The organism is Streptomyces sp. NPDC014623, from assembly GCF_043088245.1.
In the GTDB taxonomy this organism is placed as follows: Bacteria; Actinomycetota; Actinomycetes; order Streptomycetales; family Streptomycetaceae; genus Streptomyces.
Genome location: NZ_JBIBZU010000003.1, coordinates 57121 through 488159, shown reverse-complemented (window position 1 = coordinate 488159; position 431039 = coordinate 57121). Strand labels below are relative to the sequence as shown.

General features: G+C 71.4%; 376 protein-coding genes, 1 tRNA gene, 9 pseudogenes and 2 riboswitches (1 of these 388 running past the window's edge). Of the genes and pseudogenes, 158 read left to right on the top strand and 228 right to left on the bottom strand.

Features of this window, described 5'->3' with window-relative positions:
* Positions 1 to 627: 627 nt before the first annotated feature.
* Positions 628 to 738, top strand: a pseudogene (locus ACF1FZ_RS08540) (cupin); the annotation flags it as partial.
* Between the two features lie 284 nt (positions 739 to 1022).
* Here the strand turns inward: ACF1FZ_RS08540 and ACF1FZ_RS08535 are convergent.
* Complete coding sequence (locus ACF1FZ_RS08535) at positions 1023 to 1193, bottom strand: hypothetical protein (RefSeq protein ID WP_391772619.1); 171 nt, start codon at positions 1191 to 1193, stop codon at positions 1023 to 1025.
* Positions 1194 to 1377: 184 nt separating this feature from the next.
* On the opposite strand from ACF1FZ_RS08535, the gene ACF1FZ_RS08530 reads away from it, so the two are divergent.
* The 4 genes and pseudogenes from ACF1FZ_RS08530 (at position 1378) to ACF1FZ_RS08515 (ending at position 4472) form a co-directional block, all read left to right on the top strand.
* Positions 1378 to 2262, top strand: a complete 885-nt coding sequence (locus tag ACF1FZ_RS08530) for an RCC1 domain-containing protein (RefSeq protein WP_391772617.1) — start codon at positions 1378 to 1380, stop codon at positions 2260 to 2262.
* A gap of 34 nt (positions 2263 to 2296) precedes the next feature.
* Positions 2297 to 2794: pseudogene (locus tag ACF1FZ_RS08525) on the top strand (TetR/AcrR family transcriptional regulator); the annotation flags it as partial.
* A 60-nt stretch (positions 2795 to 2854) separates the two neighbouring features.
* Positions 2855 to 3871 carry a VOC family protein gene (locus ACF1FZ_RS08520; protein ID WP_391772601.1) on the top strand — a complete coding sequence of 339 codons (1017 nt, stop codon included), beginning with the start codon at positions 2855 to 2857 and terminating at the stop codon, positions 3869 to 3871.
* Between the two features lie 109 nt (positions 3872 to 3980).
* A complete protein-coding gene (locus ACF1FZ_RS08515) occupies positions 3981 to 4472 on the top strand; it encodes a MarR family winged helix-turn-helix transcriptional regulator (RefSeq protein ID WP_391772600.1) in 492 nt (163 codons plus the stop codon).
* Between the two features lie 68 nt (positions 4473 to 4540).
* On the opposite strand, the gene ACF1FZ_RS08510 is transcribed toward ACF1FZ_RS08515, so the two are convergent.
* Both ACF1FZ_RS08510 and ACF1FZ_RS08505 read right to left on the bottom strand, forming a co-directional pair.
* Positions 4541 to 6100, bottom strand: a complete 1560-nt coding sequence (locus ACF1FZ_RS08510; RefSeq protein ID WP_391772599.1) for an arabinogalactan endo-beta-1,4-galactanase — start codon at positions 6098 to 6100, stop codon at positions 4541 to 4543.
* 43 nt (positions 6101 to 6143) lie between these two features.
* On the bottom strand, positions 6144 to 8189 hold the full coding sequence (locus ACF1FZ_RS08505; protein WP_391772598.1) for a beta-galactosidase: 2046 nt from the start codon (positions 8187 to 8189) through the stop codon (positions 6144 to 6146).
* Between the two features lie 188 nt (positions 8190 to 8377).
* Between ACF1FZ_RS08505 and ACF1FZ_RS08500 the strand changes: the two genes are divergently transcribed.
* From ACF1FZ_RS08500 to ACF1FZ_RS08485, 4 genes are read left to right on the top strand one after another with little or no spacing between them, the layout of a single operon-like run.
* Complete coding sequence (locus ACF1FZ_RS08500) at positions 8378 to 9688, top strand: ABC transporter substrate-binding protein (RefSeq protein WP_391772597.1); 1311 nt, start codon at positions 8378 to 8380, stop codon at positions 9686 to 9688.
* Positions 9685 to 10611, top strand: a complete 927-nt coding sequence (locus ACF1FZ_RS08495) for a carbohydrate ABC transporter permease (protein ID WP_391772596.1) — start codon at positions 9685 to 9687, stop codon at positions 10609 to 10611. The genes ACF1FZ_RS08500 and ACF1FZ_RS08495 overlap by 4 nt, the downstream gene beginning before the upstream one ends.
* Positions 10608 to 11468, top strand: coding sequence for a carbohydrate ABC transporter permease (locus ACF1FZ_RS08490; RefSeq protein ID WP_391772595.1), 861 nt, complete (start codon positions 10608 to 10610; stop codon positions 11466 to 11468). Before ACF1FZ_RS08495 ends, ACF1FZ_RS08490 begins: the two co-directional genes overlap by 4 nt.
* 42 nt (positions 11469 to 11510) lie before the next feature.
* On the top strand, positions 11511 to 12545 hold the full coding sequence (locus tag ACF1FZ_RS08485; protein ID WP_391772594.1) for a LacI family DNA-binding transcriptional regulator: 1035 nt from the start codon (positions 11511 to 11513) through the stop codon (positions 12543 to 12545).
* Between the two features lie 27 nt (positions 12546 to 12572).
* Here the strand turns inward: ACF1FZ_RS08485 and ACF1FZ_RS08480 are convergent, their stop codons facing one another.
* From ACF1FZ_RS08480 to ACF1FZ_RS08470, 3 genes are all read right to left on the bottom strand, one after another.
* Entirely contained in the window at positions 12573 to 12920 is a 348-nt protein-coding gene (locus ACF1FZ_RS08480; protein WP_391772593.1) for a hypothetical protein, read from the bottom strand.
* A gap of 86 nt (positions 12921 to 13006) precedes the next feature.
* Positions 13007 to 14068, bottom strand: a complete 1062-nt coding sequence (locus ACF1FZ_RS08475; RefSeq protein WP_391772592.1) for an aminotransferase class V-fold PLP-dependent enzyme — start codon at positions 14066 to 14068, stop codon at positions 13007 to 13009.
* Between the two features lie 70 nt (positions 14069 to 14138).
* Positions 14139 to 14876, bottom strand: coding sequence for a DsbA family oxidoreductase (locus ACF1FZ_RS08470; RefSeq protein ID WP_391772591.1), 738 nt, complete (start codon positions 14874 to 14876; stop codon positions 14139 to 14141).
* A 200-nt stretch (positions 14877 to 15076) separates the two neighbouring features.
* On the opposite strand from ACF1FZ_RS08470, the gene ACF1FZ_RS08465 reads away from it, so the two are divergent.
* The 4 genes from ACF1FZ_RS08465 (at position 15077) to ACF1FZ_RS08450 (ending at position 21453) form a co-directional block, all read left to right on the top strand.
* A complete protein-coding gene (locus tag ACF1FZ_RS08465; RefSeq protein WP_391772590.1) occupies positions 15077 to 15571 on the top strand; it encodes a DinB family protein in 495 nt (164 codons plus the stop codon).
* 21 nt (positions 15572 to 15592) lie between these two features.
* A complete protein-coding gene (locus ACF1FZ_RS08460; RefSeq protein WP_391772589.1) occupies positions 15593 to 16066 on the top strand; it encodes an NUDIX hydrolase in 474 nt (157 codons plus the stop codon).
* 847 nt (positions 16067 to 16913) lie between these two features.
* Positions 16914 to 21035, top strand: a complete 4122-nt coding sequence (locus ACF1FZ_RS08455; protein WP_391772588.1) for a transglycosylase SLT domain-containing protein — start codon at positions 16914 to 16916, stop codon at positions 21033 to 21035.
* A gap of 1 nt (position 21036) precedes the next feature.
* Positions 21037 to 21453: a hypothetical protein gene (locus ACF1FZ_RS08450; protein ID WP_391772587.1), complete on the top strand. Its 417-nt coding sequence runs from the start codon at positions 21037 to 21039 to the stop codon at positions 21451 to 21453.
* A 56-nt stretch (positions 21454 to 21509) separates the two neighbouring features.
* Here the strand turns inward: ACF1FZ_RS08450 and ACF1FZ_RS08445 are convergent, their stop codons facing one another.
* Positions 21510 to 22124, bottom strand: a complete 615-nt coding sequence (locus tag ACF1FZ_RS08445; protein WP_391772586.1) for a DUF1349 domain-containing protein — start codon at positions 22122 to 22124, stop codon at positions 21510 to 21512.
* A complete protein-coding gene (locus ACF1FZ_RS08440; RefSeq protein ID WP_391772585.1) occupies positions 22121 to 23641 on the bottom strand; it encodes an aldehyde dehydrogenase (NADP(+)) in 1521 nt (506 codons plus the stop codon). The genes ACF1FZ_RS08445 and ACF1FZ_RS08440 overlap by 4 nt, the downstream gene beginning before the upstream one ends.
* 155 nt (positions 23642 to 23796) lie before the next feature.
* Here ACF1FZ_RS08440 and ACF1FZ_RS08435 point away from each other — a divergent pair, with 155 nt between their 5' ends.
* The 3 genes from ACF1FZ_RS08435 to ACF1FZ_RS08425 all read left to right on the top strand — a co-directional run bounded on the left by ACF1FZ_RS08435 (position 23797) and on the right by ACF1FZ_RS08425 (position 26894).
* On the top strand, positions 23797 to 24567 hold the full coding sequence (locus tag ACF1FZ_RS08435) for an IclR family transcriptional regulator (protein ID WP_391772584.1): 771 nt from the start codon (positions 23797 to 23799) through the stop codon (positions 24565 to 24567).
* Between the two features lie 111 nt (positions 24568 to 24678).
* Positions 24679 to 26130 (top strand): peptidoglycan D,D-transpeptidase FtsI family protein, encoded by a 1452-nt coding sequence (locus tag ACF1FZ_RS08430; protein WP_391772583.1) that lies wholly within the window; start codon positions 24679 to 24681, stop codon positions 26128 to 26130.
* 182 nt (positions 26131 to 26312) lie between these two features.
* Positions 26313 to 26894: a lytic polysaccharide monooxygenase auxiliary activity family 9 protein gene (locus ACF1FZ_RS08425; RefSeq protein ID WP_391772582.1), complete on the top strand. Its 582-nt coding sequence runs from the start codon at positions 26313 to 26315 to the stop codon at positions 26892 to 26894.
* 87 nt (positions 26895 to 26981) lie between these two features.
* Here ACF1FZ_RS08425 and ACF1FZ_RS08420 read toward each other — a convergent pair.
* Positions 26982 to 27369: pseudogene (locus tag ACF1FZ_RS08420) on the bottom strand (NCS2 family permease); the annotation flags it as partial.
* Between the two features lie 463 nt (positions 27370 to 27832).
* Here ACF1FZ_RS08420 and ACF1FZ_RS08415 point away from each other — a divergent pair.
* The 3 genes from ACF1FZ_RS08415 (at position 27833) to ACF1FZ_RS08405 (ending at position 30117) form a co-directional block, all read left to right on the top strand.
* Entirely contained in the window at positions 27833 to 28405 is a 573-nt protein-coding gene (locus ACF1FZ_RS08415; protein ID WP_391772581.1) for a SigE family RNA polymerase sigma factor, read from the top strand.
* On the top strand, positions 28405 to 29115 hold the full coding sequence (locus ACF1FZ_RS08410) for a hypothetical protein (protein ID WP_391772580.1): 711 nt from the start codon (positions 28405 to 28407) through the stop codon (positions 29113 to 29115). Before ACF1FZ_RS08415 ends, ACF1FZ_RS08410 begins: the two co-directional genes overlap by 1 nt.
* A gap of 168 nt (positions 29116 to 29283) precedes the next feature.
* Positions 29284 to 30117: a pectate lyase gene (locus ACF1FZ_RS08405; protein ID WP_391772579.1), complete on the top strand. Its 834-nt coding sequence runs from the start codon at positions 29284 to 29286 to the stop codon at positions 30115 to 30117.
* Here the strand turns inward: ACF1FZ_RS08405 and ACF1FZ_RS08400 are convergent.
* From ACF1FZ_RS08400 to ACF1FZ_RS08320, 17 genes are all read right to left on the bottom strand, one after another.
* A complete protein-coding gene (locus ACF1FZ_RS08400) occupies positions 30114 to 31274 on the bottom strand; it encodes a dienelactone hydrolase family protein (protein ID WP_391772578.1) in 1161 nt (386 codons plus the stop codon). The genes ACF1FZ_RS08405 and ACF1FZ_RS08400 overlap by 4 nt on opposite strands.
* Positions 31244 to 32347, bottom strand: a complete 1104-nt coding sequence (locus tag ACF1FZ_RS08395; RefSeq protein WP_391772577.1) for a pectinesterase family protein — start codon at positions 32345 to 32347, stop codon at positions 31244 to 31246. The genes ACF1FZ_RS08400 and ACF1FZ_RS08395 overlap by 31 nt, the downstream gene beginning before the upstream one ends.
* 92 nt (positions 32348 to 32439) lie before the next feature.
* A complete protein-coding gene (locus ACF1FZ_RS08390) occupies positions 32440 to 33771 on the bottom strand; it encodes a polysaccharide lyase family 1 protein (RefSeq protein WP_391772576.1) in 1332 nt (443 codons plus the stop codon).
* Positions 33772 to 33849: 78 nt separating this feature from the next.
* Positions 33850 to 34674 (bottom strand): rhamnogalacturonan acetylesterase, encoded by an 825-nt coding sequence (locus ACF1FZ_RS08385; RefSeq protein ID WP_391772575.1) that lies wholly within the window; start codon positions 34672 to 34674, stop codon positions 33850 to 33852.
* 129 nt (positions 34675 to 34803) lie between these two features.
* The gene (locus ACF1FZ_RS08380) at positions 34804 to 36138 is read right to left on the bottom strand and encodes an ABC transporter substrate-binding protein (RefSeq protein ID WP_391772574.1); all 1335 of its coding nucleotides are present in this window, start codon (positions 36136 to 36138) and stop codon (positions 34804 to 34806) included.
* A 154-nt stretch (positions 36139 to 36292) separates the two neighbouring features.
* Positions 36293 to 36688, bottom strand: a complete 396-nt coding sequence (locus ACF1FZ_RS08375; RefSeq protein WP_391772573.1) for a hypothetical protein — start codon at positions 36686 to 36688, stop codon at positions 36293 to 36295.
* Positions 36689 to 36716: 28 nt separating this feature from the next.
* Positions 36717 to 38267 carry a glycoside hydrolase 43 family protein gene (locus tag ACF1FZ_RS08370; protein WP_391772572.1) on the bottom strand — a complete coding sequence of 517 codons (1551 nt, stop codon included), beginning with the start codon at positions 38265 to 38267 and terminating at the stop codon, positions 36717 to 36719.
* Positions 38264 to 39088: a PmoA family protein gene (locus ACF1FZ_RS08365; protein WP_391772571.1), complete on the bottom strand. Its 825-nt coding sequence runs from the start codon at positions 39086 to 39088 to the stop codon at positions 38264 to 38266. The genes ACF1FZ_RS08370 and ACF1FZ_RS08365 overlap by 4 nt, the downstream gene beginning before the upstream one ends.
* Positions 39085 to 40254 (bottom strand): Gfo/Idh/MocA family protein, encoded by a 1170-nt coding sequence (locus tag ACF1FZ_RS08360; RefSeq protein WP_391772570.1) that lies wholly within the window; start codon positions 40252 to 40254, stop codon positions 39085 to 39087. Before ACF1FZ_RS08360 ends, ACF1FZ_RS08365 begins: the two co-directional genes overlap by 4 nt.
* On the bottom strand, positions 40251 to 41609 hold the full coding sequence (locus ACF1FZ_RS08355) for a polysaccharide lyase family 1 protein (RefSeq protein WP_391772569.1): 1359 nt from the start codon (positions 41607 to 41609) through the stop codon (positions 40251 to 40253). Before ACF1FZ_RS08355 ends, ACF1FZ_RS08360 begins: the two co-directional genes overlap by 4 nt.
* Before the next feature lie 5 nt (positions 41610 to 41614).
* The gene (locus ACF1FZ_RS08350; RefSeq protein WP_391772568.1) at positions 41615 to 42532 is read right to left on the bottom strand and encodes a carbohydrate ABC transporter permease; all 918 of its coding nucleotides are present in this window, start codon (positions 42530 to 42532) and stop codon (positions 41615 to 41617) included.
* Complete coding sequence (locus ACF1FZ_RS08345; protein WP_391772567.1) at positions 42529 to 43467, bottom strand: carbohydrate ABC transporter permease; 939 nt, start codon at positions 43465 to 43467, stop codon at positions 42529 to 42531. Before ACF1FZ_RS08345 ends, ACF1FZ_RS08350 begins: the two co-directional genes overlap by 4 nt.
* 122 nt (positions 43468 to 43589) lie before the next feature.
* The gene (araD, locus tag ACF1FZ_RS08340; protein ID WP_391772566.1) at positions 43590 to 45335 is read right to left on the bottom strand and encodes an L-arabinonate dehydratase; all 1746 of its coding nucleotides are present in this window, start codon (positions 45333 to 45335) and stop codon (positions 43590 to 43592) included.
* Positions 45332 to 46234: a dihydrodipicolinate synthase family protein gene (locus ACF1FZ_RS08335; protein ID WP_391772616.1), complete on the bottom strand. Its 903-nt coding sequence runs from the start codon at positions 46232 to 46234 to the stop codon at positions 45332 to 45334. The genes araD and ACF1FZ_RS08335 overlap by 4 nt, the downstream gene beginning before the upstream one ends.
* Positions 46235 to 46281: 47 nt before the next feature.
* The gene (locus ACF1FZ_RS08330) at positions 46282 to 46938 is read right to left on the bottom strand and encodes a GntR family transcriptional regulator (RefSeq protein WP_391772565.1); all 657 of its coding nucleotides are present in this window, start codon (positions 46936 to 46938) and stop codon (positions 46282 to 46284) included.
* Between the two features lie 240 nt (positions 46939 to 47178).
* Positions 47179 to 48363, bottom strand: a complete 1185-nt coding sequence (locus tag ACF1FZ_RS08325; RefSeq protein WP_391772564.1) for a hypothetical protein — start codon at positions 48361 to 48363, stop codon at positions 47179 to 47181.
* Complete coding sequence (locus tag ACF1FZ_RS08320) at positions 48360 to 49319, bottom strand: 5-dehydro-4-deoxyglucarate dehydratase (RefSeq protein WP_391772563.1); 960 nt, start codon at positions 49317 to 49319, stop codon at positions 48360 to 48362. Before ACF1FZ_RS08320 ends, ACF1FZ_RS08325 begins: the two co-directional genes overlap by 4 nt.
* Before the next feature lie 342 nt (positions 49320 to 49661).
* On the opposite strand from ACF1FZ_RS08320, the gene ACF1FZ_RS08315 reads away from it, so the two are divergent.
* The 4 genes from ACF1FZ_RS08315 (at position 49662) to ACF1FZ_RS08300 (ending at position 52822) form a co-directional block, all read left to right on the top strand.
* Positions 49662 to 50471 (top strand): NAD-dependent epimerase/dehydratase family protein, encoded by an 810-nt coding sequence (locus ACF1FZ_RS08315; protein WP_391772562.1) that lies wholly within the window; start codon positions 49662 to 49664, stop codon positions 50469 to 50471.
* Between the two features lie 162 nt (positions 50472 to 50633).
* A complete protein-coding gene (locus ACF1FZ_RS08310; RefSeq protein ID WP_391772561.1) occupies positions 50634 to 51206 on the top strand; it encodes a dihydrofolate reductase family protein in 573 nt (190 codons plus the stop codon).
* A gap of 115 nt (positions 51207 to 51321) precedes the next feature.
* Entirely contained in the window at positions 51322 to 51555 is a 234-nt protein-coding gene (locus tag ACF1FZ_RS08305; RefSeq protein WP_391772560.1) for a hypothetical protein, read from the top strand.
* A 64-nt stretch (positions 51556 to 51619) separates the two neighbouring features.
* A complete protein-coding gene (locus tag ACF1FZ_RS08300) occupies positions 51620 to 52822 on the top strand; it encodes a TerD family protein (RefSeq protein ID WP_391772559.1) in 1203 nt (400 codons plus the stop codon).
* A 112-nt stretch (positions 52823 to 52934) separates the two neighbouring features.
* Here the strand turns inward: ACF1FZ_RS08300 and ACF1FZ_RS08295 are convergent, their stop codons facing one another.
* From ACF1FZ_RS08295 to ACF1FZ_RS08260, 8 genes and pseudogenes are all read right to left on the bottom strand, one after another.
* Positions 52935 to 53165, bottom strand: coding sequence for a hypothetical protein (locus ACF1FZ_RS08295; RefSeq protein ID WP_014156926.1), 231 nt, complete (start codon positions 53163 to 53165; stop codon positions 52935 to 52937).
* Positions 53166 to 53425: 260 nt separating this feature from the next.
* Positions 53426 to 54886: an alkaline phosphatase PhoX gene (locus tag ACF1FZ_RS08290; RefSeq protein WP_391772558.1), complete on the bottom strand. Its 1461-nt coding sequence runs from the start codon at positions 54884 to 54886 to the stop codon at positions 53426 to 53428.
* Positions 54887 to 55324: 438 nt separating this feature from the next.
* Positions 55325 to 56800 (bottom strand): hypothetical protein, encoded by a 1476-nt coding sequence (locus ACF1FZ_RS08285; protein ID WP_391772557.1) that lies wholly within the window; start codon positions 56798 to 56800, stop codon positions 55325 to 55327.
* Positions 56801 to 56922: 122 nt separating this feature from the next.
* Positions 56923 to 57627 (bottom strand): annotated as a pseudogene (locus ACF1FZ_RS08280) (antibiotic biosynthesis monooxygenase); the annotation flags it as partial.
* Positions 57628 to 57678: 51 nt separating this feature from the next.
* Positions 57679 to 58353 carry a DUF4232 domain-containing protein gene (locus ACF1FZ_RS08275; RefSeq protein ID WP_391772556.1) on the bottom strand — a complete coding sequence of 225 codons (675 nt, stop codon included), beginning with the start codon at positions 58351 to 58353 and terminating at the stop codon, positions 57679 to 57681.
* A 180-nt stretch (positions 58354 to 58533) separates the two neighbouring features.
* Positions 58534 to 59532: a 2,3,4,5-tetrahydropyridine-2,6-dicarboxylate N-succinyltransferase gene (gene dapD / locus ACF1FZ_RS08270; RefSeq protein WP_391772555.1), complete on the bottom strand. Its 999-nt coding sequence runs from the start codon at positions 59530 to 59532 to the stop codon at positions 58534 to 58536.
* A gap of 112 nt (positions 59533 to 59644) precedes the next feature.
* Complete coding sequence (locus ACF1FZ_RS08265) at positions 59645 to 60211, bottom strand: TetR/AcrR family transcriptional regulator (RefSeq protein ID WP_391772554.1); 567 nt, start codon at positions 60209 to 60211, stop codon at positions 59645 to 59647.
* Positions 60211 to 60531 carry a DMT family transporter gene (locus ACF1FZ_RS08260; protein ID WP_391772553.1) on the bottom strand — a complete coding sequence of 107 codons (321 nt, stop codon included), beginning with the start codon at positions 60529 to 60531 and terminating at the stop codon, positions 60211 to 60213. The genes ACF1FZ_RS08265 and ACF1FZ_RS08260 overlap by 1 nt, the downstream gene beginning before the upstream one ends.
* A gap of 159 nt (positions 60532 to 60690) precedes the next feature.
* On the opposite strand from ACF1FZ_RS08260, the gene ACF1FZ_RS08255 reads away from it, so the two are divergent.
* On the top strand, positions 60691 to 61836 hold the full coding sequence (locus ACF1FZ_RS08255) for a hypothetical protein (protein ID WP_391772552.1): 1146 nt from the start codon (positions 60691 to 60693) through the stop codon (positions 61834 to 61836).
* Between the two features lie 302 nt (positions 61837 to 62138).
* On the opposite strand, the gene ACF1FZ_RS08250 is transcribed toward ACF1FZ_RS08255, so the two are convergent.
* From ACF1FZ_RS08250 to ACF1FZ_RS08215, 8 genes are all read right to left on the bottom strand, one after another.
* Positions 62139 to 62477 (bottom strand): metal-sulfur cluster assembly factor, encoded by a 339-nt coding sequence (locus ACF1FZ_RS08250; RefSeq protein WP_014045248.1) that lies wholly within the window; start codon positions 62475 to 62477, stop codon positions 62139 to 62141.
* Entirely contained in the window at positions 62474 to 62929 is a 456-nt protein-coding gene (sufU, locus tag ACF1FZ_RS08245) for a Fe-S cluster assembly sulfur transfer protein SufU (protein WP_391772551.1), read from the bottom strand. Before sufU ends, ACF1FZ_RS08250 begins: the two co-directional genes overlap by 4 nt.
* Positions 62930 to 62947: 18 nt before the next feature.
* Positions 62948 to 64216 carry a cysteine desulfurase gene (locus tag ACF1FZ_RS08240; protein ID WP_391772550.1) on the bottom strand — a complete coding sequence of 423 codons (1269 nt, stop codon included), beginning with the start codon at positions 64214 to 64216 and terminating at the stop codon, positions 62948 to 62950.
* Positions 64213 to 64977, bottom strand: coding sequence for a Fe-S cluster assembly ATPase SufC (sufC, locus tag ACF1FZ_RS08235; RefSeq protein WP_391772549.1), 765 nt, complete (start codon positions 64975 to 64977; stop codon positions 64213 to 64215). Before sufC ends, ACF1FZ_RS08240 begins: the two co-directional genes overlap by 4 nt.
* A 7-nt stretch (positions 64978 to 64984) precedes the next feature.
* A complete protein-coding gene (locus ACF1FZ_RS08230) occupies positions 64985 to 65302 on the bottom strand; it encodes a bifunctional 3-phenylpropionate/cinnamic acid dioxygenase ferredoxin subunit (protein ID WP_097867842.1) in 318 nt (105 codons plus the stop codon).
* 1 nt (position 65303) lies between these two features.
* The gene (gene sufD, locus ACF1FZ_RS08225; protein ID WP_391772548.1) at positions 65304 to 66485 is read right to left on the bottom strand and encodes a Fe-S cluster assembly protein SufD; all 1182 of its coding nucleotides are present in this window, start codon (positions 66483 to 66485) and stop codon (positions 65304 to 65306) included.
* A 61-nt stretch (positions 66486 to 66546) separates the two neighbouring features.
* Complete coding sequence (gene sufB / locus ACF1FZ_RS08220) at positions 66547 to 67968, bottom strand: Fe-S cluster assembly protein SufB (RefSeq protein ID WP_391772547.1); 1422 nt, start codon at positions 67966 to 67968, stop codon at positions 66547 to 66549.
* Positions 67965 to 68714 carry a helix-turn-helix transcriptional regulator gene (locus tag ACF1FZ_RS08215; protein WP_391772546.1) on the bottom strand — a complete coding sequence of 250 codons (750 nt, stop codon included), beginning with the start codon at positions 68712 to 68714 and terminating at the stop codon, positions 67965 to 67967. Before ACF1FZ_RS08215 ends, sufB begins: the two co-directional genes overlap by 4 nt.
* A gap of 223 nt (positions 68715 to 68937) precedes the next feature.
* Between ACF1FZ_RS08215 and ACF1FZ_RS08210 the strand changes: the two genes are divergently transcribed.
* The 3 genes from ACF1FZ_RS08210 to ACF1FZ_RS08200 all read left to right on the top strand — a co-directional run bounded on the left by ACF1FZ_RS08210 (position 68938) and on the right by ACF1FZ_RS08200 (position 71699).
* Entirely contained in the window at positions 68938 to 69864 is a 927-nt protein-coding gene (locus ACF1FZ_RS08210; RefSeq protein WP_391772545.1) for an ABC transporter ATP-binding protein, read from the top strand.
* Positions 69861 to 70628 carry an ABC transporter permease gene (locus ACF1FZ_RS08205; RefSeq protein WP_391772544.1) on the top strand — a complete coding sequence of 256 codons (768 nt, stop codon included), beginning with the start codon at positions 69861 to 69863 and terminating at the stop codon, positions 70626 to 70628. Before ACF1FZ_RS08210 ends, ACF1FZ_RS08205 begins: the two co-directional genes overlap by 4 nt.
* Before the next feature lie 87 nt (positions 70629 to 70715).
* Positions 70716 to 71699, top strand: coding sequence for a heme A synthase (locus tag ACF1FZ_RS08200; protein WP_391772543.1), 984 nt, complete (start codon positions 70716 to 70718; stop codon positions 71697 to 71699).
* Between the two features lie 90 nt (positions 71700 to 71789).
* Here the strand turns inward: ACF1FZ_RS08200 and ACF1FZ_RS08195 are convergent, their stop codons facing one another.
* Positions 71790 to 72158, bottom strand: coding sequence for a hypothetical protein (locus ACF1FZ_RS08195; protein ID WP_391772542.1), 369 nt, complete (start codon positions 72156 to 72158; stop codon positions 71790 to 71792).
* A gap of 100 nt (positions 72159 to 72258) precedes the next feature.
* The gene (locus tag ACF1FZ_RS08190) at positions 72259 to 73212 is read right to left on the bottom strand and encodes a heme o synthase (RefSeq protein ID WP_391772541.1); all 954 of its coding nucleotides are present in this window, start codon (positions 73210 to 73212) and stop codon (positions 72259 to 72261) included.
* A gap of 283 nt (positions 73213 to 73495) precedes the next feature.
* On the opposite strand from ACF1FZ_RS08190, the gene tkt reads away from it, so the two are divergent.
* Genes tkt through pgl form a run of 5 tightly spaced genes read left to right on the top strand, consistent with a single transcriptional unit; the run spans position 73496 to position 80080 of the window.
* Positions 73496 to 75583, top strand: a complete 2088-nt coding sequence (gene tkt / locus ACF1FZ_RS08185) for a transketolase (RefSeq protein ID WP_391772540.1) — start codon at positions 73496 to 73498, stop codon at positions 75581 to 75583.
* 33 nt (positions 75584 to 75616) lie between these two features.
* Positions 75617 to 76735: a transaldolase gene (gene tal / locus ACF1FZ_RS08180; protein WP_391772539.1), complete on the top strand. Its 1119-nt coding sequence runs from the start codon at positions 75617 to 75619 to the stop codon at positions 76733 to 76735.
* A gap of 5 nt (positions 76736 to 76740) precedes the next feature.
* On the top strand, positions 76741 to 78273 hold the full coding sequence (gene zwf, locus ACF1FZ_RS08175) for a glucose-6-phosphate dehydrogenase (protein WP_391772538.1): 1533 nt from the start codon (positions 76741 to 76743) through the stop codon (positions 78271 to 78273).
* The gene (gene opcA, locus ACF1FZ_RS08170) at positions 78270 to 79301 is read left to right on the top strand and encodes a glucose-6-phosphate dehydrogenase assembly protein OpcA (protein ID WP_391772537.1); all 1032 of its coding nucleotides are present in this window, start codon (positions 78270 to 78272) and stop codon (positions 79299 to 79301) included. Before zwf ends, opcA begins: the two co-directional genes overlap by 4 nt.
* Positions 79298 to 80080: a 6-phosphogluconolactonase gene (gene pgl, locus ACF1FZ_RS08165; RefSeq protein ID WP_391772536.1), complete on the top strand. Its 783-nt coding sequence runs from the start codon at positions 79298 to 79300 to the stop codon at positions 80078 to 80080. The genes opcA and pgl overlap by 4 nt, the downstream gene beginning before the upstream one ends.
* Positions 80081 to 80874: 794 nt before the next feature.
* Here pgl and ACF1FZ_RS08160 read toward each other — a convergent pair.
* From ACF1FZ_RS08160 to uvrA, 14 genes are all read right to left on the bottom strand, one after another.
* A complete protein-coding gene (locus ACF1FZ_RS08160; protein ID WP_391772535.1) occupies positions 80875 to 82380 on the bottom strand; it encodes a PH domain-containing protein in 1506 nt (501 codons plus the stop codon).
* Positions 82377 to 82880, bottom strand: coding sequence for a PH domain-containing protein (locus ACF1FZ_RS08155; RefSeq protein WP_391772534.1), 504 nt, complete (start codon positions 82878 to 82880; stop codon positions 82377 to 82379). Before ACF1FZ_RS08155 ends, ACF1FZ_RS08160 begins: the two co-directional genes overlap by 4 nt.
* A 3-nt stretch (positions 82881 to 82883) precedes the next feature.
* Positions 82884 to 84536 carry a glucose-6-phosphate isomerase gene (gene pgi / locus ACF1FZ_RS08150; RefSeq protein ID WP_391772533.1) on the bottom strand — a complete coding sequence of 551 codons (1653 nt, stop codon included), beginning with the start codon at positions 84534 to 84536 and terminating at the stop codon, positions 82884 to 82886.
* Between the two features lie 155 nt (positions 84537 to 84691).
* A complete protein-coding gene (locus ACF1FZ_RS08145; RefSeq protein ID WP_078598194.1) occupies positions 84692 to 85027 on the bottom strand; it encodes an RNA polymerase-binding protein RbpA in 336 nt (111 codons plus the stop codon).
* Positions 85028 to 85136: 109 nt separating this feature from the next.
* Positions 85137 to 85373 (bottom strand): preprotein translocase subunit SecG, encoded by a 237-nt coding sequence (gene secG, locus ACF1FZ_RS08140; RefSeq protein ID WP_014156893.1) that lies wholly within the window; start codon positions 85371 to 85373, stop codon positions 85137 to 85139.
* A gap of 138 nt (positions 85374 to 85511) precedes the next feature.
* On the bottom strand, positions 85512 to 86288 hold the full coding sequence (gene tpiA, locus ACF1FZ_RS08135) for a triose-phosphate isomerase (RefSeq protein ID WP_391772532.1): 777 nt from the start codon (positions 86286 to 86288) through the stop codon (positions 85512 to 85514).
* A gap of 5 nt (positions 86289 to 86293) precedes the next feature.
* Positions 86294 to 87505 carry a phosphoglycerate kinase gene (locus tag ACF1FZ_RS08130; RefSeq protein ID WP_391772531.1) on the bottom strand — a complete coding sequence of 404 codons (1212 nt, stop codon included), beginning with the start codon at positions 87503 to 87505 and terminating at the stop codon, positions 86294 to 86296.
* Between the two features lie 112 nt (positions 87506 to 87617).
* Positions 87618 to 88628 carry a type I glyceraldehyde-3-phosphate dehydrogenase gene (gap, locus tag ACF1FZ_RS08125; RefSeq protein WP_104789935.1) on the bottom strand — a complete coding sequence of 337 codons (1011 nt, stop codon included), beginning with the start codon at positions 88626 to 88628 and terminating at the stop codon, positions 87618 to 87620.
* 670 nt (positions 88629 to 89298) lie between these two features.
* A complete protein-coding gene (gene whiA / locus ACF1FZ_RS08120) occupies positions 89299 to 90288 on the bottom strand; it encodes a DNA-binding protein WhiA (protein WP_018104603.1) in 990 nt (329 codons plus the stop codon).
* Positions 90279 to 91313, bottom strand: coding sequence for a uridine diphosphate-N-acetylglucosamine-binding protein YvcK (gene yvcK, locus ACF1FZ_RS08115; protein ID WP_391772530.1), 1035 nt, complete (start codon positions 91311 to 91313; stop codon positions 90279 to 90281). The genes whiA and yvcK overlap by 10 nt, the downstream gene beginning before the upstream one ends.
* Positions 91310 to 92275 (bottom strand): RNase adapter RapZ, encoded by a 966-nt coding sequence (gene rapZ, locus ACF1FZ_RS08110; RefSeq protein ID WP_391772529.1) that lies wholly within the window; start codon positions 92273 to 92275, stop codon positions 91310 to 91312. Before rapZ ends, yvcK begins: the two co-directional genes overlap by 4 nt.
* The gene (gene uvrC / locus ACF1FZ_RS08105; protein WP_391772528.1) at positions 92272 to 94341 is read right to left on the bottom strand and encodes an excinuclease ABC subunit UvrC; all 2070 of its coding nucleotides are present in this window, start codon (positions 94339 to 94341) and stop codon (positions 92272 to 92274) included. The genes rapZ and uvrC overlap by 4 nt, the downstream gene beginning before the upstream one ends.
* A gap of 78 nt (positions 94342 to 94419) precedes the next feature.
* Positions 94420 to 94848, bottom strand: a complete 429-nt coding sequence (locus ACF1FZ_RS08100; RefSeq protein ID WP_391772527.1) for a Rieske (2Fe-2S) protein — start codon at positions 94846 to 94848, stop codon at positions 94420 to 94422.
* 264 nt (positions 94849 to 95112) lie between these two features.
* Complete coding sequence (gene uvrA / locus ACF1FZ_RS08095) at positions 95113 to 98130, bottom strand: excinuclease ABC subunit UvrA (protein WP_391772526.1); 3018 nt, start codon at positions 98128 to 98130, stop codon at positions 95113 to 95115.
* 176 nt (positions 98131 to 98306) lie between these two features.
* Here uvrA and ACF1FZ_RS08090 point away from each other — a divergent pair, with 176 nt between their 5' ends.
* Together ACF1FZ_RS08090 and ACF1FZ_RS08085 are read left to right on the top strand one after the other, a co-directional pair.
* On the top strand, positions 98307 to 98996 hold the full coding sequence (locus tag ACF1FZ_RS08090) for a maleylpyruvate isomerase family mycothiol-dependent enzyme (RefSeq protein ID WP_391772525.1): 690 nt from the start codon (positions 98307 to 98309) through the stop codon (positions 98994 to 98996).
* Between the two features lie 10 nt (positions 98997 to 99006).
* Complete coding sequence (locus ACF1FZ_RS08085; RefSeq protein ID WP_391772524.1) at positions 99007 to 99663, top strand: MBL fold metallo-hydrolase; 657 nt, start codon at positions 99007 to 99009, stop codon at positions 99661 to 99663.
* A gap of 67 nt (positions 99664 to 99730) precedes the next feature.
* On the opposite strand, the gene ACF1FZ_RS08080 is transcribed toward ACF1FZ_RS08085, so the two are convergent.
* The 5 genes from ACF1FZ_RS08080 to ACF1FZ_RS08060 all read right to left on the bottom strand — a co-directional run bounded on the left by ACF1FZ_RS08080 (position 99731) and on the right by ACF1FZ_RS08060 (position 106788).
* On the bottom strand, positions 99731 to 100726 hold the full coding sequence (locus ACF1FZ_RS08080; protein ID WP_391772523.1) for a TerC family protein: 996 nt from the start codon (positions 100724 to 100726) through the stop codon (positions 99731 to 99733).
* A 264-nt stretch (positions 100727 to 100990) separates the two neighbouring features.
* Complete coding sequence (locus ACF1FZ_RS08075) at positions 100991 to 102925, bottom strand: TerD family protein (RefSeq protein ID WP_391772522.1); 1935 nt, start codon at positions 102923 to 102925, stop codon at positions 100991 to 100993.
* Between the two features lie 120 nt (positions 102926 to 103045).
* Entirely contained in the window at positions 103046 to 103624 is a 579-nt protein-coding gene (locus tag ACF1FZ_RS08070; RefSeq protein ID WP_073769190.1) for a TerD family protein, read from the bottom strand.
* Positions 103625 to 103755: 131 nt separating this feature from the next.
* Positions 103756 to 105876, bottom strand: a complete 2121-nt coding sequence (gene uvrB / locus ACF1FZ_RS08065; RefSeq protein WP_391772521.1) for an excinuclease ABC subunit UvrB — start codon at positions 105874 to 105876, stop codon at positions 103756 to 103758.
* Between the two features lie 39 nt (positions 105877 to 105915).
* Positions 105916 to 106788, bottom strand: a complete 873-nt coding sequence (locus ACF1FZ_RS08060; protein ID WP_391772520.1) for an MHYT domain-containing protein — start codon at positions 106786 to 106788, stop codon at positions 105916 to 105918.
* Positions 106789 to 107003: 215 nt separating this feature from the next.
* Here ACF1FZ_RS08060 and ACF1FZ_RS08055 point away from each other — a divergent pair, with 215 nt between their 5' ends.
* The 5 genes from ACF1FZ_RS08055 to ACF1FZ_RS08035 all read left to right on the top strand — a co-directional run bounded on the left by ACF1FZ_RS08055 (position 107004) and on the right by ACF1FZ_RS08035 (position 111897).
* Positions 107004 to 107873: a glycerophosphodiester phosphodiesterase gene (locus tag ACF1FZ_RS08055; protein ID WP_391772519.1), complete on the top strand. Its 870-nt coding sequence runs from the start codon at positions 107004 to 107006 to the stop codon at positions 107871 to 107873.
* A gap of 64 nt (positions 107874 to 107937) precedes the next feature.
* Positions 107938 to 108543 carry a methylated-DNA--[protein]-cysteine S-methyltransferase gene (locus tag ACF1FZ_RS08050; RefSeq protein WP_391772518.1) on the top strand — a complete coding sequence of 202 codons (606 nt, stop codon included), beginning with the start codon at positions 107938 to 107940 and terminating at the stop codon, positions 108541 to 108543.
* Positions 108544 to 108642: 99 nt separating this feature from the next.
* On the top strand, positions 108643 to 109923 hold the full coding sequence (locus tag ACF1FZ_RS08045) for an MFS transporter (RefSeq protein WP_391772517.1): 1281 nt from the start codon (positions 108643 to 108645) through the stop codon (positions 109921 to 109923).
* Between the two features lie 79 nt (positions 109924 to 110002).
* The gene (locus ACF1FZ_RS08040) at positions 110003 to 110953 is read left to right on the top strand and encodes a pseudouridine-5'-phosphate glycosidase (RefSeq protein ID WP_391772516.1); all 951 of its coding nucleotides are present in this window, start codon (positions 110003 to 110005) and stop codon (positions 110951 to 110953) included.
* On the top strand, positions 110950 to 111897 hold the full coding sequence (locus ACF1FZ_RS08035) for a carbohydrate kinase family protein (protein WP_391772515.1): 948 nt from the start codon (positions 110950 to 110952) through the stop codon (positions 111895 to 111897). Before ACF1FZ_RS08040 ends, ACF1FZ_RS08035 begins: the two co-directional genes overlap by 4 nt.
* On the opposite strand, the gene ACF1FZ_RS08030 is transcribed toward ACF1FZ_RS08035, so the two are convergent.
* Positions 111894 to 112535: a uridine kinase gene (locus ACF1FZ_RS08030; protein ID WP_391772514.1), complete on the bottom strand. Its 642-nt coding sequence runs from the start codon at positions 112533 to 112535 to the stop codon at positions 111894 to 111896. The genes ACF1FZ_RS08035 and ACF1FZ_RS08030 overlap by 4 nt on opposite strands.
* 136 nt (positions 112536 to 112671) lie before the next feature.
* The gene (locus ACF1FZ_RS08025; protein WP_391772513.1) at positions 112672 to 113352 is read right to left on the bottom strand and encodes a winged helix-turn-helix transcriptional regulator; all 681 of its coding nucleotides are present in this window, start codon (positions 113350 to 113352) and stop codon (positions 112672 to 112674) included.
* An 87-nt stretch (positions 113353 to 113439) separates the two neighbouring features.
* Here ACF1FZ_RS08025 and ACF1FZ_RS08020 point away from each other — a divergent pair, with 87 nt between their 5' ends.
* The gene (locus ACF1FZ_RS08020; protein ID WP_391772512.1) at positions 113440 to 114651 is read left to right on the top strand and encodes a pyridoxal phosphate-dependent aminotransferase; all 1212 of its coding nucleotides are present in this window, start codon (positions 113440 to 113442) and stop codon (positions 114649 to 114651) included.
* 169 nt (positions 114652 to 114820) lie between these two features.
* On the opposite strand, the gene ACF1FZ_RS08015 is transcribed toward ACF1FZ_RS08020, so the two are convergent.
* From ACF1FZ_RS08015 to ACF1FZ_RS08005, 3 genes are all read right to left on the bottom strand, one after another.
* A complete protein-coding gene (locus ACF1FZ_RS08015) occupies positions 114821 to 116098 on the bottom strand; it encodes an SWIM zinc finger family protein (protein ID WP_391772511.1) in 1278 nt (425 codons plus the stop codon).
* Positions 116095 to 119022 (bottom strand): SNF2-related protein, encoded by a 2928-nt coding sequence (locus ACF1FZ_RS08010; RefSeq protein WP_391772510.1) that lies wholly within the window; start codon positions 119020 to 119022, stop codon positions 116095 to 116097. Before ACF1FZ_RS08010 ends, ACF1FZ_RS08015 begins: the two co-directional genes overlap by 4 nt.
* 118 nt (positions 119023 to 119140) lie before the next feature.
* Positions 119141 to 120241 (bottom strand): slipin family protein, encoded by a 1101-nt coding sequence (locus tag ACF1FZ_RS08005; RefSeq protein ID WP_391772509.1) that lies wholly within the window; start codon positions 120239 to 120241, stop codon positions 119141 to 119143.
* 215 nt (positions 120242 to 120456) lie between these two features.
* On the opposite strand from ACF1FZ_RS08005, the gene ACF1FZ_RS08000 reads away from it, so the two are divergent.
* A complete protein-coding gene (locus ACF1FZ_RS08000) occupies positions 120457 to 120813 on the top strand; it encodes a hypothetical protein (RefSeq protein WP_391772508.1) in 357 nt (118 codons plus the stop codon).
* A gap of 383 nt (positions 120814 to 121196) precedes the next feature.
* Positions 121197 to 121466: a DUF6343 family protein gene (locus ACF1FZ_RS07995; protein ID WP_391772615.1), complete on the top strand. Its 270-nt coding sequence runs from the start codon at positions 121197 to 121199 to the stop codon at positions 121464 to 121466.
* Positions 121467 to 121503: 37 nt separating this feature from the next.
* Here ACF1FZ_RS07995 and ACF1FZ_RS07990 read toward each other — a convergent pair whose 3' ends face one another.
* The 3 genes from ACF1FZ_RS07990 to ACF1FZ_RS07980 form a co-directional block, all read right to left on the bottom strand.
* Positions 121504 to 121872: a tetratricopeptide repeat protein gene (locus ACF1FZ_RS07990; protein WP_391772507.1), complete on the bottom strand. Its 369-nt coding sequence runs from the start codon at positions 121870 to 121872 to the stop codon at positions 121504 to 121506.
* Positions 121873 to 121944: 72 nt separating this feature from the next.
* Positions 121945 to 122547, bottom strand: coding sequence for a dephospho-CoA kinase (gene coaE, locus ACF1FZ_RS07985; protein WP_391772506.1), 603 nt, complete (start codon positions 122545 to 122547; stop codon positions 121945 to 121947).
* 42 nt (positions 122548 to 122589) lie between these two features.
* Positions 122590 to 123528 (bottom strand): PAC2 family protein, encoded by a 939-nt coding sequence (locus ACF1FZ_RS07980; protein WP_391772505.1) that lies wholly within the window; start codon positions 123526 to 123528, stop codon positions 122590 to 122592.
* Positions 123529 to 124033: 505 nt separating this feature from the next.
* Here ACF1FZ_RS07980 and ACF1FZ_RS07975 point away from each other — a divergent pair.
* The gene (locus ACF1FZ_RS07975; RefSeq protein ID WP_391772504.1) at positions 124034 to 124267 is read left to right on the top strand and encodes a hypothetical protein; all 234 of its coding nucleotides are present in this window, start codon (positions 124034 to 124036) and stop codon (positions 124265 to 124267) included.
* Between the two features lie 110 nt (positions 124268 to 124377).
* Here the strand turns inward: ACF1FZ_RS07975 and rpsA are convergent, their stop codons facing one another.
* Positions 124378 to 125892 (bottom strand): 30S ribosomal protein S1, encoded by a 1515-nt coding sequence (rpsA, locus tag ACF1FZ_RS07970; RefSeq protein ID WP_325749905.1) that lies wholly within the window; start codon positions 125890 to 125892, stop codon positions 124378 to 124380.
* A gap of 398 nt (positions 125893 to 126290) precedes the next feature.
* Here rpsA and ACF1FZ_RS07965 point away from each other — a divergent pair, with 398 nt between their 5' ends.
* Together ACF1FZ_RS07965 and hrpB are read left to right on the top strand one after the other, a co-directional pair.
* On the top strand, positions 126291 to 127115 hold the full coding sequence (locus tag ACF1FZ_RS07965) for a class I SAM-dependent methyltransferase (RefSeq protein ID WP_391772503.1): 825 nt from the start codon (positions 126291 to 126293) through the stop codon (positions 127113 to 127115).
* A gap of 72 nt (positions 127116 to 127187) precedes the next feature.
* A complete protein-coding gene (gene hrpB, locus ACF1FZ_RS07960) occupies positions 127188 to 129695 on the top strand; it encodes an ATP-dependent helicase HrpB (RefSeq protein WP_391772502.1) in 2508 nt (835 codons plus the stop codon).
* A gap of 98 nt (positions 129696 to 129793) precedes the next feature.
* Here the strand turns inward: hrpB and ACF1FZ_RS07955 are convergent, their stop codons facing one another.
* Positions 129794 to 131485: a lytic transglycosylase domain-containing protein gene (locus tag ACF1FZ_RS07955; RefSeq protein ID WP_391772501.1), complete on the bottom strand. Its 1692-nt coding sequence runs from the start codon at positions 131483 to 131485 to the stop codon at positions 129794 to 129796.
* A 186-nt stretch (positions 131486 to 131671) separates the two neighbouring features.
* Here ACF1FZ_RS07955 and ACF1FZ_RS07950 point away from each other — a divergent pair, with 186 nt between their 5' ends.
* Positions 131672 to 132535: a DUF4184 family protein gene (locus ACF1FZ_RS07950; protein ID WP_391772500.1), complete on the top strand. Its 864-nt coding sequence runs from the start codon at positions 131672 to 131674 to the stop codon at positions 132533 to 132535.
* A 77-nt stretch (positions 132536 to 132612) separates the two neighbouring features.
* Here ACF1FZ_RS07950 and polA read toward each other — a convergent pair whose 3' ends face one another.
* Entirely contained in the window at positions 132613 to 135324 is a 2712-nt protein-coding gene (gene polA / locus ACF1FZ_RS07945; RefSeq protein ID WP_391772499.1) for a DNA polymerase I, read from the bottom strand.
* 233 nt (positions 135325 to 135557) lie between these two features.
* Between polA and ACF1FZ_RS07940 the strand changes: the two genes are divergently transcribed.
* The 7 genes from ACF1FZ_RS07940 (at position 135558) to ACF1FZ_RS07910 (ending at position 144559) form a co-directional block, all read left to right on the top strand.
* Entirely contained in the window at positions 135558 to 137828 is a 2271-nt protein-coding gene (locus ACF1FZ_RS07940; protein ID WP_391772498.1) for an FdhF/YdeP family oxidoreductase, read from the top strand.
* Between the two features lie 85 nt (positions 137829 to 137913).
* Complete coding sequence (locus tag ACF1FZ_RS07935; protein ID WP_391772497.1) at positions 137914 to 138384, top strand: PaaI family thioesterase; 471 nt, start codon at positions 137914 to 137916, stop codon at positions 138382 to 138384.
* Between the two features lie 598 nt (positions 138385 to 138982).
* Positions 138983 to 140221 carry a branched-chain amino acid ABC transporter substrate-binding protein gene (locus ACF1FZ_RS07930; RefSeq protein WP_391772496.1) on the top strand — a complete coding sequence of 413 codons (1239 nt, stop codon included), beginning with the start codon at positions 138983 to 138985 and terminating at the stop codon, positions 140219 to 140221.
* Positions 140222 to 140320: 99 nt separating this feature from the next.
* Complete coding sequence (locus tag ACF1FZ_RS07925; protein ID WP_391772495.1) at positions 140321 to 141253, top strand: branched-chain amino acid ABC transporter permease; 933 nt, start codon at positions 140321 to 140323, stop codon at positions 141251 to 141253.
* A 5-nt stretch (positions 141254 to 141258) separates the two neighbouring features.
* On the top strand, positions 141259 to 142992 hold the full coding sequence (locus tag ACF1FZ_RS07920; protein WP_391772614.1) for a branched-chain amino acid ABC transporter permease: 1734 nt from the start codon (positions 141259 to 141261) through the stop codon (positions 142990 to 142992).
* Between the two features lie 5 nt (positions 142993 to 142997).
* Positions 142998 to 143846 (top strand): ABC transporter ATP-binding protein, encoded by an 849-nt coding sequence (locus tag ACF1FZ_RS07915; protein WP_391772613.1) that lies wholly within the window; start codon positions 142998 to 143000, stop codon positions 143844 to 143846.
* The gene (locus ACF1FZ_RS07910; protein WP_391772494.1) at positions 143843 to 144559 is read left to right on the top strand and encodes an ABC transporter ATP-binding protein; all 717 of its coding nucleotides are present in this window, start codon (positions 143843 to 143845) and stop codon (positions 144557 to 144559) included. Before ACF1FZ_RS07915 ends, ACF1FZ_RS07910 begins: the two co-directional genes overlap by 4 nt.
* A 74-nt stretch (positions 144560 to 144633) precedes the next feature.
* Here ACF1FZ_RS07910 and ACF1FZ_RS07905 read toward each other — a convergent pair whose 3' ends face one another.
* The gene (locus tag ACF1FZ_RS07905; protein WP_014156831.1) at positions 144634 to 145290 is read right to left on the bottom strand and encodes an ANTAR domain-containing response regulator; all 657 of its coding nucleotides are present in this window, start codon (positions 145288 to 145290) and stop codon (positions 144634 to 144636) included.
* 94 nt (positions 145291 to 145384) lie between these two features.
* On the opposite strand from ACF1FZ_RS07905, the gene ACF1FZ_RS07900 reads away from it, so the two are divergent.
* Positions 145385 to 145468, top strand: a tRNA-Leu gene (locus tag ACF1FZ_RS07900).
* Between the two features lie 86 nt (positions 145469 to 145554).
* Complete coding sequence (locus tag ACF1FZ_RS07895) at positions 145555 to 146343, top strand: helix-turn-helix domain-containing protein (protein WP_391772493.1); 789 nt, start codon at positions 145555 to 145557, stop codon at positions 146341 to 146343.
* Positions 146344 to 146349: 6 nt separating this feature from the next.
* On the opposite strand, the gene pyk is transcribed toward ACF1FZ_RS07895, so the two are convergent.
* Positions 146350 to 147783 carry a pyruvate kinase gene (gene pyk / locus ACF1FZ_RS07890; protein ID WP_391772492.1) on the bottom strand — a complete coding sequence of 478 codons (1434 nt, stop codon included), beginning with the start codon at positions 147781 to 147783 and terminating at the stop codon, positions 146350 to 146352.
* 259 nt (positions 147784 to 148042) lie between these two features.
* Between pyk and ACF1FZ_RS07885 the strand changes: the two genes are divergently transcribed.
* Positions 148043 to 149854, top strand: coding sequence for a bifunctional metallophosphatase/5'-nucleotidase (locus ACF1FZ_RS07885; protein WP_391772491.1), 1812 nt, complete (start codon positions 148043 to 148045; stop codon positions 149852 to 149854).
* A gap of 67 nt (positions 149855 to 149921) precedes the next feature.
* On the opposite strand, the gene ACF1FZ_RS07880 is transcribed toward ACF1FZ_RS07885, so the two are convergent.
* The 4 genes from ACF1FZ_RS07880 to ACF1FZ_RS07865 all read right to left on the bottom strand — a co-directional run bounded on the left by ACF1FZ_RS07880 (position 149922) and on the right by ACF1FZ_RS07865 (position 156293).
* The gene (locus tag ACF1FZ_RS07880; RefSeq protein WP_391772490.1) at positions 149922 to 151355 is read right to left on the bottom strand and encodes a lysine N(6)-hydroxylase/L-ornithine N(5)-oxygenase family protein; all 1434 of its coding nucleotides are present in this window, start codon (positions 151353 to 151355) and stop codon (positions 149922 to 149924) included.
* Positions 151352 to 152752 carry a pyridoxal phosphate-dependent decarboxylase family protein gene (locus tag ACF1FZ_RS07875; RefSeq protein WP_391772489.1) on the bottom strand — a complete coding sequence of 467 codons (1401 nt, stop codon included), beginning with the start codon at positions 152750 to 152752 and terminating at the stop codon, positions 151352 to 151354. The genes ACF1FZ_RS07880 and ACF1FZ_RS07875 overlap by 4 nt, the downstream gene beginning before the upstream one ends.
* 391 nt (positions 152753 to 153143) lie before the next feature.
* On the bottom strand, positions 153144 to 155693 hold the full coding sequence (pepN, locus tag ACF1FZ_RS07870; RefSeq protein ID WP_391772488.1) for an aminopeptidase N: 2550 nt from the start codon (positions 155691 to 155693) through the stop codon (positions 153144 to 153146).
* A gap of 276 nt (positions 155694 to 155969) precedes the next feature.
* Positions 155970 to 156293 carry a chorismate mutase gene (locus ACF1FZ_RS07865; RefSeq protein ID WP_391772487.1) on the bottom strand — a complete coding sequence of 108 codons (324 nt, stop codon included), beginning with the start codon at positions 156291 to 156293 and terminating at the stop codon, positions 155970 to 155972.
* 361 nt (positions 156294 to 156654) lie between these two features.
* On the opposite strand from ACF1FZ_RS07865, the pseudogene ACF1FZ_RS07860 reads away from it, so the two are divergent.
* Together ACF1FZ_RS07860 and ACF1FZ_RS07855 are read left to right on the top strand one after the other, a co-directional pair.
* Positions 156655 to 157034: pseudogene (locus ACF1FZ_RS07860) on the top strand (beta-galactosidase); the annotation flags it as partial.
* A gap of 16 nt (positions 157035 to 157050) precedes the next feature.
* On the top strand, positions 157051 to 157317 hold the full coding sequence (locus ACF1FZ_RS07855) for a hypothetical protein (RefSeq protein ID WP_391772486.1): 267 nt from the start codon (positions 157051 to 157053) through the stop codon (positions 157315 to 157317).
* Here ACF1FZ_RS07855 and ACF1FZ_RS07850 read toward each other — a convergent pair.
* A complete protein-coding gene (locus ACF1FZ_RS07850; protein ID WP_391772485.1) occupies positions 157217 to 157993 on the bottom strand; it encodes a S1 family peptidase in 777 nt (258 codons plus the stop codon). The genes ACF1FZ_RS07855 and ACF1FZ_RS07850 overlap by 101 nt on opposite strands.
* Positions 157994 to 158245: 252 nt before the next feature.
* On the opposite strand from ACF1FZ_RS07850, the gene ACF1FZ_RS07845 reads away from it, so the two are divergent.
* Together ACF1FZ_RS07845 and ACF1FZ_RS07840 are read left to right on the top strand one after the other, a co-directional pair.
* Complete coding sequence (locus tag ACF1FZ_RS07845) at positions 158246 to 159154, top strand: hypothetical protein (protein ID WP_391772484.1); 909 nt, start codon at positions 158246 to 158248, stop codon at positions 159152 to 159154.
* A gap of 37 nt (positions 159155 to 159191) precedes the next feature.
* A complete protein-coding gene (locus ACF1FZ_RS07840; RefSeq protein WP_391772483.1) occupies positions 159192 to 160286 on the top strand; it encodes an ankyrin repeat domain-containing protein in 1095 nt (364 codons plus the stop codon).
* A 164-nt stretch (positions 160287 to 160450) separates the two neighbouring features.
* Here ACF1FZ_RS07840 and ACF1FZ_RS07835 read toward each other — a convergent pair whose 3' ends face one another.
* The 3 genes from ACF1FZ_RS07835 to ACF1FZ_RS07825 form a co-directional block, all read right to left on the bottom strand.
* A complete protein-coding gene (locus ACF1FZ_RS07835) occupies positions 160451 to 161671 on the bottom strand; it encodes an RNA polymerase sigma factor (RefSeq protein ID WP_391772482.1) in 1221 nt (406 codons plus the stop codon).
* An 82-nt stretch (positions 161672 to 161753) separates the two neighbouring features.
* Positions 161754 to 162125 carry a YciI family protein gene (locus tag ACF1FZ_RS07830; RefSeq protein ID WP_391772481.1) on the bottom strand — a complete coding sequence of 124 codons (372 nt, stop codon included), beginning with the start codon at positions 162123 to 162125 and terminating at the stop codon, positions 161754 to 161756.
* Positions 162126 to 162165: 40 nt separating this feature from the next.
* Entirely contained in the window at positions 162166 to 162810 is a 645-nt protein-coding gene (locus ACF1FZ_RS07825) for a DUF998 domain-containing protein (protein ID WP_391772480.1), read from the bottom strand.
* A gap of 148 nt (positions 162811 to 162958) precedes the next feature.
* Between ACF1FZ_RS07825 and ACF1FZ_RS07820 the strand changes: the two genes are divergently transcribed.
* Positions 162959 to 163384 carry a hypothetical protein gene (locus ACF1FZ_RS07820; RefSeq protein ID WP_391772479.1) on the top strand — a complete coding sequence of 142 codons (426 nt, stop codon included), beginning with the start codon at positions 162959 to 162961 and terminating at the stop codon, positions 163382 to 163384.
* A 412-nt stretch (positions 163385 to 163796) separates the two neighbouring features.
* Here the strand turns inward: ACF1FZ_RS07820 and ACF1FZ_RS07815 are convergent, their stop codons facing one another.
* From ACF1FZ_RS07815 to ACF1FZ_RS07805, 3 genes are all read right to left on the bottom strand, one after another.
* Entirely contained in the window at positions 163797 to 165449 is a 1653-nt protein-coding gene (locus ACF1FZ_RS07815) for a DEAD/DEAH box helicase (protein ID WP_391772478.1), read from the bottom strand.
* Between the two features lie 197 nt (positions 165450 to 165646).
* Complete coding sequence (locus ACF1FZ_RS07810; RefSeq protein WP_015607926.1) at positions 165647 to 165850, bottom strand: cold-shock protein; 204 nt, start codon at positions 165848 to 165850, stop codon at positions 165647 to 165649.
* An 819-nt stretch (positions 165851 to 166669) separates the two neighbouring features.
* Positions 166670 to 167191, bottom strand: a complete 522-nt coding sequence (locus tag ACF1FZ_RS07805; RefSeq protein ID WP_391772477.1) for a pyridoxamine 5'-phosphate oxidase family protein — start codon at positions 167189 to 167191, stop codon at positions 166670 to 166672.
* Positions 167192 to 167602: 411 nt separating this feature from the next.
* Here ACF1FZ_RS07805 and ACF1FZ_RS07800 point away from each other — a divergent pair, with 411 nt between their 5' ends.
* On the top strand, positions 167603 to 168511 hold the full coding sequence (locus tag ACF1FZ_RS07800; protein ID WP_391772476.1) for a rhomboid family intramembrane serine protease: 909 nt from the start codon (positions 167603 to 167605) through the stop codon (positions 168509 to 168511).
* 53 nt (positions 168512 to 168564) lie between these two features.
* Positions 168565 to 169833, top strand: a complete 1269-nt coding sequence (locus ACF1FZ_RS07795; RefSeq protein WP_391772475.1) for an SLC13 family permease — start codon at positions 168565 to 168567, stop codon at positions 169831 to 169833.
* Positions 169834 to 169953: 120 nt separating this feature from the next.
* On the opposite strand, the gene ACF1FZ_RS07790 is transcribed toward ACF1FZ_RS07795, so the two are convergent.
* A complete protein-coding gene (locus ACF1FZ_RS07790; protein ID WP_391772474.1) occupies positions 169954 to 171414 on the bottom strand; it encodes a glutamate synthase subunit beta in 1461 nt (486 codons plus the stop codon).
* Entirely contained in the window at positions 171407 to 175966 is a 4560-nt protein-coding gene (gene gltB, locus ACF1FZ_RS07785) for a glutamate synthase large subunit (RefSeq protein WP_391772473.1), read from the bottom strand. The genes ACF1FZ_RS07790 and gltB overlap by 8 nt, the downstream gene beginning before the upstream one ends.
* 517 nt (positions 175967 to 176483) lie before the next feature.
* Between gltB and ACF1FZ_RS07780 the strand changes: the two genes are divergently transcribed.
* Positions 176484 to 178616, top strand: coding sequence for an FG-GAP repeat domain-containing protein (locus tag ACF1FZ_RS07780; RefSeq protein ID WP_391772472.1), 2133 nt, complete (start codon positions 176484 to 176486; stop codon positions 178614 to 178616).
* 106 nt (positions 178617 to 178722) lie between these two features.
* Here the strand turns inward: ACF1FZ_RS07780 and ACF1FZ_RS07775 are convergent, their stop codons facing one another.
* A complete protein-coding gene (locus ACF1FZ_RS07775; protein WP_391772471.1) occupies positions 178723 to 179454 on the bottom strand; it encodes a VIT1/CCC1 transporter family protein in 732 nt (243 codons plus the stop codon).
* 241 nt (positions 179455 to 179695) lie between these two features.
* On the opposite strand from ACF1FZ_RS07775, the gene ACF1FZ_RS07770 reads away from it, so the two are divergent.
* Genes ACF1FZ_RS07770 through ACF1FZ_RS07740 form a run of 7 tightly spaced genes read left to right on the top strand, consistent with a single transcriptional unit; the run spans position 179696 to position 187221 of the window.
* Positions 179696 to 180859: an ADP-ribosylglycohydrolase family protein gene (locus tag ACF1FZ_RS07770; protein ID WP_391772470.1), complete on the top strand. Its 1164-nt coding sequence runs from the start codon at positions 179696 to 179698 to the stop codon at positions 180857 to 180859.
* Positions 180856 to 182181 carry an ADP-ribosylglycohydrolase family protein gene (locus ACF1FZ_RS07765; protein ID WP_391772469.1) on the top strand — a complete coding sequence of 442 codons (1326 nt, stop codon included), beginning with the start codon at positions 180856 to 180858 and terminating at the stop codon, positions 182179 to 182181. Before ACF1FZ_RS07770 ends, ACF1FZ_RS07765 begins: the two co-directional genes overlap by 4 nt.
* Positions 182117 to 183313, top strand: a complete 1197-nt coding sequence (locus ACF1FZ_RS07760) for an ADP-ribosylglycohydrolase family protein (protein WP_391772468.1) — start codon at positions 182117 to 182119, stop codon at positions 183311 to 183313. Before ACF1FZ_RS07765 ends, ACF1FZ_RS07760 begins: the two co-directional genes overlap by 65 nt.
* Complete coding sequence (locus ACF1FZ_RS07755) at positions 183310 to 184677, top strand: ADP-ribosylglycohydrolase family protein (protein WP_391772467.1); 1368 nt, start codon at positions 183310 to 183312, stop codon at positions 184675 to 184677. Before ACF1FZ_RS07760 ends, ACF1FZ_RS07755 begins: the two co-directional genes overlap by 4 nt.
* Positions 184674 to 185201, top strand: coding sequence for a PfkB family carbohydrate kinase (locus ACF1FZ_RS07750; protein ID WP_391772466.1), 528 nt, complete (start codon positions 184674 to 184676; stop codon positions 185199 to 185201). Before ACF1FZ_RS07755 ends, ACF1FZ_RS07750 begins: the two co-directional genes overlap by 4 nt.
* On the top strand, positions 185198 to 186406 hold the full coding sequence (locus tag ACF1FZ_RS07745) for a CaiB/BaiF CoA transferase family protein (protein ID WP_391772465.1): 1209 nt from the start codon (positions 185198 to 185200) through the stop codon (positions 186404 to 186406). The genes ACF1FZ_RS07750 and ACF1FZ_RS07745 overlap by 4 nt, the downstream gene beginning before the upstream one ends.
* Positions 186403 to 187221, top strand: coding sequence for an HpcH/HpaI aldolase/citrate lyase family protein (locus ACF1FZ_RS07740; protein ID WP_391772464.1), 819 nt, complete (start codon positions 186403 to 186405; stop codon positions 187219 to 187221). Before ACF1FZ_RS07745 ends, ACF1FZ_RS07740 begins: the two co-directional genes overlap by 4 nt.
* 72 nt (positions 187222 to 187293) lie before the next feature.
* Here the strand turns inward: ACF1FZ_RS07740 and lgt are convergent, their stop codons facing one another.
* From lgt to hisI, 11 genes are all read right to left on the bottom strand, one after another.
* Positions 187294 to 188256: a prolipoprotein diacylglyceryl transferase gene (lgt, locus tag ACF1FZ_RS07735; protein WP_391772463.1), complete on the bottom strand. Its 963-nt coding sequence runs from the start codon at positions 188254 to 188256 to the stop codon at positions 187294 to 187296.
* Between the two features lie 97 nt (positions 188257 to 188353).
* The gene (locus ACF1FZ_RS07730; RefSeq protein WP_391772462.1) at positions 188354 to 189178 is read right to left on the bottom strand and encodes a DsbA family protein; all 825 of its coding nucleotides are present in this window, start codon (positions 189176 to 189178) and stop codon (positions 188354 to 188356) included.
* A 75-nt stretch (positions 189179 to 189253) separates the two neighbouring features.
* Positions 189254 to 190066 carry a tryptophan synthase subunit alpha gene (gene trpA, locus ACF1FZ_RS07725; RefSeq protein WP_391772461.1) on the bottom strand — a complete coding sequence of 271 codons (813 nt, stop codon included), beginning with the start codon at positions 190064 to 190066 and terminating at the stop codon, positions 189254 to 189256.
* Positions 190063 to 191343, bottom strand: a complete 1281-nt coding sequence (gene trpB, locus ACF1FZ_RS07720) for a tryptophan synthase subunit beta (RefSeq protein ID WP_391772460.1) — start codon at positions 191341 to 191343, stop codon at positions 190063 to 190065. Before trpB ends, trpA begins: the two co-directional genes overlap by 4 nt.
* Positions 191344 to 191479: 136 nt before the next feature.
* A complete protein-coding gene (gene trpM / locus ACF1FZ_RS07715) occupies positions 191480 to 191710 on the bottom strand; it encodes a tryptophan biosynthesis modulator TrpM (protein ID WP_391772612.1) in 231 nt (76 codons plus the stop codon).
* Positions 191707 to 192516, bottom strand: a complete 810-nt coding sequence (gene trpC, locus ACF1FZ_RS07710; protein ID WP_359466306.1) for an indole-3-glycerol phosphate synthase TrpC — start codon at positions 192514 to 192516, stop codon at positions 191707 to 191709. Before trpC ends, trpM begins: the two co-directional genes overlap by 4 nt.
* Before the next feature lie 113 nt (positions 192517 to 192629).
* Complete coding sequence (locus tag ACF1FZ_RS07705) at positions 192630 to 193112, bottom strand: DUF2752 domain-containing protein (RefSeq protein ID WP_391772459.1); 483 nt, start codon at positions 193110 to 193112, stop codon at positions 192630 to 192632.
* A gap of 93 nt (positions 193113 to 193205) precedes the next feature.
* The gene (locus tag ACF1FZ_RS07700) at positions 193206 to 193457 is read right to left on the bottom strand and encodes an HGxxPAAW family protein (protein WP_391772458.1); all 252 of its coding nucleotides are present in this window, start codon (positions 193455 to 193457) and stop codon (positions 193206 to 193208) included.
* A 94-nt stretch (positions 193458 to 193551) separates the two neighbouring features.
* Positions 193552 to 194211, bottom strand: coding sequence for a TIGR02234 family membrane protein (locus ACF1FZ_RS07695; RefSeq protein WP_391772457.1), 660 nt, complete (start codon positions 194209 to 194211; stop codon positions 193552 to 193554).
* Between the two features lie 14 nt (positions 194212 to 194225).
* A complete protein-coding gene (locus ACF1FZ_RS07690) occupies positions 194226 to 195719 on the bottom strand; it encodes an anthranilate synthase component I (RefSeq protein ID WP_391772456.1) in 1494 nt (497 codons plus the stop codon).
* Positions 195720 to 195730: 11 nt separating this feature from the next.
* Positions 195731 to 196111: a phosphoribosyl-AMP cyclohydrolase gene (gene hisI, locus ACF1FZ_RS07685; protein WP_391772455.1), complete on the bottom strand. Its 381-nt coding sequence runs from the start codon at positions 196109 to 196111 to the stop codon at positions 195731 to 195733.
* 85 nt (positions 196112 to 196196) lie between these two features.
* On the opposite strand from hisI, the gene ACF1FZ_RS07680 reads away from it, so the two are divergent.
* Positions 196197 to 196829, top strand: a complete 633-nt coding sequence (locus ACF1FZ_RS07680; protein WP_391772454.1) for a TIGR03085 family metal-binding protein — start codon at positions 196197 to 196199, stop codon at positions 196827 to 196829.
* A gap of 30 nt (positions 196830 to 196859) precedes the next feature.
* Here the strand turns inward: ACF1FZ_RS07680 and ACF1FZ_RS07675 are convergent, their stop codons facing one another.
* The 13 genes from ACF1FZ_RS07675 to hisD all read right to left on the bottom strand — a co-directional run bounded on the left by ACF1FZ_RS07675 (position 196860) and on the right by hisD (position 210408).
* On the bottom strand, positions 196860 to 198461 hold the full coding sequence (locus tag ACF1FZ_RS07675; protein ID WP_391772453.1) for a cation acetate symporter: 1602 nt from the start codon (positions 198459 to 198461) through the stop codon (positions 196860 to 196862).
* Between the two features lie 261 nt (positions 198462 to 198722).
* Positions 198723 to 200075, bottom strand: a complete 1353-nt coding sequence (locus ACF1FZ_RS07670; protein WP_391772452.1) for a PucR family transcriptional regulator — start codon at positions 200073 to 200075, stop codon at positions 198723 to 198725.
* A 126-nt stretch (positions 200076 to 200201) separates the two neighbouring features.
* Positions 200202 to 203003 (bottom strand): AAA family ATPase, encoded by a 2802-nt coding sequence (locus tag ACF1FZ_RS07665; protein ID WP_391772451.1) that lies wholly within the window; start codon positions 203001 to 203003, stop codon positions 200202 to 200204.
* 201 nt (positions 203004 to 203204) lie between these two features.
* Positions 203205 to 203405 (bottom strand): hypothetical protein, encoded by a 201-nt coding sequence (locus ACF1FZ_RS07660; protein WP_391772450.1) that lies wholly within the window; start codon positions 203403 to 203405, stop codon positions 203205 to 203207.
* Between the two features lie 178 nt (positions 203406 to 203583).
* Complete coding sequence (locus ACF1FZ_RS07655; RefSeq protein WP_391772449.1) at positions 203584 to 204513, bottom strand: alpha/beta hydrolase family protein; 930 nt, start codon at positions 204511 to 204513, stop codon at positions 203584 to 203586.
* 186 nt (positions 204514 to 204699) lie between these two features.
* Positions 204700 to 205455, bottom strand: a complete 756-nt coding sequence (gene hisF / locus ACF1FZ_RS07650; protein ID WP_391772448.1) for an imidazole glycerol phosphate synthase subunit HisF — start codon at positions 205453 to 205455, stop codon at positions 204700 to 204702.
* Positions 205452 to 205850: a RidA family protein gene (locus tag ACF1FZ_RS07645; RefSeq protein ID WP_391772447.1), complete on the bottom strand. Its 399-nt coding sequence runs from the start codon at positions 205848 to 205850 to the stop codon at positions 205452 to 205454. The genes hisF and ACF1FZ_RS07645 overlap by 4 nt, the downstream gene beginning before the upstream one ends.
* Positions 205847 to 206572, bottom strand: coding sequence for a bifunctional 1-(5-phosphoribosyl)-5-((5-phosphoribosylamino)methylideneamino)imidazole-4-carboxamide isomerase/phosphoribosylanthranilate isomerase PriA (gene priA, locus ACF1FZ_RS07640; RefSeq protein WP_391772446.1), 726 nt, complete (start codon positions 206570 to 206572; stop codon positions 205847 to 205849). The genes ACF1FZ_RS07645 and priA overlap by 4 nt, the downstream gene beginning before the upstream one ends.
* Positions 206572 to 207213, bottom strand: coding sequence for an imidazole glycerol phosphate synthase subunit HisH (hisH, locus tag ACF1FZ_RS07635; RefSeq protein WP_391772445.1), 642 nt, complete (start codon positions 207211 to 207213; stop codon positions 206572 to 206574). The genes priA and hisH overlap by 1 nt, the downstream gene beginning before the upstream one ends.
* Positions 207214 to 207222: 9 nt before the next feature.
* The gene (locus tag ACF1FZ_RS07630) at positions 207223 to 207390 is read right to left on the bottom strand and encodes a hypothetical protein (RefSeq protein WP_028440214.1); all 168 of its coding nucleotides are present in this window, start codon (positions 207388 to 207390) and stop codon (positions 207223 to 207225) included.
* Positions 207387 to 207980 carry an imidazoleglycerol-phosphate dehydratase HisB gene (hisB, locus tag ACF1FZ_RS07625; protein ID WP_205019586.1) on the bottom strand — a complete coding sequence of 198 codons (594 nt, stop codon included), beginning with the start codon at positions 207978 to 207980 and terminating at the stop codon, positions 207387 to 207389. The genes ACF1FZ_RS07630 and hisB overlap by 4 nt, the downstream gene beginning before the upstream one ends.
* Positions 207977 to 209089, bottom strand: coding sequence for a histidinol-phosphate transaminase (locus ACF1FZ_RS07620; RefSeq protein ID WP_391772444.1), 1113 nt, complete (start codon positions 209087 to 209089; stop codon positions 207977 to 207979). Before ACF1FZ_RS07620 ends, hisB begins: the two co-directional genes overlap by 4 nt.
* Positions 209086 to 210408, bottom strand: coding sequence for a histidinol dehydrogenase (gene hisD / locus ACF1FZ_RS07615; protein ID WP_391772443.1), 1323 nt, complete (start codon positions 210406 to 210408; stop codon positions 209086 to 209088). Before hisD ends, ACF1FZ_RS07620 begins: the two co-directional genes overlap by 4 nt.
* Before the next feature lie 160 nt (positions 210409 to 210568).
* On the opposite strand from hisD, the gene ACF1FZ_RS07610 reads away from it, so the two are divergent.
* The 4 genes from ACF1FZ_RS07610 (at position 210569) to ybaK (ending at position 214731) form a co-directional block, all read left to right on the top strand.
* Complete coding sequence (locus ACF1FZ_RS07610) at positions 210569 to 212170, top strand: oxidoreductase (protein WP_391772442.1); 1602 nt, start codon at positions 210569 to 210571, stop codon at positions 212168 to 212170.
* A 221-nt stretch (positions 212171 to 212391) separates the two neighbouring features.
* Positions 212392 to 213426, top strand: a complete 1035-nt coding sequence (locus ACF1FZ_RS07605) for a hypothetical protein (RefSeq protein ID WP_391772441.1) — start codon at positions 212392 to 212394, stop codon at positions 213424 to 213426.
* Between the two features lie 11 nt (positions 213427 to 213437).
* Positions 213438 to 214214, top strand: a complete 777-nt coding sequence (locus ACF1FZ_RS07600) for an LON peptidase substrate-binding domain-containing protein (protein WP_391772440.1) — start codon at positions 213438 to 213440, stop codon at positions 214212 to 214214.
* Positions 214215 to 214230: 16 nt separating this feature from the next.
* The gene (gene ybaK / locus ACF1FZ_RS07595; protein WP_391772439.1) at positions 214231 to 214731 is read left to right on the top strand and encodes a Cys-tRNA(Pro) deacylase; all 501 of its coding nucleotides are present in this window, start codon (positions 214231 to 214233) and stop codon (positions 214729 to 214731) included.
* A gap of 481 nt (positions 214732 to 215212) precedes the next feature.
* Here ybaK and ACF1FZ_RS07590 read toward each other — a convergent pair whose 3' ends face one another.
* The 13 genes from ACF1FZ_RS07590 to ACF1FZ_RS07530 form a co-directional block, all read right to left on the bottom strand.
* The gene (locus ACF1FZ_RS07590) at positions 215213 to 215386 is read right to left on the bottom strand and encodes a hypothetical protein (RefSeq protein WP_391772438.1); all 174 of its coding nucleotides are present in this window, start codon (positions 215384 to 215386) and stop codon (positions 215213 to 215215) included.
* A gap of 169 nt (positions 215387 to 215555) precedes the next feature.
* Complete coding sequence (locus ACF1FZ_RS07585; protein WP_391772437.1) at positions 215556 to 216620, bottom strand: metallopeptidase TldD-related protein; 1065 nt, start codon at positions 216618 to 216620, stop codon at positions 215556 to 215558.
* Positions 216617 to 217402 carry a JmjC domain-containing protein gene (locus ACF1FZ_RS07580; protein ID WP_391772436.1) on the bottom strand — a complete coding sequence of 262 codons (786 nt, stop codon included), beginning with the start codon at positions 217400 to 217402 and terminating at the stop codon, positions 216617 to 216619. Before ACF1FZ_RS07580 ends, ACF1FZ_RS07585 begins: the two co-directional genes overlap by 4 nt.
* Positions 217399 to 218226 carry a hypothetical protein gene (locus ACF1FZ_RS07575; protein ID WP_391772435.1) on the bottom strand — a complete coding sequence of 276 codons (828 nt, stop codon included), beginning with the start codon at positions 218224 to 218226 and terminating at the stop codon, positions 217399 to 217401. The genes ACF1FZ_RS07580 and ACF1FZ_RS07575 overlap by 4 nt, the downstream gene beginning before the upstream one ends.
* Positions 218216 to 219151 carry a DUF692 family multinuclear iron-containing protein gene (locus ACF1FZ_RS07570; RefSeq protein ID WP_391772434.1) on the bottom strand — a complete coding sequence of 312 codons (936 nt, stop codon included), beginning with the start codon at positions 219149 to 219151 and terminating at the stop codon, positions 218216 to 218218. Before ACF1FZ_RS07570 ends, ACF1FZ_RS07575 begins: the two co-directional genes overlap by 11 nt.
* Complete coding sequence (locus ACF1FZ_RS07565) at positions 219151 to 221070, bottom strand: B12-binding domain-containing radical SAM protein (protein ID WP_391772433.1); 1920 nt, start codon at positions 221068 to 221070, stop codon at positions 219151 to 219153. The genes ACF1FZ_RS07570 and ACF1FZ_RS07565 overlap by 1 nt, the downstream gene beginning before the upstream one ends.
* 3 nt (positions 221071 to 221073) lie before the next feature.
* Positions 221074 to 222336, bottom strand: coding sequence for a tetratricopeptide repeat protein (locus tag ACF1FZ_RS07560; protein ID WP_391772432.1), 1263 nt, complete (start codon positions 222334 to 222336; stop codon positions 221074 to 221076).
* Positions 222320 to 223762, bottom strand: a complete 1443-nt coding sequence (locus ACF1FZ_RS07555) for an MFS transporter (RefSeq protein ID WP_391772431.1) — start codon at positions 223760 to 223762, stop codon at positions 222320 to 222322. Before ACF1FZ_RS07555 ends, ACF1FZ_RS07560 begins: the two co-directional genes overlap by 17 nt.
* 80 nt (positions 223763 to 223842) lie before the next feature.
* Complete coding sequence (locus ACF1FZ_RS07550; protein WP_262346869.1) at positions 223843 to 223968, bottom strand: hypothetical protein; 126 nt, start codon at positions 223966 to 223968, stop codon at positions 223843 to 223845.
* A gap of 548 nt (positions 223969 to 224516) precedes the next feature.
* Positions 224517 to 225269: an ABC transporter permease gene (locus tag ACF1FZ_RS07545; protein WP_391772430.1), complete on the bottom strand. Its 753-nt coding sequence runs from the start codon at positions 225267 to 225269 to the stop codon at positions 224517 to 224519.
* A gap of 34 nt (positions 225270 to 225303) precedes the next feature.
* A complete protein-coding gene (locus tag ACF1FZ_RS07540; RefSeq protein WP_391772429.1) occupies positions 225304 to 226152 on the bottom strand; it encodes an ABC transporter permease in 849 nt (282 codons plus the stop codon).
* A gap of 55 nt (positions 226153 to 226207) precedes the next feature.
* Positions 226208 to 227191: an ABC transporter ATP-binding protein gene (locus ACF1FZ_RS07535; RefSeq protein ID WP_391772611.1), complete on the bottom strand. Its 984-nt coding sequence runs from the start codon at positions 227189 to 227191 to the stop codon at positions 226208 to 226210.
* A 100-nt stretch (positions 227192 to 227291) separates the two neighbouring features.
* A complete protein-coding gene (locus ACF1FZ_RS07530; protein WP_391772428.1) occupies positions 227292 to 228548 on the bottom strand; it encodes an NYN domain-containing protein in 1257 nt (418 codons plus the stop codon).
* Positions 228549 to 228815: 267 nt separating this feature from the next.
* On the opposite strand from ACF1FZ_RS07530, the gene ACF1FZ_RS07525 reads away from it, so the two are divergent.
* On the top strand, positions 228816 to 228989 hold the full coding sequence (locus ACF1FZ_RS07525) for a hypothetical protein (RefSeq protein ID WP_391772427.1): 174 nt from the start codon (positions 228816 to 228818) through the stop codon (positions 228987 to 228989).
* 79 nt (positions 228990 to 229068) lie between these two features.
* Here the strand turns inward: ACF1FZ_RS07525 and dnaE are convergent, their stop codons facing one another.
* Positions 229069 to 232605 (bottom strand): DNA polymerase III subunit alpha, encoded by a 3537-nt coding sequence (dnaE, locus tag ACF1FZ_RS07520; protein WP_391772426.1) that lies wholly within the window; start codon positions 232603 to 232605, stop codon positions 229069 to 229071.
* A gap of 169 nt (positions 232606 to 232774) precedes the next feature.
* Here dnaE and ACF1FZ_RS07515 point away from each other — a divergent pair, with 169 nt between their 5' ends.
* The 4 genes from ACF1FZ_RS07515 (at position 232775) to ACF1FZ_RS07500 (ending at position 237564) form a co-directional block, all read left to right on the top strand.
* Entirely contained in the window at positions 232775 to 234100 is a 1326-nt protein-coding gene (locus ACF1FZ_RS07515; RefSeq protein ID WP_391772425.1) for a DUF2252 domain-containing protein, read from the top strand.
* Positions 234101 to 234157: 57 nt separating this feature from the next.
* Positions 234158 to 234883, top strand: coding sequence for a hypothetical protein (locus ACF1FZ_RS07510; RefSeq protein ID WP_391772610.1), 726 nt, complete (start codon positions 234158 to 234160; stop codon positions 234881 to 234883).
* Between the two features lie 51 nt (positions 234884 to 234934).
* A complete protein-coding gene (locus ACF1FZ_RS07505; protein WP_391772424.1) occupies positions 234935 to 235750 on the top strand; it encodes a thioredoxin domain-containing protein in 816 nt (271 codons plus the stop codon).
* 149 nt (positions 235751 to 235899) lie between these two features.
* Positions 235900 to 237564 carry an alkaline phosphatase D family protein gene (locus ACF1FZ_RS07500; RefSeq protein WP_391772423.1) on the top strand — a complete coding sequence of 555 codons (1665 nt, stop codon included), beginning with the start codon at positions 235900 to 235902 and terminating at the stop codon, positions 237562 to 237564.
* Positions 237565 to 237610: 46 nt separating this feature from the next.
* Here the strand turns inward: ACF1FZ_RS07500 and ACF1FZ_RS07495 are convergent, their stop codons facing one another.
* Positions 237611 to 238180 (bottom strand): dienelactone hydrolase family protein, encoded by a 570-nt coding sequence (locus tag ACF1FZ_RS07495; protein ID WP_391772422.1) that lies wholly within the window; start codon positions 238178 to 238180, stop codon positions 237611 to 237613.
* A 45-nt stretch (positions 238181 to 238225) separates the two neighbouring features.
* Here ACF1FZ_RS07495 and ACF1FZ_RS07490 point away from each other — a divergent pair, with 45 nt between their 5' ends.
* Positions 238226 to 239368, top strand: a complete 1143-nt coding sequence (locus tag ACF1FZ_RS07490; protein WP_391772421.1) for a mechanosensitive ion channel family protein — start codon at positions 238226 to 238228, stop codon at positions 239366 to 239368.
* A 21-nt stretch (positions 239369 to 239389) separates the two neighbouring features.
* Here ACF1FZ_RS07490 and ACF1FZ_RS07485 read toward each other — a convergent pair whose 3' ends face one another.
* The 5 genes from ACF1FZ_RS07485 to ACF1FZ_RS07465 form a co-directional block, all read right to left on the bottom strand.
* Positions 239390 to 240976: a Na+/H+ antiporter gene (locus tag ACF1FZ_RS07485; RefSeq protein ID WP_391772420.1), complete on the bottom strand. Its 1587-nt coding sequence runs from the start codon at positions 240974 to 240976 to the stop codon at positions 239390 to 239392.
* Positions 240977 to 241083: 107 nt separating this feature from the next.
* A complete protein-coding gene (locus ACF1FZ_RS07480) occupies positions 241084 to 241560 on the bottom strand; it encodes a GNAT family N-acetyltransferase (protein ID WP_391772419.1) in 477 nt (158 codons plus the stop codon).
* Complete coding sequence (locus ACF1FZ_RS07475; RefSeq protein ID WP_391772418.1) at positions 241557 to 242498, bottom strand: RluA family pseudouridine synthase; 942 nt, start codon at positions 242496 to 242498, stop codon at positions 241557 to 241559. The genes ACF1FZ_RS07480 and ACF1FZ_RS07475 overlap by 4 nt, the downstream gene beginning before the upstream one ends.
* A 23-nt stretch (positions 242499 to 242521) precedes the next feature.
* Entirely contained in the window at positions 242522 to 243136 is a 615-nt protein-coding gene (gene lspA, locus ACF1FZ_RS07470) for a signal peptidase II (protein ID WP_391772417.1), read from the bottom strand.
* 198 nt (positions 243137 to 243334) lie between these two features.
* Complete coding sequence (locus ACF1FZ_RS07465) at positions 243335 to 243982, bottom strand: TraR/DksA family transcriptional regulator (RefSeq protein WP_391772416.1); 648 nt, start codon at positions 243980 to 243982, stop codon at positions 243335 to 243337.
* A 576-nt stretch (positions 243983 to 244558) separates the two neighbouring features.
* Between ACF1FZ_RS07465 and ileS the strand changes: the two genes are divergently transcribed.
* Complete coding sequence (ileS, locus tag ACF1FZ_RS07460; protein ID WP_391772415.1) at positions 244559 to 247708, top strand: isoleucine--tRNA ligase; 3150 nt, start codon at positions 244559 to 244561, stop codon at positions 247706 to 247708.
* A 388-nt stretch (positions 247709 to 248096) separates the two neighbouring features.
* Here the strand turns inward: ileS and ACF1FZ_RS07455 are convergent, their stop codons facing one another.
* The 16 genes from ACF1FZ_RS07455 to rsmH all read right to left on the bottom strand — a co-directional run bounded on the left by ACF1FZ_RS07455 (position 248097) and on the right by rsmH (position 266033).
* Positions 248097 to 249251, bottom strand: a complete 1155-nt coding sequence (locus tag ACF1FZ_RS07455; protein ID WP_391772414.1) for a DivIVA domain-containing protein — start codon at positions 249249 to 249251, stop codon at positions 248097 to 248099.
* Between the two features lie 49 nt (positions 249252 to 249300).
* Entirely contained in the window at positions 249301 to 249597 is a 297-nt protein-coding gene (locus ACF1FZ_RS07450) for a YggT family protein (RefSeq protein ID WP_391772413.1), read from the bottom strand.
* A 67-nt stretch (positions 249598 to 249664) separates the two neighbouring features.
* A complete protein-coding gene (locus ACF1FZ_RS07445) occupies positions 249665 to 250276 on the bottom strand; it encodes a cell division protein SepF (RefSeq protein ID WP_391772412.1) in 612 nt (203 codons plus the stop codon).
* 127 nt (positions 250277 to 250403) lie between these two features.
* Positions 250404 to 251123, bottom strand: a complete 720-nt coding sequence (locus ACF1FZ_RS07440; RefSeq protein ID WP_391772411.1) for a YggS family pyridoxal phosphate-dependent enzyme — start codon at positions 251121 to 251123, stop codon at positions 250404 to 250406.
* A gap of 6 nt (positions 251124 to 251129) precedes the next feature.
* Complete coding sequence (gene pgeF / locus ACF1FZ_RS07435; RefSeq protein ID WP_391772410.1) at positions 251130 to 251864, bottom strand: peptidoglycan editing factor PgeF; 735 nt, start codon at positions 251862 to 251864, stop codon at positions 251130 to 251132.
* 17 nt (positions 251865 to 251881) lie between these two features.
* Positions 251882 to 253096: a cell division protein FtsZ gene (gene ftsZ, locus ACF1FZ_RS07430; RefSeq protein WP_391772409.1), complete on the bottom strand. Its 1215-nt coding sequence runs from the start codon at positions 253094 to 253096 to the stop codon at positions 251882 to 251884.
* A 276-nt stretch (positions 253097 to 253372) separates the two neighbouring features.
* Positions 253373 to 254167 (bottom strand): cell division protein FtsQ/DivIB, encoded by a 795-nt coding sequence (locus tag ACF1FZ_RS07425; protein WP_391772408.1) that lies wholly within the window; start codon positions 254165 to 254167, stop codon positions 253373 to 253375.
* 49 nt (positions 254168 to 254216) lie between these two features.
* A complete protein-coding gene (gene murG / locus ACF1FZ_RS07420) occupies positions 254217 to 255311 on the bottom strand; it encodes an undecaprenyldiphospho-muramoylpentapeptide beta-N-acetylglucosaminyltransferase (protein ID WP_391772407.1) in 1095 nt (364 codons plus the stop codon).
* A gap of 6 nt (positions 255312 to 255317) precedes the next feature.
* The gene (gene ftsW, locus ACF1FZ_RS07415) at positions 255318 to 256754 is read right to left on the bottom strand and encodes a putative lipid II flippase FtsW (RefSeq protein WP_391772406.1); all 1437 of its coding nucleotides are present in this window, start codon (positions 256752 to 256754) and stop codon (positions 255318 to 255320) included.
* A 129-nt stretch (positions 256755 to 256883) separates the two neighbouring features.
* Positions 256884 to 258317: a UDP-N-acetylmuramoyl-L-alanine--D-glutamate ligase gene (gene murD / locus ACF1FZ_RS07410; protein WP_391772405.1), complete on the bottom strand. Its 1434-nt coding sequence runs from the start codon at positions 258315 to 258317 to the stop codon at positions 256884 to 256886.
* Positions 258299 to 259369 carry a phospho-N-acetylmuramoyl-pentapeptide-transferase gene (mraY, locus tag ACF1FZ_RS07405; protein WP_203185676.1) on the bottom strand — a complete coding sequence of 357 codons (1071 nt, stop codon included), beginning with the start codon at positions 259367 to 259369 and terminating at the stop codon, positions 258299 to 258301. The genes murD and mraY overlap by 19 nt, the downstream gene beginning before the upstream one ends.
* Positions 259366 to 260784 (bottom strand): UDP-N-acetylmuramoyl-tripeptide--D-alanyl-D-alanine ligase, encoded by a 1419-nt coding sequence (murF, locus tag ACF1FZ_RS07400; RefSeq protein WP_391772404.1) that lies wholly within the window; start codon positions 260782 to 260784, stop codon positions 259366 to 259368. The genes mraY and murF overlap by 4 nt, the downstream gene beginning before the upstream one ends.
* 4 nt (positions 260785 to 260788) lie before the next feature.
* Complete coding sequence (locus ACF1FZ_RS07395) at positions 260789 to 262519, bottom strand: UDP-N-acetylmuramoyl-L-alanyl-D-glutamate--2,6-diaminopimelate ligase (protein ID WP_391772403.1); 1731 nt, start codon at positions 262517 to 262519, stop codon at positions 260789 to 260791.
* Positions 262520 to 262533: 14 nt separating this feature from the next.
* Complete coding sequence (locus ACF1FZ_RS07390) at positions 262534 to 264513, bottom strand: peptidoglycan D,D-transpeptidase FtsI family protein (RefSeq protein ID WP_391772402.1); 1980 nt, start codon at positions 264511 to 264513, stop codon at positions 262534 to 262536.
* A 4-nt stretch (positions 264514 to 264517) separates the two neighbouring features.
* Positions 264518 to 265018 carry a septum formation initiator family protein gene (locus ACF1FZ_RS07385; protein ID WP_391772609.1) on the bottom strand — a complete coding sequence of 167 codons (501 nt, stop codon included), beginning with the start codon at positions 265016 to 265018 and terminating at the stop codon, positions 264518 to 264520.
* 49 nt (positions 265019 to 265067) lie between these two features.
* The gene (gene rsmH / locus ACF1FZ_RS07380; RefSeq protein ID WP_391772401.1) at positions 265068 to 266033 is read right to left on the bottom strand and encodes a 16S rRNA (cytosine(1402)-N(4))-methyltransferase RsmH; all 966 of its coding nucleotides are present in this window, start codon (positions 266031 to 266033) and stop codon (positions 265068 to 265070) included.
* A 408-nt stretch (positions 266034 to 266441) separates the two neighbouring features.
* Here rsmH and ACF1FZ_RS07375 point away from each other — a divergent pair, with 408 nt between their 5' ends.
* The 4 genes from ACF1FZ_RS07375 (at position 266442) to ACF1FZ_RS07360 (ending at position 272029) form a co-directional block, all read left to right on the top strand.
* Positions 266442 to 266993, top strand: a complete 552-nt coding sequence (locus tag ACF1FZ_RS07375) for a beta-class carbonic anhydrase (RefSeq protein ID WP_391772400.1) — start codon at positions 266442 to 266444, stop codon at positions 266991 to 266993.
* 190 nt (positions 266994 to 267183) lie between these two features.
* A complete protein-coding gene (locus ACF1FZ_RS07370; protein WP_391772399.1) occupies positions 267184 to 268230 on the top strand; it encodes an AAA family ATPase in 1047 nt (348 codons plus the stop codon).
* The gene (locus ACF1FZ_RS07365; protein WP_391772398.1) at positions 268227 to 269597 is read left to right on the top strand and encodes a DUF58 domain-containing protein; all 1371 of its coding nucleotides are present in this window, start codon (positions 268227 to 268229) and stop codon (positions 269595 to 269597) included. Before ACF1FZ_RS07370 ends, ACF1FZ_RS07365 begins: the two co-directional genes overlap by 4 nt.
* 11 nt (positions 269598 to 269608) lie before the next feature.
* On the top strand, positions 269609 to 272029 hold the full coding sequence (locus ACF1FZ_RS07360) for a DUF3488 and DUF4129 domain-containing transglutaminase family protein (protein WP_391772397.1): 2421 nt from the start codon (positions 269609 to 269611) through the stop codon (positions 272027 to 272029).
* Positions 272030 to 272280: 251 nt separating this feature from the next.
* On the opposite strand, the gene ACF1FZ_RS07355 is transcribed toward ACF1FZ_RS07360, so the two are convergent.
* The 3 genes from ACF1FZ_RS07355 to ACF1FZ_RS07345 all read right to left on the bottom strand — a co-directional run bounded on the left by ACF1FZ_RS07355 (position 272281) and on the right by ACF1FZ_RS07345 (position 274387).
* Complete coding sequence (locus tag ACF1FZ_RS07355) at positions 272281 to 272685, bottom strand: DUF3040 domain-containing protein (protein ID WP_391772396.1); 405 nt, start codon at positions 272683 to 272685, stop codon at positions 272281 to 272283.
* Between the two features lie 301 nt (positions 272686 to 272986).
* Positions 272987 to 273745, bottom strand: a complete 759-nt coding sequence (locus ACF1FZ_RS07350) for a class I SAM-dependent methyltransferase (RefSeq protein ID WP_391772395.1) — start codon at positions 273743 to 273745, stop codon at positions 272987 to 272989.
* Between the two features lie 102 nt (positions 273746 to 273847).
* Complete coding sequence (locus ACF1FZ_RS07345; RefSeq protein ID WP_391772394.1) at positions 273848 to 274387, bottom strand: SAV_6107 family HEPN domain-containing protein; 540 nt, start codon at positions 274385 to 274387, stop codon at positions 273848 to 273850.
* 171 nt (positions 274388 to 274558) lie between these two features.
* Between ACF1FZ_RS07345 and ACF1FZ_RS07340 the strand changes: the two genes are divergently transcribed.
* From ACF1FZ_RS07340 to ACF1FZ_RS07320, 5 genes are all read left to right on the top strand, one after another.
* Positions 274559 to 275335, top strand: coding sequence for an ATP-binding cassette domain-containing protein (locus ACF1FZ_RS07340; protein ID WP_391772393.1), 777 nt, complete (start codon positions 274559 to 274561; stop codon positions 275333 to 275335).
* Positions 275307 to 277394 (top strand): YhgE/Pip family protein, encoded by a 2088-nt coding sequence (locus ACF1FZ_RS07335; protein ID WP_391772392.1) that lies wholly within the window; start codon positions 275307 to 275309, stop codon positions 277392 to 277394. Before ACF1FZ_RS07340 ends, ACF1FZ_RS07335 begins: the two co-directional genes overlap by 29 nt.
* A 29-nt stretch (positions 277395 to 277423) precedes the next feature.
* The gene (locus tag ACF1FZ_RS07330; RefSeq protein WP_391772391.1) at positions 277424 to 278035 is read left to right on the top strand and encodes a TetR/AcrR family transcriptional regulator; all 612 of its coding nucleotides are present in this window, start codon (positions 277424 to 277426) and stop codon (positions 278033 to 278035) included.
* 370 nt (positions 278036 to 278405) lie between these two features.
* The gene (locus ACF1FZ_RS07325) at positions 278406 to 278615 is read left to right on the top strand and encodes a hypothetical protein (RefSeq protein ID WP_391772390.1); all 210 of its coding nucleotides are present in this window, start codon (positions 278406 to 278408) and stop codon (positions 278613 to 278615) included.
* Between the two features lie 31 nt (positions 278616 to 278646).
* Positions 278647 to 280143: a phytoene desaturase family protein gene (locus tag ACF1FZ_RS07320; RefSeq protein ID WP_391772389.1), complete on the top strand. Its 1497-nt coding sequence runs from the start codon at positions 278647 to 278649 to the stop codon at positions 280141 to 280143.
* A gap of 70 nt (positions 280144 to 280213) precedes the next feature.
* Here ACF1FZ_RS07320 and ACF1FZ_RS07315 read toward each other — a convergent pair whose 3' ends face one another.
* From ACF1FZ_RS07315 to ACF1FZ_RS07290, 6 genes are all read right to left on the bottom strand, one after another.
* Positions 280214 to 281143 carry a hypothetical protein gene (locus tag ACF1FZ_RS07315; protein WP_391772388.1) on the bottom strand — a complete coding sequence of 310 codons (930 nt, stop codon included), beginning with the start codon at positions 281141 to 281143 and terminating at the stop codon, positions 280214 to 280216.
* A 50-nt stretch (positions 281144 to 281193) separates the two neighbouring features.
* Complete coding sequence (metF, locus tag ACF1FZ_RS07310; protein WP_391772387.1) at positions 281194 to 282111, bottom strand: methylenetetrahydrofolate reductase [NAD(P)H]; 918 nt, start codon at positions 282109 to 282111, stop codon at positions 281194 to 281196.
* A gap of 103 nt (positions 282112 to 282214) precedes the next feature.
* A complete protein-coding gene (gene thiE / locus ACF1FZ_RS07305; protein ID WP_391772386.1) occupies positions 282215 to 282865 on the bottom strand; it encodes a thiamine phosphate synthase in 651 nt (216 codons plus the stop codon).
* Between the two features lie 146 nt (positions 282866 to 283011).
* The gene (locus ACF1FZ_RS07300; RefSeq protein ID WP_014045440.1) at positions 283012 to 283377 is read right to left on the bottom strand and encodes an Rv2175c family DNA-binding protein; all 366 of its coding nucleotides are present in this window, start codon (positions 283375 to 283377) and stop codon (positions 283012 to 283014) included.
* Positions 283378 to 283436: 59 nt separating this feature from the next.
* Complete coding sequence (locus ACF1FZ_RS07295) at positions 283437 to 284678, bottom strand: NAD(P)/FAD-dependent oxidoreductase (RefSeq protein WP_391772385.1); 1242 nt, start codon at positions 284676 to 284678, stop codon at positions 283437 to 283439.
* Positions 284679 to 284706: 28 nt separating this feature from the next.
* A complete protein-coding gene (locus ACF1FZ_RS07290; RefSeq protein ID WP_391772384.1) occupies positions 284707 to 285048 on the bottom strand; it encodes a hypothetical protein in 342 nt (113 codons plus the stop codon).
* Positions 285049 to 285099: 51 nt separating this feature from the next.
* Positions 285100 to 285212: riboswitch (TPP riboswitch) on the top strand.
* On the opposite strand from ACF1FZ_RS07290, the gene thiO reads away from it, so the two are divergent.
* The 5 genes from thiO (at position 285210) to ACF1FZ_RS07265 (ending at position 290394) form a co-directional block, all read left to right on the top strand.
* Complete coding sequence (gene thiO / locus ACF1FZ_RS07285) at positions 285210 to 286430, top strand: glycine oxidase ThiO (protein ID WP_391772383.1); 1221 nt, start codon at positions 285210 to 285212, stop codon at positions 286428 to 286430. It overlaps the preceding riboswitch by 3 nt.
* Entirely contained in the window at positions 286427 to 286660 is a 234-nt protein-coding gene (thiS, locus tag ACF1FZ_RS07280; RefSeq protein WP_391772382.1) for a sulfur carrier protein ThiS, read from the top strand. The genes thiO and thiS overlap by 4 nt, the downstream gene beginning before the upstream one ends.
* 2 nt (positions 286661 to 286662) lie before the next feature.
* Positions 286663 to 287457 (top strand): thiazole synthase, encoded by a 795-nt coding sequence (locus ACF1FZ_RS07275; RefSeq protein WP_391772381.1) that lies wholly within the window; start codon positions 286663 to 286665, stop codon positions 287455 to 287457.
* A 128-nt stretch (positions 287458 to 287585) separates the two neighbouring features.
* On the top strand, positions 287586 to 289508 hold the full coding sequence (gene pknB / locus ACF1FZ_RS07270) for a Stk1 family PASTA domain-containing Ser/Thr kinase (protein WP_391772380.1): 1923 nt from the start codon (positions 287586 to 287588) through the stop codon (positions 289506 to 289508).
* Between the two features lie 22 nt (positions 289509 to 289530).
* Complete coding sequence (locus ACF1FZ_RS07265) at positions 289531 to 290394, top strand: deoxyribonuclease IV (protein ID WP_391772379.1); 864 nt, start codon at positions 289531 to 289533, stop codon at positions 290392 to 290394.
* A gap of 31 nt (positions 290395 to 290425) precedes the next feature.
* Here ACF1FZ_RS07265 and ACF1FZ_RS07260 read toward each other — a convergent pair whose 3' ends face one another.
* The gene (locus ACF1FZ_RS07260; protein ID WP_391772378.1) at positions 290426 to 291058 is read right to left on the bottom strand and encodes a sulfite oxidase-like oxidoreductase; all 633 of its coding nucleotides are present in this window, start codon (positions 291056 to 291058) and stop codon (positions 290426 to 290428) included.
* Positions 291059 to 291213: 155 nt separating this feature from the next.
* Between ACF1FZ_RS07260 and bfr the strand changes: the two genes are divergently transcribed.
* Entirely contained in the window at positions 291214 to 291693 is a 480-nt protein-coding gene (gene bfr, locus ACF1FZ_RS07255) for a bacterioferritin (protein ID WP_391772377.1), read from the top strand.
* Between the two features lie 48 nt (positions 291694 to 291741).
* Here bfr and ACF1FZ_RS07250 read toward each other — a convergent pair whose 3' ends face one another.
* Together ACF1FZ_RS07250 and ACF1FZ_RS07245 are read right to left on the bottom strand one after the other, a co-directional pair.
* Positions 291742 to 292011: a bacterioferritin-associated ferredoxin gene (locus tag ACF1FZ_RS07250; protein WP_391772376.1), complete on the bottom strand. Its 270-nt coding sequence runs from the start codon at positions 292009 to 292011 to the stop codon at positions 291742 to 291744.
* Between the two features lie 159 nt (positions 292012 to 292170).
* Complete coding sequence (locus ACF1FZ_RS07245) at positions 292171 to 293517, bottom strand: class II 3-deoxy-7-phosphoheptulonate synthase (RefSeq protein ID WP_391772375.1); 1347 nt, start codon at positions 293515 to 293517, stop codon at positions 292171 to 292173.
* A 104-nt stretch (positions 293518 to 293621) separates the two neighbouring features.
* On the opposite strand from ACF1FZ_RS07245, the gene ACF1FZ_RS07240 reads away from it, so the two are divergent.
* Together ACF1FZ_RS07240 and ACF1FZ_RS07235 are read left to right on the top strand one after the other, a co-directional pair.
* Complete coding sequence (locus ACF1FZ_RS07240; protein ID WP_124277238.1) at positions 293622 to 293678, top strand: trp operon leader peptide; 57 nt, start codon at positions 293622 to 293624, stop codon at positions 293676 to 293678.
* A gap of 97 nt (positions 293679 to 293775) precedes the next feature.
* Positions 293776 to 295686, top strand: coding sequence for an anthranilate synthase family protein (locus tag ACF1FZ_RS07235; protein WP_391772374.1), 1911 nt, complete (start codon positions 293776 to 293778; stop codon positions 295684 to 295686).
* 74 nt (positions 295687 to 295760) lie between these two features.
* On the opposite strand, the gene ACF1FZ_RS07230 is transcribed toward ACF1FZ_RS07235, so the two are convergent.
* The 4 genes from ACF1FZ_RS07230 to ACF1FZ_RS07215 form a co-directional block, all read right to left on the bottom strand.
* On the bottom strand, positions 295761 to 296765 hold the full coding sequence (locus tag ACF1FZ_RS07230; protein ID WP_391772373.1) for a 2-hydroxyacid dehydrogenase: 1005 nt from the start codon (positions 296763 to 296765) through the stop codon (positions 295761 to 295763).
* 261 nt (positions 296766 to 297026) lie between these two features.
* Positions 297027 to 297719 carry a response regulator gene (locus ACF1FZ_RS07225; RefSeq protein ID WP_391772372.1) on the bottom strand — a complete coding sequence of 231 codons (693 nt, stop codon included), beginning with the start codon at positions 297717 to 297719 and terminating at the stop codon, positions 297027 to 297029.
* Complete coding sequence (gene macS / locus ACF1FZ_RS07220) at positions 297716 to 298933, bottom strand: MacS family sensor histidine kinase (RefSeq protein ID WP_391772371.1); 1218 nt, start codon at positions 298931 to 298933, stop codon at positions 297716 to 297718. The genes ACF1FZ_RS07225 and macS overlap by 4 nt, the downstream gene beginning before the upstream one ends.
* Before the next feature lie 34 nt (positions 298934 to 298967).
* A complete protein-coding gene (locus tag ACF1FZ_RS07215; RefSeq protein WP_391772370.1) occupies positions 298968 to 299684 on the bottom strand; it encodes a lysophospholipid acyltransferase family protein in 717 nt (238 codons plus the stop codon).
* Between the two features lie 216 nt (positions 299685 to 299900).
* On the opposite strand from ACF1FZ_RS07215, the gene ACF1FZ_RS07210 reads away from it, so the two are divergent.
* Both ACF1FZ_RS07210 and ACF1FZ_RS07205 read left to right on the top strand, forming a co-directional pair.
* The gene (locus ACF1FZ_RS07210) at positions 299901 to 300680 is read left to right on the top strand and encodes an alpha/beta hydrolase (RefSeq protein ID WP_391772369.1); all 780 of its coding nucleotides are present in this window, start codon (positions 299901 to 299903) and stop codon (positions 300678 to 300680) included.
* Positions 300673 to 301344, top strand: coding sequence for a hypothetical protein (locus tag ACF1FZ_RS07205; protein ID WP_391772368.1), 672 nt, complete (start codon positions 300673 to 300675; stop codon positions 301342 to 301344). The genes ACF1FZ_RS07210 and ACF1FZ_RS07205 overlap by 8 nt, the downstream gene beginning before the upstream one ends.
* Before the next feature lie 55 nt (positions 301345 to 301399).
* On the opposite strand, the gene ACF1FZ_RS07200 is transcribed toward ACF1FZ_RS07205, so the two are convergent.
* The 6 genes from ACF1FZ_RS07200 to ACF1FZ_RS07175 all read right to left on the bottom strand — a co-directional run bounded on the left by ACF1FZ_RS07200 (position 301400) and on the right by ACF1FZ_RS07175 (position 306386).
* Entirely contained in the window at positions 301400 to 302161 is a 762-nt protein-coding gene (locus tag ACF1FZ_RS07200; RefSeq protein WP_391772367.1) for an endonuclease/exonuclease/phosphatase family protein, read from the bottom strand.
* 72 nt (positions 302162 to 302233) lie between these two features.
* Positions 302234 to 303175 (bottom strand): ROK family glucokinase, encoded by a 942-nt coding sequence (locus tag ACF1FZ_RS07195; RefSeq protein WP_325748528.1) that lies wholly within the window; start codon positions 303173 to 303175, stop codon positions 302234 to 302236.
* A gap of 75 nt (positions 303176 to 303250) precedes the next feature.
* On the bottom strand, positions 303251 to 303742 hold the full coding sequence (locus tag ACF1FZ_RS07190; RefSeq protein ID WP_391772366.1) for a DUF5304 domain-containing protein: 492 nt from the start codon (positions 303740 to 303742) through the stop codon (positions 303251 to 303253).
* 78 nt (positions 303743 to 303820) lie between these two features.
* On the bottom strand, positions 303821 to 305002 hold the full coding sequence (locus ACF1FZ_RS07185) for an ArsA-related P-loop ATPase (RefSeq protein WP_391772365.1): 1182 nt from the start codon (positions 305000 to 305002) through the stop codon (positions 303821 to 303823).
* 4 nt (positions 305003 to 305006) lie between these two features.
* Positions 305007 to 305456, bottom strand: coding sequence for an SRPBCC family protein (locus ACF1FZ_RS07180; RefSeq protein ID WP_391772364.1), 450 nt, complete (start codon positions 305454 to 305456; stop codon positions 305007 to 305009).
* A gap of 120 nt (positions 305457 to 305576) precedes the next feature.
* Positions 305577 to 306386, bottom strand: a complete 810-nt coding sequence (locus ACF1FZ_RS07175; RefSeq protein WP_391772363.1) for a metallophosphoesterase — start codon at positions 306384 to 306386, stop codon at positions 305577 to 305579.
* 279 nt (positions 306387 to 306665) lie between these two features.
* Here ACF1FZ_RS07175 and ACF1FZ_RS07170 point away from each other — a divergent pair, with 279 nt between their 5' ends.
* Positions 306666 to 308462, top strand: a complete 1797-nt coding sequence (locus tag ACF1FZ_RS07170; RefSeq protein WP_391772362.1) for an AMP-dependent synthetase/ligase — start codon at positions 306666 to 306668, stop codon at positions 308460 to 308462.
* A 51-nt stretch (positions 308463 to 308513) separates the two neighbouring features.
* Here the strand turns inward: ACF1FZ_RS07170 and ACF1FZ_RS07165 are convergent, their stop codons facing one another.
* On the bottom strand, positions 308514 to 309656 hold the full coding sequence (locus ACF1FZ_RS07165; RefSeq protein ID WP_391772361.1) for a glycosyltransferase family 4 protein: 1143 nt from the start codon (positions 309654 to 309656) through the stop codon (positions 308514 to 308516).
* 77 nt (positions 309657 to 309733) lie between these two features.
* Here ACF1FZ_RS07165 and ACF1FZ_RS07160 point away from each other — a divergent pair, with 77 nt between their 5' ends.
* Entirely contained in the window at positions 309734 to 310990 is a 1257-nt protein-coding gene (locus ACF1FZ_RS07160) for a glycosyltransferase 87 family protein (protein ID WP_391772360.1), read from the top strand.
* Here ACF1FZ_RS07160 and ACF1FZ_RS07155 read toward each other — a convergent pair.
* The 4 genes from ACF1FZ_RS07155 to ACF1FZ_RS07140 all read right to left on the bottom strand — a co-directional run bounded on the left by ACF1FZ_RS07155 (position 310947) and on the right by ACF1FZ_RS07140 (position 315300).
* On the bottom strand, positions 310947 to 312197 hold the full coding sequence (locus ACF1FZ_RS07155; RefSeq protein WP_391772359.1) for a hypothetical protein: 1251 nt from the start codon (positions 312195 to 312197) through the stop codon (positions 310947 to 310949). The genes ACF1FZ_RS07160 and ACF1FZ_RS07155 overlap by 44 nt on opposite strands.
* 139 nt (positions 312198 to 312336) lie before the next feature.
* A complete protein-coding gene (locus tag ACF1FZ_RS07150) occupies positions 312337 to 313362 on the bottom strand; it encodes an NlpC/P60 family protein (RefSeq protein ID WP_391772358.1) in 1026 nt (341 codons plus the stop codon).
* 296 nt (positions 313363 to 313658) lie between these two features.
* Positions 313659 to 315020 carry an NYN domain-containing protein gene (locus ACF1FZ_RS07145; RefSeq protein WP_391772608.1) on the bottom strand — a complete coding sequence of 454 codons (1362 nt, stop codon included), beginning with the start codon at positions 315018 to 315020 and terminating at the stop codon, positions 313659 to 313661.
* 37 nt (positions 315021 to 315057) lie between these two features.
* Entirely contained in the window at positions 315058 to 315300 is a 243-nt protein-coding gene (locus ACF1FZ_RS07140; protein ID WP_014156692.1) for a hypothetical protein, read from the bottom strand.
* A gap of 163 nt (positions 315301 to 315463) precedes the next feature.
* On the opposite strand from ACF1FZ_RS07140, the gene ACF1FZ_RS07135 reads away from it, so the two are divergent.
* Complete coding sequence (locus ACF1FZ_RS07135) at positions 315464 to 316210, top strand: rhomboid family intramembrane serine protease (protein WP_391772357.1); 747 nt, start codon at positions 315464 to 315466, stop codon at positions 316208 to 316210.
* On the top strand, positions 316207 to 316488 hold the full coding sequence (locus ACF1FZ_RS07130; protein ID WP_325745094.1) for an Lrp/AsnC ligand binding domain-containing protein: 282 nt from the start codon (positions 316207 to 316209) through the stop codon (positions 316486 to 316488). The genes ACF1FZ_RS07135 and ACF1FZ_RS07130 overlap by 4 nt, the downstream gene beginning before the upstream one ends.
* A gap of 67 nt (positions 316489 to 316555) precedes the next feature.
* Here ACF1FZ_RS07130 and ACF1FZ_RS07125 read toward each other — a convergent pair whose 3' ends face one another.
* The 6 genes from ACF1FZ_RS07125 to ACF1FZ_RS07100 form a co-directional block, all read right to left on the bottom strand.
* The gene (locus ACF1FZ_RS07125) at positions 316556 to 317935 is read right to left on the bottom strand and encodes an aminotransferase class V-fold PLP-dependent enzyme (RefSeq protein ID WP_391772356.1); all 1380 of its coding nucleotides are present in this window, start codon (positions 317933 to 317935) and stop codon (positions 316556 to 316558) included.
* A 173-nt stretch (positions 317936 to 318108) separates the two neighbouring features.
* A riboswitch (SAM riboswitch) is annotated at positions 318109 to 318226 on the bottom strand.
* Positions 318227 to 318310: 84 nt separating this feature from the next.
* The gene (gene trpD / locus ACF1FZ_RS07120; RefSeq protein WP_391772355.1) at positions 318311 to 319375 is read right to left on the bottom strand and encodes an anthranilate phosphoribosyltransferase; all 1065 of its coding nucleotides are present in this window, start codon (positions 319373 to 319375) and stop codon (positions 318311 to 318313) included.
* Between the two features lie 123 nt (positions 319376 to 319498).
* Complete coding sequence (locus tag ACF1FZ_RS07115) at positions 319499 to 321124, bottom strand: cytochrome bc complex cytochrome b subunit (protein ID WP_391772354.1); 1626 nt, start codon at positions 321122 to 321124, stop codon at positions 319499 to 319501.
* Positions 321121 to 322173, bottom strand: coding sequence for a Rieske 2Fe-2S domain-containing protein (locus ACF1FZ_RS07110; protein WP_391772353.1), 1053 nt, complete (start codon positions 322171 to 322173; stop codon positions 321121 to 321123). The genes ACF1FZ_RS07115 and ACF1FZ_RS07110 overlap by 4 nt, the downstream gene beginning before the upstream one ends.
* Positions 322170 to 322979: a c-type cytochrome gene (locus ACF1FZ_RS07105; RefSeq protein ID WP_391772352.1), complete on the bottom strand. Its 810-nt coding sequence runs from the start codon at positions 322977 to 322979 to the stop codon at positions 322170 to 322172. The genes ACF1FZ_RS07110 and ACF1FZ_RS07105 overlap by 4 nt, the downstream gene beginning before the upstream one ends.
* 55 nt (positions 322980 to 323034) lie before the next feature.
* Positions 323035 to 323655: a heme-copper oxidase subunit III gene (locus tag ACF1FZ_RS07100; RefSeq protein WP_014045480.1), complete on the bottom strand. Its 621-nt coding sequence runs from the start codon at positions 323653 to 323655 to the stop codon at positions 323035 to 323037.
* Between the two features lie 187 nt (positions 323656 to 323842).
* On the opposite strand from ACF1FZ_RS07100, the gene ACF1FZ_RS07095 reads away from it, so the two are divergent.
* On the top strand, positions 323843 to 324244 hold the full coding sequence (locus ACF1FZ_RS07095; protein ID WP_391772351.1) for a hypothetical protein: 402 nt from the start codon (positions 323843 to 323845) through the stop codon (positions 324242 to 324244).
* A 61-nt stretch (positions 324245 to 324305) separates the two neighbouring features.
* On the opposite strand, the gene ACF1FZ_RS07090 is transcribed toward ACF1FZ_RS07095, so the two are convergent.
* The 4 genes from ACF1FZ_RS07090 to coxB form a co-directional block, all read right to left on the bottom strand.
* The gene (locus ACF1FZ_RS07090) at positions 324306 to 325562 is read right to left on the bottom strand and encodes an Ig-like domain-containing protein (RefSeq protein ID WP_391772350.1); all 1257 of its coding nucleotides are present in this window, start codon (positions 325560 to 325562) and stop codon (positions 324306 to 324308) included.
* A gap of 125 nt (positions 325563 to 325687) precedes the next feature.
* Positions 325688 to 326086 (bottom strand): cytochrome c oxidase subunit 4, encoded by a 399-nt coding sequence (locus tag ACF1FZ_RS07085; protein WP_391772349.1) that lies wholly within the window; start codon positions 326084 to 326086, stop codon positions 325688 to 325690.
* Entirely contained in the window at positions 326083 to 327819 is a 1737-nt protein-coding gene (ctaD, locus tag ACF1FZ_RS07080) for a cytochrome c oxidase subunit I (protein ID WP_391772348.1), read from the bottom strand. The genes ACF1FZ_RS07085 and ctaD overlap by 4 nt, the downstream gene beginning before the upstream one ends.
* Positions 327816 to 328784 (bottom strand): cytochrome c oxidase subunit II, encoded by a 969-nt coding sequence (gene coxB, locus ACF1FZ_RS07075; RefSeq protein WP_391772347.1) that lies wholly within the window; start codon positions 328782 to 328784, stop codon positions 327816 to 327818. The genes ctaD and coxB overlap by 4 nt, the downstream gene beginning before the upstream one ends.
* A gap of 272 nt (positions 328785 to 329056) precedes the next feature.
* On the opposite strand from coxB, the gene ACF1FZ_RS07070 reads away from it, so the two are divergent.
* The gene (locus ACF1FZ_RS07070) at positions 329057 to 330439 is read left to right on the top strand and encodes a cysteine desulfurase/sulfurtransferase TusA family protein (RefSeq protein ID WP_391772346.1); all 1383 of its coding nucleotides are present in this window, start codon (positions 329057 to 329059) and stop codon (positions 330437 to 330439) included.
* Between the two features lie 37 nt (positions 330440 to 330476).
* Here the strand turns inward: ACF1FZ_RS07070 and ACF1FZ_RS07065 are convergent, their stop codons facing one another.
* On the bottom strand, positions 330477 to 331451 hold the full coding sequence (locus ACF1FZ_RS07065; RefSeq protein ID WP_391772345.1) for a carbohydrate kinase family protein: 975 nt from the start codon (positions 331449 to 331451) through the stop codon (positions 330477 to 330479).
* Positions 331452 to 331609: 158 nt separating this feature from the next.
* On the opposite strand from ACF1FZ_RS07065, the gene ACF1FZ_RS07060 reads away from it, so the two are divergent.
* Complete coding sequence (locus ACF1FZ_RS07060) at positions 331610 to 331807, top strand: hypothetical protein (RefSeq protein ID WP_391772344.1); 198 nt, start codon at positions 331610 to 331612, stop codon at positions 331805 to 331807.
* 131 nt (positions 331808 to 331938) lie between these two features.
* Positions 331939 to 333390 (top strand): hypothetical protein, encoded by a 1452-nt coding sequence (locus tag ACF1FZ_RS07055; RefSeq protein ID WP_391772343.1) that lies wholly within the window; start codon positions 331939 to 331941, stop codon positions 333388 to 333390.
* 68 nt (positions 333391 to 333458) lie between these two features.
* Here ACF1FZ_RS07055 and erpA read toward each other — a convergent pair whose 3' ends face one another.
* Positions 333459 to 333815: an iron-sulfur cluster insertion protein ErpA gene (gene erpA / locus ACF1FZ_RS07050; RefSeq protein ID WP_033299961.1), complete on the bottom strand. Its 357-nt coding sequence runs from the start codon at positions 333813 to 333815 to the stop codon at positions 333459 to 333461.
* A gap of 230 nt (positions 333816 to 334045) precedes the next feature.
* Between erpA and nadA the strand changes: the two genes are divergently transcribed.
* On the top strand, positions 334046 to 335224 hold the full coding sequence (gene nadA, locus ACF1FZ_RS07045; protein ID WP_391772342.1) for a quinolinate synthase NadA: 1179 nt from the start codon (positions 334046 to 334048) through the stop codon (positions 335222 to 335224).
* 78 nt (positions 335225 to 335302) lie between these two features.
* Here the strand turns inward: nadA and ACF1FZ_RS07040 are convergent, their stop codons facing one another.
* From ACF1FZ_RS07040 to ACF1FZ_RS07020, 5 genes are all read right to left on the bottom strand, one after another.
* The gene (locus tag ACF1FZ_RS07040) at positions 335303 to 338455 is read right to left on the bottom strand and encodes an efflux RND transporter permease subunit (RefSeq protein ID WP_391772341.1); all 3153 of its coding nucleotides are present in this window, start codon (positions 338453 to 338455) and stop codon (positions 335303 to 335305) included.
* 181 nt (positions 338456 to 338636) lie between these two features.
* The gene (locus ACF1FZ_RS07035) at positions 338637 to 339326 is read right to left on the bottom strand and encodes a response regulator (protein ID WP_391772340.1); all 690 of its coding nucleotides are present in this window, start codon (positions 339324 to 339326) and stop codon (positions 338637 to 338639) included.
* Entirely contained in the window at positions 339323 to 340588 is a 1266-nt protein-coding gene (locus ACF1FZ_RS07030; protein ID WP_391772339.1) for a sensor histidine kinase, read from the bottom strand. The genes ACF1FZ_RS07035 and ACF1FZ_RS07030 overlap by 4 nt, the downstream gene beginning before the upstream one ends.
* 118 nt (positions 340589 to 340706) lie before the next feature.
* Positions 340707 to 340985, bottom strand: coding sequence for a hypothetical protein (locus ACF1FZ_RS07025; protein WP_391772338.1), 279 nt, complete (start codon positions 340983 to 340985; stop codon positions 340707 to 340709).
* Positions 340986 to 340995: 10 nt separating this feature from the next.
* Entirely contained in the window at positions 340996 to 341778 is a 783-nt protein-coding gene (locus ACF1FZ_RS07020; RefSeq protein WP_391772337.1) for a PspA/IM30 family protein, read from the bottom strand.
* A gap of 295 nt (positions 341779 to 342073) precedes the next feature.
* Between ACF1FZ_RS07020 and ACF1FZ_RS07015 the strand changes: the two genes are divergently transcribed.
* The 3 genes from ACF1FZ_RS07015 (at position 342074) to ACF1FZ_RS07005 (ending at position 344621) form a co-directional block, all read left to right on the top strand.
* Positions 342074 to 342673, top strand: coding sequence for a DUF3043 domain-containing protein (locus ACF1FZ_RS07015; protein WP_391772336.1), 600 nt, complete (start codon positions 342074 to 342076; stop codon positions 342671 to 342673).
* A 59-nt stretch (positions 342674 to 342732) separates the two neighbouring features.
* Positions 342733 to 343467, top strand: coding sequence for a class I SAM-dependent methyltransferase (locus ACF1FZ_RS07010; RefSeq protein WP_391772607.1), 735 nt, complete (start codon positions 342733 to 342735; stop codon positions 343465 to 343467).
* Between the two features lie 74 nt (positions 343468 to 343541).
* A complete protein-coding gene (locus ACF1FZ_RS07005; RefSeq protein ID WP_391772335.1) occupies positions 343542 to 344621 on the top strand; it encodes a S1C family serine protease in 1080 nt (359 codons plus the stop codon).
* A gap of 85 nt (positions 344622 to 344706) precedes the next feature.
* Here the strand turns inward: ACF1FZ_RS07005 and ACF1FZ_RS07000 are convergent, their stop codons facing one another.
* Positions 344707 to 344910, bottom strand: a complete 204-nt coding sequence (locus tag ACF1FZ_RS07000) for a hypothetical protein (protein WP_391772334.1) — start codon at positions 344908 to 344910, stop codon at positions 344707 to 344709.
* 86 nt (positions 344911 to 344996) lie between these two features.
* Here ACF1FZ_RS07000 and ACF1FZ_RS06995 point away from each other — a divergent pair, with 86 nt between their 5' ends.
* Both ACF1FZ_RS06995 and cobT read left to right on the top strand, forming a co-directional pair.
* Positions 344997 to 346199: a bifunctional adenosylcobinamide kinase/adenosylcobinamide-phosphate guanylyltransferase gene (locus ACF1FZ_RS06995; RefSeq protein WP_391772333.1), complete on the top strand. Its 1203-nt coding sequence runs from the start codon at positions 344997 to 344999 to the stop codon at positions 346197 to 346199.
* Between the two features lie 113 nt (positions 346200 to 346312).
* Complete coding sequence (cobT, locus tag ACF1FZ_RS06990; RefSeq protein WP_391772332.1) at positions 346313 to 347416, top strand: nicotinate-nucleotide--dimethylbenzimidazole phosphoribosyltransferase; 1104 nt, start codon at positions 346313 to 346315, stop codon at positions 347414 to 347416.
* Positions 347417 to 347421: 5 nt separating this feature from the next.
* On the opposite strand, the gene ACF1FZ_RS06985 is transcribed toward cobT, so the two are convergent.
* Positions 347422 to 348195 (bottom strand): hypothetical protein, encoded by a 774-nt coding sequence (locus ACF1FZ_RS06985; RefSeq protein ID WP_391772331.1) that lies wholly within the window; start codon positions 348193 to 348195, stop codon positions 347422 to 347424.
* 85 nt (positions 348196 to 348280) lie between these two features.
* Here ACF1FZ_RS06985 and ACF1FZ_RS06980 point away from each other — a divergent pair, with 85 nt between their 5' ends.
* The 8 genes from ACF1FZ_RS06980 (at position 348281) to ACF1FZ_RS06945 (ending at position 359778) form a co-directional block, all read left to right on the top strand.
* The gene (locus ACF1FZ_RS06980) at positions 348281 to 349069 is read left to right on the top strand and encodes an adenosylcobinamide-GDP ribazoletransferase (protein WP_391772330.1); all 789 of its coding nucleotides are present in this window, start codon (positions 348281 to 348283) and stop codon (positions 349067 to 349069) included.
* 169 nt (positions 349070 to 349238) lie between these two features.
* Positions 349239 to 350798 (top strand): leucyl aminopeptidase, encoded by a 1560-nt coding sequence (locus ACF1FZ_RS06975; RefSeq protein WP_391772329.1) that lies wholly within the window; start codon positions 349239 to 349241, stop codon positions 350796 to 350798.
* Between the two features lie 343 nt (positions 350799 to 351141).
* Positions 351142 to 352530: a dihydrolipoyl dehydrogenase gene (lpdA, locus tag ACF1FZ_RS06970; RefSeq protein WP_033299943.1), complete on the top strand. Its 1389-nt coding sequence runs from the start codon at positions 351142 to 351144 to the stop codon at positions 352528 to 352530.
* Between the two features lie 56 nt (positions 352531 to 352586).
* Positions 352587 to 354419, top strand: a complete 1833-nt coding sequence (gene sucB, locus ACF1FZ_RS06965) for a 2-oxoglutarate dehydrogenase, E2 component, dihydrolipoamide succinyltransferase (protein WP_391772328.1) — start codon at positions 352587 to 352589, stop codon at positions 354417 to 354419.
* Between the two features lie 148 nt (positions 354420 to 354567).
* On the top strand, positions 354568 to 355191 hold the full coding sequence (locus ACF1FZ_RS06960) for a GntR family transcriptional regulator (RefSeq protein ID WP_391772327.1): 624 nt from the start codon (positions 354568 to 354570) through the stop codon (positions 355189 to 355191).
* Positions 355192 to 355461: 270 nt separating this feature from the next.
* Positions 355462 to 358131 (top strand): pyruvate dehydrogenase (acetyl-transferring), homodimeric type, encoded by a 2670-nt coding sequence (gene aceE, locus ACF1FZ_RS06955; protein WP_391772326.1) that lies wholly within the window; start codon positions 355462 to 355464, stop codon positions 358129 to 358131.
* A 76-nt stretch (positions 358132 to 358207) separates the two neighbouring features.
* Positions 358208 to 359188, top strand: a complete 981-nt coding sequence (locus ACF1FZ_RS06950) for a helix-turn-helix transcriptional regulator (protein WP_391772325.1) — start codon at positions 358208 to 358210, stop codon at positions 359186 to 359188.
* A 71-nt stretch (positions 359189 to 359259) separates the two neighbouring features.
* Positions 359260 to 359778 (top strand): DUF4240 domain-containing protein, encoded by a 519-nt coding sequence (locus ACF1FZ_RS06945; protein ID WP_391772606.1) that lies wholly within the window; start codon positions 359260 to 359262, stop codon positions 359776 to 359778.
* A 29-nt stretch (positions 359779 to 359807) separates the two neighbouring features.
* On the opposite strand, the gene ACF1FZ_RS06940 is transcribed toward ACF1FZ_RS06945, so the two are convergent.
* Positions 359808 to 360335 (bottom strand): GNAT family N-acetyltransferase, encoded by a 528-nt coding sequence (locus tag ACF1FZ_RS06940; RefSeq protein ID WP_391772324.1) that lies wholly within the window; start codon positions 360333 to 360335, stop codon positions 359808 to 359810.
* Positions 360336 to 360414: 79 nt separating this feature from the next.
* Between ACF1FZ_RS06940 and ACF1FZ_RS06935 the strand changes: the two genes are divergently transcribed.
* Positions 360415 to 361314 (top strand): TIGR01777 family oxidoreductase, encoded by a 900-nt coding sequence (locus ACF1FZ_RS06935; protein ID WP_391772323.1) that lies wholly within the window; start codon positions 360415 to 360417, stop codon positions 361312 to 361314.
* 185 nt (positions 361315 to 361499) lie between these two features.
* Complete coding sequence (locus tag ACF1FZ_RS06930; protein ID WP_391772322.1) at positions 361500 to 362819, top strand: NAD(P)/FAD-dependent oxidoreductase; 1320 nt, start codon at positions 361500 to 361502, stop codon at positions 362817 to 362819.
* A 67-nt stretch (positions 362820 to 362886) separates the two neighbouring features.
* Here the strand turns inward: ACF1FZ_RS06930 and ACF1FZ_RS06925 are convergent, their stop codons facing one another.
* Positions 362887 to 364500, bottom strand: a complete 1614-nt coding sequence (locus ACF1FZ_RS06925) for a regulator (protein WP_391772321.1) — start codon at positions 364498 to 364500, stop codon at positions 362887 to 362889.
* 313 nt (positions 364501 to 364813) lie between these two features.
* On the opposite strand from ACF1FZ_RS06925, the gene lipB reads away from it, so the two are divergent.
* The 4 genes from lipB (at position 364814) to ACF1FZ_RS06905 (ending at position 367937) form a co-directional block, all read left to right on the top strand.
* Positions 364814 to 365632, top strand: a complete 819-nt coding sequence (gene lipB, locus ACF1FZ_RS06920) for a lipoyl(octanoyl) transferase LipB (RefSeq protein WP_391772320.1) — start codon at positions 364814 to 364816, stop codon at positions 365630 to 365632.
* Positions 365633 to 365758: 126 nt separating this feature from the next.
* Positions 365759 to 366727, top strand: a complete 969-nt coding sequence (lipA, locus tag ACF1FZ_RS06915; RefSeq protein ID WP_391772319.1) for a lipoyl synthase — start codon at positions 365759 to 365761, stop codon at positions 366725 to 366727.
* A gap of 271 nt (positions 366728 to 366998) precedes the next feature.
* Positions 366999 to 367199, top strand: a complete 201-nt coding sequence (locus ACF1FZ_RS06910; protein ID WP_391772318.1) for a hypothetical protein — start codon at positions 366999 to 367001, stop codon at positions 367197 to 367199.
* Between the two features lie 30 nt (positions 367200 to 367229).
* Positions 367230 to 367937 carry a DUF4191 domain-containing protein gene (locus ACF1FZ_RS06905; protein ID WP_391772317.1) on the top strand — a complete coding sequence of 236 codons (708 nt, stop codon included), beginning with the start codon at positions 367230 to 367232 and terminating at the stop codon, positions 367935 to 367937.
* Between the two features lie 79 nt (positions 367938 to 368016).
* Here the strand turns inward: ACF1FZ_RS06905 and ACF1FZ_RS06900 are convergent, their stop codons facing one another.
* A complete protein-coding gene (locus ACF1FZ_RS06900) occupies positions 368017 to 368484 on the bottom strand; it encodes an RDD family protein (protein ID WP_391772316.1) in 468 nt (155 codons plus the stop codon).
* Positions 368485 to 368706: 222 nt separating this feature from the next.
* On the opposite strand from ACF1FZ_RS06900, the gene glnA (ACF1FZ_RS06895) reads away from it, so the two are divergent.
* Entirely contained in the window at positions 368707 to 370116 is a 1410-nt protein-coding gene (glnA, locus tag ACF1FZ_RS06895; RefSeq protein ID WP_391772315.1) for a type I glutamate--ammonia ligase, read from the top strand.
* A gap of 141 nt (positions 370117 to 370257) precedes the next feature.
* Here glnA (ACF1FZ_RS06895) and ACF1FZ_RS06890 read toward each other — a convergent pair whose 3' ends face one another.
* From ACF1FZ_RS06890 to ACF1FZ_RS06875, 4 genes are all read right to left on the bottom strand, one after another.
* Entirely contained in the window at positions 370258 to 372069 is a 1812-nt protein-coding gene (locus tag ACF1FZ_RS06890; RefSeq protein ID WP_391772314.1) for a choline/carnitine O-acyltransferase, read from the bottom strand.
* Positions 372070 to 372082: 13 nt separating this feature from the next.
* Positions 372083 to 372925: a class I SAM-dependent methyltransferase gene (locus ACF1FZ_RS06885; RefSeq protein WP_391772313.1), complete on the bottom strand. Its 843-nt coding sequence runs from the start codon at positions 372923 to 372925 to the stop codon at positions 372083 to 372085.
* Positions 372926 to 372978: 53 nt separating this feature from the next.
* Positions 372979 to 373848, bottom strand: a complete 870-nt coding sequence (locus ACF1FZ_RS06880) for an arpA protein (RefSeq protein ID WP_391772312.1) — start codon at positions 373846 to 373848, stop codon at positions 372979 to 372981.
* A 208-nt stretch (positions 373849 to 374056) separates the two neighbouring features.
* Positions 374057 to 374326, bottom strand: a complete 270-nt coding sequence (locus ACF1FZ_RS06875; protein ID WP_391772311.1) for a hypothetical protein — start codon at positions 374324 to 374326, stop codon at positions 374057 to 374059.
* Positions 374327 to 374445: 119 nt separating this feature from the next.
* Here ACF1FZ_RS06875 and ACF1FZ_RS06870 point away from each other — a divergent pair, with 119 nt between their 5' ends.
* Complete coding sequence (locus ACF1FZ_RS06870) at positions 374446 to 374805, top strand: arsenate reductase family protein (protein WP_391772310.1); 360 nt, start codon at positions 374446 to 374448, stop codon at positions 374803 to 374805.
* Here ACF1FZ_RS06870 and ACF1FZ_RS06865 read toward each other — a convergent pair.
* Positions 374735 to 375661, bottom strand: coding sequence for an alpha/beta fold hydrolase (locus tag ACF1FZ_RS06865; protein WP_391772309.1), 927 nt, complete (start codon positions 375659 to 375661; stop codon positions 374735 to 374737). The genes ACF1FZ_RS06870 and ACF1FZ_RS06865 overlap by 71 nt on opposite strands.
* 51 nt (positions 375662 to 375712) lie before the next feature.
* Between ACF1FZ_RS06865 and ACF1FZ_RS06860 the strand changes: the two genes are divergently transcribed.
* Entirely contained in the window at positions 375713 to 376171 is a 459-nt protein-coding gene (locus ACF1FZ_RS06860; RefSeq protein WP_391772308.1) for a MarR family winged helix-turn-helix transcriptional regulator, read from the top strand.
* A gap of 51 nt (positions 376172 to 376222) precedes the next feature.
* Here ACF1FZ_RS06860 and ACF1FZ_RS06855 read toward each other — a convergent pair whose 3' ends face one another.
* Complete coding sequence (locus ACF1FZ_RS06855) at positions 376223 to 377146, bottom strand: Gfo/Idh/MocA family protein (RefSeq protein ID WP_391772307.1); 924 nt, start codon at positions 377144 to 377146, stop codon at positions 376223 to 376225.
* Positions 377147 to 377351: 205 nt separating this feature from the next.
* Between ACF1FZ_RS06855 and glnII the strand changes: the two genes are divergently transcribed.
* From glnII to ACF1FZ_RS06825, 6 genes are all read left to right on the top strand, one after another.
* Entirely contained in the window at positions 377352 to 378386 is a 1035-nt protein-coding gene (gene glnII, locus ACF1FZ_RS06850) for a glutamine synthetase (RefSeq protein WP_391772306.1), read from the top strand.
* A gap of 356 nt (positions 378387 to 378742) precedes the next feature.
* On the top strand, positions 378743 to 379372 hold the full coding sequence (locus ACF1FZ_RS06845; RefSeq protein ID WP_391772305.1) for a winged helix-turn-helix domain-containing protein: 630 nt from the start codon (positions 378743 to 378745) through the stop codon (positions 379370 to 379372).
* Positions 379373 to 379555: 183 nt separating this feature from the next.
* Positions 379556 to 380821: a sensor domain-containing protein gene (locus ACF1FZ_RS06840; RefSeq protein ID WP_391772304.1), complete on the top strand. Its 1266-nt coding sequence runs from the start codon at positions 379556 to 379558 to the stop codon at positions 380819 to 380821.
* Complete coding sequence (locus tag ACF1FZ_RS06835) at positions 380806 to 381453, top strand: LuxR C-terminal-related transcriptional regulator (protein WP_391772303.1); 648 nt, start codon at positions 380806 to 380808, stop codon at positions 381451 to 381453. The genes ACF1FZ_RS06840 and ACF1FZ_RS06835 overlap by 16 nt, the downstream gene beginning before the upstream one ends.
* Before the next feature lie 222 nt (positions 381454 to 381675).
* Entirely contained in the window at positions 381676 to 383616 is a 1941-nt protein-coding gene (locus ACF1FZ_RS06830; protein WP_391772302.1) for a hypothetical protein, read from the top strand.
* Positions 383617 to 383673: 57 nt separating this feature from the next.
* A complete protein-coding gene (locus ACF1FZ_RS06825) occupies positions 383674 to 384408 on the top strand; it encodes a TetR/AcrR family transcriptional regulator (protein WP_391772301.1) in 735 nt (244 codons plus the stop codon).
* Here the strand turns inward: ACF1FZ_RS06825 and ACF1FZ_RS06820 are convergent.
* The 3 genes from ACF1FZ_RS06820 to ACF1FZ_RS06810 form a co-directional block, all read right to left on the bottom strand.
* Positions 384393 to 384743 carry a 5-carboxymethyl-2-hydroxymuconate Delta-isomerase gene (locus ACF1FZ_RS06820; RefSeq protein WP_391772300.1) on the bottom strand — a complete coding sequence of 117 codons (351 nt, stop codon included), beginning with the start codon at positions 384741 to 384743 and terminating at the stop codon, positions 384393 to 384395. The genes ACF1FZ_RS06825 and ACF1FZ_RS06820 overlap by 16 nt on opposite strands.
* Positions 384744 to 384924: 181 nt before the next feature.
* Positions 384925 to 390231 (bottom strand): pullulanase-type alpha-1,6-glucosidase, encoded by a 5307-nt coding sequence (gene pulA / locus ACF1FZ_RS06815; protein WP_391772299.1) that lies wholly within the window; start codon positions 390229 to 390231, stop codon positions 384925 to 384927.
* A gap of 94 nt (positions 390232 to 390325) precedes the next feature.
* Complete coding sequence (locus ACF1FZ_RS06810; protein ID WP_391772298.1) at positions 390326 to 392056, bottom strand: carbohydrate-binding module family 20 domain-containing protein; 1731 nt, start codon at positions 392054 to 392056, stop codon at positions 390326 to 390328.
* A 560-nt stretch (positions 392057 to 392616) separates the two neighbouring features.
* Here ACF1FZ_RS06810 and ACF1FZ_RS06805 point away from each other — a divergent pair.
* Positions 392617 to 393213, top strand: a complete 597-nt coding sequence (locus tag ACF1FZ_RS06805; protein WP_391772297.1) for an NAD(P)H-dependent oxidoreductase — start codon at positions 392617 to 392619, stop codon at positions 393211 to 393213.
* Between the two features lie 29 nt (positions 393214 to 393242).
* Here the strand turns inward: ACF1FZ_RS06805 and ACF1FZ_RS06800 are convergent, their stop codons facing one another.
* Together ACF1FZ_RS06800 and ACF1FZ_RS06795 are read right to left on the bottom strand one after the other, a co-directional pair.
* Complete coding sequence (locus ACF1FZ_RS06800; RefSeq protein ID WP_391772296.1) at positions 393243 to 393389, bottom strand: hypothetical protein; 147 nt, start codon at positions 393387 to 393389, stop codon at positions 393243 to 393245.
* Between the two features lie 281 nt (positions 393390 to 393670).
* Positions 393671 to 393781 (bottom strand): annotated as a pseudogene (locus ACF1FZ_RS06795) (ATP-binding protein); the annotation flags it as partial.
* A gap of 149 nt (positions 393782 to 393930) precedes the next feature.
* Here ACF1FZ_RS06795 and ACF1FZ_RS06790 point away from each other — a divergent pair.
* The gene (locus ACF1FZ_RS06790; protein ID WP_391772295.1) at positions 393931 to 394047 is read left to right on the top strand and encodes a DUF397 domain-containing protein; all 117 of its coding nucleotides are present in this window, start codon (positions 393931 to 393933) and stop codon (positions 394045 to 394047) included.
* Positions 394048 to 394121: 74 nt separating this feature from the next.
* Here the strand turns inward: ACF1FZ_RS06790 and ACF1FZ_RS06785 are convergent, their stop codons facing one another.
* The 6 genes from ACF1FZ_RS06785 to ACF1FZ_RS06760 form a co-directional block, all read right to left on the bottom strand.
* Positions 394122 to 395561: a cellulase family glycosylhydrolase gene (locus ACF1FZ_RS06785; RefSeq protein ID WP_391772294.1), complete on the bottom strand. Its 1440-nt coding sequence runs from the start codon at positions 395559 to 395561 to the stop codon at positions 394122 to 394124.
* A gap of 268 nt (positions 395562 to 395829) precedes the next feature.
* Positions 395830 to 396888 carry a LacI family DNA-binding transcriptional regulator gene (locus tag ACF1FZ_RS06780; RefSeq protein WP_391772293.1) on the bottom strand — a complete coding sequence of 353 codons (1059 nt, stop codon included), beginning with the start codon at positions 396886 to 396888 and terminating at the stop codon, positions 395830 to 395832.
* A complete protein-coding gene (locus tag ACF1FZ_RS06775; RefSeq protein ID WP_391772292.1) occupies positions 396873 to 398549 on the bottom strand; it encodes an alpha-amylase family glycosyl hydrolase in 1677 nt (558 codons plus the stop codon). The genes ACF1FZ_RS06780 and ACF1FZ_RS06775 overlap by 16 nt, the downstream gene beginning before the upstream one ends.
* A gap of 98 nt (positions 398550 to 398647) precedes the next feature.
* Complete coding sequence (locus ACF1FZ_RS06770; RefSeq protein WP_391772291.1) at positions 398648 to 399526, bottom strand: sugar ABC transporter permease; 879 nt, start codon at positions 399524 to 399526, stop codon at positions 398648 to 398650.
* The gene (locus tag ACF1FZ_RS06765; protein ID WP_391772290.1) at positions 399523 to 400539 is read right to left on the bottom strand and encodes a carbohydrate ABC transporter permease; all 1017 of its coding nucleotides are present in this window, start codon (positions 400537 to 400539) and stop codon (positions 399523 to 399525) included. Before ACF1FZ_RS06765 ends, ACF1FZ_RS06770 begins: the two co-directional genes overlap by 4 nt.
* A 21-nt stretch (positions 400540 to 400560) precedes the next feature.
* The gene (locus ACF1FZ_RS06760) at positions 400561 to 401832 is read right to left on the bottom strand and encodes an extracellular solute-binding protein (RefSeq protein WP_391772289.1); all 1272 of its coding nucleotides are present in this window, start codon (positions 401830 to 401832) and stop codon (positions 400561 to 400563) included.
* A gap of 360 nt (positions 401833 to 402192) precedes the next feature.
* On the opposite strand from ACF1FZ_RS06760, the gene ACF1FZ_RS06755 reads away from it, so the two are divergent.
* Both ACF1FZ_RS06755 and ACF1FZ_RS06750 read left to right on the top strand, forming a co-directional pair.
* Positions 402193 to 403236, top strand: coding sequence for a LacI family DNA-binding transcriptional regulator (locus ACF1FZ_RS06755; RefSeq protein WP_391772288.1), 1044 nt, complete (start codon positions 402193 to 402195; stop codon positions 403234 to 403236).
* 188 nt (positions 403237 to 403424) lie between these two features.
* Positions 403425 to 404312 (top strand): phosphatase PAP2 family protein, encoded by an 888-nt coding sequence (locus ACF1FZ_RS06750; protein ID WP_391772605.1) that lies wholly within the window; start codon positions 403425 to 403427, stop codon positions 404310 to 404312.
* Between the two features lie 82 nt (positions 404313 to 404394).
* Here ACF1FZ_RS06750 and ACF1FZ_RS06745 read toward each other — a convergent pair whose 3' ends face one another.
* The gene (locus tag ACF1FZ_RS06745; RefSeq protein WP_391772287.1) at positions 404395 to 407391 is read right to left on the bottom strand and encodes a bifunctional [glutamine synthetase] adenylyltransferase/[glutamine synthetase]-adenylyl-L-tyrosine phosphorylase; all 2997 of its coding nucleotides are present in this window, start codon (positions 407389 to 407391) and stop codon (positions 404395 to 404397) included.
* Positions 407392 to 407540: 149 nt separating this feature from the next.
* Here ACF1FZ_RS06745 and ACF1FZ_RS06740 point away from each other — a divergent pair, with 149 nt between their 5' ends.
* Together ACF1FZ_RS06740 and ACF1FZ_RS06735 are read left to right on the top strand one after the other, a co-directional pair.
* Complete coding sequence (locus ACF1FZ_RS06740; RefSeq protein WP_250289489.1) at positions 407541 to 408065, top strand: pyridoxamine 5'-phosphate oxidase family protein; 525 nt, start codon at positions 407541 to 407543, stop codon at positions 408063 to 408065.
* A gap of 60 nt (positions 408066 to 408125) precedes the next feature.
* Positions 408126 to 408311, top strand: coding sequence for a hypothetical protein (locus ACF1FZ_RS06735; protein WP_391772618.1), 186 nt, complete (start codon positions 408126 to 408128; stop codon positions 408309 to 408311).
* 126 nt (positions 408312 to 408437) lie between these two features.
* Here the strand turns inward: ACF1FZ_RS06735 and ACF1FZ_RS06730 are convergent, their stop codons facing one another.
* The gene (locus ACF1FZ_RS06730) at positions 408438 to 409226 is read right to left on the bottom strand and encodes a putative protein N(5)-glutamine methyltransferase (protein WP_391772286.1); all 789 of its coding nucleotides are present in this window, start codon (positions 409224 to 409226) and stop codon (positions 408438 to 408440) included.
* A gap of 430 nt (positions 409227 to 409656) precedes the next feature.
* The gene (locus tag ACF1FZ_RS06725) at positions 409657 to 410142 is read right to left on the bottom strand and encodes a hypothetical protein (protein ID WP_391772285.1); all 486 of its coding nucleotides are present in this window, start codon (positions 410140 to 410142) and stop codon (positions 409657 to 409659) included.
* A gap of 264 nt (positions 410143 to 410406) precedes the next feature.
* Here ACF1FZ_RS06725 and ACF1FZ_RS06720 point away from each other — a divergent pair, with 264 nt between their 5' ends.
* Entirely contained in the window at positions 410407 to 411651 is a 1245-nt protein-coding gene (locus ACF1FZ_RS06720) for an MFS transporter (protein ID WP_391772284.1), read from the top strand.
* A gap of 64 nt (positions 411652 to 411715) precedes the next feature.
* Here ACF1FZ_RS06720 and glnA (ACF1FZ_RS06715) read toward each other — a convergent pair whose 3' ends face one another.
* Positions 411716 to 413077: a type I glutamate--ammonia ligase gene (gene glnA / locus ACF1FZ_RS06715; RefSeq protein ID WP_014156604.1), complete on the bottom strand. Its 1362-nt coding sequence runs from the start codon at positions 413075 to 413077 to the stop codon at positions 411716 to 411718.
* A gap of 243 nt (positions 413078 to 413320) precedes the next feature.
* Between glnA (ACF1FZ_RS06715) and ACF1FZ_RS06710 the strand changes: the two genes are divergently transcribed.
* From ACF1FZ_RS06710 to ACF1FZ_RS06695, 4 genes and pseudogenes are all read left to right on the top strand, one after another.
* Positions 413321 to 413995 carry a DUF3105 domain-containing protein gene (locus ACF1FZ_RS06710; RefSeq protein ID WP_391772283.1) on the top strand — a complete coding sequence of 225 codons (675 nt, stop codon included), beginning with the start codon at positions 413321 to 413323 and terminating at the stop codon, positions 413993 to 413995.
* A complete protein-coding gene (locus ACF1FZ_RS06705; protein WP_391772282.1) occupies positions 413992 to 414681 on the top strand; it encodes a DUF305 domain-containing protein in 690 nt (229 codons plus the stop codon). Before ACF1FZ_RS06710 ends, ACF1FZ_RS06705 begins: the two co-directional genes overlap by 4 nt.
* Positions 414682 to 414806: 125 nt before the next feature.
* A complete protein-coding gene (locus tag ACF1FZ_RS06700) occupies positions 414807 to 415232 on the top strand; it encodes a CBS domain-containing protein (RefSeq protein WP_391772281.1) in 426 nt (141 codons plus the stop codon).
* Between the two features lie 117 nt (positions 415233 to 415349).
* Positions 415350 to 417103 (top strand): annotated as a pseudogene (locus ACF1FZ_RS06695) (NAD+ synthase).
* 86 nt (positions 417104 to 417189) lie between these two features.
* On the opposite strand, the gene ACF1FZ_RS06690 reads toward ACF1FZ_RS06695, so the two are convergent.
* From ACF1FZ_RS06690 to ACF1FZ_RS06680, 3 genes are all read right to left on the bottom strand, one after another.
* On the bottom strand, positions 417190 to 418404 hold the full coding sequence (locus tag ACF1FZ_RS06690) for an MFS transporter (protein WP_391772280.1): 1215 nt from the start codon (positions 418402 to 418404) through the stop codon (positions 417190 to 417192).
* Between the two features lie 179 nt (positions 418405 to 418583).
* Positions 418584 to 419771, bottom strand: coding sequence for a Cmx/CmrA family chloramphenicol efflux MFS transporter (locus tag ACF1FZ_RS06685; RefSeq protein ID WP_391772279.1), 1188 nt, complete (start codon positions 419769 to 419771; stop codon positions 418584 to 418586).
* A gap of 316 nt (positions 419772 to 420087) precedes the next feature.
* The gene (locus ACF1FZ_RS06680; RefSeq protein ID WP_391772604.1) at positions 420088 to 421038 is read right to left on the bottom strand and encodes an endonuclease/exonuclease/phosphatase family protein; all 951 of its coding nucleotides are present in this window, start codon (positions 421036 to 421038) and stop codon (positions 420088 to 420090) included.
* A gap of 411 nt (positions 421039 to 421449) precedes the next feature.
* Here ACF1FZ_RS06680 and panB point away from each other — a divergent pair, with 411 nt between their 5' ends.
* Both panB and ACF1FZ_RS06670 read left to right on the top strand, forming a co-directional pair.
* Positions 421450 to 422337 carry a 3-methyl-2-oxobutanoate hydroxymethyltransferase gene (panB, locus tag ACF1FZ_RS06675; RefSeq protein ID WP_391772278.1) on the top strand — a complete coding sequence of 296 codons (888 nt, stop codon included), beginning with the start codon at positions 421450 to 421452 and terminating at the stop codon, positions 422335 to 422337.
* A 109-nt stretch (positions 422338 to 422446) separates the two neighbouring features.
* Positions 422447 to 422825: pseudogene (locus ACF1FZ_RS06670) on the top strand (ATP-binding cassette domain-containing protein); the annotation flags it as partial.
* On the opposite strand, the pseudogene ACF1FZ_RS06665 reads toward ACF1FZ_RS06670, so the two are convergent.
* Positions 422822 to 423274, bottom strand: a pseudogene (locus ACF1FZ_RS06665) (BTAD domain-containing putative transcriptional regulator); the annotation flags it as partial. The pseudogenes ACF1FZ_RS06670 and ACF1FZ_RS06665 sit on opposite strands and share 4 nt — an antisense overlap.
* Positions 423275 to 423397: 123 nt before the next feature.
* On the opposite strand from ACF1FZ_RS06665, the gene ACF1FZ_RS06660 reads away from it, so the two are divergent.
* Positions 423398 to 424210: a site-2 protease family protein gene (locus tag ACF1FZ_RS06660; protein WP_391772277.1), complete on the top strand. Its 813-nt coding sequence runs from the start codon at positions 423398 to 423400 to the stop codon at positions 424208 to 424210.
* 12 nt (positions 424211 to 424222) lie between these two features.
* Here ACF1FZ_RS06660 and ACF1FZ_RS06655 read toward each other — a convergent pair whose 3' ends face one another.
* The gene (locus ACF1FZ_RS06655; RefSeq protein ID WP_391772276.1) at positions 424223 to 424411 is read right to left on the bottom strand and encodes a hypothetical protein; all 189 of its coding nucleotides are present in this window, start codon (positions 424409 to 424411) and stop codon (positions 424223 to 424225) included.
* A gap of 80 nt (positions 424412 to 424491) precedes the next feature.
* Complete coding sequence (npdG, locus tag ACF1FZ_RS06650; RefSeq protein ID WP_391772275.1) at positions 424492 to 425202, bottom strand: NADPH-dependent F420 reductase; 711 nt, start codon at positions 425200 to 425202, stop codon at positions 424492 to 424494.
* A gap of 153 nt (positions 425203 to 425355) precedes the next feature.
* On the opposite strand from npdG, the gene ACF1FZ_RS06645 reads away from it, so the two are divergent.
* On the top strand, positions 425356 to 425958 hold the full coding sequence (locus ACF1FZ_RS06645) for a hypothetical protein (protein WP_391772274.1): 603 nt from the start codon (positions 425356 to 425358) through the stop codon (positions 425956 to 425958).
* 69 nt (positions 425959 to 426027) lie between these two features.
* Positions 426028 to 427314, top strand: coding sequence for an MFS transporter (locus ACF1FZ_RS06640; protein WP_391772273.1), 1287 nt, complete (start codon positions 426028 to 426030; stop codon positions 427312 to 427314).
* Positions 427315 to 427329: 15 nt separating this feature from the next.
* On the opposite strand, the gene ACF1FZ_RS06635 is transcribed toward ACF1FZ_RS06640, so the two are convergent.
* Entirely contained in the window at positions 427330 to 427566 is a 237-nt protein-coding gene (locus ACF1FZ_RS06635; RefSeq protein WP_391772272.1) for a hypothetical protein, read from the bottom strand.
* Between the two features lie 58 nt (positions 427567 to 427624).
* Here ACF1FZ_RS06635 and map point away from each other — a divergent pair, with 58 nt between their 5' ends.
* Positions 427625 to 428482: a type I methionyl aminopeptidase gene (gene map / locus ACF1FZ_RS06630; protein WP_391772271.1), complete on the top strand. Its 858-nt coding sequence runs from the start codon at positions 427625 to 427627 to the stop codon at positions 428480 to 428482.
* Positions 428483 to 428638: 156 nt separating this feature from the next.
* Entirely contained in the window at positions 428639 to 429304 is a 666-nt protein-coding gene (locus ACF1FZ_RS06625; RefSeq protein ID WP_391772270.1) for a heme oxygenase (biliverdin-producing), read from the top strand.
* On the opposite strand, the gene ACF1FZ_RS06620 is transcribed toward ACF1FZ_RS06625, so the two are convergent.
* A complete protein-coding gene (locus tag ACF1FZ_RS06620) occupies positions 429305 to 430021 on the bottom strand; it encodes a PhzF family phenazine biosynthesis protein (protein ID WP_391772269.1) in 717 nt (238 codons plus the stop codon).
* Positions 430022 to 430163: 142 nt separating this feature from the next.
* On the opposite strand from ACF1FZ_RS06620, the gene ACF1FZ_RS06615 reads away from it, so the two are divergent.
* A protein-coding gene (locus ACF1FZ_RS06615; protein WP_391772268.1) for a hypothetical protein crosses the window boundary here: on the top strand, positions 430164 to 431039 show its 5' portion. The gene runs 132 nt beyond the window's last position; the window shows 876 of its 1008 coding nt (coding positions 1–876); its start codon is at positions 430164 to 430166; its stop codon lies beyond the right edge, outside the window.

The following is a 431039-nucleotide window of genomic DNA, read 5'->3' as shown; positions in this document are numbered from 1 at the left end:
CCGCCCAGGAACCCTTCGCCGCCCCCGTCCGCCGGCCCGAATTCATCGGAGCCCGCGACTTCACCCCCGTGAAGTAGGGGCATACGCAGGCCAGGTGGGGCGGGACGCAACAGGCGTCCCGCCCCGCCGGCGTTCTCCACCCACGGGCACTGCCTGCTCGTCACGGCCTGCACCTCCCTGACGGGCCGCCGTGCGCGGCTTCCAGGTGCCTGCGGAGCCTCACCCGCTCGTCCGCCGGCCTGCTTGCCCGCAAGCTTCTCGGCACACACGAGACGGTCGCACTCGGGACACCCGGGCACGGACTCCGCAGCTCTCAGAGGGAACGACATGAACGGGTCGTCGTCCTGGCGAGCAGGGCGTCGGTCAACTCCGCTCACAGAAAACGCCCTTCGCTCCGGGCGTTATATCGCGCGTTCTCCGCGCGGAGGCGCTCCAGGAGTGTCGCGAGCCGCGCATACGCCGGGTCCACCTCCCGTTCGGCCCCGCCCCTGCTGGGTCGCGCAAGCACCACTCACCGGCGTCTTCCTCCCGTCGTCCACCCCCGGAGGGCAAGCGGCAACCTGAAGCGGCCTGTGGTCGCAGAAGAAGGTAGCTGTCCTCAACGACTACGAGGTCAAACTGGCCAAAATGAGGGGCGAGTTCGTCTGGCACACGCACGGGGACACCGATGAACTGTTCCTGGTCATCAGCGGTCGGCTCACGATCCGGCTCAGGGACGCCGATGTGGTGCTGGAACCCGGCGAGTTGTTCGTGGTTCCCCGAGGTGTCGAACACTGCCCCGTAGCTGATGCGGAGACCGCGATCCTGCTGTTCGAACCGGCGGGAACAATGAACACCGGTGATGCGGGGGGCCGACGACCAAGGCGCCCGAGGCCCTCATCTGATATCAGGCCATGGTGTGCCCGTAAGGGCGTCCGCCCCGGCGGACGCCCTTACGGGCCGGGGGGCCGGCCGAAGGCCGGGGCAGGCGCTCGGCCGGAGCGTCGGGGCGGGAGCGCGGGCACGCATCGGAAGCGCCATGATCAGGACCACGAACCGGACAGGCCCGTGACGGCACCGATCAGGCTGACCACGACGACCAGAACCAGGCGCTCCACTCCTCTGCGGCAGACGACGAACGACGGCACGCAGAGGAAGAGGAGCGCCATCGGCACCAGGACGAGCAGCTCCAGGGGACTGGTGGTCGAGTTCATCGGCCACCCCTCAGGTTCCGCCGCCTACGCGTGCGCGGGGAGATCCGCGACGCCATCCACCAGGCCTTCATCACACTCGGTTGTGCGTCGTCTGCCGGCGGCGGCTGAGGACCCCGCTCTGATTCCGGTGCGCAGTAAGGTGGAATCCCGTGTCTCGAGCTCTCGTCAAGCACAAGGAGGCAGAATGCTCGCCGAGCCGTCGGCGCTGGCGGCCGGAAGGCGTCATTCGGTCGGGCGGCGCTGGGATGGGACCGTTCTCTCCGTGGGCGATGCCGCAGCCGCTGGATGTCGTGTCGAGCGATGGGAAGACGTCGTCGCGGTGGCAGCCGGCAACGTCCATACCGCGACGAACACGGGCAGGTCTCACACGGTGGGGCTCCGGTCGGACGGCACGGTGCTGGCGACGGGGTGGAATGGCGATGGGCAGTGTGATGTCGCCGGATGGCAAGGCATCACAGCTGTGGCCGCAGGCTGGCGCCGCACGCTCGGGCTCCTCGCGAATGGCCGCGTGCTGGCAGTCGGCCGTAGTTCGGAAGGACAGTGCGACGTGCAGTCCTGGCGCGAGATGGTCGCCCTCTCGTGTGGTGACTGGCACTCGGCAGGCGTCCGGTCGGACGGTTCTGCACTGGCCACGGGGAACAATCGACGACGGCAGTGTGCCGTTGAAGGGTGGCGTGACCTGGCCTCCGTTTCGGCCGGGTATCTCCATACCGTCGGCCTCAGGGCCGACGGGCGGGCGGTGGCGACCGGAGAACGGGCAGCCGGGGCATGCGAAGTCGACGAGTGGGAAGACGTGGTGGCACTCGACGCGGGTAGCCACCATACCGTCGGGGTCACTGCGTCCGGACGTGTCCTCGCAGCGGGAGACAACACCTACGGACAGTGCGAAGTCGGCGATTGGCGCGACATTGTCGCCGTGGCGGCCGGTTCGACGCACACCCTTGGTCTGCGTGCCAACGGCACAGTCGTGACTACAGGGAACAATGCCGACGGACAATGCGAAGTCGGCTCCTGGTCCGGAGTCCGGCTTCCGAAGGCTTCCGGGCCGCGCCGAAGCGACGCGAACTGACAAGCCGTCATTTCCGAGCCGCGGAGACCCCGTTCTGATCGCCGAGCACTCAGGGGTGACCAAGCGGACCCTGTACAACCAGTTCGGCTCGAAGGACCATCTGGTGGCGGCTTACCTCACGGAACGCGACCAGCGCTGGCGCTCACTGGTCCGCGCCGCCGTCGACGCCTGCGAGGGCACCGCCGAGGCCGTCACCGGCCCCTTCGAGGCACTGCGGATCTGGAGCGGGACCAACACCCGTGGATGCGCGTTCATCAACGCACTGGCCGAACTCCCCGACCCGTCGCACCCCGCCCACCGCATCGCCTCGGACCAGAAGCTCTGGCTGCTGGACCTGTTCGAGGAACTCGCCACCGCGGCGGGCTGCTCGGGCCCCTCCACCCTCGCCACCCAGCTCCTCGTGCTGCACGAGGGCGCTCTGGCCACACAGCCGCTCCCGGTCGAGACCCTCCGGGAGAGCACTGCTCTGGCACGAGCCGCAGTCCGATCCGCACTGCCCGCCTCCGAGGGTGACTCCGCGCCGGGCGCCTGAGCCCGCCCGGCCGTGCAACTCGCTGGACCTCGGCCCGGTTCAGCGGAGACAGTGGCGCCCATGACCTCACTCGTACAGCACATCACCGTCGACTGCGCCGATGCCTACGAACTGGCCCTCTTCTGGGCCGAGGTGCTCGATTCCGCCCTGTCCGAAGACGACGAGCCCGGTGACCCCGAGGCGCTCGTCGAGGCGCCTGGTGCCGCTCTGCTCTTCATCACGGTGCCCGAGCCCAAGAGCACCAAGAACCGGATCCACCTGGACCTGCGCCCCGACGACCGCACCCGCGACGAGGAGGTCGAACGGCTGCTGGCCCTCGGCGCCACACTGGTCGCCGACCACCGCAAGCCGGACGGCCGGGGCTGGGCCACCCTGGCCGATCCGGAGGGCAACGAGTTCTGCGTGGAGTGCGGTGCGCGGGAACGCGCCGCGCTGACCGGCACCCGGCTGCCCGTCACCGCCGACGACGTGGCGCTGGCGGTGCGCCTCGCGGTCGACACCCTCGCGGAGTCCCCAACGGACAACTGGCGGGTCCCGGCAGGGTCGTTGGCGTGGGACTGCTGGGAGACGGTGGAGCACCTGAGTGACGATCTCTTCGCCTACGCCGTCCAGCTGGGTGGGCGCAGGCCCCCGCAGGACCGTGAGGTGCCCTACCGGTACGCGCCCGACCGCGAGGGCGGCCCCGGGAACTCGGTCTTCGCGGACCCGGAGGCGGGAACGTCCGGGCTGCTCCAGACGCTGGAGTCGAGCGGCGCCCTCCTGACGGCGATGGTGCGTACGACCCCTTCGGACGTCCGCTCCCACCACGTGTCCGGGCTCTCCGACCCGGAGGGCTTCGCCGCGATGGGCGTCGTCGAGACCCTCGTGCACACCTACGACGTCGCCGCCGGGCTGTCGCTCTCCTGGACCCCGCCCCGGGACCTCTGCGACCGGGTGCTGGCCCGGCTCTTCCCCGGTGCCCCGGACGACGAGGACCGGTGGGCCGTGCTGCTCTGGTGCACCGGCCGCGCGGACCTGCCGGGCCGTGACCGTGTCACGTCGTGGAGGTGGCACGGTGCGCCGCTGGACGGCCGGTGACCGGTACGGGGCCCCCGAGCTGCGCGGCAGCGGCGGATACCGGCCACATCGCAGCCGGTCGCTGCGGTCCGCAGGAGCCTGACCGGGACCCGCCGGCAGCGTCGCGGCCATGGAACAGCCGACCAGCACCGCCCTCACCGGCCAGGCGCCGGCAGACCCGGCGGCCACCGACGACGCGCTGGCCACACAGCCCATCGGGTACTGGAGCGGCCTGGCCCGTACGGCCGTCACCCGCCGTCTGCGGGACGCCATGGCCAGGATCGACGTCACGCAGCCGCAGTACCGGGTGCTCAACCGGGTGCGCGGCGGGCCCGCCGCGCCCACCCGCGAGGAGGTCGTCGACCAGCTCACGCCCCTCGCCGACGGACCGCAGGACATCTCCCGGGTCGTCGACCAGCTGCTTCACCGCGGCTGGCTCAGCGAGGAAGGGCGGCGGCTGGGCCTCACCGCCGAAGGAAAGGCCGCGCGGGCGCGGTTGCGTGAGCTGGTGACCGGGCTCCGCGCCGAGGTCCACCGGGGGATCAGCGACGCGGAGTACGTGGCCGCGCTCAAGGTGTTCCGCACGATGGTGGCCAACATCGAGGGTCCGCGCACCGTGTGAATCCGTCCCCGCCACGGGCAGGTGCCGCCGGCCCGGTCTGCCGTGCGCGTACCGGACCGGCGGGGCGCCTACCTGTGTGAGAACCAGGCTGCCGCAGGCAGCAGCCTGCCGCTGTGGCCGAACACCGCCTGGTTCTCCCACGCGTTGCCCGAGGACGGGTCGGCCGGGTCCCAGCCGCTGCCCTTCGCCGCGGTCCAGGCGGGCTCCCAGTACACCGCGCCCAGTCCCCGGTCGTCCGGGACGGCTTCGACGACGTTCATGACGTCCCGGAGGTTCGCCGCCTGGCCGGCCGGGGTCGCCGGGTAACCGGTGACCAGCTGGTCGGCGGTGGCCACGTTGTTCTCCAGGCCGTCGGCGTCGGCCAGCGTATGGGCGTAGGCGGTCTCGGCGACCAGTACCGGCTTCCCGTAGCGGGAGGCGGCGTCGTCGAGGTTGGTCTGGAGTCCGGACAGCGAGCCGTGCCAGTAGCCGTAGTACGAGAGCGCGATGACGTCGAACGGCACTTTCCGCGCCACGGCGTTGTCGAACCACCAGCGGGTGCCCTCGTTGTCGCCGCCCTCGGCGAGGTGCAGTGCCACCTTCGTGCCGGAGGAGACCGCCTTGGCGGCGTTCGCTCCTGAGGTGAGGAGGCCGGCGAGCTGTGACCAGTTGCCGGTGGAGCCCTCGGGCCAGAGCATTCCGCCGTTGATCTCGTTGCCGATCTGCACCATGTCGGCCGTGGTCCCCTGGGCCTTCAGGGCGTTCAGCACGTCGTAGGTGTGGTGGTAGACGTCGGTGCGCAGTCGGCTGTAGCCGTGTCCGGCCCAGGCGGCGGGCTTGTTCTGCTTGCCGGGGTCGGCCCAGGCGTCCGAGTAGTGGAAGTCGATCAGGGTCTTCATGCCGAGGGCCTCGGCGCGCTTGGCCATGGCGAGGACGTGGGCCTTGTCGTTGTAGCCGTCGACCGGGTCCACCCACACCTTGAGGCGTACGTAGTTCATGCCGGAGCTCTTGAGGATGCTCATGGCGTCCCCGGCCCTGCCGCTCGCGTCGCTGTACCCCGCGCCGTACGCCTCGTTCTTCGGGAGGGTCGAGAGGTCACCGCCCCTGACGCTCAGCCCGGTGCTTCCACGGGTGAAGGTGATGTCGTCGAAGTTGGCCCACTGGCCCGCGTGCGCGTCGGAGTTGAGGCTGATGGTGCAGGCCCCGCCCGTCACCCTGACGGAGGTGACGAGGCGGATCCAGGCTCCGTCCGCGGTGGGCGGCAGGTCGGTGCGCTGTTCGGCGGTGCCGCAGTTGCGCAGGGCGATGTAGGCGGAGTCCTGGCCGCCCCCTGAGCGGACCCAGGCGCTGAGGGTGTACGTGCCGTCGGTGAGGCCGCTCAGGTACTGATAGGTCTCGACCTTGTACGCCGAGGCCGACCAGTGGCTGAGCCGGGTGCTGCCGCCGTGGCCGCCCGCCTCGGTGAAGGAGGCGGCGTTCTGCCCGCCGGCCGAGTACGTCGACCAGCCGGTCGTGCCCGACTCGAAGCCGGTGTTGACGGGGGTGGTGGCCGCGTGTGCGGCCGTTGCGGGGAGCGCGGCGAACACGAGGCCGGAGAGCGCGGCCACCGCCCCGGCCGCTTTCGCGCGGGTGTGTGTCGTTCCGTACATCGTCGATGTCCCTTCGACCGTTGTGCGGGGTGGGCTGGGCGCCTCAGCCGCCGAGGCGTACGACGCGGACCGCGCCCGCCGGAACGGCGAGCCTGTCCACGGCGGGCTCGCCGGTGAGGAGTTCGGTGCCGGGGGTGTCCAGCGCCACCGCGGCGTCGGTGTCGCTGTGGTTGATCACGAAGAGGTAGGTGCCGCCCGCACCGGTGCGGCGTACGACCTCGACGTCGTACGGCAGGCTCGTGCGGGGCTCGATGCCGGCGTCGGCGGCGGCGCGGTCCAGGACGGCGTCCAGGTCCGGGCCGGAGAGCCGGGTGGAGATGTACCAGGCGGTGCCTTCCCCGAGCCGGTTGCGGGTGACGGCGGGCCGGCCGGCCGGGATGCCGCCGGCGTACGACCAGACGGTCTCGGCGCCGCGCGGGATCACCACGTCCGACCAGAGGTCGCCGGTCAGCTCCGGGCCTTCGGGGGCGCCCTCGGGGGTGATCAGGCGAACGGTCCCGCCCACCGGGAGCGGGGCGAACTCCTCGACGGTCAGGCCGAGTACGTCCCGGAACGCGCCGGGGTAGGCCCCGGGGTGCACCGCGTCGTCGGTGTCGACGATGCCGGAGAAGTACGAGACGACGAGGGTGCCGCCGTTCTCGACGTACCGGCGCAGGTTGCGGCCGGTCCCCCCGGTGGCCAGGTAGAGGGCGGGGACGACGACCAGGGGGTAGCCGGACAGGTCGGCGTCGGGGTGGGCGAAGTCGACGGTGAGGTGGCGGTCGTAGAGCGAGGCGTAGAAGGTGTCGGCGCGCTCGCGGGCGTCGTGCTCCTCGCTCGGGCGCCACTCCAGGCCCTGCGCCCACCAGGACTGCCAGTCCCAGAGCATCGCCACGTCGGCGACGGTCCGGGTGCCCCGGATGCCCTCCAGCAGGCCGAGCCCCGCTCCGAGCGCGCTCACCTCGCGCCAGATCCGCGAGTCGGTGCCGGCGTGCGGGACCATCGCGGAGTGGAACTTCTCGGCGCCGCGCCGGGACTGGCGCCACTGGAAGAACATCGCGCCCTCCGAGCCCCGGGCGACATGGGCGAGGCTGTTGCGGGCCATCTCGCCGGGGCGCTTGGCGGGGTTGCGGGGCTGCCAGTTGACGCCGCCGGTGGAGTGCTCCAGCAGCAGCCAGGGCGCGCCGCCCGCCACCGAACGGGTCAGGTCGGCGGCCATGGCGAGGTTGACGTGGGTGCGGCGGCCGTCGGTGATCAGGTAGTGGTCGTTGGAGACGATGTCGACCTCGCGGCCCCAGGCCCAGTAGTCGACGGACTCGCACTGGCTGAGCGCGGTCATGAAGTTGGTGGTGACCGGGATGCCGGGGGCGAGCCGGTGCAGGATGTCGCGTTCGGCGGTGAAGTTCTCCCGCATGGTGGCGTCGGCGAAGCGGGCGTAGTCCAGCCGCTGGGCGGGGTTGCCGACGGTCGGGGTGGTGCGGGGCGGGTCGATGTCGTCGAGGGAGCGGTAGCGCTGGCCCCAGAAGGCGGTGCCCCAGGCCTCGTTGACCGCCTCGGCCGAACCGTGCCGGGCGGCGAGCCAGCGGCGGAAGTGGGCGGCGCAGCTGTCGCAGTAGCAGGCGCTGACGGGGACGCCGTACTCGTTGTGGACGTGCCACATCGCGAGGGCGGGGTGTTTCGCGTAGCGGCGGGCGAGCTGCTCGGTGATGTTCGCGGCGGCCGCGCGGTAGGGGGCCGAACTGTGGCAGATCGCGCCGCGTGATCCGAAGGCGAGGCGTACCCCGTCCCGGCTGACCGGCAGGGCGTCGGGGTGGGCGCGGTAGAACCAGGCCGGCGGGACGACGGTGGGGGTGCCGAGGTCGGCTCGGATGCCGTTGACGTGCAGCAGGTCCAGGAGGCGGTCGAGCCAGCCGAAGTCATAGGTGCCCGGCTCGGGTTCCAGCAGCGCCCAGGAGAAGATCCCGACGCTGACCATGGTCACGCCGGCCTCGCGCATCAGGCGGACGTCCTCGTGCCAGACCTCCTCGGGCCACTGCTCGGGGTTGTAGTCGCCGCCGAAGGCCAGCTTGTGCAGGCCGACCGGGCAGGGAGCGGATTCTGAGTGCGGCATGGACAGCTCCTGGCTCTTCGGAACAATTTCTGGGAACGTGCACACACACTCTCGGCGGCGCAGAGCCAACATAACCGCACAGCAACAACCATTGACAAGTGTCGGTTTGCTTTCTCTACTGTGAACGCTCACAGCGCTTTCCGGCCGGTCCCGCCGATGCGCCTGTTCATCTCGTCAGGGGAGAAACCATGAAATACCGCACCGTCGCGGTGTCCACAGCCGCCGCACTCGCCGCCACCGCCCTGCTCTCCGGATGCGGCTCGGACGACGGCGACGAGGCGGCTCCCTCCGGGCCCGCCTCGCTGACCTACTGGGCGTGGGCGCCCGGCATGGACAAGGTCGCGGACATCTGGAACAAGGGCCCGGGCAAGGAGGCCGGCATCACCGTCACGGTGAAGAAGCAGGCGTCCGGCGACGACCTGGTCACCAAGATCATCACGGCGGCGAAGGCCGGCAAGGCGCCCGACCTGGTCCAGGCCGAGTACCAGGCCCTCCCCACCCTGGTCTCCAACGACGTCCTCGCCGACATATCCGAGGAGGCGGGCGACACGAAGGGTGAGTTCGCCGACGGGATCTGGCAGCAGACGACACTCGGCTCGGACGCCCTGTACGCCCTGCCGCAGGACTCCGGCCCGCTGATGTTCTACTACCGCAAGGACCTCTTCGAGCAGTACGGCCTGACCGTGCCCACCACCTGGGACGAGTTCGCCGGGACCGCCCGCGCGCTGAAGAAGAAGGCGCCGGACAAGGACCTCACCACCTTCTCGTCCAACGACTCGGGCCTCTTCGCGGGCCTCGCCCAGCAGGCGGGCGCGAAGTGGTGGACCACGGGCGGCGACACGTGGAAGGTCGCCATCGACGACCCGGCCACGCGGAAGGTCGCCGACTTCTGGGGCGGTCTGGTCGAGGAGGGCGCCGTCGACAACCAGCCGATGTACACCCCGGCCTGGAACAAGGCGCTCAACACCGGCCAGCAGGTCGCCTGGGTGAGCGCCGTCTGGGCGCCCGGCACCCTGACCACCGCCGCGCCCGAGACGAAGGGCAGGTGGGCCATGGCCCCGCTCCCCCAGTGGACCGCCGGCGAGAACGTCACCGGCAGCTGGGGTGGCTCCTCCACCGCCGTCACCAACGACTCGAAGGACAAGAAGGCCGCGGCCGCCTTCGCGAAGTGGCTGAACACCGACCCGGTGGCGCTCGCCGCGCTGGTGAAGGAGAGCGGGATCTACCCCGCCGCGACGGCCGCGCAGACCGGCGGCGCGCTATCGGAGGCACCGGACTACTTCTCGAACCAGCCCGGCTTCTACACCGAGGCCGCCAAGATCGCCCAGGGCACCGCCCCGGCCGCCTGGGGCCCGAACGTCAACGTCGCGTACAGCGCCTTCAAGGACAACTTCGCCGCGGCGGCCAAGAGCAAGTCGGACTTCGGCCCCGCACTGACCGCCATGCAGGACGCCACCGTCGCGGACCTGAAGAAGCAGGGCTTCGGGGTCTCGGAGTGACACGTACACCCCGCGGGAAGGCGTACGGGGCCAAGAGCGCCCCGTACGCCTTCCTGGCCCCCGCCACCGTCCTCTTCCTGCTCTTCTTCGCCCTGCCCATCGGCTACGCCGTGTACCTCAGCTTCCGCCGGACCGAGGTCAAGGGCCTCGGCCTCGGCAAGGGCGCGCGGGAGGAGATCTGGGCCGGTCTGTCCAACTACGCCGACGCGCTCACCGACCCGGAGCTGCTGCACGGGGCGCTGCGCATCCTCGGTTACGGCGCGATCGTCGTCCCGGTGATGCTCGGCCTCGCCCTGCTCTTCGCCCTGCTGCTGGACACCGACGGGCTCCGGCTGCGCGGTTTCACCAGGCTGGCGATCTTCCTGCCGTACGCGATCCCCGGCGTCATCGCAGCGCTGATGTGGGGCTTCCTCTACCTGCCCGACGTCAGCCCCTTCCTGCACCTGCTCGACGCGACGGGGCTGCCGCAGCCAGGCCTGCTGGACGGCGGGCCGCTGTACCTCTCGCTGGCCAACATCGCGGTGTGGGGCGGCACCGGCTTCAACATGATCGTGATCTACACGTCACTGCGGGCGATCCCCGCCGAGATCTTCGAGGCGGCACGGCTCGACGGCTGCTCGCAACTCCAGATCGCGCTGCGGATCAAGATTCCCATGGTGGCGCCGTCCCTGATCCTGACCTTCTTCTTCTCGATCATCGCGACGCTCCAGGTCTTCAGCGAACCCACCACGCTCAAGCCGCTGACCAACTCGCTCTCCACCACCTGGAGTCCGCTCATGAAGGTCTACCAGGACGCCTTCGTCAACAACGACATCCACGCGGCGGCGGCCCAGGCGGTCATCATCGCCCTCGTCACACTCGCCCTGTCCTTCGGTTTCCTCAAGGCGGCCAACTCCCGTACGAAGCAGGGAGGATCCCGATGAGCAACCGGCCCCTCGCCGCCCCCGGCCGCCGGCGCCCCCCTCTCGTCCCCACGGCCGCACTGCTCCTCGGCGCCGTGTACTGCCTGCTGCCCGTCCTCTGGGTCCTGGCCGCCTCCACGAAATCCGGCAGCGAGCTCTTCTCGACCTTCACCTTCCTGCCGGGCTCCGGTTTCACCGGCAACGTCGCCGACCTCACGGAGTACCGCGACGGGGTCTACTGGAAGTGGATGGCCAACTCGGCCTTCTACGCCGGGGTGGGCGCCCTGCTGTCCACGGCGGTGTCCGCGGTCTCGGGGTACGCCCTGGCGGTGTACCGCTTCCGCGGCAAGGAGACGGTCTTCAACATCCTGCTCGCCGGGGTGCTGATGCCTCCGGTGATCCTGGCCGTACCGCAGTACCTGCTGCTGGCCGAGGCCGACATGACCGACTCCTACCTCTCGGTCCTGCTGCCGCTGGTCCTCTCCCCGTACGGCGTCTACCTCGCCCGGATCTACGCGGCCGCCGCCGTGCCGGCCGATGTGATCGAGGCGGGCCGGATGGACGGCGGCGGCGAGTGGCGGATCTTCCGGACCATCGCGCTGCCGATGATGCTGCCGGGGCTGGTGACCGTGTTCCTGTTCCAGTTCGTGGCGGTCTGGAACAACTTCCTGCTGCCCTACATCATGCTCGGCGACGACGAGAAGTTCCCGGTGACCCTGGGGCTCTACACGCTCCTCCAGCAGGGCGCCAACACACCGGCGCTCTACACGCTGGTCATCACGGGCGCGCTGCTGGCGATCATCCCGCTGATCGCCCTGTTCCTGGTGATCCAGCGGTTCTGGAGCCTGGACCTGCTCTCCGGCGCCGTAAAGTCCTGACTGCTCCTCAGCAGGGCGACCTCTGATGAAAGATCATGCACCATGAGCCGCACAGAACAGAACGGCGCGGGACGCCGCAGGCCGCCGACGATCCACGACGTCGCCCGGGAGGCCGGGGTCTCCCGGGGCACCGTCTCCCGGGTGCTCAACGGCGGTCACAACGTCAGCGCGGCCGCGCTCGACGCGGTTCAGTCCGCCATCCGCAGGACCGGTTACACCGTGAACCGGCATGCCAGGTCCCTGATCACCGGACGCTCCGACTCGGTGGCCTTCCTGCTGACCGAGCCCCAGGAACGCTTCTTCGAGGACCCCAATTTCAATGTGCTGCTGCGCGGCTGCACCACCGCGCTCGCCGCGCACGACATCCCGCTGCTGCTGATGATCGCGGGCACGGAGGCCGAGCGCCGCCGCAACATGCGCTACATCGCCGGTCACGTGGACGGGGTGCTGCTGGTCTCCAGCCACTCCGGCGACCCGGTCGCCGCCCAGCTGCACGAGGCCGGGGTGCCGCTGGTGGCGTGCGGGAAGCCGCTCGGACAGGGCTCGCGGGTCAGCTACGTGGCGGCGGACGACCAGGGTGGCGCCCGGGACATGGTGCGCTTCCTGTACGGGTCGGGGCGCCGCCGGATCGCCACGGTCACCGGGCCGCTGGACACCCCCGGCGGTGTGGACCGGCTGGCGGGCTACCGCGAGACGCTCGCCGAGTGCGGGCTGCCCGTCGACGAGGCGCTGATCGTGCCGGGCGACTACAGCCGGGCGGGCGGTGAGGCGGCGGCCGCGCTGCTGCTGGAGCGGGCGCCCGACGTGGACGCGGTGTTCGTCGCGTCGGACCTGATGGCACAGGGGGTGCTCAGCACGCTGGAGCGGGCGGGCCGCCGGGTGCCGCAGGACATCGCGGTCGGTGGTTTCGACGACTCTCCCGCGGCGCTCGCGGCGCGCCCGGAGCTGACGACGGTCCGCCAGCCGTGGGACCGGATCAGTGCCGAGATGGTGCGGGTGCTGCTGGCACAGATCGGCGGGGAGGACCCGGCCGCGGTCATCCTCCCGACGGAGCTGGTGCGCCGGGATTCGGCATAGGGCCTGCAGGGCTCGCCGGCCAGGCGGTCAGGGCCGCGAGCTCCGCTTCGGCGCGCTCGGTGACCAGGGTGGGGACGCGGCCGGCTGCGGCCAGGTCCCCGGCCGGTGTGCCACCCCGGACGCGGGCGGTGAGCGGAGCGGTTTCCGCGACGACGGCGGCGATCGGCTCGTGTCCTGCGGCTGTGGGCACAGACGGACGCCGTCCTCGACGAGCAGCCCCTCGGCCGGCGGCTCGTCGAGGGTGACACGGATCCCGGCCGGACCGGCCTCGAGGGAGCTCCCGGCCAGGGTGATGAGATCGTCCACCGCCCGCGGGGCGTCGGCGACGGCGGCGCGCAGGGTGACCTGCTGCTGGAACGTGCCGCCGTGCCTCACGGGGCCGGCCCGGCTGCCCGCCGAGGTGGAGGAGAACTCCCGCGCCGGGGCCGGGGACCGCCCCGTGCGGTAGCCCGCGGCCCGGCTCAGCGGGACAGCACGTCCAGGGCGCGGTCGACGTCCGCCTCGGTGTTGTACAGGTGGAAGGCGGCCCTCAGATTGCCCGCCCGGGCGGAGACCATCACCCCGGCCGCCGCCAGATCGGGCTCCCGGCCACCCAGGCCGGGTACGGCGACGATCGCGGAGGTGCCGGGCACCACCTCGTGCCCGATCGACGCCAGCCCTTCCCGGAAGCGGGCGGCGAGCCCGGTGGCATGGGCGTACACGGCGTCCACCCCGACCCCGGCCAGCAGGTCCAGGGACTGCTCGGCCCCGTGGTAGGCGAGGAACGCGACCGGCTCGTCGAAGCGCCGGGCGTCGGCGGCGAGCTTCCCGACCGGCCCGTACGTACTGTTCCAGCGGTCCTCGGCCGCGACCCAGCCCGCGTAGAGCGACGGCAGGGTCGGCTGCGCCTCCTCGGTCACGGTCAGGAACGAGGAACCCCGGGGGCACATCAGGAACTTGTATCCGCCGGTGACGGTGTAGTCGTACGCCCCGGCGTCCAGCGGCAGCCATCCGGCCGACTGGCTGGCGTCGAGCATCGTCCGGGCCCCGTGCGTGGCGGCGGCCGCGCGGACCGCGTCCAGATCGGCGACCCGGCCGTCGGCGGACTGGACGGCCGAGAAGGCGACGAGCGCCGTCCCGGGCCGTACGGCGTCGGCCAGCTCCGTCAGCGGGACGTAGCGCATCCTCAGATCGCCGCGCACGGCGAAGGGGCTCACGACGGAACTGAACTCCCCCGTCGGCGCCAGCACTTCGGCACCCGGCGGGAGGGACGCCGCGACGAGTCCCACATGGGAGGCGACGGAGCCGCCGACGGCCACCCGCGCGGGCGTGACGCCGGCGAGTCCGGCGAAGCCGGCACGGGCGGAATCCACCGCTTCGAAGCTCCCCGCCCCTCCCCTGACCCCTGCGGCAGCGTCGTCGGCCAGCGTCTTGACGGCCTCGACGGCACGACGGGGCAGGAGCCCGCAGGCGGAGGTGTTCAGATAAGTGGTTCCGGATGCGAATTCGGTGGCCCTGACCTGATCGATCGCAGAAGTCTCCATACGCAACAGCCTGACGGCCGCTCAATCTCACGTCAATCACGTGAGATTGAGCGGCGCGCCCAAGTAGTCCTTATACACGCTGGCCGGATGCCTCAGCCTGGGGCACTTCACAGGCCCCGTCCGCGTCGCAGGCCGCCGCGTCCCCTCCCACCTGGGTCAGGGTGGAGACCTCGCGGTCCTTCCACGCCTGCTCCAGGGCCTGGGTGAAGACCTCCGCGGGCTGCCCGCCGGAAATGCCGTAGCGCCGGTCGAGCACGAAGAACGGCACGGCGTTGGCACCCAGCTCGGCGGCCTCACGCTCGTCGGCCCGCACGTCGTCGGCGTACGCCTCCGGGTCGGCCAGCACCGCACGCGCCTCATCGGCGTCGAGACCCGCCTCGACGGCCAGGTCGGCCAGCACCGCGTCGTCGAAGACCGAGCGCTCCTCGGCGAAGTTCGCCCGGTAGACAAGGGTCAGCAGCTCGTCCTGGCGTCCGCGCGCCTTGGCGAGGTGCAGCAGCCGGTGGATGTCGAAGGTGTTGCCGTGGTCGCGCCCCTCGGTGCGGTAACCGAGTCCCTCGGCCTGCGCGTTCGCGGCGACATTGGCCTCCATGCCGCGGGCCTCCTCGGGGGTGCGCCCGTACTTCTGCGCCAGCATGTCGATGACCTGCTCGGTGTCGCCCTTGGCCCGGCCGGGATCGAGCTCGAAGGAGCGGTGGACCACCTCGACCCCGTCGCGGTGGGCGAAGCCGGCCAGCGCCTTCTCGAACCGCGCTTTACCGACATAGCACCACGGGCAGGCGATGTCACTCCATATCTCGACGCGCATGACTCTTCTACTCTCCAGCTCTGCTGTGACCGGTGCGGAGGACGCCTCCGCCGCCGCTTCAACGTGCGGAAGGGGTGGCTGATTCCCGGAGGTGCCCACGAGGGCGGCGCCCCCGGACACAACAGCGCCGCGCTGGGGGCGCACGGCCAAAGCGGCGGACGAGGACAGGATCCGGCCTGTTTCCGTCCTGCGGTCTGCGCATGACACCTGAGACCGAAGGCCTCCTGGCCGCGCTCCGTGAAGCGCGCCGGCTCCTTCTCGTCACCGTGCGGGACATCGGGGACGAGCAGCTCACCGAGCGCTCCACGGTGAGCGAGCTGGCGCCCGGCGGGATCCTGAACCACCTCACCCGCGGCGAACGGATCTGGACGCACATCCTCACCGGCGCCGACGGCCGGGCGCCGGACGGCATGTGGGACATGGCCCGGTACCGGGCACCGGAAGGCGTGACGGCCGCCGGCCCGCACACCGCGTACGAGGAGGCCGCCCGGGCCACCGACGAGGCCGTCGCGACGGCGGACCCCGGCACGGAGGTCCCCCTCCCGGAGACGCCCTGGGATCCCGGGGCCGTACGCCGCTGGCCGGTGCGCAGGATCCTGTTGCACCTCCTCCAGGAGACGGCCCAGCACACCGGGCACGCGGACGTCGTCCGCGAGGCGGCCGACGGCGCGAACAGCACGGTGCGCCGGTCGTAGCGGCGGGCGTAGTCTCCGGGGATGGATCTGCGACTGGCGGCGTACGCCGTGTGCGTCGAGGACGGGCGGGTGTTGCTCGCGCATGCCGTACGGCCGGACGGCGAGAAGACCTGGACACTTCCGGGCGGCAGGGTCGAGCACGCCGAGGACCCGTTCGACGCGGTGATCCGGGAGGTCGCCGAGGAGACCGGCCTGGAGGCCGTGGTCGAGCGTCTGCTGGGCGTCGACTCAAGGGTGGTCCCTGCGGCGGAGCGTCGGCCGTCCGGCCGGCCCGGGCTCCAGAACGTCGGGATCTTCTACCGGGTCCGCATCACCGGCGGCCGGCTCCGGCCTGAGCCGAACGGTGAGACCGCCGAGTCGGTCTGGACTCCGGTTTCCGAGGTCGCCCGCCTCGGCCGCTCTTCACTGCTCGACATCGGCCTCGCCCTGGCACGGACCGTTCCGGTGACCGGACATGTCGCACCCGTCCCGGTCGGCGGCCTGATCCGGCACTGAGGCCGCCCCGGTGATCGCCCTGGCCGACTCCTCGGGGCCAGGAGATCACGGGCCTCCGGAGCGGCCTCGGCCCGTACGGCCTTCCCCGGTGAGGGAAGGGCCGCACACCCCGGCCCGGCGCGTGGTCGCGCAACCGAAGGCGTACCAGGGGTGAGGGCGGTCGTGACCGGAACGTACCGGTACACACGGTGAGGGGGCCGGCGGTTCCGGGAGGCACGACCGGCCGGCACGACGGCTCGGCCCCGAGCGGGCGGCGCCTGTCTCACTCCGGATGACAGCGACCGCGAGGCCGGAGGAAGTCGTCCTCCCGCTTCATCACACGCGGGCGTCACCAAGCTTTTCTGGCCGAACAGCCAGGAGCGAAGGCGAAGAATCCATTTTCTGCATGGGTGAATCCGCCCAGGCAGGCGGCCCGGCAGCGACGTCCCGATCACACGCGGTGGCGTCGGTTTCCAGCCGCGTCCCGCTTGCCGGCCAACGGATGTTGCATAGGTTGCTCCGGCCGGAAAAGGCGCGAGGGAATCGTGGGGCGGGGACACGCGGGGGAAGGCGCGGTTCACTCCGCTGACCAAACCTCACAGGGCCCGGGAGCCCGCGTTTTCGTAGGGGGTGGAACTTCGGCAGCCGGCGATCGTGGGGAACGGACCGCCTCCGGTGGAGCCGACGCCTCCTCAGCACTGTTCATGACCGGCACCGGCCGGTGGACCGTCCCCATGGCCGGTGACGGCGCGTTCGGCACCACGGCGGTCCGCCGCGGGCGCACTCCCGGGAGCGCTCGGCCCACCCGCTCCATGCCACCGGTGCAGCCGCGTCACACCACGTCCCGACTCGTCGAAGGGCTCATCCCGTGCCGTTGCTCAAACGTCCGGCCGGACGCCGCAGATCCGCCGGCCACGCCCGGACCACGGCTCACGTCATAGCCGTCTGCTCCCTCGCTCTGCTCTCCGGCATGCTCCCGGGCACCGCTCTGGCCGCCGGCTCCCCGCCGCCCGGCGCGGCGAACGGCTGGTCGGCGAAGACGTTCCGCGACGCCGCCGGCCAGGGATCGCCCGACCGCGTCCCCGCCGCCGACCGCGAGAAGACCCTCGGGCCCGGGTACCGGACCTCGAAGGACCGTGCGTGGACCACCTCGGGGGACGCCGAAGGCTTCCACCTCATGGTGGCCGACGCCAAGGACGGTTACGCCTGGAAGACGGCCGCCACCCTGTCCGAGCCCGGGTTCGAGGCGGACGCGTGGATCGGCAACGCCTGCGTGACCCGCTCCGGAAAGCGGGCAGCGGTGGCGTACGCACCCCGCACCTTCACCAACAAGCCCGAGCTGATGGTCCGCGGCGCCTTCGCGGCGGTCGTGGACCTGACCACCGGAAAGGTCACCAAGCTGGCGGACACCGCCTCGCTGGCCTACTTCTCCCCCGGCTGCGGAGCGGGCGAGAAGGCGGTCTTCACGCAGCTCACCCACGACGGGGACAAGCAGTCCGGCACCCGCCTGATCAGCGTCGACGCCGCCAGCGGCAGGAGCGCGGCACCGCTGCACCTGGACGGCCAGGTCACGTCCGCCGTCCCCACCGACCAGGGCATCGTCGCCGCGCACGGCTCACGCCTGGTCCGTATCGGCGCCGACGGAAGTGAGAAGGAGATCGCCCGTACCCGTACGGTTCCCTTCCAGCTCCGTCCGGACCGGTCCGGCGGTGTCACCTTCATCGAGCGCCTTCCCGCGGCAGCCGGGGGCAAGCGCTCCGGCGCAGCCGTCGAGAGCACCGCGCGCCGGGTCAGCGCCGCACAGATCGGCCGGGGCGGAGCGACCCCGGCGACGCTCGCGCGGGGCCCGCTCACCGACTGGGACCTGTCCGCCGCCGCCGACGGCACGGTGTACGTGACGGGGAAGGCCAGGACCCAGGGCACGCTGCCGGACAGCGTGAAGAATCCCGGCACGCTCGGCAAGGACGACCGCATCTCCACCCTGTCCGCCGCCGCCGTCGGTACCTCCTGGGCGCCCGGAGCCGGCACCCTGGTCACCGCCACGGGCGCCGGCGACGAGGCCCGGCCCGTGCGGACGCGGCTTCGCCTGCTGGACACCGGCGCGAAGACCACCCTCGAGGCCCTGCCCGGCGGTGCGCCCCTGGCGCCGGAGCAGATGGCAGCCGGCGCCGAGAGTTCACCGGCCCTGCCCGGTCCGGCCGGCGGTACGACGAGGTCCGCCCTGGCGGCGGCCTCCCCCACCAACCCGGTGGAGGCCGAACGCACGTGCGCCGTGCCCCGCAACGACCCGCGCAAGCAGGCGCTCCAGCCGACACCGCGCCAGGCGGAGTGGGCCGTGGACCAGGCGGTGATCGACGGGCTGTACATGTGGGTGAGCCGGCCCGCCAACTGGAACAACACCGGCATGTCCGCGTACACCCCGCAGACCCTCTTCCCGCTGCCCGCCCTGGCGGGGGACCCGAACGGGGTGGTCGACCGGGCGGACGAATGGCACATCCCGGCCCAGATCCTGCTCGGTGTCGCCGCGCAGGAGTCGAACATGTGGCAGGCCACCCGGACCGTGGTACCGGGCGTCACCGGCAATTCACTGATCGGCAACTACTACGGGATCAAGTACTCCGCCGACGGCGAGCAGGCCGATCCCTGGGCCGTCAACTGGGCCAAGGCCGACTGCGGCTACGGCATCACCCAGGTCACGGACGGCATGCGTCTGTCCGACACCACGCTGTCCACCGCGCAGAAGGAGGCCGCGGCCCTCGACTACACGGCGAACATCGCGTACGGGGCCAGCATCCTCGCCTCCAAGTGGAACGAGACCAGGGCCGACGGCATGACCGTCAACGGCGGCAAGCCGAAGTACATCGAGAACTGGTTCTTCGCGCTGTGGGCCTACAACTCCGGCTTCCACCCGAAGTCCGAGGCCGGCAGCAACGGCGGCAAGTGGGGGGTGGGCTGGACCAACAACCCCGCCAACCCGCTGTGGAAGGAGAACCGCCTGCCGTTCCTGGAGAGCGCCGGCGGTGGTGACGACTACTCGCACGCGGCGAGCCCGCAGAACTGGCCGTATCAGGAGAAGGTGATCGGCTGGGCCGCCCGTCCCATCTCCGCGATGTTCAAGCCGGGTGACATGCAGGCCGGTTACCGGGCGGCGTGGTGGAACAACAACGCCGCCCGCACCCGGGCCAAGCCGCCGAACATGATCTTCTGCACGGCGTCGAACGACTGCGACGACGACAAGATCCTCGACGGCGCGTCCAACCAGACCGGGCAGGGCCCGTGCCTGCTGCCCGGCGACCCCGACGAGAACAACCCGCTCTATCTCAAGTGCTGGTGGCACGAGTCGGTCAAGTGGAAGGACTGCGAGGCCGCCGCGGAGTGCGGCAACCCCGTGCACCGCTTCAACAACGAGGACTATCCGGAGCAGCCCAACGAGAACTCCTCGTACCCGCCGCGCTGTCCCACCGGTTCCGGCTCCGGCCTGCCGTCGGGAGCGCTGGTCGTCGACGACATCCCGAACGGCGTCACCCCCACAGGGCAGTCGGGTCATACGTGCGGTTCGGCATCGTCCGCCGGCACGTTCAGGTTCGACTTCACGGCGTCCAACGGCACCTATCCGGGCAAGATCGACCTGCACCAGCTCGGAGCCGGCTTCGGTGACCACTTCTGGTTCACCCACACCCGCAAGGCGTCCGACGCGGACGGCGCCCGGCTGCGGACGACCGGGACCTGGACCCTGGGCCGCACCCTGAACCAGTGGGCCCGCGTCATGGTCCACGTCCCCGACCACGGCGCCCACACCCAGCAGGCCGCCTACGAGATCGACACGGGCTCCGGCTCGTTCACCCGCCACCGCACACTGGGCCAGGAGCGCAAGGCCAACACCTGGGTCTCGCTCGGCACCTACCGGATCACCGGTACCCCGCGCGTGCGGCTCGCCAGCACCACCCTGGACGGCACCGGGGACGAGGACGTGGCCTGGGACGCCGTGGCGTTCCAGCCGCTGGCCGCCAAGCCGAAGCACATCGTCGCGGTGCTGGGTGATTCCTTCACCTCCGGTGAGGGGGCGGGCGCGTACTCCCCCGAGAGCGACAAGGACCACGGCACGGCGCAGTGGAACGCCTGCCGGCGCAGCGCGAACGCCTGGCCGCGCAAACTGGTCCTGCCCGGCACCACCGAGTCGCTCGGCAGGATCGCCGACAACTGGGGCACCGCCGCGGAACTGGGCTTCGTCGCCTGCTCGGGCGCGATGTCGAAGAACGTCGCGTACCAGCCGAACTACAGCAACGACCCGCAGAAACATCTGGAGGGCCAGTTCAAGGAGGTCCTGCAGACCGAGTCCGGTGTCCTCAGCGCCGACACGACCCTGGTCATGCTGACGCTCGGAGGCAACGACGAGGGCGGTTTCGCCTTCGCGATGCAGGAATGCGGCGGGCTGGGCAACTGCTCGGCCGACTCGGACTTCCTGCCCCGGTACAAGGCGGTCGTGGACCGCATGGCCGAGCGGGTGCAGGCCGCCCTGGAGGACGTGGCGTCCAGGGCACCCAACGCCCGCATCGTCCTGATGGGGTATCCGGAACTGCTCAGCCGCTCGGTCAAGTGCTCCGGCTCGCTCTACTACGACATGTCTGAGGTCGGCGCACTCGCGGAGCTGGTGAACTACGCCGACGCCAAGCAGAAGGCCATGGTCGACGGGCTGCGTACGGGTGCGTCCAAGCTCAAGGTCGACTACGCCGACCCGGTGAGCGCGTTCGTCGGCCACAGCGGCTGCGACGACCCCGAGTGGATCAACAAGTTCGTTCTCGGTCCCAACGGTGACGGCGACTTCCATCTGGGCGACGCGGCGGCCGTACCGGCTGCCTGCCTGTGGGGCGCGTTGGGCGGCAAGTGCCTCAGCCGCGAGTCCTTCCACCCCAAGGACGCCGGTACCACCGGATACGCCGAGGTGATGCGGCAGCGCCTGAACGCGATCGGCTACACGGGGACGCCCTGACATGCCGGCTGATTCCAGCGGAAGCACCCGCCTGTTCGCAGGCGGGTGCTTCTACGCCCTCGTCATCGGCGGCTTCCTGTTCGCAGTGGCCTGTCTGCTGTTCTCGGTGGCGGTGACGGGGTTCTTCGACCGTCCCCCGGAAACGGCCGGGGAACCGCCGGGCGAGGCCGAGGCGACGAGGCACTACCTGGAGAGCTACGCCGCCGACGGGTCCCTGACCTCCGAGGAGATCACCTTCGCCGCCCGCGGCGGCCGGTGGGACCGGGAGACCGGCGAGACCTCCGTCCGGATCACGGTCACCTATCCGCAGGGCGAGGCGGGCTGTTACGTCTTCACCGTTCCGCTCCCGCTGGACCTGCACACCCGGGTCGCCCTGCCCCGGAAGGGCGAGGGGTGCGGGGCGGCGGACGGCAGCTGACCGCCGAGCCGCACGAGGGGCCCGGATCCGGGCCCCTCGTGCGGCTGTGCAGCCGGTCAGCTGCCGTCGCGCAGGTCGCCCGGCGCGGTGGGCCGGAAGGCGATCCGGTCGAACGTCGCCGAGCAGCCGTCGCCGGTCGGTGACTGGACGAGGAAACCGATACGGGCGGCCGCCCGCTCCTCCTCCGTGCCGAGGGTGAACAGCCGGACGAAGGTCCACCGCTCGCCGTCCGCGGAGGCGTGGAAGGCGAAGGCGCCACCGATGCGGCTGAGCCGCAGCCAGCAGCTGTCGCCCTCCACGACGGCGGAGTTCACGTCGTCGGACCGGCCCCGGGTGACCACGGTGCAGACCGTGGGGCGTTCCGGGGAGAGCTCCAGGCAGAGCTTCGCCCACTCCCGCTCCCCGACGTGGAGGTAGAGCACCCCCGCGTCGAAGGCGGCGGCGAAGCCGACCTTCACCCGGGCGATCAGCTGGAAGTCGCCCTCGGGCACCTCGCCCAGCAGGCGCGGGGCGTCGCTCGCGGGCTCCAGGGAGTCACCGCCCGGCGGGACGAAACGGTCCTGCTTCGCACCCGCCGAGCCGGTCAGCACGCCGGCCTCGTACGCCCATCCGCCCTCGGGCCCGGAGGGTTCCAGGGCGAAGGGCAGCTCGGGCAGCCGCACCGCCGTCATGCGCGTCGTCCGTCGACCCGGCGCGGCAGGTTCTGCGGGTTGTCCTCGCGGAGCTCCGGAGGCAGCAGGGCGTCGGGCGTCGACTGGTAGCTGACCGGGCGCAGCCAGCGCTCGATCGCGGTGGCACCGACCGAGGTGGAGGTGGAGGTGGTGGCCGGGTAGGGACCACCGTGGTGCTGGGCGGGGGCGACGGCGACACCGGTCGGCCAGCCGTTGACCAGGACGCGTCCGGCGACCGGGATGAGTTCGGCCAGCAGGCCGGCGGCGGCGCCGTCGGCCTCCTCCGTGGCGATCTGGAGCGCGGCGGTGAGGTTCCCCGGCAGGCGGGACAGCACGGCGGTGATCTCGTCCGCGGAGTCGTAGCGCGCGACGACGGTGACCGGGCCGAAGCACTCCTCCAGGAGCGCGTCGTGCGGCCCCTCCTGGGTGAGCCGCTGCGCCGGGACGGTGAAGAAGCCGGCGGAGACCGTGTGCTCGCCGCCCGCGCCCGGGGTGACCGGGCTCTCCACGTCCGGGAGTGCGGCCCGTTCGGCCACTCCGCGGACGAAGGAGTCGCGCATCCGGTGGTCGAGCATGACCCCGGCGCCCGTACCGCTCACCGTCTCGGTGAGCGACTTCAGCAGCTGGTCCCCGGCCTCGCCCGACGGGGCGAACACGAAGCCGGGCTTGGTGCAGAACTGTCCGGCGCCCATGGTCATCGAGCCGCCGAGCCCGGCGCCGATCTGCTCACCACGCTCGGCGGCCGCCGCCTCGGTGACGACGACGGGATTGAGCGAACCGAGCTCGCCGTGGAAGGGGATCGGGGTGGGCCGGGCGGCCGCGGCGTCGAAGAGGGCTCGGCCACCGCGGATCGAGCCGGTGAATCCGGCGGCGGAGACGAGCGGGTGCTTCACCAGCTCGACGCCCGCCTCGAAGCCGTGGATCACGGCCACGACGTCCTCGGGCAGCCCGTGCCGCGCTGCGGCCCTGCGCAGGAGCGAGCCGCAGATCTCCGAGGTCGCCGGGTGGTCCGGGTGCGCCTTGACGACGACCGGGCAGCCCGCCGCGAGCGCGCTCGCGGTGTCACCGCCGGGGACGGAGAAGGCGAGCGGGAAGTTGCTGGCGGCGTAGACGGCGACGACGCCGAGCGGGATCTTGTAGCGGCGCAGGTCCGGCCAGGGCGGGGTCCGGCTGCCGTCCTCGTGGTCGATGTGGATGTCGAGGTAGGCGCCCTCGTCGACGACCTCGGCGAAGGCCCGCAGCTGGGCCGCCGTGCGGGCGAGTTCGCCGGTCAGCCGGGCGGGGCCGAGCGCGGTCTCCGCGTCGGCCGCCTCGATGACGTGTTCCTGGGTCTCGGCGAGCAGGTCGGCCGCGGTCCGCAGGAACGCGGCGCGCACGGTGCGGTCGGCCAGCGCTTCGCGGGCGGCGTGCGCCGCCCGGACCGCACGGTCGACCTCCTCCGCTGTAGCCTCCACCGCAACCTGCTCACGCGGGTTCCCCGTCCGGGGGTCGACGCTCCAGACTGGTGCTGCTGCCACCGTATTTTCCTTCCGGTCCACTGCCACACAGGAGAAGCTGTTCGGTATTCTGAACAACGTTCCTGAACGTGAATACACGGGAACTCTATTTCCGGGTGCGCAGTGTTGGCAAGAAGTAGCAGAGTCATACAAGAGGGCTGGAAGGGGCATAAAGAATGTCGGTTGGCGAGTCCGGTGGGGCACAGGTCAAGTCCGCTGTACGGACGGTGGAACTCCTCGAATACTTCGCGGGGCGCCCCGGCATGCACTCGCTGGCCGCCGTGCAGGAGGCCGTCGGCTATCCCAAGTCCAGTCTCTACATGCTGCTGCGCACGCTGGTGGAGCTCGGCTGGGTGGAGACCGACGCCACGGGCACGCGGTACGGGATCGGTGTGCGGGCCCTGCTCGTCGGCACCTCGTACATCGACGGCGACGAGGTAGTCGCCGCCGCCCGCCCCACTCTGGACCGGCTCTCCGACGACACGACGGAGACCATCCACCTGGCCCGGCTGGACGGGACGAACGTGGTCTACCTCGCCACCCGGCAGTCCCAGCACTACCTCCGTCCCTTCACCCGCGTCGGCCGCCGGCTGCCCGCGCACTCCACCTCGCTCGGCAAGGCGCTGCTGGCCACCCACAGCGACGAGCAGGTCCGCAAGATGCTGCCCGAGACGCTTCCGGCGCTGACCGAACACACCCTCACCGACCGCGAGAAGCTGATCGAGGAGCTGCACCTCATCCGCGAGCAGGGATACGCGGTGGACCGGGAGGAGAACACCCTGGGGCTGCGCTGCTTCGGCGTCGCGGTGCCGTACCGCACTCCGGCGCGCGACGCGATCAGCTGCTCGGTGCCGGTCGCCCGCCTCACACCGGCGCACGAGCAGATGGTCAAGGACGCCCTGTTCGACGCCCGCGACCGGCTCACCCTCGCGACGCGCAGGCTCTGAGCGCCGGACGGCCGGAGCGCGCACCTGAGAAACGGGTGAGCGCCTGAGAAACCGGTGAGAAGGAGCACGACCGGGAACGCCCCCGGGACCCCCGTTCGTCCCTCCAGCGGGATGAACAAGACGATCAGGCGCACTTCGCTCTTCTGTCTGCTCATGGTCCTCGCCCTGCTGGTGCGGGCGACCTGGGTGCAGGCGTACGAGGCCCGGGCGCTCGCAGACGACGCACACAACCGGCGGAACACGATCGCGCAGTACGCGCAGCCGCTCGGCGACATCATCGTGGCCGGCTCTCCGGTCACCGGTTCGAAGGAGACACACGGCGACGACCTCCGGTACAAGCGCACCTACACGCAGGGTGAGCTGTACGCCTCGGTCACCGGTTACAGCTCGCAGGCCTACGGCGCCACCCAGCTCGAGGGCATCTACAGCGATGTCCTCGACGGCACCGACGACCGGCTCAAGGATCCGGCGGATCTGATCACCGGCGAGCGGGCAGCTCCCGGCGGCGTGCTGACGACCATCGACCCGGACGTGCAGAAGGCGGCCTTCGAGGCGCTCGGTGACGACCGGGGCGCGGCGGTCGCGATGGATCCGGAGTCCGGGCGGATCCTCGGAATGGTCTCCTCCCCCTCGTACGATCCCTCCGGCATCAGCGGGACGGGCGACGGCGACGCCTGGCGGAAGCTGCTCGCCGACGAGAGCAAGCCGCTGGTGAACCGGGCGCTGCGGCAGCCGCTGCCGCCCGGTTCGACGTTCAAGCTGGTGGTGGCGTCGGCGGCTCTGGAGAACGGCCTGTACGACTCGGTCGACGAGCCCACGGACAGCCCCGATCCGTACACCCTGCCGGGCACGAGCACGGTCCTGCCGAACGAGAACCCGGCGGCTCCCTGCGAGAACGCCACTCTGCGCATCGCGCTCCAGTACTCGTGCAACAACGTCTTCGCGAAGGTGGCGGCCGGCCTCGGCCAGGACAAGCTGAAGGCGATGGCGGACGCGTTCGGTTTCGACACGGAGGAACTGGACGTGCCCGTGCGTGCGTCGCGGAGCGTGTACCCGACCGGCATGGACAAGGCCCGGACGGCGCTGACCGGCATCGGACAGTTCGAGGTCACCGCGACCCCGATGCAGATGGCCATGGTCTCGGCAGCCCTGGCCGACGGTGGTGAGCTGGCCTCGCCGCACATGGTCTCGAAGGTGACGGGTGGCGACGGCTCCACGCTGCAGGAGTTCCCGGACGGCGGGAGCGAGCGGGTCGTGAAGGAGTCGACGGCCGAGCAGCTGCGCAGCGCCATGGTCACCGTCGTGGAGGAGGGGACCGGCAGCAACGCGAAGATCGACGGCGTCGAGGTGGGCGGCAAGACGGGAACCGCGCAGAACGGCGTGGACAACAGCAACACCCCGTACGCCTGGTTCACCTCGTACGCGAAGGACGGGAGCACCGGCAGGCAGGTCGCGGTCGCGGTGGTCGTCGAGGACTCCGGAGCGGCCCGGTCCGAGGTCAGCGGCAACGGCCTGGCCGCGCCGGTCGCGCAGAAGATGATGAAAGCGGCACTGGAGGGCTGAACCGTTACGCCACCGGGCCGGCGGAACCGGTCCACCCGGTTCGGACAGTCATGGAGTGATGATCGGCTTACCCACCCCATGGAGTGATCAGGACCCTCTCGCCTTCACCTAGAGTAGTCGCCCGGATACCTTTTGTGCACGGGGTCCTGATGGGGCACCCCTCGCAGCTCAAGGAGAGATCTGTGGAACGAGAAGCGCGGCACGGTGCGGTCACCAAGCCCGAGTCCAGGGCCCAACTGCACCTCGCGGACTGGCAGGCCGCGGGCCTGGAGGCCGGAAAGTTCTTCCCCGGGACGGAATCCGGCCTCCGGGACCCGTACGCACCGGACGACGTCGTCAACGCGCGGCCCCCGGAGGACGGCCGGATCGCCAGTGCCGGGAAGGACTTCGCCGCCAAGCTCGACGAGCCCGACTCGCAGCAGGGATGGCAGAAGCACCCGGTGCGCTCGGGTGAGGCCCTGGACATCACCTGGGCCTACCACGCCCCGCACAAGACCCGCCGGTGGAACTACTTCCTCACCAAGGACGGCTGGGACCCGTCGAAGCCACTGTCCCGGGCCCAGTTCGACCCGGAACCGATCGCGACGTACCAGAACAGCGGCCAGCCGTACTGGTCGGCGGACGACCTCCTCCCCGAAGACCCGACCGTCCACAGCGTCACCCTTCCCGAGGGCCGCCGGGGTTACCACGTCCTCCTGTCGGTGTGGGAGGTAGCAGACACCGCGCACGCGTTCTACCAGGTCATCGATCTCGCAATCGAATGACCGCGGGGCCGGTCCTCCCGCTGCGCCCCGTCGCCTCCACCGACGGCGGGGCACAGTCGCCACCGTCGGCTACCTCACTCCGAGCAGTCACTCGACCGGGTCGGTCGCGAAGTACACCGCGAAGAGGACAGCGGTGCCCCACAGCAGCCGATGGACCTCCTTGGCCTTGCCGAGAGCTGCCTTGATCACGGCGTAGGCGACGAAGCCCGCGCCGATGCCGTTGGTGATCGAGTAGGTGAACGGCATCACGGCGATCGTGAGGAGGGCCGGGATGGCGCTCTCGTTCTCCCATTCGATGTGCCGCACCCGCGCCATCAGCATGAATCCGACCGCGACCAGAGCCGGCGCCGCCTGGGCGGGGACGATCGCGGCCAGCGGGGTGAGGAACAGTGCCACGGTGAAGAGCCACCGGTGACCAGGGAGGCGGAGCCGGTGCGGGTGCCTCCCCGGCACCTGCCGTGGACTCGACGCAGGAACACCAACCTGCGGCAGTACAGCGAGCTCAACAGCGCCGGCTCCGTCTACAGCCACGGCGCCGAGTGCGACGTCCGGATCTGCTCGCTGATGGACTACAAGAGCAAGAGCTACCTCCTCGAGCGCGGACACAGCATCACCAACCTCAACACGTTCTCCGGCGGCATGTTCCAGCACGGCATCGGCTCCAACAAGTGGGTGTGCTGAGGGGCGTGAGGGCCTGAGACCGGCCGGACGGTCTCCGGGGGGTCCCGGCGCCGCGCAGGGGGCGGCGCGGAGGTCCCCCGGGCATTCGCCTGGCGCAAGGGGTTCACGTTTCCGCCGTGTTGCGCCTTACTGGGAGTCGCACACGCGTCGAAGCGCTTCCGGGGCGCGCATTGGTACGCTCACGCCCCGCGAACGGATGTGGGAACGTGCACAGTCCGTTCGGGCGCGCAGGGATCCAGTGCAGAGAAGAGGTACCCGTGGGCACAGTCCTGGATGATGCTGCTGCCGCCGAGTTCCACGCGTTCTTCGAGGCCCACTACGCCGAACTCGCCCGTCTCGCCCATCTGCTGACGGGCGAGGCCGATGCGGCGGACGACCTGGCCGCCGACGCGCTCATGGCGCTCTGGCACCGCTGGGACCGGGTCAGGGGCGCCGATCACCCGGCTGCCTACGCGAGAGGGGTCGTCGCCAACCTGGCGCGTACGCGCATCCGCAGCGCGGTGCGCGAGCGGCGGAGGATCGCGCTGTTCTGGGCGCCCCGCGGGACCGGGGACGGCTGTGCGGCGGACGGTCCCGACGTGTCGGCCGTGGTGGATGTCCAAGGGGCCCTGCGGCGGCTGCCGTTCCGCAAGCGCGCGTGTGTGGTGCTGCGGCACGCCTTCGACCTGTCCGAGCGGGACACCGCTCTGGTCCTCGGGATCTCGGTGGGTACGGTGAAGAGCCAGACCTCACGCGGTGTGGCGGAACTCCAGCGGCTGCTCGGTCCCCAGACCCCTGCGGCACAGGTACAGGTGGCGGCCGCCGGGCAGCGCACCGGAGGAAGGCAGTGATGGACGAGGACCTGCGGGAGCGGCTGCGCGCGGCCGCCGCTTCGCACCGCCCCGACCGGGCACGGATGCTGGCCCGGATCGAGCGCGGCACGGCGCAGGAACCGCCGGCCCGGCCCGCGCGCACCCCGCGCGCACCGATGCCGTGGCTGCGGGTCGCCGGTGCGGCGGTGGCGGTGTGCGGGGTGTTGACGGCAGGCGCGTTCGCGGTCACGTCGGCGGGCCAGGAGGAGCCGGCGGACGGACAGCGGGCGGCGGCGGAGCCCACGTCACCCGGCCCGGCGTCACCGTCCCCGGGCCGGGGCGGCGCGCTGCCTGCCGGGAAGGGGCCGTTGTGGTCGGACGGTTCGCTGAATCCGAACAGCAACGACTACTGGGCACAGAGCGAGGTGACGGTGAAGACGGCCCGGCCGCTGTCCGCGCTCACCGTGGAGTTGCGGATCGCGCTGACCGGCGGGGTGAACACCACCGGTGCCTGGCGCTCCCTGCCGGCACAGGACTTCGCGGCGTCGGCACGCGAGGAGGGCGGCTTCCTCGTCTACCGCTGGGCCCTGAAGCCCGGACGGAGCGTGCCGACCGGTACGCACACCTTCGCGGGGCAGTACAACCACGCGGAAGGCGCCCGCGACACCGGGCGGGACGACTACACGGCGCGTGCGCGCGCGGCGGGTGAACAGACCTCGGTGGGCGGCGTCTTCACGGACACGCGCTGAGCGCACGGCGCGCCCGCCCCCCGTGCCGGGGCGGCACACACGGCCGGAGGAGAGACGGATCCGGCCGTCGGGGAAAACAGATCCGGAACACGGCAACCCTTTCCCGGGCAGCGGCGACCCATGAGCGCGACACTCCCCCCTCACCCCTAGGAAACGGGACCGACGAACATGAGTGAACGAGCGCACGAGCACCGGCGCAGGCACGGGAAGCGCCGTACGGCCGCCGCACTGACCGCGGCCCTGGGTCTGACCGGCGCCGCTCTGGCCACCGACGTGATGCTGCAGCCCGCGGGCGCGGCGACCGCCGCGGCGCCCGCCTGGCCCAGTGCCACCGGCACCCAGGCCGTCCCGAGGACCATCGCGGTCTCGGGGACGTACGACGGGTCGCTGAAGCGCTTCCACGGGAGCGGCGACCTCGGCGGGGACGGCCAGGAGGAGGGCCAGGACCCGGTCTTCAAGCTGGCCGACGGGGCGACCCTCAAGAACGTCATCCTGGGCTCACCCGCCGCCGACGGTGTCCACTGTTCCGGCAGTTGCACGATCCAGAACGTCTGGTGGGAGGACGTCGGTGAGGACGCCGCGTCCTTCAAGGGCACGGCGGCCGGCTCCGTCTACACGGTGTACGGCGGCGGCGCCAGGAAGGCCTCCGACAAGGTCTTCCAGTTCAACGGCGCGGGCAAGCTGGTCATCACGAAGTTCCAGGTCGCGGACTTCGGCAAGCTCGTCCGGTCCTGCGGCAACTGCTCCAAGCAGTACAAGCGCGACATCATCGTGAACGACGTCGACATCACGGCGCCGGGCAAGTCCCTGGTCGGCATCAACACCAACTACGGGGACACCGCCGCGCTGCGTTCGGTGCGCATCCACGGTGACAGCAGCAAGAAGATCAAGCCGTGCATCCGCTACACCGGCAACGACGACGGCGACGAGCCGACGGAGACGGGCAGCGGTCCGGACGGCACGTACTGCCGCTACTCCGCTTCGGACCTCAGCTACGACTAGGCCGGCGGCGGCGAGGTGCCCCCGCCGGGTTCCGGTCCGGATCCGGCGGGGGCGCCGAGCCATGTGTCCAGCCAGGCGTACACCTCGTCCTGCATGGCTGCCGTGAAGGCATGGCCGGTGTCCGGCCACACCTCGGTGGTGAGCCGGTCGCCCGCCCCCTGCGACTCCCAGACCGCGCGCAGCTTCGCGTACGCCGACTCCACCCCGGCGGCCGGGAAGAGGTGGTCGCGGCCGCCCGCGTGGAAGAGGGCGGGTTTGGGGGCGGCGAGGGACGCGACGTCCGGGATGTCGAGGTGGCGGTGCAGCCCGGGGTGGAGCATGAAGTACGCGGACTGGCCGCGCAGGGTGTTGTTCCCCGGGACCATCATCTCCTTGAGCCCCGTCATCCAGCAGACGGCCGCCGCCGCCCGGACACCGTCGGACAGCGCGGACAGCTGCCAGGCACGGTAGGCGCCCATGGAGAAACCGAGCGCGCCGACGCGCCGCTCGTCCACCTCGGGCAGTGAGGCGAGGAAGGCCGCGGCCCGGATGTCCTCGTGGGCGGCGAGACCGGCCGGCGAGGTGCCCAGCTGGAGGAGGTTGGCGGCCAGGGCCTGCTGGTCCTCGTAGGCCAACGGGCCTCTGTCGCCCCAGCCCAGGGTGTCCACGGCGAGCACGGCGTATCCCCTGGCGGCCAGTTCGTCGCCGATGAACCGGCCGCCGTAGTGCCGCTCCGCCCAGGCCGTGGCGCGCGCGAGGCGGTCCGGGCCGGACCGGGGCCGTACGGCTTTCTCCCGGCCGATCGTGAACTCCGCGCCGTGGTCGTGCAGGATCAGCACCGCGGGGAAGGGCCCCGCCCCGTGCGGTACCAGCAGGGAGCCGCGGGCCCGCCCGTAGCGGCTGAGGGCGAACTCCACGGTGCGCGCGGTGTACCGGCCGGCGGGCCACTCCTCGACGGTCACCGGGTCGAACGGCTCGGGGCCGGGAGTGAGCGGCTGCAGCAGCGACTGTCCGGCCACGGCGCGCGCCTCGGCGCGCCAGGCCGGGAAGTCACGGGCCGTGGACCTCTCCCAGGACAGCGGGAAGGTGAGTTCGTCCTTCAGCCGCTCATAGAAGGCGGGGAGCACCCGCCGGGTGATCCCCAGGGTCATGCGCCCGGGCGCCAGTCGCCCAGCCATCCGGCCGGGGTGTGCGCACGGGCCTCGGCCGCGGTCAGCTGCGGACGGTTGTCCGGGACGGTGATGCGCGCGCCGGGACCGGTGTTGCGGTACTCGGCGAAGCGCTGGTCCTGCCAGGGGAAGCCCGAGGACATCGTGCCGTAGGGCGCGGCCGCGTCGATACCCGCGCCGAGGTGGGTGTCGCGGACGGTCAGCATGGGGCGGGCGGTGGGGTCCGAGGAGGGCACCCAGGGGCGGGCCAGCTTGTAGTACGCGTCGGGGGCGGTGCTGGTGATCCGGGAGCGCAGCACGAGGTAGCCGCGCGGGCTGGCCCCCGCGGTGCTGGGCGCGAAGACGAAGCCGTACGGTGCCGAGGCCAGGTCCGTGCGCGTCAGGGTGCGGAAGTGGCAGCGGTCGTAGACGGCGGTGGCACGGCCGAAGACGAAGTCGACGTCTCCCTCGACGTAGCAGTCGCGGTAGTACTGGCGGGCGAAGGCGGTGAGGGCGGGGGTGTCGGCGTACAGGGTGTCCTGGTGGCCGAGGAAGCGGCAGCCGTGGAACGCCGAGCGGTCGCCCTGCACCTTGATCGCGACGGCTTGGGTGCCGGTGTACTCGGGGTTGTCGGAGCGCAGCCAGTCGTTGGAGAAGGTCAGGCCGCGGGCGGTGAAGTCCGCGGCCTGGACGGTGACGGAGGCGGAGCCGCTGGTGCCCAGGGTGCCGGATCCGTCGGGCCTGGGGGTGCCCGCCGCGTCGTCGTGGACGATGACGGTGTCGCGCGGGTCGCCGCTCGCGCCGATCAGGGTCAGGCCGGTCCGGCCGGCGGTGACGGTGAGCTTTCCGCGGTAGGTGCCGGGGGCGATCACCAGGGTCCGCCCGGTGCCGGTGGCCGCGTCGAGAGCGGACCGCACATCGGTGAAGTCGCCCCGTCCGTGCGGATCGACGTAGAGCGTCAGGGGGTCCAGGCGGCGGGACGGCGATCCGTAGCGGCCGAAGGGGCGGTGGCCCGTGGGCCGGGCCTGTGCGGTGGGGGCGCCGAGAGCGAGGGCGGCACCGGCGCCGGCGAACAGGGAGAGGGCACTGCGTCTGCTGGGCATTCGGTACTCCTTGCGGTGGGGCCGGGGGCCGGAGCGGCGCTCTCCGGGGTGGTGGTGAGCGTGCGGTGCCGCTCCGGCCGGTTCGGGGCGGGTCAGCGGACCGACGGCTTGCCGGCGCCCGCGCCGAGGCCCACCAGCAGCGGGACGACGAACGGGTGGCTGACCTTCGTACGCAGCTGGGGGGTCCAGCCGGCGCCCTCGGTGAGCTGCCCGGCGGGCACGCCCGCGTTGTGCACGGCGATCAGGTCGGTCTTCCGTCCGTTGACGTAGTTGTTCTCAGCCGTCAGGGGGGCCTCGGACCACTTCTTGAGAACGGTCGCCTTGTCGAATCCCCTGGGCACGGTGAAGGCGTTGTGCTCCGCGACGAGCCTGGACTCGGCTCCGATGCCGTACGTGTAGCCGTAGGCGGCACCCTTGGTGGTGACGAAGTGGTTGTTGTACGAGTCGACCTGTCCGAAGCGGACGCGGGGGGCTCGCTCCTTCACGTCCTTGAAGAGGTTGTGGTGCAGTGTGACGCGGAGCTTGCCCCGGTCACTGGCCCCGGCGCCGTCGCTGTTGCCGATGAGCATGGTCTTGTCGTGGTTCTTGAGGACGTTCCAGGACACGGTGACGAGGTCGGCGCCGCGCACGATGTCGAAGAGGCCGTCGTGCTGCTGGTACACCTGCCCGAAGTAGCGGGGCTGGCCGGCGTCGGGGCGGTCGCCGTCGCTGAAGGTGTTGTGGTCGACCCAGACGTGGCTGGAGCCGTACACGACGAGGTTGTCGTACTCGGAGTTCCAGGCGCCGTTGTCACCGTCGGTGGGGTCCCACTGGGGGAAGCAGTCGTAGGTGTCCTCGAAGGAGATGTTGCGGACGATGACGTTGGAGACGTTCTTCACCTGGAGGCTGGCGCCGATGACCGTGGCGTCCTTGCCGACGCCGACGAGCGTGGTGTTGGACGGTACGTTCACGGTGACCGCGGCGGCCTGGAGCTTCGCGGACGCGGCGCGGGCGTCCTCCAGCGGCCCCGAGGGGACCTCGTCCGTGCCCCAGACGGCCGGGTCGTAGGCGGCGAGGTACTTCTCCAGCGTGTAGCCGTCCTGCTGGTACGCCTCGCAGCCGATCGGGGTGCCGTTCGCGTCGGAGTTGCCGTGGATCGTGCCGGCGATCCTGATGATCTTCGGCGCGTCCCCCGCGTCCTCGAAGGCGGCGATGAGCTCGGCCCGGTCGCTCACGGTGTAGACGTGGCCGGGGGTGGCGGCCGCGCCGCCCGTGGTGGAGCCGTCGGCAGAGGCCCAGCCGTCGCCGGCCGGGAGTACGGAGCGTTCGATCCTGTTGCCGTGGTGCTCGGAGGCCGCCTGGGCGGGGAGGCTCACGGCGAGGGCCAGCGAGGCACAGCCCGTCACCACGGCGGTGGCGCGGACATGTCTCATGCGTGCGGGCATGGCGAATCCCTAACTGTCGTACGCGGAAGATGCGGGGGAGCAGCGCGGCGACGCGCGGAAGGAACAGGGGCGAGCGGATCAGGCCTGCGGCCAGGTGATCCACTTTCCGGGCACCGGATCGTCGAGACGGCGCAGGTCGCGCGGGGTGAGGATCCGCTCGGCCAGCAGGGCGCGGGCGGTCGTCCTGGCCACCTCGACGGCCCCGTCGGGCCGGAAGTGGGTGTTGTCCTGCTTGCCGTCGGGGTAGTTCGGCGATTCGCCGGGCTCCAGCCGGTTGAAAAGGGCCTCGGTCCCCTCGGGGCCGAGTTCCTGCCAGCGGGCGAGGGAGAGTGCCTGGACGTCGAGCAGGGCCACGCCCTCCTCGGAGGCCAGGGCGCGCATCGCGGCGGGATACTCCCCGTGGGTGGGCTTCGCGGTGCCGTCCTCGGCGAAACGGCGGCGCTCGACCGGGGTGATCAGCACCGGTTCCGCACGCCGGGCGCGGGCGCCCTTCACGTACTGGCGCAGGTACTCCTGGTACGTGGTGTACGGGTCGGTGCCGCGAGCGGGGTCCTCGGTCTTCTCGTCGTTGTGCCCGAACTGGATGAGGACGAGATCGCCGGGGCGGACGCCCTCCAGGAGGGCGGTGAGACGGCCCTCGTCGATGAAGCTCTTGGAACTGCGGCCGTTCACCGCGTGGTTGGCGACGGTGAGCGTGCGGCCGAGGAAGAAGGGAAGGGCCATGCCCCAGCCGGTCTCGGGCGCGGCGCCGGCGTACTTCTGGGCGGCGGTGGAGTCGCCCGCGATGTGCAGTGTCCGGGGCCGGGGTCTGCCCCCGCCGCCGTGCGCGAGTGCGGGGGTGGCGCTGAGGGCGAGGGGCAGTGCGAGGAGCGCGGCTGCCGTCCGTCTACGGGTGAGTGACACAGGCTGACTGCCTCTCTCGAAGAAGACACGTGAGGTCGTGCGCGCAAGAGGGACCGGCGGCGGGGTGCGACCCGGACCGCCGCCGGTCCCCCGGTCATCGGGGGTGGGGCCGGGGTGGGAGGGGCCGGGTCAGCCGTTGCCCAGTTCCTTCCACTCCTTCTGGGCGGCGTTCAGCTCTTCGGCCATCTTGTCCAGGAAGTCCTTGGCCGTGGTCTTGCCGAGGAGCAGCTTCTGGAACTCCGGCTCGTTGTCGGCCTTGCTGATGTTGTTCCAGTCGGGCAGGTAGTACGGCAGGTCGACGATCTTGGTGGAGCCGTCGGTGAGGGCCTTCGCGGCGAGCGCGGTCGACTCGGTCTCGTTGATCCACGGGTCCTTGGCCGCCTCGGTGTTGGCCGGGATGGCGCCCGCGGACTTGTTCCACTTGCTGTTGGACTCGTGCGAGGCCGCGAACTCGATGAACTTCCATGCCGCGTTCTTGTTCTTGCTGGAGCGGAACAGGCCGAGACCGTCGACGGGGTTGGAGACCTGGACCCGCGTGCCGCCCTCCCCGATGGGGGCGGGTATCCCGGCGAACTTGTCCTCGCCGAGCGCCTTCAGGTGGTCCTGGTAGGAGCCCAGGTTGTGGCTGAGCATCCCGATGGTGCCGGTGTCCCACTGGGCGACCATCTTGGTGAAGTCGTTGTTGACGTCGGCGGCCGGCGTCGTCTTCTTGAAGAGGGCGGCGTACTTCTCCAGTGCCGCGACGTTCTTCGGGTCGTTCAGGGTGGTCTTCTCACCGTCCCAGAACTCCGTCATGCCGGTCTGGCCGTAGATCGCGTCCAGGGTCTGCGCGATGGAGCCCGCACCGCCGCGGATGGTGTATCCGAACTTGTTGCTCTTCGCGTCGGTGAGCTTGTCCGCGGCCTCGTAGAACTTGGGCCAGGTGGAGGGCGCCTCCAGCTTCGCCGCCTCGAACAGGTCGGTGCGGTACCAGAGCACACCGTTGTTCGCGGAGGTCGGCACGGTGTACATGTCGTCGCCCCGGCCGGCCGCGGATCTGACGCTCTCGACCATGCTCTCGACGAGCTTGCCCTTCAGCGACGACTTCTCCAGCCGGTCGTTGATCGGCTCCAGGGCTTCCTGGGAGACCATGTTGGCCAGGTAGGCGGTGCCGACGCCGCCCACGTCCGGCAGGCCGCCGCCCGCGATGGCCGTGTCGTACTTGGACTGGACGTCGGCGATCGGGATCGGGACGTACTTGACCTTGATGTCCGGGTTCTTCTTCTCGAAGTCCTTGATGATCTCGGTCCAGATGGCGGTGCGCGGACCACCGTTGTTGTCCCAGAAGGTGATCTCGCCCTTTCCGCTGCCCTCCGTGCCCGAGCTGCTGCCGTCGTCGCCACAGCCGGTGGCCGCGAGTGCCAGGACCGCGGTGAGGGACACCGCGGTCGCGGTACGCCCCCGGAGCGTCTTGGAGATGTTCATGTCGGCTCTTCTCTCTGGATCTGTACGCGTGCGTGGGGGGAGGTCGGTGGTGTGTGTGCGGTGCGGCACGGTGCCGAGGTGCTTCTGCGGGCCCGCCTCATGGGTCACGGGCTTCGGTACGCCGGCCGCGCGGTCCGGCGTGTACGCAGGGAAGTCATCCGGTCCGGACGCGGCGCCGGCCTGGCAGGGGCGCTGTACGCCCCGGTGGCAGCTGTTCCCGACGGCCGTCTTCGCGGCGGACGCGCGCCCGGTTCCCGTACGTCCGCAGCGGGTCCCCGCCCACGGCCTGCGCGCGGGGGCGGATGCCGTGGAGGCGGGCGTGGGCGCAGTTGCCGGCGGCCGGGTCGCGCCGCTTCGTGCCGCTGCACCGGTCGTGGCCGGTCCCGCCGGTGCCGCCCGCCCCGGCGACGGCCCTGCCCGAGGCGGCGTCGGTCCGCGCCCCGGTGGCGGCCACCGCCCCGCCGGGGGCGGCGGGCAGGGGGAGGGCGGCGGGGGCGAAGGCCCTCAACGGTGTTCTCGCTCTGGTGCGCTCGGTACGGAGGTGCGTCATTGCGGCTCCCATACTGCGGCGGTGCGGGTCAGGTTCCGGTTGGTCTTCCGGTGGTGCGGAATGCGGTGAAGCCGGCTGTTCCGGAGGGCCCGTCACCGGCCGGTGCGGTGGCGAAGAGGCCGAGCAGCGCGCCGACCCAGCGCCAGGGGGCGGCGGCGAAGACCTGGCCGGATGCCCGGAAGCCGGCTCCGTCGCCGGTGTCGGCGAGGAAGCGGCACCGGGCGCCCCGGGTGACCTCGATACGGACGCGGACGGCGGCGCCGGGCGCGGGGCGGGGGTGTTCGGCGTCCCGCTCGTGCCCGGCGACGGATTCGGCGTACCGGTGCACGAGCCGGGCCGTCCCGTCGGGCCCGGCCTCCAGTCCGATCCATGAGAAGGCGTCCCCGAGGACGGCGAGCCCTGCTTTGGCGCCCGGTTCGCCGGAGTCCAGCGTGATGCCGGTCTCGACGGTGAACTCCTCGGCGGGCAGCCTCTGCACCAGGACGTTCGGCAGGACGCGCAGATCGTGCGCGTACGCGGTGCGTACGCAGCTGAGCCGCAGCCCGTCGCCCGCGTGGCCGGCCGTCCAGCCGGGCCGCGGGTTGGCGGTCCACTGCCACTGGGGGCCGTACCGCCCACCGGGGAAGTCGTCACTGGAGGCCGGTGCTCCGGCGGTCTGCCCGGGGGCCTCCGGCCGGCGGTGCACGAGGACGGGTTCGCCCTCGTCACCGATGACCGGCCAGCCCTCGTCGTCCCAGCGCATCGGCTGGAGGTGCACCACGCGGCCGTACGCTCCGCGGGCCTGGAAGTGCAGGAACCAGTCCTCACCGGCAGCGGTCCTGACCCAGCCGCCCTGGTGCGGGCCGTTGACGTCGGTGCTGCCCTGCGCGAGGACGACCCGCTGCTCGTAGGGGCCGGAGAAGGTCCGCGAGCGGAAGGCGCCCTGCCAGCCGGTCTCCACGCCTCCGGCCGGGGCGAAGATCCAGAAGTAGCCCTCGTGCCGGTAGAGCTTGGGCCCTTCCAGGGTGAACCAGCCCGGGATCGTGTCGGCGTCGATCAGGGTCGTGCCCTCGTCGAGGAGCTCACGCCCGTCGGGGCTCATCCGGTGGCCGGTGAGCCGGTTCTTGATGCCGGAGCGGGACTTCGCCCAGGCGTGCACCAGATAGGCCTCGCCGGTCTCCTCGTCCCACAGGGGGCAGGCGTCGATCAGGCCCTTGCCCGCCTTGACGAGGTGCGGGGCGCTCCAGGGGCCGCGGATGTCCTCGGCGTTGATCTGCTGGATGCCGTGGTCGGGGTCGCCCCAGAAGATCCAGAAGCGTCCTGCGTGGTGGCGCAGTGAGGGCGCCCACACGCCGCAGTCGTGGCGGGGCACGGCGAAGTCGGCGGCGGGTTCCAGCCGTTCGAGGGCGTGGCCGATGAGCGTCCAGTTGACGAGGTCACGGGAGTGCAGCAGGGGCAGTCCCGGGACGCGGCCGAAGCTGGACGCGGTGAGGTAGTGGTCGTCGCCGACGCGGACGACGTCCGGGTCGGACCAGTCGGCGTTCAGGACCGGGTTGCGGTAGGTGCCGTCCCCGAGGTCGGCCGTCCAGGGCATCGTCATGCGGTGACCGCCTTGCGGACGTGGGCGGCCGCTGCGTCCCGGTCGAGGCGGCCGTCGGCGACGACGGTGACGACCCGGCGCACGACGGTGGCTCCGGCGGCGACGGGGAGGCGGCGGTCCGCGGCGAGGGAGGATCCCACCCCCGGGTACTCGGCGGCCCGTACGAACCACGGGTCGCGCCTGGTCTCCTCGGTCGCGCCGGCGAAGACGAGTGTCCAGCCGTCCCCGGCGAGTGCCAGCCAGTCGGCGGCCTTGCCGTGCACGGCTTGCTCCCCGTCGAGCGTTCCGCTGAACACGGCGGGCGGCGCGGCCTCCTTGGGCGCGCGCCAGAAGAAACCGCCGTATCCGGCGCCGGGGCGGCCGTTGGTGGCGGGGCTGCCGATGGAGAGGTCCGTGGTGCCGCGATTGGTGAGGGAGAAGGAGAAGTCCAGCGCCCAGGCCGTGTCGGAGAGTTCACTCGCGGCGACGGTGCGGTGCTCGCGCAGCAGCTCGGCGCCGTCGGCCTCCCAGCCGATCTCCTCCACGAAGCCGTCCGGGTCGCGGAGCTTCCAGCCGATGTGGCGCTGCGTCCCGTGGTTGTCGAGCCAGGTGGGGCCTTGGTCACGGACGAAGGTGCGCCCGCCCCAGAAGTTGTGTCCGGCCACGTCGGGCACCGCGACGGAGACACCCAGGTGGTGGATGTGGTCGGCCGGGCGCTCCTCGGTGACGGGGACGCCGGCGAGGGTGGTGACGGGGTGCAGATAAGGACGGCCCGCCGTCCCGGGCCGGTAGCTGTAGCGGCCGACGGGTCGTCCGGCACAGCTGAGGAGTGCGGTGGTCATGGTGTGCTCACCTCGCTGGGTCGCGCCCAGGAGGCGCCTAGTTCGGAGAAGAGGGTGAGGGTGTCGGCCGCGGCGGCGACGGTGCCGTCGATGCCGCGCACGATGCGCCGCACGCCGTCGCCCTGGTCGGCGGGCCGGGTGTGCCAGGCGGCGGCGGGCAGCGCGGTGGGCTCGGGAGCCGTGCGTACGGCTTCGAGGACCCGCATGAACGCGCCGGTGCGCTCCGGTGGCACGAGGAGCTCGGTGCCGTGCTCCAGGTGGTCCACGAGGTTCTCCAGGAGGTCGGTCCGCCCGTGCACGGCCTCCTCGGGGCCGTGTCCGGCACGCTGGACGAGGATGCGGTCCTGCTTGTACCAGAAGGTGATGCGGCCCCGGTCACCGTGCACGATCACGTACGGCTCGCCGGCCTTCTCCGCGCAGAGGGTGACCGCGACGGTCACCGGGAGCCCGCCGGCGGTGGTGACCCGCACACAGCTGGTGTCGTCGGACTCGATGTCGTGGGCCCGGAACAGCTCGGTCTCGATGGACGCCACGTCCTCGGCCGTGCCCCGGCCGGCGAGTTCGAGGGCCGTGGCGACGGCGTGTGCCAGCGGGTTGGTGAGCACCCCGTCGACCACGTCGGTCCCGTCCATCCTGCGGCGTCCCGCCCACGGTGCCCGCCGGAAGTAGGCGTCGTCGCGGACCCAGGCACCTGCGGCGCCGACGCCCCGGACGGTGCCGATCGCTCCGGAGCGTACGAGGTCCTTGACGGCCGGCACGGCGTGCGAGCCGAAGGACTGGAAGCCGATCTGGCAGGCGATGCCCGCCTCCCGTACGCCTTCGGCCATGCGGGCGTAGTCGGCCCAGGTCGCGGCGGGCGGCTTCTCCAGGAGGAGGTGCACGCCGCGGGCCGCGGCGGTCAGGGCGAGCGTGGTGTGCGTCGGGATGGGGGTGCAGATGACGGCGCCGCGCGCACCGGTGGAGTCCAGGAGGGCCCCGAAGTCGGCGGACTGCTCGGGCATCTCCCCGGCGAACATGTCGAGTTCACCGTCGGTCAGCGGGTCCAGTTCGCAGACCCCGGCCAGCCTGACCAGGCCCTGGTGCTGGAGCCGGCGGATGTTGGCGAGGTGCCAGCGGCCGTGGCCGCGGGCGCCGGCCAGGACGAGGGGCAGCGGTGTCGTGCTCATCCGGCCCTCCCCGCTCCGGCCTTGCGGGCGACCTCGGCGGCGGCCTTCACGGCGCCGTCGACGGGACCGTGCAGGGTGGGTGTCCAGCCGGTGTCGGTGGCGAGGTCGGTCTCGCTGCCCGAGTTGTAGGCGTTGTAGATGGAGACCAGGTCGACCGGGTAGCCGTTGAAGACGGTTCCGCGCTGGGTGAGGGCGCTGCCGTTCCAGCTCTTCAGCAGGTCGGCGACCTCGACGTGCCCCGGCGCCTCGAACGCGTTGTTCTCGGCGACGATCCGGGACTCGGTGGAGACGCCGAGGGAGTAGCGGTGGCCGCCGTCCTCGGGGATGACGTAGCGGTTGTTGTAGAGGTGGACCTGGCCGAAGCGGACCCGGGGAGCGCGCTGCACGACGGAGTGGAACTCGTTGTGGTGCAGGGTGACCCGGAGTCTGCCCCGGTCGGTGGTCACGCCGTCGCCGTTGCCGATGAGCATCGCCTTGTCGTGGTCGGCGAACCGGCTCCACGAGACGGTGACGAGGTCCGAGCCGTTGGTGATGTCGAGGAGCCCGTCGTGACGTAGGTGGTTGCGCCCGAAGTGGGTGGGCTCCCGGTCGTCCGGGTGGCCCTTGTCGCTCGCGGTGACGTGGTCGATCCAGACGTGGGTGGCGCCGCGCAGCCACAGCGTGTCGTACGCAGTCTTCCAGTCGCCGAGGCCACCGGTGTTGGGCTGCCAGGCGGGGAAGCAGTCGTAGGCGTCGCGGAGCTCGAGGTTGCGGATGATGACGTTGTCGGCGTCCTTGACCTGCAGGCTCGCGCCCTTGAGCACGGCGCCGGCCCCGATGCCGACGATCGTGGTGTTCGACCCGACCAGCAGTTCGACGCGTTCGGCCTGGCGTGCGGCGGACGCCTTGCGGGCGTCCTCCTGCGGCCCGGCCGGCTTGGCCCCGCCCCACGTACGGGGGTCGTAGGCGGCCAGGTACGCGTCGAGGCCGTACCCGTCGGTGGCGTAGTCGGCGCAGTCCAGTCGCCGCCCCCGGTCGTCGGTGTTGGCGTCGATCGTGCCCGCCACACGGATGATCTTGGGGACGGAGCTGCCGCCGTCGAGCGCCGCGACGAGCTGGGCACGGTTGCGCACGGTGAGGACATGGTCCTCGTCGGCGGCCGAGCCTCCGGTCGTTCCCGTGCCTTCCGCGGCCCACCCGTCGTTGTCGGCGAGCACCTCCCGGCCGAGGTCCCGGCCGGGCGCGGAGGCCTCCGGCGCCGTCTCCGGCGACGCGGTGGCCGCCCGGGCGCCCGGCTGGAGGGCCAGGCTTCCCAGCAGCAGGGCGAGCGCGGCGGCGGCGCGGCGCGCGGTACGGGGGCGGAGCTTCCAGGTCATGTACGTCATCCCTTCACGGCGCCGGCGCTGAAGCCGGTGATGAGCCACTTCTGGATGAAGGCGAAGACGATCACCACGGGGACGGCGGCGATGACACCGCCCGCGGCGAGCGCCCCCAGGTCGACGCTGTCGGCGCCGATGAGGGTGTTGAGGCCGACGGGGATCGTCTGCTTGTCCTGTTCGCTGAGGAACATCAGGGCGAACAGGAAGTGGTTCCAGCTGTGGACGAAGGCGAACGAGCCGACCGCGATGAGTCCGGGGCGGAGCAGCGGCAGGACGACGGTGCGGAAGGCCTTGAAGCGCGAGCAGCCGTCCACCCAGGCGGCCTCTTCGAGGGAGATCGGGACGTTCTTGATGAAGCCGCTGATCAGGGTGATCGACAGGGGCAGCTGGAAGACGGTCTCCGCGATGACGACGCTCCCGAGGGAGTTGATCATCTGGAGGTTCTTGAAGATCTCGAAGAGCGGCACGAGCATCAGCGCGCCCGGGATGAACTGCGAGCAGAGCAGCGCCAGCATGAAGGCGCCCTTGATCTTGAAGTCGAACCGGGCCAGGGCGTAACCGCCGGCCAGCGCGACGAGGGTCGTGGCGATCAGCGTCGCGACGCCGACGAGCATGCTGTTCTGGAAGAAGACGGCGAAGCTGCGCTCGTTCCAGACCTTGGAGAAGTGGTCCCCCGTCATCGGCCAGGGCACCAGCGAGGTGGAGCCGGCGGGCCGTACGGCGAAGAGGAGCATCCAGTAGAACGGGATGAGCGTGAAGAGCAGGTAGACGCCGAGCGGCACGTAGATCTGCCAGCGCGGTACGTCGTCGAAGGCACGCTCGCGCTTGGTGCGGCGGTGCGAGGAGGGCGGCGGGGCGGCGTTGCCCCGGGACGGTCCCGGCGTGCGGGCGTCGTTCTTCTCCACGAGTGCGGCAGTCACTTGTTGTCGCCTCCGAACTTGCTCAGGCGCAGATAGACGATCGAGCAGAAGAGGAGGATCACGAAGGCGACGGTGGTGAGCGCGGAGGCGTATCCGAAGTCGTGGCCCTCGATGCCTGTGCTGGCGACGTAGAGCGGGAGTGTGGTGGTCTCGCCCGCCGGTCCGCCACCGGTGAGGGTGTAGAGCAGGTCGACGTTGTTGAACTCCCACACCCCGCGCAGCAGGGTGGCCAGGATGATCGCGTCGCGCAGGTGCGGGAGGGTGATGTGGAAGAACTGCCGCATCCGGCCCGCGCCGTCCACCGACGCCGCCTCGTACAGCTCCTTGGAGACGGACTGCAGGTCGGCGAGGATGAGGATGGCGAAGAAGGGGACCCCGCGCCAGAGTTCGGCGACGGTCGCCGCCCAGAAGACGGTGCCGGTGTCGGAGAGGACCGAGGTGCCGTACTCACCGATCCCGGCGTCCGCGAGGTAGCGGCTGAAACCGGTCGAGGAGTTGTAGAGCAGGATCCAGATGGTGCTGGTCAGCACACCGGAGACGGCCCAGGGCGAGAAGACCATGGCGCGGGACATGCCGCGGCCGATGAAGGTCTGGTTGACGATCAGCGCGAGTGCGAGACCGAGTGCGAGCTGGAGGGTCACCTGGACGATGACCCACTGGGCGCTGAAGCCGAGCGAGGGCCAGAACTGCTCGTCCTCGGTGAAGATGCGGGTGAAGTTGTCGAAGCCCGCGAAGCCGTTCCGCCACGGCTTGGTGACGTTGTAGTTCTGCAGGCTGTAGTAGAAGACGCTGATCACCGGATAGGCGATGAAGCCCAGCATCAGCAGGCCCGCCGGCGCGATCAGCAGATACGGCAGGCGGCGGGGGGTCGCCGAGCGGCGCTTGGGCGCCTTGCCCTTGGGGGGCGGTGTGGCCACGGCTGCGGAATGGGCCATGACGCGTCTCCGATCTCTGGACAGTGCTGGATGTGCCGTACTTTCAGTGGGTGGTGCAAGCGCTTACCGCATGCTGTTCGGTATACCGGCCAAGGCGGTGCGCGGAATTCCGTTCGCCCGTTTCAGCCCGCGTACGGGGCGGGCACTTCTCCCTGCCGGGCCAGGAACGCGAAGTCGCATCCCGTGTCGGCCTGGGTGATCTGGTCCTGGTAGAGCGCCCCGTAACCGCGTCCGTAGCGGGCGGGCGGCTCGGTCCACCGGGACCTGCGGAGCTCCAGCTCCTCGTCGGACACGTCGAGGTGGAGAAGCCGGGCCTCGACGTCCAGCGTGATCAGGTCACCGGTGCGGACGAGGGCGAGCGGTCCGCCGACGAAGGACTCGGGTGCGATGTGCAGGACGCAGGCCCCGTAACTGGTGCCGCTCATCCGGGCGTCGGAGAGGCGCACCATGTCCCGTACGCCCTGTTTCAGCAGGTAGTCCGGGATGGGCAGCATGCCGTACTCGGGCATGCCGGGGCCGCCCTTGGGGCCGGCGTTGCGGAGCACCAGCACATGGTCCGGGGTGAGGGCCAGGGCCGGGTCGTTGATGGTGCGCTGCATCTCCTTGTAGTCGTCGAAGACGACCGCGGGTCCGGTGTGACGCAGCAGGTGCGGCTCGGCGGCGATGTGCTTGATGACCGCGCCGTCCGGGCAGAGGTTGCCGCGCAGGACCGCCACACCGCCCTCCTCGGCGAGCGGGTTGTCGCGCTCCCGGATGACGTCGGCGTGGTGGACGAGCGCCCCGTCGAGCTGTTCGCGCATCGTGCCGTGTGCGACGGTGGGCCGGTCCAGGTGGAGCACGTCGGTGAGCCGGGCGAGGAACCCGGGCAGCCCTCCGGCGAAGTGGAAGTCCTCCATCAGGTACTTCCCGCCGGGGCGGAGGTTGGCGAGGACGGGCACGGTGCGCGCGATGCGGTCGAAGTCGTCCAAGGTGAGCTTCACCCCGGAACGGCCCGCCATCGCGATCAGGTGGATGACGGCGTTGGTGGAGCCGCCGAGCGCGAGGACGGTGGCGACCGCGTCCTCGTAGGCGTCGGCCGTGAGGATCTGCGACAGCTTCAGCTGCTGCCACACCAGTTCGACGATCCGGATTCCGGACTGTGCCGCCATCCGGTCGTGACCGGAGTCCACGGCCGGTATGGACGAGGCACCCGGCACCGTGACGCCCAGCGCCTCGGCGGCGGCCGTCAGGGTCGAGGCGGTGCCCATCGTCATGCAGTGGCCCGGCGAACGGGCGAGCCCGTTCTCCAGCTCGGCCATCTCGCAGTCGCCGATCAGGCCGGCCCGCTTGTCGTCCCAGTACTTCCACATGTCCGTGCCGGAGCCCAGGACCTCGTTGCGCCAGTGGCCCGGCAGCATGGGCCCGGCGGGCACGAAGACCGTGGGCAGGTCGACCGACGCAGCGCCCATCAGCAGCGCGGGCGTCGACTTGTCGCAGCCGCCCAGCAGCACGGTGCCGTCGACGGGGTAGGAACGCAGCAGCTCCTCCGTCTCCATCGCCAGCATGTTGCGGTAGAGCATCGGGGTGGGCTTCTGGAAGGTCTCCGAGAGCGTGGAGACCGGGAACTCGAGCGGGAAGCCGCCCGCCTGCCAGACACCCCGCTTGACCGCCTGCGCGCGTTCGCGCAGATGGACGTGGCAGGGGTTGATGTCGGACCAGGTGTTGAGGATCGCGATGACCGGCTTGCCCAGGTGCTCCTCGGGGAGGTAACCGAGCTGCCGGGTGCGCGCACGGTGGCTGAACGAGCGCAGCCCGTCCGTGCCCCACCACTGGTGGCTGCGCAGTTCCTCGGGAGCGATACGGTTCCCCGTCGTGCCGGTGCCGCTCATACGGACCACCCGGCGACCAGGTCGGCGACCTCGGCGCGCTGCTCCTCGGGCAGGGCCCGGCTCGGCGCGCGTACGTCGCGGCGGCAGAGACCGAGCGAGGCCAGGGCCTCCTTGACGACCGTCACGTTGTTGGCGGACTGCCGGTCGGCGCGCAGGTCCTCGAAGCGGCGGATCTGCTCCCAGACCTTCATCGCCGCGAGGTAGTCGCCCGCCCGCAGCGCCTCCAGCATGGCGAGGGAGACCTTGGGGGCGACGTTGACGAGTCCGGAGGTGAAACCGGTGGCACCGGTCGCGAAGTAGGAGGGGGCGTACAGCTCGGCGAGCCCGGCGACCCACACGAACCGCTCCAGGCCGGCGTCCCGGGCGAACGCGCCGAAGCGGGCGGCGTCCGGGACGGCGTACTTCACGCCGATGACGTTGGGGCAGCTGTCGGCGAGTTCGGCGAGGCGCTCCCCGGCGAGCAGCGGGTTGCGGACGTACGGGACGACCCCGAGCCCGGGCACGGCCTCGGCGATGGCCCGGTGGTAGTCGATCCAGCCGTCCTGCGAGACGTAGGGGTGCACCGGCTGGTGCACCATCACCATCTCGGCCCCCGCGTCCCTGGCGTGCTCGGCGGCGGCCACGGCGGTCGGCACGTCGTGGCCGACACCCACCAGGACGGTGGCCCGGCCGCCCGTCTCCTCGAGGGTCAGCTCGGTGACCGCGCGCCGCTCGTCGGGGGTGAGCGCGTAGAACTCACCGGTGTTGCCGTTCGGGGTGACGATGCGGACACCGCCGTCGAACAGCCGGCGCAGCAGGGCGCGGTGCGCCGGGATGTCGATGCTCCCGTCCTCGGTGAACGGGGTCACCGGGATCGCCACAACGTCTGCGAGGGCCGCCTTCAGCGGGGAGAAGTCCATGCGGACTGGCCTTTCGTCGAGGTGCTGGTGCGTCGTGTCCAGCTGGTTCACGCCGTGTCACCGCCGTCTTCGTCGTCGGGGAAGGCACGGCGTACGAACGATGCGATGTGGTCGTGCAGAGCTCCTGCGGCGGCTTCCGCGTCGTCCGCGAGGGCGAGCCGCAGGATCTCGCGGTGCTCGGCCGCCTCGCGTTCCCAGGACGGGATCGCCGACCAGGCCACGGTCGACACGAGTGCGGCCTGGTCGCGGACCTCGTCGAGCATCCGGGCGAGCAGCGGGTTGCCGCAGGGCAGGTAGAGGGCACGGTGGAAGTCCCGGTTGGCGAGTGACCTGTCCGCCTTGTCGATCGCCGAGTCGGACCGCTCCAGGGCCTCCTGGGCCGCTTCCAGCGAGGCCTTGCGGGTGATGGAGCGGCGCAGGGCCTCCGGCTCCAGGAGCAGGCGCACGTCGTACACCTCCCGGGCCATGGTCGCGTCGACGAGCCGCACGGTCGCGCCCTTGTACTGGCTCATGACGACGAGGCCGGTGCCGGCGAGTGTCTTCAGCGCCTCACGCACGGGAGTCTTCGACACCCCGAACTGTGCGGCGAGCTCGGTCTCCACGAGCGCCTGGCCCGGGGTCAGCTGCGCGGTGAGGATGGCGTGCTTGATCGCCTCCAGCACGTACTGGGTCCGGGACGGAATCGAGGCAGGCGCAAAGGTCATGGGTGAAGAGCTCTCGCATCTCGCGTATCGCGTCTCATATATGACGTACGAAGTACGACGCGATGAAGCTAGAGCGAGGGGGATGTTTCGTCAACGCTTCTGACAGAAGAAGTCCGGCGAACCCGGAATCGGGGCACCACGGAACGCGCCCGGCCGCCCCCGGCGCGAGGGGGGCGGAAACGTCGCAGGCCCCCGGCGGTACACCGGGGACCTGCGACGACGGGGAAGCGCGCTCGGGGATCAGCCGCCGCGGACCGCCGAGAGGGCCTTCGTGACGGCGCTCAGGTCCGGTCCGGAGGCCAGGCCCGCGTGATAGAGGCGCAGTTCGTTCGCGCCGAGCGAGGCCGCGTGCGCGGCGTCCCGTTCCAGCGTGCCGGGGCTGCCGCCCATCCCGCTCACCACGTTGAAGTTGGCGGCCAGCACCCCTGACAGCCCCGCGAACGGGCCCAGCACGGCCTCGCGCGCCGCGTCGCCGCCCGTGCACGGCAGCACCGCACCGTCCGCCGTGGACAGGATGTGGGCGGGGTCCGTCCCCACGTTGGCGCCGGTGCGGTAGGGGGCGGGGTCGGCGTGCAGCAGGACCTGGAAGTCCGGCGCCGGCGCCGCGGCCCGTACGGCGGCGACGGCTGCCTCCTGCAGACCCCTGGCGGCCTGGCCGCGCCATCGCAGGGTGGCCTCGGCAAGGCCGGCGCCGAGCAGCTTCTCCACACCGGCCCAGCCCTGCTCGCCGGATCCGGATCCGGCCCAGACCGGTTCCAGGGCGCGGCGTACGGCGGCGCGCAGCTCCTCCGCGTCCAGCCCCACGGAGCCGTAGCCCGCCCGGCAGCCGGGGCAGAAGCAAAGGGACATCAGATATTGCGCCGCGTCCCCCAGGGCGACCCCGGAGGTCTTGTCGTGCGCGTGCAGATGGGCGAAGCCGTACCAGCCGCACGACTCCAGCTCGGTGCCCGCCGCCCCCGGACGCGCGGCCGCCTCCGCCGCCAGGTCCACCAGATACGCGTGGACGGCGGGCTGCGCGATGCACGGGGCCCAGGGGTAGCGGTCGCCGTAGGCGTTGACCACGGAGGTCTCCGGATGCTCCGCGCCCAGGCGGGAGTTGTGGGCGAGAACCACCCAGGAGTGCACCTGGAGCCCGGCGTCCGCCAGGGCCTCGGCCGCCGCGGCGTACGGGTCCTGTCCCGCCACCCAGGACTGCGCGTAGGGGCGCAGTCCGCGTCCCTTCCAGCGCGTGGCGTCCGGCGGGTAGAGCACCGCCGCGTGTTCGGCGGTGACGATCCGGCGGCCGGGGTGGCGCGGGGTGAGGGCCCGGGTGGAGTGGTAGGCGGAGGCGAGCGTCACCTGCTGGACGCCGAGACCGGCGAGCCGGGAGGCCGCGTCCGGGTCCCCCACGACGTCCCAGGGGTACAGGAAGACGGAGGTCTTCACTTCGCCTCCCCCGCGTGGTGCTTCTCCAGCAGTGCCCGGCCGTTCGCGATGATCGAGGTCAGCTCCTCGATGTGCTCGGCCGGGGGCTCGGTGAGCGGGGTGCGCACCGGGCCCACGTCCAGGCCCTCCAGCCGGACGGCCGCCTTCACGAGCGAGACCGCGTAGCCGCGGCCCTTGGCCCGCAGTTCGACGAGCGGCCGGTAGAAGCCGTCGAGCAGCGCGTTCACCAGGCCGTCGTCGCCCGACTCCAGCGCCCGGTAGAAGGCGAGGGCGATGTCGGGGGCGAAGGCGAAGACGGCGGAGGAGTAGAGCGTGACGCCGATACCCCGGTAGGCGGGCCCGGTCAGTTCGGCGGTGGGGAGCCCGTTGAAGTACAGGAAGTCCCCGCCGGGCAGGCCGGTGCGCACGGCGCTGACGATGCGCTGCATCAGGTCGAGGTCGCCGTAGCCGTCCTTGAGACCGATGATCCCGGGGGTCCGGGCCAGGGCGACGACGGTCTCCGGGGTGAAGACCGCGTTGTCCCGCTGGTAGACGACCGTCTCCAGGGAGGTGGCGGCGGCGAGGGCGGTGTAGTGGGCCAGCAGCCCCTCCTGGCCGGCGACGACGAGGTAGGGCGGCATGGCGAGGAGCCCGTCCGCTCCCGCCTCCTCGGCGAGCTTCGCGTACCGGACCGCGAGCGCCGTGCCGTAGCCGGCGCCCGCGACGACGGGCACCTGTCCCGCGGTCTCCTCGACGGCCGCCCGCACGACGAGCCGGAACTCCTCCGGGGCCAGCGCATGGAACTCACCGGTGCCGCAGCAGGCGAAGACGGCTGCCGCACCGGCGTCGACACCCTTGCGCACGTGTGCGCGGAAGACGTCGAGGTCGACGGCGCCGTCCGGCCCGTAGGCGGTGACGGGGAAGAAGAGCGGCCCGGCGACATCGGTGAGTCGGGCGGCAAGGGGGGCTGAGGTCACGGGCGCTCCCTGAGCAGATCCAGGCGTGCACAATTATGATCGGTGTCCATATTCATGAACACTGCCACGCTAAGGCAGCCGCGCGGTGCCGGTCAAGGCTCGATCCTCCGAACCCGAGCCGAACCGGTCGCCCCCGGGCGACACTTGACGTGGTCCGCCACAAGTTCTTAGCGTGTCCACGCATGTGAATGCCGTCCATGATTTTGAGGCATTGGGCGGTTGCGTGACTTCTACGCGCCCCGCGTACCTTGCTGTCCGTACGTCCGGTCCCACGCAGCACAGCACCGCACCCGTCCGCGCACACCGCGCCCGGCCCCGCGCCCGCACCGAGGAGATCCCCGCATGCCAGCTCCCCGCACCGTCCTCCTCACCGGCGCCGCCGGTGGCCTCGGCACCCTGATGCGGGGCCTCCTTCCCGCGTACGGCTACGACCTCCGGCTCTTCGACGTCACCCCCATCGAAGGCGAACCCGACGCGATCACCGCCGACCTCGGCGACAGGACCGCGCTGCGGGAAGCCGTGCGGGGTGCCGACGCGGTCGTCCATCTGGCCGGCATCTCCCTGGAGTCCTCCTTCGACAAGATCCTGCGCTCGAACATCGAGGGCACGTACAACCTCTACGAGGCGGCGCGCGAGGAGGGCGTGGAGCGCATCGTGTTCGCCTCCTCCAACCACGCCATCGGCTACACCCCGCGTCCGCTCGACGGGGACCCGCTGATCCCGGTCGGCACCCCCCGCCGCCCCGACACCTTCTACGGCCTGTCGAAGTCCTTCGGCGAGGACCTCGCCCAGTTCTACTGGGACAAGCACGGCGTGGAGACCGTCTCCGTGCGCATCGGCTCCTGTTTCATGGAGCCGACGTCGGTGCGGATGCTGTCCGTCTGGATGAGCCCCGGCGACGGAGCGCGCCTCTTCCACGCGGCCCTCACCGCCGAGGGCGTCGGACACACGGTGGTCTACGGCTCCTCCGACAACACCCGTCTGTGGTGGGACCTGACCACGGCCCGCTCCCTCGGCTACGACCCGCAGGACGACTCCGAGCAGTACGCGGAGAAACTCGTCGCCGAGCACGGCGAGCTGGACCCGGCGAACCCCGACCACGCCCACATCGGCGGTCACTTCGTCACGAACCCGCCGATCTGGCCCTACTGAGCCCGGGCCCCGGCCGGAGCAGCGGGGCGGGTGGCGGCCGACGAGTTCCTCCCGGGTTCCCGGTCATGGATCACGACTGGTGCGGCGCGACCGCGAAAGCGGCCGTAGCATCATGCACCGGTCGGCTCCGCGGGACCTGGACACGGACACGAGGAAACTCCGATGCGCACTCTGATCAGCACCGCCTTCATCTCGCTCGACGGCGTCGTGGAGGCCCCGGGCGGTGAACCCGGCTACCGGAACTCCGGGTGGACCTTCAAGGAGGTCGAGTTCCTCCCCGAGGCGTTCGAGATCAAGGAACGGGAACAGCAGGAGGCCACCGCGATACTGATGGGCCGCATCAGCTACGAGGCGTTCAGCCGGGTGTGGCCCGGTATGGAGGACTTCGCCGGTTACGGACTCATGCCGAAGTACGTCGTCTCCACCACGCTTCACGACGACGACCTCGTGCCGGGCTGGGGCCGGACCACCATCCTGCGCTCGCTCGACGACGTCGCCGCGCTGAAGGAGACCGAGGGCGGCCCGGTCATCGTCCACGGCAGCGCCACCCTCAACCAGGACCTCTCGGACGCCGGCCTCATCGACCGCTACCACCTGCTCGTCTTCCCCCTCCTCCTCGGGGCGGGCAAGCGGCTCTTCAGCACCACGGACAAGGACGCCCAGAAGCTGGAACTCGTCGAGCACGAGGTCTACGCCAACGGGCTCCAGAAGAACGTCTTCGACGTGGTCCGCTGACGAGGCTCCCGTCCCGCGGCCGGGGGGCCGACGGCCGGCCGCGGAAGGCGGGGCCCGGCGCGGGCCGCCCGGATATCCGCGCGACACGATGCCGCGGGGCGTGCACTGTACGACCATGCCGAAACCTTCCGGATTCCAGTACGAGCGACACGATGACGCGAGCGTCACCGTCACCCACCACGGCCGCCCCGCGGGGACCCTGCGCGGCGGCCGGGCCGACAGGTTCCTGGCCGAAGTGACGTCCGGCGACGCCCAGCTCGTCATGGCGCGCTGGACGGGTGCGTACAGACACGGCAACGAGCGCACCGCCCGCGAGCACCCCCGCAACCGGGCCCGGGGCGGCCGCTGAGCCGTACGGAGCAAGTCCGCAAAGGTAAGGGAACGGCAAAGCCGGGTCGTTCGTTACCCCGTGCATGACCGCAATGACCCCCGGCTCGAACATCCCCCTCTCCGCCGCCCGTGTGGCGGTGGACGTCGCCGCCCCCGTGCGGCTCGACGTCTCGGGCCTGCTGCTCACCTCCGACGGCAAGGTGCGCTCCGACGACGACTTCATCTTCTACAACCAGCCCTCGGGCCCCGGGGTGAGCTATCGCCCGGGCGGCGGGTCCGCTCCCGACGCGATCGTGGTGGACACCACGGCGGTCCCCCCGGGCATCGAGAAGATCGTGGTCACAGCGAGCCCCGATGCCGCGGGCCAGACCTTCCAGGGCATCGAGCCCACCGCCACCGTGCGCAACGCGGACGACGGCAGCGCACTCGCCACCTTCACCCCGCCGCAGCTGGGCAGTGAGACGGCGCTGGTGGTCATCGAGATCTACCTGCGCAACGGCGCCTGGAAGGCCCGTGCGGTCGGCCAGGGCTACGCGAACGGGCTGGCCGGCATCGCCACGGACTTCGGCGTGTCGGTCGAGGAGCCCGCCGCGGCCGCGCCCCCGGCCCCTGCCGCCGCACCCGCCGCTCCGCCGTCGGCCGCGCCCGTGGACCCCCGGACCGCCCCGCCGGCACCCCCGGCGCCGCCCGCGCCCCCCGCCCCCTCCGGCAAGATCAACCTCGACAAGGGACGGGTCAGCCTCCAGAAGAACCAGACGGTGTCCCTGGTCAAGGGCGGCAGGCCGCTGCTCTCCCAGGTCAAGATGGGCCTCGGCTGGGAGCCCGCGTTCCGCGGCAAGGACATCGACCTCGACGCCTCGGTGATCGCCTTCGGTCCCAACCGCAATCACCTGGACAGCTGCTACTTCGGCAAGCTCTCCATCCTGAACGGCGCGATCAAGCACTCCGGTGACAACCTCACGGGCGAGGGCGCGGGGGACGACGAGGTGATCGTCGTGGACCTCGGCCGGATCCCCGCCGACGCGACCGGTCTGGTCTTCACGGTCAACTCCTTCACCGGGCAGAAGTTCACCGAGGTCGCCAAGGCCTACTGCCGGCTGATCGACGCGGCGACCGGGGAGGAGCTGGTCCGCTTCGACCTGACCGGCGCGGAACCGCAGACCGGCGTGATGATGGCCAAGCTGATCAAGCAGTTCTCCGGCGAATGGGAAATGACCGCAATGGGCGAGTTCGTGAAGTCACGGACCGTCCGAGGCATGGTCAAGCCCGCCTCGAAGGCCCTGTAGCGCTGCTCGCGGGTGCCCCGGAACGGCTTCCGGGGCACCCGACGGGTTTCCCCTCAGGTGCCCCGGATCCGGAGGACCTCCGGTGGGACGCTGTGCGCGCTCGTCCGCCTTCTCAGAGCTTGGTCAGCTTGGAGTACGGGCTCAGGATCCTCCCCTGTCGCCCCGAGAAGTCGATGAGCACTGCGTCGTTGTCGCCCTCGACAGCGAGGACTCGGCCGAGTCCGAACTGGTCGTGCGACACCCTGTCGCCCACATCGAAGCATTCGACCGGTGGGGCCGCCTGGGCCGGGCGGTTGAAGGGACTGGAAGGCAGGTGACGCCGGGATCCGGCTGACTGTTTCATTACGGTCGAGTATGCGCCCTGTAAGCGCCCGACGCCATGCCCGACCGCTCCGGAGGGGCAGTAGTGCCGCATTCGTAATCAGCGGCTCCCGGGCCGTTCCGTGCTCCTGCCCGCTTCCGGCAAGGGCCCCGGGCAGAGCGCCACGCCGGAAAGACCCCCGAAGGTGTGGCCGTTCTCGCTTCCGGACAGCGTGCGGCGTTCCCCCGGTACCCGGCGAGGTTCCGGGGGAACGCCGCGCCCGCGTGCCGTACGCGCGGATGTCAGCGCTTGTCCGGCTGGCGCTTCCACGGCCCGGTGATGGCGAGCAGGATGCCGGGGTTCTGGATGCTGGCGAACAGCGTCCTGCCGTCCGGAGAGAAGGTGACCCCGGCGATCTCGCTGTAGGAGGGGTCGTCCTCCGTGCCGGCGTTGAGGTCGTTCCGTGCGATCGGGTAGGTGCGGCCGCTGTCGGTGGCCCCGAAGAGGTGCTGGATCCCGTTGCCGTCCTCGGAGATGACGATGCCGCCGTACGGGGACACGGTGATGTTGTCCGGTCCGTCGAAGGCGCCGTCCACGGACGGGTCCGGATTGACGCCGAGAAGGACCTTGAGGGTGATCGTGCGGCGCTTGGGGTCGTAGAACCAGACCTGGCCGTCGTGCGCCACGGGGCTCTCGCTCCGGGCGAACGAGGAGACGAAGTAGGCGCCGCCGTCGCCCCACCACATGCCCTCGAGCTTGCGGCCGCGGGTGACCTCGCCGTCGGTGAACTGCTTGCGCACCGAGACCGTCTTCGCGTCACGGTCGGGTACGTCGGCCCAGTCCACACCGTAGACGGTGCCGACCTCCGCAGCACGGGACAGGTCGTCGACGAACCTGCCCCTCCTGTCGAAGCACTTGGCCGCCTGGAGGACACCGGCGTCGTCGGCGAGGGTGCGCAGCTTGCCGCGGCCGTGCTTGAAGCCGTGCGGCGGGACCCAGCGGTAGAGCAGGCCGTTGGGGCCGGACGCGTCCTCGGTCAGGTAGGCGTGGCCCCGCTTCGGGTCGATGACGACGGCCTCGTGGGCGTACCGGCCGAAGGCCTTGACGGGGCGCGGGTCGCGATTGGCGCGCTTGTCGTACGGGTCGACCTCGAAGACGTAGCCGTGGTCCTTGAGAAGACCGTTCTTGCCGGCCTTGTCCTCGGTCTCCTCGCAGGTGAGCCAGGTACCCCACTCCGTGCTGCCGCCGGCGCAGTTGGTCGACGTACCCGCGATGCCGACCCACTCGGCGGTACGGCCGTCACGGCGGGTCTCCACGACGGTGCAGCCACCGGCCGCGACCGGGTCGTAGACGAGGCCCTCGGTGAGCGGGACGGGGTACTTCCAGCCGGCCCGGGTTCCGCTCAGCTCGTGGTTGTTGACCAGGAGGGTGACGCCGCGAGGGCCTTCGAAGGCGGCCGTGCCGTCATGGTTGGAGGGGGTGAACTCGCCGCTCTCCAGCTTGGTGACACCACTGTGCGTGACGATCCGGTACGAGAACCCGGCAGGCAGCGCGAGGATGCCCTTCGGGTCGTCGATCAAGGGGCCGTAGCCCAGTTCCTTGCCGTGTCCGTGCCCGCGGCCCCCGTCACCGTGCTCGTGACGTGCGTCGTCGGCGGCCAGCGCGCCGGGGGCGGTCGCCAGCGCCCCCACGGCGCCGGTGAGAGCGATGCCCGCGCCGGTGAGAGCGGACGATCTGGTGAATTCCCTGCGGGTGAAGGACATCGCGGACTCCTGGTGCAACATGACCGAGTGGTTGGCGTGATCACGTTCCCTCCCTCCCGCCAACTCCAGCTGAACACCACCCGGCGTGCTGGGGGCCCGTACCTCAACCCGGTCCCCGGATCAGGACAAGTCCACCCGAATCACTGACCGCAACTGGCCACATCTGACCGAAACCCGTCGGTACGCCGAGACGCCGGATACGGCGAGGCCGCCTCCACCTCGCCGGTGGAGGCGGCTGCGCCCCGGGCGGTCAGCCGCGGCCGAGGACGTCGCGGGCGGCTGCGAGGCCGAGGAGGACCTTCCCACCCGTGGAGTCGTCCGGGCCGTCGTTGCCGGTGCCGGCGCAGACGTGACCGGCACCTGCCGCGGCGGGGCCCTCCCCACCACGGCCCCGCTGGGCCCGCGCCTCAGCCCTCCGGGCGCGACCGCGCCCGCACCTCAGTCCTTCCGGCGCGACCGCGCCTTGTACGCCGCCTTGCGGGCGGCCTTGGAGATCCTCCGGTCCCGGTGCAGCCGCCCCACGGCCTCGAGCACCTCCGCCGTCGCGGGGTGCTCCACCCGCCATGCCTCGTCGAAGAAACCGCTGTGCTGCCCCGAGAGGCCCTCCACCAGCTCCTGGAGCTCGTCCAGGTCGCCGTCGGCGTCCAGCTGCGCGGCGATGGTGTCCACGGCGAGCCAGAAGATCATCGCCTCCGGAGGCGCCGGCACGTCCGCCGCGCCGCGCTCCGCGAGCCAGACCCGCGCCAGGCCGCCGAGCTCGGGATCACCGAGCACCGCGCGTACCGCGGGCTCGGCCTCCGGCCCGACCAGGGCGAGGGCCTGCTGGCAGTGGAGCCTGCGCAGCGGTGCGCGCCGGTCGGCGCCGCGTGCCGCGGCCAGGAGTTCCGCCGCGGCGGCCTCCGCGCCCTCCGCCCCTCGCCGGCCGAGCCACAGACCGACCTCGGTGCGTGCGGCCTCCTCGGGGTAGTACGCGATGCCGTCGAGGAGGGCGTCAGCCCCCTTGTCGGCGAGGTCACCGACGGCCGGCGCGTCCACGCCGGCCTCCAGCATCCGCTCCCGGACGCCGTAGAGACCGAGAGGGGTCAGCTTCACCATGCCGTAGCGGGTGACGTCCTCGTCGTCTGCGGGCCCGGTCGCCTCCTCGCCCTCCTCGGCCAGCAACGTCTCGTCCACGGGCCGGTATTCGACGATCCCGATGGGTTCGAGGACCCGGAACTGGTCGTCCAGCCGCATCATGGCCTCGGACACCTGCTCCAGGACGTCGTCGGTGGGCTCATCCATCTCCTCGGGCACCACCATGGACGCGGCGAGGACCGGCAACGGCACAGGGCCGTCGGCGGGTCCGGCTTCCGAGAGGGTGAGCAGGTAGAGGTTGCCGAGCACCCCGTCAAGGAATTCGGCCTCCTCCTCCGGGTCCCAGTCCAGGGCGTCGAAGTCGACGCTGCCGTCCTCGTTGACGAGGTCGGCGAAGTCGTCGAAGGCGGGGGCGGTGGCGTCCGCGTGCACGGCCTCCAGGCCGTCGAGCCAGATCGCGAGGACGTCCTGCGGGGAGCCGGAGGTCAGCAGGGCCAGGTTCTCGCCGACCGTGACGGTGCCCTCCGCGTCGCCGCCCTCGTCGGCGTCGTCGGTCCCCTGCGGGTCCTCGACGTCGACGAGCCCCGTGTCGACCGCGAGACGCCACGCCTCACTCGCGTACGCCACGCCGTCCTCGTCGTCGCCGAGTCCGAGGTGCTCGGCGGCCTCGGGCAGCTGTGCGTCGACGAGTTCGCCGCCGGCGCCGACCCGGGTCCCGGGTCCCGCCCAGCGGGCCAGCCGGGCGGCGCGGGCGAGCAGCGGAGCGGCCAGCGCATCCCGTGCCAGCTCGGCCTCGGTGTGCAGCCGCACCGGCGGCAGGGAGGGGCGCTCTGCGGACATCAGGGGGTTCTCCTCGGGGCGTGCGCGGGTGGTGTGCGACGGTCCGGCCCGGTGTGTACGGGTCCTGGCCGCGGCCCCAGCGTAAACGTATTTCGTCCCGTGCCGCCCGGGTTCTCCCACAGGCCCGCTGCGAGGCCGAGCGCCGGGGTGCGGCGGTGCGCGCCGCTGCCGGTCACGCCCGGGAAGCGCTGGATCCGCTCCCACCGCGTCGTCACCGTTCCGACGCCCTCACCCGTCCCCTGCGAGCGCGTCGATGTGTGCCTGCGCGCTCTCCCACCCGGCGTAGTTGAGCACACGGTTCCCCGCCGTACCGACGTGGAAGTGTGCGGGGACACCGCCGGGCGCCGGTTCCGGTTCGGGCTCCAGCCTCTCGAACACGTCGTCCACCCGGTCCCGTTGCCGGGCGGGGTCCGGCCCGGCGCACCCGACGCCGACGATCACGACGCAGCCCGGCCCGCTGGTGCCGCTCCCCATGGATCTGGAGCGGTACGGCTCGAAGGCGTGCAGCCCGGCCCGCTCGACACCGGGAACGGCCGCGTCGATCCCCGCGTCGCGCGTGTCACGGCCGCTCCGCTCGAACTCCTGGTACGCCTCCTCGCCGGACCACTGCGAGTGGTGGAGCGGTGCCTTCCCGTCCTTCCCCCCTTGTGCACGGTGTACGAGAGGAGCCCGGGAATCGGCCTGTCACGGCTGCCCCAGGCCTCGCGGACGGCCTCGACCGTCAGCCGCCGCCTCTCCGGGGTGCCGACGTCCCGGGTGCTGACCTTGACGGCACCCGCATCGGGACGGGCCAGGCCGGGGCGGGAGTCGAACCGCACGGACGGCATGGGTGATCCTCTCCGGGCGCTCCCCCGCGGTGTGCCTCCGATGACCCGCCCTCATATGTCAAGTGCACTCGAGGTCAAGGGCGGTCGGCCGGTCGTCCCCGCCCGCCAGGCCGTGGTGTCGAACTCGTCCCTCAGGCGCATGTCGTGGCCCTCCAGCGGGAGGACACGCGCCCCCGCGTCCGGGGCGGCGGCGATCTCCAGGGTGTCGCCCTCGATGAGGTCCCCGCCCTCCTCGGTGGAGACCCAGGCCAGTGTCGACCTGACGCTCGCGCCGGGTTCCAGCATGATCTCCTCCGGCCCCTCGTCGTTGCCGAACATCGATCCGCCCGCGTTCACCGGGACGGGGATGCGCTCGCCGTCGTCGCCCAGCGCGCGGACGGACGGGCAGCCGTGGACGCGGCAGGGCGGCTTCCCGCAGTTGGTGAGTGTGAGCGTGACGGCACGGTGGAACACCGCCGTCCCGACGGGTCCCGTCTCCACGGCCGCGCCGGAGGCGGGGCAGCCCTCGCCCGACGCCGCGGGGCCGGGCGTGCCCTGGGCGGGCGCGCCTGTCGTGGCCCCGGCCTCCGGGGCGGTCACGGGCGGGGACGGCCGTGCCGCGCCTGCGGGGCCGGTGTCCGGGCCCGGCTCCCCCTCGCCCGCGGGGACGAGGAAGCCGGCGCAGCCGGACAGTGCCGGTACGGCCGCCGTGAGCACGGACACCGGGATCGTCCTGCGTACGCGCATGCCGCGTGCTCCACCCCTGGGACGGTTCGCCGCCGGTTCGTTCGGTCATGCCGGACCGTCAGATCCTTCAGCCGCACCACCCGCCGCCCTTCCGGGCGTCCGTGAACCGCTGCGGCCCGCCGGACGCGAGGCGGCCGGCGGGCCGCGGGACGTGCACGAGGAGTTCCTCGCCGCTACCGACTAGTCGTTGCTGTGCAGTACGTCGTTGAGCCCGTCCCACACCGCGTTGTTCGGGCGGGCCTCGACGGCGCCGGTGACCGAGTTGCGGCGGAAGAGGATGTTCGACGCGCCGGACAGCTCCCGGGCCTTGACGACCTGGCCGTCCGGCATCGTGACCCGGGTGCCGGCCGTGACGTACAGCCCGGCCTCGACGACGCACTCGTCGCCGAGCGCGATGCCGATGCCCGCTTCGGCGCCGATCAGGCAGCGCTGCCCGATGGCGATGCGCTCCTTGCCGCCGCCGGACAGCGTGCCCATGGTGGACGCGCCGCCGCCGATGTCGGAGCCGTCGCCGATGACGACGCCCGCGGAGATGCGGCCCTCCACCATGGAGGTGCCGAGGGTGCCCGCGTTGAAGTTGACGAAGCCCTCGTGCATCACGGTCGTGCCCGAGGCCAGGTGGGCCCCGAGCCTGACCCGGTCGGCGTCGGCGATGCGGACGCCCTTGGGCGCGACGTAGTCCGTCATCCGGGGGAACTTGTCCACCGAAGTGACCTGGAGGTGCAGGCCCTCGGCGCGGGCGTTGAGCCGGACCTTCTCCAGATCGTCGACGGCGACCGGGCCCAGCGAGGTCCAGGCGACGTTGGCGAGGAAGCCGAAGATGCCGTCGAGGTTCTGCCCGTGGGGCTGGACGAGACGGTGGGAGAGCAGGTGCAGCCGCAGGTAGGTGTCGTGCGCGTCGAGCGGCTTGTCGTCGAGCGAGGAGATGACCGTGGACACGGCGACGACCTCCACCCCTCGGCGCGCGTCCACGCCGAGGGCTTTCGCCGCGCCCTCGCCGAGCCGGTTCACCGCCTCGTCGGCGGACAGGCGCTGCGTCCCGGCCGGGCCGGGGCCGGCGACGAGCTCGGGGGCGGGGAACCAGGTGTCGAGGACGGTGCCGTCACCGGCGATGGTGGCGAGGCCGGCGGCGACGGCGCCGGTGGTGCGGGCGGAGCCCTGGGAAGTCGTGTCGGTCATGAACAGAAACCTAACCGTCCGGGCCCCGCGCGGGCGAACCGGTCTCAGCTGCCGGAGGCCGGTCCTCTCCGGCCGCCTCGGAGAACGGTGGCGCCGGCGGCCCCTCGGCGGGTCACCCACCCGCCCGGCCCCGGCGGTCCGCCCCGTCCGCGACCCGGGCGAGCATCTCCCTTGTGTACTCCGGGTCGAAGTCGCCCCCGGTGAGCAGCGCCTGGAGGCTGATCCCGTCCAGCAGGGCCGCGAGTGCCCGCGCCGTGGCCCGGTCGGTGCGGTCGGCGATCAGGTCGGCGAGCGCGTCGGCCCACTCGGATGCGACCGGCCGCAGGGCAGGCCGGCGCAGGGCCGCGAGGTACAGCTCGTACTCCAGCGCCAGCGGCCCGCGCCCTGCCGCGAACCACTCCCCCATCAGCCGGGTCAGCTCATCGGCGAGCGGGACCGTGGGATCGGAGAAGTACGGGCTCTCCCGCACCGTCCGCGAGAAGCTCTCGTTGCACCGGCGCAGGGCCGCCACCAGCAGTTCGTCGAGCGAGGCGAAGTGATACGTCGTCGAGCCGAGCGGCACGTCGGCCTCGGCGGCCACGGTGCGGTGGCTGAGCCCTGCGATGCCCCGGTCCGCGACGACGCGGATGGCCGCGTCGATGATGCGCTCGCGGCGCTCGGGGTCGTGCCGCCGGACCATCAGTGGGCTCCTCCGAGATTGAGGACCACGACCCCCGCGACGACCAGCGCGATGCCGGCCAGCTTGGCGAGGCCCGCGGACTCGCCCATCCAGAGGATGCCGATCGCGGCGACGGCCGCGGTGCCCGCCCCCGCCCAGATGGCATAGGCGGTGCCGATCGACAGCGTCTTCAGGGTCTGGGCCAGCAGCGCGAAGGCCAGTACATAGCCCGCGACCGTGATGAGCGAGGGCCACAGCCGGGTGAATCCCTCGCTGTACTTCATGGCCGTCGTCCCGGCCACCTCCGCCGCGATGGCCGCGGCCAGCATTCCGTATCCCATGCGTACAAGCGTACACAACGTTGCGTACGGTCGTACACAACGCGCGCGTGGCCCGGCGGTGGCCGGTAAGGGCGGGATTCAGCCCCGCTCCGGGACGCTACGGTGTCCGCACCGGTAGGACCGGATGACAACCGGACGATACGAGCAAACGGAGCAGTGGTGGCGCAGGACGCAGGGTGGGGCGGGGGCGCCTACGGGGGCGCGTACGGCGGAAGCCCGTACGGGGGGCCGCCGGGGTGGGGCGGCTGGGTGCCGCCGCCGAAGCCGGGGGTGATACCGCTCGCCCCGCTGAGGCTGGGGGACGTACTGGGCGGGGCGTTCTCGACGATGGGCAGGTACGGGAAGCAGCTGTTCGGCCTGGCCGCCGCCCTCTACGGCGGCGCCGCGCTCCTCATGGCGGCGGCGGTGGCCGCCGCCTACTCCGCGGTCTCCGGCCACCTGGAACGGGTGGTCTCCCTCGACTACGGCGAGGGGGCCTCGTCCTCGGACGTCGTCCCGCTCGTGCTCGCGGGCTGTCTCCTCGCCTTGCTGGGCATCGCCGCCATGGCGATCGTCTCCGGCCTGATGTACGCGGCGGTCCCGACCGTGCTGCAGGAGGCGGTCCTGGGCAGGCCCATCACCCTGGCGACGGTCTGGCGCAGGGCCTGGACCCGGGTCGTTCCGGTGATCGGCACCCTGATCCTCACCGCCCTGTTCGCCCTCGTGCCCGTAGTGCTCCTCATGGCGGCCTTCGTCGCGGTGATCATCAGCCTCGTCACCATGGACAGTGACGGCGGCGCCGGCGTCGCCATCACGCTGGGTGTCCTCGGCGCGCTGCTCACCGGGCCACTGGCGGTCTGGCTCTGGATAAAGGTCTGCCTGGCACCGGCGGCCGTGGTCTTCGAGGGCCAGCGGCCCGTCGCCGCCCTGCGCCGCTCGTCCCAGCTGGTGCGCGGCGACTGGTGGCGGATCTTCGGCATCATGCTGCTGGCCGGTCTGATGGCGGGTGTGGCGGGCTACGTCATCCAGATGCCGTTCTCGATCCTCGGCCTGTTCCCCGGCATGATCGGGACAGCGTCGCTGGACGAGGACCCGAGCCCCGCGGCGGTGATGGTCGCGATGAGCGGCTACCTGATCGCGACCCTGCTGGGGCAGCTGATCAGCCAGATCATCTCGACGACGTTCCCGCAACTGGTGACCGGCCTGCTCTACGTCGACCGGCGGATACGGACGGAGAACCTGGGCCCGGTACTGGCCGAGGCGGCGGGCGTACCGCAGCAGGACCCGACGGCACCGCCGTACGGGAGCGCCGCCCCACGGTGGTGACCGCCGGGTGACCGCCGGGTGATCCCGCGCACGGCCGCCGTCGTGCCCCCGGCCGGGTCCTTATGCCGGCAGCCCTGTGAGCCCTGTGCCGGGTCTCGCCATGGGCTCCGTCCGGGAACGGCGTCCCCTGTGGTGGCCCGTCCGGCCCAAAACCGGCACCGGGCGTGGCCGGTGTCCCCGCGGCCTGCCGGCCGCGGGGACACCGGCTGGCAAAAGCCGCAGGCCGTGGCGTCCGCCGCGCACCTCGACCACGCGAGAACGGCCCCCGGCGAGTGCCGGGGGCCGTTCTCGACGCGGACGGATCAGACGTTGAAGCCGAGCGCGCGAAGCTGCTCGCGGCCGTCATCGGTGATCTTGTCCGGACCCCACGGCGGCATCCAGACCCAGTTGATCCGCAGTTCGCTGACGATGCCGTCGGTGGCGGACTTCGCCTGGTCCTCGATGACGTCGGTCAGCGGACAGGCCGCGGACGTCAGCGTCATGTCGAGCGTCGCGATGTTCGCGTCGTCGACGTGGATACCGTAGATCAGGCCCAGATTGACCACGTCGATCCCCAGCTCGGGGTCGACCACGTCGTACAGCGCCTCGCGCACCTCCTCCTCGGAGGCCGGCTTGGTGGTGAGGGTCTCGTTCTCGCTCATGCCGTCTTCCCTTCGGACAGCGCCTGCGCCGTCGCGTCTTTCCACGCCATCCAGCTCAGCAGCGCGCACTTGACCCGGGCCGGGTACTTGGAGACACCGGCGAACGCCACCGCGTCCTCCAGCACCTCCTCCATCTCGTCGTCCGGCTCCAGCTGCCCCTTGGACTGCATCAGTTCCAGGAAGGTCTCCTGGATCTTCTGCGCCTGACCGAGCTCCTTGCCGACCAGCAGCTCGTTGAGCACGGAGGCGCTGGCCTGGCTGATGGAGCAGCCCTGGCCCTCGTAACTGACGTCGGCGATGGTCTCGCCGTCGTACTTCACGCGGAGCGTGATCTCGTCGCCGCACGTCGGGTTGACGTGGTGCACCTCGGCGTCGCCGTCCCGCAGGCCACGCCCGTGGGGGTGCTTGTAGTGGTCCAGGATCACTTCCTGGTACATGGAATCAAGCTTCACCAGTCAACCCTCTGCCGTCTAACCGAAAAAGTTCCGCACGTGCTCCAGCCCGTCCACCAGGGCGTCGACCTCGGCGGGCGTGGAGTACAGGTAGAACGACGCTCGCGTCGTCGCAGGAATTCCGTACCGCAGGCAGACCGGCCGCGCGCAGTGGTGTCCGACCCGGACGGCGATGCCCAGCTCGTCGAGCACCTGGCCCACGTCGTGGGGGTGGATGTCGCCGAGCGTGAAGGAGATCGTCGCCCCGCGGTCCTCGGCCGTCGCCGGACCGATGATCCTCAGGTCGGGGACCTCCAGGAGCCGGCGCACCGCGTACTCGGTGATGGCCTGCTCATGGCGGTGGATGTTCTCCATGCCGATCGAGGAGAGGTAGTCCACGGCCGCGCCGAGGCCGACGGCCTGCGCGATCGGGGGCGTACCCGCCTCGAACTTGTGCGGCGCGGGGGCGTACGTCGAGGAGTGCATCGACACGGTCTCGATCATCTCGCCACCGCCGAGGAACGGCGGCAGGTCCTCGAGGAGCTCCTGCCGTCCCCAGAGCACACCGATGCCCGTCGGGCCGACCATCTTGTGACCGGTGAAGGCCACGAAGTCGGCCTGCAGCGCCTGCACGTCGAGCACCATGTGCGGGGCGGCCTGCGAGGCGTCGATGCAGACCAGCGCGCCGACCTGCTGGGCACGGCGGATGATCTTCTCGACCGGGTTGACCGTGCCCATGATGTTGGAGACCAGGGTGAAGGAGACGATCTTCGTCTTCTCCGTGATGATCTCGTCGATGTTCGACAGGTCGAGCCGGCCGTCGTCCGTGATGCCGAACCACTTCAGCTTCGCGCCGGTGCGCTGCGAGAGCAGCTGCCACGGCACGATGTTGGAGTGGTGCTCCATCTCCGTGGTGACGATCTCGGTGTCGCTGTCCACCCGGTAGGGCTCGTCCGCCCAGCCGAGCATGTTGGCGACGAGGTTGAGCGACTCCGAGGCGTTCTTGGTGAAGATCACCTCGTTGCGGCTGGGTGCGTTGATGAAGGCGGCGACCTTGTCGCGGGCGCCTTCGTACAGCGCGGTGGCCTCCTCGGCGATCGTGTACACACCGCGGTGGACGTTGGCGTTGTGCCGCTCGTAGTACTCGTTGAGAGCATCGAGCACCTGGCGCGGCTTCTGCGAGGTCGCCGCGCTGTCCAGGTAAACGATCTTCTTGCCGTCGTGGACCGTGCGGTCCAGGATCGGGAAGTCCTTGCGGATCGCCTCGGTGTCGAGGAGGCCGGAGAGCCCCTGTCGGGCGTCAGTCACGCGGAAGCGCCCCCTTTCGTGTAGGCCTCGTAGCCCTCGTTCTCCAGCGTGTCGGCGAGCTCGGCGCCGCCGGAAGCGGCGATACGGCCGTTGGCGAAGACATGCACGTAGTCGGGCTTGATGTACTTGAGGATGCGTGTGTAGTGCGTGATCAGCAGGGTGCCGACCTCGCCGGTCTCGCGCACCCGGTTGACGCCTTCGGAGACGGTCTTGAGCGCGTCGACGTCGAGGCCGGAGTCGGTCTCGTCGAGGACCGCGATCTTCGGCTTGAGGAGCTCCAGCTGGAGGATCTCGTGGCGCTTCTTCTCACCGCCGGAGAAGCCCTCGTTGACGTTGCGCTCGGCGAACGAGGGGTCCATCTGGAGCTGGGCCATCGTCTCCTTGACCTCCTTCACCCACGTCCGCAGCTTGGGGGCCTCACCGCGGACGGCGGTGGCGGAGGTGCGCAGGAAGTTGGAGACCGAGACACCGGGGATCTCGACCGGGTACTGCATGGCGAGGAACAGACCGGCGCGGGCCCGCTCGTCGACGGACATCTCCAGGACGTCCTCGCCGTCCAGGGTCACCGTGCCACTCGTGATCGTGTACTTGGGGTGACCCGCGAGCGAGTAGGCGAGGGTGGACTTGCCGGACCCGTTCGGGCCCATGATGGCGTGGGTCTCGCCCTGCTTCACGGTCAGGTCGACGCCCTTGAGGATCTCCTTCGTGGCGTTGTCGGCCTCGACGGAGACGTGCAGGTCGCGGATTTCAAGCGTTGCCATGGGTGACTCAGGACTCCTGGGTGACGGAGACGAGCACATCGTCCCCTTCGATCTTTACGGGGTATACGGGGACGGGGCGCGTCGCGGGAAGACCGGACGGCTTGCCGGTGCGGAGGTCGAAGCTCGATCCGTGCAGCCAGCACTCGATCGCGCAGTCCTCCACCTCGCCCTCCGAGAGCGAGACGTTCGCGTGCGAGCAGATGTCGTTGATCGCGAACACCTCGCCCTCGGTGCGGACGACGGACACCGGTGTGCCGTCGAGCTCCACCCTCTTGGGGGTGTCGTCCTCCAGCTCGCTCAGCGCACAGACTTTGACGAAGGCCATCTCAGACCGATGCCTTCAGCTCGGCCTCGATCTTGTCGAGGAGCCGGTCCTCGACGTCCGGCAGGCCGATCTGCTGGACCAGCTCGGCGAAGAAGCCGCGCACGACGAGCCTGCGGGCCTCCTCGGCCGGGATACCGCGGGACTGCAGGTAGAACAACTGCTCGTCGTCGAACCGCCCGGTCGCCGAGGCGTGGCCGGCGCCGACGATCTCACCGGTCTCGATCTCCAGGTTCGGGACGGAGTCGACACGGGCACCGTCGGTGAGAACCAGGTTGCGGTTCATCTCGTAGGTGTCGGTGCCCTCAGCCGCGGCCTGGATGAGGACGTCACCGATCCACACGGCGTGGGCGTCGTCGCCCTGGAGCGCACCCTTGTACACCGCGTTGGACTTGCAGTGCGGGGTGTTGTGGTCGACCAGGAGGCGGTGCTCCTGGTGCTGGCCCTTGTCGGTGAAGTACAGACCGAAGAGCTCGGCCTCACCGCCCGGGGCGGCGTAGGCGACCCGCGGGTGGAGCCGGACGAGGTCACCGCCGAACGTCACGATGATCGACTTGAAGGAGGCGTCGCGGCCGACCAGCGCGTTGTGCTGACCGACGTGGACGGCGGTGTCGTCCCAGTCCTGGACGGACACGACGGTCAGCTTCGCCCCGTCGCCCAGGACGTAGTCGACGTTGGCCGCGAGCACGGCGTCACCGGTGTGGTCGATGACGACGACGGCCTCGGCGAAGGCGCCCAGCTCGATGACCTGGTGGCCGTAGGCCACGCCGCCCTCACCGTGCACGGTGATCCGGACCGGCTCGCTGAGCACGGCCTCCTTGGCGACCGTGACCACCGAGGCCTGCTGGAAGGACGAGTACGCCTGGGCGGCGACCCGGTCCACCGGGGTGCCCGCCTTGCCCAGCCGGGCGTCGTCACGGCCGACGGTCTCGACCGTGACGCCCGAGGGCGCCTCGACGACGACCTTGACCCCGTCACCGGTGGCGACCGCGGTGCCGTCGTGCAGGCCGCGCAGCCGCTCCAGCGGCGTGAAGCGCCACTCCTCCTCACGACCGTGCGGGACCGGGAAGTCCGCGACGTCGAAGGAGGGGGGCGCGCTCATGCGCGTGGCGACGGTGGACTCCGCGGCCACCGCGATGGACCCGGCGGTGGTGGAGCCCGCGGGGATGTTCTGAGCCTCAGCCATGGCTGTCGTAGTGCTCGCTTTCTCAGTCAAGGACTCTGGGGGAAGGCGGTCGGCGGGCGTACTAGCCGACCGAGCCCTCCATCTGCAGCTCGATCAGCCGGTTGAGCTCCAGGGCGTACTCCATGGGCAGCTCCTTCGCGATCGGCTCGACGAAGCCGCGCACGATCATCGCCATGGCCTCGAACTCCGTCATGCCGCGGCTCATGAGGTAGAAGAGCTGGTCCTCGGAGACCTTGGAGACGGTCGCCTCGTGACCCATCGACACGTCGTCCTCGCGGACGTCGACGTACGGGTAGGTGTCGGAGCGGGAGATGGTGTCCACCAGCAGCGCGTCGCACAGCACGTTGGACTTGGCGCCCGGCGCGCCCTCGCCGATCTCGATGAGACCGCGGTAGGAGGTGCGGCCACCGCCTCGCGCCACCGACTTGGAGACGATGTTGGAAGAGGTGTTGGGCGCCATGTGGACCATCTTGGCGCCGGCGTCCTGGTGCTGGCCCTCGCCCGCGAAGGCGATGGACAGGGTCTCGCCCTTGGCGTGCTCGCCCATCAGGTAGACGGCCGGGTACTTCATGGTGACCTTGGAGCCGATGTTGCCGTCGACCCACTCCATGGTCGCGCCCTCGTACGCCACGGCACGCTTGGTGACCAGGTTGTAGACGTTGTTCGACCAGTTCTGGATGGTCGTGTAGCGGCAGCGGCCGCCCTTCTTCACGATGATCTCGACGACCGCGGAGTGCAGCGAGTCCGAGGAGTAGATCGGCGCGGTGCAGCCCTCGACGTAGTGGACGTAGGCGTCCTCGTCGACGATGATCAGCGTCCGCTCGAACTGGCCCATGTTCTCCGTGTTGATACGGAAGTAGGCCTGGAGCGGGATCTCCACGTGCACGCCCTTCGGCACGTAGATGAAGGAACCGCCGGACCACACCGCGGAGTTCAGCGAGGCGAACTTGTTGTCACCGACGGGGATGACGGTGCCGAAGTACTCCTTGAAGAGCTCCGGGTGCTCCTTGAGCGCGGTGTCGGTGTCCATGAAGATGACACCCTGCGACTCGAGTTCCTCGTTGATCTGGTGATAGACCACCTCGGACTCGTACTGCGCGGCGACACCGGCGACCAGGCGCTGCTTCTCCGCCTCCGGGATGCCGAGCTTGTCGTACGTGTTCTTGATGTCCTCGGGCAGGTCCTCCCAGGACTCCGCCTGCTTCTCCGTGGACCGCACGAAGTACTTGATGTTGTCGAAGTCGATGCCCGACAGGTCGGAGCCCCAGTTCGGCATGGGCTTCTTGCCGAACAGCTTGAGGCCCTTGAGGCGGAGCTTCAGCATCCACTCCGGCTCGTTCTTCTTCTCCGAGATGTCGCGGACGACAGCTTCGGACAGGCCGCGCTTCGCCGCCGCGCCTGCTTCGTCGGAGTCGGCCCAGCCGAATTCGTACGTACCCAGACCCTCGAGCTCAGGGTGGGCAGTCTCCGTGGGGAGCGTCATGCGGGGTTCCTCCCGGCCGTACTTGCAGATACTGAATGGGTGGTCTGTGAAGCCTGTGGTGCCGTGGGGCTGCTGCGCGGAACGAACGTCGTGCACACTCCGTCGCCGTGGGCGAGGGTGGCGAGACGCTGCACATGGGTCCCGAGCAGGCTGGAGAAGAATTCCGTCTCCGCCTCGCACAGCTGCGGGAACTGCTCGGCCACGTGCGCGACCGGGCAGTGGTGCTGGCAGAGCTGCTCGCCCTGCTGAGGGGCCGGCGCGCTACGAGCCGTAGCAGCGTACCCGTCGGCGGACAGGGCCTTGGCCAAAGCCTCGGTGCGTGCCTCGGGGCCCGCGGCCTCGACCACGGCGCGGTACCTCTCGGACTGGGCCGCCATCCTGGCGCGGGCGAAGGCGACGAGCGCCTCGCCCCCCGCCGTGTCGGCGATCCAGCGCAGCGCGTCGGCGGCGAGCTTGTCGTAGGACTGGTCGAACGCGTCCCGGCCGCAGTCGGTGAGGGCGAAGACCTTGGCCGGGCGGCCACGGGTCCGCGCCCCGTACACCCGCTGTTCGCGGGCCTCGACCACGTCGTCGGAGACGAGGGCGTCCAAGTGGCGGCGAACCGCGGCCTGGGTCAGGCCGACGCGTTTCGCCAGGTCGGCGGCGGTGGACGGGCCGTGGTCCAGGATGGAGCGCGCGACCCGGTTGCGCGTCGAGCGCTCACCGGTCGCGAGTTCCTCCTGAGGAGCCTCGCCAACGTATTTCACAACGCCATTGTTGCGTAATTCCTCCGGGCGTGACAACCCGCCCCGGAGGCGGGCACGGTGCCCTTCATCACTTAGGCAGACCTAAGTTGACCTGCGGAAACAGGCGATCACAGCAGGTCTCCGCGCTCCGGACCGGCCGGTCACCGGGCCGGACCGGCGCTTCGGGGAGCAGCGGGAACCCGGCGCGCCGGGCCGCCGGGCGGCCAGCCTAGACTTGCCCGCCATGAGCAGCGAGCCCGTCGTGCAGGCCAGGGGCCTTGTCAAGCGGTACGGCAACAAGACGGCGGTCGACGGCCTCGATCTGGCGGTCGCGGCAGGCGCCGTGACCGCGGTCCTCGGCCCCAACGGCGCCGGCAAGACCACCACGATCGAAACCTGCGAGGGCTACCGCCGGCCGGACGAGGGGACCGTACGGGTCCTCGGCCTCGACCCGGTCGCGGACGCCGCCGCGCTCCGCCCCCGCATCGGCGTGATGCTGCAGTCCGGCGGTGTCTACTCCGGCGCACGCGCCGAGGAGATGCTGCGCCACATGGCGAAGCTCCACGCCCATCCGCTGGACGTCGACGCCCTCGTCGAACGCCTCGGACTCGGCAGCTGCGGCCGGACCGCCTACCGCCGGCTCTCCGGCGGCCAGCAGCAGCGCCTCGCACTGGCCATGGCCGTCGTCGGCCGTCCCGAGCTGGTCTTCCTGGACGAGCCGACCGCGGGACTCGACCCGCAGGCCCGCCGCTCGACGTGGGACCTGATCCGGGAGCTGCGCACCGACGGGGTGTCCGTCGTCCTCACCACGCACTTCATGGACGAGGCGGAGGAGCTGGCCGACGACGTCGCCGTCATCGACGCGGGGCGGGTCATCGCGCAGGGCAGTCCGGAGCGGCTGTGCCGGGGCGGTGCCGAGAACACCCTGCGCTTCACCGGTCGCCCCGGTCTGGACCTCGGCTCGCTGCTGAAGGCACTGCCCGACGGCAGCGAGGCGGCCGAGCTGACCACCGGCGCGTACCGCATCACCGGGCGGATCGACCCGGAACTGCTGGCGACCGTCACCTCCTGGTGCGCCCAGCACGGCGTGATGCCGGACGGCATCGCGGTGGAACGGCACACCCTCGAGGACGTCTTCCTGGAACTGACCGGCAAGGAGCTGCGCGCATGAGCGCCGGTACGTACACCCCGCGCCCCGGCGCGGCACCACTCCCCCGCATGATCGCCGCGCAGGCCGCGCTGGAGACGCGGATGCTCCTGCGCAACGGCGAGCAGCTGCTGCTGACGGTGGTCATCCCGACGCTGCTGCTCGTCCTGTTCAGCGCGGTCGACATCGTCGACACGGGTGCGGGCGAACCGGTCGGCTTCCTGGCGCCCGGTGTCCTCGCGCTCGCGGTGATGTCCACGGCCTTCACGGGCCAGGCCATCGCGACCGGTTTCGAACGGCGCTACGGAGTGCTCAAGCGGCTGGGCGCCTCTCCTCTGCCCCGCTGGGGCCTGATGACGGCGAAGACGCTCTCCGTACTGGTCACCGAGGTGCTGCAGATCGTCCTGCTGACGGTGATCGCCTTCGCCCTGGGCTGGTCGCCCGAGGGGAACCCGCTCGCCGTGCTGCTGCTCCTGGTGCTGGGCACCGTGGCCTTCTCGGGGCTCGGGCTGCTGATGGCCGGGACGCTGAAGGCCGAGGCCACCCTGGCGGCGGCCAACCTGGTCTTCCTGCTGCTGCTGGTCGGCGGCGGGGTCATCGTGCCGCTGGACACGTTCCCGGACGCGGCGCAGTCGGTCCTGGGGCTGCTGCCGATCTCGGCGCTGTCCGGCGGACTCAGGGACGTCCTCCAGCACGGCGCGGCGATGCCCTGGGGCGACGCCGCGGTCCTGGCGGCCTGGGCGGTGCTGGGGCTGGGCGCGGCGGCGCGGTTCTTCCGCTGGGAGTGACCGGGGGCCGGCGGCCCACCGCTGTCGCCCCAGGTCATCCGGTAACGGGTCACCCCTCGTGAAAACATGCACAAGCCGTTGCCTACGATGGTCCGCGTGGAAACCCCCATCTCCTACATCGCCAAGCGCTGGACCCCGTCGGTGAAGACGGCCAGGCGTGCCGCGCTCACCGCGGTCGCGATGACCGTGTTCATCATCGTCACCGGCGGCGCGGTCAGGCTGACCGGTTCCGGTCTCGGCTGCGACACCTGGCCCAAGTGCACCGACGACAGCCTCTTCGCCACCCCGGAGCAGGGCCTGCACGGCGCCATCGAATTCGGCAACCGGATGCTCACCTACGTCCTGTCGGCCGCGGTCGGCTGGGCGATCATCGCGGCCCGCTCCCTGAAGCCCCGCCGGCGCGGTCTCACCCGCCTGGCGTGGTCGCAGTTCTGGCTGGTGATGGGGAACGCCGTGATCGGCGGGATCACGGTCTGGGCCGGCCTCAACCCGTGGTCGGTGGCCGGCCACTTCCTGCTCGCCAACTGTCTGCTCACGGTGGCCGTGATCACCTGGGTGCGGATCGGCGAGGGCGACGGCGTGCGCCGCCCGCGCGCCCCGCGCCCGGTGCGACAGCTGGCCTGGGCCGTCGTCGCCGCCACGGCCGTCCTGATCGTGCTCGGCACCACCGTGACCGGGTCCGGCAAGCACGCCGGGGACAGCAGCGACGTGCCGCGCATGCCCTGGGACTGGAGCGCCGCCGCACACATCCACGCCATCGCCGCCTGGGTCGTCTGCGCTCTGGCCGTCGCGGTGTGGTTCGCCCTGCGCGTCGTCGACGCCCCCGACGACACCCGGGCCCGCGCCCGTGACCTGCTGGTCGTGCTGGCGGCGCAGGGCGCCATCGGGTACGTGCAGTACTTCAGCGACGTACCGGAGGTCCTGGTCGGCCTCCACATGTTCGGCTCGGCCCTGCTGTGGATCGCGGTGCTGCGCCTGCTGCTGTCGCTGCGCGAGCGCCCGGCGGCGGCCGTCGCGGGCGTTACCGTGCCGGCGGCGGGCGACCTGCCGGAGCCCGCCGCCGCGCGCTGAACACAAGCGGCTCCCGCAGCACGGCCGTGCCCCCGTCCGGAAGACCGGACGGGGGCACGGCCGTGCTCGCAGGCGCTCGTCCTGAGCGCCTCAGGTGGTGTCGTTGGACGGGCCGCCGACCTGGATGCCCGCCATGCGGGACCACTCGTAGGGACCGGTGCGGACCTTGGCCGCGAGTTCGCCGTCGAAGTCCTCGTGAACCGTGAGGCCCGCCTTCTGTGCGGCGCTCTCGGCGACGGCGTAGGAGGGTGCGACCAGGTCACCCCAGCCGCCGTCCTCGCCGACCAGCACGATGCGGGTGCCCATCTGGCCGAGGTGGGCGAGCTGCCCCTCGGCGCCGCCGTGCGCCTTGGCGAAGGCGCCGATCTGCTTGGCGAGCTTCGTGGCCCTGCGCTCCGCGCGGGCCGCGTGCTTGCTGTCGTCCGTCTGCCGGTTCTGAGGCTCTGCCGTCTCTGCCATGAACAGGATGCTACCGACGCGTAGATCGACTGGCGACGGGCGGGGGGCGTGGCATCGGCCACGTCCCCCGCCCGTCGGCGGAGCTCCGGTGCGTGCGGGACTACCTCAGGAAGGGGTCCACCGCGACGGCGACGAAGAGGATCGAGACGTAGGTGATGGACCAGTGGAACAGTCGCATCTCCTTGAGCTTGGCGCCGGTGACACCGGCCTTCGCCCTGTTCTGCAGACCGTGTGCCTCCCAGAGCCAGAAGCCTCCGGCCAGGAGGGCGACGGCCGTGTAGAACCAGCCGGTGTAGCCCAGCGGGGTCAGCAGCAACGAGACGCCCACCATCACCCAGCTGTAGGCGACGATCTGACGGGCCACCACCCGGTTGGAGGCGACGACCGGGAGCATCGGCACACCGACCCGGGCGTAGTCGTCCTTGACCTTCATCGAAAGCGGCCAATAGTGAGGCGGCGTCCAGAAGAAGATGACGGCGAAAAGAATGACCGCGGCCCAGGACATCGAATTGGTCACCGCGGACCAGCCGATGAGTACCGGCATGCAGCCGGCGATTCCGCCCCAGACGATGTTCTGCGAGGTGCGGCGCTTCAGCAGCATCGTGTACACGACGACGTAGAACAGGAGTGCGCCGAGAGCGAGAGCGGCGGAGAGCCAGTTGACGAGCAGCCCGAACCAGACCGTGGAAATGACCCCGAGGGCGATTCCGAAGGCGAGGCACTCCCGGGGGCTCACCATGCCGGTGACCAGCGGGCGCTGGGACGTGCGGTCCATCAGCGCGTCGATGTCACGGTCGATATACATGTTGAGCGCATTGGCGCCGCCCGCGGAGAGATATCCGCCGATGGTGGTGGTGACCACGAGCCAAAGATCGGGCACGCCCTGAGCGGCGAGGAACATCACCGGAACGGTGGTGATCAGCAGCAGCTCGATGATGCGCGGCTTGGTAAGAGCCACGAATGCCTTGATACGGGCCCCGGACGGGCGATGGCCCCCTGGGCTCGGAGTCAAGGCGACCCCTGCGGGTCGGGACTCGACGGCCGTCACGCACACCCCTGACAGAGAAATCCCAGCAAGCTCCGGGCCTGGGGCCCGGTGAAGACTTGCGCGAACCAGACCACTGTAGACGTTGGGCATACACCGCTCTTCGCGGGGGTGGGTCGTGTTGGGGTGGCGCAGAAGTGAACGGCGGCGCTCATACGGGAGGCGAACTCCGCAGGTCGCCCGCACTGTGGAAAGGGCAGAAGTAGGGCCTTGTGACGGGGGTAGGCTCGACAATGCCCGGTGCGTAACCAGTCACCGGTTTACGAACAGTGGAGAGGAGCCCTGACTCAGGGTGAGCACCAAGCCGACCACCACAGACCTCCAGTGGACCGAATTGGACCAGCGGGCCGTGGACACCGTCCGCGTCCTCGCCGCGGATGCCGTACAGAAAGTCGGAAACGGCCACCCGGGTACGGCGATGAGCCTCGCTCCTGCCGCGTACACCCTTTTCCAGAAGGTGATGCGCCATGACCCGGCGGACGCGGAATGGACCGGACGCGACCGGTTCGTGCTGTCCGCGGGCCACTCCAGCCTGACGCTGTACATCCAGCTCTACCTTGCCGGTTACGGCCTGGAGCTGGACGACCTCAAGGCCTTCCGCACCTGGGGCTCCAAGACGCCGGGCCACCCCGAGTACGGCCACACCACCGGTGTCGAGACGACGACCGGCCCGCTGGGCCAGGGTGTCGCCAACGCCGTGGGCATGGCGATGGCCGCCCGTTACGAGCGCGGTCTCTTCGACCCGCAGGCGGCCCCCGGCACCTCCCCGTTCGACCACACCATCTGGGTGATCGCCGGTGACGGCTGCCTCCAGGAGGGCATCTCCGCGGAGGCGTCCTCGCTGGCCGGCCACCAGAAGCTGGGCAACCTGGTGCTCCTGTGGGACGACAACCACATCTCGATCGAGGGCGACACGGAGACCGCGGTCTCCGAGGACACCCTGAAGCGTTACGAGTCCTACGGCTGGCACGTCCAGCGCGTGGACCAGCTGCCCAGCGGCGACCTGGACCCCGAGGGCCTCTACCGGGCGCTGCAGGCCGCCAAGGCCGAGACGGAGCGCCCGTCGTTCATCGCGGCCCGCTCGATCATCGCCTGGCCCGCCCCGAACGCCCAGAACACCGAGGCCGCGCACGGCTCGGCGCTCGGCGACGACGAGATCGCGGCCACCAAGCGGGTGCTCGGCTTCGACCCGGAGAAGACCTTCGAGGTCTCCGACGAGGTCATCGCGCACACGCGTGAGGCACTGGACCGCGGCCGCGAGGCCAGGGCCGAGTGGGAGAAGTCCTTCGCCGAGTGGCGCACCGCCGACCCGGAGCGCGCCGCCTCCTTCGACCGCATCGCCGCGGGCGAGCTGCCCGCGGGCTGGGAGGAGCACCTCCCGGTCTTCGAGGCCGGCCACGGGGTCGCCACGCGTGCCGCCTCCGGCAAGGTCCTGCAGGCGCTCGGCGGGGTCATCCCCGAGCTGTGGGGCGGCTCCGCCGACCTCGCGGGCTCGAACAACACCACGATCGACAAGACGTCGTCGTTCCTCCCGGCCGGCAACCCGCTGCCCGAGGCCGACCCGTACGGCCGGACGATCCACTTCGGCATCCGCGAGCACGCCATGGCCGCGGCCATGAACGGCATCGCGCTGCACGGCAACACCCGCGTCTACGGCGGCACCTTCCTGGTGTTCTCCGACTACATGCGCAACGCCGTCCGCCTCTCCGCGCTGATGCACCTGCCGGTGACGTACGTCTGGACGCACGACTCGGTCGGTCTCGGCGAGGACGGCCCGACCCACCAGCCGGTCGAGCACCTCGCCTCGCTGCGCGCCATCCCGGGTCTGAACGTCGTCCGCCCGGCCGACGCCAACGAGACGGCCGTCGCCTGGCGCGAGATCCTCAAGCGCGGCAAGAAGGACTACGGCAGGAGCGCCCCGCACGGCCTGGCGCTGTCGCGCCAGGGCCTGCCCACCTACCCGGCCGACGAGAACGCGGCCAGGGGCGGTTACGTGCTCTTCGACGCCGAGGGCGGCGAGGCCCAGGCCGTTCTGATCGCCACGGGCTCCGAGGTCCAGCTCGCCGTCGAGGCCCGTGACGAGCTCCAGGCGGCCGGTGTGCCGACCCGTGTGGTCTCGATGCCGTGTGTCGAGTGGTTCGAGGAGCAGGACCAGGCGTACAAGGACAGCGTGCTGCCGCCGTCCGTGAAGGCCCGGGTCGCCGTCGAAGCGGGCATCGGCCTCACCTGGCACCGGTATGTGGGCGACGCCGGCCGGATCGTCTCGCTGGAGCACTTCGGTGCGTCCGCCGACGCCAAGGTCCTCTTCCGCGAGTTCGGCTTCACCGCCGCGCACGTGGCGGAAGCCGCCCGGGAATCTATCGCCTCCGCTGCGCGCTGACGCGGTCAAAGACAAGTAGGAGATGCATTTCTCATGACAGACGCACTCAAGCGCCTCTCCGACGAGGGCGTGGCGATCTGGCTGGACGACCTGTCGCGCAAGCGGATCACGTCCGGCAATCTGGCCGAGCTGATCGACCAGAGCCACGTCGTGGGTGTCACCACCAACCCCTCGATCTTCCAGAAGGCGATCTCGCAGGGTGACGGTTACGACCAGCAGCTCACCGACCTCGCCGCCCGCAAGGTCACCGTCGAGGAAGCCATCCGCATGATCACGACGGCGGACGTCCGGGACGCCGCCGACATCCTGCGCCCGGTCTTCGACGCGACGGAGGGCCAGGACGGCCGGGTCTCCATCGAGGTCGACCCGCGGCTGGCCCACAACACCCTGGCCACGGTCGCCGAGGCCAAGCAGCTGGCCTGGCTGGTGGACCGCCCGAACACGCTCATCAAGATCCCGGCGACGAAGGCCGGTCTGCCGGCCATCACCGAGACCATCGGGCGGGGCATCAGCGTCAACGTGACCCTGATCTTCTCGCTGGAGCGTTACCGCGAGGTCATGGACGCCTACCTGGCGGGCCTGGAGAAGGCGAAGGCGGCAGGCCTGGACCTCTCCGAGATCCACTCGGTCGCCTCGTTCTTCGTGTCCCGCGTGGACACCGAGATCGACAAGCGCCTGGACGCGATCGGCAGCGACGAGGCGAAGGCCGCGAAGGGCAAGTCCGCCCTGGCCAACGCGCGTCTGGCCTACGAGGCGTACGAGGAGGTCTTCGCCGGTGAGCGCTGGGACGCCCTCGACAAGGCGCACGCGAACAAGCAGCGTCCGCTGTGGGCCTCCACCGGCGTGAAGGACCCGTCCCTCAAGGACACCCTGTACGTCGACGACCTCGTCGCCCCGAACACGGTCAACACCATGCCGGAGGCGACGCTGGACGCCGTGGCCGACCACGGTGACATCACCGGCAACACCGTCGCCGGTGGCTACGACCAGGCGCGCGCCGACCTCGACGCGATCAAGAACCTCGGTGTCAGCTACGACGAGGTCGTCCAGCTGCTCGAGGACGAGGGTGTCGAGAAGTTCGAGGCCGCCTGGAACGACCTGCTCAAGTCGACCGAGGCCGAGCTCGAGCGCCTCGCTCCTTCGAAGGGCTGACCACCTTGTCTGGTGTTCCCGGAGCCAACCCGCTCCGTGACGCACAGGACCGACGGCTCCCGCGCATCGCGGGGCCGTCGGGCCTGGTGATCTTTGGCGTCACGGGCGATTTGTCCCGTAAAAAGCTGATGCCCGCCGTCTACGACCTGGCCAACCGCGGTCTGCTGCCACCGGGCTTCTCGCTCATCGGCTTCGCGCGCCGCGACTGGGAGGACGAGGACTTCGCCCAGGTCGTCCACGACGCCGTCAAGGAGCATTCCCGCACCCCGTTCCGCGAGGAGGTCTGGCAGCAGCTCAGCCAGGGCATGCGCTTCGTCCAGGGCAACTTCGACGACGACGAGGCGTTCGAGACCCTCAAGGCCACGATCGAGGAACTCGACAAGGCGCAGGGCACGGGCGGGAACTTCGCCTTCTACCTCTCCGTGCCGCCGAAGTTCTTCCCCAAGGTCGTCCAGCAGCTCAAGAAGCACGGGCTGGCCGACCAGAAGGAAGGCAGCTGGCGCCGGGCCGTCATCGAGAAGCCGTTCGGCCACGACCTGGAGAGCGCGCAGGAGCTGAACCAGCTCGTGCACGACGTCTTCCCGCCGAACGAGGTCTTCCGGATCGACCACTACCTCGGCAAGGAGACGGTCCAGAACATCCTGGCGCTGCGCTTCGCCAACACGATGTGGGAGCCGATCTGGAACAGGTCCTACGTGGACCACGTCCAGATCACGATGGCCGAGGACATCGGCATCGGCGGCCGGGCCGGTTACTACGACGGCATCGGCGCCGCCCGTGACGTCATCCAGAACCACCTGCTCCAGCTGCTGGCACTGACGGCGATGGAGGAGCCCGGCTCCTTCCACCCGAAGGCCCTGGTCGCGGAGAAGCTGAAGGTGCTCACGGCGGTGGAGCTGCCCGAGGACCTGGGCAAGCACACGGTGCGCGGGCAGTACACGCACGCGTGGCAGGGCGGTCAGGAGGTGCCCGGTTACCTCGAGGAGGACGGCATCGACCCCAAGTCGAAGACCGACACCTACGCCGCGATCAAACTGACGATCAACAACCGCCGCTGGGCGGGGGTGCCGTTCTACCTCCGTACCGGCAAGCGCCTCGGCCGCCGGGTCACCGAGATCGCGGTCGTCTTCAAGCGCGCCCCGTATCTGCCCTTCGAGTCCGGTGCGACGGAGGAGCTCGGCGGCAACGCCCTGGTCATCCGGGTGCAGCCGGACGAGGGGGTCACGGTCCGGTTCGGCTCCAAGGTGCCCGGCACCTCCATGGAGGTGCGGGACGTCACGATGGACTTCGCGTACGGCGAGTCCTTCACGGAGTCCAGCCCCGAGGCGTACGAGCGGCTCATCCTCGATGTCCTGCTCGGCGACGCCAACCTCTTCCCGCGCCACCAGGAGGTCGAGCTCTCCTGGAACATCCTCGATCCGATCGAGGCGTACTGGGACAAGCACGGCAAGCCCGCCCGGTACGCGGCCGGCACCTGGGGTCCGGCCGAGGCCGACGACATGCTCGCACGCGACGGACGGAGCTGGCGCCGGCCATGAAGATCGATCTCACGGAAACCACGTCCAGCAAGATCAACCAGGCCCTCATCTCGGCCCGCCGGTCCATCGGCTCCCCAGCCGTCGGCATGGTCCTCACGCTCGTCATCGTCACGGACGAGGAGAACGCCTACGACGCCCTCAAGGCGGCGAACGACTCCTCGCGCGAGCACCCCTCGCGGATCATCGTGGTGATCAAGAGGGTCAGCCGTTCGCCGCGTGCGCGCCGCGACGCCCGTCTCGACGCGGAGATCCGGGTCGGTTCCGACGCGGGCTCGGGCGAGACCGTCGTCCTGCGTCTGCACGGCGAGCTGGCCAACCACGCCCAGTCCGTCGTCCTGCCGCTGCTGCTGCCGGACGCCCCGGTCGTGGTGTGGTGGCCGGAGGACGCTCCGGCGGACCCGGCCAAGGACCCGCTGGGCGCGCTCGCCCAGCGCCGTATCACCGACACCTACTCCGCCGAGCACCCGCTCGACGAGCTGTCGGTGCGTGCGGCGACGTACCGGCCCGGGGACACCGACCTGGCCTGGACGCGCATCACGCCGTGGCGCTCGATGCTGGCGGCGGCGCTGGACCAGCAGCCCGCGCAGGTCGTGTCGGCGACGGTCGAGGGCGAGTCCGACAACCCGAGCTGCGAACTGCTGGCCATGTGGCTCGCGGACCGGCTCGGGGTGCCGGTGGAACGCACCCTCTCCGCCGGCCCCGGTCTGACGGCCGTGCGGCTGGAGACCAAGAACGGCGTGATCGTCCTGGACCGGCCGGACGGCTCGCTGGCGACGCTCTGCATGGCCGGCCAGCCGGACCGTGCGGTCGCGCTGAAGCGGCGGGAGACCGCCGAGCTCCTCGCGGAGGAGCTGCGCCGTCTGGACCCGGACAACATCTACGAGTCCACGGTGAAGTTCGGTGTGGAGCGTCTGGGCGGGCCGACGGAGGCGTCCTCCGTCGGCTCGGGGCAGCAGCGGCGGGAGCCGGCGGGTTCCGCCGCTCCGGCCGCGAAGAAGACGGCGTCCAAGAAGGCGGCGTCGAAGTGAGCACCCCGCAGCTCGTCGTGCACCGCGACAAGGAGCTGATGGCTCAGGCCGCGGCGGCCAGGCTGATCACGAAGATCGTGGACGCCCAGGCCGCCCGCGGTTCCGCCTCGGTGGTCCTCACCGGCGGGCGCAACGGCAACGGCCTGCTGGCCGCGCTCGCCGGTTCGCCCGCCCGGGACGCGATCGACTGGTCGCAGCTCGATCTGTGGTGGGGCGACGAGCGGTTCCTGCCCGAGGGCGACCCGGAGCGCAATGTCACGCAGGCCCGCGAGGCCCTGCTGGACGCGGTGGAGCTGGACCCCTCCAGGGTCCACGCGATGCCCGCCTCCGACGGGCCGTACGGCGGCGACGCCGATGCCGCGGCAGCCGGCTACGCGGCGGAACTCGCCGCCGCGGCGGGCCCGGAGGACCACGGGCCCGTACCGGCGTTCGACGTGCTGATGCTGGGCGTCGGCCCGGACACCCACGTCGCGTCGCTCTTCCCGGAGCTGCCGGCCGTGCGGGAGACCGAGCGCACCGTCGTCGGTGTGCACGGCGCCCCCAAGCCGCCGCCCACCCGCGTCTCCCTCACGCTCCCGGCCATCCGGGCGGCGCGTGAGGTGTGGCTCCTGGCCGCCGGGGAGGACAAGGCACAGGCCGCGGAGATCGCACTGTCCGGGGCCGGGGAGATCCAGGCACCGGCGGCGGGCGCCTACGGCCGGAGCCGCACGCTGTGGCTGCTGGACGCCGCGGCGGCCTCGAAGCTGCCGCGCGCGCTGTATCCGCCCGCGTCGGCGTAGTGGTCACACGCGAAGGCCCGGCCCCGCTCCCAGGAGCGGGGCCGGGCCTTCGCGTGTGACCGGCCGCCTCAGGGCTGTCCCGCGATTCCTGGCGGGACAGCCCTTTGCGGAGAACCCGTCTTCGTGGTGCGGCAGCGGAGGAGCTCCGGGGTTCCGGTGCGTCACCGGTGTCCTGGTGCGCGGCCTCGGGATGCGCTGGCATCGGCATGTCTGGAGGCCGTACGTCATCCGGCTCCCCTACATGACGCGCCCCTCGGGCCTGCTCGCCCCACAGGGGGCTGGACGCACGCGAAGCCGTGGAGACGGGGCCCGGCATCTGACAGGGGGATGTCCAGCACCTGGGCCGGCGCCGCTTCGGCCCATCCCGAGAACACCTTCCAGTGCGCCCGTACCGGTGCTCCGGTCCGAATCGCAGGATTCGGACCGAGGCCGCCCATGCCACCGATCCGGCCCATGGCGGGGAGGGGCAGGACCCGGTGGACAGCAGCGCCGTCATCATCGTTCCCGCCGTCGCCGTGTGGCTCCCGTGCTGCTTTTCGCCCTCAAGGGGCTGCTGGACCAGGCTCCCGACGTGCGGGCCTCCGCCGGCAAGGCACGAGACGCGTGGCGCGCCTTCAAGAAGCCCCCGGCGGTGCACGGGCGCGGCAGGCCGCCTGCCACCGGACAGACCACCCGGGCCGGTGCGTTCGACCCCGGCGGTGGGGGGCCTGTCGGGGCGGGGCGCGCTGTCCGGCCCGCCTCTTCATCGGTTCCGGGTGCGGGAAATCCGCTCGTTCCCGCACGCGACCGGTGCCTCAGCCGCGCTCCAGGAACGGCTCCAGCAGCCCCGGAACGGCGTCGGCCGCGAAGGCGAGGCCCTCGGAGGCATCGGTGTCGTGCGCCGTGTAGGCGCCGCCCCCGGCGGCCGTCGTGGCGGTGACGCTCAGCAGTCCGGCCCGGCGCTGGAAGACGGACTGCTTCACCGTCCAGCCGATCACTCCGGACCGCCGCAGAGCCGCGGTGGAGCGCCGGACCGATCCGGAGCGGGTCACCAGGTAGCCGCCGCTGAGCGTGTGCCCCAGGGACCGGTAGGCATCGAGGGCCAGCGCCACGGCGAGGGGCAGGAGGACCACCGCGCAACCGAGCGCGGTCCACAGCAGTACGGGTGTCAGCAGGACGCCGAGGAGGACCTGGACCAGCACGGGAGCCAGGGCCACCGCCAGGGCACGGCGCAACCGCCGTCCCCGGGCCGCCCGTGGGTGCGCCGTGAGCGTGGCACCCGTCGGGGTGACCGGCTCGCGCAGCACCTCCGCCGCGATGGCGCCGGCCAGTGCGCGGGGCGCGGCCGGCAGCAGGGTGTGGTGGTCGGCACCCCGCTTCTCGTCCTTGGTGAGGCCGGTGGCGATCGCGTCGATCCGGGCGGCTCCCACCAGCCGTACACCCAGCGGCTCCACCAGATCCACCCCGCGCAGCCGCCGTTCCTCGACGGACAGGGAACGAGAGGTGAACAGCCCGCGCCGCACCCGCAGGGTGCCGCCCGGTTCGCGTTCCAGGCGGTAGTTCCACCACATCTCGATCCACAGCCCGAGCGCTCCGGTCACACCGGCGGCCAGGGCCGCCACGGCCAGGACGACGATCGTCCAGACCAGCGGGGTCTCCCGGAAGCGGTCGGCGGTCCAGTGGATCACCTCGGCCTGCGCCCCCACCCAGTCGCTGACCTGCATCACACCGCCGGCTGCAGCCCCACCGAGCAGCGGCGCGGCGAAGGAGAGGGGTGCGTAGCGGATCCACCGGGGGTCGAGCGTGGCCAGTTCACCGTCACGGTGCGTCGCGGAGCTCCCGGGAACGACGCGGTCGAGGAGGTCACGGCGCAGCCGCTCCCCCTCGGCGCGGGTGACGGGGTCGAGTTCCAGCGTGGAGTCGCCGCCGGTGTGCTCACCGGTGCCGATGCGGACCGTGACGAGCCCCAGGACCCGCAGCAGCGGGTGGGCGGTGAGGTCCACGCTGCGGATCCGCTCGCGGGCCAGCGAGCGGCGCTTTACGAGGAGGAGCCCGGTGTGCAGGTCGACGCGCTCGCCGCCCACCCGGTAACGGGTCCGCCGCCACCGTACGTAGTCGCCTGCGGCCGCGCAGCCGATCAGCAGGGTGGCCCCCGCCAGCACCCAGCCGACGGCTGCCGCGTACCCGAGAGGGCCGGCCAGCGCGACCGTGACCGGCACGGCCGCGCCCGCGGCGACTCCCGCCGTGACCAGCGCGGTGACCAGGACCGTGCGGGGATGGATCCGCCGCCAGCCGGGGCCGCTGCCGGCCGCCGTGCTCACGTGGCGTCCCCGGGTGTGTCCCGGGTGATGCGGGTCAGCCGCTCGGCGAGCTCGGCGGCGGCCTCGTGGGTGAGGCCCTCGATCTCCACGGCGCCCTTGGCGGAGGCGGTCGTGACGGTGACCGTGGCCAGTCCGAAGAGCTGCTCCAGCGGTCCCCGTACGGTGTCCACGGTCTGGATGCGGGACATCGGCGCGATCCGCCACTCCCGCAGGAAGACCCCGGTACTCACGTAGACCGCCTCGTCGGTGACCTCCCAGCGGTGGGTGCGGAACCACTGGAGGGGGAAGAGGACGGCGCACAGCAGACCGATGCCGGCGATCACCACGGCGGGTGTCAGCAGCCAGAACCTGGCGGGGGCGATGAGCCCGCCCAGGATGCCGAGGACCGCCACCGGGGCCGCCGTCAGAAGCAGCCACTGGGCCCGCCACCACCCGACCGCCCGGCGGTCCGGTGCGTTGCGCGGCGGTCTGAGCCGTATCGTCCCCTCCCCCGTGGCCATGGCTCAGCGGCCCCGCAGTGAGCGGTACGCCGACACGAGCGCGGCAGTGGAGCTGTCCAGCTGTTCGCCGCCGGTGCCCCCGGTGAGGACCGGCTCGATCTTCTTGGCGAGCACCTTGCCCAGCTCGACGCCCCACTGGTCGAAGGAGTCGATGTTCCAGACGGCCCCCTGGACGAAGACCTTGTGCTCGTACAGCGCGATCAGCTGGCCGAGCACCGAGGGGGTGAGCCGCTCGGCGAGGATCGTGGTCGTCGGGTGGTTGCCGCGGAACGTCCTGTGCGGCACGAGCTCCTCGGCCACGCCCTCCGCACGCACCTCGTCGGGTGTCTTGCCGAAGGCGAGCGCCTGGGTCTGGGCGAAGAAGTTGGCCATCAGCAGGTCGTGCTGGGCGATCAGCCCGGGCAACAGGTCCTGGACCGGGGACGCGAAGCCGATGAAGTCGGCCGGGATGACCTTCGTGCCCTGGTGGATCAGCTGGTAGTAGGCGTGCTGTCCGTTGGTGCCGGGGGTGCCCCAGACGACCGGCCCGGTCTGCCACTCGACCGGATCGCCGTTCCGGTCCACGGACTTGCCGTTGGACTCCATGTCCAGCTGCTGCAAGTAGGCGGTGAACTTGGAAAGATAGTGGCTGTAGGGCAGGACCGCGTGGGACTGCGCGTCGAAGAACTGGCCGTACCAGACGCCCAGGAGGCCCAGCAGCAGCGGCGCGTTCCCCTCCGCGGGGGCGGTACGGAAGTGCTCGTCGACGAGGTGGAAGCCGTCGAGCATCTCGCGGAACCGGTCCGGGCCGATGGCGATCATCAGTGAGAGGCCGATCGCCGAGTCGTAGGAGTAACGGCCGCCGACCCAGTCCCAGAACTCGAACATGTTGGTGGTGTCGATGCCGAAGTCCGTCACCTTGTCCGCGTTGGTGGACAGCGCCACGAAGTGCTTGGCGACGGCTTCCTGACCGGCCCGCAGCCCGGTGAGGAGCCAGTCGCGGGCGGAGGTGGCGTTGGTGATGGTCTCGATCGTCGTGAAGGTCTTGGACGCGACGATGAACAGCGTCTCGGCCGGGTCCAGGTCACGGACGGCCTCGTGGAGGTCGGCGCCGTCGACGTTCGACACGAAGCGCACGGTGAGCGAGCGGTCCGTGAAGGAGCGCAACGCCTCGTAGGCCATGGCCGGCCCGAGGTCGGAGCCGCCGATGCCGATGTTCACGATGTTCTTGACCGGCTTGCCGGTGTGACCGGTCCACTCCCCGGCCCTGACCCGGTCGGAGAAGGCGGCCATCCTGTCGAGGACGGCGTGCACGGCCGGCACCACGTTCTCGCCGTCGACCTCGATCACGGCGTCGCGCGGGGCGCGCAGCGCGGTGTGCAGGACGGCGCGGTCCTCGGTGGTGTTGATCTTCTCGCCGCGGAACATCGCGTCCCGCAGCGCGGCCACTCCGGTGGCGTCGGCGAGGTCCCGCAGCAGACGGAGTGTCTCCTCGGTGACCAGGTGCTTGGAGTAGTCGATGTGGAGGTCGCCGACCCGGAGGGTGTACACGGCCCCGCGGTCCGGCGCGTCCGCGAACAGCCGGCGCAGATGCGTGTCGCCGAACTCCTCACGGTGCTTGCCGAGAGCCGCCCACTCGGGCATCTGGTTGAGCTTGGTTCGGCCTTGTGCGTTCATCCCGGAAATCGCCCACTTCTTCTCGTACCTGCAACCTTCCCCGCTGCTCCTCCAACCTAATTGATCCGGAGGGTACGGCGGGGCAACGGCGGGCCACGGGGCGGCATACGGATTCCGGCCGGGCACCCAGGGGGTGACCGGCCGGTGAAAGGCTTTCAGATCTCGCCGCGGAGTTTCGCGAGGGCTTCGGCGAGGATGGCTTCGCCGTCCGCGTCGCTGCGCCGCTCGCGCACGTACGCCAGGTGCGTCTTGTACGGCTCGGTGCGCGGCGGGGCCGGTGGGCTGTCCCGGTCCTGTCCGGCCGGGAAGCCGCAGCGCGGGCAGTCCCAGGTCTCCGGTACCTGCGCGTCATGGGCGAAGCTCGGCTGCGTCTCGTGCCCGTTCGAGCACCAGAAGGAGATGCGGAGGCGCGGCGCGGACTCGCCTCGCTCGGCCTCCCCCATCGGCCCCGCTCCGACCCGGCTTCCCCGGATCGCGTTGCCACTTGCCACGGTCGTAACTCCCTGCGTGATGGTGCTCGAAGATGCCCCAGTCTACGTAAGGCCCAACGCGCGTCCAGTGAAAGGAGTTACACCGTCACCGGGAATCGCGGACGACGGGTCAGCTGTCCAGCTTGATGAGCAGCGCGAGGACGACGATGCACGCGAACCAGGCCAGACCCACCACGACGGTGATGCGGTCGAGGTTCCGCTCGGCGACCGACGAGCCGCCCACGGAGGACTGCATCCCACCACCGAACATGTCGGAAAGGCCGCCGCCCTTTCCCTTGTGCATCAGCACCAGCAGCATCAGCAGCAGGCTGAAGACGATCAGGGCGATCTCGAACGCCAAAACCACGGCTGGTCCCTACTTTCCGGAATTCCTAGGACTGCATGTACGAACAGCGGGGGCCGGGGGGTGCACCCCCCTCGGCCCCCGCAAGGGTACGACGGATCCGTGCCCCCGCATACTCACCGGTCGCGGGAGCGGACGATCCTACTGGTCGCGGAAGCGGACGATCTTGACGAACTCGTCGGCGTCGAGCGCGGCGCCTCCGATCAGGGCGCCGTCCACATCGGGCTGCGCCATGATGGCCGCGACGTTGCCGGACTTCACCGAGCCGCCGTACTGGATGCGGACGGCGTCGGCCAGCTCCTGCGAGTACAGCTCGGCGAGGCGGCCGCGGATCGCGCCGCAGACCTCCTGGGCGTCCTCGGGGGTGGCGACCTCGCCGGTCCCGATGGCCCAGACCGGCTCGTAGGCGATCACGACGGACTCGGCCTGTTCGGCCGGGATGTCCTTCAGCGCGCCGTCGAGCTGCGCCAGCGTGTAGGGCACCTGGTCACCGGCCTTGCGGATGTCCAGGCCCTCGCCGACACAGAGGATCGGGGTCAGCCCGTGCTTGAACGCGGCCCTCACCTTGGCGTTGCAGACCTCGTCGTCCTCGCCGTGGTACTGACGGCGCTCGCTGTGGCCGACGGCGACGAAGGTGCACTTCAGCTTGGCGAGCATCGGCCCGGAGATCTCACCGGTGTACGCGCCGGAGTCCTGCGCCGAGATGTCCTGGGCGCCGTACTTGATCTTCAGCTTGTCGCCGTCGACCAGCGTCTGCACGGAGCGCAGGTCGGTGAAGGGCGGCAGGACGGCGACCTCGACCGCCTCGTAGTCCTTGTCGGCCAGGGCGAAGGCGAGCTTCTGGACGTGTGCGATGGCCTCGAGGTGGTTGAGGTTCATCTTCCAGTTGCCCGCCATGAGCGGGGTACGGGTGGTCATTGAGGTCAGTCCTCCAGTGCGGCGAGTCCGGGAAGCGTCTTGCCTTCGAGGTATTCGAGGCTGGCGCCGCCACCGGTCGAGATGTGGCCGAATGCGTTTTCGTCGAAGCCCAGGATGCGGACGGCGGCCGCGGAGTCCCCGCCGCCGACCACGCTGAAGGCCTGGGAGTCGACGAGGGCCTGGGCGACCGCCTTGGTGCCCTCGGCGTAGTCGGGGTGCTCGAAGACACCCATCGGGCCGTTCCAGAAGACGGTGGCCGCGTCGGCGAGCTTCGCCGCGTACAGCTTGCGGGTCTCGGGCCCGATGTCCAGGCCTTCCTGGTCCGCCGGGATGGCGTCGGCGGCGACCGTGGTGGGGTGGGCCGGGGCCTTGGTCTTCAGGTCGGGGAACTCACGTGCGACGAGGACGTCGACGGGGAGCACGAACTCCACACCGAGCTCTTCGGCGCGCTTGAGATAGCCCTGGACGGCCGGGACCTGGTCCTCCTGGAGCAGCGAGATGCCCACCTCGTGGCCCTTGGCCTTGAGGAAGGTGTAGGCCATGCCGCCGCCGATCAGGATGCGGTCGGCCTTCTCCAGCAGGTGGTCGATGACCCCGAGCTTGTCGGAGACCTTGGCACCGCCGAGGACCACGGCGTACGGACGCGCGACGTCCTCGGTGAGCTTCTTCAGGACGCCGACCTCGGTGGCGATCAGGCCGCCGGCCGCGTGCGGCAGCCTGGCCGGGAGGTCGAAGACCGAGGCGTGCTTGCGGTGGACGGCGCCGAAGCCGTCCCCCACGTACACATCGGCGAGCTCGGCGAGCCGGTCGGCGAAGGCACCGCGCTCGGCGTCGTCCTTCGACGTCTCGCCGGGGTTGAAGCGGAGGTTCTCGATGACGGCCACCTGACCGTCGGTGAGGGCGGCCACCGTCGCACGGGCGGACTCGCCGACGGTGTCGGCCGCGAAGGCGACCTCGGCCCCGAGCAGCTCACCGAGGCGTGCGGCGGCGGGCGCCAGCGAGAAGGCCGGGTCCGGGGCACCCGCGGGGCGGCCGAGGTGCGAGGCGACGATGACCCGCGCGCCGGCCGCGGCGAGCTCGGCGACCGTCGGCCGGACGGCGCGGATGCGGCCGTCGTCGGTGATCGTGGTGCCGTCCAGCGGCACGTTGAGGTCGGCGCGGACGAATACCCGCTTACCCGCGACCCCTTCGGCGAGAAGTTCGTCGATCGTCTTCATCTGTTCCCCTACTCCTTGGAAGGTCTGATGAGCATGCAAGGGGGCCCGAACGGCGCCGCGTCGCGCCGTCCGAGCCCCTCACATCACACCTGGATGCCTGCCGATCCTAGGATCAGAGCTGGCCACCGACGAAGACGGTCAGGTCGACGAGGCGGTTGGAGTAACCCCACTCGTTGTCGTACCAGCCGAGGATCTTCACCGAGTTGCCCTCCTGGACCATGGTCAGGGAGGAGTCGAAGGTGCAGGACGACGGGTCGCCGACGATGTCCGAGGACACGATCGGGTCCTCGGTGTAGGTCAGGAAGCCCTTGAGGTCGCCGTCGTCGGACGCCTTCTTGAACGCGGCGTTGACCTCGTCCTTGGTGACCTCGCGCTGCAGGGTCACGACGAGGTCGGTGGCGGAACCGGTCGGGACCGGGACGCGCATCGCGATGCCGTCGAGCTTGCCCTTGAGCTGCGGGAGGACCAGGGCGGTCGCCTTGGCGGCGCCCGTCGTGGTCGGGATGATGTTCTCGGCGGCGGCGCGGGCGCGACGCAGGTCCGAGTGCGGGAAGTCCAGGATGCGCTGGTCGTTCGTGTACGCGTGGACCGTCGTCATCAGGCCCTTGACGATGCCGAAGTTCTCGTCGAGGACCTTGGCCATCGGCGCCACGCAGTTGGTGGTGCAGGAGGCGTTGGAGATGACGTGGTGGTTCGCCGCGTCGTACTTGTCCTGGTTGACGCCCATCACGATGGTGATGTCCTCGTCCTTGGCCGGAGCCGAGATGAGGACCTTCTTGGCGCCGCCGGCGATGTGCTTCTCGGCGTCGGCCTTCTTGGTGAAGATGCCGGTCGACTCGATGACGATGTCGACTCCCAGCTGACCCCAGGGGATGTCGGCCGGGTTGCGCTCGGAGAGCACCTTGATGGTGTGACCGTCGACGGTGATGGTGTCGGCGGTGTGGCTGACCTCTGCCTTGAGACGACCCAGAATGGTGTCGTACTTCAGCAGGTGAGCCGTGGTCGCAGTGTCACCCAGGTCGTTGACAGCCACGATCTCGATGTCCGCACCCTGCTCCAGCAGCGCGCGGAAGTAGTTACGACCGATGCGGCCAAAGCCGTTGATGCCTACGCGGATCGTCACGAACCGATCTCCTCGTTAGGAACGCCGGTTTCGATGCCGGCGAGTTTTATAGGGATGTCCCCGACCGCCTCCGACCCTACCTCTCCGAAGCCCCCGGAGTGACATCGAGAGCGCCACCACGAAGAGGGATCTCCGTACTTCCGGGCAGGAGCACCGGATTCCGGCCGAGGAGGACTACGGAAACAGACCCGCCCGCCAGGCGGTCACCAAGCGTCAACAACCGCAGGAGCCGGTCGCCTTGTGTCGATAGGGCGGACGACGGGAGCCGTCGGCACGATGTCACCGCGAGTCACCGGAACGGACTCGGCCGTGGCGCTTTCGGCCATCGTCGGCGGCGGAGGCAAAGGCCGGTGGCAAGCGCTTTCGGAGTGTGCCGCGACAGAACCACGAGTTGTGCGCTCAATCGTGCGACCCGGCACTCAATCGATGAAATATTGGGCCGTCCGCGCGCTTTCGGGGTGCCGGAGCGGCGAGAACACGGAAGTCCACCCCGCTCAACCGTGCGGGGTCTCACTCAAAAGCATTCCGGGAAAAGGCCGACGCCCCATTCGGAATGGATCCCGTCCCGGCCGGGAAATGCCGTACTCCGCCGTCTCCGGGGCCCGGCGGGGCCCCGGAGACAGAGCCCGGCCGCACCCGGAAGGCGGCCGCGGTGCTCTCCGGCGGCTTCTCAGCCCACGAGGCCGTCGGCCAGCTCCTCGCTGAGGGTCGATTCCGTGCCCGGGATCCCGAGGTCCTGGGCACGCTTGTCGGCCATGGCCAGCAGACGCCTGATCCGGCCCGCGACCGCGTCCTTGGTCAGCGGCGGGTCGGCGAGTGCTCCCAGTTCCTCCAGGGAGGCCTGCTTGTGTTCCATGCGCAGCCGTCCGGCCGCCGCGAGGTGCTCCGGAACCTCCTCGCCCAGGATCTCCAGCGCGCGCCCCACCCGGGCACCCGCGGCGACCGCGGCGCGGGCGGAGCGGCGGAGGTTGGCGTCGTCGAAGTTGGCGAGCCGGTTGGCCGTGGCACGGACCTCGCGCCGCATCCGGCGCTCCTCCCAGGCCAGCACCGACTCATGGGCGCCGAGACGGGTCAGCAGGGCACCGATCGCGTCACCGTCGCGGACGACGACACGGTCGACCCCGCGCACCTCCCGGGCCTTGGCCGCGATGGACAGCCTGCGGGCGGCACCGACCAGGGCGAGCGCGGCCTCCGGGCCGGGACAGGTCACCTCGAGCGAGGAGGACCTGCCCGGCTCGGTGAGCGAGCCGTGAGCCAGGAAAGCACCGCGCCAGGCCGCCTCGGCGTCGCAGGTGGCCCCCGAGACCACCTGCGGGGGCAGGCCGCGGATGGGACGGCCACGGCCGTCCACCAGGCCGGTCTGGCGCGCCAGCTGGTCGCCGCCGGCCACCACCCGTACGACGTAGCGGGAGCCTCGGCGCAGTCCGCCGGGAGCCATCACGATCAGCTCCGAGCTGTGCCCGAAGATCTCGAGGATGTCCCGCTTGAGCCGGCGGGCGGCCATGGCCGTGTCCAGTTCGGCCTCGATCACGATCCGGCCGCTCACCAGGTGCAGCCCGCCCGCGAACCGAAGAATCGCCGAGACCTCCGCCTTTCTGCAGCAGGTCCGGGTCACGGGAAGCCGAGAGACTTCGTCCTTCACCGCTGGCGTCATCGCCATGGGCCGATCCTTCCATGCATCCGAAAAATACGGTCGTACGCGGCGGCCAACAGCTCCGGATCATGAATCGGAACGCCGTCGGGTGAGGCCACGGGGGCCAGCTCGACCGCGGCTCCGAGCCGCTGTGCGGCGTCGGCGAGGGACTCGCGGTCGGGCACGGCGGCCTCGTCGGCCAGCACCACGTCCATGGCGAGTTTAGGGGCGTGTCGTCCCAAAACCTCCAAATGACGCTGCGGTGAGAAGCCTTCTGTTTCGCCGGGCTGCGGTGCCAGATTGAGCGAGAGGACCTTACGGGCCTTCGTGGTCACCAGCGCGTCGAGCAGCTCGGGCACCAGTAGATGCGGAATCACGGAGGAGAACCAGGACCCGGGGCCGAGCACCACCCAGTCGGCGTCGAGCACCGCGGCCACCGCTTCGGGGACCGCCGGCGGGTCGGCCGGCACGACGTGGACGGACTGCACCTCGCCGGGGGTCAGCGCCACCGTCGCCTGACCGCGCACGGTGACCGTCTCCTCGGGACTCTCCGGGTCGTGCCCCCGTACGAGCGCCTGGAGCTCCAGGGGCACGGCGGACATGGGCAGCACCCGGCCGTGTGCACCGAGGAGCTTGCCGACCAGGTCGAGGGCCTGGACGTGGTCGCCCAGCTGTTCCCAGAGGGCCACGATGAGCAGGTTGCCCACAGCGTGCCCGTGCAGGTCGCCCTTGGACTCGAAGCGGTGCTGGATGACCTGGGCCCAGGTCTGGCCCCATTCGTCGTCCCCGCAGAGCGCGGCGAGCGCCTTGCGCAGGTCGCCCGGCGGGAGGACGCCGAGCTCTTCACGGAGCCGGCCGCTGGAGCCGCCGTCGTCGGCGACGGTCACCACGGCCGTGAGGTCGCCGGTGATCCGGCGGAGCGCCGTGAGCGAGGCCGACAGGCCCATGCCGCCGCCGAGGGCGACGACCTTGGGCTGTGCGGCGCGCTTCCGGCCGGAGAGCGCGGCCGTGGCCCTGCTCAGCCGGCGCTGACGCAGATGGCGGCTGGTCACTCTCGCCCCATGTCCCGGTGGACGAGGACGGTCTCGATCCCCTCGGTGGCCAGCCGGGCCGCCAGCTTCTCGGACATCGCGACGGACCGGTGCTTGCCGCCCGTGCACCCCACGGCGATGGTCACGTAGCGCTTGCCTTCGCGGCGGTACCCGGCGGCGATGAGCTGCAGCAGCTCCGTGTACTGGTTGAGGAACTCCTTGGCGCCCGGCTGGTCGAAGACGTAGCCGGACACCTCCTCGTTGAGCCCGGTGAAGGGGCGGAGCTCCGGAACCCAGTGCGGATTGGGCAGGAAGCGGCAGTCGACGACCAGGTCGGCGTCGACCGGCAGTCCGTACTTGAAGCCGAACGACATCACCGTCGCCCGGAGCTCCGGCTCCTCGTCGCCGGCGAACTGCGCGTCCATCTTGGCCCGCAGCTCGTGCACGTTGAGGCTGGAGGTGTCGATGACGAGGTCGGCGTCGCCGCGCAGCTCACGCAGCAGGTCGCGCTCGGCCGCGATCCCGTCGACGATGCGGCCGTCGCCCTGGAGCGGGTGCGGACGGCGAACCGATTCGAAGCGGCGTACGAGGGCGTCGTCGGAGGACTCCAGGAAGACGATCCGCCGGGTGACGTGCTTGGACTCCAGGTCCGCGAGGGACTCCCGGAGGTTGTCGAAGAAGCGGCGGCCCCGTACGTCGACGACCACGGCGATGCGGGCCACGTTGCCCTGGGACCGGGCGCCGAGCTCCACCATCGTGGGGATCAGCGCGGGCGGCAGGTTGTCGACGACGAACCAGCCGAGGTCCTCCAGACACTTGGCGGCGGTACTGCGCCCGGCGCCCGACATCCCGGAGATGATCACCAGCTCGGGGATGGCGGGCGTGGCGGCCTCGGCCTTCTCCATGGTGCTTCCCGTACTCACGTGTCCTGCTCCGTCTGCTCGACCGCGTTCGTCCTGGTGTTCGTGCGCGTGCTCGGTCATGTCCTGCTGCCCCCGTCGTCCTCTTCGATGATCTCTCCAGTGGCGGTGTTCACGGCGGGCGCGGCCGGGGCGGCCGCGGCGAAGGCGACGGCCACCGATTCCGCGGTCCTGCGCCCTATCCCCGGCACTTCGCAGATCTCTTCGATTGTCGCCTGCCGCAGCTTCTTGACGGAACCGAAATGCTTGATCAACGCCTGCTTGCGGGTCTCTCCGAGGCCCGGCACGTCGTCCAGGGGGCTGCTGCGGATGCGCTTGGCCCGCTTGGCCCGCTGGTAGGTGATGGCGAAGCGGTGGGCCTCGTCCCGGATGCGCTGGAGGAGGTAGAGGCCCTCGCTGGAGCGGGGCAGGACCACCGGGTCGTCGTCACCGGGCAGCCAGACCTCCTCGAGGCGCTTCGCGAGACCGCAGACGGCGATGTCGTCGATGCCCAGCTCGTCCAGGGCCCGCTTGGCGGCGGCGACCTGCGGCTGCCCTCCGTCGACGACGACGAGCTGCGGCGGGTAGGCGAAGCGCCTGGGACGGCCGTCGTCCTCGCGGGGCTCCTCCCGGGCCGGGGCGGCGTCCGGCGGGACGGGCGCCCCGGGCGTCACCGCGCCGGGAACGGGCTCACCCGGTGCGGGGACGGGTCCTGTGGGCGCCGGGGTCTCCTCCCACTCCCCCGTCCGCTCCTTCTCCTGGAGGTAGCGCTTGAAGCGGCGGCCGATGACCTCGTGCATCGACCGGACGTCGTCCTGGCCCTCGAAGCCCTTGATCTGGAAGCGGCGGTATTCGCTCTTGCGTGCGAGGCCGTCCTCGAAGACCACCATGGACGCGACCACGTCCTCGCCCTGGAGGTGCGAGATGTCGAAGCACTCGACGCGCAGCGGAGCGGTGTCGAGGCCGAGTGCCTCGGCGATCTCCTCCAGGGCACGTGAGCGGGTGGTGAGATCGGAGGCGCGCCTGGTCTTGTGCAGCCCCAGCGCCTGCTGGGCGTTGCGCTGGACCGTGATCATCAGGTCCTTCTTGTCGCCCCGCTGGGGGATCCGCAGGCTGACCTGCGATCCCCTGCGGCCCGCGAGCCACTGGGACACGGCCTCGGGATCCTCCGGAAGCGCCGGGACCAGTACCTCCTTGGGAACGGAGTCGCCCGTCTCCTCCCCGTACAGCTGCTGGAGCGCGTGTTCCACCAGACCTGCCGTGTCGACGGCCTCGACCTTGTCGGTGACCCAGCCGCGCTGGCCGCGCACCCGTCCGCCGCGGACGTGGAAGATCTGGACCGCGGCTTCGAGTTCGTCCTCGGCCACGGCGATCAGGTCGGCGTCGGTGGCGTCGGCCAGGACGACGGCGCTCTTCTCCATGGCCCGCTTGAGCGCTCCCACGTCGTCGCGCAGCCGGGCCGCCCGCTCGTACTCCATCTCCTCGGCCGCCTGCGCCATGTCCTTCTCGAGGCGGCGGATGTACGTCCCGGTGCGGCCTGCCATGAAGTCGCAGAAGTCCTCGGCCAGATCACGGTGCTCCCCCGGGCTGACCCGTCCGACGCACGGGGCGGAGCACTTGCCGATGTATCCGAGGAGGCAGGGGCGGCCGGTCCGCTCGGCGTTCCTGAAGACACCCGCGGAGCAGGTGCGCACGGGGAAGACCCGGAGCATCAGGTCGACGGTCTCGCGGATCGCCCAGGCGTGCCCGTAGGGACCGAAGTAGCGCACGCCCTTCTTCTTGGCGCCACGCATGACCTGGACGCGCGGGAACTCCTCGCCGAGCGTGACGGCGAGGTAGGGGTAGCTCTTGTCGTCGCGGTACTTGACGTTGAACCGTGGGTCGAACTCCTTGATCCAGGAGTACTCCAGCTGAAGCGCCTCGACCTCGGTGGAGACCACGGTCCATTCCACGGAGGCGGCCGTGGTGACCATCGTGCGGGTGCGCGGGTGCAGACCGGCCAGGTCCTGGAAGTAGTTGGCCAGCCGCTGGCGCAGGTTCTTGGCCTTCCCGACGTAGATCACCCGGCGGTGCTCGTCGCGGAATTTGTAGACCCCCGGGGAGTCGGGGATCTGTCCCGGCTTGGGGCGGTAGCTGGAGGGGTCTGCCATGTCCCACACCCTACTGGCGGACAGTGACAGACCGGCGTTTACGGGGACCCCGGAGACCGCGACGAGCAGCCGGGCCGGTCAGGCGCCGGGACCCGCGACGAGCTTTCCGCCCTCGAGCTTCACCGGGACGGAGGGCAGCGGCACCGTGGCAGGTCCCCGCAGCGCCTTTCCCGTGGTCATGTCGAAGCGGCTGCCGTGGCAGGGGCAGTTGCCCTCGTTGCCCTCGACCTTGTCGAGGAGACAGCCCGCGTGGGTGCACTGCGCGCTGAACGCCTTGTACTGGCCGGCGGCCGGGCAGCTCACGACGACCCGCTGCTCGCGGTAGAGCTTGGCCCCTCCGACCGGGACCTCGTCCGCGGCGCCGAGCTCCACCGGGGCGGTGGGCGTGGGCGTCTGCGCGTGGCCGAGCTTCGAGTCGGTCGAGCAGGCTGCCGCTCCCAGCCCGGCGGCACCGGCGAGAGCGGCGCCCTTCAGTACGGTACGGCGGGCGGCGGGCAGGCCGGACATGCGCTCTCCACTGGTCGGGGGGACAGAGGGCCGCCGTCACCGTCCGGGGCGCCGGGTGCCACGGACTCCGGGCACGGGCCGCATCTGATGGCATGGGCGACAGACCCGACGATACCGGCGGAGAACCCCGCCCCTTCGACCGGCCCCGGAGAATGTGCGGGACCGGCGGACGAACCGGCCGACGGGAAGACCTGGCCGCCAGGTGGGGCGGCACCCTTGTGCGGGGGCCGCCCCACCCGGGCGGTGCCGGCCTTACGGCCGGTGTCAGGCCTTCCGCACGCGGGCAGCCTTCTTCGGCGCGGGCTGTCCGGCCGCGGCCTTCCCGGCCGTCCGGACCGTGGCCGTCCTGCGGGCCGTGGACGCCTTCGCGGCCACGGCCTTCTTCGCGGGCGCCTTACGGTCCTTGCGGGCGGGGGGCATCGCGGCCTCACCGATCCGGTCCGCCCCCAGGACCTCCTGGAGGAACTTCCCGGTGTGGCTGGCAGGCACCGAGGCGATCTGCTCCGGGGTGCCCTCGGCGACGACCAGGCCGCCGCCGCTGCCCCCCTCGGGGCCCATGTCGACGACCCAGTCGGCGGTCTTGATGACATCGAGGTTGTGCTCGATGACGATCACGGTGTTGCCCTTGTCGACCAGGCCGGACAGCACCGAGATGAGCTTGCTGATGTCCTCGAAGTGCAGCCCGGTCGTCGGCTCGTCCAGGACGTAGACCGTGCGGCCGGTGGAGCGCTTCTGCAGTTCGCTCGCCAGCTTCACCCGCTGCGCCTCACCACCGGAGAGCGTCGGAGCGGACTGGCCGAGCCTGACGTACCCGAGGCCCACCTCGTTGAGCGTGCGGAGGTGACGGGCGATCGTCGGGACGGCCTCGAAGAACTCCAGGCCCTCCTCGATCGGCATGTCCAGCACCTCGGCGATGGACTTGCCCTTGTAGTGGACCTCCAGCGTCTCCCGGTTGTAGCGCGCACCGTGGCAGACCTCGCACGGGACGTACACGTCGGGCAGGAAGTTCATCTCGATCTTGATCGTGCCGTCGCCGGAGCAGTTCTCGCAGCGGCCGCCCTTGACGTTGAAGGAGAAGCGGCCCGGCAGGTAGCCGCGCACCTTCGCCTCCATCGTCTCCGCGAACAGCCTGCGGACGTGGTCGAAGACTCCGGTGTACGTGGCCGGGTTGGACCGGGGTGTACGGCCGATCGGTGACTGGTCGACGTGCACGACCTTGTCGACGAGGTCGTCGCCCTCGACCCGGGTGTGCCGCCCGGGGACCGACTTCGCGCCGTTGAGCTCGCGCGCCAGGTGGGTGTAGAGGATGTCGTTGACCAGGGTCGACTTGCCCGAACCGGAGACACCGGTGACAGCCGTGAGCACGCCGAGCGGGAAGGAGACGTCGATGTCCTGGAGGTTGTTCTCCCGGGCACCGTGCACCGTGAGCCGGCGCTTCGGGTCGACGGGACGCCGGACGTCCGGCATCCCGATCGCCCTCTTGCCCGAGAGGTACTGACCGGTGATCGACTCCTCGTTGGCCAGCAGCTCCTCGAGCGAACCGGAGTGGACGACCTTGCCTCCGTGCTCGCCCGCGCCGGGGCCGATGTCGACGACCCAGTCGGCGACCTTGATGGTGTCCTCGTCGTGCTCGACGACGATGAGCGTGTTACCCATGTCCCGGAGCCGGACCAGGGTCTCGATCAGCCGGTGGTTGTCCCGCTGGTGCAGGCCGATGGACGGCTCGTCCAGCACGTACAGCACGCCGACGAGTCCGGAACCGATCTGGGTCGCCAGCCGGATGCGCTGCGCCTCACCGCCGGACAGGGTGCCTGCGGCGCGGTTCAGCGAGAGGTAGTCGAGGCCTACGTCGACGAGGAACTTCAGCCGCTCGTTGACCTCCTTGAGGACCCGCTCGGCGATCTTCTTGTCGCGGGCGTTCAGCCTGAGGCGGCCCAGGAACTCGGCGCACTCGCTGATCGACATCGCGGCGACCTCGGCGATGGACTTCTCCATGACCGTCACCGCGAGGACCAGGGGCTTGAGCCTGGTCCCCTCGCAGGTCGGACAGGCGACCTCGCGCATGTAGCCCTCGAAGCGCTCCCGGCTGGAGTCGCTCTCGGCCTCGGAGTGACGCCGCTTGACGTACTGGACCGCGCCCTCGAAGCGGGGGGTGGTGTAGGCGCGCTCGCGCCCGTACCTGTTGCGGTAGCGGACCTCGGTCTGGATCTTGTGACCGTGGAGCAGGGCCTTCTTGGCGCGCTGCGGCAGCCCGGCCCAGGGGATGTCCGTGCGGAAGCCGAGCGCGTCGGACAGCGCGGTGATCTGACGCCCGAAGTACTCCTTGGTGTGGCCGTGCGACCAGGGGTGGATCGCACCCTCGTCCAGGGACTTGTCCTCGTCCGGGACGATCAGATCCGGGTCGACCTCCATCCGCGTGCCGATGCCCGTGCAGTCCGGGCAGGCCCCGAAGGGGGAGTTGAAGGAGAAGGACCGGGGTTCCAGCTCCTCGAAGGACAGGTCGTCGTACGGGCAGTAGAGGTGCTCGGAGTACATCCGCTCACGCTCGGGGTCGTCCGCATCGAGGTCGACGAAGTCGAGCACGACCATGCCTCCGGAGAGGCCCAGCGCCGTCTCGACGGAGTCGGTCAGCCGGCGCTTGGCGCCGTCCTTCACCGTGAGGCGGTCGATGACCACCTCGACGGTGTGCTTCTCCTGCTTCTTCAGCTGGGGAGGCTCGGACAGCTGGATCGTCTCGCCGTCGACCCTGGCCCGGCTGTAGCCCTTGGTCTGGAGATCGGCGAAGAGGTCGACGAACTCCCCCTTGCGCTCGCGCACCAGCGGGGAGAGGACCTGGAAGCGGCTGCCCTCGGGCAGACCGAGCACCTTGTCCACGATGGCCTGCGGCGACTGGCGTGCAATGGGCCTGGCGCACTCGGGGCAGTGCGGCTTGCCGATCCTGGCGAAGAGCAGCCGGAGGTAGTCGTAGACCTCGGTGATGGTGCCGACCGTCGAGCGCGGATTGCGCGAGGTCGACTTCTGGTCGATGGAGACGGCGGGCGAGAGGCCTTCGATGAAGTCCACGTCCGGCTTGTCCATCTGGCCGAGGAACTGCCGGGCGTACGAGGAGAGCGACTCCACATAGCGCCGCTGCCCCTCGGCGAAGATCGTGTCGAACGCGAGCGAGGACTTGCCCGATCCGGAGAGCCCGGTGAAGACGATGAGGGAGTCACGGGGGAGATCGAGCGAGACGTTCTTCAGGTTGTGCTCGCGCGCGCCACGGACGATGAGACGGTCGGCCACGCCGGTCCGCACCTTTCTGGAGAGAAGTGGGGGAACTGAGCCCCTGCCCCAGGGTATGGGGGGCGCCACAGCGATGTACGAAGCTTTCGACAACGAGCGTATAGCACGCGCATTCGATTTATGGGCGAGCAGAGACACCATCACTCGAACGAGTGGCAGGGGTCTACGCTCGGCTCATGACTGATCATGCGCGCGACCTGGAAGCTGTACGTGAAGCGACCGATCGGCTGCTCAGCGCCACGGGCAAGATGGACGACGGCGCCGTTGCCGAGCCGTCGCTTCTGCCGGGCTGGAGCCGCGGCCATGTTCTCGCCCACCTGTCACGTAACGCCGACGCCCTCGTAAATGTTCTCCAGGGGCGCCCGATGTACGCGAACAGCGAAACCCGGGACGCCGACATCGAACGCGACGCACTCCGTCCCCTGTCCGAGCAGCTCGCTGACCTGCGGGCGAGCGGAGCGGCCTTCCTGGCCGCCGCCGGAGCGCCGGGCGACTGGTCACGCACCGTCACACTGCGCAACGGTGTGACGGACCCGGCCTCCCGGATCCCCTTCCGCCGCTGGGCCGAGGTCGAGCTGCACCACGTCGACCTGGGGGTGGGGTACGACCTGGAGGACCTGCCGGAGGAGTTCGTGATCCGGGAGAACGACTTCCTGGCGGAGCGGTTCGCCGGACACCCCGGTGTCGTCCCCACGACCGCGGTCACCGAGGACGGCCGGCTGTGGACCACGGGGGGCGGGGCGGAAGGCGCCGCGGTCACCGTCCGGGGGACGGTGACCGACATCCTCGGCTGGCTCTGCGGGCGCCGTGACGGCTCCGCGCTGACCGTGACGGGCGGCAGCCTCCCCGCGCTGCCCCCGCTATAGGCTGCGTCACATGACGTACAGCGGAGCGGTCAAGGTCGGCGGACCTGCGCATGTGCACGAGCTGACGGATCTGATGATCTCCAAGGTCGCCGTCGGGCCGATGAACAACAACGCCTATCTGCTGCGCTGCCGGGCCACCGGCGAGCAGCTCCTGATCGACGCGGCCGACGAGGCCGGGACGCTGCTGCGGCTGATCGGAGAGGACGGCATCGCGTCCGTCGTCACGACGCACCGGCACGGCGACCACTGGCAGGCACTCGGGGAGGTGGTGGCTGCCACCGGAGCGCGGACGTACGCCGGGAAGTACGACGCCGAGGGCATCCCGGTCCCGACCGATGAGCTCGTCGAGGACGACGGCACGATCCGGGTGGGCCGGGTCTCCCTGACCGCCCGGCACCTGACCGGCCACACCCCGGGGTCCATCGCCCTGGTCTACGACGACCCGCACGGGGCTCCGCACGTGTTCACCGGTGACTGCCTCTTCCCCGGCGGACTGGGCAATACGCGCAAGGACCCCGAGGCGTTCGCGAGTCTGCTCCACGACGTGGAGACCAAGCTCTTCGACCGCCTGCCGGACGAGACGTGGGTCTATCCCGGACACGGTCACGACACCACGCTCGGCGCCGAGCGCCCGCACCTGCCGGAGTGGCGCGAGCGCGGCTGGTGAACGGCTGGACGCACCGACGGCCGGGTGCCCCTCCCGGGGCCCCGGCCGTCGGTGCGTCCGTGCGGCGTTACTTCTCCACGCCGACGTTCTCGCTGTCGTCCTTCTTCCCGGCCTCCAGCGCCGCCTGCTTCTTGTTGGCGACGAGGCTGGTGATCGTGGTGATCACCAGGACTCCGCCGATGACGGCGAGGGAGAACGCGATGGAGATCTCCGGGACGTGCACCCCGGACTCGTGCAGGGCGTGCAGCACCAGCTTGACGCCGATGAAGCCGAGGATCACCGAGAGTCCGTAGCTGAGGTGGACCAGCTTCTTCAGCAGACCGCCGATGAGGAAGTACAGCTGGCGCAGGCCCATCAGGGCGAAGGCGTTCGCGGTGAAGACGATGTACGGGTCCTGGGTCAGGCCGAAGATCGCCGGGATCGAGTCCAGCGCGAAGAGCACGTCGGTGGTGCCGATGGCGAGCATGACCACCATCAGGGGGGTCATGATGCGCTTGCCGTTGTTCCGGATGAAGAGCTTCGTCCCGTGGTACCTGTCGGCGACACCGAAGCGGTGCTCGATCGACTTCAGGAGACGGTTCTCCTCCCACTCCTCCTCGTCCTCGTCGGCCCGCGCTTCCTGGATCAGCTTCCAGGCGGTGTAGATCAGGAACGCGCCGAAGATGTAGAAGACCCACGAGAAGTTGGCGATGACCGCGGCACCGGCGGCGATGAAGATCGCGCGCAGCACCAGTGCGATCAGCACACCGATGAGCAGCACCCGCTGCTGCAGGTGGGAGGGCACCGAGAACTTCGCCATGATCAGGATGAAGACGAAGAGATTGTCGACACTGAGCGACTTCTCGGTGATGAAGCCGGCGAAGAATTCGCCCGAGGCCTGGCTCTCGCCGAAGACCAGCAGGCCGAGCCCGAAGACGACGGCCAGCGCGATCCAGACGAGGGTCCAGATCCCCGCTTCCTTGGTCGACACGTCATGGGGCTTGCGTCCGATGAAGAAGTCGACGGCGATGAGGGCGACGAGACCAAGAATGGTCAGCGTCCAGAGAGTCCATGAAACGTCCACTGCGCCTCCGGCAGTTCGCTACGGCTATAGATCAGCGTCGTCGCTGCCGGAGGTCTCTTCCACCCGGGAGCGCGGGATGCGCGCCGGGCCGACGCCCCGGGACCGGTCACAGTCCGTACTGACGGGAACGCCGCGATCGGGAGTACTCCCCTCCGCACCAAGAACAGTACATGAAGCACCAAGAAACGGTAAAGCCAGGACCAAGAGGTGATCAAGGAGCCAGGTCAGGCGGCGTGCGGGGCATCTGACGGCCTGTCACTCGCGTCAGCGGTAGCCGGCACGCCGTGCAGCGGCCACCAGGGTGAGTACCTGTCCCAGGACCCGGCTGCCCTCCGGCACCCTCAGCGGCTCGTACGTCCACGCATGGCCCACCCAGGGGTCGGCGAGGTGGTCGTCGGCCACGGGGGTGATCCGCAGCAGCGACCGCCACAGGGGGTCGAGCACCGGGCCGTAGGCACGGGCGTCCTCGCGGTCGGCCACCATCAGCAGGTGCACGCCCACCGGTGGGCCCTCGTCGGCCAGATAACGCAGCTGGGTGACGGCCCTGTCGTCGAAACCGTGCGGGAAGTCGTTGACGATCAGCAACTGCTCCCCCGTGTCGAGGTCCGGGGGCAGCGCGTCCGAGGCGCCGGCCCTGACGGCCATCTGCACGAGGTCGACGCGCCGGGTGAGGTGGGCGAGGACCGAGGACACACCCGCCGCCCCGGCCGCGGGCGGCCCGGCGAGGGCTCCGGAGCCCGCCAGGGGCGAGAGGGGGCCGGCGGCGGAACCGGCCGGGTCGATGACGTGTACGGAGAATTCACCGGCCGGGTGGACCGCGAGCAGCCGCACGGCCAGGGCGACCGCGGTCTCCATGGCCGACCTGCGCAACTCGTCCCCGGCCGTCGCGGCGGCGGCCTCGGATGCCGTACGTCCGCTGTCGACCCATATCCCGCGCTCCAGGGGCAGGCGCATCAGCAGCGGGATCCGCAGGCCGTCGCCCTCGGGCAGACGGAGGTCGCCGATGCGCAGGGCCATCGGGGTCTCCAACGGGACGCGGTAGCCGTGCCAGACGGGGTTGTCCCAGCCCGCGTACGCCGCGGGGAGGGCCGGCTCGACCACGGCCAGCTCGGCGGCGAGTTGTGTGAGATCACGCTCGAGCGCCTCGCGTGCCCGGCCGGTGAGTTCGTCGCGCCTGGCCCGGGCCGCCTCGCGGGCGCGGTCCCCCGCGCCACCGATGCGGCTGCGCGGATCGGAAAGGACGCGGTCGAGTTCCTGGTCCATCCGGGATTCGGCGAAGCCGGCCGCGCTGCGGTACGCGGCGACGGCGCGGGCGAGGTCCTCGAACATGCCCCAGATCTGGTTGTAGAGGCGCTCGTCCATGGACCACCCCGCGGCGTCGCCGGCGACGGGCCGCGCGGGCTGTCCGGACGCCGTGGGTGGAGCCGCCGGGGGCGGTGGAGGCGGGGCCGAGGTCCGACGCCGCGGGTGCGTGTAGTCGACGGGATTGCCGAAAGCCCCGGCGCGCGGGGGCCCGGGGTCCCCCAGCGGCCCGGTCCCCTGCGCCGAGGCGGGCGGCCGGCCGCTGCCCCCGGGGGCCGTGGGGCCCGCGGGGTGGCGTACCCGCTCGCCTTCGGGGGCCCGGGGCGGCGGGGTCATGGAGCGGGCGAGCCCGGAGACGACGGCCTCCTGGATGGAGGCCGCCAGCTCCGCCGCCTCTGCCACACCCTGGTCGGCGAGCATCTCGGTGAGTCCGCCGGCATAGCCCTGGCCGACGGCTCGGACCTTCCATACGTCCTGGCGGCGGTAGAGCTCCAGGGCCGACACGGCGGACTCGGTGTCGAGGCCGGTGAGGGTGAACGTGGCTATCCCGGCACCGTCGAGTCCGGTGACGGCGACGAAGGGCGCGGCGACCGCGCCGAAACTGTCCGGCAGTCCGGCCCCCATGGGCAGGGCCAGGAGCACCGTGACGCGGTGCACCGCGTCGGGCAGGGCGTCCAGGTCCACGGCCAGCCGGTGATCGGCAGCCGCCTGTCCGGACACTTCCAGGCCGGGCACCCGGGGCGATGCGGGGTGGGCGATCCACTCGGCGCCCCGGACCGTGCCCCTCTCGTCCCCGAGCGTGGCCCCGGCCATGACGGGTGAATCCGCCGAGACCCTGATCTCCAGACGGGTCTGGGGCAAGGCGTGGTTCTGCCCCCGGACCAGCTCGGCCGTCATCGCCCTGTCCCCTCGACGTTCGGTGTGGTGCCCTGCCACGGCCGCAGCTCCCGGCGGCGGGCGCCTCCGGGAGCTGCTCGTACGGATGTCCGGGTGCCGGGCGTCGCCCGTCCCCCGGGCCTACAGGTGCGGCAGGATCGACGGCATCAGGTCCTGGAAGGTCCGGCCGTTGGCCGGGTTGCCGAGGGCGGTCATCTGCCATCCGCCGCCCGCGCGGTGCACCTTCGCCATGATCTGCGCCGTGTACTGGCCGCCGCCGTCCAGCGTGTAGCGGGCGAGTTCCTGGCCGTTGGTCTCGTCGACGATGCGGCAGAAGGCGTGTCGCACCTCCTGGAACGTCTGGCCGGTGAACGAGTTCACCGTGAAGACGATCTGGTCGATGTGGACCGGGACCCGCTGCAGGTCGACCAGGATCGCCTCGTCGTCGCCGCCCGAGCCCGCGCCGCCGACGAGGTTGTCGCCGGTGTGCTTGACCGAACCGTCGTCACTGACGAGGTGGCGGAAGAACACGACGTCCACGGGCTGCTTGTCGGCGAAGAGCACCGCCGAGGCGTCCAGGTCGATCTCCCGGGTACGCGAGCCGAACAGCCCGCGGCGCGGGGCCGCCTGCCAGCCGAGCCCCATCCGTACCGCGGTCAGGGTCCCCCCGTCGCTCTTCTGCAGGCTGATGGCCTGGCCCTTGGTCATGTTGACCGTCACGCGCTGTCCCCTCTCCGCTGCCCCGCAACCGTCGGTGTGCGGTCTCCCCGCACCCTACGCAGTCCCCGGGAGCGGGAAGGAGGGGTGGGCCGTTTTTGTGTCGGTCCTGCAACATCGCGGGTCCCACCGGGTCAGGCCAGTCCCGCCTCCCTCATCTGACGCAGCTCCTTCTTCAGCTCGCCCACCTCGTCACGGAGCCGGGCGGCCACCTCGAACTGCAGGTCGGCGGCGGCCGCCCGCATACGGTCCGTCATCTCCTCGATGATCCCCGCGAGCTCCGCGGCGGGCCGGTCGGTGACCACCGCACCGTCCTCCTTCGCCCTGCCCTTCACGGTGGCCTTGCCCCCCAGCGAGGGGACGGGGGCCTTGGTCTCCTTGCCCTGCCGGTAGCCGGTGCCGAGCAGCTGCTCGGTGTCGACCTCCTCACGGGCGATGGACGCGACGATGTCGTTGATCTTCTTTCGGAGCGGCTGCGGATCGACTCCGCGCTCGGTGTTGTAGGCGATCTGCTTCTCGCGGCGGCGGTTGGTCTCGTCGATGGCCTGCGCCATCGCCGGGGTGATCTTGTCTGCGTACATATGGACCTGCCCCGAGACGTTACGGGCGGCGCGTCCGATGGTCTGGATCAGCGATGTGCCGGAACGCAGGAAGCCCTGCTTGTCCGCGTCGAGGATGGCGACGAGCGACACCTCGGGCAGGTCGAGGCCCTCGCGCAGGAGGTTGATGCCGACGAGGACGTCGTACTCACCGGAGCGCAGCTCACGCAGCAGCTCGATGCGCCGCAGCGTGTCGACGTCGCTGTGGAGGTAGCGGACCTGGATCCCCAGCTCCAGGAAGTAGTCCGTGAGGTCCTCGGACATCTTCTTGGTGAGGGTCGTCACCAGGACGCGCTCGTCCCGCTCCGTCCGCTTGCGGATCTCGTGGACCAGGTCGTCGATCTGGCCCTCCGTGGGTTTGACGACGACCTCCGGGTCGACGAGCCCGGTGGGCCGGATGATCTGCTCGACGTAACCGTCGCCCCGGGACATCTCGTACTTCCCGGGTGTGGCGGAGAGGTAGACCGTCTGGTTGATCCGGCCCAGGAACTCCTCCCATTTCAGCGGGCGGTTGTCCAGGGCGGAGGGCAGCCTGAAACCGTGGTCGACGAGGGTCCGCTTCCGGGAGGCGTCGCCCTCGTACATCGCGCCGATCTGCGGCACGGTGACGTGCGACTCGTCCAGGACGAGGAGGAAGTCCTCGGGGAAGTAGTCGAGGAGGGTGTTGGGGGCGGTGCCGGGGGCGCGGCCGTCGAAGTGCATCGAGTAGTTCTCGACACCGGAGCAGGTGCCGATCTGGCGCAGCATCTCGATGTCGTACGTGGTGCGCATGCGCAGCCGCTGGGCCTCCAGCATCTTGCCCTGCTTCTCCATCTCGGCCAGGCGCTGCTCCAGCTCCTGCTCGATGCCGCTGATCGCCTTCTCCATGCGCTCGGGGCCCGCCACGTAGTGGCTGGCGGGGAACACGTGGAGTGCGGCGTCCTCGCTGATGACCTCGCCGGTGAGGGGGTGGAGGGTCGAGAGCGCCTCGATCTCGTCGCCGAACATCTCGATGCGGACGGCGAGCTCCTCGTACACCGGGAAGATCTCGATCGTGTCACCCCGCACCCGGAAGGTGCCGCGGGTGAACGCCAGGTCGTTGCGGGTGTACTGGATCTCGACGAAGCGGCGCAGCAGCTGGTCACGGTCGATCTCGTCGCCGACCTTGAGCTGGACCATCCGGTCCACGTACTCCTGCGGGGTGCCCAGGCCGTAGATGCAGGAGACGGAGGCGACCACGACGACGTCACGCCGGGTCAGCAGCGAATTCGTGGCGGAGTGCCGCAGCCGCTCGACCTCCTCGTTGATCGAGGAGTCCTTCTCGATGTAGGTGTCCGACTGCGGGACGTACGCCTCGGGCTGGTAGTAGTCGTAGTACGAGACGAAGTACTCCACGGCGTTGTTCGGGAGGAGCTCCCGGAACTCGTTGGCCAGCTGGGCGGCCAGCGTCTTGTTCGGCGCCATCACGAGGGTGGGCCGCTGCAGCTTCTCGATCATCCAGGCGGTCGTCGCCGACTTGCCCGTGCCGGTCGCACCGAGCAGGACGACGTCCTTCTCACCCGCGCGCACGCGCCGGTCCAGCTCGGCGATGGCCGCGGGCTGGTCACCGCTGGGCCGGTAGGGACTGACGACCTCGAAAGGCGCCACCGAACGTTGGATCTTCGAATCTGGCCGCATGCAACCACCGTACGACTCCCCACTGACAACAGCGGGGGATCAGCGGCTCCGCGACTGCCTGTACGTCCTGCGCGCGGCGGATTCGTGGGGCGGTGCGGGGCGGCGCCGGGCAGGGGCCGGGGTCACCGGCCCACCACGCAGGGGAGCGTGTCCCGGCGGCCGCCCGGTTCTTCCGGGTGCGTCGGTCACCACGAGGGGGTCGATCATCACGATCACCGCGGCGAGCAGCAGGAAACAGCCCGGCCCGATCATCATCGGCAGGAGCAGCGAGGTGGGGGCCTCGCCGGGCGGCGCCGGCGAGGCGCCGGGGTGCAGGTGCACCTGGAGCGCGGCCATCCCGGTGTAGTGCATCCCGCTCACCGCCACTCCCATCACCACGCCGGCCCCGAGGCTGGGGAGGAAGCCGTGGATGGAGACCGCGGCCCACAGCGAGGCGGTGGCGGCCACCACGGCGATGACGACGGAGAGCGAGACGGTGAGCGTGTCGTACGCGAACATGCCCTCGAAGTTCATTCCGGCCATGCCGAGGTAGTGCATGGAGGCGACGCCGAGTCCGGTGATCGTCCCGCCGGTGACCAGCGCCATGGGGGTGGCCCCCCGGTATCCGACGAGGAAGATGCCGACTCCGACCATCACCACCGCCATGACGAGGCTGGCGTACGTGAGGGGCCTGTCGTAGCTCACCGGCGCTTCCCTGACGGTGAAGCCCAGCATCGCTATGAAGTGCATCGTCCAGATGCCCGATCCGATGGAAGTCGCTCCGAGAGCCAGCCAGCCCGCTCTGGAGGCTCCCCGCGTACGCAGGGACCGTGTGGTGCACCGAAGGCCGAGCGCAGCGCCGAGGCACGCCATGAGAAACGCCGTGACGGGGGTCACGAGGCCGTAGGTGAATCCGTCAACTGTGCCCTGCATGCTGGTACGCCCTTCGCGGTGTGCCCGGGTTCGGGGGTGACCCTAAAGGGCAAGGCCCGGCAAGCAAACATAAGAACGGCATTTTATCCGCCTCCGGGCCCTCCGGAGCTTCGGTACCCGGCATTCCGTTCACAACATGGCCATCATCGTCCTCCCCTCCGTTGGGGAACGGATGGGAGTCTCTGCCTGTCCGCATCCCGACGCGAGGAGTACACGTGTCCGTACGCACCACAGCCTCCGGTACCGTCGCCGCCCTGCTCGGCGGCTGCGTCCTGCTGCCCGCCGCCCAGGCGCAGGCCGCCGCTGCCCAGGACAGCCCGGTCGTCTACGCCCACCGGGGCGCTTCCGCCTACGCCCCGGAGAACACGCTGGCGGCTGTGGACGCGGCCGATGATCTGGGCATCGCATGGGTGGAGAACGATGTGCAGCTCACCAAGGACGGCGTGCTGGTCGTCCTGCACGACACCACCCTGAGCAGGACCACCGACGCCGAGCGGGTCTTCCCCGGCCGTGCGCCCTGGGCGGTCAAGGACTTCACCGCGGCGGAGATCGCGAAGCTGGACGCGGGCAGCTGGTTCGGTGCCCGTTTCGCGGGGGCCCGGGTGCCGACGCTCACGCAGTATCTGCGCCGCGTCGAGCGCAACCGCCAGAAGCTGCTCCTGGAGATCAAGAGCCCGCAGACGTACCCGGGGATCGAGAAGGAGACCCTGCGCGTCCTGCGCGAGGAGGGATGGCTCGACCGAAGCCACGTCAAGCACAGGCTGATCATCCAGAGCTTCGGTGCAGAGAGTGTGAAAAATGTTCACGTTCAGCGCCCGGACGTCGTCACGGGCTTCCTGGGCACCCCGCCGGTGGCGGATCTGCCGTCGTACGCGAAGTTCACCGACCAGATCAACCCGTCGTACACCACCCTCGGCGCCGACTACGTCAAGGCCGTGCAGAAGCTGAAGGGCGCCCACGGCAAACCGCTCCGGGTGAACACCTGGACGGTGAACGACGCCGCGAAGGCGGCCGAGGTGGCCGGATTCGGCGTGGACGGCATCATCACCAACAACCCCGACACCGTCCGGGACGCCACCCGCTGAACACTCCGGCGGGCGGGCGCCGCCGGACCGCGCCCGCCGGTACCCGCTGCGCGCGTCAATGTCAGTGGCCGGTCGTACGGTGGGCCCCGTGGAGAGTGACGAGCAGGCCGTGGAGTGGTCCCGCGTGGAGAGTGACGAGCTGGTCGTGGAGTGGTCCGTCGTGCCCAGCGGCATCGGTCCGCTCCTGCTCGCCGCGACCCGCGCGGGCCTGGTGACCGTGGCCTTCCACGCACGCCCCGCGATCCGGGACGAGGTGCTCGGGAAGCTGCGGGCACGGCTGGGCGCGGAGCCCGTGGAGGCGCCGGACTCCGCGCTGCTGGCCGGGCCGGTGCGCCAGCTCACGGCGTATTTCACCGGGGCGCTGCGGGAGTTCTCGCTCGTCCTGGACTGGTCGCTGAGCTCCGGCTTCAACCGCGAGGTGCTCCGCGAGCTGGCCGCCGGCGTGCCCTACGGGACGGTCGTGGGTTACGGGGACCTGGCGAGCCGGGTCGGCCGGCCGGGCGCCGCCCAGGCCGTGGGGGCGGCCATGGGGTCCAACCCGCTGCCGGTGGTGGTCCCGTGCCACCGGGTGGTGGAGAACGGCGGGGGTCTCGGCGGGTTCGGCGGCGGGCCGGAGACGAAGCGGCAGCTGCTGGCGCTCGAGGGGGTACTTCCGCGGCCGCTGTTCTGAACACCGCCGCGCGAGGACGAGGAGCACATCACCGCGCCGGGTCCGTCCGCGTCCGCTCACCCGGTGTCGCGCAGGGGTGCGAGCTGGCACACTGCGGCGGTGACGACCGCTTCCCCCGCACCCCGGATCACAGCCGCCGAACTGCCGGCCCTGCGGCGCCGGACATCCGCCGTACTCATCGGGAGCCAGATACTCGGCGGCCTGGGCGTGGCCGTCGGTATCGCCCTCGCTCCTGTTCTGGCGGCCGAGGTGAGTGGCACCGAAGCGCTGTCGGGGCTCGCTCCGACCGCCTCCGTGGCGGGCACGGCGCTGCTGTCGCTGCCGCTGGCCGCCCTCATGACCTCGCGGGGCAGACGCGCCGGGCTCGTCCTGGCCTATCTGGCCGGCGCCCTGGGGGCGTTCCTCGTGGTGACCGCTTCCGTCGTGGGCAGTTTTCCGCTGCTGCTGCTCGGTATGGCCGGCTTCGGCGCGGGCTCGTCGGCCAATCTCCAGGCGCGGTTCGCGGCGGCCGACCTCGCGGAGCCGGAGCGGCGTGGCCGGGCGATCTCCACCGTCATCTGGGCCACCACGATCGGTTCGGTGCTCGGCCCCAACATCGCCGCCCCCGCGAGCCGCGTGTTCAGGGGCACCTTCGTGCCCGAGACGGCGGGCCCGTTCGCCTGGGCCGCTGTCATCTTCCTGCTCACCGGCACCCTGGTCGCCGTGCTGCTGCGCCCCGATCCGCTGCTGACCGCCCGGGCGCTCGCCCCTGAGGACACGACAGCCGCCGCGAGCCGTTCGCTGCGGGCGGGGATCGTGGCCGTACGCGCTGCCCCGATGGCCCGGCTGGCACTCGTGACCGTCGCCGTGTCCCACACCGTGATGGTCTCCATCATGGTCATGACCCCTGTCCATCTGGGGCATCACGGCGCGGACATCCAGCTGATCGGTCTGGTCATCAGCGGGCACATCGCGGGCATGTACGCGTTCTCCCCCGTCATGGGCTGGCTCGCCGACCGGGCCGGCCGGCTCCCCGTCATCGGGCTGGCCGCCGGACTGCTGTGCTGCGCGGCGGTGGCGGCCGGCACGTCGGGCGGCGGGCACGGCCGGACGGCCGCAGGCCTGTTCCTCCTGGGTCTCGGCTGGTCGGCCGGTCTGGTCGCCGGTTCGGCGCTGCTCACCGACTCCGTGCCGCAGGCGGCACGGGCCGCCGTGCAAGGACTTTCCGATCTCGCGATGAACACGGCGGCCGGCATCGGCGGCGCCGTCGCCGGGCTGATCGTCTCCCGGCTGGGCTACGGCTGGCTCAACGCCGTGGCCGCCTGCCTCCTCCTGCCGATGGCGGCTCTCGCGCTGCGCAGAGCGGTGGCCCGTCCGGCACCGGATTCCCCGGAGGCCTGACCGGCCTCCCGGCGGCCCGTGTCGTGACGGCCCGGCCGTCGCGGGTTTGCGGCTCCTGTGACCGCGACAGAGATGGGGCATGCCTCAGAATCCATCGGCACCCCTGTCGCAGGAAACCGGTCGCGGCCCCTTCGTACTCTCCGAAGAGGTGCGGGAGGCCCTTGATGAACGGCGCCCCGTGGTCGCCCTGGAGTCGACGATCATCACGCACGGACTTCCGCGCCCCCGCAACCTCCGGGTGGCGCAGGAACTGGAGGAGATCGTGAGAAAGGCCGGCGCCGTCCCCGCCACGGTCGCCGTGCTGGACGGCCGGGCGCATGTGGGCCTGGACGGTGGCGAGTTGGAGCGGGTCGCCGGGGATCCGGATGTACGCAAGCTGGGCCACCGTGATCTCGCGCCCGCGCTGGCCCTGGGTGCGAGCGGCGCCACCACCGTGTCCGCGACCGCCTTCCTCGCGGCGCGGGCCGGCCTGAGCGTCTTCGCGACCGGCGGGCTCGGCGGCGTGCACCGCGAGTGGACACGGACGCAGGACGAGTCCGCGGACCTCCGGCTGCTCGCCGGGACCAGGATCACGGTGGTGTGCGCGGGTGTGAAGTCGATCCTGGACGTACCCGCCACACTGCAGCGCCTGGAGACGCTCGGTGTCGGCGTGCTGGGTTACGGGACGGAGCACTTCCCCGGCTTCTACCTGAGCAGTTCCGGCGAGCGCGTCGACTGGACGGTGCGCACCCCGGAGGACGTCGCGGAGGTGATGCGGGCCCGGGAGCGGCTGGGCGGCCCGCCCGCGGCGCTGATCGTCGCCAACCCCGTGCCGGAGGAGGAACAGTTGGACCCCGGGGTGCACGACCGGGTGCTCGCCGGGGCCCTGGGCGCGTGCCGGGACCGGGGGATCACGGGGCAGGCCGTCACCCCGTTCCTGCTGGAACACCTGATGCGGGAGACCGGCGGGGCGTCCCTGGAGGCCAATCTCGCCGCCGTACGCGGGAACGTGCGGCTGGCGGCGCGGATCGCCGCGGCGGCCGCACGGTGAGCGGGGGCGGTCTGCTCGTGGTCGGGGAGGTGGTGACCGATGTCGTCGTACGGCACGCGTCGGCACCGCTCCACGGCACGGACACGCCTGCGCGTATCACCACGTTGCCGGGCGGAGCGGGAGCCAACGTGGCCTGCTGGGCGGCGCGTTCGGGGTGCGGGGATGTCCGGCTGCTCGCCCGGGCCGGGGCGGACTCCGCGGCCTGGCACCAGGACGCGCTGCGGCGGGCGGGGGTACGCCCGCTGCTGTGCGTGGACGAGGACGCCCCGACCGGCACGGTGGTGGCGCTGGTCGACTCCTCGTCCGAACGCACCTTTCTCACCGACAGCGGTGCGGTCCTTCGTCTGCCTCCCGGTGCGTGGTCGCCCTCCCTCCTCGACGGTGCCGCCCGGCTCCACGTGTCCGGTTATCTCCTCTTCGGGCCGACGAGCCGGGCGACGGCGGCGCTCGCGCTGCGGGACGCACGGCGGCGGGGTGTGCCGGTGAGCGTGGACCCGGCCTCGGCCGGGTTTCTCGCCGGGCTGGGCGCAGCGGTCTTCCTGGATCTGGTCGAGGGCATCGACCTGCTGCTGCCCAACGCGGACGAGGCCCGGGAGCTGACCGGGCTGCCGGACCCCCAGGATGCCGCTGCCGAACTGAGCCGCCATGTCGGCCGGGTCGCCGTCACGCTCGGGGGCCGGGGCGTCCTGCTGGCGGCCGGCGGCAGGGTGACCGCGCGCGTGCCCGCCGGGCCGGTCCCCGCGCCGGTCGACTCGACCGGTGCGGGGGACGCCTTCACCGGGGGTTTCCTGGCGGCGTTCATCGCGGGGGCCGACGAGGTCACGGCGGCCGCGGCGGGCTGCCGGGCGGGGGCGGAAGCGGTCACCACGGTCGGGGGCCGCCCCGGCGGGAGGCGGTCCGGCGGGAGGCGGGCCGTCCGGCCGGGACCGGGCGGGAGGTTCTAACCGCCGAGCCCCGTCCAGGCCGGGTGGCGCGGGTCGTCGGCCCGTACGACCGTGTCCGCGCTTTCGGCCGGGGCGGCTTCGTCCTCGTACCGCGTGAAGGCGGGCAGCGTCCACCGCTCGCCCTCCTCCGTACGCCGTCGCAGCGCACCCGGCGAGAGGCTCAGGTGGATCGCGAGGTCGAACGGGAACCAGTGCCCGAGGAGCAGCGGCCCGTGCAGGATCAGTACCCCTCCCTCGGGGAGCGCCTGGTACGGGCTCCGGGTCGCCCGGTCCGTCACGGGGTCCCAGAGGTCGGGCAGGATCCGTCCGCTGCCCCCCGCGTCGAGCGGGCGGAACACCTCACGCCACAGCGCCCCGGTGTCGAACCAGCCGTCGGCGTACGAGTCCGGGTCCTGTCTGCCGTATTCGTAGCGAAGGCTCGCCGGGCGCAGGAAGCCGCCCGTGGAGACGGTGAGCACCGGGCGGCCACGGGACCGCAGCGCCTCGGCGAGGTGCGCGGCCGGCTCTTCGGGACGGGCGGCAGGAGCACCGTCGACGCCGATCCTCAGCCAGGACCCGCCGTCGGCCGGTTCGAGTCCGTCGGCGTGAGCGGCGAGGGTGCGGGCCAGCCGGTCCCAGGTGATGGGGTGGAAGTGCACCCGTCCATCATCACCCCGGCGCGCCATGAGCCGTACGGTCCCGCCTCCGTCCGCCGGTTGCCCGGCACGGCCACGCGGACGCCCACGAGCAGGCCGGTGGACGCGCCCCCGCCGCCCCCGGGCCGGACGCGGGCCGTCAGACCCGGGGGCCCCGACCGCCGCGGAGTTCATCGGCGAAGGGGCCTTCGCCGAGCACCTCCGCCCGCCCCTCCTTGACCGCCTCCGCGAGCGTGCACTCACCGCGTCCGAGTGTCAGGACCACGTCCGCGTCCAGCACGAGGCGCGCGTCCGGGTGCCCGACGGGACCGTATCCGTAGGCCTCGCCTCCCTCCGCATCCGCACCGGTACGGATGTGGAACTCACCCTCCGGCAGCCTGACTTCGACGACCCCTTCACGGGTGAGGCCTTCGAGGGCCCGCAGCAGCGGCAGCGCGAACCAGTGGGCCCTGACCGCGTCCGTGGCGTGGCGCTCGCCGAGCGCGGGCACACCCCACCGGGCGAGCGCGGTCAGGACCGGGAGCAGCCCACGGCCGTGCTCGGTCAGCTCGTAGACCGCTGCGGCGGCCGGGGGCGGCAGGCGGCGGCGCACGGCCAGGCCGCCCTGTTCCATGTCCTTGAGCCGGGACGCCAGCACATCCGTGCTGACCCCGGGCAGATCGGCGTGCAGATCCGTGTAGCGGCGGGGGCCGGCCAGCAGTTCACGGACGATCAGCAGGGTCCACCGGTCGCCGACGGAGTCGAGGGCACGGGCGGTGGCGCAGAACTGGTCGTAGCTCCGGCGGCGGGCGGGGCGTGCGGGCTGCTGCTGACGTGGCATACGACGCAGTCTAGACATGTTGTTGGACTTTCCAAGCTCGAACTTGGTAAAACCAAGTATCGCAATTCGGGGTCGGGGAGGCACCGCATGGAGTTCCGGCAGTCCAGCAAGCTCAACGAGGTCTGTTACGAGATCCGGGGCCCGGTCATCGAGCAGGCCAACGCCCTGGAGGAGGCGGGCCACAGTGTGCTCCGCCTCAACACGGGCAATCCGGCGCTCTTCGGGTTCGAGGCGCCGGAGGAGATCGTCCAGGACATGATCCGGATGCTCCCCCAGGCACACGGCTACACCGATTCGCGCGGCATCCTGTCCGCGCGCCGCGCCGTCGCGCAGCGCTACCAGGCGATGGGGCTGGCCGATGTCGACGTGGACGACATCTTCCTCGGCAACGGGGTCTCCGAGCTGATCTCCATGGCGGTGCAGGGGCTCCTGGAGGACGGCGACGAGATCCTGATCCCGAGCCCCGACTATCCGCTGTGGACCGCCGTCACCACGCTCGCGGGCGGGAGGGCCGTGCATTACACCTGCGACGAAGGGGCCGACTGGAACCCCGACCTCGCCGACATGGCCTCGAAGATCACCGACCGCACCCGGGCCATGGTGATCATCAACCCGAACAACCCAACGGGCGCCGTCTACTCCCGCGAGGTCCTCGACGGCATGCTCGATCTGGCGCGCAGGCACGGGCTGATGGTGTTCGCCGACGAGATCTACGACCAGATCCTGTACGACGGCGCCGAGCACCACAGCGTGGCGGTGCTGGCTCCCGACCTGCTCTGTCTCACCTTCAGCGGTCTGTCCAAGACGTACCGTGTCGCGGGTTTCCGCTCCGGCTGGATGGTGGTCTCGGGCCCGCGGCAGCACGCCCGCAGCTATCTGGAGGGGCTCACCATGCTCGCCTCCATGCGGCTCTGCCCCAACGCCCCCGCGCAGTACGCCATCCAGGCCGCGCTCGGCGGCCGGCAGTCGATCCGGGAGCTCACCGCGCCGGGCGGCAGGCTCCACGAGCAGCGCGACCGGGCCTGGGAGCGGCTCAACGAGATCCCCGGGGTGTCCTGCGTCAAGCCGAAGGGCGCGCTGTACGCCTTCCCGCGCATCGACCCGAAGGTCCACGACATCGTCGACGACGAACGGTTCGTCCTGGACCTGCTGTTGCGGGAGAAGATCCAGGTGGTGCAGGGCACCGGCTTCAACTGGCCGCGCCCGGACCACTTCCGCATCCTCACCCTTCCGCACGCCGACGACCTGGACGCGGCGATCAGCCGCATCGGCCGTTTCCTGAACGGGTACCGCCAGTGACCTGCCGGGGCCGCCGTGCTCCCGGGCACGCCCGCCGCGAGGAGCGGGGACAGCACCGGAGCGGTGGCGGCCGAACGGCCTCCTGTGGGAACGGCTTTCCGTGAGGGGGCACCGGCCGCCCCGGCCACCGCACCATCCGGACCGGGTACGGAACGACGGCCAGGGGGTGTCAGCGGCGCAGGGCCGTGAGGGCGGCGACCGGGTCCGCGTCCGGCGTGGCCCTGGGCCACCAGTCGTCCTCACCCGGGTCGGACTCGTAGCCGTACCAGCGGCCGTCGTGGCCGAAGCGGAGCTGGAGCGTGCCCGCGGCGTTGGTCAGATGGTTGCGCCAGGGCTGGAAACGCGGGAAGTCGGCCGCGGCCAGGGCGGGCCTGGCCCGGTCGAACGGGCCGGCGGGAGGGTCCCATGGGGTTTCCAGCACCTGGAGTCCTTCCGCGCCGCCCTGCCGCCAGGCTGCGACGGCCCGGGCCAGGTCCGTCGTGTTGCGTCCCGTGGCGAAGGCCAGTTCCCGGTAGAGCGCCCGGGTCGTGGCGGTGAGCCCGGCGGTGGGGCGGGACGCGGCGATCCGTACGGCGTCCTGCCAGGTACTGAGCCCGGCGAGCGGGTCGTCGCCCGTGGTGAGCAGCGCGTGGGCGCGGGCTGCGGCGTCCGTGGCGAGATGGTCGAGGCCGAGCGGGTCGCGGGCACCGGGCAGCTCCGGGTAGGCCGGCGGCTCGCCGGGGCACGGCGGCACGGGCAGGGGCGCGGGCAGCGGTGGCAGGAAACGGTCGGCCAGGGCGTCGAGGGCCGTGACCGAGGGCATGGCGGGAGTCCCGGGGCGCTCGCGCGCGGAGTGCTCGGCGTTGCGGCGTCCCAGCTCGTCGAGGAGTTCACGCTCGCCCCGGCCGCGCATCAGCAGCAGGACGAACGGGTCGCTGTCCAGGAGCCGTGCCGTCTGGAAGCAGAGCGCCGCCACGTGCTTGCAGGGCCATCCGCGGTCCGGGCAGGAACAGTCGGGGTCCAGATCACCGGCGGCGGGCAGCAGACGGATGCCGGCCTCACCCGCCGTGTCGACCAGGGAGTGCGGCATCTCCTTGCCGAGCAGCGCCGACAGGTGCCCGGGCCGGGCCGCGACGGCGTCCAGGAACGTGTCCCAGTCGGACACCGTCAGCGTGCGCAGGCGCAGCTCCGCGCGGTAGGGGCGGGGGCGGCTGCCGTGGACGTAGGCGATGACCCGGCCGGGGGTCACGGTGATCGCGGCGACGTGGCCGCCGTCGGCGTACGTACGGCCGCGGGCGAGGCGCCCCTCGTCCATCGACAGGGTTTCCAGGGCGTCCACCCAGGCCCGGCCCCACCAGCTGTCCGCGAAGGGGCCGCCGGTGCCGGAGGCGCGGGCGGGCACCGCTTCGAAGGTGCGCCGCAGGTCGTCGGGGCCCGGGCGGACCGCGGGGCTCCCACCGGGGCTCATGACGTCCTCCGGAGCGAGACGAGGTCGGCCAGGTCACGGTCGCTGAGCTCGGTCAGGGCGGTCTCGCCGGAACCGAGCACCGCGTCGGCGAGGGCCCGCTTGGACTCCAGCAGTTCGCTGATCCGGTCCTCCACGGTGCCCTCGGCGATCAGCCGGTGCACCTGCACGGGCTGGGTCTGGCCGATGCGGTACGCGCGATCGGTGGCCTGCTCCTCGACCGCGGGGTTCCACCACCGGTCATAGTGGATGACATGGGCCGCTCCGGTGAGGTTCAGTCCTGTGCCCGCTGCCTTGAGGGAGAGCAGGAAGACGGGGACCTCGCCGGACTGGAAGCTGTCGACCATCCGCTCCCGCTCGGGCACCGGTGTGCCGCCGTGCAACAGCTGGGAGGGGATCGCGCGGGAGGCCAGGTGGGCGGAGAGGAGCCGGGCCATCGAGACGTACTGGGTGAAGACCAGGACGGAGCCGTCCTCGGACAGGATGGTGTCGAGGAGTTCGTCGAGCAGGGCGAGCTTGCCGGAGCGTCCCGTCAGCCGGGTCGGCTCCTCCTTCAGGTACTGCGCGGGGTGATTGCAGATCTGCTTGAGCGATCCCAGCAGCTTCATGATCAGTCCACGCCGTGCGATGCCCTCGGACTGCTCGATGAACGCCATGGTCTCGCGGACGGCCGCCTCGTAGAGCGTGGCTTGTTCCCGGGTGAGGAAGACGGGGTGGTCGGTCTCCGTCTTGGGCGGCAGCTCGGGCGCGATGCCCGGGTCGGACTTCTTGCGGCGCAGCAGGAAGGGGCGGACCAGCCGGGAGAGCCGCTCGACCGCCTCCTCGTTGCCCAGTCCTGCGGCGGTACCGGTGTTCTCGACGATCCTGGCGTGCCGGGAACGGAACGCCTTGAGCGGGCCGAGCAGGCCCGGGGTGGTCCAGTCGAGCAGCGCCCACAGCTCGGAGAGGTTGTTCTCGACGGGGGTGCCGGTCAGGGCGACGCGCGCCGGGGCGGGGATGGTGCGCAGTGCCCTGGCCGTCGAGGAGTGCGGATTCTTCACGTGCTGCGCCTCGTCGGCGACGACCAGTCCCCAGACGTGCCCGGCGAGCTGCTCCGCGCTGGAGCGCATCGTGCCATAGGTCGTGAGGACGAAGCCGCCGCCGGGGCCGCCGAGGGCACGGTCGGTGCCGTGGAAGCGGCGCACGGGCACACCGGGTGCGAAACGGTTGATCTCACGATGCCAGTTGCCGAGGAGGGAAGCGGGACAGACGACCAGGGTGGGGGCGGTGTGGGCACGGTGCAGATGGAGCGCGATGACGGTGATCGTCTTGCCCAGGCCCATGTCGTCGGCGAGGCAGCCGCCCAGGCCGAGTGAGGTCATGCGGTCCAGCCAGGCCAGTCCGCGGAGCTGGTAGTCGCGGAGTGTGGCGTCGAGTCCGGGCGGCGCGGGGAGGGTCGCGTCCTCGTCCAGGATGCGCTCGCGGAGCGCGGCGAGGGCTCCGGCGGGGACGGCCTCGACCTGCTCGCCGTCGACCTCGGCGCTGCCGGTGAGGGCGACGGCGAGCGCGTCCACCGGGTCCAGGAGACCGAGCTCCCGTTTGCGTGCCTTGCGGACGAGCGCGGGATCCACGACGACCCACTGGTCGCGCAGCCGCACCACGGGCCGGTGTGCCTCGGCGAGGGTGTCCATCTCCGCTTCGGTGAGCCGGTCGTCGCCCAGCGAGAGCTGCCAGTCGAACGTGAAGAGCTGCTCGGCGTCGAAGAACGAGGTGCCGTCGGTGGCCGAGCCCGGTGCGGGCCGGACGACGGCCGCCGCGGTGAGTGAGCGGGCGAACTCACGGGGCCAGTGGAGCGCCGTCCCTGCCGCCGCGAGTCGTGTTCCGGCCTCGCCGATCAGTTCGTGGAGCTCGTCCTCGGTGACGGCGAGCACGTCGGGGACGGGCTGGTCGAGCAGTCGTTCCAGCGGCGGCCAGATGCGGGCGGCACGGCGCAGTGCGAGCACCGCGTCGATCCGGGCCCTGGGGCCGAAGGGCTCGCCGGCACCGCCGCTCCACAACGTGGCCGCGTCGGTGACGTACGTCGGGTCGGCCAGGCTGTGCACCTGGGTGATGGCCGCGGCGGCGTGACGCGTCGCGGCCGGGCGGCCGGGCACGTCCTCGCCCGCCGTTTCCCCGGTGGCACCGGAGCCTGCGGCTCCCCCGGGGCGGTCGGAGGAGTCGAAGAGGTCGTACGCGGAGAGGTCGAGCCGGAGCGAGACGCGCACCCCGGCGTCGAGCCCGGCGGCCACCTCGACGGCCCAGGCCCGGGCGTCCGGCAGATGCTGCGCCTCGCGGGCGGCGAACGGCGCCCCCATGGCGTGGGCCGCGGCGGGCGTCCGGGGCAGGGCGTCGGCGACGGCGTCGAGGAAGGCACCGAGCAGCGCGCGGGGTTCGGGGACGCGCAGGGGGGTGCCGTCGAGCGGGACGGCGTGTCCCTCGGGCGGCATGGAGGCGGCGACGGCCCTCAGATGGGCGATGTCCTCCGCGTCGCGCGGTCCGGCCCGCCAGGCGTCGTGGTCGCCGGCCGTCAGTCCGGGCAGGAGCCTGCCGCGCGCCACGAGGGTGAGGGCGTGCAGGGCGGCTGCTCCCCACGCGCGGGTGGCGGGGTGTGCCGTGGCCCGGTGCCGGGCGCGCGCGAGCAGGGGCACCGCGTCCGCGACGGGAAACGCCACGGCGGGCACGGCGCGGGTGCCGGCACCGTCTGCGCCGTGCCGGCCGACGACCGTGAGCTCGATGAGGGGGAGGTCCGGTCCGCCGGCGGGGAGCGCCGTGCCGGGGTCTGTGAGGCCGACGGCCCCGTCGGGGTCCCAGAAGGCGATCCGGCCGTTTCGGGGCAGGGTCGCCGGCAGGAAGACCGCGGCGCACCGCGACAGCCGGTCGGCGAAGACGTCCTGCGTCTGTTGCGCCATGTCCCCGCCCCCCTCCTGGCCGCGGTCCGCCCGCTCCTGTCTTCGCGAGTCTAGGCGGGGGGTGTGACAGCGCCCGCCCCGGCCGTGTTCTCACGGATGGAGCGGGCGGACGACCGTCTCAGTGCCGGGTGAAGGGCCTGCTGCCGGACCGGTCGGACGGTCGTTCCGGACCGAACTCCGAAAGCGCCTCCGGGCCGGGCTCCGGCGGTCCGTCCGGCTCCGGTCCCGGGTCTCCGAGAGGTGCGTCCGGGAGCGGCCGGTCCGTGAGGGTCCGCCCGGTGACGGGGTCACCGAAGGGCGGGCCCACGACGGACGAGGGCCCCGCCGACGCGCCCACGGCAGACCGGTCCGCCTCCGCCGGGCTCCCGCCGGACGGGGCCGCGGGCCGGTGGTCCGCCACCGGCTGCCCGGGTACGCCCTGCGGCTGCCCCGCGTCGGCGGACGGCTGCGGCGGCTGCCCCTGCTGCGCGCGTTCCAGGAAGCGGAGCAGCTCCACCGGGAAGGGCAGGACCAGCGTGGAGTTCTTCTCGGCCGCGACGGCGACCACCGTCTGCAGCAGGCGCAGCTGCAGCGCCGCCGGCTGGGACGACATCTGCTGCGCCGCCTGGGCGAGTTTCTTCGAAGCCTGCAGCTCGGCGTCGGCGTTGATGACCCTCGCGCGCCGCTCGCGGTCGGCCTCGGCCTGGCGCGCCATGGACCGCTTCATCGTCTCCGGCAGGGAGACGTCCTTGATCTCCACCCGGTCGATCTGTACGCCCCAGCCCACCGCCGGACTGTCGATCATCAGTTCCAGTCCTTGGTTCAGCTTCTCGCGGTCGGACAGCAGATCGTCCAGGTCGCTCTTACCGATGATCGACCGCAGGGAGGTCTGCGCCATCTGGGAGACCGCGAACCGGTAGTCCTCCACCTGGATCACCGCGCTCGCCGGGTCCACCACCTTGAAGTAGATGACGGCGTCCACCCGCACCGTCACGTTGTCACGTGTGATCCCGTCCTGGGCGGGGACGGGCATCGTCACGATCTGCATGTTCACCTTGCGGAGCCGGTCGACGCCCGGGACGATCATGGTGAAGCCCGGGGGCCGCACCGCGTCGTGGAGCCTGCCGAGCCGGAGCACCACGCCCCGCTCGTACTGCTTGACCACCCGGGCCGCGGCCATGGCGTACACCAGGCCGCCCGCGAGCACCGCCACCCATACGCTCAACAGTCCCTGGCCCATCACGGCCCCCTGTCTCCGGGAGTGCGCTTCCGCACCCGACACGCCCTATTAACACGATATGCCCCATTCGCAACCCCTGAACCTCTGTTCGGGTGCCGGCGGCCCCGGTCGGCTGCGCACCGGGTGCCGGCGCTCGGAGGACCGGGCAGGGTGGCCAGCGCCAGCACGTCTCCGTGACGTACCGATGAGCCGGACGAGCAGACGAGGACCAGCCCATGTCCGTCACCGCGACCCCCGCCCTCCTCCGCCGCCGTGCCGGCGTGGCCGCCGGTGCGGCCCTGCTCACCCTGGCGGTCACCGGCTGTTCCGGACTCGGGCGCACGGCGGTGGGGCCGGTCGTCTACACCACCGGCCGGGACAAGGCCGTCGCCGTGCACAGCCCCTCGGTGAGGGGCTGCCACAGGATGGCGCCCGCCGGTGCGCGGAGGGTCGAGAACCTGACCCTGGTGGACATCGTCCTGTACACCACCCGCGACTGCACCGGCCCCGCGACCACCTACGTGTCCACCAGGCTCAGCGATGTGAACGCCGGGAGCGCCCCGGCCTGGCGCAGCTACCGGTTCGTCCAGTGACCGGTGGGTGCGGGGACGTATGCCCGCACCCGCGGAGCAGCGGGAACAGTTCCCGGGCCTGCTGCCGCCGGTCCCGGGCGGTGCGGACGGCCAGGGCGGGCATGAGCGCGCCCGGCGGCTCCGCCGGGGTCCGCGACGGGACCGCCTGTGCCCCGCTCCCCGTAGGTACGGCGGATGCCCTTCCAGGGAACGGAACCCGACCGGTCCCCCAGCGCGTCCCCGGCCGCGCCGCGCGACAGTGACCCCCGCGCCCTGGACCGGCGGGTGCCGGCGGCGCCCCCATGACGGCCCCCGCCCCGTCGTCGCCACGGTCCGCTCCCCGTTCCCGCCGTCGGTTTCCGTACGCCGCACCGTGGGGTCATACTGGAGGAGAGGCGATGGTGATGCGAACCGGAAGTGAACCGTCCACCGCACGCAGCCCCCTGCGGATGCGACTCTGGCTGAGTCTGTGGGGGATGATCTGGGCCGCGCTGGGCCTGACGGCCTTCGTGGTGACCGGACGTCCCGGCTGGGCGGCGGCCTGCGGTGTGCTGCTGGTGGTCACGGCCACGGACCTCTGCCTCGTCGTCCGCCACCTGCGGCAGGGCCCGCACTACCAGCCGGGCCGGGACATCCCGCCGTACGAACCCGACCGGGGCGGGTACGGCCGCTGAGACCCGCAGCGCTGACGAAGGCGCGGCCCCCGCACCGTCAGGGGCGCTCGTCGAAGCGGGCGGCCTGCAGATACTCCGGTTTCGGGTCGAGCGCGGCGGCCAGCCGGAAGTGGCGGGTGGCCTGTTCGGGGCGGCCGGCCCTCTGGAAGGTGCGGGCCAGCGCGAAGTGCGCGAAGGCGTTGTCCGGCTCACGCTCCAGGACCAGCTCGAATTCGAGCTCGGCCGGCCGGAGCTGGGCGGCGGCGAAGAAGGCCCGGGCGCGCAGCAGCCGGGCCGCCGTGTTCTCGGGGTGGGCGGCGATCACCGAGTCGAGCAGCTTGACCGCACCTCGCGGGTCCCGCGCGGCGAGAAGCTGCTCCGCCGCACGGAAGTCGATGACATGCGTTTCCGGATTACTCTCGGGCACAGCCTTGTCCTTCCCCTCGCCTTCCGCTTCTCAACATCCGGCCAGGTGTGCGTATTCCGGCCGGGCGCGGGATCAGCCGGTGGCAGCCCGCGCGGTGAGCTCCGACCAGACCCTGCGGACCTGGGGTGCCAGGTTCTCCAGCGGACCGTCGTTGTCGATGACGAGGCCGGCCACGGCCAGCCGCTGCTCACGGGTGGCCTGCGCCGCCATCCGGGCGCGGGCGTCGGACTCCGTCATGCCGCGCAGCCGTACGAGCCGGTCGAGCTGGGTCTGCGGTGACGCGTCGACGACCACGACCAGGTCGTAGAGCGGGGCGAGGCCGTTCTCCGTGAGCAGCGGGACATCGTGGACGACGACCGCGCCGGCTCCGGCTGCCCGCTCCAGCTCGGCGGAACGAGCCCCGACCAGCGGGTGGACGATGGCGTTGAGCGTGGCCAGGCGTGCGGGGTCGGCGAAGACGATCGAACCGAGCGCCGGCCGGTTCAGGGAACCGTCGGCCCCGAGGATTTCGGGCCCGAAGGCCTCGACGACTGCTGTGAGCCCGGGAGTGCCGGGCTCGACGACCTCCCGGGCGATCCGGTCGGCGTCGATCAGTACGGCTCCGTGGTGTGCGAGCAGCCGTGACACTTCGCTCTTGCCGGCGCCGATCCCGCCGGTCAGGCCCACTTTCAGCATGCGCCGAGCCTAGCCTCCGGCCGGGGGCGCCCGGAGGACCCCTCAGGAATCGCCCTCACGTTCCGCGAGGAAGCGTTCGAACTCGAGGCCGATCTCGTCCGCCGACGGCAGGTCGACCGACTCCGCCACGAGATTGCCCCGGGTCTCGGACCCCGCGACCGCGTCGTACTGGTGCTCCAGCCCTTCGACGAGCGAGACGAGCTCCTCGTCGCCCTGTCCGACCTGCCGGTCGATCTCGGTCTGGGTGCGGTGCGCCTCCGTGCGCAGCGTGTGCGCGACGCTCGGCAGGACGAGCCCGGTCGCCGCGGTGACCGCCTCCAGAGTGGTGAGCGCGGCGTCCGGGTAGGCGGACCTGGCGACGTAGTGCGGCACATGGGCGGCGACGCCGAGGACGTCGTGCCCCGCCTCCATCAGCCGGTACTCCACGAGCGCCTCGGCGGACCCGGGGACCTGCGCCTCGTCGAAGGGGCTGCGGTGGCCGGGCATCAGATCGGTGCGGTTGCCGTGCGGGGTGAGGCCGACCGGGCGGGTGTGCGGGACGCCCATCGGGATGCCGTGGAAGCTGACCGCGAGCCGGACACCGAGCCGCTCCACGATCTGTTCCACAGCGGCGGCGAACTTCTCCCACTCGACGTCGGGCTCCGGTCCGGAGAGAAGCAGGAACGGCGCGCCCGTGGCGTCCTGGACGACCTTCACCTCCAGGGCGGGCGCCTCGAACCCCGTGTACCGGTCGCGCTTGAAGGTCAGCAGCGGGCGGCGTGCACGGTAGTCGACGAGCCGGTCGTGGTCGAAGCGGACCACCGTCTGGTGCGGCAGCGTCTCCAGCAGGCCGTCGACGATCTGCTCGCCCGTCTCACCCGCATCGATGTACCCGTCGAAGTGATAGAGCATGACCAGGCCGGCCGACTCCTGGGCGAGCGCCACGTCGACGACAGCCAGGCCCTTCGGCTCCCATTCGTACAAACTCTGCGGATCAGGCACGGTTACCGCTCCTCCTCGTGTTCCCCGACAAGAACACCCTGCTCGCCCACGGCATTCCCGCGCACGCCCCTTTCACACGCGGTCGGCCGAGGACACGGCCGTGCGGCGCCGTCCCCGCCTTCCGTGCCACGACGTACGCCCCGTACTGCCGGTGCCTCCAGGTGCCGGAGCGGCCGAGGGGGCGTCAGCGAAGTGCACATGCCGGGCAGAGCTGTTGAGCGGAGCACGGCTCGTCGGGCCGGGCGGCGGGAAGAGGCCGGGGAGCCGTCGCGTACGGGTCGGCCACCGGCGAGGGGAGAACAAGGCGGCCAGGAACTCCGCACCCGTACCCCGGTGTTCCCACCGACCGCCTCTGATGACCGGTGTGACCCAGACGTCGCACGGATCCCGGCAGTCATGCGTCACGGGCCGTCAGCCACCGTGCGTTCCGCACGCTCCCCGCGTTCGGCGGCGCCGTCCGGCCGGGACGGCGCCCTGCGGAGCTCCCCGGTCCACGGCACCGGCCATGCCTGCCGGGTCATGGGCGAAGGTGTGTGCCGGACCGCCGGGCGGCCTCACCGGCCGGAGCGGCAACACCCGGATCGCCGGAGGCACGGTCGCCCCGGGAGCCGGCGGGGAGAACCTGGACACCGAGGAAGACGCCACCGGAACAGCGGCCTCCGGTCACACCCCCGACGGCAGCGGACCGGCCGGCGTCACCGGCGGCAAGGGCATGACTGACATCGCCGTGAGGCCCTGAGACGGGCCTCATCCACGTCCGGACACGGGTGAGGCCCGTCCCCCGGAGGGGACGGGCCTCACCTACGGCTCCACAGCTACTGCAGCCGATGGGCGGCTGGGGTCAGAGCGTCAGCTCTGGCCGCCGGCCAGCTTCTCGCGCAGGGCGGCCAGGGCCTCGTCCGACGCCAGGGCGCCGGAGTTGTCCGCGGACTCCGAGGAGTACGAGCCGCCGCCACCCGTGCCGCCGGAGGCAGCCGGGGCAGCGCCGGCCGGGGCGGCAGCGCCCTCGGCAGCGGCAGCCTCGTCGGCCTCGCGGGACTTGATGACCTGGGCCTGGTGCTGCTCGAAACGCTGCTGCGCCTCGGCGTACTGGGTCTCCCAGACCTCGCGCTGCGCCTCGAAGCCCTCGAGCCAGTCGTTGGTCTCGGGGTCGAAGCCCTCGGGGTAGATGTAGTTGCCCTGGTCGTCGTACGACGCGGCCATGCCGTACAGCGTCGGGTCGAACTCGACCGAGGCCGGGTCGCCGCCGAAGGCCTCGTTGGCCTGCTTCAGCGAGAGGCTGATGCGACGGCGCTCGAGGTCGATGTCGATGACCTTGACGAAGATCTCGTCGTTGACCTGGACGACCTGCTCCGGGATCTCCACGTGGCGCTCGGCCAGCTCGGAGATGTGGACCAGACCCTCGATGCCCTCGTCGACGCGCACGAACGCACCGAACGGAACGAGCTTGGTGACCTTACCGGGAACGACCTGCCCGATCTGGTGCGTACGGGCGAACTGCTGCCACGGGTCTTCCTGCGTCGCCTTGAGCGACAGCGAGACGCGCTCGCGGTCCATGTCGACGTCGAGGACCTCGACGGTGACTTCCTGACCGACCTCGACGACCTCGGAGGGGTGGTCGATGTGCTTCCAGGAGAGCTCGGAGACGTGCACGAGACCGTCGACGCCGCCCAGGTCCACGAAGGCACCGAAGTTGACGATCGAGGAGACGACGCCGGAGCGGACCTGACCCTTCTGCAGGGTCGTGAGGAACGTCTGGCGGACCTCGGACTGGGTCTGCTCGAGCCAGGCACGGCGGGACAGGACCACGTTGTTGCGGTTCTTGTCCAGCTCGATGATCTTGGCCTCGAGCTCCTTGCCCACGTAGGGCTGGAGGTCGCGGACACGACGCATCTCGACGAGCGACGCCGGGAGGAAGCCACGGAGGCCGATGTCGAGGATGAGACCACCCTTGACGACCTCGATGACGGTACCGGTGACGATGCCGTCTTCTTCCTTGATCTTCTCGATGGTGCCCCAGGCACGCTCGTACTGAGCGCGCTTCTTCGAGAGGATCAGGCGGCCTTCCTTGTCCTCCTTCTGGAGAACCAGGGCCTCGATCTCGTCGCCGACCTTGACGACCTCGTTCGGGTCGACGTCGTGCTTGATCGAGAGCTCGCGGCTCGGGATGACGCCTTCGGTCTTGTAACCGATGTCGAGGAGGACCTCGTCCCGGTCAACCTTGACGATGACACCGTCAACGATGTCGCCGTCGTTGAAGTACTTGATCGTCTCGTCGATCGCCGCGAGGAACGCGTCCGCGTCGCCGATGTCGTTGACCGCAACCTGCGGAGTGGTGGCGGTGGTCTCGGTGCTGCTCGTCATGTGGGAAAGGGCTCCGGTACGGACAGTGAGTCGTAGGTACTGCTACGCCGAAAGCCCGTATCGCCTCTGCAGAAGCCGGACAGCCTGGAGAGCACCGATCCAATGATCCGGAAGGCGCCCCGACAACCGAGGGGACATGCAACAGACGCGAGCGCGGCCTGCTAGGTCTGAAGCGCGCAGGCTCGCAGCGCAACTTGTAGCATACGGGGGCAGCCGGACAGGGTCAATGCGCGAAGCCGCACACCCGGGGCGCACCACCCCATTCCCGGCACAACTCGCGTTCGCCGAGGCCACATCGGTCACGGCCGTGCGTCGCGCGCGTACGGGCGTACTCACCCGTACGGCCCGTGGAGGCACCCGCGTGAGGCGGGTGAAGGCAAACTACAACGACGGGCACGATGAGCCAAGAGATGCACGAGTCCGAACCTGAGGCGACCCGCCGGCAGGCCGGCCAGGCGGAGAGCAGCCGGGCGAGCCGCGGCTGGTGGGACCGGAACGCCGACGAGTACCAGAGCGACCACGGGGCCTTCCTCGGCGACGGCCGCTTCGTCTGGGGGCCGGAAGGGCTGGACGAGGCCGAGGCCTCTCTCCTGGGTCCGGCACGGGACCTGAAGGGCCGGGACGTCCTGGAGATCGGGGCCGGCGCCGCCCAGTGCTCGCGCTGGCTCGCCGCCCGGGGAGCCCGCCCGGTCGCCCTGGACCTCTCCCACCGCCAGCTCCAGCACGCCCTGCGCATCGGCGGCGGCGTCCCCCTCGTGGAGGCCGACGCCGGACGGCTCCCCTTCCGGGACGGCTCATTCGACCTGGCCTGCTCCGCCTACGGCGCGGTCCCCTTCGTCGCCGACCCCGTCCAGGTCTTCCGCGAGGTGCACCGCGTGCTGCGGCCCGGGGGGCGCTGGGTCTTCTCGGTGACGCACCCGGTCCGCTGGGCGTTCCCCGACGAGCCGGGGCCGGAGGGCCTCTCCGTCTCCGCCTCCTATTTCGACCGCGTGCCGTACGTGGAGCAGGACGAGCACGGCGACGCGGTGTACGTGGAGCATCACAGGACGCTGGGCGACCGGGTGCGGGACGTGGTGGCGGGCGGCTTCCGGCTGATCGACCTGGTCGAGCCCGAGTGGCCCGCCTGGAACGACCAGGAGTGGGGCGGCTGGTCCCCGCTGCGAGGCCACCTGATCCCCGGGACCGCGATCTTCGTCTGCGAACGGGACCGGCCGGCGGGCTGAGGCCGAGGCCCGGCGCGGCCTGCTGGGGCACCGCCGGTCCGACGGCGCACGGCGGCGTACGACACTGGGTGCGTGATCCGTGACGACGCCCTGGCCCAGTTGCCCGTACGCACCGCCGTGCCCGCCCTGGAGCGGGCGCTCGATGAGCGGGGGGCCGCGGTGCTCTGCGCACCGCCCGGGACCGGCAAGACGACGCTCGTCCCCCTGGTGCTCGCCGGACTGACCGGGGGTGGCCGGACCCGCCGCGTGCTCGTCGCCGAACCGCGCCGCATCGCCGCCCGGGCGGCGGCACGCCGGATGGCGTGGCTGCTCGGCGAGCCGGCCGGCGGCCGGGTCGGCTTCACGGTGCGCGGTGAGCGTGCGGTGGGGCCGGACACGGTGGTGGAGGTCGTGACCACCGGGGTCCTGCTCCAGCGGCTGCAGCGCGACCAGGAGCTGGCCGGCGTGGACGTGGTGATCATCGATGAGTGCCACGAGCGCCATCTGGACGCGGACACGGCTGCGGCGTTCCTGCTCGACGTGAGGGGGACGATCAGGCCGGACCTGCGCCTGGTCGCGGCCTCGGCCACGACGGACGCCGAGGGCTGGGCGCGGCTGCTCGGCGACGCGCCCGTGGTGGAGGCGCGCGGCGTGTCGCACCCGGTCGAGGTGGTGTGGGCGCCGCCCGCCGGGACCGTGAGGCCCCCGCACGGAATGAGGGTGGATCCGGCCCTGCTGGCGCACGTGGCCGCGGTGGTGCGCCGTGCGCTCGCCGAGCGGGACGGCGACGTCCTGTGCTTCCTGCCCGGTGTCGGCGAGATCGGCCGGGTCGCCGGACAGCTCGCCGGCGTGGACGCCGAGGTGCTCCAGGTGCACGGGCGCGCCCCGGCCGCCGTGCAGGACGCGGTGCTCGCCGGTCCGTCCGGTGGACGCCGGGTGGTTCTGGCGACCTCCGTCGCGGAGTCGTCCCTCACGGTGCCGGGGGTGCGGATCGTCGTGGACTCGGGGCTCGCCCGGGAACCGCGTACCGACCACGCGCGAGGGCTGGGCGCCCTGACGACCGTACGGGCCTCCCGCGCGGCGGGACGCCAGCGTGCCGGCCGCGCGGGCCGTGAGGCTCCGGGCACGGTGTACCGGTGCTGGGAGCAGGCCGAGGACGGACGGCTGTCCGCGTTCCCCTCCCCGGAGATCAAGGTGGCCGACCTCGCGGCGTTCGCGCTGCAGGCGGCGTGCTGGGGCGATCCGGACGCCACCGGGCTCGCGCTCCTGGATCCGCCGCCCGCAGGCGCCATGGGTGCGGCGCGGGAAGTGCTGACGGCGGTCGGCGCGGTGGACGCCACCGGACGCGCGACGAGCCGGGGCGTGCGGATGTCGCGGCTCGGTCTGCACCCCCGGCTGGCCCGGGCTCTCCTGGACGGCGCGCGCGAGGTGGGCGGGCGCCGGGCAGCGGAGGTGGTGGCGCTGCTGAGCGAGGAACCACCTCGGGAGTACGGCGACGACCTGGCGCACGCGCTGCGTACGGCGCGGCGCGGCGGTGACGGTTACGCGGTCCGCTGGCGGCAGGAGGTACGGCGGCTCTCGCAGTCCCTCGGCTCGTCGAAGGACACGGGCAGCGGCCCGGAGGACGCCGCCGCCGGGCTGGTGGCGGCGCTGGCGTTCCCGGAACGGGTGGCACGGGCCCGGGGCGAGGGGGCCTTCCTGATGGTGTCCGGCACGGGCGCGGAACTGCGGGACGGTTCACGGCTGCGCAGTGCACCGTGGCTCGCGGTCGCGGTCGCCGACCGGCCCGCCCATGCCGCTTCCGCCCGGGTGCGGCTGGCGGCCGTCGTCGACGAGGGCACTGCACGGCTGGCCGCCGGGCACCTGCGGTTCTCCGGCGAGGAGGTCCGCTGGGCGGACGGCGACGTGGTGGCACGTTCCGTGGACCGCCTCGGGGCCGTCGAACTGTCGGTACGGGCGCTGCGGCGGCCGGCCCCGGAGCTGGTGCGCGCGGCACTGCTGGAAGGGCTGCGCCACGAGGGCCCGGGGCTGCTGCGGTGGACCCGGGACGGTGCACAGCTGCGGCTGCGGCTCGCGTTCCTGCACCGGGTGCTGGGTGCGCCGTGGCCCGATGTGTCGGACGGTGCGCTGCTGGCCCGCGCCGACGAGTGGCTGGAGCCCGAGCTGTCGCGCGCCGGCCGGCGTGCGGATCTGGCGCGGATCGACGCCGGGCAGGCGGTGCGGCGGCTGCTGCCGTGGGCGACGGGCGACGCCGCCCGGCTCGACGAGCTCGCCCCGGAGCGGATCGAGGTGCCGAGCGGCTCCAGGGTCCGGGTGGAGTACGGCGGCGAGCAGCCCGTGCTCGCGGTGAAGCTCCAGGAACTCTTCGGGCTGAGTGAGACGCCCCGGGTGGCCGGGGTGCCCGTCCTGGTCCACCTGCTGTCGCCTGCGGGGCGCCCGGCGGCGGTGACGGCGGATCTGGCGTCGTTCTGGCGGGAGGGGTACCGGGACGTCCGGGCGGAACTGCGCGGCCGCTACCCGAAACACCCGTGGCCCGAGGACCCGAGGACGGTGGAGGCGACCCGCTACACCTCGGCGCGGCTGCGCCGGGACGGCCCTTAGCGGCTGCGTCTCCGGGGCGTCCGGACCGGGAGCGTCCGGGCGGGAGCCGGACCAGGGGCGTACGGACCGGGATCCGGACGCCCCTGGTTCCGTGGAGGTCAGGTCGCCGTGGGTGCCGCGATCTTCAGCTCGATGGTCAGCGTGGCTCCGCTCGCGGTGGTGAGCCGCAGTTCATAGGTGCCAGCCGTGGCGTCGGCGTAGATCTTCGGGAGCTCCAGGAGCCCGTCCGCGCCGGTCATCAGGTCCAGGGTGCGGACGGGTTCGCCGTTCGCGTCCTTGAAGTACGGGCCCTTGTCGTTCTCGGCGGGCGTATCCGCATCGGTGATCATCGTGGCGGTGACGGCGGTGTCCGCCACCCCCGTGCCCTTGTACGTGGTCCTGATCTCGATCCGGTCGGCGAACTCGGCGCCGGGGGCGGCGATCAGGTCCTTGTCACCGGTCCGGGCGATGGTGTCCGCCACCCGGGCCGTGACACGCGCGTCGTAGGTCAGGATGCGCGGCTTGGCGGTGCCGGCGACGGCCGTCACCTTGAAGGTGCCCGTTTCCTCGCCGGCCGTCAGAGCGGGAGCGGTGACGGTGCCGTCGGCCCCGGTGGCCAGTGTGACGGTGCTCTTCCCGCCGGCGAAGCGGGTGTCCGTCTCACCGACGAGGGCGAAGGTGACCGGGGTCTTGGCGAGCGGGGCGCCGAGCATGTTCCTCGCCCGGACCTTGACGCGCTCGGTGAACTCCTCGCCGGCCGTGGCGGTGAGGATGCCGGTGCCCGCGTTCTCGAGGCTGCCGAGGGTCTTCCCGGGCGCGGGTGTGGTCGGGGGTGTGGTCGGCGGAGGTGTCGGCTCGGTGGGCGGAGGCGTCGTGGCCGGAGGCGTCGTGGCCGGCGGAGGCGTCGTGGCCGGAGGCGTCGCCGGCGGAGGTGTCGTCGGCGGGGAGGTGGCCGGCGGGGTGGTCGCGGCGGGGGGCGTGGGCGACGGGGAGAGCGTGCCGGTGCCCGGGACCGACGGGAGGACGCCCGTGCCGTCCGGGACCTCGTGGGTGCCGCGCTTGTAGTAGTCGAACCAGGAACGCACCGTGCGCAGGTACTCCGTCGAGTGGTTGTAGCTCAGCACCGCCTGATCGAGGTCCGTGGCGAGCGACAGGTCCCGGGGGCCCGCGCAGAGGTAACGCCCGGCCGCCAGCGCCGCGTCGTAGATGTTGTTGGGATCCTTGCGCCCGTCACCGTTGCCGTCCTGGCCCCATCGGGCCCAGGTGGAGGGGATGAACTGCATCGGGCCGACCGCACGGTCGTGGGTCGAGTCACCGTCGTACGCTCCGCCGTCGGTGTCCTTGATGAGTGCGAAGCCCTGGCCGTTGAGCGCCGGGCCGAGGATCGGGGAGAAGGTGGTGCCGTTCGCATCGACCTTGCCGCCGCGGGCCTGACCGGATTCCACCTTGCCGATCGCGGCGAGGAGCTGCCACGGCAGACGGCACGCGGCGTCGGTGCCCGCGACGGCCTGCTCGGCCCTCTTGTACGCGGCCAGGACCGAGGCGGGGATGCCCGCTTCGGCACTGCCGGTCACGGGCAGGTTCACGGACGCACCGGGCTTGTCGGGCGTGGTGAGCGGCGGAAGGTCCGTGTGGTAGGGCGAGTTTCCGGTGGCCGCGGTTTCGCCGGGCGGAGTCGCACCGGCCGCCGCCTGGTCACCGGGCTGCGGTGCGCCGGGAGCCTGGGAGGCGGACAGGGCCGCCACGGCGGCCGCCGCCACCGCGGTGGTGGTGGCCCCCCTGCGCAGTCTGCGGCCGAATTGCGCTGCCATAGGTGTCGGTCCCTCCCCGTCGACGGCTGTCCGCGCTCCCCGCGCGAGAACTCAGGCGACCCTACGACAACTCCCTCCGCCCGAACACCGGTCCCCGGCTGCTTCTTACCGTTTTCTCAGCTTTCCGGGCGTCAATTCACCAGAATGTTCCGGGCGGGTGACACGGGCTCACGCATACTTGCCGCCATGCCCTTCACGCTCAGCCATGCCGCAGCCGTGCTCCCGGGAATCCGCAGGTCGGGCACGGGCCGAGGCTCGCTGTCCGCCTCCGCGCTCGTCGCCGGATCGTTCGCACCCGACATCACCTACTACGCGGACACTGCCGTCCCCGGGGCGATGGAGTTCGGCGAGGTGACACACGCCGTATGGGGAGTGTTCACCGTCGATGTCCTCATCACCGGGGCTCTGGTGGCACTCTGGCTGATGCTGCGCGAACCGCTCGTCGCGCTGCTGCCCGGGGCGGCGCAGGGGCGCGTGCACACCTTCGTACGGGGACGGCGCCGGGAGCCCGGTGGCCCTGCCCTCCGCGAGGCGGTGTGGTTCTTCCTGTCCGCGGTCATCGGTGCGGGGACCCACGTCGTGTGGGACGCCTTCACCCATCACGACCGGTGGGGCACGGAGCTGTTCCCCGTCCTCGACCGGAGCGTCGGCGGCCACCCGGTGTTCCAGCTCGTCCAGTACGGCAGTTCCGCCGTGGCCCTGGTGCTCCTGGCGTGGTTCGTGCACACGGGTCTCCGGCGCACCGGGCGGGTTCCCGCACCGGCGTCCGTGCCGGTGCTGAGCCGGGCCGGACGCAGAGGGGCCGGCGCACTCCTCACGCTGTGCGTCCTGCTGGGCGTCGGCCACCGGTGTGCCCGCTGGTACGCCTACTTCGGGCGCGTCGACACACCTCTCGACATCATCCCCACCGCCTGTTTCGGCGCCGGGGCGGGCCTGGCGGCCGGCCTGGTGCTGTACGGGGCGTGGATGCGGCTGCTGCGGAAGCCCCCGGGGCCGCGCCCGCCGGACGGACCCCGCACGGACACCGCGGGGACCCGCACGGCCGGCTGAGCCGCCGGGTCTTCCCGGCATCCAGGCCCGGAGGAAACCTCCGGGCCTCCACTTCGCGGGGCCCGCGACGTACGGGTCTAGTGCGCGGCCGTCTCCCAGTCCTTACCGACACCGACCGAGACGTCCAGCGGCGCACGGAGCTCGACCGCCGTGGACATCTCGCGGCGCAGGATCTCCTCGACCTGCTCCCGCTCGCCCTTCGCGATCTCCAGGACGATTTCGTCGTGGACCTGGAGCAGCATCCGCGACGTCAGCTCCGCCTCCGTCAGCGCCCGGTCCACATGCAGCATCGCGACCTTCACGATGTCGGCGGCCGTGCCCTGAATCGGCGCGTTGAGTGCCATCCGCTCGGCGGCCTCACGCCGCTGGCGGTTGTCGCTGTTCAGGTCCGGGAGGTAGCGGCGGCGGCCGAGGATCGTCTCCGTGTACCCGGTGGCCCTGGCTTCCTCCACGACCCGGTGCAGGTAGTCGCGCACCCCGCCGAACCGCAGGAAGTAGGTGTCCATCAGCCCGCGTGCCTCACCGGCGTCGATGTTCAGCTGCTGGGACAGACCGAACGCGGAGAGCCCGTAGGCCAGCCCGTACGACATCGCCTTGATCTTGCGGCGCATCTCCGCGTCGACGGCCGACTTGTCGACGCCGAACACCTGCGAGGCGACCGTCGTGTGCAGGTCCTCCCCGGAGGTGAACGCCTCGATCAGACCGGCGTCCTCGGAGAGGTGGGCCATCACCCGCAGTTCGATCTGGCTGTAGTCGGCCGTCATCAGCGTCTCGAAACCCTCACCGACGACGAAGCCCCGGCGGATCGCCCGCCCCTCGTCCGTGCGGACGGGGATGTTCTGCAGGTTGGGGTCGGTCGAGGAGAGCCGGCCCGTCGCCGCGACCGTCTGGTTGAACGTGGTGTGGATACGGCCGTCCGCACCGATCGTCTTGACCAGCCCCTCGACCGTGACCCGCAGCTTCGCCTGCTCCCGGTGGCGCAGCATGATGACCGGCAGCTCGTGCTCGGTCTGCGCGGCCAGCCAGGCCAGCGCGTCCGCGTCGGTCGTGTAGCCCGTCTTCGTCTTCTTCGTCTTCGGCAGGGCCAGCTCACCGAAGAGCACTTCCTGGAGCTGCTTGGGCGAGCCGAGGTTGAACTCACGGCCCACCGCGGCGTGCGCCTCCTTCACCGCCTGCTGCACCGCGCCGGCGAACTGCTGCTCCATGCCCTCCAGGTGCGCCCGGTCGGCCGCGATGCCGTGCCGCTCCAGCCGGGCCAGCATGATCGACGTGGGCAGCTCCATGTCGTGCAGCAGCCCGGTGGCACCGACCTCCTTCAGGCGCACCGTGAAGGCGTCCCCGAGGTCCAGCACCGCACGGGCCTGCGCCATCAGGGCGTCGGCCTCCGCGCGGTCGTCCGCGCCGAAGGCCAGCTGCCCGTCGGAGGCGGGGGCCGGGGCCAGCTCACGGCCGAGATACTCCACGGCCAGTGCGTCCAGGGCGAAGGAACGGCGGCCCGGCTTGACGAGATACGCGGCGAGCGCGGTGTCCATGGTGATGCCGTCCAGCCGCCAGCCCTGCTCGGGGAGGACCCGCAGGGCGTTCTTGGCGTTGTGCAGGACCTTGGGCCGGGCGGGGTCGGCGAGCCAGGCGGCGAGGGCCTGCTCGTCGGCCTCGTCGAGCTCGGCCGGGTCCAGCCAGGCCGCGGCCCCGCCGGCGGCGGCGAGCGCGATCTCGGTGACCGTGCCGGCGCCCAGCGACCAGGTGTCGACGGTCATCATCCCGAGCGGCTGCCCGCCGTGGGCCTCCAGCCACGGGGCGACCTCACCCGGCCCCAGCACCGCACCGTCCAGCTCGACACCGGCCGCGGGCGCCGGCGGACCGGCCTCCTCGGCGCCCGGGTCGACGGCGAGCAGCCGCTCGCGCAGACTCGGGTTACGGATCTCCAGGACGTCCAGCACACCGGTGACCGCCGTGCGGTCGTACGGAGCACGCTCGAGCTCGGCCGGGCCCTTCGGCAGCTCCACGTCACGGACCATCTCGGTCAGCACACGGTTCATCTTCACCGCGTCCAGGTGGTCCCGGAAATTCTGCCCGGCCTTGCCCTTGACCTCGTCGGCCCGCTCGACCAGCTCCGCGAACGAACCGAACTGGTTGATCCACTTCGCCGCCGTCTTCTCCCCCACGCCGGGGATGCCCGGAAGGTTGTCCGACGGGTCACCGCGCAGCGCCGCGAAGTCCGGATACTGCGAAGGCGTGAGCCCGTACTTCTCCTGGACCTTCTCCGGGGTGAAGCGCGTCAGCTCCGACACGCCCTTCGTCGGGTAGAGCACCGTCACGTTGTCCGTGATCAACTGGAACGAGTCCCGGTCGCCCGTGACGATCAGCACCTCGAAGCCCGCCGCCTCGGCCTGCGTGGCCAGCGTCGCGATCACGTCGTCCGCCTCGAAACCGTCCACCGCGAACCGGTCCGCGCGCATCGCGTCCAGAAGCTCGCCGATGAGCTCGACCTGCCCCTTGAACTCGTCGGGGGTCTTGGAGCGGTTCGCCTTGTACTCCGGGAACTCCTGCGCACGCCACGTCTTGCGGGACACGTCGAACGCCACCGCGAAATGCGTGGGCGCCTCGTCGCGCAACGTGTTCGCCAGCATCGACATGAAGCCGTACACGGCGTTCGTCGGCTGCCCCGTCGCCGTCGTGAAATTCTCCGCGGGCAGGGCGAAGAACGCCCGGTACGCCAGGGAGTGCCCGTCCATCAGGAGCAGGCGCGGTCGGTTGTCTGCCGTCTTCTTCGATGCCGTCTCAGCCACGCCCCCGATCCTGCCACGGACCACTGACAATCCGGACCGGCCGAGGCCCGCCCCGCGGGAGTCTCCGGTACCGGTCTTCCCGCCCCCTCCCTCCCTCGGCCCCCCGGCACCCGTGCATGGCAGGATCAAAGGACTGTGAAGGCGCAGGAAGAAGCGACAGGACGCCACGACACGCACGGACGCGACACGCGCCCGCGCGCCCGGAGGCGGCCGAAAGCCCGAAGGGGAGCACCATGGCCACCAAGCCCCCGACCGGTGACCCGGTCCAGGACGCGCCGCGGATCGACGCGGTCCGGCACGCCGCCGCCGGACTGCCCGCCGTCGCCCACACCCTGCGCGTCGCCCAGCAGCAGATGGGCGTGCGGCGCACCGCGCAGACCCTCCTCAAGGTCAACCAGAAGGACGGCTTCGACTGCCCCGGCTGCGCATGGCCCGAGGGCGGCAAGCGCCACACGGCCGAATTCTGCGAGAACGGCGCCAAGGCCGTCGCCGAGGAGGCGACCCTGCGCCGCGTCACCCCCGGCTTCTTCGCCGCCCACCCCGTCGCCGACCTGGCCACCCGCAGCGGCTACTGGCTCGGCCAGCAGGGACGCATCACGCACCCCGTGTACCTGCCCGAGGGCGCCGACCGGTACGAGGCCGTGACCTGGGAGCGCGCCTTCGAGATCATCGCCGAGGAACTGGCCGCGCTCTCCTCCCCCGACCAGGCGCTCTTCTACACCTCCGGCCGCACCAGCAACGAGGCGGCGTTCCTCCTCCAGCTCTTCGCCCGCGAGTTCGGCACCAACAACCTGCCCGACTGCTCCAACATGTGCCACGAGTCATCCGGCTCGGCCCTCACCGAGACCATCGGGATCGGCAAGGGCAGCGTCAGCCTCGACGACCTCCACCAGGCCGACCTGATCATCGTCGCGGGACAGAACCCCGGCACCAACCACCCCCGGATGCTCTCCGCCCTCGAACAGGCCAAGGCCTCCGGGGCGAAGATCATCTCGGTGAACCCGCTGCCCGAGGCCGGCCTCGAACGCTTCAAGAACCCCCAGACCGCCCGGGGCATGCTCAAGGGCGCCGCCCTCACCGATCTCTTCCTCCAGATCCGCATCGGCGGCGACCAGGCGCTCTTCCGCCTCCTGAACAAAATGATCATCGAGACCGACGGAGCCGTCGACACCGGCTTCATCGCCGAACACACGCACGGCTACGAGGAGTTCGCCCAGGCCGCCCGCGCCGCCGACTGGGACGGGACCCTCACCGCCACCGGCCTCGACCGCGACGCCATCGAACAGGCGCTCGCCATGATCCTCGCGTCGGAACGCACCATCGTCTGCTGGGCCATGGGCCTCACCCAGCACAAGCACTCCGTGCCGACCATCCGCGAAGTGGTCAACCTCCTCCTCCTGCGCGGCAACATCGGCCGCCCCGGCGCCGGCGTGTGCCCCGTCCGCGGACACTCCAACGTCCAGGGCGACCGCACCATGGGCATCTTCGAACGGCCCTCCACGGCCTTCCTCGACGCCCTCGACCAGGAATTCGGCATCACCTCGCCCCGGCACCACGGCTACGACGTCGTACGGTCCATCCAGGCACTCCGCGACGGCGACGCCAAGGTCTTCTTCGCCATGGGCGGCAACTTCGTCGGCGCCACCCCCGACACCGCCGTCACCGAGGCGGCCATGCGCCGGGCGCGCCTCACCGTCCACGTCTCGACCAAGCTCAACCGCTCGCACGCCGTCACCGGCACCCGCGCCCTGATCCTGCCCGCCCTCGGCCGTACCGACAAGGACACCCAGGCCGGCGGGAAGCAGTTCGTCACCGTCGAGGACTCCATGGGCATGGTCCACGCCTCACGCGGCAACCTCACCCCCGCGAGCCCCCACCTGCTCTCCGAACCCGCGATCGTCGCCCGCCTGGCCCGCGCCGTCCTCGGTCCCGCCTCCACCACCCCGTGGGAGGACTTCGAGAAGGACTACGGCACGATCCGCGACCGCATCTCCCGCGTCGTCCCGGGCTTCGAGGACTTCAACGCCCGCGTCGCACGGCCCGGCGGATTCGCCCTCCCCCACGCCCCCCGCGACGAACGCCGCTTCCCCACCGCCACGGGAAAGGCCAACTTCACCGCCGCACCGGTCGAGTACCCCGAACTCCCCGAGGGCCGGCTGCTGCTGCAGACCCTGCGCTCCCACGACCAGTACAACACCACGATCTACGGTCTCGACGACCGCTACCGCGGCATCAAGGGCGGCCGCCGCATCGTCATGGTCAACCCCGAGGACGCCCGCGCCCTCGGCCTCGCCGACGGCTCCTACACCGACCTCGTCAGCGAGTGGAAGGACGGCGTCGAGCGCCGCGCCCCCGGCTTCCGCGTCGTGCACTACCCCACCGCCCGCGGCTGCGCCGCCGCGTACTACCCGGAGACCAACGTGCTCGTCCCCCTGGACGCCACCGCCGACACCAGCAACACCCCGGCCAGCAAATCGGTCGTGGTCCGGTTCGAGACGGCCTGACCGCCCACACCCCTAAGCGCACGCTCAGCCGTCTGGTAAGAACAGGGCAGACAGCAGCGACCGCACACGATCGGAGCCGGACCCCATGGGCGAGCACACCGCACCCACGTTCCCCCAGGAGATCATCGACGAGTACGCGGCGCTCGGCGTCGACCTCCCCGCCCTCTTCTCCGCCGGCCACCTCGGTGAGCGCATGGGCGTCAGGATCGTCGAAGCCTCCGCCGAACGCGTCGTGGGCACCATGCCCGTCGAGGGCAACACCCAGCCCTACGGACTGCTCCACGGCGGCGCCTCGGCCGTCCTCGCCGAGACCCTCGGCTCCGTCGGCAGCATGCTCCACGGCGGTGCCACCAAGATCGCCGTAGGCGTCGACCTGAACTGCACCCACCACCGCGGCGCCCGCAGCGGCCTCGTCACGGGCACCGCCACCCCCGTCCACCGCGGCCGCTCCACCGCCACGTACGAGATCGTCATCACCGACGAGCACGACAAACGTGTCTGCACCGCCCGCCTCACCTGCCTGCTCCGCGACGCCCCCGGCCCCACCGCGGGCTGACCCTCCCCGCCCCTCCCCGAGCCCTCTGCCCGGTCCGGAAAGCTCACCGCGTTCCGGACCGGGCAGACCCATGTCCGAGGCGATCGCGGGCAGTCGGCGGACACGCGGGGTCAACACCCTTGACCGCCCCACCCGTCCCGTGAGCCACTTCAGCCATCCCACCACTCCGCGGCATAGCACACACAACCCACACATGTAACACTGCGTAATATATGCGCAATACATGAAAAACCTCGTGCGCCCGCCCTCGCACAGTCGGCAGGCCGCCCCCCGTGCCCCTTACGCCCCGAGCCACGCGACAGCACCAAGATCACCCCAAGCCCCTTAGCAGAGCTGCGCGTTCTCACCATGCGGTCATTCCACCGCCCGGGCAAAAGCCGCACACCTTCACACCGCGGCCAACAAGCCTTCCCCATGGCATAACAAGACAGTCACATCATCACCTCACCCATCCCGCACCCCCCGGCCTGCCCTTAGAGTCACGGCCAGTCACCGCGCCGCCGGGCGTATCTGCTGCACGGCCCTGTACCACCCAGTACAGCCCGGCGTAGTCACGGCACCTCATGCAGAGGAGGCCGCGCCAGGGAAAGGACCTTTCGTGCGACACCGTTCTTTGATCATCCTCACCACAGTGCTCACCACCGGTGCACTCACACTCACCGCCTGCGGGTCGCGCGACGACAACAGCAAGGGCGACAGCGACAGCGGCGGCGGCAAGACCACCGTCGTCATCGGCGTCGACGCCCCGCTGACCGGATCCCTCTCCGCACTCGGCCAGGGAATCAAGAACTCCGTGGACCTCGCGGCCAGGACCGCGAACAAGAACAACGAGGTCCCCGGCATCGAATTCAAGATCGAAGCCCTCGACGACCAGGCCGTCCCCGCCTCCGGACAGGCCAACGCCACCAAACTCGTCGGCAACAAGGAAGTCCTCGGAGCCGTCGGCCCCCTGAACTCCGGCGTCGCCCAGTCCATGCAGGGCGTCTTCGAGAAGGCCAACCTCACCCAGGTCTCCCCCGCCAACACCAACCCCGCCCTCAGCCAGGGCGACAACTGGGGCAAGGGCGACTCCAAGCGCGTCTTCAAGACCTACTTCCGCACCTGCGCCACCGACGTCGTCCAGGGCAAGTTCGCCGCCCAGTACCTCTTCAACAAGGCCAAGAAGAAGCAGGTCTTCGTCGTCGACGACAAGCAGACCTACGGCGCCGGCCTCGCAGCCATCTTCTCCGCCGAGTTCAAGCGCCTCGGCGGCAAGGTCGTCGGCACCGACCACGTCACCGTGAAGGAGACCGACTTCTCCAGCACCGCCGACAAGGTCAAGAGCTCCGGCGCCGACTCCGTCTACTACGGCGGCCAGTACCCCGAAGGCGGCCTGCTCTCCGACCAGATCAAGAAGACCGGCGCCAAGATCCCCACCATGGGCGGTGACGGCATCTACGACCCCGCCTTCATCAGCGCCTCCGGCGAAGCCAACGACGGCGACTTCGCCACCTCCGTCGGCTACCCCGTCGAAGCCCTCCCGACCGCCAAGCAGTTCATCACGGACTACAACGCAGTCGGCTACAAGGACCCGTTCGCAGCCTACGGCGGCTACTCCTACGACGCCGGATGGGCCATCATCCAGGCCGTCAAGGCCGTCGTCGCCGACAACGACGGCAAGCTCCCCGAAGACGCCCGCGCCCAGGTCACCGAAGCCATGGCCAAGGTCTCCTTCGACGGCGTGACCGGCAAGGTCTCCTTCGACGAGTTCGGCGACACCACCAACAAGCAGCTCACCGTCTACGAGGTCCAGAAGGGCACCTGGAAGGACGTCGAGAGCGCCACGTTCGAAGACTGACCACCCAGCACACCCCCAGCACACGCTCCTGACCGCGCGAGGGTGCAAACAGCACCCTCGCGCGGTGTCATATCCGACAAGCTCATCGGAGGCACTGCGGTGAACGAACTGCCGCAACAGCTGGCCAACGGTCTCGCACTCGGCGCGCTCTATGGCCTCATAGCCATCGGGTACACCATGGTGTACGGCATCGTCCAGCTCATCAATTTCGCCCACGGCGAGATATTCATGATCGGGGGCTTCGGCGCCCTCACCACCTACCTGGCACTCCCCAGCGGAACCTCGCTCATGGTGGTCATACCCCTCATGATCATCGGCGGCGCCATCGCCTCCGTCGCCGTGGCCACCGCCGCGGAACGCTTCGCCTACCGCCCCCTGCGAGGCGCCCCCCGCCTGGCACCGCTCATCACCGCGATCGGCCTCTCGATCGTCCTCCAGCAGCTTGTGTGGGGCTTCTACCCCGAAGCGAAGAAGCCGCGCAGCTTCCCCGAATTCCAGGGCGAGTCGTTCAAGATCTTCGACAACCTCTACCTCCAGCGCGCAGACGCCTTCATCCTCGTCCTCGCCCCCCTGTGCATGCTCGCCCTCGGCCTCTTCGTCGCCAAGAGCCGCAGCGGCCGCGCCATGCAGGCCACCGCACAGGACCCCGACACCGCCAAACTCATGGGCATCAACACCGACCGCATCATCGTGATGGCCTTCGCCATCGGAGCCGCGTTCGCCGCCGTCGCCTCCGTCGCCTACGGACTCGACAAGGGGCAGATCAACTTCGAGATGGGCTTCATCCTCGGCCTCAAGGCATTCACCGCCGCAGTGCTCGGCGGCATCGGCAACATCTACGGAGCCATGGTCGGCGGAGTCGTCCTCGGCCTCGCCGAAGCCCTCTCCATCGCCTACATCGAAGAAATACCCGGCATGCAACAGCTCGGCGGCGGCGCCTGGGCCAACGTCTGGGCATTCGTACTTCTCATCGTCGTCCTCCTCGTCAGGCCACAAGGCCTGCTCGGCGAGCGCGTCGCGGATCGGGCGTGAGAGCCATGACAACCGACACCACCAAAACCGCCGTCACCACCCCGGCCGGCACCAGCTCCCGGACCACCACCCTGCGAGGGGCCACCGCCCTCGGCGGCCTCGCCACCATCGCCAGCACCTTCCTGTCCTGGACCTACACCGACGAGTTCCCCGGCGACCTCACCGTCTACGGCTACCCCGGCGGCCTCCAGGTCCTCACCCTCGTCGCAGGTGTCCTCGTACTCCTGTACGCACTCGCCGCCCTCGACATCCGCGGCCTCCGCTGGCTCGCCCCCACCGGCACCACCAAAGCCCTCCAGTTCCTGGCCCTCGGCGCCTTCGGCACCACCTGGTTCACCGTCGTAGCCATCGCCGTCGAACTCGGCGGCATCGTCAACCTCGAACCCGGCGGCTTCGTCGCAGCGGTCACCTCGGCCGTCCCCCTCCTCACCTTCCTCCTCCCCGACGACACCCGCACAGCGCCCCGCCCCAAGAACCTCCCCTCCTGGGCCGAGATCCTCATCATCGTCGCCGCCTTCGGCATCGGCCTCTTCGTCGTCACCTACGGCATCGACACCGAGTACGCCGAACTCTTCACCGGCTACATGATCACCGCGGGTTTCGCCGTCGCCGCCCTCTTCAAATCCGGCCTCATGGCCCGGCTCTCGGCACTCACCACCACACACCGCTCCATCGCCGTAGCCGCCGCATTCGTCGCCGCCGCAGCATTCCCCTTCACCCAGAGCACCGACCAGTACACCCTCATCGCGGTCAACATCCTCATCTTCGCGACCGTCGCACTCGGGCTGAACATCGTCGTCGGCCTCGCCGGACTCCTCGACCTCGGATACGTCGCCTTCCTCGGCGTCGGCGCCTACACCGCCGCCCTCGTGTCGGGCACCACCGCATCCGCCTTCGACATCCAGTTCCCCTTCTGGGCCTCCGTCCTCACCGGCGCCGCCGTCTCCCTCATCTTCGGCGTCGTCATCGGAGCACCCACCCTCCGCCTCCGCGGCGACTACCTCGCCATCGTCACCCTCGGCTTCGGCGAGATCTTCCGCATCACCGTCGGCAACCTCGACGGCGTATCCGGACCCCAGATCACCAACGGCCCCAACGGCGTACCCAACATCCCCGACCTCGTCTTCTTCGGATACGACTTCGGCGAATCCCACACCGTCCTGGGGATCGAACTCGGCGGATACGCCAACTACTACCTGCTCATGCTCCTCGCGATGATCCTCGTGGTCCTCGTCTTCAGCCGCGCAGGCAGCTCCCGCATCGGCCGCGCCTGGGTCGCCATCCGCGAGGACGAGACCGCCGCCACCGCCATGGGCATCAACGGCTTCCGCGTCAAACTCATCGCCTTCGCCCTCGGCGCCACCCTCGCCGGCCTCGCCGGCACCGTCCAGGCACACGTACAGAGCACCGTCGTCCCCGAGATGTACGTCTTCGCCGGCCCCGTACCGCCCAACTCCGCCTTCCTCCTCGCCGCGGTCATCCTCGGCGGCATGGGAACCATCAGCGGACCCCTCATCGGCGCCACACTCCTCTACATGATCCCCGCGAAGCTGCAGTTCCTCCAGGACTACCAGCTCCTCGGCTTCGGCCTCGCACTCATCCTCCTGATGCGCTTCCGTCCCGAAGGCCTCATCGCCAACAGGCGGGCCCGGCTCGAATACCACGAGACCGGCCAACTCGACACACCCGAGGGCACCTTGCCCGACTCCGGCGTCGGCACCGTGAAGGCGGGGGCGTGAACGACATGACGACCACCACCAACGAGACCGCTCCGGTCCTGAACGCCTCCGGCGTCACCATGCGCTTCGGCGGCCTCACCGCCGTACGTGACGTCGGCCTCACCGTCAACGCCGGCGAGATCGTCGGCCTCATCGGCCCCAACGGTGCAGGCAAGACCACCTTCTTCAACTGCCTCACCGGCCTCTACATCCCCACCGAAGGCAAGGTCCGCTACAAAGGCACCGTCCTGCCCCCCAAGCCCCACCTCGTCACCCAGGCAGGCATCGCCCGCACCTTCCAGAACATCCGCCTCTTCGCCAACATGACCGTCCTGGAGAACGTCCTCGTCGGACGCCACACCAGGACCAAGGAAGGACTCTGGTCCGCACTCCTGCGCGGCCCCGGGTTCAAGAAGGCCGAAGCCGCCTCCCACACACGCGCCATGGAACTCCTCGAGTTCATCGGCCTGCAGGACAAGGCCGACCACCTCGCACGCAACCTCCCCTACGGAGACCAGCGCAAGCTGGAGATCGCACGCGCCCTCGCCAGCGACCCCGGCCTCCTCCTCCTGGACGAGCCCACCGCCGGCATGAACCCGCAGGAAACCCGCGTCACCGAAGAACTCATCTTCGCCATACGCGACATGGGCATCGCCGTACTCGTCATCGAGCACGACATGCGCTTCATCTTCAACCTCTGCGACCGCGTCGCCTGCCTCGTACAAGGCGAGAAACTCGTCGAAGGCACACCCGCCGTCGTCCAGAGCGACGAACGCGTCGTCGCCGCCTACCTCGGCACGCCCTTCGAGACCGACACCCCCAAGAAGGCCGACAACGCCGAGCGCACCACCAGCACAGAAGGGGAAGCCCAGTGACCGCACTGCTCGAGGTCGAAGACCTCAGGGTCGCCTACGGCAAGATCGAAGCCGTCAAGGGAATCTCCTTCACCGTCGAAGCCGGCCAGGTCGTCACCCTCATCGGCACCAACGGCGCGGGCAAGACCACCACCCTGCGCACACTCTCCGGCCTCCTCAAGCCCTCCGGAGGCCGCATCCTCTTCGACGGGAAGCCCCTCGCCGGCGTCCCCGCCCACAAGATCGTGGCACTGGGCCTCGCCCACTCCCCCGAGGGCCGCCACATCTTCCCCCGCCTCACCATCACGGAGAACCTCCAGCTCGGCGCCTTCCTCCGCACCGACAAAGCAGGCATCGAGAAGGACGTCCAGCGCGCCTACGACCTCTTCCCCATCCTCGGGGAACGCCGGAAGCAGGCCGCCGGAACCCTCTCCGGAGGCGAGCAGCAGATGCTCGCCATGGGACGCGCACTCATGTCCCAGCCCAAGCTGCTCATGCTCGACGAACCCTCCATGGGCCTCTCGCCGATCATGATGCAGAAGATCATGGAGACCATCGTCGAACTCAAGGCGGCGGGCACCACGATCCTGCTCGTCGAGCAGAACGCCCAGGCGGCCCTCTCCCTCGCGGACCAGGGCCACGTCATGGAGGTCGGCAAGGTCGTCCTCTCCGGCACCGGCGCCGACCTCCTCCACGACGAGTCGGTCCGCAAGGCCTACCTCGGCGAGGACTGAACACCCCGCGACACGGGAAGGGCCCGCTCCCCGGACGTCCGGGGAGCGGGCCCTTCCCGTACACACAGACGGACCTACTCGGCCGCCTTCTTCTTCTCCTCGGCGTCCTCGATCAACGCCTCCGCCAGCTGCTGCATCGACATACGGCGGTCCATCGACGTCTTCTGGATCCAGCGGAACGCCGCCGGCTCGGAGAGCCCGTAATCCGTCTGCAGGATGCTCTTCGCCCGGTCCACCAGCTTCCGCGTCTCCAGCCGCTGCGAAAGATCCGCGATCTCGCTCTCCAGCGCCTTCAGCTCCGCGAACCGGGACACCGCCATCTCGATGGCAGGCACCACGTCGCTCTTGCTGAACGGCTTCACCAGGTACGCCATCGCCCCGGCGTCCCGGGCCCGCTCGACCAGATCCCGCTGCGAGAACGCGGTGAGCATCAGCACGGGGGCGATGGACTCCTCCGTGATCTTCTCGGCGGCGGAGATCCCGTCCAGGACCGGCATCTTCACGTCGAGAATGACCAGGTCCGGCCGGTGCTCCCGGGCCAGCTCGACGGCCTGCTGCCCGTCCCCGGCCTCACCGACGACCGAGTAGCCCTCTTCCTCCAGCATCTCTTTGAGGTCGAGGCGGATGAGCGCCTCGTCCTCGGCGATGACGACGCGGGTCGTCAGCGGCGGGACGTGCGACTTGTCGTCGTCGGCGGCGTCTACGGGCTGGGGCGACTCGGGCGTGGTCACGGGGCTCCTCGGTATGGGGCAGGAACTGCTGCGGAGCAGCCTACCTACCTGCCACACCTCGTGGTCACCAGGTACACTGCTGACCGGATAGCAAGCCGGGTTGGCGCAATTGGCTGACGCGGAGGTCTCAAACACCTCTGCCCGAAAGGGCATGTGGGTTCGAATCCCATACCCGGCACACATCACCAGATGCGGATGCTCACGTTCTCGTGAACATCCACATTCTGCTACGCATCGCATCATGACATCACACAGAGTGGTGGCATGATCTTCCACGGAATGACAGTTCGCCAAAAGGCGCTGGACCTACTCGATTCCGGCGCCAATGGCGCGGATGTCGCCCGCCGGTTGAATGTGCCGCGCGGCACGGTTTCCTACTGGCTGCACATGGAGCGCTCCAAGCGGAACACCTGCCCTGGCACCAGGACCCCTTCTTGCCACCGGTGCGACGGCGTCGGGCTCGCCGGAGCCGACTACGTCTATCTCCTCGGCCTTTACCTGGGGGATGGCCACATCAGCCAGCCCGCTCAGCACCGGGTGTCGAGCATGATGATCACACTGGACGACTGCTGGCCGGGCATCCAGGACGAAGCAGAGGCGGCAATCCACAAAGTGTTCCCGGACAACGCCACATGCCGGGTCCGTAAACCCGGCTGCCATAACATCAAGGTCTACTCGAAGCACCTTCTCTGCCTGTTCCCCCAACATGGCCCACGCAGGAAACACGAACGTGAGATCGCGTTGGAGGCCTGGCAACAAGAACTCGTCGACGCGAACCCTTGGCCATTCGTCCGTGGACTCGTCCATTCCGACGGTTGCCGCATCATCAACTGGACCACTCGCATGGTCGGCGGCGTCCGCAAGCGGTACGAATACCCGCGGTACTGGTTCACGAATGTCTCCGACGACATCCGGCAGCTCTACACCGACACCCTGGACAAGCTCGGCATCGAGTGGACCCACTGCACCCGCGCGGGCAAGGGGTACAACATCTCCGTAGCCCGACGGGCGTCCGTGGCCCTCATGGACGCTCACGTCGGGCCGAAGTACTGACGACCGTTACTCCGGGCTGTCGTCCTCGCCGATGTGGTGCACCCGTACCAGGTTCGTGGAGCCGGCGACTCCCGGCGGGGAGCCGGCCGTGATGACCACGATGTCGCCCTTCCGGCAGCGGCCGATCCGCAGCAGTTCCTCGTCCACCTGCGCCACCATCGCGTCCGTCGAGTTCACGTGCGGCCCGAGGAACGTTTCGACGCCCCAGGTCAGGTTCAGCTGCGCCCGGGTGGCCGGGTCAGGGGTGAAGGCGAGGAGCGGGATCGGGGAGCGGTAGCGGGAGAGGCGTTTGACGGTGTCGCCGCTCTGGGTGAAGGCCACCAGGAATTTGGCGCCGAGGAAGTCGCCCATCTCGGCTGCCGCGCGGGCGACCGCGCCGCCCTGGGTGCGGGGCTTGTTGCGGTCGGTGAGGGACGGGAGGCCCTTGGCGAGGATGTCTTCCTCGGCCGCCTCGACGATGCGTGCCATGGTGCGGACGGTCTCGACGGGGTATTTGCCGACGCTGGTCTCGCCGGAGAGCATCACGGCGTCCGTGCCGTCGATGACGGCGTTGGCGACGTCGGAGGCTTCGGCGCGGGTGGGGCGTGAGTTGTCGATCATCGAGTCGAGCATCTGGGTGGCGACGATGACCGGCTTGGCGTTGCGTTTGGCGAGTTTGATGGCGCGTTTCTGGACGATCGGGACTTGTTCCAGGGGCATTTCGACGCCGAGGTCGCCGCGGGCGACCATGATGCCGTCGAAGGCGGCGACGATGTCGTCGATGTTGTCGACGGCTTGGGGCTTCTCGACCTTGGCGATGACGGGGAGGCGGCGGTTCTCCTCGTCCATGATGCGGTGGACGTCGTCGATGTCGCGTCCGGTGCGTACGAAGGAGAGGGCGATGATGTCGGTGCCGGTGCGCAGGGCCCACCGGAGGTCTTCGATGTCTTTCTCGGAGAGCGCGGGGACGGAGACGGCGACGCCGGGGAGGTTGAGTCCCTTGTGGTCGGAGACCATGCCGCCTTCGATGACGGTGGTGTGGACGCGGGGTCCGTCGACTTCGGTGACTTCGAGGGTGACGCGGCCGTCGTCGATGAGGATGCGTTCGCCGGTGGTGACGTCGGCGGCGAGGCCGTCGTAGGTGGTGCCGCAGGTGGTGCGGTCGCCTTCCATGGGTTCGACGGTGATGGTGAAGTCGTCGCCGCGTTCAAGGAGTACGGGGCCTTCGGCGAAGCGGCCGAGGCGGATCTTCGGGCCTTGAAGGTCGGCGAGGATTCCTACGCTGCGACCGGTTTCCTCGGATGCTTTGCGTACGTGGTGGTAGCGCTCTTCGTGTTCGGCGTAGGTGCCGTGGCTGAGGTTGAGGCGGGCGATGTCCATTCCCGCTTCGACGAGTGCCTTGATCTGCTTGTATGTGTCGGTTGCGGGTCCCAGAGTACAGACGATTTTTGCTCGGCGCATGGTTCGAGCCTAGACCTTACCTGCGGGTAGGTAATTGTCTCCGCGTGACTGCCCAACGGCCTTTGCGTGAAAGGTTATTGACAACTGTTGAATTGTGCGGCGGGGTGCTCCGATGAGCACCTTCGGGCGCGCCCGGCGGGTGGGTGCGGCTGCGGGGTGGTGGGGCCGGTCACCGGATCGCAACCTGTCGGGGGTGTTGCGCGGTGTGGCGCCTGGGCCAGAATCTACGCGCGTTGTTCGCTCGAACGAGGAGTCAAGGATGCCGTTGAACCGTAGGACGTTTCTGGGCCGTTCGACTGTCGCCGGTGCGGGTGCGGCCCTGGTGGGAGGGGTCGGTGCGGGGGCCGCGGCGGCCTCGGAGCCGAGGGGGCGCGGCCACGGGCGGCCGCCGGGACGGTACTCGTTCACGGTGATGGGGACGACGGATCTGCACGGCAATGTCTTCAACTGGGACTACTTCACGGATCAGGAGTTCGACGACAAGGCGCACAACGATGTCGGGCTGGCGAAGATCTCGACGTTGGTGGAGCAGATCCGTGAGGACCGGGGTCGCCGGAACACGTTGCTGATCGATGCGGGTGACACGATCCAGGGCACCCAGTTGTCGTATTACTACGCGAAGGTCGATCCGATCACGGCGAAGCGCGGTCCGGTGCATCCGATGGCGCAGGCGATGAACAAGATCGGCTATGACGCGGCGGCACTGGGGAACCATGAGTTCAATTACGGCATTCCGGTGTTGCGGAAGTTCGAGGAGCAGTGTGATTTCCCGCTGCTGGGTGCGAACGCGCTGGACGCGAAGACGCTGCGGCCGGCGTTCGTCCCGTATGTGATCAAGCGGATGCGTACGCCGTACGGTCGTGATGTGCGGGTGGCGGTGCTGGGGTTGACGAATCCTGGTATCGCGATCTGGGACAAGGCGAACGTGGGCGGGAAGATGGTGTTCCCGGGCCTTGAGGAGCAGGCGGCGAAGTGGGTACCGAAGCTTCGTTCGATGGGTGCGGATGTGGTGATCGTCTCCGCGCATTCGGGTTCGTCGGGTACGTCGTCGTACGGGGATCAGCTGCCGTACGTCGAGAACGCGGCGGGTCTGGTGGCGGAGCAGGTGCCGGGCATCGACGCGATTCTGGTGGGTCACGCGCACTCGGAGATTCCCGAGTATTTCGTGACGAACAAGGAGACGGGGAAGCAGGTCGTTCTCTCGGAGCCGTTGAAGTGGGGGCAGCGGCTGACGCTGTTCGATTTCGATCTGGTGTGGGAGAGGGGCCGCTGGGTGGTCGAGAAGGTCGGTGCTTCGGTGCTGAACTCGAACACGGTGGAGGAGGATCCGCGGATCACGTCGTTGCTCGGGGACGAGCACACGAAGGTGGTGGCATATGTGAACCAGGTGATCGGTACGTCGGTGGCGGCGATGTCGACGGCTGAGGCGCCGTGGAAGGACGAGCCGGTCATCGATCTGATCAATCTGGTGCAGGCGGAGACGGTGAAGGAGGCACTGGCCGGGAGTGAGTACGCGGCGTTGCCGGTGCTGTCGCAGGCGGCGTGTTTCTCGCGTACGGCGGCGATTCCTGCGGGTGAGGTGACGATCAGGGATGCTGCGGGGCTGTATCCGTTCGAGAATACGTTGGAGGCGCGGCTCCTGACGGGCGCGCAGCTGAAGGACTATCTGGAGTATTCGGCGCGGTATTACGTGCGGACGGCGGCCGGGGCTCCGGTGGACACGTCGAAGTTGACGAATGCGGAGAACATTCCGGATTACAACTATGACGTGGTGTCGGGTGTGACGTACGACGTGGATGTCGCGAAGCCGGTGGGTTCGCGGATCGTGGGGTTGTCGTTCGAGGGTGCGCCGGTGGATCCGGCGGCGGAGTTCGTGTTCGCGGTGAACAACTACCGGGCGAGTGGCGGCGGTAACTTCCCGCACGTGCCTGGGGCGAAGCAGTTGTGGGCGAATTCGGATGAGATTCGGAACACGATCATCGGGTGGGTTCAGGCGAAGGGTTCGGTGGATCCGGCGGAGTTCGCTTCGGTGGACTGGCGTCTGACGCGGGATGGCGTGCCGGTGTTCTGACCGGCGGGTGTGTTCCGGCGCGTCGTGGCGGCCGTTCTCCTGGTGGAGGGCGGCCGCCTTCGTGTGGTCAGTGGTCTTGTGTGAGGGGTGTGGGCGAGCTGCTCTGCGCGGGGAGGGCGGGGGTGGGACGGGGGGTGAGGCCGAAGGTGGTGAAGGCGGTGCGTTGCGGGAGGGGGTAGGGGGTGGTGCCGGTGACGTTGTTGAGGATGGTGGCGCTGCGCCAGGCGGCGAGTCCGAGGTCGGGGGCGCCGACTCCGTGGGTGTGGCGTTCGGCGTTCTGTACGTAGATGTTGCCGGTGAGGGCGGGGTCGAGGTCGAGGCGGAAGTCGGTGTGGATGCGGGGGCGTCCTCGGGTGTCGCGGCGGATGTGGGGGGCGATGCCGGTGAGGAGGGTGTCGAGGGGGCGTTCGCGGTAGCCGGTGGCGAGGACGACGGCGTCGGTGGTGAGGCGGCTTCGGGTGGCTTGTTGGGTGTGTTCGAGGTGGAGTTCGATGCGGGTGCCGGGGCCGGAGAGACGGCCTGCGGTGCGGACGTTGACTCCGGGGGTGAGGGTGGCGTCGGGCCAGCCTCCGTGGAGGGTGCGCCGGTAGAGCTCGTCGTGGATGGCGGCGATGGTGTCGGTGTCGATGCCTTTGTGGAGTTGCCATTGCTGGGGGACGAGGGCGTCGCGTACGTGTTCGGGGAGTGCGTGGAAGTAGTGGGTGTAGTCGGGGGTGAAGTGCTCCAGGCCGAGTTTTGAGTACTCCATGGGTGCGAAGGCCTGGGTGCGGGCGAGCCAGTGGATTCTTTCGACACCGAGGGGACGGGCCCGGAGGAGGTCGAGGAAGATTTCGGCGCCTGACTGGCCGGAGCCGATGACGGTGATGTGGTCGGCTCGGAGGAGTTCTTCGCGGTGGTGGAGGTAGTCGGCGGAGTGGATGACGGGAGTACCGGGTGCTTCGGCGAGGGGGCGCAGGGGTTCGGGGATGAAGGGTGCGGTGCCCACGCCGAGGGCGATGTGGTGGGTGCGGGTGCGGCCGGTTGCGGTGGCTTCGCCGTCGGGGGTGAGTTGGGTGTGGTCGACTTCGAAGAGGGAGTGGCCGGTGTCCCAGCGGATGGCGTCGACTCTGTGGTTGAAGTGGATGGTGGGGAGTTGTTCGCTGACCCAGCGGCAGTAGGCGTCGTATTCGGCGCGGTGGATGTGGAACTGCTCGGCGAAGTAGAAGGGGTAGAGGCGGTCGCGGGTGCGGAGGTAGTTGAGGAAGGTCCAGGGGCTGGTGGGGTCGGCGAGGGTGGTGAGGTCGGCGAGGAAGGGGACTTGGAGGGTGGCGCCGTCGATGAGGAGGCCGGGGTGCCAGTGGAAGGCGGGGCGTTGTTCGTAGAAGGCGGTGGTGAGGGGGTGGGTGCCGGGGGTGGTGGGGATGCCCTGGGCGAGGGCGGCGAGGGAGAGGTTGAAGGGGCCGAGGCCGATGCCGATGAGGTCGTGGGTCCGGTCGCCTTCGGGGGTGGTCCGGTCGGTCATCGGGAGGTGCTGCCTTCCATGGTGGCGTTGTCGTGGGCGTGGGTGACGAGGGTGAGGAGCTGTTGGAGGTCGTCGGGGGTGGTGTGGGGGTTGAGGAGGGTGGCTTTGAACCAGAGGCGGTTGTCGGCCCGGGCGCGGCCGAGTACGGCGTGTCCTTGGTCGAGGAGGGTGCGGCGGGTGGTGGCGAGGGTGGTGTCGTCGGTGTGGGTGGGGCGGAAGAGGACGGTGGTGATGGTGGGGCGGTCGTAGAGCTCGAGTCCGGGATCGTTGTCGATGAGGTCGGCGAGGTGGTGGGCGGTGTTGATGGTGCGGTCGATGAGGTCGGCGAGTCCGTCACGGCCGAGTGCTTGGAGGGTGACGGCGATTTTGAGGGCGTCGGGCCGGCGGGTGGTGCGGAGGGAGCGGCCGAGGAGGTCGGGGAGGCCGGCGTCGGTGTCGTCGTCCGCGTTGAGGTAGGGGGCGTGGTGGTGGAGGGGGGTGAGGTCGTGGTGGCTGGGGACGGCGAGGATGCCGGCGGATGCGGGTTGCCAGCCGAGTTTGTGCAGGTCGAGGGTGACGCTGTGGGCGCGGTGGAGGCTGCGCAGGGCGTGGCGGTGGGTGGGGCTGAAGAGGAGGGGGCCGCCGTAGGCGGCGTCGATGTGGAGTTCGGCGTGGTGGGTGGTGGTGAGGTCGGCGATGTCGGTGAGGGGGTCGATCTGGCCGGTGTCGGTGGTGCCCGCGGTGGCGGTGACGAGGAGGGGGCCGTGGTGGCGGGTGAGGGCGTCGTGGAGTGCGGTGGGGTCCATGACGCCGGTGGGGGCGGGGATGACGACGGGTCGGGGGAGGCCGAGGAGCCAGGCGGCCCGGGTGATGCTGTGGTGGGCGTTGGCGGCGCAGATGGTTTGTACGGGGCCGTGGCGTTCGCGGGCGAGGAGCAGGGCGAGTTGGTTGGATTCGGTGCCGCCGGTGGTGATGAGGGCGTCGGGGTGGGGGGTGTGGGGGTAGATCTCGGCGGCGAGTGCGGTGGTGAGGGCGGCTTCGAGGGCGGAGGCGGCGGGGGCTTGGTCCCAGGAGTCCATGGAGGGGTTGAGGGCTGAGGCGGCGAGGTCGGCGGCGGCGGCGAGTGCGAGGGGCGGGGTGTGGAGGTGGGCGGTGCAGTGGGGGTGTGCGGGGTCGGCGGCGCCTTCGGTGAGTGCGGTGACGAGGGTGCGGAGGGCGTGGTGGGCGCCGGTGCCGTGGTTCGGGATGAGGGGGCCGGTGGTGCGGTGGAGGTTGTGTGTGACGGTGCCGGGGCCGCCGGCGGGGAGGGGGCCGTTGCGTCGGGTGGCGCCGTCGTGGAGTGCGGTGAGGACGGTGTCGATGAGGGGGCGCAGGTGGGCAGGGCCTGCGGCGCCTCCGGCGAGGGGCGGGGTGGGCATGGGTGGTGTGGTCCTTCGGGTGCGCGGGGGCGGTGGTGCCAGCCTGTCCGGGTTGCGGAGGGGGCGGCCGAAGAGCCCAACGATCTGAACCCGAAAGGGGTACTGCGGTTCGGTGCGGGGGTGTCGGCGGCTGTGGGGCTGGTATAGGAATTCGCTGTTCGCACGACTGTGCCCGGCCCTTCTCGGTGAGGGGCCGGGCACGGTGGCGGGGTGGGTGGGTGGGTGGGTGCGCCGGGGCCGGGACTGCGTCGTGGCGCTGGGTGTTCCGGTGGTCAGGGCGTTCGCGTGATGGCGGGGGTGTGTTCCTGGGTCGTCGGTCGTGGTGCTGCGGAGCGGGAGTGCCCTGGGTCATCGGCCGTGGTGCTGCGGCGCGGGCACGGTGGTGTCCTGGTCATTGGGCGTCGCGTACGGCGAGGGCGCGGCGGAGGTCGTCGATCTGGTCGGTGAGTTTGCGGCGCAGTGCGGGGGTGAGTGCGGGGTTGTCGAGGGCTTTCTCGCCGAGGTGGATGCTGTCGGGGTCGACGGCGTGGGTGGGGAAGGCGTGGTGTCCGGCGGCTTCGGCGATGGCGGGGCCGCGGCGTGCGGCGAGTGCGATGGCGTCGGGGTAGTAGCGGGCGATGTAGGGGTGGAGGAGTTCACTCTGTTCGGGCTGCCAGAAGCCTTGGGCGGTGGCGGTGAAGAGGTAGTTGGACAGGGTGTCGTCGGTGAACATGGCTTGCCAGGCGGCTGCTTTGGCGCCGGGGGTGGGGAGGGCGGCGCGGCAGCGGGCGGCGCCTTCCTGTCCGGTGGCGCTGGGGTCCTCGTCGAGTTCGTGGGCGATGGTGGTCTCGTCGGTGGCGCCGAGGACGGCGAGGCGGGTGAGGATGCGCCAGCGGAGTTCGGGGTCGAGTTCGGGTCCGCCGGGGACGGTGCCTTCGCGGAGCCAGTCCTGGATGGTGTCGGGCTGGGTGGCGGCGTCGATGAAGTGGCGTACGGCGGTGAGGCGGAGGCCGGGGTCGGGGCTGCCGGGGGTGGTGCCGGGGCCTTGTTCCCAGTCCTTGGCGGTGAGTCCTTCGGTGCGGCGCAGGAGGTCGCGGCAGAGGGAGGTGAGGGTGGCGAGGGCGGTGGGCCGGTCCTGGGGGGTGAGGTAGCGGTCGGCGATGTGGGTGGAGGCGAAGCCGAGGACGCCTTGGACGAGGGCCAGGTCGGTTTCGTAGGGGAGGTGGGTGCGGGCCGCGGTGAGGTGGACGGTGGGGTGGAGCTGGCCGTCGCGGACCATGTCGCGGGCGGTGTTCCAGAGGAGGGCGCGGGTGAGGGGGTCGGGGATGCCGGTGAGGTGGGTGAGGGCGGTGTCCCAGGAGTCGGGGTCGAGGCGGATCTTGGCGTAGGTGAGGTCGTTGTCGTTGAGGACGACGAGGTCGGGGCGCCGGCCGGGTTGGGTGGTGGGGGTGCCGTCCTGGGGGATGTCGAGTTCGAAGCGGTGGCGCAGGGTGAGTTGTTCGCTGCCGGTGTGGGTGTCGAGGCTGTGGTCGTAGGTGCCGACGATGATGCGGTGGGGTCGGTCGCCTGCGTGGTCGACGGTGAGGTTCCAGCTGTTGCCGGTGTTTTCGACGTGGGCGGTGAGGGTGTCGACGCCGGTGGTGCGGAGCCAGGTGGTGGCCCAGGTGTGGACGTCGCGGTCGGTGGCGGTGGCGAGGTTGTCGATGAAGTCGGCGAGGGTGGCGTTGGCGAATTTGTGGCGGGCGATGTGGGTGTTGATTCCGGCGAGGAAGTCTTTTTCGCCGAGCCAGGCGACGAGTTGGCGGAGTGCGGAGGCACCCTTGGCGTAGGAGATGCCGTCGAAGTTGAGGAGGGCGGAGGCGGTGTCGGGGACGGCGTCGGGGTCGGGTGCGACGGGGTGGGTGGTGGGGCGCTGGTCGGCGTCGTAGCCCCAGCCCTTGCGGGAGACGCCGAAGTCGGTCCAGGTGTCGGTGAAGCGGGTGGCTTCGGTGAGGGTCTGGTAGCCCATGTACTCGGCGAAGGACTCGTTGAGCCAGATGTCGTCCCACCAGGTGAGGGTGACGAGGTCGCCGAACCACATGTGGGCCATCTCGTGGGCGATGACCATGGCGCGGGTCTGGCGTTCGGTGTCGGTGACGGCGGAGCGGTAGAGGAATTCGTCGCGGAAGGTGACGAGTCCGGGGTTCTCCATGGCGCCGGCGTTGAATTCGGGGACGAAGGCCTGGTCGTAGGAGTCGAAGGGGTAGGGTTCGTCGAATTTCTCGTGGTAGCGGTCGTAGCAGGCGCGGGTGATGCCGAGGATCTCGTCGGCGTCGTCGTCGAGGTGGGGGGCGAGGGAGCGGCGGCAGTGGATGCCGAAGGGGAGGCCGGCGTGGTGGGTGGTGACGGAGTGCCAGGGGCCGGCGGCGACGGCGACGAGGTAGGTGGAGATGGGCGGGGTGGGTGCGATGGTCCAGCGGCCGTCGGGAGCCTGGGTGGTGGTGCCGTTGCCGAGGACGGTCCAGCCGGTGGGTGCGGTGACGGTGAGGTCGAATACCGATTTGAGGTCGGGCTGGTCGAAGGCGGCGAAGACGCGCTGGACGTCTTCCATGAAGAGCTGGGTGTAGACGTAGGTCTCGCCGTCGGCGGGGTCGGTGAAGCGGTGCATGCCTTCGCCGGTGCGGGAGTAGCGCATGGTGGCGTCGACGGTGAGTTCGTGGGGGCCGGCGGTGAGGCCGTCCAGGGGGTAGCGGTTCTCGTCGAGGCGGCCGGGGTCGAGGGGGTGTCCGTCGAGGCTGAGGGAGCGCAGGTTCTCCGGCTTGATCTCGACGAAGGTGTCTCCGGCCGCGTGGGCGGTGAACCGGATGGCGGTCCTGGAGTCGAAGGTCTCGTCGCCTGTGGTGAGGTCGAGTTCGACCGTGTACCTGTGTACGTCGAGGAGTTGGGCTCGGGTCTGCGCTTCGTCGCGCGTCAGTACGGACATGGCGCCCATGCTGCCGTACGGTTCCGGGGCTGTGCAGTGGGGTTCTCGCAGGGCTGACGGCGGGCGGCGGGGGTTGTCCGGCCGCCCGGGGAGCGGTGCCCGGCGACGCGGAGCCTCTGGCTCGGGCGGCCCCGGCTCCTGTGGCCTCCGGGGCGCGTGGCTCCTGGCCCGGACGGCCCCGGCGCCCGGGGCTGTGCGGCCCGGCGCCCGTGGCCTCGGGATGCGTGATCCCCGGGATGTGTGGCCCCGGGGCGCCGGGGCGGGCCGGCCGTGGGGTCAGGCGCCGGGGGGAACGGATTCCTCGGCGATGCGCTCGTGGTGGCGGATGACCTCGGCGACGATGAAGTTCAGCAGCTTCTCGGCGAAGGCCGGGTCCAGCTTGGCGCTCTCGGCGAGCTGGCGCAGCCGGGCGATCTGGCGGGCCTCGCGGGCGGGGTCCGCGGGTGGCAGGTGGTGCTCGGCCTTGAGGTGGCCCACCTGCTGGGTGGCCTTGAAACGCTCGGCGAGCATGTGGACGACTGCGGCGTCGATGTTGTCGATGCTCTCGCGCAGCCGGTTCAGTTCGGCGGTGACGTACTCGTCGATGTCGCTCGTGGTCATGGTCAGCGAGCTTAGACCGTCCGTGGGGTGAGCGACGGCGGGTGCGGGTGGTGCCCCGTTTCCTGTTCGGCGGCCGGTCGGCAGGAGTGTGCTCGGCCTGCGCCGTCGTCGGGGAGCCGGCTGTGGCACGGTCGCGCCGCCCGTTCCGGGCCGGCCGCCGCGGCACGGAGTGCGCTCGTGGTGGTGGGCCGTGCCGGCGGATCGACAAGGGGGTGACGTCCGTCGTCCGGACCGTCCGCCGTGCGGCGGGGCGTGAGCGGCCGGGCGGGATGAGGGGATGGGACCCGGGGGGTGCCGGGACGCGATGCTGAGGGCCGTTCACGGATCCCGTGCACAGCTCGAATCTCGCGTACAGGAGCGTATGAGCACGACGGGTGACTTCAGCGTGGGGGACGACCACTTCCTGCTCGACGGGAAACCGGTGCGGTTGCTTCGGGGGCACTGCACTATTTCCGGGTGCACGAGGCGCAGGGGGAACACCGCTTGTCGATGATGCGGGCGATGGGTCTCACCTGTGCGGAGACGTATGTGCCGTGGAACCTTCATGAGCCGCGGCCGGGTGTGTTCCGGGATGTGGGGGCGGTGGGCCGGTTCCTGGACGCGGTGCACGGAGCGGGGCTTGTGGCGATCGTGCGGCCGGGTCCGTACATCTGTGCCGAGTGGGGGAACGGTGGGCTGCCGGCCTGGGTGACGGGGCGGTTCGGCCGGCGGGTGCGGACCGGGGACGCGGGGTACGGGGCTGGGCCGTTACTGGTCGGTGGAGCCGGGGCGGACGCTGTATGTCCCGGGGCCCGTGCTCCGTGAGGGGGCCAACGAGGTGTGGGTGCTGGAGCTGGAGGAGGCCGGGGAGCCGTTCGTGGGGCTGGGCCCGGGGGCGCCCGTCAGGACGGGTGCCCCCGGGGGGTGTTGCGGGGTGAGTGGGGTCAGAGGCCCGCGGCGGCCGATGCGATGGTGGAGGCGAAGGCCGACACCTGGGTGTACACGCCGGGGTAACCGGGCCGTGCGCAGCCCTGGCCCCAGCTGACGATGCCGACCTGGATCCAGGCTCCGGCGTTGTCCTTGCGGAACATGGGACCGCCGGAGTCGCCCTGGCAGGTGTCCACGCCGCCGGTGCTGACGTATCCGGCGCAGATCTCCTCGCTGGGGACGAGGTCGCTGCCGTAGGCCTGCCGGCAGGTGGTGTCGGAGACGTAGGGGACGGTGGCCTTGAGGAGGTGGCGCTGCTGGCCGCCGCCCTCGGTGGCGGCGCCCCAGCCGGCGATGGTGAAGGTGCCGGTGTCGTAGGCGGTGGTGGTGGCGATCTTCAGGGTGGGCTGGTTGATGGGCTGGGCGAGCTTGATCAGTGCCCAGTCCTTGCCGACGCCGTTGTAGCCGGGTGCCTGGAGGACCTTGGTGGAGCGGACCTTGACGGCGGAGGACGACTGGAGGTCGGCGACTCCGGCGGTGGCGGTGATGGAGGTGTTGTTGCCGGATCCGCTGACGCAGTGGGCGGCGGTCAGGACGATGGTGGGACTGTAGAGGGCGCCGCCGCAGCCCATGGAGAGCCGGACCATGAAGGGGAACTCGCCCTGGGCCGCGCGGGTTCCGCCGACGACGGGTGCGGGGGCGGCGGAGGCGTTCGACGGCTGGAGGCTGAGGGTGGCGAGTGCGACCGCGGCTATGACGGAGCATCTCTTGAGGGTGCGCAGGAGTTGTTTCATGGGCTGTGCCTGCTTTCGGTGGGGGGTCGATGGGGGTGTTCGTGCAGGCGTGCGGGCGTGCGTGTCCTGGTCAGGGGCACAGGCCGGTCAATTTTCGGCATGCTCCCGACAAGAGCCATCCGATTATCGGGAAGCGATCACCGCTGTCACAAGGCAGGGTTTCCGGCCAAGATCACTGGTCGGTCCTTGGCCGGTTTCCCGCGAACCGGCCTGGAGTGAAGGTCCGTCGAGCGCCGTTGACGGGGTTCGGGCATGAGTGACGGCAGCGAGGTGGGCGGCGGTCCGGTCGTCCATGGATTCCCGCATCTCGACGCGGTCCGGTCCGCGGTCACCGCGCTCTACCGGCGGCTCTCCCCCGACGGCGTGCGTGCCTACGGCACGAGCCTCGCCCCGGCCGACGCCGCCTTCCGCGACGTGGACGACCTGCACCTCGGCGCCCAGCGGGTGGCCGGCGCCCTGGTACGGCACCTCCGCCTGCCGCAGGCCCGCATCATCGTCGGCTTCCGGCGGATGGAGCATGCCGCGAGCGTCGAACTCACCGCCGGGCCGGAGTACTTCGTCGAGCTCAACGACCGTTTCCGTACGCACCGCAGGGACATCGGGGCCGCGCTGGCGCACGAGATCACCCATGTGCTGCTGCACCGGCTGGGGCTGGAGCTCCCCGGCACCCACGACAACGAGATCCTCACGGACACGGTGACGGCCTATCTCGGTGCGGGCTGGCTGCTGCTGGACGCCTTCCGTCAGGACGCGGTCTCCAGCCAGAAGCTCGGCTATCTCACACCCGAGGAATTCGGATACGTACTCGCCAAGCGCGCGCTGGTCTTCGGTGAGGACCCGTCCGTGTGGTTCACCAGCCCTCAGGCGTACACGGCGTACACCAGGGGCCGGGCCGAGGCCCTGCGCGACCTGCGCCGGCCACCGCTGGCGGCCGCGGGGTGGGCGGGCAGGCGCCGCTATGCCAGGGACCGCCCTCATGCCGGGGACCATCCTGGTGCGGTACGCGACCCGTCCGCCCCCTACGCCTTCGAGGACGGGGCCGACGGGCTCCGGGTCTCCTTCGCCTGCCCCACCTGCCACCAGCGCGTCCGGGTCCCGGTCCGGGGCCGGACACGGGCCCGGTGCGGGCTGTGCCGCACGGTCCTGGAGTGCGACACCTGAAGATCGTCCGGCTCCGGGACGGCCGTAGGGTCGGGGTATGACAAATGATCCGGTTGGGGGTGCAAGCAGCCTTTTCGAGGCGTTGCACGACGACGAGGACGCCGTCGTCCGGGCACTCCGTGCGGGTGCGTCCGCCGAGTCGAGCGACGAGGACGGGACGACCGCGCTGTATCTGGCGTCCGTGCAGGACCTGCCCGGAGCGGTCCGGCTGCTTCTGGCGGCGGGGGCGGACCCGGACCGGGCGAGCGGCCCGGAGAAGGGCGACCTCCCCCTGTGCGGTGCGGCGTGCGGCGGTCATGCCGAGGTCGTCGGGGCGCTCCTGTCCGCCGGGGCGAAACCGGATCTGAGCGAGGAGTTCGGTTTCACCGCGCTGCGCTGGGCGGCGGGCCTGGGCCACGCGCGGGTGGCGGAGGCCCTCCTCGCCCATGGCGCGGACCCGGAACTGCCCGGCCCGCAAGGGGAGGTCCCGCTGGTGGTCGCGGCCCGGCGGGGATCGGTGCACACCGTGCGCGCCCTCCTCCGGCACGGTGCCCGCAGCCTGTCCCCCGCACTGGAGGAGGCCCGGCGCATGCTCACCCTGGACGTGGAGCAGGAACTCCGGGACACGCTGCGGCGCGCCTACGGGGACGACGGGGGGTACGGGAGTGCGGTGCGCCGCGCACCGGCGGACGGCGGGGTGACCGTCACGGTCGAACTGCTGCGGGACGGGGAGCCGTTCGCGTCGCAGGACCTGCAGACGGGGCACGGGGCGATCGCGACGCTCCTGGAGAACGAGCTGGGCCTGCGGGCCCCGTTCGAGGAGCTGGCCGCCCGGGCGCTGCGCGGCGGGGGTCCCGGGCTGGACAACTGGCTGGTGGCGGTCGGGACCCTGTGGCTGCGCGGCGACGAGGAGACGTTCCGGTCCGCGGCCGCGTGGACGGTGGGCGAGGACCCGCTGCGGCAGGCGTTCGGCGTGGACGTGCTGGCGCGGCTCGGGTTCCACACCGGCGGAAAGCCGTTCGCCGCCCGGGCGGTTCCGCTGCTGCGGGAGGTGGCCGGGGCCGCGGCCCCGGCGCCGGCCGCCGCCGCGGCGCGGGCGCTCGGCCGCTACGAGGGGCGGGACCCGGACACGCAGGAACCCGCCCCGGGATGAACTCGGTCGTCCGCCGGGTTTTTGACGCACCGGGGCCGTGGTGGCCGGTGCGCCCCGGACCTCCTGGCCGGGGGCCGGGAACGGTCGACGTGCGCACGCGTCCCGGACGGACCCGATCGGCCGGATCGGCGTCGCGCTCTCCTGACGTGGGCGGCTCCGACCGGTCAGGTGAGGCGGTCGGCCTCGTCGAGCAGATAGCGGCGCTCTACCTGATTGGCCGTCAGGGAAGCCGCCTCGCGGTACAGTTTCGCCGCGCCGGCCGCGTCGCCGGTCATCTGCAGCAGGTGGGCGCGCACCGCGCGCTCCCGCTGCCGGGTGAGGGGGTCCTGCCCCAGCCCATGGCGCCGATCGAGGTCGTCGAGCAGTGCTGTCCCCCGGTCCGGCCCGTAGGCCTGGGCGACCGCGACCACCCGGCTCAGGCGCACCGGCGCGGTGGGGGTGAGGCGTTCGAGCCACAGGTACAGCATCGCGATCTGCGGCCAGTCCGTCCGTTCCGGTGTCCCGGCCGCCGCGTGCAGGGCCGCGATCGCCGCCTGCAGCTGGTACGGACCCGTCGCCCGCCGGCTCCAGACGCCGTCGATCAGCCGGGTGCCCTCGCGGATCAGATCGCGGTTCCAGCGCGTGCGGTCCTGCTCCTCCCACGGCACCAGCCCGCCGTCGTCACCGATGCGGGCCGCCCGCCTCGACTCGATGAGCAGCATCAGTGCCAGCAGGCCGGTCACCTCGGCGTCGTCCGGCACCGTGCCGGCGAGCATCCGGGTCAGCCGGATCGCCTCGGCGGTCAGGTCGGTACGGGCGAGTTCATGACCGGCGGAGGCGGTGTAACCCTCGTTGAAGACCAGGTAGAGAACCCGCATGACGGCGGCCATGCGGGTGTGCCGGTCGTCTGCGGTCGGCGCGGTGAAGCGGGCTCCGCTGCGGGCCAGTTGCTGTTTGGCGCGGCTGATCCGCGTCCCCAGAGTGGTCTCGGTCGTTCCGTAGGCGTGCGCGATCTCGGCGGTCGTGAGACCGCCCACGGCGCGCAGGGTGAGCGCCACCTGGGAGGCGGGGCTCAGGGCGGGGTGGCAGCAGAGCAGCAGGAGGGTGAGGCCGTCGTCGGTCTCCTGCGCCGGGCCGCCCTGGCGGGCCGGTTCCTGCATGGCCAGTTCGGCCGTGCCTGCTTCCTTTTCCCTTCGGCGCCGTGCCTGATCGGAGCGGAGCAGGTCGACCATCCGCCGGTAGCCGACCCGGATCAGCCAGCTGCGCGGATTCTCCGGCACACCCTCGGCGGGCCACGTCCGGCTCGCCGCGAGCAGCGCCTCCTGTACGGCGTCCTCGGCGATGTCGAAACGGCCGAAGCGCCGTGTCAACGCGCCGAGCACCTGCGGCGCTTCGGTGCGGAGCAAGGGTTCGAGGTCCGTGACCGGTCCGCGGTTCACCGGCCGGTGCGGCGCGCTGTCCGCGCCGGGCCTCGCGCGGGGCGGCCGGTCACGCCGTGAAGTCCTCTCCCATGACGGGCCGGACCTCGATCGGCTCGCCCAGCACCTCCACGATCCGCGAGGCGATCTCCAGGGCCCGTTCCCGGCCGGCCACGTCGATGACGGCGAAACTGGCCAGGACCTCCTTGAGCTCGGCGAACGGTCCGTCGGTCAGTGTCACGCCGTCCGGGGACCGGTGCACCGTGGTACTGACCGCCGGGTGGCCCAGGCCCTCGGTGCTGACGAGTTCCCCGGTCCCGAGGAGTTCCTTCTCGAATTCCCGGTATGTGGCGAAGGCGGCCAGCGCCTCCTCCGTGGGCACATCAGCGGTCGCGGCGTCCCAGGCGGCGGCCGACGTGTATCCGAGCAGCAGGTACTTCACGGGTCCCCTCTCCGATCGTGCTCGGCGATAGTAGGGCAGGTCAGCGCGTGCTGCACGGGGAGAGCACGAGGACGGTCGTCCAGGTGGCGGCGAGCGGACCGTTCACGGTGGTCCGGACGCTCATGTGGTCCGCCGGCACGGGCAGTACCAGCGCGAGCCAGGTGGCACCGTCGAGCACGGCCGGGAGGACGGCCCGGCGGCCCACGCACCGCGCGGTGAGCACGACGGCGGCGGACATCAGGGCGCTGTGGGCGGCGACCACCGAGGCCGAGTGCGCGACGCTGTGCCAGGACATCCGGACGAGCGGCTGGTCCGGTGCGCCGACCGGGAAGCCGTTCTCCGGATCCGTGGGCAGGAGGCCGGAGGTGACCGGCCCGGCGCCGGGGATCCCGACAGGGATCGGCAGCGCTCGGCGCCCGCCTCCTCCGGTCGGTGTGCGCCCGACGTCGGCAGCCGGCGCGAGTACGCCGGGGCCTGCGAGCACGAACGTCGAGATCTGGATCCACCCGGCACCTCCGGTGGCGAGCCGGCTGGTCAGGTGCCTGGTGACGCCGGAACCCTCGCGGGTGGCCGTCTGGATGCCGGCCGAGGCGAAGAGCGCCGGTCCGGCGAGTGCTCCGGCGAACAGCGGGCGATCCGAGCGGCGGACGACGGGGACGGCGGTGGTGGTGACAGCGGCTGTCATGACTTCCTCCTTCGGGGTCTGCGGGCTACCTCGTGGCCGGATCCGTGATCTCGACACCCTTTCCGTGTGACCCGCATCACGCACGGGAGGTGTCAAGAACAGGCCGCCGGCTTCGAGGTAGCCGTGAGAACCCGTCAAGGAGGACGAAATGACTGAGACCATCCGGCCGAGCGCCGAGCTGAAGGCCCTGGACCGCCTGGTCGGCACCTGGGCCGTGACCGGCGGCGCCGAGGGGACCGTGCGGTACGAGTGGATGCCCGGCCGGTTCTTCCTGAGCCAGCACGTCGAGCTCATCCAGTACGGCGAGCCGGTCAGCGGCCTGGAGGTGATCGGAAACCTGCGCCCGTTCGGCGAGCCGGCCGGCGCGGACGTGGTGTCGCGGTTCTACGACTCGAACGGCAACACCTTCGACTACGTCTACGAACTGAACGGCGACAGGCTCACCATCTGGGCCGGGGCGAAGGGCGGCCCCGCGTTCTACGAGGGCACCTTCGACGCCGACGGCACCACGGTGTCCGGCGACTGGGTCTACCCGGGCGGGGGTGGATACACATCGACCATGACCAGGATCTGAGACCGGCCCGCAACAGCGTGGGCCAGGCGGCCCGGCCGTAGCCGGCCGCACCGGGCGGGCCGTCGCCGGGCGGCGGCTTCACGCGGCTCCGGCTGCGGGCCGTAACACCTGGGCCGGAGGCCGAGTGGGGGCGGAGCACCGGCCGAGCGGCGGGCCCGTTCAAAACGGATGCAGCTCATGCCCGGCGGCCAGCCGCCCGGAGGCCGGATACGCGGTCCTCCCGGACGAGGTCGCAGCCCGCCGCTCGGCCGGAACCGGGCATCGTCACCGAGGGTGATGCGAGCTGCTGCCCAGGATTCCGGGGGCCTCCGGCGCCGGGGTCGTGGCGTGACCGGGCCATGCCGTCCGGGGTGCGTCCCGGAGGCGGGCACGGGGTGCGGTGACCGGCGGGACCGGTCACCGCACCCCAGGGCTATGCCGCCCGGCGACCGCGGCCCGGAGCGCTGCCGCGTCCCGTGCCGCCGGCCCGGCCGGCGCCGGCACCACGGGCGGCACCGCCGCCGGACCCACCACGAGCCGCACCGCCGGCCGCACCACCGCGGGCGGCGCCACCGGCGCCGCCCTGCGCGGCGCCCGGGCCCGCGCCCGTCCCACCGCGCCGGCCACGTCCCCGGCTGCCCGAGCGGAAGGCTCCGCCGACCGCCGAGCCCGGTCCCTGCCCCGTGCCGCGTGTACGCGGCTTGGGCTGCGCCGGCTGCGGCACCTCGATGACGATCGCGACGCCGGAGGGCTCACGGGCACCTGTGATCCGGCTGAGCTCCTCGTCGCTGGACTTGACCCGGGTGGTGCGCGGCGCGATGCCCGCGTCCTGCATCAGCCGGGTCATCTCGCGCTTCTCCTCGGGCAGCACGAGCGTGACGACGCTGCCGGACTCCCCGGCGCGCGCGGTGCGCCCGCCGCGGTGGAGGTAGTCCTTGTGGTCGGTCGGCGGGTCCACGTTGACGACCAGGTCCAGGTCGTCGATGTGGATGCCCCGCGCCGCCACGTTCGTCGCGACGAGCGCGGTGACCTGGCCGTTCTTGAACTGGTCCAGCGTCCGGTTGCGCTGCGGCTGGGACCGGCCGCCGTGCAGGGCCGCGGCCCGTACACCGCTGGCGAGGAGCCGCTTGGCGAAGCGGTCCGCGGCACGCTTGGTGTCCACGAACATGATCACCCGGCCGTCACGGGCGGCGATCCGGGTGGCGACGGCCTTCTTGTCCGTCTCGTCCGCCACGTGCAGCACATGGTGCTCCATGGTGGTGACGGCTCCGGCCGACGGGTCGACCGAGTGCACGACCGGGTCGGTGAGGAACATCTTCACCAACCGGTCGATGTTCTTGTCGAGGGTCGCGGAGAACAGCATGCGCTGCCCGTCCGCCTCCACCTGCTTGAGCAGTGCGACGACCTGAGGCATGAACCCCATGTCGGCCATCTGGTCGGCTTCGTCCAGGACGGTGATCGAGACCTGGTCGAGCCGGCAGTCGCCGCGCTCGATGAGGTCCTTGAGCCGGCCCGGCGTGGCGACGAGCACCTCGGCGCCGCGGCGCAGCGCGCCGGACTGCCTGCTGATCGACATGCCGCCCACGACGGTGGCGACGCGCAGGTTGACGGAGGTGGCGTACGGGGTCAGCGCGTCGGTGACCTGCTGGGCGAGCTCGCGGGTGGGGACGAGGACGAGTGCCAGCGGGGCGTGCGGCTCGGAGCGGCGTCCCGCGGTGCGGGCGAGCAGCGCCAGGCCGAAAGCCAGGGTCTTGCCGGAGCCGGTGCGGCCACGGCCGAGGATGTCCCGGCCGGCCAGCGAGTTCGGCAGGGTGGCGCCCTGGATGGGGAAGGGGTCGGTCACGCCCTGTGCGGCGAGGGTCTTCAGCAGCGCTGCGGGCATGTCCAGCTCGGCGAACGCGTCGACGGCGGGCAGGGCGGGGGTCAGGGTCTCCGGCAGGGCGAACTCTCCGCCCTGGGCGGGCACGGGCCTGCGGCGGGCCGGCGCCTTGCCGGATCCTCGGGTGTTCGCCTGAGCCCGGTCCGGGCCGCGCCCCTTTGTCGGGCGGCTGCGGGTCGGACGGTCCTGGCGTTCGGAGCGGGTCATACGGAATTGCCCTCCTGGGGGATTCCTGGGATTACTGCCGACTGCTGCGGACTGCTTGATGTGCGCCCCAGGATGCAAGCACAGAGCAGGTGTCCCGGTTGCGGTGGCGAACCGGGGAAGGACGAGCCGGAGACAGCACAAACCGGGGCCCGCACCTTCACGGTGCGGGCCCCGGCTGCGAGGTACGCGTCCGGCAATTAGGCCGGGACGATGTTCTCCGCCTGCGGGCCCTTCTGGCCCTGCGTGACGTCGAAGGAGACCTTCTGGCCCTCCTGGAGCTCACGGAAGCCCTGGGTGGCGATGTTGGAGTAGTGGGCGAAGACGTCGGCGCCGCCGCCGTCCTGCTCGATGAAGCCGAAACCCTTTTCCGAGTTGAACCACTTCACGGTTCCAGTAGCCATGTCATTCTCCTAAAAGAGGTGCAGTGCCGGAAATCCGCACTTTACGAATTCCAAGTCGCCGCATTGAGCCCCATCCGGAGAAAGCCGGAAAACAATAAAGCGCCTGAGGAGGGTTCCCGTCAGGCGCACATAAAGTTCATGGGTACCAAAACTGCAACTCGGCAACCGTAGCACGTTCTGTCGGCGAACGGCAGATCATGTTGCTCCGGCGCGCCGGAGATCCTGCCGAGCAACGCGGCGGCGGGGACCGGCCACGGCGGCCTCCACAATCGCTCGCGGGTGTCCCCCGACCTGCTCCCCCAAGGGTTTTGGGCACTTCACCGGGCAACGGAGTCATTCATTCCGCCGGGGTCCCGGAGCGGTCCGCAAGGGGCTGCGGGCTCCGCGCACGGAGAGATGGTTCACCTGAGTGCCGTAGCGGTGCGCGCCCGGACCACGCACCGCGGGCAGGCGGATCCGTCGCAGGCCTTGCACCGAACGGGCGTCATCCGGCGCGAGGCCGTCCAGGAGGAGCGCGAGGTACGGGTGGGGCGAGGTCCCCGGGCTCGTGGCCGCAGCCCGCCCCCTGGCAGGAGGCCGCGCCCCGGACCGCGTCGCGGACGAGGTGCCGGGCGGGCCGAGGGCCGGGCCGGTCCGGAACGCCCGTCGGCGATCCTGCGGACGGCGGCGTGTCCCTGTACGGCGAGGACCCGTGCGGCGAAGACCGGCGGTCCGGGTCGGCGCTCGGGCCGGGAAGCCGTCTCGGACTTCTTCCGTGGGCACCCCCCTCGTCCGCCCGGCCACGCGGCGCCCCGCACCACGTGGCCGCAGGTCAGAAGGTCACGACTCGCGGACAGGACTGTCGTCCCCGCCCCTGCGCAGGGTGCGCAGCGGGTGGCCGGGGCGCCAGACCCGTACGACGAGGTCGTCGCCGTCGAGGCCGGTGCGGACCACCTCCGCGAGCTCGGCGCGGAAGAGGAGGAAGGGCTCCGGCGGGGTCACCTCCTCGACGAAACGGGCCAGCACGGCGGCGTCGGTGACCTCCACCGCCCGCCCCGAGACGCGGACGTCCCCGTCGGCCATCCCCGCGTCCGGCCCCGGGTTGGCCTGGAGGGCGAAACGCGGATCACGCCGCAGGTCCAGCGCCTTGCGGGAGTTCGGCATCATGCCGAACCACAGCGCGTCCATCCGGAACTCCACCTCCAGACCGGTGACCCGGGGCGAGCCGTCCACGCGCAGGGTCGCGAGGACGTGGTGCTTGTACTGCTGGAACCGTTTCCGTACGGCTTCGGCGAAGGCCGGTTCCGCCGCGCGGAAGTCCTGCCACGAACCAGGTGTCTCGCTCGATGTCATGGGTGCCATCGAACCTCGTGATCAGGACATCTCCTGTCGTGTTTTCGTCGTGCGTCACCGGTTCGGGCGCCCTCGTCGCTGCTCCTCCGTCGGACCCGAGGGGCCGGGTACGAGGTGGGCGGCGGCCCGGCCGCCGCTCGTGCCGTGCTCCTCCGGGCGGGCACGGGCGCTCTCGTGGCGGCCTGTGATCGCCGGCGCCTGTCCCGCCTTCCCGTGCGGACCGGCGGCGGGCCCGCGGAGCCGGGCGGGCCGGTCATGCGGGTCTCCGGTCCCGGCGCGGGCTTCCGTCCGGGCGGCCGCGGGAGTTCCGGGCGTACGCGCCCCGGCACCCAGGTGCGCCGCTGTGCACCGGTGTTCGCTATCTTGAGCGCCGCCGCCCCCGGCGGCCCTCCTCCCCGTCGACGAACGAAGGAGCCGGCCATGGAGGCCGCCACCACGTGTTATCGCCACCCGTCGTACGAGACGTATGTGCGCTGCACGCGCTGCGACCGGCACATCTGCCCCGACTGCATGCGCGAGGCGTCGGTGGGGCATCACTGCGTGGAGTGCGTGCGGGAGGGGCAGCGTTCGGTCCGCCGGGCCCGCTCGGTGTTCGGCGGCGCGGTGCCGAACGCCGCGACGCCGGTCGTGACGTACGTGCTGATGGCGCTGAACACCGTCGCGTACGTCGTCGAGGTGGTCCGGTCCGGGACGGTGGAGCGTTTCGGGATGCTCGGGGCGGTGCTGGTCGATCCGTCGGGCGGGCGGTACTACTACAAGGGCGAGACCTATCCCGGCTTCGAGCTGAGCGGGGTGGCCGACGGGGAGTGGTACCGGCTGCTGACGGGCGCCTTCCTGCATCTGCCGCCCGACGCGTCGTTCGGTGTGATGCACCTGGTCTTCAACATGCTCGCGCTGTGGAACCTCGGCCGGGTCGTGGAGGAGCAGCTCGGCAGGGCGAGGTATCTGGCGCTGTACCTGCTGTCCGCGGTGGGTGGTTCGGTCCTGGTGTACCTGGTGTCGCCGGAGACGACCGCGGTGGGCGCCTCGGGGGCGGTCTTCGGTCTGGCGGCGTCCTTCTACGTCATCAGCCGGCGTCTGGGCCGGGACATGCGGGCGGTCAACCGCTTCATGGCGGGGTTCTTGGTGTGGATGGTCGTCTCCGCCGCGTTCACCTCGTGGGAGGGGCACCTCGGGGGTCTGGTGACCGGTGGGCTGGTGACCTACGGGCTCGCGTACGCGCCGGCGAGGCTGCGGACGTCGGCGGCGCAGCTGGCGGGCGGGGTGGTTCTGGTTCTGCTGCTGGCCGTGGTGGTCGCCGTGCGGACGGCCGCGCTGACCGGGGCCTGACGGCGAAGCCGCCGGCCCCTGACCTCGGGTCCGCCCTCTGAGATCATCGTCCCATGGTGAGGGATGTGGTGGTGGGGCGGCCGGAGGACGGGAGTCCGGGTGGCAGGGGGCCCGGTGGAGGGGTGCGCCGCGGTGTCCGGCGGCTGCATCCGCTCGACTGGCTGGCGGGCGCTCTGCTGGTCCTGGGCCTCCTCGCGGTGGCGACCGGGGTGCTGCCCCCGGGCCCGGCCGCGGACGAGATGCGGCGCGTCGGACCGTTGGTGGTGTTCCTGGGCACGGTGATCGTGATGGCCGAGCTGACGGGCCGGGCACAGGTCTTCGATGTGGTGGCGGCCTGGGTGGCACGGGCGGGGCGGGGGCGTTACCCGCTGCTCTTCGGGCTGTGCGTGGTGTTCGCCTCGCTCACCACGATCACGCTGAACCTCGACACCACGGCGGTGCTGCTCACCCCCGTCATGCTGGCGCTGGCCACCCGGCTGGGGATCGCGGCGCTGCCCCTGGCGATGACGACGGTGTGGCTGGCCAACACCGCGAGTCTGCTCCTGCCGGTCTCGAACCTGACGAACCTGCTGGCCGCGGACCGGGTGGCGCTCTCTCCGTCCGGATACGCCGCGGTGATGTGGCTGCCGCAACTCGCGTCGATCGCCGTGACGGCGGTGTGCCTGTGGGGCTTCTACTGGCGGCGCGGCCGCCGCGGCGAGGGCCAGGACCGGTACACCCCGCCGGATGCGCCGGTGGCCGAGGATCCCGTCCTGCTGCGGATCTGCTCGGTGGCCTGTGCGGGTTTCCTGCTGGCGATCCTGGTGGCGGACGTTCCGCTCTGGTCGGCGTCGCTGGCCGCGATGGTGGTCGTCGTGGCGGCGTTCGCCGTACGGCGCAGACAGGAGCTGGGGTGGTCGCTGGTCCCGTGGCGGCTGCTGGTGCTGGTGCCGGGGATGTTCCTGGTCGTGCAGACGGTCGACGCGCACGGCCTGCACGGGCTGCTGGAGTCCGCGCTCGGCTCGGACGACGGCTTCCTGGGGATGCTGCGGTCGGCGGCGGTGGGCGCGGGGCTGTCGAACGTCCTGAACAACCTGCCGGCCTATCTGGCGGGCGAGGCGGTCGTCCCGGTGGGGAACCGCGAGCAGTTGCTGGCTCTGCTGATCGGCGTCAATGTGGGACCGCTCGTCACCCCGTGGGCGTCGCTGGCGACGCTGCTGTGGTTCGAGCGGTGCCGCTGGCACGGGACGCGGATCGGCATGGGCCGGTTCCTCGGTACCGGTCTGGTGCTGTCGGTGACGGGCACCCTGGCCGCCGTGTCGACGCTGGCGCTGGCCGGCTGAGCCGTTCCGGGCCGGTGCGCATGAAGACGCGCCACGGCGCCTGCCCTTGTCCGGTCGGGGACGGGGCAGGCGCCGCGTTCAGTTCCGTACGCCGTTGTACGGGACGTCTGTGTGCCGTGATCAGACCGTCAGGGAACGGTCCGTCGGGCGGATCGGGGCGTGCAGGGCACTGGTCCCGGTCAGGAAGCGGTCCACGCCGCGCGCGGCGGAGCGGCCCTCCGCGATGGCCCAGACGATGAGGGACTGGCCGCGGCCGGCGTCACCGGCGACGTAGACGCCGTCGACGTTGGTCGCGTAGTCCTCGTCGCGTGCGACGTTGCCGCGCTCGTCGAGCTCCAGGCCGAGCTGCTGGACGAGGCCGTTGGCCTGGTCGGTTCCGGTGAAGCCCATGGCCAGGGTGACGAGCTGGGCCGGGATGACACGTTCGGTGCCGGCCTTCTGCTCCAGCTTGCCGTCCTTGAACTCCACCTCGATGAGGTGCAGCGACTGGACGTTGCCGTCCTCGTCGCCCTCGAAGTGGGTGGTGGAGACGGAGTAGAGCCGCTCGCCCCCCTCCTCGTGCGCGGAGGTGACCTTGTAGAGCATCGGGAAGGTGGGCCAGGGCTGGTTGGCGTTACGCTCCGCGCCCGGCTGCGGCATGATCTCCAGCTGGGTGACGGAGGCCGCGCCCTGCCGGTGGGCGGTGCCGACGCAGTCGGCTCCGGTGTCGCCGCCGCCGATGACGACGACGTGCTTGCCCTCGGCGGTGATCGGGGAGACCGTCAGGTCGCCCTCCTGCACCTTGTTGGCGAGCGGGAGGTACTCCATCGCGAAGTGCACGCCCTTGAGCCCGCGCCCCGGGACGGGCAGGTCGCGGGAGACGGTGGCACCGGCCGCGATGACGACGGCGTCGTAACGGCGGCGGAGCTTGGCGGCGTCGATGTCCTTGCCGATCTCCACCTCCGTGCGGAACTTGGTGCCCTCCGCGCGCATCTGCTCGATGCGGCGGTTGATGTGCGACTTCTCCATCTTGAACTCGGGGATGCCGTAGCGGAGGAGTCCTCCGATGCGGTCCGCGCGCTCGAAGACGGCGACGGTGTGGCCGGCGCGGGTCAGCTGCTGGGCTGCGGCGAGACCCGCCGGACCCGAGCCGATGACGGCGACGGTCTTGCCGGAGAGGCGCTCGGGAGGCTGCGGGGTGACGTCGCCGTTGTCCCAGGCCTTGTCGATGATGCTGACTTCGACGTTCTTGATGGTGACGGCCGGCTGGTTGATACCGAGGACACACGCCGACTCGCACGGAGCGGGGCACAGCCGGCCCGTGAACTCCGGGAAGTTGTTCGTGGCGTGCAGGCGCTCGGACGCCGCCGACCAGTCCTCGCGGTAGGCGTAGTCGTTCCACTCGGGGATGAGGTTTCCGAGCGGGCAGCCGTTGTGGCAGAACGGGATGCCGCAGTCCATGCAGCGGCCGGCCTGCTTGCTGATGATCGGGAGCAGCGATCCCGGAACGTAGACCTCGTTCCAGTCCTTGACGCGCTCGCCGACGGGGCGGGTCTCGGCGACCTCGCGTCCGGTGGTCAGGAAGCCCTTGGGGTCAGCCATTGGTCGCCGCCTCCATCATCTTCTCGGTGGTCTCCTGCTCGGAGAGACCGGCGAGCTCAGCGGCGTCCTTGGCGGCGAGCACTGCCTTGTAGGTGGACGGGATGATCTTGCTGAAGCGGGCGGCCGCGGTGTCCCAGTCGGCCAGCAGCTTCTCGGCGACCGTGGATCCGGTCTCCTCCTGGTGGCGGCGCACGACATCGTGCAGCCACTGCCTGTCGGTGTCGTCGAGGAGCTCGACGGCTCCGGCGTTGCCGGTGTTGACGTTGTCGGGGTCGAGGTCGATGACGTACGCGATGCCACCCGACATGCCTGCGGCGAAGTTGCGTCCGGTCTCGCCGAGGACGACCGCGTGCCCGCCGGTCATGTACTCGCAGCCGTGGTCGCCCACGCCTTCCGAGACGACCGTGGCGCCGGAGTTGCGGACGCAGAAGCGCTCGCCGGTCCGGCCTCGGAGGAACAGCTCGCCGCCGGTCGCACCGTAACCGATGGTGTTGCCGGCGATGGTGGAGTATTCGGCGAGGTGGTCGGCGCCGCGGTCCGGGCGGACGATGACGCGGCCGCCGGAGAGGCCCTTGCCGACGTAGTCGTTGGCGTCGCCCTCCAGACGCAGCGTCACACCGCGCGGTACGAACGCGCCGAAGGACTGGCCCGCGGACCCGGTGAAGGTGATGTCGATGGTGTCGTCGGGCAGGCCCGCACCGCCGAACTTCTTGGTCACCTCGTGGCCCAGCATGGTGCCGACGGTGCGGTTGATGTTGCGGATCGCGATCTGGGCCCGGACGGGCTGGGCGGCCTCGGCACTGTCGGCGTCCAGGGCGTCGGCGGCGAGCTTGATCAGCTCGTTGTCGAGGGCCTTGGCCAGGCCGTGGTCCTGCTCGGCGATCTGGTGACGCACCGCGCCCTCGGGCAGCTCGGGCACGTGGAAGAGGGGCTCGAGGTCGAGGCCCTGGGCCTTCCAGTGGGTGACGGCCCGGTCGGTGTCGAGGAGTTCGGCGTGGCCGACTGCTTCCTCGATCGTGCGGAAGCCGAGCTCGGCGAGGATCTCACGGACTTCTTCGGCGATGAACTCGAAGAAGTTGACGATGTATTCGGCCTTGCCGGAGAACCGGTCGCGCAGGACGGGGTTCTGGGTGGCGATGCCGACCGGGCAGGTGTCGAGGTGGCAGACGCGCATCATGACGCAGCCGGAGACGACGAGCGGCGCGGTCGCGAAACCGAACTCCTCGGCGCCGAGCAGCGCGGCGATGACGACGTCGCGGCCGGTCTTGAGCTGGCCGTCGGTCTGGACGACGATGCGGTCGCGCAGACCGTTGAGCAGGAGGGTCTGCTGGGTCTCGGCGAGGCCGAGCTCCCAGGGGCCGCCCGCGTGCTTGAGGGAGGTGAGCGGGGACGCGCCCGTGCCGCCGTCGTGGCCGGAGATGAGGACGACGTCCGCGTGGGCCTTGGAGACTCCCGCGGCGACCGTTCCGACGCCGACCTCGGAGACCAGCTTCACGTGGATGCGGGCCGCCGGGTTGGCGTTCTTGAGGTCGTGGATCAGCTGAGCCAGGTCCTCGATGGAGTAGATGTCGTGGTGAGGCGGGGGCGAGATCAGGCCGACGCCCGGGGTGGAGTGCCGGGTCTTGGCGACCCAGGGGTAGACCTTGTGGCCGGGCAGCTGGCCGCCCTCGCCGGGCTTGGCGCCCTGCGCCATCTTGATCTGGATGTCGTCCGCGTTGACCAGGTATTCGCTGGTGACGCCGAAGCGGCCGGAGGCGACCTGCTTGATGGACGAGCGGCGCGCGGGGTCGTAGAGGCGCTCGGCGTCCTCGCCGCCTTCACCGGTGTTGGACTTGCCGCCCAGCTGGTTCATGGCGACGGCGAGCGTCTCGTGCGCCTCCTGGGAGATGGAGCCGTACGACATGGCGCCGGTGGAGAAGCGCTTGACGATCTCGGCGGCGGACTCGACCTCGTCGATGGAGATCGGCTCGCGGCCGCTCCTGAAGCCGAACAGGCCGCGGAGCGTCATGAGGCGCTCGGACTGCTCGTTGACCCGGCCGGTGTACTTCTTGAAGATGTCGTACCGGCGGTTGCGGGTGGCGTGCTGGAGGCGGAAGACCGTCTCGGGGTCGAACAGGTGCGGCTCGCCCTCGCGGCGCCACTGGTACTCGCCGCCGATCTCCAGGGCGCGGTGCGAGGCGGCGATGCCGGAGGCGGGGTACGCCTTGGTGTGCCGGGCGGCGACCTCCTTGGCGACGACGTCGAGTCCGGCGCCGCCGATCTTGGTGGCGGTCCCGTTGAAGTACTGGGCGACGAAGGCCTCGTCGAGGCCGACGGCCTCGAAGACCTGGGCCCCGCGGTAGGAGGCGACGGTCGAGATGCCCATCTTGGACATGACCTTCAGGACGCCCTTGCCGAGGGCGTGGATCAGGTTGCGGATGGCCTGCTCGGGCTCGATGCCCTCGATGAACGTACCGGCGCGGACGAGGTCCTCGACGGACTCCATCGCGAGGTACGGGTTGACCGCGGCGGCGCCGTAGCCGATGAGCAGCGCGACGTGGTGGACCTCGCGGACGTCACCGGCCTCGACGAGCAGGCCCACCTGGGTGCGCTGCTTGGTGCGGATGAGGTGGTGGTGGACGGCCGAGGTGAGCAGCAGCGAGGGGATCGGCGCGTGCTCGGCGTCGGAGTGCCGGTCGGACAGGACGATGAGGCGGGCGCCGTCCTCGATGGCGGCGTCGACCTCGGCGGTGATCTGCTCGATCCGGGCGGCGAGGGCGTCGCCGCCTCCGCCGACGCGGTAGAGGCCGGACAGGGTCGCGGCCTTCATGCCCGGCATGTCGCCGTCGGCGTTGATGTGTATGAGCTTGGCCAGCTCGTCGTTGTCGATCACCGGGAAGGGCAGCGTGACGCTGCGGCAGGCCGCGGCGGTCGGCTCCAGGATGTTGCCCTGGGGGCCGAGCGAGGAGCGCAGCGAGGTGACGAGTTCCTCGCGGATGGCGTCCAGCGGGGGGTTGGTGACCTGGGCGAACAGCTGGGTGAAGTAGTCGAAGAGCAGCCGGGGACGCTCGGAGAGCGCGGCGATCGGCGAGTCGGTGCCCATGGAGCCGAGGGGTTCGCCGGCGGTGCGGGCCATCGGGGCGAGGAGGACGCGGAGCTCTTCCTCGGTGTAGCCGAAGGTCTGCTGGCGGCGGGTGACCGAGGCGTGGGTGTGGACGATGTGCTCGCGCTCGGGGAGGTCCTCGAGCTCGATCTCGCCGGTTTCCAGCCATTCCTGGTACGGGTTCTCGGCGGCCAGGGAGGCCTTGATCTCGTCGTCCTCGATGATGCGGTGCTCGGCGGTGTCGACGAGGAACATCTTGCCGGGCTGGAGGCGGCCCTTGCGGACGACCTTGGCCGGGTCGATGTCCAGGACGCCGACCTCGGAGGAGAGGACGACGAGGCCGTCGTCGGTGACCCAGTAGCGGCCGGGGCGCAGGCCGTTGCGGTCGAGGACCGCGCCGACCTGGGTGCCGTCGGTGAAGGTGACGCAGGCCGGGCCGTCCCAGGGCTCCATCATCGTGGCGTGGTACTGGTAGAAGGCGCGGCGGGCCGGGTCCATGGACGTGTGGTTCTCCCACGCCTCGGGGACCATCATCAGCACCGAGTGCGGCAGCGAGCGTCCGCCGAGGTGGAGCAGCTCCAGGACCTCGTCGAAGGAGGCGGAGTCGGAGGCGTCCGGGGTGCAGACGGGGAAGATCCGGTCGAGCTGGGCCTCGCCGAAGAGGCTGGAGGCGAGCTGGGACTCGCGGGCCTTCATCCAGTTGCGGTTGCCCTTGACCGTGTTGATCTCACCGTTGTGCGCGACGAAGCGGTACGGGTGGGCGAGCGGCCAGCTCGGGAAGGTGTTGGTGGAGAAGCGCGAGTGGACCAGCGCGACCGTGGTGGCGAAGCGGCGGTCGGAGAGGTCCGGGAAGAACGGCTCCAGCTGCCCGGTGGTGAGCATGCCCTTGTAGACGATCGTGCGTGCGGAGAGCGAGGGGAAGTACACCCCGGCCTCACGCTCGGCGCGCTTGCGCAGGACGAACGCCTTGCGGTCCAGGGCGATGCCGCTGTTCGTGCCGTCGCCGACGACCAGCTGGCGGAACTCCGGCATGACGGCGCGGGCGCCGTTGCCGAGGAGGTCCGGCGTGACCGGGACCTGGCGCCAGCCGAGGACGTCGAGGCCCTCCTCGGCGGCGATCCTCTCGATCTGCTTGACGGAGCCGGTGGAATCGTCCGCGGGCAGGAAGGCGATGCCCACGGCGTAGGAGCCGGCCTCGGGGAGCTCGAACGCGACCTCTTCCCGGAGGAAGGCGTCGGGGACCTGGAGGAGAATGCCGGCGCCGTCACCCGAGTCGGGCTCGGATCCTGTGGCGCCGCGGTGTTCGAGGTTGCGCAACACGGTCAGCGCCTGCTCGACCAGCTCATGGCTGGCCACACCGGTCAGAGTGGCCACGAACCCGACGCCACAGGCGTCGTGCTCGTTACGGGGGTCGTACATCCCCTGCTGGACAGGGCGACCGTCCATGGGCGACCAGGCGTCGGAACGCATCGGCTCTCCCGTCGTCGTCGTGGCATGTGCTGTGCCGAGGGACGACGCTGGCCCTCTGCGAAATTTCGTGCAGGTTACATGATGGGACGCTTCTCAAAAAGCGGAAAGAGTGTTCCAGCATGCGGACGCCACGGAGTCGTGGCGGCGGGGGTCGCGAGCGGACGGGCCGGGGTTCGCCGTCCGGAGACCGCAGAGAGCAGGCGTCGTTGCCTGCGGTGTCTACGGCTCTTTCCCAGCGGTCACAGAATTGAAACCACCGAGTAATGGCTACTTATGTGTAGCGCTGTATAGCGTCTCATTTTAAGGGCGCTCCGCCCGATCCGCCCAGAGGTGTGCGCCACGACATACGTCACACCGCGGCCGCACGCAGGGCCCCGGCGGTCCCCTGGGTCATTCCGCCGAAGGGTCGCGTGTGACCGCGCGTCCCTGCGGCCGTATGTGGTGACAGGGACAAACCGCTGGTGGGGAGCGGTTCGCCCTGTTAATTTCAAGGTCGTTTATCCATACGACCGGGGGGATGCACATGCGTAGAACCAAGATCATCGGCATTGGGCTCATACCCGTGCTGATGTGCGGGGCGATCGGCGCGAGTGTGACGGCAACGCTCGTCCTGACGGCTCCGGCGGCTTCGGCCACCGACCGGGCGTGGGGGCCGCCCGCAGCTCTGACCAGCACGAACAGCGCGAACACCAGCCCGGGCGTGAAGGTGACGCCGGACGGCACCGCCGTGACCGTGTGGACCCGTGGCACCGCGGACGGTCCGCAGGAACTCTGGGGGGCGACCCGACCGGCCGAAGCCACCTCGTGGGGTGCCCCGGTCCGTATCGCTTCCGACCAGCACTACGTGCGCGACGTGCACCTGGTCACCGAGGCGGACGGCTCGGTGACCGTCGGCTGGGGGCACACCAGGACGGACGACTCCGGCCCTTACAGCACGTCGAGGCTCGCGGCCGGAGCGGCGGCGTGGACGGCGCCCGCACCCTTCACACCCGCCGCCTACGTGTACGACCTCGTACTGGTGAGTGGTCCCGGCGGCCGCCTCACCGCGGTCTGGAACGGCGAACCGGCTCCTGGGGGGGACCAGCAGGAAGACGGGCTGTACGCCTCCGACCTGGCCGCACCGGGAGGCGCGTGGTCCGAGGCGGTCCCGATCAGCAGCGGTTATTCCTACGAACTGAAGGCGGCGTCGGCGGCCGACGGTGCGGTGACCGTCGCCTGGCAGGCGGACCTCTACGGGTCGGAGTTGGTGCGGGTGGCGAGCCGGGCGGCGGGCGCGGCCGACTGGAGCGCCCCCGAGGCGCTGAAGACCGGTGACTCCCTGCTCGAACTGGACGTGCGGGCGACCGCCGGCGGCGCGTCCCTGGTCAGCTGGTGGGGGGCCGGTATCACCCGCTCCTTCGTGCACCGCCCGGCCGGCAGCACGACGTGGAGCGGTACGGAAGACCTGCCCGCAGACCCGCACCGGGGTACCACCTCACCGCCTCAGCTCGAATCCGACGGCCGGGTGACCGCGTTGTGGTCCAGTGACAGCACCCTGCTGCGGACGGCCACCCGTGCGCTGGACGGCACGTGGTCACAGCCCCGCACCGTTGCCGGGGCGGAGGTGTTCAAGCTCTGGGGCCCGGCCATGGGCCTCGACGGCTCGCTCACCGCCATGTGGACGACGCTCGACGGCGAACTGTGGGCCGTGGTGCGCTCCGACGGCGTCTGGGGCCCGGCCGTGCACGTGGGTCAGGTCAACCTCCACGCGCAGGGCTCCGTCGCCACCGGCACGGACGGCCGTGCCGTGGCCGTGTGGAACAAGCAGCTCGGGCTGACGGAGGACTACCACTCGATCGAGCAGGTCTGGACGGCGGCCACGGGGGCCGTGAAGCCGGCCGTCCCGCCCACGCGCCGGGACTACGTCGGTGACGACGGCTTCCCGGACCTGTACGCGCGCGGGACGAACGGCTCGCTGCTCGTGTACCAGGGCAACGCGGCCGGGAGGGTGTCGGTGACCGCCGACGGCGGGACCTGGCCCACGACATCTACGCTCATTCCCTTCGGCGACCTCAACGGTGACGGAGCGAACGACACCCTGGTCACCGACGCGACGGGCGCTCTTCACCGCTACAGCCCGCCGCGGGGCACCGTCGTCACGCCCCGGTCCCCGTCGGTGCGGGTGAACAGCGGCTGGTCGGGCTTCGACGGTCTGACCTACTCCGGTGACTTCACCTCTGACGGCCGGCCCGACCTGGTGGCCCGCGAGACCGCGACCGGCGACCTGCACCTGTTCGCGGGCACCAGCGGCGGCGCCCTCGCCCCCGCCGGCCGGATCGGCACCAGTTGGAAGGGCCTGACCATCGTCGGCGCGGGTGACCTCGACGGCGACAAGCACGCCGACATCGTCGCCCGCACCGCCAACGGCGACCTGTACCGCTACTACGGCACCGGCAAGGGCGCCCTCTCCTCCGGCACCAGGATCGGCACCGGCTGGGGCGGCATGGCCGACTTCGTCGGCATCGGCGATCTCACGGGCGACGGCAGGGACGACATCCTCGGCCGCACCACGACCGGTGACCTGTACCGCTATGCCGGCAACGGCGCGGGAGGCGTCGGCTCGGGGGTCAAGATCGGCACCGGCTGGAAGAGCTTCGCCGGCATCCGGTAGCGGTCGCACGGGGGTGGTGGAGGTGCGGCCCGGGGGGGGGGGGCCGCACCTCCACGTACGCCGGCAGGCCCGGTGGGCTCACGTACGCCGGGGGCCCGGCGGGCCGTCAGCCGACGGCCACGCCGAACAGCGAGCCCAGCCCGTACGTGATCGCCGCGGCGGCCCCGCCGAGCACGAGCTGGCGCAGACCGCTGAACCACCAGGTGCGCGCCGTCACCCTGGCCACCACCGCACCGCAGCCGAACAGGCCGGCCAGGGCGAGCAGCACGGCGGGCCACATCTGGCCGGCGCCGAGCAGGTACGGGAGTACGGGCAGCAGGGCGCCCAGGGCGAAGGCGCCGAAGGAGGACGAGGCGGCGACGAGCGGTGAGGGCAGATCGCCCGGGTCGATGCCCAGCTCCTCGCGGGCATGTATCTCGAGAGCCTGCTCCGGGTCCCTGGACAGCTGCCGCGCGACCTCCCGGGCGAGCGCGGGTTCGACGCCGCGGGACTCGTAGAGCGCGGCGAGCTCCCGCATCTCGTCCTTGGGGTGCTTGCGCAGCTCGCGCCGTTCGACGGCGAGTTCGGCCTCGACGAGCTCGCGCTGCGAGGCGACGGAGGTGTACTCCCCCGCGGCCATCGAGAACGCGCCGGCGGCCAGTCCGGCCAGTCCGGTGATGACGATGGCCTGCTGGGAGACCGCCCCTCCGGCGACGCCCGTCATCAGGGCGAGGTTGGAGACGAGACCGTCCATGGCGCCGAACACCGCGGGCCTCAGCCAGCCGCCGTTGACGTCCCGGTGGGTGTGGTTGTCCCGGTGGGCCTCGTGCAGTACGGCGTCGGTCTCGATGATGGACACAGCTCTCCCCTTCCCCGGGAGCGGGCCCCATGGCTTCTCTCCCGCTCCGCACCGTCGAAACTACGCACGAGAAGAGCCTCCCGCCAGCAAGGAAGGCCGAACTTACCTGCCACGACGGCCTCACCCGGGTGGCTCATCTGTACGGAATGCACGTCTCTCTTCGACACGATCGGGGAAACCTCGTACATCCGGGTCTTCCGGGTCTTCCGGGTTTTCCTGGCGAGCGCGAAGGGTCGGCACGATGGAGCTCATGGCGGACGGTCCGGCGGCGGTCACGGGTGACAGGGCCCGGGGGGCGCTGCTCGGGCTCGCGGTCGGGGACGCGCTGGGAGCACCGGCCGAGAACATGCGCCCGTCGGAGATCCGCCGCCGCTGGGGCCGCATCGAAGGTTTCGTCAGCGACGATCCGGCCGGGACGGACGACACCGAGTACGCGATCTTCTCCGGGCTCCTGCTGGCCAGGCACGGCTCGGCGCTCACCGTCTCGCACGTCGAACGGGCATGGCACCACTGGATCGCCGATCTGGACGAGGGCCCGTTCCGGGGCGCCGGATTCAGCGAGCGCGGGACGCTGGAGAATCTGCGGCGCGGTCTCGCCGCCCCGATCTCGGCCCAGCACCGGCACGCCTGGAGCGACGGCCTCACGATGCGGGCGGCACCGTTCGGGGTCTTCGCGGCGGGCCGGCCGGCCGAGGCCGCCCGCCTGGTCGCGGTGGACGGGCGGGTCAGCCATGAGGGGGAGGGCATCTACGGGGGGCAGGCGGTCGCGGCGGGGGTGGCGGCCGCGATGGTGGGAGCGGGGCTCGCCTCCGTGATCGCCGCCGCGCTCTCGGTCGTGCCGATGGACTCCTGGACGGCCCGTTCGCTGCGCCGGGCGGTCACGGCCGCGCAGCGTTCGTATCCTGACCGTCTGACCGGGGAACGCGCGGTGCGTTCCGCGGTGGTGATCGGCGGCTACCCGTGGACGGACCTGGCGCCGGAAGCGGTGGGCCTGGCCTTCGGCGCGCTCACGGCGGCGCGTGGCGATTTCCGTACGGCGGTGCTCACGGCCGTGAACATGGGCAGGGACGCCGACACCACGGCCGCCGTGGCGGGCGCGCTGGCCGGCGCCCTGCACGGGGCGTCCGCGATCCCCCGGGAGTGGGCGGCGGCGATCGGCCCGGTGCGGGGCAGCTGTCTGCCGTCGATGCGGGGGTACCACGTCCTGGACATCGCGGAGCTGCTGACCCCGGACGACGGGGAGGGCCCGCCGGCGCCGCCCTCCCCGGGCCGGGAGCCCGCCGCCGCGCCCGTGCCCCCGCGGGGCGGGACGGCCGGCGCCCGGCCTCCCCACCCCGCGGGGTGTGCTCCCGCGCGCACCGGGCCGGGCGCTCCGGCCTCCGGCACGCGGCAGGACGCCCGGTGACCGCTGCCCGCCGTCCTCCGCGGGACACGCCCGCCGCACCGGCGGAGGCCGCCCCGCACGTGGCCATCCGGATCACGGCGGAGCCGGCGGCGGTGAGCGCCGTCCAGGACCGCGGCGCACCGGACAGGCGGTCCAGGGTCGAGGGCCTGCTGCTCGGGCTGGCCGCCGGTGACGCCGCCGGGTGGCCGGCCGCACGGCACCGGGCGGCGCGGATGCCGGAGTGGACGAGGCGGCTCACCCGGGAGCTGGACACCTTCGCGGAGCAGAACGCGACGACGACGCTCCCCGTGCCCATCGCCCTCAACCAGCCGCCGGAACCGCTGCGCCTCGGCCCGTCCGACGACGCCGAGTGGGCGGCGTTCACCGCCCGGACCGTGCTGGCGGCCGCCGCCGACCACGCGCCGGGCCTCTCCCCGGGCCACCGGATGCGGGACGCGGTCGACCGGTCGTGGAACGCGCTGGCGGCGAAGGTCGCCGCCGCGAGCGCCCGGGCCCCCGAGGTCGAGTCGGCCGTCCTGCCGCTGCGGGCCCGGATCTCCGTAAGGGCCGGGCTCGGCAACCTGGCCGCCGGGCTGCGCCCGCCGGCCACCGGCCACGACAATCCGCACTACTTCGACGACGCGGCCTGCGTGCGGGCCGCCGTCCTCGCGGTCGTGCACCCCGGCGACCCCGCGGCGGCGGCCGTGCTCGCCGAGTTCGACGCCCGGTACACCCAGGACGGTGACGGGGTGCACGGCGCGCGGGCCGTCGCCGCGGCGGTCGCCGAGGCCCTCGCCGGGGCGGACGTCGACACGGCGGTGAACGCCGCGCTCGGCCGGCTTCCCGAGGGCACCGAGATCGCCCGCAACGCCGTCCACGCCGTACGGCTGGCCCGGGATTTCGCGGGTGAGGCGGCGGGCGCCTTCGCTCTCGTCCCCGTGCTGGAGCATCAGATCGTGGACCACGTCTACAGCTACGGGATCGCGGCGGCCGAGACCGTGCCGGTCGCCCTCGCGCTGACGACCGCCGCCCGGGGAGAGCTCACCCAGGCGGTTCCCGCCGCGGCCTGCCTGTCCCGGGTCGCCGATTCGGCGCCCGCGCTCGCCGGGGCCCTGACCGGGGCGCTGGGCGGGGCGGCGACCGTGCCCGCGGGCTGGCGGGAGGCCTGCCGGACGCTGGCGGGATGCGCGCTGCCCCGGCTCGCCGGCACGGATCTCGTCGAACTCGCCGGGCTGCTGGCAGCCACGGAACCGGCCGCCCCGGGTGGACAATTCCGGCATGACACGCAAAACAACCGACCCGCTCGCGGCCGGCACGACCACCACGACGCTCACCCTGGATGAACGCATCACCGGAGCTCTCGTCGGCGCGGCCGTCGGGGACGCGCTCGGCGGTCCCGTCGAGGGCTGGACACCCGAGCAGATCGCCGAGCGCCACGGCGGCCGGGTGACCGGCGTCGTCGGGCCCTGGTACGGCGACGACTGGCGCACGGCACGCCCCATCGCCCCGTACCACAAGGGTGACGGGCACGTCACCGACGACACCCTGATGACCCATGCGCTGATCCGGGTGTACGAGACGGTGCGCGGCCATCTCGACGCGTACTCCGTCGCCGACCACCTCGTCCCGGACCTGATGTCACGACCCCGCTGGATCCCGGAACTGGAGGCCGAGGCGCTCCCCCTGCAGCGGATCTTCCTCGCCGAGAAGTGGATCGTCACGCGGCTGCACTACGGGCACGCCGACCCCCGTGAAGCGGGTTCGGGGAACATCGTCAACTGCGGGGCGGCGATGTACATGGCCCCGGTCGGCCTGGTGAACGCCGCCCACCCGGAGGCGGCGTACGCGGAGGCGCTGGACGTCGCCGGTGCCCACCAGTCCTCCTACGGCCGGGAGGCGGCAGGGGTCCTGGCCGCCGCGGTCGCCGCCGCGTGCGCCCCGGACGCGAGTCCCGCCTCCGTCGTCGAAGCCGCTCTGTCCCTCGCGAAGGACGGCACCCGGTCGGCGATCGAGTCGGTGTGCGAAGTGGCGCCCCGCTACACGGACTTCGAGTCCGCCCTGGTGCCGCTTCGGGCCGCCGTCGCCCCGTTCGACACGGTCGGGCCCCACTACCGCGACCCCTCGCTCGGCGCCCGGCGCCCCTCCCGGCTGCACTCCGTCGAGGAGCTGCCGGTCGCGCTCGGCATGCTGCTCGTGGGCGACGGCGACTACCGGCACACGGTGCTCGGCTCGGTCAACTACGGCCGTGACTGCGACTCGATCGCCACGATGAGCGGCGCGCTCGCGGGTGCGCTCCACGGCGAGCAGGCGATCCCCGCGGCCTGGGTGAAGACGGTCGCCGAAGCCAGCCGTCTCGATCTGCACGCCCCGGCGCGGGCTCTCGCGGAGGTGGCCCGCGAGATCTTCGCACGGGACACGGGACGGCGCCGCGCCCACGAGGCGGCGTTCGCCGTGCTGACGGGCGACGGCCGGTGACCGTACGCCTGACCTGGGTCCAGCCGGAGGACCTGGTGGGCCACGAGTTGCGCCAGGCCGCGCAGGACGGCAGGGACACCGGGGACATCGAACAGCGCTGGTACGCGGCCGGGGGCCTCCCCGCACCGGAGCGCGCGGGGGCCTCGAAGGCTCCCGGGCCGCGCGGGCTGCGCACGCTCGCCGAGCGGCTGCTGGACGAACTCGGCGCACTGGAAAGCCCGTTGGCGGCCGACGAGCCGACCGGCCTGTCCGGGATCCGCGCCGCCTGCGCGCGCTGGCCGGCCCCGCGCACCCGTCCGGCGGAGTCCGGGCCCGACCGGCTGCACGCGGCATGGCTGGGCCGGGCCGCCGGCTGCCTGCTGGGCAAACCGGTCGAGAAACTGCCGCTGGCCGGTATCCGCGCCCTGGCCCGTGCCACCGGCAACTGGCCGCTCACCACCTGGTTCACCGCCCGGGGGCTGCCCGGTGGACTGGCTGCCGCCTACCCCTGGAACCGGCGTTCGGCGCCCACCTCCCTCGCCGAGAACATCGACGGGATGCCGGAGGACGACGACCTCGACCACCCCCTGCTGACCCTCCTGCTGCTCCAGAGGCACGGACGCGGGTTCAGCACCTGTGACCTCGCCCGGCTGTGGCTCGACGAGCTCCCGGCCGGCCGTGTCTTCACCGCTGAGCGCATCGCTTACCGCAATCTGCTCGACGGCATCGAGCCGCCGGACACCGCACGCCACCGCAACCCGTTCCGGGAGTGGATCGGCGCCCGGATCCGGGCCGACGTGCACGGCTGGACCCATCCCGGCGACCCGGGGGCCGCCGCGGAACAGGCCCACCGGGACGCGGTCCTCACCCACACCGCCAACGGGGTGTACGGGGCCATGTTCACGGCCGCCGCGCTGGCGGAGGCCGCGGGCGGCGAGACGGACGTGCACGGCTGCCTGGCGACGGGACTGCGTGTGGTGCCGCCCCGCTCCCGGTACGCCGGCGCGGTGCGCCTGGGCATCGGGGCGGCCCGCGCCGAGCGGGACTTCGACACGGTCGTGGACCTTCTCCACGAGGTCTACGGGGCCACCCACCACTGGGTGCACGTCCTGCCCAACGCGGCGCTGCTGGCCGCCGCCCTGACCCACGCGGACGGGGACTTCAGCCGCTCCATCGGCTGCGCGGTGTCCGGCGGCTGGGACACCGACTCGAACGGCGCGACGGCCGGCTCGCTCGCGGGCCTGCTGGCCGGGCGGGCCGCCGCGCTGCCCGAGCGCTGGACCGCCCCGCTCAAGAACCGTCTCGCCACGTCCGTAGCCGGATTCGGCTCCATCGGCTTCGACGCCCTCGCGGAACTGACCCATCAGGAGGTATGCCGCCCATGACAGCGATCGCGGTGCTCGACAGCACCGGCATGGACCTGGTCACCTACGTCGCCCGGGCACCCGGGCGCGGGGGGACCGCCACCGGACGGGGGTTCCGGACCGCCCCCGGCGGCAAGGGGGCCGCGCGGGCCGTCGCCGCGGCCCGCTCGGGAGACGACGTGGTGATGACCGGTGCCGTGGGGACCGGCGCGTACGGCTTGCTGCTCCGGACGAGTCCGGAGCACGCCGGCGCGGACACGGAGCTTCCGCCCGCCGTCGCGGGATCCGGCGGCGCCGCGCGCATCGTCGGCGGCGACGAGGGGTCCGACGCGACCGTGGTGGTCCCCGGCACGGACGGCGCGGTGACCACGCTCGGCCCGGGCGGGGAGGCGGCCGTCGCGGCGGCGGACCTGCTGCCCCTGCAGCCGGAGTTCCCGATGGCCGCCGTGACCGAGGCCGTGGCCTGGGCTTCCGCGGCGCTGCGCGTGCGGCGCCCCGGCGCCCCGGCGCCCATGCCCTGCCGCGGGGAGACCGATGCCGCATGACCGCTGCCGCTCCTACGACGACGCCTCCGCTCACCGGCCTGCGGGTCCTGGACCTCGCCACGCTCTTCGCCGGGCCGCTCGCGGCCACCGTGCTCGGGGACTTCGGGGCCGAGGTCATCAAGGTCGAGCACCCCCGGAAACCCGATCCCTCGCGCGGCCACGGCCCCGCGAAGGACGGGATCGGCCTGTGGTGGAAGCTGCTCGGACGCAACAAGCGGACGCTGACCCTCGACCTCTCCAGCCCCGGCGGCCGGGACGTGCTGCTGCGGCTGGCCGCCGGCACCGACGTGGTCATCGAGAACTTCCGGCCCGGCACCCTGGAACGCTGGGGCCTGGGCTGGGAGGAGCTGCGTGCCGTCAACCCGCGGCTGGTGCTGGCCAGGGTCACGGGCTTCGGCCAGAAGGGCCCGTACGCGCACCGGCCGGGCTTCGGCACGCTCGCCGAGGCGATGAGCGGTTTCGCCGCCGTCACCGGGGAGCCGGACGGACCGCCGACCCTGCCGCCGTTCGGGCTCGCCGACTCGATCGCGGCGCTCGCCACGGCGTACGCGGTGATGACGGCGCTGGCCGGACGTGAGCGCACCGGGGGCGGACAGGTGGTGGACATGGCGATCATCGAGCCGATCCTGACCGTGCTGGGGCCGCAGCCGCTCTGGTACGACCAGCTCGGCTACGTGCAGCCGCGTACCGGCAACCGCTCCCGCAACAACGCCCCGCGCAACACCTACCGCACCGCCGACGGCCACTGGGTCGCCGTCTCGACCTCCGCCCAGTCGGTCGCGGAACGCGTGATGCGCCTGGTGGGGCGTCCGGAGCTGATCGAGGAGCCGTGGTTCTCCGCCGGGACCACACGCGCCGAGCACGCCGACGAACTCGACGAGGCGGTGGGCCACTGGATCTCCCGGCGCACCCGGGAGGAGGCGGTGGACGCCTTCGAGAAGGCCGAGGCCGCGATCGCGCCCATCCATGACGTACGGGACGTGATGGAGGACCCCCAGTACCGGGCGCTGGGCACGATCACCGAGGTCGACGACCCCGAGCTGGGGCCGCTGCGGATGCAGAACGTGCTGTTCCGGCTCTCGGAGACACCGGGGGCGATCCGCTGGGCCGGCCGGCCGCACGGAGCGGACACGGACGAGATCCTGGCGGAGGCCGGCCTCTCCGCGCCGGCGATCGCGGCGCTGCGGGAGGAGGGCGCGCTGTGAGCCGCCCGGAAACGGCACTGACCTGGCTGTACGTCCCCGGGGACCGGCCCGGGGTGGTCCGTAAGGCGCTCGGCTCAGGTGCGGACGTGGTGATCGTCGATCTGGAGGACGCGGTCGCCTCGGACCGTAAGGAGTACGCGCGGGGGGCGACGGCGGAGCTCCTCTCGGACCCGGTCACGGTGGACCCGTCGGCGGTGCCGGTCCATGTCCGGGTCCACGGCGAGGACGACGTCAAGGCGCTGGCGGGGCTGCCGGGGCTGTCCGGGATGCGGCTGCCCAAGATCACCCATGCGGCGTCCGTGCACCATGTCGCGGCTCTGGCGCCGGGTGTGCCGCTGTATCCGCTGCTGGAGTCGGCACTGGCGATCGAGCACGCGTACTCGATCGCCGGAGCGCATCACTGCGTACGCGGTGTCGCGCTGGGCGAGGCGGATCTCCGGGCGGATCTGGGGGTGCGGGACGACGCGGGCCTCGACTGGCCGCGCAGCCGTGTGGTGATCGCCGCCCGGGCCGCGGGGCTCGCCCCGCCCGTGATGTCGGTGTACCCCGACGTCCGGGACCTCTCCGGCCTGCGGTCGTCCTGTGCGCACGGGAGGGATCTCGGCCTGCTCGGACGGGCGGCGATCCATCCCCGGCAGCTCCCGGTCATCGAGCGGGCTTTCCGGCCCACGGCGCGCGAGGCCGAGGCGGCGGAACAGATCCTGGAGGCGTCCCGGTCCGGGTCCGGGGCCCAGGCCCTGCCGGACGGGAGGTTCGTCGACGCCGCGGTGGTGGCGGCCGCGGAACGCACGCTGTCGTTGGCGCGGCGGCGCTGAGGCAGACCGCGACGTACGCGAGGGGCCGCCGGACCTGTACGGTCCGGCGGCCCCTCGGCGGTCTGCGGAGCGTCAGCTCCTGTCGGCCTTCTGCGGGGTCCCGCCGCTCTCCGGGGACGTCTCCGCCCCGGGGGTGTCCCCGGAGGGTGCGGCCTCGGAGGAGGCCGCGTCGGAGGAGGCCGTTTCGGCTTCCTCCTCGCCGCCGTCCTCGGCGAGGTCCGCCGCGGCGGGCTCGACGATCTCCTCGCGGCCGGGGCGCCTCTTCGCCGAGATCACGATGTACGTCACCGCGAGTACGAACACGATGACCGCGGTCCACACGTTGAGCCGGAGGCCCAGCACGTGGTGCGCCTCGTCGACACGCATGTACTCGATCCAGCCGCGTCCCGCGCAGTACGCCGCGACGTACAGGGCGAAGGCCCGGCCGTGTCCGAGCCCGAAGCGGCGGTCCGCCCAGATGACCAGGAAGGCGACGCCGACGCACCACAGGGACTCGTAGAGGAAGGTCGGGTGGTAGGTGCCCGCGACCCGGTTCACGCCCTCGCTGATCTCCAGCGCCCAGGGGACGTCCGTCTCCCGGCCGTACAGTTCCTGGTTGAACCAGTTGCCCCAGCGGCCGATCGCCTGGGCGAAGGCGATGCCGGGGGCCAGCGCGTCCGCCCAGGCCGGGAGCGGGATCCCACGGCGGCGGCAGCCGATCCAGGCACCGACCGCGCCGAGCGCGATCGCACCCCAGATACCGAGGCCGCCCTCCCAGATCTTGAAGGCGTCCACCCAGTTCTCACCGTCGCTGAAGTACAGCTGGTAGTCGGTGATCACGTGGTAGAGCCTGCCGCCGACCAGGCCGAAGGGCACGGCCCAGACGGCGATGTCGGCCACGGTGCCGGCTTTGCCGCCTCTGGCGATCCAGCGCTTGTTGCCGAACCAGACGGCGACGAAGACACCGATGATGATGCAGAACGCGTAGCCGCGGAGCGGGATCGGGCCGAGCTCGATCACCCCGGTCGACGGGCTGGGAATGAAGGCAAGGTTCATGACGAGGTCGACGCTACCCTGCCGGACGGGACGTACGGCAAGCCGTCCGGCAACTTCTGGGTAACGGGACCCGCCGCGAAGCACTCGCCGGGGTGCGTCAGGACGTGGACGGTGTGGTTCCGACGGTGCCCGGTTCCTTGCCCTTGTTCGCCTCCGCGACCCACTTCCTGAGGTTGGCGACGGAGATCTGTTCGTCCCCCTTCTTCGGGAAGACCGGCTCGCCGTTGAGCAGTGCGGTCGGCGTGCCCTCGAACCCGCCCTCGGTGAACGCCTTGCCGGACTTCTCGACCCAGCTGTCGTGGGTGCCGTCCTCCACACAGCTGCGGAAGGACGGGGTGACCAGACCGTCCACCTCGCCGGCCAGCTCGATCAGCTTGCCGTTGTCGCCGAAGGCGTCGTCGGTCTCCGGTGGCTGGTTGCGGTACAGGACGTCGTGGTACGGGGCGAACTTGCCGGCGTCCTGGGCGCAGGCTGCGGCGTTGGCCGCGCGCAGCGACCCGCTGCCGCCGAGGTTGCCGTCGATGATCGTCACCAGGTGGTACTCCACCTTGAGCCGGCCGCTGTCCGTGAGTTCTGTGATCGTGTCGCGGAAGGCGGTCTCGAACTGGGCGCAGACCGGGCAGCGGAAGTCCTCCCAGACCGTGAGCGTGGACGGTGCGTCGCCGGCCCCGACCCGGAGGGCGAGCCCGCCCTCCCCCACCGCCCCGGACGGGGTGACGGCGGGCCCGGCCTCGCTGTCCTTGCCGCTCTTGCCGGCGTTGGCCGCGATCACGCCGATCACTGCGGCCAGCGCGAGCACCCCCACCACGGCGGCCGAGACGATCATCGTGCGGCGGCGGCGCTCCCGCGCCCGGCCCTGCTCACGCTGCTGGACGAGCCGGTCACGCGCGGCTCTGCTTCGGTCCTGGTTCTTCTCGCTCACGGTGCGTGAACGAACCGGGGAGGCACCGCAGCGCCTCCCCGGCCCCAGGTCCACCCGTACGGATGACGACCGCTGTCAGCGCTTTCGAACGCCTTCGGCCAGTTCGCCCGCCAGCGCGCGGACGGCGGCGAGGCCCGCGGCCTCGTCCGGCGCGTCCAGCATCCGCTTGACGAAGGCCGAACCGACGATCACCCCGTCGGCGAAGCCCGCGACCTGCCGGGCGTGCTCGGCAGTGGAGACGCCGATGCCCACACAGACCGGCAGGTCGGTGGTGGCGCGGGTGCGGCGCACCAGGTCCTGGGCCTGCTCGCCGACGGATTCGCGGGTGCCGGTGACGCCCATCAGCGAGGAGGCGTAGACGAATCCGGAGCCCGCCGCCGTGATGGTGGCGAGGCGCGCGTCCTTGCTGCTCGGGGCGACGACGAAGACGGTGGCGAGACCGTGCTTCTCGGCGTGCTCCCTCCACAGTCCGGACTCCTGGACCGGCAGGTCGGGCAGGATGCACCCGGCGCCGCCCGCGTCGGCGAGCTCGGCGGTGAAGCGCTCCACGCCGTACCGGTCGACGGGGTTCCAGTACGTCATGACGAGGATCGGCGCCCCCGTCGCCTCATGCGTCTCACGGACCGTGCGCATGATGTCGGCGATCTTGAGGCCGCCGCGCAGCGCGATGTCGTCGGCGGTCTGGATGACCGGCCCGTCGAGCACCGGATCACTGTGCGGGAGCCCCACCTCGACGACGTCGGCGCCGCCCGCGACGGCCGCCTTGACGGCCGCGATGCCGCCGTCGACGGTCGGGAAACCGCCGGGCAGGTAGGCGATGAGCGCCGCCCGGTCCTCGGACGCCGCCCGGGCCAGCGTCGATTCGAGAAGCTCTCGGTTGCCGCTCACTTGGTGACCTCTTCCTCTCCGTCGGCCACATCGGCCTCGACGACCGCGTCGGCGCCGTCGTACAGGCCGAAGTACCGCGCTGCCGTGTCCATGTCCTTGTCGCCACGGCCGGACAGGTTGACCAGGATCAGTCCGTCCTCACCGAGTTCCCGCCCGATCTCCAGGGCCCCGGCCAGCGCGTGCGCGCTCTCGATGGCCGGGATGATCCCCTCGGTGCGGGAGAGGAGGCGCAGCGCCTGCATGGCGGCGTCGTCGGTGACCGCACGGTACTCGCCGCGCCCGACGTCCTTGAGGTAGGCGTGCTCGGGGCCGATGCCCGGGTAGTCGAGCCCGGCCGAGATCGAGTACGGCTCGGTGATCTGGCCTTCCTCGTCCTGGAGGACGTAGCTGCGCGAGCCGTGCAGGATTCCGGGTTCACCGGCGGTGAGGGTGGCCGCGTGCTCGCCGGTCTCCACACCGTGTCCGGCGGGTTCGCAGCCGATCAGCCGGACGCCCGCGTCCGGGATGAAGGCGTGGAAGAGGCCGATGGCGTTGGAGCCGCCGCCGACGCAGGCGACGGCGGCGTCCGGCAGCCGGCCGGTGCGTTCCAGGATCTGGCGGCGGGCCTCGACGCCGATGACGCGGTGGAAGTCGCGGACCATCGCCGGGAAGGGGTGCGGCCCGGCGACGGTGCCGAAGAGGTAGTGGGTGCGGTCCACATTGGCCACCCAGTCGCGGAACGCCTCGTTGATGGCGTCCTTGAGGGTCCGGGAGCCGGACTTCACGGCGACGACCTCGGCGCCGAGCATGCGCATCCGGGCCACGTTCAGCGCCTGGCGCTCGGTGTCGATCTCGCCCATGTAGATGGTGCATTCGAGCCCGAAGAGGGCGCAGGCGGTCGCGGTGGCGACACCGTGCTGGCCCGCTCCGGTCTCCGCGATGATGCGGGTCTTGCCCATGCGCTTGGTGAGCAGGGCCTGGCCCAGCACGTTGTTGATCTTGTGCGAACCGGTGTGGTTGAGGTCCTCCCGCTTGAGGAAGACGCGGGCCCCGCCCGCGTGCCCGGCGAAGCGGGCGACCTCGGTCAGCGCGCTGGGGCGGCCCGTGTAGTCGGCCATGAGCGCGTTGAGCTCGGCGGCGAAGGCCGGGTCCGCCTTGGCCTTGCCGTACTCCACGGCCACCTCGTCCACGGCGGCGACCAGCGCCTCCGGGATGAACTTGCCACCGAACGCGCCGAAGTACCCCTCGGCGCTGGGGATCAGACCCTCGGGGTCCGGGATGAAGAAGTCGGACGACATGCGACGTGCTCCTCGAATCGCAACGGGTGATGTCACCGTATGCGCCATGGGCGGAGCACCACGCCGACCGGTGGACGGTCGGCGCGGTGGGGCGTGCGGATCCCGCTGGACGGCGGGACGACGGCCGGGGCCCGGATCAGGCGCGGAACCCCGTGCGCCATCGCATGCCGTTGACCTGACCTGGTTCGTCACCGATCACGTAGCGCACGCGCCGGCCGTGCACACGACGGGCGGGGGCGCGGCAGCCGCGGGGGCGGCAGCCGCGCGCCAGCGGCGCGTGCGGGTCCCGGACGCTCGCTCCGGCAGGGCGCAGGCCCGGCCGGATGCGGGCGGCGGGACGACGGTCGGCGGGCACGGGCGGGGTCAGCCCCGTCCGTGCCGGAGCGCCGGGTGGGCGCCGGCGGCGACCAGGTCGGCGACGGCGGCCCGGGGGTCGCGACCGGTGACCAGGGACTCGCCGACGAGCACCGCGTCCGCGCCGGCGTTGGCGTAGGCGATGAGGTCGTGCGGGCCGCGGACGCCGGACTCGGCGACCTTGACGATGTGGCCGGGGATCTCGGGGGCGACACGGTCGAAGGTGGAACGGTCGACCTTGAGGTCCTTGAGGTTGCGCGCGTTGACACCGATGATCTTCGCCCCGGCGTCCACGGCGCGCTCCGCCTCCTCCTCGTCGTGCGCCTCGACGAGCGGTGTCAGGCCGATCGACTCGGCGCGCTCGATCAGCGAGACGAGGGCCTCCTGGTCGAGGGCGGCGACGATCAGGAGGGCGAGGTCCGCGCCGTAGGCACGCGCCTCCCACAGCTGGTACGAGGTGACGATGAAGTCCTTGCGCAGGACCGGGATGTCGACCTTGGCGCGGACGGCCTCCAGGTCGGCGAGCGATCCGCCGAAGCGGCGCTCCTCGGTGAGGACCGAGATGACGGACGCTCCGCCGGCCTCGTAGTCCGCGGCGAGCGCGGCCGGGTCGGCGATGGCGGCCAGGGCCCCCTTGGAGGGGCTGGAACGCTTGACCTCGCAGATGACGGTCACGCCCTCGCCGCGCAGGGCGGCGACTCCGTCCTTGGCCCGGGGAGCGCGCGCGGCGCGTTCCTTGAGCTCGTCGAGGCTGACACGCGCCTGCCGCTCCGCGAGGTCGGCGCGGACGCCGTCGATGATCTCGTCGAGCACACTCACGCGAGCGGCCCCCTTCCGAAGCGGTGATGAGTACAGGATCAGCCATCTCGATGGTATCCGCAGGAGGGCGTAAGGCCCGCATCCGGCCGCCTCCCGTCCCACTGTCCGGTCACTCAGGGCGCGAGCGCCGATCCGAAGGGCAGGTTCCTGACCACGGAGAACACCAGCAGCACCGCACCGATGCCCCACCAGTAACCGGGGGCGAGACCGATCCGCAGGGTCCGGCCCCGGCTCGCGCGGAGCGTCCAGAGCAGCCAGACCACGGCGAGGACGGCGTAGCCGACGACGGCCAGGGCGTTGGCGCCGAGCGCCGCGGCGAGGTCTCCGTGGGCGAAGGCGTGGGCGCTGCGGAGCCCGCCGCAGCCGGGGCAGAACACTCCGGTGAACCGGAGCATGGGGCAGACCGGGTAGTGACCGGGTTCGTTGGGGTCGACCGCGGCGACGTAGCCGAAGGCCCCGACGACGGCGGCCATGACCCCGGCGGGAGCGGCGAGCCGCCGGATCCGGGAGGCCGCCGGGGCGGGGGCGGGCGGAAGGCCGGGACCGGGTACGGGGACGGGGTCCGGGGCGGCGGCGGGAGAGGCTGAGGCGTCCACGCGCCGATTGTCCCCGCTCACGCGGAGAGGCGCAGCCCGGACCGGGCTGCGCCTCGCGTCGTGTCCTCGGAGCGGCACCTGCCGAAGGGCGTGTCAGGTCGTGATCTGGGCCCGGGCGGCGCGGGACCTGGCGGCCGCCATCTCGGGAGACTCCTTGGGCATGCCGAGGCCGGCCGCCTTCATGGCGAGACCGACGACCCCGCCGAGAACGGCGACGGCCACACCGGCCCAGAAGCCGAGCGCGTTGGCCGCGACCATGAAGAGGCCCGCGATGCAGAAGCCGATGAAGGAGATGATGACACCGGTCCAGGCGGCCGGGGTGTGTCCGTGGCTGCTGCCCGCCATGAGTTGCTCCTTGTTGGTGGTGCGCTGAAGTAATCGCTGCTGGGAAAGCTCACTGCCATTGTCCCGTACGCGCCGGCGGACGTGAGGCTGGGGGTCACGCCTCGCGCGTCGGGTCCTCGCCGCGGTCCAGGGCCTTCCACAGCTCCTCGGGCCGGTCGGGGTCCGGGGCGGTGCGGGCGGCCTTGCGGGGGCGGGGGGTGCCGTCGCGTTCGTACCGTCCCGACATGGCCGGCCAGCGGCCGCCGTAGCGGAGGGCGAGCAGTCCCGCGAGCAGGATCAGCAGCCCGCCGGCCGCGGTGACGTAGGGCCAGGCGGTGTGGCCGAGGGCCTCGACCGTGGCCGAGGTGTTGCCCGTGGTCTGCGCGGCCTGCCCGTCCAGGGCCGATCTGTCCGAGGCGCCGGAGAAGGCGCTCAGGGCGGCGCCGAGGCCGCTGAGGGCCAGGAGCCCGGCGACGACCAGCCGGCCGGCGCCGCGGACGGCGAAGACCGCGACGAGGGCGGCCAGACCGACGACGGCCAGGGCCGCCGGAAGGCCGGTGACCTCCTGGCCGTCGGCACTGAGCGGCAGGGCGCCGCCGCCTACAGCCGCCTCGCCCTCGGCCCAGGTCTGCCCCGACGCGAGGAGGACGACGGTGGCGCCGGCCGCTCCGAGGAGCAGGCCGGCGGCCAGGCTTCGGCGGCTCCCCGCGCTGTCGGGCGCGGAGGCGGATCGGGCACGGGGCTGGGGTACGGGGACGGCACTCACGTACTCCACTATCCCCTACCGGCTCAGTGGGCCCCGAGGCGGTTCGCCGTGTGCACGGCCCGCAGGACCGCGGCCGCCTTGTTGCGGCACTCCATGTCCTCGGCGGCCGGGTCGGAGTCCGCGACGACGCCCGCACCGGCCTGGACGTACGCGGTGCCGTCGCGGAGCAGGGCGGTCCGGATGGCGATGGCCGTGTCGGAGTCCCCGGCGAAGTCGAGGTAGCCGACGCAGCCGCCGTACAGGCCCCGGCGGGTGGGTTCGAGCTCCTCGATGATCTGCAGGGCGCGGGGTTTGGGCGCGCCGGAGAGGGTGCCCGCGGGGAAGCAGGCGGTGAGGACGTCGAAGGCGCTGCGGCCCTCGGCGACGCGTCCGGTGACGGTGGAGACGATGTGCATCACGTGCGAGTACCGCTCGACCGACATGAAGTCGACGACCTCGACGCTGCCGGGCGCGCAGACCCGTCCCAGGTCGTTGCGGCCGAGGTCGACGAGCATCAGGTGCTCGGCGCGCTCCTTGGGGTCGGCGAGGAGCTCGTCGGCGAGCGCCTGGTCCTCCTGCGGTGTGGCGCCACGGTGCCTGGTTCCGGCGATCGGGTGAACCATCGCCCGGCCGTCCTCGACCTTGACCAGCGCCTCGGGGCTGGAGCCGACGACGTCGAAGCCGTCGAAACGGAAGAGGTACATGTACGGCGACGGGTTGGTGGCCCGCAGGACCCGGTAGACGTCCAGCGCGCTCGCCGTGCACGGCGTCTCGAAGCGCTGGGAGGGGACGACCTGGAAGGCCTCACCGGCCCTGATGCGCTCCTTGACGTCCTCGACGGCGTCCCTGAAGGCCTGACCGCCCCAGAGCGCGGTGGAGGGCGGGAGCTCGGAGGGCGGCAGCGCGGCGGGAGCGTTCTCCACGGGCCGGGACAGGTCCCGCTCCATGGCGTCGAGCCGGGCGACCGCGTCGGCGTACGCCTCGTCGACCCCGGTCTCCAGGTCGTTGTGGTTGATCGCGTTGGCGATCAGCAGGACGGTGCCGTTCCCGTGGTCGAGCACGGCGAGGTCCGAGGTGAGCAGCATCGTGAGCTCGGGGAGCTCCAGATCGTCGCCGCCGTGCTCGGTGATCCGCTCGAGCCGGCGGACGACGTCGTAGCCGAGGTAGCCGACCATGCCGCCGGTGAACGGTGGCAGGCCGGCGTCACCGACCAGGTCGCGGGGGGTGTGCAGCGTCTCGACGGTGGCCCGCAGGGCCTGCAGCGGGTCTCCGTCGACGGGGACGCCGACGGGCGGGGTGCCGAGCCAGTGGGTCTGTCCGTCGAGGGCGGTCAGGGTGGCGGCGCTGCGTACCCCGATGAAGGAGTAGCGGGACCAGGTGCGGCCGTTCTCCGCGGATTCGAGGAGGAACGTGCCGGTGCGCTCGGCCGCGAGTTTGCGGTAGAGCCCGACCGGGGTGTCGCCGTCCGCGAGGAGCCGGCGGCTGACGGGGATGACGCGCCGGTCGGCGGCGAGCTTGCGGAAGGTCTCGAGATCCATGGCGGCTGACCTTATCGGGGCGCGGTGAGAGGAAGGACGTCCTTGTCGAAGCAGGTGCGGTCGCCCGTGTGGCAGGCGGCGCCCGTCTGGTCGACCTTCACCAGGACGGTGTCGGCGTCGCAGTCCAGCGCGACGGACTTGACCTGCTGGACGTGGCCGGAGGTGTCGCCCTTGACCCAGTACTCCTGCCGGCTGCGGGACCAGTAGGTGCAGCGGCCCGTGGTGAGGGTGCGGTGCAGGGCCTCGTCGTCCATCCAGCCGAGCATGAGCACCTCGCCCGTGTCGTACTGCTGGGCGATGGCCGGGACCAGTCCGTCGGGGCCGCGCTTGAGGCGGGCGGCGAGGGCCGGGTCGAGACTGCTGGCGGGCGTGGGGCCGGGCGTGCTGGTCATGCGCCCCATTGTGCCGCGCCGGGCGGGGCCTTCCGGCCGGGCGTCCACTGGGCGGACCGCGGGCGGCGGTCGTACGCTGGCGGGCATGTCGACCCATGCGAAGCGTGAACGTCTTCTGCTCGCCGACCTGTTGGAAGCGGCGGGCCCCGAGGCTCTGACTCTGTGCGACGGCTGGAAGACCCGTGACCTTGCCGCCCATGTCGTGGTGCGTGAACGCCGTGCGGACGCCGCGGGCGGGATTCTTCTGGGACCCCTGAAGAACCGGCTGGAGCGGGTCCAGGCCGAATTCGCCGCCAAGCCGTACGAGGAGCTGATCCAGCTCATCCGGACGGGCCCGCCCCGGATGTCGCCCTTCGGCCTGAAGCAGCTGGACGAGGCTGCCAACACCGTCGAGTTCTACATCCACGCGGAGGACGTGCGCCGGGCCCAGCCCGACTGGTCGCAGCGGGACCTCGACCCGGTCTTCGCCGATGTGCTGTGGTCCCGCACCGAGAGGACGGCCCGGATGCTGGGCCGCCGGTCCCCGGTGGGTCTGGTACTGCGGCGCCCGGACGGTCAGACGGCGGTGGCCCACAAGGGCACCCCGGTGGTGACGGTCACCGGGGAGCCGGGCGAGCTGCTGTTGTTCGCGGCGGGGCGGCAGGAGGCGGCGCGGGTCGAGCTGGAGGGCGACAAGGACGCGCTGGCCCGCCTGCACACGGCCGAGCTCGGCCTCTGACCCGGGGCCCGGGCGTCCGGTACCGGCCGCTCAGACGCGGGTGCGGGCGCGTACAGGCGCCCGGCGGGCCCGGTGGCGGTGCCGTTCGCCCGGTGCCGCGTCCGGGTCCCGGCCCGATCCCAGCAGTCCGAGGAGGAATCCCGCCGGGATGGTGACCAGCCCCGGGGTCTGGAGCGGGAAGACGCCGAAGTCCCACTCCGGGAAGAACGCGACGGGTGTGCCGGAGAACGCCGGTGACAGGACCATGAGGATCCCGGTCAGCGGAAGCGTCCCGTACACGGTCCACCGCACCCCGCGGGCGTTGAAGCGCGGCCGGAACAGGGCGTACAGCAGGACGGGCGGCAGGACCGAGGCCGCCGCCGCGAACGACAGGGAGAGCAGCACCTGGGGGTTGCGGTCGTGGGTGTACGCCGAGAGGAGCACGGCGAGTGCCCCGATACCGGCGACGGCCCAGCGGGCGCGCCGGATCTCCCTGCCGGAGGCCTTGCCCTCTCCCTGCGCGCCCGACTTCACCGTGAAGTCGCGGGCCAGGGACGAGGCCGCGGCCAGGGTGATTCCGGCGACCGCGGCCAGGGTGGTGGCGAACGCGGCGCAGGCCACGAGTGCGAAGAGGGGACTGTCGCGTGGCCCGGCCGCACCGGGGTCCAGGGCGCTGGTCACCATCAGCAGGGCGGTGCCGCCGGCCGGATCGGCGGCGTGCAGCAGGTCCCGGCCGATCAGCGCGGAGGCACCGAGTCCGACGACGACGATGCCGCCGCACAGCAGGACGACGGGGCTCACGGCCCAGATGCCGGCCCGGCGGGCGGTCCGGGCGTCACGGAGGGGGTGGAGCCGCATCATGATGTGCGGCATGCAGGCGGCGCCGAGCACGAGGGTGGCCTGGAAGCCGATCAGGTCGAGACTTCCCGCGAGTCCGTGTCCGAACTGCAGCCCGGGGCGCGCATAGTCACCGCCCGCCCTGCTGCCTGCCTGCGCGGCGTCGAAGAGGGCGAACGGGGACCAGCCGAAGCGTGCGAGGACGAGGCCCGCGAGCAGGGTGACCGCTCCCAGGACGACGGCCACCTTGAGGATCTGGATGTAGCCGGTGCCCCGCATCCCGCCGAACGCCGAGTAGCAGACCATCAGCACGCCGCTGGCGACGGTGCAGCCGGTGAGCGCGCCGTCGGGCAGCCCGAACATGGACGTCATGACGCGGCCGGCGGTGGTGAGCTGGACGAGCAGCAGCGGGGCGAGTACGACGAGGGTGGCCACGCCCAGCGCACGGCGTACGGAGTTGTCGCCGAGCCGGTCGGCGAGGAAGTCGCCCATGGTGAACACGCCTCTGCGGCGCAGGCGTTCGGCGAAGAGGCGCATGACCAGCGCCAGCGAGGCGACTGTCGCCAGGGCGAAGAGCAGCCCGTCGAAGCCGGCGAGCGCGACGGACCCGGTGGTGGAGAGCAGCGTGGCGGCGGAGACGTAGTCCCCGGCGATGGCCAGTCCCGCGCCGACGGGGCCGAGGGTGGCGCCGCCCGCGTAGAAGTGCTCCGGATCGTCCTGGTCGGCCGCGGCGAGTCCGCACAGCAGCAGGGACACGGCGACGAAGCCGAGGAAGATGACCACGGCCAGGGACCGGGCGTCGATCGCGCCGCTCACCGGGTTCGCTCCGCCGGCACGGCTCTGCAAGGGGCAGCTGAAGACATGCGCGCCATGGCACCAGCCGGAGCGCGGGGGGCCCAGGGGGCGGAGGGAGGGCGCGGCACCGGTACAGCCCGGCCGGTGTGGGACTGTGCGGCCGCACAGTCCCACACCGGCCGGAACTGCTGGCTCCGGAAGGGAGCGGGGCGGATCTCCGCGCGGCGGCGGCCGCCCCTGGCCCGGTCTCCTCGGTCCTGCCCCGCCGCGGACGGCCCCCGTTCAGCCCGCCAGCAGCCGCCGGGCCGCCAGTGCCAGGGACACCTCGACGGCGTCCGAGGGCCGTGTCAGGCAGCGCCCCGTCATCTGCTCGAACCGCCGGAGCCTGTTCAGCACGGTGTTGCGGTGGCAGTAGAGCTTCGCTCCGGCCCGTTGCGCCGACCCGTCCGAGTCGAGCCACGCGGTCAGCGTCTCGATGATCACGTCACGGTCCGCGGGGTCGAGCCGGTCCAGCGGCCCGAGGACCCGGCCGGCGAGCGCCGTCCCGAGACCGGGTGAGGACACGACGAGCGCGGTGGGCAGGTGCTCGTCGAGCAGGACGGTGCCGCCTGACGCCGGGCAGGCCCGCAGCGCCGTCTCGGCGAGCCGCCGTGCGTCACCGACGGAGGCGAGCCCCTCGACCACGGAGCTGATGCCGATCCGGGTGCCCTGGGGTGCCGTCAGGCCGGCCGCGAGGGCGGCGAGTTCACCGTCGGAGGCCGCGGCGGGGCCGGTGGCAGGCGCGTTCTCGGTGTCGCCGCCGGACTGCGGCTCCGCCTCGGCCGCCACCGGGCCCCTCCCCAGCGGCAGGACCGCCAGCTCCACGTCCCCCGCCGAGTGCCAGAGCGCGGGCGCGCCCCCGGCCAGGGTCAGCGGTGGGTGGCCGGTGCCGTGCGGGGCGCGGCGGGCTCCGGCGACCGCGAGTACGGCGTACCGCCCCTGCACCACGAGCCCCAGCATCGCCGCGGCGTCCGGCAGGTCCGCGATCCGGGCGGTGCCGTCCAGGAGGGCCGCCGTCATCAGGCGCTGCTGGTTCTCACGGCGCCAGGAGAGCCGCCGCTCGGCCTGCCGGTACGCCTCGGCCACCACCCCGCAGTGCTCGTCGACGAAGTTCCAGACGTCGGCGGCGACATGGACGAGCAGCCGGGTGTCCTCGGGGTGGCGGCGGGCCGTGTCGTCGACCAGTTCCTGCCAGACCATCGCCCCGCCCATCCGGAAGGCGTGCATGACCGCGTCGAGCGGTACGCCCTGCTCGGCCCGGCTCTCACCGATCCACCGGGAGGTGCGGTGCGCGGCCTCCCTGGACTCCCGGGGCTGGATGAGGGAGGCGACGTTGTGCCGCAGCGAGTGGTGGACCTCCTGCCAGATCTCGGTGTGCTCGGTCTCCATCGCGGCGCGGTAGGCGGGCTCCTGCTCGCGCAGCGCCTCGACCAGCCGGTCGGTGAGCTCCGGCAGCGCCTCCAGCAGCGCACGGGCCGCCCGGTGGAGCACCGTCACGGCCTCCCGGTCGGCCAGGGAACGGGCGCGGTGCGGCAACGGTGTGACGGGGGGCGGTCCGTGCAGCGCCCTGATCCGTGAACGTACGACCTGTGGCATGGCGGCCTCCACCGGGAATCGGCCGGCTGCGGTTCGGCCGGCCCCGGTGTGCGCCCGCCCGGCATTGGGCAGGCGCACACCGATCGATCCTGACGACCGCAGAATGGCATACCGCCCGGTCGGTACCTAGGGGTCTGCGCGGTTCTTCTCATCACGGTCCTGCAACCTCGCCCCGCCCCCGCGGTCCAGCAGCCGCGCGAGCTCGGTCCGGGACCGGACACCGAGTGCGGCGAACACGTTGCGCAGGTGGTGGTCGACGGTCCGCGGGCTCACCGAGAGCCGCACCGCCACCTCGCGGTTCGTGGCTCCTTCCGCGACACAGCGGGCGATCCGCTGCTGCTGGGGGGTCAGGCCGGCCAGCGGGCCGGGGCCGCTCCGGTCCGGCACGTCCACCGCCTCACCGGCGGCCCGCAGCTCCCCTCCCGCACGCTCGGCCCAGGCGCGGGCGGAGCAGCGCTCGAACGCCACCAGCGCGTCGCGCAGCGGGCCACGGGCCTCGCGGGTGCGGCGCAGACGGCGCAGCAGCTGGCCGTGGAGCAGCTGGGTGCGGGCGCGCTCGAAATCGCCGCCCGCGCGGTCGTGGTGGGCCAGTGCCTCCTCGTACCGGGCGGCGGCCTCCTGGGGCGACGCCAGCAGGGCGCGGCAGCGGGCCAGCTGGGCGGGGACCTGAGGGTCGGTCGTCCGCGCGGTCCACAAGGCGAACTCCTCGACGGCCGACACGAGTTCCTCCGCCCCTTCGTCCGCGCGGCCGGAGAGCACCATCGCCTCGACGTAGCACGGCACGGCCAGCATCCGGGTCGCGAAGTGCCCCGTCCCGGGTCCCGGCCTGACCAGCGGACGGAGCCGGGCCGCGGCCTCGCCGGGCCGCCCGGCCGCCAGGTCCGCGCGGGCGACCGCCCAGGTGGCGAGCGTGGCCGCCTGCGCCAGGCCGTGCGGCCCCGCCCCGGCCAGTGCCGCGTCGGCGTGGGCGGCGCACGCCTCGGCCGGCCCCTCCACCGAGGCGGTGAGCGCGAGCACGGCGTGCAGATGGGTGGCGGAGTTCCGCTGCCCGGTACGGCGCGCCGCGTGCAGTCCTTCCAGGGCGTGGGCCCGGGCTCTGGCGTGCTGACCGGTGCGCAGTTCGGCGTAGGCGAGCTGCTCCAGGGTGTGCGGCAGCAGGGCCTCGGGCCCCCGGGTGCGTACGACGGCGAGGGCTCGGGCCCCTGCCCGGCAGGCCGCCTCGACCTCGCCGAGCACCAGCGCCGAGGCTCCCGCCCGCAGCAGTTCACCGGCGTCCTCCGCGCGGTCGGCGGAGTCCAGACAGCACCGCAGGAGGGCGTGGCCCCGGTCGGGGTGCCCGGCGAGCACGGCGCACATGCCGGCACGGTACTGCGCCATGGACCGGTCGGCCGCGGCGACGGGCACGCGGTTCATCGCGTCCAGGTACGCGATGGCGTCTCCCATGTCCCACGCCGCCTCGGCGGCGCAGAACAGGGCGTCCAGCGTGCGGCGGGGGTCATGCGGGGCGAGCAGTCCGGCCGCGGTCAGGAGTGCCTCGCGGGCGTCGGCCGCCGGTCCGTCGCGCAGGGCGAGCATGCCGCGTACGTAGGGCGCCAGGCCCCCGGCGAGGTGGGGTCCGACGCGGGCCAGCAGGGCGCGGGCCCGGCCGGTGTCGCCGGCCAGCCGGGCCTGCTCGGCGGCGGCGGTGAACCGCGCGGCGCGCAGGGTGTCGTCGGTGGAGAGGGAGGCGGCGCGTGCCAGCGCGGCCGACCGTTCGCCGTGCGGGCGCGGGGCGACGGCTGCGGCCTCCAGCTGCCCGGCGAGGGCGGCGTCCGGCCCGGGTGCGGCGCAGGCCCGCTGGACGAGCGCGGACAGCGGGGCCGGGCCGGGCCCGGCGAGCAGTCCGGCGAGCAGTTCGTGCACGGCCCGGCGGTGGCCCGGGGGCGCCCGGTGCAGGACCGCGCGGCGCAGCAGCGGGTGGCTGAAGTGCACGCGGCTTCCCGCCCGCTGGAGGGCTCCGGTGGCGCCCGCGGGTGCGAAGAGCACCCGGTCGAGGTGCGCGGTGGCCAGTCCGGCCCGGGCGCCGGCCCGCAGCAGCAGAGCGGCGTCGGCGCCGGCTCCGTCCGGTTCGTGCTCCTCCGCGGCCGCGGCCAGCAGGAGCAGGGCATGGGTGTCGGGCGACAGTCCCTCCAGTTGTCCGGCGTGGGCGTCGAGGACGCCCTCGGCCCCGGGGAGCGGGTAGGGCAGCGCGACGCGCCCGGCCAGCTGGCCGGGGGTGAGCCGGCCGACCAGCCCGGCCAGCAACCGCGGGTTGCCGGCCGCCTCGCGCAGCAGTTCGCTGCGTACGACGGGGTCGACATCGGCCGTGCCGTCCGTGAGCCGGTCCAGCAGCGCGCTCGCCGCGTCGTCCTCGAGCGGGCCGAGCCCCAGCGCGGGCAGTCCGGCGAAGGCGGTCTCGTCGGCTGCGCCGATCACCACCGCGACCCGGCTGCCCGCGCCGAGTCTGCGGGCGGCGAAGCCGAGCGCGGCACGGGAGTCGGCGTCCCAGGCGTGCGCGTCGTCCACGCAGACCAGCAGAGGCTGTTCGGCCCCCAGGCCCCGCAGGAGACCGAGCAGTCCGCCCGGGGTGATCCCGGAGCGCAGGATGGTGTCGGGCGCGACGGGCAGCGGACCGGGGGCGGAGCAGAGCAGGGCGTGCAGCCCGCTGTAGGGCAGGCGCTGTTCGGCGGGGGCCGCGGAGGCGTACAGCACGGGGCCGCCGTACCCACCGAGGTAGCGGGCGGCGGCCTGGCGCAGCAGGGCCGTACGGCCGAGGCCGGGCGGCGAGGTCAGCACGAGCGCTCCGCCGTCCCCTGCCCGCAGCCGGCCCAACAAGGTTTCCAGGATGGTCAGTTCACCGCTGCGGCCGTACAGCCGGAGCGGACTGTGCACGGTCGTCGATGGGGTCACACCCTCACGTTACTTCCGCGTAAACAGCCTCGGAAGGCTCGCGTCCGCTCCCTGTTCCCGGTGTGCCCGGAGTGGTGCGGGCTCCCAACGGAACGGACTTCGCACTGTGCGGGGGCACAGCCCCGGCCCGTTCCCCGGCGGCCGCCCCCGACGCCGGTGCATGACTGATGAATCGCGTACACACGACGGTTCGCCCCTGCGTTACCGGTCCTGGTCGCGGGACCCGGACGACGCCCTGCCCCCGGTGGTGCTGCTGCACGGCGTCGTCGAGGCGCTGGTGGCGCGGGGCCGACGGGTGCCCGCACCGGTGCCGGCCGGCGAGAGCGGCCCCCGGCCGTACGTCCCCGGGTCCTGGCCGACGCGGTCGAGGCCGCGGAACCGGTCGTGCTGCACGGTGACCACCCGGCCTCCGTGCGCGACCCGGGTGCGGCCGGGTCCCCCACCCGGTTCTCCGGCGAGGACCGGGGTGCGGACCGGCGCGTGGGCCGGCGCGCGGACCGGTACCCGGGCTGAGCGGCTCCGGCAGCGCGAAGGGGCCGGACCGCGGTACGCGCGGTCCGGCCCCGGTCATTCCCCCGGATCAGTGCGGGCAGTTGCCCCGGTACTCGGCGATCGTCAGGCTCGCCGACGGGATCGGGCACAGGAACTGCTCGTAGCGGGTGTCGTCGTCGATGAAGCGCTTCAGCCACGAGATGCTGTACTTCGCGATCGTCGTGTTGGACGTGTTCGGCGTGAAGTGGGACGCGCCCCGCAGCTCCAGATACGCCTTGTCCAGCGAACTCGGCAGCGAGTTGTAGAACGGCTTCGAATGGCTGGCGACGGAGGCGACCGTGTCACCGTCCGCGCCGACGATCAGCGTCGGTGTCTGGATCTCCGGCCATGTCTTGTCCGTGTTCCAGCCGGTCAGCGGTATCGCCGCCTTCAGCGAAGGACGGTCCTTCGCGGCCTCCAGCGTGCCGCCGCCCCCCATCGAGTGGCCCATCACACCCAGCCGGGACGAGTCGACCCGGCCGCGCACCGAGCTGTCCTGGGTCAGGTAGTCCAGAGCGGCCAGCAGCTGGTCACCACGGCTGGCCGGCTGGTCCAGCGTGGTGTTGGTGTCGATGGTGAACACCACGAAGCCCTGCGACGCCAGACGCGGCCCCAGCCAGGCGATGCTCGACTCGTAGGCGGTGAAACCCGGCGAGATCACGACCGCGCCGAACTTCCCGTCGGAGGTGGACGTCGGGTAGTAGATCGTTCCGCCGCCGAATCCCCTGACGCTCAGCGAGGAGACGGAGGTCTGCGAGGTGGCGTACGAGCCCCTGCTCGCCTCGATGCTCGAGTTGCTCGGGGCCGGGCCACGCTCGTACGGGTTGTCGGCGGCCTGGGCTCCGCCCGGTACCAGCGCGGTGAGCAGACCGGCGGTCGCCGCCGCGGCTGCCAGGGCGCCCTTGAGGGTGCGGGAGCGGCTCTTCGACGTGCGGCGGGGCTGCGGGGAGATGTCGCCGGAGGGGAGGTGCTGCTGCACGGGGAGTTCCTCTCGGTTGTGGCGAACCACACCGCGGCAGCCGGCGCCCCGTCGTCCGGGGGCCTTCGGGGGTGCACCGCGTGAGTGGCGCCGTCATTCGTTGACGGCGCCACTCTGGCGGCGTGTCCTCCGGGTCCACATCGGCGAGATCGCCGGTCTTCGCGACCGGCGGTCTTTCCGGCCCGGTCAGCGGACGGGGTGCCCGGCCTCGCGCAGAGCGCCCTTGACCTCGGAGATCCGCAGGTCACCGAAGTGGAAGACGGACGCGGCGAGGACGGCGTCGGCGCCCGCGCCGATGGCCGGCGGGAAGTCCGCGAGCCTGCCCGCGCCACCGGAGGCGATGACGGGGACGGAGACGTGGGCCCGGACCGCCTCGATCATCTCGGTGTCGTAACCGTCCTTCGTGCCGTCGGCGTCCATCGAGTTGAGCAGGATCTCGCCCGCGCCGAGCTCGGCGGCCCGGTGCGCCCACTCGACGGCGTCGATGCCGGTGCCCTTCCGGCCGCCGTGGGTCGTCACCTCGAAGGTGCCCTCAGAGGTGCGCCGGGCGTCGACGGAGAGCACGAGCACCTGGCGCCCGAAGCGTTCGGCGATCTCGCGGACGAGGTCGGGCCGGGCGATGGCGGCGGTGTTGACCCCTACCTTGTCGGCCCCGGCGCGCAGCAGCTTGTCGACGTCGTCGGGGGTGCGGACCCCGCCGCCGACGGTGAGCGGGATGAAGACCTGCTCGGCGGTGCGGCGCACCACGTCGTACGTCGTCTCGCGGTCGCCGCTGGAGGCGGTGATGTCGAGGAACGTCAGCTCGTCGGCACCCTCCGCGTCGTACAGTTTCGCCATCTCGACGGGGTCGCCCGCGTCGCGCAGGTTCTGGAAGTTGACGCCCTTGACGACGCGGCCGTTGTCCACGTCCAGGCAGGGGATGACCCGTACGGCGAGCGTCATCGCACACCTGCCCGGTACGCCTCGACCTCGACCTCGACGACCAGGGAGGGGTCGACGAAACCGGACACGATGATCATGGAGGCGGCGGGGCGGACGTCGTCGAACAGCTCCTTGTGGGCGCGGCCCACCTCGTCGACGTCCCGGGCGTGGGTGATGTACATCCGGGTGCGGACGACGTCCTCACGGCCGAGTCCGGCCTGCTTCAGGGCGTCGAAGGCGGCCTGGAAGGACGCGACGGCCTGCTCGTACGGACTGCCCGCGGAGATCTGGCCGTTGACCACCGAGGTGCAGCCGGAGACCAGGACCAGTCCGTTCGGGAGCTGTACCGCGCGGGAGTAGCCGAACTTCTCCTCCCACGGGCCGCCCGAGGAGACGCGGCGTACGGAGTCCGTCATGCGGCGACCGCCTTGAGTGCCTCTTCGAGGGTGAACGCCTTGGCGTACAGCGCCTTGCCGACGATGGCTCCCTCGACGCCTTCCGGGACGAGCAGGGAGATCGCGCGCAGGTCGGCGAGCGAGGAGACGCCGCCGGAGGCGACGACGGGCTTGTCGGTGGCGGCGCAGACGTCCCGCAGGAGTGCCAGGTTGGGGCCCTGCAGTGTGCCGTCCTTGGCGATGTCGGTCACGACGTAGCGGGCGCAGCCCTCGGAGTCGAGGCGGGCGAGCGTCTCGTAGAGGTCGCCGCCGTCACGGGTCCAGCCGCGGCCGCGCAGCGTGGTGCCCCGGACGTCGAGGCCGACGGCGATCTTGTCGCCGTGTTCGGCGATGACCTTGGCGACCCACTCGGGGGTCTCCAGGGCGGCGGTGCCGAGGTTGACCCGGCGGCAGCCGGTGGCGAGCGCGGCCTCCAGCGAGGCGTCGTCGCGGATGCCGCCGGAGAGCTCGACCTTGATGTCCATGGCACCGGCCACTTCGGCGATCAGCGCACGGTTGTCGCCGGTGCCGAACGCGGCGTCCAGGTCGACGAGGTGCAGCCACTCGGCCCCGGAGCTCTGCCAGGCGAGTGCCGCCTCGAGCGGGGAGCCGTAGGAGGTCTCGGAGCCGGATTCGCCGTGCACGAGGCGGACGGCCTGTCCGTCGCGGACGTCTACGGCGGGGAGCAGTTCAAGCTTCGGCATTACAGCGTCTCGATCCAGTTGGTCAGCAGCTGGGCGCCGGCGTCGCCGGACTTCTCGGGGTGGAACTGGGTGGCCCACAGCGCGCCGTTCTCGACGGCGGCCACGAACCGCTCTCCGTGCGTCGACCACGTGACCTTGGGGGCACGGATCTTGGCGTTGGTCACTTCGAGGGACCAGTCGTGCGCCGCGTAGGAGTGCACGAAGTAGTAGCGGGCCCCGGCGTCCAGGCCGGCGAAGAGCTGGGAGTCCTCGGGGGACTCGACGGTGTTCCAGCCCATGTGCGGAACGACGTCGGCCTTGAGCGGTCCGACGGTGCCGGGCCACTCGTCGAGGCCCTCCGTCTCGACGCCGTGCTCGATGCCGCGCTCGAACAGGATCTGCATACCGACACAGATGCCCATGACTGGGCGGCCGCCGGCCAGCCTGCGGCCGATGACCCATTCGCCGCGTGCCTGCTTCAGACCGGCCATGCAGGCCGAGAAGGCGCCGACCCCGGGGACGAGCAGCCCGTCGGCGTTCATCGCGGTGTCGAAGTCACGGGTGATCTCCACGTCCCCGCCGACGTGGGTGAGGGCCCGCTCCGCCGAACGGACGTTGCCGAAGCCGTAGTCGAAGACGACGATCTTCTTCTTGTCACTCATAGCGCTACCTCAGTCCCAGAGTCCCTGGATCCGCATGACGCCTGCCACCAGGCACATCACGGAGCCGATCCCGAGGAGCACGACGACGCCCTTGGGCATCCCCTGCTTCCAGAAGGAGTAGACGCCGCCGGCCAGGAAGAGGCCGACGACGATCAGCACGGTGTTGAGGCCGGTCACAGGGCGCCCTTCGTGGACGGAAGGATCCCGGCCGCGCGCGGGTCGTGCTCACTGGCGTAGCGCAGGGCACGGGCCAGCGCCTTGAACTGGCACTCCACGATGTGGTGGGCGTTGCGGCCGTACGGGACGTGGACGTGCAGGGCGATCTGCGCCTGGGCGACGAAGGACTCCAGGATGTGCCGGGTCATCGTCGTGTCGTACTCACCGATCATCGGCGCCATCTTCTCCGGCTCGGTGTGCACCAGGTAGGGGCGTCCGGAGAGGTCGACGGTGACCTGGGCGAGCGACTCGTCCAGCGGGACGGTGCAGTTGCCGAAGCGGTAGATGCCGACCTTGTCGCCGAGCGCCTGCCTGAAGGCCGCACCGAGCGCGAGGGCGGTGTCCTCGATGGTGTGGTGCGAGTCGATGTGGAGGTCGCCCTCGGTCTTGACCGTGAGGTCGAAGAGCCCGTGCCGGCCGAGCTGGTCGAGCATGTGGTCGTAGAAGCCGACCCCGGTCGCGACATCGACCTTCCCGGTGCCGTCGAGGTCGATCTCGACGAGCACGGAGGTCTCCTTGGTGGTCCGCTCCACCCTGCCTACGCGGCTCATGCGTCGTGCTCCTTCTTCAGTTCGCGCACCGCATCGAGGAACGCGTCGTTCTCTGCCGGGGTCCCCGCGGTGACCCGCAGCCACCCCGGTACGCCGTTGTCCCGGACCAGGACGCCCCGGTCGAGGATCCGCTGCCAGGCGGTGCGGCTGTCGGCGAAGCGGCCGAACTGGACGAAGTTGGCGTCCGAGTCGGTGACGGCGAAGCCGAGCTCCCGCAGTCCGTCGACCAGCCGGTCGCGCTCGCTCTTGAGCTGCGCGACGTACCCGAGCAGCGTATCGGTGTGCTCCAGGGCGGCGAGCGCGGTCGCCTGCGTGAGGGAGGACAGGTGGTAGGGCAGGCGCACCAGCTGGACCGCGTCGACGACGGCGGGGTCGGCGGCGAGGTAGCCCAGGCGCAGGCCCGCGGCACCGAAGGCCTTGGACATGGTGCGCGAGAGCACCAGGTGACGGCGGCCCTCGATCAGCGGCAGCAGCGAGGGGTGGTGGCTGAATTCGCCGTACGCCTCGTCGACGACCACCATCGAGGGCCCTGCGGCCTGGGCGGCGTCGTAGAGCCCGACCACGGTCCCCGCGTCCACCGCGGTGCCGGTCGGGTTGTTGGGCGAGGTGATGAAGACCACGTCGGGGCGGTGCTCGGCGATGGCCTTCTTCGCGGCCTCGACGTCGATGGTGAAGTCGTCGTTGCGCGGTCCGGAGATCCAGCCGGTGCCGGTGCCCCGGGAGATGAGGGCGTGCATCGAGTACGAGGGCTCGAAGCCGATCGCGGTGCGCCCGGGGCCGCCGAAGGTCTGCAGCAGCTGCTGGAGGACCTCGTTGGAACCGTTGGCCGCCCAGACGTTGGCCGCGGCCACCTCGTGTCCCGCGGTGCGGGTGAGGTAGCGGGCGAGCTCGGTGCGGAGCTCCACGGCGTCCCGGTCGGGGTAGCGGTTGAGGTCGCGGGCGGCCTCGCGGACCCGCTCGGCGATGCGGTCGACGAGCGCTTCGGGCAGCGGGTAGGGGTTCTCGTTGGTGTTCAGCCGGACCGGTACGTCGAGCTGGGGCGCCCCGTACGGGGACTGGCCGCGCAGTTCGTCGCGGATCGGGAGGTCGTCCCAGGGGTTGTTCGTCACTGCTGCGGAACCTTCCACCCGAACCTGGCCTTGAGCGCGGCACCGTGGGCGGGGAGGTCCTCCGCCTCGGCGAGGGTGACCACGTGGTGGGTGACCTCGGCGAGCGCGTCGCGGGTGTAGTCGACGATGTGGATGCCTCGCAGGAAGGACTGCACGGACAGGCCCGAGGAGTGGCAGGCGCAGCCGCCGGTGGGCAGGACGTGGTTGGAGCCGGCGCAGTAGTCGCCGAGGGAGACGGGCGACCAGGGGCCGACGAAGACCGCACCGGCGTTGCGGACCCGGTCGGCGACGGCGGCGGCGTTCTCCGTCTGGATCTCCAGGTGCTCGGCGGCGTACGCGTCGACGACCTTGAGGCCGTCCTCCAGGTCGTCGACCAGGACGATCGCGGACTGGCGGCCTGCCAGCGCGGGCTCGATCCGGTCCGTGACGTGCCGGGTCGCGGCGATCTGCGGCGCCAGCTCGGCCTCGGTGGCGGCGGCGAGCTCCTCGGAGTCGGTGACGAGGACGGCGGCGGCCATCGGGTCGTGCTCGGCCTGGCTGATCAGGTCGGCGGCGACGTGCACCGGGTCGGCGCTCGCGTCGGCGAGGATCGCGATCTCGGTCGGGCCGGCCTCGGCGTCGATGCCGATGCGGCCCTTGAGGAGGCGCTTGGCGGCGGCGACGTAGATGTTGCCGGGGCCGGTGACGAGGTTCACGGGCAGGCAGTCCTCGGTGCCGTACGCGAACATCGCGACGGCCTGGGCGCCGCCGGCGGCGTACACCTCGTCGACGCCGAGGAGGGCGCAGGCGGCGAGGATCGTGGGGTGCGGCAGACCGCCGAACTCCTTCTGGGGCGGGGAGGAGACTGCGAGGCCCTCGACGCCCGCCTCCTGGGCGGGGACGACGTTCATCACGACGGAGGACGGGTAGACCGCGCGCCCGCCCGGCACGTAGAGCCCGACGCGCTCGACGGGCACCCACTTCTCGGTGACCGTGCCGCCGGGGACGACCTGGGTGGTGTGCGTGGTGCGGCGCTGCTCGCGGTGGACGAGGCGGGCGCGGCGGATCGACTCCTCCAGAGCGGCGCGCACGGTGGGGTCGAGCTGCTCCAGCGCCTCGGTGATCGCGCCGACGGGGACCCGGATCGAGTCCAGGCGTACGCCGTCGAATTTCTCCCCCCACTCGATCACTGCCGCCGAGCCGCGATGGCGTACGTCCTCGCAGATGGGCCGCACCGTCTCCAGGGCGGCTTCCACGTCGAACTCGGCACGGGGCAGCAGGTCGCGCAGGGCGCCGCCCTCGGGGAGGGCGGTACCGCGCAGATCGATTCGAGAGATCACACCGCAATTCTCTCAGACCGGTTCAGCCGTCCGGACGCCCGTATCACTGACTGATACACGTCCCGGGTGTCACTGCTGACCATTAGCGTTCACGTCGTCACACAGAGGGAAGAACGACTGTACGAAGCGCGGGGCGAACCGCGCAGGCGGAGGTGAGACGGTGACCGAACCGCACGACGGCGAGATCCCCGACGGGCTCAGCGCCGCGGAGCTGGGTATGTGGCAGTCCTTCCGGAACGGCACCACCTACGATCTGCGCTCCCACGATCCGGTCCGCGACGATCCGTTCTCCCCGCACAGCTGGGGGCCGGAGCGGAGCGTCGGTGCCCGGACGGTGGCGCGGCTGCTGCTCAGCGGACCGGCGGCACGGCCGGGGCGGGTGGCCGCGCTGAAGCTCCGGGGTCTTCGCATCACGGGGAAGCTGGATCTGGCGGGCGGCCGCGTCTCGCCCTATGTGGAGCTGACGGGCTGCCGCTTCGAGCAGGAGGTGGTGCTGCCGGAGTGCCACTTCACGACGCTGCGGATGGTGGGCTGCGCGGTGCCGAGGCTGGAAGCCGCCCGGTTGCACACGGAGGGTGACCTCCATCTGCCGCGCTGCCGGATCGAGCGCGGTATCCGGCTGACGGACGCCCAGATCGGTACGGACCTGCTGATCAACCAGCTCCGTGCCGGGCCGGACCGGCGCGGCCGCGCCTTCGTGGGCGACGGGATGTCGGTGGCGCAGGACCTGCAGGCCGAGATGATCGAGACGCGCGGCGAGCTGAGCCTGCGCGGGGCGAAGGTCGGGGGTTCGCTGAGCCTGCGCGGCAGCCGGCTGCGCGCCACGGACGGGCGGCGGGCGCTGAACGCCCCGCAGCTGAGCGTGGAGCGCACGCTGTACATGACCGAGGCGTGGGTGAGCATCGACACGGGGAACCAGGGCACCACCCCCCCGTTCGGTGTGGCGCGCGGCGGCGGTCCGGCGCGCGGGATGCGCTCGCAGGTCTTCGAGTGCCGGGGGGCGGTGCGGCTCGACGACGGGCGGTTCGGGGACGCGGTGGACCTGCACAAGGCCCGGTTCGTGCTCGCCGACCGCGAGGAGCTGTCGCTGCGCCGGATCGTCACTCCCGAGCTGCGGTTCAACGCGGAGCGCCCGCGGGAGGGCCGGGTCGTGCTGAACGGCGCGAAGGTCGTCACGCTGATCGACGTCTCGACCAGCTGGCCGGGTCCGGGCGGCCTGGCGATGGGCGGCTTCGTGTACGAGAACCTCGTCCCGTACGGCCATTTCCCGCTGTCCCGGCGCCTGGAGTGGGTGCTGGCGGCGACCCCGGAGTACGTACCGGAACCGTACGAGCGCCTCGCGGCGGTGCTGCGCAGCTGCGGGGAGGACGCGGACGCGCGCGAGGTGCTGCTGGCCAAGCAGCGGCGGCGGCGCGAGACGCTTCCGCCCGCGGGGCGGATCTGGGGCTATCTGCAGGACTGGACGGTCGCGTACGGCTACCGGCCGGGGCGGGCCCTGGTCTGGATGGCGGTGCTCTGGGCGGCGGGGGCGGTGGCCTTCTCGCAGTACAGCCCGGAGTCGATCAAGGGGGACGAGCATCCGCGGTGGAATCCCGCGTTGTACGCGCTGGACCTGCTGGTGCCGGTGATCGATCTCGGGCAGGACGGTTACTGGCTGCTGGAGGGGGGCTGGCAGTGGATGGCGGCGGCCCTCGTGCTGGTGGGATGGATACTGGCCACGACGGTGGCGGCGGGCGCGTCGCGGCTGCTGCGGCGCGGCTGACCGGGAACGGCGTCCCGCGCGGCCGGATCCCTGTCGGCACGGCGGCCGAAAGGCCGGTCGAGACTCGACCGGCCGGGCGGCCGCCGACAGCCGGAAGGTCGTGATCGAGCCATCCGAGGACGCTTCCTTTGCCCTTTCTTTGCCTTGTCCGGGGCAACCCTCCCACTCGCCACAGAAGCTTCACAGAGTCCCTCTGGCGCCGCCCCGACCAGGGCTTTTCAATGGTCTGCACCATGGCTTTCCTCCGCGCACTGCTGAGCTCCGCGCGCACGTTCCGGTACGGCCCCGGGCTGGCCGCCGGGCTGCCGGCGGACGACGCGGTGTTGCTCGACGCCCCCGACGAACGGCTCTCCCCCGCGCTGGTGGCGGCGGCGTCGGACGACTTCGGTCCCGCGGCCAAGCTCCTCGCCCTCACCCGGGACGCCGCCGACTGGGAGACCCGCGACCGCGCCCTGGCCCAGCTGGTCGCCTTCGCGCACAGTCGCGACGGCTGGCTCACCGGCTGGCTGGCCACCGCCCCGCGCGACCCGGACGCCCTGCTCGTCAAGGCCGCGCTGGCGGTGCACCGCGCGTGGGAGTCCCCCGCCCACGCCGAGCTGCTCCGCGACGTGAGCCCGCTGATCACCGCTGCGGCCGAGGCCGATCCCCGCGACCCGGTGCCGTGGCGGCTCGCGCTCGACCATGCCCGTGGCACGCACGCCCCGCACACGGTCTTCGAGTCGCTGTGGGAACAGGCCGTGCGCCGCTCCCCGCACCACTACGGCAGCCACGTCTCCGCGCTCCGGTACCTCTCGGCCGAGTGGTACGGCTCCCACCGCGAATGCTTCGACTTCGCCGAACGGGCGGCCGAGGACGCCGCCCGCGACTCCCTGGTGCAGGCACTGCCCGTACGCGCGGCATACGCCCTGCTGCGCGACGAGAAGGCGGCCGCGCGGGCGAACTCCGTGCAGGGCGACCGGATCGACGCCGCCGTCGACCTCGCGATCAGGCTCTCGGCCGGATTCCCCGCCGGGGACCCCCGGCCGGCGGAGGTCCGCAACCTCCTCGCCTACGTCCTGGTCGCACGGAGCCGCGCGGCCGAGGCGCTGGAGCAGTTCCGGCTGATCGGGCCGTACGCGACCTCGTTCCCCTGGGCGTCCGTCACCGGGGAGGCGCTCGGGGGATTCCTCGACGCGCGGGCGGACGCCCGGCTCCGGGTGGCCTCTTCGACGCCCCTGTGCGGGAGGCCGGAACACGACGGGCGCCGCGACCATTAGGCTTGGCCGCTGTGACCACCGCTCGCCTGCCCCTCTTCCCGCTGAACGCGGTGCTGTTCCCCGGCCTCGTGCTGCCGCTCAACGTCTTCGAGGAGCGTTATCGCGCCATGATGCGCGAGCTGCTCGAGACCGACGAGGACGCACCGCGCCGCTTCGTGGTGGTCGCGATCCGCGACGGCCGTGAGACCGCGCCGACGGCCACCGGGATGCCGGACACCGTCGCCGCCGCGCCTCCTGTGGAGCGGGCCCCGGCCGACGGCTTCGGACCCGACCCCCTCCAGACCTTCCACCGCGTCGGCTGCGTCGCGGACGCGGCCAAGATCCGTGAGCGTGCCGACGGCAGTTACGAGGTCCTGGCGACCGGCACCACCCGGGTCCGGCTGCTCTCCGTCGACGCGAGCGGCCCGTTCCTGACGGCCGAGGTGGAGGAACTGCCCGAGGATCCGGGCGCCGCCGTCGGCGAGGACTCACCCACGGACGAGGCGGGAGCCCTGGCCGAGGGTGTCCTGCGCGCCTTCCGCAGCTACCAGAAGCGGCTGGCCGGCGCGAGCGAGCGTTCCCTGACGACCGGCGCGGACCTGCCTGACGACCCGTCCGTCGTCTCGTACCTGGTCGCGGCCGCCGCCGTGCTGGACGTCCCGTCGAAGCAGCGGCTGCTCCAGGCCCCCGACACCGCGACCCGGCTGCGTGAGGAGCTGTCGCTCCTGCGCAAGGAGACCGCGGTCATCCGGCACCTCCCGTCGCTGCCGGCGGCCGACCTGACCCGCGAACCCACGTACCCCAACTGACCCGAGGACCTGCCCGGTGGCGAAGAAGTCCAGGAAGCAGCAGGCCGGCGGCACCCCGGCCACAGTGGCTCTGACCACGGCCGGCACGGAGTTCACGGTCCACTCGTACGACCACGATCCGGCCTCCCCCTCCTACGGCGAGGAGGCGGCCGAGGCCCTCGGGGTCTCCGCCGACCGGGTGTTCAAGACCCTGGTCGCCGACGTGGACGGCGAACTGGTCGTCGCCGTCGTCCCCGTCGCCGGATCGCTCGACCTGAAGGCGCTGGCATCGGCGGTGGGCGGCAAGCGGGCGGCCATGGCGGACCCGGCGGCCGCGGAGCGCACCACGGGCTATGTGAGGGGCGGCATCTCCCCCCTGGGCCAGCGCAGACGCCTGCGCACGGTACTGGACGCGTCGGCCGCGGCCCACCCGACGATCTGCGTCTCGGCGGGACGGCGCGGCCTGGAGGTCGAGCTGGCCGCCTCGGACCTGGCCGCTCTGACGGACGCCGTGGTGGCCCCCATCGGCCGGGCGTGACCGCGAGGCGCCGCCTGCGGGAAAGCGGGGCGCCGGCCCCGCTCCGCGGTTTTCGCGCGGGGGAACGGTTTCCTTCTCCCGGACGTGCCGGGCCGGGCGGTCGCGCGGCCGTCCGCGAGTGTCTGCCGGGGGACACCGCGCCACGGACGCCCGGATCATGGCTCCGCACAGCGGTCATGACGGGATCGTCGAGGCCGGCGCACTGGTGGCGCTCGACGACGCGTACGACCCGGAGGGATCCAGCACCGCCTTCGAGCGGGCCGTGCCGCCTCGCTGCCGACGCGGGCGTACGCCCACCCGGAGGAGGCCGACCGGGCGCTGGAGCGCGCGGAGCGAGGGGCCTGCGGGCGCTGCGAGCGGTGCCGCGAGCCGATCCCTCCGGGTCGCCAGGAGGTGCGTCCGGCAGCGGGGACCTGTGTACGCCGCGCTGCGGACGCACCACGCCGGCCCGGTGCGGGTGCTCCCCCGCCGTCCGGCGGGGTCAGCGCTTGAAGGCGTCCTTGGACTTCTCCTTGGTGCCCCTGCCCTTGCCCCGGGCCTCCAGTGCCGCTCCCTTGGCCGCGGTGGTGTCGTCACCCGCCGCGTGGGCCGCCTTGCGTACGGCCTTGCCGACGATCTGCTCGGCCTTGGCCTTGGTCTTCTCTCCGGCGCTCATGTCGGTCCTTTCGTAGGTGCTCACCCGGTCGCCTGCCCCTGACCCCGGGACGGAAACGGGCCGAAGCCGAAACGCCGGCGGAGAAAAGCCCCGCCAGGGCGCGGGGCCGGAGTGGGACAGACCGGTGAGGTGCCTCCCGCTCGCCCTCCGGGGCAGGCCGGACCCGGCCTCACTCCTGCCTCGGGGGACATCGGCGCTCCGCGCCCGCGGATTCGTCACCGGTCCCGTTCGGCGGGGGTACGGACGGGGCGCCCGAGCGGGTCAGCAGCCGCTCGACGTCCGCGAGTGGACGCAGGACGCAGCGGTCGAGCAGCAGGGACGGGCTGATGAGGGTCGAGCCGACCTCGTGCCCGGCCTTGACGCAGGTGTAGGGCGAGCTGTGCACCGTCACGTCGTCGCCGACAGCCGTGATCCGGCCGGCCAGCGCGGCCTTGCGGGCACAGACCGCCACCGGCCCGACGACTTCTCGGGTCGCGCGGCCCGCCCGCACCCGGCGTGCCCACAGCAGTTCCAGGATCAGGTGGCCGCGCACGGAGAAGCCGCCGATCGCCGTGCCGAGCAGCCAGCCCTCGCCCAGCCGGCTGCGCAGTCCCTCCGCCGTGTCCCGGCCGGCCGCGACCTCCAGCACGCTGCAGCGCGGGACGACCGTGCCTCGGCGGCCCCGTCCGTGCCCGGTGCTGCGGCCGTCGCTGAGCGCCCGGGTGCTCCGGTCGGTGAGCAGCCCCGTCCAGTAGCCCTCGCGCAGCAGCGTGACGGTCCGTGCGGTGGTGCCCTCGTCGTCGCGCGCGTAGCTGCCCGCGTACGGGCGGGCCCCGGGCCGGTCCCGTACCGTCAGCGCGGCCGGTGTCCAGCGGTCGCCGAGGACGCGGCCGAGGGCGCCGCCGTCGGTGAGGTAGTTGTCGGCCTCGCTGGTGTGCCCGAAGCATTCGTGCGCCAGGACCCCGGCGGCCGTGGGCGACAGCAGCGCCGGCCCTGTCACCGGCTCCGCCAGCGGCGAGCGCAGCCGCAGCAGGGCTTGGTCGTCGAGGAGCTGCCGTACGCCCTGTCGTATCTGGCCGGCCACGAAAGGACGGTCGTAGGCGGCGGTGCCCCACTGGGGTGTCGAGCCGTGGTGCGGGGCACCGAGGCTGATGCGCACCCGCCACAGCCCGTCCCGCTCGTCCGGGACGATCCGTGCCCTCGGTCCCAGCTCCACCCGCGCCGCGTCCAGCGCCTCGGACAGGACGTCGGTCACGACGGCGGTGTGTCCGTGACCGTGCGCAGGGCCCGGCGCAACGCGTCCTCGAGCCGTTCGGTGTCGGGTGGGCCGAGCGGCATCGGCTGCCACCAGGCCGGCTCCCGCGACAGTGCGCCCAGGAGGGGCTTGAGGTGCCGGGAGAGCGCGCTCCGGGCGTTGTACGAGAAGGAGACACTGACGGAGCCTCCGCTGCCGTCCCCCTCCACACCCTCGTGCGGGGCGAACAGCGGCAGGTAGAGCACGTCGCCGGGGTGCAGTTCCGCGCGGAAGGGCTCCTCGGGCAGGCGGCCGGCGGGCACGAAGCCCTTGGTCTCCAGCATGCGGCTGCGCTGCCGCTCCGGCGCGGTGTCCTCGGGCAGGCCCACCAGCCAGGTCTTCGAGCCCTGTTGCTGCACGACGAAATTGTCGCTGTGGTCGAAGTGGCAGCCGATGCCCGCTCCGCGGCCCCGGGTCACCGACAGGTCCGCCGTGCACTCGTCCCAGCCGAACAGGCCGGTCAGCTTCGCGCAGGCGTCGGCCAGTTCCGGCAGGGTGTGCTGCGCCTGGTTGACGAAGAGCACCGCGCCGTCGGGCCGCCGGCGCACCTGTGCTCCGGGCCCCGGTTCCTGCGGCGCCCCTTCGAGGCGGCGCTCCAGGACCTCGATGTCGGACCAGCCGAGGGCGGGGGCGAGGAAGCGCGGGCCGCAGCCGCGCCAGAGGACCGGGCGGCGGCGCCAGTGCTCGCGGTAGAAGAGGTCCAGGTCGAACCGGTCCGTCTCCCGCAGTGCTCGCGCGTTCACCGCAACCCCCAGGCCCGCAGCCGCTGCAGCAGTTCCGCCCGTACGTCCGGCGCCGTGCCCGCGTCGTGGCCGGCCAGGACGGAGGCCAGCGCGTCGAAGAGGGGACGCCCGACCGGGCCGATGACGCAGCGCCCCGCACCCGCGAGGAACATCGTGGGGCGCAGTTCCCAGGCGGCGGGTGCCTCGGAGTAGTCACGGAAGGCGCAGAAGGTGCCGCCGTGGAAGGCCGCGTCGCGCAGGGCGACGTCGAAGGTGGCCTCCGCGCCCGTGGCGATCGCCCGGGCGACGGCACAGGCGGCCTCGTGGTGCGCGAGCGGCTCAAGAGCGCACTCGGGGTCGAAGGGCGGTCCGGCCGCCATGAACCGGTGGAAGCACTCGGGCAGCGAGAGACCACGCCCCCGGGGGGAGTGGGGCACGTCGCGGAAGCGCTGGAACTGCGGTGAGGCCAGGAAGAGTTCGGCCACCACGTTGGTCCCGTGGCCGTGCCGCTCCCGGATCGTCCCCAGGGTGCGCGGGAAGGCCCCCTTGAGCCCCTCTCCCGTGCCCGTGCCACCGCTGACCACGGCCGAGCGGATGTTACGCCCGACCAGCCGCAGTTCCGTCAGGTCCACCCGGGCGAAGACCTCGACCAGGTCCGCGTCGAGCGGCGGCCGCATGCCGCCGGGGCCGTCCGCGGCGAACGCGGAGCGGAACCGCTGGTCGTACAGCAGCCGGTCGAGGACCCGCAGGATGCGTCCGTGCCGCCCGGCCTCGGCCGCGTCGTCCGGGCCGGGCCCGCCGTCCACGTCGTACCCGTCGTCCACCGCGGTGGCCTCATGCTGCATGGACGGTCTCCTTCCAGTCCCGTACGAGGGAGAAGAGGCGCTCCGCGTTCGGCCGCGACTTGGGCACGAGTGCCCCGTCGGCGGTGAACTTGGGGTCCTCGTAGGTGATTCCGGTCAGCCGCGGCATCATCGGCAGCAGGTGTTCCAGCAGGGTCAGCTGTTCGTCGAGCAGCACGCCGTGGTGCAGGTCCCGGAAGCGTCCGTCGACGATCTGGCAGCCGGACAGGTGCACCTCGTGGCAGCGGTCGAGCGGCAACGTCTCGAGGCCGTCGAACATGCGCGCTCCGGTGCGCCCCATCAGCCACTGGTAGGCGAGGATGTGACCGATGTCGATCGTCGCGTGTACGCCCGTCTCGCGGACGACGGTGTCGAAGAACGCGAAGGCGTCCAGCGTGCCGACCAGGAAACTGCCGCCCTCGGTGAAACCGGGGAACTCCACGGACAGCGGCGCCCGCAGCCGCTCACGCCACTCCGCGACCCCCGCTACGCAGCGCCGCAGCCCCTCGGCGGTCAGTACGGGCGGCATCGGGTACGGCAGGCTGCGGCCCCCCAGCGACCAGATCCCCAGGTCCTCGATGATCCAGCGGAATCCGTAGCGTTCGACCAGGGCGTTGGTGAAGTCCGCGACGGCGGACCGTTCGTAGCGCTCCGGGGAGCCGGTGTTGAGCAGGGTGTGGTGGAAGGCGCGCGGGCGGCCGTCGCCGAACAGTGTGAAGAGGCCGTCGTACGCGGGGAAGTAGCGCTCGGGTGTGAGCGGGCCGTAGTCGATGGGCTGGAAGGCGACGAACATGTAGTCGTACACCTGTGCGTTGCGCCGCAGGAACGTTGCGACCTGGTCGGTCGGGCGGCCCTCCCCTGTCTTCTCGAATCCGATGCGTTCGCCCCAGACGAGGTCCATGCCGAGGCCGAGTCCCAGTTTGTCCATCAGGCACTCTCCGTTTCCGGTGGGTCGGGCACGAGGAGCCTCTTGTCGATCATCTGCGCCAGCCAGCGGCGCGCCCTCGGCTCCTCGGCGGTGAGGCCGCCGCCGGGGACGCGCTCCACGCCCACGGGTACGGCAGCCATGCGTGGCCAGGCGACGTCGGCCAGGAACCAGCGCGTACGGACGGAGTCGAGCGCCACTCCGAAACGCGGCCGGGCCCGCAGAGCCGGCCCGGTGACCGCCGTCACCGCCGCGGGCCGGTCCTGCCCGCGCGGCGGGAGGTCGGGCCGGGCGGCCCGCTCGGCGTCCGGCACCGCCTCGACGGTCATGCGCAGCAGCCGCTGTCTGGCCTCCTCCGTCGCGGTGTGCTCGAGGAGCGCGCCGCCGACCCGGCCGCCGGCGAAGGCCAGGCCCTCGTTGGTGACCAGGTAGTCGTCGTCCTGGCGCCGCCGGCCGGCCCACAGATAGCTGCCCGGTTCGGCGACGACCAGCTGCATGGTGTCCAGCCCCATGTCCGCCGGGTGACGGCGCACCACCTCGACCGTTTCCCGGGAGCCCCGGAGGGCGTCGTCGTGCTCGAAACCGTCCATGAACGACAGGTTGGTGACGATGCCGGCCCGGGTGAGGTTGAGGACGGCGCGTTCCGCGTGCGCCGCGTCCTGGCCCTTGTGCAGGGAGTCGAGGATGCCTTGGTGGGCGGTCTCGAAACCGGTCGACACCTGCACACAGCCCGCCGCGCGCAGCCGTTCGCAGAAGGCGGGATCGGCCAGTTCGCGCTCCAGACGCGCCCGGACCCGGAAGGTGAGCACCGCGCCGCGCCGGCGGACCGCCTCCGTCACGCGCAGCAGATGGCGCAGACCGGTGTTCTCGTCGGTGACCGCCACATCGGTCATCCCCAGCCGGCCGGCCAGCGCCACCAGGTGGCCGGCGGCCACCTCCGGGTCGATCTGCTGGAAGGCACGGGCGTCGCGGTAGCGGTTGCCGTACGAGCAGAAGGTGCACTTTCCCCAGTAGCAGCCGACCGTGAGCCGGTAGGGGAACTGGTGGGCCATGTTGGTGTAGACGGAGAAGTCGAACGGTCCGAAGTCCGGCATCGGCTGCTCGCTCAGCACGAAGCCGTCCGCGAGCCCCGTCCGCTCCCGCTGGGCGCCCCCGCCGGTGGTGTCCTCTCCCGTGCCGCCTCTCCCGCCGGTACCCGGAACACGGGTCCCGCCGCCGAGAACGCGGGTGAGGAAGTCCTCACCGTGGCCCAGGCACCAGTGGTCGACGGCGTGGGAGGCGGTGACGTGCCGGCGCAGCGGTGCCGCCCACATCTGCACGGTGGGCCCGCCGAGCGCGATCCGCAGCGCGGGGCGCCGCTTCCTGAGCAGCACGCACAGGGTGAGGACGGGGACGAGCTGGCTGAAGAAGGGCACGGAGAAGGCGAGCATCCGTGGCGGGTCGTCGGACAGCAGTTCCTCGATGCGGTCGGCACACCAGCGCGCCGACCAGCTCTCGCGGCCGGCCTCGACGTACCTGTCCAGTTCGGACAGCAGCAGCGGGCCGTCCACGATCCAGCCGTCCTGGGACGCCTGCTGGGTGACGTAGCGGACCGTCGCCTGGATGGCCGCTTCCTGGGCGAAGCCGGTGGAGCGGTCGCGGGCGGTCTCCAGGAGCCGGACGCCGTGCCGGGCCCGGTAGCGCTCACTGACGGCCCGGTAGATCGCGCCCGCGCTCGGCAGCGCCGCTCCAGGGGGCGGATCGTCCGCGGCGGACGGCTCGTGACGGCGGACCAGGACGCGGGCGCGGTACTCCAGGTTCAGGTCGAGGGTGCGGACCCGGTGGCCCTGAGCCGTCCAGGCGGCGGCGAGCTGCGGCAGCGCCAGGTACGGAAACTGGACGGCCTCGCTCACCGGCGGCATCACCAGCAGTACGTCGCTCATCGCTCATCCCCGTCCCGTGCTCCGCCCGGTGGTCCGTGCCCGCGTCAGCTGTTCGATGAGGTCCAGGCGCTCCCGTGCCGTCCCTGCGCTCTCCGGGTCGCCCCGCGCGTCGGCGAGCACCCGGACGGTGCGCCAGACCCCGGCACGCAACGGCAGCTCCTCGGCCACGGCGCGGAATTCCGTCAGCGCGGCGCCGGGCCCCTCCAGGCGCAGGGTGGCGCGGGCCGACAGGACGCGTGCGTGCATCGCGAGGGTGTCGCGCGGGTCGAGCGCGACGGCCTCGCGCAGTCGGTCCCTCGCCGCGCGGTGGTCGCCCCGCGCGTAGTGTGCCGCGCCGATCTTGTACGCCAGCCAGCTCGACCGGTACCCCTGGGCGGCCGCCCGGTCGTAGCACCGCTGGGCCTGCGCGGGGCTCGCGGAGGCGTGCGCCAGGCCGTGCAGGGCCACCGCCACTCCTGGCGCGGGATCCACCGCGCCGGGCTCCCCGCCTTCCGCCTCGGACCCGTCGTGGACCGGGGGCCCGGCGCCCCGGTGGACGCGCAGCATCAGGTCCTCCGGCCACGGGACGGAGGGCAGGAAGGAGGACTCCCGGGCCCGCAGCCCCAGCCGCCCCGCGACGTCCGGGCCGACCCCGCGGAACTCGCCGGGCAGGAACCCGGAGCGGGTGGACCACGTCATCGCGGACAGTTCGCCCCCGCAGGCCGCGACCAGGCCGGCCAGCTCGTCCACGGAGTGGTCGGGCCTGCCGTGCTCGTCCACCAGCCAGTCCAGGTCGATGTCGGTGACGACGTCGCCGGTCACATGCCGGTCCAGGTGGCGGGTGAGGAGATCAGGCGGTACGACCGAAAGCCGTACGCCGCACAGTGTCACCGCCAGGCAGCACCCCCCGGCCTGCGGATGTGCCGGGGCACCGCCGGTGGCGATGAGGGACACGCAGTCCACCGCCCTGCTCTCCCAGCCCGCGTACGAGATCCAGCTCGGCACCCACACCAGGTCGGTGAGGGCGGCGGCGAGGACGGCGGCGGACCAGAAGTCGTCGAGTCCGAAGGCGCCGGGCACCCCGCGCACCGGCAGCCGGCGCAGCAGCTTTGCGGGGGACGTCCCGGCACGTGCCGCGGCGCGCAGGGCCTCCTCCCCGCCGGGGGCGAGGGGCTTGAGGTCCAGGTGGCGGTCGAAACAGACGACGGTCCGGTCGCGGTAGGGACTCCGCGGCCACAGCGCCGCGACCTCGCCGTGCTCCTCGAACAGGTCAACGCGTCCCGGCATCCCGCGCCCCCTCCGTGAGCGGCGCGGCCTGTGCCGGCGTGGGGGGTGTCCTGGGAGCGGGCAGGGGCGCCGAGGAGAAGCGGCGCGCGTCCGGGCTGAGCATCGTGGCGGCGGTGGTCACCAGGACGAGGACACCTGACCCCAGCATGATCGTCCGGGCATCGGCGAAGCGGAGCAGTACCGCGCCGAAGAGCTGGCCGAGGGGCAGTGAGGCGAAGGAGAAGAAGAAGTCGGCGGAGAACGCCCGGCCGTGCAGCCGCTCGGGCACCTCCCGGCGGAGCCCGGCCATCTTCACGACGTCGAACGCCTGCTGGCCGATACCGCCCGCGACGAACGCGGCCGTGAGCAGCAGCACCGATCCGGTCGCCACGGGTGCCAGCACGGTCACGCCGAAGAGGCCGAGCAGCGCCAGCGAGTGCAGTCCTCTGCTCCGGCCGGCGACGCGCCCGCCGACCAGCGCGCCGACGACGGTGCCCACGGCGAAGGCGCCGAGCACGAGTCCGTAGACGGTGGCGCTGTGTCCCGCTCCGAGCAGGAAGACCGGCAGGGCCACCATCCACGGTCCGACGGCGAGCAGGACGTGGACGACGGCGAGGATCTGCACGTGCCGCAGCCACCGCACCCGCCACAGCACGGCGAGCCCGCCGAGGGCGGAGCGCAGCAGTGACTCGTCGGGCGCCTCGACGGCCGGTTCGGCCGGTCCGGTCTTCGCAGGGCTGTCCGGTCCAGGGCGTGCCGCGTACCGGGCGCCCGCCCAGCGGGTCGCGATCGCGGACAGACCGAAGGCCACGGCGGCGGCAACGGCTCCCGCCGAAGAGCTGAGGACGGCGACGAGCGTGGCGGCGAGGGTGGGGCCGACGATGCCGGAGGTGTTGCGCATGCCTTCGAGGAGGCCGTACGCAGCGGTGACCGCGGCTTCCTCGCGGTCGGGGCCGCCGGAGCCGCCGGGATCCGCGTCGCCGTCGGGGCTGCCGGAGCCGTGAGGCGCGCCGGTTGCGCCGTCCGGCTCCGTGGCCGCGTGTGTGTCCTTGCGCAGCACCCGTGGAGTGATCAGCAGCAGAGCCGGTTCGCTCACCGCTTCGCACAGGCCGATGAGGACGGCGACGACGAGGACGACGGCGTCCAGCCGGCCGTCCCAGAGGAGGGCGAGCGCGATGAGTGCGAGGAAGCGGGTGGCATCCGCGGTGACCGCCGCGGCGACAGGGCTGACGCGGTCGAGAAGAGCGCCGCTGAAGAGGACGACACCACCGAGCGCGATGAAACGGGCGGCGAACACCGCTCCGATGGTCTCCGCCGTCGTTCCCGACCGTGCCGCGGCCACCACGACGATGATCGGGAAGAATGCGTCACCGAGCAGAGAAACAGCCTGCCCAAGACAGAGGCCGGCGAAACGCCGATTTCCGAGCAGCCGCAGATATGTTCTCACCGGGAACGCGAGACCTTTCTCGTGGAGCCTGCCACCGACGGTTTTACCGGCCGGTGGCAGGCCTGCGTCGGTCCTTCGGATCAGTTCTTGAAGCGGAACGCGTGGAAGGCGACGCTCTCGTCCAGGTCCTCGGCCTCCAGGACTTCCAGGCTGTCGAGGTCTTCGATGTCGTCGAGGATGGTCTGCTCGTTGCGTGACTCGCCCATAATTCCTCCTGAAAAGGAAGGATCGCTGCAGGCCGATTCCCGCAGCACCGGGAAATACGCTATCCGGGGAATTCCCGCTGCGAGAATACCGCTCACCCTTTGTGGCCGAAAGCAATTTTCGAACGGCCCGCATTCGCCATTTCGAATACCTGCGGCAAGCTGGCAGAACGCGGCGACGGGAGGGCGGAATCCAGGATTCATAAAGGTGTTCGGTGGCCGGTTCTCGTCTCTCGAAAGGGTGTCGTCCGGCTCCGTCCCTCTCGTCGCCGGGGCGATACCCCGGAGAGGCGCTCGTCCGTTCGCCGGTCCTGACGGATCCGGCCCTCTCGGTTCCTGGCCGTCTCCGTCGCACCACACGCCGGCGGTCACGCCACGGGCCCGTCCCCGCCCACAGGACCGGGACCACGTCGCGCCGGGACAGGCGGCCGTCAGGCCTCTCACCGACGTCATCCACTTCGACAGGGGCGCGACCGTACCGGAGACCTTCCGGCCGGAGAGCACGGTGGCCTGGCCGCGGACGCCGGCAGGCGGCCGTCTCCGGAACCCCGCTACGACCGCGCCGTTCCCGGCCCGTCCGCCGGCCGGCGGCCCTCGGCTTCCGGCTCGGCGAGCTGCGGCGCCGGTCCGGACGCGGTCCCGGTGTCCGGTTCGGCCTGGGGCGCTCCGTAGAAGGTGGCCGCCCCGCGGAAGGGCCCCCACTCCGGCTCAGGATCCCGCGGCCCGAACAGAGCCGTCAGCCCCAGGTGGACGATCATCGCCGCGACGGGCCAGGCGAGAATCGCCGCGCCCACCGCGTGCAGTTCCAGCGGCGCGTCGAAGGTGACCCCCTTGCCGGCCTCCTTGGCATGGGCCACCACATCGGACGTCGGCCCGAACCAGGTGCCGATCCCCCATGCCAGCAGGGAGCCGAGCAGCCCGCCCAGGGCGAGCCCCACCACCAGCGGGATGCCTCCACGCCGGCGGAAGAGGAAGACGGCGACCGCCGAGACCAGGCCGAAGGCGAGTGCCAGCAGCACGAACGTGCCGTCGGCCCCCATGGCCTCCTCACCCTCACTGTTCTTGAGGAACACGGCGGTGTCGTCGGAGACGAGCGGCACCCGCGGCGCGAGCCACAGCCAGAGCAGCCCGAGGAGCACGCCCGCCACCGTCAGCACCGCGGCGATCACCCCGCCCTGCCGGAGTTCCGCACGCCGCTCGGCCGCGTCCGGCTGCTCACCGGGCAAGGCGTGCGACCCGGACGGCGGGGCCTGCCACGGGTCGTTCGGTCGGGGCTGGTGCGGCGGCGTCAACGGTGCGGTCACGGTGCCATCGTGCCAGGCCGGTGCGGGTCTCGCCTCACCGGACCGCCGCACGCCGGTACGCCCATGTGGCCACGGCCAGCGAGAGCACACCGACCGCCGCGCACACCGCGAGGTCGAAGGCGATGACCGCCCAGTCGGGATGGGAGCCGAAGGACCGGGACAGCGCCTCGACGCCGTAGGTCGAGGGGAGCAGATCACGCGCCCAGCCGACCGGTCCGGGCAGCCGTTCGGCCGGCAGCACGCCCAGCAGGAGGGCGGCCGACATGCCCAGCTGCCCGAGCAGCGTCGCCAGCTCCTGCCGCGGCGCCAGCAGCCCGAGCGCGGCGCCCAGCCCGGAGAGCGCGGCCCCGGAGAGCGGGATGACCGCGACGAGGACCCACAGATGTGTCATCGGAAGGCCGAAGAGCACGCTGCCCGCCACCGCCGTGACGATCGTGCCGGGCACGGTGAACGAGGCGTACGCGCCCGCCGCCCCCAGCACCACCGCGGCGGGCGGCACCGGCAGTGTGGCGTAGTGGTCCAGCCCGCCGCCGGCCCGGAGCTGGCCGAAGTACTGGGCGAGGAGGTTGAGCGCGACGAAGGCGACGACCAGCACGCTGGACCCGGCGACGACGGCACGCGCCTCGGCCCCTCCGTCGACGACCCCGCGCATCAGCACCATGATCCCGACGGACTGGAAGGTCGCGACGAACAGCAGCGGGATCCGCGCGACCCTCGCCCGCGACAGCTGCGCCCGGTACACGGCGGCCAGCGACGGAAGCAGCCTGGCCCGCGGCGCGAGGGCCGCGGGTGCGGTGCGGGCGGGCCTGCCGGTCCGTACGGCGGAGGTACGCACCTTCGGCCCGGCCGCCTTCGCGGACTCCGTGGGAACGATGCTCGTCACCTGGCAGTGCTCCCGTCCGACTCCGACACGTTTCCCGACATGTTCACCGTCCCGATCACGCCTTCACCAGCCCCTCGGCGGCCCTGGCGGCGTCCCCGCCGAGCGCCAGGTAGACGTCCTCCAGGCTGGGCGTGGCCAGCGTGAAGTCGTCGAGCGAGGAGAAAGCCGCCCCGCCGGTCACCGCGGCCACCGCGGCCCGCGCCTCGTCCGGCCCGAGCCGCAGCACCCACCTGCGCCCCGACTCCTGGGCCGACTCGCGGAGGGCGGCCACCTCCGGGACGTCCAGGGGCGCGCGCTCGCGCCACACCAGCTCGACCCGGACCTCGCCGGCCACCCGTTCCTTGAGCCCGGCCGGGGTGTCGCAGGCGATGACCTTGCCGCGTTCCATGACGGCCACCCGGTCCAGGACCGTCTCGGCCTCGATGACGTTGTGGGTCACGAGCAGCACCGTCGCCCCGTGCTCGGCCCGCCGCCGGTCGACGGCGGACCAGACGGAGCGCCGGGCGACGGGGTCCATTCCGGTCGTCGGCTCGTCCAGCACCAGGACGGGGCGCTCACCGACCAGCGTCGCGGCGAAACAGGCGAGCCGCCGCTGTCCGCCGGAGAGCTTCTTCAGCGGTCGCCCGGCCAGCCCGGTGATCCCGAGTTCCTCCAGTACGTCGTCGCGCGCGGCGCGCGCCTCCCGTACCGGCAGCCCCCTGAGCCGCCCGGTGGTCTCCGCGGCGAGCGACACGGTCAGTTCGTCCAGGGCGGTGGACTCCTGGCCGAGGTAACCGATGAGCCGTGAGGCCCTCTCGGGGTGGCGGACGAGGTCGTGCCCCAGCACCTCGACGCTTCCGGAGTCGGGGCGCATCAGCCCGGTGAGCTGGCGTACGAGTGTGGACTTGCCCGCGCCGTTGGGCCCGAGCAGCCCGAAGATCTCACCGCGCCGGACATCGAGGCACACCCCGTCGGTGGCGCGCACCTCGGGAGTGGCGGCGCGGCCGCGTCGGCCCCGGACGGCGGGGTAGGTCCTGACCAGATCACGCACCGCGCACACGGTCCCGGTCTGTGCCTGTGCTGCGCCCGTACTCACGAGGTACGAGACTACGGGGTCGGATGCCCCGTACCTCGTCCGGGGCCGGGCAGTGCCGCCCCGCTCACTCCCCGGCAGGAGCGTGCTCGGCGGCGGTCCGTACGTCGATCTCGCGCCAGAAGCCCGCCCGGATGGCATAGCGGTCGTGCTCGTCGATCTGGTCGTCCTTGTGGGCGAGCAGCCCGAAGCGGGCGGCGTACCGGAGCAGTTCGCCGTCGATGCGGTGCGGGACGCGGGGGTACATGGTGGACAGCTTCTGCAGGTGGACGGTCTCCGGCAGCCGTTCCATCCAGCGCCGGGCGAAGACCTGGCCGACTTCGAAGGGGTCACCGCCGACGGTGGTGATGTCCTCCTCCCGGTCCGCCCAGCGCTGCTCCGCGCTGGTGAGCTGGGCCAGGGTCGGCAGGGACGCGGTCTCGGCCGGTTCGCCGAGAGGACCGCCGCGCTCGACCCAGCCCTTGTCCGACGACCAGCGCAGCGTCGCGTTGGCGGCCGGCGGCTGCCCCGCGTGCTGCACGGTCTGCGCCCCGGGTGCGCGCAGACTCGCCAGGTCCTTGGGGGTGGGGACGCCTTTGCTGCCTGGTGCGGCCTGGGTGTGCGGGGCGGTGCTCCCGACCGGGGCCGAGGTGCCGTTACGGGCGGCGGCCTGTGCCTCCGACGCCCGTTCCGCGGAGGCGGCGAGGGCGGCCTCGGGCAGCGGCGCGGACAGGATGGCCGCGATCTCGGGACGCGGGGCGGCCGGGGGCGCGCACACACCGCCGGTCTCCTTGGCCCGTACGGCTTTGGTGATCCAGGCCCGGTCGAGCACCCGTCGCTCGTCGGCCTCGGCGACCAGGTCCTCGGACTGGTTGTAGTCACCGTCGGCGGCCTGGACGGCCCAGAGGTGGACGGCGACCCCGTGCTCCTTGGCGGACATCAGCCCGGGCAGCAGATCACCGTCACCGGTCACGAGCACCACATCGGAGCAGGCCCGGTTCCTGGCCAGCTCGGTCAGTTCGGCGTGCATGGCCGCGTCGACCCCCTTCTGCGCCCAGCGCCCGTCACTGCGGGTGAGAGCTCCCAGCCGGACCGTCACCCGGGGCATGACCCGCAGCCTGCGGTGCTCGGGCTGCGGTACGCGGTCGGGGGCGCCGTCGAACCAGTAGATGCGCAGCAGGGGCTGTTCCGTATCGGCCTCGGCGCGCTCGCGCAGGCCCTGGATCAGGGCGGCGTGGTCGACGGTGATGCGGGAACGTGCGGGCTCTCCGGCCAGCAGGCTCGCGGCTGCGCCCAGCAGGTAGCCGGCGTCCACCAGGACGACGCAACGGTCCACGCGTTCCACCCTCTTCCGATTAGGGAGCGGCTCAGCGGGACCGGGCATGGGAAGGGGTCCGCCGACCCGGGATCTGCTTACTCAGGGTTTCCTTCGAGTCTGCCCGACGGCACGGGGGTTAGGGTCCGGAACTCGATCATCGGCGTGGCGGATCCGAGAACGGCGCATGATATCGCATCTATTACGCTCCGTAATGATCCAACATGCGCCCTTTGTGGTGGTATGTGAGTCTGACAGCGGTTCTGGACCCCCAGATCTCCCACAGGAGGCATCACGATGGCGAAGAACAAGAACCGCAAGCAGGGCGGTCAGCACGACCGCGCGTCCGCCGCGGAGCGTGGCGCGGAGGAGGCGAAGTCGACGGCGTACGAGTCGCAGCCCCAGACGCAGGCCCAGGGCAGCCCGGCCGACATCGCCCGCAAGCACCAGAAGCGCTTCGGCCACAACTGACGGCCCGGACCGGCGGCCGGCAGGCCGAGAGGGGCGCTCCGCCGATGGCGGGGCGCCCCTCTCGCGGGTGCCGGGGCCGTCAGCCGGACAGGCAGGACGGGCCGAGCAGGACCTTCAGGTCGCCGAAGAGCGCGGGGTCGGGCTTCACACGGTGCCGGTCGAGCCGGAGCACAGTGGTCTTGCGGGGGCCCTGCAGCCTGATGCGCACCTCGGTGTCGCCCCGGTGGCTGCTGAGGACCTCCCCGAGGCGGGAGACCATGGGCGGGGTGACCCGGACCGTGGGGATGGTCAGGACGACCGGGGCGTTGGTCCCGGCCGAGGAGATGTCGGGGACCTGCATCTCCATGGCGACCAGGCGCGGCACGTCCTCGCGCTTGTCGAGGCGTCCCTTGACGAAGACGACGGTGTCCTCGACGAGCTGGGTGGAGACCAGCTGGTAGGTCGCGGGGAAGAACATGCACTCGATGGAGCCCGCGAGGTCCTCCACCGTCGCGATGGCCCAGGCGTTGCCCTGCTTGGTCATCTTGCGCTGGAGGCCGGAGATGATGCCACCCACGGTGACGATGGCGCCGTCGGCGTGCTCGCCGCCGGTGAGCTGCGAGATCGCCGCGTCCGATTTGTCGGACAGGACGTGTTCCAGGCCGAAGAGCGGGTGGTCGGAGACGTACAGGCCGAGCATCTCGCGCTCCTGGGCGAGCAGGTAGGACTTCTCCCACTCGATGTCGGAGAACTCCACGTCCAGCCCGAAGCCCGGTTCGCCGCTCTCCTCCTCGCCGCCGCCGAAGAGGTCGAACTGGCCTTCGGCCTCCTTGCGCTTGACCTGCACCACGTTGTCGATCATCGGCTCGTGGTGGGCGACGAGTCCCTTGCGGGTGTGCCCCATCTCGTCGAAGGCGCCGGCCTTGATGAGCGATTCGACGGTGCGCTTGTTGCAGACGACCGCTTCCACCTTGTCCAGGAAGTCGGGGAACGTGGAGTACTTCCCCTTCGCCTTGCGGCACCTGATGATCGAGTCGACCACGTTCTGCCCGACGTTGCGGATGGCCGTCAGCCCGAAGAGGATCACGTCATCCCCCTGGGCGGCGAAGTTCGACTCGGACTCGTTGACGTTCGGCGGGAGCACCTTGATGCCCATGCGCCGGCACTCGTTGAGGTAGACCGCGGACTTGTCCTTGTCGTCCTTCACCGAGGTCAGCAGGGCCGCCATGTACTCGGCGGGGTAGTTCGCCTTGAGGTAGGCGGTCCAGTAGGTGACCAGGCCGTACGCGGAGGAGTGCGCCTTGTTGAACGCGTATCCGGCGAAGGGGACCAGGACGTCCCACAGTGCCTTGATCGCCGCGTCGGAGAAGCCGTTCTTCTTGGCACCGGCCTCGAAGAGGACGAAGTTCTTCGCCAGCTCGTCGGCCTTCTTCTTGCCCATCACACGACGCAGGATGTCGGCCTCGCCCAGCGAGTACCCGGCGACGATCTGGGCGGCCTTCTGCACCTGCTCCTGGTACACGATCAGGCCGTAGGTGAGGCCGAGGACCTCCTTGAGCGGCTCCTCCAGCTCCGGGTGGATCGGAGTGATCTCCTGGCGGCCGTTCTTGCGCTCGGCGTAGTTCGTGTGCGAGTTCATTCCCATCGGGCCCGGCCGGTAGAGGGCCGAGACGGCGGAGATGTCCTCGAAGTTGTCGGGCTGCATCTGGCGCAGCAGCGAACGCATGGGGCCGCCGTCGAACTGGAACACCCCGAGCGTGTCACCGCGGCAGAGCAGCTCGTAGGTCTTGGGGTCGTCCAGCGGCAGGGAGAGCATCTCCAGGTCGACGCCCTTGTTGGCCTTCACCATCTTGATGGCGTCGTCCATGATCGTCAGGTTGCGCAGGCCGAGGAAGTCCATCTTCAGCAGGCCGAGCGACTCGCACTGGGGGTAGTCCCACTGCGTGATGGTGACACCGTCGGTGTGCCGCACCCAGACCGGGGCGTGGTCGACGATGGGCTCGCTGGACATGATCACGCCGGCGGCGTGCACGCCCATCTGCCGGACCAGGCCCTCGACGCCCTTCGCGGTGTCGATGACCTTCCGGACGTCCGGCTCGTTCTCGTACATCCCCCGGATCTCGCCCGCCTCGCTGTAGCGCGGGTGCTTGGGGTCGGTGATTCCGCTGAGGTCGATGCCCTTGCCGAGGACGTCGGCGGGCATCGCCTTGGTGAGGCGGTCACCCATCGCGTACGGGTAGCCCAGGACGCGCGCGGAGTCCTTGATCGCGTTCTTGGCCTTGATCTTGCCGTAGGTACCGATCATGGCGACCTTGTCGGCGCCGTACTTCTCGGTCACGTACCGGATCACCTCGACGCGCCTGCGCTCGTCGAAGTCGATGTCGACATCGGGCATGGACACGCGTTCGGGGTTGAGGAAACGCTCGAAGATCAGCCCGTGGGTGATCGGGTCGAGGTCGGTGATGCCCATGGCGTACGCGACGATCGAGCCGGCGGCGGAGCCACGGCCGGGGCCCACCGCGATGCCGTTGTTCTTGGCCCACATGATGAAGTCGGCGACGACGAGGAAGTACCCCGGGAACCCCATCTGGATGATGATGTCCATCTCGTACTCGGCCTGCTTCTGCCGGTCCTCGGGCACGCCACCGGGGTACCGGCGCTCCATGCCGGCCCGGACCTCCTCCTGGAACCAGGTGACCTCGGTGAAGCCCTCCGGGATGTCGAACTTCGGCATCAGGTCGCGCTTCTCGAACATGCCGGTGGTGTCGATCTGCTGTGCCACCAGGAGGGTGTTGGCGCAGCCCTCCTGCCAGGCGTCGGAGGAGTCGACGGCGTACATCTCGTCCGTCGTCTTGAGGTAGTAGCCGGTGCCGTCGAAGCGGAAGCGGTCGGGGTCGGAGAGGTTCTTGCCCGTCTGGATGCAGAGCAGGGCGTCGTGCGCGCTCGCCTCGTGGGCGTAGGTGTAGTGCGAGTCGTTCGTCACCAGCGGCGGGATGCCCAGCTTCCGGCCGATCTCCAGGAGCCCGTCGCGGACCCGGCGCTCGATCTCGATGCCGTGGTCCATCAGCTCCAGGAAGTACCTGCCCTCGCCGAAGATGTCCTTGTAGTCGGAGGCCGCCTGGACCGCCTCGTCGAACTGCCCGAGCCGCAGCCTGGTCTGCACCTCACCGGAGGGGCACCCGGTGGAGGCGATCAGGCCTTCGGACCACTGGGAGATGGTCTCCTTGTCCATGCGCGGCCACTTCTGCAGCCAGCCCTCGGCGTAGGCGTCCGAGGAGAGCTTGAAGAGGTTGTGCAGCCCGGTGCTGTTCGCCGCCCAGATCGTCTTGTGGGTGTAACCGCCGGAACCCGAGACGTCGTCCCGCTTCTGGTGCGGCTGGCCCCACTGGATCTTGCGCTTGTGCTTGCGCGACTCGGGGGCGACGTAGGCCTCGATCCCGATGATCGGCGTCACCCCGGCCTTCCGGGCCGAGTGGAAGAAGTCGTACGCCCCGTGGAGGTTGCCGTGGTCGGTCATCGCGATGTGCGACATGCCCATGTCGTTGCACGCCTCGAACATGTCCTTGAGCCGCGCGGCACCGTCCAGCAGTGAGTACTGGGTGTGGACGTGCAGGTGCGTGAATGGCGGCTTGCTCACGGCGCTGTGCCTCCGGAGGAACTGGGGATGACGGCTTGGGGGGTCAGCGTGGAAGTCTACGTCTCCGAGGTGAGGGACGGCGGGCACTCCGGGGTACGGTCGCGCGTTGGAAGACCGGGGACGCCCGTCCCTTTTGTCATGAACGCCATGCACCAGGAGGCACCCAGCGATGTCGGACACGCAGACCGGCGCAGAGCAGCGCGGGGAGCAGATCCTCGCCGTTTTCGACACCGCGTTCGGGCAGCTCCTGGCCGCCGACCCCGCAGCCTTCCGGGTGAAGTTCCGCAAGATGGCGGGCTCGGCCTTCGCGTTCTACCGGGGATCGGCCGGTCTGTTCTACGCCGATCTGGACCGCGAGCAGCACACCGGTGCCTATCTGGACGAGCGCACCGGCAGGGTGTGGATCCACGGCGATCTGCACGCCGGGAACTTCGGCACGTACATGGACGCCAACGGCCGGCTCGTGTTCAACGTCAACGACTTCGACGAGGCCTATGTGGGCCCCTTCACCTGGGACCTCAAGCGCTTCGCCGCCTCCGTCGCCCTGATCGGCTACGCGAAGGCCCTGGGCGACGACCAGATCACCGAGCTCGTCCGGGTCTACGCCACCGCCTACCGGGAGCGCATCCACGCCCTGGCCACGGGTGCCAAGAACGACGAGGTACCGCCCTTCACCCTGGACACGGCCGAGGGCCCTCTGCTGGGCGCGCTGCGCGACGCCCGCGCGCTGACCCGGTTCGGGCTGCTGGACTCGATGACGGAGATCCGGGACTTCGAGCGCCGGTTCACCGCCGACGGCGGTGCGATCGACCTGGACGCGGCGACGCGCTACAAGGTGCTCGCGGCGTTCGACGGCTATCTGGAGACACTCCCGGAGTCGAGCCTCACGCGGCCCGACTCGTACCGGGTGAAGGACGTCGTCGGCCGCCGGGGCATCGGCATCGGGTCAGCCGGCCTGCCGTCGTACAACATCCTTCTGGAGGGCAACAGCGACGCCCTGGAGAACGATGTGGTGATCTACCTCAAGCAGGCACAGACCCCGGCGGTGTCCCGGCACATCACCGACGCGGCCGTGCGGGAGTACTTCCAGCACGAGGGGCACCGTACGGTGATCTCGCAGCGCGCGCTCCAGGCGCACGCAGACCCGTGGCTGGGCTGGACCGAGCTGGACGGGTCCGGTCAGCTGGTGGCCGAGGTCTCCCCGTACGCGGTCGACCTGGACTGGTCCGACATCGACGAACCGGAGGAGATCGCGGCGGTGGTCGCCGATCTCGGCCGGGCCACGGCGACGATGCACTCGGCGGCGGACGACGAGAGCGGGCACACCCTGGTGCCGTTCTCCACGGAACGCGCGATCGACGCGGCCATCGCGGCCGACGAGGAGAACTTCGCGGAGCTGCTGGTCGACTTCGCCCACAGCTACGGCGCCCGTGCCCGGGCCGACCACCAGATCTTCGTCGACCTCTTCCGCAACGGCCGCATCCCGGGTCTGTAGGGCCTCTCCCGGATTCTCAGGGCTCACTTACAGGAACGCATGGCACACTCTCCGGCGATGGACGTATCAGGGACGCAGATGAGAGCGGTACGCGCGGCGCTGTTCACCGCGCTCGTCGTCACCCTCTCGTCCGCCTCCCATGTGCTGCTCTCCCGGGTCCCGCTGCCGTTGACCGCCGTCGCCCTGCTGGCCGGGGCCGTCTTCGCCGTGGCCTTCGCGCTGGCGGGCCGGGAGCGAGGCTTCGGGGCGATCGCCGGGCTGCTGATTCCGCTGGAGCTGGCCGCCGACACGGTGTTCACCACCGGCCAGCACCTCTGTTACGGCGCGGCGGGCGGGCCCATCGCGGGCCCGCTGCGCTCCGTGGGCGTCGACGTGCTCTGCGGCGGCGAGGCCGGTCACGGCGCGGACGGGCTCTCCGGCGTGACCGCGGTCGGCACACCGCTGGCCGGGGTCGCCTCCGAGGGCGGCCACGCCGCCACCCTGCTGGCCTCGCCTGGGCCCGCGGTCCCGTGGCTGCTGCTGGCGGCGCACGTGACGGTCGGCCTGCTGGCCGCCGCCTGGCTGCGGCACGGCGAGTCGGCGCTCGCCGCGCTGCTGCGCGCTGCGGCCGCGGTCGCCTTCCGGCCGCTGCTCGTCGCGGTCGCCGTGGTGAGCACGGCGCGGGGCCTCGTTCGGTCCGGCAGTGGGCGTGTCGGGCGCCCGCACCCGCTCGCCCCGGCCCGCTTCCTGGTGTACTCCGTGGGGCGGAGGGGCCCGCCGCGCTCGGTCTTCTCCCCTGTCTGAGTACGCGGCAAGACCCCTTCGAGCCACCCCACACGTCTACGGAGCACCCTCATGAGCAAGCGCAACAGCCAGGCCAACAAGTCCGCCGCCCGCGAGCGGCTGCGCGCGGAGCGCGAGCGCCAGGCCAAGAAGGACAAGGCACGCAAGCAGATCGTCGTCGGCGTCTCGGTCGTCGCCGTGCTGGCGATCGCGGGCGGTGTCAGCTACGGCGTGATGCAGCTGAACAAGCCCTCCGCCTGGGAGGCCGCGGCGGACGCGAAGAACGTCACCGCGCCGAAGAACACCTCGGGCGACGACGGCACGACCGTCGTCATCGGCGAGGCGGGCGCCAAGAAGACCCTGGAGCTGTACGAGGACTCGCGCTGCCCGGTCTGCGCCACGTTCGAGCAGGCGATCGGCGAGACCGTGGACAAGGACGTCGAAGCCGGCAAGTACAAGATCAAGTACGTGGGTGCGACCTTCATCGACAACGCGGCCGGCGGCGAGGGCTCGAAGAACGCCCTGAGCGCACTGGGCGCGGCACTCGACGTGAGCCCCGAGGCCTTCCTGGAGTACAAGACCGCGCTGTACTCCGCGAAGTACCACCCCGAGGAGACCGACGACAAGTTCGCCAAGGACAGCTACCTGATCGAGGTGGCGGACTCGGTGGACGCGCTGAAGGGCAACAAGGCGTTCCAGAAGGACGTCGAGGACGGAACGTTCGACGCCTGGGCGATCAAGATGTCGAAGGCCTTCGACAAGAGCGGCGTCCAGGGCACACCGACCCTCAAGATGGACGGCAAGACGCTCACCGCCGAGGGCAGCAAGAACGCCCCCATGACGGTGGCCGATTTCAACACGGCGATCGCCAAGGCGCTGAAGGGCTGATCCACGCCCGCGGACCGGCCTCCTGAGCGGAGGACTCCCGGTCCGGCGGGGACGGCGGGCACAACTCCTGGCGACATCCGGCCATCAGGCGGGCGAACTTCCTTTGTTCGCCCGCCTGTTCGCTCTACCCGCCAGTAGGGTGATCGACCGTGACCAGACGACACCTCTCCGCGACTCCCAGCCGACGCACGGTCGTCAAGGCCGCCGCTGTCACCGCGGTCGCCGCCCCCGTGCTCGCCGCCACCGGCGCCCGCGCCGCCGACGGCCCCGCCTTCCTCCACGGCGTCGCCTCCGGCGACCCCCTGCCCGACGGCATACTCCTGTGGACCCGCGTCACCCCCTCCCCGGACGCGGTGCCCGGCTCGGGTCTCGGTGCCGACACACCGGTGATCTGGGAGGTGGCCGAGGACAAGGCCTTCTCCCGGGTCGCCGCCCGGGGCACCGCCGTCGCACGGGCCGGGGCCGACCACACCGTCAAGGCCGATGTCCGGGGGCTGCGCCCGGCGACGACGTACTGGTTCCGCTTCACCGCGGCGCCTGGCGGACCGGAGGGCGGGCACGGCGTCCTCTCCCCGGTCGGCCGCACCCGCACGGCACCCGCCGCCGGTGCCTCCGTCCCCGGAATCCGCTTCGGTGTGGTGTCCTGCGCCAACTGGGAAGCCGGCTGGTTCTCCCCGTACCGTCATCTCGCGGCCCGTGCCGATCTGGACGCCGTCCTGCACCTCGGTGACTACATCTACGAGTACGCCTCGGGCAGTTATCCGACCCAGGACACCGTCGTACGCCCCCACGTGCCGCTCCACGAGATCCTCACCCTCGCCGACTACCGCCTCAGGCACGCCACGTACAAGACGGACTCCGACCTCCAGGCGCTGCACTCCGCCCATCCGGTGATCGCGATCTGGGACGACCACGAGTTCGCCAACGACGCCTGGTCGGGGGGAGCCGAGAACCACACCCCCGGTACGGAGGGCTCCTGGGCCGCCCGGGTGGCCGCCGCGAAGCAGGCGTACTTCGAGTGGATGCCGGTCCGTGCCTCCACCGAGGGCACCGTGTACCGGCGGCTGAGCTTCGGCGGCCTGGCCGAGCTCCACCTGCTCGACCTGCGCAGCTTCCGTTCCGAGCAGGCGCCGGCCGGCAGCGGAGCGGTCGACGGCCCGGAGCGCTCGATCACGGGACGGGCGCAGCTGGACTGGCTGAAGGCCGGGCTGACCGCATCGGATGCCCGCTGGAAGCTGGTCGGCACCTCGGTGATGATCTCACCGGTCGCCTTCGGGGCGCTGCCGGCTCATCTGCTGGCGCCGCTGGCGGAGCTGCTGGGGCTGCCCGCGGAGGGACTGGCGGTCAATGTGGACCAGTGGGACGGCTACACGGACGACCGCAAGGAGCTGATCTCGCATCTGCGGGACCACGCCGTCACCGACACGGTCTTCCTGACCGGCGACATCCACATGGCGTGGGCCAACGACGTACCCGTGAAGGCGGCGACGTATCCCCTGTCCGCGTCGGCGGCCACCGAGTTCGTGGTGACGTCGGTCACGTCGGACAACCTGGACGACATCCTTCGGGTCGCTCCCGGGACCGTCTCGGCGGTCGCGACGGCCGCCGTCAGGGCGGCCAACCGTCATGTGAAGTGGATCGACATGGACTCGCACGGTTACGGAGTCCTCGACGTGACGGCCGAGCGCTCGCAGATGGACTACTACGTGGTCTCCGACAAGACCAGCGAGGAGGCGACGGCGTCCTGGGTCCGCTCGTACCGCACGCGCAGCGGCACCCAGAGGACCGAGAGGGCCGACGCCCCGGTGCGCTGACCCGGACGGGCCGCCCCTTCGAGGGGGCGCGGCCCGCGCCGCGTGGCTACAGCGTGGCGAGGAAGCCGAGCGAGACCTTCCAGGTCAGCTCGGCCGCGTCCTGGTCGAAGTCGGGCAGCTCGGGATCGGTGAAGAGGTGACCGGCGCCGGGGTAGCGGTAGACCTCGACGTCCGCGCCGGTCCGCTGCATCTGGAGGTACCAGCTGTTCAGCCAGTCGTGCGACTCGAACGGGTCGGGGTCGGCCACGTGCAGCTGCACGGGCAGTTCGTCCACCGAGGCGTTGTCCGCGATGTCCGAGGTGCCGTGGAGCAGCAGCAGCCCGCGGGCCTTCGCGTCACCGAGCGCGAGGGTCTGCGCGACCGACGCCCCGAACGAGAATCCCGCGTAGACGAGCCCCTGGTCGGAGTAGGGCGCGGCGGCCAGGACGGCGCGCTTGAGCAGCTCGTCCTTGCCCACCTGGTCCTTGAAGGCCATTCCGTCCTCGACGGTGTCGAAGGTGTGCCCCTCGAAGAGATCGGGCACGCGCACCTCGTGCCCGGCCGCGCGCAGCCGGTCGGCAGCCGTGTGCACAGCCGGCCGCAGACCGAAGGTCGAGTGGAAAAGCATGATGTTCATGAGGCCATGGTGCCAGCTGTGTCCCGACACTTGGAGGACGAGGGAATGGAGAACATTCTGCGGCCGTCGCTGGTCGTGGGCGGATCACTGCTGATCACGCTGGTGCTGGGGTGGTTGGTGGACCTGCTGCTCCGGCGCGCCGACAGCCGTCACCACGAGACTCCGGTCTGGGGGCTGCTCCGGCTCTGCCGCCCGCCCCTGCAGGTGGTGCTCTGCACGGCGCTGCTGAGAGCCAGCTTCGACCAGCTCCGCATCGAGGTGGTGCGGGACAACCGGGCGGCGATCGGCCAGGTCCTCACCCTGGTGCTGATCGCGGCGTCGGCCTGGCTGGTGATCCGCGTCGCGGCCACCGTCGTGCAGTCCTCGTACGCCCGTTATGCGACGTCCACCCGCGATCCGGCCCGGGTCCGCCGGGTCCGCACACAGGTCACACTGATCCAGCGTGTGGTCACCGCCGTGGTGGCGACGGTCGCCGTCGCGGCGATGCTCCTGACGTTCCCGGCGATGCGCACCGTCGGCACCTCGATGCTGGCCTCCGCGGGTGTGCTCGGCATCGTCGCCGGTGTCGCGGCCCAGTCGACCCTCGGCAACCTCTTCGCCGGCTTCCAGATCGCCTTCGGCGACATGGTCCGGATCGGCGACACGGTGGTGGTGGACGGCGAGTGGGGCACCGTGGAGGAGATCACCCTCACCTTCCTCGCGGTACGGACCTGGGACGAGCGGCGGATCACGATGCCGGTGTCCTACTTCACCAGCAGGCCGTTCGAGAACTGGTCGCGCGGCGGGGTGCAGATGACCGGCACCGTCTTCTTCCAGCTCGACCACTCGGCTCCGGTCGCCGCGATGCGCGACAGGCTGCGCGACATCCTCGGCGAGTGCGCGGCCTGGGACGGCCGCGACTGGTCCCTGGCCGTCACCGACACCACCCCCACCACGATCGAGGTACGGGCGGTGGTCACCGCGAAGGACGCGGACGACATCTGGACGGTGCGCTGCGCCGTGCGGGAGCAGATGATCGGCTGGCTCCGGGACCACCACCCGTACGCGCTGCCCCGGGTCGTGACGTCACCCGCGGCACTGCCGCCGGGTGACCACTGGCGGGAGCTGACGGGCGCGGACACCGGCCGCCCCTCGCCCAACGGCAAGGTGCCGACTCCGGAGAAGGCCCCCCGCACCGGGCGCGGCTAGCCGTACGGCGGGCGGGGTGCGTCAGCGCAGGCTGCGCACGTCCAGGTAGCGCAGCACCCGGTCCACCACCTCCGGGTCCGAGCCGGGCTCGCTGCGGGCGGCGAGCACCGCGTGGCGGGCGGCCGACATCATCTCGCGCTGGATCCGGTTGACCTCCTTGAACCGCCGGGCGCGCTGCGCGTACGCCTCGCGTCGCTCCTCGTCGACCATGCCGGGGCTGATCCGGGCCCCGATGTCGTACGCCGCACGCTGCAGCCGCTCCAGGACCTCCTCAGGGAGTTCCTCGGTGTTCCGGACCTCCTTGAGCCGGGTCCTGGCGGCTGCGGCGGCGCGGAGAGCGAGGTCGCGCTCCAGGGCCTGTTCGGCCTCCGTGTCCGCGCGGACGCCCAGCTTGCGCACCAGCCACGGCAGCGTCAGGCCCTGGAGGACGAGGGTGGCCATGACGACGGCGAAGGCGATGAAGACGATCTCGTCGCGGCCGGGGAACGGCTTGCCGCCGTCCGTCTCCAGCGGGATCGCGAGCGCGAGCGCGACGGAGGCCACTCCGCGCATTCCGGCCCACCACATGATGACGGTCTCGCGCCGGCTGGTGGGGATCTCCTCGCTGTAGTCGCGGCGGGTGTGCAGCCGCTTGGCGAGCCAGGCGGCGGGCAGCAGCCACAGGAGCCGTACCCCCACCACGACCGCGACGACGGCGATCCCCCAGCCCAGCAGCCGCGGCTCGCGTCCGTCCGCGGTGCCGAAGACGTTCTTCAGTTCGAGGCCGATCAGGCCGAAGGCGACGCCGGTGACGAGGGTGTCGACGATCTCCCAGAAGGACCGGCCGGTGAGCCGCCCCAGGACGTCGTCGGCGTCCGCGGTGCGCTCGGCGAGGAAGAGCGCGGTGGTGAGAACGGCGAGCACGCCGGAACCCATCAGCTCCTCGGCGAGTACGTAGCCGACGAACGGCACGAGCAGCGTCAGGCCGACCTGGAGGGTGGCGTCGCCCAGGAACCCCATCAGTTTGATGGTGAGCCAGCCGAGCACCAGGCCGACCACCACGGCGACCACGGCGGAGAGGACGAGCAGCCCGAACGCGGCGGGCAGGGAGAAGGTGCCGCTGACGGCGGCGGCGATCGCGACGTGGTAGAGGACGATGGCCGTGACGTCGTTGAACAGTCCCTCGCCCTCCAGGATCGACACGAGCCGGCGCGGCAGTCCGACCGAACCGGCCACGGCCGTCGCCGCGACCGGGTCGGGCGGCGCGACGAGCGCGCCCAGGGCGACGGCGGCGGCGAGGGGCAGGCCGGGGACCATCGCGTGGGCGACCGTGGCCACGGCCGCCGTCGTGACGAAGACGAGGGCGACGGCCAGCAGGAAGATCGGCCGTTTGTTGGCCGCGAACTGCCGCCAGGAGGTGCGCTGCACGGAGGCGTAGAGCAACGGGGGCAGGACGGCGGGAAGGATGAACTCCGGCGGGATGTCGACGTCGGGGACGAAGCTGACGAAGGCCATGACGATTCCGGCGAGGGTCATCAGGATCGGTGCCGGCAGACGCAGGCGTTCCCCGAGCGGCACCGTGACCACCGCTCCGAGCAGGAGCAGGAGCAGGAGTGCCATCTGGTCCACGTTGTGCCTTCCGCAGCGCGCCGGGCCTCGGCCGGCCCGTTGGTCAGCCGGTCAGAGCTTCCGGCGTGCCACGCGGGACCGGCGGGCCGGTGGCATCACCCGCACGCTCAGAGCGCGCGGCGCATGGCCCGGTGCGGTATCCCGGCGTCCGGGAACTCGGGGCCGTACGCCGTGTAGCCGAGGCGTTCGTAGAAGCCGAGTGCGTGTGTCTGGGCGTGCAGGTCCACGGCGGCCAGGCCGAGTGCGCGGGCCTCCGCCTCCATGGCACGGACCAGGGCCGCCCCGACACCCAGCCCGCGGGCCGCGCGGGTCACCGCGAGCCGGCCGAGCGACCCGACTGTGCCGTCGCCGCCGGTCTTCCCCGCCGCGGCTTCACCGTGCAGCAGCCGTCCCGTACCGAGGGCGGAGCCGTCCGGGGCCACGGCGATGACGTGCACCGCCGAAGCGTCGTAGGCGTCGTACTCGATCTCCTCGGGCACCCGCTGCTCACCGACGAAGACGTCCTTGCGGACCTGGAAGCAGGCGGCGAGGTCGCTCTCGTCGAGAGCCCTGCGGGTGCTGTACGGAGCGGGCCCGGGGTTCATTCACTCTCCGCCACGATCGTGTCGAGGGCGTGGCGCAGGTCGTCCGGGTAGCTGCTCTCGAATTCGACCCAGCTGCCGTCGGCCGGGTGCTCGAAGCCGAGCCGGACCGCGTGCAGCCACTGCCGGGTCAGACCGAGGCGCTTGGCCAGCGTGGGGTCGGCGCCGTACGTCAGGTCGCCGACGCAGGGGTGGCGGTGCGCGGACATGTGCACGCGGATCTGGTGCGTGCGCCCGGTCTCCAGCTTGATGTCGAGCAGGCTGGCCGCGCGGTACGCCTCGATGAGGTCGTAGTGCGTCACGGAGGGCTTGCCCTCGGCGGTGACGGCCCACTTGTAGTCGTGCTGCGGGTGGCGGCCGATCGGGGCGTCGATGGTTCCGCTCATCGGGTCCGGGTGTCCCTGGACCAGCGCGTGGTACTTCTTCTCGACGACCCGGTCGCGGAACTGTGCCTTGAGCAGGGTGTAGGCCCGCTCGGACTTGGCCACGACCATCAGGCCGGAGGTGCCGACGTCCAGCCGGTGGACGATGCCCTGGCGCTCGGCGGCACCCGACGTGGAGATGCGGTAGCCGGCGGCGGCGAGGCCGCCGATGACGGTGGTGCCGGTCCAGCCGGGGCTGGGGTGGGCGGCGACGCCGACCGGCTTCATGATGACGACTATGTCGTCGTCGTCATGGACGATCTCCATGCCCTCGACGGGCTCGGCGACGACCTGGACGGGAGCGGGTGCCTGGGGCATCTCCACTTCCAGCCAGGCACCGCCGTGCACCCGCTCGGACTTCCCGGCCACCGCGCCGTCCACCTGGACCTTCCCGGCAGCGGCCAGCTCGGCGGCCTTGGTGCGGGAGAAACCGAACATCCGGGAGATGGCGGCGTCGACACGCTCACCCTCCAGGCCGTCGGGTACGGGCAGGGTGCGGACCTCGGGATACGTACTCACCAGTCGAGTATGCCTTGCGCCCACTAGTCCTTGTGCACGGTGCCGTCGGGGTCCAGACCCTTGAAGGAGAGGATCACGATCAGGATGCCGCCGCAGACGATCGCGGAGTCGGCGAGGTTGAAGACGGCGAAGTGCGCGGGGGCGATGAAGTCGACCACCGCGCCCTTGAACACGCCGGGAGCACGGAAGATGCGGTCGGTGAGGTTGCCGAGCGCCCCGCCGAGCAGCAGCCCCAGGGCGATGGCCCAGGGCAGGCTGTAGAGCTTGCGGGCGAGCCGGATGATCACGATGATCACGACGGCCGCGATGGCCGTGAAGATCACGGTGAAGGCCTCGCCGATCCCGAAGGCGGCGCCCGCGTTGCGGATCGCGTCGAACTTCAGCCACTCGCCGAAGATCTCGATCGGTTCCTCGTGCTCCAGCTTCGCGACCACGATCATCTTGCTGCCCAGGTCCAGGAGGTAGGCCAGGAGGGCGACGCAGAGCAGGACGAGGATCCTCTTCCTGCCCCGCCCGCTGCCCGGCTCGTCGCTCCCGGCCGGGGCCGCGCCCTCGGCGGGCTGCTGGGGCTCGGCCCCGTCGGCCCCCTCGGCATCGGGGATGTCCGGCGTACCGATGATGCGCTCCGCCTCTGCCACGTGAGTCCCTCAACCTAGGTGCCTGACTGAGGACGAGCGTACGACACACCCCGGGAATCAGAGGCCCCAGGCTCCGGATCCTCCCCGGCTCCCCCGGTCCCTGGTGCCTTTCGTCCGGATCGGCACCGGTCCGGACCCCGGATGAGGCCCGGCCACCCTCCGGGCAGGGCCGACCCTGCCCGGACCGAACGGAAGGCCCTAGCCGCGCCGCTCCTGCTTCTGCTTGTCCTCCACACAGAGCGTGGCCCGGGGGAAGGCCTGCATCCGCGCCTTGCCGATCGGCTTGCCGCAGACCTCGCAGAGCCCGTAGGTCCCCGCGTCGAGCCTGGCGAGGGCGCGCTCGGTCTGCTCCAGGGTCTCCTGGGCGTGGGCCGCCAGGGACAGCTCGTGCTCCCTGGTGATGTTCTTCGTGCCGGTGTCCGCGTCGTCGTCACCGGCTCCGTCCCCGGAGTCCCGCATCAGCCCGGCCAGTGCCGCGCCCGACGCCTCCAGCTCGGTGCGCAGCCGCACGGCCTCACCGGTCAGCCCGGTCCACGCCGCGTCGGCCTCCTCCGAGGTCCAGGGGTCCTCCCCCGGCCTGACGGCCAGGTCTCCGGGCGCCGTCGCGGCGCCTGCCCTGGCCGGGGGCACCGCGGTCGCGACGCCCTCTCCTGCAGCCGTGGTCCGGGCCGCGCTCTTCTTGGCTACCACCGTGTGGGCTCCTGTCTGCTCGGCGGCCCGGGCCGCCCCCGTGGCCTTCTTCGACGCCTTCTTGGCTGCGCTCTTCCTCCCCGGCCCGTGGGGCGCCGGGTCCTCACCGGTCCGTTCCGGCTCCGGCGGACGTGCCGCCGCCTTCTTCGCCACCATGGCCGCGGCCCCTTCACATATTGTGATCTTGCACGCGAATCGTGCTGGGACGATAAATCGGCCCCAGCTCCGCGGCAACGGGGCACGCCGCCGGTCAGCCCCTCCCCGCGGCCGGGCGGTGACGTGTCTGCAACCGTTGTGCCCAGCTCCCCGCGCGGTAATCCGTCTCCGGACACCCTCCGGGACCCCGTCCCCGCCGACTGGCCATTCGGGTGCAGGCCCCTCCCGTGTGCCGGTCGCTCCGAAACCGGTCGGCGGTCGCCCGTACGGGCCCGTACACTGGCCGCAGCGAAAGGCATGGATGGGACGAGTAGCGTCGTACGCAGCCAGGAGCGACCCGGGGACGGTGGGAGCCCGGGGGCGAGCGCGTCGTGAAGATCACCCCGGAGTCGCCGGAAGAACGCTTCGGACTGTGGGCTCCGCCCGCGGGTACGAGGCCATTAGACCCGGCATCGCGACCCCAATGAGGGGGCCACGGGTGCGTGCCCGCGGCCAAGGAGGGTGGTACCGCGGGAGCTGATCCGGCTCTCGTCCCTCCGACGGAAGTGGAAGACGTCCGCCGGAGGAAGCCCGCACATGACATCGCCGCAGTACCGCCAGGTACCCGCCCAGGTCGACCTGCCCGCCCTCGAGCACGCCGTGCTCGACTTCTGGCGCGACAGCAAGGTCTTCGCCAAGAGCCTCGAACAGTCCGAGGGCCGCCCCGAGTGGGTCTTCTACGAGGGCCCGCCGACCGCCAACGGCATGCCCGGGGCCCACCACATCGAGGCCCGCGTCTTCAAGGACGTCTTTCCGCGCTTCCGCACCATGCAGGGGTACCACGTCGGGCGTAAGGCCGGCTGGGACTGTCACGGCCTGCCGGTCGAGCTCGCGGTGGAGAAGGAGCTGGGCTTCAACGGCAAGAAGGACATCGAGGCCTACGGCATCGCCGAGTTCAACGCGAAGTGCCGCGAGTCCGTCACCCGCCACACCGACGCGTTCACCGAGCTCACGACCCGTATGGGTTACTGGGTCGACCTCGACGACGCCTACCGCACGATGGACCCGGAGTACGTCGACTCCGTGTGGTGGTCGCTGAAGGAGATCTTCGGCAAGGGCCTGCTGGTCCAGGACCACCGCGTCGCCCCCTGGTGCCCCCGCTGCGGCACCGGTCTCTCGGACCACGAGCTCGCCCAGGGGTACGAGACGGTCGTCGACCCCTCGGTCTTCGTACGCTTCCCGCTGACGGGCGGGCCGCTGGCCGGCGAGGCCGCGCTGCTCGTCTGGACGACGACTCCCTGGACCCTGGTCTCCAACACCGCTGTCGCCGCGCACCCCGACGTCACCTACGTCGTCGCGACGGACGGTGCGGAGAAGCTGGTCGTGGCCCGGCCCCTGGTCGAGAAGGCGCTCGGCGAGGGGTGGGAGTTGACCGGTGAGACCTTCACCGGCCGCGAGATGGAGCGCTGGACGTACGAACGCCCGTTCCAGCTGATCGAGTTCCCGAGCGAGGCGCACTTCGTCGTCAACGCCGAGTACGTCACGACCGAGGACGGCACGGGTCTGGTCCACCAGTCCCCCGCGTTCGGCGCCGACGACCTCCTCGTCTGCCGCGCGTACGGCCTCCCGGTCGTCAACCCGGTCCGCCCCGACGGCACCTTCGAGGAGGATCTCCCGCTCGTCGGCGGCGTCTTCTTCAAGAAGGCCGACGAGGCCCTCACCGAGGACCTGGCCGCGCGCGGCAGGCTCTTCCGCCACGTCCCGTACGAGCACAGCTACCCGCACTGCTGGCGTTGCCACACGGCCCTGCTGTACTACGCGCAGCCGTCCTGGTACATCCGCACGACGGCGGTCAAGGACCGGCTCCTCCAGGAGAACGAGAAGACCAACTGGTTCCCGGACTCCGTCAAGACCGGGCGCTTCGGCGACTGGCTGAACAACAACGTCGACTGGGCGCTGTCCCGCAACCGTTACTGGGGCACTCCGCTGCCCATCTGGCGCTGCGAGGACAACCACCTGACCTGTGTCGGCTCCCGCGCCGAGCTCTCCGGGCTCACCGGCCGCGACCAGTCGGCCCTGGACCCGCACCGCCCGTTCATCGACGAGATCACGTTCACCTGCTCGCACGAGAACTGCCGGCTGGAGGCGTCCCGCGTCCCGGAGGTCATCGACGCCTGGTACGACTCGGGCTCGATGCCGTTCGCACAGTGGGGCTACCCGTACAAGAACAAGGAGATCTTCGAGAGCCGCTATCCGGCGCAGTTCATCTCGGAGGCCATCGACCAGACCCGCGGCTGGTTCTACACCCTGATGGCCGTCGGCACGCTCGTCTTCGACAAGTCGTCGTACGAGAACGTGGTGTGCCTCGGCCACATCCTCGCCGAGGACGGCCGGAAGATGTCCAAGCACCTGGGCAACATCCTCCAGCCCATCCCGCTGATGGACCAGCACGGCGCCGACGCGGTCCGCTGGTTCATGGCGGCGGGCGGCTCCCCGTGGGCGGCGCGCCGCGTGGGCCACGGCACGATCCAGGAGGTCGTCCGCAAGACCCTCCTCACGTACTGGAACACGGTGGCGTTCCAGGCCCTGTACGCCCGCACGTCGAAGTGGGCGCCGTCCGCGGCCGATCCGGTCCCCGCCGACCGCACGGTCCTGGACCGCTGGCTGCTGAGCGAGCTCGGCACCCTGGTGGAGGAGGTCACCAAGGCGCTTGAGGGATACGACACCCAGCGCGCGGGCAAGCTGCTCTCGGCGTTCGTCGACGACCTGTCCAACTGGTACGTCCGCCGCTCGCGCCGCCGCTTCTGGCAGGGTGACAAGGCGGCGCTGCGCACGCTGCACGAGGTCGTGGAGACGGTCACCCGGCTGATGGCCCCGCTGACTCCGTTCATCACGGAGCGGGTCTGGCAGGACCTGATCGTCCCCGTCGACCCGGAGGCCCCGGAGTCGGTGCACCTGTCCGACTGGCCGAAGGCGGACCCGGCGTCGATCGATCCGGCGCTCTCGTCGCAGATGGCGCTGGTACGACGTCTGGTGGAACTCGGCCGGGCCACGCGCGCCGAGTCGGGTGTCAAGACCCGGCAGCCGCTGTCGCGGGCCCTGGTCGCGGCTGCGGGCTTCGAGTCGCTCACGCCGGAGCTGCGCGCGCAGATCACGGAGGAGCTGAACGTCTCCTCCCTGGCCTCGCTCTCGGAAGTCGGCGGCTCGCTGGTCGACACCACGGCGAAGGCGAACTTCCGCGCGCTGGGCAAGCGGTTCGGCAAGGGAGTCCAGGCGGTGGCCAAGGCCGTTGCGAACGCCGACGCCGCCGCGCTCGGCCTGGCACTGCGTGAGGGCACGGCCACGGTGGAGGTCGACGGTGAACAGATCACCCTCGCCCCCGACGAGGTCATCATCACGGAGACCCCGCGAGAGGGCTGGTCGGTGGCGTCCGACTCGGGCGCGACGGTCGCCCTGGACCTGGAGATCACTCCGGAGCTGCGGGCCGCCGGACTCGCCCGTGACGCGATCCGGCTGATCCAGGAGGCACGCAAGAACAGCGGTCTGGACGTGGCGGACCGGATCGCCGTCCGCTGGACATCGGCCTCGCCCGCGACGGCCGAGGCCCTGACCGCGCACGCGGCCCTCATCGCGGACGAGGTCCTGGCCCTGGACTACGCGCAGGGTGAGGCGGACGACACGTACGGCACCCCGTTCGAGGACGAGGGCCTGTCCTTGACGTTCCGTCTCCGCAAGACGGAGCGGTAACCCGCATCACGCTCCGAGGGCCCGGCCGGACACGTTCCGGCCGGGCCCTTCGCTGTTCCCGCCCGCCCTGCCCTCCCCCGTCGCCCCGCCGTCCCTGCCTCCTGGCCCACGCCCCCGGCCTCCGGCTCTCGCTCCCTGCCCGGACCCTCGGCCCTGCCCCACCTGCCAAGCCCCCCCCCGGCGTCCGAGGAGCGGGGCCCGGGGCGGGACCCCGGTCCCGGGAAGGGGCGGGCAGGGGGACGGCCCTGCCGCAGGCGTCCCGCTCACCCGGCCGGCACCCGCACCCCCGCCCGGGACTGCGCCCACGCAAAAGGGCCGGGCCCCGGGGAAACCCCGGGGCCCGGCCCTCTGCCTGCCGACGGCTACGCGCTCAGCGAGCGCGAACCGCTCAGTTGTCGTCCTCGTCGATCAGGAACCCGCGCATCGGCGACGGAGCCTGCTGCATCGGCTGCGGCGCCTGCGGCCGCACCGGCGCCATCGGCTGGGTCATCGCGGGAGCCATCTGCTGCTGGCCACCGCCGTACGACGGTCCACCGCCCATCGACTGGTTGCCGCTGCCCATCTGCTGGCTGCCGTGACCACCGTGGTTACCGCCCATGGTGTGTCCCATCGCACCCGCACCGGCCGGAGCCAGCGAAGGCGACGGCGGCAGCGAAGCGGCGGCGGGGGTCCGCGGCGGAGCCAGCGAGTCGTCGGCCTGGGTCTCCAGCTGACGCAGCTGGCTCTCCAGGTAGGACTTCAGGCGGGTCCGGTACTCGCGCTCGAAGCCGCGCAGGTCCTCGACCTTGCGCTCCAGCGTCGCGCGGGCCGACTCCAGCGAGCCCATCGCCACGCGGTGCTTCTCCTGCGCGTCCCGCTCCAGGGCGTCCGCCTTGGCCCGGGCGTCACGCTCGAGACCCTCGGCACGGCTGCGCGCCTCACCGACGATCTTGTTGGCCTCGGAACGGGCCTCCGCGATCGCCTGGTCGGCGGTCTGCTGGGCAAGGGAGAGGACACGGGCGGCACTGTCACCACCAGGGCCCTGGCCGGGCTGCTGCATCTGCTGCTGCTGCATCTGCTGCTGCTGCATCTGCTGCTGCTGCATCTGCTGCTGCGGGGCATGACCGCCCATGGGGCCGCCCATGGGACCGCCCTGCATCGGGCCGGGGCCGTGCTGGCCCTGCGGACCGGGGCCGTGGCCGCCCTGCGGGCCATGACCACTGGGACCGGCAGGCAGCTGCGGAGCGCCACCGGGCAGCTGGGGGGGACCCATCTGCGGGGGCTGCTGCTGCACCGGCGGACCAGATATGGCAGCGGGCACCGGGGCCCCCGGCCGGTCCTGCTGCTCCGGCGGTTTACGCATTCCCTGCTGCTGCTGGTTCTGCGCGGCCGCACGAGTCGCGGCGGCCAGCTTGGCGCGCAGGTCCTCGTTCTCACGGAGCAGACGGGTCAGTTCCGACTCGACCTCGTCGAGGAAGGCATCGACCTCGTCCTCGTCATAGCCTTCTCGGAGGCGGACGGTCGTGAACTGCTTGTTCCGCACGTCCTCGGGGGTCAGCGGCATCTCTTCTTCACCTCTACGTAGTCGTCGGCAGTCGGCAAGACCGTATCGTTCACACGCTGCTCGCTAGCTTGCCCACGAGATTGAGCAGAATGTAAACGATGATCATCAGAACGAAGAAGGACAGGTCAAGTGCCACGCCCCCGAGACGCAACGGCGGTATGAACCGCCGCAGAAGCTTCAACGGTGGATCCGTGACAGTGTAAGTGCCCTCAAGAACGACCACCATCGTCTTGCCTGGCTGCCATGAACGTGCGAACTGGAAGACATAGTCCATGACCAGCCGGAAGATCAGCACGATGAGGAAACACATCAGCGCGATATAGACCACATCCAGTGCGACGCCCATGTTCCGCGCTTCCCTCTCCCCTGGCTTTCACAGCCCGGCCTCCCGGCCGGGTTCGTTCCCGGTGTTCTCAGCTCTGGTTGAAGAACCCGCCCTCTGCGATGCGGGCCTTGTCCTCCGCCGTGACATCGACGTTAGCAGGCGACAACAGGAACACCTTCTGTGTCACACGCTCAATGCTGCCATGGAGACCGAAGACGAGTCCCGCGGCAAAGTCGACAAGTCGCTTCGCATCGGTGTCGTCCATCTCCGTGAGATTCATGATCACCGGAGTGCCCTCACGGAAGTGTTCCCCGATGGTACGGGCCTCGTTATAGGTCCTGGGGTGCAGCGTGGTGATCCTGTAGGGCTCACGCTCGGACACAACCTTGGGCATGATCACCGGTGCGTTCTTCTCCAGGTTCGGGCGGTCAGGTGTGATGGATGCCACGGGGGCGATTCGGGCGGGTCGTCCGCTTTCCGCCGGGAGCTGAACCGGTTCCCGCGGTGCGGGCGGCTGCACCGCTCGCACCGGTTCGTCCCGTTCCCGCTCCACCGGCTGCACGGGCTGGTGCCGCCTCCGGTCCCGCTCGGGCTCCGGCTCGGGTTCGAATTCGTCGTCGGGGTCGAACCCCGGGCCGTCGTACCCATCGTCCTCCACGAGGCCGAGGTAGACCGCCATCTTGCGCATCGCGCCGGCCATGCTCCGAGTCCTCCGCTCTGTGGTGGATCGGCATTCGTGTCACCAAGTGCCCGAGATCCACTCCGGCCTGCCCGCTTCGAGCGGGAATGACCATATTTTCTGCTGTGGTCCGACTTGCTTCGCGACGTTACCCGAGCCGGGGTCGGACTCCGAGCACTGCCGTACCGATGCGTACATGTGTCGCCCCGGCCGCAATCGCGTCCTCGAGATCCGCACTCATCCCGGCAGAGACCATGTTCGCAGCCGGATGGTTCCCGCGCAGGCGGGATGAGAATTCCATCAGCCGGTCGAACGCCGCCCGTTGCCGGCCGGCATAAGGGCCGGCGAGCGGGGCGACGGTCATCAGGCCGTCGAGCCTGAGCCCTTCCGCCGCTTCCACCGACGCGGCCAACTCCTCGATCGCGTCCGGTGCGACACCACCCCGGTCCCCGTGCTCGCCGCTCTCCGCGTCGAGTGCGACCTGGATGAGGCAGCCGAGTTCACGCCCGCCCCTGACCGCCGCCGCCGAGAGCGCGGTGACCAGCTTCACCCGGTCCACCGACTGCACCACATCGGCATACCCGACCACGGAGCGGACCTTGTTGGTCTGCAACTGTCCGACAAAGTGCCACGTGAGCGACAGATCCGCACAAGCGGCGGCTTTCGGTGCCGCGTCCTGGTCCCGGTTCTCCGCGACATGCCGCACACCCAGTTCGTGCAGAATGCGCACGTCGCTCGCGGGGTAGGTCTTGGTGACCACGACGAGGGTCACTTCTTCCCGCTCACGGCCGGCCGACGCGCAGGCGGAGGCAATGCGTTCCTCCACCCGTGCCAGGTTCGCCGCGAGTTGCGTTCTGCGATCCGTCATGCCTTATCAGTCCAACCAGACATATCCGGCGAGCCGACCCGTGGTGCGGTCGCGGCGGTACGAGAAATGGTCGCCGGATTCCAGGGTGCAGAACGGCGAGCCGTGCAGGTCGCCGACGCCGAGCTCGGCGAGCTGGGCGTGCACTCCGGCCGTGACGTCCACCGCGGGTGTTCCCCAGCTGGTCTCCGACCACGCCGCCGGGACGGCTCCGGCGACGTCGGCCCGCATCCGCTCCGGCACCTCGTAGCAGCGTCCGCAGACGGCCGGCCCGGTGTGCGCGGTGATCCGGGACGGTTCCGCGCCGAGTGCGGCCATGGCCTCGACCGTGGCCGGGACGACTCCCGCGACCAGACCGGGCCGTCCCGCGTGGGCGGCCGCGACGACACCGGCCACCGGATCGGCGAGCAGCACCGGCGTGCAGTCGGCGGTGAGCACCGCGAGCGGGAGCCCGCGCCGCGCCGTCACCACCGCGTCCACGGCGGGGAGGTCCGAGGCGGAGTCACCCCAGGGGCCGTCGACCACGGCCACGTCACGCCCGTGCACCTGGTTCATCCAGACCACCCGGGCCGGGTCGAGACCCAGGGAACGGGCAGCGCGTGCACGGTTGGTGCGGACGGCGGCGGGGTCGTCGCCGACCGCACCGCCGAGGTTGAGCTCCTCGTACGGAACGGCGCTCACTCCGCCCCACCTGTCGGTGAAGGCGAAATGGGCGCCGCCCGGCGAGGACTCCGCGGCTTTCACCGCGTGCTGCGGACCTATCACTTCAAGAAGTCCGGTACGTCCAGCTCTTCGGCCTGGGTGTCCTGGTAGGGACGGGCCGTCGGGACGTGCGGCGGGGAAACCGGCGACAGCGGGCTCTCGTTCGCCACCGGCGCCGGCTCGGCCGGCGTCTGGGGCTCCTCGCGCGGGGGCACGGAGCCCAGTCCGCCGGCCGGGCGCGCCGGTTCGGTGGTCCGGGCCGGCGGAGCCGGCTCCTCGCGCTTGCCCGTGCTCGACCCGAGGACGTTCTCCCGGCGGGCCGGCGGCTGTCCGCCGTCGAAGCCCGCGGCGATGACGGTGACGCGCACCTCGTCACCCAGCGCGTCGTCGATGACCGCGCCGAAGATGATGTTCGCCTCCGGGTGGGCCGCCTCGCTCACCAGCTGGGCGGCCTCGTTGATCTCGAAGAGACCGAGGTCGCTGCCGCCGGAGATGGAGAGCAGGACACCGCGGGCGCCGTCGATGGACGCCTCCAGGAGCGGCGAGGAGATCGCCATCTCCGCGGCGGCCACCGCACGGTCGTCGCCGCGCGCGGAGCCGATGCCCATGAGCGCCGATCCGGCCTCGGACATGACCGACTTGACGTCGGCGAAGTCGAGGTTGATCAGACCCGGGGTCGTGATGAGATCGGTGATGCCCTGGACGCCCGAGAGCAGCACCTGGTCGGCCGACTTGAAGGCGTCGAGCACGCTGACCTGCCGGTCCGAGATGGACAGCAGCCGGTCGTTGGGAATGACGATGAGGGTGTCGACCTCTTCGCGGAGCTCGGCGATGCCGTCCTCCGCCTGGTTCGCGCGCCGCCGGCCCTCGAAGGTGAACGGCCGGGTGACCACACCGATCGTCAGGGCACCCAGTGAGCGCGCGATGTTGGCGACGACGGGTGCGCCGCCGGTGCCGGTGCCACCGCCCTCTCCGGCGGTGACGAAGACCATGTCGGCCCCCTTGAGGACCTCCTCGATCTCCTCACGGTGGTCCTCTGCCGCCTTGCGACCGACGGCCGGGTTCGCCCCGGCGCCGAGGCCACGGGTGAGTTCACGGCCGACGTCGAGCTTGACGTCGGCGTCGCTCATCAACAGTGCTTGCGCATCGGTGTTGATCGCGATGAACTCGACGCCCTTGAGACCGACCTCGATCATTCGGTTGATGGCATTGACACCACCGCCGCCGACACCGATGACCTTGATGACTGCGAGGTAGTTCTGCGGTGCTGCCACGTCGAAGGCCTCTCGCCTCGAGTTACGTGTCGTCGCTTGGCGGTGGTCCCGCCGCGACGACGGATGCCGATTGGGTCGGTCCGGACGCCGACCCAAACCCTAACGTTGAAGTTTAGGGTTACCAGTGTGTCTGCTTCTTGGACTCTTCCGAACAGGACACTAAGTCGACAAGTGGCGCACGTTCAACGAACACGCCGAACCTCCCGTTTTTCTTTTCACCCTATGTGATCATCCATAGCGGTGACCAACCAGGGGTCTGGCCAGGCCAAACGTGCGTCAACTCTTCGACACCGCAGGGGCCGTGGGAGCGCTCACGTCGAAGTGCCCCGCTTCGGGGGACGCCTTCATCAGAGCGGTGAGCACCCGCGCCTTGACGGGTCCTTCCTCGCTGCTGCCCCACATCACGGTGCGCCCCCCGGTCAGTTCCAGGACGGCGGAGTCGTACGAGATGACGCGTACGACCTCGGTCTCCCCGGCCACCTTCCCCGGAAGGTCCCCCGCCACACCGACCGCTTCCCGAAGCAGACGGTCACTGCCGAAGCGACGCAGACTCGCCGACCGGGCAGGCGTCAATTCCAGAAGCGGAACATGCGGGGGCGCTTTGTCCACCGTTGCAAAACGTACGCCCTTCGCATCCACTTCGACGAATTTCTTGCCCTTTTTCACCAACAGGACCGGTTTGCGTTCTGTCACTTCGAGGCTGACCTCGTGCGGCCATGACCGTACGACGTCCACGGAGTCGACACGGGGCAGCTTCCTGCGCAGCCTGTCCGCGATCGCCTCGGTGTCCACGGAGATCAGCGGGGACCCTACGGGGGCTGCCGCGACGGCCTCCACCTCGCTCCGGGTCAGGACACCGGTGCCGGTGGTCGTCACCCGCTCCAGCCGCAGCCAGGACGAGCCGTAGAGCAACCAGACCGTGGCCGCGGCCGTCAGCACGAGACCGACTGCGGCCAGGACCAGCCGGGTACGGCCCGTCAGACGTCGCCCCTCGGGGCCGATGTGCGGCGGACGGGCCGGTGTGTCGGCCCGTCCGGTCTCACCGCGCTGGGCGGTCGTCGGTCCGGCCACGCTCGCTCCTTCGCCGGGCCCGGGGCGCGTGCCCCGGGCCCGCACCGCCTCACGCCTGGCGGCGGGAGGCAATCGCCTCGTACACCATGCCGACGAGCAGGTCGTCGGCGTCCCGTCGCCCGAACTCCGCGGCGGCACGGGACATCTCGTACAGCCGGTGCGGATCCGAGAGCACCGGAAGGACGTTGCCCTGTACCCACTCCGGGGTGAGCGCCGCGTCGTCCACCAGCAGACCGCCGCCGGCGTTGACCACCGGCTGGGCGTTCAGCCGCTGTTCGCCGTTGCCGATCGGCAACGGGACGTAGGCGGCGGGCAGCCCGACGGCGGAGAGTTCGGCGACGGTCATCGCGCCGGCGCGGCAGAGCATCATGTCGGCCGCGGCGTACGCGAGATCCATCCGGTCCACGTACGGTACCGGGATGTAGGGCGGCATCCCGGGCATGTTGTCGATGCGCGGCAATTCGTTCTTCGGGCCGACCACATGAAGGATCTGGATTCCGGACCGCTGGAGCAGCGGCGCGATCCTGGTGACCACCTCGTTGAGGTGGCGGGCGCCCTGCGAACCGCCGGAGACCAGCAGTGTCGGGAGGTTGGGGTCGAGGCCGAAGGCCGCACGCGCCTCCGGGCGGACCCTGGCCCTGTCGAGGGTGGCGATGGTCCGGCGCAGCGGGATGCCGATGTAGCGGGCGTCGCGCAGCTTGCTGTCCGGGGTGGAGACGGCGACCCCGTGGGCGTACCGGGAACCGATCTTGTTGGCCAGGCCCGGCCGCGCGTTGGCCTCATGGACGACGATCGGGACCCCGGCGCGCTTGGCCGCGAGGTAGCCGGGCAGGGCCACGTAACCCCCGAAGCCGACCACGCAGTCCGCCTTGGTGCGCTCCAGGATCTGCTCGGCGGCCTTGATGGTGCCGCGCAGCCGTCCGGGGACGGTGATCAGCTCGGGTGTGGGCTTGCGCGGCAGCGGTACCGCGGGGATCAGTGCCAGCTCGTACCCCCGCTCGGGTACGAGCCTGGTCTCCAGTCCTCGTTCCGTGCCGAGGGCAGTGATTCCCACGGCCGGGTCCTGCCTCCGCAGGGCGTCTGCGAGGGCAAGCGCGGGCTCGATGTGCCCGGCGGTCCCCCCGCCGGCGAGTACGACATGCACCGAAATTCACCGCTCTCCGGACGGACGCTTCATGACGCGCCGTCTCATCGTCTTCCATCTGACCCCGGGCCTCCGCAGGGCCAGGGCCGCTCCCGCCGCAGGGTCCTCCCGCGCGAAGGCGATCATGAGCCCCACCGCGAACATGGTCGGCAGCAGGGCCGAGCCCCCGTAGGAGAACAGCGGCAGCGGGACACCGGCGATCGGCAACAGGCCGAGCACCGCACCGATGTTGATCACGGCCTGCGCCGTGATCCAGGTGGTCACGCCTCCCGCTGCGTACCTCACGAAGGGGTCCTCCGTGCGTCCGGCCACGCGGATACCCGCATAGCCTAGAGCCGCGAAGAGGGCCAGTACCGACAGCGTCCCCGCCAGACCCAGTTCCTCCCCGGTGATGGCGAAGATGAAGTCGGTGTGGGGTTCCGGAAGTTGGCCCCATTTTTCCACACTCGCGCCCAGTCCGGAACCGAACCATCCGCCGGACGCCAGAGCGTAGATTCCGTGCACCGCCTGCCAGCACGAGTCGCCGGGGCCGGGCTCGGACGCGCCGATGCAGCTGAGCCGCGACATCCGGTTGGGGCTGGTCGTGATGAGGGCGAATCCGATCAGACCGGCGACGGCGAGCACCCCGGCGAAGAGCCGGGTGGGGGCGCCGGCCAGCCAGAGCAGGCCGAAGAGGATCGCGGTGAGGATGATCGCGGTGCCCATGTCACCGCCGAGCATGATCAGTCCGAGCAGCATGAAGGCGACCGGAACGAGCGGCACGAGCATGTGTTTCCACTGGGCCAGCAGCCGCTTGTCCTGCTTCCGGGCCAGCAGGTCCGCGCCCCACAGGATGAGGGCGAGCTTGCCGAACTCACTGGGCTGGAGCTGGAAGGGGCCGCCGAGGTGGATCCAGTTCTGGTTGCCGTTGACCGACATCCCTATCCCCGGCACCTGCACCAGGACCATGAGGAAGACCGTGACCATGAGCAGCGGATAGGCCAGCGCCCGGTGCAGCCTGACGGGCACCCTGGCGGCCAGCAGCATCAGTCCGGCCCCGATCACGGCGGCCAGGAACTGCTTGCGGAAGAAGTACGTGCCGGGCCGTGCCAGCTCCAGCGCCTTGATCATCGAGGCGGAGTAGACCATGACGAGGCCGAGCACGGTGATCAGGAGGCTGGACCCGAGGATCACGTAGTACGCCGTCAGAGGGCGGTCCCAGGCCCGTCGCAGCCGCTCGTACGTGCGCCGGACCCCGCCGCCCCGGGGCGGCCGGGGCGGTGTGCCCGCTCCACGGGCCCTGCCACGCGGTGCGGCGGGCCGTCGGGGACCGGCGGCGGGCCGGCTCCGCAGAGCGAGGCCCGCGGGCAGCGGGACGGGGGACGGGGAGATCACCCGGCTGATCGCCGCGGTCGCCCGTGAGCGGCCGGCTCCGCGCGCGGCTGAACTCTCGTCGGCCGGCATTGTCGCTGTCCCCTCCACTGCTCGTGCCCGGGGCTGTCACCGGGGCCCGGACCTCCGGCGGTGCCGCTCGTGACCGGGCTCCCGGCGGCTCCGGTCCTCCGGGACGGTACGACGCGGACTCCGGGCCCGTCAGGCGCTCTCGTCGGCGAGTCGGCGGACCGCCTCCGCGAACGCCTCGCCCCGCTTGTTGTAGTTGACGAACATGTCCATCGAGGCACACGCCGGGGCCAGCAGGACGGTGTCGCCCGGCCGGGCCAGCCGTGCCGCTTCGCGGACCGCTGCGGACATCGCCCCAGTGTCGGTCCGGTCGAGGTCGACCACCGGTACCTCGGGGGCGTGTCGCGCCAGTGCCTCGCGGATCAGCGCCCGGTCGGCGCCCATCAGTACGGCACCCCTCAGCCGCTTCGCGGCTCCGACGGCCAGTTCGTCGAAGGTGGCGCCCTTGGCGAGACCGCCGGCGATCCAGACGATCGGTTCGTAGGCCGCGAGGGAGGCTTCGGCGGCGTGGGTGTTGGTGGCCTTGGAGTCGTCGACGTACGTGACGCCGGCGACGTCGGCGACGTGTTCGATGCGGTGGGCGTCGGGGCGGAAGGCCCGCAGCCCGTCCCGTACGGCGGCGGGCTGCACGCCGAAGGCGCGGGCCAGCGCCGCCGCGGCCAGGGCGTTGGCGATGTTGTGGGGAGCCGGCGGATCGACGTCGCCGACCTCGGCGAGCTCCTGCGCCTGCTTGTGGCGGTTGGCGACGAAGGCCCGGTCGACGAGGATGCCGTCGACCACGCCGAGCTGCGAGGGGCCCGGCGTACCGAGGGTGAAGCCGATGGCCCGGCAGCCCTCCTCGACGTCGGCCTCGCGCACGAGGTCCTCCGTCGCCGGGTCCTGGGCGTTGTACACGCAGGCGACGCTGTTGCCCTCGTAGATCCGGCCCTTGTCGGCGGCGTAACCGGCCATGGACCCGTGCCAGTCGAGGTGGTCCGGGGCCAGGTTCAGCACGGCTCCGGAGTGCGCCCGCAGGGAGGGAGCCCGGTGCAGCTGGTAGCTGGAGAGCTCGACGGCGAGTACGTCGTACTCCTCGTCGCCGAGGACCGCGTCCAGCAGGGACACCCCGATGTTGCCGACGGCGGCCGTGCGCAGGCCGGCCGCTTCGAGGATCGAGGCGAGCATCCGCACGGTCGTGGTCTTGCCGTTGGTGCCGGTGACCGCGAGCCAGGGCGCGGCGCCCGGCCCCCGCAGCCGCCAGGCGAGTTCGACGTCGCCCCAGACGGGGACGTCCGCCTCGGCGGCTGCGAGGAAGAGGGGCTTGTCCGGCTTCCAGCCGGGAGCCGTGACGACGAGCTCGGTGGACGCGGGCAGGGTCGCGCCGTCGCCGAGGCGCACGGTGATCCCGAGTGCCTCCAGCTCGGCCGCCTGGGCGCGGGAGCGTTCGTCGTCGCCGTCGTTGACGACGGTGACGAGGGCGCCCCGCTCGTGCAGGGCGCGGGCGGCGGGGATACCGCTGACGCCGAGCCCGGCGACCGTGACGTGCTTGCCCTGCCAGTCCACGTTGCTCACTTCTTGGCTGCCCATCCCGCGTAGAAGAGGCCGAGTCCGACGATCACGCACATGCCCTGGATGATCCAGAAGCGGACCACGACAAGGACCTCGGACCACCCCTTGAGTTCGAAGTGGTGCTGGAGCGGCGCCATCCGGAAGACCCGCTTGCCGGTCATCTTGAAGGAGCCGACCTGGATGACCACGGACATCGTGATCATCACGAAGAGACCGCCGAGGATGGCCATCAGGAACTCCGTGCGGGAGCAGATGGCCAGGCCCGCGAGCGCGCCGCCGAGGGCGAGCGAGCCGGTGTCACCCATGAAGATCTTCGCGGGCGAGGTGTTCCACCACAGGAAGCCGAAGCAGGCTCCCATGAGTGCCGAGGCGACGACCGCGAGGTCGAGTGGGTCGCGCACCTCGAAACACGCCTGTGGATTGGTCAGGGTGGTCGCGTTGGCGCAGGACTCCTGGAACTGCCAGAGCCCGATGAAGGTGTACGCGCCGAAGACCATCACCGACGCGCCCGTGGCCAGGCCGTCCAGACCGTCCGTCAGGTTCACGCCGTTGGACATGGCGAGGATCATGAACAGGGCCCAGACGACGAACAGCACCGGGCCGATGGACCAGCCGAAGTCCTCGACGAACGAGAGCCTGGTCGATGCCGGGGTGTTGCCCCGGATGTCCGCGAACTGGAGCGAGAGCACCGCGAAGGCGATGCCGACGATCAGCTGGCCGGCCATCTTCGCCTTGGCCCGCAGGCCCAGCGAGCGCTGCTTCACGATCTTGATGTAGTCGTCGAGGAAGCCGACGAGGCCCATCCCGGCCATCAGGAACAGGACGAGGACGCCGGAGAAGCGCATCTCCTCGCCGGTGATCACCTTCGCCAGGACGTACGCGATGATCGTCGCCAGGATGAAGGCGATGCCACCCATGGTGGGTGTGCCCTTTTTGCTGCCGTGGGTACGCGGGCCGTCGTCCCGGATGAACTGCCCGTAGCCCTTGCGGGCCAGAAGTTTGATCAGCAGCGGGGTGCCGACCAGGGTCAGGAAGAGCCCTATGGCCCCCGCGAAGAGGATCTGCCTCATCGGACGGCGACCTCGCCCTCGGTCGTCTCCAGCAGTGCCATGGCGACCTTCTCCAGGCCGACCGACCGGGACGCCTTCACCAGCACGACGTCTCCCGGGCGCAGTTCACTGCGCAACAGGTCGACGGCCGCCTGTGCGTCGGACACGTGCACCGACTCCTCACCCCACGAACCCTCGTTATATGCGCCCAGTTGCAGCCAGGAGGCCTCTTGCCCCCCGACAGCGACGAGCTTGCTGACGTTGAGCCGGACGGCGAGCCGTCCGACCGCGTCGTGCTCGGCGAGCGACGCGTCACCGAGCTCGGCCATCTGACCGAGCACCGCCCACGTGCGCCCCCCGTCCGCCCGTCGGGCCTTGCCCATGGCGGCCAGCGCACGGAGTGCGGCCTTCATGGATTCGGGGTTCGCGTTGTAGGCGTCATTGACGACCGTCACACCGTCCGGACGCTCGGTGACCTCCATGCGCCAGCGGGAGAGGGTGCCCGCCCCGGAGAGCGCATCGGCGATCTCGGTCACGGACATGCCCAGCTCATGGGCGACGGCGGCCGCGGCGAGCGCGTTCGACACGTGGTGCTCACCGTACAGGCGCAGGGTCACGTCGCTGCACCCGGTGGGTGTGTGGAGCTCGAAAGCGGGGCGTCCGTCTTCCGTGAGCCGTACGTTCTCTCCCCGTACGTCCGCATCCGGGGCCTCTCCGAAGAGGAGCACCCGGGCTTTTGTGCGGGACGACATCGCCCGCACGAGCGGGTCGTCGGCGTTGAGGATCGCGGCGCCGTCCTCCGGGAGGACCTCCACGAGCTCACCCTTGGCCCGGGCGATGGCCTCACGGCTGCCGAACTCCCCGATGTGGGCGCTGCCCACGTTGAGGACCAGGCCGATCCGCGGCGGTGTCAGGTCCGCGAGGTAGTGGATGTGGCCGATGCCCCGCGCGCCCATCTCCAGCACGAGGTGGCGGGTTTCCGCCGTTGCGCGCAGCGCGGTGAGCGGCAGGCCGATCTCGTTGTTGAGGGAGCCGGGCGTCCAGACCGTGGGCGCCCTGCGCTCCAGGAGCTGGGCGATCAGGTCCTTCGTGGACGTCTTGCCGGCCGAGCCGGTCAGCCCGACGACGGTGGTGCCGAGGCGTTCGACGACGGCGCGGGCGAGGGCGCCGAGCGCGGCCACGACGTCGTCGACGACGATCGCCGGCACACCGACGGGGCGGGCGGCGAGCACGGCCACCGCGCCCGCCTCGACGGCGCGCTGCGCGTAGTCGTGGCCGTCGACCCGCTCACCCGCGAACGCGGCGAACAGCGAGCCCTGCCGCACCTCCCGGGAGTCGATGACGGCGGGGCCGGTGACGGCGGCGGACAGGTCCGGCACGTCGTGCGGCTGCCCACCGACGATTCCGGCGATCTCGGCGAGGGAAAGGGCGATCACTTGGTCATCCCTGACTGTTGTTCTCATGGGTGTGTACGCGGCCCTCGGGGGCCTGCGCGGCGCCGGTGCGTCCCAGGGAGCCCTCGATGGCCTCACGCAGGACCTCGCGGTCGTCGAAAGGACGTACCACTCCGTGGATGTCCTGGCCCTGCTCGTGTCCCTTTCCGGCCACCAGCACGGTGTCACCGGGCTCGGCACGGGCGACCGCGGCGGCGATGGCCGCGGCCCGGTCGGCGTCCACGAGCACGTCGCCGCGCTCGTGGACGGGCACCTCGGCCGCGCCGGAGAGCATCGCGGCGAGGATCGCGAGAGGGTCCTCGGAGCGGGGGTTGTCGGAGGTCAGTACGGCGGTGTCGGCGAGCCGGGCCGCGGCGGCGCCCATCGGGCCGCGCTTCGTCGTGTCGCGGTCGCCGCCGCAGCCGAGCACGATGTGCACCCGGCCCTCGGTGACCTTCTGCAGGGAGCGCAGGACGGATTCGACGGCGTCGGTCTTGTGCGCGTAGTCGACGACCGCGAGGTACGGCTGTCCGGCGTCGACGCGCTCCAGCCGGCCGGGGACACCGGGGACGGCCGCGATGCCGTCGGCGGCGGTCTGCGGGTCGACGCCCGCCACGGCCAGGGTGACGATCGCGGCGAGGGTGTTGGCCACGTTGAACGGACCGGGCAGCGGGGCCCTGGCGGTGATGCGTTCGCCCTCGGGCCCGAGCACGGTGAAGCTGCTGTCCTGAGGACCGACTTCGACGTCTCCGGCCCGCCATGCGGCGTCCGGGTGGCCCTCCGCGGAGAAGGTGACGACCGGGACGGTCGCCTCCTCCACCAGCCTGCGGCCGTACTCGTCGTCGAAGTTGACGACACCGATCCTGCTGCGCTGCGGGGTGAACAGCTGCGCCTTGGCCTGGAAGTAGTCCTCCATCCCGGAGTGGAACTCCATGTGCTCCGGGCTGAGGTTGTTGAAGACCGCTACGTCGAAGACGCAGCCGTCGACCCGGCCGAGGACCAGGGCGTGGCTGGAGACCTCCATGGCGACCGCCTCGACCCCGCGTTCACGCATGACGGCGAACAGGGCCTGGAGGTCGGTGGCTTCGGGGGTGGTGCGCTCCGACTTGATGCGCTCGTCGCCGATCCGCATCTCCACGGTGCCGATCAGCCCGGTGCTGCGTCCGGCGCCGCGCAGTCCGCCCTCGACGAGATAGGCCGTGGTGGTCTTCCCGGACGTTCCGGTGATGCCGATCTGGAGGAGGCCGGCACCCGGCCGTCCGTAGATCTCGGCCGCGATCTCGCCCATCCGGCCGCGCGGGTCATCGGTGACGAGGACCGGGAGGCCGGTGGCGGCGGCACGTCCGGCGCCGGCCGGGTCGGTGAGGATCGCGGCCGCGCCGAGTCCCGCGGCCTGGGCGGAGAAGTCGGCGCCGTGGAAGCGGGCACCGGGCAGGGCCGCGTACACGTCCCCGGGGCGCACGGCCCGGGAGTCGTGGGTGATGCCGGTGACCTCACCGGCATCCTGCGGTCCGGCACCGAGCCGGGCGGCCAGCTCTCCGATGGACGTCGGCCGCGGCCGGTCCGGCCGGGGCGCTCCCGGGTAGGTCACAGGCGCGTCCTTCTGAGTGGTTTGGCACTGATCAGCGTGGGGCACGGCGGTGAGCGTACCGGGCGGACCGGACCTCTCGCGAAGTGAGGGGCCGGGGTTGCGGTACTTCTCGTTCCGGTTCCCGGGATCAGGGGTGATCGTCGTCACTGAGGGTTCCCGGGTCACTCGCCGGGCTTGAAGGACACGGGCAGCCGGGCCGGGGCGCTGCCGGAGGGAGGCGCCTGGAGGGTCTTCAGGGCGAACTCCATGACCTTCTTGTAGATCGGGCCGCAGGTCGGGCCGCCGAAGTAGCTGCCCTTGGTGGGGTTCTGGATGGCGCAGTAGACGGTGACCTGCGGATCGTCGGCGGGGGCGAAGCCCGCGAAGGACGCGGTGTAGCCCTTGTAGACACCGTGTACGGGATCGACCCGGTTGGCCGTGCCCGTCTTGCCCGCGACCCGGTAGCCCTCGATGTGCGCCTTGGTCCCGGTGCCTTCTTCGTCGTCCACCACGGACTCCAGCATCTTCGCCAGGGTTTCGGCCGTCTTTTCGCTGACCACCCGGGTGCGCTCGGGAGCTTCGGACGCCGTGTAGCGGCCGTCGGCGTCCTTGGTCCCGCGGACCAGGGTCGGCTCGATCCGGACCCCGCCGTTGGCGATGGTCTGGTAGACCGACGTGGCCTGCATGGCGTTGAGCGAGAGGCCCTGGCCGAACGGGATCGTGTACTGCTGCGAGGTCGACCAGTCCTGGGGCTTGGCGACGATGCCGGGCGACTCGCCCGGGTAGTCGAGTCCGGTGGTACTGCCGAGACCGAATTTGCGCAGGTAGGAGTACAGGACCTTGTTGGCCTCGGCCTGGGTCTTCCCGAGCTGGCCGGTGGCCAGGATGGTGCCGATGTTGCTCGATTTGGCGAGTACGCCGTTGAGCGTGAGGTACCAGGTCGGGTGGTCGACGTCGTCCCTGAAGAGCCGGTCGCCCCGGTGCAGCCGGTTGGGGACGGTGACGTGCGTCCCGGGCGTGGCCGCTCCCTCCTCCAGCACGGCGGCGATGGACATGACCTTGCTGGTCGAGCCGGGTTCGTACACGTCCTGGAGGGCCGCGTTGCCCAGGGCGGCCGCGTTGCTCTGCGCGAGGTCGTTCGGGTCGTAGCCGGGAGCGTTGGCCATGGCCAGCACCTCACCGGTCTTCGTGTTCTGGACGATCACGTAGCCGCGGTCCGCCCGGGACTTCTCCACCTGGTCGGCGATGGCCCGCTGGGCGGCCCACTGGATGTCGCGGTCGATCGTCAGCTCGACGTCGGTGCCCGCGACGGCCGGGATCTCCGTGGAACCGGCGGTCGGCACGGGACGGCCGCCCGCCTGGGCGTAGCGGATCTTGCCGTCCTCGCCCTGGAGCCGTTCGTTCAGCTGTGCTTCCAGACCGCCGCCGCCTTTGCCCTCGGCGTTGACGAATCCCAGTATCCCGGCGGCGAGGTCACCGTTCGGGTACACGCGCCTGGTGGTGGGCTCCTGGAGGACTCCGGCCAGAACGTTGGCTCCGGGGCCGCCGTTCGCCCGGTCCTCGGCCGCCTTCTCCGCGAACGCGGACCTGAGGTCCTTGATCTGCTTCCAGACCTTCGGGCTCTGCCGCCGCGCGAGCACCTCGTAGCGGGTCCTGGCGGCCAGCTTCTTCGCCAGCTCCGCCTCGTCCTTGCCGAGGATCGGGGCGAGCAGGGCCGCCGCCTGCCGCGGGGCGTCCGGGACCTTGCTCTCCTCGGGTGTGAACAGCTTCGGATCGGCCGTGATGTCATGCGCGTCGACGCTGGTGGCCAGGGCGATACCGCTGCGGTCGGTGATCTCGCCGCGCTCGGCGGCGATCGTGTACTCCAGGTAGCGGTTCTTCTCGGCCTTGGCGGCGTACGTGCCGGCGTCGACCGCCTGCACCTGGAGGAGCCGGACGACGAAGGCCAGCATGACGAGGGTCAGGCAGAGGCTGATCAGGCGCAGCCGGGGGCGCGGACTGCCCAGGCGGATGGACCGGGCGGAGCCGCCGCGCTGCCTCCCGGCCGCCGGGCGCCGGGCCCCGGAGCGGGCGGTGGGACGCGGACGCCCCGAACCGCCTGCCGCGTTGCGGGAGCGCGCGGGGCCGGGTACGCGGCGGCGCGTCGGTTCCTTGGACGGCACTGCGTCACCTGCCGGAGCTCGTCGGGGGCGGTGTGTTCGGGGACATGGACGGCGTCGCCGAGGGGACCGCGGGCGACGGCGTCGCGGAGCCGGCCGCACTCGCGGCCGGTCCGGGGGCCGCGGTGGGGTAGGGCTGCGCGGTGGCCCGCTCGGGCACTCCGCGAACCGAACCGTCCGGACCCAGGAAGGCGGGGTTGCCGCCGGGTACCATACCGAGCTCCCTGGCCCGGCGTTCCAGCGCGTCGGGTTCGGAGTAGCTGTCCACGTCCTGCTGGAGGGCCTGCTGCTCGTCGGTGAGTTCGGTGGTCTCCCTCTTCAGCTTGCTCAGCTTGAACGATCCTTCGTTGAGCGCCGAATTCAGCAGCAGGAGTGAGATCAGGCCACCCGCGAGCAGCAGCACGACCAGCAGGACGAAGGGGGTACGGGCGGCGGTGCTCGGTCCCGAGGGCATCAGCCGCGCGAGCCGGCCGGCCCGTCCCTTCATCTGCTCGGCCGCCCTGGTCACCGTGGTGCCACCGCCCTGTTCTGCCTCCGGCCGGCCCGGCAAGCTCCCCTCATCGCTCCTCCTCGCGGATCCGCTGGGCGCCGCGCAGCCTGGCGGGGGCGGCGCGCCGGTTCTCGGCGACCTCCTCCTCGGTGGGCAGCTCGGCACCGCGGGTGAGCAGCTTCAGCCGGGGCTGGTAGCGCTCGGGGACGACGGGCAGCCCGGGCGGCGCCGTATTGGCCGCACCGGCCGCGAAGACCTGCTTGACCAGACGGTCCTCCAGCGAGTGGTACGAGAGGACGGCGATCCGGCCGCCGACGGCGAGGCTCTGCACCGCGGCCGGAATTGCCCGCTCCAGGACGGTGAGTTCCCCGTTGACCTCGATGCGCAGGGCCTGGAAGGTGCGCTTGGCCGGATTGCCGCCGGTGCGCTTGGCGGCCTGCGGCAGGGAGTCGCGGATCAGCTCGACGAGGCGGGCGCTGTTGCTGAAGGGTTCCCTCTCGCGTTCGCGCACGACGGCCGAGACGATGCGCTTGGCCTGCTTCTCCTCGCCGTACGCGCGCAGGATCCGCACGAGTTCGCCCGGCGGGTAGGTGTTGAGCACCTCGGCCGCGCCGATGCCGGTCGTCTGGTCCATCCGCATGTCGAGCGGCGCGTCCTGGGCGTATGCGAAACCGCGGTCTGCCTCGTCCAGCTGCATGGAGGAGACACCGAGGTCGAACAGCACGCCCTGGACCTTGTCGACGCCCAGCCGGCCGAGGACCTCGGGCAGTTCGTCGTAGACGGCGTGCACCAGGGTGGCGCGGTCGCCGTACGGGGCGAGGCGCTCGCCGGAGAGCCGCAGCGCCTCCTTGTCACGGTCCAGGGCGACCAGCCGGGCGGCGGGGAAGGCGGCGAGCAGGGCCTCGCTGTGCCCACCGAGCCCGAGGGTGCAGTCGACGACGACCGGGGGCTGTGGTCCTGTCGCCTCCAGAGCCGGGGCCAACAGGTCCAGGCATCGCTGGAGCATCACCGGGACGTGGCGGGTCTGGCTCAAAGCGCCCTCTCAGGCTCTGCCCCGTGTGGCCGCACATGCGGTCTGGTCCCCGCCCGCCCGGAAGGGGAGGCCGGCCGGCGCCGGGGAAGGGGCGTCGGTCGGCCGTCGAGCGGGAGAGGGCCGGGCCGCATGTGCGCCGCACATCACGGGGAACTCGAAACATATAAGAATGTGCAGCATGTACAGGCGTGTCGGTAACTTCGCGTCACTTTAGTCCACCTTGCCATCCGATCCATTTCCGATCAATGAACCGCGCAGCGCGTCGCACCGCCGCTGCGGCCGGGAAACCTCACCCGGTCGGACGACTGTCCGTGAAGCTTGTGGTTTGCATCACAACAAGCCTCGTTGATGCTCTTTGTCCCCTTCCACAGCACGCCGGGAGCGGTCGCCACGGTTAACGTCATAGCCATGTCGACTTCTGCGCACCCTTCCGCCGAGACCGATTCCACCCCTTCCTCCGGAGGGACGGTCACCGACCGCCTGGTCGAGCTCAACGCGCGTTACGCGGAGGCGTTCACCGATCCGGGCATGGACGCGCGGCCCGTACTGCACGTCGCCGTGGTCGCCTGCATGGACGCCCGTCTCGACCTCCACGCCGCACTCGGCCTGGAGCTCGGCGACTGCCACACCATCCGCAACGCCGGCGGCGTGGTCACCGACGACGTCATCCGGTCGCTGACCATCAGCCAGCGGGCGCTCGGCACCCGCAGCGTCGTCCTCATCCACCACACGAACTGTGGCATGGAGTCGCTCACCGAGGACTTCCGCCAGGAGCTGGAGATCGAGGTCGGCCAGCGCCCCGCCTGGGCGGTGGAGGCCTACTCGGACGCCGACCAGGACGTACGGCAGTCGATGCAGCGCGTGCGCACCTCCCCGTTCCTCCTGCACACCGACGACATCCGCGGCTTCGTCTTCGACGTGACCACGGGCAAGCTGCGCGAGGTCCTCCCCACCTCCTGAGCGCCTCCGACATACAGGCCACATCCGGCATATCGCATGCGCTTGCCCGCGGGCGAGTGACACGAAGCGGTAACGGCAACAAGAATGCGGGTGCGACATCTCTCCGGGTCCCCCGGAGAGTGTCCGTATTCCGGGGCGGGCCGGGCAGTTCTGCGCGCCGGCACGTGCACAAGGGGCCGAGGAGGGCCGGGTGACGACCTATGACGATCGAGCGAGCCTCACAGACCTGACCGCCACAGCGGAGCGGGTACGCAGGTCGGTCGAGGGTGTGATCGAGGGTAAACCCGAGGTCGTACGGCTCTCGCTGACCGTGCTCCTCGCCGAGGGGCACCTGCTGATCGAGGATGTCCCCGGGGTCGGCAAGACGATGCTGGCCAAGGCGCTGGCGCGGTCCGTCGACTGCTCGGTGCGGCGCATCCAGTTCACACCGGACCTGCTGCCCTCGGACATCACCGGGGTCTCGGTCTTCGACCAGCAGCGAAGGGAGTTCGAGTTCAAGCCGGGTGCGATCTTCGCCCAGATCGTGATCGGGGACGAGATCAACCGCGCGTCGCCCAAGACCCAGTCGGCACTGCTGGAGTCGATGGAGGAGCGCCAGGTCACGATCGACGGCCGGACCTACGAACTGCCCGATCCCTTCATGGTCGTGGCGACCCAGAACCCGGTGGAGATGGAGGGCACCTACCCTCTCCCCGAGGCGCAGCGTGACCGCTTCATGGCCCGCGTGTCGATCGGTTACCCGAGCGCCGAGGCCGAGCTGCAGATGCTCGACGTGCACGGCGGCGCCTCACCGCTGGACGACCTCCAGCCGGTGGCGCACGCCCACGACATCGTGAAGCTGATCGACGCGGTGCGCGAGGTCCATGTGGCCGAGTCCGTCCGGCGGTACGCGGTGGAACTGGTGGCCGCGACCCGTCAGCACCCGGATCTCAGGCTCGGGGCCTCGCCACGCGCCACCCTCCACCTGCTGCGCGCCGCCAAGGCGTCGGCCGCACTGGCCGGACGGGACTACGCCCTGCCGGACGACGTCCAGGCCCTCGCGGCCCCGGTGCTCACCCACCGGCTGCTGCCGACGGCCCAGGCACAGCTCGATCGCCGTACGGCCGAGCAGGTCGTGCTGGACATCCTGCAGCGCACCCCCGTGCCGACGTCGGGCGGCGGGACCGCCCCGGCGCAGCCCCGGCACCGCCCCGGCAGCCCGGTGTACGGCGGGCAGCCCGGCGCACGGCGGCTGTGACGACGGCCGGGGCCCCCGGCCCCGTGGACGAGAGCGACGGCAAGGGGGGCCTGCGAGCGGCTCTGAGCGGACTGACGACGCGGGGGCGGTCCTTCCTGGCCGCCGGTGTCGCGGCGACGGTCTGCGCGTACGCGCTGGGCCAGGGCGACCTGCTCCGGGTCGGCCTGCTCCTCGCGGCGCTGCCGCTGGTCTGTGTCACCGCCCTGTACCGCACCCGCTACAGGGTGGCCGGCAGCCGGCGGCTGTCACCGTCCCGGGTGCCGGCGGGTTCGGAGGCGCGGGTCCATCTGCGCATGGACAACGTGTCCCGGCTGCACACGGGCCTGCTCATGCTCCAGGACCGCGTTCCGTACGTCCTCGGGCCACGGCCCCGGTTCGTGCTGGACCGGGTGGAGCCCGGTGGTGTACGGGAGGTTTCCTACCGGATCCGCTCCGACCTGCGCGGGCGCTATCCGCTGGGGCCCCTGCAGCTTCAGCTGAGCGACCCGTTCGGGATGTGTGAGCTCACGCGCTCCTTCAGTGCGTACGACACCCTCGTCGTCATCCCCCGCACCGAGCCGCTTCCCGCGCTGCGGCTGGCCGGGGAGGCTTCCGGATACGGCGACGTCAGGCAGCGTTCGCTGGCCCTGGCCGGTGAGGACGACATCATTCCGCGCGGTTACCGCCACGGCGACGACCTGCGGCGGGTGCACTGGCGTTCCACCGCGCGCCACGGCGAGCTGATGGTGCGGCGGGAGGAGCAGCCGCAGCGGGCCAGGTGCACGGTGCTGCTGGACACCCGGCGGATCGCCTACCAGGGCGCCGGGCCCGGATCGGCCTTCGAGTGGGCGGTGTCCGGGGCGGCGTCCGCACTGGTGCACATGCTGGAGCGCGGCTTCGCGGTGCGGCTGCTCACGGACGAGGGGAGCGCCGTGCCGGGTGAGGGCGCCGACGGCTTCGCCGGTTCGTCCCAGGAGTCCGCGGATTCGGCGGGTCTGATGATGGACACCCTCGCGGCCGTCGGCCATTCCGACGGGGGCGGTCTCTCCCGTGCGTACGACGTGCTGCGCGGGGGCGACGAGGGGCTGCTGGTGGCGTTCTTCGGCGATCTCGACGAGGAGCAGGCGGCCGTCGCGGCCAGGATGCGGCAGCGCAGCCGCGGGGCCGTCGCGTTCGTGCTGGACGGCGACGGCCGGGCGCACGGCTCAGGAGCCGCGCCGTCGGCTTCCGGCCGCTTGCGGCTGCTGCGTGAAGCGGGATGGACGGTTGTCGCGGTGCCGCCCGGGGCGGAGCTCGCCCGGCTGTGGCAGCAGGCGGGTCAGGAGGGCGCCGGGGCTCAGTACTCCGCGGCCCGGCCCTCCGTGCCCGGAACGACGACAGGGTTCTGAGGGGGATGGTCATGAGCGGGCGTACCCGACTGGCGCTGTGCGCCTTCGCGGCCACGATGCTGGCGGCCGGGGCTCTGCTGCCCCTGGTCGAGACGTCGAAGTGGGTCCTGCAGGCCGCGTTCCTGCTGGCCCTCCAGAGCGGCGCGGGAGTGCTCGCACGCCGGATGCGCCTGGCACGCGTCCTGACGGTCTCGCTCCAGGTACTCGTCACCCTGCTGGCGCTGACCGCGGCGTTCGCCAGGGGGCACGCCCTGTTCGGTGTGCTCCCCGGCCCCGGGGCGGTCCAGCGGCTCGCCGAACTGCTGACCGCGGGCGCCGACGACGTCAGCCGGTACGCCATTCCCGCGCCGGCCACGGACGGTATCCGGCTGATGCTGATCGGCGGGGTGCTGCTGATCGGGCTCGCCGTGGACGTCCTCGCGGTGACCTCCCGCGCCGCCGCTGCGGCCGGTCTGCCACTGCTCGCGCTCTACTCGGTCGCCGCCGGGCTCTCCGACGGCGGGGCGGGATGGCTCTGGTTCCTGCTCGCGGCGTGCGGTTACCTGCTCCTCCTGCTGGCCGAGGGCCGCGACCGGCTGTCCCGGTGGGGCCGGGTCTTCGGTGGCGTGTCGCGCACGTCGGGCGGTCTGGCGGCCGGACTGGAGGGATCCGGGCGCGCCCTGGCACCGGTCCGTACGGGCCGGCGCATCGGCGTGGTGGCGCTGGGCATCGCGCTCGCGGTGCCCGCGGCCCTGCCCGCCCTGGACGGCGGGCTGCTGGACGGCACGGGCGGCGGACCGGGCGGGGGAGGCGGCGGAGGCACCATCTCCGCGGTGAACCCGCTGGTCTCGCTGCAGGACAACCTCAATCAGCCGGAGAACCGTGAGGTGATGTCGTACCGCACCGACTCCGGGAGCCCTCAGGACTTCTACCTGCGCATCCTGGCTCTGGACGAATTCAGCGGCGGAGAATGGCGTCCGTCGACCCGCACGCTGAGGGACGTCCCGGACAGGCTGCCGCGGCCGGCAGGGCTGGGCGGGGACGTCGCCGTCACCGAGATCCGGACGAACATCTCGGCGTCCCGCGCCTACCAGCAGACGTATCTTCCGCTCCCCTATCCGGCGAGCGAGGTGGACGTCAAGGGTCGCTGGCGGTACGAGCCCGAGGGGCGCACCCTCGTCGGCGACGACGGCCAGACGACGCGCGGCGCCCGGTACGAGGTCAGCAGTCTGGTGGTGGAGCCGACGGCCGATCAGCTCGCCGCGTCGGGGGAACCGGGGCCGGGCCTGGTCCGTGAGTACACGCGGGTTCCACCGTCGCTGCCCGCCGTGGTCGAGGAGACCGCCGAGCAGGTGACCGCAGGCGCCGCCGACGACTACGAGCGGGCGGTGAGGCTGCAGGACTGGTTCGCCTCGGAAGGCGGTTTCCGGTACGACACGACGGTGGCGTCGGGCACCGGCACCGCGGCGGTCGAGCGGTTCCTGAGGGACAAGGAGGGCTTCTGCGTCCACTTCTCCTTCACGATGGCCGCGATGGCCAGGACCCTGGGCATTCCGGCCCGGGTCGCGGTGGGCTTCACGCCGGGCACGGCCCAGGCGGACGGTTCGGTGTCGGTCGGGCTGCGGGACGCGCACGCCTGGCCCGAGCTGTACTTCGAGGGCGTGGGCTGGACCCGTTTCGAACCGACACCGTCCCGGGGCAGCACCCCGGCGTACACCCGGCCGGACGCGCCCTCACAGGGCCCCAGTGATCCCGCGCTGCCGACGGACGATGCCTCCGCGGCGCCCACGGCCGCCCCTTCCGTCTCGGAGTCCTGCCCCGCCCAGATGCGTCAGCAGGGTGAGTGCGGTGCGTCCACGGCTCCCGGGGCGCCGGCTTCCGCCGATCCGGGGACCCCTGCGGGCACGGCGGTGCTGTGGGTGCTCGGCGCCCTGCTGCTGCTCACACTCCCCCTGGCACCGATGCTCTGGCGGATCCGGGCCCGCGGGCGGCGGCTCGGCTCCTCCGGGGGGCGTACGGCCGCTGATGCCGCTGCCGGGGTGATGGCGGCCTGGCAGGAGATCACCGATACGGCCTGGGATCACGGCATCGCGCCGGACGAGTCGCAGACCCCCCGTAAGGCCGCGGCGCGTGTCGTACGGCTGGGAGGCCTCGATGGGCCCTCGGCCGCCGCGGTCCACCGCGTGGCCGGTGCGGTGGAGCAGGTGCTCTACGCACCCGAGCCGGGGGCGGTGCCCGCACCGGCCGGGGACGTGCGGGATGTCCGGGCGGGGCTGCGGGCCTCGGCGGGCCGCTGGGGCGGACTGCGGGCGACGCTCGCGCCCCGTTCGGCCGTCCGGGTGATCTGGGCCCTCTCGGAACGCCGGGCGGAACTCGGCCGCCGGTGGTCGGTCCGGGCAGGGCTCGACCGCTGGGCGACGCGGCTGCGCCGCCCGTCACGGGAGCAGGGCTGAATCCCTGGTCCCGGGGGCCGGCCGGCCCCCGGAACCGGTCCGTACCCCGTCCCAGGGCCTTCCAGGACAGCCCTCGGGTCCAGTCCGCCGGCCGGATCCACGGTGGGTACAGGGTGTACGGAGAGACGCGTGAGGGGCGGTCGCTGTGCAGCGACCGCCCCTCACCTGTGAGGCACAGCGTCACGTTCTCGGTCTGCGCGGTCCGCGTCCGGAGCCGGTGGCTGCCCGCCGCCGGCCGGGAGGCGGAAAGCTCACTGGCCCTGTTCGTCGCGGCGGCGCTGCCACCGCTGTTCGATCCGGTTCATCATCGACCGGCTCTGCCTGGGGTGTCGGCGTTCGCCTCCGCCCCCGCTCGCGCTCTCCGCCGGTTGCTGCTCACCGGGCTTCGGCGCTTTGCGCCACCCGGTGACCGCCAGCACGGCACAGCCCAGCATGACGAGGAATCCCGCCACACTGACCCAGGTCTGCTGGAAGACCATCCCGGCCATGAGGAGCGCGATACCCACCAGGAAACCGGCTACCGCCTGGTAGACCCGTCGCCGGGTGTACCTGCGCAGCCTGCTTCCCTCAAGCGCTGTAGCGAACTTGGGATCTTCGGCGTACAGCGCTCGCTCCATCTGCTCGAGCATGCGCTGCTCGTGCTCCGAGAGCGGCACGGAGTCCTCCTCGTCGTCGGCCGCGGGGGCGACCGGTATGCGGCCCTTCCAGGATAGGCAGGGATTCGCCCCCGTGAAACCCGCCCTCTAGCCATAGCCAGTCCGGACCGCCATTTCGGCTCGGCTGCTGAGGCGTAGATTCCCCGACCTCCGATCCGTCATGCCGGATGGTGTCACCCGATCATACGGGGCCCGCGGCGCGACCGGGTGCTCCCGGCTGTACTCCGTCTGCAGCTGCGTTGCTGATCAGCCGTGCCGTTGCCGCTTTCACGGCGCGCTCCGGCCGTGGCACCCCGGTGGGTCAGGCGCGCTTCTCCGCCAGAACGTGCAGCTGGGTCGCCACGGAGTGGAAGGCCGGCAGTTCCGCGAGGGCCGCTTCCAGCTTGAGGAGCTCTTCCATCGCACCCGGTTCGGTGTCCACGAGAGCGCCCGGCACGAGGTCGGCGAAGATCCGCACCCCGTGGACCGCGCCCACCTCGAGGCCTGCGGCGTCGGCCAGTGCGGCCAGCTGGCCGGCGGTGAACCTGCGGGGCACGGGGTCGCCGTCGCCCCAGCGCCCGGCGGGGTCCGTCAGCGCCTGCCTGGCCTCGGTGAAGTGTCCGGCGAGCGCCCTGGCCAGGACGGCCCCGCCGAGCCCCGCGCCGAGCAGGCTGAGCGCACCGGACGGGCGGAGCGCGTCGGCCGCGTTCCGTACGCCTTCGGCGGGGTCGTCCACGTACTCCAGGACGCCGTGGCACAGGACCGCGTCGTAACCGGCGCGGTCCGCCACCTCGAACAGGCCGAGGATGTCCCCCTGGACGCCCCGGACCCGGTCGGCGACGCCGGCCTCCTCGGCGCGGCGCTCCAGAGCGAACAGGGCGTTCGGGCTGGGGTCGACGACGGTCACCCGGTGGCCGAGCCGGGCGACGGGCACGGCGAAGTTGCCCGTACCGCCGCCGGTGTCCAGTACGTCCAGGGCCTCCCTGCCGGTCACCTCGGCCCGGCGCTCGAGAGCGTCCTTGAGGACCTCCCAGACCACGGCGGTACGGAGGGAGGCACGGGGGCGCAGCTGGTCCGACACGGCAGTTGACTCCTCGGCACGGTGCCGCCACGGACGGCGGAGCGTGAACGGTGCAGGTGATACGGGTGGTCTCCACCCTATTGCCTCGCACCGCCCACGCGGTCACTCCGCCTCGGTCCGCCGTCCGGGGCCGTCCCGCCGGGCCGGCGGGAGGACGGGCTGGAGGACCAGCAGCCGCTCGACCAGACGCAGGAACATGGCCGCGTCGCGCAGCAGGTCGTCGGCGTCGCGGCTGGTGGCCGCGCCGGGTATGCCCGCCTCCGCACGGGCCCTGCGCCCGGCACCGGAGGCGAACAGGGCGCTCCATTCGGTGAGTTCCGGCGCGATCTCCGGAAGGACCTCCCAGGCGCTGCGGATCCGCTCCCTGCGGCGCCTGCTGGTCTCGGGCCGGCCGCGTGCCGCGAGCACGGCGGCCGCAGTGCGCAGCGCGGCGAGGTGTGCGGTGGCGTACCGCTCGTTGGGCACGTCCAGGACGGCGGCCTCGTCCAGTCCGGCGTGGGCCTGGGCGAGCAGATCGAGTGCGGCGGGCGGCGCCGAGGCGCGGCGCAGCACGGGGTGGACGTCGGTTGCCGGACCGGTCAGTGAGGGGGCAGGGCTGCCTGCGCGGCGCCGCGGGGCGGCTGCTGCGGACGAGCTGGCCATGACGAACCTCCTGTCGTCGTGTGACGGCTCCGTGGCCGTATGCATCCATCGTGAGGGGCACCACTGACAATCCCTCAGGAAACCTCCCTGACCAGGCGTTTTGCTTCGAGCGTGAGTACGGGTTAGTTTTTTGCACTGACTGGTCAGTTCAAAAGAGAGGGGGGTGGGATCGTGGAGAGCCCGCACGGGGCGGCGCTGAGCGCCGAGGACTTCGGACTGAAGGGTCCGCGCGGCTGGGCCTTCCGAGGGGTGGGCTTCACCGCCGGCCCCGGTTCGCTCGTCGCCGTCGAGGGCCCTTCCGGCTCGGGCCGTACGTGTCTGCTGCTCGCGCTCACCGGGCGGATGCGTTCCACGCACGGCCACGCCGAGGCCGGTGGCGAGCGCCTGCCCGGGCGGCTCGCCGCCGTACGCGCGTTCAGCGCGCTGGGTCCGGTCCCCGGGGTCAGCGAGCTGGACCCTTCCTTCACCGTCGCCGAACATCTGCGGGAACGGGCCCTGCTGCGACGCCGGTTCGACGGTTCGCCGCGCTCCCTGCTGCGCCCCCGCGCCGAGCGCGCCGCCACGGCGCGAGCGGTGATCGACACCGCGCTGGAGGCCGCGGGACTCGATCCCGCGGTCCTGCCCAAGGCCGAGCGGACCTCCGTGCGTGACCTGGAGCGCCTGGAAGCCCTGCGCCTTTCCGTCGCCCTCGCCCTCATGGGCCGCCCCCGGCTCCTCGCCGTGGACGACACCGACCTCAAGCTCTCCGCCACGGACCGGCACCTGGCCTGGGAACTCCTGCGCACGCTCACGGCCGGCGGGACCACCGTGCTGGCGGTGTGCAGCGAGGCTCCCGAGGACGCGCTCACCGTACGCACCCGTCCGGAGGCCGGCCCGGCCGCACCCGCCGGCGACACGACGACCGGGAAGGGGACGGCCGATGCGATCGCCGAAACTGGCCGCTCTTGAACTGCGGCGGTTCGGCAGGGGCCGGATGCCGCGTGCCGCGCTCGTGGCACTCCTCCTGCTGCCCCTGCTGTACGGGGCCCTCTACCTCTGGTCCTTCTGGGACCCGTACGGACGGCTCGACCGCATTCCCGTGGCGCTCGTCAACGAGGACAAGGGCGCGACCACCGGGGGGGAACGCCTCTCGGCCGGGGACGAGATCGCCGCCCGGCTGCTCGGCTCCAAGGTCTTCGACTGGCACGAGGTCGGCTCCGCCGAGGCCGAGAGGGGTATGGAGGACGGGACGTACTACCTCTCGCTGACCATGCCGTCGGACTTCAGCGAGCGGATCGCGTCGAGCGCCGGGGACTCCCCCTCCACCGGCGCCCTGCGGGTGCGGACGAACGACGCCAACAACTACATCGTCGGGCAGATCTCCAGGACCGTCTTCGCCGAGGTCCGCAGTGCCGCGTCCGCGAAGGCCTCACGCGGCTTCCTGGACCGGATCTTCATCGATTTCTCGGGACTGCACGACGCGACCGCGAAGGCGGCCAAGGGTGCCGGCGACCTCGAGAGCGGCCTCACGAAGGCGAAGAAGGGCTCCAAGGACCTCGCGGACGGCCTCAAGGACGCCAAGTCGGGCAGCGGCACGCTCTCCACCGGCATCACCAGGCTGAACAAGGGCGCCGGCGACCTCGAGACGGGATCCCGGCAGGTCGCCGGCGGCACCCAGCTGCTCGCGGACAAGGTCAACGGGGTCGCCGCGGACGTCCGCCCCTTCCTGAAGGACAACGGCAAGGCCGTCGGGGACACCGCCCGGCTGGTCGCCGACTCCTCGAAGGCCGTACGGGACAACCTCGACCTGCTGGCCGAGGCGGCGCCCACGGCCTCGGCCGCGGCCCACACGGCCTCCGACGACCTGGCCGAGGTCCACCGCGCCCGCTGCGAGGAGCAGCCGCTGCCGGACCCGGGTGTCTGCCCGCAACTGGAGCGCGCCAAGACCGCGGCGGCGGATGTCGTCAAGGTGGCCGACGACGTGAACGCGCTGGTCACGAACCAGAAGGGCGATCTGGCGAAGCTGCGCACCCAGCTGACCACCCTGGAGAAGCAGGCCGACGCCCTGGCGAAGCGCTCGCCGCATCTGGACTCGGACCTGGAGTCCGCCGTGTCGAGGATCAACGCCCTCAACACCGGCGCGCACAAGGTGGCCAAGGGCGCCGACGCACTCCACACCGGCCTCGGGACCGCCAGGACGGGGGCCGCGGACCTGGACACCGGTGTCAAGAAGCTCAAGTCGGGTGCCAAGACCCTGAAGAGCGGGCTGTACCGGCTGGGTGACGGTTCGGCCACGCTCGCCCAGGGGCTGAACGACGGGGTCGGCAGGATCCCCGACTACGACAAGAAGGACCGCGACGCCCGGACCGGTGTCATGGCCGACCCCGTGCAGCTGGCCTCCTCCTCGCTGCACGCGGCACCCAACTACGGCACCGGCTTCGCCCCGTACTTCATCCCGCTCTCCCTGTGGGTGGGCGCGATGGTGGCGTACATGCTGATCCAGCCGCTCAACCGCCGGGCGCTCGCGGCCGGGGCTCCGGCCTGGCGCATCGCCGTCGCGGGCTGGCTGCCCGTCGCCGCGACGGGCCTCCTCCAGGTCGCCGCCCTGATGTCGGTGCTGCACTGGCAGCTCGGCCTGCAGATGGCGCACGCCGCCGGCACCATCGGCTTCCTGGCCCTGGTGACCTGCTGCTTCGCCGCGATCGTGCAGTGGCTCAACGCCCGCTTCGGCGCGGCGGGGCGGATCCTCGTCCTGGCGGTGCTGATGCTCCAGCTGACCTCGGCCGGTGGCACCTATCCCGTGCAGACCAGTCCGGGCTTCTTCGGGGCGGTCCACCCCTGTCTGCCGATGACCTACGTCGTGGACGGGCTGCGGCGGCTGATCACGGGCGGCGGGCTCGCTCCGGTCTGGCAGGGCTGCGCCGTGCTGCTGGCCTTCACCGTGGGCGCACTGGCGCTGACGGCCCTGTCCGCACGGCGCAAACAGGTGTGGACACTGGAGCGGCTGCACCCGGAGCTGAGTCTGTGACCGCGCCGGAACCTGTGAGAATCGTGCGTATGGACAGCAGTAGCACCACACGCCGCCAGGTCACCCGGCAGAAGCTCTACGAGGCGGCGGTGACCCTCATCGCGGAGAAGGGCTTCTCCGCGACGACGGTGGACGAGATCGCCGAGCGCGCCGGGGTCGCCAAGGGCACGGTCTACTACAACTTCAAGAGCAAGACCGAGTTGTTCGAGGAGTTGCTGCGGCACGGCGTCGGGCTGCTCACGCAGTCGCTGCGTTCCGCCGCCGACGCGACGGACGCACGCGGCGGCACCCGTGTGGAGGCACTGGACGCGATGGTCAGGGCCGGTCTGGTCTTCATCGACCGCTACCCTGCCTTCACCCAGCTGTACGTCGCCGAACTCTGGCGCACCAACCGTGCCTGGCAGTCGACCCTCCTGGTACTGCGCCAGGAGGCCGTGGCCGTGGTCGAGGGTGTGCTCCGGGAAGGTGTCGCGGACGGCGAGCTCAGTGAGGAGATCGACATCCAGCTGACGGCCGCCGCACTGGTGGGGATGGTCCTGGTGGCGGCCCTCGACTGGCAGGCGTTCCAGCCCGAGCGGACGATCGACGACGTCCACTCCGCCTTGTCCCTGCTGCTGCACGGCCGGGTCGGCGGACGCTGAGCCGGACTTCCCCGCCCGTACGCGGAAAACGCCGGCCCGGTGGAATTCGATCCCCCCGAATTCCACCGGGCCGGCGTCCCGTGCCGCCGCGGAGCCCTCCCCCGTGACCCCGTGTCCCCCGTGGTCCCGGAGCTCCCCGTCGTGCGCCCCCGTTACGTCCGGGGTGCCGCGCCGTTCCGCCGCCCCGTGCCGGCGGTCCTGGCACCGCGCCCCTTCCGTGGTCTCCACTCTTCCGTCCGCCCAGGTGAGGGCCCATCCGCTTCCCTACTCATCTGCCGCACTGGGTAGGAGTACTCAGAGCTGGGCGGCAGGGCCCACCCGGGCGTCTCCCCGGCCGGACACGGCCGCGTCCGTCTCCGTGCTCCCGCCGGTGTCCACGGGCGGCCGGGCCGCCGGACTCATCACCTTCGCGGGATACGGCCCGGTGGCCGTGGCCGTCACCGCCAGGGCCCTCCTGCTGCTCGGCCCGGCGGTACCGCTCTTCCCGGCCTCCCGGATCCTCCGCTTCCCGCACCGCGGGCCGCAGCGCCGCGAGAAGGGGAGTCCGGCCGGGGCGAGCGGGTGCCGCCCTCACGGATGAACGGCCGGCGACACCCTTTAGGGTCACTGCCATGGCACGAATTGCGGTGATCGGCGCCGGGGCAGGCGCGATGGCGGCGGCCGCCCGGCTCTCCGTGGCAGGCCACCGGGTGACGGTGTACGAGCGGTCGCAGACCCACGGCGGCTCGTTCGGCCGGTTCACCCATGACGGCTTCGTCTTCGACACCGGCCCCGGGCTGCTGCATCTGCCCGCGGTCTACCGCGACCTGTTCGTGAAGACGGGCAAGGAAAGCCTGGAGCAGTGCGTCACGCTCACCCAGGTCGACCCGGCGAGCCGTCACCTCTTCGCGGACGGCACCGAGGTGTCGCTTCCCAACGCCTCACGGGCCGGGGTGACCAGGGCGCTGGACCGGGCACTCGGTGAGGGGACCGGGGCACGGTGGGGGGACTTCCTGGACCGGGCGAGGGAGGCCTGGAACAGGTCGCGCAGGCCACTGCTGGAGGAGCCGCTGCCCGAGGACCGGCAGATGCTGGGCCGCGATCCCTACCCCGCGGTACGACGGCGCAGGCTGCTGCGCGCCGCCCGGCAGGCGGGGACGTTGGCGGAGGTGGGCGCCTGGGAGCTGGCGGACCCCCGGCTGGCCGCCCTGCTCGACGGGTACGCCTTGTCCTACGGGCTGGACCCGCGCCGCGCTCCGGCCGCCGCCGCGCTGCTGCCGTACATGGAGGAGACGTTCGGGAGCTGGTACGTCGCCGACGGCATGCGTGCCCTGGCCGACGCGGTGTACGAGCGGTGTCTGGCCCGCAGGGTGGAGTTCGTCTTCGGCGCCGAGGCGGTCCGGGTGTCCGAGAGGGACGGGCGGGCGGCGGGCATCGAACTGGCCGACGGGTCGAGCGTGGAGGCCGATCACGTGGTCCTGGGCGCGCGGCCGGCCCCCGGCATCCTTCCGGGGCGGCACGAGTGGCCCGCCGGGGAACGGAAAGCTCCGGTGCCGGGCCGCTTCCTCGTCCTGCTCTCGCTGCGGGGCGCCCGGGAGGCCGGCGCCGTGCACCGGACCGTGGTGCACACCACCGACCCCGGGGCGGAACAGGAGGCGGTGTTCGGGGGCCGGACGGCGGAGCGGCCGACGGTGACGGTGCTGCGCCCGGACGATCCGGCCACCCGCCCCGACGACGGCCACGAGGCGGTGACCCTGACGGTCACGGTGGCGCCGCACGGCCCGGTCGACTGGACGGACGCGGCACTGCGCGAGCGGTTCGCGGACGCGGTGATCGGCCGGGCCGCCGAGGCCCTCCCCGGTCTGCGCGAGCGGATTCTGCACGCCGAGGTGCGTACGCCCGCCGAGACCGCGGCGGAGACGGGCGCCGAGGGCGGTTCGGTGCCGGCTCCGGCCCTGGCCGGGGCGGAGGGAGCGTATCTGCACCCGGGGAACCGCACCCCGTTGCCGGGGCTGTATCTGGCGGGCGGCTGGTCGCATCCGGGCGGCGGGCCGGCGCACGCCGGGATGTCGGGGGCCCTGGTCGCCGGACTCGTCGTGGAGGGCGACGGCTTCCGGGGCTCGCAGTGAGCGGCAGGGGACGCCGCGGCCGAGCCGGGCGCCTGCGGCCGGCCTGCGGGGCGGGCCGGCCGCGCGGGCCTCAGTAGCGGTGCTGCCCGTTTTGGCCGGTGTCGTACCCGTCTCCGTACGGGGCGGGCCGGACGGGGGCCTCCGGCGGCATCGGGGGGTACTGATCGCTCTCCCGCTGCTGCGGCACCCAGACCCCGCCCGGCGGGGTGTCGGTGTACTGCCCGGAGTACGGGTCCGCGGGCTGCTGTCCGGCGCCGTAGGCGGGGTCGTCGCCGTAGCCGTCGTATGCGGTGTGCTGCCCGGCGCCCGTGGCCGTGCCGAAGTGGGGGTCGGACCACGCGGCATGGCCCGCCTGGTCCGTGCCGTAGTCGTACCCGCCCGCGTAGGCGCCCTGGCCTTGGTATGTGTCCTGCCCCTGGTACGTGTCCTGGGGCTGGTGTCCGCCCTGACCGCTGTAGGGGTCCTGGCCGGCCGGCCGGCCGTAGCCGGTGTACGGGTCGTAGGCGGTGTACTGCGGCTGCTGTTCGCCCTGCTGGTCGTGCCGGTCACCGCCGCCGGCCGGCGCGGGGTCGGTGTAGACGCCGTACTGCCCGGTGTCGTCCGGCAGCGGCTCGGGCTCGTAGACCGCCGAGGGGGCGGCCTCCGCCTGCTGGGGGGCTTCCCCGTACTCCAGGCCGGAGACCTCGAGTACGGGCTTCTGGACGTCCGGGCCGCCCGCTCCCCGGCGACGGCGGCTCTCACCGGGGCTGCCGCCTATGGCCCACCCCGTGGAGAAGCCGCGCCTGAAGGAGAGCGTCACATACGTCTGGCCGGTCGCGAAGGCGATCGCCCCGATGATGATCACCGGCACGGAGGGGATCAGGACGCCGAGGACCACACCGAGGAAGCCGGCGAAGGCGAGCAGCCGCCACCGCAGACGCGCCTTGTACTGCAGAAGCACCTCGCCCAGCAGCCACAACGCCACTATGCCGAATGCGATGTAGAGGACCGTCCAGCCCATGCCCGCCCCCTCCTACGGCCACCGCCCCGGTCGGTGGCGGGTACGGCCGGTCACGACTGCTTGTGCAGTCCGAGATTCTCGTAGATCTCGAGTGTCGCCGTCGAGTTGTTGAGCGTGATGAAGTGCAGCCCCGGGACACCCTCGGAGAGCAGTTTCGCGCAGAACTCCGTGGCGAACTCGATGCCAATGGAGCGTACAGCGGCCGGGTCGTCCTTTGCGGCGAGGATGCGCTCTTCCAGTGAGGAAGGCAGGGACGCGTTGCTGAGCTGCGCGAATCTCTCCAGTTGTTTCACGCTGGTGAGGGGCATCACCTCGGGAATGACCGGGGTGTCGCAACCCGCAGCGACGAGACGGTCACGCATCTGCAGATAGTTCTCCGGATGGAAGAACATCTGGGTGATCGCATAGTCGGCACCGGCGCGGCACTTGTCCACGAAATGAGCGATGTCGGTGTCCCAGTCGGTGGACCGAGGATGCATTTCGGGGAAGGCCGCGACGCCGACGCAGAAATCTCCGGCTTCCTTGATCAGCCGGACGAGGTCCGCCGCGTACCGCACACCCTGGGGATGCTCGACCCACTCCCCCATCGGGTCGCCGGGCGGGTCCCCGCGCACCGCGAGGATGTTGCGGATACCCGCGTCGGCGTACTGCCCGACCATGTTGCGCAACTCGGCGACGGAGTGGTCGACCGCGGTGAGGTGCGCGACCGGGGTGAGCGTGGAGTCCGCGGCGATCTGCTGGGTCGCCCGCACCGTCCCGGCACGGGTCGAACCGCCCGCCCCGTACGTCACGGAGACGAAGCTCGGCCCCACCGCCTCGACACGGCGCAGGGCGTTCCACAGATTCCGCTCGCCCTTCTCGGTCTTGGGCGCCCAGAACTCGAACGAGAACGACGTCTCGCCGGTCGCGAGCAGGTCACGCACGGTGCGCGCGTGATCTGTCCTGGTGGAAGGTGTGCCAAGGGCCATACCGGGAGGTTAACCAGGGCCCGGCGCTCCCCCAACCGGAGGGGTGGAATTGCCCGGAATGAGAGGGGCTTTGTCCATCCTTCGGACACGCCCCCCGTCCGGTTCAGACGGCGTGGGCCCGGATGCGCCGCGCGAGGGAGGCGGCCGCCGCGGCCGGGTCCTCCGCCTCGGTGATCGCCCGCACGACGACGACGCGACGTGCGCCGGCGTCCAGCACCTCGTCCAGGTTGCCGGCGTCGATCCCCCCGATGGCGAACCACGGCCGTGCCGTGCCGAGCGAGGCGGCGTACCGCACGAGGCCGAGGCCCGGGGCGTACCGGCCCGGCTTGGTCGGAGTGGGCCAGCAGGGGCCCGTGCAGAAGTAGTCGGTCCCCTCCTCGGCGACGGCCGCGTCGACCTCGGCCTCGGCGTGGGTGGAGCGGCCGATCACCGCGTCGCCGCCGATCACGGCGCGGGCGGCGGGGACCGGCAGGTCGCCCTGGCCCAGGTGCAGCACGTCGGAGCCGATGGCATGCGCGACGTCGGCCCGGTCGTTCACCGCGAGGAGCGCGCCGTGGCGCTTGCAGGCGTCGGCGAAGACCGCGAGGTGTTCGAGCTCCTCGGCCGCCTCCATGCCCTTGTCCCGCAACTGCACGACGTCCACCCCGCTGGACAGCACGGCGTCGAGGAACTCGGGGAGATCGCCCTGCCGCTTGCGGGCGTCCGTGCACAGATAGAGCCGGGCGCCGGAGAGCCGGGTGCGAGGCGTGGACATGATGGTTCCCCCGTCGGTACGTCGATGGATCATTCGTGCGGCGGCGAATCGTCCGGCACGTGGACGGACCGCCGTGCCGGCGGCCCGGGGACGGCGGGGTGCGGGCCGCGTGTGCCACGGTCCGCACCCCGCTCACGGTCGTCCGGTCAGACAGCGAGCGCCTGGGCCCGGCGCTTCACCTCCGTACCGCGATTCTCGCTCAGGGCCTGCGCGGGGGTGCCGGGCAGGGTCGGGTCGGGGGTGAAGAGCCAGTCCAGCATCTCTTCGTCGTTGTAGCCGTCGTCCCTCAGGAGCGTCAGGGTCCCTGCGAGCCCCTTGACCACCTTGTTGCCGTCGATGAAGGCGGCAGGCACCTGGAGCGTCCGGTTCTCACCACGTCGCACGGCGATGAGCTGGCCTTCCTTGACCAGCTGCCGTACGCGCGTCACCTCGACATCGAGCATTTCCGCGATGTCGGGAAGGTGGAGCCAGGCGGGGACGAGAGCATCGATCTTTGCGTCAATCTCGGTCACAAGGACAAGCGTGCCATCCCGGACCGGCAGCCGGTACCCGGGCCGACCGTACGGGGCCGTCACCGCCCCCGGAGCGCCGCCGATTTCAGCGGCACGGAGGAGTCGGCGGCCCGCGCCGCGTCGATCCGCGCCCCGGCCTCGACGAGCTTGCGGCCCTGCGCCATGTCGCGGGGCCTGCTGACCGCCAGCAGGGCGACCAGGACCCCCTGCCTCAGCCAGCAGACCGTCCAGGACGGGTCCGCGGGGTCGCCCCGCCACAGCATCGTGTCGGCACCGGCGTGATGGCCGGCGTACTGGACGAAGCGCCCGAACTGCTCGGACCAGAAGTAGGGCACCGGGTCGTACGTCCTGGGCGCGCCTTCCGTGAGGGCGGCGGCGACCGTCCGGGGCCCCTGGAGCGCGTTGTCCCAGTGGTGGACCAGCAGCCGCTGCCCGTAGCGGGCGGACGGGAAGGAGGCGCAGTCGCCCACCGCGTGGACATCGGGCAGGGAGGTGCGCAGCGAGCTGTCCGCGGTGACCGAGCCGTCCGGACCGAGTGCGATGCCCGAACCCGCGAGCCAGGCGGTGGCGGGCCGGGCGCCGATGCCCACGACCACCGCCCCGGCGGGGACCGTCCGGCCGTCGGCCAGGTGGACCGCGCCCTGTTCCACGCGTGCGACCCGGGCGCCGGTGAGGAGTTCGGCCCCGCTCCCGGTGTACCAGCCGGCCATCGGAGCGGCGACCTCGGCGGGCATCGTGCCCGCGAGGGGGCGGTCCGCGGCCTCGACGACGGTGACCGCGCAGCCGGCCGCACGGGCGGCGGTGGCGAACTCGGCGCCGATCCAGCCCGCTCCGACGACGACCACGTCGTGCTGCCGCTCCAGGACGGGCCGCAGCCGGGCGGCGTCGTCGAGGGTACGCAGCAGGTGGACGCCGGGTACACCCTCGGAACCGGGCAGCGCGACGGGTTCCGCTCCGGTGGCGAGGACCAGCACGTCGTAGGCGACGGGCCCCTGAGGGGTGTCCAGCTCATGGGCGCCGGCGCGCAGGCCGGTCACGTCGAGCCCCAGGCGCAGCGTGATGTCCAGGGCTTCGAAGTCGACGTCGAAGGCGGAGTCCTCCGCCTTGCCGAGCAGGACCGCCTTGGAGAGGGGCGGTCTGTCGTAGGGCTGGTGCGGCTCGGCGCCGATCAGGGTGACGGGGCCCGTGAAGCCCTGTTCGCGCAGGGCCACGGCCGTCTGCACACCTGCCATGCCGGCGCCCACGATCACGACGCCCCGCGACCGGTGTCCCGCTGCAAGGTGCTGTGTCTGCTCGCTCACCCGTCCACCCTAGCCACCTGACGCCGCGTCACTTCGCGAGCTCCTCGACCACGCTCGTCCCGCTGCCCTCCTGGGACTCCCACGCCCAGGTCTCGTCCAGGCGGACCCGGCCGTCGGGGAGTTCCGTGACGGCCGAGACGCAGTGTCCGGAGGAGGTCGTCCCGTCCTGCTTCAGCTGGACGTAACGAAAGTCCAGGGTGTCCCCGTCCCGGGTGCCGACGAGATGCCCGCGTACGACGTCGCCCCCCGTGTACCCGGCCCATATCCGGCCGTCCCGCTCGTGATACGTGAACCGGGTCCGGGTCCCGACCTGTCCGGGGGCCTGGTCGGCGACCGGCGCGAGGACGAGACCGTCGAGTGAACGGGCCATGGGGACGGCTCCCTTACTGACTGCGGGTGGTGGGGTCTAGGCTGGCCACCGTAAGGCACTCGCGGGAGTCCGGACGCACCGGGCTGAGAGGGAGGCTGTCCGGCCTCCGACCGTACGAACCTGATCCGGGTCATGCCGGCGAAGGGAGGGGCTGGACGCCCATGCGTATCTCTGCGGAGAGTTCCGACGTCCTGGTCGTCGGAGGCGGCATCATCGGCCTGGTGACCGCCTGGCGGTCGGCCCAGCAGGGTCTGCGCACGACGCTGGCCGATCCCCGCCCGGGCGGCGGGGCCGCGCAGGTCGCGGCCGGGATGCTCGCCGCCGTCACCGAGCTCCACTACGGCGAGCAGATGCTCCTCGGCCTCAACCTCGCCTCCGCCGAACGCTATCCGGCGTTCGTGGCCGAGCTGGAGGAGGCGAGCGGGCAGGAGACCGGCTTCCGCGCCTGCGGCACCCTGTCCGTCGCGCTGGACTCCGACGACCGGGCGCATCTTCGGGAGCTGCACGCCCTGCAACAGCGTTCGGGCCTGGAGTCCGAGTGGCTCAGCGGCCGCGAGTGCCGCCGCCTGGAACCCATGCTCGCCCCCGGCGTGCGCGGTGGACTGCGGGTCGACGGCGACCACCAGGTGGACCCCCGGCGGCTGGCCTCGGCGCTGGTCACCGCGTGCGAGCGGGCGGGGGTGCTCTTCCGCCGCGCCTGGGTCCAGCGGCTCTCCGTCACGGGAGGCCGGGCCACGGGAGCAGCCCTGGCGGACGGCACGGAACTCGCCGCCGGCCAGGTGGTACTCGCCGGCGGGAGTCTCAGCGGCCGGCTCCAGGGGCTCCCCGGGGCGGTGCTGCCGCCGGTGCGCCCGGTCAAGGGACAGGTGCTGCGGCTGACCGTGCCTCCCGCGTACGCCCCCTTCCTCAGCAGGACGGTGCGGGCCGTCGTGCGCGGCGGCCACGTCTACCTGGTCCCGCGTGCGAACGGTGAGCTGGTGGTCGGTGCGACCACCGAGGAACTGGGCTGGGACACCACGGTCACCGCCGGCGGGGTGTACGAGCTGCTGCGTGACGCCCACGAGCTGGTGCCCGGCATCACCGAACTGCCGCTGACGGAGACCCGGGCCGGTCTGCGGCCCGCTTCACCGGACAACGCGCCGCTGCTGGGGCCCACCGCCCTTCCCGGGCTGCACCTCGCCACCGGGCACCACCGCAACGGGGTGCTGCTGACCCCCGTCACCGGCGATGTGATGGCCCACGTGCTGACCACCGGTGAGCTGCCCGAGGTCGGCCGCCCCTTCGCACCGCGCCGCTTCGCCCCCGTCGCCGCCTCGCCGGAGACCTCACCGCGCCCTTCCCCCGAAGACACCGCCCCCACGCCGCAGGAGCAGCCCGTATGACACAGCCCGTCCCCGCCTCTTCGTCCACCGTTGCCGTCTTCGTCAACGGGGAAGCGCGGTCCGTCCCCGTCGGCACCGCTCTGGACACCCTCGTCACGGAGCTGACCACGGCCCGCTCCGGGGTCGCCGCCGCGGTCAACGAGGCCGTCGTCCCACGCGGCCGGTGGTCCGCCACCGCGCTCGCCGAGGGTGACCGTGTCGAGATACTCACAGCGGTTCAGGGAGGCTGATCATGTCCGACGATCTCTTCACGCTCGGACCCACCGCGTTCTCGTCACGGCTGATCATGGGGACGGGCGGGGCTCCCAGCCTCGACGTGCTGGAACGTTCCCTGATCGCCTCGGGCACCGAGCTGACCACCGTGGCGATGCGCCGGCTGGACCCGACCGTGCAGGGTTCGGTGCTGTCGGTCCTGGAACGCCTCTCGATCCAGGTCCTGCCGAACACCGCCGGCTGTTTCACCGCCGGCGAGGCCGTGCTGACGGCCCGGCTGGCCAGGGAGGCGCTGGGCACCGACTGGATCAAGCTGGAGGTCGTGGCCGACGAGCGGACCCTGCTGCCCGACCCGATCGAGCTGCTGGACGCCGCCGAGATCCTGGTCGACGACGGCTTCACGGTCCTGCCGTACACCAATGACGACCCGGTCCTGGCCCGCAAGCTCCAGGACGTGGGGTGCGCGGCGATCATGCCTCTGGGCTCCCCGATCGGTTCCGGGCTCGGCATCCGCAACCCCCACAACTTCCAGCTGATCGTCGAGCAGGCCGGGGTCCCGGTGATCCTGGACGCCGGCGCGGGGACCGCGTCGGACGCGGCGCTGGCGATGGAACTGGGCTGTTCCGCTGTGATGCTCGCCTCGGCGGTGACCCGGGCGCAGGAGCCGGAGCTGATGGCGGCCGCGATGCGGCACGCGGTGGACGGCGGGCGCCTGGCGTACCGGGCGGGACGCATCCCGCGCCGCCATTTCGCCGAGGCGTCCTCGCCGGCGGAGGGCCGCGCGGTGCTGGATCCGGAGCGCCCCGCCTTCTGAGAAGCGGGCACCGGCGGCGGCCCTACGGTCACAGCACGTGCATGCCCCTGTCACGGCTCCGCACCGGAACGGCCCCCGGGAGGCCCTGGCCCCTCCGTCGTCCCCGTGGCAGCTCGTAGACTCGCCCCGTGGACACGACCCTCCAGGACCCCCTCGTCGGGCAGCTGCTCGACGGCCGCTACCGCATCGATGCGCGCATCGCCGTCGGCGGTATGGCCACGGTCTACCGGGCCGTGGACACCCGGCTCGACCGGGTGCTCGCCCTCAAGGTGATGCACCCGGCTCTGGCGACCGACGCCGCGTTCGTCGAACGCTTCATCCGCGAGGCCAAGTCCGTCGCCCGGCTCGCCCACCCCAACGTGGTGGGTGTCTTCGACCAGGGCGCCCAGGGCGCGTACGTGTACCTGGCGATGGAGTACGTCGCGGGGTGCACCCTGCGTGATGTCCTTCGTGAGCGCGGGGCGCTGCAGCCCCGGGCCGCTCTGGACATCCTCGAACCGGTGCTGGCCGCGCTCGGCGCCGCGCACCGTGCGGGGTTCGTCCACCGCGACATGAAGCCGGAGAACGTCCTGATAGGGGACGACGGCCGGGTGAAGGTCGCCGACTTCGGGCTCGTACGCGCGGTGGGGACCGCCACCGACACCACCGGATCGCTCCTGGGCACGGTGTCGTACCTCGCCCCGGAGCAGATCGAGCAGGGCACGGCCGACACCCGGTCCGATGTGTACGCCTGCGGTGTGGTGCTCTACGAGATGCTGACCGGCGGAAAACCCCACCTCGGTGACACGGCCGCCCAGGTCATCTACCAGCACCTGAACGAAGACGTCCCGGCGCCGTCCGCCGCCGTGCCGGGCCTGGCCGCCGGGCTGGACGAGCTGGTGGCCGCGGCAACCGCGCGCGACCCCGACGCCCGTCCGCCCGACGCGGTGGCCCTGCTCGCGGAGTCCCGGGAGATGAGAGCCGCCCTCACCCCGGAGCAGCTCGACGCGATGCCTCCGCAGGCCCTCGCGGAGGTCCACGACGCCACCGAGGACCGTACGAGCGTGATCCCCAGGGTCATCCCGGCCGGTCAGGGCACCGCGCACCACACCAGCCGGCTGGAGATGCCCCTGCCCGCGCCCGGCGGGCCGGACCGCCCGCGGCGCGGGCCCTTCGCAGGCCGCGGCCGGCGCGGGCCGGTCGCCGTGCTCGTCGCCGTGCTGCTGGTGCTGGGGGCCGGGGCGGGCGTCTGGTACATCAACTCGGGTCAGTTCACCCAGGTCCCCCCGCTCATGGGCAAGACCCAGAGTGCTGCCGAGAAGCGGCTCACCGAGGAGGGCCTCGACCTGAAGGGGATCGAGCGCGCCTACAGCGACACGGTGCAGCGCGGCACGGTGATCAGCAGCGATCCCGGCTCCGGCGAGCGGATCCGCGGCAACGGCACGGTGAAGCTGGTGATCTCGCGCGGTCCGGAGATCGTGAAGGTTCCCGATGTCGAGAGCCTCGCGCTCGCCGACGCCCGGCGTGAGCTGAAGAGATCGGGGCTGGCTTCCGGCATGGTGACCCGGGAGTTCAGCGAGGAGATCGACCGGGGCAAGGTGATCCGTACGGATCCGCGGTCCGGTACCGAGCGCCGCCCCGGCTCGGCGGTCGCCCTGGTCGTCAGCAAGGGCAGCCCCGTCGACGTGCCCGACGTCACCGGGCTCCCGGTCGAGGAGGCCGAGGCCGCGCTGGGCGAGGCGGGCCTCGAGGCGAAGGTGCTGGCCGGCCGGGTCAACTCCCCCGAGGCGTCGGGCGAGATCGCCCGCCAGACGCCCGGCAGCGGGGCGGAGGCCGCCGAGGGCGACACCGTCGAGCTGACGGTCTCCAAGGGCCCGCGCATGCTCCAGGTCCCCGATGTCACGGGCAAGGACGTCGGCCAGGCCCGGAGCACACTGGAGGAGGCAGGGTTCGAGGTCAAGGTCGACCGCCCGTTGCTCTCCTTCAGCGACACGGTCGGGAGCCAGTCGGTCGAGGGCGGCGAGAAGGCCGCCGAAGGTTCCACGATCACCATCAGGACCAAGGCCCTGTAGACCCACCGAGGACTGGCAGCACATGCGCAACCCGATAGGCGGTCATGTCCCCGTGGCCGGCGGACTCGCCAAGACCGGCCTCGGCTACGCCCGGGAGCTGGCGGCCGAGGCCGTGCAGGTCTTCGTGGCCAATCCGCGCGGCTGGGCGACACCGCCCGGAAACCCTGCGCAGGACGAGCTGTTCCGCTCGGAGTGCGCGGCCGGGTCGGTCCCGGCGTACGTCCATGCTCCGTATCTGATCAACTTCGGCTCGCACACCGAGGCCACCGTCGAGCGTTCGGTCCTGTCGCTGCGCCACTCCCTGCGCCGGGCGCGGGAGATCGGTGCTCTGGGGGTGGTGGTCCACACCGGCTCGGCGACCGGCGGACGGCCGCGCGTGGAGGCCCTCGCCCAGGTGCGTACGCACCTGCTCCCGCTGCTGGACGAACTGACCCGCGACGACGATCCCTTTCTGCTGCTGGAGTCGACCGCCGGGCAGGGATCCTCGCTCTGCTCGCGGACCTGGGACTTCGGCCCGTATTTCGACGCCCTGGACTCCCATCCCCGGCTGGGGGTCTGTCTGGACACCTGCCACATCTACGCGGCGGGCCACGATCTGGCCGGCCCCGCAGGTATGCGGCAGACCCTGGATCTGCTGGTGGACACGGTGGGCGAGGGGCGGCTGAAGCTGATCCACGCCAATGACTCCAAGGACGTGGCGGGGGCCCACAAGGACCGGCACGAGAACATCGGTGCGGGTCACATCGGCGTGGAGCCGTTCCGTGAGCTGTTCTCGCATCCGGCGACCGAAGGCGTGCCGCTGGTCATCGAGACGCCCGGCGGCAAGGAGGGTCATGCCGCGGACGTGGCTCGCCTGAAGGAGCTCCGGGGCTCCGCCGCCGGGTGAGGGCGGCTTCCGTACGGCGGCTTCGGGCCGCTCAGAGCTCGGGGCCGTCCCCGGCTTCCTCCTGGTAGGAGTAGCGCTGTTCGCTCCACGGGTCGCCGATGTTGTGGTAGCCGCGCTCTTCCCAGAACCCGCGGCGGTCGGCTGTCATGTACTCGATGCCCCGGACCCATTTGGGCCCTTTCCAGGCGTACAGATGCGGTACGACCAGGCGCAGCGGGAATCCGTGTTCGGCGGTGAGCAGTTCGCCGTCCTTATGGGTGGCGAACAGCGTCCGGTCCGACAGGAAGTCGTCGATGCGGAGATTCGAGCTGAATCCGTATTCGGCCCAGACCATCACATGGGTGACATGGGGCGCGGGCGGCGCCAGTTCCACGACCTCGCGGGCCGGGATTCCGCCCCATTCGGCTCCCAGCATGCTGAATTTCGTCACGCAGTGGAGGTCCGCGACGACGGAGGAGAAGGGAAGCGCACTGAATTCCTGGTGATTCCAGCAGTGCTTGTCACCGTCGGCGGTGGCCCCGAAGACCCGGAACTCCCAGCGGTCCGGTTTGAACTTGGGCACGGGCCCGTAATGGGTGACCGGCCAGCCACGCTGCAGCCGCTGTCCCGGTGGCAGCCCGGACCGCTCCGCTGTGCCGTGTTCCCGGCTTTCCGGCTGACCCATGCCTCCATGGTGACAGACAGGCAGGGGTGGTCATGACCAGGGGAGAGTCGATCCGGGCAACTCGTACTAAGCATGCACTTACTGGACGGTTGCGTGGCGCGATGCGAGGATGCGCGCAAACGTGCCCAGTTCACCGGTTGGAAGGAGCCTCTGCGATGCAGGGCGACCCCGAGGTCCTCGAGTTCCTGAACGAACAGCTGACCGCCGAATTGACTGCCATCAATCAGTACTTCCTGCACGCGAAGATGCAGGAGAACTTCGGCTGGACGAAGCTCGCCAAGTACACCCGGGCCGAATCGTTCGACGAGATGAAGCACGCGGAGATCCTCACCGACCGGATCCTGTTCCTCGACGGCCTGCCCAACTATCAGCGGCTCTTCCACGTGCGGGTCGGACAGACGGTCACCGAGATGTTCCAGGCCGACCGCCAGGTGGAGGTGGAGGCGATCGACCGCCTCAGGCGGGGCGTCGAGGTGATGCGCGCCAAGGGTGACATCACTTCGGCGAACATCTTCGAGGCGATCCTGGCCGACGAGGAACACCACATCGACTATCTCGACACCCAGCTGGAGCTGATCGAGAAGCTCGGCGAGCCGCTCTACATCGCCCAGGTGATCGAGCAGCCGGAGAGCTGATCCGCCGAAGACCGCGGCGCGGTTCCGCGAGAGTTCCGGACGGGCTCCTCAGGCGGCGCCGGAAAGCCTGATCTCCGGCGTGCGGCCGAGGGCGGCGGGCGCTCCGGCCGGGGCGCCCGCCGGCGCCGCACGTCCTTCGCCGAGCTCACGACGGGAGCATTCGCCCCGGCCGAGCAGCGCCTGGATCCTGCGGACGCAGCCACCGCAGTCGGTGCCGGCCTTGCAGGCGGAAGCGATCTGGCGTGGCGTGCACGCTCCGCCGTCCGCATGCTGCTTCACCTGCTCTTCGGTGATGCCGAAGCAGGAGCAGACGTACACGCGGTTCACCTCCCGACGGGTCGGTCGTTGCGCCGCCCCGAAGTTTCGGTGAGGCTAACCTAACCTTACCTTCGAGTCCCCGCACACAAAAGCCCCGGTACGCCTGTGGGGCACGGATCACATCGATCCGTGCCCCACAGGTGTCGCCGAAGGTGATCCTTACTGGTCGCGGTACATCTCGGCGACCAGGAAGGCCAGGTCGAGGGACTGGCTGCGGTTGAGGCGCGGGTCGCAGGCCGTCTCGTAGCGCTGGTGCAGGTCGTCCACGAAGATCTCGTGGCCGCCGCCGACGCACTCGGTGACGTCGTCGCCCGTGAGCTCGACGTGGATGCCGCCGGGGTGCGTCCCGAGCTGCTTGTGCACCTCGAAGAAGCCCTTGACCTCGTCCAGCACGTCGTCGAAGCGGCGCGTCTTGTGCCCGGAGGCGGCCTCGAAGGTGTTCCCGTGCATCGGGTCGGTGACCCACACGACCTGGGCACCGGAGGCGGTGACCTTCTCGACCAGCTCGGGGAGCTTGTCGCGGACCTTGTCGGCGCCCATGCGGACGATGAAGGTCAGCCGGCCCGGCTCGCGCTCGGGGTCGAGGCGGTCGATGTAGCCGAGCGCCTCGTCGACGGTGGTCGTCGGGCCGAGCTTGATGCCGATGGGGTTGCGGATCTTCGAGGCGAACTCGATGTGCGCGCCGTCCATCTGGCGGGTGCGCTCACCGACCCAGACCATGTGGCCCGAGGTGTCGTAGAGCTGCCCGGTACGCGAGTCGGTGCGGGTGAGCGAGGACTCGTAGTCGAGCAGCAGCGCCTCGTGCGAGGCGTAGAACTCCACCGCCTTGAATTCGGCCGGGTCCGTGCCGCACGCCTTCATGAAGTTCAGCGCGTTGTCGATCTCGCGGGCCAGGGCCTCGTAACGCTGCCCGGACGGCGAGGACTTCACGAAGTCCTGGTTCCAGGCGTGGACCTGGCGCAGATCGGCGTAACCGCCGGTGGTGAAGGCGCGCACCAGGTTGAGCGTGGAAGCGGATGCATGGTACATCTGCTTCAGCCGCTCGGGGTCCGGGATGCGGGCGGCCTCGGTGAACTCGAAGCCGTTGACGGAGTCACCGCGGTAGGTCGGCAGGGTCACGCCGTCGCGGGTCTCGGTCGGCTTGGAGCGCGGCTTGGAGTACTGCCCGGCGATACGGCCGATCTTGACGACGGGCACCGAGGCCGCGTACGTCAGGACGGCGCTCATCTGGAGCAGCGTCTTCAGCTTGGCCCGGATGTGCTCTGCGGACACGGCGTCGAAGGCCTCGGCGCAGTCGCCGCCCTGCAGCAGGAACGCCTCGCCCTTGGCGACGGCTCCCAGGCGGGCGCGCAGCTGGTCGCACTCACCCGCGAAGACGAGCGGAGGATACGACTCGAGGTCCGCGAGTACGTCGCGCAGAGCCTCGGCATCGGGGTACTCGGGCTGCTGCGCCGCGGGAAGGTCTCGCCAGGTGTGGCCACCGGCGACGGAGGTATTGGCGTTCACGGTCACCTTGACAACACTACGGGGTCGGCGGAGGCGCCCCATCCGCCCGCTCAGCAAATGAGACGCGCGCTCGTCTGCCCACCGCTTCCGCTAGGGTACGGGGCATGTTCGCGCAGACGACCCAGAACTGGTGGTGGACCGCTCATCCGGCGGCCCGCTGACTCATCGCGCGTACAGACTCCGCGAAGGCCGCCCGAGGGGCGGCCTTCTCTGCGTTCCGGAGCCGGGAGCCGTTCCTCCGACAGGTAAGGAACTCCCATGCCCGAGCCCATGCCCACGCCCCAGCCCGGCCGTGCCGCCGGTCTCCTGTCCGCCCTGCTCCGTGACGACGCCCCGCCCTTCGCGCTGCTGCGCAGGCGCACGCCCGGCCGGGACCACGACACCGTCGAGCTCCTGACCGGTGAGGTGCGGGAGGCGGACCGGCTCGCCGGCATCCCGGTGGGCGAGCTGCCCTCGCTGGCCCTGGTCCCCTTCCGGCAGATCGCCGAGCGGGGTTTCGACGTGCGGGACGACGGCACCCCGCTCGCCGTGCTGGTCGCCGACGAAGCGCACGAACTGCCGCTGGCCGAGGTGCTCGCGCAGCTGCCCGGCCACGGGGTGCGGGTCGAGGGCGGAACCTTCGACGTCCCTGACGAGGAGTACGCGGACATCGTCCGGCGGGTCGTCGAGGACGAGATCGGGCAGGGCGAGGGCGCGAACTTCGTGATCCGGCGGACCTTCACCGGCGAGATCCCCGGTTTCGGCCGGGCCGACGCGCTGGCGCTGTTCGGACGCCTGCTGGCCGGTGAGCGCGGGGCGTACTGGACGTTCGTGGTGCACACGGGGGAGAGGACGCTGGTCGGAGCCAGTCCGGAGGTCCATGTGCGGATGTCCGGCGGGACCGTCGTGATGAACCCGATCAGCGGGACCTACCGCTACCCGCCCGGGGGACCGGCCGTCGAGAGCCTGCTGGCCTTCCTCGGTGACCGCAAGGAGAGCGAGGAGCTCTCCATGGTGGTGGACGAGGAACTCAAGATGATGTGCACCGTCGGCGACATGGGCGGTGTGGTGGTCGGTCCCCGCCTGAAGGAGATGGCCCACCTCGCGCACACGGAGTACGAGCTGCGCGGGCGTTCCTCGCTCGATGTGCGCGAGGTCCTGAAGGAGACCATGTTCGCGGCGACGGTCACCGGCTCCCCGGTGCAGAACGCCTGCCGGGTGATCGAGCGGTACGAGCCGGAGGGCCGCGGCTACTACGCGGGCGCCCTGGCGCTGGTGGGCCGGGAGCCCGGCGGGGCGCAGACGCTGGATTCGCCGATCCTGATCCGTACCGCCGACATCTCCGCGGCCGGCCGGCTGCGCGTGCCGGTGGGGGCGACCCTCGTACGTCACTCCGATCCCGCGGGGGAGGTCGCCGAGACCCATGCGAAGGCGGCGGGTGTGCTCGCGGCGCTGGGCGTCCGCCCGGACCGGCCAGGGCCGGAGGCGGACCGTCCGCGGCTGGCCTCCGACCCACGGGTGCGGGCGGCCCTGGACGACCGGCGCGGCGGGCTGGCCCCCTTCTGGCTGCGGATGCAGGAGCGCACCCGGGACCTGTCCGGCCACGCGCTGGTGGTGGACGGCGAAGACACCTTCACGGCGATGCTGGCGCACCTGCTGCGCTCCTCCGGTCTCACGGTGTCGGTGCGCCGTTACGACGAGCCGGGACTGCGCGAGAGCCTGCGGGCGCACGAGGGACCCGTGGTGCTGGGGCCCGGCCCGGGCGACCCGGGGGACGCGGCCGATCCGAAGATGCGGCTGCTGAGAGGGCTGACCGCCGAACTCGTGCGGGAACACCGTCATGGGCTGCTCGGCGTCTGCCTCGGCCACGAACTGATCGCGGCGGAGCTGGGGCTGGAGATCGCGCGGAAGGCCGTGCCGTACCAGGGGGCGCAGACCCGGATCGACTTGTTCGGCCGGCCTGAGACCGTCGGTTTCTACAACAGCTTCACCGCGCTCTGCGACGACGCGGCGGCCACGGAGCTGGGGGCGCACGGGATCGAGGTCAGCCGGGACACGGCCTCCGGTGAGCTGCACGCGCTGCGGGGCCGGGGCTTCGCCTCGGTGCAGTTCCACCCGGAGTCGGTGCTGACGCTGCGCGGCGCCGCGATCCTGACCGGACTGCTGGCGGCGCTGCCGGTGGCCGGCTGAGCACCGGCGGGCTGCCCGGAGGGGCGGCCGGGCCGGAGCACGCCGCCGGCCCGGCCTGATCCGCAGCGGAGTCCTCAGCCTGCCGGGAGCGCCGGGACCAGGACGTTCTCGCTGCGGCGGCCCGCCAGGTGGTCGGCGACGTTCCGCACGGTGGCGTCGATGATCTGCTCCACGGCGTCACGCGTGTAGTACGCCTGGTGCGAGGTCACGATGACGTTGGGGAAGGTGACGAGCCGGGCGAGGGTGTCGTCGTCGATGCCCTCCACGGACCTGTCGACGTGGAAGAGTCCCGCCTCCGCCTCGTAGACGTCGAGCCCGACGCCGGTGAAACGGCCGGCCCGCAGCTCGCTGACGAGCGCGCGGGTGTCGATGAGGCCGCCGCGGCTGGAGTTGACCAGGATCGCGTCGTCCTTCATCACGGACAGGGACTCGGCACCGATGATGTGCTCCGTGGCCGGCAGCAGCGGCACGTGGAGGCTGATCAGGTCGGCCTCGGCGAAGAGCTGTTCCTTGTCCACGTACCTCATGCCGAGCGCGGTGCAGGCGGGGTTCTCGGCCACGTCCCAGCCGAGCAGCTCCATGCCGTAGCCGTGGGCGATCCGGGCGAACGCCTCACCGATCTTCCCGGTGCCGAGCACACCGGCCGTGCGGCCGTGCATGTCCCGGCCGAGGAGCCCGTCGAGCCGGAAATCGAAGTCCCGGGTACGGCTCACCGCACGGACGATACGGCGGTTGACGGCCATGGCCAGGGTCCAGGCGAATTCGGCGACCGAGTGGGGTGAGTAGTACGAGACGCGGGCGACGCGCAGGGAGAGCCGTTCGGCGACGTCGAGGTCGATGTTGTTGAAACCGGTGGACCGCTGGGCGATCATCTGCGTGCCGCCCGCCGCGAGCGCCTGCAGCACATGGCTGCCGAGGTCGGCGTTGACACTGGTGGAGATGATCTCGTGCCCCGCGGCGATCGGGGCGGTGTCCCTGGTGAGGAAGACGTCCAGGCAGCGGACGTCGTGCAGGCCGGCGAAGGCCTTCTCGATCAGCGGCTTCTCGTCGGACTGCACACCGAATGCCAGGATCTCCACGACGTCTCCCGGGTGAGGGGTGGGGCCGGTCCTCGTGAATATACGGCCCACCGCCCCGGGGCGCCGCCCGGCCGGCGCGGGGCCGGCGGAGGAGGGCTCCCGCCCCCGCGTGCAGGGCCGGCCGGCTTCGGGCACGCCGTCGCCTCCCGGGCCGGCGCCCGCGCGGTGTCCCTCCCCCGGAGGGCGGCCCTCACGCCGGAGGCACCTTCGCGCGCCGCGTCGATGGCGTGCGGTTCCGTTGCGGCGAGCGGCGGTCGTCCGTCAAACGTCGTCGAGGCCGGCTTCGATGGCGTAGCGCACGAGTTCCACCCGGTTGTGCAGCTGGAGCTTGCCCAGGGTGTTCTGGACGTGGTTCTGCACGGTGCGGTGGGAGATGACCAGGCGCTCGGCGATCTGCTTGTACGAGAGTCCCTTGGCGACCAGCCGCAGGACCTCCGTCTCCCGGTCGGTGAGCTGCGGGACCTTCGGCCGGTCGGGGGCCGCGGGAGCGGGGTCGGAGGCGAGCCGGCGGTATTCGCCGAGGACCAGTCCGGCGAGGCCCGGTGTGAAGACCGGGTCGCCTGCTGCGGTGGCGCGCACGGCGTCGGTCAGCTCCTGGGTGCTGGCCGACTTGAGCAGGTAGCCGGTGGCGCCCGATTTCACGGCCTCCAGGACATCGGCGTGCTCGCCGCTGGCGGAGAGCACCAGGACGCGCAGCCCGGGGTGGGAGCCGACGAGCTCCTTGCAGACCTGGGCGCCGGGCATCCCCGGCAGGTTCAGGTCGAGCACCAGGACGTCGGGCCCGGCGGCCCTGGCCCGACGCACGGCCCCCGGGCCGTCGCCGGCGGTCGCGACCACGTCGAAACCGGCCTCGGTCAGATCGCGGGCCACGGCATCGCGCCACATCGGGTGGTCGTCGACGACCATCACCCTGATGGCCCGCTCCTCGGATGCCTGCGTGTTCGGTGTACTCATCGGGCCGATCCTGCCTTCCCCCGTGAAACCTTCGGAACCTTCAACTCGACCTCGGTGCCCTGACCGGGTACCGAGATCAGCTCTGCTGTGCCTCCCAGATCGCGCAGCCGCCCGCGGATCGACAGGGCGACGCCGAGCCGTCCCTCCCCTTCCGCCTGGTCGAGCCGGCCCTCCGGGATGCCCGGGCCGTCGTCCCGGACCGTGACGATCACCGTGTCCGGTTCGTCCTCGACCAGGATCCACGCCTGGGCGTCCGGTCCCGCGTGGACCCGGACGTTGTCCAGCGCGGCGCTCACCGCGGCGGCGAGCTCACGCGCCGCGCCGGCCGCGAGCAGCACCGGGGCGCCGGGCTCCGCGAAGGTGGTCCGGGAGCCCGCGTGCGGGGCGAGCAGAGCGCGCAGATCGGCCTCCGCGCCCTCCTCCTCGCCGGTGTCCGCCGCGCGGACCACCGCACCCTCGGCACTGTCCTCGGAGACCCGTGTAGTGGGCACCAGGCCGCTGGAGACCAGGGTCCGCAGGGCGATCTCCTGCTCCCCGGCCATCCGGCCGAGCTCAGCGGCCTCGCCGCCCAGGGCCGCGCCGCGCCGCTGGACCATGGCCAGGACCTGGAGGACGCTGTCGTGGATGTCGCGCGCGAGCCGCTCCCGCTCCCGGGTGGCGGCCTCGATCTCCAGGGCGCGCGCCAGGGTGCGTTCACTGGCCCGGGCCACCTCGACGACGTAACCGATGGCGATGGAGGCGACCCATACCAGCACCACGTTGTGGAAGGTGTCCTCGCTGGGCTCGCCGCGCTCGATGATGTTGGCGACGGCGACCAGGGTGGAGGCGAAGGCCGCCCAGCGCCAGCCGCCTTTGAGCGCGAAGGCGAGGACGGACCCCGCGGTCCAGATCGACGGGAGCGTCGGGCCGTCCACGTGCCGGGCGTCGAAGTCGGCGAGGGGCGTGAGGAGGACCCCGGTCAGCGCGACGGTGAGGTCCGTGCCGAGGAAGCGCTTGGTGCAGTTCGCCGCGTTGGCCACCCTGGGGAGGGTGGCGAGTGTCCAGAGGGCGAGGACCACCAGGAAGGTGACGGCCACCCAGGGCCGCTCGTACTTCCCCCGGCCGAAGCCCGCGAGCAGCGCCGCGTAGATCAGCGTCAGCACGCGGTACGCGGTCAGCGCCCGCCACAACGGCTGCTCGACCGACATCCGTACGACCCGTTCGCGCCCGGTCATGGCCCCTCCCCCGGCTCCCGCCCCTGTCGTGCGCCTATGCGCCGGACCGCTCCGTCCCCTTCTTCGCGGCCTCGGCGATCCGCCTCTTGGCCGCGGTCGCGTAGATGTCCACGTACTCCTGGCCCGAGAGCTTCATGATCTCGTACATCACCTGGTCGGTCACCGAGCGCAGGATGTAGCGGTCGCCGTCCATGCCCTGGTAGCGGGCGAAGTCCAGCGGCTCGCCGATCCTGATCCCGGGCCGCATCAGCTTGGGCACCACCTGGCCGGGCGGCTGGATCCTGTCCGTGTCGATCATCGCCACGGGGATGACGGCCGCTCCGGTGGCGAGGGCCACCCGGGCGAGGCCTCCGGGCTTGCCCCGGTAGAGCCGCCCGTCCGGGGACCGGGTGCCCTCCGGGTAGATTCCGAACAGTCCGCCGCTCTCGATCACCTGGATGCCCGCCCTGATGGCCGCCTCCCCGGCACCGCGGCCGCCTGAGCGGTCCACCGGGAGCTGCCCCACGCCCTTGAAGAACGCGGCGGTGAGCCTGCCCTTCACCCCGGGTGCCGTGAAGTACTCCGCCTTGGCGATGAAGGTCACCTTGCGGTCCAGGACGGCCGGCAGGAAGAAGGAGTCGGAGAACGACAGGTGGTTGCTCGCGAGGATCGCCGGCCCGTGTGCGGGGATGTTCTCCAGGCCCTCCACCCACGGCCTGAAGGCGAGCTTCAGGGACCCGCCGATGGAGAACTTCATTGCGCCGTAGATCAACTCGGATGCCTCCCGTGTGCCGTCCGACAGACCTTAACCTGTGGGACCGGGGCCCTCCCCGCCCGCTCGGGGCGGTGCCCCCGCCGGTGTCCCCCCGCGAGCGGCGGCTGCCCGGGCGGTGACGGCCCTGGTCGGTGTCGGTCCGGTCGCGTACGGTGAAGTAATCCTTTCGCACACCCCCCGCACCCCGCCCCGCTTCATGAACAGGAGACCCTGGTGCCGGTCCTCCCAGGAGCCGAGCCGTTCCGCCACGAGGGCGGAGAGGCCGGCGTCCTCCTCTGTCACGGATTCACGGGTTCGCCGCAGTCGCTGCGCCCTTGGGCCGGTTATCTGGCGGAGCGCGGACTGACCGTGTCCCTCCCGCTGCTGCCCGGCCACGGCACGCGCTGGGAGGACATGGCGGTCACGGGCTGGCAGGACTGGTACGCGGAGGTGGACCGGGAGCTGCGGGCGCTGCGGGCGCGGTGCGCGCAGGTCTTCGTCTTCGGCCTCTCGATGGGCGGTGCCCTGGCGCTGCGCCTCGCCGCCAAGCACGGGGACGGGATCGCGGGCCTGGTGCTGGTGAATCCGGCGAACAAGGTGCACGGCCTGTCGGCGTACGCCCTGCCGGTGGCCCGGCATGTGGTGCGGACGACGAAGGGGCTGACCAGCGACATCGCACTGGAGGGCGTCGACGAGGTCGGTTACGACCGGGTTCCGCTGCACGCCGCGCATTCCGCGCGGACGTTCTTCCGGCTGGTCGACGCCGATCTGCCCCAGGTCACCCAGCCGATCGTGCTGCTGCACAGTCCGCAGGACCATGTCGTGCCGCCGGCCGACTCGGCGCGGATCCTCAGCCGGGTCTCGTCCCGGGACGTCGAGGAGATCCTGCTGGAACAGAGCTACCACGTCGCGACGTTGGACCACGATGCGGAGCGGATCTTCGACGAGAGCTACCGGTTCGTCGACCGCCTCGCAACCGACGCTGGCAGGAAGGGGAGCACGTCCGGTGGCTGAGCACGACGCGGAACGCGCGGGAAGTGACGAGGAGCGCGAACCGCGCCCCACGGAGGGAGCGGCCGTCCCCGAGGGTACGGAGGGGGCCCGGCCGCTCGACGAGGCCGCGGCCTGGGAGGCGATCGTCGCGGGCTACGGCGAGGAGCCGCCGGACCCGCCTGGCGCCAAGCCGTTCAAGTCGGTCGAGGACCTGGCCCTGCTGGAGGACGGCCAGCTCAACGTCCTGGACCCCTCTCCGGAGTCCGGGGCGGGCGACGACACGGACAAGGGCGTGAGCGGGAAGACGCCCGCCGGGCCGCCGGAGAAGAAACCGCTGGGCGGTTCGGTCGTGTTCGCCCCCGGGGTCGGAGGCCCTCGCGACTACGCCCTGGAGGAGCCCGGGGACAGCGGCAGCGGCGATCCGGACGACAGCGAGGAGGGGCATTTCGTCCCGCCGGAACCACCGCCGCTTCCCGAGGCCGACGTGACGGCGAAGTTCGCCTGGCTCGCGGTCGTCGGCGGCCCGGTGCTGATGCTGATCGCGGTGCTGATGCAGTGGGAGATGACGTGGTGGCTCACCACTCTCTCCATCGGCGGTTTCCTGGGCGGTTTCGCCACTCTGGTGGCGCGCATGCCCCACGACGACGAAGAGGACGACGATCCGGGGCGCGGCGCGGTCGTCTGACCACTGCGCGGGGCGGGGACGGCCTGTTCCCGCCCCGCGCACCTCCTGCCCCGGTTCAGCCTCCTGCGGGCACCCTGAGGGCGGCCAGCACGGGCAGGTGGTCCGTGGCCGCCCGCAGGTCCGCGCCCGTGACGCCGGGCAGGTCCGCGGGGACGCCGCAGCCGAGCACCTCGATGCCGTCGCTGGCGAACACCGCGTCGATCCGCTTGCGCGGGACGCCGGGCGGGAAGGTGAGTTCGCCGCCCCACGGCCGCACGGCCCGGCAGTCCTGGAGCCGCCCGGCCAGCCGCCGGAAGGCGCTCCCCTCCGGTACGTCGTTGAGGTCACCGGCCACGACGGCGTGCGGGACGTCCATCGCGTCGATCCGGTCCAGCAGCATCCCCGCCTGCGCGTGCCGTTCCTCCCGCTGCAGGCTGAGGTGACAGCTCACGACGCCGATCCGGGCCCCCGCGATCCGTACGACCGCCGTGGCCAGACCCCGCCGGTGCAGCCCCGGTGTGAGCGGCAGCAGGACGTCCTCGGTGCGTTCCACGGTGGCGCGCAGGGAACAGAGCAGCAGGGGACCGGCGGCCGTGGCCCCGCCGCTGAGGATCACCAGATCGGTCATGGCCGCGAGCCGGGCCGCGGCCTTGCGCCAGCGGAAGAAGCGCGGGGCCTCCTGGACGCACACCAGGTCGGGTGCGCAGGCGCGGATGACACGGGCCAGCGCTTCGGTGTCGTCGCGCAGGGAGCGGACGTTGTAGCTGAGCACCCGGATGACGGCCGAACCGTCCGGCTCGGTACGGGAGTCGGGCAGCGGCATCGGCATCGTGACCATGAGAGGCACGATACGACGGACGCCCGCCGCTCCCCGGAGGGCGCGACGGGCGCCGGACGTGCCGTGGTGAGATCAGCCCTGGCGCGCCAGGTCGGCCGCGCCCACCAAGCCCGCCTTGCCGCCCAGTTGGGCCGCGAGGACCTGCGCGTGCGGGCGCCACTCGCCGCCGATCAGCCAACGCCGGAACGACTTGCGGATCGGGCCGAGGACCAGCTCGCCCTCGTCCGAGACCCCGCCGCCGACGATGAAGGCCGAGGGGTCGAAGAGCGAGGCGAGGTCGGCCAGCCCCGCTCCGGCCCAGCGGGCCAGCTCGCGGAAGGAGTCGACGGCCACCGGGCAGCCCTGCCGGGCGGCCTCGCTGATGTGCTTGCCCTCGATGCCCTCCAGTGTGCCGTCACCGAGCCCCAGCAGGATCGTGGCGTTCTCGGGGGTGGCGTTGGCGCGCTGCTTCGCGTACCGCACGAGTGCGCGGCCGGAGGCGTACTGCTCCCAGCAGCCCTGGCTGCCGCAGCCGCAGAGCAGCCCGTCCGGGACCACGCGGATGTGACCGAATTCCGCCGCCACACCGAAGCGCCCGCGGCGCAGCTTGTTGCCGATGATGATGCCGCCGCCCAGGCCGGTGCCGAGCGTGATGCAGATGACGTCGTCGTGGCCCTGGCCGGCGCCGAAGCGGTATTCGCCCCAGGCCGCCGCGTTGGCGTCGTTCTCGACGACGACGGGCAGGCCGACGCGCTGCTCCACCTTGTCCTTGAGCGGCTCGTGGCGCCATTTGATGTTCGGGGCGAACAGCACGGTGGCGCGCTTGTCGTCGACGTATCCGGCCGCGCCGATGCCTACCGCCTCGACGTCGTGTCCCTCGCTCGCTCCGGACACGGCGGCGCTGATCGCGTCCACGATGCCCTCGGCCGTCTGCGGGGTCGATACCTTGAACGTCGAGAGGATCCGGCCCTCTTCGTCGACCACTCCAGCCGCGATCTTCGTGCCGCCGATATCGACGCCGATGGTGAGTCCCATGAATCCCTCAGTTTCGGTCGAGCCCCGCTACGGCCAACCGTACCCGAGCCGGGGACGGGCCTCTCCTGCTCAGGGTCAGTCCAGGTCGATGTGTTCGCTGCCGCCGGTGCCCTCGTCACGCGGGTCCGAGGGGTCCTCGGCCGCCTTCTTCGCAGGGCCGGGGGCGCCACCGGTGCCGCCCGAAGTGCCTCCGGCACCTTCGGCGCCCCGGGTCCAGCGGCCCTCCTGGCCCTCGACGGCGGAGCGGTAGGCGGCGAGGAGTTCGTTCCCCGCGGCGGCGAGGTGGTCGAACAGTTCCGGATTGCGCTCGATGACGGGTTCGACCGCGGACTTCGCCTGCCGGATCACCTGCTGGACGGTGCCCTGGGCCGCCATGCCGAGCAGCGGCGACTGGAGCGAGGAGACCTTGTCGGCCACCGCGTCGATCAGTCTGCGCAGCTCTTCGGCGGCGGAACCCGGCTGCTGCCCGTACTGGGCCCGGCGGCGGGCCTTCTCCGCTTCGAGGTCCTCGGCGCAGGCCTCCGCCCACGCGTCGTCGTCGGCGGGACGATCGGTGGCTTCACTCATGGCGGACTCCTGCGACGGTTGTCTGTGTGGCCGTGCGAGCCACGTACTACCGACGTTACCCGAACGGTAGTACGCCGTTCATTGTGTCCGGGGCCAGAACGCGGGGTCAGGTGTGAACCGGACACGCAGGACGCCGTCGGTCAGCGCGGCTCCGGAGACGGTGCAGCGGCGCAGCGCGGACTCCAGACGCACGATCCGGTGGAACGGCCCGGCGGTGAGGAGCAGTTCGTCACCGCGCCGGACGAGCCTGAGGTCCTCCTTGGCGGCCCCGGGCAACGGCAGGCACCAGGCGATGACGCCGTCCCCCGCGTCCTCGGTCCACCAGGGGTCTTCGGCGCGTCCCGGGGGCCGGCCGTCCGGTGCGCAGGTCCCGGCGAGCAGAGCCAGGTCCTCGGCGGTGCGCGGTTCACGGCCGAGGTGGGCACTCTCGTGCACGGGAACCCCGGGCGCCCACTCCTGGCGCCAGCGGTCCAGGCACTTCTCCTGCCGCGCCGCGACGTCGGCGAACCAGGGGTCGCCGGAGTGGCCGGGCAGGACCCGTGAGGCCACGACGGAGTCGACGCGCAGTCCGTGCAGGGCGAGTCCGGTCCGGGCGGCTCCCAGCGCCTCACCGGCGGCGTGACCGGGTTCGGCGACCAGCCGCACGGTGGTCGCGTTGTCCTCGATCAGCGCCTCGACGGCGGCCAGTTCGGCGTCCTTGCGCGCAGCGGCCTCGTAGAGCCACTGGGCGGGCATGGGGACGCCGGCGAGCTGGGCGAGGACCGGGCGCAGGGCACGGGCGGCCTGGCGTTCGCGGGGCAGGAGGCGGCGCAGATAACGGCGCAGCTGTCCGGGCAGTGCGAGCAGGGCGAGGGCGTCGGTGAGCGGAGGCAGGTCGACGACGAGGACCTCGTAGCCGTCCCGCGCCCAGTCCCCCTCGGCCACGCGGCGCAGGGTGTGCAGGAGGGCGAGCTGGGAACTCCCCGGCAGTTCGGTGAGCTCCTCGCCGTCGAGCCTGTTGGCGCCGAGCAGGTCGAGCACCCCGGACGCCCGGTCCTGCAGTTCGAGCAGTTCACCGCGGAAGTGGGCGGCGGAGTCGACACGGGCGCAGAAGAGCCGTTCGGCGGCCTCCACCGGTCCGGGGCCGGCGGGGAAGGCGGGCACGGCGTCGGCGGAGACCAGGAGGGTGCGCCGGCCGCTGCGGGCCGCGGCGAGCGCGGTCGCCGCGGCGACGGTGGTACGGCCTGCGCCGCCGGGGCCGGTGACGAGGACCGTACGCACGTGATCAGGCCTGCGGGACGGACTCGACGCGCTTCTTCAGCCCGGCGAGGGCCCGGTCGATGATGACCTTCTCGGCCTTGCGCTTGATCATGCCGAGCAGCGGGATCTTGACGTCGACGGCCAGCCGGTAGGTGACCTCGGTACGGTCGCCGGCCCCCAGGGGTGCCAGTGCGTAACTGCCGTCGAGCGCGCGCAGCATCTGGGACTTGACGAGGGTCCAGCCGACCTCGTAGGGGCTGTTCCAGGTGTAGGCGAGGACGTGGTCGTCCTTGATCGCTCCGGCGTCCAGGACGAGGCGGACCTGCTCGGCACGGCCCTGGCCGTCGGTGGCGAGGATCTCGGCCTCCTTCACCTCTCCGGTCCACTCCGGATAGCGGGCGAAGTCGGCGATCACTCCCATGACGTCGGCCGGTGCCGCCTCGATCGTGATGCTCGAGCTGGTGTGTTCAGCCATCGCCGTGGCCCTCCAGTGCGGTGTACCGGTCGCGTTCGGCAGAAGCCTGCCGTGTGCAGGCTATCGCGTGCCGTCGGCCCTCCCGCCCGCGCCCCGGCCCTCGGCCGGTGGCCGTGTCGCTCACCACTCCAGGGCCCAGGGGCGCCCGCTGGAGGCGAAGTGGCCGACGTTGACGCACTCGGTGGCGCCGATCCGCATCCGGCGCACCAGCGGCTGGTGGACATGGCCGAAAAGCGCGTAGCGGGGGCGGGTGCGGTGGATGGCGTCCAGGAGTGCGCGGCTGCCGCGCTCGAAGCGCCGGGCGACGGTGTCGTACGTCAGCTCCGGGACGTCCGGTGGGATGTGCGAGCACAGGACGTCCACCGGCCCGAGCGCCTCGACCTTGGCGGCGTACTCCTCGTCGCCGATCTCGTACGGGGTGTTCATGGGGGTCCTGAGGCCTCCCCCGACGAACCCGAAGACCCGGCCACCGATCTCGGTCCGCTCCCCGTCCAGCACGGTGGTACCCGAACTGGCGTATTCCGGCCAGAGCGCGGGCACATCGACGTTGCCGTAGGTGGCGTACGTCGGGGTGGGCATGACCGCGAACATCTCGGCGTACTGCTTGCGTACGGCGGACAGGATCGCCGCGTTGCGGTCCCGGCCGGCCCACAGTTCGCGGCCGAAGGCCCGTGCCTCCTCGAAGCGGCGTGCCGTGCGCAGCTCGACGATGCGGTCGGCGTTGGCGACGCCGAACAGGTCGGGGAAGATGCCGCGCGAGTGGTCGGCGTAGTCGAGGAAGAGGACCAGGTCCCCCAGGCAGATCAGGGCGTCCGCGCCGTCGCCGGCGCGTGCCAGCGCCTCCGCGTTCCCGTGCACGTCGCTGACCACGTGTACGCGTGTCCGTCGGGTGGGGGTTGTGTGCTGATCGTGCGGTGTACCGGCTCGCATGCGGATCACCCTAGGTCGACGCGCGCCGCTCTGGGTAGAGGCCATCCGACCTGCGATTACTTCCGGATCGGGACACGGGTGGACTAATGTGCGCCGAAGGCCACCGATATGTGTGATGCATAAGACATCTGGCCGGATCCCCCTTTCCGGAACCGACTACCGGTGGGTAACGTCCCGCCAGTCCAGTCGTGCTCACCCCACCGAGCATCTGCCAGTCTTGGACCGATCCGGTACGTCGCACAGAGCCGTGGAACCGGAGCCCGATGAGGAGCAGCAGTCTTGCGCGAGTTCAGCCTTCCGGCCCTGTACGAGGTCCCTACGGACGGCAACCTGACCGATCTCATCCGCCGCAACGCCGCTCAGCATCCCGATGTCGCGGTGATGAGCCGGAAGGTGGCCGGTGTCTGGACGGACGTCACGGCGACCCGGTTCCTCGCTGAGGTCAGGGACACCGCCAGAGGCCTGATCGCGGCGGGTGTCGAGCCCGGCGACCGGGTCGCGCTGATGTCACGCACCCGCTTCGAGTGGGTCCTGCTGGACTTCGCCATCTGGTGCGCGGGCGCCGTCACCGTGCCGGTGTACGAGACCAGCTCCCCCGAGCAGGTCCAGTGGATACTCGGTGACTCGGGTGCGGTCGCCGTCGTCGTGGAGAGCAGCGCCCACACCGAGGCCGTCACCGCCGTGCGGGACGGGCTCCCCGGTCTGCGGCACGTCTGGGAGATCGACCGGGGCGCCGTCGCCGAGCTCGTGGCCGCGGGCGCCGGGGTCTCCGACGAGACCCTGGACCTGCGCATGGTGAGCGCCAAGGCCGACGACCCGGCGACGATCGTCTACACCTCGGGCACCACCGGCCGCCCGAAGGGCTGTGTGCTGACGCACCGCAGCTTCTTCGCGGAGTGCGGCAACGTCGTGGAACGGCTCAAGCCCCTCTTCCGCACCGGTGAGTGTTCCGTCCTCCTCTTCCTTCCCGCCGCGCACGTCTTCGGCCGGCTGGTCGAGGTCGCCTCGGTGATGGCGCCGATCAAGCTCGGCTGCGTGCCGGACATCAAGAACCTCACCGATGAGCTGGCCTCCTTCCGGCCGACGCTGATCCTCGGGGTGCCGCGGGTCTTCGAGAAGGTCTACAACTCGGCGCGGGCCAAGGCCCAGGCCGACGGCAAGGGCAAGATCTTCGACCGGGCCGCCGGCACGGCGATCGCGTACAGCCGGGCGCTGGGCACGCCGGAAGGCCCCTCGTTCGGCCTGAAGCTCAAGCACAAGGTCTTCGACAAGCTGGTGTTCGGCAAGCTGCGCGCCGTGCTCGGTGGCCGCGGCGAGTTCGCGATCTCCGGCGGCGCGCCGCTGGGCGAGCGGCTCGGCCACTTCTTCCGGGGCATCGGCTTCACGGTGCTGGAGGGCTACGGCCTCACCGAGACCTGCGCCGCCACGGCCTTCAACCCGTGGGACCGGCAGAAGATCGGTACGGTCGGCCAGCCGCTGCCGGGCTCGGTCGTGCGGATCGCCGACGACGGTGAGGTACTGCTGCACGGCGAGCACCTGTTCACCGGTTACTGGAAGAACGAGGCGGCGACGGCCGAGGCGCTGGCCGACAACTGGTTCCACACGGGGGACATCGGCACGCTCGACGAGGACGGTTATCTCGCGATCACGGGCCGCAAGAAGGAGATCATCGTCACGGCGGGCGGCAAGAACGTCGCCCCCGCGGTGATCGAGGACCGGATCCGCGCGCACGCCCTGGTCGCCGAGTGCATGGTGGTCGGTGACGGACGCCCGTTCGTCGGCGCACTGCTCACCCTCGACGAGGAGTTCCTCTCCCGCTGGGCCGAGGAGAACGGCAAGCCGGCCGGGTCGACGGCGGTCTCGCTGCGCGAGGACGCCGAGCTGCTGGCCGAGGTGCAGCGGGCCGTGGACGACGGCAACGCCGCGGTGTCCAAGGCGGAGTCGGTGCGCAAGTTCCGCATCCTGGCGACGCAGTTCACCGAGGAGGCGGGCCACATCACGCCGTCGCTGAAGCTGAAGCGCAACGTCGTGGCGAAGGACTTCGCGGACGATGTCGAGTCGATCTACCGCGGCTGAGCCGGACACACAGGGGGGAGGGGCCCGGTGCGGGTCCCTCCCCGTCGTTGTTCAGAGCAGTTTCTTCAGCTCTCCGGCGAGCAGGTCCCAGCGCCACTTCTCCTCGACCCACGCCCTGCCCCGCTCCCCCATGCGCCGACGCAGCCCGGAGTCGCCGAGCAGGGTGACGATCCGGTCGGCGGACTCCTCGGCGGAGCCGCCCCTCACCACCCATCCGGTCTCGCCGTCGAGCACGGCGTCCGGGGCGCCCCCCGAGTCGCCCGCCACCACCGGCAGCCCGGTCGCGGACGCCTCCAGGTAGACGATGCCGAGGCCTTCGACGTCGAGGCCGCCGCGCCGGGTGCGGCAGGGCATGGCGAACACGTCGCCGGCGCCGTAGTGGGCGGGCAGCTCCTCCCAGGGCACGGGGCCGGTGAAGCGCACGGAGTCCTCCACGCCGGTCTCGGCCGCCAGCTTCTTCAGCTGCCCGGCATAGGGGCCGCCGCCGACCACGAGCAGGACGGCGTCCGGCACCCGCGCCAGGATCGCGGGCATGGCCAGGACAAGGGTGTCCTGGCCCTTGCGCGGCACGAGCCGGGACACACACACGACGACGGGCCGGTCCGCGAGCCCGAGCCGGGCCCTGACCCGGTCGCCGCCGGACGCCGGGTGGAAGGTCTTCTCGTCGACCCCGGGCGGCAGTTGCACCATCCGGTCCGCGGCCTCCGGGGTGAGCGCGGCGGCGATCCTGGACCGGGTGTACTCGCCGAGGTAGGTGAGGGTGTCGGTGCCCTCACCGATGCGGCGCAGCAACTGCCGGGAGACGGGCAGCTGCGCCCAGCCCGCCTCGTGGCCGTGCGTGGTCGCCACGATCCGGCGTGCTCCGGCGCTGCGCAGCGCCGGGGCCATCAGCCCCAGGGGGGCGGCCGCGCCGAACCACACGGAGGAGCAGCCGTGTTCGTTCAGCAGCCGGACCGCCCGGCGGGTGACCCGGGGGGTGGGCAGCAGCATCGTCGTACGGTCGCGTACGACGGTGAACGGCTGCTCGGCGTCGAAGGCGGCGGTGGCCTCGGCGCCTTCCGCGCCCCGCTTCCAGGTGGAGGCGTAGACGACGAGCCGCTCGGGGTCCATGCGCAGCGCCATGTTGTGCAGGAAGGCCTGGATGCCGCCGGGGCGGGGCGGGAAGTCGTTCGTCACGATCAGCGTCTTGTCCATCGCCGCCGACAGTACCGGGCGGCCCGACGGCCCTGCCTGACGGCTCCCGCACGGCCGGGGCCTGCATCATGGCGTGCATGACGGTCAGGACAGGTACGAGCGGCCGGGGCCCGTGCCTCGCCGTGTGGGGCCTCACCCGGGCGGTGCTGCTGCTCTGCGTCTTCAAGGTGTTCACGGTGCCGGGGCCGGACGTCACCAGCGACGTCTCGGTGATCTACCGGGGCTGGTACGAGGTCCTCCGCGCCGGCTCCTACCCGCTGGACGACGTCACCTGGCAGTATCCGCCCGCCGCCGCGCTCGCCGTGCTCTCCCCGGATCTGCTGCCCTTCCTTGAGTACGCCTCCGCCTTCTTCGTCCTCGTGCTGTTGTGCGACGCACTGGTCCTCGGGTTGCTCCTGTACGCGGGCAGCCGTCCGGGCATGCGTGACGCGGGCACGTGGCTGTGGGTGGTGGGTGTACCGCTGCTCGGACCGACCGTGTACGCCCGGTACGACCTGATGGTGACGGCCGTCGCCGTGGCGGCGCTCCTGGCGGGCGTCCGCCACCCCCGGGTGCTGGGTGCGCTGGCCGCCTTCGGCACGCTACTGAAGGTCTGGCCGGTGCTGCTGCTGGTGGGTACCGCCCGGGGCCGGGCCACGCTCCGGGCCTGGTCGGCGGCGGCGGTGACGGCCGTGGTCCTGGCCCTGGCGGCCGGGGTGGTGCTGCCCGGCGCGTTCGCCTTCCTGACGTTCCAGCGGGACCGGGGACTGGAGATCGAGTCGTTGGGGGCGCTGGTCTTCCATGTGGCCAGGCAGTTCGGCTGGGAGGGCCGGGTGGAGCTCCGCTACGGCTCGATGGAGTTCGCCGGCCCTCACGTGGCGCTGGTGAGCACGCTGGCCCTGGCACTGAGCGTGCTCGCCTTCGGCTGGCTGCTGGTGTGGCGGCTGCGGGCCCGCGTGTCCGCGGTGCACACCCCGGCGGACGCGGCGTTCACCGCGGTGCTGCTGTTCACGGTGACCAGCCGTGTCATCAGCCCGCAGTACATGGTGTGGCCGCTCGGTCTCGCCGCGGTGTGCCTGGTCTTCCGCGGCAGCCGGATGGTGCTGCCGGCGTGCCTGGTCCTGGTGGCCACCGCTGTCACCCTGCTGGAGTTCCCGCTCGGCTTCGCGCACGTGGTGGCGAGCGACGCGGAGGGCGTGGCGCTCATGACCGTACGCAACGGCCTGCTCGTCGCCGCGACGCTCGGGGCCGGGCGGCGGCTGTGGCGGGACACCGTGCCGGGGGCGCGGCAAGGACGTCCGGCGGAGCGGCTCAGCCGAGCCGGGCGCGCAGATACTCCCGCCAGCGCGCCGTGAAGTCCTGGGGGGTGGTGCCGAGCACCGTGTGCATGGCCTGCTCCACGGCGCCGTCCCGCTCGAAACGGCTCCCCACGGCCTTGTAGAAGGCGATCAGCTCCTCCTCGCCCCACTCCCGCGCGATCAGCTCGCAGGCCAGCCAGCCGCCCTCGTAGGCCCGGGAGAGCTTCGCCGGGTCCTCTCCGAAGCCGAAGTCCTCGTCGGCCGGCAGCTGCGCGGGCAGCTCGCCGCCCCGGACCGCCTCGGCGAGCTCGGGTGCGAGCTCGGGTGCCGTGCGGCTCTCCCGGCGGTAGGCGGCCAGGTCCGCGAAACCCTCGGAGAGCCAGACGGGAGTGGCCGCGGAGGTGTGCGCCCGGGTCGCCACGTGGGTGGTCTCGTGGGTGAGGACGACCCGCTGCCCGAAGCCGCCGAGCATCCCGTAGGCCTGAGGGTTGACGATCACCCGGTCCGCCGGCGCCCGGCCGCTGCCACCGACCTCGCCGGTGGTGACGGCCGCTATGCCCCGGTAGCTCGCGGCGGGCGAGCCCAGGAGCTCCGCCATGTCCTCCACGGACCCGGGGACGAGCACCACCACCCGCTCCGCCCAGGCCTCCGGCCAGGCTCCCGTGACGGCCGGGACCGCCCGGTCCGCGGTGGCCGCGATCCGGCGCAGTTCCGCCGTCCGGCGCCCGACCCCGAGGACCAGGCTGTGCGTGCCCCGTACGACCTCGACGTCGCCCTGCTGCCAGAGCTGGCCCGGAGTGCCGTCGGCGGCCCGGTCGGCGGCGACGTACCAGGTCCGGGCCTCGCCGCGGCGGACCAGCTCCACCGTGCGGGAGGAGGACATGGGGGCCTTGTCGTACCCCTTGATCCGGTAGCGCAGTTCGACCTCGGCGGTCACCCGGTCCGTCCCCCGGCCGGTCACGTCCTTCACCTCGTACGCCCATGACTCCAGCGGTACGTCGGCGAGGTTGTGCAGCTCGGTGCGCTGAGCGGCCCGGAAGGAGGCGGCCCGGGGGTCGAGCGCGGCCAGGTACGCGTCGGTGTCGTGCTCCATGACGGCCGCCGCGCGGCGGTCCAGGGTGGCGCCGACCTCCTGGGCGGTGGTGCCCGCGGTGTCCTCGGGGGCGGAGCACGCGGGCGCGAGCAGCAGAGCGGCGAGCACGGCACCCGCCGTGCGCCGCCCGCGGGTGCGCACCCGCCGCGTGTCCCGTGCCCGAACAGCCATCACGCCGATCGTACGGTCAGGCGCGACCGGCCGGGGAGGGCGGGAGGGCGGGACCGGGGACAGCGGCGCCCCGCCGGAGACCTGTGGTCTCCGGCGGGGCGAGGTGCGGCCGGGGTGCTGCGATTCGCCCGTCCGGGCGTCAGACGCGCACGCCGAACTGGAACGAGCCCAGGTACTCCATGGCCTCGTAGCGGACGACCTGGCCCGGGTACGGCGCGTGCAGGACCTGGTTGTTGCCCGCGTACAGACCCACGTGCGACGTGTTGCTGAAGAAGACCAGGTCACCGGGCTTGAGCGCGCCGCGACCGATCCGTACGCCGTCGTTGACCTGTGTGTACGTGGTGCGGGTGATCTGGACGCCGGCCTGGGCGTAGGCCCACTGGGTCAGACCCGAGCAGTCGAACGAGTTGGGTCCGGAGCCGCCGGAGACGTACGGCTTGCCCAGCTGCGTGGCGGCGGCCTGGAGGGCGGCGGCTCCACGGGCGGACGCGGGGACCTCGTTGCCGAGTTCGACCCGGTCGCCGGCGGCGCGGCTGGCGCGCTGCTCGTCCTCGGCCATCTTGGCCCGCTCGGCGGCGGTGAGGGTGTTCAGGAGCTTCTGCGCGTCGGCGAGCTTGCCCTGGTACTTCTTCTTGTTCTCGTTCAGCGTCTTGCGGACGTCGGCGAGGTCGTCGAGCTTGCCCTGCGCCTCCTTGCGCTGCTGCGCGAGGGTGCGCTGCTTCGCCTGGATCTTCTGCAGCGACTCGGCCTGCTTGGCCGTCAGCTGGTCGAGCGCGGAAGCCTGTTCGAGGAAGCTGTCCGGGTCCGAGGAGAGCAGCAGCTGGACCGACGGGTCGAGACCACCGGAGCGGTACTGCGCGGTGGCGAGCGAACCCAGCTCACCGCGCAGGGTGTTGAGCTCGTCCTGTCCCCGGGCGACCTTGTCCTGGAGGGCGTCGGCCTGCTTCTTGAGCTTGTCCTGCTGCTCCTTGGCTCCGTTGGCCTTCTCCGTGGCGACCTCGGCCTCGTGGTAGAGCTTGTCGACCTTCTCCTTGACCTCGCTCTTGGTCGGCTTGGGGTCGGCCTGGGCGGCCTGAGAGGTCAGGGCCACGGCGGCAGCGGCGGTCGCGGTGAGCACGGTCACGCGGGTGCGGCTCGGCTGCTTGGGACGACGGTGGGACGCCACGAAGGCGAGCTCCTTCTTCCTCCAGCCGCCTACCGGGTTGTGGGGGACACGAATGAATCCCCGGCTCCGTGTACGTCACGGACTCGGCGGTTCCTTCGCCGTCACCCCGGGTGGGCAATCAACCGTGCGAAGGTTCGAGGCCTGACCTTAGTGACCATCTTGTGATCAGTTCAAATCCTCACGGGCAAAATCTCGTCACACCAGGAACTTCTTTACTTTCATCGAACTGCGTGTAGCGGTGACTTGACGGTACGTTCCATGAATTCCGGCAAGCCGCACATGTCTCACAAGACGCCTCAGACGCGCGAAAGGCGCTTCAGGAGCAAGGCGGACGCGACCGGCCGGGCTCCCGCCTTCGCGACGCCGTCGGCGACTTCGCGGTCGGTGGAGACCACGACGACGGGTCTGCCCGGCGGTTCGGCGCGCGCCAGTTGCCTGATCAGCTCGTCCGCGGTCACCCCGGCCTTGCTGAACAGGACACGGACGCCACGCGGTGGCGCGAGCAGGACCGGGGCGGCCAGCTCGGCCCCGTCGAAGACACAGGTCATCTCCGCGCCCGTCTGCGCCGCGAGGACCGAGAGACCGCCCAGGAGGCGCAACCGCTGCTTCTCCAGGGGCATCTGCGGATAGCCGGTCTTCGTGACGTTGTAACCGTCGACGATCAGATGGGCCTGCGGCAGCGCGAGCAACTGGTCGAGCAGCGCCGGGTCGGTCTCCGAAAGGGCCCTGGCCGCGATGTCCTTCGGCGACATCCTGCCGGGCTCCACCGCTTCGACGCCGTCCGCGGGGCGGAGTGACGAAGGGGGCAGGGCCAGTTCGCGGCGGAGCCCCTGTGCGGCGTCGAGCACGGTGTCCAGGAGCAGCCGCAGCCGCATGTCCTCGACCGAGCGCCCCTCCCTGGCCGCCCGGCGGCCCGCCTCGGCGGACGCCTCCGCCTCGGCCAGCCGCGCTTTGAGCCGGCGGGACTCGCTCTCGGCGGCGGAGACCTGGGCCGCGGCTTCGGCCCGCACCGCGTCGGTCTCGGCGCCGGCCTTGCGCAGGGCCGCCTCCCCCCGCTTCACCTCGCTGAGGGCGCTGCGCAGCTTGCGGTGCAGGGAGTCGGCCTCCTTGCGGGCGGCCTCCAGCTCCGAGCGCAGCCGGTCGGTGTCGGCCCTGGTCCGGCCGCGGGCGCGGTCGAGTTCCTCGCGCAGCCGTTCCAGCTCGCGCCTGGCCTCCTCGTCCGCCCGCTCGGCGTGCGCCCGCTGGACCTCCTCACCTGCCGCCGCCACCAGCTTGACCCAGCCGGCCGGCCGCAGCACATAGGCGGCGGCGGCCACATCGACGGGGTCGGCGGCGGCGGGCGGCGCACCGGAGGTGAGCGCTTCGGCCAGCTCCGGCTGGGTCTGCCCGATCCGCTCACCGATACGCCGGCGGAACGCCGGGTCGCCCTCCAGAGCCGCGGCCATCGCGTTACCCGCGAACCTGGCCCGCCTGGTCGGGGTGAAACGGGCGTACTGCCGCAGCTGGGCGGGGAGTTCGCCGACGGTCAGGCCACCGAACGCGTCCGAGACCAGCGCGATCACCTTGCGGCGCACGTCCTCGGGCAGCGGACGGTCGAGCGACTCCGCGGTGCCGTCGGCCGCGTCGGCCGGTTCGGCGCCGCCTGTCGGCTGCTCCACCATCCATCACCCCAAAATGTCTGTCCGAACGGCTCCGTCAGGAGTCGGCACCAGGCCTGTCGACCAGCTCGATCTGGTCCACGGCGTTGCACCAACGGCAGCGCACCGACTCGATGGTCTCACTGACCACCTCGCGCTCCTCGACACTCGACTCCCCGGCCAGGTCGAGGTGCACGTACTCCACGACCTTCGAGGAACGCGTCACGTCGAAACGGGTGAGGTTGCCGCAGAGCGTGCAGCGCCAGCGCGTCCCGTCCGTCGGCTGGGGAACCGTCGTCATCGTTGCATCCTCTTTCGTCGAGTCTCGTGCGTGCCCAGGTCTTCGATCTCGCGGTGCGCCGTCGAACTGCGGATGTCCTGCGGTAACCCTACGGCCTCACGCGCGACCGCCGTCACGGCGAGGCGATCCGTCCCGCTCCCGCCGGGTGCGTCATGCTCTGTACGTGACCGATTGGCGGGAAGCCGGCTGGCGGCAGCGGGCCAGGGAGCTCGGGGCGGCAGCGGCGGGCGGGGCCCCGGTCACGCACGGGCTGATCGCGCTGTGCTGCGCGGTGTTCCTGCTCAGCCCGCTCTCCGGGTTCGTCCCCGCCCACGGCGGTGCCGACGCCCTCCTGGCGGCCCAGGCCGGGTACTTCGAGCGGTGGGGAGTGATCCCGGGTGAACTCCTGGACGGCTCCGCGCACGCGGTCCTGACCCCGCTGACCGCGCTCTTCGTCCACGGAAGCTGGCTGCACCTGCTGGGCAACATGCTCTTCCTGTACGTCTTCGGCGCGATGACCGAGGAGCGCATGGGCCGCACCGAATTCGTCTTCTTCTACCTCGTGTGCGGCTACTTCGCCCTGGTGGCCTACGCGGTGGTGCACGCGGACTCGCACCAGACACTGGTCGGCGCGTCGGGAGCGATCTCCGCGGTGCTCGGCGCGTTCCTCCGCCTCTTCCCCCGGGCCCGGGTCACCAGTCTCTTCCCGTTCCTCTTCTTCCTGCCGCTGCGTTTCCCCGCCTGGATCGTGCTCGTGTTCTGGTTCGTCCTGCAGTGGCTGGCGGCGCGGAGCGCGGGCAGCGGCCCGGGTGTGGCGTACCTCGCGCACGTGGCGGGTTTCGTGGCCGGGTTCTGCTACGCCTGGGCGCGGTTCCGGGGTACTACAGTGAAGTCTCCAGCCACGGCCACTGAGGGAGAAAACCAGCCGTGATCACCGCGATCGTGCTCATCAAGACCAGCGTGGACCGGATTCCCGAGATCGCGGAGGCCATCGCCTCGCTGGACAGCGTCAGCGAGGTCTTCTCGGTCACCGGTACGTACGACCTGATCGCCATGGTCCGGGTGGCCAGGCACGACGATCTGGCCGATGTCATCCCGGGCCGGATCAGCAAGATCCAGGGCGTCGAGGCCACCGACACCCACGTGGCCTTCCGCACGTACTCGCAGCACGACCTCGAGGCGGCCTTCGCCATCGGGCTCGACGCCTGAGAAGACGTGCGGCCGGGGACGGGGCGAGGCGCCTCCCGTCCCCGGCCGCAGCCGTGCCCGGGACCGCTCAGACCTGTGCGGCCGCGCCCCGGTCGGGCACGCAGCGGCCCTCCTCGGTCCGGTAGGTCCAGCGGGCGCCCTCGCTCACCAGTTCGCGGACGGCTCCGAGGAAGCGCTCGATGTGCTCGTCCGGAGTGCCGGCACCGAAGCTCACCCGGATGGCGTTGAGGGACTTCTCCCCCGGCGCGGCCTCCGGCGCACCGCACTCGCCCGGCTCCTGCGGCTCACCGCCCAGCAGGGTCCGCACCAGCGGGTGGGCGCAGAACAGCCCGTCGCGCACCCCGATGCCGTACTCGGCGGAGAGCGCCGCGGCGAAGTGCGAGCTGTTCCATCCCTCGACCACGAAGGAGATGACGCCGACCCTCGGGGCGTCGTCTCCGAACAGTGAGAGCACCCTCACCTCGGGGACCTCGGCGAGGCCCTCGCGGACCCGGGTCACCAGCCGCTGCTCCCGCGCGGCGAGCCGGTCGAATCCGGCCTCGGTCAGGGCCCTGCAGGCGGCGGCGATGGAGTGGACGCCGATGACGTTGGGCGATCCGGCCTCGTGCCGGGCCGCGGTGGTGTGCCACTCGACGTCCACACCGCCGTCGGCACGCCGGGCCACCTTCCGGGAGGCGCCGCCGCCCGCGAGGTACGGCTCCGCGTCCACCAGCCAGTCGGAACGGCCCGCGAGGACACCCGAGCCGAAGGGGGCGTACAGCTTGTGCCCGGAGAAGGCGACCCAGTCGACGCCCAGTTCGGCGATGTCCACGGGGTGATGAGGCGCCAGCTGCGCGGCGTCGAGCACGATCCGCGCCCCGTGCGCGTGGGCGGCGGCGGCCAGTTCCTTCACCGGCCACAGCTCACCCGTGACGTTGGACGCGCCCGTCACACAGACCAGGGCGGGTCCATGGGGCTCGCGCTCCGCCAGCGCCCGCTCCAGCGTGGCGACGGCTTGGTCCGGGGTGCGGGGCGCGTCGAGGCAGGTCACCCGGGCGTCACGCCAGGGCAGCAGCGAGGCGTGGTGCTCGGTCTCGAACACGAACACCTGGCAGCCGTCGGGCAGGGCTGCGGCCAGCAGGTTGAGGGAGTCGGTCGTCGAGCGGGTGAAGACCACCTGGTCGCCGACGCGGCAGCCGAGGAACTCCGCGACGGTCACGCGGCTGTTCTCGAACAGGTCGGTGGAGAGCTGCGAGAGGTACCCGGCACCGCGGTGCACGCTGCCGTAGTACGGGGCGTAGGCGGCCACGTCGTCCCACACCCGCTGGAGAGCCGGGGCACTCGCCGCGTAGTCGAGGGCGGCGTAGGTGACCTCTCCCCCCGTCACGAGCGGAACGGTGACGTCGGCCCCCAGAACCGGCAGCGGGGCACAAATGGACTGGTCGACGGTGACGGTGGAGGCAGACATGGCGAACTCCCGTAAGAGGCAGGCGAGATCCACGCGCCGGCGATACGCAGTAGCGCGGGGAAACGGAGAAGAAGGGTGTGCGGAGGAGGGCGTCGAGCCCTATCGCATTCGCTTGCTCACAAGAGGCTCCCTGGGACCAGGACCCCAAGGGGTGGCATCCGACGATGCCGAGGGGCCCGCGCTTGCCGCAGACCTCGCTGCCTGCGGCCTGGTCTTCACCCGGGGCACCCCGCCACGGACGGAGGGTTGCCGGACAGCGGGCCGGGGCCGTAGTCGCTGTCACTCATGACCTGCGCAGCATCTTGCCACACCCGCACAGACACGCAAGGGCGCAGTCCGCGATACGGACTGCGCCCTGGCTCACCTCGTGCGCCCTCAGGCGTTGCTGGCCGTCACCCAGCGCTCCAGCGTGTGCTTGGCCGCCCCCGAGTCGATCGACTCCGCGGCCCGCGCGATCCCGCCCGAGAGCTGCTCGCTCAGCGTGCCCTCCCCCGGGTCCAGCGCGACCAGCGCGGCAGCCGAGTTGAGGAGCACCGCGTCGCGTACGGGTCCGGTCTCCCCGTCGAGCAGCCGACGGGCCACATCCGCGTTGTACGAGGAGTCCGCGCCGCGCAGCGCCTCGACGGGGACCAGGTCCAGGCCGACGTCGCGCGGGTCGAAGGCCTCCTCACGGACGATGCCGTCCCGGACGGTCCAGACGCGGGAGGTGGCCGTGGTGGTCAGCTCGTCGAGGCCGTCGTCGCCCCTGAAGACGAGCGCGGAATTCCCCCGGTCGGCCAGCACGCCCGCGACGATGGGAGCCATCTTCGGGTCGGCGACCCCGATGGCCTGGGAGCGCACCCGGGCCGGGTTGGTGAGCGGGCCGAGGATGTTGAAGGTGGTCTGGGTGCCGAGTTCCTTGCGCGCCCTGGCCGCGTACCGCAGGGCGGGGTGGAACTTCACCGCGAAGCAGAAGGTGATGCCCGCTTCCTCGGCCACGGCCACGACGCGCTGCGGCGTCAGTTCGAGGTTGACCCCGAGCTTCTCCAGCACGTCGGAGGCCCCGCTCGCCGATGAGGAGGCTCGGTTGCCGTGCTTGACGACCTTGGCGCCCGTCCCCGCGACGACGATCGCCGACATGGTGGAGATGTTGACCGTCTTGGCCATGTCACCGCCCGTCCCCACGATGTCGACCGTGCGGCCGGGCACATCGATGGTGTGGGCGTGTTCGTACATGGCGCGGACGAGTCCGGTGACCTCGTCGACGGTCTCGCCCTTGGCCCTCAGGGCGACCGCGAAACCGGCGATCTGCACGTCCGTGGCCTCACCGCGCATGATGCGGTCCATGGCCCACGCGGTGTCGTCCACGCCGAGGTTCTCACCGCGCAGGAGGGGGGTCAGCACGCCGGGCCAGGTGCGGTCCGCCACGCTGTCGCCGCCGTCCGGGGTCACCACGTTCATGGTCCGCTCCTGGGGTCCACAGCCGGTACAAGGATGCCCCCCACCCTATCCAGGCCCGGGGACGGCGAAGAGCCCCGTCCATCGGATGGACGGGGCTCTTGCCGTGGCGGTCAGCTGAGGTGATCAGTGGTGGCCGTGGCCGCTGGTGATCTCCTTGTACTCCTCGGCAGTGGGCTTGGCGATCTGGTTGTTCTCGCCGTAGTAGCTCCGGCTGAGCCTGGCCCGCAGCTTCTGGAGCGCCGACGGCTTGCGCTCGACACCGTTCTCGTCGACCGTCGGACCGATCTCGACCGGCTTGTACTGCTCGTGTGCCGTGAGCGTGTGCAGCTGCTCCTGGCTGAGCGGCTCGTGGATCTCGACGAACTCACCGTGCGGCAGGCGCTTGATGGTGCCGGACTCGCGCCCGTGCAGCACCTTCTCCTTGTCGCGGCGCTGGAGGCCGAGGCAGATCCGCCGGGTGACGACGAAGGCGAGGACCGGGCCGACGAAGAAGGCGATCCGTACGAACCAGCTGATCGCGTTGAGCGACAGGTGGAAGTGGGTCGCCCAGATGTCGTTGCCGCCGCCGATCAGCATGACGAAGTAGATCGTCACCCAGGCGACGCCCAGCCCGGTACGGGTCGGAGCGTTGCGCGGGCGGTCCAGGATGTGGTGCTCGCGCTTGTCGCCGGTGATCCACGACTCGATGAACGGGTACAGGGCGAGCGCCCCGAGGACCAGACCGAACAGCACCAGCGGGATGAGCACGCCCAGGACCAGCGTGTGGCCCCAGAGGTTGATCTCCCAGCCGGGCATCACACGGACGAAGCCTTCCGCGAAGCCCATGTACCAGTCCGGCTGGGCGCCCGTGGACACCTGGTCGGGGCGGTAGGGGCCGAGCGCCCAGATCGGGTTGATCGTGGCGATCGCCGAGAGGATCGCGATGAAACCGAAGACCAGGAAGAAGAAGCCTCCGGCCTTGGCCATGTACACCGGCAGCAGCGGCATGCCGACGACGTTCTTGTTCGTCTTGCCCGGGCCGGCGAACTGCGTGTGCTTGTGGAAGAAGACCAGGATGAGGTGGCCGACCACGAGCCCGAGCATGATGCCCGGCAGCAGCAGGATGTGGATCGAGTAGAACCTCGAGATGATGTCCGTGCCGGGGAACTCCCCGCCGAACAGGAACATCGAGATGTACGTACCGACGATCGGCATCGACAGGATCGCGCCCTGCGTGAAGCGCACACCCGTACCGGAGAGCAGGTCGTCCGGGAGCGAGTAGCCGGTGAACCCGGTGAACATGCCGAGCACGAAGAGCAGGAAGCCGAACAGCCAGTTGATCTCGCGCGGCTTGCGGTACGCACCGGTGAAGAACACCCGGAACATGTGCACGAACATGCCGGCGAGGAAGACGATCGCGGCCCAGTGGTGGATCTGCCGGACCAGCAGGCCACCGCGGACGTCGAAGCTGATGTCCAGCGTCGAGGCGTACGCCGCGGACATCCGGATGCCGTTCATCGGCTCGTACGAGCCGTGGTAGACGACCTCGTTCATGCTCGGGTTGAAGAACAGCGTCAGATACACACCCGTGAGGATGATGATGATGAAGCTGTAGAGGCAGATCTCGCCCAGCATGAAGGACCAGTGGTCCGGGAAGATCTTGCGCATGTTGGCCTTGGCCAGGCCGTAGATGCCCAGCCGGCCGTCCGCCCAGTCGGCCACCCGCTCACCGGCGGGCGCCTTGCGCTGTGTTTCCGTCGCAGTACTCATCCGCGCTCCCAGAAGGCAGGACCGACGGGCTCTTCGAAGTCACCGAGCGCCTCGAGGTTGCCCTCGCTGTTCACACCGATCCGCAGCTGCGGAAGGGCGTGACCGGCCGGACCGAAGATGACGCGGGCGCCGTCGGAGAGGTCGAAGGTGGACTGGTGGCACGGGCAGAGCACGTGGTGCGTCTGCTGCTCGTACAGGCTGATCGGGCAGCCGACGTGGGTGCAGATCTTGGAGAAGGCCACGATTCCCTCGTGGGCCCACTCACGCTCGCGCTTGTCCTTGATGTTCTCCGGCTCGATGCGGATGATCATCAGGGCGGCCTTGGCGATCTGCGTCTGGAAGTCGTGCGCGTCCTCCTCCAGGCCCTCGGGCATGGCGAAGGTCAGCGAACCGACGACGACGTCCTCGGGGCGCAGCGGCTCCATGGTGTTCATGTTGACGAGCTGCTTGCCCTTGGCCCACATGGTCTTGCGGAGCTTCTTCTCCGGCAGCGGACCGAGGTCGCGCAGCAGCACCACACCGGAGAGCGGCACCAGGGCCAGCGCACCGAACATGGTGTTGCGGATCAGCTTCCGCCGCCCGAGCGCGGACTCCTTGGCGCCGGCCGCGAAGTCGGCCATGACCTTGGCCTTGACCTCGGGCGTCGCCTCGATCGCGTGCCGGTCGTCGGCGACCTCCACGTCGGACATCAGGGTGCGCGCCCAGTGGACGGCGCCCGCGCCGATGAGGAAGAGCGCCAGCCCCAGGGTCAGACCCAGGGAGAAGTTGAGCGCGCTCACGTGGCCGAACGGCCAGATGAAGACGATCTTGTCGACCGGGAAGATGACGTACGAGGCGATGAAGCCGACCGTCGCCAGCATGGACAGCGTGAACATGAGGGCGACGGCTCGCTCGGAGCGGTTCGCGGCCCGTTCGTCGATGTCCTGGATGCGCGGCCGGTGGGCCGGCAGCCCCGGGTCGGCGAACGGGTCGCCCGCACCCTCTACCGCGCCGTGCGCGGTGCCCTGCTCTACCGGCAGGTTCTCTTCTGGAATCTGTTGGCTACTCATGACTTCTTGGCCTTAGCGGTGTGGGCCGCGACCCATACGGCGATGGCGATCAGGCCGCCCAGGCCGAAGATCCAGCCGAAGAGACCCTCGCTGACGGGGCCGAGGCCACCGAGCGAGAGTCCGCCGGGGGACTCGGACTCACTGCCGTTGACGGTCTTGATGTACGCGATGATGTCTTTCTTCTGCTGCTCCGGCATGGTGCTGTCCGGGAAGGACGGCATGCTCTGCGGGCCGGTCTGCATGGCCTCGTAGATGTGCTTCGGGCTCACGCCTTCGAGGTCCGGGGCGTACTTCCCGTTCGTGAGGGCGCCGCCCTTACCGGTGAAGTTGTGGCACTGCGCGCAGTTGTTGCGGAACAGGTCACCGCCCTTGGCCACGTCGGCGCCCGAAGGGTCGACCTGGCTCTTGGTGGGAGTGATCGGGCCGGCGCCCAGGGACGCGACGTACGCCGCGAGCTGGTCGATCTCGGCCTGGGTGTAGATGACCTTCTTCTTCGGCACCTGGGCGCCCGGCTGCTGGGCCGGCATGCGTCCGGTACCGACCTGGAAGTCGACGGCGGCGGAGCCGACGCCCACGAGGGACGGCCCGTCGGTGGTGCCCTGACCGCCGGATCCGTGGCAGCTGGCGCAGCCCACGGAGTAGAGCTTCTTGCCCTCGTCGATGGCGAGGGACTGGGCGGTTTCGTCGGCCTGCGCCTTACCCGCAGGCGCAAACGCGGCGTACAGCCCCCCGGTAGCCGCCAGCGCGAGGAGTAGTACGACGACCGCCGCCAGCGGATGGCGTCGTCGTGCGGAGAGCTTTTTCACGGATTACCCCGGTGTCAGGATCTTCTGCGTCGATGGTGGGTGGGTGCGAGCCCGGTTACTTGATCATGTAGATCGTGGCGAACAGACCGATCCAGACGACATCGACGAAGTGCCAGTAGTAGGACACGACGATGGCGGCGGTGGCCTGTTCGTGGGTGAATCTCGAGGCCGCGTATGTCCTGCCCAGTACGAGCAGGAAGGCGATGAGACCGCCTGTCACGTGCAGACCGTGGAAGCCGGTCGTCAGGTAGAACACCGAACCGTACGGGTCGGAGGACAGGGAGAGACCCGCCTCCTTGACCAGCTCGGTGTACTCGAGGACCTGGCCTCCGATGAAGATCGCACCCATCACGAACGTGATGATGAACCAGGTGCGGAGCTTCTTCACATCGCCCCGCTCCGCGGCGAATACGCCGAGCTGGCAGGTGAGAGAGGAAAGCACCAGGATCGTGGTGTTCGTCGCCGAGAACGGGAAGTTCAGATGGTGAGCCATCTCCTTCCAGTGATCGGGTCCCATCACCGATCGCAGGGTGAAGTACATCGCGAAGAGGGCCGCGAAGAACATCAGCTCGGAACTCAACCAGATGATGGTTCCGACGCTGGTGAGGTTCGGCCGATTGACCGACGGGTGCGCGTGCCCGGTTTCTACTGTCGTTGCTGTCGCCACGACCGACATTATGTCGGTCGCTTATCCCGCCCTCACTCCGGGGGGTGCCGTTCGGTGTGTCAGCGGCGTGTGTCCTCACCGAACGGCCCATCGAACCGCTGTCCTTACCGGTGCTGACAGGCGGTCCGCCGGAGTACGATCCGCCCATCGGTTCATGCCCCGAGAGCCCCGAAGACACAGACGTCACGGAGGAACAATGCAGCCGACCGCCACGGTCCTGGTCTACAGCGACGACGCCCGCACCCGTGAGCAGGTGAGGCTGGCCGCCGGGCGCAGGCCTGCGGCGGACGTCCCACCGGTGGAGTTCCTGGAGTGCGCCACCCTGCCCGCCGTCCTGAGCGCCCTGGGCCGGGGGGGCGTCGACGTCTGCGTGCTGGACGGCGAGACGGCCCCGGCGGGCGGCATGGGCGTCTGCCGGCAGATCAAGGACGAGATCTTCGACTGCCCGCCCGTGCTGCTGCTGATCGGACGCCCGCAGGACGCCTGGCTGGCCACGTGGAGCCGTGCGGACGCCGCTGTGACGCATCCGGTCGACCCGGTCGGCTTCGCGGACTCCCTGGCCTCCCTGCTGCGCCACAGGCTGTCCGTGGAGGCCTGAGGCGCAGGGGCCCCGCGCCCCGCGCGGTGTCCCTCCGGGACGCGGCGCGCTCCCGGAGGGATCAGACCTGGGGGCGCAGCCGCGCCGCCTGGACGCCGGTTCCCGTGTCCGGCGTGCCGCCGCCGTGCAGCGCGCTGCCCTTCAGCCAGGCGTCCCAGGCCAGATTCCAGTCACCGAAGCCGTTGTCGAAGGGCGTCATCATCTCGCCGTCGCTCCCGACGACCTTGACGATGTCGCCCTCGCGGACGGTCTCGAAGAACCACTCGGCGTCGGCGGTGCTCATGCCCGTACATCCGTGGCTGACGTTCGCGTTGCCCTGTGAGCCCGTCGACCAGGGCGCCGCGTGGACGTACTCACCGCTCCAGGTGACGCGTGTCGCCCAGTAGACCGGCAGGTCGTAGGACTCCGAGGAGCCGGCGGCGATACCGATGCTCTCCCCGCGCATGCGTACGAACTGCTCCTTGGCGAGCACGACCTTGACGCCGTTGCGGGTTTCGAAGCCAGGCTTGCCCGTGGTGACCGGCAGGGTGTTGATCACCTCACCGTTGCGCAGGACGGTCATGGTGTGCTCCGAGGCGTCGGTGATCGCTTCTATGCGGTCGCCGGTGGTGAGTCTCAGGGGCTTCGCGGCGGCGCCGTAGAGGGCGTCCGTGACCTTTATTCCCTTGAGGTTGCTGCGGACGTCGATGCTGGCGTCGGCGGGCCAGTACTCCTGGGGCCGGTAGTGCAGGGTCTTGGCGTCCACCCAGTGCCAGGAGCCCGTGACGGCGGGGGCTGACCGGACCTGCAGGCCCCGTTCCACGGTGGCCCTGGCCGCCCTGTCGGTGACCGGAGCGCTGAGTTCCGCTGTGAGGGGCTGCCCGACGCCGTAGGTGCCCGCCTGCGGGCCGAAGGTGACCTTCAGGAACTTCTTGGCCGAGGCCGTGCCGAAGGCGTACGTACGGCTGCCCGGAGCCCCGTCACCGTTCTCGGTGGAGACCTTGACGGTGTACCGGGTGCCGGCGGCGAGCGAGGTGGTGGAATGCCACCGTTTGCCGTCGGCGTCGAGCTCACCCGCCAGATGGCGGCCCTGGGTGTCGACGGCCGTCACGTCCGTGATCTTCGCGTCGTCGTCCTTGACGGTGACCTCGAGGGGCTTGTCGGGGTCCGCCTTCTCGTCCCCGGCCGGACCGTTGAAGGAGACCAGGCCGGCGGCGTCGTGCGGCCTCAGCGACAGCGGGTGGCCTTCGGGCTCGCCACAGGCGGTCACACCTGCGACCAGGGTCACGGCCAGCAGGGTGCAGCTCACTGCGGTGCGGATGCGCGGCATGTGATTCATGAACCCACGCTAAGAAGATTCATCCGATCCAGCGCGTCCAGTGACTGCAAACGGGGGCCTGGACCGCTCGTTGCTGAGCGGTCCAGGCCCCCGTAAGGGTGCGACGCGTCCTGTGACGGCGTGTCCTACTGGGTGCGGTTCTCTCCCCGGTAGTACTCGAAGACCCAGCCGAAGAGGCCGATCAGGAGCAGCGGGGCCGAGAAGTAGGCCAGCCACCAGCCGAAGACGACGGCCATGAAGAGGAAGGAACCGCCGATGGCCAGCGAGAGCGGCTGCCAGCTGTGCGGCGAGAAGAAGCCCACCTCACCGGCTTCGTCCGCGACGTCGGCTTCCTTGTTGTCCTGGGCCATCGCGTCGACCCTGTTGGCCGTGAAGGCCAGGTAGAAGCCGATCATGATGGTCAGCCCGAAGGACAGGACCAGCGCGGTGGTGCCGACCGGCTCCTGGGACCACAGGCCGTACGTGATGGCCATCGCCAGCATGAAGACGCTCAGCCAGATGAAGAGCTTGCCCTGGATCTTCACTTGCCGTCCTCCTTGCCGCCCACGAGGACCTTGTCACCCTCGGACAGGTGATCCAGCTGCTCGAGCGCCGTGATCTCCGGGTGGTGCAGGTCGAACGCCGGGGATTCGGAACGGATCCGCGGCAGGCTGAGGAAGTTGTGCCGCGGGGGCGGGCAGGACGTCGCCCATTCGAGCGAACGCCCGTAGCCCCAGGGGTCGTCGACCTCGATCTTCTTGCCGTACTTGGCGGTCTTCCACACGTTGTAGAAGAACGGCAGGACCGACAGACCGAGCACGAACGAGGAGATCGTCGAGATCGTGTTCAGCGCGGTGAAGCCGTCGGCGGCGAGGTAGTCCGCGTAACGACGCGGCATGCCCTCGGCACCGAGCCAGTGCTGCACCAGGAAGGTGCCGTGGAAGCCGACGAACAGCGTCCAGAACGTCATCTTCCCGAGCCGCTCGTCCAGCATCTTGCCGGTGAACTTCGGCCACCAGAAGTGGAAGCCGGCGAACATCGCGAAGACCACGGTGCCGAAGACGACGTAGTGGAAGTGCGCGACGACGAAGTACGAGTCGGAGATGTGGAAGTCCAGCGGCGGCGAGGCCAGGATCACGCCGGTCAGACCACCGAAGGCGAAGGTGATCAGGAAGCCGACCGACCAGAGCATCGGTGTCTCGAAGGACAACGATCCCTTCCACATCGTGCCGATCCAGTTGAAGAACTTCACACCGGTCGGTACCGCGATGAGGAATGTCATGAAGGAGAAGAACGGCAACAGCACGCCGCCGGTCACATACATGTGGTGCGCCCACACCGTCACCGAAAGACCGGCGATGGCGATCGTCGCGGCGACCAGACCGACATAACCGAACATCGGCTTGCGGCTGAACACCGGAATGATCTCGGAAATGATTCCGAAGAACGGCAGAGCGATGATGTACACCTCTGGATGGCCGAAGAACCAGAAGAGGTGTTGCCAGAGCAATGCGCCGCCGTTGGACGCGTCGAAGATATGTGCGCCGAATTTCCGGTCGACCTCCAGCGCGAAGAGCGCGGCGGCCAGGACCGGGAAGGCCAGCAGGACCAGCACACCGGTCAGCAGGACGTTCCAGGTGAAGATCGGCATGCGGAACATCGTCATGCCGGGGGCGCGCATGCAGATGATCGTGGTGATGAAGTTGACCGAACCGAGGATCGTGCCGAAGCCCGAGAAGGCCAGACCCATGATCCACATGTCGGCACCGACACCCGGCGAGCGGACCGCGTCCGACAGCGGGGAGTAGGCGAACCAGCCGAAGTCGGCCGCACCCTGCGGGGTGAGGAAACCGCCCACGGCGATCAGCGAGCCGAAGAGGTACAGCCAGTACGCGAACATGTTCAGCCGCGGGAACGCCACGTCGGGCGCGCCGATCTGCAGCGGCATGATCCAGTTCGCGAACCCGGCGAACAGCGGCGTCGCGAACATCAGCAGCATGATCGTGCCGTGCATCGTGAACGCCTGGTTGAACTGCTCGTTCGACATGATCTGCGTGCCCGGACGGGCCAGCTCGGCGCGCATGAAGAGCGCCAGGAGACCGCCGATGCAGAAGAACGCGAACGAGGTGACCAGGTACATCGTGCCGATCGTCTTGTGGTCAGTGGTGGTCAGCCACTTGACGACGACACTCCCCGGCTGCTTGCGCCGCACCGGCAGCTGGTCCTCGAAGGAGGCATCTGCTGCCGCGGCACCCTGGGGTTCGTTGAGGATGCTCACAGTTTGTTCGTCTCCGCATTCCTGGCCGGGTCCGTCTGCTCGATGCCTGCCGGCACGTAGCCCGTCTGACCCTTCTCCGCCAGCTCCTTGAGGTGCTGCTGGTAACGCTCGGGAGAGACGATCTTGACGTTGAAGAGCATCCGGGCGTGGTCGACGCCGCAGAGTTCGGCGCACTTACCCATGTAGGTGCCCTCCTTCTTCGGCGTGACCTCGAAGGAGTTGGTGTGGCCCGGAATGACGTCCTGCTTCATGAGGAACGGCACCACCCAGAAGGAGTGGATGACGTCACGCGAAGTCAGGACGAAGCGGACCTTCTCGCCCTTCGGCAGCCACAGGGTCGGGCCCGGGTTGCCGTTCTGCGGGTTGCGCGTACCGGGGATGCCCACGTCGTGGACGCCGCCGGCGCCCTGGGGGAAGTCCTTGCGGTACTTGTCGGGGATGGCGGCGAGCTCCTTGGGGACCTCGTTGCCGGTGGAGGGCTGGCCCTCCACCTTCTCGATGTAGTTGAAGCCCCAGCTCCACTGGTAGCCGACCACGTTGATCGTGTGGGCGGGCTTGGGAGTGAGCTCGAGGAGCTTCGATTCATCGCGCGCGGTGAAGTAGAAGAACACCGAGACGATGATGAGGGGGACCACTGTGTACAGCGCCTCGATAGGCATGTTGTACCTGGTCTGCTGGGGTACCTCCACCTTGGTCCTGCTTCGCCGGTGGAAGATGACGCTCCACAGGATCAGCCCCCAGACAAGGACGCCCGTGGCGAGCGCTGCCGCCCACGAGCCCTGCCAGAGGGAGAGGATCCGAGGGGCCTCTTCCGTTACCGGGGTGGGCATACCGAGGCGGGGGAAATCCTCCCAGTTGTATGAACAACCGGAGGCCGTCGCCAGGACCAGGCCCGCAGTCAGCACCTGCGGCAGCTTCCGCCGCATCGGGCGCCGCGACGAGCGGTCGGAGCCGTTGGGACTCACGTAGCGCCTTCCCGAGAGTCTCGCCCGCACGGTCGGCGCGGCCGTCTCGCTTGGTCGGTCGCCGGCCCTGACGCGGGCAGGGGTTTGGATGTTTATGCGGACCAAACCCTACTGGACGCTATTTGGGGCCGCGCGGGGAGGGTGCCCAACGCGCCGCACGACACCCCGAAGGGGTGGAACGCACGCCTCCGGCCGCCGTCTGACGCCCCCTCTCCCCTTCCCGGAGGCGGCCGGTCACCTGGTCACAGCCCCGAGCGGGCTAGCGTGGCCGGGTGCCCTACTTCGACGCGGCTTCCTCCGCCCCCCTGCACCCCGTCGCCCGCCAGGCGCTGCTTGCCTCACTGGACGAGGGCTGGGCCGATCCCGCCCGGCTCCACCGCGAGGGGAGGCGGGCCGCGGTCCTGCTGGACGCGGCCAGGGAGGCCGCGGCGGAGGCGGTCGGATGCCGCCCGGACGAACTCGTCTTCACCTCGTCCGGCACCCGGGCGGTGCACTCCGCGGTGGCCGGAGCGCTCCGCGGGCGTCGGCGTGTCGGCCGTCATCTGGTGCTCTCCGCCGTCGAGCACTCCTCGGTCCTCCGTTCGGCCGCCGCTCTGGAGGCGGAGGGCGGATCGTTCACCGAGGTGCCGGTGGACCGGGCCGGGGCGGTGGACCCCGCCGCGTACGGCCGGGCGCTTCGCGCGGACACCGCGCTGGCCTGCCTGCAGTCCGCCAACCATGAGGTGGGGACCGAACAGCCGGTGGCGGAGACCGCCGAGATCTGTGCCGGGGCGGGCGTACCGCTGCTGGTGGACGCCGCGCAGTCGCTGGGCTGGGGGCCGGTGCCCGGCCGCTGGTCGCTCCTGACCGCGAGCGCCCACAAGTGGGGCGGGCCGGCCGGGGTCGGGCTGCTGGCCGTGCGCAAGGGGGTCCGGTTCGCGCCCGCGGACCCCGCCGGCGAACAGGAGCCGGGCCGGGCCGCCGACTTCGGGAACATCCCGGCGATCGTGGCGGCTGCGGCCTCGCTGCGGGCCGTGCGCGCGGAGGCCGCGGCGGAGGGCGCCCGGCTGCGCGTCCTGGTGGACCGCATCCGGGCGGCGGTGGGGGCGCGGGTGCCCGACGTCGAGGTGGTGGGCGACCCGGTCCGGCGGCTGCCGCACCTGGTCACCTTCTCCTGTCTCTACGTCGACGGAGAGGCGTTGCTCCACGAGCTGGACCGGGCCGGGTTCTCCGTCTCGTCCGGATCGTCCTGCACCAGCAGCACCCTGACGCCCAGTCATGTCCTCGAGGCGATGGGAGTCCTCACCGGGGGAAACATCCGCGTGTCGCTTCCGGCCGGGACGACGGAGGAGGAGACCGACGGCTTCCTCGACGTGCTGCCGGCGGTGGTGGCCGAGGTGCGGGCGAGGCTCGGCGCACCCGTCGCGGCGGCCCCCTCCCCCGCGCCCCGGGCCTCGCTCGTCGTCGATGCCCTCGGCAGGCGCTGCCCGATTCCGGTGATCGAACTCGCAAAGGTGATCGGAGAGGTGCCCGTGGGCGGCACGGTGACGGTGCTCTCGGACGACGAGGCCGCCCGCCTCGACATCCCGGCCTGGTGCACGATGCGCGAACAGGAGTACGTGGGCGAGGAGCCGGCGGACCACGGCTCCGCCCATGTGGTCCGCCGGCTCCGGTGAGCCCCCTGCCGCTGCTCCCTCGTCCCGGGAGAGGCGCCTAGGAGAGGTGCTTGCGGACCTCCGAGGCCGCCTCGTCCCCGTAGGCCTTGGTGAAGCGGTCCATGAAGTTCGTACGGCGCAGGGTGTACTCCTGGGTGCCGACCGTCTCGATGACCAGGGTCGCGAGCATGCAGCCGACCTGGGCGGCGCGCTCCAGGCCCACGCCCCAGGCGAGACCGGAGAGGAAACCTGCCCGGAACGCGTCGCCGACGCCGGTCGGGTCGGCCTTGCGCTCCTCCTCCGGGCAGCCGACCTCGACGGGGTCCTGGCCGGTCCGCTCGATGCGGACACCGCGGGCGCCGAGGGTCGTGACGCGGTGACCGACCCTGGACAGGATCTCCTCGTCGCTCCAGCCGGTCTTGGACTCGATGAGCCCCTTCTCGTACTCGTTGGAGAAGAGGTACGTCGCGCCGTCGAGCAGGATGCGGATCTCCTCGCCGTCCATCCGCGCGATCTGCTGCGAGAAGTCGGCGGCGAACGGGATGCCCCGCGAGCGGCACTCCTCGGTGTGCCGGAGCATCGCCTCGGGGTCGTCGGCGCCGATCGAGACGAGGTCGAGGCCGCCCACACGGTCGGCGACGCTCTTGAGCTCGATCAGCCGGGCCTCGCTCATCGCACCCGTGTAGAAGGAGCCGATCTGGTTGTGGTCGGAGTCCGTCGTGCAGACGAAGCGTGCCGTGTGCAGGACTTCGGAGATGTGGATCGAGCCGGTGTCGACACCGTGCCGGTCGAGCCAGGCGCGGTAGTCGTCGAAGTCCGCCCCGGCGGCACCGACCAGGATCGGCTGCGTGCCGAGCACGCCCATGCCGAAGGCGATGTTGGCCCCGACGCCACCGCGGCGTACGTCGAGGTTGTCGACCAGGAAGGAGAGCGAGACCGTGTGCAGCTGATCGGCGACCAGCTGGTCCGCGAATCGGCCGGGGAAGGTCATGAGGTGGTCTGTGGCGATGGAGCCGGTGACTGCGATGCGCACGGGGAGGCTGCTCCTGCGGAAGGCGAAGGGAACGCGTGAGGCCCCTCCGGGACGGCATGACAGTTCACGCTACCCGGTAACGCCCTCAGGCCCGAACGGTCAGAACTACCCGATAGTAGGTCTTTCTACCTGAGTGCTTCCGTGCGTACGGTGCGTTTATGTCGAACACCATCGTTCCGTGTGAGTCCGAGATGAGCCTGGCCGAGCTGCGCGGTGACTGCGCACGGATGGCGCCGCACTGGGTCGTACCCGCGAAGACCGCCGCGGAGCCGGTGGAAGCCTCCCGCATCCACGGTGTCACGGTGCCGCAGTCGTCGGCCCGGCTGATCGACGCCATGTCCGACTACGGGGACTGACCGGCGGGTGCCGGGCGCCCCCCGGCACCCGCCGGGGAACCGCGCGCTCCTCTGCTCCGTCCCATCCCCGTCCCCACTCGGGGGACAGGCGTCGGAACCAGTGGCGGCCAAGCAGTCGAAGGAGCGATCCGGTGAGCACCGAGCGACCCGAGAACGACATGACCGGCCCCCGGCGGCGGCATTCGCCGCTCGCCGTGGCCTCGGTGGCGGCGGCGGTGCTGCTGGCCGGCGGCGGCGGTGCGTACTGGGCGTCGGGCACTCCGGGCGAGGCCGGCCCGGGCTCGCGGCCCGGTCCCGGGACCGGTTCGCCCCCGCTGCTCTCCCTCGGCCTCCCGGCGGACGGCGACCGGTCGTCGGCGCCGCCGCCGGGCATCGCACCGGGTGAGCCGGATCCCCATGACGGCAGAACCGTCTACCGCGCCTCGGGAGAGCTGCCCGACGGCCCGGACACGGCCGCCGTCCACCGCGCGACCGGCACGGTGACCGAGGCCGAGGTGGCACGCCTCGCGAAGGCCCTCGGGGTACGGGGAACACCGCGCGCCGAAGGCACCGCCTGGAAGGTGGGTACTGACGGGGACGGCTCGGGCCCCCTCCTCCGGGTGACCAGGCAGGCTCCGGGCACCTGGACCTTCGCCCGGTACGGCTCCGGTGTCCCGGGCACCTGCGGGACGGCGGCGAGCTGTTCGAAGGACGTCGCGCCGGAGGCTGGCTCAGGCTCGCCGGTGAGCGAGAAGGCCGCCGAGGCGGCGGCGGTCCCGGTGCTGAAGGCGGTGGGCCAGGACGGCGCCGCGCTCGACGCGGATCAGGTGAGGGGGTCCGTACGCGTCGTGAACGCCGATCCCGTCGTGGGCGGGCTGCCGACGTACGGCTGGTCCACCGGGGTCCAGGTGGGCGCCGGCGGCGAGATCGTCGGCGGCAGCGGGCACCTGAAGGGCCTGGAGAAGGGCGACAGCTATCCGGTGACCGGCGCGGACGACGCGCTGAAGCAGCTGAACGCGGAGGGCCGGCGGACGGCGAAGCCCGGCATCGGCGGCTGCGCGACCCCGGAGCCGCTGGAGGACGGCCCGGCGCCGAAGACCGACTGCGGTACGGAGGGCGGGACTCCGCCGTCCACCACGGTCACGGTCGAGAAGGCCGGGTTCGGGCTCGCGGCGCGGTACTCGGAGGGCGAGCAGATCCTCGTACCCGCGTGGCTCTTCTCCGTACGGCCCGAACGGGGCGGCCCCGTGGACACGGTCGTCCAGATCGCGGTGGACCCGGATCACGTGACGCGGGAGAGCGCAGAACCCTCTCCGGAGCCCACGGAGGGCCCGGGCGGCACGGGCACGGGTGTCACCTCGTACAGCGCGGACGGCCGGACGCTGGAGGTGAGGTTCTGGGGCGGCGTGTGCAGCACGTACACGGCCAGCGCCTCGGAGAACGGCAGTACGGTGCGGGTCACGGTCGCCGAGTCGGAGCCGGAGCCCGGGAAGGTCTGCATCAAGGTCGCCAAGGAGCTGACCCGGACGGTGACGCTGGACGCGCCGCTGGACGGCCGGAAGGTGGTGGACGCGAAGTCGGGCGGGACGGTGCCGCGCGCCTGAGTCCGTGCGTACGACGGCGGCGGCGCTCCCGGGTCCGGGAGCGCCGCCGTCGTCGTACGACTCAGGGTTCAGCTGAAGGAGTCACCGCAGGCGCAGGAGCCCGTGGCGTTCGGGTTGTCGATCGTGAAGCCCTGCTTCTCGATGGTGTCCACGAAGTCGACGGAGGCGCCGCCCAGGTACGGGGCGCTCATCCGGTCGGTGACGACCTTGACGCCGTCGAAGTCCTTCACGACGTCGCCGTCGAGCGAGCGCTCGTCGAAGAAGAGCTGGTACCGCAGGCCCGAGCAGCCTCCGGGCTGAACGGCGACGCGCAGCGCGAGGTCGTCCCGGCCCTCCTGTTCCAGCAGGGTCTTGACCTTGGCTGCGGCGGCGTCGGACAGGAGGATGCCGTCGCTCACGGTGGTGGTCTCGTCCGATACGGACATCTGCTTCTCTCCCGGGTTGTACGGACTGCTTGCCGACGGTCCAACCATCGGGGCCGCGGATTCATTCCGGGCCAGGCGCGTGTCTGTTCCCCTTCATGCTCGCACACCACCCGTACGAGGGGATGCGTCACATCGACGCTATCGGCATCGTCAAGCTGACGCGAAGCGGTTATGATAAATAGCGTCAATTCGACGAAAAGGCGTTTCGCGGAAAAGAAAGGGTGCGTGTCGTGACCACCGCCCAGCCCCTGGATGTCCAGCCGACACCCCTCGCCCTTCTGCTGCTCGGCCGTGAGGCCGACCCGCGGAGCGAGCGCGGGGTCGAATGTCCCGGCGACCTGCCCTCCCCGTCCGACCCGGACCTGGTGGAACGGGCCCGTGCCGCCAAGGAGAAGCTCGGGGACAAGGTCTTCGTGCTCGGGCACCACTACCAGCGTGACGAGGTCATCCAGTTCGCGGACGTCACCGGTGACTCCTTCAAGCTCGCCCGGGACGCGGCGGCGCGTCCCGAGGCGGAGTACATCGTCTTCTGCGGCGTGCACTTCATGGCCGAGTCCGCCGACATCCTGACGGGCGACGGCCAGAAGGTCGTCCTGCCGGACCTGGCCGCCGGCTGCTCGATGGCCGACATGGCCACCGCCGAGCAGGTCGCCGAGTGCTGGGACGTGCTGACGGAGGCCGGGATCGCCGACCAGGTGGTGCCCGTCTCGTACATGAACTCCTCCGCCGACATCAAGGCCTTCACCGGCAGGCACGGCGGCACGATCTGCACCTCGTCCAACGCCGAGCGGGCGCTGGAGTGGGCCTTCGGCCAGGGAGACAAGGTGCTCTTCCTGCCGGACCAGCACCTGGGCCGGAACACGGCCGTGCGGGACATGGGGATGACCCTGGAGGACTGCGTCCTCTACAACCCGCACAAGCCGAACGGCGGCCTGACCGCCGAGGAGCTGCGCGACGCGAAGATGATCCTGTGGCGCGGGCACTGCTCGGTGCACGGGCGCTTCTCGGTGGAGTCCGTCAACGACGTACGGGAGCGGATTCCGGGCGTCAACGTGCTGGTGCACCCGGAGTGCAAGCACGAGGTCGTGGCCGCCGCGGACTACGTGGGCTCGACGGAGTACATCATCAAGGCCCTCGAGGCCGCGCCGGCCGGCTCCAAGTGGGCGATCGGCACGGAACTGAACCTCGTGCGCCGGCTTGCGAACCGTTTCGCCTCCGAGGACAAGGAGATCGTCTTCCTCGACAAGACGGTCTGCTTCTGCTCGACGATGAACCGGATCGACCTGCCGCACTTGGTGTGGACGCTGGAGTCGCTGGCCGAGGGGAACCTCGTCAACCGGATCCAGGTCGACGCGGAGACGGAGAAGTTCGCGAAGCTGGCGCTGGAGCGGATGCTGGCGCTGCCGTAGCTCCCGCAGGGTGGAGAAGGCCCCCGACGCCGTGGTGCGGCGTCGGGGGCCTTCCCGTGTGACGTGCGAACGGACCGGTCAGGCCTTCGCGGGCTCCGGCTCGGCGGAGGCGGCTTCCTCCGTCGTCTCCGGGGCCGCCGTGCCGGACTTCGCCTCGCGCCTGTCCGCCTTCCTCTTCGCGCGGCGCTCCTTGCGGAGCTCGACCATCGCGTAGAGCGTCGGCACCAGGAGCAGGGTCAGCAGGGTGGAGGTGATCAGACCGCCGATGACCACGAGGGCCAGCGGCTGGGAGATGAAGCCGCCTTCGCCCGTGACGCCGAGGGCCATCGGGAGCAGGGCGAAGATCGTCGCCAGCGCGGTCATCAGGATCGGGCGCAGCCGGTGGCGTCCGCCCTCCATGACCGCTTCGATGACGCCCATGCCCTGGGCCCGGTACTGGTTGATCAGGTCGATCAGCACGATGGCGTTGGTCACCACGATGCCGATGAGCATCAGCATGCCGATCATCGCCGGGACTCCCATGGGGGTACCGGTGGCGACGAGGAGGCCGATGGCACCCGTCGCGGCGAAGGGGATGGAGACCAGCAGGATCAGCGGCTGGATCAGCGACCGGAAGGTGGCGACCAGCAGGATGAAGATGATCGCGACCGCCGCGAGCATGGCGAGGAGCAGCTTCGTGCTGGCCTCCTCCTGGTCCTGGGTGACGCCGCCTACGGTCGCGGTGGCACCGCCCGGAAGGTCCAGGGCGCCGATCTTCTTCCGGAGCTCCGCACTGATCGCGCCGGTGTCGTCCACGGTCGGCGTGGCGGTGATCGTCGCGGCACGGTTGCCGTCGATGCGGGTCGTCGTGACCGGCCCGGGCACCAGTTCCACGTCCGCGACGTCACCGAGCTCCACGGGGCCGAGCGGCAGGGCCTTCAGCTCGGCCAGGGTGGTGGCCGGGTGCGAGGACCTGACGACGATGTCGCGCTCGGTGTCGTCCATCACGGCCGTGCCGGCCGGGGTACCGCGCACCGCCCCGGCGACCATTCCCCCGAGAGCGGTCTGGTCGAAGCCCGCGGCCGCGGCCTTGTCGTTCGCCGTGACGGAGATGCGCGGGACGCTCTGCGCCAGGTCGCTCTGGACGTCGGTGACGTCCTCGAGCTCGGCGACCTCGGCGCGCACCGTCTCCGACGCCTTCTTCAGGACGTCCGCCTCGGAGGCCTTGACGATGACGCTCAGGTCCTGGGAGGCGAAGTCGTTGGCGGCGGCGATCGTCGTCTCACCGGCGCCCTCGAGCTTCCCGAGCGCCTCGTCGATCCGCTTCTCGGTCGCCTCGTGGTCCGCCGAGTCCTCGAGGGTGACCTGGTACGAGGCCTGGTTGGCTCCCGAGCCGCCGCCGAAGGCCGCCATGAAGCCGGAGGACCCGACGGTGACCTGGTAGTCCTTGACGGCCTCGTCAGCGGCGAGGACCTTCTCGACCTTCCGCGCCGCCTCGTCGGCCGCCTCCAGGCTGGTGCCGGGGGTCAGCTCCTGCTTGACGGTGAGGACGTCCTGTTCACCCGCCTCGAACAAGGTCGTCTTCAGCAGGGGTGCCATACCGAAGGTGCCGAAGAGCACCACGAGCGCGATGACGATGCTGGCGACACGGCGCCGGGTGGCGAAGCGGAGCACCGGGACGTACATCCGCTGCAGCCGGCTGGCCGCCTCCTTCTCCTCGGCCTCGCGACGGGCCTCCTCCGGGTTCTCGGCGGTGCCCTCGGGCACGCGCAGGAACCAGAACGACAGGACCGGGACGACGGTGAGGGAGACCAGCAGCGAGGCCAGCAAGGCCGCGGTGACGGTCAGTGAGAACGAGCCGAAGAGCTCGCCGACCATGCCGCCGACCAGGCCGATGGGCAGGAAGACCGCGACGGTGGTGAGCGTGGACGAGGTGATCGCGCCGGCGACCTCCTTGACGGCGGTGATGATCGCCGACTGGCGCTCCTCGCCGTATCCGAGGTGCCGCTTGATGTTCTCCAGGACGACGATCGAGTCGTCGACGACCCGGCCGATCGCGATGGTCAGCGCGCCGAGGGTCAGCATGTTCAGCGACAGGTCGCGGGTCCAGAGCACGATGAGCGCGAGGACGACGGAGAGCGGGATGGAGACCGCGGTCACCAGCGTCGAGCGGATCGACGCGAGGAAGACCAGGATCACGACCACCGCGAAGAGCAGGCCGAGTGCGCCCTCGGTGGTGAGACCGGAGATCGACTTGGAGACGGCGGGGCCCTGGTCCGAGACCACGGTCAGCTCGGCACCGGCGCCGAGGTCCTTGCGCAGGCCGGGCAGCTTGTCCTGGACGGCGTCCGAGATGGCGACGGCGCTGCCGTCCTGGTCCATCGTCGCCATCACGGCGAGGCTCGGCCTGCCGTTCGTACGGGTGAGGGAAACCGCCGCGGCGGGCTCCTGTTCCACCGTGGCGATGTCACCGACCCGTACCGGCTTCCCGCGCCCGCCCGCCGGGTCCGCCGCGGAGACCTTCAGGTCCTCGATCTGCTCGAGCGAGCTGAAGGCACCGCCGACCTGGACGGTGCGGCTCCTGCCCGACTCGGAGAAGGAGCCGGCCGGGAGGGTGGCGCCACCGGCCTGCAGGGCCTGGGAGAGCGAGGCGGTGTCCAGTCCGGCTGCGGCGAGCTTCCTGTCGTCGGGGACGACGGAGACCTGGAGGTCCCTGACACCGTCGACGGTGACCTGGCCGACGCCTTCGATGTCCTCGAGCGCCGGGACGACCGTGCGGTCGAGCTGGCCGGCGAGTGCCTGCTGGTCCTTGTCGGAGGTGACGGCCAGGACGACGGTGGGCAGGTCGTCCGTCGAGCCGGCGATGACCTGCGGGTCGACGTCCTCGGGCAGCTGGCTGCCGGCCCGGTTGACCGCCTGCTGGATGTCCGCGACGAGCTGCTCGGTGCCCTCGTCGCCGAAGTCGAAGCTCGCCATGACGACGGCGCTGCCCTCGCTGGCGGTCGAGGTGATGCCCTCCACGCCGTCGACGGCCTTGATGGCGTTCTCGAGGGGCTCGACGACCTGCTTCTCGACCACGTCGGGGGACGCACCCTGGTAGGGGGCCAGCACCGACACCATCGGGAGTTCGATGGTGGGCAGCAGCTGCTGCTTGAGCTGTGGGATCGCTATCGCCCCGAAAACGAGCGCGACGATCGAGATCAGCCCGATCAGGGCCCGTTGCGCGAGGCTGAATCTGGACAGCCAGGACATGGGTGGGTCTCTCTTCTGTGGCTTACGCGGCAGGGGGCGGCTGTTCGGTGATCACGTCATGACCGCAGGGGACACAGCCCGCCCATCCATACGATCGCGGGTTTTCCGGGTCGAATCGTCGGCCCCCGGGCTGCTTTCTCGCCCCGCGCATACCGCAGCTGGAGTAGCCCGGCCCGCTCCGTCACTCCACCCTGGGTCGGACCAGGCCCGATTCGTAGGCGATGACGACCAATTGCGCCCGGTCCCGCGCACCGAGTTTCGCCATGGCCCGGTTCACGTGGGTCTTCACGGTGAGCGGGCTGACGACGAGCCGTTCGGCGATCCGGTCGTTGGAATGCCCGCCCGCGACCTGGACGAGCACCTCACGCTCGCGCCCCGTGAGCGCGGCGAGGCGCTCGGAGTACTCCGCGCCGTCCGGCCCCCCGGCCGAGCCGCCTCCCTGGGCGAGGAAACTGGCGATGAGTCCCTTGGTCGCGACCGGGGAGAGCAGCGCCTCGCCGGCCGCGGCGACACGGATGGCGTTGAGCAGTTCGTCCGGTTCCGCACCCTTTCCCAGGAAGCCGGAGGCACCGGCCCGCAGGGCCTGCACCACGTACTCGTCCACCTCGAAGGTGGTGAGCATGACGATCCGCACGCCTGCCAGGTCCGGGTCCGCGCTGATCGTCTTCGTGGCGGTGAGGCCGTCGGTGCCCGGCATCCGGATGTCCATCAGCACGACGTCGGCACGGGTGGAGCGGGCCAGGGCCACGGCCTGCGCCCCGTCCGCGGCCTCACCGACGACCTGCATGTCGGGCTCGGAGTCCACCAGCACCCGGAACGCGCTGCGCAGCAGCGCCTGGTCGTCGGCGAGCAGCACCTTGATGGGCGTCATGCGCATCCCCCCGTCGCCCCCACCGCGCCCGGCTCCTCCGGCGTACGTGTGCGGGACGTGACGGGCAGGATCGCATGAACCCTGAATCCGCCTCCGTAACGGGGGCCCGCCGTGAGGGTGCCGCCGAGAGCGGTGACGCGCTCGCGCATGCCGATCAGGCCGTGCCCGCCGCCGTCGGCCGGCGCGGGACGGGGAGCCGCTCCCCCGCCGTCGTCGAGCACGGTGACCTCCGCGGTCCCCCCGACCCGTACGACACTCACCTCGGCCCTGGCGTCCGCGCCCGCGTGCTTGCGCACGTTGGTCAGGGCCTCCTGGATGATCCGGTAGGCCGCGAGGTCGACCGCCGCGGGCAGCGGGCTGCCGGGGTCGGTGCAGGCCACCTCGACGGGGAGCCCGGCGTTGCGGAAGGTGCCGACGAGGGGGTCGAGGACGGCGAGCCCGGGGGCGGGCTCCGTGGGCGCCTCGGGGTCGCCGGACTGGCGCAGCAGCCCGACCGTGACCCTCAGTTCGTTGAGGGCGGACCGGCTGGCTTCCCGTACGTGGGCGAGTGCCTCCTTCGCCTGGTCGGGGCGTCTGTCCATGACGTGGGCCGCGACCCCGGCCTGGACGTTGACCAGGGCGATGTGGTGGGCGACGACGTCGTGCAGGTCCCGGGCGATCCGCAGCCGTTCCTCGGCGACCCTGCGGCGGGCCTCCTCCTCGCGGGTGCGTTCCGCGCGTTCGGCCCGTTCCCTGATCGCGTCGATGAACGCCCGTCTGCTGCGCACCGCGTCGCCGGCGGCCCCGGCCAGGCCGGTCCAGGCGAGGACGCCGAGGTTCTCCTGGCTGTACCAGGGCGTCGCGCCGGCCGCCATCGCGGTCACGGCGAGCACCCCCATGGTCAGCAGACCGGCCCGCCAGGTGGTGGGCCGGTCGGTGCCGGCCGCGACGGTGAAGAGCGCGACGACCGCGCTCATCACGACGGGGGAGGGCGGGTCCGTCAGGGCGAACTCGGCGGCGGACAGCAGCCCGGTCACGGCGAGCACCGCCATGGGCCTGCGCCGGCGCAGGACGAGTGCCCCGGCGCCCAGCACCATCAGCAGCACGCTCGAAGGTCCGGGGACCCGGGCTCCGAAGACGGGCCCGCGGCCCGGATCCGGCTCGGCGAACGACACGCAGATCATGCAGGTGAGCACGGCCACGGCGAGGCCGCCGTCGAAGGCGAGGGGATGGCCGCGCAGCCAGCGGCGTGCGCGCAGGAGCCCGGTTCCGAGGGGGGTCACGTCGAACTACGGTACGGCGTGCCGTCAGCGGCACGGCCCGGGCGGTGTCACGGCACGATGCCCCGCGCCGGGCGGGCCGGGACGGGGCATCGTGCGGAGTGCGGAGCGGTGCGGCGGGTCAGCCGGGGATCAGCCCGTCGTCGCGGAGCATGGAACGCACCTCTTCGAGGGTGGCGTCGGGTGACGGCAGGATCAGTTCGGACGGCTCCAGGGAGTCGTCGGGGAGCGGCGAGCCGAGCTCACGCACCTTGTCCAGGAGCGCGTGGAGCGTGGTGCGGAAGCCGGGTCCGTCACCGCTCTCCATCTCCGCGAGGAGTACGTCGTCGAGCTCGTTCAGCTCGGCGAGACGGCTGTCGGCCAGTACGACCTGGCCCTCCCCCATGATCCGTACGATCATGACGCCGCCCTCACTGCTTGTCGAACTTGTGCGGGGACTGCTGCGACTGGGGCGCCGCGTCCTGGGCACCGCCCTCGATGGCCTGCTGCCGGCCGGCGGTTCCGCCGGCCAGTTCGGCCTTCATGCGCTGCAGCTCCAGTTCCACATCCGTACCACCGGAGATCCGGTCCAGCTCGGCGGCGATGTCGTCCTTCGCCGTGCCGGAGGGGTCGTCGAGGGCCCCGGAGGCCAGCAGTTCGTCGATGGCTCCCGCGCGCGCCTGGAGCTGCTGGGTCTTGTCCTCGGCCCGCTGGATGGCCAGGCCGACGTCGCCCATCTCCTCGGAGATGCCGGAGAAGGCCTCACCGATCCGGGTCTGGGCCTGGGCCGCGGTGTAGGTGGCCTTGATGGTCTCCTTCTTCGTCCGGAAGGCGTCGACCTTGGCCTGCAGCCGCTGGGCCGCGAGAGTGAGCTTCTCCTCCTCACCCTGCAGCGTCTGGTGCTGCGTCTCCAGGTCCGTGACCTGCTGCTGGAGGGCTGCGCGCCGCGACAGCGCCTCGCGGGCCAGGTCCTCGCGACCGAGCGCGAGCGCCTTGCGGCCCTGGTCCTCCAGCTTGGACGACTGCCCCTGCAGCTGATTCAGCTGCAGCTCCAGCCGCTTGCGCGAGGTCGCCACATCGGCGACGCCGCGGCGTACCTTCTGAAGCAGCTCGAGCTGCTTCTGGTACGAGTAATCGAGGGTCTCGCGCGGATCCTCGGCCCGGTCAAGGGCCTTGTTTGCCTTCGCGCGGAAGATCATTCCCATACGCTTCATGACACCGCTCATGGGCTTCGCGCGCCCCCTTCTGACGGACTGAGCTCCAGCACTCCAACAGAACCCACAGTACGGGCCCTGTCTCCATTACCGCACTGTTCGAGCACGGATGTGCTCCTCCGCAAGGACGACTGCCGCCGGCGGCCGCTCCCGCGCAGGGAGTAGACGAACCTCAGGGTCGAGACCGGCGACGCCCGTTCTGTCCCTGTCGGGACGCTTTCAGGACGCGGGCCGTTGCCGGATCGTTCCCGGCCGGCCCCCGACAGCCCGGGCCGACCCCGTACCCTTGGGTTTTGTGTTCCGTAGCCGCTCCAAGGAAGAGAAGGCCCCCACCGGCAAGGTGACGGCGGACCTCTCCAAGACGCCCCGCGACCCCCAGGCTCCCAAGGGTCGCCCCACCCCCAAGCGCAGCGAGGCCCAGACGCAGCGCCGACGTGCCTCCAGCGGCACGCCGACCGATCGCAAGGAGGCCGCGAAGCGCCAGCGCGAAGCGCGCCGGGCCGACATGGCCCGGCAGCGCGAAGCGCTCGCATCGGGTGACGAACGCTATCTGCCGGTGCGTGACAAGGGGCCCGTGCGGCGCTTCGTCCGTGACTTCGTGGACTCGCGTTTCTGCATCGCGGAGTATTTCCTTCCGCTCGCGGTGATCATCCTGATCCTCAGCGTGATCCAGGTGCAGAACATCCAGAACATCTCGCTGCTGCTCTGGCTCGGCGTGATCGTGCTGATCGTCGTCGACTCCATCGGCCTCGGGTTCCGCCTCAAGAAGCAGCTGGCCCAGCGCTTCCCCGACGCCCCGAAGCGCGGCGCGGTGGCCTACGGCCTGATGCGTACGCTCCAGATGCGGCGTCTGCGTCTGCCCAAGCCGCAGGTCAAGCGGGGAGAGCGGCCCTGAGCACGGAGACCCCCGGCTTCACGGGGGTGTCCCCCCAGTGGCTGGACGGGCTCGGCGGACTGCGCAACACGGTCCGTCAGGAGCTCGTCGCCCGGCAGCTCGACGAGCAGATAGCCGCGCGTTTCCCCGTGGGGCAGCGTCTGCGGGTGCTCGACGTCGGCATGGGCCAGGGCACGCAGGCGCTGCGTCTGGCGCGGGCCGGTCACTCCGTGACGGGTCTCGAGTCCGACGGCGAGATGCTGCGGACCGCGCGTGAGGCCCTCGCGGGCGAGCCCGAGGGCATCCGGGAGCGGATGCGGCTCATCGAGGGCGACGGCCGTGACACCGGGGTGCACTTCCTGCCCGGCAGCTTCGACGTGGTCCTCTGCCACGGCGTGCTGATGTACGTCTCCGAGCCCGATCCGCTGCTGGCCGGCCTGGCCCGGGTGCTGGCGCCCGGCGGTCTGCTCTCCCTGCTCGTACGCAACGCGGACGCCCTGGCGATGCGGCCGGGGACGGCGGGGGACTTCACCGCGGCCCTCGCGGCGTTCGACACCGACACGTACACGAACAGGCTCGGTCTCACCGTCCGGGCGGACCGGCTCGAGGCGCTGCGGGCCACTCTCGCCGGGATCGCCGCCCCGCTGCACGCCTGGTACGGCGTACGGGTCTTCACGGACAACGTGAGCAACGAGGCGGAGCTGCCCGGCCCCGAGGAGCTGGCCCGGGTGTTCGCCGCCGAGGACCGCGCGGGGCGGACCGACCCGTACCGCTCGGTGGCCGCGCTGCTGCACCTGTGCGGGGTCCGCGGCTGACGCCGCCCCTGCCGTACGCCTGATCGGCCCAGCAGAGCAGGCCGCCGCCGGCGGACCCTGGCGATACTCCGGGCATGGACGCAACCCCTCCCCTCCGCCGGGTACGCCGCTCGCTCGCGCCCCTGGCCGCCGGTGCCTGCGTGATCGCCCTGGCGGGCGGATGCGCAGGGCCCGGCCCCGCCCCGTCCGCCGCACCGGTCCAGCAGGCGGCGGTGCCCCGGCCCACGGGCGGGAGTGATCTGGAGGGCCGGTACCAGGCCGTCATCAAGGACGTGCTCCCCTCCGTGGTGCAGATCGGCGCCGGGGAGGGGCTCGGCTCGGGCATCGTCTACGACGACAAGGGCCACATCGTCACGAACGCCCATGTCGTGGGCAGCGAGAGGTCCTTCGACGTCAGTGTCGCCACCGGCGAGAAGGTGCTCAAGGCGTCCCTGGTCTCCTCCTACCCGGAGCAGGACCTGGCGGTCGTCAGGCTCGACGACATCCCCGACGGTCTGCGGGCCGCGCGCTTCGGGGACACCGACGAGGTCGAGGTGGGGCAGATCGTCCTGGCGATGGGCTCACCGCTCGGCCTGTCCAGCAGTGTCACCCAGGGCATCGTCTCGGCCGTGGGCCGCACCGTCAGCGAGAGCCGCTCGGGCGGCGGCACCGGGGCGACGCTCGCCGGCCTGGTGCAGACCTCGGCGGCCATCAATCCGGGCAACAGCGGCGGGGCCCTGGTGAACCTCGACAGCGAGGTGATCGGCATCCCCACCCTCGCGGCGACCGATCCCCAGCTGGGCGGCAGCGCGGCGCCCGGAATCGGGTTCGCCATCCCCGTCTCCATGGTGCGGACGGTGGCCGATCAGATCATCGAGTCCGGAAAGGTCACCGACTCGGGCCGGGCGGCGCTGGACATCACGGGCCGCACCGTCGTCGACGACGAGTACCGGCCCGCCGGGGTCGCGATCGTCAGCGTCCAGGAGGGCGGGGCCGCGGACGAGGCGGGCCTGCGCGTCGGGGACATCATCACCCGTGTCGGCGACGCCCGGGTCACGACGATCACCTCGCTCTCGGAGGCCCTGGCGGGCGAGAAGCCGGGCCGGAAGGTCCGGGTGACGTACACGCGCGGGGACGCGGCGAGGACCGCCGAGGTCACCCTGGGCGAGATGTGAGAGCCGGCCGGCGGCGGGACGGCCGCACGGACAGCCGGGCGAGGGGGCCCGCCCGGGCACCGGGTCCCGGGCGGGCCCGCGGGCCTCAGCCGGCCTGGAGACTCATCGGGCCGTAGACCTTCGTCGCGTCCTCGAAGAGCGTCACCTGATCCGCTCCGCCTTCGAGGAGCTCCTTCCAGAACTCACCGATCCAGGACTCCGCGTCGCCCTGGGTGGTGAACTCCTCCGGCTGCAGCGCCGGCTCCGTCTCCGTACCGTCGGACTTCTCGAACCGCCACGTCCACGCCATGTCCGCCTCCTGGGTCGCGTTGCTCCCCGAAGACTAGTGGGTGTCCCGGGCGCGCAGGTGGTTCACGGACACGGGAGGATCGGAGCGTGGAACTGACACTGCTCGGCACCGGCGCCCCCGGCGGGCTGCCGCGGCCCGACTGCCCCTGCGCCGCCTGCGCCTCCTCCCGCGGCGCCGGGGCACGCGCCGCGACCTCGCTGCTCGTGGACGACGCGCTGCTGCTGGATCTCACCCCGGGCGCCGTGTTCGCCGCCGCCCGCGCGGGTCACTCGCTCGCCGCCGTACGGCAGGTGCTGCTGACCCACCCGCACGACGGCCCCGCGGTGGAGCTGCCCGCCTCGCTCCCGCCCGCGGGGCGTGTCCCGGACGGGCAGGAACTGACGCTGATCAGCGGGCACCGGGTCAGGGCCGTCGCGATGGACGCGCCGGGCACCGGGTACGAGGTGACGTCGCCGGAGGGTGCGCGCCTGCTCTACCTGCCGCCCGGGGCCTCCCCCGCCGGTCTGGCCGGCCGGGCGGCGGAGCCGTACGACGTGGTCGTGTGCGATGTGATCGCGCGGCCGGACGCCGTGGCCCGGCTGCGGGCCGTGGAGGCCGTCGGGCCCGCCACCGAGGTGATCGCCGTCCACCTGGACCACGACGCACCGCCCGGCGCCGGGCTGGACCGCCGGCTCGCGGCCGGCGGGGCGCGGGCCGTACCGGACGGGACGACGCTCGCGGTGGGCGCGTACCACGCGGTGCCCGAGGTGCCCCGGCGCACCCTGGTCACGGGCGGGGCCCGGTCGGGGAAGTCGGTGGAGGCCGAACAGCGCCTGGAGACCTTCCCCGAGGTGGTGTACGTCGCGACGGGCGGCCGCCGTGAGGGGGACGCGGAGTGGGAGGCCCGGATCGGGCTGCACCGGGAGCGCAGGCCTGCCGCGTGGCGCACCGAGGAGACCTGTGAGCTGACGGGACTGCTGGAGGAGGACGGCCCGCCCCTGCTGATCGACTGTCTGTCGCTGTGGCTGACGGACGCCATGGACCGGGCCGGGGCGTGGGACGACGGCCGGTGGGCGGACGGCGGGGAGGAGAGACTGCGCGAGCGGGTCGCCGAGCTGGTCCGTGCGGTGCGCGGGACCCGCCGCACGGTCGTCGCCGTGACCAACGAGACCGGCTCGGGTGTGGTCCCGGCGACGGCCTCCGGGCGGCGCTTCCGGGACGAACTGGGCCGTCTGAACGCCGCGTTCGCCACCGAGTGCGAGCAGGTGCTGCTGGTGGTGGCGGGGCAGGTCCTGGTGCTGCGCGGCTGAGCCGCGGGCGGGTGCGGGGCCAGGGGGGAGGCAGGGAGCGCCGGGTACTGTTCCGCACAGGAGCCCCCGGCGGGTTCCGGCCCACCCTGTGACGACCCGCGAGGCGGACCCCCGTGAACCTGGACGACTTCTCCGACCTGATCGAACGCCCCGACGGGGGCGTACGGCGTGACGCCGAGGAACGGCGGGAGCGGCTCACCGTGCCCGTCGGGGCCCTCGGCCGGCTCGACGAGCTGGGTGAATGGCTGTCGGCCGCCCAGCAGTCGGTGCCCGTCAAGGCGGTCGAGCGGCCGCGTGTCGTCCTGTTCGCCGGTGACCACGGGGTGGCGGAGCTGGAGGTCTCGGGCCGGCCCGCCGGGACCGCGCACGAGCTCGTCCGGGCCGTGCTGGACGGTGCGAGCCCCGTGGCCGTACTGGCCCGCCGCTTCTCCGTGCCGGTGCGGATCGTGGACGCCGGTCTGGACTGCGATCCGGAACTGCTGCCCGACACCGTCGTACGTCACCGGGTGCGGCGTGGCAGCGGCCGCATCGACGTCGAGGACGCGCTGACGGCCGAGGAGGCCGAGCAGGCCGTGCGGCTCGGGATGCGCATCGCCGACGAGGAGGCCGACTCGGGCACCGATCTGGTGGTGCTGGGTGATCTGAGTGTCGGCGGTACGACGGCTGCCTCGACGCTGATCGCCGCCCTGTGCGGCACGGACGCCTCGGTGGTGACCGGGCGCGGCGGTGCGGGTATCGACGACCTGGCGTGGATGCGCAAGTGCGCGGCGATCCGGGACGCGCTGCGGCGGGCCCGGCCGGTCCTCGGTGACCAGCTGGAGCTGCTGGCCGCGGTGGGCGGCGCGGACCTGGCGGCCATGACGGGGTTCCTGCTGCAGAGCGCGGTGCGCCGGATGCCCGTGGTACTGGACGGGGTGGTTTCGGCGGCCTGCGCGCTGGTGGCCCAGCGGGCGGCCTTCCGGGCACCGGACTGGTGGCTGGCGGGGCAGCTCAGCGGCGAGCCCGCACAGTCGAAGGCACTGGACCGGATGGCCCTGACCCCGCTGCTGGACCACGGGGTGACGGTGGGCGGGGGCAGCGGGGCCCTGCTGGCGCTGCCGCTCGTCCAGGCCGCGGCGGCGCTGGCGGCGGAGCTGCCCGAGCGTGCGCCCGAACCCGCCGTGGAGGAGGCACAGGAACCTTCGAAGGACACGGAACCCTCGGGAACCACTGCCTGAGCCGCTCAGGCCTCCCCGCCGGGGCGGGGACCCGGCAGCGGGTTCCTGTCCGGGGCCCCGCCGATCAGGTCCTGGAACCTGCGCCGCGGACCCGCCCAGCGGACATCATGGTGGTACGCCCTCAGCACCGCCCTGGCCCGGGCCCGGTGGCGCCGCCGGTAGAAGCGCTTCGCCCACAGGGACGCGGGCCGGGCCAGCCGGAGGGCGCCGATCAGCGCGATGAACGGGACGAGCGTGCCGACCACCGCCATCCGGGCCTTGCCCTTGCCCAGGGCGATCAGCACCAGCCCGAAGTTGAAGGCGTAGGTCAGGACGACGCCGAGCCTGTCCTGCTGTTCCTCGCCGCTCAGTTCGTCCACGCCGAGCGGTGAGAAGCCGGCGAGCACGAGCAGGACCAGTGAGGCGGTGAGGACGACCACCTCCACGCTCCGGCGGCCCTCCTCGGTCCAGTACACGTCGTCCAGGTGCAGGATCAGCGCGAACTCGTCGAGCACCAGGCCCGCCCCCGCCCCGAAGACCACGGCGAAGACCCCCGCGGCGGCACCGTGATGACCGCTCGCCACCGCGCCGAAGCCGCCGGCCACCGACAGCACGACGCCGGGAACCACGTGATGGACGTGCACACCGCCGGGTGTGATGTTGCGGAAGGGGCCCTTCCCCGCCCTGATCATCCGGGTGATCGTCCGGGTGACGGCGAAGGTCAGCACGAAGGCGCTCAGGGCGAGCAGCAGCGGGAGTTTGCCCGGTTCGACGATGTTCTGCTGGAACCAGTGACCCATGCCACCTCCACCCGGAGACCCGCCTGTACGGTTCCGGTCACTTTGCCCGATCCGGCGGGCCGCCGCACCGGCTAGCCTGCGCGCGGTGACCTCCCTGAACAGCCACGGCCCGCGATTCGCCTTCGGCACCCTGACCGCGCTCCCCGTCCGCGTCTCCCGCTGGGACCGCGGGGCCGCCCGCGCCGGCATGCTGTGCGCCCCGCTCGCCGGGCTCGCCGTGGGGCTGATCGCCGCCGTCCCCGGCGTGCTGTTCCTGTTCGGCGGATCGGGCCCCCTCGTCGCGGCGGTCGTCTCCACCGCGCTCCCCGCCGCGCTGACCCGTGGGCTGCACCTGGACGGGCTCGCGGACACCGCCGACGGGCTCGGCAGCGCCAAGCCGGCCGAGGACGCGCTGCGGATCATGAAGCAGTCGGACATCGGCCCGTTCGGTGTGGTCACCCTGTTGTTCGTGCTGCTGGCTCAGGTCGCCGCTCTCGTCGAGCTGTACGGCCGCGGCTGGGCGGACGGCGCGCTCGGCACCGTCGCCGCCGCCGTGACGGCCCGGCTCGCCCTCACGCTGGCCTCACGCCGAGGCGTCCCACCCGCCCGGCCGGAGGGCCTCGGAGCCGCGGTGGCGGGCACCGTCCCGCCCCGGGCCGCGGCGGCCGTGGCCTGTGCGGTGGTCGCGTGCTGCGCGGCGGCCGGCGCGTTGCTGGGCGGACCCGGTGCCGCTCTGCACCACGCCCTCGCCGCCCTGGCCGGTCTCGGCGCCGCCCAGGTGATGCTGCGTCACTGCGTGCGGCGCTTCGGCGGGGTGACAGGTGATGTGTTCGGCGCGGTGGAGGAGACGGCCGCCACCACGGCCCTGCTGTCGCTGTCCCTGGCCCTGGGCTAGGGGCACCGGGGGCTGCCCGCCCTCCCCGGACGGCCCCGCCCCGTGAGCCGGACGCACGGGCGCGCGTAGGCTCGTTCCCGGCGCACCCGGCGGGATCTACGATGCGCTGGGCACGGTCGGCCCACCCCTCGACCGGCACACAACTCAACGGAAGCGAGAATTCACCACCGTGACTGCTCTCACTCTCAGCACCTCAGGTGCGGCGACGCTGCGCGCCGACGCACTCGTCGTCGGTCTCGCCAAGGGAGCTGGATCCAAGGATGGACGCCTGGTCCTCGCACCGGGCGCCGAGGCCGTGGACAAGGCGTTCGACGGAAAGCTCGCCACCGTCCTGGAGACCCTGGGTGCCTCGGGTGCCGAGGGCGAAGTGACCAAGCTTCCCGCCCCGTCCGGCCTCAAGGTCCCGGTCGTCGTCGCGGTCGGGCTCGGCCCGGTCCCCGCGAAGGACGGCGCGTACGACACGGAGGCGCTGCGCCGGGCCGCGGGCAGCGCCGCGCGTGCGCTGAAGGGTTCGAAGAAGGCCGGCTTCGCGCTGCCGACGGAGTCCGCCGAGGACGCCGGGGCCGTCGCGGAGGGCGCCCTGCTGGGCGCGTACGCGTTCACCGCCTACCAGCGCGGCGAGAACAAGCTCGCCCCCAAGGGCTCCGAGTCCGGCAAGGCCGAGGCGAAGCTCCCCCTCGGCGAGGTCGCCCTGCTGGGCACCAAGCCGCGTGACAAGGCCTTCAAGGCGGCCGCCGAGCGCGCCGTCGCGGTGGCCGAGGAGATCAACCGGGCCCGCGACCTGGTCAACACCCCGCCGAACGACCTGTACCCCGAGTCCTTCGCGGCCGTGGCCACGGCCGCCGGCAAGGAGCACGGCATCAAGGTGCAGGTCCTGGACGAGAAGGCGCTCGTCAAGGGCGGCTACGGCGGTCTGCTCGGTGTCGGCCAGGGCTCCACGCACGGTCCGCGCCTGGTCAAGCTGGCCTACACCCACCCGAAGGCGGAGAAGACACTCGCCCTGGTCGGCAAGGGCATCACCTACGACTCGGGCGGCATCTCGCTCAAGCCGGCCGGGCACAACGAGACGATGAAGTGCGACATGGCCGGTGCCGCCGCCGTGTTCGCCGCCGTCGTCTCGGCCGCCCGCCTCGGCCTGCGGGTCAACGTCACCGGCTGGCTGGCCCTCGCCGAGAACATGCCGTCCGGCGACGCCACCCGCCCCGGCGACGTGCTGCGCATGTACAGCGGCAAGACCGTCGAGGTCCTCAACACCGACGCCGAGGGCAGGCTGGTCCTCGCCGACGCGCTGACCCGCGCCTCGGAGGAGAAGCCGGACGCGATCGTCGACGTGGCGACCCTGACGGGTGCGATGGTCCTGGCCCTCGGCAACCGCACCTTCGGCGTGATGGCCAACGACGACGCGTTCCGTACGTCGATCCACGAGATCGCCGAGGAGGCCGGTGAGGCCTCCTGGCCGATGCCGCTCCCCGCCGAACTGCGCAAGGGCATGGACTCCCCGACCGCCGACATCGCCAACATGGGCGAGCGGATGGGCGGCGGTCTGGTGGCCGGTCTGTTCCTGCAGGAGTTCGTGGGCGAGGGCATCGCCTGGGCGCACCTGGACATCGCGGGCCCGGCCTTCCACGAGGGCGCGCCGTACGGCTACACGCCCAAGGGCGGCACCGGCTCCGCGGTCCGCACCCTGGTGCGGCTGGCGGAGCGCACCGCGGCCGGCGACCTCGGCTGAGTGCCGGAGCCGGGGTCCGCGCGCGGACCCCGCGCGTGAGGTCCGCCTGCGCCACCGACGGCCCCGGGCATACGTCCGGGGCCGTCGGTGTTCACCCGACGGCTCCGACCGGCATTTCTCGGACATTTGTACGTATCGGTAACCGGTACGGCCGGATCTTCGTCCGGCCCGGAGCAGGGGCCCGCGTCCCGTCCGCCCGCAACAAGTGCGAAGATGGGTTCTCGGCAGGACAGGGCCCCCACCACAGGGCCGAATAACGCAAGCGGCCGCACACCAGCCGACCGGCCGGTCACACCCCAGCGACGGGGCCCGGCATACGGCGCACATGCATGGAGGACGTGACGTGGCGAACGACGCCAGCACCGTTTTCGACCTAGTGATCCTCGGCGGTGGCAGTGGCGGTTACGCCGCGGCCCTGCGCGGAGCTCAGCTGGGCCTGGACGTCGCACTGATCGAGAAGGGCAAGGTCGGCGGCACCTGCCTGCACAACGGCTGCATCCCCACGAAGGCGCTGCTGCACGCCGGCGAGATCGCCGACCAGGCCCGCGAGGCCGAGCAGTTCGGCGTGAAGGCCACCTTCGAGGGCATCGACATGGAGGCCGTCCACAAGTACAAGGACGACGTGATCTCGGGCCTGTACAAGGGTCTGCAGGGTCTCATCGCCTCGCGCAAGGTGCACTACATCGAGGGTGAGGGCCGCCTTTCGTCGGCCACCTCGGTGGACGTCAACGGCCAGCGCGTCCAGGGCCGCCACGTGCTGCTGGCGACCGGTTCCGTGCCGAAGTCGCTGCCCGGCCTGGAGATCGACGGCAACCGCATCATCTCCTCGGACCACGCGCTGAAGCTGGACCGCGTGCCGAAGTCCGCGATCGTCCTGGGCGGCGGCGTCATCGGCGTCGAGTTCGCCTCGGCCTGGAAGTCCTTCGGGACCGAGGTCACGATCGTCGAGGGTCTGAAGCACCTGGTCCCGGTCGAGGACGAGAACAGCTCCAAGCTTCTTGAGCGCGCTTTCCGCAAGCGCGGCATCAAGTTCAACCTCGGCACCTTCTTCGACAAGGCCGAGTACACGCAGGACGGCGTGCGGGTGACCCTCGCCGACGGCAAGACCTTCGAGGCGGAGGTGCTGCTGGTCGCGATCGGCCGCGGCCCGGTCTCGCAGGGGCTGGGTTACGAGGAGGCGGGGGTCGCGATGGACCGCGGCTACGTCCTCGTCGACGAGTACATGCAGACCAACGTGCCGACGATCTCGGCCGTCGGTGACCTGGTCCCGACCCTTCAGCTCGCGCACGTCGGCTTCGCCGAGGGCATCCTGGTGGCTGAGCGGCTCGCCGGCCTCAAGACCGTGCCGGTCGACTACGACGGCGTGCCGAAGGTGACGTACTGCCACCCCGAGGTCGCCTCCGTCGGCATCACCGAGGCCAAGGCCAAGGAGATCTACGGCGCGGACAAGGTCGTCGCCCTCAAGTACAACCTCGCGGGCAACGGCAAGAGCAAGATCCTGAAGACCGCGGGCGAGATCAAGCTCGTCCAGGTCAAGGACGGTGCCGTGGTCGGCGTCCACATGGTCGGTGACCGTATGGGCGAGCAGGTCGGCGAAGCGCAGCTGATCTACAACTGGGAGGCGCTGCCGGCCGAGGTCGCGCAGCTCATCCACGCCCACCCGACGCAGAACGAGGCGATGGGCGAGGCTCACCTGGCCCTGGCCGGCAAGCCTCTCCACTCCCATGACTGATCCAGTCCCGGGGACGACCGACCACTTCCGCACTTTTGTAAGGAGCAACTGAAACCATGTCGGTTTCCGTAACCCTTCCGGCGCTCGGCGAGAGCGTCACCGAGGGCACTGTCACCCGTTGGCTGAAGGCCGAGGGCGAGCGCGTCGAGGCTGACGAGCCGCTGCTCGAGGTCTCGACCGACAAGGTCGACACCGAGATCCCCGCGCCCGCCTCCGGTGTGCTCGCGTCCATCAAGGTCGCCGAGGACGAGACCGTCGAGGTCGGCGCCGAGCTGGCGACCATCGACGACGGTTCGGGCGCGCCCGCCGCCGCCGAAGCCCCGGCCGCCGAGCCGGAGGCCGCCCCGGCCCCGGCCGAAGAGGCACCGGCCCCCGCCGCCGAGGCACCCGCCGCCGAGGCCCCCGCCGCCGAGGCCCCCGCAGCGGCTCCGGCCGGTGGCGCCTCCGGCACCGACGTCACCCTCCCCGCGCTCGGCGAGAGCGTCACCGAGGGCACCGTCACCCGCTGGCTGAAGGAGGTCGGCGAGGAGGTCGCGGAGGACGAGCCGCTGCTCGAGGTCTCCACGGACAAGGTCGACACCGAGATCCCCGCGCCGGTCGCCGGCGTTCTCCTGGAGATCGTCGTCGCCGAGGACGAGACCGCCGAGGTGGGCGCCAAGCTCGCCGTCATCGGTGCTCCGGGTTCCGCCCCGGCGGAGCCCGCTCCGGCAGAGCCCGCTCCGGCGGAGCCCGCCCCGGCCCCCGCCGAGACCCAGGCCCCGGCACCGGCCGCTCCGGCCCCCGCCGAGACCCAGGCCCCGGCCGCCCCGGCGGAGCCCGCCCCGGCCCCCGCCGAGACCCAGGCCCCGGCTCCCGCCGCTCCGGCCCCGGCACCGGCCGCTCCGGCCCCGGCTCCCGCCGCTCCGGCCGCGTCCGCTCCGGCTCCGGCCGCGTCCGCCGCTGCTCCGGCCGCGTCCGCCGGCGACGACGGTGCGTACGTCACGCCGCTGGTCCGTAAGCTCGCCGCCGAGAACGGTGTCGACCTGGGCGCCGTGAAGGGCACCGGCGTCGGCGGCCGTATCCGCAAACAGGACGTCGTCGCCGCGGCGGAGGCCGCCAAGGCCGCCGCCGCTCCGGCACCGGCCGCCGCTCCGGCGGCCAAGGCCGCGCCGAAGGTCGAGGCGTCCCCGCTGCGCGGTCAGACGGTCAAGATGACCCGTATGCGCAAGGTCATCGGCGACAACATGATGAAGGCCCTGCACTCGCAGGCCCAGCTGACCACGGTCATCGAGGTCGACATCACCAAGCTGATGAAGCTGCGCAACCAGGCGAAGGAGTCCTTCGCCGCCCGTGAGGGCGTCAAGCTGTCCCCGATGCCGTTCTTCGTGAAGGCGGCGGCCCAGGCGCTGAAGGCCCACCCGGTCGTCAACGCCCGGATCAACGGGGACGAGGGCACCATCACGTACTTCGACTCGGAGAACATCGGCATCGCCGTGGACGCCGAGAAGGGTCTGATGACCCCGGTCATCAAGGGTGCGGGCGACCTGAACATCGCCGGTATCGCGAAGAAGACCGCCGAGCTGGCCGGCAAGGCCCGCGGTGGCGGCCTCACCCCGGACGACATGTCCGGCGCGACCTTCACCGTCAGCAACACCGGTTCGCGCGGTGCGCTGTTCGACACGGTCATCGTGCCGCCGAACCAGGCAGCCATCCTGGGCATCGGCGCCACCGTCAAGCGTCCGGCGGTCATCGAGACCGCGGAGGGCACCGTCATCGGCGTCCGTGACATGACCTACCTCTCGCTCTCCTACGACCACCGTCTGGTGGACGGCGCCGACGCCGCCCGTTACCTGACGACGGTCAAGGCGATCCTCGAGGCGGGCGAGTTCGAGGTCGAGCTCGGCCTCTGAGTCCCGCAGTTGTAACCAGCCTCACCAGCGGCGCCCCCGTCCGGAACACTTCCGGGCGGGGGCGCCGCCGTATTGTCTAGGCACCACCGGTCATCTCCGGCCGCCGTGTCGGCGCAGGCAGTACCGGTTCGCCCCGAAGGAGCCACTCATGACCCCGCCCGTCGTCCACTCGCTGCGCGAACAGATCCGCGAGCACATCGTGGAAGGGATAGTCAGCGGGCGCTGGAAGCCGGGTGAACGGATCGTGGAGCGCCGGATCGCCACCGAGCTCGAGGTCAGCCAGACGCCCGTACGTGAGGCGCTGCGGGAGCTGGAGACACTGCGGCTGATCGAGTCGGCCCCCAACAAGGGCGTCCGGGTACGCAACCTCACCGCGGCCGACCTGGAGGAGAGCTACCCCGTACGGGCCGGGCTCGAGCAGATCGCGGCGGAGCTGGCGGCCCCGGCGCTCGGCGAGGACTGCTCGGCTCTCACCCCGCACGTGGCGGCACTGTACGAGGCGGACCGGCTGGCCGACGGCGAGGCACAGGTGCGGCACACGGTGGCCTTCCACCGCGAGATGGTGCGGGCCGCCGGAAACGCCGTCCTGCTGCACACCTGGGAGGGGCTGGGCATCGAGGTGTTCACGGCCCTGTCGATCCGCTGGCTGGGCACCGTGCAGAAGTCGTACGCGGAGGAGCACGAGGCGCTCATCGCGGCGTTCCTGCGGCAGGACCCCCAGATCGCCGTGCTGGTGAAGGAACACGTACTCGGGTGCGCGCCGCGCGCCTGAGGCCCGACTCGGCGCGAGCACGCCCATCTGGGACGCGGCCCGCTCGACCGTGCAGGTCAGCGCCCGTTTCGCACCCTTGGTCCCGTCACTCCGTGCCCCCTTCCGAGGCACCGCATGCCACTTTTCTTCATATCGAGAAGTTTTGCCCTTCACCCTTTGATCGATCATCGATCGGCGACTTACAGTTCATTCGCGGGCCCACCGGCCCGATCGCCCTGTCCTGCCAGTCAGGGCCTTCTCCACCCCCCTCCACTCCGGAAGGCGGCGATCATGACCGACCCCGTAGCAAAGCTTCCGAGCGAGCTCGACCAGCTCCCGGACCGCGACCCCGAGGAGACCGCCGAGTGGGCGGCCTCCCTGGACGCCGTCACCAAGGCCGCGGGCCCGCACCGCGCCGCGTACCTGATGCGGCGTTCGCTCCAGCACGCGGAGGGCGCCGGCATCGCGCTGCCCAAACTGCTGGAGAGCGATTACGTCAACACCATCCCCACCTCCGCCGAGCCCGCGTTCGACGGCGACCTGGAGATGGAATCGAAGATCACCGCGTGGAACCGCTGGAACGCGGCCGCGATGGTCACCCGTGGCGCCCGGTACGGCGTCGGCGGTCACATCGCCACGTTCGCCTCGGCGGCCTGGCTGTACGAGACCGGCTTCAACCACTTCTTCCGCGGCAAGGAAGGCGACGGCTCCGGCGACCAGCTCTACATCCAGGGCCACGCCTCGCCCGGCATCTACGCCCGCGCCTTCCTCGACGGCCGCCTGGGCGAGCAGCAGCTCGACAACTTCCGTCAGGAGTCCGGGGGCGACGGCCTGCCGTCCTACCCTCACCCGCGGCGGCTGCCCTGGCTGTGGGAGTTCCCCACGGTGTCGATGGGCCTCGGTCCGCTGTCGGCGATCTACCAGGCGCGCTTCAACCGCTACCTGACCAACCGCAAGATCAAGGACACGTCGAACTCGCACGTCTGGGCCTTCCTGGGCGACGGCGAGATGGACGAGCCCGAGTCGACCGCCGCCCTCGCCCTCGCGGCGCGTGAGCAGCTCGACAACCTGACCTTCGTCATCAACTGCAACCTGCAGCGCCTCGACGGCCCGGTCCGCGCCAACTTCCGCGTGGTCCAGGAGCTCGAGGGCGCGTTCCGCGGGGCCGGCTGGAACGTCATCAAGACGCTCTGGGGCAACGCCTGGGACGAGCTGTTCCAGCTGGACACGACCGGCGCGCTGATCCGCCGGCTCCGTGAGGTCCCGGACGCGCAGTTCCAGACGTACGCGACGCGTGACGTGGCCTATATCCGCGAGCACTTCTTCGGCGCCGAGCCCGCCCTCGCCGAGCTGGCGAAACTGCTGAGCGACGCGAAGATCGCCGAGTGTTTCTACAGCTCCCGCGGCGGCCACGAGGCCCGCAAGGTGTACGCGGCCTACCGCGCGGCGCTCGAGCACAAGGGCGCGCCGACCGTGATCCTGGCCCAGACGGTCAAGGGCTACACGCTCGGCAAGGGCTTCGAGTCCAAGAACGCCAACCACCAGATGAAGAAGCTGTCGATCGACGAGTTCAAGGGCATGCGCGAGCTGCTCGGCCTCCCGATCCCGGACAGCGCCTTCGAGGACGGGCTGGTCCCCTACGGCCACCCGGGCGCCGACTCCCCCGAGGTCCGCTACCTCCAGGAGCGCCGTGCCGCCCTCGGCGGCCCGGCCCCCGCCCGCCGGGTGCACTCCGTGGCGCTGCCCCAACCGGAGGAGCGCGCCTTCAAGGCCCTGTACAAGGGGTCGGGCAAGCAGGAGATGGCCACCACCATGGCGTTCGTCCGCCTGGTGAAGGACCTGATGCGGGACAAGGAGACCGGCAGGCGCTGGGTCCCGATCGTCCCGGACGAGGCCCGTACCTTCGGTATGGAGTCGCTGTTCCCCTCGGCCGGCATCTACTCCCCGCTCGGTCAGACGTACGAGCCGGTCGACCGCGACCAGCTCATGTACTACAAGGAGGCCAAGGACGGCCAGATCCTCAACGAGGGGATCACCGAGGCCGGTGCCATGGCCGACTTCATCGCCGCCGCTTCGTCGTACGCGACGCACGGCGAGACGATGATCCCGTTCTACATCTTCTACTCGATGTTCGGCTGGCAGCGGACCGGCGACCAGATGTGGCAGCTCGCCGACCAGCTCGGCAAGGGCTTCATCGTCGGCGCCACGGCGGGCCGTACGACGCTCACCGGCGAGGGCCTCCAGCACGCGGACGGCCACTCGCACCTGATCGCTTCCACGAACCCCGCGTCGCTCAACTACGACCCGGCGTTCGCGTACGAGATCGCGGTGATCGTCAAGGACGGTCTGCGCCGGATGTACGGCCCCGACGCGGAGAACGTCTTCTACTACCTGACGGTCTACAACGAGCCGAAGCAGCAGCCCGCGATGCCCGAGGGCGTCGAGGAGGGCATCGTCAAGGGCCTGTACCGCTTCAAGGAGGGCGCGTCCGCCGCGGCGGACGCGCCACGCCTCCAGCTGATCGGTTCCGGCACGGCGATCCACTGGGCCCTGGAGGCCCAGGAGCTGCTGGCCGCCGACTGGGGTGTCACGGCCGACGTCTGGTCCGCCACCTCGTGGGGCGAGCTGCGCCGCGACGCCCTGGAGTGCGACGAAGCGCTGCTCCGCGGCGAGGAGCGCGTGCCCTACGTGACCCAGGCGCTCTCCGGCGCGCCGGGCCCGGTACTCGCGGTCAGCGACTGGATGCGCGCCGTCCCGGACCAGATCAGCCAGTGGGTCGAGCAGGACTGGTCCTCGCTGGGCACGGACGGCTTCGGCATCTCGGACACCCGCGAGGGCGCCCGCCGCCACTTCGGCGTCGACGCCCGGTCCGTCGCGGTCGCCGCGCTGGCTCAGCTGGCCCGCAGCGGCGAGATCCCGGCCTCCAAGGTCAAGGAGGCCCGGGAGAAGTACGGGATGTGAGTCCGCGCGGGGGCGGGTACCGGTCGTCCGGTGCCCGCCCCCGCCGTGCTCGCCGGGCACGCCCCACAATGGGTCCATGCGTGCTGCCCGGCTGATCAAGATGGTGCTGCTCCTGCAGTCCCGGCCCTCGATGACCGCCGCCGAACTGGCCGGGGAACTGGAGGTGTCGGAGCGCACCGTGACCCGGGACGCCCAGGCACTGTCCGAGGCGGGTGTGCCGGTGTACGCCGAGCGTGGCCGGGCGGGCGGTTACCGGCTCGTGGGCGGCTACCGGACACGGCTCACCGGGCTGGCCCGTCATGAGGCCGAGGCCCTCTTCCTGTCCGGACTGCCCTCCGCCCTGCGCGAGATGGGACTCCACGACGCCGCCTCGGCCGCCCGGCTGAAGGTGTCGGCCGCCCTGCTCCCCTCGCTCCGGGACGCCTCGCGCACCGCCGCTCAGCGCTTCCATCTGGACGCCCCCGGCTGGTACCACGATCCGGCCACCCCCGGGCTGCTGCCCGCCGTCGCGGAAGCGGTCTGGGACGACCGGCTGGTCCGGGCCACCTACCGCCGCCGGCCCTCGGGCGAGGTGGAGCGGGAGCTGGCCCCGCACGGGCTCGTGCTGAAGGCCGGCGTCTGGTACCTCTGCGCCCGGGCCGGGGACGACTTCCGGGTGTACCGGATCGACCGGTTCACCGCCGTCACCGTGTCGGAGACCCGCTTCGTCCGGGACGAGGACTTCGACCTGCCCCGGTTCTGGGAGGAGCGGGCCGCGCAGTTCGCCCGGTCGATCCTGCGTACCGAGGTGACCGTACGGCTGTCGCAGGAGGGCGTGCGGCGTCTTGTGCACCTCGTGGACCGGGCTGCCGTCGAGGAGGCGCTGGCCGGGGCCGGCGGGCCCGGCCCGGACGGCCGGCGCACGGTCGTCCTGCCGGTGGAGTCCGAGGAGGTGGCGTACGGCCAGCTGCTGGCTCTCGGGGCCGAGGTGGAGGTCCTGGCTCCCGCAGCCCTGCGCGAACGTTTCTCCGATACCGCCGAACGACTGCGCGAGCTCTATCGCCGAAGTGGCTCGTAAATGATGCCGAAAGCTTCATTTCGGTGTCTGGGCGTGCGTCGCCCGCCCTCGGAGCCGATGCTGGACCCGTGATGGACGAGACGGAGTTCTGGGAGATCATCGACAGCACCCGCGAGGCCGCCGAGGGCGATCCCGAGGACCACGCCGATCTGCTGGTCGAACGGCTGGTGCGACTCGATCCCGACTCCGTGCTGGATTTCGCCAGGCACTTCGAGGCCCGCTACAACCGTGCGTACCGCTGGGACCTGTGGGGTGCGGCGGCCGTGCTGCTGGGCGGGGCGGACGACGACGCGTTCGACTACTTCCGCTGCTGGCTGATCGCACAGGGCCGGGAGGTCTTCGAGGGCGCGGTGCACGATCCGGACAGCCTCGCCGAGTTGCTGGAGGACTTCGACGAGGAGCTCGACGGGGACGGCGAGGACCTCGGCTACGCCGCCGACGAGGCCTACGAACAGCTCACCGGGGCGGTCACTCCCGACCTGGGGCTGCCGCCGCAGCCGGCGGAGCCGGCGGGCACGCCGTTCGGCTTCGACGACAGGGAACTGGCGCAGCGTTACCCCGCCCTCCGGGAACGCTTCGGCCCGGTCTGAGCGGCGGGCGACGACGCCCGGCCCGGGGTTCAGGCCGTCAGTGAACGGCCCATCAGGACGTCGTCGACGTACCGTCCGCCCAGGAGGAACTCGCCGGGCAGGACGCCCTCGACGACGAAGCCCTCCGCCGCGTAGAGCGACCGCGCGGCGCTGTTGTGACCCAGCACGCGCAGGGTGATCCGTCCGGCGCCCTGGCGCCGCGCCTCGGCGTACGAGGCGTGCAGCAGTGCCCGCGCGACGCCGTGGCGCCGCGCCCAGTCCGCGACGGCGAGGCCCTGTATCTGACGGACGTGGGCGTTGCAGGCGAGCGGGGTCGGGCGTCCCAGCCGGAGGTAGCCGGCCGCGCGCACCCGGCCCGTGTCCGTGACGGCCTCCGCGACCAGGAACTCGCCGGGCGGGTGCCGGTCGTCGAAGAAGGGCTCGTAGGGCGGCTGCGGCCTCGGCTGCACGGCGTGGAGGGTCGACCAGGTGGCCCGGTCCAGCTCCCCGAGCGCGGTCTCGTCCTCGGGGACGGCGGGACGGACAGGGAGGAGGGACCGTAGCTGCGGTGCGGACATGCGCGTCACTGTGCCACACGCCGTGGCTCCTCTCCTCCGCTTCCGCGTGACGGAGGGCACATGGGGCAGGATGGCCGTCATGCCGCATTCCCGTATCGCCGTCACAGGATCGACCGGACTCATCGGGGCGGCGCTCGTGCGCTCGCTGCGTGCCGACGGGCACGAGGTGGTGCGCCTGGTGCGCCGGCCGGCCTCGACCGCCGACGAGGTCGAGTGGGACCCGAAGCGCCAGTACGTCGATGTGGCGGGCCTGGCCGGCTGCGACGCGGTCGTACACCTCGCCGGCGCCGGGGTCGGGGACCACAGGTGGACCGAGGCGTACAAGCGGGAGATCCGTGACAGCCGGGTGCTCGGCACGGCGGCCGTCGCCGAGGCGGTGGCCTCCCTGGACACCCCGCCGAAGGTGCTGTTGTCCGGCTCCGCCATCGGTTTCTACGGTGACACGGGCGACCGGGCCGTCGACGAGGACGCACCGCCCGGCGAGGGCTTCCTGCCGTCCGTGTGCGTGGAGTGGGAGGAGGCCACGGCTCCCGCCGAAGAGGCGGGCGTGCGCACGGTCCACGCCCGGACCGGTCTGGTCGTCTCCCGGCGGGGCGGAGCCTGGGGGCGGCTCTTCCCGCTCTTCAAGGCGGGGCTCGGCGGGCGGCTGGGGAACGGCAGGCAGTACTGGAGCTTCATCGCGCTGCACGACCACATCGCGGCGCTGCGGCACATCCTGGACACGGAGACGCTGTCCGGACCGGTGAACCTGACGGGACCCTCCCCCGTCACCAACGGGCAGGTGACCGCCGCCATGGGGCGGGTGCTGCGACGCCCCACGCTGTTCACCGCCCCGGCGCCCGCGCTGAAGGCCGCGCTCGGGGACTTCGCCGGGGACGTCCTGGCCAGCCAGCGGGTGCTGCCCGGCCAACTTCTCGACTCGGGCTTCGTGTTCGCCTTCCCGGGGATCGATGACGCCATCCGCGCCGCACTGCGCTGACCGGGGCCTGGCCTGGCCCGGGCCCCCGGCCGGGCAGCCGCGCGCGCCCCGGGCACCGGTGCCCGGGGCGCGCGCGGCTGCGCCTCTCTCGGCCATACGCCCAACCTCGGCCCGAACTCGGGCATTCCGGGGGCCTGATGGGGGCAATAGCCCCCCACCAGTCGCACCGACCCGGGGAGGGGCACGTGCTCAGGGCACACACAGCAGACCACGCGGATGTGGTCATCATCGGGGCCGGGATCGCCGGCCTGTCGGCGGCCCACCAGCTGGTCAGCGCCGGAGTGGACGTCAGCGTTCTGGAAGCCGCCGCACACGTGGGCGGCCGGATGGCCACCCACGACGTGGACGGTTTCCGGCTCGACCATCTGGGCCCGCTGCTCAGTTCCGCGTATCCGGAGCTGAGTACCACCGCCGGACTCGGCGAACTGGTGCTGCGGGACTTCGCCCCCGGGGTGCTCGTCCACAGCGAGGGGCGGCAGTACCGCGCCGGGGACGTACGGAGCGCGCGAGGTGCGCTCCGGGCCGTTCGCTCCCGGCCGAGCGCCCCTCGCGCGCCCTTGGGCGGGGCGATCGAACAGGCCAGGCTCGGTGCCTGGCTGGCCCGTCTCGCCACCACTCCGGAATCCCGGATCCTGGCCCGGCCCGACAGGGCCGCACACGAGACGCTGCCGGCGCGCGGCCTCCCTCCCCGTGTCGTGGACGGATTCCTGCGCCCCCTGCTCTCGGCGCTGCTCGGTGACCCCGGGCTCACCACGTCGAGCCGCGTCGCCGACCTCACCCTCCGGGACTACGCCCGCGGCCGGCTCTGTGTGCCCTCGGGCGGTTCCGCGACGCTGCCCGGGCTGCTGGCGGCGGCCCTGCCGCCCGGGACCGTGCGCACGGGGGTGCACGTGACGGCCGCCGGCACCACCTCCGTACGCACCAAGGAGCACGGGGAGCTCGGCTGCCGGTCGCTCCTGCTGGCCACCGGTGCGGGAGCCGCCGCCGAGCTGCTGCCGGGCCTGCGGGTACCCGCGTTCCACCCGGTGACCGTGGTGCACCACACGAGCGGGCAGGGACCGGAACCGACGACGGGCCGCCGGCTGCTGCTGGACGCGGACCGCTCGGGTCCGGTCTCCCACACCGCCGTGATGAGCGAGGTCGACCCCTCGCGCGCGCCGAGCGGCCGGACCCTGATCACGTCCACGGTGCCCGGCCCCCCGCCGCCGGACCTCGACGGCGAGGTGCGCGCACACCTCGCCGCGCTGTACGGCACGCCCACCGACGACTGGGAGCTGCTGGCCGCCCATCACGATCCGGAGGCGGTCCCCGCCATGTCCCCGCCGCACGATCCGCGCCGGCCGGTCCGGCTGCTCGCCGGGCTGTACGTGTGCGGCGACCACCGCGACACCAGCACGGTCCAGGGAGCGCTCCGGTCGGGCAGGCGCGCCGCCTCGGCGATCCTCACGGATCTGGGGGTGCGCCGGGGGGAGGCGGACGGGACGGAACTGCCCGCCGTGGCGTAGGGGCTTCCCGGCCGGATCAGGCCGGAACCCCTCCGGGCGCCGGCACGATCGTACGGAGGGGTCCGGGTCAGCCCAGCGCGGCGACCCGGTCGCGGTACCCCCGTACGGCGACGGCGTCCCTGTACGGCTCCAGGCGGCGCTCGAAGTCCCGTACGTATTCCGTGGCGCGCACCGAGCGCATCTCCGCCGCCTGCTGGGCCGCCTCGGCGCCCAGCAGGCACGCCTGGTCCAGCTCGCCGAGTCCCAGCCGCGCGGAGGCGAGCACCACCCGGCAGAAGAGCCTGCTCCGGGCATACGCCGGTGCGCGCAGCTGGAGCGACCGCTCGGCGTGCTGGGCCGCGACGCGGTACTGCTGCAGATCGCGGTGGCAGTGGCCGAACTCGTCGGCGAGCTGGGCCTCGTCGTAGTAACGGGCCCAGTGCGGCACGTCGTCCCCGGGGCGCGAGGCACCCAGCGCGCGTTCCGCCCGTACGAGCGCGGCGACACAGGCCCTGGTCTCGCCGAGGACGCCGTGTCCGCGCGCCTCGACCGCGTGCAGCAGCGCCATGACGACGGGCGGCGCGGAGGAGCCGATGCCCTGGTGCGCGACGCGTGCGAGCTGGACGGCTTCCCTGCCGTGCCCGAGGTAGACCGCCTGCCTGCTCATCGTGACCAGCACGAAGGCACCGTACGCCCGGTCCCCGGCGGCCTGGGCGAGCCGCAGCGCCTGGACGAAATAGCGCTGGGCGAGGCCGTGCGCCGCGATGTCGTACGAGGTCCAGCCGGCCAGCCGCGTCAGATCGGCCGCGGCGGAGAACAGCCGGCGGCCGATCGCCTCGCCGTAGCTCCCGCGGAGCATGGGTTCGGCCTCGTGTTCCAGGTACCGGACGAGGGCCTGCCTGGCGTGGCCGCCGCCGTAGGAGTTGTCCAGCGTGCGGAACAGCTCGCCCACCGAGCGCAGGGCGGCCACGTCCCCGCTGCCGACCCGCTGGCCCGTGCCACGGTCGGTCTGCCGCTGACGCGGGACGCCCAGGGGCGGCGCCGTGGGGGCGGGCGGGCGGGAGGGGCCGGGGCCGCGGGTACCGCCGGCCCGGCGGACGCCCGCCCCGTATGCCGTGCCGGGTGCCTGCAGCGCGCCGGACCCGTCGGCCGGGTGGAGCCCGTGCGGAGTCCGTGCCTCCTGGGCCTCGGCGGGCGTGCGCGGGGAGGGCAGGCCGCTGGTGCCGTTCGCGCGGTCCGGACGCTCACCGCGGCCGACCCGTTCGTCGGCCCGCCCGATCAGCCAGTCCCTGCTGGGGACGACCAGTCCTGCGGGCGTGAACGCGATCTTGCGCAGCTCCGCATGGCTCCCCGAGTCCTTGCGCCACAGCCCGCTGACGATGTCCACCGCCTCGGCGGGCGTGGCCGCGAACTCCAGACCGGCGTAGACGGGCGCGCACGCGTCCAGGCCGAGGTCCTGCGCGGAGAGACGGCGTCCGAGCCGTCTGGTGAAGACCTCGGCGATCAGCGCGGGGGTGGTGCCCCGGGGCTGCTGACCGCGCAGCCAGCGGGTCACCGAGGTCTTGTCGTATCGCAGGTCGAGCCCGTGTTCGAGGCCGAGCTGGTCCACCCGGCGGGCCAGGCCCGCGTGGGAGAACCCCGCTTCCGCGATGAGGGCAGCGAGCCGCCGGTTCGGGGTGCGCTGCGGAGGTCGTTCCGACATCAGCTGCAAGGTCTCCTGCCTTCGGCGCCGGGCGGGCAGCCCTTACGGGCTCCTCCACGAGTGGGAGCGGGCGAGCCCGTCATGGAACGGCGCGAATTTAACTGTCCCGGCGGCGGCTCCGACGGCCTTCGCTCCACATTCATCCGATCGTGTGAGGACTGTCGGACCACTGACGGGACCCGCTCGTCCGCGACCTGCCGGGCCCCGCGTTCCGGAGCGGTCGTACAGTGGCTCAGGGCGCACATGAGTGCATGGTGGCGTGGCTCCGGGGACACCCCCGGCCCTCCGGCACCGCGAGTAGGGAGGCACCCGAGTGAGTGAGCTGCGGTTCGTCCGTCTGGGATTCGGTGAGGAACGGGTCGACTACCAGGAGGCCTGGCAGAAGCAGCGCGAGGTGCATGCCGCCCGGTTCGAGGACGCCGTCCCCGACACCTGCCTGCTCCTCGAGCACCCGCCCGTCTACACCGCGGGACGGCGCACCACGGAGAGCGAACGCCCGCTGGACGGCACCCCCGTCGTCGACGTCGACCGCGGCGGGAAGATCACCTGGCACGGTCCGGGACAGCTCGTCGGCTACCCGATCATGAAGCTGCCCCGTCCGGTGGACGTGGTCGCCCATGTCCGCCGCCTCGAGGACGCGCTGATCCGTACGGCCGCCGAGTTCGGCGTGGTGACCAGCCGGGTCGAGGGCCGCAGCGGCGTCTGGGTCCTCGGTGACCCGGTCGAGGACCGCCCCGCGCCCGGCGGGCTCTCGCTCGACTTCGACCCCCGGCTGCACGACGAGGAGTTCGATCCCCGGCTGAACGGCCCCGAGTACGCGCCGTCCAACGCCGGCCAGCGCCGCGAGGACCGCAAGCTGGCCGCGATCGGCATCCGGGTCGCCAAGGGTGTGACCATGCACGGCTTCGCGCTGAACGTGAACCCGGACAACACCTGGTTCGACAGGATCGTGCCGTGCGGCATCCGGGACGCGGGCGTGACCTCGCTCTCGTACGAACTCGGCCGCGAGATCACGATCGCCGAGGTCCTCCCCGTCGCGGAGAGACACCTGAGGGACGTCCTGGAGAACGCGGAGCTCGCGCCCCGCGTCGTCCGGGCCCCGGAGCCCCCGAAGGCCGCGGCGTCCGCCTGAGGGCGCGGTCCCCGCGGAACAGGGCCCCTCGGCCACAGGTTGGCCATACGTAAGACCGTTCTAACCACAGGCGTACCCTGGTGTTCGCCGAAGAATCCAATGCAGCGAAAGCAAAGGGGTGCCGGAGTGTCCGGTGTCGCACCCGACGGGCGCAAGATGCTGCGCCTGGAGGTCCGAAACAGCCAGACCCCCATCGAGCGCAAGCCCGAGTGGATCAAAACCCGGGCGAAGATGGGTCCCGAGTACACCAAGATGCAGGCGCTCGTGAAGGGCGAGGGACTGCACACCGTGTGCCAGGAGGCCGGCTGCCCGAACATCTACGAGTGCTGGGAGGACCGCGAGGCGACGTTCCTCATCGGCGGCGACCAGTGCACCCGGCGCTGCGACTTCTGCCAGATCGACACGGGGAAGCCGCAGGCGCTGGACCGTGACGAGCCGCGCCGCGTGGGTGAGTCCGTCGTGACGATGGACCTGAACTACGCCACGATCACCGGCGTCGCGCGCGACGACCTGGACGACGGCGGCGCGTGGCTGTACGCGGAGACCGTGCGCCAGATCCACGCGCAGACCGCCGGCCGGGAGGGCGGCGCCACGAAGGTGGAGCTGCTCATCCCCGACTTCAACGCGGAGCCCGCGCAGCTGGCCGAGGTCTTCTCCTCGCGCCCGCAGGTGCTCGCGCACAACGTCGAGACGGTGCCGCGGATCTTCAAGCGGATCCGGCCCGGCTTCCGCTACGAGCGCTCCCTGGAGGTCATCACGCGGGCCCGGGAGGCCGGCCTGGTGACGAAGTCCAACCTGATCCTCGGCATGGGCGAGACCCGCGAGGAAGTCAGCGAGGCGCTCCAGGACCTGTACGACGCGGGTTGCGAGCTCATCACGATCACGCAGTACCTCCGGCCCTCCGCACGGCACCACCCGGTCGAGCGCTGGGTGAAGCCGCACGAGTTCGTGGAGCTGAAGGACGAGGCCGACGCGATCGGTTACTCCGGCGTCATGTCGGGTCCGCTGGTGCGTTCCTCCTACCGCGCGGGACGGCTCTTCCAGCAGGCGATGGAGCGGCGCGGCGCGGCCTCCGCGCCCGCTCCGGTCCTGTGAATCGGCGCACAAGGCCCTACTGAACGGTAAGAGCCGCAACGACGCGGCCCGTACGTCCTCCGCAGGTCCGGGGGCCCGTATGGGCCGCGTCGGCGTGCGGGGCGCCGGAATCAGAGTTTCATTGGTGTTTGACCGACCGGTCATGCACTGGTAACACCGAACAGTGACCCTAGGTACACACGCGGTGGCTTCCTCAGCCGTCGCCGTCATCGCTTCCCGCTGTCCAGTGCGCGCCGGACGCGCGCACACGTTCCGAGGGGGAACACCCGCCATGCAGGCCGCACCGGTACGAGCCAACGCCATCCCTACCGTCACCACCGCACTCCGCGCGGTCGAGTCGCTGCTGATGAGCAGCGGCCAGCGCACCGCCCGCCGCAACGCCTGGACGGCGGTCCTGGAGGACCGCCGCAGGGCGCAGGACCGGGTCGAGGTGGAGTACGTGCTCAAGGCTGTGGCCGACCACCGTTCCTAGGCGGGTCCCGGGCCACGTAAACTTCGGTTCATGGCGAGGAAGGCAAACACCGACGGCGCGGACAGCGCCGAGAACGCAGGGCGGCTCAAGCAGATCGCCCTGACCTACAAGATGACCAGGCGGTCGGACCCCAAGGTGGGTCTCGTCGTCGCGGGTGTGGGAATCATCACCTTCGGTGTCCTCCTCGCCATCGGTTTCCTGATCGGTCACCCGGTCTACGCGGGCATCCTGGGCTTCGTACTGGCGTTCCTCGCGATGGCGATCATCTTCGGGCGGCGTGCCGAGCGCGCGGCCTTCGGCCAGATGGAGGGCCAGCCGGGCGCGGCCGCGGCGGTGCTGGACCGGGTGGGCCGTGGCTGGACCACGACTCCGGCCGTCGCGATGAACCGCAGCCAGGACGTCGTCCACCGGGCGGTCGGCAAGGCGGGCATCGTCCTGGTCGCCGAGGGCAACCCGAACCGGGTGAAGAGCCTGCTGGCGGCCGAGAAGAGGCGGATGGCCCGCATCGTCGTCGACGTACCGGTGCACGACATCATCGTCGGTGACGGCGAGGGCCAGGTGCCGCTGAAGAAGGTGCGCACCACGATGCTGAAGCTTCCGCGGGTCCTGACCGGACCGCAGGTGACCGCCGCCAACGACCGGCTCCGGGCGATGGGTGACCTGATGAGCAACATGCCGCTGCCGAAGGGACCGATGCCGAAGGGCATGCGGATGCCGCGCGGCGGAAAGATGCGCTGACCGGCCACATGCCATGGGAGCGGCCCCGGACGAATCCTCGTCCGGGGCCGCTCCCATGGCATGTGGCCGCCGGCGCGTCTCAGGTGCGGACCTGGACGGCGCGGGCCAGCCGGTCGTGGAGGCCGCGGCTGTCGCGGTCCCAGACGATGGCCGGGATCACCAGGAGGAGCAGCACGCTGCGGACGACGACCCGCACGGGGCCGAGCCGTCCGCCGTCCTCACCGATGACGCGCAGCCCCAGAAGCCGCTTGCCCGGGGTGGAACCGACCGTTCCGACCGTCAGCAGGCTCATGACGAGAAAGACGGCGAGCGCCCAGTTCCCGGTCGCCTGCTGGTCACCGCGAGCGATCAGCCCGTATGCGATCACCATGCACACGGCCCAGTCGATGAAGAGGGCCCCGAAGCGCCGGCCGAGCGGGGCCACGGACCCCGGCCCTTCCTGGGGCAGACCGAGGCGCTCGCCCCGGTAACCGAAGTCGGCGCCCATCTGCTCGGCCGCCGCGCGCGGCCCCGAGAGCCACGATCCGATTGCTTGCCTGTTGTCCACCCGTCCACGGTACTGCGCCCGCGTTTGCGCCAGGCCGGGCGGGGCACCGAACACGTCGTCGAGGTGCCGCCCGCAGGCGCCCTGGTTAACTTGTGCGAAACAAATGGGTCATGCTGGAGAAATCCCGTCTGCCTATGGTCGGGTCCAGCGTGTGCCACCGCACTGGCCGCACAAACGAGCTGCAACCCCGCCCTTTCCCGGGTCGGGAGTAGGAGGAGTTGGATGTTCCAGAACGCCGACGAAGTCCAGAAGTACATCGCCGACAACGACGTCAAGTTCGTCGACGTCCGGTTCTGCGACCTGCCGGGTGTGATGCAGCACTTCACGATCCCGGCGGCGTCCTTCGACCCGGCCGAGGAACTGGCTTTCGACGGCTCGTCGATCCGCGGCTTCCAGGCGATCCACGAGTCCGACATGGCGCTCCGCGCGGACCTGACGACGGCCCGTGTCGACCCGTTCCGCCGCGACAAGACCGTGAACATCAACTTCTTCATCCACGACCCGATCACCGGCGAGCAGTACAGCCGTGACCCGCGGAACGTGGCCAAGAAGGCCGAGGCCTACCTCACGTCGACCGGTATCGCCGACACCGCGTACTTCGGCCCCGAGGCCGAGTTCTACGTCTTCGACAACGTCCGTTTCCAGACGTCGGCGAACGAGAGCTTCTACCACATCGACTCCGAGGCCGGCGCCTGGAACACCGGTGCGGTCGAGAACAACCGTGGTTACAAGGTCCGCTACAAGGGCGGCTACTTCCCGACCCCGCCGGTCGACCACTTCGCCGACCTGCGCGCCGAGATCTCCATGGAGCTGGACAAGAACGGCCTCCAGGTCGAGCGCCAGCACCACGAGGTCGGCACCGCCGGCCAGGCCGAGATCAACTACAAGTTCAACACGCTGCTCGCCGCGGCCGACGACCTGATGCTCTTCAAGTACATCGTGAAGAACGTCGCCTGGCGCAACGGCAAGACCGCGACCTTCATGCCGAAGCCGATCTTCGGCGACAACGGCTCGGGCATGCACGTCCACCAGTCCCTGTGGTCCGGCGGCTCCCCGCTGTTCTACGACGAGCAGGGCTACGCGGGCCTTTCGGACATGGCGCGTTACTACATCGGCGGCATCCTGAAGCACGCCCCGTCGCTGCTGGCCTTCACCAACCCGACGGTGAACTCCTACCACCGCCTGGTCCCCGGCTTCGAGGCCCCGGTGAACATGGTGTACTCGCAGCGCAACCGCTCCGCCGCGATGCGTATCCCGATCACGGGCTCCAACCCGAAGGCCAAGCGCGTCGAGTTCCGCGCCCCCGACCCGTCCTCGAACCCGTACCTGGCGTTCTCGGCCCTGCTGATGGCCGGCCTGGACGGCGTCAAGAACAAGATCGAGCCGCCGGAGCCGATCGACAAGGACCTCTACGAGCTGGCCCCCGAGGAGCACGCGAGCGTCCAGCAGGTCCCGACCTCGCTCCCGGCGGTCCTCGACGCGCTCGAGGCCGACCACGAGTACCTCCAGGCCGGCGGGGTCTTCACGCCCGACCTGATCGAGACGTGGATCGACTACAAGCGGACCCACGAGATCGCCCCGATCCAGCTGCGCCCGCACCCGCACGAGTTCGAGCTGTACTTCGACCTCTAGGGGTCACGGGCTCACCGGTATGCCGAAGGGCCGCCGCCCCGCAGGACGGGGCGGCGGCCCTTCGGCCGTGTCCGGTCACGAGAGCGCGTGAGGCCGGGTGCGGAGGGCCGGGGCACGGCCCCCTCCGCTCCGCGCCCCAGGTCAGTCCGTCAGCAGTTCCCGCAGCTCGGCGACCGCCTCGCGCAGCCGGTCCGCGAAGGCGTGCATCTGGCCGGCCACCGCGCGCGGGGTGCTCAGGTAGAGGTTGAAGCGGTTCGGCAGCAGGACGTAGGCGACGCCGATGCAGCGGCTGCTCGTGGAGCCGAAGCCGAAGTACTGGATGTTCTCGGACGGTGCCGAGCTCGTGCTCAGGTAGTCGTCCCGCATGGTGAGCCACCCCGGGGAGCGGTACAGGGCGGGCTGCTCGGGTACCCCGAGTTCGTCGCCGCGGCGGCGCTGGATCAGTTCCAGTTCCCAGAGGTGCTGCTCGGGGGCCTCGCCCGCCTGGCATTCCCTCGCCCGCGCCACATGGGCTCCGGCGGCGGCCCTGAAGGCGGCGCGGCGCGTTTCGCGGCCGGCCGAGGGGTCGTCCATCGCCGCCACGAAGGCGTGCGTCTCGGGGGTGACGACGCGCATCGCCTCGGTGCGGCCGTGGCGGTACTGGCGGGTGGCGATCGATTCGTACGTGGCTCCCAGGTGGCCCTTGGCCCGCTGGTGGGCCAGCTGGTACGCGGCCTGGACGAAGGCGTCCGGGGAGACCCCGAGCGCCTTGGCGGCCGTGCTGCCGAAGTCGTCGAAGGACACGGTGCGGGTGGCGGTGTCGTGACCGTACGCGGCGAACGCCTCGGCTGCGGAGCGCACCTGTGACCGCAGGGCCGCGTCCAGCTCGAAGGTCAGGGGGTGCGGCACCGGTTCGCCCTGGGAGCGTGCCCCGGACCGGCGGGAGTGCTCGTCCGGCGGGGTGCCGAGCAGGGCGTCGGTGAAGCTGAGGACGGTCGTCCCGTCCAGCTCGCAGTGCTCGACGTTGATGCCGGCCCGGCCGTCCGCGAACACGACGAAGGAGACGGCCTTGTCGAACCAGCGGTTGCCGCGGTCTCCGTACAGCAGTTCGTCGCAGGCGGCCTGGATGCCGTCGGGCGCGAAGTCCTCCAGGCAGACGCAGAAGAGGGCGGTCTCGATGTCGTCCAGTGTCCGGGCGTTGCCGGGGCGGCCGGCGACGAGGGACGCCCGGGCGGCCGCCCATTCCGCCCGTGCCATGGTGGTGAGGTGGCCGGCCCTGTCCTCCTGGGCCGTGTGGACGCCCGCCTCGGTGACGGCGCGCAGCCCGGCCCCGATCTCGTCGAGGCTGTGCGGGTCCCCGCCGGGGCCGAGCACGTCCAGCCGGAACGCGGTGCCCCGGAAGAACACCACGATGTGCCGGGCCGTGGACGGGCCGGGCGCCTGCTCGCCGTACGGGGCGCGCACGGTGTCCAGTGGCACCCCGGGGATGCGGGTGGTGGAGAAGAGGTACTTGTTCTGCACCATCGACTGGGGCACGCCCCGCTGCTCCACCGGCGCGATCAGCCCCCCGTCGAGCTGTCGCTTGTAGTGCAGCGCTCCCGCGACGAGCCCTGCCGCCCGGTCGATCCGGTCCTGGCCGGTGTCCTGGAACAGGAAGAAGAAGTTGGCGTTGAGCGCGATCCGGTCCCGGCGGCCGAGGTAGCGGTACGGCCAGAAGGTGTCGAGCCAGCTGTGCACGCCCTCCGCCGCGTCGTACTCCGCGAGCGCCGCGTGCAGTGTCCGGCCGGGGCCGCCGGGCCGCAGGAAGGCGGTGACCTCGGCCTCCGTGGCTGCCCGCTCCTCGGCGGTCAGCAGGGGTGCGCACCAGGCGAGGAACCTCTCGCAGCTCGCCTCGAGCGTGGGCAGCGGCACGCGCGGGAGACTGTCCTCACGGGCGAAGGTCCCGGCCACTGCTGCTTCCTGGCTGGCGTTCAATGCGGCTCTCTTCTCAGTCGGTCGGTGGGGCGGTGGGTGTGGAGGGTGTCTGCCGGCGCTGCGGCCGGGAGAGGTGGAGCTGAGCGTAGAGCCAGCCGTCCGCCTCCAGTCCGCTCGCGTCGATGCCGGCAGCGGACAGGCTGTCCAGGACGCCCCGCTGCTCCTGCGGGCCTGCGAACCGTCGTTGTCTGAACACCTCGTCGACTCTCGTCGTCCGGTAGCCCAGCTCCGCCAGGGCCTCTTCCACGGGGGCGAAGGGGAACATCCGCAGCACGAAGTGCGCCATCCAGGGGAGACGGCCTTCCTGCGCGTGGACGACCCGGGTGAGGGTGCGCTCGGTGACGTAGCCGATGCAGCCCGTCGAGATGACCAGGTCCGTCCCGGCGAGCAGGTCCCGCTGCGCGGGGGTGGGGTCGTTCGCCTCGAGGTCGGCGTCGACGGTGTCGTCGAGGAATCCCGCTTCGCGCGCGTAGGCCAGGGCTTCGGTGGAGGCGTCCAGGCCGGTGAAACGCAGGCCGTGCGCGGGGCTGCGGGAGCGGGAGAACTCCCGGTCCCGCTCCAGCAGCTCGGCCCGGGTCCTCGCCCCGCTGCCGTCGTAGCGGGTGTACAGCTCGTCCATCGTGGCGTCGTACTTGAGCAGCGCTGCGTTGATCCCGTACGAGCAGCCGATGTCCAGGACCTTGGGGACGCCGACCTGTTCCGTCTCCCGGTACTCCTTGATCAGCTTGTCGAACCAGGGCTTGGCCAGCTGGGGGACGCAGTAGCCGAGCGGGCGGAGCACCTGGAAGTACGTGCGGGGGTCGGGCGCGGTGTAGATGTGGTCCAGCGAGATTTTTCCGGACGCGTCGAAACGCAAGGGGTTCTCCTCGGTGGGGCGCGTGGCAGTGCCTGGAACCGTTCGCCGGTGCTCTAGTCCAGGAGCTGGTCCCCCCGAACCGCCCGGCCCTCCGCCGCCAGGTGTTCGGGCAGTACGCGGCCGAAGAGCTGCCTGGTCCGCGCCACGCTCCCGATGACTCCGGGGCGCTCGCTGTAGGCGAAGATCGCGCTGTGGCGTGCGAGGGCGCCCCGGACGGGGCTGACCCGGTGCAGCGAGTAGCGGCCCTTGAACAGCTGCAGGTCCCCCGGCCGCAGGGGCAGCCGCTCGGGCCGCCGTGCGCCGCGGCCGTCAAGGACGTCGCGGACGTCGTCGAAGTGCTCGTCGTCGGCGGACCGGATGTTCGGGCAGTACTCGAAGGAACCGCCCTCCTGTGCCTCCTGGGTCAGCATGCTGACCGTGTACTCGTTGGTGTCGAAGTGCCAGGGGTGCTCCGTGCCCGGCCGTACGACGTTGAGCACGAGTCCCGAGAGCGGGTCGGCGAGCTCGTACAGGCGGGACAGTCCGAAGCAGTCGGCGACGAAACGCCGGAACGACTCATGGGCGTGGAGCCTGCTGATGAGGGCGTTGCCGGGGATGCGGTCACGGGCGACGAACGCGTTGCCGCGCTCGAAGGTGCGCCGGCCGGGGTGGTGCTCGGGCAGGTCCGCGTCGACGTCGATGTTGTAGACGTTGACCGTCTCGACGTCGAAGTACGCGTGCGGGGCGAGGGCGGCGCACTCCTGTCGCAGGACCCGGTGGAGCGAGGGCCGGACGAAGTCCGGCAGTACGGTGCAGCCGGCCTCGGCCAGTTCGCGCCTCGCCCGCGCGACGACGGCACGGGCTTCGGGGCTTTCGGGGTCCGACAGGGGGTAGCGGTCGGTGTCGACCACCTGGTCGAGCGTGACGGCTTGCAGAGTGCTCATACGACCCTCTCCACGCGCATGTCGGTAACTCAACTGAGGAGTAACAGAGTTGAAGTTCCCATACCTCAGGTGCGTTGTCTGTGACTCGCCCCACGTGCGGGTGGAGGCCGGTCGGCGAGAGAGGGTGTGCGGCCTCGCACCCGTCCCCCGGCGCGTGGGAGGCACACCCCTGCTCCCCCGGGTCCTCCGGGGGAGCAGGCGGGCCGGATCAGCGGCCGTAGCGGATCAGGGCACGGACCATACGGCAGGTGGTGTCGGACGGCGGGTGGATGGCGAGGCGGGCCGCCTCCGCGCGGATACGGGCGTTGCCGGCGCTCGACGGCTGGTAGACGCCGGTGTCGAGCAGGGATATCGCCAGGCGCATGGCCTTGAGGCGGCGGTTGTGGGAGACGTACCACTCGCGGGGCCGGCCTGCGGGGAGCGGCTTCTTCCGCAGCGGTGTGTGGAGCGGCTCGGTCGTGACTGTGGCGACGGCCATCGGCAACCTCCTGGCACGGTGGTGGAACCCTCACGAACTCCCTCGATTCTACTCCCCCGCACTGACAATCACCCCTGGCCAGAGGCCCTTTTGGGGTTCCCTCCCGTACCCTGGGCCCCATGGAGATCTGGATCAATCCCGCCTGTTCGAAGTGCCGCAGCGCGCTGAGTCTGCTCGACGCGGAGGGCGCCGACTACACCGTCCGCCGATACCTGGAGGACGTGCCGTCCGTGGAGGAGATCCGGGCCGTGCTCGACCGGCTCGGGCTCGAGCCGTGGGACATCACCCGGACCCAGGAGGCGGAGGCGAAGGAGCTCGGGGTCAGGGAGTGGGCGAAGGACGCCGGTTCGCGCGAGCGGTGGATCACCGCGCTTGCCTCGCACCCGAAGCTGATCCAGCGCCCGATCATCACCGCCCAGGACGGTTCGGCCGTGGTGGCGCGGACGGACGAGGCGGTACGGGACGCGCTGGGGCGCTGAGGAAGTCCTCGATACGGCGGCTGATCTCGGCGGCTGCGGGAGCGGCCTGCGGCACGGAGTGGTGGGTGGCCCCCGCGAGCGTCGCCGTCGTGGCGTACGGAAGCAGCCGGGTCGCCGCCGCGGCGACCCGGCCGGCGTCGTGGGCCCGGCTGTCCTCGGCGAGCAGGACGAGCGTCGGCACGTCCAGGCCGCGCAGCTCCTCGGGCGAAGGTCTGGGCCCGGTGACCGGACGGGCGGAGGGGAAGCCCACCGCCTCGTCCCGCAGCTTCGTCCAGGCCGGGCTGAAGGACGCCCCCCTCGTCTCCCAGGCCAGGAAGGCACGGGTGCGGCGGACCGTGGGGCGGAGCAGCATCGGCGCGGCGTGCAGCAGATAACCGGGGCGGAAGCCGGCGAAGCACAGGGTCGGATCCACCAGGACGAGCCGGCTGACGCGCCGGGGTGCGTGCAGGGCGTACCGCAGAGCGATCCAGCCGCCGTACGAATGGCCGCAGAGCGCGGCTGACTCCGTCTCCAGGCCGTCCAGTACCGCGTCGAGCCACGCCGTCAGGCCGGCCGCCGACCGGAGCGGGCGCTCCCCCGTCGTGCTGCGGCCCGGCTCGCCGACGAGATCGACCGCGTGGATCCGGTGGGTGCGTCCGAGGCCGGCCGCCTGGGCGGACCACACGGTGGAGGGGGCGCCGCCGCCGGGCAGCAGGATCAGGGGTGGCGCGCCCCCGGGTCCGCAGCTGTTGATGTGCGTCGTGCCGTAGGGGGTCCGGACCTGGGAGGAGACCGTCCCGGCAGGCCAGTCGGCGGCCAGGACCTCGTCGTACGCGGCGTGGAATCCCGGTGGGGCGGTGCGGGGTGCGTGCGTCATGGGTGCCTCCAGCCCCTCACGTTATCTCGCTCGGCGAGATAACGTGAGGGAATGACCGAGGAGGACGGGCCGGACGGGCCGGAGATGGCGACGGTCCATCTGCTGCGCCGGGTGTCGGTCGAATTCGGGCTGCGGCAGGCGGAGTTCGCCGCTCGGCACGGGATGCACCCCACCGACGTACGCGCGCTGATCTGCCTGCTCGACGCGGGCCGCGCGGGGACGCCGGTCACCGCCGGCCGGCTCGGGGCGCGGCTGGGACTCAACTCCGCGGGCACCACCGCGCTCATCGACCGGCTGGAGCGCCTCGGTCATGTCGTCCGCACCCGGGACGCGCACGACCGCCGCCGTGTGCTGCTCACGGTCACCGCACGGGCCGTGGACCAGGGGCAGGAGTTCTTCGGGCCTCCCCTGGCCCGGATGGCGGATCTCCTGCGCACCCTCGACGACCGGGAGGCGGCAGCCGTACGGCGCTTCCTCCTGGAGGCGCACGCGGCGCTCACCGGGACGTAGCGGCCCGCGCCGGTTCCCGATGCGGTTCGATTCCGTGCCGGGGAGGGCGGTTCAGGCCCTCCTCAGCGCCGTCTCCGCCTCGGCGAGGACCTCGGTGAGCCGCAGGCCGAACCGTACGTCGCAGGGGTGCGCCACCCCCGTACGCGCCGCGTCGGCCAGCGCGTCCACGGCCGCCCGGAAAGCGCCGGGCGCGTCGCCGCCTCCCCCGGGCAGGGTGGCCACTCCCCGCTCGCCCCGGAACTCGACCTCGGTGCCGACCGCGCCCTCCGGCGCGTCCAGGGCGAGCGTCACCGTGCTCGACGCGCCGGAGGCATGGCGCAGCAGCAGATGCGCGGCGTCGGCCGGGCCGCGGGCCGCGGCCACCCGCGTCACGTCGCCCAGGACCGGGATCAGGACCGAGAGCGCGTGCGGGCCCACGTCCCACAGTCCGCCCTTCTCCCGGCGCCAGGGCGAGGCGGCGAACTCGCTGCTCGCGCCCGGGGCGAACAGAGCGCCGATCCAGAGGGCGCGTGCCGTGAACCAGCCGCCCGCCGCTGCCTGCTCGGCGATCCACCCGGCCGTGCCCCCGGCGAATCGCAGCGTGCAGAAGACCACGGAGGCGACCTGGGCCCGCTCGGCCGCGTCGGCGGCCTGGCGCGCACCCGCCACGGTGGTGGCGACCGGTTTGTCCAGCAGGAGGTGGCATCCGGCGTCGGCGGCCCGCGCGGCCAGGGGCGCCTGGATGTCCGGTGGCACGGCGAACGCCACCGCGTCGCTCGTGGCCAGGAGCGCGTCGATGCCCGCCTCACCCGTGTACGCCTCGGTGCCGTGGACGGCGGCGAGCGCGCCGGCCGCTTCGGGACGGCGGCCCCACACCCCGCTCAGTACGGCACCGGGGTGCGCGGCGAGGGCGGGGGCATGGGTCAGGCGGGCCCAGGGGCCCGCCCCGACGAGGCCGACCCGCAGCGGTACGGCGGAAGCAGCGTGTGCGGTCATGCCGCCAGTCTGCCCGGACCGGGGCGCCGGTGCGGAATGTATCCGGTGCACCGCGGGGTGGGGCGGCCCGGGGCGGTGGGGGCCCGCCGTCCGGCCGTCTCCGGAAATCCCGGTAACACGGGGTTCACATTCGGGCAACGGTCGGGAAATCGCACCTTGCCAAGCTGCGCACCATAGACCGCAGCACCCGCAAAGGATGGCGTCCGTGACGTTCAAGGCTGAGTACATCTGGATCGACGGCACCGAGCCGACCGCCAAGCTTCGTTCCAAGACGAAGATCATGGCCGGCAGTCCCGCGCAGGACGTGGCGGATCTGCCCATCTGGGGCTTCGACGGTTCGAGCACCAGCCAGGCCGAGGGCCACGCCTCCGACCGGGTGCTGAAGCCGGTCTTCGCCTGTCCGGACCCGATCCGTGGCGGTGACGACATCCTCGTCCTGTGCGAGGTCTTCAACATCGACATGACTCCGCACGAGTCCAACACCCGCGCGTCGCTGCGTCCGGTCGCCGAGCAGTTCGCGGGCCAGGAGCCGGTCTTCGGCATCGAGCAGGAGTACACCTTCTTCGACGGCCACCGTCCGCTCGGCTTCCCCGAGGGCGGCTTCCCGGCCGCGCAGGGCGGCTACTACTGCGGTGTGGGCTCCGACGAGATCTTCGGCCGCGACATCGTCGAGAAGCACCTGGACAACTGCCTGAAGGCGGGCCTCGCCATCTCCGGCATCAACGCCGAGGTCATGCCCGGCCAGTGGGAGTTCCAGGTCGGCCCGGTCTCCCCGCTGGAGGTCTCCGACCACCTGTGGATCGCCCGCTGGCTGCTGTACCGCACCGCCGAGGACTTCGACGTCTCCGCGACGCTCGACCCGAAGCCGGTCAAGGGCGACTGGAACGGCGCGGGTGCGCACACCAACTTCTCCACCAAGGCGATGCGTGAGGGTTACGACGCGATCATCACCGCCTGCGAGTCGCTGGGTGAGGGCTCGAAGCCCATGGACCACGTCAAGAACTACGGCGCGGGCATCGACGACCGCCTGACCGGTCTGCACGAGACCGCCCCGTGGAACGAGTACAGCTACGGCGTCTCCGACCGCGGCGCCTCCGTCCGCATCCCGTGGCAGGTCGAGCAGGACCGCAAGGGCTACATCGAGGACCGCCGTCCGAACGCCAACGTCGACCCGTACGTGGTCACGCGGCTCATCGTCGACACCTGCTGCACCGCGCTGGAGAAGGCCGGCCAGGTCTGATCCGGCATCGGCACGGCACGGAGGGGCGCCCGCACACGGGCGCCCCTCCGGCGTGCCCGGACGGTGCGGGAGGGTGCGTGGAGCGCCTGACACGGTGCTCCGTACCGACAGGTGGGAGGGCCCTGCTGCGCGGCGCCGATCTCTGCTTCAATGGGGTCATGGCCGGCTTCCAGCACACCACGTCGGGTCGCAGCGACCTCGAACCGTTCTGGCCCTCCCGTCAGCACCATGACTTCGACCGGGTGTGTTGCCGCGCGTGGAGCGCGCAGGCCCTCTAAAGCCGCCTCACCCCGGCCTTCGGCCCGCGCGTACGACGTACGTCCTCGACGACTCCTCGCGCGAAAGAGCTGACACCCATGGCGAACACCCGTACCTTCCCCACCGCGTCCGCCGCCCTCGCGGCGCCCGCGGTTTCCGCTGCGGCCCCCACCGCCGCCCGTCGTCCCTCCTCCCCCGACCGCCAGCGGCTGCGTGCCGTCGACCGTGACGAGGTCGCCGGGCTCGCGGACGTGGCCGGCTTCCTGCCGCCGGGCGCCACCTGGCTGCCCGCACCCCAGCACACCCTGCCGGCGTTGCCGGGCCGGCCGCCGATGGTCGGGTACCTGGTGCTCGTGCCCGCCGGCCGGCAGCCGGCTCCGGCCGGGGCCGTCGCGTCCGCCCAGCACCGGGAGCCCGTGCCGGAGCCGGTGGCCGGCGCTCCGGCGGGCGGTCCCGTGCGGATCGACCCCTCGCGGCGCACCGCCGCCGTGGACGGGGTCCCCCTGGACCTCACCTACCTCGAATTCGAGCTGCTGGCACACCTGGTGGCGCACCCGCACCGGGTGCACACCCGCGATTCGCTGGTGACGACGGTCTGGGGTTACGGGCATGTGGGCGACGGGCGCACCGTCGACGTCCATGTGGCCCGGCTGCGCCGAAAGCTGGGGGCCGAGCACCGCAGGGTGATCCAGACCGTGCGGCGCGTGGGGTACAAGTACGCGCCCTGACGCGCACCGCTCCTGCTGGAGACCCCTGGAACCCAAGTGGTCCCGGGGCCTCCAGCCGTTCCGGTGGTGGTGCCAGGTACACCCCCCGCCGGGGGGCGGAACGGCTGACGGTGATCCCCCTCCACAGGCGAGACTGGGCGTCGAACGGGATCCGACGGGGGCCCGGAAAAGGGAGACATCATCATGAATGCGGCCAGGAGCCGAATACGGAGTGCGCTGCTGGCCGGGGGGCGGGCGTTCACCCTGTCGTTCGTGAGCCTCGCGGGCTCGGCCGTTCTCTTCGTTCTGTCCCTTCTCTCGATCGTCCTCGTCCTGCTGGGCGTGGGGCTGGTCACCACGCCGGCGCTGACGGAGGCGGTCCGCAAGCACGCCGATCAGCGCCGGCGCCTCGCGGGGGCCTGGTCGGGCATCCGTGTACCCGTCCCCTACCGGCCGTTCCCGAAGGATCTGCGCACCGGTTTCACCGGGCAGGTCGAACGCACCACGCTGCTGCTGAAGGATCCGGCGACCTGGCGGGACCTGCGGTGGCTGCTGCTCGACATGACGGCGGGGTACGTGCTGCTGATCCTCGCCTTCGCGCTGCTGGCCTTCCCGGTGGAGGGGTTCGTCCTGGCGGCGGGACTGTGGCGGGTGTTCGAGGACAGCACGTACTGGTACGGCTTCGTGCCGGTCAGCAGTCAGGCGACGGGGCTGGCCGCCGCGGGGCTCGGCGCAGCGGTCTTCGTCATCGGGCTGTGGGCCGCCGAGCCGCTGCTGCGGCTGCACTTCGTGCTCGCCCGGTCGGTGCTGGCACCCACCCAGGGGGAGCTCGCGCAGCGCATCGACCGGCTCACCGAGACCCGTCACGAGGCCGTGGACACGGCGGCGTCCGAACTGCGGCGCATCGAGAGGGATCTGCACGACGGGGCGCAGGCCCGGCTGGTCGCCATGGGCATGAACCTCGGCACCATCGAGGCACTCGTCGAGAAGGACCCCGCGCAGGCGAAGGAGTTGCTGGCGATGGCCCGTGCGTCCTCCGCCGAAGCCCTCACCGAACTGCGTGACCTCGTACGGGGCATCCACCCGCCGGTACTGGCCGAGCGTGGGCTGGGGGACGCGGTGAGGGCGCTGGCCCTGCGGCTGCCCGTCGCGTCGGAGGTGACGGTGGAACTGGCGGGCCGTGCCGGGGCGCCGGTCGAGTCGGCGGCGTACTTCGCCGTGAGCGAGGCCCTGACGAACGCGGTGAAGCACGCGGACGCCGACCGGATCTGGGTGGACATGCACCATGCCGAGGGCATGCTGCGTGTTTCCGTCACGGACAACGGCAAGGGCGGGGCGGCCGTCGGAACCGGCTCGGGACTGAGCGGAATCGAACGCCGGCTGGGTACATTCGACGGCGTACTGGCCGTCAGCAGTCCTGCGGGCGGCCCCACCATGGTGACCATGGAGATCCCTTGCGCGTTGTCCTAGCCGAAGATCTCTTCCTGCTCCGCGACGGCCTCGTACGGATGCTCGAAGCCTATGACTTCGAGGTCGTGGCGGCTGTCGAGACCGGGCCGGAACTGACCCGGGCGCTCGCGGAGGCGGAGCCGGACGTCGCGGTCGTCGACGTCCGGCTCCCGCCGTCCCACACGGACGAGGGCCTGCAGTGCGCGCTGGCCGCCCGCCGCGAGAGACCCGGGCTGCCGGTGCTCGTCCTGTCGCAGCACGTGGAGCAGCTGTACGCCAGGGAGTTGCTGGCCGACGGCAACGGCGGCATCGGCTACCTGCTGAAGGACCGGGTGTTCGACGCCGACCAGTTCATCGACGCGGTGCGCCGGGTCGCCGCCGGCGGTACGGCGATGGATCCGCAGGTCATCTCGCAGCTGCTGTCACGGCGCTCGGCGGACGAACCGATGGGCGGCCTGACGCCCCGGGAGCGTGAGGTCATGGAGCTGATGGCACAGGGCCGTTCGAACGTGGCGATCGCTTCGCAGATGGTGGTCACGGAGCGGGCGGTGGCCAAGCACACCTCGAACATCTTCAGCAAGCTCGGCCTGCCCGTGTCGGACGACGACAACCGCCGCGTGCTCGCGGTCCTCGCCTACCTCGACCGGGGCTGAGCACCGGGCAGCCGCTCGGCGGCGGAGCCCGGCGCCGCTGAGTGCTCCACCCGCACGGATCCCGCGGCGGTCCGGACGGGAGGGGCCGGGTGGTCGCCCGTGTGTACGCGGGTCCCGGGGAGGAAGCGTCCGGCACCCCGGCTCGCGCGGGCGAACCGCCCGGCCCCCTCCGGAGCGCACCTGCCGAGGTGACCATCGCACCATTCGCTCGTTCAGCTGAACATGCGCCCTCTGCGAGCAGTACCGCCGTCCGCCGGCCTCCCGTATGCGGAGCAGGCCGGCGGGGGACGTGCCGGGACCGTGTCCGCCGAGCACTACGCCCGGCTGGCGCGGATCGCGTATCTGGTGCTGGCGCCCTCTCCCGGCCGTAACCGCCGGGTGCTGTCGGCCCACCGGCTGGCTCACCGGGCCCTGGCCGGCGGGCGGGGCCCGGATCCGGAACACGCGTACGCGCACGCGCGCCTGCGGGTGCTGCGTTCCGCGTTGGAGGCGGGGCTGCCGCTGTTCCGGTTCGCCCGGCCCCGGCGGGCGCAGTTCCCGCCCCTGGTGCCCCAGGTGTGGGGGCTGCGGTTGTTTCCGCACTCCTGCGGCGCTGCCGAGCTGGCTCTGGAGCAGGCCCTCGCCGAGGCGTCGGCGCCCTGCCGGGCCGCGCACGTGCTGCGCGGGCTCGAAGGGCTCGACGACTCCGAGGTGTGCCGGGTCCTCGACGCGGCGGGCGTCGCCGACCCCCGGGCGGCGCTGCTGGAGGCCGACGCGCTCACGGCGTCCTACGCCCTGCTGGCCTCACCGGAGTTCGACCCGTGTTCCCTGCAGGCCAGGCCTGCCGATCCGGTCCGCCGCCGACGGCGCGGACGTGCCGTCCTGGCCGGCGCCGGCGCCCTGCTGGTCTGCGGGTCGCTGCTGTTTCTGCCGGAGGACGGCCTGGGCGGGCCGCGCCCCGCTTCCGCGCCGTTCCACGCGCGCCACCATGCCACCCGGCAGGCCCTGGATCCCGCGGCGTTGCGCCGGGTGCCCGACGGGCTCTGGCGGGGCTCCGTGCGCAGGGACTTCACCGTCTGGCCCACGCGCGGCGACCGGGCCGGGGACACCCGTCTGCTGGGCCGTGCACTCGCCGCGTGGACGCGGCCCGGCCCGGCGGTGGTCTCGTCGTCGGCACCCGGGACGCCCGACGGTCCGCCGGCGGGACCACCACAGCTGCTGTACGCGGGCGAGGTCGGCGCGGCGGCCGTGGTGCTGTTCCACGACGGTCTGCGGGTCGTGCGCTACACCGAACCGCGCAACGCCGATCCGGCCGGGGGCGCCGCGCTGGACCTCGCCCGGGTGGACGGCGCGGACGCGGTGGCGGCGGGCGCGCTGGTGGTGCAGCGCCGCGCCGGACGGATCCGCTATCTGACCGCGCCCTGGACACGGGAGGCCGGCGTACGGGACCTGCTCGCACCGCACGAGGCCGCCCGGCCGCTGCCCCGCGACCGTCACGGGGTGACGGATCCGCTGACGGGTCCTCCGGCGGGGCCGGAGGAAGGGACCGAGGACGGCGGGGTGCACTGCCGTTCCTGGCAGGCACTGGAGCTGCGGGACGGTGCTGCGGCGCGCCTGATGACGGACCTCGGTGAGCTCACACCCGTACGTCTCACCTCCGGCGCGCCGTCCGCTCCGCACGACGTGTCGGGCCGGGCCGAGCGGGAGAGCTGGGCGCGCACCGCCTGTCTCCTGCCGGCGCTGCGGTCCCGCGGCGTCCGCTCCGTGAACTCCTGGCCCTATGCGAAGCAGCGGCTGCCGGAGGGCGGGGGGAGCGCCCTGTGGTCCTGCACCAGGGCGGACACCTGGCGGGGCACGGGCAGCAGGGTCATGGCACAGTTCCAGGCCCCGCCCGGGCTGTCGGGGGGCGTCGGAGCCCCGGGAGCGGTCGCGGCACGCGCCGAGGACTCACCGGACTGCGGAGCACGCAGGCCGCGGGTGCTGGCGGGAGTGCTGTGGAGGTCGCCGTCCGGACGGTGGTACGTACTGGCTGCGGGTTCCCGGCAGTTCGCGTCCCTGTCCGTGACCGGTGGCGTCAGTGGCCGGTCGGAGGGCAGACTGCTGGTGCTGCCGGCCGGGGAGGGCGTCCGGCCCCGGCTCCACGGGCTGCTCAGGGACGGCAGCCGGGTGGGTTCCCTGCGCTGATCCCCCGGCCGGAGTGCGGCGGCGGGCCGCCCGCCCCGCACGGTTAGGCTGTCCGGCATGACGACCGGGGTGCGGCGCAGAATGGGTGTCGACGAACGCAGGGCCCAATTGATCGGCGTCGCACTGGAGTTGTTCAGCCACCGTTCGCCCGACGAGGTGTCGATCGACGAGATCGCCGCGGCTGCCGGTATTTCGCGGCCGCTCGTCTACCACTACTTCCCGGGCAAGCGCAGCCTGTACGAGGCGGCGCTGAAGCGGGCCGCCGACGAGCTGGCAGGCCGCTTCCTGGAGGCCCACGAAGGGCCCCTGGGGGCCAGGCTGCTCCGGGTGATGCGCCGGTTCTTCGACTTCGTCGAGGAGCACGGTCCGGGCTTCGCCGCGCTGGTGCGAGGCGGCCCGGCAGGCGGTTCCTCCACGGCCGACGCCCTCGCCGACGAGGTGAGGCGGGTCGCGTACGAGCAGATCGTCGCGCATCTCGGTGTGGCGTCCCCGTCCGCCCGGCTGGAGTTCGTCGTGCGGTCCTGGGTCTCGCTGGCCGAGTCGACCGCTTTGCTCTGGCTCGACGGGAAGCGCGTTCCGCGTGCCGAACTGGAGTTGCAGCTGGTGCACGACTTCGCGGCACTGGCGGCGGTGAGCGCCGCGTACGACCAGGAGATGGCCGGCATCATGCTGCGGGTCTTCGCGCAGGAGCCGGCGGACGGCCCGCTCGGTGAACTGCTCGCCAGGCTCTCCGTCCTGGTGCCAGCCGCACCGGCCCCGCCGCCGCAGCGGCTGCCTCAGTTCTTCCGGTAGGAGGCGTCCAGGTCCCTGACCTCGGCCGAGGCGTGGACAGTGAGGCCGTCGGCCGGCTTCAGATACCCGGCCAGCAGCTCCAGGACGGCCTGTGTCAGCTGCGCCTTGATCTCGGGGGTCCGGCCGGGCAGCATCGCGATCGAGACGTTCACGACGGAGCCGCCCGCCGCGGCGTCACCGACGACGGTGTCCTCGGCCCGGTGGAACCGGGTCTTGCAGGCGGGCACCTTGGTGGACACGGTCTCGGCGACGAGCGGGTGCAGGGCCAGCGCGAAGCCGCGGCGGTCGAAGCCGTCGTCGAGCCCGGCGGAGTAGTCGACGGTGATCTGCGGCATCAAGCGCTCCTGACTGCGGGGACGAGTACGCATACGTGTACGGCGTGCATGCACGCGTACGGCTTCAGCTTCGCGTGCCCGGACCGCCGGCACAAGACAGTGCCCACGACGCGGACAGGCCGGTCCCCGGCTCCGGCCCGGAGAGGGCGCGGAGCCGGGGACCGGCCGTGGGAGGGGTGCGTCAGCGCTGGGAGAACACGGCGACCGTGCGTCCCGGCACGGTGAAGCTGCCCGTCCCCCCTTCGTACGAGGACTTCTTGACCGTGGCGTCCGCACCCGACGCCTGGACGGGGTGCAGGGCGTACTGCTTCCCCGCGAGTCCGGGGATGTCCTGGCGCTGCGTGCCCGGGGTGGCGTTCATGACGACGACCAGTTCACCCAGGCGCATCGTGATCACTCCGGGGGTCTCCTCCTTGCCGGAGAGCGGGAAGGACAGGGTGTCCTGCACCTGCCCGGCGGTGGCGAGACCGAAGTCCTTCTCGGTGGTGCGGATGGTGAGCAGGTCCTGGTACGCGGCGGACGCGCCCGTGATCTGCGCGCATCCGGGGCTCGGCGCGGCGGAGGCCAGCAACGGCTTTCCGTAGGACCACTTGTCCTGGTTGTCGGCGGCGGGCGGCAGTCCCCGGCCGAAGCCATTGCCCTTGCGGCAGTCCCAGTGCAGTGCGTTGAACCAGTCGCCGCTGTCGTAGGAGTTGCGGTCCAGCGACTTGGAGCGCAGCAGGTCGGTTCCGGCCTGGGAGAGCGCCGGGCCCTGTGAGAGTACGGCGGTCGCCATCGCCACGACCTGCATGCGGGCCCGGTCGGCTGCCGTGGTGCCGGCCGGGAGCTTGAAGGCGAGGGCGTCGTAGAGGGTTTCGTTGTCGTGGGCGTCGGCGTAGGCGAGCGCGTCACCGGGCGCCGCCGCGTATCCGGCGGGGGCGCCGTTGTAGTCGACGGCCGAGCCCTTGACCGTGCGGCCCTGGGTGTCGGTGAAGGTGTAGTCGGCGAGGTTGCCGGTGAGACCGACCTTGATCAGGTCCTGGTAGTGGAGCAGCCTGGCCTTCTGTTCGGCTTCGGTGCCGTTGGCGGAGGAGCTGTTGGGGTCGGTGTGGAGACCGGAGGCGAAGCCCTGGACGCCGGGATCCTCGTCGAAGGGGCCGCCGCCGCGCACGGCGTCGCGGGCCCGGTCGGAGAAGGTGGCGACGCCGGTGCCGGCCATGTTCTTCTGGGTGGCCTGGACGAAGCGGGCGTCGTCGGCGATCTCGCCGAAGTTCCAGCCTTCGCCGTACAGGATGATGTTCTTCCCGTCGACGCCGTCCTTCGCGACGGTCAGCTCGTCGAGGGCCTCGCGGACCGCGAGGATGTTGGCCTTGGGGTGGTGTCCCATCAGGTCGAAGCGGAAGCCGTCGACCTTGTACTCCTTGGCCCAGGTGACGACCGAGTCCACGACGAGCTTGCCCATCATGGTGTTCTCGGGCGCGGTGTTGGCGCAGCAGGTCGAGGTGGCGACGGTGCCGTCCTCCAGGAGCCGCTGGTAGTAGCCGGGCACGATCTTGTCGAGAACGGACTTGTCGTCCTGCCCGGAGGCCACGGTGTGGTTGTAGACCACGTCCATGACGGTCCGCAGCCCGGCGCCGTTGAGCCCCTGGACCATCCGCCGGAACTCGACGGTGCGCTTCGTGCCGTCGGGGTCGGAGGCGTAGCTGCCCTCGGGGACCGTGTAGTGCAGCGGGTCGTACCCCCAGTTGAAGGCGTCCTTGGCGGCGGCCTTCGAGACGCAGGCCTGCTGCTCCTCGGAGTCGGGGGCGTGGGCGGACAGGTCGCAGGCCGGTTTCTGCTGGTCCGTCTTCCTCTCGGGGATGGTCCCGATGTCGAAGACGGGCAGCAGGTGCACGTGGCTGGTGCCGGAGTCCGCCAGCTCCTTGAGGTGCTTCATGCCGTCGGAGCGGGTGTCGGTGAAGGCGAGGTACTCACCGGGGTGCTTCGAGGTGGTGTCCGTGACCGAGAAGTCGCGGACGTGCAGCTCCTGGATCCGGGCGTCGCGCAGCGGGGTCGCGGCGGGCTTCCTCAGGCCGGTCCAGCCGCGCGGGGCCAGCTTCGGGTCGTCGAGGTCGACGACGAGGCTGCGGGCGGAGTCGGTGGTCAGGGCGGTGGAGTAGGGGTCGGTGACCTTGTTGGTGACCAGCTTCCGGACGGTGGGGGCCCAGACCTGGACCGCGTAGCGGTAGGGCTTGCCGTTCCAGCTCTTCTTCCCGGTGACCGACCAGACACCGGTGCGGTCGTCCCGGCGCATCGGGAGGGTCTTCCCGTCGAGTTCGAGCGAGACGGTGCGGGCGGTGGGCGCCCAGACGGAGAGCGTCGGGCTGCCCTTGCGGAAGACGGGGCCGAGGGCGGCGCCGCTCGCGGCCTTCCCGTACAGCTCGTCCAGGATGCCCGCCGTCTGCACGCCGGTCGCGGCGAGCAGGGCGCCGTTGGCGGCGCGCTGGGTGGCGATCAGCTGGCCGCGCAGTGACTCACGGACCCTGTCCCGGTCGCGGGTGTCGACGGTGAAGGCCGGATAGTCCTTCAGGTGCGGGTACTTCGCCTTCTGCGCGTCGGTCAGTTCCGTGGCGCCGAGCCGGAGCCACTGTCCCTCGTCGGAGAGCGCCCCGTCGACGACGGAGATGCCGCCGTTCTTCGCGTACACGAGCTGCTGGCTGGTGGCGTCGGTGGCCTTCACCCTCCAGACCACGGTGTGCGCGTCGATCCACTGGGCCTCGGCCTTGGTGAGGTCGGGCGTCGGCACGCCTCCGGCCTGCGGCAGCAGGTAGCCGGGCTTCCCGCCGAGCATCCAGACCTCGTGCCCGTGCGACGCGATGTCCAGGGACTGGTCGCTGGGGAGGTCCTTCTCGTCGCCCTTGTGGAGGATGTAGCTGAGCGAGGTGGCGCCGTCGGTGAGGGGGACCTCGAAGGTCACCCCGTAGGCGTCGGTCTTCACGGGCCGCAGGGGCTTGGCCCAGTCCGTGGGAGCGGCGGCACCGGTCCAGGTGTGCAGGCCCCAGCCGTCGTAGTCACCGTCGGCGCGGTGGTAGTGCAGGACGGCCTTGGTGGTGTCCTGCGGCGAGGTCTCGGGAGCCTCGGTGGCCTGCTCGTCCTTGCCCTGCTGGACCCAGACCTGACCGGTCCTGGCGAGGTCGACGGTGCGCTCGGGACCGTCGGCGGTCCCGTCCTTCTCGACCGTGTACGGGACGGAGGAGGCCCCCTCGTCGAGGTCGATCCAGGCGAAGGCGCCGTAGGCGTCCCGGCCGATGAAGTCGGCCTTCTTGTCCCCGGACTTCAGCTGCCAGCCCTCGTAGTCGCCGTCCGCGCGCTTGTAGTGGACGACGGCGTGGTCGCGCTCGACGGCGACGGGCTTCGGGGCGGGCGGCGCCTGGCCGGCGGCCGTGGAGGCGAGGGCGCTCGCGGTGCGTCCGGCGCGGTCGATCACCACGGCCTTGTACCGCAGCGGGGTCCCGGCCTTCACCGAGTCGCCCAGGTGCTGGGTGACCTTGTACGGGGCGTGGTCGGCGGAGCCGAGAGTGGTCCACTTGCCGTTGCCGGTCTGCGCGGCGAAGACGACGCGGTTCAGGTCTCCGCCGTCCACGTCGGCGCTGATCTCGACGGTGCCGGTGGCTCCGGCGGCCGGGGCCTTCAGGGTGACCGAGGGCTTGGTGGCGGGGGCGCCGAGCGGCTTGTCGGCGCGGAGCACGATGCTGGACAGCGCGGGCACGGTGACCTTGACGGCCTTGTCGGCGCCGCTGCGGACGGCACCGGAACCGCCGTACAGCGAACGGAAGTTCATGCCCGCCGACTCGGTGGCGAACTCGACCGTCCTTGCCTCGGTGGCGTTGTTGGCGGCGACGACGTACTCGTACGGGCGCCTGGTGTCCGTCCGCGAGAAGGCGTACACGGAGTCCTGGGCGTAGCGCTCGGTCTGCACGCCGTCGCGCAGGGCCGGGTGCTCCCGGGTGAGCTTCGACAGGGCAGCGACGGTCCGGTAGAGCGGGTGTTTCGTGTCGTATGCGTCGGAGGCGTGCGTACGGTCCGTGCCGAGCTGGTCGTCGTCGAGGTAGTCGGCGGTCTTCGAGGCGAACAGCGTCTGGCGGGCGTCCTTGTCGCCGCCCGCTCCGGTGTAGCCCTGTTCGTCGCCGTAGTAGATCACCGGGTTGCCGCGGCCGAGGAACATCAGCTCGTCGGCGAGGCGGGCGCGGTCCAGGAGTTCGGCTTCGCCGGCCTTCGGGTTGTCCTGCTTCAGGAAGGTGCCGATGCGGCCCATGTCGTGGTTGCCGAGGAAGGTCACCTGCTCGTAGGCGTTGGCCTTGCCGGTGGTGTAGCGGTAGTCGTCACCGTAGACCGCGGCGAGCTCCGAGGCCGGGGCGCCCTGGGAGGCGTACTGCCGGGCGGCTTCCTGGAAGGGGAAGTCGAGTGTGGCGTCGAGCCTGCCCCGCGTCACGTAGGGCGAGGTGATCGCCGTGTCGGCGGAGTAGACCTCGCCGAACATGAAGAAGTCCTCGCGGCCCCGCTTCGCCGCGTAGTCGTCGAGGGCGGTGGCCCACTGGGTCCAGAAGTCGAGGTCGACGTGCTTGACGGTGTCGATGCGGAAGCCGTCGATGTCGAAGTCACGGACCCACTTCTCGTAGATCTTCTCCATGCCGGAGACGACCTCGGGGCGCTCGGTCCACAGGTCGTCGAGGCCGGAGAAGTCGCCGTACTCGGTGGACTCGCCCGCGTAGGTCGAGTCACCCCTGTTGTGGTACATCGTGGAGTCGTTGAGCCAGGAGGGGACCTTCTTGCCCGTGTTCTGCGGGGTGTACGGGAAGGAGCCGGCGTCCACCTCCGCCATGCCGTCGGTGTCGTCGAAGGGTCGTCCGTCCTCGTCGAGGTACGGGAAGGCCCCCTTGGGCTTGTAGCCGTACTTCTTCTCGGCGTAGTCGACGGTGTCGGCGGTGTGGTTGGTGATGACGTCGAAGAAGACCTTCATGCCCTTGCCGTGGGCCTTGTCGATCAGCTTCGTGAGGTCGGCGTTGGTTCCGAAGTGCGGGTCGACCTGGGTGAAGTCGGTGATCCAGTAGCCGTGGTAGCCGGCCGACGCGTTGTCCCCGGTGCCCTGGACGGGCCGGTTCTTGAAGATCGGGGCGAGCCAGATCGCGGTGGTGCCGAGCCCCTTGATGTAGTCGAGCCGCTGGGTGAGGCCCTTGAGGTCGCCGCCCTGGTAGAACCCCTTGTCCGTGGGGTCGAACCCGGTCTCCAGCCGTGAGCCGGTCAGCCCGCCCCGGTCGTTGGAGGTGTCGCCGTTCGCGAACCGGTCGGGCAGCACGAAGTAGAACTGCTCGCGGGTCAGGTCGTGCCGGGCCGGCTCCTTCGCGAGTTTCGCGTCCGAGGGCGGGGACGGGGGTCTGGGCGCGGCGGACGCGGAGGCCGCCGGCACGACGGGGAGCAACGCCGCGCACAGTGCGGCGACGGCCCCCCGCCGGAGGGTGGTTCGGGACACGGGCGGGTACTCCTCGGCTTTCGGGGATCGGGCGGTGTGGAGCGGTGCGGGCCGGGGACGCTCACCCTCGCGTCCCCGGCCCGCCGGATGTGGATCAGCTGCGCCAGACGTCGGCGGTCAGCGCGGCCTTGCCGGAGGAGGGCACGGTGGCGGTGCGGTTGGCGCCGCTCTCCCAGGTGACGTTGCCGCTCGCGTCCTTGCGGAGGTACTTGTACGCGAACGTGGTGCCTGCGGGCAGGTCGACGTCGAGCTTCCAGACGGGGTACGCCGCCGGGTCGAGCTTGAGCGCGCCGCCGGGCGCCCAGTTGCCGAGCGCGGCCTGGTTGCCGGTGACGTAGATGTTCTGGCCGGGCCGGGTGATGGCGTTGACGCCGAAGGACGCGCCGGACCGGACGGTCCCCGGGCCCGGGTCGGAAGTCCCGCCACCGGAGCACGTACGGGCGTTGACGTGCAGGGCCAGGGCGGTACCGGACCCGAGGGTGGCGGTGAACTGCCCGGAGCCGTTGACGGTGACACCCGTGCCGGACTGCACGTCGCAGTAGTCACCGGCGGGCAGCGACGTCTGGAACGTACGGGTCAGCGAGGAGCCCTCGTGGTTGATCGCGACGTACGCCTTGGAGCCGCGTCCGAAGGCGATCTGGTCACCGCCGTTGTCCCACCAGTTCGAGAGGCCCTGGCCACGGGCGGCGTTGCGGAAGCCGACCATGGAGGAGATCTCGCGCCAGGCGTGCTGGCACTTCCAGCCGTCGCTGTAACAGGCGTTCACCTGGCCGCCGTTGGGCGGGCCGGCGTCGTGGTCGCTGAACTCGTAACCGGAGTGGACGTCCGGGGAGCCGTAGGGGTGGGCCAGCATGAAGACACTCGCCAGGGTGTACTTCGAGCCGTCCTTGTAGCTGAGGGTGTCGCCGCCGCGCTCGGTGTCGTGGTTGTCGACGAAGACGGCGGACCTGCCGGACTCCATGAAGCCCCAGCCCTCGCCGAAGTTCCTGAGGTTGGCGAGGTTCTCGTTGTCGAAGACCTGCTTGAGGCTACGGCCGTAGCGGAACTCCTGGACGTCGCCGCTGCCGAGGTACTCGGAGGGCGAGACGGCCTCACCGGCTCCGTGGATCGCCTCGTGCTTCCAGTACACCCCGGTGTTGCTGAGCCGGGACTTGATGTTCGCGAGGTCCGCGGCCGGCATGTGCTTGGCGGCGTCTATCCGGAAGCCGTCGACGCCGAGGGAGAGCAGGTCGTTGAGGTAGCCGGCGATCTTGCCGCGTACGTAGTCCTCGCCGGTGTCCAGATCGGCGAGACCGACCAGTTCGCAGTTCTGGACGTTGGCGCGGTCCCCGTAGTTGTTGCCTATCTGGGTCTGGCAGTCGTTCATGTCGTTGACCGAGTAGAGGCCCGGGTAGTCGTACTTGGTGTACGAGGAGCCGCCCGTGCCGGTGCCCGAACCGGCCGACATGTGGTTGATGATCGAGTCCGCTACGACCTTGACCCCTGCCGCGTGGCAGGTGCTGACCATGTTCGCGAAGGCGGCGCGGTCGCCGAGACGCCCGGCGATCTTGTAACTGACGGGCTGGTACGAGGTCCACCACTGGCCGCCCTGGATGTGCTCCTGGGGCGGGGAGACCTGGACGAAGCCGTAACCGGCGGGGCCGAGGCTGTCGGTGCACGCCTTGGCCACGGAGGCGAACTTCCACTCGAACATCACCGCGGTGACGTCCTTCTCTCCGGGTGGTGCGGCCTGGGCGGTCCCGGCGGTGCCGAGCCCGGTGGGGATGGCGAGGACAGCGGCGCCCGTGGTGAGGGCGAGCGCGGCAGACAGGGGCCTGCGTGCCATGACGTTCCTCCTGCGGTGGGGGAAGTGCGGGGGATGGCGGAGCAGCCTCACATGGCAACGCGCCGTGCCCTCAAGGCCCATGAAGCTTCTTGCAGCAAGGATGCAGAACTTCATGTGCGCCAGACCGTACGAGCCTGACCTGCGCAGGTCAACCCCTTGGACATCCTGCGGTTACGTCCCGCTCACATCCGTGAAATCCTGGAGATTCCTCTCCGCAAGCCCTTACGCAAAATATTGCGAGGCTGTTAAGTTCGTCCCGACTCCGGTCCGGCCGGCCGGGGGCCGGTACGCCGGCCCCACGCGCCCGGCCGGCCGGGCCGGTCACGCCGGGGAGAGGTCCCGGGGTCGCCTCCCCGCCGGCCCGATCCTGGGCCGACTCCGGGGCCTCTCCTGTGCGCGGCCGGGCTGTCCTGTCCACCGGCCGCGTCATCCACGGCCCGGCCCGGCCCCACCGGCCGGTTTCTCCCCGCGGTTCCTCACCGGTCATGATGGGCGATCGAGCGGGGGCTGCTCCATGACCCCATGTCTGACGACCGCAACGACGTTCTCGGGGAGATGGCATGTCGCGTACCGGGGTCTACCTCGCCCACCCACGGCCCGGCAGCTTCAACCACGCGGTGTTCGACGCCGTCGTGCGGGAGCTGCGCGGCCGCGGGAGCGACGTGATCGCGCACGATCTCTGCGCGGAGGGATTCACCCCCGGACTGTCCGCCGACGAGACGGAGACGGTCCGGGCGACCTCGGCCACCGCCGATGCGCAGCTGGCGCTGCACCGGGCGGAGGTGGCCACCCTCGACGCGATGGTGTTCGTCCACCCCAACTGGTGGGGCATGCCGCCCGCCGTCCTCACCGGGTGGGTGCAACGGGTGCTGGCGCCCGGCGTCGCCTACAAGCTGGGCACGTCGGACGGGGAACCCGAGGGACTGCTGAAGGCCGGCCGGGCCCTGGTCCTGAACACCTCCGACACTCCCGCCGACCGCGAGGAGAGCGAGTTCGGGGATCCGCTGGACAAGATCTGGTCGGCGTGTGTCCTGCCGTACGTCGGCATTACCGACGTACGCCGGGTCGTCTTCCGGACGGTCACCGACTCCTCCGACGAGGCCCGCGAGTCCTGGCTGCGCGAGGCGCGTGACCAGGCCGCCGCACTGCTGGTCTGACGTGAACAGCGGGACCGGCACACCTGCCGTCACCCGTCTGCGGAGGTCTCCTCGCCGAAGATCCCCTCGTGATTGCCGACGACGGTGAAACCTGCGGTGTGCCGGACGTTGCTGTGGATGAGGCCCGAAACGGCGGGCCGGGCGCACGGGGGCGCGGTAATCTGCTGGGTGCCCATCGGGAAGCCTCTGCTTCCTCGGCGGTCGGGCCCTCGATCGGCATTCCGGTCCCGTCGGGGACCGTCGCATGTCTGTGATGGTCGGGACGACCATATGCCCGGCAACACGTGCCAAATCCAGCCCGGTTGCGTTATGTCACCCGAGTGAGTGACAAAGCGGGTATGAGGGCGGGTTGGGCGGGGAAGGGTTGTTTCCCTGGTTCTCCAAAGGTTTTTGGACATCGCGGGCCACCGCGTCACGGCCCACCGGGTCCCGGAACCCCGCGCCCCGGTGGCGGCGGTCACCGCACGAGGTCGAGTTCGGCCCGGACCGTCTTGCGCGGGGCAGTCCCGGCAGCGATGCCCCAGCGGTCCGCGAGCGCCTCGACGATCAGCAGGCCGCACCCCTGCTCCAGGCGCTCACGCCACGGGAGTCGCTCGCCTCCATCGGACACGTGCGGGGAGAGACGTGACCGGCAAGCCCTCCGCCGAGGACACCCGCGAGCTGGCCTGGCCCAAGAGCAGTTACAGCGACAGCAGCAGCGGCAACGTCTGCGTCTAGGTGGCGGCCGCACCCGGCGCGATGCACGTCCGCGACTCCAAGGACCCTCACGGCCCCCTCCTCGGCTTCGCCCCCACCACCTGGGCGGCCTCCCTGGCGTACGCATCCGCGAGCTGATCGTCCCGAGGCCCGGACCTGCCGTGGCCTGCCGCCCAAAGGGCGCTCCCGGACAGCAGGCAGGCAGGTGGAGGTCAGCTCGTCCGGAAGTCGTCCGGGGTCCTGATCCGGTCGCGGATCCAGACCCCGGCGGGCTTCAGTGACGAGGTCCCGGCCCAGGGGCCCCCGCTGGTGCAGGTGCCGGTCTTGAAAACGGCACCCGAGCGGTGGTCGTCGGAGAAGTTCCAGTTGACCCAGCTGATCTTCTTGGCTGCCATCAGGTCGAGGTAGCGCTGGGACATGGCGAAGTCGTCGTCCCCCTCGCCCGAGTAGTTCTGGGTGCCGAACTCGGTGACGAACACGGGGAGCTTGCCGGCGGCCCGGGAGAGGGTCGCCAGGTACTCGTCGCGGTGCGAGTCGGCGTAGAAGTGGAAGGTGTACATGATGTTGGAGGCCCTGACCTGGTTGCTCACGACCTCGGATTCATCGGCCCCTTCGGACACGCCGAACGAGGACCAGGCCCGGGTTCCGACGAGTACGGGGGCGTCGGAGTCCACGTTCCTGATGACCGGGATGATCTGCTCCGCGTAGCTCTTGATCTGCGGCCAGCTCACGCCACTGGGTTCGTTGGCGATCTCGTAGAGGATGTTGTTCTTCGTCTTGTTGCGGTTCGCGATGTCGGTGAAGAACTTCCGCGCGTTGGCGAGGTTGGCGTTCGGGTCACCCGGGCTGAGCATGTGCCAGTCGACGATGACGTACATTCCGCGGTCGGTCGCCTGCTGGATGAGGGTGTTCGCGAGGTCGGTGAAATGCTCGGGGTCGGTCTCGTAGCCGTCCTCCTGCACGTACGTGGAGACGCGCAGGACGTCGGCCTTCCAGTCGTTCGCCAGGGCGTCCAGCGACCCTCCGGTCAGGCACTGCGGGTACCACTGCGTGCCGTGGCTGCTCATGCCGCGCAGCTGGACGGGGTTGCCGTGCTCGTTGCAGAGCTTGGTACCGCACACGGTGAGCTGCCCGTTGACGGCGACGGGGCTCGCACCGGCCGGCGGGTCGGTGGGCGGCTCGGTGGTTCCGCCGCCCTTGCAGGGCGCGCCGTCGACGGTGCAGTTGAGGGGCAGCCCGGGGCCCCCGGCGTTGAACCCGAAGCTCACCGCCTGGCCGGGGGCGACGGCGCCGTTGTAGGAGACGTTGGTGAAGGTGTAGTGCTGCCCTTGCCGGGTCTTGGTGGCGGACCAGTGGGTGGTGACGTCCGTCCCGGCCGGCAGGTCGAACTCGATGGTCCAGCCGTTCGCCGCCGTGCCGCCGTTGTTGGTGACGGTCACGGCGGCACCGTAGCCGCTGTCCCAGGACGACGTCCGGGTGATCTCCGCGGTCAGCCCGGCGGCGGCCTGCGCCTGGTGTCCGGCGGTGACGGCCGCGCGGCCCGGGACGGGGGCGGCGGGCGCAGCCGGCGCGGCGGTGAAGGCCAGCGCGAAGAGTAAGGCACCGCCGATTGCGGCAGCGACTGGGCGGATCCGGAAAAGTGCGGGGCTCATGAAGGGCTCCGATCACAGGTTCAGCCGATTAGGAAACTTTCCTAACGGAAGAGAACCAAGGACCGTAACCTTTTTGCAAGGTTCACGACAACACTTGTGGAACCGCCCGCCGCGGCACGGACCTCCGGGCGTCCCCGCCGGACCCCGCAGCCGTCACCGGCCGGGGTGATCCGCCGTACACCCGACGAGGACGTGCGCCCGACCGGAACGCGAAGGGCCGGGTCCCCCTCCGGACCCGGCCCCACGCATTCCCCGCCTCCACGCCCGTTCAGGCGCTGCGCACCGCCGCCGTGGACCCCCGCACCACCAGCTCCGGCTGGAACACGTACTCCGTGCGCTGCACCGGGCTTCCGGCGATCTCCTCCAGCAGCGCTCCCACCGCCGCCGCCGCCATCGCCTGCACCGGCTGGCGGACCGTGGTCAGCGGCGGGTCGGTGAAGGCGATGAGCTGGGAGTCGTCGAAGCCGACGACGGAGACGTCACGCGGGACGTCGTAGCCCCTCCCCCGCGCCGCCCGGACCACGCCGAGTGCCATCAGGTCGCTGCCGCAGACGATGCCGGTGCAGCCCGCGTCGAGCAGGGCGCCCGCCGCGACCTGGCCGCCCTCGACACTGAACAGTGTGGAACAGACGAGGAGTTCGGCCTCCTCGCGGTCCATGCCCAGCAGCGAGACGGCCGCGTCCACGAAGCCCTCGCGTTTGCGGCGGGAGGGCACGTAACGCTGCGGTCCGATCGCCAGGCCGATCCGCCGGTGCCCGAGCTCGGCGAGATGGCCGACGGCCATCCGCACGGCTGCCTGGTCGTCGGGGGAGACGAACGGGGCGCTGATGTGCTCGTTGTAGCCGTTGATGAGGACGAACGGCACCCCGCGTTCACTGAGAGCGGCATAGCGCGACGGGTCGGCCGAGGTGTCGGCGTGCAGCCCGGACAGGAACACGATGCCGCCCACACCACGCTCGACGAGCTGTTCGACCAGTTCGTCCTCGGTGGCGCCGCCGGGCAGCTGGGTGCAGAGCACTGGCGTGTAGCCGTGCCCCGCGAGGACCTGCTCCACGGACTGCGCGAACGCCGGGAAGATCGGGTTGACGAGTTCGGGCGTCACCAGTCCGATCAGTCCGGCGCTGCGCTGCCGCAGCCGTACGGGGCGTTCGTAGCCGAGGATGTCGAGCGCCGCGAGCACCCGCTGACGCGTGGTGTCCGCGACGCCCGGCTTGCCGTTGAGGACCCGGCTGACGGTGGCCTCGCTGACCGCGGCCTGACCGGCGATGTCGGAGAGCCGGAGCGCCGGTCCGGTCCTGGGTGCGGGGACGGTCACACCGTCCACCACACCGTGGTGTCGGCGGGCAGCTCGAACGTGGTGCCCTCGACGGTCACCGGGGTGCTGGCGAGCAGCAGGGTGCCGGGGGCCGTCATCCGTACCGGTGCGCCCGTCGTGTTGACGGTGCAGACGAAGCCGGTGCGGCCGAGGACGAGTACGCCTTCGGGGGCGTCCAGCCACTCCACGTCCGTGCCGGCACCGAGGCCCGGGTGCTCGCGGCGGGCCGCGATCGCGGCGCGGTACAGCTCCAGGGTGGAGCCCTCCGTGCCGCTCTGGGCCTCGACGGAGAGCGCGCCCCAGCTGTCGGGCTGCGGCAGCCAGCTGGGGCCGTCGCCGAAGCCGTACGAGCTTCCCCCACGGGTCCACGGGATCGGCACGCGGCAGCCGTCGCGGAAGCCGTCCTGGCCCTCGGCGCGGAAGAACGACGGGTCCTGGCGGACCTCGTCGGGCAGGTCCGTGACGTCCGGCAGGCCCAGCTCCTCACCCTGGTAGACGTAGGCGGAACCGGGGAGGGCCAGCATCAGCAGGGTAGCCGCACGCGCCCTGCGCAGACCGAGCTCGCGGTCGCCGGGGGTGCGGATCTGGGTGCCCAGGCCCGGCGGGTTGCCGAAGCGGGTGGCGTGCCGGGTGACGTCGTGGTTGGACAGCACCCAGGTGGTGGGCGCGCCCACCGGACGCATCGCGTCGAGCGAGGAGTCGATGACGGTGCGCAGCTCCGTGGCGTCCCAGGCGGTCGACAGGTACTGGAAGTTGAAGGCCTGGTGCATCTCGTCGGGGCGCACGTAGTTGGCGGTGCGCTCGACGGTGGGGGTCCACGCCTCGGCGACGAGGATGCGGTTGCCGGGGTACTCGTCGAGGATGGTGCGCCAGCTGCGGTAGATCTCGTGCACACCGTCCTGGTCGAAGAACGGCATGACATCGTTGCCCAGGAGCTTGAGCTGGTCGTGCGATCCCAGGTCCGGGAGGCCTTCCGCCTTCACGAGGCCGTGGGCGACGTCGACGCGGAAACCGTCGGCCCCCATGTCGAGCCAGAAGCGCAGGATGGAGCGGAACTCGTCGGCGACGGCCGGGTGTTCCCAGTTGAAGTCGGGCTGCTCGGGCGCGAAGAGGTGCAGGTACCACTCGCCGGGGGTGCCGTCCGGGTCGGTGGTCCGGGTCCAGGCGGGTCCGCCGAAGATGGACTCCCAGTCGTTGGGCGGGAGTTCGCCGTCGGCGCCCTTGCCGGGACGGAAGTGGTAGCGCTCGCGCAGGGCGGAGCCGGGCCCCTCGGCGAGGGCGCGCTTGAACCACTCGTGCTGGTCGGAGGAGTGGTTGGGCACCAGGTCCACGATGATGCGCAGGCCCAGGCCGTGGGCCTCGCGGATCAGCGCGTCGGCGTCGAGGAGCGTGCCGAACATCGGGTCGATGGCCCGGTAGTCGGCGACGTCGTAGCCCGCGTCCGCCTGCGGCGAGGCGTAGAAGGGGCTGAGCCAGACGGCGTCGACACCGAGGTCCCTGAGGTACGGGAGGCGCGCGGTGACGCCGGCGAGGTCGCCCATGCCGTCGCCGTTGCTGTCGGCGAAGCTCCGTGGGTAGACCTGGTAGATCACCGCGTCCTGCCACCAGCCGGTGCGGTGGCCCAAGGCGTCGTCGGACGTGCCGGTGGAGGGGGCAGCGAGGTGCTGGGTCATGTCGTCCCTGGGGTGTCTGGGTGGGGAGCGGCGCCGGGACCGGGTCAGAGGTCCGGCGCCGCCGTGACGTGGGGTGCGGTCGTACGGGACTGGGCGCGTCAGCCCTTGACGGCTCCGGCGGACATGCCGGTGACCAGGTGCTTCTGCGCGAAGAGGAAGACCAGTGCGGCCGGGATCGCGATGAGCACGGACGCCGCGGTCATCGGGCCCCACTGGGCTCCGTACTGGTTGACGAACTTCTGCAGTCCGCCGGCGAGCGTGAGGTTCTCGTCACCGACCATGAAGGCGGAGGCGTACGCGACCTCGCCCCAGGCGGTGATGAAGGAGTAGAAGGCGGTGACGGCGAGGCCGGGCTTGGCGAGCGGCAGGATGAGCCGCCAGAACGTGCCGAACGGTGTGAGCCCGTCCACCTGTCCCGACTCGTCGATCTCGCGCGGGATCGTGTCGAAGAAGCCCTTCATCATCCAGGCGCAGAACGGCACCGAGATGGTGAGGTAGGTGATGACGAGTCCGGCCGGCTGGTTGAGCAGGCCCATCGTCGACATGATGTTGTAGATCGGCACGATGAGGACGGCCACCGGGAACATCTGGGTGACCAGCAGGGTCCACATCAGTCCGCGCTTGCCGGGGAAGCGGAAGCGGCTGACGGCGTAGCCGGTGGTGGCGGAGACGAAGACTCCGATGACGGTGGAGAGCCCCGCGACGATCACCGAGTTGCCGAACCAGGCCAGGAACTCGGTGTCCTTGATCAGGTTCGCGTAGTTCTCGAACGTCGTGTCCTTGAAGAAGTCCGTCGTCGACGCGAACTCAGCGGGCTTCAGCGAGGTCAGCAGGACCCACAGCACCGGGAAGACCGCGATCACCGACATGACGATCAGGGTGAGGTGCAGGGCCACGGATGCGGCCGGGGAGCGGTCGCCCCGCTTGCGGGGCTTGCGGGCGCTGTGCCGGGCGGGGGTTGCGGTAACGGTGGTCACCAGTTGTCTCCCTGCGTGCGGAGCACTCGCCGGTACACCATGGCGAAGAGCATCAGGAGTACGAGGATCAGCACGCCCCAGGTGGAGGACTGCGCGAAGTCGCGCGGGCTGATCTCGAAGGAGAATTTGTACGCCTGGGTGACCAGGATCTGGGTGGCCTCACCGGGTCCGCCGCGGGTCAGCAGGAAGATCACCGGGAACATGTTGAAGGTCCAGATGGTGGAGAGCAGGACCACCGTGGTGGACACCGGGCGCAGTCCGGGAAGCGTGACGTGGCGGAAGCGCTGCCAGGCGGTGGCGCCGTCCATCTCCGCGGCCTCGTACTGCTCCGCGGGGATCGACTGGAGGCCGCCGAGCAGGGCGACCATCATGAACGGCACCCCGAGCCAGACGTTGACGGCGATGACGGAGAACTTGGCCCAGGTGGGGTCGTTCAGCCAGGGTATGCCGTCGATCCCGGCGCCGCCGAGGATCTTGTTGAGCAGGCCGTTGTTCTCGTTGTAGAGGAAGCGCCAGGCGAAGACCGAGACGAAGCCGGGGATGGCCCAGGGCAGGATCAGCGCCATGCGGTAGGCGGAGCGGCCGGCGATCCTGCGGTTGAGGATGTTGGCGAGGGCCATGCCCAGGCAGAAGGTGATGGTCACACAGGAGACCGTCCACACCAGCGTCCAGCCCAGCGTGCCGAGGAACTGGGTGCCGGTCAGGGCGTCGGCGTAGTTGTCCAGCCCCACGAACTCGTAGGTGGCGGGCATCTCGTTGACGCCGATGGACCGGGCGACGTTGCGCTCGTTGGCGTCGGTCAGCGACAGCCAGATGCCGCGGACCAGCGGATAGCCGATGATCACGCCGATCACGAGCACGACCGGGGCGACCATGGTCCAGGCGTACCAGTGGACCGACAGGGCGCGCCGGAGCTTGCTCGGCGGAGCGGATTTACCAGTACCGCGGCTCCGGCCGCGGGCGACGTCGTCGCCCGCGGCCCTCGCCACCGACTGGCTGGTGTGGACAGCCATCAGTCGGCCTGCCTTCCTGTGTTACTTCCAGCCCTTGAGGAGCTTGCGGTAGGAGTCGCCGGTCGCCTTGGCGGCCTTCTCCGGCGTGGTCTGGCCGGTGAGGACCTTGGTGTACTCGACGTTCAGCGGGGCGAAGAGGCTGCCGGTCTCCGGGATCCAGGGACGCTCGACCGCGGTCTCGACGACGGGCTTGAAGAACTGGACGATCTCGCTGTCCGCCGCCTCCTGCTTGGAGTACGCGGAGGTGCGGGTCGGCAGCAGGTTCAGCTCACCGGCGACCTGCGCCTGGGACTCGACGGAGGTCATGTACTCGACGAACGCGTAGGAGGCGTCGATGTTCTCGGAGCCCGCGTAGACGCCGAGGTTGTGTCCGCCCTGCGGGGCGCCCTGCGCGGCGGAGCCGGCCGGCACCGTGGAGATGCCCAGGTTCGCCTTGTCGGTGAACTCCTTGCCGGTGAGCGTGTCGGCCACGGCCCAGGGGCCGTTGATCATCATCGCGACGTCGCCGTTCTTGAACGACTGCATCATGTTCTCCCAGCCGTCCGTGGCGTCGGTCTTGGCGGCCCCGGAGTCGACGAGGTCCTTCACGACGCCGAACGCCTTGACGCCCTGGGCGTTGTCCACGGTGACGGCCTTCTTCTCCGCGTCGACCAGGTCACCGCCCTCGCCGTAGAGGAAGGAGAGGAAGTAGTAGGAGTCGTCGCCACGCAGGTAGAGACCGGTCTTGCCGGTCTTGTCCTTGATCTTCTGGGCGACGCTCTTCAGGTCCGCGATCTTCGCGGGCGGCTCGACACCGGCGTCCTTGAACATCTTCTTGTTGTAGAAGATGCCCATGGAGTCGATCACCTGCGGGACCGCGTACGTCTTGCCCTTGTACCGGGTCGACGCGGCGGACTGCTCGAGGAAGTCGCCCTCGTTCTTGAGCGCCGTGGTGCCGTCGAGCGGGGCGAGGTAGCCGAGGTCCGCGAACTCGGGGGTCCAGGCGACCTCGGAGCGGATGACGTCGGGGGCGCCGGAGCCGGCCTGCGCGGCGTTCTTGAACTTGTTCTGCGCCTCGCCGAAGGGGACGTTGACGTACTTGACGTCGACCTTCGGGTGCTTCTTCTCGAAACCCTCGGCGATCTTCTTGAAGACCTTGTCCTCGCTGCCGACGTTCGAGGTGTCCCACCAGGTCACCGTGCCGGAGAGCTCGCCCGAGCTCTTGCCGCCACCGGACTCGTCGTCGCCTCCGCAGGCGGTCGCCGCGAGCGCCAGGGTCGCGACCAGGGCGGTGGCCGTTATGCCACGTCGCATCTGAACTCCTTCAACTGCCGTACCGCTCCGTCGCGGCGCCGGGTCGACGTGAACGTAACAAGGATGAAAGGCGTCCGAAAGACTTTGCGGAGGATTTCTGCAAGCACCGCTGATCGTTACATTGGCGTGTCCTCAAGGTTGCCGTCAAGCCTCTTGACGGAAGCCCGTACACCCTGACCACGCCTGGCCAGACCCCGTGCAGGGGAGGTACGACGATACGACCGCGACGGCCGGAAAGCGCCCGCAAGGGTTTGCAAGAAGTTGCCGCCCGGGGCCGCCACCCGGCGCCCACGGGGGGCGGACCGCCCGGATCCCGTGCACGGTGGGCAATCCGACACGCGCCCGGTACAGTCCAGTCCCATGACCGCACGGCTTGCCGATATCGCAACTCAGGCGGGGGTCAGCGAAGCAACGGTCAGCCGCGTACTGAACGGCAAGCCCGGGGTCGCAGCGGCCACCCGTGAATCCGTCCTCGCGGCGCTCGACGTCCTCGGCTACGAACGCCCCGTCCGGCTGCGCCGGCGCAGCGCGGGGCTCGTCGGCCTGATCACGCCCGAGCTGGAGAACCCGATCTTCCCCGCACTGGCCCAGGTCATCGGTCAGGCGCTCACCAGGCAGGGCTACACGCCGGTGCTGGCGACCCAGACGCCGGGCGGATCCACCGAGGACGAGCTCACCGAGATGCTCGTCGACCGCGGTGTCTCGGGCATCATCTTCGTCTCCGGACTGCACGCCGACACCTCGGCCGACATGCAGCGCTACGAGCGACTGCGCGCCCAGGGCGTCCCCTTCGTCCTGGTCAACGGCTTCTCCCCCAAGGTGCAGGCCCCGTTCATCTCCCCCGACGACCGGGCGGCGATGCGCCTCGCGGTGACGCACCTGGTGGCGCTGGGCCATCAGCGCATCGGCCTGGCGGTCGGACCCAAGCGCTTCGTCCCGGTGCTCCGCAAGATCGAGGGGTTCCACGCCACGATGCGGGAGCAGCTCGCTCTCACGGCCGACGCGGTGGAGGAACTGGTCCAGCACTCCCTGTACACGCTGGAGGGCGGCCAGGCGGCCGCTTCGGCACTGATGGAACGCGGCTGCACCGCGGTGGTGTGCGCGAGCGACATGATGGCGCTCGGGGCGATCCGGGCGGCCCGCAGGCTGTCGATGGAGGTTCCGCGCGACCTGTCGGTCGTCGGCTACGACGACTCGCCCCTCATAGCCTTCACCGATCCGCCGCTGACCACCATCCGGCAGCCGGTGACGGCGATGGGGCAGGCCGCCGTGCGCACGCTGCTGGAGGAGATCGGTGGCACGCCCGCTCCGCACAGCGAGTTCGTGTTCATGCCCGAACTGGTGGTACGCGGTTCAACGGCCTCGGGGCCAGGTCCCTCCCAGGCCTCCCGCGCCCGTCGGTAAAGTATCGAACGTGCGACCGGAACCCGACCGGAGGATCATCGGGCAGAGGGGGGACGTATCTGGCAGACTCTGCGCCTATGGGTGAATCGCACGTGACCACACAGGAAGACAGCACGGCGGCCACCCCGTCACCCGACGCGGACGGAACGTCGGCGTCCGGTTCAACGAAGGCGATCGCTCTGTCCCGCATGCGCACACGCCCCTCACTCCGGTCCCTGCGTTCACCGCGACGGCCGCGTCTCTGGTTCGAGATCCTGCTGATCGCGGTCAGTTACTGGCTCTACTCGCTGGTGCGCAACGCCGTACCCGAGCAGAAGGCCGCGGCCCTGCGGAACGCCGACCTGATCTGGTCCCTCGAGCACACCATGGGTCTCGCCTTCGAGGAAACGGTCAACCGGGCCGTCAATTCGGTGACATGGCTGATCGTGTCGATGAACTACTACTACGCGACACTCCACTTCGCCGTGACCATCGGCGTGCTCGTCTGGCTCTTCCGCCGTCACCCGGGCCGCTACGCGGCCACCCGCCTGGTCCTCTTCGCCACCACGGCGGTGGCCCTGCTCGGCTACTACGTCTTCCCGCTGGCTCCGCCCCGGCTGATGAACGGCGCCCGCTTCATCGACACGGTGATGCTGCACCAGACATGGGGCTCGATGGCCTCGGGCGACCTCAAGCACATGTCGAACCAGTACGCGGCCATGCCGTCCATGCACATCGGCTGGTCCCTGTGGTGCGGTCTGACCATCTGCGCCCTGGCCTCCGCACCCTGGGCGCGGATCCTGGGCGCGCTGTACCCCGCGGCCACCCTGGTCGTGATCGTGGCGACCGCGAACCACTTCTGGCTGGACGCGGTGGGCGGAGCGGCCTGCCTGGCGTTCGGAGGGGCGCTCTCCTTCGCCTGGTACGGGGCGCTGCCGCACCGCTTGCCGAAGCGGGTGCAGCGCTCCGGCACCGGCCGGTCGCGCGCCCTGCGCCCGTGGCCGGCGCGGGCGCCCGGGCCGGCCACGGAGGCTGTCACACCCCGCGTCGAGGTGGCGGGCCCCGGCCCGCAGACGTCGAGCCCGGCCGGCGACTGAGGGCACCGTCCGGCGGCCGGGCCGGGCCGGGGCCGGGCCCGGCCCTCCTGCCCGGCCGGCCCGGGTGCGGGACCCGCCGGCCTCACCCCGCGGCGCCGTAGAACCTCTCCTCCACCACCGCCCGGGCCCGCCGGGTGATCCGCCGGTAGTCGTCCAGCATGTCCCCCACGTGCCCCGACTCATAGCCCAGGTACCGCCCCACCGCGGTCAGCTCACGCGGATTCGAGGGGAACGTGTCGCCGGGCCGCCCCCGCACCAGCATCACCGCGTTGCGCACCCGCGAGGCCAGCACCCACGCCTCGTCCAGTGTCTGTGCCTCCTCCGCGGGGATCAGCCCCGCCGCGCAGGCCGCCGCCAGCGCCTCCCGCGTACCTGTGGTCCGCAGTCCGGGCTCCGCCCAGCCGTGCTGCATCTGCATCAGCTGGACCGTCCACTCCACGTCGCTCAGCCCGCCACGCCCCAGCTTGGTGTGGAGCGTCGGATCGGCCCCGCGCGGTATGCGTTCGGACTCCATCCGTGCCTTGAGCCGCCGGATCTCCCGTACGGCGTCGTCCCCCAGTCCCTCCACCGGGTACCGCAGAGGGTCGGCGAGTTCGATGAAGGCGCGGCCCAGTTCCTCGTCTCCGGCCATCGGCGCCGCGCGCAGGAGTGCCTGGCTCTCCCAGACCAGCCCCCAGCGCCGGTAGTACACCTCGTACGACTTCAGGGTGCGCACCAGGGGCCCGGTCCTGCCCTCGGGCCGCAGGTCGGGGTCGATCAGGAGCGGCGGGTCGGCCGTCGACAGCTCAAGCAGTCTGCGCATCTCCGTGACGACGGCGTTCGCGGCCCGGGCCGCCTCCTCGTCGCCGACCCCTTCCCGGGGCTCGTGCACGAACAGGACGTCCGCGTCCGAGCCGTAGCCCAGCTCGTGCCCGCCGAAACGGCCCATGCCGATGACGGCGAACCGGGTCGGCAGGGTGTCACCCCACCGCTCGCGGACGGCGGCACGCAGCGCCCCGGACAACGTGGCGGCGTTCAGGTCGGTGACCGCGGAGCCGACCCGGTCGACGAGAGCGCCCGGGTCGGGTTCGGCCGGGTTGTCCTCCGTACCGTACGAGCCGATGAGGTCGGCGGCCGTCGTACGGAACAGCTCCCGCCGCCGTACCCCGCGCGCCACCGCGACGGCCGCTTCGGCGCCCGGCGCCCGGCCGACCGCGGCCAGCACCTCCTGCTCCAGGTGCTCCCGGCTGCGCGGCCTCAGCCCTTCGGGGTCACCGAGGATGGCGACGGCCTCCGGGGCGCGCATCAGCAGGTCGGGGGCGAGCCGTCCCGCGGACAGGACACGGGCGAGATTCTCGGCCGCCGCACCCTCGTCGCGCAGGAGCCGCAGGTACCAGGGGGTCTTGCCGAGGGCGTCGGACACCTGCCGGAAGCCCAGGAGCCCGGCGTCCGGATCGGCGGAGTCCGCGAACCAGCCGAGCAGCACCGGCAGCAGCGTGCGCTGGATCGCGGCCTTGCGGGAGACCCCGGAGGACAGGGCCTCCAGGTGCCTCAGCGCGGCGGCGGGATCGGCGTAACCGAGGGCCTCCAGGCGGACGCCGGCGGCTTTCGCGCTGAGCCTGCTCTCGCCGGGCGCGAGCTGGGCGACGGCGTCCAGGAGCGGCCGGTAGAAGAGCTTCTCGTGCAGCCGCCGTACGACGGAGGCGTGTCGCCGCCACGCCCGGTTGAGCTCGGCGACCGGGTCCGTGCGCAGGCCGAGGGAGCGTCCGAGCCTGCGCAGGTCGGTCTCCTCCTCGGGAACCAGATGGGTGCGGCGCAGACGGTGGAGCTGGATGCGGTGTTCCATGGTCCGCAGGAAGCGGTACGCCTCGTCCAGCTGCGCCGCGTCCGCCCGCCCGACGTACCCGCCTTCGGCGAGGGTCCGCAGGGCTTCCAGGGTGGAACCGGAGCGCAGGGTACCGTCGCTGCGCCCGTGGACCAGCTGGAGCAGCTGTACGGCGAATTCGACGTCCCGGAGTCCGCCGGGGCCGAGCTTGAGTTCGCGGTCGACACGGTCGACGGGGATGTTGTCGACGACGCGGCGGCGCATCTTCTGGACGTCGGCGACGAAGTTCTCCCGGTCTGCGGCCTGCCATACCAGTGGCGACACGGCCTCGACGTACTCCGCCCCGAGTTCGGCGTCCCCGGCGACCGGCCGGGCCTTGAGCAGCGCCTGGAACTCCCAGGTCTTGGCCCAGCGCTGGTAGTAGGCGAGGTGTGAGGACACGGTCCGTACCAGCGGCCCGTTGCGGCCTTCGGGGCGGAGGTTGGCGTCGACGGGCCAGATGGTGCCTTCGACGGTGGTGTCGGAGCAGATCCGCATCAGATGGGCGGCGAGCCGGGTGGCGGCCTGCAGGGCGCCGTTCTCCTCCGCGCCGTCGACGGGCTCACCGACGAAGATCACGTCGACGTCGGACACGTAGTTCAGTTCGTGCCCGCCGCATTTGCCCATCGCGATGACGGCGAGCCTGCACTGCGCGGCGTCGGAGGGCGCGGCGGCCCGGGCGATGGCGAGCGCCGCCCGCAGGGTGGCCGTCGCCAGGTCGGCGAGCTCCGCGGCGACCTGCGCGACATCCGTCGTACCGCAGACGTCCCGGGCGGCGATCGACAGCAGTGACCTGCGGTAGGCGACGCGCAGTGAGTCCGGGTCGACCGCGTCGCAGAGCATGTGTTCGAACTCGGGCACCCCGGGGTGCAGATCGGTGGCCTCGTAGGTGACCAGCACCTGCCAGTCACGCGGGTGCCGGGCCAGATGGTCCCCGAGCGCCTCGGAGGCACCGAGGGCTCCGAGGAGCCGGTCCCGCAGCGGCTTGGCCGTGACCAGTGTGTCCAGCAGCATCTGCCGTTCCCCGGCCTCCTCGGCCTCGACGAGCCGTACGAGGCTGCGCAGGGCCAGATCGGGGTCGGCGGTCGCACCGAGAGCCTCGAGGAGGACGGGATCGGCCCGTACGGAGGAGAGCTCGGGCAGTTCCAGCAGCCGTTCGGCGGCGGACGGATCGGTGAAACCGTGCCGCAGCAGTCTGGTGAACGTACTGCTCCTGCGTCCCGGCACCGTCGTCATCCTGTGTCTCCTGCCCGCCGATCACACATATCCGCTCTTCGAGCCTAGCCCGGCACCGATGAATCCGGAGCGGCGGCGGAGTCCGTACTGCAGAGGCACGATCGGCGAAAAGGCCACGCACACCGCCATACCGCCCCAGGAGGCACGCCATGCCGGCCAAGGACACAGCCACCCCCGACACCACTCTCGACCCCCACTACAGCGGCGAGGACGCCACCGCCCGGCCCTGGGCGGAGGCGGTCGCCCTGCTGGACCGCGCGGAGCTGTACTGGCTGTCCACGGTCCGGCCCGACGGCCGCCCCCACGTCACCCCGCTGATCGGCCTCTGGTCGGAGGGCGCGCTGCATTTCTGCACGGGCCCCTCCGAACGGAAGGCGCGCAACCTGGCCGCCAACCCGGAGGTCGTCCTGACCACCGGCGCCAACACGCTGAACGAGGGGTTCGACGTGGTGGTCGAGGGCCGCGCCGCCCGGGTGGCGGACGAGCAGCGGCTGATCGCGCTGGCCGAGGCCTGGGAGGCGAAGTACGGCGCCGACTGGCACTTCGGCGTCACGGACGGGATGTTCTCCAACGGTGCGGGCGGCCGTGCGGAGGTGTTCGCGGTGGCCCCCCGCACCGCCTTCGGTTTCGCCAAGGGCGACCCGTACGGCCAGACGCGCTGGCGCTTCGCCTGAGGCACCTGCCCGGGGCCGGCCTCGCCCGGCCCCGGGTACGTCCCGCACCGGACTCACCGGGTGTCAGCGCCGCACCAGCACGACCAGTCCGAACACCAGGACGCCCAGCGGCAGATGGACCGACGGCACGTGTGCGATGCCGACGGCGACCTGGACCGGGGCGAGGACGAGGTCGCCGACGGCCGTGTCACCCGGATCCGGGCGGTCCGAGATCCGGAGAAGCCGCAGTCGTGGGGCCGGGGCTGAGACGGTCCCCGTCGACCGGGCGTGAGCGGGGGCCCGGGGGCGGCTGCCACCCCAGGGAGCCCGGAGGCCCGGAGGCGCACGGACGGCTGCCGCCCCGGAGGTCCGCATGACGTGGCCCCGGGCCTCCTACCGGGGGCGGGTCCCGATGACGACCGTGGCGTACAGCTCCTCGGAGTCGACGACGCGCGCGACCAGCCCGCCGCTTCCCACCGTCTCCGCGGCACGCGCCGCCTGCCGCTCGCTCGTCTCGACCAGCATGCTGCCACCGGGAGCGAGCCAGTCGTTCGCCTCGGCGACGACGCGCCGCATCACGTCGAGCCCGTCGCTGCCCCCGTCGAGCGCCACGCGCGGCTCGTGGACACGCGCCTCGGCGGGCAGCAGCTCGACGTCGTCGGTCGGTACGTACGGCACGTTGGCGAGCAGGACGTCGACCTTCCCCCGCAGCGAACGGGGCAGGGGGGCGAAGAGATCACCCTCGTAGACCGTTCCGCCTGCTCCCACGTTGCGCCGGGCGCAGCGCACGGCGGCGGGGTCCACGTCGGCGGCGTGCAGTTCGGCCTCCGGCAGCGACGAGGTGAGTGCTCTGCCGAGCGCCCCGGTACCGCAGCAGAGGTCGACCACGACCGCCCGGTCGGGTGCGAGGGAAGCGGCCTGCCGGACGAGGAGTTCGGTACGCCGCCGGGGCACGAAGACCCCGGGGTCCACGGCGAACCGCAGTCCGCAGAACTCGGCCCAGCCGATCACGTGTTCAAGCGGGAACCCGGCTGTGCGCCGTTCCAGCATGACGGCGAGCTCGGCGGGGTCAGCCGCTGCGGAGAGAAGGAGTTCCGCCTCGTCCTCGGCGAAGACACAGCCTGCGGCGCGGAGCGTGGTGACGAGGGCGGGGAAGGTGGGCGGCGGTGCGAATTCCTGCACGGGGCGGAGCCTTTCGGATTGACCGATGGGCGCTCCGCGATCGCTCAGGCCCGGTCGGCCCTACGACGGCGAGGGGTGAGCGCCCAGCCTGCTGAAGCGGTAATGGGTCTCACCTCCTGGGTCGGTCCCGGTCCGGGGAGGGGTCACACTACCCGATCCGTGCCTGACCCGAGGTGCCCCGCACCAGGGGCCGTTCGGGCGCCGGACGGCGCGGGTCCCCTTCCCTTTCCCTGTCGTCCTGGGAGGGCTCGGCGTGGGCACGGCCACCGTCAAGGCCTCGGGGCGGCGTGGACACCGGCACCGGCGGCTCGGTCACGGTGCGGAACGCCCCGTGGTCCGGCGCCACGGCTCCCAACGGCACGGCCACCTTCGGCTTCACCGTCACCGGCGGTGCGCGGGCACCGGCCGCCGGAGCCGGGGCGGACGCCGGTCAGCCGCGCCGCACGGCACCGTCCGGGCGGACCATGTCCACCGGCACGCCGGCCCGCCGGGCCTCCTCGACCAGGCCGGCGGTCCCGCCGCTGCCGCCCGCCGACGGCGTACCGTCCCACACGGCGACGAGCCGGTCCGCGCGCTTCAGCAGCTCGGAGTCGGCCGCTTCGCAGGCCGCGCGGTCGGCGGTCTCGTACGGAAGGGTCTGCACCTCGATGGCGGTTTCGTTGAGGTGGTCGAAGACCGGGGTGTCTTCGGGCCTCACCACAGCACTGCGGTAGTCGAGGGACGGGATGACGACGACGAGGCGGCCACCGATGGCGGAAACCTCCTCCGCGAACAGCGCATCGGCCTTGGAGGCGATGCGCGAGACCCCCGTGAGGTCCTCGCTGTAGGGCTCCAGCAGCTCGCGCAGCGCCGCCCGTACGCGCGGAACGGCCTCCTCGGTCAGATCCATGTGCCCGGTCACGGCCAGTGTCGTCATGTGCTGTCCTCCTCCTCGGCCCGGCAGTGGTTCGCGGGCCGGCCACGGCGGGCCCACGGTGTACGAGTACGGCTGCCCCGGTTGTACCTCCGCACGCTTCGGGCCGCGCATCGAGGCCGGCCCGGACGTGCGGGCACGGCCCGCCACCCCGCTCCTCCGCTCCCCGCCGGCGCTCTTCCTCCGGCCGACCCGGGAGTGTACGTTCGTACATGCTCAGACCGGGGTGACGTCCGCCCCGCCGTGCTCTCGTGAAAGACGTGTCTGATGGACCTGGCCACCCGTCGCCGCCGAACAGCGTTGTTCCTCTTCTTCCTCATGCCCGGCCTGGCGATCTCCTCCTGGGTGACCCGGACGCCCGACATCAGGGATCAACTGGGTGCCTCCACGGCCCAGATGGGGCTCGTCCTGTTCGGTCTGTCCGTCGGTTCCATGCTCGGCATCCTCGGCTCCGGGGCTCTGGTGGCACGGTTCGGCACCAGGCCGGTCATGGGTGTGGGGACGGCGCTGGTCATCCTCAGCATGGTGGTCATCGGCTGGGGAGCCCTGCTCTCCTCGGCCCCCACCGTCACGGCCGGGCTGTTCCTCTTCGGCGCAGGGATGGGCGGCGGGGAGGTCGCGGTCAACATCGACGGCGCCGAGGTCGAACAGATCATCGGCCGCACCGTGCTGCCCACCCTGCACGGCTTCTTCAGCCTCGGCACGGTCGTGGGGGCCGCGGTCGGCATCCTGTTCACCGCCATCGAGTTCCCGGTGCAGTGGCACCTGACCGCGACAGCCGTCGTCGCCGCCGCGATGTTCGTCCACGCCTTCCGCGCCATCCCGGCCTCGGTCGGCAGGACCAAGGGGCCCCAGCCGGCCGACGGCAGCACGGCGCCGCCCCGGGCGGCGGTGTGGAAGGACAGGCGGCTGCTGCTGATCGGCGGCATCATCCTCGCCATGGCACTGGCGGAGGGCGCCGCCAACGACTGGCTGCCACTGCTCATGGTCGACGGCCACGGCGTGGACCCGGCCCTGGGATCGGCCGTCTACGCGGGCTTCGCCGCCGCCATGACGATCGGCCGCTTCGGCGGCGGCTTCTTCATCGACCGATTCGGCCGCGCCCCGGTCGTCCGGGCCAGCGCGCTCTCCGCGGCCCTGGGGCTCACACTCGTCATCTTCGCCGACTCCCCCGGCCTCGCCGGCGCGGCCGTACTCTTCTGGGGCCTGGGGGCCTCGCTCGGCTTCCCGGTCGCACTGTCCGCGGCCGGCGACTCGGGCCCCGACCCGACGGCACGCGTCAGCCTGGTGGCGATGATCGGCTACATCGCCTTCCTCGTCGGACCCCCCGGCCTGGGCTTCCTGGGCGACCACTACGGCCTGCGTTCCGCCATGATCCTCGTCCTCGCGTTCGTCGCCGTGGCGGTCTTCCTGGCCCCGGCCATCGGCACCCGCCGCAGCACCCCGCCGGAGGTCCACCCCGCACAGGCACCCGCGCCCGACGCGGTCCCGCGGACCGCCCGGCGCGAGTGAGGCGTCTCCGGGCCGGCGGCGCGGAACCGCCCGGCCCGGAGACGCCTACGTACAACAGGTGCGGTTACAGCACCGGCAGCAGGTTCTTCAGCTCGAAGGCCGTGACCTCGCTGCGGTACTCCTCCCACTCCTGCTTCTTGTTGCGCAGGAAGAAGTCGAAGACGTGCTCGCCCAGCGTCTCCGCGACCAGCTCGCTCTTCTCCATCAGCGAGATCGCCTCGCCCAGGTTCTGCGGAAGCGGCTCGATGCCCATCGCGCGGCGCTCCGAGTCGGACAGGGCCCAGACGTCGTCGTCGGCGCCCGCCGGGAGTTCGTAGCCCTCCTCGATGCCCTTGAGGCCCGCGGCGAGCAGCACCGCGTACGTCAGGTAGGGGTTGGCGCCGGAGTCGATGGAGCGGACCTCGACGCGGGCCGAGCCGGTCTTGCCGGGCTTGTACATCGGGACGCGGATCAGTGCGGAGCGGTTGTTGTGGCCCCAGCAGATGTACGAGGGCGCTTCGCCGCCGGCGCCCGCGGAGCGGCTGGAGCCGCCCCAGATGCGCTTGTACGAGTTGACCCACTGGTTCGTCACGGCGGAGATCTCCGCGGCGTGCTTGAGCAGGCCCGCGATGAAGGACCGCCCCACCTTCGACAGCTGGTACTCGGCACCCGACTCGTAGAAGGCGTTGCGGTCGCCCTCGAAGAGGGAGAGGTGGGTGTGCATGCCCGAGCCCGGGTACTCCGAGAACGGCTTCGGCATGAAGGTGGCCTGTACGCCCTGCTCCAGCGCGACCTGCTTCATGACCAGGCGGAAGGTCATGATGTTGTCGGCGGTGGAGAGCGCGTCCGCGTACCGCAGGTCGATCTCCTGCTGGCCGGGGGCACCCTCGTGGTGGCTGAACTCGACCGAGATGCCCATCGACTCCAGCATGGTGATCGCCTGGCGGCGGAAGTCCATGCCGACGTTCTGCGGGGTGTGGTCGAAGTAACCGGAGCTGTCCGCCGGGGTGGGGCGGCTGCCGTCGACCGGCTTGTTCTTCAGCAGGAAGAACTCGATCTCCGGGTGGGTGTAGAAGGTGAAGCCCAGGTCGGAGGTCTTCGCGAGGATGCGCTTGAGGACGAAGCGCGGGTCGGCGAAGGAGGGCGAGCCGTCCGGCATCAGGATGTCGCAGAACATCCGCGCCGTCCCCGGGGCCTCCGCACGCCACGGAAGGATCTGGAACGTGCCGGGGTCCGGCTTCGCGATCATGTCCGATTCGTATACACGGGCGAAGCCTTCGATCGCGGAGCCGTCGAAGCCGATTCCCTCGTCAAAGGCCTGTTCGAGCTCGGCCGGGGCCACGGCGACGGACTTGAGGTAACCGAGAACGTCGGTGAACCACAGCCGTACGAAGCGGATGTCGCGCTCCTCAAGCGTCCTGAGGACGAATTCCTGCTGCTTGTCCATAGCCACATCCTTGCAGTTCAGACGGTCCGTGCACCACCGCCCGGGGTAGGGGGACACCTCAGTATCGCGACCCGGGATTTCACCCAGATTACGCACACGGTGTGAGAGAGAGCACGCGGCCACCCACTACGATCGGCGCCCATGGTGTGCAAGGGCCCCAGCCACTCGGCCCCGGTCCCGCGCGCCCGGCTTTTCCGCTCCGCTCCCGTCCCTCCCTACCCCTTGGCAGAAGGACACGACGACATGAGCTTCGACCGCAGGACACGCATGGAGCAGACGCGCGACGCCGACCGCGCGCGCGACCGCCGTAACCGTGTCGTCGCCATAGGCCTGAGCGCCGTCGTGGTCGCGGGCCTGCTCGGTTTCGGTTCGTACATGCTCCTGGAGAAGTCCGAGGCGAAGGAGAAGAACGGGGAGAGCCAGGTCCAGGACGCCAAACAGACCGAGCAGGAGAAGAAAGGGCTCGCCGCCCTGCCGATCGCGGACGAGAAGACGTGGGACGCGGCGGCGCTCACGCGCAAGCACGTCACCACCGGCGTGAAGTACCCGATGAAGCCGCCCGTCGGCGGGGACCACCATCCGGCCTGGCTGAACTGCGACGGCGTCGTGTACGAAAAGGCCGTTCCGGACGTCAACGCCGTCCACGCCCTGGAACACGGCGCGGTCTGGGTGACGTACAACGAGAAGGCGTCCGGATCCGACGTCGGCGCTCTCGCGTCCCGGGTCAGGAGCACCCCGTTCTCCCTGATGTCGCCGTACGGGGACCAGGCCGGAGCGATCATGCTGAGCGCCTGGGGCAAGCAGGTCACCGTGGACGGTGCGGACGACGTACGGGTGGCCCGGTTCTTCGCGAAGTACGTCCAGGGCGCGCAGACACCCGAGCCCGGCGCGCCCTGCACCGGCGGGGTGGACGGGTGAGCGCGTCCCCCGCCCGGTGTACGCGGTGGGCGGCGGGCTCCGCCGTGACACTCGCGCTGCTGTTCGCCGGCGCGGCGACGGTCGCCTCCGCGCGGAGCGACGGGGCTGCGCCCGGGCCTCGCACGCCCTCGGCGCGGTCCGCGGACGCCGGCTTCGCGCGGGACATGGCCGTCCACCACCAGCAGGCCGTGGAGATGTCCTTCGTCGTGCGGGACGGGACGCGTGACGAGGACGTACGCCGTCTCGCGTACGACATCGCCAACACGCAGGCCAACCAGCGGGGCATGCTGCTCGGCTGGCTGGACCTGTGGGGGCTGCCGAAGACGGCACCCGACGGGCAGGGGCCGATGGGCTGGATGCCGGGCGGCGGCCACAGCGGCCACGACACGCACGGCGGACACAGCACGCAGGGCAAGGAGCGTGACGGGGCCCTCATGCCCGGCATGGCGACCAGGACCGAGCTGGAACGGCTGGACGAGGCGGAGGGCGAGCAGGCCGAGATCCTCTTCCTGCAGCTGATGACCGACCACCACGAGGGCGGCGTCGCGATGGCCCGCGGCTGCGCCGGGCAGTGCACCGTACCCGTGGAGAAGCGCCTGGCCCAGGGCATGGTCGAGGCCCAGCAGTCCGAGCTGGACCTGATGGCGGACATGCTCGCGGCACGGGGGGCGGCCCCCCGTCCCTGAGCGCGGGACCGGCTCGGCGTACGCCCGAACGGGTGACAGCGCACTCGCGTGCGCCGGGCGGGCTTGCGACGATGGAGGAACTCGGGGTCGTACAGCAGTGCCCATCGGCACTCAGGAGGCAATCCATGACCACGGCCAAGGACATCATGCACACCGGGGCCCACTGGGTCCCCGCCCACGAGACGCTCGACCGCGCCGCCCAGATGATGCGGGACCACAAGGTGGGGGCGCTCCCCGTCTCGGCCAACGGCGAGCAGGACCGGATGGTCGGCATCATCACCGACCGCGACATCGTGATCAAGTGTGTGGCGTCGGGGCACGACCCGTCGAAGGTGACGGCGGGCGAGCTCTGTGACGGCACCCCGCGCTGGATCGAGTCGACGGCCGATGTCGACGCCGTGCTGGAGGAGATGCAGAGCCATCAGATCCGCCGGCTCCCGGTGGTCGAGGACAAGAAGCTGATCGGCATGATCAGCGAGGCCGATCTGGCACTCCACCTCTCGGACGAGCAGGTGGCCGGTTGGGCGGAGCGGGTCTACTCCCGCGCCTGACCCCCGTGGGCCGGGGCACACCGTGCACCCCCGGCCGGAGCCGGGCCGGCGGGCCCGCCGCATCCGGGCGGGGGCGGACCAGGACATCGCGTCAATCAGACGATTACACTGGTTCGCGTGCCCCAACTACGCCTCGCACTCAATCAGATCGACGCGACCGTCGGTGACCTGGCCGGCAACTCCGAGTCGATCGTCCACTGGACCCGGCACGCAGCCGAGCAGGGCGCCCATCTGGTGGCGTTCCCCGAGATGGCGCTGACCGGATATCCCGTCGAGGACCTGGCCCTGCGCTCGTCCTTCGTGGAGGCGTCGCGGACCGCGCTGCGCGCGCTCGCCGCCCGCCTCGCCGACGAGGGCTTCGGGGAGTTGCCGGTCGTCGTCGGTCATCTCGACCGCTCGGAGCATGCCGCGCCCCGCTACGGGCAGCCCGCCGGCGCCCCGCGCAACGCCGCCGCCGTGCTGCACCGCGGACAGGTCGCGCTGAACTTCGCCAAGCACCACCTGCCCAACTACGGCGTCTTCGACGAGTTCCGGTACTTCGTGCCGGGCGATTCGATGCCCGTCGTGCGGGTGCACGGCATCGATGTGGCGCTCGCGATCTGCGAGGACCTCTGGCAGGACGGAGGCCGCGTCCCGGCCGCGCGCGCCGCCGGAGCCGGGCTGCTGCTGTCGATCAACGCCTCGCCGTACGAGCGCGACAAGGACGACACCCGGCTGGAACTGGTCCGCAAGCGCGCCCAGGAGGCCGGCTGCACGACGGCGTACCTGGCGATGACCGGCGGCCAGGACGAACTGGTCTTCGACGGCGACTCGATCGTCGTCGACAGGGAGGGCGAAGTCATCGCCCGCGCACCCCAGTTCTCCGAGGGCAGCGTGATCCTCGACCTGGACCTGCCGGCCGCCGCGGCCGAGACCCCGTCCGGGGTCGTCAGCGACGGGCTGCGGATCGACCATGCGGTTCTGAGCGAGGCGCCGCTCCCCGCCTACGAGCCGGAGTACCTCGGCGGTTACGCGGAGCGGCTCGACGACGACGAGGAGCTGTACTCGGCACTGGTCGTGGGCCTGCGCGCGTATGCGGCGAAGAACGGTTTCAGCAGTGTCCTGATCGGGCTCTCCGGCGGCATCGACTCGGCGCTCGTCGCGGCGATCGCCTGCGACGCGCTGGGGGCTCAGCACGTGTACGGCATCTCGATGCCGTCGAAGTACTCCTCGGACCATTCCAAGAGCGACGCGGCCGAGCTGGCACGGCGTACGGGGCTGAACTTCCGCACCGTCCCGATCGAGCCGATGTTCGACGCCTACATGGAGTCGCTGGGGCTGGCCGGGCCGGCGGAGGAGAACCTGCAGGCGCGGCTGCGCGGCACGATGCTGATGGCCGTCTCCAACCAGGAGGGCCAGATCGTGTTGGCGCCGGGCAACAAGTCCGAGCTGGCGGTGGGTTATTCGACGCTCTACGGGGACTCCGTCGGCGCGTACGGGCCGATCAAGGACGTGTACAAGACGTCGGTCTTCCGCCTCGCGAGGTGGCGCAACCGCGCCGCCGAGGAGCGCGGCCGGATCCCGCCCATCCCGGAGGCGTCCCTCAGCAAGCCCCCGAGCGCCGAACTGCGCCCGGGCCAGGTGGACACGGACTCACTGCCGGACTACGACGTGCTGGACCGGATCCTGGAGCTGTACGTCGACCGGGACCAGGGCCGGGACGCGATCGTGGCGGCCGGGTTCGACGAGGCCCTGGTGACGAGGACGCTGCGGATGGTGGACACGGCGGAGTACAAACGGCGGCAGTACCCGCCGGGCACGAAGATCTCGCCGAAGGGCTTCGCAAGGACCGCAGGCTGCCGATCACGAACCGGTGGCGCGAGTCGGGCTGACCGTCCGGGCTCCCGCCGAGGCGTCCGGGCGCGCGTCGGCGGGGCGCGCTTCCGGCGCCCCGCCGACCCGGAACCTCCGTGGTCGGCTACAGGGAGCGTGACTCCGCGTGCTCGCGTGCCTCGGCGCGGGCGCCGGACGCCACCACCCGCGAGGTGCCCGGGGTCCGGTCCAGCACGCCCGCCGTGACCGCCACGGCGAGTCCGGCGACGGCCAGCACCGCGCCGACCAGCGCCGGGGACGTCCAGCCCCAGCCCGCTGCGATGGCGACCCCGCCGAGCCAGGCCCCGCCGGCGTTGGCGAGGTTGAAGGCGGAGTGGTTGGACGCCGACGCGAGCGTGGGGGCGTCCTTCGCCTTGTTCATCACGAGCATCTGCAGCGGTGTGGTGGTCATGAAGCCGATGCCGCCGAGCAGCACCACCATGACCAGCGCCGCCCACTGCACATGGACGGTGAAGGGGAAGACGGCCAGGACGACGGCCAGGGCTCCCAGGGAACCGTAGAGGGTGGGACGCAGCGCGCGGTCGGTCAGCGGTCCCGCCGCCAGCGCGCCGAGGGTCATCCCGATGCCGAAGAGCGCGAGGACGAGCGTCACCGAGGACTCACCGAAGCCCATCGCCTCGGTCGTCATGGACGAGAGGTAGGAGTAGACGGCGAAGACACCGGCGAAGCCGAGGACGGCGGTGAGCAGGCCGAGGACGACCTGCCGGTTGCCGAGCGCGCCCAGTTCACGGCGTACGTTCTGGTGCGCCTCGACGGGGATCTGCGGTACGAGGCGGGCGAGCGCGGCCATGGCGCCCAGCCCGATCACCGCGACCACCATGAACGTGGCACGCCAGCCGAGGTGCTGTCCCAGCAGGGTGGCCGCCGGCACGCCGACGATGTTGGCCACGGTCAGGCCGAGGAACATCGTGGCGACGGCGCGGGCCTGGCGTCCGTCCGGGACGAGTCGCGCGGCGACGACCGCGCCGACCCCGAAGAAGGCGCCGTGGGGCAGGCCGGCCAGGAACCGGCCGGCCAGCAGCCAGCCGAAGTCGGGGGCGAAGGCGGAAGCGAGGTTGCCGACGGTGAAGACGGCCATCAGCAGCAGGAGCATCCGCTTGCGCGGGATCCTGGAGCCGAGACCGGTGAGCAGCGGGGCACCGACGACGACGCCGATCGCGTACGCCGAGACGAGGTGACCGGCGGTGGGCACGGACGTTCCCAGATCGTCCGCGACGTTGGGCAGCAGCCCCATCATCACGAACTCGGTGGTGCCGATGCCGAAGGCGCTCACAGCGAGGGCGAGCAGGGCCAGGGGCATGAAGAAGACCTTTCGGGCAGGGGCCGTCCGGAACCCTGGAGGGCCCGGTGGCGGTGGTGTCTGTGCGGGAGCGTCGGCTTCGTTGCCGGGACGGGTTATGTATCCCGTCGGAACAAAGTCTCTCAGACGTTTTATGCCCGGACGTGAACATGCCGTTGCGGCGGGGTGTGATGTGGACGTCACCCGGTGGGTCCGCCCCGCCCCGGCCACCGGACGGCGCCCGCCACGGAGGGCGCCGAGAGGATCCCCGCACCCGCGAGCGCCCCGCACATCAGCACGGCGCTCACCCACACCGGGGCGCGGAAGCCGAGGCCCGCGCCCAGCGCCATACCGCCCAGCCAGGGGCCGGCCGCGGCGCCCACGTTGAAGGCGGCCGTCGCGAAGGAGCCCGCCATCGTCGGGGCGTCCGGGGCCAGGCGGAAGACCCGGGTGATCAGCGCCGTCCCCGTGCCGAAGGCGAGCGCCCCCTGGAGCAGGACGAGCACGAGGGCCGCCCCCGGGTGGGCGGCGGTCAGGGCGAGTGCGGCCCAGCCGAGGGCCAGCGCGCTCATGCCGAGTCCGACGACCGTGTCCGGGTGTGCGTCGGCCAGGCGCCCCGCCAGCGTGACACCCGCGAACGAGCCGGCACCGAACAGGGCGAGCACCACCGGTACCCAGCCATCGCCCAGGCCGGTGACCCGGGTGACCAGCGGTTCCAGGTAGGAGAACGTACAGAAGGTGGCCCCCTGTACGAGCGCCATGACCAGGAGCGTCAGCAGCAGCCGGGGACGGGCCAGGGCGCGCAGTTCGCTTTTCGCGCTCACCAGCGGCGCGTCGTCGGGCCGGCCGCCCGGCACAGCCGCCGGCAGCGCGACCGCGGCCGGTACGGAGACGAGCGCCACGGCCCAGAACGCCGAACGCCAGCCCCACATCTCGCCGAGCGCCGCGCCCGCCGGGACGCCCACCACGCACGCGACGGTGACCCCGCCGACGACCACGGCGGTGGCCCTCGCCCTCCGGTGCGGGCCGGCCAGGGCCAGCGCGGTGACCAGAGCGACAGCCCAGAAGCCGGCGTTGGCCAGCGCACCCACGACCCGGGTCGCGAGCAGCACCCCGTAACTGGAGGTCAGAGCGCCGACGACGTGGGCGGCGACGAAGACGCCGAGGAAGGACAGCAGCGCCCGGCGCCGGGGCCAGGTGCGGCCGACCAGAGCGGTGAGCGGCGCACCGGCCACCATCCCGACCGCGAAGGCCGAGGTCAGCAGTCCTGCGGCGCCCAGTGAGACGTGCAGGTCGCCGGCGATGCCCGAGAGCAGGCCGGACAGCATGAATTCCGAGGTGCCCTGGGCGAAGACCGCCAGACCGAGCACGTATACGGCGAATGGCATGAGAGATACCCCTGGTACGGAACCGTCGGAGAGCGAACGGAGTGCAGGGGATGCGGGCCGCGCCCGTCGTCACGCGCAGGAGCGTGAGAACGGCAACACGGTGGAATGTCCGGTGTCCGCACGGGACATGGAAGCCGGCCCACACCGCCAGGAAGGATCCGGCGGTGGCCGACGGTGTGACGGAGGAAGCCCGGTGACCGCTGAGGTCAGTGGGTTTCGGCGTCAGTGACCGGCCACCGGCGAACCGGCGGCCTGAGTCTGTCGGACTCGGGGCTGGACATGGATGCGAGCGTACCGCCTGTCGAAGCGGCGGCGCTCACAACTGCACGCGGGCCGCGATCGGGAGGTGGTCGCTGTCCGTGGCGGGCAGGGTCCAGGACGCGAGGGGTTCGACACCCCGCACCATGATCTGGTCGATCCGCGCCATCGGGAAGGACGCCGGCCAGCTGAAGCCGAAGCCGTCGCCCGCCGCGCCCTGGGTGGAGCGCATCTGGGCGGTGACCGCGTTCAGCGAGCGGTCGTTCATCGTGCCGTTGAGGTCTCCGAGCAGGAACACCCGGCCCAGCGGTTCGTCGGCGATCGCCTCGCCCAGCGCGTCCGCGCTGTCGTCCCGCTGGTTGGCGGTGAAGCCCGCGTTCAGCTTGACCCGGACGGAAGGGAGGTGGGCGACGTACACCTTGACCGGGCCCTCGGGGGTGGTGACGGTGGCGCGCATCGCCCGGGTCCAGCCCAGCTTGATGTCGACCGGGCTGGAGTCGGTCACCGGGTACTTGCTCCACAGGCCGACGGTGCCCTGGACGGAGTGGTGCGGATAGCGGTCGGCGAGCGCGTCCTCGTACGCCGCCACCTTGCCGCTCGGCAGCTCCTGGAGGGCCACGACGTCCGCGCCGGAGCCGGCGACCTGCTGGGCGGTGCCCGCGGGGTCGGGGTTGCCCGCGTTGACGTTGTGCGTGGCGACGGTGAAGTCGCCGCCGCTGCCCGACTTGTCGGCGAACAGCAGGCCGCCGAAGAGGTTGAGCCAGACCGCGACCGGCAGGACGAGGGCGATCACCGCCGTCGCGGAACGCCGGGCCAGGCCGAGGAGCAGCAGCAGCGGCACGAGGAGGCCGAACCAGGGCAGAAACGTCTCGGTGAGGCTGCCGAGGTTGCCGACGGCGTTCGGGATGTCCGAGTGGAGGACCATCACGACGGTCAGGAGGACCGAGCAGAGCGCCAGGAGGATGCCGCGGCGCCAGATGCCCCGGTCGGAGGCCAGCCTGTGACGCATGGCCCGGAAACGGGACCCCGGCTGCGGACCCGCATCGGCGTTCTCGGTGTCCGCCCTGTACGCCTGCACCATCGCGCTCGTCCTCACTGCCTTGCCGTACACATCACCGCGTCCCCGACCCTAGGCGATGGGTGACGCCGTTCCCGCCGCCGACGACGGCCGTCCTGCCATCAGGACGACGGAGAGGGCGTGGCGGGTTCCGGCCACGGCCGCGGTCCGGCGGTTTGTGACAGAACGATCACACAGGTGCGGCCACCGGTTCCCCGTCCGGGCTCCGGGTGGAGGCCCTGCGGAACTCCCCCGCACCGGTGGCGGTGGGCCCACTTCCCGGGAACGGTCGCGGGATGCCACCATGGAAGGGATCCGGGGACGCCGTCAGGGCGCCTCGAGATGACGAAGGAGCCGTTGGCCATGTCGCTTCAGGCTGCGCAGAATCAGTCCGACACGCCCCCCGCAGGTCCCACTCCCGGTGCCGGCAAGGCGCTGTACGGGGGAAAGAGCACTCGCCGCATCACCGTCCACGACATCGCCGCCGCCGGTGAGCGCGGCGAGAAGTGGCCCATGCTCACCGCCTACGACGCGATGACCGCCTCCGTCTTCGACGAGGCCGGGATCCCGGTCATGCTCGTCGGCGACTCCATGGGCAACTGCCACCTCGGTTACGAGACCACGGTGCCCGTCACCATGGACGAGATGGTCATCCTGTCGGCCGCCGTCGTGCGCGGCACCAAGCGCGCCCTGATCGTCGCCGACCTGCCCTTCGGGGCGTACCAGGAGGGCCCGGTCCAGGCCCTGCGCAGCGCCACCCGGCTGATCAAGGACGCCGGTGTCGGCGCGGTCAAGCTGGAGGGCGGCGAGCGCTCCCACGAGCAGATCCGGCTTCTCGTCGAGTCCGGGATCCCGGTCATGGGCCACATCGGCCTGACCCCCCAGTCCGTCAACGCGATGGGTTACCGGGTCCAGGGCCGCGGCGAGGAGGCCGCGCAGCAGTTGCTGCGCGACGCGAAGGCGGTGCAGGACGCGGGCGCGTTCGCCGTGGTCCTGGAGCTCGTACCCGCCGAGCTGGCAGCCGAGGTGACCCGCTCCCTGCACATCCCGACCGTCGGCATCGGCGCCGGACCCGACACGGACGCGCAGGTGCTGGTCTACACCGACATGGTCGGACTGACCGGCGGCAAGGTGCCGCGCTTCACCAAGCAGTACGCGAACCTGCGTCAGGTGCTCACCGACGCCGCCAGGGAGTACGCCGAAGAGGTCGTCGGCGGCACGTTCCCGGCCGCGGAGCACACGTTCCACTGACGTCCTGCTGACCACTGCCGCACCACCGACAGCCCGCCGACTTCCCCCATCGGCGGGCTGTCGCCTGCTTGTCGGTCCGCTGTCGGCGGGCACTGGTCCCCTGGTGTCCATGAAGCGGGACGACAAGAACCCCAGGGGCCGGCGGGAACGCAGTCGGGGTACGGGGGCTGGTCGAGCACTACGGCACGGCCAAGACGCTCGACGGCATGGACCTCGATGTGCGCGAGGACGCCGTACCCGGCGTGCTCGGTCCCCACGGCGCCGGCAGGACCACCCTCGTACGCTGCCTGTCCACCCTGCTCCTGCCCGACGCCGGGCACGCGGTCGTGGCGGGCTACGACGTGGTGAAGCAGCACCGGCAGCTTCGCCGCACCATAGGCCTGACCGGGCAGTACGCCTCGGTGGGCGAGAAGCTGTCCGGCTGGGAGAACCTCTACACGACCGGGCGGCTGCTCGGCCTGCCGCGCAGGAAGGCCAGGTCCCGCGCGAGGACGGCCTCGGTCCGGGTCCGGCGGGCGTCCAGGCGCCTGGCCTCCCCGCGGGCGGCCGCCACGGCAGGGTCCGGCAGGTCGGCGGGGGCGGGGCCGCGCCACAGGGCGAGCGCGTCGCCGAGGACCGTGACGGCCTTCGCCGCGTCGCCCGCCTCCAGGGCCCGGGTGCCCTCCCCCACGAGCCGTTCGAAGCGGTGCAGGTCCACGGTGTCCGGTTCGGCGGCGAGGCGGTAGCCGTGCGCCGCCGACTCGACCGCGTCCCGGCCCAGCACACGCCTGAGCCGGCCGACGAGTGCCTGCAGGGTGCCCGGGGCGCCGGCGGGCGGATCCCGTCCCCAGACCTCGTCGAGGAGCATCCCGGCCGGGACCGTACGCCCAGGGCTCAGGGCGAGCACGGTGAGCGGGGCGCGGAGGGTGCGGGTGGTTCCGGGGACGCCGTAGTGCACGCGCCCACTGTCCGTGACGACCCCGCGCTCCGAGGAACTACCGCCCACCCGTGAGACGTTCCCGGCGTGTCACCCGTACCGTCGGGGGCTCCAGCCGTCGTCCAGCCCTCAGGAGTGCCGCCGATGACCACCGCGTTCCGCCGCCCCAGCGACCGGCGGGTCAGTCCGATCTTCCTCGGGATCGCCGCCGTCACGGCCGTCTCGGGCTGGGCGGTGTGGACGGGCTTCGCCGAGCAGACCGGCTTCGCCGTCTTCCTCTTCGTCACCGCGGCCTGGATCGTCTCGCTCTGCCTCCACGAGTACGCGCACGCGCGCACCGCGCTGCACAGCGGCGACATCTCGATCGGGGCGAAGGGCTATCTGACCCTCGACCCGCTCAAGTACACCCACGCCCTGCTGAGCATCGTGCTGCCCGTGCTGTTCGTGATCATGGGTGGCATCGGTCTGCCCGGCGGGGCGGTCTACATCGAGCGGGGCCGTATCAGCGGGCGCTGGAAGCACAGCCTGATCTCGGCGGCCGGCCCCCTGACGAACGTGCTGTTCGCCGTCGTGTGCACGGCGCCGTTCTGGCTGGGCGCCCTGGACGGCGTCCCCCTGCCCTTCCGGTTCGCGCTGGCGTTCCTGGCGCTGCTCCAGGTGACGGCGGCCATCTTGAACTTCCTGCCGGTCCCGGGACTCGACGGTTACGGCGTGCTCGAGCCGTGGCTCTCCTACAGGATCCGGCGGCAGGTGGAGCCGTTCGCACCCTTCGGGCTGGTCGCGGTCTTCGCGCTCCTGTGGATCCCCGAGGTCAACGGGGTCTTCTTCGACGCGGTGGACACGCTGCTGCGGGGCCTGGGCGTCAGCGAGGCCGAGACGTACTGCGGGCTCGACACCTACCGCTTCTGGCAGGAGTGGTCCGGCGGCCAGGAAACGGGCTGTGCGCTGATCCGCTGAGGCGCCGGCCCGTCAGCGGGCGGCGGCTTCGGCACGGGACTCCGCCTTGTGCTTGCGCACGTAGAACCACGCCATGTTCGAGGAGAGACCGGCCAGCAGCACCCAGACGATCCCCAGCAGGCTGCCCTCGACGAAGGACACCACGGCTGCGGCGACGGCCAGGAGACATACGGCGATGGAGTAGAGAGCGAGACGGGGCATGAGGGCTGGTGCTCCTGTCCGGGGATGGTGCGCGGTCCCGTCCAGTGTCCCTCATGCCCGATCCGGCTCCGGGCACGGGCTCACACGTCGGTGGTGCGCAGCCCCGCGTGTGCCTTGTAGCGGCGGTTGACGGAGATCAGGTTCGCCACCAGCGACTCGACCTGGTGCGCGTTGCGCAGCCGGCCGGCGAAGATGCCGCGCATGCCGGGGATCCGGCTCGCCAGCGCCTGCACGATGTCGGTGTCGGCGCGTGCCTCGCCCAGCACCAGCACGTCGGTGTCGATCTCCTCGATCGCCTCGTCCTGGAGGAGCACCGCCGAAAGGTGGTGGAAGGCGGCGGTGACCCGGGAGCCGGGCAGCAGGGCGGCGGCCTGCTCCGCGGCACTGCCCTCCTCGGGCTTCAGGGCGTACGCGCCCTTCTTGTCGAAGCCGAGCGGATTGACGCAGTCGACGACGAGCTTCCCGGTCAGTTCCTCACGCAGGGACTCCAGCGTCCCGGCGTGCCCGTCCCACGGCACGGCGACGATCACGATGTCGCTGCGGCGCGCGCACTCCGCGTTGTCCGCGCCCTCGACGCCGTGGCCCAGCTCCGCGGCGGCGGCCTCGGCGCGGCCGGCGGCCCGCGAGCCGATGACGACCTTCTGTCCGGCGCGGGCGAGGCGGTAGGCGAGACCGCGGCCCTGGGGGCCCGTGCCGCCGAGTACGCCCACGGTCAGACCGGACACGTCGGGGAGGTCCCAGGGGTCCTTGGCGGGGGGCTTGGGCGCGCTTCCACTGTCATTCGTAGTCATGACGCCGACCCTACTGCCAGGTAGAAAGGGCGAACCCGCACCTCGTCCGGTCTGCGACGTGTGTCACGGGCAGCGGGCGGAAGGGTTCCCGTCCGGGTGGATTACGGCGATCGGGCAGCCGTACGGGCCGGGACGGAGGCATGATGCCGGGCCATGGATGCCGTACGTGTCGCCCTGCTGCGTGACGTGCTCGCCGGGACGCAGTGGCCCGCGGCGGCCCGGGGGTTCGCCCGCGCCCTGCAGGCGTCGGTCGTGCCGCAGGGCGGCGGGCTGCTGCTGGTGGGGACCGAGGTCTACGAGCCGTGGCACATGGCCGCGCACCTGGTGGACGAGTCCACGTGGTCGGACCTGCCGCAGCTGCGGCCCACGCTCGTGCGCCACCGGGTGGAGCCGGACGACCCGGCGCACCTGGCCGTCGGTCTGGGCCGGATCGAGGCGGCCGGGCGCGGCGAGACGCTGCTCGTGGTGGCGCCCGGGCGGGCGGACTGCGGCCTGCTGGAACGCGTGCACGACGCGCGGCGCTCGGGGGCGACCGTGCTCACCCTGGACGGCGGTGATCCGGAGGTGCGGGGCCTCGCCCACGAGGCGCTCACGGTCCGCGACGACGACGAGATCGACCTGGACACGGTCCAGCACCTGGTCAGCGCTGCGGCGGGAGAGAACTGCGCCCCGGCTTCCCGGGGCCGTCGCACGTTCCGCGACCGCCTCTCCCGCCTGGCCGACCAGCTGATCGCCCCGCCGCCGGCCCGCTGGTGACGGGCCCGCTCCGGCCGTAGGGGGAAATCCGGTTGCCGGGACGGCCGGGGCCGCAGAGCATGTCCCCCCGTGACCTCTCGTCTGCTGCCCGACCTCACGCCCTGGCGTTCCTCCGCCGACTTCCGGTTGTTGTGGGTCCAGGGGCTGATCACCTACTTCGGCAGCTTCATGGCCCTGATCGCCCTGCCGCTGCAGATCAAGGACCTCACCGGGTCGCCGCTCGCGGTCGGGGCCATGGGAGCGGTGGAGCTCGTGCCCCTGGTGGTCTTCGGACTGTACGGGGGCGCGCTGGCCGACTCGGCCGACCGGCGCAAGGTCATCCTGGGTACGGAGGCCGGGCTCGGCCTGCTGGCCGTCGTGCTGCTGGTGAACGCCCTCGCACCCGAGCCCGCGCTCTGGCCGCTGTACCTGGTGGCCGGCGGGGTCTCCGCACTGGCCGGACTCCAGCGGCCCGCGCTGGACTCGCTGATGGCCCGGATCGTGCCGCACGGCCAGCAGACCGCGGCCGCCGCGCTGAACTCGCTGCGCTGGCAGGTCGGTGCGATCGCGGGCCCTTCCCTGGCGGGCGTCGTGGTGGCCTACGCCGGCCACGCCACCGCGTACGGCGTCACCGTCGTCACCTTCGCCGTTTCGGTACTGCTGTGCTTGAAGCTGTCGTCGGCTCCCCCCGCCCACGACGCCGAGAAGCCGTCGCTGCGCGGGATCGCCGAGGGCGCGCGCCACGCCTGGAGCCGGCCCGTCCTGCTGGGGACGTACGCGATCGACCTGGCGGCGATGCTCTTCGCCTTCCCGAACACGATCTTCCCGTTCCTGGCGGACGAGCTGGATGCGGAGTGGTCGCTGGGCCTGATGTACGCCGCGGGGTCGGTGGGCTCGCTGGCGCTCGGGCTGACCAGCGGCTGGACCTCGCGGGTACGCCGGCACGGACTGTTCGTCGTGGGCGGCGCGGCGGTGTGGGGCCTGGCGATCGCGGCGGCCGGATGGTTCGGAAACGTCTGGCTGGTGCTCTGCTGTCTGGGGGTCGCCGGCGCGGGCGACATGCTGAGCGGGCTCGGACGCTCCACGATCTGGAACCAGACGATCCCCGACGAACTGCGGGGCAGGCTGGCGGGGATCGAGGTCCTCTCGTACAGCGTCGGCCCTCAGCTCGGTCAGGTAAGAGCGGGCGCGATGGCGGGCTGGACCGGGACCCGGACCGCGATCTGGACGGGCGGGGTGGCGTGTGTCGCTTCGGTCGCGCTGCTGGCTGCGGCGCTGCCGAAGCTCCTCACGTACGACTCCGGGACGGACGAGGACGCCGCACGACGGCGCGCCGCGAGCGTCGGCCCGGAAGAGACTCCCACGAGCACGGCGTGATCCGGACGAGAGCCCTCAGCCCGGTGTCCCGTCCGCCGGCCGGTCCGAGCGGTCGTGCCACTTCGGGTCGTTCTCCCACTCGAGGTTCCGCTCACGCGCCGTGTCCATCGCGTGCTGCGCCTCCCCCGGGGTGGCGTACGGGCCGAATCGGTCCTTCCCCGGGCATTCGGGGCCTTCCTCGACCTTCTTGTGCTCCAGGCAGTAGTACCATTCGCCCGGTTTGCCCACCGTGCGCTTCTTGAACAGGGCCATTGCGGGATCCTTTCCTCGTTGCCATGGTGCCCCGCACACGCTGGTTAGACTCGCTGGCATGTCTGGCCAGTCGCTTCTCGTACCAGGGGAGATCACTCCCGTCCGCTCCGTTCCCGGAAGGATCCGGCGTCCCGAGTACGTGGGGAAGCCCGCCCCCGCGCCGTACACCGGGCCGGAGGTCCAGGACTCCGACACCGTGGAGCGCATGCGGATCGCGGGACGCATCGCGGCCCAGGCGATGGAGGAGGCCGCCAAGCACATCGCCCCGGGGGTCACCACCGACGAACTCGACAGGGTCGCCCACGAGTTCATGGTGGACCACGGGGCATACCCGTCGACCCTCGGATACCGCGGCTTCCCGAAGTCGCTCTGCACCTCGCTCAACGAGGTCATCTGCCACGGCATCCCCGACTCCACCGTCCTGCGGGACGGTGACATCGTGAACCTCGATGTCACCGCGTACATCAACGGCGTGCACGGCGACAACAACGCCACCTACCTGTGCGGGGACGTCGACGAGGAGTCCCGGCTCCTCGTGGAGCGCACCCGGGAGTCACTGAACCGCGCCATCAAGGCCGTGCGGCCCGGAAGGCAGATCAACGTGATCGGGCGCGTCATCGAGTCGTACGCGAAGCGGTTCGGCTACGGGGTGGTGCGGGACTTCACCGGGCACGGGATCAACAGCTCGTTCCACTCCGGCCTGATCATCCCGCACTACGACAGCCCGCACGCGACGACCGTGATGCGGCCCGGGATGACCTTCACCATCGAGCCGATGCTGACGCTCGGGGCCCACGACTACGACATGTGGGACGACGGCTGGACCGTCGTGACGAAGGACCGGAAGCGGACCGCGCAGTTCGAGCACACACTGGTGGTGACGGAGACCGGGGCGGACATCCTGACGCTTCCGTGACGGGCCGTCTTACCGACAGGCAGTCGGGAACCTGTTGACTTAGGTAAACCTAAGCAGGAGGATCATCGTATCGGTGCGCGGCAGCGTGCACGGCTGCTGCCGGTATGCATGTTTCCGTCCGGACTTCCCGTCCCCTCGGTCCCCCGGAGGCCCGTCTTGGACCCGACCGCCACCACCACACCTTTCTCGACGCTCATCCGCACCGCTTCGCACGAGCAGCACACGGAGGCCGAGTCCTCGGCCTTCATGAGCGACATGCTCGGCGGACGTCTCGGCGTGGACGCGTACACGCGCTACACCGAGCAGCTGTGGTTCGTCTACCGGGCGCTGGAGGACGGTGCGCAGGCCCTGCGCGAGGACCCGGTCGCCGGGCCCTTCGTCCAGCCGGAGCTGATGCGCACGGCGGAACTGGAGCGCGACCTCGCCCACCTGCGGGGCGAGGGATGGCGTGAGGGGCTGGAGCCCCTGCCCGCCACCGCCGCGTACGCCGCGCGGGTCACCCGGTGCGCCCGCGAGTGGCCCGCCGGATACATAGCGCACCATTACACCCGCTACCTCGGCGACCTCTCGGGCGGCCAGATCATCCGCGGCACGGCGGAGAGGACCTGGGGCTTCGAGCGCAAGGGCGACGGGGTCCGCTTCTACGTGTTCGAGCAGATCCCCAACCCTGCCGCCTTCAAGCGGGAGTACCGGGAACTGCTGGACGCGGTGAACGCGGACGATCTGGAGAAGCAGCGCATCGTCGACGAGTGCAGGCGCGCCTTCGCGCTGAACACCGCCGTCTTCCGTGAACTGGGGGAGGCCTTCCCGCTCGGCGCGTAGTCAGGAGGCGGACACCAGGGCGACGCGGCCCCCGATCTCCATCATGCCGTCCGGCGCGGGTGCGGTGAGGATCTGGGAGCCGCGCCCCTGTGTGATGTTGAGGGCCCGGCCGAGTTCGGCGCTCAGCAGCATGGCCGCCGCGCCCGTCGCCTCGTCCTCCTCCACCCCTCCGGCGCACGCCCCGGCCCCACCGGAGTGGCTGTCGCCACACGCGTCATGGCGCCGGGGGAAGGCCCGCGCCCGCACACGGCCGGCGGCCTCGTCCTCCCAGGCCCAGACGTAGAGCCAGCCCTCGCCCGCCGGCGGGCCCGTCAGTTCCTCGACCTCCGCGGCCGACGCGTACCGCTCCAGCTTCCTCGGCGCCGCCCATTCCGGGCGGGCCGTGATCCAGGTGAACTCGCCGTCCTGACGTGCCGTCACATCACCGACGGACAACTCCAGGACCTCCAGGTCGAGCAGCCAGGCCGCGCCGACGAGCGGGTGCCCCGCGAAGGGCAGCCGCAGCCCGGGCGTACGGATGTCGACGGTGCCCCGCTCCGGGTCGTCCACGAACACCGTCTCGCTGAAGCCGAGCTTCCGTGCGAGGACCTGCCGGGACTCGTTACCGGGATACCTGCGCCCGTCGCGCACGACGCCCAGCGCGTTGCCGTGGCGGCCGTCCGGACCGCAGAACACACGCAGGACGTCGATGCCTTCGGGTACCTCGAAGTCGTTCACATGCGCATTCAAGCACCGTGCGGGGCCTCCCGATGTCACGGTCGGGCGCCGTATCTCATCCCCGCGTTCGTGCGGTTCCTGTCCCCGGTAGGGTTCAGGCGGTCAGTGCGGACGACGGATCAGAAGGCGCAGAAGGCAACGGATGAGAAGGCTGGGTCGACTGGCGGCGGGGCTCGCGACGGCGACGGTACTGGTCGTGACGGCGGGCGGCTGCGTGACGGTGCACGGTGAACTGGAAGTCGTGCCGGGAGCGACGAGGGCCGAGGCCGCGAAGGCCCTGGAGGACTTCACCGTCGCGTACAACAAGGCGGACAAGGCGTACGATCCGGCGCTCGACGCGGACCGGGTGACCGGTTCGCTCGGCGCGATCAACCAGGCCGGTCTGACCGCTCGGCGGAAGAACAGCCCGGAGGGCAACGCGCGGCACCAGCCGCTGGAGCTGACCGACGCCTCCTACGTCATACCCGAGAAGGCGGGCTGGCCGCGCTGGTTCGTCGCGGACACCGACTCCAATCGCGACCAGGACGGCGGCGAGCAGGACACCCGCTGGCTGCTGGCGTTCGTCCGCACCGGGCCGGACGCGTCGTGGAAGGCCGCCTACCTGGCGGTCGCCTCCACGTCCGAGGTCCCGGAGTTCCGCAAGGACGCCGACGGCTGGGCGCAGCCCGTGCCCTCGGCGGACGCGGACGCCGCGCTGGTCACCCCGACGGCCGACCTGAGCACCACGTACACCGACTACCTCAGGGACGGAGCGCCGGACGTGTTCGCTCCGGGGTCGATGACGTCGGGCTGGCGGGAGGCGCGGAAGAACACCCGCAGGGCGGGCTTCTCCTATCAGTACGTCGACCAGGCGCTGGATTCCGGGACGTTCGCGCCGCTGGGTCTGACGACGGAGGACGGCGGGGCCCTGGTCTTCTTCAGCAGCAAGCACTTCGAGCGGCAGACGGCGGCGCGGGGGCTGCGGCCGACGGTGACCGCGGACGTGCGGGCGCTGCTGACCGGCGAGGTGAAGAACACC

Bases quoted from the DNA above. Each gene is read 5' to 3' on its own strand.
- ACF1FZ_RS06820 (WP_391772300.1), bottom strand. From the start codon at position 384,743: ATGCCGCAGATCACCGTCGACTACTCCGCCGGGCTCGACGACGGCTTC.
- ACF1FZ_RS07920 (WP_391772614.1), top strand. From the start codon at position 141,259: ATGACAACCGACACCACCAAAACCGCCGTCACCACCCCGGCCGGCACC.
- ACF1FZ_RS06680 (WP_391772604.1), bottom strand. From the start codon at position 421,038: ATGCGTCACAGGCTGGCCTCCGACCGGGGCATCTGGCGCCGCGGCATC.
- thiO (WP_391772383.1), top strand. From the start codon at position 285,210: ATGCGTATCTCTGCGGAGAGTTCCGACGTCCTGGTCGTCGGAGGCGGC.
- ACF1FZ_RS06720 (WP_391772284.1), top strand. From the start codon at position 410,407: ATGGACCTGGCCACCCGTCGCCGCCGAACAGCGTTGTTCCTCTTCTTC.
- glnA (WP_391772315.1), top strand. From the start codon at position 368,707: ATGTTCCAGAACGCCGACGAAGTCCAGAAGTACATCGCCGACAACGAC.
- ACF1FZ_RS07335 (WP_391772392.1), top strand. From the start codon at position 275,307: ATGCGATCGCCGAAACTGGCCGCTCTTGAACTGCGGCGGTTCGGCAGG.
- pgi (WP_391772533.1), bottom strand. From the start codon at position 84,536: ATGAACGCACAAGGCCGAACCAAGCTCAACCAGATGCCCGAGTGGGCG.
- ACF1FZ_RS08210 (WP_391772545.1), top strand. From the start codon at position 68,938: ATGAGCAGCGAGCCCGTCGTGCAGGCCAGGGGCCTTGTCAAGCGGTAC.
- ACF1FZ_RS06940 (WP_391772324.1), bottom strand. From the start codon at position 360,335: ATGTCCGCACCGCAGCTACGGTCCCTCCTCCCTGTCCGTCCCGCCGTC.
- ACF1FZ_RS06865 (WP_391772309.1), bottom strand. From the start codon at position 375,661: ATGACGCACGCACCCCGCACCGCCCCACCGGGATTCCACGCCGCGTAC.
- coaE (WP_391772506.1), bottom strand. From the start codon at position 122,547: ATGCTGAAAGTGGGCCTGACCGGCGGGATCGGCGCCGGCAAGAGCGAA.
- ACF1FZ_RS07935 (WP_391772497.1), top strand. From the start codon at position 137,914: ATGGGCGAGCACACCGCACCCACGTTCCCCCAGGAGATCATCGACGAG.
- ACF1FZ_RS07290 (WP_391772384.1), bottom strand. From the start codon at position 285,048: ATGGCCCGTTCACTCGACGGTCTCGTCCTCGCGCCGGTCGCCGACCAG.
- ACF1FZ_RS06950 (WP_391772325.1), top strand. From the start codon at position 358,208: ATGCGTGCTGCCCGGCTGATCAAGATGGTGCTGCTCCTGCAGTCCCGG.
- ACF1FZ_RS08435 (WP_391772584.1), top strand. From the start codon at position 23,797: ATGTCGGTTGGCGAGTCCGGTGGGGCACAGGTCAAGTCCGCTGTACGG.
- ACF1FZ_RS07565 (WP_391772433.1), bottom strand. From the start codon at position 221,070: ATGAGCGACGTACTGCTGGTGATGCCGCCGGTGAGCGAGGCCGTCCAG.
- map (WP_391772271.1), top strand. From the start codon at position 427,625: ATGTCTGGCCAGTCGCTTCTCGTACCAGGGGAGATCACTCCCGTCCGC.
- ACF1FZ_RS06690 (WP_391772280.1), bottom strand. From the start codon at position 418,404: ATGCCCCTGGCCCTGCTCGCCCTCGCTGTGAGCGCCTTCGGCATCGGC.
- ACF1FZ_RS07560 (WP_391772432.1), bottom strand. From the start codon at position 222,336: ATGCCGGGACGCGTTGACCTGTTCGAGGAGCACGGCGAGGTCGCGGCG.
- ACF1FZ_RS08380 (WP_391772574.1), bottom strand. From the start codon at position 36,138: ATGAACATCTCCAAGACGCTCCGGGGGCGTACCGCGACCGCGGTGTCC.
- ACF1FZ_RS08155 (WP_391772534.1), bottom strand. From the start codon at position 82,880: ATGGCCACGGGGGAGGGGACGATACGGCTCAGACCGCCGCGCAACGCA.
- ACF1FZ_RS06725 (WP_391772285.1), bottom strand. From the start codon at position 410,142: ATGACGACACTGGCCGTGACCGGGCACATGGATCTGACCGAGGAGGCC.
- ACF1FZ_RS08470 (WP_391772591.1), bottom strand. From the start codon at position 14,876: ATGCGCGTCGAGATATGGAGTGACATCGCCTGCCCGTGGTGCTATGTC.
- pepN (WP_391772488.1), bottom strand. From the start codon at position 155,693: ATGTCCGTACTGACGCGCGACGAAGCGCAGACCCGAGCCCAACTCCTC.
- ACF1FZ_RS08375 (WP_391772573.1), bottom strand. From the start codon at position 36,688: ATGACGCACCTCCGTACCGAGCGCACCAGAGCGAGAACACCGTTGAGG.
- hisF (WP_391772448.1), bottom strand. From the start codon at position 205,455: ATGACGCTCGCCGTACGGGTCATCCCCTGCCTGGACGTGGACAACGGC.
- ACF1FZ_RS08090 (WP_391772525.1), top strand. From the start codon at position 98,307: ATGACTGATCATGCGCGCGACCTGGAAGCTGTACGTGAAGCGACCGAT.
- ACF1FZ_RS08490 (WP_391772595.1), top strand. From the start codon at position 10,608: ATGAGCAACCGGCCCCTCGCCGCCCCCGGCCGCCGGCGCCCCCCTCTC.
- ACF1FZ_RS07490 (WP_391772421.1), top strand. From the start codon at position 238,226: ATGGAGAACATTCTGCGGCCGTCGCTGGTCGTGGGCGGATCACTGCTG.
- ACF1FZ_RS08515 (WP_391772600.1), top strand. From the start codon at position 3,981: ATGGAACAGCCGACCAGCACCGCCCTCACCGGCCAGGCGCCGGCAGAC.
- ACF1FZ_RS07795 (WP_391772475.1), top strand. From the start codon at position 168,565: ATGGTGAGGGATGTGGTGGTGGGGCGGCCGGAGGACGGGAGTCCGGGT.
- ACF1FZ_RS08310 (WP_391772561.1), top strand. From the start codon at position 50,634: ATGCGCACTCTGATCAGCACCGCCTTCATCTCGCTCGACGGCGTCGTG.
- ACF1FZ_RS08430 (WP_391772583.1), top strand. From the start codon at position 24,679: ATGAACAAGACGATCAGGCGCACTTCGCTCTTCTGTCTGCTCATGGTC.
- ACF1FZ_RS08535 (WP_391772619.1), bottom strand. From the start codon at position 1,193: ATGAACTCGACCACCAGTCCCCTGGAGCTGCTCGTCCTGGTGCCGATG.
- ACF1FZ_RS07950 (WP_391772500.1), top strand. From the start codon at position 131,672: ATGCCCTTCACGCTCAGCCATGCCGCAGCCGTGCTCCCGGGAATCCGC.
- ACF1FZ_RS07915 (WP_391772613.1), top strand. From the start codon at position 142,998: ATGACGACCACCACCAACGAGACCGCTCCGGTCCTGAACGCCTCCGGC.
- rapZ (WP_391772529.1), bottom strand. From the start codon at position 92,275: ATGACCGAGCACGCGCACGAACACCAGGACGAACGCGGTCGAGCAGAC.
- ACF1FZ_RS08075 (WP_391772522.1), bottom strand. From the start codon at position 102,925: ATGACGGCCGAGCTGGTCCGGGGGCAGAACCACGCCTTGCCCCAGACC.
- ACF1FZ_RS08400 (WP_391772578.1), bottom strand. From the start codon at position 31,274: ATGGCTGGGCGACTGGCGCCCGGGCGCATGACCCTGGGGATCACCCGG.
- ACF1FZ_RS08290 (WP_391772558.1), bottom strand. From the start codon at position 54,886: ATGTCCTTCACCCGCAGGGAATTCACCAGATCGTCCGCTCTCACCGGC.
- ACF1FZ_RS07465 (WP_391772416.1), bottom strand. From the start codon at position 243,982: ATGGTGGCGAAGAAGGCGGCGGCACGTCCGCCGGAGCCGGAACGGACC.
- murD (WP_391772405.1), bottom strand. From the start codon at position 258,317: ATGGGCAGCCAAGAAGTGAGCAACGTGGACTGGCAGGGCAAGCACGTC.
- ACF1FZ_RS06810 (WP_391772298.1), bottom strand. From the start codon at position 392,056: ATGGCACGCAGGCCCCTGTCTGCCGCGCTCGCCCTCACCACGGGCGCC.
- ACF1FZ_RS08085 (WP_391772524.1), top strand. From the start codon at position 99,007: ATGACGTACAGCGGAGCGGTCAAGGTCGGCGGACCTGCGCATGTGCAC.
- ACF1FZ_RS06870 (WP_391772310.1), top strand. From the start codon at position 374,446: ATGGAGATCTGGATCAATCCCGCCTGTTCGAAGTGCCGCAGCGCGCTG.
- trpB (WP_391772460.1), bottom strand. From the start codon at position 191,343: ATGTCGTCCGACTTCTTCATCCCGGACCCCGAGGGTCTGATCCCCAGC.
- ACF1FZ_RS06685 (WP_391772279.1), bottom strand. From the start codon at position 419,771: ATGCCATTCGCCGTATACGTGCTCGGTCTGGCGGTCTTCGCCCAGGGC.
- ACF1FZ_RS07315 (WP_391772388.1), bottom strand. From the start codon at position 281,143: ATGGGCTGGACGGTCCTCTACATCGCATTCGGCATAGTGGCGTTGTGG.
- ACF1FZ_RS08395 (WP_391772577.1), bottom strand. From the start codon at position 32,347: ATGCCCAGCAGACGCAGTGCCCTCTCCCTGTTCGCCGGCGCCGGTGCC.
- ACF1FZ_RS06880 (WP_391772312.1), bottom strand. From the start codon at position 373,848: ATGAGCACTCTGCAAGCCGTCACGCTCGACCAGGTGGTCGACACCGAC.
- ACF1FZ_RS07845 (WP_391772484.1), top strand. From the start codon at position 158,246: ATGAGTGACGGCAGCGAGGTGGGCGGCGGTCCGGTCGTCCATGGATTC.
- ACF1FZ_RS07800 (WP_391772476.1), top strand. From the start codon at position 167,603: ATGGAGGCCGCCACCACGTGTTATCGCCACCCGTCGTACGAGACGTAT.
- opcA (WP_391772537.1), top strand. From the start codon at position 78,270: ATGAAGATCGATCTCACGGAAACCACGTCCAGCAAGATCAACCAGGCC.
- hisI (WP_391772455.1), bottom strand. From the start codon at position 196,111: ATGACCAGCACGCCCGGCCCCACGCCCGCCAGCAGTCTCGACCCGGCC.
- panB (WP_391772278.1), top strand. From the start codon at position 421,450: ATGTCGCTTCAGGCTGCGCAGAATCAGTCCGACACGCCCCCCGCAGGT.
- tal (WP_391772539.1), top strand. From the start codon at position 75,617: ATGACAGACGCACTCAAGCGCCTCTCCGACGAGGGCGTGGCGATCTGG.
- ACF1FZ_RS08355 (WP_391772569.1), bottom strand. From the start codon at position 41,609: ATGACCTGGAAGCTCCGCCCCCGTACCGCGCGCCGCGCCGCCGCCGCG.
- ACF1FZ_RS06745 (WP_391772287.1), bottom strand. From the start codon at position 407,391: ATGACGACGGTGCCGGGACGCAGGAGCAGTACGTTCACCAGACTGCTG.
- ACF1FZ_RS06765 (WP_391772290.1), bottom strand. From the start codon at position 400,539: ATGGCTGTCCACACCAGCCAGTCGGTGGCGAGGGCCGCGGGCGACGAC.
- ACF1FZ_RS06945 (WP_391772606.1), top strand. From the start codon at position 359,260: ATGGACGAGACGGAGTTCTGGGAGATCATCGACAGCACCCGCGAGGCC.
- ACF1FZ_RS07780 (WP_391772472.1), top strand. From the start codon at position 176,484: ATGCACATGCGTAGAACCAAGATCATCGGCATTGGGCTCATACCCGTG.
- ACF1FZ_RS07790 (WP_391772474.1), bottom strand. From the start codon at position 171,414: ATGGCTGACCCCAAGGGCTTCCTGACCACCGGACGCGAGGTCGCCGAG.
- ACF1FZ_RS07320 (WP_391772389.1), top strand. From the start codon at position 278,647: ATGGCACGAATTGCGGTGATCGGCGCCGGGGCAGGCGCGATGGCGGCG.
- ACF1FZ_RS07110 (WP_391772353.1), bottom strand. From the start codon at position 322,173: ATGAGTAGCCAACAGATTCCAGAAGAGAACCTGCCGGTAGAGCAGGGC.
- ACF1FZ_RS07115 (WP_391772354.1), bottom strand. From the start codon at position 321,124: ATGAGTACTGCGACGGAAACACAGCGCAAGGCGCCCGCCGGTGAGCGG.
- ACF1FZ_RS06750 (WP_391772605.1), top strand. From the start codon at position 403,425: ATGCGCACACGCCCCTCACTCCGGTCCCTGCGTTCACCGCGACGGCCG.
- ACF1FZ_RS07260 (WP_391772378.1), bottom strand. From the start codon at position 291,058: ATGGGTCAGCCGGAAAGCCGGGAACACGGCACAGCGGAGCGGTCCGGG.
- ACF1FZ_RS07225 (WP_391772372.1), bottom strand. From the start codon at position 297,719: ATGAGTACACCGAACACGCAGGCATCCGAGGAGCGGGCCATCAGGGTG.
- ACF1FZ_RS07805 (WP_391772477.1), bottom strand. From the start codon at position 167,191: ATGGCACCCATGACATCGAGCGAGACACCTGGTTCGTGGCAGGACTTC.
- ACF1FZ_RS07750 (WP_391772466.1), top strand. From the start codon at position 184,674: ATGACAGCGATCGCGGTGCTCGACAGCACCGGCATGGACCTGGTCACC.
- ACF1FZ_RS07040 (WP_391772341.1), bottom strand. From the start codon at position 338,455: ATGTCCTGGCTGTCCAGATTCAGCCTCGCGCAACGGGCCCTGATCGGG.
- ACF1FZ_RS07700 (WP_391772458.1), bottom strand. From the start codon at position 193,457: ATGGCGGGCAGCAGCCACGGACACACCCCGGCCGCCTGGACCGGTGTC.
- ACF1FZ_RS07590 (WP_391772438.1), bottom strand. From the start codon at position 215,386: ATGAGCGCCGGAGAGAAGACCAAGGCCAAGGCCGAGCAGATCGTCGGC.
- ACF1FZ_RS08315 (WP_391772562.1), top strand. From the start codon at position 49,662: ATGCCAGCTCCCCGCACCGTCCTCCTCACCGGCGCCGCCGGTGGCCTC.
- ACF1FZ_RS06840 (WP_391772304.1), top strand. From the start codon at position 379,556: ATGAATGCGGCCAGGAGCCGAATACGGAGTGCGCTGCTGGCCGGGGGG.
- ACF1FZ_RS07670 (WP_391772452.1), bottom strand. From the start codon at position 200,075: ATGCCACAGGTCGTACGTTCACGGATCAGGGCGCTGCACGGACCGCCC.
- ACF1FZ_RS06910 (WP_391772318.1), top strand. From the start codon at position 366,999: ATGCAGGCCGCACCGGTACGAGCCAACGCCATCCCTACCGTCACCACC.
- ACF1FZ_RS07975 (WP_391772504.1), top strand. From the start codon at position 124,034: ATGCCTGCCGGGTCATGGGCGAAGGTGTGTGCCGGACCGCCGGGCGGC.
- ACF1FZ_RS07160 (WP_391772360.1), top strand. From the start codon at position 309,734: ATGACGGTCAGGACAGGTACGAGCGGCCGGGGCCCGTGCCTCGCCGTG.
- erpA (WP_033299961.1), bottom strand. From the start codon at position 333,815: ATGTCCGTATCGGACGAGACCACCACCGTGAGCGACGGCATCCTCCTG.
- ACF1FZ_RS08360 (WP_391772570.1), bottom strand. From the start codon at position 40,254: ATGAGCACGACACCGCTGCCCCTCGTCCTGGCCGGCGCCCGCGGCCAC.
- sucB (WP_391772328.1), top strand. From the start codon at position 352,587: ATGTCGGTTTCCGTAACCCTTCCGGCGCTCGGCGAGAGCGTCACCGAG.
- ACF1FZ_RS08460 (WP_391772589.1), top strand. From the start codon at position 15,593: ATGGATCTGCGACTGGCGGCGTACGCCGTGTGCGTCGAGGACGGGCGG.
- ACF1FZ_RS07035 (WP_391772340.1), bottom strand. From the start codon at position 339,326: ATGACGCCCATCAAGGTGCTGCTCGCCGACGACCAGGCGCTGCTGCGC.
- ACF1FZ_RS07265 (WP_391772379.1), top strand. From the start codon at position 289,531: ATGCGCAACCCGATAGGCGGTCATGTCCCCGTGGCCGGCGGACTCGCC.
- ACF1FZ_RS08200 (WP_391772543.1), top strand. From the start codon at position 70,716: ATGGTCCGCGTGGAAACCCCCATCTCCTACATCGCCAAGCGCTGGACC.
- sufC (WP_391772549.1), bottom strand. From the start codon at position 64,977: ATGGCAACGCTTGAAATCCGCGACCTGCACGTCTCCGTCGAGGCCGAC.
- sufD (WP_391772548.1), bottom strand. From the start codon at position 66,485: ATGGCTGAGGCTCAGAACATCCCCGCGGGCTCCACCACCGCCGGGTCC.
- ACF1FZ_RS07745 (WP_391772465.1), top strand. From the start codon at position 185,198: ATGACCGCTGCCGCTCCTACGACGACGCCTCCGCTCACCGGCCTGCGG.
- ACF1FZ_RS06800 (WP_391772296.1), bottom strand. From the start codon at position 393,389: ATGGGCACCCAGCAGATTACCGCGCCCCCGTGCGCCCGGCCCGCCGTT.
- ACF1FZ_RS06700 (WP_391772281.1), top strand. From the start codon at position 414,807: ATGACCACGGCCAAGGACATCATGCACACCGGGGCCCACTGGGTCCCC.
- ACF1FZ_RS08445 (WP_391772586.1), bottom strand. From the start codon at position 22,124: ATGACGGCGGTGCGGCTGCCCGAGCTGCCCTTCGCCCTGGAACCCTCC.
- ACF1FZ_RS06655 (WP_391772276.1), bottom strand. From the start codon at position 424,411: ATGCCCCGTCTCGCTCTCTACTCCATCGCCGTATGTCTCCTGGCCGTC.
- ACF1FZ_RS08265 (WP_391772554.1), bottom strand. From the start codon at position 60,211: ATGGTCCGGCGGCACGACCCCGAGCGCCGCGAGCGCATCATCGACGCG.
- ileS (WP_391772415.1), top strand. From the start codon at position 244,559: ATGACATCGCCGCAGTACCGCCAGGTACCCGCCCAGGTCGACCTGCCC.
- ACF1FZ_RS08005 (WP_391772509.1), bottom strand. From the start codon at position 120,241: ATGGGCCAGGGACTGTTGAGCGTATGGGTGGCGGTGCTCGCGGGCGGC.
- ftsW (WP_391772406.1), bottom strand. From the start codon at position 256,754: ATGCCGGCCGACGAGAGTTCAGCCGCGCGCGGAGCCGGCCGCTCACGG.
- ACF1FZ_RS07955 (WP_391772501.1), bottom strand. From the start codon at position 131,485: ATGGCAGCGCAATTCGGCCGCAGACTGCGCAGGGGGGCCACCACCACC.
- ACF1FZ_RS07885 (WP_391772491.1), top strand. From the start codon at position 148,043: ATGCCGTTGAACCGTAGGACGTTTCTGGGCCGTTCGACTGTCGCCGGT.
- ACF1FZ_RS08010 (WP_391772510.1), bottom strand. From the start codon at position 119,022: ATGGCGCAACAGACGCAGGACGTCTTCGCCGACCGGCTGTCGCGGTGC.
- ACF1FZ_RS06985 (WP_391772331.1), bottom strand. From the start codon at position 348,195: ATGGGTCACTGGTTCCAGCAGAACATCGTCGAACCGGGCAAACTCCCG.
- dapD (WP_391772555.1), bottom strand. From the start codon at position 59,532: ATGACCGACACGACTTCCCAGGGCTCCGCCCGCACCACCGGCGCCGTC.
- ACF1FZ_RS07020 (WP_391772337.1), bottom strand. From the start codon at position 341,778: ATGAAGCGTATGGGAATGATCTTCCGCGCGAAGGCAAACAAGGCCCTT.
- bfr (WP_391772377.1), top strand. From the start codon at position 291,214: ATGCAGGGCGACCCCGAGGTCCTCGAGTTCCTGAACGAACAGCTGACC.
- ACF1FZ_RS08510 (WP_391772599.1), bottom strand. From the start codon at position 6,100: ATGTACGGAACGACACACACCCGCGCGAAAGCGGCCGGGGCGGTGGCC.
- macS (WP_391772371.1), bottom strand. From the start codon at position 298,933: ATGACCGGGCGCGAACGGGTCGTACGGATGTCGGTCGAGCAGCCGTTG.
- ACF1FZ_RS07095 (WP_391772351.1), top strand. From the start codon at position 323,843: ATGCAGCCGACCGCCACGGTCCTGGTCTACAGCGACGACGCCCGCACC.
- ACF1FZ_RS07570 (WP_391772434.1), bottom strand. From the start codon at position 219,151: ATGGACAAACTGGGACTCGGCCTCGGCATGGACCTCGTCTGGGGCGAA.
- ACF1FZ_RS08025 (WP_391772513.1), bottom strand. From the start codon at position 113,352: ATGCCACGTCAGCAGCAGCCCGCACGCCCCGCCCGCCGCCGGAGCTAC.
- ACF1FZ_RS07880 (WP_391772490.1), bottom strand. From the start codon at position 151,355: ATGACCGACCGGACCACCCCCGAAGGCGACCGGACCCACGACCTCATC.
- ACF1FZ_RS07125 (WP_391772356.1), bottom strand. From the start codon at position 317,935: ATGTCTGCCTCCACCGTCACCGTCGACCAGTCCATTTGTGCCCCGCTG.
- thiS (WP_391772382.1), top strand. From the start codon at position 286,427: ATGACACAGCCCGTCCCCGCCTCTTCGTCCACCGTTGCCGTCTTCGTC.
- ACF1FZ_RS08060 (WP_391772520.1), bottom strand. From the start codon at position 106,788: ATGCAGGGCACAGTTGACGGATTCACCTACGGCCTCGTGACCCCCGTC.
- ACF1FZ_RS08530 (WP_391772617.1), top strand. From the start codon at position 1,378: ATGCTCGCCGAGCCGTCGGCGCTGGCGGCCGGAAGGCGTCATTCGGTC.
- ACF1FZ_RS07165 (WP_391772361.1), bottom strand. From the start codon at position 309,656: ATGGACAAGACGCTGATCGTGACGAACGACTTCCCGCCCCGCCCCGGC.
- ACF1FZ_RS06635 (WP_391772272.1), bottom strand. From the start codon at position 427,566: ATGGCCCTGTTCAAGAAGCGCACGGTGGGCAAACCGGGCGAATGGTAC.
- ACF1FZ_RS06905 (WP_391772317.1), top strand. From the start codon at position 367,230: ATGGCGAGGAAGGCAAACACCGACGGCGCGGACAGCGCCGAGAACGCA.
- ACF1FZ_RS07345 (WP_391772394.1), bottom strand. From the start codon at position 274,387: ATGGCCAGCTCGTCCGCAGCAGCCGCCCCGCGGCGCCGCGCAGGCAGC.
- ACF1FZ_RS07505 (WP_391772424.1), top strand. From the start codon at position 234,935: ATGAGCAAGCGCAACAGCCAGGCCAACAAGTCCGCCGCCCGCGAGCGG.
- trpD (WP_391772355.1), bottom strand. From the start codon at position 319,375: ATGAACGTGGTGACCCCGGACGGCGGCGACAGCGTGGCGGACCGCACC.
- ACF1FZ_RS07100 (WP_014045480.1), bottom strand. From the start codon at position 323,655: ATGTCGGTCGTGGCGACAGCAACGACAGTAGAAACCGGGCACGCGCAC.
- ACF1FZ_RS07455 (WP_391772414.1), bottom strand. From the start codon at position 249,251: ATGCCGCTGACCCCCGAGGACGTGCGGAACAAGCAGTTCACGACCGTC.
- ACF1FZ_RS07815 (WP_391772478.1), bottom strand. From the start codon at position 165,449: ATGACCCGCTCCGAACGCCAGGACCGTCCGACCCGCAGCCGCCCGACA.
- ACF1FZ_RS06775 (WP_391772292.1), bottom strand. From the start codon at position 398,549: ATGACCCAGCACCTCGCTGCCCCCTCCACCGGCACGTCCGACGACGCC.
- ACF1FZ_RS08335 (WP_391772616.1), bottom strand. From the start codon at position 46,234: ATGGACTTCTCCCCGCTGAAGGCGGCCCTCGCAGACGTTGTGGCGATC.
- hisH (WP_391772445.1), bottom strand. From the start codon at position 207,213: ATGAGTGACAAGAAGAAGATCGTCGTCTTCGACTACGGCTTCGGCAAC.
- aceE (WP_391772326.1), top strand. From the start codon at position 355,462: ATGACCGACCCCGTAGCAAAGCTTCCGAGCGAGCTCGACCAGCTCCCG.
- ACF1FZ_RS07180 (WP_391772364.1), bottom strand. From the start codon at position 305,456: ATGGCTGAACACACCAGCTCGAGCATCACGATCGAGGCGGCACCGGCC.
- rpsA (WP_325749905.1), bottom strand. From the start codon at position 125,892: ATGACGAGCAGCACCGAGACCACCGCCACCACTCCGCAGGTTGCGGTC.
- uvrB (WP_391772521.1), bottom strand. From the start codon at position 105,876: ATGCGGCCAGATTCGAAGATCCAACGTTCGGTGGCGCCTTTCGAGGTC.
- ACF1FZ_RS06785 (WP_391772294.1), bottom strand. From the start codon at position 395,561: ATGAGCCCCGCACTTTTCCGGATCCGCCCAGTCGCTGCCGCAATCGGC.
- ACF1FZ_RS06805 (WP_391772297.1), top strand. From the start codon at position 392,617: ATGTCGCGTACCGGGGTCTACCTCGCCCACCCACGGCCCGGCAGCTTC.
- ACF1FZ_RS07515 (WP_391772425.1), top strand. From the start codon at position 232,775: ATGTCGGACACGCAGACCGGCGCAGAGCAGCGCGGGGAGCAGATCCTC.
- ACF1FZ_RS06645 (WP_391772274.1), top strand. From the start codon at position 425,356: ATGGATGCCGTACGTGTCGCCCTGCTGCGTGACGTGCTCGCCGGGACG.
- ACF1FZ_RS08485 (WP_391772594.1), top strand. From the start codon at position 11,511: ATGAGCCGCACAGAACAGAACGGCGCGGGACGCCGCAGGCCGCCGACG.
- ACF1FZ_RS08475 (WP_391772592.1), bottom strand. From the start codon at position 14,068: ATGGAGACTTCTGCGATCGATCAGGTCAGGGCCACCGAATTCGCATCC.
- ACF1FZ_RS07510 (WP_391772610.1), top strand. From the start codon at position 234,158: ATGGACGTATCAGGGACGCAGATGAGAGCGGTACGCGCGGCGCTGTTC.
- ACF1FZ_RS08000 (WP_391772508.1), top strand. From the start codon at position 120,457: ATGTCCGTCACCGCGACCCCCGCCCTCCTCCGCCGCCGTGCCGGCGTG.
- ACF1FZ_RS06860 (WP_391772308.1), top strand. From the start codon at position 375,713: ATGACCGAGGAGGACGGGCCGGACGGGCCGGAGATGGCGACGGTCCAT.
- ACF1FZ_RS07090 (WP_391772350.1), bottom strand. From the start codon at position 325,562: ATGAATCACATGCCGCGCATCCGCACCGCAGTGAGCTGCACCCTGCTG.
- ACF1FZ_RS07965 (WP_391772503.1), top strand. From the start codon at position 126,291: ATGAGCCAAGAGATGCACGAGTCCGAACCTGAGGCGACCCGCCGGCAG.
- ACF1FZ_RS07005 (WP_391772335.1), top strand. From the start codon at position 343,542: ATGGACGCAACCCCTCCCCTCCGCCGGGTACGCCGCTCGCTCGCGCCC.
- ACF1FZ_RS07060 (WP_391772344.1), top strand. From the start codon at position 331,610: ATGTCGAACACCATCGTTCCGTGTGAGTCCGAGATGAGCCTGGCCGAG.
- ACF1FZ_RS08330 (WP_391772565.1), bottom strand. From the start codon at position 46,938: ATGACCTTTGCGCCTGCCTCGATTCCGTCCCGGACCCAGTACGTGCTG.
- ACF1FZ_RS07690 (WP_391772456.1), bottom strand. From the start codon at position 195,719: ATGGATCTCGAGACCTTCCGCAAGCTCGCCGCCGACCGGCGCGTCATC.
- mraY (WP_203185676.1), bottom strand. From the start codon at position 259,369: ATGAGGCAGATCCTCTTCGCGGGGGCCATAGGGCTCTTCCTGACCCTG.
- ACF1FZ_RS06960 (WP_391772327.1), top strand. From the start codon at position 354,568: ATGACCCCGCCCGTCGTCCACTCGCTGCGCGAACAGATCCGCGAGCAC.
- ACF1FZ_RS08345 (WP_391772567.1), bottom strand. From the start codon at position 43,467: ATGGCCCATTCCGCAGCCGTGGCCACACCGCCCCCCAAGGGCAAGGCG.
- hisB (WP_205019586.1), bottom strand. From the start codon at position 207,980: ATGAGCCGCGTAGGCAGGGTGGAGCGGACCACCAAGGAGACCTCCGTG.
- ACF1FZ_RS07760 (WP_391772468.1), top strand. From the start codon at position 182,117: ATGACACGCAAAACAACCGACCCGCTCGCGGCCGGCACGACCACCACG.
- ACF1FZ_RS08275 (WP_391772556.1), bottom strand. From the start codon at position 58,353: ATGCGCGTACGCAGGACGATCCCGGTGTCCGTGCTCACGGCGGCCGTA.
- ACF1FZ_RS07190 (WP_391772366.1), bottom strand. From the start codon at position 303,742: ATGAGTGAAGCCACCGATCGTCCCGCCGACGACGACGCGTGGGCGGAG.
- ACF1FZ_RS07330 (WP_391772391.1), top strand. From the start codon at position 277,424: ATGGACAGCAGTAGCACCACACGCCGCCAGGTCACCCGGCAGAAGCTC.
- ACF1FZ_RS07200 (WP_391772367.1), bottom strand. From the start codon at position 302,161: ATGGTCACGATGCCGATGCCGCTGCCCGACTCCCGTACCGAGCCGGAC.
- ACF1FZ_RS07155 (WP_391772359.1), bottom strand. From the start codon at position 312,197: ATGGCTGTTCGGGCACGGGACACGCGGCGGGTGCGCACCCGCGGGCGG.
- ACF1FZ_RS08015 (WP_391772511.1), bottom strand. From the start codon at position 116,098: ATGAGCCCCGGTGGGAGCCCCGCGGTCCGCCCGGGCCCCGACGACCTG.
- ACF1FZ_RS06760 (WP_391772289.1), bottom strand. From the start codon at position 401,832: ATGCGACGTGGCATAACGGCCACCGCCCTGGTCGCGACCCTGGCGCTC.
- ACF1FZ_RS07940 (WP_391772498.1), top strand. From the start codon at position 135,558: ATGGCCACCAAGCCCCCGACCGGTGACCCGGTCCAGGACGCGCCGCGG.
- ACF1FZ_RS07820 (WP_391772479.1), top strand. From the start codon at position 162,959: ATGACTGAGACCATCCGGCCGAGCGCCGAGCTGAAGGCCCTGGACCGC.
- metF (WP_391772387.1), bottom strand. From the start codon at position 282,111: ATGGCCCTTGGCACACCTTCCACCAGGACAGATCACGCGCGCACCGTG.
- glnA (WP_014156604.1), bottom strand. From the start codon at position 413,077: ATGGACAAGCAGCAGGAATTCGTCCTCAGGACGCTTGAGGAGCGCGAC.
- ACF1FZ_RS08305 (WP_391772560.1), top strand. From the start codon at position 51,322: ATGCCGAAACCTTCCGGATTCCAGTACGAGCGACACGATGACGCGAGC.
- ACF1FZ_RS06825 (WP_391772301.1), top strand. From the start codon at position 383,674: ATGACGACCGGGGTGCGGCGCAGAATGGGTGTCGACGAACGCAGGGCC.
- ACF1FZ_RS08450 (WP_391772587.1), top strand. From the start codon at position 21,037: ATGCCGGCTGATTCCAGCGGAAGCACCCGCCTGTTCGCAGGCGGGTGC.
- ACF1FZ_RS07025 (WP_391772338.1), bottom strand. From the start codon at position 340,985: ATGATCGTACGGATCATGGGGGAGGGCCAGGTCGTACTGGCCGACAGC.
- ACF1FZ_RS08130 (WP_391772531.1), bottom strand. From the start codon at position 87,505: ATGAAGACGATCGACGAACTTCTCGCCGAAGGGGTCGCGGGTAAGCGG.
- npdG (WP_391772275.1), bottom strand. From the start codon at position 425,202: ATGACTACGAATGACAGTGGAAGCGCGCCCAAGCCCCCCGCCAAGGAC.
- ACF1FZ_RS07865 (WP_391772487.1), bottom strand. From the start codon at position 156,293: ATGACCACGAGCGACATCGACGAGTACGTCACCGCCGAACTGAACCGG.
- ACF1FZ_RS07645 (WP_391772447.1), bottom strand. From the start codon at position 205,850: ATGACGGACTCCGTACGCCGCGTCTCCTCGGGCGGCCCGTGGGAGGAG.
- ACF1FZ_RS07195 (WP_325748528.1), bottom strand. From the start codon at position 303,175: ATGGGACTCACCATCGGCGTCGATATCGGCGGCACGAAGATCGCGGCT.
- ACF1FZ_RS06875 (WP_391772311.1), bottom strand. From the start codon at position 374,326: ATGGCCGTCGCCACAGTCACGACCGAGCCGCTCCACACACCGCTGCGG.
- ACF1FZ_RS07575 (WP_391772435.1), bottom strand. From the start codon at position 218,226: ATGCAGCATGAGGCCACCGCGGTGGACGACGGGTACGACGTGGACGGC.
- ACF1FZ_RS08365 (WP_391772571.1), bottom strand. From the start codon at position 39,088: ATGACCACCGCACTCCTCAGCTGTGCCGGACGACCCGTCGGCCGCTAC.
- ACF1FZ_RS08500 (WP_391772597.1), top strand. From the start codon at position 8,378: ATGAAATACCGCACCGTCGCGGTGTCCACAGCCGCCGCACTCGCCGCC.
- ACF1FZ_RS06740 (WP_250289489.1), top strand. From the start codon at position 407,541: ATGCCGGCCAAGGACACAGCCACCCCCGACACCACTCTCGACCCCCAC.
- ACF1FZ_RS08285 (WP_391772557.1), bottom strand. From the start codon at position 56,800: ATGTCCGCAGAGCGCCCCTCCCTGCCGCCGGTGCGGCTGCACACCGAG.
- tpiA (WP_391772532.1), bottom strand. From the start codon at position 86,288: ATGACCACCCGTACCCCGCTCATGGCGGGCAACTGGAAGATGAACCTC.
- ACF1FZ_RS07480 (WP_391772419.1), bottom strand. From the start codon at position 241,560: ATGAACCCCGGGCCCGCTCCGTACAGCACCCGCAGGGCTCTCGACGAG.
- ACF1FZ_RS08390 (WP_391772576.1), bottom strand. From the start codon at position 33,771: ATGCCCGCACGCATGAGACATGTCCGCGCCACCGCCGTGGTGACGGGC.
- ACF1FZ_RS08295 (WP_014156926.1), bottom strand. From the start codon at position 53,165: ATGAAACAGTCAGCCGGATCCCGGCGTCACCTGCCTTCCAGTCCCTTC.
- thiE (WP_391772386.1), bottom strand. From the start codon at position 282,865: ATGTCCACGCCTCGCACCCGGCTCTCCGGCGCCCGGCTCTATCTGTGC.
- ACF1FZ_RS07450 (WP_391772413.1), bottom strand. From the start codon at position 249,597: ATGGGCGTCGCACTGGATGTGGTCTATATCGCGCTGATGTGTTTCCTC.
- ACF1FZ_RS06845 (WP_391772305.1), top strand. From the start codon at position 378,743: ATGGCGAACACCCGTACCTTCCCCACCGCGTCCGCCGCCCTCGCGGCG.
- ACF1FZ_RS08370 (WP_391772572.1), bottom strand. From the start codon at position 38,267: ATGACGATGCCCTGGACGGCCGACCTCGGGGACGGCACCTACCGCAAC.
- ACF1FZ_RS08020 (WP_391772512.1), top strand. From the start codon at position 113,440: ATGGAGTTCCGGCAGTCCAGCAAGCTCAACGAGGTCTGTTACGAGATC.
- ACF1FZ_RS07525 (WP_391772427.1), top strand. From the start codon at position 228,816: ATGGCGAAGAACAAGAACCGCAAGCAGGGCGGTCAGCACGACCGCGCG.
- ACF1FZ_RS08260 (WP_391772553.1), bottom strand. From the start codon at position 60,531: ATGGGATACGGAATGCTGGCCGCGGCCATCGCGGCGGAGGTGGCCGGG.
- ACF1FZ_RS06935 (WP_391772323.1), top strand. From the start codon at position 360,415: ATGCCGCATTCCCGTATCGCCGTCACAGGATCGACCGGACTCATCGGG.
- ACF1FZ_RS08405 (WP_391772579.1), top strand. From the start codon at position 29,284: ATGAGTGAACGAGCGCACGAGCACCGGCGCAGGCACGGGAAGCGCCGT.
- ACF1FZ_RS07495 (WP_391772422.1), bottom strand. From the start codon at position 238,180: ATGAACATCATGCTTTTCCACTCGACCTTCGGTCTGCGGCCGGCTGTG.
- ACF1FZ_RS08300 (WP_391772559.1), top strand. From the start codon at position 51,620: ATGACCGCAATGACCCCCGGCTCGAACATCCCCCTCTCCGCCGCCCGT.
- ACF1FZ_RS07375 (WP_391772400.1), top strand. From the start codon at position 266,442: ATGTCGACTTCTGCGCACCCTTCCGCCGAGACCGATTCCACCCCTTCC.
- ACF1FZ_RS07235 (WP_391772374.1), top strand. From the start codon at position 293,776: ATGCCCGAGCCCATGCCCACGCCCCAGCCCGGCCGTGCCGCCGGTCTC.
- ACF1FZ_RS07360 (WP_391772397.1), top strand. From the start codon at position 269,609: ATGAGCGGGCGTACCCGACTGGCGCTGTGCGCCTTCGCGGCCACGATG.
- ACF1FZ_RS07000 (WP_391772334.1), bottom strand. From the start codon at position 344,910: ATGGCGTGGACGTGGCGGTTCGAGAAGTCCGACGGTACGGAGACGGAG.
- sufB (WP_391772547.1), bottom strand. From the start codon at position 67,968: ATGACGCTCCCCACGGAGACTGCCCACCCTGAGCTCGAGGGTCTGGGT.
- ACF1FZ_RS07825 (WP_391772480.1), bottom strand. From the start codon at position 162,810: ATGACAGCCGCTGTCACCACCACCGCCGTCCCCGTCGTCCGCCGCTCG.
- gltB (WP_391772473.1), bottom strand. From the start codon at position 175,966: ATGCGTTCCGACGCCTGGTCGCCCATGGACGGTCGCCCTGTCCAGCAG.
- lgt (WP_391772463.1), bottom strand. From the start codon at position 188,256: ATGAACCTTGCCTTCATTCCCAGCCCGTCGACCGGGGTGATCGAGCTC.
- whiA (WP_018104603.1), bottom strand. From the start codon at position 90,288: ATGGCGATGACGCCAGCGGTGAAGGACGAAGTCTCTCGGCTTCCCGTG.
- ACF1FZ_RS08100 (WP_391772527.1), bottom strand. From the start codon at position 94,848: ATGTCCGGCCTGCCCGCCGCCCGCCGTACCGTACTGAAGGGCGCCGCT.
- pyk (WP_391772492.1), bottom strand. From the start codon at position 147,783: ATGCGCCGAGCAAAAATCGTCTGTACTCTGGGACCCGCAACCGACACA.
- ACF1FZ_RS06710 (WP_391772283.1), top strand. From the start codon at position 413,321: ATGAGCTTCGACCGCAGGACACGCATGGAGCAGACGCGCGACGCCGAC.
- ACF1FZ_RS07275 (WP_391772381.1), top strand. From the start codon at position 286,663: ATGTCCGACGATCTCTTCACGCTCGGACCCACCGCGTTCTCGTCACGG.
- ACF1FZ_RS08250 (WP_014045248.1), bottom strand. From the start codon at position 62,477: ATGAGCGAGAACGAGACCCTCACCACCAAGCCGGCCTCCGAGGAGGAG.
- ACF1FZ_RS08040 (WP_391772516.1), top strand. From the start codon at position 110,003: ATGCCTCAGAATCCATCGGCACCCCTGTCGCAGGAAACCGGTCGCGGC.
- ACF1FZ_RS07840 (WP_391772483.1), top strand. From the start codon at position 159,192: ATGACAAATGATCCGGTTGGGGGTGCAAGCAGCCTTTTCGAGGCGTTG.
- ACF1FZ_RS07445 (WP_391772412.1), bottom strand. From the start codon at position 250,276: ATGGCCGGCGCGATGCGCAAGATGGCGGTCTACCTCGGCCTCGTGGAG.
- ACF1FZ_RS07440 (WP_391772411.1), bottom strand. From the start codon at position 251,123: ATGACGGATCGCAGAACGCAACTCGCGGCGAACCTGGCACGGGTGGAG.
- ACF1FZ_RS07895 (WP_391772493.1), top strand. From the start codon at position 145,555: ATGATCTTCCACGGAATGACAGTTCGCCAAAAGGCGCTGGACCTACTC.
- araD (WP_391772566.1), bottom strand. From the start codon at position 45,335: ATGAGCGGCACCGGCACGACGGGGAACCGTATCGCTCCCGAGGAACTG.
- ACF1FZ_RS07875 (WP_391772489.1), bottom strand. From the start codon at position 152,752: ATGCCCACCCCGCCCCTCGCCGGAGGCGCCGCAGGCCCTGCCCACCTG.
- ACF1FZ_RS08505 (WP_391772598.1), bottom strand. From the start codon at position 8,189: ATGCCGCACTCAGAATCCGCTCCCTGCCCGGTCGGCCTGCACAAGCTG.
- ACF1FZ_RS06855 (WP_391772307.1), bottom strand. From the start codon at position 377,146: ATGACCGCACACGCTGCTTCCGCCGTACCGCTGCGGGTCGGCCTCGTC.
- ACF1FZ_RS07850 (WP_391772485.1), bottom strand. From the start codon at position 157,993: ATGAAACAACTCCTGCGCACCCTCAAGAGATGCTCCGTCATAGCCGCG.
- ACF1FZ_RS06830 (WP_391772302.1), top strand. From the start codon at position 381,676: ATGCGCCCTCTGCGAGCAGTACCGCCGTCCGCCGGCCTCCCGTATGCG.
- ACF1FZ_RS08195 (WP_391772542.1), bottom strand. From the start codon at position 72,158: ATGGCAGAGACGGCAGAGCCTCAGAACCGGCAGACGGACGACAGCAAG.
- ACF1FZ_RS07175 (WP_391772363.1), bottom strand. From the start codon at position 306,386: ATGCGAGCCGGTACACCGCACGATCAGCACACAACCCCCACCCGACGG.
- ACF1FZ_RS07140 (WP_014156692.1), bottom strand. From the start codon at position 315,300: ATGACGACGGTTCCCCAGCCGACGGACGGGACGCGCTGGCGCTGCACG.
- uvrC (WP_391772528.1), bottom strand. From the start codon at position 94,341: ATGGCAGACCCCTCCAGCTACCGCCCCAAGCCGGGACAGATCCCCGAC.
- ACF1FZ_RS07995 (WP_391772615.1), top strand. From the start codon at position 121,197: ATGCGAACCGGAAGTGAACCGTCCACCGCACGCAGCCCCCTGCGGATG.
- ACF1FZ_RS07605 (WP_391772441.1), top strand. From the start codon at position 212,392: ATGGTCTGCACCATGGCTTTCCTCCGCGCACTGCTGAGCTCCGCGCGC.
- ACF1FZ_RS08205 (WP_391772544.1), top strand. From the start codon at position 69,861: ATGAGCGCCGGTACGTACACCCCGCGCCCCGGCGCGGCACCACTCCCC.
- ACF1FZ_RS06925 (WP_391772321.1), bottom strand. From the start codon at position 364,500: ATGTCGGAACGACCTCCGCAGCGCACCCCGAACCGGCGGCTCGCTGCC.
- ACF1FZ_RS06660 (WP_391772277.1), top strand. From the start codon at position 423,398: ATGACCACCGCGTTCCGCCGCCCCAGCGACCGGCGGGTCAGTCCGATC.
- ACF1FZ_RS08410 (WP_391772580.1), top strand. From the start codon at position 28,405: ATGGACGAGGACCTGCGGGAGCGGCTGCGCGCGGCCGCCGCTTCGCAC.
- ACF1FZ_RS06755 (WP_391772288.1), top strand. From the start codon at position 402,193: ATGACCGCACGGCTTGCCGATATCGCAACTCAGGCGGGGGTCAGCGAA.
- ACF1FZ_RS07810 (WP_015607926.1), bottom strand. From the start codon at position 165,850: ATGGCTACTGGAACCGTGAAGTGGTTCAACTCGGAAAAGGGTTTCGGC.
- priA (WP_391772446.1), bottom strand. From the start codon at position 206,572: ATGCCGAAGCTTGAACTGCTCCCCGCCGTAGACGTCCGCGACGGACAG.
- ACF1FZ_RS08520 (WP_391772601.1), top strand. From the start codon at position 2,855: ATGACCTCACTCGTACAGCACATCACCGTCGACTGCGCCGATGCCTAC.
- ACF1FZ_RS07550 (WP_262346869.1), bottom strand. From the start codon at position 223,968: ATGGGCGAGTCACGCAACGAGCAGACCATCCTCGACGACATCGAAGAC.
- ACF1FZ_RS08465 (WP_391772590.1), top strand. From the start codon at position 15,077: ATGACACCTGAGACCGAAGGCCTCCTGGCCGCGCTCCGTGAAGCGCGC.
- ACF1FZ_RS08230 (WP_097867842.1), bottom strand. From the start codon at position 65,302: ATGGCCTTCGTCAAAGTCTGTGCGCTGAGCGAGCTGGAGGACGACACC.
- ACF1FZ_RS07770 (WP_391772470.1), top strand. From the start codon at position 179,696: ATGGAGCTCATGGCGGACGGTCCGGCGGCGGTCACGGGTGACAGGGCC.
- ACF1FZ_RS07680 (WP_391772454.1), top strand. From the start codon at position 196,197: ATGTCGACCCATGCGAAGCGTGAACGTCTTCTGCTCGCCGACCTGTTG.